457 protein-coding genes, 1 tRNA gene, 1 other RNA gene, 2 pseudogenes, 4 riboswitches and 3 other annotated features (1 of these 468 only partly in view) are annotated in these 461,373 nt (G+C 52.8%); of the genes and pseudogenes, 124 read left to right on the top strand and 337 right to left on the bottom strand.

Features of this window, described 5'->3' with window-relative positions:
• Together EVJ29_RS02265 and tpx are read right to left on the bottom strand one after the other, a co-directional pair.
• A protein-coding gene (locus EVJ29_RS02265; protein WP_071397832.1) for a class I SAM-dependent methyltransferase crosses the window boundary here: on the bottom strand, nt 1–473 show its 5' portion. The gene continues 415 nt to the left of window position 1, outside the view; the window shows 473 of its 888 coding nt (coding positions 1–473); it begins with the start codon at nt 471–473; the stop codon falls past the left edge of the window.
• A gap of 100 nt (nt 474–573) precedes the next feature.
• Complete coding sequence (gene tpx, locus EVJ29_RS02260) at nt 574–1,062, bottom strand: thiol peroxidase (protein WP_071397833.1); 489 nt, start codon at nt 1,060–1,062, stop codon at nt 574–576.
• A gap of 163 nt (nt 1,063–1,225) precedes the next feature.
• Here tpx and EVJ29_RS02255 point away from each other — a divergent pair, with 163 nt between their 5' ends.
• Nucleotides 1,226–2,035: an NAD kinase gene (locus tag EVJ29_RS02255; protein WP_071397834.1), complete on the top strand. Its 810-nt coding sequence runs from the start codon at nt 1,226–1,228 to the stop codon at nt 2,033–2,035.
• A 43-nt stretch (nt 2,036–2,078) separates the two neighbouring features.
• Here the strand turns inward: EVJ29_RS02255 and EVJ29_RS02250 are convergent, their stop codons facing one another.
• Both EVJ29_RS02250 and ezrA read right to left on the bottom strand, forming a co-directional pair.
• On the bottom strand, nt 2,079–3,650 hold the full coding sequence (locus tag EVJ29_RS02250; RefSeq protein ID WP_131490407.1) for an amidohydrolase: 1,572 nt from the start codon (nt 3,648–3,650) through the stop codon (nt 2,079–2,081).
• A 75-nt stretch (nt 3,651–3,725) separates the two neighbouring features.
• The gene (ezrA, locus tag EVJ29_RS02245) at nt 3,726–5,456 is read right to left on the bottom strand and encodes a septation ring formation regulator EzrA (RefSeq protein WP_131443037.1); all 1,731 of its coding nucleotides are present in this window, start codon (nt 5,454–5,456) and stop codon (nt 3,726–3,728) included.
• Between the two features lie 237 nt (nt 5,457–5,693).
• Here ezrA and EVJ29_RS02240 point away from each other — a divergent pair, with 237 nt between their 5' ends.
• Entirely contained in the window at nt 5,694–6,176 is a 483-nt protein-coding gene (locus tag EVJ29_RS02240) for a GAF domain-containing protein (RefSeq protein WP_070329486.1), read from the top strand.
• Between the two features lie 222 nt (nt 6,177–6,398).
• A complete protein-coding gene (rpsD, locus tag EVJ29_RS02235) occupies nt 6,399–6,998 on the top strand; it encodes a 30S ribosomal protein S4 (protein ID WP_016508465.1) in 600 nt (199 codons plus the stop codon).
• 35 nt (nt 6,999–7,033) lie between these two features.
• On the opposite strand, the gene EVJ29_RS02230 is transcribed toward rpsD, so the two are convergent.
• Together EVJ29_RS02230 and tyrS are read right to left on the bottom strand one after the other, a co-directional pair.
• The gene (locus EVJ29_RS02230; protein WP_070329485.1) at nt 7,034–7,657 is read right to left on the bottom strand and encodes a GTP pyrophosphokinase; all 624 of its coding nucleotides are present in this window, start codon (nt 7,655–7,657) and stop codon (nt 7,034–7,036) included.
• A gap of 107 nt (nt 7,658–7,764) precedes the next feature.
• Complete coding sequence (tyrS, locus tag EVJ29_RS02225; RefSeq protein WP_070329484.1) at nt 7,765–9,012, bottom strand: tyrosine--tRNA ligase; 1,248 nt, start codon at nt 9,010–9,012, stop codon at nt 7,765–7,767.
• Between the two features lie 47 nt (nt 9,013–9,059).
• Nucleotides 9,060–9,256, bottom strand: a binding site (T-box leader).
• 167 nt (nt 9,257–9,423) lie between these two features.
• On the opposite strand from tyrS, the gene EVJ29_RS02220 reads away from it, so the two are divergent.
• Nucleotides 9,424–11,910, top strand: a complete 2,487-nt coding sequence (locus EVJ29_RS02220) for a transglycosylase domain-containing protein (protein WP_131490409.1) — start codon at nt 9,424–9,426, stop codon at nt 11,908–11,910.
• A gap of 49 nt (nt 11,911–11,959) precedes the next feature.
• Here EVJ29_RS02220 and acsA read toward each other — a convergent pair whose 3' ends face one another.
• Nucleotides 11,960–13,666, bottom strand: coding sequence for an acetate--CoA ligase (acsA, locus tag EVJ29_RS02215; protein ID WP_131504744.1), 1,707 nt, complete (start codon nt 13,664–13,666; stop codon nt 11,960–11,962).
• A 156-nt stretch (nt 13,667–13,822) separates the two neighbouring features.
• Here acsA and EVJ29_RS02210 point away from each other — a divergent pair, with 156 nt between their 5' ends.
• The 3 genes from EVJ29_RS02210 to EVJ29_RS02200 are packed head-to-tail and all read left to right on the top strand — an operon-like array spanning nt 13,823 to nt 16,262.
• Entirely contained in the window at nt 13,823–14,452 is a 630-nt protein-coding gene (locus EVJ29_RS02210; protein ID WP_070329482.1) for a GNAT family N-acetyltransferase, read from the top strand.
• An 11-nt stretch (nt 14,453–14,463) separates the two neighbouring features.
• Nucleotides 14,464–15,096, top strand: coding sequence for an acetoin utilization AcuB family protein (locus tag EVJ29_RS02205; RefSeq protein ID WP_070329481.1), 633 nt, complete (start codon nt 14,464–14,466; stop codon nt 15,094–15,096).
• Nucleotides 15,093–16,262 (top strand): acetoin utilization protein AcuC, encoded by a 1,170-nt coding sequence (locus EVJ29_RS02200; protein WP_131463848.1) that lies wholly within the window; start codon nt 15,093–15,095, stop codon nt 16,260–16,262. The genes EVJ29_RS02205 and EVJ29_RS02200 overlap by 4 nt, the downstream gene beginning before the upstream one ends.
• Nucleotides 16,263–16,311: 49 nt before the next feature.
• Here the strand turns inward: EVJ29_RS02200 and ccpA are convergent, their stop codons facing one another.
• The 4 genes from ccpA to EVJ29_RS02180 form a co-directional block, all read right to left on the bottom strand.
• Entirely contained in the window at nt 16,312–17,325 is a 1,014-nt protein-coding gene (gene ccpA, locus EVJ29_RS02195; protein ID WP_070329438.1) for a catabolite control protein A, read from the bottom strand.
• 126 nt (nt 17,326–17,451) lie between these two features.
• Entirely contained in the window at nt 17,452–18,543 is a 1,092-nt protein-coding gene (locus EVJ29_RS02190; protein ID WP_070329437.1) for a bifunctional 3-deoxy-7-phosphoheptulonate synthase/chorismate mutase, read from the bottom strand.
• 135 nt (nt 18,544–18,678) lie between these two features.
• A complete protein-coding gene (locus tag EVJ29_RS02185; RefSeq protein ID WP_070329436.1) occupies nt 18,679–19,377 on the bottom strand; it encodes a YtxH domain-containing protein in 699 nt (232 codons plus the stop codon).
• A 21-nt stretch (nt 19,378–19,398) separates the two neighbouring features.
• On the bottom strand, nt 19,399–19,917 hold the full coding sequence (locus tag EVJ29_RS02180; RefSeq protein WP_070329435.1) for a DUF948 domain-containing protein: 519 nt from the start codon (nt 19,915–19,917) through the stop codon (nt 19,399–19,401).
• A 172-nt stretch (nt 19,918–20,089) separates the two neighbouring features.
• Here EVJ29_RS02180 and EVJ29_RS02175 point away from each other — a divergent pair, with 172 nt between their 5' ends.
• On the top strand, nt 20,090–21,202 hold the full coding sequence (locus tag EVJ29_RS02175; protein ID WP_131463850.1) for an aminopeptidase: 1,113 nt from the start codon (nt 20,090–20,092) through the stop codon (nt 21,200–21,202).
• A 40-nt stretch (nt 21,203–21,242) separates the two neighbouring features.
• Here the strand turns inward: EVJ29_RS02175 and EVJ29_RS02170 are convergent, their stop codons facing one another.
• The 6 genes from EVJ29_RS02170 to EVJ29_RS02145 all read right to left on the bottom strand — a co-directional run bounded on the left by EVJ29_RS02170 (nt 21,243) and on the right by EVJ29_RS02145 (nt 25,913).
• Nucleotides 21,243–21,695 (bottom strand): Dps family protein, encoded by a 453-nt coding sequence (locus EVJ29_RS02170; RefSeq protein WP_016508447.1) that lies wholly within the window; start codon nt 21,693–21,695, stop codon nt 21,243–21,245.
• Nucleotides 21,696–21,799: 104 nt separating this feature from the next.
• On the bottom strand, nt 21,800–23,107 hold the full coding sequence (gene murC, locus EVJ29_RS02165; RefSeq protein ID WP_070329432.1) for a UDP-N-acetylmuramate--L-alanine ligase: 1,308 nt from the start codon (nt 23,105–23,107) through the stop codon (nt 21,800–21,802).
• Nucleotides 23,108–23,193: 86 nt separating this feature from the next.
• Nucleotides 23,194–24,078 carry a hypothetical protein gene (locus EVJ29_RS02160; RefSeq protein ID WP_131504690.1) on the bottom strand — a complete coding sequence of 295 codons (885 nt, stop codon included), beginning with the start codon at nt 24,076–24,078 and terminating at the stop codon, nt 23,194–23,196.
• A gap of 54 nt (nt 24,079–24,132) precedes the next feature.
• The gene (ytpR, locus tag EVJ29_RS02155; RefSeq protein ID WP_070329430.1) at nt 24,133–24,753 is read right to left on the bottom strand and encodes a YtpR family tRNA-binding protein; all 621 of its coding nucleotides are present in this window, start codon (nt 24,751–24,753) and stop codon (nt 24,133–24,135) included.
• Nucleotides 24,754–24,801: 48 nt separating this feature from the next.
• Nucleotides 24,802–25,596 carry a DUF1444 family protein gene (locus EVJ29_RS02150; RefSeq protein ID WP_131504689.1) on the bottom strand — a complete coding sequence of 265 codons (795 nt, stop codon included), beginning with the start codon at nt 25,594–25,596 and terminating at the stop codon, nt 24,802–24,804.
• Nucleotides 25,597–25,601: 5 nt separating this feature from the next.
• Nucleotides 25,602–25,913 (bottom strand): thioredoxin family protein, encoded by a 312-nt coding sequence (locus tag EVJ29_RS02145; RefSeq protein ID WP_070329428.1) that lies wholly within the window; start codon nt 25,911–25,913, stop codon nt 25,602–25,604.
• A 114-nt stretch (nt 25,914–26,027) separates the two neighbouring features.
• Between EVJ29_RS02145 and EVJ29_RS02140 the strand changes: the two genes are divergently transcribed.
• The gene (locus EVJ29_RS02140; RefSeq protein WP_016508496.1) at nt 26,028–26,360 is read left to right on the top strand and encodes a hypothetical protein; all 333 of its coding nucleotides are present in this window, start codon (nt 26,028–26,030) and stop codon (nt 26,358–26,360) included.
• Nucleotides 26,361–26,425: 65 nt separating this feature from the next.
• Here EVJ29_RS02140 and EVJ29_RS02135 read toward each other — a convergent pair whose 3' ends face one another.
• Together EVJ29_RS02135 and EVJ29_RS02130 are read right to left on the bottom strand one after the other, a co-directional pair.
• A complete protein-coding gene (locus tag EVJ29_RS02135; protein WP_131463854.1) occupies nt 26,426–27,442 on the bottom strand; it encodes a PTS transporter subunit IIC in 1,017 nt (338 codons plus the stop codon).
• A gap of 128 nt (nt 27,443–27,570) precedes the next feature.
• Entirely contained in the window at nt 27,571–28,644 is a 1,074-nt protein-coding gene (locus tag EVJ29_RS02130) for a M42 family metallopeptidase (protein ID WP_070329426.1), read from the bottom strand.
• 136 nt (nt 28,645–28,780) lie between these two features.
• Here EVJ29_RS02130 and EVJ29_RS02125 point away from each other — a divergent pair, with 136 nt between their 5' ends.
• The 4 genes from EVJ29_RS02125 to dhaM all read left to right on the top strand — a co-directional run bounded on the left by EVJ29_RS02125 (nt 28,781) and on the right by dhaM (nt 31,135).
• Nucleotides 28,781–29,083, top strand: a complete 303-nt coding sequence (locus EVJ29_RS02125; RefSeq protein WP_016508468.1) for a PepSY domain-containing protein — start codon at nt 28,781–28,783, stop codon at nt 29,081–29,083.
• A gap of 103 nt (nt 29,084–29,186) precedes the next feature.
• Complete coding sequence (dhaK, locus tag EVJ29_RS02120; protein WP_131504688.1) at nt 29,187–30,164, top strand: dihydroxyacetone kinase subunit DhaK; 978 nt, start codon at nt 29,187–29,189, stop codon at nt 30,162–30,164.
• Nucleotides 30,165–30,183: 19 nt separating this feature from the next.
• Nucleotides 30,184–30,774 (top strand): dihydroxyacetone kinase subunit DhaL, encoded by a 591-nt coding sequence (dhaL, locus tag EVJ29_RS02115; protein WP_071397851.1) that lies wholly within the window; start codon nt 30,184–30,186, stop codon nt 30,772–30,774.
• A complete protein-coding gene (gene dhaM, locus EVJ29_RS02110) occupies nt 30,770–31,135 on the top strand; it encodes a dihydroxyacetone kinase phosphoryl donor subunit DhaM (protein ID WP_330857356.1) in 366 nt (121 codons plus the stop codon). Before dhaL ends, dhaM begins: the two co-directional genes overlap by 5 nt.
• Nucleotides 31,136–31,275: 140 nt before the next feature.
• On the opposite strand, the gene EVJ29_RS15390 is transcribed toward dhaM, so the two are convergent.
• The 3 genes from EVJ29_RS15390 to trmB form a co-directional block, all read right to left on the bottom strand.
• Nucleotides 31,276–31,503: a hypothetical protein gene (locus EVJ29_RS15390; RefSeq protein ID WP_070329422.1), complete on the bottom strand. Its 228-nt coding sequence runs from the start codon at nt 31,501–31,503 to the stop codon at nt 31,276–31,278.
• Between the two features lie 155 nt (nt 31,504–31,658).
• Nucleotides 31,659–32,168, bottom strand: coding sequence for a hypothetical protein (locus EVJ29_RS02100; RefSeq protein WP_236633357.1), 510 nt, complete (start codon nt 32,166–32,168; stop codon nt 31,659–31,661).
• Between the two features lie 105 nt (nt 32,169–32,273).
• Nucleotides 32,274–32,921 (bottom strand): tRNA (guanosine(46)-N7)-methyltransferase TrmB, encoded by a 648-nt coding sequence (gene trmB / locus EVJ29_RS02095; RefSeq protein ID WP_131463856.1) that lies wholly within the window; start codon nt 32,919–32,921, stop codon nt 32,274–32,276.
• Nucleotides 32,922–33,057: 136 nt separating this feature from the next.
• Here trmB and cydS point away from each other — a divergent pair, with 136 nt between their 5' ends.
• A complete protein-coding gene (gene cydS / locus EVJ29_RS15675) occupies nt 33,058–33,168 on the top strand; it encodes a cytochrome bd oxidase small subunit CydS (protein WP_438802343.1) in 111 nt (36 codons plus the stop codon).
• Nucleotides 33,169–33,213: 45 nt separating this feature from the next.
• On the opposite strand, the gene EVJ29_RS02090 is transcribed toward cydS, so the two are convergent.
• Genes EVJ29_RS02090 through pepV form a run of 6 tightly spaced genes read right to left on the bottom strand, consistent with a single transcriptional unit; the run spans nt 33,214 to nt 40,229 of the window.
• Nucleotides 33,214–34,008: a phosphotransferase family protein gene (locus EVJ29_RS02090; protein ID WP_269089658.1), complete on the bottom strand. Its 795-nt coding sequence runs from the start codon at nt 34,006–34,008 to the stop codon at nt 33,214–33,216.
• Nucleotides 34,009–34,058: 50 nt separating this feature from the next.
• Nucleotides 34,059–36,224, bottom strand: a complete 2,166-nt coding sequence (gene pulA / locus EVJ29_RS02085; RefSeq protein ID WP_070329419.1) for a type I pullulanase — start codon at nt 36,222–36,224, stop codon at nt 34,059–34,061.
• A 17-nt stretch (nt 36,225–36,241) separates the two neighbouring features.
• Nucleotides 36,242–37,081 carry an NERD domain-containing protein gene (locus EVJ29_RS02080; protein WP_071397856.1) on the bottom strand — a complete coding sequence of 280 codons (840 nt, stop codon included), beginning with the start codon at nt 37,079–37,081 and terminating at the stop codon, nt 36,242–36,244.
• On the bottom strand, nt 37,051–37,626 hold the full coding sequence (thpR, locus tag EVJ29_RS02075) for an RNA 2',3'-cyclic phosphodiesterase (protein WP_131490414.1): 576 nt from the start codon (nt 37,624–37,626) through the stop codon (nt 37,051–37,053). Before thpR ends, EVJ29_RS02080 begins: the two co-directional genes overlap by 31 nt.
• A gap of 6 nt (nt 37,627–37,632) precedes the next feature.
• Entirely contained in the window at nt 37,633–38,784 is a 1,152-nt protein-coding gene (locus EVJ29_RS02070) for an MFS transporter (protein ID WP_236633356.1), read from the bottom strand.
• Between the two features lie 59 nt (nt 38,785–38,843).
• Entirely contained in the window at nt 38,844–40,229 is a 1,386-nt protein-coding gene (gene pepV, locus EVJ29_RS02065) for a dipeptidase PepV (RefSeq protein ID WP_131463862.1), read from the bottom strand.
• Between the two features lie 306 nt (nt 40,230–40,535).
• On the opposite strand from pepV, the gene EVJ29_RS02060 reads away from it, so the two are divergent.
• On the top strand, nt 40,536–40,757 hold the full coding sequence (locus EVJ29_RS02060) for a DeoR family transcriptional regulator (RefSeq protein WP_083274163.1): 222 nt from the start codon (nt 40,536–40,538) through the stop codon (nt 40,755–40,757).
• Between the two features lie 99 nt (nt 40,758–40,856).
• On the opposite strand, the gene EVJ29_RS02055 is transcribed toward EVJ29_RS02060, so the two are convergent.
• Both EVJ29_RS02055 and EVJ29_RS02050 read right to left on the bottom strand, forming a co-directional pair.
• Nucleotides 40,857–41,567 carry a pseudouridine synthase gene (locus EVJ29_RS02055; RefSeq protein ID WP_131504685.1) on the bottom strand — a complete coding sequence of 237 codons (711 nt, stop codon included), beginning with the start codon at nt 41,565–41,567 and terminating at the stop codon, nt 40,857–40,859.
• Nucleotides 41,557–43,263: a putative polysaccharide biosynthesis protein gene (locus EVJ29_RS02050; protein ID WP_131504684.1), complete on the bottom strand. Its 1,707-nt coding sequence runs from the start codon at nt 43,261–43,263 to the stop codon at nt 41,557–41,559. Before EVJ29_RS02050 ends, EVJ29_RS02055 begins: the two co-directional genes overlap by 11 nt.
• A gap of 140 nt (nt 43,264–43,403) precedes the next feature.
• Here EVJ29_RS02050 and EVJ29_RS02045 point away from each other — a divergent pair, with 140 nt between their 5' ends.
• Nucleotides 43,404–44,681 (top strand): NAD(P)/FAD-dependent oxidoreductase, encoded by a 1,278-nt coding sequence (locus EVJ29_RS02045; protein WP_131504683.1) that lies wholly within the window; start codon nt 43,404–43,406, stop codon nt 44,679–44,681.
• A 310-nt stretch (nt 44,682–44,991) separates the two neighbouring features.
• On the opposite strand, the gene EVJ29_RS02040 is transcribed toward EVJ29_RS02045, so the two are convergent.
• The 5 genes from EVJ29_RS02040 to EVJ29_RS02020 form a co-directional block, all read right to left on the bottom strand.
• Entirely contained in the window at nt 44,992–45,501 is a 510-nt protein-coding gene (locus tag EVJ29_RS02040; protein WP_131441468.1) for a hypothetical protein, read from the bottom strand.
• A 14-nt stretch (nt 45,502–45,515) separates the two neighbouring features.
• On the bottom strand, nt 45,516–46,598 hold the full coding sequence (locus EVJ29_RS02035; RefSeq protein WP_131504682.1) for a hypothetical protein: 1,083 nt from the start codon (nt 46,596–46,598) through the stop codon (nt 45,516–45,518).
• Nucleotides 46,599–46,715: 117 nt separating this feature from the next.
• The gene (gene leuS, locus EVJ29_RS02030; RefSeq protein ID WP_131504681.1) at nt 46,716–49,118 is read right to left on the bottom strand and encodes a leucine--tRNA ligase; all 2,403 of its coding nucleotides are present in this window, start codon (nt 49,116–49,118) and stop codon (nt 46,716–46,718) included.
• A gap of 42 nt (nt 49,119–49,160) precedes the next feature.
• Nucleotides 49,161–49,378, bottom strand: a binding site (T-box leader).
• A gap of 57 nt (nt 49,379–49,435) precedes the next feature.
• Nucleotides 49,436–50,182, bottom strand: a complete 747-nt coding sequence (locus EVJ29_RS02025) for a bacteriorhodopsin-like (RefSeq protein WP_131490422.1) — start codon at nt 50,180–50,182, stop codon at nt 49,436–49,438.
• A 131-nt stretch (nt 50,183–50,313) separates the two neighbouring features.
• Nucleotides 50,314–51,495 (bottom strand): MDR family MFS transporter, encoded by a 1,182-nt coding sequence (locus EVJ29_RS02020; RefSeq protein WP_131504680.1) that lies wholly within the window; start codon nt 51,493–51,495, stop codon nt 50,314–50,316.
• A gap of 176 nt (nt 51,496–51,671) precedes the next feature.
• Here EVJ29_RS02020 and EVJ29_RS02015 point away from each other — a divergent pair, with 176 nt between their 5' ends.
• Complete coding sequence (locus tag EVJ29_RS02015; protein WP_131504679.1) at nt 51,672–52,649, top strand: TIGR01212 family radical SAM protein; 978 nt, start codon at nt 51,672–51,674, stop codon at nt 52,647–52,649.
• Nucleotides 52,603–53,172 carry a tRNA (mnm(5)s(2)U34)-methyltransferase gene (locus EVJ29_RS02010; protein WP_131504678.1) on the top strand — a complete coding sequence of 190 codons (570 nt, stop codon included), beginning with the start codon at nt 52,603–52,605 and terminating at the stop codon, nt 53,170–53,172. The genes EVJ29_RS02015 and EVJ29_RS02010 overlap by 47 nt, the downstream gene beginning before the upstream one ends.
• Nucleotides 53,173–53,203: 31 nt before the next feature.
• Here EVJ29_RS02010 and EVJ29_RS02005 read toward each other — a convergent pair whose 3' ends face one another.
• Together EVJ29_RS02005 and EVJ29_RS02000 are read right to left on the bottom strand one after the other, a co-directional pair.
• The gene (locus EVJ29_RS02005) at nt 53,204–53,920 is read right to left on the bottom strand and encodes an alpha/beta hydrolase (protein WP_070329405.1); all 717 of its coding nucleotides are present in this window, start codon (nt 53,918–53,920) and stop codon (nt 53,204–53,206) included.
• A gap of 89 nt (nt 53,921–54,009) precedes the next feature.
• Entirely contained in the window at nt 54,010–54,480 is a 471-nt protein-coding gene (locus EVJ29_RS02000) for a GNAT family N-acetyltransferase (RefSeq protein ID WP_071397869.1), read from the bottom strand.
• 164 nt (nt 54,481–54,644) lie between these two features.
• Between EVJ29_RS02000 and EVJ29_RS01995 the strand changes: the two genes are divergently transcribed.
• Entirely contained in the window at nt 54,645–55,142 is a 498-nt protein-coding gene (locus EVJ29_RS01995) for a YtxH domain-containing protein (protein WP_131504677.1), read from the top strand.
• A 40-nt stretch (nt 55,143–55,182) separates the two neighbouring features.
• Here EVJ29_RS01995 and metK read toward each other — a convergent pair whose 3' ends face one another.
• Nucleotides 55,183–56,391 (bottom strand): methionine adenosyltransferase, encoded by a 1,209-nt coding sequence (gene metK, locus EVJ29_RS01990; RefSeq protein WP_070329402.1) that lies wholly within the window; start codon nt 56,389–56,391, stop codon nt 55,183–55,185.
• A gap of 131 nt (nt 56,392–56,522) precedes the next feature.
• Nucleotides 56,523–56,642, bottom strand: a riboswitch (SAM riboswitch).
• Nucleotides 56,643–56,960: 318 nt separating this feature from the next.
• On the opposite strand from metK, the gene pckA reads away from it, so the two are divergent.
• Nucleotides 56,961–58,532, top strand: a complete 1,572-nt coding sequence (gene pckA, locus EVJ29_RS01985; RefSeq protein WP_131504676.1) for a phosphoenolpyruvate carboxykinase (ATP) — start codon at nt 56,961–56,963, stop codon at nt 58,530–58,532.
• Between the two features lie 33 nt (nt 58,533–58,565).
• On the opposite strand, the gene EVJ29_RS01980 is transcribed toward pckA, so the two are convergent.
• The 12 genes from EVJ29_RS01980 to EVJ29_RS01930 form a co-directional block, all read right to left on the bottom strand.
• Nucleotides 58,566–59,324 carry an alpha/beta hydrolase family protein gene (locus EVJ29_RS01980; RefSeq protein WP_131504675.1) on the bottom strand — a complete coding sequence of 253 codons (759 nt, stop codon included), beginning with the start codon at nt 59,322–59,324 and terminating at the stop codon, nt 58,566–58,568.
• On the bottom strand, nt 59,305–59,778 hold the full coding sequence (gene ytkD, locus EVJ29_RS01975; protein ID WP_070328784.1) for an RNA deprotection pyrophosphohydrolase: 474 nt from the start codon (nt 59,776–59,778) through the stop codon (nt 59,305–59,307). The genes EVJ29_RS01980 and ytkD overlap by 20 nt, the downstream gene beginning before the upstream one ends.
• A 98-nt stretch (nt 59,779–59,876) precedes the next feature.
• Nucleotides 59,877–61,229 carry a glucose-6-phosphate isomerase gene (locus EVJ29_RS01970; protein WP_131463882.1) on the bottom strand — a complete coding sequence of 451 codons (1,353 nt, stop codon included), beginning with the start codon at nt 61,227–61,229 and terminating at the stop codon, nt 59,877–59,879.
• A gap of 106 nt (nt 61,230–61,335) precedes the next feature.
• Nucleotides 61,336–62,499 carry an iron-containing alcohol dehydrogenase gene (locus EVJ29_RS01965; RefSeq protein WP_131504674.1) on the bottom strand — a complete coding sequence of 388 codons (1,164 nt, stop codon included), beginning with the start codon at nt 62,497–62,499 and terminating at the stop codon, nt 61,336–61,338.
• Nucleotides 62,500–62,567: 68 nt separating this feature from the next.
• Nucleotides 62,568–63,566, bottom strand: coding sequence for a Gfo/Idh/MocA family protein (locus EVJ29_RS01960; protein WP_131504673.1), 999 nt, complete (start codon nt 63,564–63,566; stop codon nt 62,568–62,570).
• 97 nt (nt 63,567–63,663) lie between these two features.
• Nucleotides 63,664–64,056, bottom strand: a complete 393-nt coding sequence (gene yugI, locus EVJ29_RS01955; RefSeq protein WP_016509788.1) for a S1 domain-containing post-transcriptional regulator GSP13 — start codon at nt 64,054–64,056, stop codon at nt 63,664–63,666.
• Between the two features lie 219 nt (nt 64,057–64,275).
• Nucleotides 64,276–64,398, bottom strand: coding sequence for a hypothetical protein (locus tag EVJ29_RS15600; protein WP_255569834.1), 123 nt, complete (start codon nt 64,396–64,398; stop codon nt 64,276–64,278).
• Nucleotides 64,399–64,577: 179 nt separating this feature from the next.
• Complete coding sequence (locus EVJ29_RS01950) at nt 64,578–65,765, bottom strand: aminotransferase (RefSeq protein ID WP_070328780.1); 1,188 nt, start codon at nt 65,763–65,765, stop codon at nt 64,578–64,580.
• Entirely contained in the window at nt 65,762–66,256 is a 495-nt protein-coding gene (locus EVJ29_RS01945) for an Lrp/AsnC family transcriptional regulator (RefSeq protein WP_070328779.1), read from the bottom strand. The genes EVJ29_RS01950 and EVJ29_RS01945 overlap by 4 nt, the downstream gene beginning before the upstream one ends.
• 1 nt (nt 66,257) lies before the next feature.
• Nucleotides 66,258–67,061, bottom strand: coding sequence for a glycosyltransferase family 2 protein (locus EVJ29_RS01940; protein ID WP_131463887.1), 804 nt, complete (start codon nt 67,059–67,061; stop codon nt 66,258–66,260).
• Complete coding sequence (locus EVJ29_RS01935; protein WP_070328777.1) at nt 67,058–67,306, bottom strand: NifU N-terminal domain-containing protein; 249 nt, start codon at nt 67,304–67,306, stop codon at nt 67,058–67,060. The genes EVJ29_RS01940 and EVJ29_RS01935 overlap by 4 nt, the downstream gene beginning before the upstream one ends.
• Nucleotides 67,307–67,318: 12 nt before the next feature.
• Nucleotides 67,319–67,552, bottom strand: coding sequence for a DUF1871 family protein (locus EVJ29_RS01930; protein WP_131504672.1), 234 nt, complete (start codon nt 67,550–67,552; stop codon nt 67,319–67,321).
• A gap of 509 nt (nt 67,553–68,061) precedes the next feature.
• Here EVJ29_RS01930 and EVJ29_RS01925 point away from each other — a divergent pair.
• From EVJ29_RS01925 to EVJ29_RS01915, 3 genes are read left to right on the top strand one after another with little or no spacing between them, the layout of a single operon-like run.
• Nucleotides 68,062–70,329 (top strand): ribonucleoside-diphosphate reductase subunit alpha, encoded by a 2,268-nt coding sequence (locus tag EVJ29_RS01925; RefSeq protein WP_255569835.1) that lies wholly within the window; start codon nt 68,062–68,064, stop codon nt 70,327–70,329.
• Between the two features lie 30 nt (nt 70,330–70,359).
• Entirely contained in the window at nt 70,360–70,866 is a 507-nt protein-coding gene (locus EVJ29_RS01920) for a flavodoxin domain-containing protein (RefSeq protein ID WP_131490429.1), read from the top strand.
• Nucleotides 70,823–71,863, top strand: a complete 1,041-nt coding sequence (locus tag EVJ29_RS01915; RefSeq protein WP_070328775.1) for a ribonucleotide-diphosphate reductase subunit beta — start codon at nt 70,823–70,825, stop codon at nt 71,861–71,863. The genes EVJ29_RS01920 and EVJ29_RS01915 overlap by 44 nt, the downstream gene beginning before the upstream one ends.
• A 108-nt stretch (nt 71,864–71,971) precedes the next feature.
• Here the strand turns inward: EVJ29_RS01915 and EVJ29_RS01910 are convergent, their stop codons facing one another.
• Together EVJ29_RS01910 and EVJ29_RS01905 are read right to left on the bottom strand one after the other, a co-directional pair.
• Nucleotides 71,972–73,885, bottom strand: coding sequence for an N-acetylmuramoyl-L-alanine amidase (locus EVJ29_RS01910; RefSeq protein WP_131463893.1), 1,914 nt, complete (start codon nt 73,883–73,885; stop codon nt 71,972–71,974).
• Between the two features lie 128 nt (nt 73,886–74,013).
• Nucleotides 74,014–74,802 carry a MazG nucleotide pyrophosphohydrolase domain-containing protein gene (locus tag EVJ29_RS01905; protein WP_131463896.1) on the bottom strand — a complete coding sequence of 263 codons (789 nt, stop codon included), beginning with the start codon at nt 74,800–74,802 and terminating at the stop codon, nt 74,014–74,016.
• Nucleotides 74,803–74,887: 85 nt separating this feature from the next.
• Here EVJ29_RS01905 and ytvI point away from each other — a divergent pair, with 85 nt between their 5' ends.
• Nucleotides 74,888–76,018, top strand: a complete 1,131-nt coding sequence (gene ytvI, locus EVJ29_RS01900) for a sporulation integral membrane protein YtvI (protein WP_131463898.1) — start codon at nt 74,888–74,890, stop codon at nt 76,016–76,018.
• 5 nt (nt 76,019–76,023) lie between these two features.
• On the opposite strand, the gene EVJ29_RS01895 is transcribed toward ytvI, so the two are convergent.
• From EVJ29_RS01895 to EVJ29_RS01890, 3 genes are read right to left on the bottom strand one after another with little or no spacing between them, the layout of a single operon-like run.
• Nucleotides 76,024–76,683 carry a DUF429 domain-containing protein gene (locus EVJ29_RS01895; RefSeq protein ID WP_131441446.1) on the bottom strand — a complete coding sequence of 220 codons (660 nt, stop codon included), beginning with the start codon at nt 76,681–76,683 and terminating at the stop codon, nt 76,024–76,026.
• Entirely contained in the window at nt 76,664–76,807 is a 144-nt protein-coding gene (locus tag EVJ29_RS15385) for a hypothetical protein (RefSeq protein WP_161567324.1), read from the bottom strand. Before EVJ29_RS15385 ends, EVJ29_RS01895 begins: the two co-directional genes overlap by 20 nt.
• 11 nt (nt 76,808–76,818) lie before the next feature.
• Entirely contained in the window at nt 76,819–78,261 is a 1,443-nt protein-coding gene (locus EVJ29_RS01890) for a leucyl aminopeptidase (protein ID WP_131463900.1), read from the bottom strand.
• Nucleotides 78,262–78,592: 331 nt separating this feature from the next.
• Here EVJ29_RS01890 and ptsP point away from each other — a divergent pair, with 331 nt between their 5' ends.
• Nucleotides 78,593–80,311: a phosphoenolpyruvate--protein phosphotransferase gene (ptsP, locus tag EVJ29_RS01885; protein WP_070328769.1), complete on the top strand. Its 1,719-nt coding sequence runs from the start codon at nt 78,593–78,595 to the stop codon at nt 80,309–80,311.
• 138 nt (nt 80,312–80,449) lie between these two features.
• Here ptsP and ptsG (EVJ29_RS01880) read toward each other — a convergent pair.
• From ptsG (EVJ29_RS01880) to EVJ29_RS01860, 5 genes and pseudogenes are all read right to left on the bottom strand, one after another.
• Nucleotides 80,450–82,387: pseudogene (ptsG, locus tag EVJ29_RS01880) on the bottom strand (glucose-specific PTS transporter subunit IIBC); the annotation flags it as partial.
• Between the two features lie 133 nt (nt 82,388–82,520).
• A pseudogene (gene ptsG, locus EVJ29_RS01875) lies at nt 82,521–84,020 on the bottom strand (glucose-specific PTS transporter subunit IIBC); the annotation flags it as partial.
• Between the two features lie 216 nt (nt 84,021–84,236).
• On the bottom strand, nt 84,237–85,085 hold the full coding sequence (gene glcT, locus EVJ29_RS01870; protein WP_131441442.1) for a glucose PTS transporter transcription antiterminator GlcT: 849 nt from the start codon (nt 85,083–85,085) through the stop codon (nt 84,237–84,239).
• Nucleotides 85,086–85,191: 106 nt separating this feature from the next.
• The gene (locus EVJ29_RS01865; RefSeq protein WP_070328765.1) at nt 85,192–85,509 is read right to left on the bottom strand and encodes a YuiB family protein; all 318 of its coding nucleotides are present in this window, start codon (nt 85,507–85,509) and stop codon (nt 85,192–85,194) included.
• Nucleotides 85,510–85,638: 129 nt separating this feature from the next.
• The gene (locus EVJ29_RS01860) at nt 85,639–86,850 is read right to left on the bottom strand and encodes an NAD(P)/FAD-dependent oxidoreductase (RefSeq protein ID WP_071397893.1); all 1,212 of its coding nucleotides are present in this window, start codon (nt 86,848–86,850) and stop codon (nt 85,639–85,641) included.
• A gap of 268 nt (nt 86,851–87,118) precedes the next feature.
• Here EVJ29_RS01860 and EVJ29_RS01855 point away from each other — a divergent pair, with 268 nt between their 5' ends.
• Nucleotides 87,119–88,096, top strand: a complete 978-nt coding sequence (locus EVJ29_RS01855; protein ID WP_131463906.1) for an NAD(P)/FAD-dependent oxidoreductase — start codon at nt 87,119–87,121, stop codon at nt 88,094–88,096.
• Between the two features lie 40 nt (nt 88,097–88,136).
• Here EVJ29_RS01855 and EVJ29_RS01850 read toward each other — a convergent pair whose 3' ends face one another.
• Together EVJ29_RS01850 and EVJ29_RS01845 are read right to left on the bottom strand one after the other, a co-directional pair.
• Entirely contained in the window at nt 88,137–88,991 is an 855-nt protein-coding gene (locus EVJ29_RS01850; protein ID WP_070328762.1) for an epimerase, read from the bottom strand.
• Between the two features lie 109 nt (nt 88,992–89,100).
• Entirely contained in the window at nt 89,101–89,457 is a 357-nt protein-coding gene (locus tag EVJ29_RS01845) for a HesB/IscA family protein (RefSeq protein ID WP_131441440.1), read from the bottom strand.
• Nucleotides 89,458–89,554: 97 nt separating this feature from the next.
• Nucleotides 89,555–89,696: riboswitch (FMN riboswitch) on the top strand.
• A gap of 158 nt (nt 89,697–89,854) precedes the next feature.
• On the opposite strand from EVJ29_RS01845, the gene EVJ29_RS01840 reads away from it, so the two are divergent.
• Nucleotides 89,855–90,442 (top strand): ECF transporter S component, encoded by a 588-nt coding sequence (locus tag EVJ29_RS01840; protein WP_131463908.1) that lies wholly within the window; start codon nt 89,855–89,857, stop codon nt 90,440–90,442.
• A 111-nt stretch (nt 90,443–90,553) separates the two neighbouring features.
• Here EVJ29_RS01840 and EVJ29_RS01835 read toward each other — a convergent pair whose 3' ends face one another.
• Nucleotides 90,554–91,765 carry a NupC/NupG family nucleoside CNT transporter gene (locus EVJ29_RS01835; protein WP_131504671.1) on the bottom strand — a complete coding sequence of 404 codons (1,212 nt, stop codon included), beginning with the start codon at nt 91,763–91,765 and terminating at the stop codon, nt 90,554–90,556.
• Nucleotides 91,766–91,964: 199 nt separating this feature from the next.
• Nucleotides 91,965–92,201: a YuzB family protein gene (locus EVJ29_RS01830; RefSeq protein WP_035386187.1), complete on the bottom strand. Its 237-nt coding sequence runs from the start codon at nt 92,199–92,201 to the stop codon at nt 91,965–91,967.
• A gap of 96 nt (nt 92,202–92,297) precedes the next feature.
• On the opposite strand from EVJ29_RS01830, the gene EVJ29_RS01825 reads away from it, so the two are divergent.
• Complete coding sequence (locus EVJ29_RS01825) at nt 92,298–93,353, top strand: NAD(P)/FAD-dependent oxidoreductase (RefSeq protein WP_131455937.1); 1,056 nt, start codon at nt 92,298–92,300, stop codon at nt 93,351–93,353.
• A 249-nt stretch (nt 93,354–93,602) separates the two neighbouring features.
• Nucleotides 93,603–95,033 (top strand): S8 family peptidase, encoded by a 1,431-nt coding sequence (locus tag EVJ29_RS01820; RefSeq protein ID WP_131504670.1) that lies wholly within the window; start codon nt 93,603–93,605, stop codon nt 95,031–95,033.
• 56 nt (nt 95,034–95,089) lie between these two features.
• Here EVJ29_RS01820 and EVJ29_RS01815 read toward each other — a convergent pair whose 3' ends face one another.
• The gene (locus EVJ29_RS01815; protein ID WP_071397900.1) at nt 95,090–95,377 is read right to left on the bottom strand and encodes a DUF1462 family protein; all 288 of its coding nucleotides are present in this window, start codon (nt 95,375–95,377) and stop codon (nt 95,090–95,092) included.
• 126 nt (nt 95,378–95,503) lie between these two features.
• Between EVJ29_RS01815 and EVJ29_RS01810 the strand changes: the two genes are divergently transcribed.
• Nucleotides 95,504–95,731, top strand: coding sequence for a NifU family protein (locus tag EVJ29_RS01810; RefSeq protein ID WP_016509169.1), 228 nt, complete (start codon nt 95,504–95,506; stop codon nt 95,729–95,731).
• Between the two features lie 32 nt (nt 95,732–95,763).
• Here the strand turns inward: EVJ29_RS01810 and EVJ29_RS01805 are convergent, their stop codons facing one another.
• Nucleotides 95,764–96,534: a TIGR01457 family HAD-type hydrolase gene (locus tag EVJ29_RS01805; RefSeq protein WP_070328756.1), complete on the bottom strand. Its 771-nt coding sequence runs from the start codon at nt 96,532–96,534 to the stop codon at nt 95,764–95,766.
• 4 nt (nt 96,535–96,538) lie between these two features.
• The gene (locus EVJ29_RS01800) at nt 96,539–96,982 is read right to left on the bottom strand and encodes a DUF86 domain-containing protein (RefSeq protein ID WP_201738971.1); all 444 of its coding nucleotides are present in this window, start codon (nt 96,980–96,982) and stop codon (nt 96,539–96,541) included.
• A 158-nt stretch (nt 96,983–97,140) separates the two neighbouring features.
• On the opposite strand from EVJ29_RS01800, the gene glpX reads away from it, so the two are divergent.
• Nucleotides 97,141–98,121, top strand: a complete 981-nt coding sequence (glpX, locus tag EVJ29_RS01795) for a class II fructose-bisphosphatase (protein ID WP_070328755.1) — start codon at nt 97,141–97,143, stop codon at nt 98,119–98,121.
• Nucleotides 98,122–98,158: 37 nt separating this feature from the next.
• On the opposite strand, the gene EVJ29_RS01790 is transcribed toward glpX, so the two are convergent.
• The 8 genes from EVJ29_RS01790 to EVJ29_RS01755 all read right to left on the bottom strand — a co-directional run bounded on the left by EVJ29_RS01790 (nt 98,159) and on the right by EVJ29_RS01755 (nt 105,178).
• Complete coding sequence (locus EVJ29_RS01790; protein ID WP_131490436.1) at nt 98,159–98,836, bottom strand: DUF975 family protein; 678 nt, start codon at nt 98,834–98,836, stop codon at nt 98,159–98,161.
• 102 nt (nt 98,837–98,938) lie between these two features.
• A complete protein-coding gene (locus EVJ29_RS01785) occupies nt 98,939–99,244 on the bottom strand; it encodes a hypothetical protein (RefSeq protein ID WP_131463916.1) in 306 nt (101 codons plus the stop codon).
• 156 nt (nt 99,245–99,400) lie between these two features.
• Nucleotides 99,401–99,781: a YutD family protein gene (locus EVJ29_RS01780; RefSeq protein WP_131463918.1), complete on the bottom strand. Its 381-nt coding sequence runs from the start codon at nt 99,779–99,781 to the stop codon at nt 99,401–99,403.
• A gap of 47 nt (nt 99,782–99,828) precedes the next feature.
• Nucleotides 99,829–101,175 (bottom strand): bifunctional metallophosphatase/5'-nucleotidase, encoded by a 1,347-nt coding sequence (locus EVJ29_RS01775; RefSeq protein WP_131504668.1) that lies wholly within the window; start codon nt 101,173–101,175, stop codon nt 99,829–99,831.
• A gap of 9 nt (nt 101,176–101,184) precedes the next feature.
• Nucleotides 101,185–102,030 carry a DUF72 domain-containing protein gene (locus EVJ29_RS01770; protein WP_131455923.1) on the bottom strand — a complete coding sequence of 282 codons (846 nt, stop codon included), beginning with the start codon at nt 102,028–102,030 and terminating at the stop codon, nt 101,185–101,187.
• Nucleotides 102,031–102,047: 17 nt separating this feature from the next.
• Complete coding sequence (locus tag EVJ29_RS01765) at nt 102,048–103,229, bottom strand: MFS transporter (RefSeq protein WP_070328751.1); 1,182 nt, start codon at nt 103,227–103,229, stop codon at nt 102,048–102,050.
• 110 nt (nt 103,230–103,339) lie between these two features.
• Nucleotides 103,340–104,659: a branched-chain amino acid transport system II carrier protein gene (gene brnQ / locus EVJ29_RS01760; RefSeq protein ID WP_131463922.1), complete on the bottom strand. Its 1,320-nt coding sequence runs from the start codon at nt 104,657–104,659 to the stop codon at nt 103,340–103,342.
• Between the two features lie 246 nt (nt 104,660–104,905).
• On the bottom strand, nt 104,906–105,178 hold the full coding sequence (locus tag EVJ29_RS01755) for an acylphosphatase (protein ID WP_131490438.1): 273 nt from the start codon (nt 105,176–105,178) through the stop codon (nt 104,906–104,908).
• 92 nt (nt 105,179–105,270) lie between these two features.
• Here EVJ29_RS01755 and EVJ29_RS01750 point away from each other — a divergent pair, with 92 nt between their 5' ends.
• Nucleotides 105,271–106,653 (top strand): alanine/glycine:cation symporter family protein, encoded by a 1,383-nt coding sequence (locus EVJ29_RS01750; protein WP_131504667.1) that lies wholly within the window; start codon nt 105,271–105,273, stop codon nt 106,651–106,653.
• Nucleotides 106,654–106,688: 35 nt separating this feature from the next.
• Here the strand turns inward: EVJ29_RS01750 and EVJ29_RS01745 are convergent, their stop codons facing one another.
• From EVJ29_RS01745 to EVJ29_RS01685, 14 genes are all read right to left on the bottom strand, one after another.
• Entirely contained in the window at nt 106,689–107,654 is a 966-nt protein-coding gene (locus EVJ29_RS01745; protein WP_131504666.1) for an L-lactate dehydrogenase, read from the bottom strand.
• Between the two features lie 108 nt (nt 107,655–107,762).
• The gene (locus tag EVJ29_RS01740; RefSeq protein ID WP_131504665.1) at nt 107,763–108,188 is read right to left on the bottom strand and encodes a DUF6678 family protein; all 426 of its coding nucleotides are present in this window, start codon (nt 108,186–108,188) and stop codon (nt 107,763–107,765) included.
• Nucleotides 108,189–108,194: 6 nt separating this feature from the next.
• Nucleotides 108,195–108,347 carry a hypothetical protein gene (locus EVJ29_RS15380; protein ID WP_016510087.1) on the bottom strand — a complete coding sequence of 51 codons (153 nt, stop codon included), beginning with the start codon at nt 108,345–108,347 and terminating at the stop codon, nt 108,195–108,197.
• 384 nt (nt 108,348–108,731) lie between these two features.
• A complete protein-coding gene (locus tag EVJ29_RS01735) occupies nt 108,732–109,106 on the bottom strand; it encodes a YciI family protein (protein ID WP_131504664.1) in 375 nt (124 codons plus the stop codon).
• Between the two features lie 172 nt (nt 109,107–109,278).
• The gene (gene sufB, locus EVJ29_RS01730; protein WP_070328746.1) at nt 109,279–110,676 is read right to left on the bottom strand and encodes a Fe-S cluster assembly protein SufB; all 1,398 of its coding nucleotides are present in this window, start codon (nt 110,674–110,676) and stop codon (nt 109,279–109,281) included.
• Between the two features lie 19 nt (nt 110,677–110,695).
• Complete coding sequence (gene sufU / locus EVJ29_RS01725; RefSeq protein WP_070328745.1) at nt 110,696–111,130, bottom strand: Fe-S cluster assembly sulfur transfer protein SufU; 435 nt, start codon at nt 111,128–111,130, stop codon at nt 110,696–110,698.
• Complete coding sequence (locus EVJ29_RS01720; RefSeq protein WP_071397918.1) at nt 111,120–112,340, bottom strand: cysteine desulfurase; 1,221 nt, start codon at nt 112,338–112,340, stop codon at nt 111,120–111,122. The genes sufU and EVJ29_RS01720 overlap by 11 nt, the downstream gene beginning before the upstream one ends.
• Before the next feature lies 1 nt (nt 112,341).
• The gene (gene sufD / locus EVJ29_RS01715) at nt 112,342–113,610 is read right to left on the bottom strand and encodes a Fe-S cluster assembly protein SufD (RefSeq protein WP_131463934.1); all 1,269 of its coding nucleotides are present in this window, start codon (nt 113,608–113,610) and stop codon (nt 112,342–112,344) included.
• A gap of 12 nt (nt 113,611–113,622) precedes the next feature.
• Complete coding sequence (gene sufC, locus EVJ29_RS01710) at nt 113,623–114,384, bottom strand: Fe-S cluster assembly ATPase SufC (RefSeq protein ID WP_131443294.1); 762 nt, start codon at nt 114,382–114,384, stop codon at nt 113,623–113,625.
• 172 nt (nt 114,385–114,556) lie between these two features.
• Nucleotides 114,557–115,771, bottom strand: a complete 1,215-nt coding sequence (locus EVJ29_RS01705) for an MDR family MFS transporter (RefSeq protein ID WP_131463936.1) — start codon at nt 115,769–115,771, stop codon at nt 114,557–114,559.
• Between the two features lie 103 nt (nt 115,772–115,874).
• Nucleotides 115,875–116,705: a MetQ/NlpA family ABC transporter substrate-binding protein gene (locus EVJ29_RS01700; protein WP_070328740.1), complete on the bottom strand. Its 831-nt coding sequence runs from the start codon at nt 116,703–116,705 to the stop codon at nt 115,875–115,877.
• A gap of 29 nt (nt 116,706–116,734) precedes the next feature.
• Nucleotides 116,735–117,397: a methionine ABC transporter permease gene (locus tag EVJ29_RS01695; RefSeq protein WP_071397922.1), complete on the bottom strand. Its 663-nt coding sequence runs from the start codon at nt 117,395–117,397 to the stop codon at nt 116,735–116,737.
• Nucleotides 117,387–118,415: a methionine ABC transporter ATP-binding protein gene (locus EVJ29_RS01690; RefSeq protein WP_071397923.1), complete on the bottom strand. Its 1,029-nt coding sequence runs from the start codon at nt 118,413–118,415 to the stop codon at nt 117,387–117,389. The genes EVJ29_RS01695 and EVJ29_RS01690 overlap by 11 nt, the downstream gene beginning before the upstream one ends.
• A gap of 78 nt (nt 118,416–118,493) precedes the next feature.
• Nucleotides 118,494–118,599: riboswitch (SAM riboswitch) on the bottom strand.
• Between the two features lie 452 nt (nt 118,600–119,051).
• Entirely contained in the window at nt 119,052–119,309 is a 258-nt protein-coding gene (locus EVJ29_RS01685; RefSeq protein ID WP_131441425.1) for a thioredoxin family protein, read from the bottom strand.
• A 190-nt stretch (nt 119,310–119,499) separates the two neighbouring features.
• Here EVJ29_RS01685 and EVJ29_RS01680 point away from each other — a divergent pair, with 190 nt between their 5' ends.
• Nucleotides 119,500–120,555: a PTS transporter subunit IIC gene (locus EVJ29_RS01680; protein WP_131504663.1), complete on the top strand. Its 1,056-nt coding sequence runs from the start codon at nt 119,500–119,502 to the stop codon at nt 120,553–120,555.
• Between the two features lie 44 nt (nt 120,556–120,599).
• On the opposite strand, the gene gcvH is transcribed toward EVJ29_RS01680, so the two are convergent.
• From gcvH to EVJ29_RS01665, 3 genes are read right to left on the bottom strand one after another with little or no spacing between them, the layout of a single operon-like run.
• Nucleotides 120,600–120,983 carry a glycine cleavage system protein GcvH gene (gcvH, locus tag EVJ29_RS01675; RefSeq protein WP_070328736.1) on the bottom strand — a complete coding sequence of 128 codons (384 nt, stop codon included), beginning with the start codon at nt 120,981–120,983 and terminating at the stop codon, nt 120,600–120,602.
• Between the two features lie 48 nt (nt 120,984–121,031).
• Nucleotides 121,032–121,385 carry an arsenate reductase family protein gene (locus EVJ29_RS01670; RefSeq protein ID WP_131443112.1) on the bottom strand — a complete coding sequence of 118 codons (354 nt, stop codon included), beginning with the start codon at nt 121,383–121,385 and terminating at the stop codon, nt 121,032–121,034.
• A 45-nt stretch (nt 121,386–121,430) separates the two neighbouring features.
• The gene (locus tag EVJ29_RS01665; RefSeq protein WP_236633354.1) at nt 121,431–122,159 is read right to left on the bottom strand and encodes a hypothetical protein; all 729 of its coding nucleotides are present in this window, start codon (nt 122,157–122,159) and stop codon (nt 121,431–121,433) included.
• Between the two features lie 253 nt (nt 122,160–122,412).
• Here EVJ29_RS01665 and tnpA point away from each other — a divergent pair, with 253 nt between their 5' ends.
• Both tnpA and EVJ29_RS01655 read left to right on the top strand, forming a co-directional pair.
• Entirely contained in the window at nt 122,413–122,811 is a 399-nt protein-coding gene (tnpA, locus tag EVJ29_RS01660; protein WP_083274102.1) for an IS200/IS605 family transposase, read from the top strand.
• A 4-nt stretch (nt 122,812–122,815) separates the two neighbouring features.
• Nucleotides 122,816–123,892 (top strand): RNA-guided endonuclease InsQ/TnpB family protein, encoded by a 1,077-nt coding sequence (locus EVJ29_RS01655; RefSeq protein ID WP_070328733.1) that lies wholly within the window; start codon nt 122,816–122,818, stop codon nt 123,890–123,892.
• Between the two features lie 146 nt (nt 123,893–124,038).
• Here the strand turns inward: EVJ29_RS01655 and EVJ29_RS01650 are convergent, their stop codons facing one another.
• The 3 genes from EVJ29_RS01650 to EVJ29_RS01640 are packed head-to-tail and all read right to left on the bottom strand — an operon-like array spanning nt 124,039 to nt 129,440.
• The gene (locus EVJ29_RS01650) at nt 124,039–125,823 is read right to left on the bottom strand and encodes an acyl-CoA dehydrogenase family protein (RefSeq protein ID WP_071397928.1); all 1,785 of its coding nucleotides are present in this window, start codon (nt 125,821–125,823) and stop codon (nt 124,039–124,041) included.
• A gap of 13 nt (nt 125,824–125,836) precedes the next feature.
• Nucleotides 125,837–127,009: an acetyl-CoA C-acetyltransferase gene (locus EVJ29_RS01645; protein WP_016510281.1), complete on the bottom strand. Its 1,173-nt coding sequence runs from the start codon at nt 127,007–127,009 to the stop codon at nt 125,837–125,839.
• 19 nt (nt 127,010–127,028) lie between these two features.
• Nucleotides 127,029–129,440, bottom strand: coding sequence for a 3-hydroxyacyl-CoA dehydrogenase/enoyl-CoA hydratase family protein (locus EVJ29_RS01640; RefSeq protein ID WP_131504661.1), 2,412 nt, complete (start codon nt 129,438–129,440; stop codon nt 127,029–127,031).
• 214 nt (nt 129,441–129,654) lie between these two features.
• Here EVJ29_RS01640 and EVJ29_RS01635 point away from each other — a divergent pair, with 214 nt between their 5' ends.
• The 4 genes from EVJ29_RS01635 to EVJ29_RS01620 all read left to right on the top strand — a co-directional run bounded on the left by EVJ29_RS01635 (nt 129,655) and on the right by EVJ29_RS01620 (nt 132,196).
• Nucleotides 129,655–130,557 carry an SDR family oxidoreductase gene (locus EVJ29_RS01635; RefSeq protein ID WP_131504660.1) on the top strand — a complete coding sequence of 301 codons (903 nt, stop codon included), beginning with the start codon at nt 129,655–129,657 and terminating at the stop codon, nt 130,555–130,557.
• 239 nt (nt 130,558–130,796) lie between these two features.
• The gene (locus EVJ29_RS01630; protein ID WP_131504659.1) at nt 130,797–131,243 is read left to right on the top strand and encodes a hypothetical protein; all 447 of its coding nucleotides are present in this window, start codon (nt 130,797–130,799) and stop codon (nt 131,241–131,243) included.
• Nucleotides 131,244–131,344: 101 nt separating this feature from the next.
• Nucleotides 131,345–131,887, top strand: coding sequence for a YcxB family protein (locus EVJ29_RS01625; protein ID WP_161567323.1), 543 nt, complete (start codon nt 131,345–131,347; stop codon nt 131,885–131,887).
• A 33-nt stretch (nt 131,888–131,920) separates the two neighbouring features.
• Nucleotides 131,921–132,196: a hypothetical protein gene (locus tag EVJ29_RS01620; protein WP_131504657.1), complete on the top strand. Its 276-nt coding sequence runs from the start codon at nt 131,921–131,923 to the stop codon at nt 132,194–132,196.
• A gap of 44 nt (nt 132,197–132,240) precedes the next feature.
• On the opposite strand, the gene EVJ29_RS01615 is transcribed toward EVJ29_RS01620, so the two are convergent.
• From EVJ29_RS01615 to secA2, 6 genes are all read right to left on the bottom strand, one after another.
• Nucleotides 132,241–133,158: a proline dehydrogenase family protein gene (locus EVJ29_RS01615; RefSeq protein WP_131463959.1), complete on the bottom strand. Its 918-nt coding sequence runs from the start codon at nt 133,156–133,158 to the stop codon at nt 132,241–132,243.
• 157 nt (nt 133,159–133,315) lie between these two features.
• Entirely contained in the window at nt 133,316–133,987 is a 672-nt protein-coding gene (gene trhA / locus EVJ29_RS01610; protein ID WP_070328723.1) for a PAQR family membrane homeostasis protein TrhA, read from the bottom strand.
• Between the two features lie 93 nt (nt 133,988–134,080).
• Nucleotides 134,081–135,523, bottom strand: a complete 1,443-nt coding sequence (locus EVJ29_RS01605) for a carbon starvation CstA family protein (protein WP_131504656.1) — start codon at nt 135,521–135,523, stop codon at nt 134,081–134,083.
• Between the two features lie 200 nt (nt 135,524–135,723).
• Nucleotides 135,724–138,474, bottom strand: a complete 2,751-nt coding sequence (locus tag EVJ29_RS01600) for a bifunctional 2',3'-cyclic-nucleotide 2'-phosphodiesterase/3'-nucleotidase (protein WP_131504655.1) — start codon at nt 138,472–138,474, stop codon at nt 135,724–135,726.
• Nucleotides 138,475–138,865: 391 nt separating this feature from the next.
• On the bottom strand, nt 138,866–139,675 hold the full coding sequence (locus tag EVJ29_RS01595; RefSeq protein WP_070328720.1) for an SLAP domain-containing protein: 810 nt from the start codon (nt 139,673–139,675) through the stop codon (nt 138,866–138,868).
• 1 nt (nt 139,676) lies between these two features.
• A complete protein-coding gene (gene secA2, locus EVJ29_RS01590; RefSeq protein ID WP_131504654.1) occupies nt 139,677–142,040 on the bottom strand; it encodes an accessory Sec system translocase SecA2 in 2,364 nt (787 codons plus the stop codon).
• 254 nt (nt 142,041–142,294) lie between these two features.
• On the opposite strand from secA2, the gene EVJ29_RS01585 reads away from it, so the two are divergent.
• Nucleotides 142,295–143,590, top strand: coding sequence for a Y-family DNA polymerase (locus EVJ29_RS01585; protein WP_131504653.1), 1,296 nt, complete (start codon nt 142,295–142,297; stop codon nt 143,588–143,590).
• On the top strand, nt 143,587–143,916 hold the full coding sequence (locus EVJ29_RS01580) for a YolD-like family protein (RefSeq protein ID WP_131469801.1): 330 nt from the start codon (nt 143,587–143,589) through the stop codon (nt 143,914–143,916). Before EVJ29_RS01585 ends, EVJ29_RS01580 begins: the two co-directional genes overlap by 4 nt.
• Here the strand turns inward: EVJ29_RS01580 and EVJ29_RS01575 are convergent.
• Together EVJ29_RS01575 and EVJ29_RS01570 are read right to left on the bottom strand one after the other, a co-directional pair.
• Nucleotides 143,913–145,457: a SulP family inorganic anion transporter gene (locus EVJ29_RS01575; protein ID WP_236633353.1), complete on the bottom strand. Its 1,545-nt coding sequence runs from the start codon at nt 145,455–145,457 to the stop codon at nt 143,913–143,915. The genes EVJ29_RS01580 and EVJ29_RS01575 overlap by 4 nt on opposite strands.
• A 152-nt stretch (nt 145,458–145,609) precedes the next feature.
• The gene (locus tag EVJ29_RS01570) at nt 145,610–147,022 is read right to left on the bottom strand and encodes an NAD-dependent epimerase/dehydratase family protein (RefSeq protein WP_131504651.1); all 1,413 of its coding nucleotides are present in this window, start codon (nt 147,020–147,022) and stop codon (nt 145,610–145,612) included.
• A gap of 140 nt (nt 147,023–147,162) precedes the next feature.
• Here EVJ29_RS01570 and EVJ29_RS01565 point away from each other — a divergent pair, with 140 nt between their 5' ends.
• Nucleotides 147,163–147,354 (top strand): hypothetical protein, encoded by a 192-nt coding sequence (locus tag EVJ29_RS01565; protein ID WP_131443139.1) that lies wholly within the window; start codon nt 147,163–147,165, stop codon nt 147,352–147,354.
• Between the two features lie 209 nt (nt 147,355–147,563).
• Here EVJ29_RS01565 and EVJ29_RS01560 read toward each other — a convergent pair whose 3' ends face one another.
• Together EVJ29_RS01560 and EVJ29_RS01555 are read right to left on the bottom strand one after the other, a co-directional pair.
• Nucleotides 147,564–148,427 (bottom strand): HNH endonuclease, encoded by an 864-nt coding sequence (locus EVJ29_RS01560; RefSeq protein ID WP_131504650.1) that lies wholly within the window; start codon nt 148,425–148,427, stop codon nt 147,564–147,566.
• Nucleotides 148,428–148,433: 6 nt separating this feature from the next.
• A complete protein-coding gene (locus EVJ29_RS01555; RefSeq protein ID WP_131504649.1) occupies nt 148,434–149,888 on the bottom strand; it encodes an AAA family ATPase in 1,455 nt (484 codons plus the stop codon).
• A 776-nt stretch (nt 149,889–150,664) separates the two neighbouring features.
• On the opposite strand from EVJ29_RS01555, the gene EVJ29_RS01550 reads away from it, so the two are divergent.
• The gene (locus EVJ29_RS01550; RefSeq protein WP_131504648.1) at nt 150,665–150,871 is read left to right on the top strand and encodes a hypothetical protein; all 207 of its coding nucleotides are present in this window, start codon (nt 150,665–150,667) and stop codon (nt 150,869–150,871) included.
• A 158-nt stretch (nt 150,872–151,029) separates the two neighbouring features.
• Here the strand turns inward: EVJ29_RS01550 and EVJ29_RS01545 are convergent, their stop codons facing one another.
• Both EVJ29_RS01545 and EVJ29_RS15670 read right to left on the bottom strand, forming a co-directional pair.
• A complete protein-coding gene (locus EVJ29_RS01545) occupies nt 151,030–151,566 on the bottom strand; it encodes a hypothetical protein (RefSeq protein ID WP_131504647.1) in 537 nt (178 codons plus the stop codon).
• Nucleotides 151,567–151,882: 316 nt separating this feature from the next.
• Nucleotides 151,883–152,125 (bottom strand): HNH endonuclease, encoded by a 243-nt coding sequence (locus EVJ29_RS15670; protein WP_131504646.1) that lies wholly within the window; start codon nt 152,123–152,125, stop codon nt 151,883–151,885.
• Between the two features lie 243 nt (nt 152,126–152,368).
• Between EVJ29_RS15670 and EVJ29_RS01535 the strand changes: the two genes are divergently transcribed.
• Nucleotides 152,369–153,172 (top strand): DUF4393 domain-containing protein, encoded by an 804-nt coding sequence (locus EVJ29_RS01535; RefSeq protein WP_131504645.1) that lies wholly within the window; start codon nt 152,369–152,371, stop codon nt 153,170–153,172.
• 112 nt (nt 153,173–153,284) lie between these two features.
• On the opposite strand, the gene EVJ29_RS01530 is transcribed toward EVJ29_RS01535, so the two are convergent.
• The 20 genes from EVJ29_RS01530 to EVJ29_RS01435 all read right to left on the bottom strand — a co-directional run bounded on the left by EVJ29_RS01530 (nt 153,285) and on the right by EVJ29_RS01435 (nt 173,967).
• Entirely contained in the window at nt 153,285–154,430 is a 1,146-nt protein-coding gene (locus tag EVJ29_RS01530) for a hypothetical protein (protein WP_131504644.1), read from the bottom strand.
• Between the two features lie 552 nt (nt 154,431–154,982).
• Entirely contained in the window at nt 154,983–155,138 is a 156-nt protein-coding gene (locus EVJ29_RS01525) for an alcohol dehydrogenase (RefSeq protein ID WP_131504643.1), read from the bottom strand.
• 127 nt (nt 155,139–155,265) lie between these two features.
• Nucleotides 155,266–155,621: a transfer-messenger RNA gene (ssrA, locus tag EVJ29_RS01520) on the bottom strand.
• 49 nt (nt 155,622–155,670) lie between these two features.
• A complete protein-coding gene (smpB, locus tag EVJ29_RS01515; protein WP_070328710.1) occupies nt 155,671–156,141 on the bottom strand; it encodes an SsrA-binding protein SmpB in 471 nt (156 codons plus the stop codon).
• A 48-nt stretch (nt 156,142–156,189) separates the two neighbouring features.
• Nucleotides 156,190–158,604: a ribonuclease R gene (gene rnr, locus EVJ29_RS01510; RefSeq protein WP_131504642.1), complete on the bottom strand. Its 2,415-nt coding sequence runs from the start codon at nt 158,602–158,604 to the stop codon at nt 156,190–156,192.
• 16 nt (nt 158,605–158,620) lie between these two features.
• The gene (locus EVJ29_RS01505; RefSeq protein ID WP_070328793.1) at nt 158,621–159,361 is read right to left on the bottom strand and encodes an alpha/beta hydrolase; all 741 of its coding nucleotides are present in this window, start codon (nt 159,359–159,361) and stop codon (nt 158,621–158,623) included.
• Nucleotides 159,362–159,463: 102 nt separating this feature from the next.
• Nucleotides 159,464–159,688: a preprotein translocase subunit SecG gene (gene secG, locus EVJ29_RS01500; RefSeq protein ID WP_012726902.1), complete on the bottom strand. Its 225-nt coding sequence runs from the start codon at nt 159,686–159,688 to the stop codon at nt 159,464–159,466.
• 73 nt (nt 159,689–159,761) lie between these two features.
• Nucleotides 159,762–160,649, bottom strand: coding sequence for a YitT family protein (locus EVJ29_RS01495; protein ID WP_167615727.1), 888 nt, complete (start codon nt 160,647–160,649; stop codon nt 159,762–159,764).
• Nucleotides 160,650–160,704: 55 nt separating this feature from the next.
• Entirely contained in the window at nt 160,705–162,042 is a 1,338-nt protein-coding gene (locus EVJ29_RS01490) for a glycosyltransferase (protein WP_070328708.1), read from the bottom strand.
• Nucleotides 162,039–163,247, bottom strand: coding sequence for a glycosyltransferase family 4 protein (locus EVJ29_RS01485; RefSeq protein WP_236633381.1), 1,209 nt, complete (start codon nt 163,245–163,247; stop codon nt 162,039–162,041). Before EVJ29_RS01485 ends, EVJ29_RS01490 begins: the two co-directional genes overlap by 4 nt.
• Before the next feature lie 21 nt (nt 163,248–163,268).
• A complete protein-coding gene (gene galU, locus EVJ29_RS01480) occupies nt 163,269–164,150 on the bottom strand; it encodes a UTP--glucose-1-phosphate uridylyltransferase GalU (RefSeq protein WP_070328706.1) in 882 nt (293 codons plus the stop codon).
• A gap of 188 nt (nt 164,151–164,338) precedes the next feature.
• Nucleotides 164,339–165,133 (bottom strand): phosphotransferase, encoded by a 795-nt coding sequence (locus EVJ29_RS01475; RefSeq protein ID WP_131504640.1) that lies wholly within the window; start codon nt 165,131–165,133, stop codon nt 164,339–164,341.
• Nucleotides 165,134–165,434: 301 nt separating this feature from the next.
• Nucleotides 165,435–166,736, bottom strand: coding sequence for a phosphopyruvate hydratase (gene eno / locus EVJ29_RS01470; RefSeq protein WP_070328705.1), 1,302 nt, complete (start codon nt 166,734–166,736; stop codon nt 165,435–165,437).
• Between the two features lie 33 nt (nt 166,737–166,769).
• On the bottom strand, nt 166,770–168,308 hold the full coding sequence (gene gpmI / locus EVJ29_RS01465; protein WP_071397952.1) for a 2,3-bisphosphoglycerate-independent phosphoglycerate mutase: 1,539 nt from the start codon (nt 168,306–168,308) through the stop codon (nt 166,770–166,772).
• The gene (gene tpiA / locus EVJ29_RS01460) at nt 168,309–169,061 is read right to left on the bottom strand and encodes a triose-phosphate isomerase (protein ID WP_070328703.1); all 753 of its coding nucleotides are present in this window, start codon (nt 169,059–169,061) and stop codon (nt 168,309–168,311) included.
• Between the two features lie 18 nt (nt 169,062–169,079).
• The gene (locus EVJ29_RS01455; RefSeq protein WP_070328702.1) at nt 169,080–170,264 is read right to left on the bottom strand and encodes a phosphoglycerate kinase; all 1,185 of its coding nucleotides are present in this window, start codon (nt 170,262–170,264) and stop codon (nt 169,080–169,082) included.
• 98 nt (nt 170,265–170,362) lie between these two features.
• The gene (gene gap / locus EVJ29_RS01450) at nt 170,363–171,370 is read right to left on the bottom strand and encodes a type I glyceraldehyde-3-phosphate dehydrogenase (protein ID WP_131504639.1); all 1,008 of its coding nucleotides are present in this window, start codon (nt 171,368–171,370) and stop codon (nt 170,363–170,365) included.
• Between the two features lie 60 nt (nt 171,371–171,430).
• Nucleotides 171,431–172,456 (bottom strand): sugar-binding transcriptional regulator, encoded by a 1,026-nt coding sequence (locus EVJ29_RS01445; RefSeq protein WP_201738329.1) that lies wholly within the window; start codon nt 172,454–172,456, stop codon nt 171,431–171,433.
• Between the two features lie 112 nt (nt 172,457–172,568).
• On the bottom strand, nt 172,569–172,826 hold the full coding sequence (locus EVJ29_RS01440) for a glutaredoxin family protein (RefSeq protein ID WP_070328700.1): 258 nt from the start codon (nt 172,824–172,826) through the stop codon (nt 172,569–172,571).
• Nucleotide 172,827: 1 nt separating this feature from the next.
• Nucleotides 172,828–173,967, bottom strand: a complete 1,140-nt coding sequence (locus EVJ29_RS01435; RefSeq protein ID WP_131504638.1) for an RNA polymerase factor sigma-54 — start codon at nt 173,965–173,967, stop codon at nt 172,828–172,830.
• 124 nt (nt 173,968–174,091) lie between these two features.
• Between EVJ29_RS01435 and EVJ29_RS01430 the strand changes: the two genes are divergently transcribed.
• Together EVJ29_RS01430 and clpP are read left to right on the top strand one after the other, a co-directional pair.
• Nucleotides 174,092–174,164 (top strand) — tRNA-Arg (locus EVJ29_RS01430).
• Nucleotides 174,165–174,278: 114 nt separating this feature from the next.
• Nucleotides 174,279–174,893: an ATP-dependent Clp endopeptidase proteolytic subunit ClpP gene (clpP, locus tag EVJ29_RS01425; protein WP_255417547.1), complete on the top strand. Its 615-nt coding sequence runs from the start codon at nt 174,279–174,281 to the stop codon at nt 174,891–174,893.
• Between the two features lie 40 nt (nt 174,894–174,933).
• Here clpP and EVJ29_RS01420 read toward each other — a convergent pair whose 3' ends face one another.
• The 13 genes from EVJ29_RS01420 to hprK form a co-directional block, all read right to left on the bottom strand.
• Nucleotides 174,934–175,629, bottom strand: a complete 696-nt coding sequence (locus tag EVJ29_RS01420) for a MerR family transcriptional regulator (protein ID WP_131490022.1) — start codon at nt 175,627–175,629, stop codon at nt 174,934–174,936.
• Between the two features lie 57 nt (nt 175,630–175,686).
• Nucleotides 175,687–176,127, bottom strand: coding sequence for a hypothetical protein (locus EVJ29_RS01415; RefSeq protein ID WP_131463995.1), 441 nt, complete (start codon nt 176,125–176,127; stop codon nt 175,687–175,689).
• 60 nt (nt 176,128–176,187) lie between these two features.
• A complete protein-coding gene (locus EVJ29_RS01410) occupies nt 176,188–176,712 on the bottom strand; it encodes a DUF2179 domain-containing protein (protein ID WP_236633352.1) in 525 nt (174 codons plus the stop codon).
• 93 nt (nt 176,713–176,805) lie between these two features.
• Entirely contained in the window at nt 176,806–177,042 is a 237-nt protein-coding gene (locus tag EVJ29_RS01405) for a hypothetical protein (protein ID WP_016508644.1), read from the bottom strand.
• A gap of 86 nt (nt 177,043–177,128) precedes the next feature.
• Nucleotides 177,129–178,082, bottom strand: a complete 954-nt coding sequence (whiA, locus tag EVJ29_RS01400) for a DNA-binding protein WhiA (RefSeq protein WP_131455835.1) — start codon at nt 178,080–178,082, stop codon at nt 177,129–177,131.
• A gap of 25 nt (nt 178,083–178,107) precedes the next feature.
• On the bottom strand, nt 178,108–179,103 hold the full coding sequence (locus tag EVJ29_RS01395) for a gluconeogenesis factor YvcK family protein (protein ID WP_071397965.1): 996 nt from the start codon (nt 179,101–179,103) through the stop codon (nt 178,108–178,110).
• 1 nt (nt 179,104) lies between these two features.
• Nucleotides 179,105–179,977 carry an RNase adapter RapZ gene (gene rapZ, locus EVJ29_RS01390; protein WP_131463997.1) on the bottom strand — a complete coding sequence of 291 codons (873 nt, stop codon included), beginning with the start codon at nt 179,975–179,977 and terminating at the stop codon, nt 179,105–179,107.
• A gap of 124 nt (nt 179,978–180,101) precedes the next feature.
• Entirely contained in the window at nt 180,102–181,055 is a 954-nt protein-coding gene (gene trxB / locus EVJ29_RS01385) for a thioredoxin-disulfide reductase (RefSeq protein ID WP_070328693.1), read from the bottom strand.
• 68 nt (nt 181,056–181,123) lie between these two features.
• Nucleotides 181,124–182,596, bottom strand: coding sequence for a tetratricopeptide repeat protein (locus tag EVJ29_RS01380; protein WP_236633351.1), 1,473 nt, complete (start codon nt 182,594–182,596; stop codon nt 181,124–181,126).
• A 296-nt stretch (nt 182,597–182,892) separates the two neighbouring features.
• Nucleotides 182,893–183,375 (bottom strand): acyltransferase, encoded by a 483-nt coding sequence (locus tag EVJ29_RS01375; protein ID WP_131504637.1) that lies wholly within the window; start codon nt 183,373–183,375, stop codon nt 182,893–182,895.
• Complete coding sequence (ppaX, locus tag EVJ29_RS01370) at nt 183,368–184,018, bottom strand: pyrophosphatase PpaX (protein WP_131463999.1); 651 nt, start codon at nt 184,016–184,018, stop codon at nt 183,368–183,370. The genes EVJ29_RS01375 and ppaX overlap by 8 nt, the downstream gene beginning before the upstream one ends.
• Complete coding sequence (gene lgt, locus EVJ29_RS01365; protein ID WP_131504636.1) at nt 184,018–184,839, bottom strand: prolipoprotein diacylglyceryl transferase; 822 nt, start codon at nt 184,837–184,839, stop codon at nt 184,018–184,020. Before lgt ends, ppaX begins: the two co-directional genes overlap by 1 nt.
• Nucleotides 184,836–185,774, bottom strand: coding sequence for an HPr(Ser) kinase/phosphatase (gene hprK, locus EVJ29_RS01360; protein WP_131504635.1), 939 nt, complete (start codon nt 185,772–185,774; stop codon nt 184,836–184,838). The genes lgt and hprK overlap by 4 nt, the downstream gene beginning before the upstream one ends.
• 156 nt (nt 185,775–185,930) lie before the next feature.
• Between hprK and EVJ29_RS01355 the strand changes: the two genes are divergently transcribed.
• Nucleotides 185,931–186,287, top strand: a complete 357-nt coding sequence (locus EVJ29_RS01355) for a hypothetical protein (protein ID WP_070328686.1) — start codon at nt 185,931–185,933, stop codon at nt 186,285–186,287.
• Nucleotides 186,288–186,380: 93 nt separating this feature from the next.
• On the opposite strand, the gene EVJ29_RS01350 is transcribed toward EVJ29_RS01355, so the two are convergent.
• The 3 genes from EVJ29_RS01350 to uvrB form a co-directional block, all read right to left on the bottom strand.
• Nucleotides 186,381–187,559 carry a DUF4097 family beta strand repeat-containing protein gene (locus EVJ29_RS01350; protein ID WP_131504634.1) on the bottom strand — a complete coding sequence of 393 codons (1,179 nt, stop codon included), beginning with the start codon at nt 187,557–187,559 and terminating at the stop codon, nt 186,381–186,383.
• Nucleotides 187,560–187,623: 64 nt separating this feature from the next.
• The gene (gene uvrA, locus EVJ29_RS01345) at nt 187,624–190,497 is read right to left on the bottom strand and encodes an excinuclease ABC subunit UvrA (RefSeq protein WP_070328684.1); all 2,874 of its coding nucleotides are present in this window, start codon (nt 190,495–190,497) and stop codon (nt 187,624–187,626) included.
• Nucleotides 190,498–192,474, bottom strand: a complete 1,977-nt coding sequence (gene uvrB / locus EVJ29_RS01340) for an excinuclease ABC subunit UvrB (protein WP_442899271.1) — start codon at nt 192,472–192,474, stop codon at nt 190,498–190,500.
• Between the two features lie 143 nt (nt 192,475–192,617).
• On the opposite strand from uvrB, the gene EVJ29_RS01335 reads away from it, so the two are divergent.
• The 3 genes from EVJ29_RS01335 (at nt 192,618) to glpK (ending at nt 195,830) form a co-directional block, all read left to right on the top strand.
• Nucleotides 192,618–193,475: a sulfite exporter TauE/SafE family protein gene (locus EVJ29_RS01335; protein WP_131504633.1), complete on the top strand. Its 858-nt coding sequence runs from the start codon at nt 192,618–192,620 to the stop codon at nt 193,473–193,475.
• Nucleotides 193,476–193,574: 99 nt separating this feature from the next.
• Nucleotides 193,575–194,282: an MIP/aquaporin family protein gene (locus tag EVJ29_RS01330; protein WP_131504632.1), complete on the top strand. Its 708-nt coding sequence runs from the start codon at nt 193,575–193,577 to the stop codon at nt 194,280–194,282.
• A gap of 30 nt (nt 194,283–194,312) precedes the next feature.
• Nucleotides 194,313–195,830: a glycerol kinase GlpK gene (glpK, locus tag EVJ29_RS01325; RefSeq protein WP_131441385.1), complete on the top strand. Its 1,518-nt coding sequence runs from the start codon at nt 194,313–194,315 to the stop codon at nt 195,828–195,830.
• Between the two features lie 37 nt (nt 195,831–195,867).
• Here the strand turns inward: glpK and EVJ29_RS01320 are convergent, their stop codons facing one another.
• The 12 genes from EVJ29_RS01320 to cspD all read right to left on the bottom strand — a co-directional run bounded on the left by EVJ29_RS01320 (nt 195,868) and on the right by cspD (nt 209,811).
• Nucleotides 195,868–197,004, bottom strand: coding sequence for a PDZ domain-containing protein (locus EVJ29_RS01320; RefSeq protein WP_131441384.1), 1,137 nt, complete (start codon nt 197,002–197,004; stop codon nt 195,868–195,870).
• A 40-nt stretch (nt 197,005–197,044) separates the two neighbouring features.
• The gene (locus EVJ29_RS01315) at nt 197,045–198,448 is read right to left on the bottom strand and encodes a S41 family peptidase (protein ID WP_070328679.1); all 1,404 of its coding nucleotides are present in this window, start codon (nt 198,446–198,448) and stop codon (nt 197,045–197,047) included.
• 98 nt (nt 198,449–198,546) lie between these two features.
• The gene (locus EVJ29_RS01310; RefSeq protein WP_131504631.1) at nt 198,547–199,881 is read right to left on the bottom strand and encodes a murein hydrolase activator EnvC family protein; all 1,335 of its coding nucleotides are present in this window, start codon (nt 199,879–199,881) and stop codon (nt 198,547–198,549) included.
• A 25-nt stretch (nt 199,882–199,906) separates the two neighbouring features.
• Nucleotides 199,907–200,809 (bottom strand): permease-like cell division protein FtsX, encoded by a 903-nt coding sequence (gene ftsX / locus EVJ29_RS01305; RefSeq protein WP_131504630.1) that lies wholly within the window; start codon nt 200,807–200,809, stop codon nt 199,907–199,909.
• The gene (gene ftsE / locus EVJ29_RS01300; RefSeq protein WP_071397982.1) at nt 200,799–201,485 is read right to left on the bottom strand and encodes a cell division ATP-binding protein FtsE; all 687 of its coding nucleotides are present in this window, start codon (nt 201,483–201,485) and stop codon (nt 200,799–200,801) included. Before ftsE ends, ftsX begins: the two co-directional genes overlap by 11 nt.
• 337 nt (nt 201,486–201,822) lie before the next feature.
• Complete coding sequence (locus EVJ29_RS01295) at nt 201,823–203,442, bottom strand: BCCT family transporter (RefSeq protein ID WP_070328675.1); 1,620 nt, start codon at nt 203,440–203,442, stop codon at nt 201,823–201,825.
• A gap of 104 nt (nt 203,443–203,546) precedes the next feature.
• Nucleotides 203,547–203,882 carry a cytochrome c551 gene (gene cccB / locus EVJ29_RS01290; protein WP_131464017.1) on the bottom strand — a complete coding sequence of 112 codons (336 nt, stop codon included), beginning with the start codon at nt 203,880–203,882 and terminating at the stop codon, nt 203,547–203,549.
• Nucleotides 203,883–203,989: 107 nt separating this feature from the next.
• Complete coding sequence (locus tag EVJ29_RS01285) at nt 203,990–204,847, bottom strand: YitT family protein (protein ID WP_070328673.1); 858 nt, start codon at nt 204,845–204,847, stop codon at nt 203,990–203,992.
• 61 nt (nt 204,848–204,908) lie between these two features.
• Nucleotides 204,909–206,009, bottom strand: a complete 1,101-nt coding sequence (gene prfB / locus EVJ29_RS01280) for a peptide chain release factor 2 (protein ID WP_016508664.1) — start codon at nt 206,007–206,009, stop codon at nt 204,909–204,911.
• 54 nt (nt 206,010–206,063) lie between these two features.
• Nucleotides 206,064–208,586, bottom strand: a complete 2,523-nt coding sequence (gene secA / locus EVJ29_RS01275) for a preprotein translocase subunit SecA (RefSeq protein ID WP_131464019.1) — start codon at nt 208,584–208,586, stop codon at nt 206,064–206,066.
• 141 nt (nt 208,587–208,727) lie between these two features.
• Complete coding sequence (gene hpf / locus EVJ29_RS01270; protein ID WP_016508657.1) at nt 208,728–209,288, bottom strand: ribosome hibernation-promoting factor, HPF/YfiA family; 561 nt, start codon at nt 209,286–209,288, stop codon at nt 208,728–208,730.
• A gap of 325 nt (nt 209,289–209,613) precedes the next feature.
• Nucleotides 209,614–209,811 carry a cold-shock protein CspD gene (gene cspD / locus EVJ29_RS01265; protein WP_035386012.1) on the bottom strand — a complete coding sequence of 66 codons (198 nt, stop codon included), beginning with the start codon at nt 209,809–209,811 and terminating at the stop codon, nt 209,614–209,616.
• A 260-nt stretch (nt 209,812–210,071) separates the two neighbouring features.
• Between cspD and EVJ29_RS01260 the strand changes: the two genes are divergently transcribed.
• From EVJ29_RS01260 to EVJ29_RS01225, 8 genes are all read left to right on the top strand, one after another.
• Nucleotides 210,072–210,578, top strand: coding sequence for a competence protein ComK (locus EVJ29_RS01260; RefSeq protein WP_236633350.1), 507 nt, complete (start codon nt 210,072–210,074; stop codon nt 210,576–210,578).
• Between the two features lie 92 nt (nt 210,579–210,670).
• Entirely contained in the window at nt 210,671–212,386 is a 1,716-nt protein-coding gene (locus EVJ29_RS01255) for a hypothetical protein (RefSeq protein ID WP_236633349.1), read from the top strand.
• A 9-nt stretch (nt 212,387–212,395) separates the two neighbouring features.
• Nucleotides 212,396–212,686, top strand: coding sequence for an EscU/YscU/HrcU family type III secretion system export apparatus switch protein (locus EVJ29_RS01250; RefSeq protein WP_071397988.1), 291 nt, complete (start codon nt 212,396–212,398; stop codon nt 212,684–212,686).
• Nucleotides 212,683–213,063 carry a flagellar export chaperone FliS gene (locus tag EVJ29_RS01245; RefSeq protein WP_131504628.1) on the top strand — a complete coding sequence of 127 codons (381 nt, stop codon included), beginning with the start codon at nt 212,683–212,685 and terminating at the stop codon, nt 213,061–213,063. The genes EVJ29_RS01250 and EVJ29_RS01245 overlap by 4 nt, the downstream gene beginning before the upstream one ends.
• Nucleotides 213,047–213,871, top strand: a complete 825-nt coding sequence (locus EVJ29_RS01240) for a flagellin N-terminal helical domain-containing protein (protein WP_131504627.1) — start codon at nt 213,047–213,049, stop codon at nt 213,869–213,871. The genes EVJ29_RS01245 and EVJ29_RS01240 overlap by 17 nt, the downstream gene beginning before the upstream one ends.
• A 22-nt stretch (nt 213,872–213,893) precedes the next feature.
• The gene (locus EVJ29_RS01235; RefSeq protein ID WP_131504626.1) at nt 213,894–214,337 is read left to right on the top strand and encodes a YaaR family protein; all 444 of its coding nucleotides are present in this window, start codon (nt 213,894–213,896) and stop codon (nt 214,335–214,337) included.
• An 8-nt stretch (nt 214,338–214,345) separates the two neighbouring features.
• Complete coding sequence (locus tag EVJ29_RS01230; protein WP_131504625.1) at nt 214,346–215,011, top strand: DUF2225 domain-containing protein; 666 nt, start codon at nt 214,346–214,348, stop codon at nt 215,009–215,011.
• A gap of 281 nt (nt 215,012–215,292) precedes the next feature.
• Nucleotides 215,293–215,793 (top strand): DUF1572 family protein, encoded by a 501-nt coding sequence (locus tag EVJ29_RS01225; protein ID WP_131504624.1) that lies wholly within the window; start codon nt 215,293–215,295, stop codon nt 215,791–215,793.
• A gap of 33 nt (nt 215,794–215,826) precedes the next feature.
• Here EVJ29_RS01225 and EVJ29_RS15525 read toward each other — a convergent pair whose 3' ends face one another.
• From EVJ29_RS15525 to EVJ29_RS01215, 4 genes are read right to left on the bottom strand one after another with little or no spacing between them, the layout of a single operon-like run.
• Entirely contained in the window at nt 215,827–215,976 is a 150-nt protein-coding gene (locus EVJ29_RS15525) for a hypothetical protein (RefSeq protein WP_236633348.1), read from the bottom strand.
• On the bottom strand, nt 215,973–216,323 hold the full coding sequence (locus EVJ29_RS01220; RefSeq protein ID WP_236633347.1) for a hypothetical protein: 351 nt from the start codon (nt 216,321–216,323) through the stop codon (nt 215,973–215,975). Before EVJ29_RS01220 ends, EVJ29_RS15525 begins: the two co-directional genes overlap by 4 nt.
• On the bottom strand, nt 216,320–216,475 hold the full coding sequence (locus EVJ29_RS15375) for a hypothetical protein (protein WP_161567322.1): 156 nt from the start codon (nt 216,473–216,475) through the stop codon (nt 216,320–216,322). Before EVJ29_RS15375 ends, EVJ29_RS01220 begins: the two co-directional genes overlap by 4 nt.
• Complete coding sequence (locus EVJ29_RS01215) at nt 216,476–216,661, bottom strand: hypothetical protein (protein WP_131504623.1); 186 nt, start codon at nt 216,659–216,661, stop codon at nt 216,476–216,478.
• A gap of 158 nt (nt 216,662–216,819) precedes the next feature.
• On the opposite strand from EVJ29_RS01215, the gene EVJ29_RS01210 reads away from it, so the two are divergent.
• Nucleotides 216,820–217,203, top strand: coding sequence for a DUF3021 family protein (locus EVJ29_RS01210; RefSeq protein ID WP_131504622.1), 384 nt, complete (start codon nt 216,820–216,822; stop codon nt 217,201–217,203).
• Between the two features lie 34 nt (nt 217,204–217,237).
• On the opposite strand, the gene EVJ29_RS01205 is transcribed toward EVJ29_RS01210, so the two are convergent.
• From EVJ29_RS01205 to EVJ29_RS01190, 4 genes are read right to left on the bottom strand one after another with little or no spacing between them, the layout of a single operon-like run.
• Nucleotides 217,238–217,591, bottom strand: coding sequence for a flagellar protein FliT (locus EVJ29_RS01205; RefSeq protein WP_131504621.1), 354 nt, complete (start codon nt 217,589–217,591; stop codon nt 217,238–217,240).
• Nucleotides 217,588–217,962, bottom strand: a complete 375-nt coding sequence (gene fliS / locus EVJ29_RS01200; protein WP_070328659.1) for a flagellar export chaperone FliS — start codon at nt 217,960–217,962, stop codon at nt 217,588–217,590. The genes EVJ29_RS01205 and fliS overlap by 4 nt, the downstream gene beginning before the upstream one ends.
• A gap of 14 nt (nt 217,963–217,976) precedes the next feature.
• Nucleotides 217,977–219,455, bottom strand: coding sequence for a flagellar filament capping protein FliD (gene fliD / locus EVJ29_RS01195; protein WP_131504620.1), 1,479 nt, complete (start codon nt 219,453–219,455; stop codon nt 217,977–217,979).
• Between the two features lie 12 nt (nt 219,456–219,467).
• Nucleotides 219,468–219,824 (bottom strand): flagellar protein FlaG, encoded by a 357-nt coding sequence (locus tag EVJ29_RS01190; RefSeq protein ID WP_131504619.1) that lies wholly within the window; start codon nt 219,822–219,824, stop codon nt 219,468–219,470.
• Nucleotides 219,825–220,083: 259 nt separating this feature from the next.
• Here EVJ29_RS01190 and EVJ29_RS01185 point away from each other — a divergent pair, with 259 nt between their 5' ends.
• Nucleotides 220,084–220,920 carry an endonuclease gene (locus EVJ29_RS01185; protein ID WP_131504618.1) on the top strand — a complete coding sequence of 279 codons (837 nt, stop codon included), beginning with the start codon at nt 220,084–220,086 and terminating at the stop codon, nt 220,918–220,920.
• A 440-nt stretch (nt 220,921–221,360) separates the two neighbouring features.
• Here the strand turns inward: EVJ29_RS01185 and EVJ29_RS01180 are convergent, their stop codons facing one another.
• The 10 genes from EVJ29_RS01180 to EVJ29_RS01135 all read right to left on the bottom strand — a co-directional run bounded on the left by EVJ29_RS01180 (nt 221,361) and on the right by EVJ29_RS01135 (nt 229,610).
• Nucleotides 221,361–222,176, bottom strand: coding sequence for a flagellin N-terminal helical domain-containing protein (locus EVJ29_RS01180; protein ID WP_131504741.1), 816 nt, complete (start codon nt 222,174–222,176; stop codon nt 221,361–221,363).
• 166 nt (nt 222,177–222,342) lie between these two features.
• Entirely contained in the window at nt 222,343–223,671 is a 1,329-nt protein-coding gene (locus EVJ29_RS01175) for a hypothetical protein (protein WP_131504617.1), read from the bottom strand.
• Between the two features lie 128 nt (nt 223,672–223,799).
• Complete coding sequence (locus tag EVJ29_RS01170) at nt 223,800–224,438, bottom strand: EcsC family protein (RefSeq protein WP_131504616.1); 639 nt, start codon at nt 224,436–224,438, stop codon at nt 223,800–223,802.
• A 115-nt stretch (nt 224,439–224,553) separates the two neighbouring features.
• Entirely contained in the window at nt 224,554–225,843 is a 1,290-nt protein-coding gene (locus EVJ29_RS01165) for a methyl-accepting chemotaxis protein (RefSeq protein ID WP_131504615.1), read from the bottom strand.
• A gap of 188 nt (nt 225,844–226,031) precedes the next feature.
• Complete coding sequence (locus EVJ29_RS01160) at nt 226,032–226,280, bottom strand: hypothetical protein (RefSeq protein WP_131504614.1); 249 nt, start codon at nt 226,278–226,280, stop codon at nt 226,032–226,034.
• A gap of 421 nt (nt 226,281–226,701) precedes the next feature.
• Nucleotides 226,702–227,013: a hypothetical protein gene (locus tag EVJ29_RS01155; RefSeq protein WP_330857351.1), complete on the bottom strand. Its 312-nt coding sequence runs from the start codon at nt 227,011–227,013 to the stop codon at nt 226,702–226,704.
• A gap of 22 nt (nt 227,014–227,035) precedes the next feature.
• Nucleotides 227,036–227,863 (bottom strand): GNAT family N-acetyltransferase, encoded by an 828-nt coding sequence (locus EVJ29_RS01150; RefSeq protein WP_131504612.1) that lies wholly within the window; start codon nt 227,861–227,863, stop codon nt 227,036–227,038.
• Nucleotides 227,864–227,898: 35 nt separating this feature from the next.
• On the bottom strand, nt 227,899–228,609 hold the full coding sequence (locus EVJ29_RS01145) for a GAP family protein (protein ID WP_131464073.1): 711 nt from the start codon (nt 228,607–228,609) through the stop codon (nt 227,899–227,901).
• Complete coding sequence (locus EVJ29_RS01140; protein WP_131464075.1) at nt 228,599–229,024, bottom strand: MarR family winged helix-turn-helix transcriptional regulator; 426 nt, start codon at nt 229,022–229,024, stop codon at nt 228,599–228,601. The genes EVJ29_RS01145 and EVJ29_RS01140 overlap by 11 nt, the downstream gene beginning before the upstream one ends.
• Before the next feature lie 97 nt (nt 229,025–229,121).
• Nucleotides 229,122–229,610 carry a hypothetical protein gene (locus EVJ29_RS01135; protein WP_236633346.1) on the bottom strand — a complete coding sequence of 163 codons (489 nt, stop codon included), beginning with the start codon at nt 229,608–229,610 and terminating at the stop codon, nt 229,122–229,124.
• Between the two features lie 158 nt (nt 229,611–229,768).
• Between EVJ29_RS01135 and EVJ29_RS01130 the strand changes: the two genes are divergently transcribed.
• Entirely contained in the window at nt 229,769–230,263 is a 495-nt protein-coding gene (locus EVJ29_RS01130) for a hypothetical protein (RefSeq protein WP_016509305.1), read from the top strand.
• A 33-nt stretch (nt 230,264–230,296) separates the two neighbouring features.
• Here EVJ29_RS01130 and EVJ29_RS01125 read toward each other — a convergent pair whose 3' ends face one another.
• Nucleotides 230,297–230,593, bottom strand: a complete 297-nt coding sequence (locus EVJ29_RS01125; RefSeq protein ID WP_131490052.1) for a putative quinol monooxygenase — start codon at nt 230,591–230,593, stop codon at nt 230,297–230,299.
• A gap of 120 nt (nt 230,594–230,713) precedes the next feature.
• On the opposite strand from EVJ29_RS01125, the gene EVJ29_RS01120 reads away from it, so the two are divergent.
• Entirely contained in the window at nt 230,714–231,628 is a 915-nt protein-coding gene (locus tag EVJ29_RS01120) for a YitT family protein (protein WP_236633345.1), read from the top strand.
• Nucleotides 231,629–231,658: 30 nt separating this feature from the next.
• Here EVJ29_RS01120 and EVJ29_RS01115 read toward each other — a convergent pair whose 3' ends face one another.
• From EVJ29_RS01115 to EVJ29_RS01065, 11 genes are all read right to left on the bottom strand, one after another.
• Nucleotides 231,659–232,717: a GGDEF domain-containing protein gene (locus EVJ29_RS01115; protein ID WP_236633344.1), complete on the bottom strand. Its 1,059-nt coding sequence runs from the start codon at nt 232,715–232,717 to the stop codon at nt 231,659–231,661.
• 99 nt (nt 232,718–232,816) lie between these two features.
• Nucleotides 232,817–233,044, bottom strand: a complete 228-nt coding sequence (gene csrA / locus EVJ29_RS01110) for a carbon storage regulator CsrA (RefSeq protein ID WP_016509303.1) — start codon at nt 233,042–233,044, stop codon at nt 232,817–232,819.
• Entirely contained in the window at nt 233,044–233,481 is a 438-nt protein-coding gene (gene fliW, locus EVJ29_RS01105) for a flagellar assembly protein FliW (RefSeq protein ID WP_131438743.1), read from the bottom strand. The genes csrA and fliW overlap by 1 nt, the downstream gene beginning before the upstream one ends.
• Nucleotides 233,482–233,496: 15 nt before the next feature.
• Nucleotides 233,497–234,072 (bottom strand): DUF6470 family protein, encoded by a 576-nt coding sequence (locus tag EVJ29_RS01100; protein ID WP_070328646.1) that lies wholly within the window; start codon nt 234,070–234,072, stop codon nt 233,497–233,499.
• Nucleotides 234,073–234,078: 6 nt separating this feature from the next.
• Nucleotides 234,079–235,029 (bottom strand): flagellar hook-associated protein FlgL, encoded by a 951-nt coding sequence (gene flgL, locus EVJ29_RS01095; protein WP_131456630.1) that lies wholly within the window; start codon nt 235,027–235,029, stop codon nt 234,079–234,081.
• Nucleotides 235,030–235,035: 6 nt separating this feature from the next.
• Nucleotides 235,036–236,538: a flagellar hook-associated protein FlgK gene (gene flgK, locus EVJ29_RS01090; protein WP_201738969.1), complete on the bottom strand. Its 1,503-nt coding sequence runs from the start codon at nt 236,536–236,538 to the stop codon at nt 235,036–235,038.
• A gap of 12 nt (nt 236,539–236,550) precedes the next feature.
• Entirely contained in the window at nt 236,551–236,907 is a 357-nt protein-coding gene (flgN, locus tag EVJ29_RS01085; protein WP_070328643.1) for a flagellar export chaperone FlgN, read from the bottom strand.
• Nucleotides 236,908–237,017: 110 nt separating this feature from the next.
• Nucleotides 237,018–237,269 (bottom strand): flagellar biosynthesis anti-sigma factor FlgM, encoded by a 252-nt coding sequence (locus tag EVJ29_RS01080; protein ID WP_016509310.1) that lies wholly within the window; start codon nt 237,267–237,269, stop codon nt 237,018–237,020.
• Between the two features lie 24 nt (nt 237,270–237,293).
• Nucleotides 237,294–237,638, bottom strand: a complete 345-nt coding sequence (locus EVJ29_RS01075) for a flagellar protein (RefSeq protein ID WP_131504611.1) — start codon at nt 237,636–237,638, stop codon at nt 237,294–237,296.
• A 58-nt stretch (nt 237,639–237,696) separates the two neighbouring features.
• Complete coding sequence (locus EVJ29_RS01070; RefSeq protein ID WP_131464086.1) at nt 237,697–238,365, bottom strand: ComF family protein; 669 nt, start codon at nt 238,363–238,365, stop codon at nt 237,697–237,699.
• On the bottom strand, nt 238,362–239,516 hold the full coding sequence (locus EVJ29_RS01065; RefSeq protein WP_131490055.1) for a DEAD/DEAH box helicase family protein: 1,155 nt from the start codon (nt 239,514–239,516) through the stop codon (nt 238,362–238,364). The genes EVJ29_RS01070 and EVJ29_RS01065 overlap by 4 nt, the downstream gene beginning before the upstream one ends.
• A 183-nt stretch (nt 239,517–239,699) precedes the next feature.
• Between EVJ29_RS01065 and EVJ29_RS01060 the strand changes: the two genes are divergently transcribed.
• On the top strand, nt 239,700–240,137 hold the full coding sequence (locus tag EVJ29_RS01060) for a hypothetical protein (RefSeq protein WP_131490056.1): 438 nt from the start codon (nt 239,700–239,702) through the stop codon (nt 240,135–240,137).
• Here the strand turns inward: EVJ29_RS01060 and treC are convergent.
• From treC to EVJ29_RS01030, 6 genes are all read right to left on the bottom strand, one after another.
• Complete coding sequence (treC, locus tag EVJ29_RS01055) at nt 240,119–241,756, bottom strand: alpha,alpha-phosphotrehalase (RefSeq protein ID WP_131504610.1); 1,638 nt, start codon at nt 241,754–241,756, stop codon at nt 240,119–240,121. The two genes, EVJ29_RS01060 and treC, sit on opposite strands and share 19 nt — an antisense overlap.
• An 84-nt stretch (nt 241,757–241,840) precedes the next feature.
• A complete protein-coding gene (gene treP, locus EVJ29_RS01050; protein ID WP_131504609.1) occupies nt 241,841–243,289 on the bottom strand; it encodes a PTS system trehalose-specific EIIBC component in 1,449 nt (482 codons plus the stop codon).
• 204 nt (nt 243,290–243,493) lie between these two features.
• Nucleotides 243,494–244,237: a trehalose operon repressor gene (gene treR, locus EVJ29_RS01045; RefSeq protein WP_131464096.1), complete on the bottom strand. Its 744-nt coding sequence runs from the start codon at nt 244,235–244,237 to the stop codon at nt 243,494–243,496.
• 15 nt (nt 244,238–244,252) lie between these two features.
• A complete protein-coding gene (locus tag EVJ29_RS01040; RefSeq protein ID WP_131464098.1) occupies nt 244,253–245,101 on the bottom strand; it encodes a DegV family protein in 849 nt (282 codons plus the stop codon).
• Between the two features lie 95 nt (nt 245,102–245,196).
• A complete protein-coding gene (locus EVJ29_RS01035) occupies nt 245,197–245,892 on the bottom strand; it encodes a response regulator transcription factor (RefSeq protein ID WP_131438756.1) in 696 nt (231 codons plus the stop codon).
• Nucleotides 245,893–245,914: 22 nt separating this feature from the next.
• Complete coding sequence (locus EVJ29_RS01030) at nt 245,915–247,039, bottom strand: sensor histidine kinase (RefSeq protein WP_174545515.1); 1,125 nt, start codon at nt 247,037–247,039, stop codon at nt 245,915–245,917.
• A gap of 174 nt (nt 247,040–247,213) precedes the next feature.
• Between EVJ29_RS01030 and EVJ29_RS01025 the strand changes: the two genes are divergently transcribed.
• Nucleotides 247,214–247,855: a YigZ family protein gene (locus tag EVJ29_RS01025; protein WP_131464100.1), complete on the top strand. Its 642-nt coding sequence runs from the start codon at nt 247,214–247,216 to the stop codon at nt 247,853–247,855.
• A gap of 41 nt (nt 247,856–247,896) precedes the next feature.
• A complete protein-coding gene (locus tag EVJ29_RS01020; RefSeq protein WP_131504608.1) occupies nt 247,897–248,898 on the top strand; it encodes an LCP family protein in 1,002 nt (333 codons plus the stop codon).
• A gap of 57 nt (nt 248,899–248,955) precedes the next feature.
• Here the strand turns inward: EVJ29_RS01020 and EVJ29_RS01015 are convergent, their stop codons facing one another.
• The 6 genes from EVJ29_RS01015 to EVJ29_RS00990 all read right to left on the bottom strand — a co-directional run bounded on the left by EVJ29_RS01015 (nt 248,956) and on the right by EVJ29_RS00990 (nt 253,343).
• Nucleotides 248,956–250,008: a glycosyltransferase family 4 protein gene (locus EVJ29_RS01015; protein WP_070328629.1), complete on the bottom strand. Its 1,053-nt coding sequence runs from the start codon at nt 250,006–250,008 to the stop codon at nt 248,956–248,958.
• A 112-nt stretch (nt 250,009–250,120) separates the two neighbouring features.
• On the bottom strand, nt 250,121–250,534 hold the full coding sequence (locus tag EVJ29_RS01010) for a Rok-like winged helix domain-containing protein (RefSeq protein WP_016509287.1): 414 nt from the start codon (nt 250,532–250,534) through the stop codon (nt 250,121–250,123).
• 217 nt (nt 250,535–250,751) lie between these two features.
• Nucleotides 250,752–251,417, bottom strand: a complete 666-nt coding sequence (pgmB, locus tag EVJ29_RS01005; RefSeq protein WP_016509311.1) for a beta-phosphoglucomutase — start codon at nt 251,415–251,417, stop codon at nt 250,752–250,754.
• Between the two features lie 202 nt (nt 251,418–251,619).
• Entirely contained in the window at nt 251,620–251,937 is a 318-nt protein-coding gene (locus EVJ29_RS01000) for an Asp23/Gls24 family envelope stress response protein (RefSeq protein WP_236633343.1), read from the bottom strand.
• Between the two features lie 90 nt (nt 251,938–252,027).
• Nucleotides 252,028–253,083 carry an acyltransferase family protein gene (locus tag EVJ29_RS00995; protein ID WP_070328627.1) on the bottom strand — a complete coding sequence of 352 codons (1,056 nt, stop codon included), beginning with the start codon at nt 253,081–253,083 and terminating at the stop codon, nt 252,028–252,030.
• Between the two features lie 74 nt (nt 253,084–253,157).
• Nucleotides 253,158–253,343: a hypothetical protein gene (locus tag EVJ29_RS00990; protein WP_070328626.1), complete on the bottom strand. Its 186-nt coding sequence runs from the start codon at nt 253,341–253,343 to the stop codon at nt 253,158–253,160.
• A gap of 250 nt (nt 253,344–253,593) precedes the next feature.
• Between EVJ29_RS00990 and EVJ29_RS00985 the strand changes: the two genes are divergently transcribed.
• Nucleotides 253,594–254,082 (top strand): hypothetical protein, encoded by a 489-nt coding sequence (locus EVJ29_RS00985; RefSeq protein ID WP_131464104.1) that lies wholly within the window; start codon nt 253,594–253,596, stop codon nt 254,080–254,082.
• Between the two features lie 5 nt (nt 254,083–254,087).
• Here the strand turns inward: EVJ29_RS00985 and EVJ29_RS00980 are convergent, their stop codons facing one another.
• Nucleotides 254,088–254,687: an alpha/beta hydrolase gene (locus EVJ29_RS00980; RefSeq protein ID WP_070328624.1), complete on the bottom strand. Its 600-nt coding sequence runs from the start codon at nt 254,685–254,687 to the stop codon at nt 254,088–254,090.
• Nucleotides 254,684–255,628 carry a VOC family protein gene (locus EVJ29_RS00975; RefSeq protein WP_070328623.1) on the bottom strand — a complete coding sequence of 315 codons (945 nt, stop codon included), beginning with the start codon at nt 255,626–255,628 and terminating at the stop codon, nt 254,684–254,686. The genes EVJ29_RS00980 and EVJ29_RS00975 overlap by 4 nt, the downstream gene beginning before the upstream one ends.
• Nucleotides 255,629–255,747: 119 nt before the next feature.
• On the opposite strand from EVJ29_RS00975, the gene EVJ29_RS00970 reads away from it, so the two are divergent.
• The 3 genes from EVJ29_RS00970 (at nt 255,748) to EVJ29_RS00960 (ending at nt 258,310) form a co-directional block, all read left to right on the top strand.
• Entirely contained in the window at nt 255,748–256,638 is an 891-nt protein-coding gene (locus EVJ29_RS00970) for an ABC transporter ATP-binding protein (RefSeq protein ID WP_071398033.1), read from the top strand.
• Complete coding sequence (locus EVJ29_RS00965; RefSeq protein ID WP_070328621.1) at nt 256,628–257,821, top strand: ABC transporter permease; 1,194 nt, start codon at nt 256,628–256,630, stop codon at nt 257,819–257,821. The genes EVJ29_RS00970 and EVJ29_RS00965 overlap by 11 nt, the downstream gene beginning before the upstream one ends.
• Nucleotides 257,822–257,884: 63 nt before the next feature.
• The gene (locus EVJ29_RS00960) at nt 257,885–258,310 is read left to right on the top strand and encodes a hypothetical protein (protein WP_070328620.1); all 426 of its coding nucleotides are present in this window, start codon (nt 257,885–257,887) and stop codon (nt 258,308–258,310) included.
• A gap of 43 nt (nt 258,311–258,353) precedes the next feature.
• Here EVJ29_RS00960 and EVJ29_RS00955 read toward each other — a convergent pair whose 3' ends face one another.
• Together EVJ29_RS00955 and EVJ29_RS00950 are read right to left on the bottom strand one after the other, a co-directional pair.
• On the bottom strand, nt 258,354–258,953 hold the full coding sequence (locus tag EVJ29_RS00955; RefSeq protein ID WP_016509316.1) for a helix-turn-helix domain-containing protein: 600 nt from the start codon (nt 258,951–258,953) through the stop codon (nt 258,354–258,356).
• A gap of 89 nt (nt 258,954–259,042) precedes the next feature.
• Nucleotides 259,043–259,543 (bottom strand): PTS sugar transporter subunit IIA, encoded by a 501-nt coding sequence (locus EVJ29_RS00950; RefSeq protein ID WP_070328619.1) that lies wholly within the window; start codon nt 259,541–259,543, stop codon nt 259,043–259,045.
• 206 nt (nt 259,544–259,749) lie between these two features.
• Here EVJ29_RS00950 and EVJ29_RS00945 point away from each other — a divergent pair, with 206 nt between their 5' ends.
• Nucleotides 259,750–261,444, top strand: coding sequence for a M3 family oligoendopeptidase (locus EVJ29_RS00945; protein ID WP_131504606.1), 1,695 nt, complete (start codon nt 259,750–259,752; stop codon nt 261,442–261,444).
• A 44-nt stretch (nt 261,445–261,488) separates the two neighbouring features.
• Here EVJ29_RS00945 and EVJ29_RS00940 read toward each other — a convergent pair whose 3' ends face one another.
• The 18 genes from EVJ29_RS00940 to EVJ29_RS00860 form a co-directional block, all read right to left on the bottom strand.
• Nucleotides 261,489–262,379, bottom strand: coding sequence for an aldo/keto reductase (locus tag EVJ29_RS00940; protein ID WP_131464108.1), 891 nt, complete (start codon nt 262,377–262,379; stop codon nt 261,489–261,491).
• Nucleotides 262,376–262,879 (bottom strand): cupin domain-containing protein, encoded by a 504-nt coding sequence (locus EVJ29_RS00935; RefSeq protein WP_070328616.1) that lies wholly within the window; start codon nt 262,877–262,879, stop codon nt 262,376–262,378. Before EVJ29_RS00935 ends, EVJ29_RS00940 begins: the two co-directional genes overlap by 4 nt.
• A 98-nt stretch (nt 262,880–262,977) precedes the next feature.
• Nucleotides 262,978–263,406 (bottom strand): CBS domain-containing protein, encoded by a 429-nt coding sequence (locus tag EVJ29_RS00930; protein WP_016510664.1) that lies wholly within the window; start codon nt 263,404–263,406, stop codon nt 262,978–262,980.
• Nucleotides 263,407–263,678: 272 nt separating this feature from the next.
• A complete protein-coding gene (locus EVJ29_RS00925) occupies nt 263,679–264,479 on the bottom strand; it encodes an alpha/beta fold hydrolase (RefSeq protein WP_070328615.1) in 801 nt (266 codons plus the stop codon).
• A 91-nt stretch (nt 264,480–264,570) separates the two neighbouring features.
• The gene (locus EVJ29_RS00920) at nt 264,571–265,683 is read right to left on the bottom strand and encodes a M14 family metallopeptidase (RefSeq protein WP_131464112.1); all 1,113 of its coding nucleotides are present in this window, start codon (nt 265,681–265,683) and stop codon (nt 264,571–264,573) included.
• Nucleotides 265,684–265,765: 82 nt separating this feature from the next.
• A complete protein-coding gene (locus EVJ29_RS00915; protein WP_070328613.1) occupies nt 265,766–266,167 on the bottom strand; it encodes a hypothetical protein in 402 nt (133 codons plus the stop codon).
• 112 nt (nt 266,168–266,279) lie between these two features.
• Entirely contained in the window at nt 266,280–266,750 is a 471-nt protein-coding gene (locus tag EVJ29_RS00910; RefSeq protein ID WP_070328611.1) for a flavodoxin family protein, read from the bottom strand.
• Nucleotides 266,751–266,884: 134 nt separating this feature from the next.
• Nucleotides 266,885–267,307, bottom strand: coding sequence for a hypothetical protein (locus EVJ29_RS00905; protein ID WP_131504605.1), 423 nt, complete (start codon nt 267,305–267,307; stop codon nt 266,885–266,887).
• Nucleotides 267,304–267,954, bottom strand: coding sequence for an SIMPL domain-containing protein (locus EVJ29_RS00900; protein ID WP_131504604.1), 651 nt, complete (start codon nt 267,952–267,954; stop codon nt 267,304–267,306). Before EVJ29_RS00900 ends, EVJ29_RS00905 begins: the two co-directional genes overlap by 4 nt.
• A gap of 35 nt (nt 267,955–267,989) precedes the next feature.
• On the bottom strand, nt 267,990–268,880 hold the full coding sequence (locus tag EVJ29_RS00895; protein WP_161567321.1) for a GNAT family N-acetyltransferase: 891 nt from the start codon (nt 268,878–268,880) through the stop codon (nt 267,990–267,992).
• A gap of 293 nt (nt 268,881–269,173) precedes the next feature.
• Nucleotides 269,174–269,665 carry a hypothetical protein gene (locus tag EVJ29_RS00890; RefSeq protein ID WP_131490061.1) on the bottom strand — a complete coding sequence of 164 codons (492 nt, stop codon included), beginning with the start codon at nt 269,663–269,665 and terminating at the stop codon, nt 269,174–269,176.
• Nucleotides 269,666–269,697: 32 nt separating this feature from the next.
• Complete coding sequence (locus EVJ29_RS15370) at nt 269,698–269,868, bottom strand: hypothetical protein (RefSeq protein ID WP_161567002.1); 171 nt, start codon at nt 269,866–269,868, stop codon at nt 269,698–269,700.
• Between the two features lie 62 nt (nt 269,869–269,930).
• A complete protein-coding gene (locus EVJ29_RS00885) occupies nt 269,931–270,443 on the bottom strand; it encodes a hypothetical protein (protein ID WP_131438785.1) in 513 nt (170 codons plus the stop codon).
• A 14-nt stretch (nt 270,444–270,457) separates the two neighbouring features.
• The gene (locus EVJ29_RS00880) at nt 270,458–270,988 is read right to left on the bottom strand and encodes a DUF2812 domain-containing protein (protein WP_131438786.1); all 531 of its coding nucleotides are present in this window, start codon (nt 270,986–270,988) and stop codon (nt 270,458–270,460) included.
• Nucleotides 270,985–271,311: a PadR family transcriptional regulator gene (locus tag EVJ29_RS00875; RefSeq protein WP_071398061.1), complete on the bottom strand. Its 327-nt coding sequence runs from the start codon at nt 271,309–271,311 to the stop codon at nt 270,985–270,987. Before EVJ29_RS00875 ends, EVJ29_RS00880 begins: the two co-directional genes overlap by 4 nt.
• A gap of 108 nt (nt 271,312–271,419) precedes the next feature.
• Nucleotides 271,420–271,926, bottom strand: coding sequence for a GNAT family N-acetyltransferase (locus EVJ29_RS00870; protein WP_131504603.1), 507 nt, complete (start codon nt 271,924–271,926; stop codon nt 271,420–271,422).
• Nucleotides 271,927–271,980: 54 nt separating this feature from the next.
• Entirely contained in the window at nt 271,981–272,967 is a 987-nt protein-coding gene (locus EVJ29_RS00865; protein ID WP_131438788.1) for a tRNA dihydrouridine synthase, read from the bottom strand.
• Between the two features lie 97 nt (nt 272,968–273,064).
• A complete protein-coding gene (locus EVJ29_RS00860) occupies nt 273,065–273,667 on the bottom strand; it encodes a TetR/AcrR family transcriptional regulator (protein WP_131464124.1) in 603 nt (200 codons plus the stop codon).
• Nucleotides 273,668–273,886: 219 nt separating this feature from the next.
• Here EVJ29_RS00860 and EVJ29_RS00855 point away from each other — a divergent pair, with 219 nt between their 5' ends.
• From EVJ29_RS00855 to EVJ29_RS00845, 3 genes are all read left to right on the top strand, one after another.
• Nucleotides 273,887–274,846, top strand: a complete 960-nt coding sequence (locus EVJ29_RS00855; RefSeq protein WP_131464126.1) for a DUF5692 family protein — start codon at nt 273,887–273,889, stop codon at nt 274,844–274,846.
• A 96-nt stretch (nt 274,847–274,942) separates the two neighbouring features.
• On the top strand, nt 274,943–275,182 hold the full coding sequence (locus EVJ29_RS00850) for an antitoxin VbhA family protein (RefSeq protein ID WP_016509872.1): 240 nt from the start codon (nt 274,943–274,945) through the stop codon (nt 275,180–275,182).
• Nucleotides 275,182–275,901: a Fic/DOC family protein gene (locus EVJ29_RS00845; RefSeq protein ID WP_070328602.1), complete on the top strand. Its 720-nt coding sequence runs from the start codon at nt 275,182–275,184 to the stop codon at nt 275,899–275,901. The genes EVJ29_RS00850 and EVJ29_RS00845 overlap by 1 nt, the downstream gene beginning before the upstream one ends.
• Before the next feature lie 103 nt (nt 275,902–276,004).
• Here EVJ29_RS00845 and EVJ29_RS00840 read toward each other — a convergent pair whose 3' ends face one another.
• The 7 genes from EVJ29_RS00840 to gatC all read right to left on the bottom strand — a co-directional run bounded on the left by EVJ29_RS00840 (nt 276,005) and on the right by gatC (nt 282,912).
• Nucleotides 276,005–276,532 (bottom strand): DM13 domain-containing protein, encoded by a 528-nt coding sequence (locus tag EVJ29_RS00840; protein WP_236633342.1) that lies wholly within the window; start codon nt 276,530–276,532, stop codon nt 276,005–276,007.
• A 64-nt stretch (nt 276,533–276,596) separates the two neighbouring features.
• Complete coding sequence (locus tag EVJ29_RS00835; RefSeq protein ID WP_035386431.1) at nt 276,597–277,133, bottom strand: GNAT family N-acetyltransferase; 537 nt, start codon at nt 277,131–277,133, stop codon at nt 276,597–276,599.
• A gap of 71 nt (nt 277,134–277,204) precedes the next feature.
• Complete coding sequence (gene rlmD / locus EVJ29_RS00830; RefSeq protein WP_131464128.1) at nt 277,205–278,566, bottom strand: 23S rRNA (uracil(1939)-C(5))-methyltransferase RlmD; 1,362 nt, start codon at nt 278,564–278,566, stop codon at nt 277,205–277,207.
• Between the two features lie 95 nt (nt 278,567–278,661).
• On the bottom strand, nt 278,662–279,663 hold the full coding sequence (locus EVJ29_RS00825; RefSeq protein WP_131464130.1) for a diacylglycerol kinase: 1,002 nt from the start codon (nt 279,661–279,663) through the stop codon (nt 278,662–278,664).
• Between the two features lie 62 nt (nt 279,664–279,725).
• Nucleotides 279,726–281,156 carry an Asp-tRNA(Asn)/Glu-tRNA(Gln) amidotransferase subunit GatB gene (gene gatB, locus EVJ29_RS00820; protein ID WP_070328598.1) on the bottom strand — a complete coding sequence of 477 codons (1,431 nt, stop codon included), beginning with the start codon at nt 281,154–281,156 and terminating at the stop codon, nt 279,726–279,728.
• 11 nt (nt 281,157–281,167) lie between these two features.
• Nucleotides 281,168–282,610 carry an Asp-tRNA(Asn)/Glu-tRNA(Gln) amidotransferase subunit GatA gene (gatA, locus tag EVJ29_RS00815; protein WP_131438799.1) on the bottom strand — a complete coding sequence of 481 codons (1,443 nt, stop codon included), beginning with the start codon at nt 282,608–282,610 and terminating at the stop codon, nt 281,168–281,170.
• Nucleotides 282,611–282,621: 11 nt separating this feature from the next.
• Nucleotides 282,622–282,912, bottom strand: coding sequence for an Asp-tRNA(Asn)/Glu-tRNA(Gln) amidotransferase subunit GatC (gene gatC / locus EVJ29_RS00810; RefSeq protein WP_016509877.1), 291 nt, complete (start codon nt 282,910–282,912; stop codon nt 282,622–282,624).
• Nucleotides 282,913–283,127: 215 nt separating this feature from the next.
• Between gatC and EVJ29_RS00805 the strand changes: the two genes are divergently transcribed.
• On the top strand, nt 283,128–284,834 hold the full coding sequence (locus EVJ29_RS00805; protein WP_131504601.1) for a methyl-accepting chemotaxis protein: 1,707 nt from the start codon (nt 283,128–283,130) through the stop codon (nt 284,832–284,834).
• Nucleotides 284,835–284,870: 36 nt separating this feature from the next.
• Here EVJ29_RS00805 and EVJ29_RS00800 read toward each other — a convergent pair whose 3' ends face one another.
• From EVJ29_RS00800 to EVJ29_RS00790, 3 genes are all read right to left on the bottom strand, one after another.
• Nucleotides 284,871–286,247, bottom strand: coding sequence for an alanine/glycine:cation symporter family protein (locus tag EVJ29_RS00800; RefSeq protein WP_131490067.1), 1,377 nt, complete (start codon nt 286,245–286,247; stop codon nt 284,871–284,873).
• Nucleotides 286,248–286,487: 240 nt separating this feature from the next.
• Complete coding sequence (bcp, locus tag EVJ29_RS00795; protein ID WP_070328593.1) at nt 286,488–286,925, bottom strand: thioredoxin-dependent thiol peroxidase; 438 nt, start codon at nt 286,923–286,925, stop codon at nt 286,488–286,490.
• Nucleotides 286,926–286,937: 12 nt separating this feature from the next.
• Complete coding sequence (locus EVJ29_RS00790; RefSeq protein WP_131504600.1) at nt 286,938–287,741, bottom strand: hypothetical protein; 804 nt, start codon at nt 287,739–287,741, stop codon at nt 286,938–286,940.
• Between the two features lie 170 nt (nt 287,742–287,911).
• On the opposite strand from EVJ29_RS00790, the gene pruA reads away from it, so the two are divergent.
• Nucleotides 287,912–289,456: an L-glutamate gamma-semialdehyde dehydrogenase gene (gene pruA, locus EVJ29_RS00785; RefSeq protein ID WP_131504599.1), complete on the top strand. Its 1,545-nt coding sequence runs from the start codon at nt 287,912–287,914 to the stop codon at nt 289,454–289,456.
• 41 nt (nt 289,457–289,497) lie between these two features.
• On the opposite strand, the gene EVJ29_RS00780 is transcribed toward pruA, so the two are convergent.
• The 7 genes from EVJ29_RS00780 to EVJ29_RS00750 form a co-directional block, all read right to left on the bottom strand.
• Complete coding sequence (locus EVJ29_RS00780) at nt 289,498–290,577, bottom strand: HD-GYP domain-containing protein (RefSeq protein WP_131504598.1); 1,080 nt, start codon at nt 290,575–290,577, stop codon at nt 289,498–289,500.
• A complete protein-coding gene (locus EVJ29_RS00775; protein ID WP_131504597.1) occupies nt 290,570–292,477 on the bottom strand; it encodes a GAF domain-containing hybrid sensor histidine kinase/response regulator in 1,908 nt (635 codons plus the stop codon). The genes EVJ29_RS00780 and EVJ29_RS00775 overlap by 8 nt, the downstream gene beginning before the upstream one ends.
• Before the next feature lie 134 nt (nt 292,478–292,611).
• Complete coding sequence (gene ribH / locus EVJ29_RS00770) at nt 292,612–293,076, bottom strand: 6,7-dimethyl-8-ribityllumazine synthase (RefSeq protein WP_131504596.1); 465 nt, start codon at nt 293,074–293,076, stop codon at nt 292,612–292,614.
• Nucleotides 293,076–294,257, bottom strand: a complete 1,182-nt coding sequence (locus EVJ29_RS00765; protein ID WP_131504595.1) for a bifunctional 3,4-dihydroxy-2-butanone-4-phosphate synthase/GTP cyclohydrolase II — start codon at nt 294,255–294,257, stop codon at nt 293,076–293,078. Before EVJ29_RS00765 ends, ribH begins: the two co-directional genes overlap by 1 nt.
• Nucleotides 294,257–294,898, bottom strand: a complete 642-nt coding sequence (gene ribE / locus EVJ29_RS00760; RefSeq protein WP_070328588.1) for a riboflavin synthase — start codon at nt 294,896–294,898, stop codon at nt 294,257–294,259. Before ribE ends, EVJ29_RS00765 begins: the two co-directional genes overlap by 1 nt.
• Nucleotides 294,879–295,961, bottom strand: coding sequence for a bifunctional diaminohydroxyphosphoribosylaminopyrimidine deaminase/5-amino-6-(5-phosphoribosylamino)uracil reductase RibD (gene ribD / locus EVJ29_RS00755; RefSeq protein ID WP_131504594.1), 1,083 nt, complete (start codon nt 295,959–295,961; stop codon nt 294,879–294,881). Before ribD ends, ribE begins: the two co-directional genes overlap by 20 nt.
• Before the next feature lie 150 nt (nt 295,962–296,111).
• A riboswitch (FMN riboswitch) is annotated at nt 296,112–296,254 on the bottom strand.
• A gap of 91 nt (nt 296,255–296,345) precedes the next feature.
• Nucleotides 296,346–297,158 (bottom strand): undecaprenyl-diphosphate phosphatase, encoded by an 813-nt coding sequence (locus EVJ29_RS00750; RefSeq protein WP_071398079.1) that lies wholly within the window; start codon nt 297,156–297,158, stop codon nt 296,346–296,348.
• Nucleotides 297,159–297,609: 451 nt separating this feature from the next.
• Between EVJ29_RS00750 and EVJ29_RS00745 the strand changes: the two genes are divergently transcribed.
• Nucleotides 297,610–298,251, top strand: a complete 642-nt coding sequence (locus EVJ29_RS00745; protein WP_070328585.1) for a homing endonuclease associated repeat-containing protein — start codon at nt 297,610–297,612, stop codon at nt 298,249–298,251.
• 44 nt (nt 298,252–298,295) lie between these two features.
• On the opposite strand, the gene EVJ29_RS00740 is transcribed toward EVJ29_RS00745, so the two are convergent.
• Nucleotides 298,296–299,978, bottom strand: coding sequence for a GGDEF domain-containing protein (locus tag EVJ29_RS00740; RefSeq protein WP_131490070.1), 1,683 nt, complete (start codon nt 299,976–299,978; stop codon nt 298,296–298,298).
• A gap of 120 nt (nt 299,979–300,098) precedes the next feature.
• Entirely contained in the window at nt 300,099–300,929 is an 831-nt protein-coding gene (locus tag EVJ29_RS00735; protein ID WP_070328583.1) for a DegV family protein, read from the bottom strand.
• A gap of 177 nt (nt 300,930–301,106) precedes the next feature.
• Between EVJ29_RS00735 and EVJ29_RS00730 the strand changes: the two genes are divergently transcribed.
• The 3 genes from EVJ29_RS00730 (at nt 301,107) to EVJ29_RS00720 (ending at nt 304,953) form a co-directional block, all read left to right on the top strand.
• On the top strand, nt 301,107–301,805 hold the full coding sequence (locus EVJ29_RS00730; protein WP_070328582.1) for an ABC transporter ATP-binding protein: 699 nt from the start codon (nt 301,107–301,109) through the stop codon (nt 301,803–301,805).
• Between the two features lie 12 nt (nt 301,806–301,817).
• Nucleotides 301,818–304,142, top strand: a complete 2,325-nt coding sequence (locus tag EVJ29_RS00725; RefSeq protein WP_131490071.1) for an ABC transporter permease — start codon at nt 301,818–301,820, stop codon at nt 304,140–304,142.
• An 85-nt stretch (nt 304,143–304,227) separates the two neighbouring features.
• The gene (locus tag EVJ29_RS00720; protein WP_236633341.1) at nt 304,228–304,953 is read left to right on the top strand and encodes a DUF4261 domain-containing protein; all 726 of its coding nucleotides are present in this window, start codon (nt 304,228–304,230) and stop codon (nt 304,951–304,953) included.
• A gap of 294 nt (nt 304,954–305,247) precedes the next feature.
• Here the strand turns inward: EVJ29_RS00720 and EVJ29_RS00715 are convergent, their stop codons facing one another.
• The 7 genes from EVJ29_RS00715 to pulA (EVJ29_RS00685) all read right to left on the bottom strand — a co-directional run bounded on the left by EVJ29_RS00715 (nt 305,248) and on the right by pulA (EVJ29_RS00685) (nt 315,186).
• The gene (locus EVJ29_RS00715; RefSeq protein WP_131490072.1) at nt 305,248–306,153 is read right to left on the bottom strand and encodes a DUF5996 family protein; all 906 of its coding nucleotides are present in this window, start codon (nt 306,151–306,153) and stop codon (nt 305,248–305,250) included.
• 106 nt (nt 306,154–306,259) lie between these two features.
• On the bottom strand, nt 306,260–306,583 hold the full coding sequence (locus EVJ29_RS00710; RefSeq protein WP_131438813.1) for a thioredoxin family protein: 324 nt from the start codon (nt 306,581–306,583) through the stop codon (nt 306,260–306,262).
• Nucleotides 306,584–306,602: 19 nt separating this feature from the next.
• Nucleotides 306,603–307,454, bottom strand: a complete 852-nt coding sequence (locus tag EVJ29_RS00705; protein WP_131490073.1) for a DegV family protein — start codon at nt 307,452–307,454, stop codon at nt 306,603–306,605.
• A 114-nt stretch (nt 307,455–307,568) separates the two neighbouring features.
• The gene (locus EVJ29_RS00700; RefSeq protein WP_236633340.1) at nt 307,569–307,985 is read right to left on the bottom strand and encodes an RDD family protein; all 417 of its coding nucleotides are present in this window, start codon (nt 307,983–307,985) and stop codon (nt 307,569–307,571) included.
• Between the two features lie 19 nt (nt 307,986–308,004).
• Nucleotides 308,005–309,081 (bottom strand): nitric oxide synthase oxygenase, encoded by a 1,077-nt coding sequence (locus tag EVJ29_RS00695; protein ID WP_131490074.1) that lies wholly within the window; start codon nt 309,079–309,081, stop codon nt 308,005–308,007.
• Between the two features lie 110 nt (nt 309,082–309,191).
• Nucleotides 309,192–312,038 (bottom strand): sensor domain-containing protein, encoded by a 2,847-nt coding sequence (locus EVJ29_RS00690; RefSeq protein WP_131490075.1) that lies wholly within the window; start codon nt 312,036–312,038, stop codon nt 309,192–309,194.
• Nucleotides 312,039–312,264: 226 nt separating this feature from the next.
• Nucleotides 312,265–315,186, bottom strand: coding sequence for a type I pullulanase (pulA, locus tag EVJ29_RS00685; RefSeq protein WP_236633339.1), 2,922 nt, complete (start codon nt 315,184–315,186; stop codon nt 312,265–312,267).
• A 209-nt stretch (nt 315,187–315,395) separates the two neighbouring features.
• Between pulA (EVJ29_RS00685) and EVJ29_RS00680 the strand changes: the two genes are divergently transcribed.
• Entirely contained in the window at nt 315,396–316,526 is a 1,131-nt protein-coding gene (locus tag EVJ29_RS00680) for a GGDEF domain-containing protein (protein ID WP_131464164.1), read from the top strand.
• Between the two features lie 29 nt (nt 316,527–316,555).
• Here the strand turns inward: EVJ29_RS00680 and EVJ29_RS00675 are convergent, their stop codons facing one another.
• The 7 genes from EVJ29_RS00675 to EVJ29_RS00645 form a co-directional block, all read right to left on the bottom strand.
• Nucleotides 316,556–317,125, bottom strand: a complete 570-nt coding sequence (locus tag EVJ29_RS00675; RefSeq protein WP_131490076.1) for a hypothetical protein — start codon at nt 317,123–317,125, stop codon at nt 316,556–316,558.
• 68 nt (nt 317,126–317,193) lie between these two features.
• Nucleotides 317,194–318,852, bottom strand: coding sequence for an FAD-dependent oxidoreductase (locus tag EVJ29_RS00670; protein ID WP_131504593.1), 1,659 nt, complete (start codon nt 318,850–318,852; stop codon nt 317,194–317,196).
• A gap of 14 nt (nt 318,853–318,866) precedes the next feature.
• On the bottom strand, nt 318,867–320,153 hold the full coding sequence (locus EVJ29_RS00665; RefSeq protein WP_131464170.1) for an arsenic transporter: 1,287 nt from the start codon (nt 320,151–320,153) through the stop codon (nt 318,867–318,869).
• 30 nt (nt 320,154–320,183) lie between these two features.
• Nucleotides 320,184–320,462 (bottom strand): Fe-S cluster assembly protein HesB, encoded by a 279-nt coding sequence (locus EVJ29_RS00660; RefSeq protein ID WP_131504592.1) that lies wholly within the window; start codon nt 320,460–320,462, stop codon nt 320,184–320,186.
• Nucleotides 320,459–322,216 (bottom strand): arsenical pump-driving ATPase, encoded by a 1,758-nt coding sequence (arsA, locus tag EVJ29_RS00655; RefSeq protein WP_236633338.1) that lies wholly within the window; start codon nt 322,214–322,216, stop codon nt 320,459–320,461. Before arsA ends, EVJ29_RS00660 begins: the two co-directional genes overlap by 4 nt.
• Before the next feature lie 14 nt (nt 322,217–322,230).
• Entirely contained in the window at nt 322,231–322,590 is a 360-nt protein-coding gene (gene arsD, locus EVJ29_RS00650; protein ID WP_131456514.1) for an arsenite efflux transporter metallochaperone ArsD, read from the bottom strand.
• 13 nt (nt 322,591–322,603) lie between these two features.
• On the bottom strand, nt 322,604–322,921 hold the full coding sequence (locus EVJ29_RS00645; RefSeq protein ID WP_131504590.1) for an ArsR/SmtB family transcription factor: 318 nt from the start codon (nt 322,919–322,921) through the stop codon (nt 322,604–322,606).
• A 229-nt stretch (nt 322,922–323,150) separates the two neighbouring features.
• Between EVJ29_RS00645 and EVJ29_RS00640 the strand changes: the two genes are divergently transcribed.
• The 9 genes from EVJ29_RS00640 (at nt 323,151) to EVJ29_RS00600 (ending at nt 331,709) form a co-directional block, all read left to right on the top strand.
• A complete protein-coding gene (locus tag EVJ29_RS00640; protein ID WP_131464176.1) occupies nt 323,151–324,632 on the top strand; it encodes a SulP family inorganic anion transporter in 1,482 nt (493 codons plus the stop codon).
• A 16-nt stretch (nt 324,633–324,648) separates the two neighbouring features.
• Nucleotides 324,649–325,062, top strand: coding sequence for a universal stress protein (locus EVJ29_RS00635; RefSeq protein ID WP_131464178.1), 414 nt, complete (start codon nt 324,649–324,651; stop codon nt 325,060–325,062).
• Nucleotides 325,063–325,192: 130 nt separating this feature from the next.
• Complete coding sequence (locus EVJ29_RS00630; protein ID WP_131438831.1) at nt 325,193–325,606, top strand: universal stress protein; 414 nt, start codon at nt 325,193–325,195, stop codon at nt 325,604–325,606.
• Between the two features lie 112 nt (nt 325,607–325,718).
• The gene (locus EVJ29_RS00625; RefSeq protein ID WP_131438833.1) at nt 325,719–325,925 is read left to right on the top strand and encodes a PLD nuclease N-terminal domain-containing protein; all 207 of its coding nucleotides are present in this window, start codon (nt 325,719–325,721) and stop codon (nt 325,923–325,925) included.
• Nucleotides 325,922–326,770, top strand: a complete 849-nt coding sequence (locus tag EVJ29_RS00620) for an ABC transporter ATP-binding protein (RefSeq protein ID WP_131490081.1) — start codon at nt 325,922–325,924, stop codon at nt 326,768–326,770. The genes EVJ29_RS00625 and EVJ29_RS00620 overlap by 4 nt, the downstream gene beginning before the upstream one ends.
• Complete coding sequence (locus tag EVJ29_RS00615; RefSeq protein WP_131504589.1) at nt 326,770–327,528, top strand: ABC transporter permease; 759 nt, start codon at nt 326,770–326,772, stop codon at nt 327,526–327,528. Before EVJ29_RS00620 ends, EVJ29_RS00615 begins: the two co-directional genes overlap by 1 nt.
• 112 nt (nt 327,529–327,640) lie before the next feature.
• Nucleotides 327,641–329,275 (top strand): C39 family peptidase, encoded by a 1,635-nt coding sequence (locus tag EVJ29_RS00610; protein WP_131504588.1) that lies wholly within the window; start codon nt 327,641–327,643, stop codon nt 329,273–329,275.
• Between the two features lie 161 nt (nt 329,276–329,436).
• Nucleotides 329,437–330,672, top strand: coding sequence for an exo-beta-N-acetylmuramidase NamZ family protein (locus tag EVJ29_RS00605; RefSeq protein WP_131504587.1), 1,236 nt, complete (start codon nt 329,437–329,439; stop codon nt 330,670–330,672).
• A 113-nt stretch (nt 330,673–330,785) separates the two neighbouring features.
• Nucleotides 330,786–331,709: a CAP domain-containing protein gene (locus EVJ29_RS00600; protein ID WP_131490085.1), complete on the top strand. Its 924-nt coding sequence runs from the start codon at nt 330,786–330,788 to the stop codon at nt 331,707–331,709.
• Nucleotides 331,710–331,747: 38 nt separating this feature from the next.
• Here the strand turns inward: EVJ29_RS00600 and EVJ29_RS00595 are convergent, their stop codons facing one another.
• Nucleotides 331,748–331,945, bottom strand: coding sequence for a CsbD family protein (locus EVJ29_RS00595; RefSeq protein WP_071398105.1), 198 nt, complete (start codon nt 331,943–331,945; stop codon nt 331,748–331,750).
• 55 nt (nt 331,946–332,000) lie between these two features.
• Nucleotides 332,001–332,399, bottom strand: coding sequence for a hypothetical protein (locus EVJ29_RS00590; protein WP_070328546.1), 399 nt, complete (start codon nt 332,397–332,399; stop codon nt 332,001–332,003).
• Nucleotides 332,400–332,548: 149 nt separating this feature from the next.
• On the opposite strand from EVJ29_RS00590, the gene EVJ29_RS00585 reads away from it, so the two are divergent.
• Genes EVJ29_RS00585 through EVJ29_RS00575 form a run of 3 tightly spaced genes read left to right on the top strand, consistent with a single transcriptional unit; the run spans nt 332,549 to nt 335,713 of the window.
• Nucleotides 332,549–333,481: an ABC transporter ATP-binding protein gene (locus tag EVJ29_RS00585; protein ID WP_070328545.1), complete on the top strand. Its 933-nt coding sequence runs from the start codon at nt 332,549–332,551 to the stop codon at nt 333,479–333,481.
• 5 nt (nt 333,482–333,486) lie between these two features.
• Nucleotides 333,487–334,626: an ABC transporter permease gene (locus EVJ29_RS00580; RefSeq protein WP_236633337.1), complete on the top strand. Its 1,140-nt coding sequence runs from the start codon at nt 333,487–333,489 to the stop codon at nt 334,624–334,626.
• Nucleotides 334,613–335,713, top strand: coding sequence for an ABC transporter permease (locus EVJ29_RS00575; RefSeq protein ID WP_131504586.1), 1,101 nt, complete (start codon nt 334,613–334,615; stop codon nt 335,711–335,713). Before EVJ29_RS00580 ends, EVJ29_RS00575 begins: the two co-directional genes overlap by 14 nt.
• Before the next feature lie 39 nt (nt 335,714–335,752).
• Here the strand turns inward: EVJ29_RS00575 and EVJ29_RS00570 are convergent, their stop codons facing one another.
• On the bottom strand, nt 335,753–338,437 hold the full coding sequence (locus tag EVJ29_RS00570) for an HD domain-containing phosphohydrolase (RefSeq protein WP_236633336.1): 2,685 nt from the start codon (nt 338,435–338,437) through the stop codon (nt 335,753–335,755).
• 202 nt (nt 338,438–338,639) lie between these two features.
• On the opposite strand from EVJ29_RS00570, the gene EVJ29_RS00565 reads away from it, so the two are divergent.
• The 3 genes from EVJ29_RS00565 to EVJ29_RS00555 all read left to right on the top strand — a co-directional run bounded on the left by EVJ29_RS00565 (nt 338,640) and on the right by EVJ29_RS00555 (nt 342,086).
• Nucleotides 338,640–338,948, top strand: a complete 309-nt coding sequence (locus tag EVJ29_RS00565; protein WP_131490335.1) for a PadR family transcriptional regulator — start codon at nt 338,640–338,642, stop codon at nt 338,946–338,948.
• 5 nt (nt 338,949–338,953) lie between these two features.
• A complete protein-coding gene (gene chrA, locus EVJ29_RS00560) occupies nt 338,954–340,138 on the top strand; it encodes a chromate efflux transporter (protein ID WP_131504585.1) in 1,185 nt (394 codons plus the stop codon).
• A 172-nt stretch (nt 340,139–340,310) separates the two neighbouring features.
• A complete protein-coding gene (locus EVJ29_RS00555; RefSeq protein WP_131504584.1) occupies nt 340,311–342,086 on the top strand; it encodes an acyltransferase family protein in 1,776 nt (591 codons plus the stop codon).
• Nucleotides 342,087–342,096: 10 nt separating this feature from the next.
• On the opposite strand, the gene EVJ29_RS00550 is transcribed toward EVJ29_RS00555, so the two are convergent.
• On the bottom strand, nt 342,097–342,600 hold the full coding sequence (locus tag EVJ29_RS00550; protein WP_131464196.1) for a YdcF family protein: 504 nt from the start codon (nt 342,598–342,600) through the stop codon (nt 342,097–342,099).
• Between the two features lie 301 nt (nt 342,601–342,901).
• Here EVJ29_RS00550 and EVJ29_RS00545 point away from each other — a divergent pair, with 301 nt between their 5' ends.
• Nucleotides 342,902–343,993 carry a DHHW family protein gene (locus EVJ29_RS00545; protein WP_161567320.1) on the top strand — a complete coding sequence of 364 codons (1,092 nt, stop codon included), beginning with the start codon at nt 342,902–342,904 and terminating at the stop codon, nt 343,991–343,993.
• A gap of 88 nt (nt 343,994–344,081) precedes the next feature.
• Here EVJ29_RS00545 and EVJ29_RS00540 read toward each other — a convergent pair whose 3' ends face one another.
• The 12 genes from EVJ29_RS00540 to EVJ29_RS00485 form a co-directional block, all read right to left on the bottom strand.
• Nucleotides 344,082–345,512: an MBOAT family O-acyltransferase gene (locus tag EVJ29_RS00540; RefSeq protein ID WP_131504582.1), complete on the bottom strand. Its 1,431-nt coding sequence runs from the start codon at nt 345,510–345,512 to the stop codon at nt 344,082–344,084.
• A gap of 58 nt (nt 345,513–345,570) precedes the next feature.
• Nucleotides 345,571–346,680 (bottom strand): non-hydrolyzing UDP-N-acetylglucosamine 2-epimerase, encoded by a 1,110-nt coding sequence (gene wecB / locus EVJ29_RS00535; protein ID WP_131504581.1) that lies wholly within the window; start codon nt 346,678–346,680, stop codon nt 345,571–345,573.
• Nucleotides 346,677–347,534 carry a teichoic acids export ABC transporter ATP-binding subunit TagH gene (gene tagH / locus EVJ29_RS00530; RefSeq protein WP_131438859.1) on the bottom strand — a complete coding sequence of 286 codons (858 nt, stop codon included), beginning with the start codon at nt 347,532–347,534 and terminating at the stop codon, nt 346,677–346,679. Before tagH ends, wecB (EVJ29_RS00535) begins: the two co-directional genes overlap by 4 nt.
• A 13-nt stretch (nt 347,535–347,547) precedes the next feature.
• Complete coding sequence (locus EVJ29_RS00525; protein WP_070328534.1) at nt 347,548–348,345, bottom strand: ABC transporter permease; 798 nt, start codon at nt 348,343–348,345, stop codon at nt 347,548–347,550.
• Nucleotides 348,346–348,359: 14 nt separating this feature from the next.
• On the bottom strand, nt 348,360–349,649 hold the full coding sequence (locus tag EVJ29_RS00520) for a nucleotide sugar dehydrogenase (protein ID WP_131438861.1): 1,290 nt from the start codon (nt 349,647–349,649) through the stop codon (nt 348,360–348,362).
• Between the two features lie 147 nt (nt 349,650–349,796).
• Entirely contained in the window at nt 349,797–351,098 is a 1,302-nt protein-coding gene (locus EVJ29_RS00515) for a glycosyltransferase (protein WP_131504580.1), read from the bottom strand.
• Nucleotides 351,095–351,448, bottom strand: a complete 354-nt coding sequence (locus tag EVJ29_RS00510; RefSeq protein ID WP_131490091.1) for a hypothetical protein — start codon at nt 351,446–351,448, stop codon at nt 351,095–351,097. Before EVJ29_RS00510 ends, EVJ29_RS00515 begins: the two co-directional genes overlap by 4 nt.
• Before the next feature lie 10 nt (nt 351,449–351,458).
• Nucleotides 351,459–353,423 carry a hypothetical protein gene (locus EVJ29_RS00505; RefSeq protein WP_131504579.1) on the bottom strand — a complete coding sequence of 655 codons (1,965 nt, stop codon included), beginning with the start codon at nt 353,421–353,423 and terminating at the stop codon, nt 351,459–351,461.
• A gap of 58 nt (nt 353,424–353,481) precedes the next feature.
• A complete protein-coding gene (locus tag EVJ29_RS00500) occupies nt 353,482–355,644 on the bottom strand; it encodes a glycosyltransferase (RefSeq protein WP_070328529.1) in 2,163 nt (720 codons plus the stop codon).
• The gene (locus EVJ29_RS00495; protein ID WP_131490093.1) at nt 355,641–358,724 is read right to left on the bottom strand and encodes a CgeB family protein; all 3,084 of its coding nucleotides are present in this window, start codon (nt 358,722–358,724) and stop codon (nt 355,641–355,643) included. The genes EVJ29_RS00500 and EVJ29_RS00495 overlap by 4 nt, the downstream gene beginning before the upstream one ends.
• 180 nt (nt 358,725–358,904) lie before the next feature.
• Entirely contained in the window at nt 358,905–360,965 is a 2,061-nt protein-coding gene (locus EVJ29_RS00490; RefSeq protein ID WP_236633334.1) for a bifunctional metallophosphatase/5'-nucleotidase, read from the bottom strand.
• Between the two features lie 231 nt (nt 360,966–361,196).
• On the bottom strand, nt 361,197–363,323 hold the full coding sequence (locus EVJ29_RS00485) for a heparinase II/III family protein (protein WP_161567319.1): 2,127 nt from the start codon (nt 363,321–363,323) through the stop codon (nt 361,197–361,199).
• Between the two features lie 183 nt (nt 363,324–363,506).
• Here EVJ29_RS00485 and EVJ29_RS00480 point away from each other — a divergent pair, with 183 nt between their 5' ends.
• The gene (locus tag EVJ29_RS00480; RefSeq protein ID WP_131490095.1) at nt 363,507–365,363 is read left to right on the top strand and encodes an SH3 domain-containing protein; all 1,857 of its coding nucleotides are present in this window, start codon (nt 363,507–363,509) and stop codon (nt 365,361–365,363) included.
• A gap of 179 nt (nt 365,364–365,542) precedes the next feature.
• On the top strand, nt 365,543–365,818 hold the full coding sequence (locus EVJ29_RS00475; RefSeq protein WP_131464210.1) for a hypothetical protein: 276 nt from the start codon (nt 365,543–365,545) through the stop codon (nt 365,816–365,818).
• Between the two features lie 86 nt (nt 365,819–365,904).
• On the opposite strand, the gene EVJ29_RS00470 is transcribed toward EVJ29_RS00475, so the two are convergent.
• The 5 genes from EVJ29_RS00470 to EVJ29_RS00450 form a co-directional block, all read right to left on the bottom strand.
• Nucleotides 365,905–368,493: a hypothetical protein gene (locus EVJ29_RS00470; RefSeq protein ID WP_131490096.1), complete on the bottom strand. Its 2,589-nt coding sequence runs from the start codon at nt 368,491–368,493 to the stop codon at nt 365,905–365,907.
• 197 nt (nt 368,494–368,690) lie between these two features.
• On the bottom strand, nt 368,691–371,447 hold the full coding sequence (locus tag EVJ29_RS00465) for a hypothetical protein (protein ID WP_131490097.1): 2,757 nt from the start codon (nt 371,445–371,447) through the stop codon (nt 368,691–368,693).
• Between the two features lie 642 nt (nt 371,448–372,089).
• Complete coding sequence (locus EVJ29_RS00460) at nt 372,090–373,412, bottom strand: Ig-like domain-containing protein (protein WP_131490098.1); 1,323 nt, start codon at nt 373,410–373,412, stop codon at nt 372,090–372,092.
• 147 nt (nt 373,413–373,559) lie between these two features.
• The gene (locus EVJ29_RS00455) at nt 373,560–373,934 is read right to left on the bottom strand and encodes a nuclear transport factor 2 family protein (RefSeq protein ID WP_070328521.1); all 375 of its coding nucleotides are present in this window, start codon (nt 373,932–373,934) and stop codon (nt 373,560–373,562) included.
• 72 nt (nt 373,935–374,006) lie between these two features.
• Nucleotides 374,007–376,307 (bottom strand): CotH kinase family protein, encoded by a 2,301-nt coding sequence (locus EVJ29_RS00450; protein WP_131504577.1) that lies wholly within the window; start codon nt 376,305–376,307, stop codon nt 374,007–374,009.
• 117 nt (nt 376,308–376,424) lie between these two features.
• Here EVJ29_RS00450 and EVJ29_RS00445 point away from each other — a divergent pair, with 117 nt between their 5' ends.
• Both EVJ29_RS00445 and EVJ29_RS00440 read left to right on the top strand, forming a co-directional pair.
• Nucleotides 376,425–377,165: a polyphosphate polymerase domain-containing protein gene (locus EVJ29_RS00445; RefSeq protein ID WP_131504576.1), complete on the top strand. Its 741-nt coding sequence runs from the start codon at nt 376,425–376,427 to the stop codon at nt 377,163–377,165.
• Nucleotides 377,162–377,854 carry a DUF4956 domain-containing protein gene (locus EVJ29_RS00440; protein ID WP_070328518.1) on the top strand — a complete coding sequence of 231 codons (693 nt, stop codon included), beginning with the start codon at nt 377,162–377,164 and terminating at the stop codon, nt 377,852–377,854. Before EVJ29_RS00445 ends, EVJ29_RS00440 begins: the two co-directional genes overlap by 4 nt.
• A 45-nt stretch (nt 377,855–377,899) precedes the next feature.
• Here EVJ29_RS00440 and EVJ29_RS00435 read toward each other — a convergent pair whose 3' ends face one another.
• Complete coding sequence (locus EVJ29_RS00435) at nt 377,900–380,641, bottom strand: S8 family peptidase (RefSeq protein ID WP_131504575.1); 2,742 nt, start codon at nt 380,639–380,641, stop codon at nt 377,900–377,902.
• A 161-nt stretch (nt 380,642–380,802) separates the two neighbouring features.
• Nucleotides 380,803–381,025, top strand: a binding site (T-box leader).
• Nucleotides 381,026–381,078: 53 nt separating this feature from the next.
• Between EVJ29_RS00435 and trpE the strand changes: the two genes are divergently transcribed.
• A complete protein-coding gene (gene trpE, locus EVJ29_RS00430; RefSeq protein ID WP_131504574.1) occupies nt 381,079–382,410 on the top strand; it encodes an anthranilate synthase component I in 1,332 nt (443 codons plus the stop codon).
• The gene (locus EVJ29_RS00425) at nt 382,407–382,985 is read left to right on the top strand and encodes an anthranilate synthase component II (RefSeq protein ID WP_131504573.1); all 579 of its coding nucleotides are present in this window, start codon (nt 382,407–382,409) and stop codon (nt 382,983–382,985) included. The genes trpE and EVJ29_RS00425 overlap by 4 nt, the downstream gene beginning before the upstream one ends.
• A 9-nt stretch (nt 382,986–382,994) precedes the next feature.
• Here the strand turns inward: EVJ29_RS00425 and EVJ29_RS00420 are convergent, their stop codons facing one another.
• The 8 genes from EVJ29_RS00420 to EVJ29_RS15520 form a co-directional block, all read right to left on the bottom strand.
• On the bottom strand, nt 382,995–384,212 hold the full coding sequence (locus tag EVJ29_RS00420; RefSeq protein ID WP_131504572.1) for a hypothetical protein: 1,218 nt from the start codon (nt 384,210–384,212) through the stop codon (nt 382,995–382,997).
• A 111-nt stretch (nt 384,213–384,323) separates the two neighbouring features.
• Complete coding sequence (locus EVJ29_RS00415) at nt 384,324–385,019, bottom strand: dihydropteridine reductase (RefSeq protein WP_131504571.1); 696 nt, start codon at nt 385,017–385,019, stop codon at nt 384,324–384,326.
• A 21-nt stretch (nt 385,020–385,040) separates the two neighbouring features.
• Nucleotides 385,041–385,793: an iron ABC transporter ATP-binding protein gene (locus EVJ29_RS00410; protein WP_070328510.1), complete on the bottom strand. Its 753-nt coding sequence runs from the start codon at nt 385,791–385,793 to the stop codon at nt 385,041–385,043.
• Nucleotides 385,790–386,866, bottom strand: a complete 1,077-nt coding sequence (locus EVJ29_RS00405) for an iron chelate uptake ABC transporter family permease subunit (RefSeq protein ID WP_131464230.1) — start codon at nt 386,864–386,866, stop codon at nt 385,790–385,792. The genes EVJ29_RS00410 and EVJ29_RS00405 overlap by 4 nt, the downstream gene beginning before the upstream one ends.
• Nucleotides 386,863–387,855, bottom strand: coding sequence for an ABC transporter permease (locus EVJ29_RS00400; protein ID WP_370259176.1), 993 nt, complete (start codon nt 387,853–387,855; stop codon nt 386,863–386,865). The genes EVJ29_RS00405 and EVJ29_RS00400 overlap by 4 nt, the downstream gene beginning before the upstream one ends.
• Before the next feature lie 24 nt (nt 387,856–387,879).
• Nucleotides 387,880–388,881 carry a siderophore ABC transporter substrate-binding protein gene (locus EVJ29_RS00395; protein ID WP_442899280.1) on the bottom strand — a complete coding sequence of 334 codons (1,002 nt, stop codon included), beginning with the start codon at nt 388,879–388,881 and terminating at the stop codon, nt 387,880–387,882.
• Nucleotides 388,882–389,144: 263 nt separating this feature from the next.
• The gene (locus EVJ29_RS00390) at nt 389,145–389,435 is read right to left on the bottom strand and encodes a hypothetical protein (RefSeq protein ID WP_131504569.1); all 291 of its coding nucleotides are present in this window, start codon (nt 389,433–389,435) and stop codon (nt 389,145–389,147) included.
• Nucleotides 389,432–389,617: a hypothetical protein gene (locus EVJ29_RS15520; protein ID WP_236633333.1), complete on the bottom strand. Its 186-nt coding sequence runs from the start codon at nt 389,615–389,617 to the stop codon at nt 389,432–389,434. The genes EVJ29_RS00390 and EVJ29_RS15520 overlap by 4 nt, the downstream gene beginning before the upstream one ends.
• 242 nt (nt 389,618–389,859) lie before the next feature.
• Between EVJ29_RS15520 and EVJ29_RS00380 the strand changes: the two genes are divergently transcribed.
• The 4 genes from EVJ29_RS00380 (at nt 389,860) to EVJ29_RS00365 (ending at nt 391,531) form a co-directional block, all read left to right on the top strand.
• Nucleotides 389,860–390,168 carry a DMT family transporter gene (locus tag EVJ29_RS00380; protein WP_070328504.1) on the top strand — a complete coding sequence of 103 codons (309 nt, stop codon included), beginning with the start codon at nt 389,860–389,862 and terminating at the stop codon, nt 390,166–390,168.
• A gap of 13 nt (nt 390,169–390,181) precedes the next feature.
• Complete coding sequence (locus EVJ29_RS00375) at nt 390,182–390,517, top strand: DMT family transporter (protein ID WP_131490109.1); 336 nt, start codon at nt 390,182–390,184, stop codon at nt 390,515–390,517.
• Nucleotides 390,518–390,541: 24 nt separating this feature from the next.
• Nucleotides 390,542–390,883, top strand: a complete 342-nt coding sequence (locus tag EVJ29_RS00370; RefSeq protein ID WP_131504568.1) for a nuclear transport factor 2 family protein — start codon at nt 390,542–390,544, stop codon at nt 390,881–390,883.
• Between the two features lie 171 nt (nt 390,884–391,054).
• Nucleotides 391,055–391,531: a hypothetical protein gene (locus EVJ29_RS00365; RefSeq protein WP_131464242.1), complete on the top strand. Its 477-nt coding sequence runs from the start codon at nt 391,055–391,057 to the stop codon at nt 391,529–391,531.
• Between the two features lie 38 nt (nt 391,532–391,569).
• Here the strand turns inward: EVJ29_RS00365 and EVJ29_RS00360 are convergent, their stop codons facing one another.
• From EVJ29_RS00360 to EVJ29_RS00340, 5 genes are all read right to left on the bottom strand, one after another.
• On the bottom strand, nt 391,570–391,932 hold the full coding sequence (locus tag EVJ29_RS00360) for a VOC family protein (protein ID WP_131504567.1): 363 nt from the start codon (nt 391,930–391,932) through the stop codon (nt 391,570–391,572).
• Complete coding sequence (locus EVJ29_RS00355) at nt 391,929–392,702, bottom strand: ABC transporter permease (RefSeq protein ID WP_131504566.1); 774 nt, start codon at nt 392,700–392,702, stop codon at nt 391,929–391,931. Before EVJ29_RS00355 ends, EVJ29_RS00360 begins: the two co-directional genes overlap by 4 nt.
• A complete protein-coding gene (locus tag EVJ29_RS00350) occupies nt 392,699–393,403 on the bottom strand; it encodes an ABC transporter ATP-binding protein (RefSeq protein WP_070328498.1) in 705 nt (234 codons plus the stop codon). The genes EVJ29_RS00355 and EVJ29_RS00350 overlap by 4 nt, the downstream gene beginning before the upstream one ends.
• Before the next feature lie 33 nt (nt 393,404–393,436).
• Complete coding sequence (locus EVJ29_RS00345; RefSeq protein ID WP_131464248.1) at nt 393,437–393,658, bottom strand: DUF6440 family protein; 222 nt, start codon at nt 393,656–393,658, stop codon at nt 393,437–393,439.
• A 144-nt stretch (nt 393,659–393,802) separates the two neighbouring features.
• Nucleotides 393,803–394,519, bottom strand: a complete 717-nt coding sequence (locus tag EVJ29_RS00340; RefSeq protein WP_131456437.1) for a GntR family transcriptional regulator — start codon at nt 394,517–394,519, stop codon at nt 393,803–393,805.
• 174 nt (nt 394,520–394,693) lie between these two features.
• Here EVJ29_RS00340 and EVJ29_RS00335 point away from each other — a divergent pair, with 174 nt between their 5' ends.
• Genes EVJ29_RS00335 through EVJ29_RS00315 form a run of 5 tightly spaced genes read left to right on the top strand, consistent with a single transcriptional unit; the run spans nt 394,694 to nt 398,639 of the window.
• Nucleotides 394,694–396,013, top strand: a complete 1,320-nt coding sequence (locus EVJ29_RS00335) for a 6-phospho-beta-glucosidase (protein ID WP_131504565.1) — start codon at nt 394,694–394,696, stop codon at nt 396,011–396,013.
• The gene (celB, locus tag EVJ29_RS00330) at nt 396,010–397,329 is read left to right on the top strand and encodes a PTS cellobiose transporter subunit IIC (protein ID WP_071398176.1); all 1,320 of its coding nucleotides are present in this window, start codon (nt 396,010–396,012) and stop codon (nt 397,327–397,329) included. Before EVJ29_RS00335 ends, celB begins: the two co-directional genes overlap by 4 nt.
• 29 nt (nt 397,330–397,358) lie before the next feature.
• A complete protein-coding gene (locus EVJ29_RS00325; protein WP_035386318.1) occupies nt 397,359–397,658 on the top strand; it encodes a PTS lactose/cellobiose transporter subunit IIA in 300 nt (99 codons plus the stop codon).
• On the top strand, nt 397,655–397,951 hold the full coding sequence (locus EVJ29_RS00320) for a PTS sugar transporter subunit IIB (protein ID WP_071398177.1): 297 nt from the start codon (nt 397,655–397,657) through the stop codon (nt 397,949–397,951). The genes EVJ29_RS00325 and EVJ29_RS00320 overlap by 4 nt, the downstream gene beginning before the upstream one ends.
• Nucleotides 397,944–398,639, top strand: a complete 696-nt coding sequence (locus EVJ29_RS00315; protein WP_131504564.1) for a carbohydrate deacetylase — start codon at nt 397,944–397,946, stop codon at nt 398,637–398,639. The genes EVJ29_RS00320 and EVJ29_RS00315 overlap by 8 nt, the downstream gene beginning before the upstream one ends.
• 55 nt (nt 398,640–398,694) lie before the next feature.
• Here the strand turns inward: EVJ29_RS00315 and EVJ29_RS15665 are convergent, their stop codons facing one another.
• Both EVJ29_RS15665 and EVJ29_RS00305 read right to left on the bottom strand, forming a co-directional pair.
• The gene (locus tag EVJ29_RS15665; protein WP_035386313.1) at nt 398,695–398,946 is read right to left on the bottom strand and encodes a dihydroxyacetone kinase; all 252 of its coding nucleotides are present in this window, start codon (nt 398,944–398,946) and stop codon (nt 398,695–398,697) included.
• Nucleotides 398,947–399,060: 114 nt separating this feature from the next.
• Entirely contained in the window at nt 399,061–399,621 is a 561-nt protein-coding gene (locus EVJ29_RS00305) for an AAA family ATPase (RefSeq protein ID WP_131504563.1), read from the bottom strand.
• Nucleotides 399,622–399,744: 123 nt separating this feature from the next.
• Between EVJ29_RS00305 and EVJ29_RS00300 the strand changes: the two genes are divergently transcribed.
• The gene (locus EVJ29_RS00300; protein ID WP_131504562.1) at nt 399,745–400,656 is read left to right on the top strand and encodes a cation diffusion facilitator family transporter; all 912 of its coding nucleotides are present in this window, start codon (nt 399,745–399,747) and stop codon (nt 400,654–400,656) included.
• Nucleotides 400,657–400,687: 31 nt separating this feature from the next.
• Here EVJ29_RS00300 and EVJ29_RS00295 read toward each other — a convergent pair whose 3' ends face one another.
• The 5 genes from EVJ29_RS00295 to EVJ29_RS00275 are packed head-to-tail and all read right to left on the bottom strand — an operon-like array spanning nt 400,688 to nt 405,774.
• Nucleotides 400,688–401,464, bottom strand: a complete 777-nt coding sequence (locus tag EVJ29_RS00295; protein WP_131504561.1) for a VLRF1 family aeRF1-type release factor — start codon at nt 401,462–401,464, stop codon at nt 400,688–400,690.
• A gap of 12 nt (nt 401,465–401,476) precedes the next feature.
• On the bottom strand, nt 401,477–402,646 hold the full coding sequence (locus EVJ29_RS00290) for a hypothetical protein (protein ID WP_071398181.1): 1,170 nt from the start codon (nt 402,644–402,646) through the stop codon (nt 401,477–401,479).
• Nucleotides 402,647–402,667: 21 nt separating this feature from the next.
• Nucleotides 402,668–403,507 (bottom strand): YitT family protein, encoded by an 840-nt coding sequence (locus EVJ29_RS00285; RefSeq protein WP_131504560.1) that lies wholly within the window; start codon nt 403,505–403,507, stop codon nt 402,668–402,670.
• A gap of 19 nt (nt 403,508–403,526) precedes the next feature.
• Nucleotides 403,527–404,645, bottom strand: coding sequence for a M20/M25/M40 family metallo-hydrolase (locus EVJ29_RS00280; protein ID WP_131504559.1), 1,119 nt, complete (start codon nt 404,643–404,645; stop codon nt 403,527–403,529).
• A gap of 1 nt (nt 404,646) precedes the next feature.
• Nucleotides 404,647–405,774 carry an AI-2E family transporter gene (locus EVJ29_RS00275; RefSeq protein WP_131438926.1) on the bottom strand — a complete coding sequence of 376 codons (1,128 nt, stop codon included), beginning with the start codon at nt 405,772–405,774 and terminating at the stop codon, nt 404,647–404,649.
• 128 nt (nt 405,775–405,902) lie between these two features.
• Here EVJ29_RS00275 and EVJ29_RS00270 point away from each other — a divergent pair, with 128 nt between their 5' ends.
• Nucleotides 405,903–407,300, top strand: a complete 1,398-nt coding sequence (locus EVJ29_RS00270; RefSeq protein WP_131504558.1) for a trypsin-like peptidase domain-containing protein — start codon at nt 405,903–405,905, stop codon at nt 407,298–407,300.
• Between the two features lie 17 nt (nt 407,301–407,317).
• Here EVJ29_RS00270 and EVJ29_RS15440 read toward each other — a convergent pair whose 3' ends face one another.
• Together EVJ29_RS15440 and EVJ29_RS00265 are read right to left on the bottom strand one after the other, a co-directional pair.
• The gene (locus EVJ29_RS15440) at nt 407,318–407,482 is read right to left on the bottom strand and encodes a hypothetical protein (protein WP_167615699.1); all 165 of its coding nucleotides are present in this window, start codon (nt 407,480–407,482) and stop codon (nt 407,318–407,320) included.
• Nucleotides 407,483–407,501: 19 nt separating this feature from the next.
• A complete protein-coding gene (locus EVJ29_RS00265) occupies nt 407,502–407,726 on the bottom strand; it encodes a DUF3221 domain-containing protein (protein WP_131468883.1) in 225 nt (74 codons plus the stop codon).
• A 128-nt stretch (nt 407,727–407,854) separates the two neighbouring features.
• Between EVJ29_RS00265 and EVJ29_RS00260 the strand changes: the two genes are divergently transcribed.
• A complete protein-coding gene (locus EVJ29_RS00260) occupies nt 407,855–408,736 on the top strand; it encodes a tetratricopeptide repeat protein (RefSeq protein ID WP_236633332.1) in 882 nt (293 codons plus the stop codon).
• Nucleotides 408,737–408,801: 65 nt separating this feature from the next.
• Here the strand turns inward: EVJ29_RS00260 and EVJ29_RS00255 are convergent, their stop codons facing one another.
• The 7 genes from EVJ29_RS00255 to EVJ29_RS00225 form a co-directional block, all read right to left on the bottom strand.
• Nucleotides 408,802–409,551 (bottom strand): SDR family NAD(P)-dependent oxidoreductase, encoded by a 750-nt coding sequence (locus EVJ29_RS00255; protein WP_131504557.1) that lies wholly within the window; start codon nt 409,549–409,551, stop codon nt 408,802–408,804.
• Nucleotides 409,552–409,655: 104 nt separating this feature from the next.
• On the bottom strand, nt 409,656–411,359 hold the full coding sequence (locus EVJ29_RS00250) for a methyl-accepting chemotaxis protein (RefSeq protein WP_131490119.1): 1,704 nt from the start codon (nt 411,357–411,359) through the stop codon (nt 409,656–409,658).
• Nucleotides 411,360–411,550: 191 nt separating this feature from the next.
• On the bottom strand, nt 411,551–413,389 hold the full coding sequence (locus EVJ29_RS00245) for a methyl-accepting chemotaxis protein (protein ID WP_070328481.1): 1,839 nt from the start codon (nt 413,387–413,389) through the stop codon (nt 411,551–411,553).
• 121 nt (nt 413,390–413,510) lie between these two features.
• Nucleotides 413,511–413,723 (bottom strand): DUF2922 domain-containing protein, encoded by a 213-nt coding sequence (locus tag EVJ29_RS00240; RefSeq protein ID WP_070328480.1) that lies wholly within the window; start codon nt 413,721–413,723, stop codon nt 413,511–413,513.
• 30 nt (nt 413,724–413,753) lie between these two features.
• Nucleotides 413,754–413,966, bottom strand: a complete 213-nt coding sequence (locus tag EVJ29_RS00235; protein ID WP_070328479.1) for a hypothetical protein — start codon at nt 413,964–413,966, stop codon at nt 413,754–413,756.
• Between the two features lie 26 nt (nt 413,967–413,992).
• On the bottom strand, nt 413,993–414,133 hold the full coding sequence (locus EVJ29_RS00230) for a YvrJ family protein (RefSeq protein ID WP_021066374.1): 141 nt from the start codon (nt 414,131–414,133) through the stop codon (nt 413,993–413,995).
• Between the two features lie 73 nt (nt 414,134–414,206).
• Nucleotides 414,207–414,419 (bottom strand): hypothetical protein, encoded by a 213-nt coding sequence (locus EVJ29_RS00225; RefSeq protein WP_131504556.1) that lies wholly within the window; start codon nt 414,417–414,419, stop codon nt 414,207–414,209.
• 314 nt (nt 414,420–414,733) lie between these two features.
• Between EVJ29_RS00225 and EVJ29_RS00220 the strand changes: the two genes are divergently transcribed.
• On the top strand, nt 414,734–415,177 hold the full coding sequence (locus EVJ29_RS00220) for a MerR family transcriptional regulator (RefSeq protein ID WP_071398191.1): 444 nt from the start codon (nt 414,734–414,736) through the stop codon (nt 415,175–415,177).
• Nucleotides 415,178–415,255: 78 nt separating this feature from the next.
• Here the strand turns inward: EVJ29_RS00220 and EVJ29_RS00215 are convergent, their stop codons facing one another.
• Genes EVJ29_RS00215 through EVJ29_RS00205 form a run of 3 tightly spaced genes read right to left on the bottom strand, consistent with a single transcriptional unit; the run spans nt 415,256 to nt 418,191 of the window.
• Nucleotides 415,256–415,600: a YxeA family protein gene (locus EVJ29_RS00215; protein ID WP_070328476.1), complete on the bottom strand. Its 345-nt coding sequence runs from the start codon at nt 415,598–415,600 to the stop codon at nt 415,256–415,258.
• Nucleotides 415,601–415,613: 13 nt separating this feature from the next.
• Nucleotides 415,614–417,443 (bottom strand): FtsX-like permease family protein, encoded by a 1,830-nt coding sequence (locus EVJ29_RS00210; protein ID WP_131504555.1) that lies wholly within the window; start codon nt 417,441–417,443, stop codon nt 415,614–415,616.
• Complete coding sequence (locus EVJ29_RS00205; protein WP_131490120.1) at nt 417,430–418,191, bottom strand: ABC transporter ATP-binding protein; 762 nt, start codon at nt 418,189–418,191, stop codon at nt 417,430–417,432. Before EVJ29_RS00205 ends, EVJ29_RS00210 begins: the two co-directional genes overlap by 14 nt.
• Before the next feature lie 107 nt (nt 418,192–418,298).
• Here EVJ29_RS00205 and EVJ29_RS00200 point away from each other — a divergent pair, with 107 nt between their 5' ends.
• Together EVJ29_RS00200 and EVJ29_RS00195 are read left to right on the top strand one after the other, a co-directional pair.
• Complete coding sequence (locus tag EVJ29_RS00200) at nt 418,299–418,988, top strand: response regulator transcription factor (protein ID WP_083274082.1); 690 nt, start codon at nt 418,299–418,301, stop codon at nt 418,986–418,988.
• 12 nt (nt 418,989–419,000) lie between these two features.
• A complete protein-coding gene (locus tag EVJ29_RS00195) occupies nt 419,001–420,371 on the top strand; it encodes a sensor histidine kinase (protein WP_131464277.1) in 1,371 nt (456 codons plus the stop codon).
• 17 nt (nt 420,372–420,388) lie between these two features.
• Here EVJ29_RS00195 and EVJ29_RS00190 read toward each other — a convergent pair whose 3' ends face one another.
• Complete coding sequence (locus tag EVJ29_RS00190; RefSeq protein WP_131464279.1) at nt 420,389–422,242, bottom strand: sensor domain-containing phosphodiesterase; 1,854 nt, start codon at nt 422,240–422,242, stop codon at nt 420,389–420,391.
• Between the two features lie 275 nt (nt 422,243–422,517).
• Between EVJ29_RS00190 and EVJ29_RS00185 the strand changes: the two genes are divergently transcribed.
• Both EVJ29_RS00185 and EVJ29_RS00180 read left to right on the top strand, forming a co-directional pair.
• Nucleotides 422,518–424,347 carry a C40 family peptidase gene (locus tag EVJ29_RS00185; RefSeq protein WP_236633331.1) on the top strand — a complete coding sequence of 610 codons (1,830 nt, stop codon included), beginning with the start codon at nt 422,518–422,520 and terminating at the stop codon, nt 424,345–424,347.
• A gap of 114 nt (nt 424,348–424,461) precedes the next feature.
• Nucleotides 424,462–427,167 (top strand): EAL domain-containing protein, encoded by a 2,706-nt coding sequence (locus EVJ29_RS00180; protein ID WP_131504554.1) that lies wholly within the window; start codon nt 424,462–424,464, stop codon nt 427,165–427,167.
• Between the two features lie 28 nt (nt 427,168–427,195).
• Here the strand turns inward: EVJ29_RS00180 and EVJ29_RS00175 are convergent, their stop codons facing one another.
• Nucleotides 427,196–427,456, bottom strand: a complete 261-nt coding sequence (locus tag EVJ29_RS00175) for a hypothetical protein (protein ID WP_070328468.1) — start codon at nt 427,454–427,456, stop codon at nt 427,196–427,198.
• The gene (locus tag EVJ29_RS00170) at nt 427,453–428,181 is read right to left on the bottom strand and encodes a DUF3784 domain-containing protein (RefSeq protein WP_131490124.1); all 729 of its coding nucleotides are present in this window, start codon (nt 428,179–428,181) and stop codon (nt 427,453–427,455) included. Before EVJ29_RS00170 ends, EVJ29_RS00175 begins: the two co-directional genes overlap by 4 nt.
• 130 nt (nt 428,182–428,311) lie before the next feature.
• Here EVJ29_RS00170 and EVJ29_RS00165 point away from each other — a divergent pair, with 130 nt between their 5' ends.
• Nucleotides 428,312–428,785: a DinB family protein gene (locus EVJ29_RS00165; RefSeq protein WP_131464283.1), complete on the top strand. Its 474-nt coding sequence runs from the start codon at nt 428,312–428,314 to the stop codon at nt 428,783–428,785.
• Nucleotides 428,786–428,860: 75 nt separating this feature from the next.
• On the opposite strand, the gene EVJ29_RS00160 is transcribed toward EVJ29_RS00165, so the two are convergent.
• Entirely contained in the window at nt 428,861–430,102 is a 1,242-nt protein-coding gene (locus EVJ29_RS00160) for a UDP-glucose dehydrogenase family protein (RefSeq protein ID WP_070328463.1), read from the bottom strand.
• Nucleotides 430,103–430,207: 105 nt separating this feature from the next.
• Between EVJ29_RS00160 and EVJ29_RS00155 the strand changes: the two genes are divergently transcribed.
• Both EVJ29_RS00155 and EVJ29_RS00150 read left to right on the top strand, forming a co-directional pair.
• Nucleotides 430,208–430,468: a hypothetical protein gene (locus EVJ29_RS00155; RefSeq protein ID WP_131464287.1), complete on the top strand. Its 261-nt coding sequence runs from the start codon at nt 430,208–430,210 to the stop codon at nt 430,466–430,468.
• A 214-nt stretch (nt 430,469–430,682) separates the two neighbouring features.
• A complete protein-coding gene (locus EVJ29_RS00150; RefSeq protein ID WP_131490125.1) occupies nt 430,683–431,336 on the top strand; it encodes an excalibur calcium-binding domain-containing protein in 654 nt (217 codons plus the stop codon).
• 19 nt (nt 431,337–431,355) lie between these two features.
• On the opposite strand, the gene EVJ29_RS00145 is transcribed toward EVJ29_RS00150, so the two are convergent.
• The 27 genes from EVJ29_RS00145 to EVJ29_RS00015 form a co-directional block, all read right to left on the bottom strand.
• Nucleotides 431,356–432,000, bottom strand: coding sequence for a thioredoxin domain-containing protein (locus tag EVJ29_RS00145; protein ID WP_161567318.1), 645 nt, complete (start codon nt 431,998–432,000; stop codon nt 431,356–431,358).
• 130 nt (nt 432,001–432,130) lie between these two features.
• Nucleotides 432,131–432,550, bottom strand: coding sequence for a GNAT family N-acetyltransferase (locus EVJ29_RS00140; protein WP_071398211.1), 420 nt, complete (start codon nt 432,548–432,550; stop codon nt 432,131–432,133).
• The gene (locus tag EVJ29_RS00135) at nt 432,547–433,488 is read right to left on the bottom strand and encodes a hypothetical protein (protein WP_131504552.1); all 942 of its coding nucleotides are present in this window, start codon (nt 433,486–433,488) and stop codon (nt 432,547–432,549) included. The genes EVJ29_RS00140 and EVJ29_RS00135 overlap by 4 nt, the downstream gene beginning before the upstream one ends.
• Complete coding sequence (locus tag EVJ29_RS00130; RefSeq protein WP_131504551.1) at nt 433,485–434,462, bottom strand: glycosylase; 978 nt, start codon at nt 434,460–434,462, stop codon at nt 433,485–433,487. The genes EVJ29_RS00135 and EVJ29_RS00130 overlap by 4 nt, the downstream gene beginning before the upstream one ends.
• Before the next feature lie 6 nt (nt 434,463–434,468).
• The gene (rfbB, locus tag EVJ29_RS00125) at nt 434,469–435,518 is read right to left on the bottom strand and encodes a dTDP-glucose 4,6-dehydratase (protein ID WP_131504550.1); all 1,050 of its coding nucleotides are present in this window, start codon (nt 435,516–435,518) and stop codon (nt 434,469–434,471) included.
• Nucleotides 435,421–436,395, bottom strand: a complete 975-nt coding sequence (gene rfbA / locus EVJ29_RS00120; protein ID WP_131464301.1) for a glucose-1-phosphate thymidylyltransferase RfbA — start codon at nt 436,393–436,395, stop codon at nt 435,421–435,423. The genes rfbB and rfbA overlap by 98 nt, the downstream gene beginning before the upstream one ends.
• Nucleotides 436,392–437,513, bottom strand: a complete 1,122-nt coding sequence (locus tag EVJ29_RS00115) for a DegT/DnrJ/EryC1/StrS family aminotransferase (protein WP_131504549.1) — start codon at nt 437,511–437,513, stop codon at nt 436,392–436,394. The genes rfbA and EVJ29_RS00115 overlap by 4 nt, the downstream gene beginning before the upstream one ends.
• Before the next feature lie 23 nt (nt 437,514–437,536).
• On the bottom strand, nt 437,537–438,235 hold the full coding sequence (locus EVJ29_RS00110; RefSeq protein WP_236633330.1) for a WbqC family protein: 699 nt from the start codon (nt 438,233–438,235) through the stop codon (nt 437,537–437,539).
• 13 nt (nt 438,236–438,248) lie between these two features.
• Nucleotides 438,249–439,229, bottom strand: coding sequence for a glycosyltransferase (locus EVJ29_RS00105; RefSeq protein ID WP_131504548.1), 981 nt, complete (start codon nt 439,227–439,229; stop codon nt 438,249–438,251).
• Between the two features lie 12 nt (nt 439,230–439,241).
• Complete coding sequence (locus tag EVJ29_RS00100) at nt 439,242–440,357, bottom strand: polysaccharide biosynthesis C-terminal domain-containing protein (RefSeq protein ID WP_131490131.1); 1,116 nt, start codon at nt 440,355–440,357, stop codon at nt 439,242–439,244.
• The gene (locus tag EVJ29_RS00095; protein ID WP_131504547.1) at nt 440,321–441,580 is read right to left on the bottom strand and encodes an ATP-grasp domain-containing protein; all 1,260 of its coding nucleotides are present in this window, start codon (nt 441,578–441,580) and stop codon (nt 440,321–440,323) included. Before EVJ29_RS00095 ends, EVJ29_RS00100 begins: the two co-directional genes overlap by 37 nt.
• A 20-nt stretch (nt 441,581–441,600) precedes the next feature.
• Nucleotides 441,601–442,731: a glycosyltransferase family 4 protein gene (locus tag EVJ29_RS00090; RefSeq protein ID WP_131464310.1), complete on the bottom strand. Its 1,131-nt coding sequence runs from the start codon at nt 442,729–442,731 to the stop codon at nt 441,601–441,603.
• A 10-nt stretch (nt 442,732–442,741) separates the two neighbouring features.
• Nucleotides 442,742–443,785, bottom strand: coding sequence for a polysaccharide biosynthesis protein (locus EVJ29_RS00085; RefSeq protein WP_131504546.1), 1,044 nt, complete (start codon nt 443,783–443,785; stop codon nt 442,742–442,744).
• A gap of 108 nt (nt 443,786–443,893) precedes the next feature.
• A complete protein-coding gene (locus EVJ29_RS00080; RefSeq protein WP_131464312.1) occupies nt 443,894–444,535 on the bottom strand; it encodes a sugar transferase in 642 nt (213 codons plus the stop codon).
• A 3-nt stretch (nt 444,536–444,538) separates the two neighbouring features.
• Nucleotides 444,539–445,690 carry a non-hydrolyzing UDP-N-acetylglucosamine 2-epimerase gene (gene wecB, locus EVJ29_RS00075; RefSeq protein ID WP_131464314.1) on the bottom strand — a complete coding sequence of 384 codons (1,152 nt, stop codon included), beginning with the start codon at nt 445,688–445,690 and terminating at the stop codon, nt 444,539–444,541.
• An 11-nt stretch (nt 445,691–445,701) separates the two neighbouring features.
• Entirely contained in the window at nt 445,702–447,264 is a 1,563-nt protein-coding gene (locus tag EVJ29_RS00070) for an oligosaccharide flippase family protein (protein WP_131504545.1), read from the bottom strand.
• 19 nt (nt 447,265–447,283) lie between these two features.
• Nucleotides 447,284–448,333, bottom strand: coding sequence for an EpsG family protein (locus EVJ29_RS00065; RefSeq protein ID WP_131504544.1), 1,050 nt, complete (start codon nt 448,331–448,333; stop codon nt 447,284–447,286).
• A 15-nt stretch (nt 448,334–448,348) separates the two neighbouring features.
• Entirely contained in the window at nt 448,349–449,275 is a 927-nt protein-coding gene (locus EVJ29_RS00060; RefSeq protein ID WP_131504543.1) for a glycosyltransferase family 2 protein, read from the bottom strand.
• The gene (locus EVJ29_RS00055) at nt 449,272–450,489 is read right to left on the bottom strand and encodes a glycosyltransferase (protein WP_201738968.1); all 1,218 of its coding nucleotides are present in this window, start codon (nt 450,487–450,489) and stop codon (nt 449,272–449,274) included. The genes EVJ29_RS00060 and EVJ29_RS00055 overlap by 4 nt, the downstream gene beginning before the upstream one ends.
• Nucleotides 450,490–450,499: 10 nt before the next feature.
• Nucleotides 450,500–451,195 carry a CpsD/CapB family tyrosine-protein kinase gene (locus tag EVJ29_RS00050; RefSeq protein ID WP_131504541.1) on the bottom strand — a complete coding sequence of 232 codons (696 nt, stop codon included), beginning with the start codon at nt 451,193–451,195 and terminating at the stop codon, nt 450,500–450,502.
• Nucleotides 451,161–451,919, bottom strand: a complete 759-nt coding sequence (locus EVJ29_RS00045) for a YveK family protein (protein ID WP_131470129.1) — start codon at nt 451,917–451,919, stop codon at nt 451,161–451,163. The genes EVJ29_RS00050 and EVJ29_RS00045 overlap by 35 nt, the downstream gene beginning before the upstream one ends.
• A gap of 207 nt (nt 451,920–452,126) precedes the next feature.
• Nucleotides 452,127–452,582 carry a hypothetical protein gene (locus EVJ29_RS00040; RefSeq protein ID WP_131504540.1) on the bottom strand — a complete coding sequence of 152 codons (456 nt, stop codon included), beginning with the start codon at nt 452,580–452,582 and terminating at the stop codon, nt 452,127–452,129.
• Nucleotides 452,583–452,666: 84 nt separating this feature from the next.
• Nucleotides 452,667–452,870 carry a hypothetical protein gene (locus tag EVJ29_RS00035; protein ID WP_131504539.1) on the bottom strand — a complete coding sequence of 68 codons (204 nt, stop codon included), beginning with the start codon at nt 452,868–452,870 and terminating at the stop codon, nt 452,667–452,669.
• A gap of 330 nt (nt 452,871–453,200) precedes the next feature.
• On the bottom strand, nt 453,201–453,677 hold the full coding sequence (locus EVJ29_RS00030; protein ID WP_131464334.1) for an Ig-like domain-containing protein: 477 nt from the start codon (nt 453,675–453,677) through the stop codon (nt 453,201–453,203).
• A 135-nt stretch (nt 453,678–453,812) separates the two neighbouring features.
• A complete protein-coding gene (locus EVJ29_RS00025; protein WP_131464337.1) occupies nt 453,813–455,405 on the bottom strand; it encodes a hypothetical protein in 1,593 nt (530 codons plus the stop codon).
• The gene (locus tag EVJ29_RS00020) at nt 455,402–456,232 is read right to left on the bottom strand and encodes a hypothetical protein (protein ID WP_131464340.1); all 831 of its coding nucleotides are present in this window, start codon (nt 456,230–456,232) and stop codon (nt 455,402–455,404) included. The genes EVJ29_RS00025 and EVJ29_RS00020 overlap by 4 nt, the downstream gene beginning before the upstream one ends.
• A gap of 311 nt (nt 456,233–456,543) precedes the next feature.
• Nucleotides 456,544–457,725, bottom strand: coding sequence for a transglutaminase domain-containing protein (locus EVJ29_RS00015; protein ID WP_131464344.1), 1,182 nt, complete (start codon nt 457,723–457,725; stop codon nt 456,544–456,546).
• A 114-nt stretch (nt 457,726–457,839) separates the two neighbouring features.
• Between EVJ29_RS00015 and EVJ29_RS00010 the strand changes: the two genes are divergently transcribed.
• Nucleotides 457,840–459,528, top strand: a complete 1,689-nt coding sequence (locus EVJ29_RS00010; protein ID WP_131504538.1) for a hypothetical protein — start codon at nt 457,840–457,842, stop codon at nt 459,526–459,528.
• Complete coding sequence (locus EVJ29_RS00005; protein ID WP_131464350.1) at nt 459,525–461,030, top strand: hypothetical protein; 1,506 nt, start codon at nt 459,525–459,527, stop codon at nt 461,028–461,030. Before EVJ29_RS00010 ends, EVJ29_RS00005 begins: the two co-directional genes overlap by 4 nt.
• The last annotated feature ends 343 nt before the right edge of the window (nt 461,031–461,373 follow it).

Below are 461,373 nucleotides of genomic sequence, written 5' to 3'. Positions count from 1 at the left end.
AGTGTGAGGTCACTCGGCTCGACGAACAGCGGTGCAAGTGCGTCTTGATGGAAGTAAGAAACCGGCTTTTTGAGCAAATTGCTGATCGCATATGACAAACGAAGCATCAGTTCATCGACTTCGACGGCTTGTGCGGTCGCGTCTTTCACTTGCGATAAAATGGCGTGGACGAGAGTCCCGGTGCCGCTTCCGAGTTCAAGCACGTTCGCTCCGTCTTTGACGAGCTTCGTCGCCAAATATCCGATGAATAAGCTGACTGCGTCCGGTGTCGGTTGATGGTTCGGCGGAAGCGTTGTCGTCTCTTCAAGCACAAGCAGACTCACTGCCTTGCGCACGTCATCCGGTTTCTCCGATTCAACGTCGACTCGTTCAAACACTTCGATCAAAGCTTCGAGCGGCAATAAATCGAGGTCGGCCACCAATTTTTTCGTTTCTTTCTTCCAATCTCGGTACAACTGTTCAAATCGTTCCATAGTCGTTCATCTCCTCCATACAAAACCGGCTCTCGTTTCGAGAGCCGGTTGGTTAACTACAATATAGTGTAAGCTATTCGTCCACGTTTCGCCAAGTGAATCAGTTTGCCGCGTCGAACGCTTCAAGCGCCGCGTCAAAATCGACTTCGTCTGTCATCTCATCCATATACTGAACGTATTGGATAGTTCCTTCCGAGTCGATCACGAAGACTGACCGGGCTAGCAAACGAAGCTCTTCCATGAGCACGCCGTACGAATGCGCGAACGACTGGTCGCGGTGATCTGACAACATGATGACGTTATCGAGACCTGACGCCGCACACCAGCGTCGCTGGGCGAACGGTAAATCGTTCGAGACGGTCAATACCGTTCCACCGAGCGATGCCGCGTTTTCATTGAACGCACGAGTTTGCGTGTCGCATAGTCCTGTATCGATCGATGGGACGACACTAATCAATTTCTTCCCTGGGTAAGACGCGAGCGACACTTCTTCGAGTGCAGTCGTGAGGGCGGTGAAATCGGGTGCAGCATCTCCCACTTTCACTGGATTCCCTTGCAATGTGACTGTATTCCCTTTAAATGTTGGCATCAAATCATCCCCTTGTTCTGAATTTTACTTCTTCATCATATCGATGGTGCCGTCACGAAGACAAGCATCCTGCTTCAGACGGCCTGATTGTCATTTTCCCTATATCGGACGCCTAAAACAAGTTATAATGAGAAGGACACAATTGACAAAGGGGATGATTTAGATGAGAAACAACGTGTATCTGCACCATCGTAACGTCAACGAGTTCACGAAAGAGGTAAAAAAATTAAGAGAGATCGGGGAGAAACATGGTTTCAACATCATGGACCGCCCGGAAGATGCCAACATCATCGTCGCCATCGGGGGAGATGGCGCGTTTTTACAGGCCGTCCGTTACACCGGGTTCCGTCAAGACGCCATCTATGTCGGTTTCGGCCGCGGCCTCAACGAATTTTACTGCGACTTCGATATACATAAACTCGACGAAGTCGACCGTTTATTCTCGGATAACTCTGCCCGGATCGAAGCCGGTCTCGAAGTACGGAAATATCCGCTCTTATCCGCTTCAATCAATGAATCGTCGCCACTCCTCTGTTTGAACGAGGCATCGATCAAATCGAGTATCATCAAATCGCTCGCGATCGAAGTCTACATCGACGACCTCCACTTCGAGACGTTCCGCGGGGATGGAATGGTCGTGTCGACACCGACCGGATCGACCGCCTACAATAAATCGTTGAATGGCGCGGTCGTCGACCCGCTCATCCCGTGCATGCAAGTGAGTGAAATCGCTTCGGTGAACAACAACCGTTACCGCACGCTCGGCTCAGCGTTCATCGTCCACGATTCACGTAAGCTGTCGCTCCGCATCGTTGAAGACGGAAACGATTATCCGATTATCGGTATGGATAACGAAGCGCTTAGTTTGAAGTATACAGACCGGATCGACATCGAATTGTCGGACAAGGTCGTCAAAACGGTCAAGTTGAAAACCAACTCGTTCTGGCACAAAGTGCAACGCTCTTTCTTCTGAACTGACAAAGGCTAGTCGTCCATTGCGGACGACTAGCCTTTTCTCATGCTTTGATGACGTCCGCCTCGTAGACGGGCGAACCTTCGACGACGGTCATGACAAGTCGGTTGTTCAAAATATCTTGTCCGTTCAAGTCAAAGAAATCCTCTTCCCAAACGGTGAACGTCGCATTATAGCTTTGAATCAACAGGCCGTCACGGCCATGTGTCCCAGTCGCGACACGCGGTGAGTAGGTGAAACTCCGTAGCGCTTCGTACATCGACAGACGTTCCGTTGGATTCAGTGCACCCGACGCTTCAAACGATTGTCGTGTCACAGCGGCATAGAGCCCCTTTCTGACGTCGACAGAAGAGATCGGGGCATCACTACCCCCGAGTACGAGCGCACCCGTATCGAGCATCGATTTGAACCGATACGCGTCGTCGACCCGCTCGTTGCCTAGGCGGTCGAACAACAAATCCATATCATCCGACAAAAAGACCGGTTGTGCGTCGATGAGGACCGGCAACGCACTGATCCGCTTCAACAGCGAATCGTTCAATAGCGAAGCGTGGATGATGCGGTCGCGCGTCCCTCGTTTCGCCGGATACTTCTCGAGCAGCGTGATGAACTGCTCAGCCGCCGCATCTCCGATGACATGAGCCGCAACGTTCATCCCGTATGAGCGCGCTTTTTTGACGAGCGCCTCGAGGTGGTCCGGGCGGTGGACTTCGATCCCGCGCTGCCCGACTTCATCAGCATACGGCTCGGACAAGAGCGCCGTCCGACCGCCGAACGAACCGTCGACGAAAATCTTCATCGCCCCGAAGTCGAAGCGTAGGCGCTTCGCGAGCGCATCTTTTTGCAGCAATTGATCAACGACTTGTTCATGGACGAGCAGATGGGCATGGAACGGAAGTTCTTGAAGCACATCTTCATATGCTTGAATCGTCTCGAGCGGGTCTCCGTGGTAGAACAAGTCTTCCGTGTGGGCTCCGACGATCCCATGGGCGAACAACGAGTCGACGGCCCGACGGATCGAGGCGACGTTCTTCTCACGATTTCCGCCGAGCTCTTTATGGAGCAGATCGAGCGCCGCATCGTACAACACGCCGTTCAATTTCCCGTCGTCATCACGTCCGAGCTTCCCGCCTTCGATGACGGTGTGATGAATGAGGCCTAAGCGCTCGAGGCCTTTCGAGTTGACGACGGCGACGTGGCGACAGACGCGCTTCAAGACGACCGGGCGATCCGGAATGACGGCATCGATCATCTCACGTGTCGGCATCTGTCCGAGCAGACGATCGTTAAAGCCTTCAGCGACGATCCAGTCGTCCCCTCCCGACTTCGCTTTCATCGCTTCGAGCAAGGCGTTTAAATCCGTCGTCTCGGTCGCGTCGATGCGGTCGAGCGCCTCGCCATATCCGATCAAGTGAATGTGCGAGTCCGTAAACGCCGGATACACGCTCTTCCCTTCGAGGTTCACAATCTGTTTGATCCGGCCCGCGTATGTACGGCGAAGATGACCTTCCTCCCCGAGTTTCAACACGCGTCCGTGCTCGACATACATCGCCCGTGCCATTTCATGTTCTTTGTTCAGCGTATAGATCTTTCCGTTTACCCAAAGCGTTCCCATCACAAAATTCCTCCTCGATTCAAAAAAGATTGACGTCTACGTTAATTCCCGTTTACGTCAATCTTCATGCATAGATTATTTTCGAAGCATATCTTGTTGTTCCAAACCTTTTTCAACACGTTGACGGATCTCGCGAGCCGCTCCTTCGTCGAAGCGCCCGAGCACACGTTCACCGATTTCGACGGCCGTACCGTACTCGCCGTGTAAAAACTTGTTCTCAGCGAGCGTCAAGGCGACATGCACCTCGTTATCACGACGACGGTACCGATTCGCATACTGGAGCAACTGTTCCGCATACGTCACTTGCCGGAGCAGTGCTTTGACGCGGTCACGGAAGTTATCCATCGTTTCCTCGACATCGTGACTGAGGCCGACGATATACGTCATGTTGAACGGTGCCTTCTCGAACTGTTCATCTAGCGACTGCACCCCTTTTTGAAGTTGTCGCATGTCACTCGTCAAATCAGTCGGAACGACCGGCATCGCGCTCTTCGCCAAGAGGCGACGGTGAGCGGACAATTCCTTCTTCCATGACTCGAGTTTATTCCGAACTTCGAGCTCTTCTTTACGAAGCGAGTTCGTATTTTCGATAAACCGTTCATGCATCGCACCGAACTGGTCGAGTGACCGTTTCGCATCTTGCACTTTTGATTTGATCAGACTGAACGGAATCACCTGAGCGACGAGTGCTTGTTCGATATCGAGGACGTTCGCAGCGAGCACCGCACGTTCCCGGTCCAATTGTTCGAACTCCTCACCGACCCGGGCATTGATCTCATAGTTGCTGACAAGCCGCGACATCTCTTGGTGAAGGCGCGTCATCAATTCGTTCGTCTGCCGTTCGCGTTCTTTGACCCCAGCAAACTCTTTTTTTACGTACTGCCTTGCATCGACCTCGGAGCTGAACGCCTCGAACAATTGATCGATATCCGAACTGAGTTGCTGCATGTCCGTTTCAAAGTGTTCAAAATCAAGCTGTTCGATCCGAGTCATGAGCGCAAGACGGCGGTCTTCTGCCTGCTCGATCTCTTCGACTAACCCGAGCGTCTCGAGGGCGTAGCCATCCATCTGCATTTCTTTATGACCTGCACGCAGTTGATTCAGTTGATGCTTTAAGTCAAATTGAACCGTCCGGACAAACTGGGGAATCACTTGAACGAGTTCACGGATCTTCGTCACCTTTTCAGACAGGACTTGGCCGGCCATGAACGCCTCTGAGACTTGCCCTTCTTGCTTGAGGGTCATCATCTCGGTCCGTTTCGCTTCCGCAACAGCGATTTCGGTTTCGACGAGATCGTATGTCGGGCCAAAAGCGCTATTTTGAGAAATGAGCGTCTTGCGGAACTGATACAGTTCTTTCTCGTCTTTTTTGACGATATCTAGCAGGGAGGCATGATAGTCGTTAAACTCTGCCATCTCATCGAGCATCGCGTGAACCATCGATTCGAGTTCTTCGATCAACTGTTCGGTCGCAGCCAAGTCTGATTTGACTTTAAGGAAACGATATTTGTCGAGGTCTTCCTCTGAACGATATAGCGCCTCATCGATTTGACCCGTGTGGACGCTGACGAGTTCATCCCACGACTGGTGCCAGCGTTCGAATTTTTCTTTCGTTTCGCCTTCCATCGGCCACTGTTTGAACTTTTGAAGCTCGGCCGGGACACTCGCACTCAGGATGCCTTGTTTTCGCATATCCAAATCATCAATTTTCTGGTAAAAACTTCGTCTAGCTAGCATACTACCTAACATTGCTCCTAGAGCGATGACAATAATTCCAATTAAAATTCCGTATATTCCGTAATCCATCTCTGTAACAACCTCCAAGCCGCTTTCGTGGACTTATGTATCTTTAAGAAGAAAATGAAGTATTTTATAAGTATAGATATTAATAATCATATTATAGAAACAATGTTTTGCATAGGTTTTCCAACGGTTTAGGGAGAGAATGTTATTTTCCGCGAAAATCTTTTTGGGAGACAAAATAAAAAAATGCGTGTACCATGATGCTAATCTGAAATACATCTTGATATAGGAGGGAAACAAATGTTCCAAACTACTACTTACTCTGGCGACCTGGCCGCCGGCTATGACTTACTTAACAAACAACTCGCTGCCCTGCTCGAAGGAGAGACGAACCAAGTCGCTAACCTTTCGAACGCGAGCGCTCTGCTCAACCAGTTTCTTGACCGCATCAACTGGGTCGGCTTCTATTTGACTGACGGTGACGACAGCCTCATCCTCGGACCGTTCCAAGGTCTTCCTGCTTGCGTCCATATCGCCTTCGGCAAAGGCGTCTGCGGCACGGCCGCATCGACACAAGAGACACAGTTGATCGCCGACGTCCACCAATTCCCAGGCCATATCGCCTGCGATGCGGCCTCGAACTCTGAAATCGTCGTCCCGCTCATCCGTGACGGCAAAACGATCGGCGTCCTCGATATCGACAGTCCCGAGTTCGATCGCTTCTCAGAAGTCGATCGCCAAGGCTTAGAGCAATTTTGCCAGACATTACTTCGCTTCATCTGATTGACAAGCTGCCCGATCCATCGTATACTGATTTTTGTGCATGAAATGACGATAGCAGTCCTAGACAGACGTATCCACCTTTCGGGCCTCGACTGAGTCGGAGGAGCATCTTGTAGCTTCGCTATCAAGTGAAGGTGCTTGAACCTAGAAAGGGGCGTCACCCGTCTTTGACACCGTTGTTCTTTTGTGCAAAATACATGAACAACAAGGAGGAGTCCAATCATGGCTCGTTACACAGGTCCAGCTTGGAAACTCTCGCGTCGCTTAGGCATCTCGCTTAGCGAAACGGGTAAAGAATTAGCAAAACGTCCTTACGCACCAGGCCAACACGGCAATGGTCGTCGTAAAATCTCTGAATACGGTCTTCAGCTTCAAGCGAAGCAAGCACTCCGTCACATGTACGGAATCAACGAGAAGCAATTCCGTCGCATCTTCAACGATGCTGGGAAAATGCAAGGTATCCACGGTGAGAACTTCATGTTCTTGCTCGAGTCACGCCTTGACAACCTCGTTTACCGTATGGGCCTCGCTCGCACACGTCGTGGAGCACGCCAACTCGTCAACCACGGTCACATCCAAGTTGACGGTTCACGCGTAGACATCGCGTCTTACCGTGTAAAACCAGGTCAAGTCATCTCGGTTCGCGAAAAATCGAAAACTTTCAAAGCGATTGCTGAAGCTCTTGAAGTAGCACCAGCTACAAAAGAATTCATCACGTTCGACGCTGAGAAACTCGAAGGTACGTACGTACGTATTCCTGAGCGCGCTGAATTGAACGACCAAATCAAAGAGCAACTCATCGTTGAGTACTACTCACGTTAATGCTTTTATCCCCTTCTCTCGAGAAGGGGATTTTTTTATATCAAGATCTGTTCGCGAATCCGGCCCATCTGCGTATCGAGCGCGTCCGCCATTCGGGCCGCCTCGATGAGCTCTTGCCGTGACGTCTCGGGGATTTGATGCTGATACTTGTATTGAAGCTTATGTTCGGTCGCCGCCCAAAAGTCCATCGCGAGCGTCCGAATTTGAATCTCGGCCGGCACCCAGATGACACGTTCCGCCAAGTACACTTTCGTCCGCACAATCAGATGGAGACTGCGGTAACCGCTCGGCTTTGGATGTTCGATATAGTCTTTGATGACGTCGATCTGTAAGTCGTCCCGCTTTTTCAAGTGATCGAGAATCGCGTAGATGTCATCGCGGAAACTCGTGACGATCCGTACGCCGGCGACGTCATAAATATTGTCCCATAACGCTTCCACTTCGAGTGGGAGCTGTTTTTGATTCATCTTCCGAATGATCGACGGCAACGTCTTCATCCGCGTCTTCACGTGTTCGATCGGCGAATAGCCAAGTCGGGTCTGCCAATCGAGGTCGATGATGCCAAGGTCGCTCTCAAGCTCCGTGATCGCCATCTCGTAATAGCGGAACCGTTCCCGCCACTGATGAAACTGTTCGCCAAAAAACTCTTCGATATCCATTAGACGTCCTCCTCGTTCTCTATATTTGAAATGGTATCAGACCACACCTGATTTGACACAACAAAAAAAGTCCATGTCCGCAAACTTTGCGGACATGGATGGATCGGTTAGACGTGACGGATCACGAAGTATTTCTTTTTGCCTCGGCGGATGATTGTGAAGTCCCCGAGCGTGTCTTCACGCGTGACGAGCTTGTCGAGCGCTTGCTCGCGTTCGCCGTTCAAGTAGATCGCCCCGTTTTGGACATCTTCGCGCGCTTGGCGTTTTGATGGAGCGATTTTTGCCTCGACGAGAAGATCGACGAGATTGCGTTCGCCGTCGAGTTCGAACTGCGGCATCCCTTTGAACGCGGCATCCATATCCTCGGGCTTGAGTGTCTTCAAATCGCCGCTGAAGAACGCTGTCGTGATGCGTTCCGCTTGGTCAAGACCCGCCTCACCGTGGACGAGCTTCGTCATTTCCTCGGCAAGACGGCGCTGTGCCGCACGTTTTTCAGGTGCTGCCGTCATTTCCGCTTCGAGCGCGTCGATCTCTTCATGTGTCATGAACGTGAAGTACTTGATGAACTTGATGACGTCGGCATCGTCGACGTTGATCCAAAACTGGTAAAACTCGTACGGTGTCGTCTTGTCCGCGTCGAGCCATACCGCACCACCGGCCGTCTTCCCAAACTTCTGTCCGTCCGACTTCGTGACGAGCGGCACAGTCAGACCGAACGCCTTCTCCGAATGGCCGAAGCGACGGATCAATTCAAGCCCGGCCGTGATGTTGCCCCACTGATCGCTACCGCCGACTTGGAGACGGCAATTCTCTGTCTCGTACAACTTCAAGAAATCAAACGATTGGAGCAACATGTATGAGAACTCCGTGTATGAAATCCCGTTTTCCATGCGCGAATCGACCGAGTCTTTCGCGAGCATGTAGCTGATCGGAAAATGCTTGCCGATGTCACGTAAGAAATCGATGATCGACAGCTCTTCTGTCCATTCATAGTTGTTGCGGATCGTGATCGGGTTCTCCCCTTCGAGCGGGAGGAAGCGGCTCAACTGATCTTTGATCCGGTCCGAAAACTCTTTGACCGTATCGAGCGTGTTGAGCGAGCGTTCGTCCGACCGTCCTGACGGGTCGCCAATCATCCCGGTCGCGCCACCGACGAGCGCGATGACGTGGTGTCCCGCCTCTTGGAAACGCTTCAACGTCAAGATCGGTAGCAAGTGTCCGATATGGAGCGAGTCCGCCGTCGGGTCGAACCCTGTGTATAGTGTCGTCGGTTTGCTCAGTTGCTCTTTCAATCCTGCCTCATCCGTCATTTGGTTGACGAGCCCTCGAAATTCTAAATCTTTTAATAGTTCCATGTTTTCCACTCCTTCAATTGACATAAAAAAACGCCCCTTCTCAAATGAGAAGGGACGGAGATTCCGCGGTACCACCCTAATTGCCACAGCTGTGGCCACTTAAAACGAGAGATAACGGTCCCAACCCGGCCGAATGGCACGCTCCAAAAGTGTAATTCATCGTTGACATTGGCTAGTTCACAGCACCCACTAGCTTTCTGGACAAGCGGTCAACCGACTACTTCGTTTTTTTCATCGCGTCTACTATTATTGACTATGCTATTCATTTTATAAGTTACGTTTCCTCGTTGTCAACTGCAAGATTGAAACTTGCATTAGTCTGCTCATTCACGATAAGGTGGGCAAGGACTTGTGCTATAATCGTATATAATACTGTCTAAAATAGTTTTACACCATATTAAGGAGGCTGTCATGCTGCAGAAGATTCGAGACATATGGAACACACCAAAGTCGTTGAAAGCCCGCCGTTATGCCAATGTATTTTATGATGTGTCGTGGAACGTTTTGCTCCTCACCATCATCTCTGTCGTCCTCATCGGTTTCTTAGGTGCCGGGATCGGGGCCGGATATTTCGCATCACTCGTTAAAGATATGCCGACTCCAGCCTATAAAACGATGACGTCACAAATCAATACGTACTCATCGACGTCCGAGATTTACTTCGGAAGCGGTGAACGGATTGGGAACTATACGACCGATGAAGTTCGGGTACCGATCACGGTCGATAAAGTTTCACCTTTCGTCGTCGATGCCTTACTCGCCACCGAAGACGTCGAGTTTTATGAACACGACGGCGTCGTCCCGAAAGCGACGCTTCGGGCCATCCTGCAAGAAGCGACCGGTTCGGAAGAGCGGACAGGTGGTTCAACACTAACCCAACAGCTCATTAAAAACCAAATGCTGACGAACGAGGTCTCATTCGAACGGAAAGCAAAAGAAATCCTGCTTGCCCTCCGTTTAGAGAAAGCGATGGACAAAGATGAGATTTTAAACGCCTACTTGAACGTCGTCTCGTTCGGACGTAACTCGATGGGACGCAACATCTCAGGCATCGAGGCCGCCTCTCGTGGCGTCTTCAACACGTCGGCCGAGAAGCTGACGTTGCCGCAAGCCGCTTTCCTCGCCGGGATTCCGAAAAACCCGTTCCTGTATACACCGTATTATCAAGGCGGTGTCATCAAAGAGGACGTGTCACCGGCCATCAATCGGATGAAGACGGTACTCAACCGGATGTACGTCGCCGGCAAAATCACAAAAGAAGACTATGACGCCGCGTACAACTACGACATCACGCAAGACTTCATGAAGACACAATCGAAGCCGCGCGATCGTTATCCGTATGTTGTGCAAGAAGCAGAGCTTCAAGCTAGACAGATCGTCACAAATTACTTGCTCGAACAAGACGGCATCGTCTTAGCAGATTTAAAAACGAAAGAACAAAATGAAATTAGAACGACTTACGCCAAACGAGCTCACAATATGTTGCGCCAGGGCGGATTCAAAATTCATATGACGCTTGATAAAGAAGTTCACGAGGCGATGCAACAACCGGCTAAAAATGCCAATAACTTTGATAAAAATCAATACATCAAAGAAGAAGACCGCACGTTACCTGAACAGACAGCGTCTATCATGATTGAAAATAAGACAGGACGCATCCTAGGTTTCGTCGGCGGCCGCTATATTAACGGAAAAACCGACGAAGTGAACCGAGCTATGCGCATGGAGCGACAAATCGGATCGACAGCAAAACCAATCTTGGTTTACGCGAATGCGATTGAAGCTGGGATGATCACACCTGAAACCGTCATTTTAGATGAAAAATATTTCTATAAATTCACCGGTCCAGGACAACCGAAAAAAGAAGTATTGAACGAGAGTAGAACACACAACGGTCCAGTCACTGCCCGTGAAGCGCTGAAACGTTCCCTCAACGTTCCGGCTGTTAAGATTTACGAAGAACGGAACCAAAAGACTGCCGATACGCAAAAACTCATCGATATGGGCATTGAAGTATCGGAAGCGAACCGAAACGCTTCATCGATGGCATTAGGTGTCGGAGAAGTCAGTCCGGTCAACCTAGCAGCGTCGTACGCGATGCTCGCGAACTATGGGGAACATGTCGAACCATACTTTATCGAGCGCATCGAGTATAACGGTGAAACCATTTTTGAGAAACAACCGAAAAAGACGCGCATCTATACCGATCGTACGTCTTACCTTGTCATCGACATGCTCCGTGATGTCTATACGTCAGGAACAGCGACGTACGCTCGATCACTCTTGAACGTCCCTGGCGATTGGATGGGTAAATCTGGTACGACGAACGATCGCCGCGACTCGTATTTGGTTGGCTCGAATCCGAACGTCACGCTCGCCGTGTGGTCTGGTTTTGACTCACAATTCGGTGAAATGCAAAACAGTTATGAAGTAGGTCAGTATTATCAACGGACGCAACGTATCTGGTCACAGACGGCCAACCGCGTGTACGCCGACAATCCTGAAATCTTCAACACTGGGGCACGCTTCTCTCAACCGTCTAGCGTAAAACCAGACGACTTCAAAGACTCTGGAACGTTCTCTGAGAAGAAGAAACTCGAAGAGAAGAAGAAAGAAGAGGAAGCGAAGAAGAAAGCTGAAGAAGCAAAACAAAAAGCCGAAGAAGCCAAAGAAGAGGCTGAACAGGCAGAACAAGATGCCGATGCAAAGCGTGATGCTGATGCAAAAGCAAACGCTGAAGCTGAAGCAAAACAAAAAGCTGAGGCCGCAAAGAAAGCCGAAGAAGAAGCAAAGAAAAAAGCTGATGCTGCTAAAAAAGCCGAAGCTGAAGCCAAGAAGAAAGCTGAAGATGAAGCGAAAGCAAAAGAAGAAGCCGAGAAAGAGGCGGATGCTTCATAACGCAAGCCAAACGAAAGGTCGACACATCGCGTGTCGACCTTTTTTATGCTCAATCTTCCATCGTCGATAAGTCTCCGGCCTCAAGGTTCAACTCCCACGCTTTGAGGACGCGACGCATAATTTTCCCGCTCCGCGTTTTCGGCAATTTGTCTTTGAACTCGATCTCACGCGGTGCCGCATGGGCTGCCAAACCTTCTTTGACGAATTTTTGGATTTCTGCTTTCAATTCGTCCGATGGCTCATAGCCTTTGCGAAGCGCGATGAACGCTTTGATGATCTCACCGCGGATCGGATCCGGTTTCCCGATGACTCCGGCTTCGGCGACAGCCGGATGCTCGACAAGGCGGCTCTCGACTTCGAACGGTCCGACCCGCTCTCCTGCCGTCATGATGACGTCATCCACTCGGCCTTGGAACCAGAAATAACCGTCCTCGTCCATATAGGCCGAATCACCAGATACGTACCAGTCACCCCAGAAGTAGCTCTCGTACTTCGCATCATTTTTCCAAATTTTACGCATCATCGACGGCCAAGGCGTCTTCAATGCCAAGTTGCCCATCCGATGCGGTGGTAGCGGTTGGCCACGGTCGTCTAAGATCGCCGCCTCACAGCCAGGAATCGCTTTCCCCATCGACCCCGGTTTAATGTCCATCGTCGGATAGTTACAGATCATCATCGCTCCTGTCTCCGTCATCCACCACGTGTCATGAATGCGTAGCCCGAACGATTCGTTGCCCCAGCGAATGACTTCCGGGTTGAGCGGTTCGCCGACCGATAGAATGTGGCGCAGTGATGACAAGTCGTACTTCTCGAACGCTTCCTCCCCCGCGCCCATCAACATCCGGAACGCTGTCGGCGCGCTGTACCAGACGGTGACGCCGAACCTCTCGATGACCGAGTACCAAAACTCAGGGTTGAACCGTCCGCCGACAATCACGTTCGTCGCCCCGTTCAAGAACGGCGCAAAAATCCCATAACTCGTACCCGTCACCCAGCCCGGATCGGCGGTGCACCAGTAAATATCGTCCGGTTGCAAATCGAGCACCCATTTCCCGGTCATCAAGTGCTGGACCATGGCGTTATGGACGTGCAAGACGCCTTTCGGTTTCCCGGTCGAGCCCGACGTATAATGCAAGATCATGCCGTCTTCCCGGTCGACCCACGTAATATCAAGATCGGTCGATGCGTCATGCGCCAGTTTCCGGTAATCGATGATTTTCCCTGACTCGTCGACGTCGTCGCCAACAAGCAAAATCGTCTCAAGATGTGGCAATTGATCAACGGGTACACGCGGCAACAGCGCCTCTGTCGTCACGATGACTTTCGCTTCCGCGTCGAGCAACCGGTCGTGTACCGCCTGTTCCATGAACGCCTCAAATAGCGGTCCGACAATCGCACCGAGCTTTAACGCACCGAGTAAAATAAAATAAAGTTCTGGACTCCGCGGCATGAAGACAAAGACACGATCGCCTTTCTCCACCCCAACCGATTTCAGAACATTTCCAGCGCGATTGCTTTCCTGTTTCATCTGCGCGTAAGTATACCGCTCTTCCCGATCCCCATCGAAATAGAGCAGTGCCAGTTTGTCCGCCAGCTCCCCTTCAGCGTGACGATCAATCGCCTCGTACGCCATGTTGACATTTCCAGTCAAGTTCCAAGACAACAGTGCTTCTGCTTGTGTCCACTCGAACGACTGACAAGCCTCTTCATACGACGCTAATTGATGTTCCCCTGATAACGCTTTCAATTTTTCCATCGTCAAAGATTCGCCTCCCCCTATAGTGAATGGTGTATCCACTTTCAGTATAGTGTTAATATTATGACAAATCAATGAATTTCCAAAAACTCCAAAACAGTGTGAACGTTGTGCAATGAAAGCGCTATAATAGAACGTGAAGAAGGTGGTGACTCCATGGAAAAACAATATCATTCAAAAGTGTGGGAAACCTCACTCGGAGCCGTAATCATCGATGGACCAATCGGGAGCGACGTGCTCGCAACGTATCGGCTTGATGAAGGCTTGACCGCGTTTCGAGAGCCAGAAGACCAACATAAGGCGCTCGTTGAAATTGCCGGGTTGAAAGAAGGACGGATCATCGTCGCGCGCGTTGACGACCTCGTCATCGGTTACGTCACGTATTTATATCCGGACCCGTATGAACGTTGGAGCGAGGGCAATGATCCGTATATTCTCGAGCTCGGCGCCATCGAGGTGAGCCCGCGCTTCCGGGGACAACGGATCGGTAAACAGCTACTCGAAGTGTCGATGCTGGATCCACATATGGATGATTTTTTAATCTTGACGACGGAATACTATTGGCACTGGGATTTAAAAGGAAGCGGTCTGTCGATTTGGGACTACCGAAAAGTGATGGAGAAAATGATGAACCACGGCGGTCTTGTCTTCTATCCGACGGACGACCCGGAAATAGCGTCCCACCCGGCCAACTGTCTGATGGCTCGCATCGGAAAAAACGTGCGGCAAGAATCGATCGATCACTTCGATTCACTCCGGCTTCGCCGCCGGTTCATGTATGACTGAGGAGGGTTACGATGCTGATTGAGCAAATGATGAATCGCCACGTCGTGACGATTCAACCGACCAATACGATTGCGCACGCGGCAAAACTCATGCGCGACCATAAAGTACGCCACTTGATCGTCACCAATCCGGCCCGGCAAGTCGTCGGGATTGTCGGTCAGTTCGAGATGAGCGGCGCCACAAGTGTATTTCATCCAGAGAGTGAGCGTGCCGACTTTAAAAACCCCGTCTCGAGCATTATGCGTCAGGACGTGACGACAGCCCACCCGTACGATTTTTTTGAAGACGCGGCCGCCCTGTTCTATGAATATCGTTTGACGTGCCTGCCGATCGTCGAACAAGGAAAACTTGTCGGTGTGTTGACCGAAACCGATTTACTTCGTTATTTCGTCCAATTGACGGGCGCACTCGAACCGAGCTCACAAATCGAGATCCTTGTCGAGAATACGACCGGGGCACTTGAAAAAGTGACGCGGCTCTTGGCAAAAACGAACGTGAATATTATCAACGTCTTCGTCCATCCGACACCCGATCCATATAAGCGAATCATCTCATTCCGTGTTCAAACGATGAACCCGCTGCGCATCATCGATCGATTAAAACGAGAAGGTTTTGACGTACTGGGTCCGGAGATGTTCCAATGAGACCCGCCTACATATTCGGGGAGAATGAGAACTCGTACCGCTTCCACGCGGATCATCCGTTCAATCCGATCCGTTTGGAGCTGACGACATCTCTCCTGGTCGATTCCGGAAAACTGTCAGCCTCTGAGTGGATCGCCTCACCGATCGCTTCAGTCGAGTCGCTCGCGCTTGTCCATGACGTCGACTACATCGAGGCCGTCCAAGCAGCTGCCGCAGGTAAACTGTCAGGGCTGAAAGCAAATAAATTCGGACTCGGGACGGAAGATACGCCCATCTTCCCAGCTATTCACGAAGGAGCTGCCCGGCTCGTCGGCGGAACGATGCATGCGCTTGAACTCGTCGCGAGCGGACAAGTCGAACGCGCTTTTCACGTCGGTGGCGGGCTCCATCACGGGATGAGACGAAAAGCGTCCGGCTTTTGCGTCTATAACGACGCGGCCGTCGCCATCGCTCACGTCCGCAAGCAATACGGGACGCGGGTCCTCTACGTCGATACAGACGCTCACCACGGAGACGGTGTCCAATGGCTGTTCTATGATGACGCTGATGTGATGACGCTATCGATCCACGAGACCGGCCGCTACCTCTTCCCAGGCACAGGCGCGGTCACAGAGCGCGGCAACGGGAACGGCTACGGCTATAGTTGGAACGTCCCGATTGATGCTTTCACCCAAGACGAATCGTTCCTGCGCTGTTACGAGACCGTGCTCCGGGAAGCGTGTGAGTGGTTCAAACCAGATATCATCTTGACGCAGAACGGGGCTGATGCGCACGCGTTCGACCCGTTGACGCATCTCGCCTCGACGATTCATACGTTCGAACAAATCCCTCAAATCGCCTCTCGCCTCGCCGACGAGTACACAGAAGGACGACTCGTCGCCCTAGGCGGCGGCGGGTACGACTGGTTCCGAGCTGTCCCGCGCGCCTGGTCGCAAGTATGGGCCGGATTGACACGCGAAGCTCCGTACGCAGGCGACATCCCCTCCGCTTGGATTGAACGGTGGCAAAAAGAGTCAGACCAGCCGTTGCCGACGACATGGGATGACCATTCGTACACTTTCGACCATATTCCGCGACGGCAACAAATCGAAGAGAAGAACTGGGAAGTGACGAAACGCGCATTTTGGCCGTTCATCTCAAACGACCGCAAGTCACTTTACTTATGAAAAACCCGATGTGAGTTGGCAATTGCCAACTCACATCGGGTTTTTTGATTCAGTCTTTTCGTAACGAGTCACGACGTTCGATCCGGTGCGGCAAGACGACGTTCTTCTCTTCGATTTCTTCAGCATTCAAGATTTTCGTCAATAATCGCATAGCGACAGCTCCGATGTCATACATCGGTTGAACGACCGTCGTCAACTTCGGACGAATCATCGTGGCGAGACGCGTGTTATCGTGACCGACGACTTCAAAATCGTTCGGCACAGAATACCCAGCGTCTTGGATCGCATGGATGACGCCGAGTGCCATCTCGTCCGTACCGGCGAAGATTGCTTTCGGGCAGTCATCGCGTCCGAGCATCTTTTGCATCGCTTCGAGGCCAGACGCATACGTATAGTTCCCAAGGATGACATCGTTCTCACGGAACGGAAGTCCCGCATCCTCAAGGGCACGGCGGTAGCCAGAGAACTTCTTCTCGCCATTGATTTGTTGCTCGAGCGGCCCCGTGATGAAGCCGACTTGTTTATGGCCGTGGCCGATCAACATTTTTGTTGCGTCATAAGCAGCCTGCTCATAGTCGATATTGACCGCTGGGAGGTCATACCCTTGGTTCAACGTCGCTGCAAGAACGATCGGGACCGGTGATTTTTTGAACTCATCGACGAGGTCTTCGTGAAGACGGCCGCCCATGAAGATGATCCCATCGACTTGTTTACCGAGTAACGTGTTCAACAAATGAATTTCCTTGTCGCGGTTCGAGTCCGAGTTGCCGAGGATGATGTTGTATTTATACATCGTCGCCACGTCCTCGATTCCGCGTGCTAAATCAGCAAAGAAGATGTTTGAGATGTCTGGCACGATGACGCCGACGGTCGTCGTCTTTTTACTCGCGAGACCACGTGCGACGGCGTTCGGACGATAGCCGAGTCGATCGATTGCTTCCTGTACTTTTTTACGGGTTGTCGGCTTCACGTTCGGGTTTCCGTTGACGACACGTGAGACGGTCGCCATCGACACCCCTGCTTCGCGTGCGACGTCATAGATTGTGATATTGTTACTATTCATTAAAACTCCTCCTACAAGCAATGATTTTCAAACGATTTTCAAAAAACGTATCAAAAAAGGAAGACAGGTATCTGTCATCATTTTACCCTGTCTTCACGCTATATAAAACGTTTCCAATTGGAAAGCTTATTTTTTAACCAAATCAAGTTGAGGGAACTGAGCTGTGAGCCCATCGATGAACTGATCAAATTGATCGAAATCAAGCTGCTGCTGGGCATCAGACAAGGCGATTGCCGGATTCGGGTGCACTTCGACCATGACGCCGTCGGCCCCGACCGCGAGCGCCGCTTTCGCTGCAGGAAGCAACAAATCGCGTCGTCCCGTTGAGTGGGTGACATCGACCATGACCGGTAAATGTGTCTCTTGTTTTAAAATCGGCACGGCCGTGATGTCGAGCGTGTTACGTGTCGCCCGCTCATACGTCCGGATACCGCGTTCGCACAAAATGACTTGGCTATTGCCGCTCGCCATGATGTATTCCGCCGCATAGATGAATTCTTCGATCGTCGCCGCAAGACCCCGCTTCAGTAGAACCGGTTTTGACGTCTTTCCGACTTCTTTCAACAAATCGAAGTTTTGCATGTTGCGCGCCCCGACTTGAATGATATCGACGTAAGGCAGCGCTGACTCGACCGCACCCGGTGTCATAATCTCTGAGATGACACGCAAGTCGTGGCGATCGGCCGCTTGTTTCAACAGTTTGAGCCCTTCAAATCCGAGACCTTGGAAGTCGTACGGTGAAGTCCGCGGCTTATAGGCGCCGCCGCGCATGATTTTCACGCCGGACAACGCTAATTTCTCAGCAACTGCATTCACTTGCTCGAACGATTCGACCGCACATGGACCGGCAATCAATTGCGGCCGACCGTTACCGATGACTACATCTTTCAATGTGACGATCGTATCTTCGGCTTGACGCTTGCGCGACACGAGCAACGTTTTATCTCGGTCTTCTCCTTGCAACTCGGCAGACGCTTTAAACATTTCTTTGAACAAATGCTGAAGGCGTGACGTCTCGAAAGGACCGGGATTCGAGGCGGCGATGAAATCTAACATTTCTCGTTCTCGAACCGGGTCATACCGCTCCACACCTTGAAGACGTTTCACTTTTCCAATTTCGACCGCGAGCGTTCCACGACGACTAATCAAGTCGAGCATCTCACGGTTCAACTCATCCATTTCACGACGTAATCGATTCAATTGATCTTGTGGACTCATAATTTCCCTCTCATTCCTAATCCGTTCTTTCCAGAATCTTAATTATAGCGAACTTTATTCGCTTTGTCATAGACAAATGGGCTGTGACACAAAATCCACAAAAAAAGTGTCCGGATTGTCCGGACACTTGACGCATTATTTATTGCCGTTCTTCAAGTCGTTCTTCAATTCTTTCAGCTCTTGTTTTGATTCATCGTCGAGCAAGTCTTTGACAGGTGCCTCGAAATCCGACTCATAGTTCGTCGACTCGTCGCGACTATTCTTCGGCTCTTGCTTGCTCGCATTCGACTTATTCGTGTTCGATTTGTTCGCATTCGAATTGTTCGCTTTCGAGTTTGACTCGCCTTTTGATTGGGCCGATTCTGGTTTAGCGTCCGTGTCAGCTTGTTTTGTTGCTTCGCTTGACGTCTCTTCTGCTGCTTGATCGAGCTGTTCTTTCACTTCGGCTTCCGCTTCCGCGACGAGCTGATCCGCTTTTTCCATCGCTTCTTCGATTGAGAGTTCATCTTCGTCGACTTGCTGTTTCAGTTCAGCAGCCTCGCGTGCCTTATCTTTGACGAGATTGAGGACCGGAGCAGCCTTGTCGCTCGCTACTTTGATCCATTCCCCGACGACCGGCTCAGCTTTTTCACGTACTTCTTTTGATTTGACGGTCAAGCGTTCACGTGAAGTCGATGTTTTCTCATCGAGATAAGTACGTACTTCGCGTCCACTTTTTGGCGAGGTGAGCAAGGCAACGGCTGCACCGATGATACCGCCGAGGACGACGCCGGCTAGGAATCCGCCGCTTGATTGCTGATCTTGATTTGTTTGGTCTTTTTTAACGTATGTCATAATATATCCTCCTTGGGCTTGTTATGATTTGATTGTATCGTCTGTCGCGATTAATCCTGGTGAGACCGACGGCGTGTCTTGCTTACGCTCCCGGCGGCCACGACGGCGTGACGGGCGCTCTTCTGAAGAAGTTTCTGTTTTGTTTTTCTTGAATAATTCTACTGCGACCGAGCCCCAACGTACAGCTTGGGCAATCTGGTCTTTATTTTCGTCTGCTGCCACGTGAACCGATGAAGAAACTGTTCGTACCGACTCAGTCACTTCATTTAGCGAAGTACCAAGTTCGTCGAGGGCATGTGCCACCGGTGCGAGCAACTCTGTCTTCTCTTCCACGTTATCTACGAGACGGTTCGTCTTATGTAAGAGCGCCGTCACTTCCATTGTGATGCCATCTAATTGACGTTCTAAATTTTCTGTCGTATTCGCGACGCTGCCGAGTGTGCGATTGACGTTCGACAAGACGCGAGCCAAGAAAAATACGAGTACGACAAATGCAAGTGCTGCGATGAGCCCTGCAATGCCTCCTAAGGTGATTTCCATTCGTCCATTCCTCCTGTTCGATTATGTGGTGGTTTCATTATAGCACCATTATGACTGAAAAGATTTGTCACTACCGTTTTCGCCATCCGGTCTGATTATTCCTTTACCCGTTTTTATGTTTTCGATTACACTAAAATAGAAATAAATTAAAAAAAGTTTAAGGGGTGTTTGTATGAGAGATCCAAGAATCACGCAATTGGCAGACGGATTGATCAATTATTCAACCGAATTAAAGCCAGGCGAACGCGTTCTCATCGAGAATTTCGGCGTCGAGGAGTCGCTCGTCGAGGCACTTGTCGAAAAAGCGTACGAAGCCGGGGGGCAGCCGTTCGTCTTGTTGAAAGAAAGCCGTATCTTGCGGAAGTTATACACGCAAGCAAGCAAGGAACAACTCGAGTTGATGGCCGACATCGAACGCAAGCAAATGCAAGCGATGGACGCCTATATCGGTCTCCGTGCGGGTGATAACATTAACGAGCTGTCGGACGTTCCCGCCGAGCAACAAAAGCTTGTCGGCGCCACAATCGGTAAAATGCATACGGAAGATCGCGTCAAAGGGACGAAATGGGTCGTCTTACGTTACCCATCACCGTCAATGGCCCAACTCGCCGGAAAATCGACGGAGGCGTTCGAAGACTTCTATTTCAACGTCTGCACACTCGATTACGGCAAGATGGACCGGGCTATGGACGCACTCGTCACGCTCATGGACCAGACCGACCGTGTCACGATTAAAGGACCAGGCACGGAGCTCACGTTCTCAATCAAAGACATCCCAGCCATCAAGTGCTCAGGTCAAATGAACATCCCGGACGGAGAAGTGTTCACCGCACCGGTCAAAGATTCAATCAACGGCGTCATCACGTACAACACGCCATCGCCGTACCACGGTTTTACGTTCGAGAACGTGACGCTGACATTTAAAGACGGAAAAATCGTCGAAGCGACGGCGAACGATACCGAGCGCATCAATGAAGTGTTCGATACGGACGAAGGAGCTCGTTACGTCGGCGAATTTGCGATCGGCGTGAACCCTTACATCCAACACCCGATGAAAGATATTTTATTCGATGAGAAAATCGATGGCAGTTTCCATTTCACCCCGGGACAAGCGTATGACGATGCCTATAACGGCAACAACTCTTCCATCCATTGGGACCTCGTCAATATCCAACGTCCTGACTATGGCGGCGGTGAGATTTGGTTTGACGACGTCTTGATCCGGAAAGACGGCCGTTTCGTCGTCGACACGTTACAACCGTTGAATCCAGAAAACTTAAAATGAACAAAAAAAAGGTGCGCCTCCAAATTGGCGCACCTTTTCGTTATAGTTTCGTCTTTCTGCCGAGAGCAGCAGACATCATCCAAATTTCTTTTTCGAGACGCTCGATGTGGGAAACGAACGTATCTTCGATCGCTTCGTCCCCGTCTTCAAAGTTTTCCATCGCATCTTGCATCTCTTGACGAATTTGTTTGAAGTCATTGATCACGTCTTTGATCATTTGTTCTGTATCGGCGTGACGATCACCTTCTTGTAGTGTCGAGTGCTCTAAATACTCTTTCATCGTCGCATACGGTTCCCCGTCATTCATGAGTAAACGCTCGGCGACATCGTCATACAGCTCAGCGACCAAGTTGTAAAGCTCCTCTAATTTTTCATGGTATGTGAAGAAGTGAGGTCCGCTAATATACCAGTGGTAGTTATGAAGTTTGACGAATAATAGGCCGTAGTTGGCCACCTCTTTGTTCAACGTATTCAATGAGCCTTGGCTTGCCATCCTTAACATCTCCTTTTTTGTGTTCAGTCGATAATACTATTTCCTTCTTTATTCGAGTTTAAACACAAAAAAAAAGCGAATGGCCCGGGCCATCCGCTCACAACTTACGCTTCGAGTTTGACGAAGTTCTCATACTCGCGTTGATACGTCTGAATATCTCCTGCTCCCATGAACAACAAGACCGCATCACGATGTTGACGGAGAACGCCGACATCAGGACGTTTCAATACGTTCGCACCGTCGATTCGCGATTGAAGGTCTTCGATCGTGACCGTTCCTTCTTGTTCTCGGGCTGAGCCAAAGATATCGCACAAATAAACGGCGTCCGCTTCGGCGAGTGATGACGCGAAGTCATCCATAAACGACTTGAGACGCGTGTACGTATGCGGTTGGAAAATCGCGACGACTTCCCGTCCGGCGTACTTTTTACGTGCCGCTTCGACGGTGGCACTGATTTCGCGCGGGTGATGCGCGTAATCATCGATCAGGACTTGTCCATCGAGCGTCGATTCACTGAAACGGCGTTTAACGCCGTTGAACGTCTCGAGGCGCTCTTTCACAAGATCTTTCGATAAGTTCTCGTAGTCGCACGTCGCGATGACGGCAAGGGCGTTCAAGACGCTGTGGTTACCATATCCCGGAATGCGGAACGTCCCATAGAAATCGTCACGCAAATAGACGTCAAACGTCGTCCCGTTATCCGTCGAGTTCACGTTTTCGGCACGGAAATCGTTATGGGCACCAAACCCGTAATAGACGATCGGCACGTTCGCTTGAATCTGTTGAAGATTCTCATCGTCACCACAAGCGATAATACCTTTTTCCACTTGTTTCGCCATTTCTTGGAACGCATCAATGACATCGTCTAAGCCAGAGAAATAATCTGAATGATCAAAATCGACATTCGTCATAATCGCATAGTCTGGGCGATAGTAAAGGAAGTGACGCTTATACTCACACGCTTCAAACACGAAGTTTTTCGAGTCTTCCACGCCTTCGCCCGTACCGTCTCCGATCAAGAATGACGTCGGCTCAATCCCACGCATGACATGAGCGAGCAGACCCGTAGTAGACGTCTTTCCATGCGATCCTGTGATGGCGACACTTGTATAATGATCCGCTAGTTCACCAAGGAACTCGTAATATTTATAAATCGTCAAACCGAGCTCACGCGCGCGCAAGATTTCAGGATGATCGTCAGTGAACGCATTTCCTTGAACGACGATTTGACCTTCAGTAATATTTTCAGGATCAAACGGAAGAATTTCGATACCTTTCCGTTTCAATGCTTCTTCTGTAAAAAATGTTTTGTCAACGTCCGAACCTCGGACTTCATTGTTCATATCATTTAAAATTTGAGCTAAAGGACTCATGCCCGTTCCTTTAATTCCGACGAAGTGATAACGGTTCATCTGTAAATAGCCCCCCTAATTCATTGCGGTTTGCAGAAAAAGCGACAAACCTTTGTCATTATAGCAAAACTCATGGAGTCGTGCTATTACAGATTATTGTTTTTTTGAGCAAGGCGTCGGCTGCGGTACATCGCCATCCGGTCTTGCGGAGTCATCATGACGTTCAATGGAGGGCTATCCGCTTTGTAAGACACGTTGACAGCAGGTGTCAACTCGGCTTCGTCAAGAGCGTGAAAGGGCTCGTCGGTATCGGTCTGTAATGTTTTTGCAACATCCTCGACGACAGGAGCTACTTCTTCGACCGATGTCACTCCGATTGAAACGTCCGTTGAAGCTGCCTCTTCTTTTTCTTCACGGACGACGATCTTTGACGTTTTCAAATGGGTCGAACCCATGAACACCGAGGCAAAACCGTCTTCTAAAATAGATACGTCTCCGAGTAACGGTTTCAGATCACTCGACGAGTCGGATGCGTTGTCGGCCTCCGACACAGAAGACTCATCAGCGCTCACGTCAGACGTTTCCTGGGAAATAGTCGCCTCTTCTGGCTCAGAAGGCTCGGCCACAGTCTGATGTTCTGCCGAGACCGTTTCCTCTACCACGAATGGTGACTCCATCGACTCGTTCACTTCCACGACAACCTCGTCTGGAACGAAAGGTTCTGTAACTTGCACAGGTTCGTCGACGACTATTTCCTCGTTAGCAGGCACTACAGTCGATGGTTCTGGATCAATATCAGGCTCGCTTTGATTGATGGACAGATCGTCCCTCGTCTCGGGCGAATGCTCGGTCGGTAAGTTGATCTTTGGTTTCGGTCGCGCATATCCATAAATCGGAGATGGGACGTCAGACGGAATAAACTCGCCCGTTGGTTCAGGTTTTGGTGCAGGCGCACTTTTCTTCCCTTCTTGGGATAGTTCGCGCCGAATTCGCTCTGCTTGCTGTTTTAATGAACGTTCATATGCATCCATACTTGATTCCTCGCTTTTTCGCTCAATCCTAATTTAGCAAAAAATCGGTCGAGTTTAGCGACCGATTTCAAATGCTTTCCCTACTTCATATTCGTCATCTAACACTAAAATCCCTTTTTCTTGCGGCGCATCAGGGAGGTTCAACTCGCGTGCTGAACAAATCATCCCGTGCGAGCTCTCCCCACGGAGTTTAGACGGCCGGATAATGAGACCAGACGGCATGACCGCTCCTGGTTTCGCGACGACGACCTTCTGCCCGGCCGCAACGTTCGGTGCTCCACAAACGATTTGAACCGTACCTTGATCGATCTCGACTTGGCAGATCGATAATTTATCCGCATCGGGATGTTTCTCAGCCGATTCGACATAACCGACAACGAACGTCGGTGTGAAGTCGACGCCCGATAAATCCGCTTCGATATTTTGCTTACGTAAAATGACACCGAGCGTCTCAATCAATTCTGCCGTCAAGTCGACCGACCCATGCCAGTCACTGACATTGAAATAATTACTCGCATTGAACACGTTGTAGCCGTTCACTGATCCGTCCGCCGCTTTAACGATGGCGACATCGTCTTTTCGTTCGACGACTTGATGATGGCGATCACCTTCTTTTAACAACACCATGAGAACATCGCCAATTCCTTCACGGTTATAAAAAGCATTAATTTGCATACGTAAATACGCCCCTTCTTTCAAACTAGACACAAATAGTTTAGCAGATTATGCGTCCGTTGGTGGGTTCTTTTTTCCAACAATAAAAATTGGTTCGAGAACGCCGTCCTCATAATGAAACGCAAGAGCTGTCACCGGGATGCGTCCGTTCGTAAAAAAGTCGAACATGAGCTGTTGCATCACGTCGTATCCTTGATCGTTCCGGATATCGGCGATGATCATCCCATCTTGATGCGGCACCCCGACTAACATGTCTCCTTCGATTCGTCGATCCATGACCCGTAAAAATTCGTCATTGAGGATACGAGACGCCTCGTAGCCGTCACGGGCAGATAGGAAATAGAATTTGTTGCCGGCGACATCGTCTTCTTTTAAGTCGGTCGGTAACTTTTTCACGTTATCCCGCGCCACTTGATCGACTCGCTCTTTCGTCATCGTCGCATTCAAATGCCGCTCTTCAATCAAACGATACCCGTTGCCAAGGTCGAGGGCATAGTAGATGGCCGTCTCCGCCGTATGCGGTGTCATGACGAGCGCTTCTCCGGTTTTTGTTTCTGTCGAGAACGAACCGGCCCGAATGACCGGGAAAATTTGGGCTTCGTTGCCGACTAATTCAATCTCTTGGTCGGCTGTAAGGGCCGTTTTTATATATTCGACGACTTCTTCAACCGCAACATTGCCGCGAACTTTTGCTTTGGCAACAAGTGGGGCCAGTCGAATGTTGACGCCGAACCGGTCAGCTGCCCGTTCGATTCGCAACACTTCATTTTCTCTGTCATAAGACGTCCGATACCCGTCAGTGAATTGACGTTCGATCGCTCGACGCAGTTCATTCCGTTCCATCTAGATCACCCTAACTCGCTAAGAAATGCTTCGACTTGCTCCGGCGTTTTACGTTCGCGTCCGACATAGCGGTCCACTTCTTGCCCACCGTTAAAAGCGACAAAACTCGGAATTCCGAAAATATCGAGTTCTTGTGCGAGCTCCATCCATTCGTCACGGTCGACGTAGTAGAACGTCCACTCATTGAACTTTGATTCAAGTTCGGGCATGAACGGATCGAGGAAGCGGCAATCGCCACACCATGTCGCCGAGAACATAAACACAGTCTTTCCTTGCTTCGCTTCCGTATATTCAGTCATCGTTGTCAGTCGTTTCATCTTCATCACTCCTGTTCTATTTTCCTCGTTAATGATAGCATAAGTCCGTTCTCACAATCCGCTCTCGTGTTTTGCTATAATCAAGGGCGAAGACTATTTGAAAAAGGTGACGATATGACAAAATGGACGCGTGAACAATTAAATCCGGATATGAAACACCCACTCGAACAGCTCGTCGGCGCCGTCGGAATGCTCTCTATTCTCCGCTACGGGTACTTGTTCATCGATACAGATAAGACACGAAGTCAGATTCTCGTTTGGCTCATCGTTGGATTCGCCATCATTTACATCGTAGAACGTGGATTGAAACGCCTTGTCCGCTACTTGCCGATTGTCAGGAAACGTTTTTTACTTCCCATCTACGCATTGATACTCACGCTGTTCTTCGTCAGCTTTAGAATCCCGCGCGAAACCGTCGAGACCGTCCGTAACTTCTTCGGCTGGTGATCTGCTCGGCGTCAAATGAATAAGCGTCTCGCAACTTGGCGAGACGCTTATTTTTGTGTGTCGGTTCAATATTCGATTTTCATATCATTCGGCTGAATCCGGTTCATCCGGGTCAATACTTGATATACCGCATAGCTGAGTATGGCCGGACCGACGATCAAGAAACCGAAGACGACGATCAACGTATGCCAACTGAAGCCCATCGTTTCGAGCATGACGATCGGACCGACGAGGCCGCTCGTCCCCATCCCGGCTCCGGCCGCGACACTCTCTAATTCAAACAACAAGATGGCGATCGGGGCGAGCACCGCACCGGCAACCGTCGGGGGCAGTAGGATCCATGGATTTTTGACGATATTCCCGACTTGAAGCATCGACGTGCCGATCCCTTGAGCAACCGATCCGCCGATGCCGTTGTCACGGTAACTCGTGATCGCGAACCCGACCATTTGGGCCGCACAACCGACCGTCGCCGCACCGGCGGCGATCCCGCTAAGCCCGAGCATGAGCGCGATGGCCGCGCTTGAAATCGGGGCCGTCAACGCGAGACCCATGAGCGTCGCGACGATGACGCCCATAACGAGCGGTTGTTGTTCAGTCCCCCACTCGATCCACGTGCCAAGTTGGGTCATGAACAGACCGACATATTTCCCGATATACGTCGCACTCAAGTAGCCGATCGCGATCGTCGTGAATGGCGTCACTAAAATATCAAGCTTCGTCGACTTCGAAACGAGTTTGGCCAGTTCGACCGAAAGAAGCGTCGCGACGTAACTACCCGCCGGCCCGAACTCATAGCCGAACGTCCCGACGACGAGCGCTGAAAACAAGATGAGTGGCGGAGCCTGGAGCGCATAGGCAATTGCAATCCCGATGGCTGGTCCCGTCAAACTTATGGCGACGTCTCCGATTTGTTGGAGTGTATCACCGAGACCGCTAACGCTCGTGCCGAGCAATTGTCCGCCAATCGTCTTCATGATCAACCCGATAATGAGTGTACTGAATAATCCGAGTGCCATATAGCTGAGCGCCGTCACAAAGTAGAGTGACGGGCTGAGCGTGATCCCTTTCTTCTTGAGCATGGGATTCACCCCTCTTTCTATTGTCTTGTCAGTCGTAAAGTTTCTGTCTTCACACTTTTATCAGTATAATCTTTTCCCGGTAAATATCAACAGAAAAAAACGCCACTCGGTTAAAGTGGCGTCGTTCATTAACGGGATGCGCGAAGCGTTTCCATCGTCGAGCGGTCTAACCGTTTGACGAGCGCTTTTAGAAGCGCTTTGGCCGCATCGTAGTCATCCGTGTGCAAAATCGAGGCGTGCGTATGAATGTAACGGGCTGCGACGCCGATGACGGCGGTCGGCACACCTTGCCCACTCATATGGATACGACCTGCGTCCGTCCCACCTGGTGACACGAAGTATTGTGTCTTAATGTTTTCATCTGACGCTGTATCTAGCAAGAAGTCACGCATCTCAGGAGACATGACCATGACGCGGTCAAGAATCCGGATGAGCGCGCCTTCGCCGAGCTGACCGAATTCCGTCTTATTGCCGGAAGCATCATTGGCTGGCGACGCATCGAGCACGAGCGCGACGTCCGGCTGAATCATCTCGGCAGCCGTCTGGGCCCCGCGCAGGCCGACTTCTTCTTGGACAGTCGCACCCGAGAACAAAATGTTCGGGTGATCTGCTTTGGTCGTTTCTTCGAGCAACTCGACGGCGAGACCGACGCCGTAGCGGTTGTCCCATGCTTTGGCCATAATTTTTTTCGGATGGTGGAGCGGAGTGAATTCACTCGTCGGCACGGCAGGAACTCCTGGCCGGACGCCCCATGACTCCGCCTCTTCTTTTGAGTCGGCCCCAATATCGATGAACATCTGCTTGATTTCCATCGGTTTGTTCTGTGCCTCAGGCCCGAGTAAATGCGGAGGCGTCGAGGCGACGACACCCGGGATTTTCCCGTTCGATGTTATGATGTCGAACCGTTGTGCCATCAGCACTTGGCTCCACCAGCCGCCGAGCGGTTGTATGTACAACATTCCGTTCTCTGTGATCCGTGTGACCATGAACGCGACTTCATCCATATGACCGGCGACCATGATGCGTGGTCCCGACTCGTCCCCGACTCGTTTCCCGAAGATTGAACCGATTCCGTCCGTCATCACTTCATCGACGTGCGGGGTGATCCGATCGCGGACAAATTGCCGAACTTCTGATTCGAAACCAGGCGCTCCTGGCAATTCTGTCAACGTCTTAAATAATTCTCTCGTTTTTTGTTCCATTTTATTTCATCCTTTCACTCGTTCTGGTCTCATTATATACAGAATATTTCGATGGAAGCGAATGCTTTTCATTCCAATGGGGTACAGGTTTTGGTACGATGTATGTGATAGCCATAGTTCAAGGGGAGGTAGTCATATGAAGAAAAGGTATTGGTTAGTTGGAATCGGGGTTGCCGTCGTTGCCGCACTTATGACGAAAAAAGTGTTAGATGAACGAAGCTTATCGGCTGAAGATGCGCTCGAGTACACGAAACGGGCATTCTCAGCGAAAGGTCACGTCCAAGGCGCATGGATCTCGGCATCACCAGAGATTTATACTTATGACGGTCGTGAGTATGATGTTTACAAAGGCGGGATTTCGGTCCTCGAGAGCGACGAAGAAAAAACGTACCAATTCACGGTCGATTCAGAGACTGGCGCTTTACTTGAATATGCATGAAACAAAGTCGGCGAAACAATTCGCCGACTTTTTTGTTTAGTCCGTTCGAAAGAGTGGAAAATTGAGAATGGTAGTTTTCAAACTTAAAAAGGAGTGATCCCACGTGAAAAAACTGATTGGTGAAGCAAGTGAACTTGTGTCGCAAATGGTCAAAGGGATGGTCCACGCCCATCCTGAACTGTACGGTCGCGTCGAAGGGGTGAACGTCATCTGCAGAGCGGACGGCGCCAAGTCCGGAAAAGTCGGACTCGTCTCAGGTGGCGGAAGCGGGCATGAACCTGCACACGCCGGTTACGTTGGCGATGGGATGCTCGACGCCGCTGTCTGTGGTGAAGTGTTCACGTCCCCGACCCCAGACATGGTACTCGAAGGCATCAAAGCGGCAGACGGCGGCAATGGTGTGTTACTCGTTGTCAAAAACTATGCTGGTGATGTCATGAACTTTGAACTAGCCGGCGAACTCGCCGACGCCGAAGGGATCAAAGTCGATCACGTCGTCGTCGCTGATGACGTCGCGATTGCGAATAAAGAAGACCGCCGTGGCGTAGCGGGCACGGTGTTCGTGCATAAGATTGCCGGAGCCGCAGCAGCGAGCGGGAAGTCATTGGAAGAAGTGAAAGCGCTTGCCGAGAAAGTCGCATCTCACGTCCGCTCGATGGGAATGGCGGTCGAGCCGTGCTACATGCCCGTGAGCGGTAAACCCGGCTTTGACCTGAACGAGGAAGAGATGGAAATCGGAATCGGGATTCACGGCGAGCGCGGTGTCGAACGGAAACCGACGACCGACGTCGATTCGATTGTCGACGACCTACTCGAACATTTGACAAAAGAAGTCGAGCCTGGAGAAGTCGCCGTCATGGTCAACGGTATGGGTGGGACACCGCTGTCTGAGCTTTACGTGACGTACCACTTCGTTGCCAAAAAATTAGAAGCAGCTGGTTACACGTTAAAACGTAAATACGTCGGTAACTATATGACATCTCTCGAGATGCATGGTTTCTCCATCACCCTGTTACCGCTCGACGATGAATTGACAAGTTATCTTGACGCGCCATCAGCGGCGCTCGGTTTCAAAATCTAACAAACGAGGTGTTTAATCGATGTTGACGATTGAAGGGTTCAAACAAGCGCTACGCCATGCCCAATCTGAGATTGAAGCGAATAAAGATACACTGACAGACCTAGACCGGGCGATCGGGGACGGTGACCACGGCATCAATATGTCACGCGGCTTTGATGCGGTCGTTGCGATCCTCGACGATGAGTACGCTTCTCTCGGTGAGTTGAGTAAGAAAGTCGGGATGACGCTCATGTCAAAAGTCGGTGGTGCGGCCGGTCCACTCTACGGTTCGGCATTCGTCAAAGCAGCACCGAAATTTGGTGACGCGACCGAGGCCGACTTCGCGCTCGTGAAAGAAGCGCTAGAGGAAGGGACGGCTGCGATCAAAGCTCGTGGCAAGTCCACCGCCGGGCAAAAGACAATGGTCGACGTCTGGGAGCCATTTTTAGACGGTTTGAGTGAATCAGATGATTTCACCTCAAAGTTGGATCATCTCGTCAATGAGACGGAGGGGATGCTGGCGACGAAAGGCCGCGCCTCATACTTCGGAGAGAACTCTCGCGGTACAATCGACCCTGGCGCGTTGTCCAGTTCAATCGTCTTGAAAGCGATCATGAAGGAGGTCGATTGACATCGTAGAGCTCATCATCGTTTCGCATAGCGCTAAAATTGGTGAAGGGATTCAAGATTTGATGAAAGAGATGGCTCCAGCCGTTCCGATTCATCTTGCGAGCGGACTAGAAGACGGCAGTATCGGAACCGATGTGACCCGTATCCTCGAGGCCATCGAAACCGTCGGCAAAGAGGCACTCATCCTGTCCGATATCGGATCGGCGACGATGAACGCTGAGCTTGCCATCGATATGTATGAAGGCGATAAGAAAATCAAGTTCTATGACGGCCCGATCGTCGAGAGCGCGTTCGTCGCAGCCGTCTCTTCAGGAAACGGCATGGGTCTTGATCAAATTATGGAACAGTTGAAAATGACGTAAAAAAAGATCCAATTCGCGAAAAGCGAATTGGCTCTTTTTTTATGTTCGATGACCTTGAGGCGCTCTGCCCGGCACAAGATTGAAAAAATGGTATGTATACAGTCTCTCCAGGCCAGTGAACTGGCCAACTTCTTCATGTTTTATGCGGTGGCTGCCATAAGGTTGGCGCGATGGACGATGGAGAAGTCGACATGGCGGTCAATCTTACGGACGAGGTGGTTTTTCGGGACCAACTGGTCTAACGAGGCGTCGGTGCGGATCGGTTCATGATGATTCCCTTCCTGTTCGGAGGCGGTGACGGTCCATACATACCGTTTTCCGTTTTCATCGGTTCTAAGAACATATCCAGGGCTTTTCTCGTCGGCCATCGAGGCCTCAGAAAAAGACAAACGGCCGCCAAATGGCGACCGTTTGCGTTGCTCGTCCGACGGCGCCCCGACTCCTGCAGGAAAGCGTGGGCGCCGGAAGGACGAGCGATTCTATTGATGTTAGTCAACAAGCTGAAGGGCCTCTCGGCTCTTTTTTAACGTGGATTATCGTTTTTCTCATAAATCGGATTCATGTAATCTGTTGTCGAGTAGAAGCGTGGTACGACGAAGAAAAGAATGAGCGCCGGAACCGCGATTAAGAGCAACATGATCAAGACCGGCAACCAGTAGATGATCTGTTGACCGAGCATGTCAATGTTCGCGTCCGAAAACTCGGTCGCACCTTCGACTTCGACAAGGTCAGCCGTCGTGAGAATCTTGTTGTCCGTCGCATCGTAATAATGGAACTCCGTCTTACGTGTGATGAAGATGCCGTCACGTACCGTATCGAGTTCGACGACCGCCGCGATGACTTCGTTGCCGTTCGAGTGCGTGAGCGTCTCTTCTTTGACGATCTTAGCCGTTCCTTCTTTATAGTCGTAATGCGTCGCTTTCAAATCCTCTTCGAGTGCGTCTAAGAACGCCTCGTTTGCCGAGGTATTGAGTGGTGCGATTGTTAGAATGAAGATTACTGCAAGCAGGCTTGCCCATGCTTTTTTCAACATCCCCATATTCCCCCTTCTCTAATTCCAATTTAGCGTCATTCCTATTGTACCAAGAAGAAAGAAAAAAGTGTGAAGAAAATGCTATCAAAATAAGAAAAAAGCGTGTCAAATTTTCGGACGGAACGCTGCTTCCATCCGGTAGATTGGCTGACCCATGGCGCTGAAGCGCTCTTCGTACTCGGTACGAACGTTGTCACCCGGTTCGTTTGCGTGCAAATCGAGTGAAATATCCGTGAAGTACATGCCGTATTGGCTCATGCTCTCGAGCGAATATTCGAACAGACTTCGGTTGTCTGTCTTAAAGTGGATTTCGCCCCCGCGAGGCAGAATCGCTTCGTATGTGGCTAAAAACGTCTTATACGTCAAGCGACGCTTCGCATGTCTCGTCTTCGGCCAAGGGTCCGAGAAGTTCAAGTAAACGCGGTCGACTTCCCCTGCTTCGAAGTAATCGACGAGTTGCTTCGCATCGACGGTCAAGACGCGTACGTTTGGCATCGGCGTTTCGACGAGTTTTTGGACGATCGAGACGGCAACGCTCTCGAATAGCTCGATGGCGATAAAGTTGGCGTCCGGGAACTGTTGGGCCATCCCGAGAACGAATTGCCCTTTCCCAGAACCGACCTCGATAAAGAGTGGATTGTCGTTACCGAATTCGGTTTTCCAACTCCCTTTCAACTGTTCGGGATTCGTGATAAATACATGTTCTTGGGCTTGCATATAGTCTTTAGCCCAAGGTTTATGGCGTAAGCGCATTGAAATCCTACCTTTCGTTCATGAAATGTTCAAGTTTCTGCTGACTGAGCCGCTTCACGCGAGCAGTCCCCTTGCGATTATACACGAAATCATTGTTTAATGAACATGAATCATCCCTCACAAGGAGGTTAAATCAATGAGCACGTTAGACCAATTCTTAATCTTTTATGCGGCCCCGCTCACGTTTTTCGGCGCCGTCATCGCTACGTTCGTCTGGGCGTACTTTATGAAACCTGAAGATGTCTGATGTATATCGAAAGGGATGACTCACATTCGTGAGCCATCCCTTTTTTCATTGCGTCCGTTCATCCGCTTCGTCGAGAAGCTCACGAAGCACGGTCAAACCTTCAACTCTTGCCATGACGCTCTGTTCACCATAGATGGTCAACACCGTCTGGGCAATCGCGTACCAGTGCATCCGGTAATGAAGATCGGCGGTCAGCGTGATCCCGTAATGGCTGAACCACTCTTCCCAATCGACTTCATCGACATAGCTATAGACGACCATCGCCAAATCAAACGCGCGATCCGCGATAATGGCGTCGTCCCAATCGGTCAAATAAAGAAGTCCCGACTCATCCTCAATCCAATTATTGTGGTTGAGGTCAGAGTGACAAACGACCAGTTCGCGCTCGTCATCGGGCAGCCGATGGTCTGATAACCAACGGACCGCCTCATCGATCGTCTCATCTGCCTCATCTTGCTCATAGGCGGCACATTGCCGGTACAACAGTTCTGAAGTGACCGGTGTATGGTTTAACTGCTGTAACATGAATAATAGCTCTTTCGAATGATGGATCTTTCCGAGTTGCGCCGCCACTTCGGAACGCTCCATGTCGGCAGGCGATAACTCGCGACCTTCGATGAACTGTTGGGCACTGAGAACGTCTCCGTTGAACATCCGCTTCGTCCACAATAGTTTCGGGACGATGCCTTCGGCGGATAGAATCGCTAAAAATGGAGACGAATTCCGTTTAACAAAGATTTTTTGTTGGTGCGTCGTCGCTACGTACGCTTCACCCGTAATCCCGCCTGCGGAAGCCACTGTCCACTCTTCACCGAGGGCACCGATTATATCTGAATACATGTTCATCACGCTCAAATCTCATTGGAAGTTAAAAAGATACAATCACAATATTAACACGCGATAATCGTCATTGACAACGACTCGACTTGAATCTGACTCGGGTTTCGAACAATCGGCGTCAAACTCGCCTTATCCCCTTGCACGTATACGTTCCAGTCGCCTTCGGCTTGGAACGTCACTTGCTCGAACGTCCCGTTCAAATACACACGCACTCGCTGCCAAGCATCGTAAGAATGGCTTGCTGTCAGTTCGTAAGCGATCACACCAGGTGGCGACGGGAGAAACTTGAACTGCTCGACTACTTTTTGCCGGGTATCATATCGGAAACACGTGTGGCGCCGGCGTAACTTGAGCAGCGTTTTCACATACTCCACTTCTGTCGCCCGACTGTCACGAAGGTCCCAATCAAAATGATTGATCCGATCAGGGGCGTTGTAGCTGTTCTCTACGCCTTGTTTCGTCCGACCGAACTCTTGTCCGGCGTGAAGGAACGGAACGCCTTGTGACGTAATGACGATCGCCGTGGCCAGCCGTTGCATCCGTAACCTCGTCGTCTCATCCGTATCCTCACAAGCGAGCAGCAATTTATCAAACGTCGTATAGTTATCGTGCGCTTCCACATAATTGATCGTATATTGCGGACTCGGGAACCGACCGACGGTGACGTTCGGAATCTGAACGGCACCGGTGATGCATTCACGAAGTTCCCACTCCCGCCATTCGTTCCCGGATACGAAGCCGCGCTCGCGCTCGTTGAACGAGGAACCTTTCAGCGCATCTCGCATCATATCGTTAAAATGACCAATTCGTGGCATATGCGCCGCATTGTGGGAAGACGCCTTCAAGGACGGGCCGAGCGGTGTCGCCAAATCCCAACCTTCTCCATAGATCAAGATAGACCTGTCGACTTTATCAAGCGACGTCCGAACTTGGTTCATCGTTTCCACATCATGGATCCCCATCAAATCGAATCGAAAACCGTCAACTTGATACGTCGTCGCAAAATAAGTGATGCAATCGACAATCATGCGACGCATCATATACCGCTCAGACGCTGTGTCATTCCCGACACCGGTACCGTTTGCGACCGTTCCGTCGTGCTCATACCGGAAATAATAATACGGCACGAGCGCTTCGAGCGACGACTGTTCACGAATGAACACATGGTTCATGACGACATCGACGACGACGCGCATCCCGGTTTTGTGTAACTCATTCACCATTCGGGCATATTCGAGCACTCTTGTTGTCGGGGCGCTTGGGTCTGAGGCGTAGCTCCCTTCTAAAGCGAACCAATGAATCGGGTCGTACCCCCAGTTATAAGGCATGCGTGTCAACTCGTCGACGCTGCCGAAGTCATGCACCGGGAGCAATTGCAAATGTGTGACGCCTAACTCTTTCAAGTAATCGAGACCGGCACTCTTGTCACCGGTCGTCCGAATCCCGGTTTCGACGATGCTGCCGTACAATCCGTTTAAACGGCTCGTCGAAGCGGGGTGGCTCGTGAAGTCGCGGATATGAAGTTCGTAGATGACGGCGTCAGTCGCTTTTCGGAGCGGCGGCCGTAACACCGGTTCAACGTGTTTCGCAATCTCGGCTTCGACATCGACCAATACGCCAAATTCGCCATTCAGGCTGACGGCTTTCGCGTAAGGGTCGACGATATCGTTCGTTTCGACCGGTGTTTTGACGTGAAGACGGTATAGTAAACCTTCGTAACCTTTTGGCACCTCGGCATGCCAGACGCCGCGGCTACCGCGCATCATCCGAAATCGCTCGATTTCCCGATGCGTGTCTTCATCATGCACCGTCACCCAAATCGAGAAAGCGACAGGTGACCAGACGAATACGTCAATCACATTTATGCCAAAGAGGAGTCCGAGCGGTCCATCGTAGGCGTATCTGCGTTCAAATTCATTCGTCTGGACAATTTCTCTCGGGACGACCACGATTGTTTTATGTCCAGGATGAAATACGGTATAAACCGATTCCAGCGTTACCGGGCGCGCGAGACGGATATCCCGTTCAATCGTCCCGGCCTCAGTTGATCGTTCTTCGAGCACCACGTAAGTAACAGGGCGCCCATTTTGCTCGATTTGTACTGGAATGGACTCATATTCGGCGATGACTTCGAGTCGAACCGTCTCAAATGAGAGGAGCGTTGCCCGCTCGATTGTTACATGCGTTGTCGCCTGTTGATCAGGTGTGTGATACATACTCGTTCCATCCTCTCCTACTGATCCAAAAATTGTCGAAACGGCATCTGTGCTGTCGTATCTAGAAGTTTCGCCACATCTCGAATTTGTTGGGCTTTCACGATGGATGCCCTCGCATTGACTTGTTTCATCCATTGGTCGTAATCCGACCGTGAAACAAACTGGGTCGCGCGTGTCTCCGGCACATGATCGAAATAGCCGTTCGGAGCCAACGCCACTTTTTGGATGACCCCATCATAGGACGGAAGAAACTGCCTTACGATTTCTTCGGTGCGTGTCAATGCGATGAGCGGATTGACTACACGTTTATTTTCCCCTTTGAGTGGTTGATGAATCCAAGTCTTCTGTTTCGATACGTGATAGATGCTGCGGTCACCTTCAAGCCATTCAACGAGATAAATATGCGACGGCCCAACGATGATATGGCTTAGTTCAACCATGGCCCCGTTCCACTCGACGACAGGACGATACATGAAAAAGTGATGCTCGTTCCATTCTGTGAGCATATGCCGATAACTATAGTCCCGCAAAAAAGCTAATAGTGGCATGTCCGCTTCTGTTGCCCCTTCGCACGCAAATTGAAGCTTTTGGATGCGGCGCCGGTTTGTGAGCAGCGTTTGAAATTGTTTTTCCGTCAACGGGTTCGCTTCGAGCTCGATGCGCTCCGTACGACGCCAAAATTTCCACCACGGGTTTTCAAACTCCATGATTTCCGGCGGAGTTAGCCGATTTGAGTCGTAGAGTCTGCGCATTCGCGCCGTATCGGATTCGATATACTCTTGAAAACGATTGAATTGATCGAGCATGTTCCGTTCATATTTAGAAATTACGTCAAAAATTTTAATCGGGATCGCCATGTGTCCTCCTCTGAATGCGCTAGCGGAAATACTTCAACTGCTTCATAGGCAGGAGTCTTTGTCGGATTGATTCGATAGAGCACTACTTCTGTGATTGCTTCTTCCACGTCAAACGCAGGTGCGATATAAGGGATCCGCTCGCCGGTATCCCATTTCTTTGCAAGGGTGACGTGTGCTGCGAACGGTTTCCGATCGATTGCTGAAATCTCTTCTGCCAATTTGCGCCGAAGTGTACTGACGAATGTCGAAAGCGCTACAGACGGATTCGGGATGATTGTCAGCACGCGCGGACGATCGGGTCTCCCAAAATGATCAATCTGCTGAAAATATAACGTGAACGGCGCCGTTTCGTGCGCCACGTCTCGAGTGATCTCTTTGACTGCCTCTACTTGGTCATCGTCTAATGCCCCTAAAAATTGAAGCGTCAAATGAAATTCCTCTGGTCGATAAACGCGGCGATAGGAATAGAACGGTAAGATGTCCCGTTGGATTTGTTCAAACTGTCGCGCTTCGATCGGGAGCGCTATAAAATAATGTGTCGACATCGCTCGTCATCCTTTCTCACGGAACCGTCTCAGTCCCAAGAATAAAATCGCGCCGATGACACTGACTGCTGTGTACATCCAAAATACACCGATAATGCTGTCTACTTCAATGATAATCCCGCTCAACTGATTGAATGCGGCTGTCGCCAAGCCCGATGTGACAGCCATATAGACGCCAATCGCTGTCGAGGTGACGTTTAAGCTGACGAGACTTCGGACAAACTGAAGTGCAACCGGAATGAGCAACCCGACGACGAGTCCTTGAACGATGGCGAGCAACCAAACGACCCACAACGACGGTTCGAGTGCGAGCCAACCGTTCCGAAGCGCTGAAATCAAAGCTGCCCCAGCGAGTACGTTGACAGTGCCGAGACGTGCGACAATTTGATGCGCCACTTTCATAAACGGGATCTCACAGAGCACCGCCACTAAAAACAACGTCCCGACGAGCGTCGTCGAGCCGCCGATGCTCGTCACATAAATGCCAAAGTAGTAGTTGTTTGCGTAAATCGGACCAAAGACGAGCATGCCGCCGACTAAAAACGCCACGAACGGTGCATTCCAAATGGCTGACCAAGCGAACGGGGCTGCTGTCGTCGTATGGGTTACACCCGTATCCGTAATTTGCTTCAAGGCGACGGTTCCGACGACGAGCACGATCGCACTAAGCAGAAACGTACTCGATAACCCCCATGACGTATCCGCAATCCGGCCGATCATGAAGACCGCGATAGCAAACCCGGCCGAGCCGAACAAACGGATGGCTCCGTAATCGATTTTAGCGCGGGACGTGTAATCGAGCGTCATCATATCGACGAGCGGAATGTGGGCACATTGAAATATCGACCAGACTATCATCAACAGAATGATCCAGACGTACGATGTCGCAAATAAAAATGTGATTGAGATTGCCGCAGCCGCAATCATTGCTAACATTAACCAGGCGCGGGTTCGGCCCGTGCGGTCGGCCAGCATGCCCCAGAGTGGTTGTACACCAATCGATAAAATGGGCAAGATAGCGACGATCGTCCCGACCTCACTTGGTGACAAATCAAAACGTGCTTGTGAGAAGAACAAGGCCATGTATGGGATGAGGGCGCCTTGTGCGAAAAAGATGGCGACATAAATCGATTGAAACGATTTTTTTTGCTGGTTCACGTTCAACTTCCTTCCTAACAGACAGAGAGCCGACCGATGCAGTCAGCTCTCAAAGGTTATTATTTAGCGAGCTCGTAAATTGCTTCCGCATAGATTGCGGCCGCACGTAATAAATCTTCAACTTCCATATACTCGTCGACCTGATGGGCGACATCTTTCGCTCCCGGGAACAACGCGCCGAACGCGACGCCGGCTTCGAGCGAGCGGGCATACGTACCGCCTCCGATTGCCATCAGGTGCGCTGATTCACCAGTTTGGCGCTCATAGACGCCTGCTAATGTTGTCACGAGCGGATGGTCTTCCGAAACGTGGTGTGGCGGCATATGGTGTTTTGTCGTCAATTCGAAACCGAATGACAACGCGATTTCTTTCAAGTTTTGCAGACGTTCCGTGAACTTTGCCGTATACGGGTAACGGATGTTGACCGTCGCCATTCGCTCCGTGTCGTTGTAGCGGAAGACGCCACCGTTGATCGTCAAATCCCCGGTCTCGTCGCTCGCTTCAATACCGAGCGAGATGCCGCGTGAGTCCGCAAAGACGTGACGGACGAACTCGATGTAGCGCTCACCTTGAATATCGAGCGCGAGCGTGAGCAGGAAGCCTGCGAGCACGTAGGCCGCGTTCACCCCGTTGTCTGGTTCCATCGCGTGGGCCGCGACGCCTTTTATTGTGAACGTGTACATCCCTTCTTCAAAAACACACGTCCCGTCCGCTTCATACTTCTCGAGATACGCCTCGAATTGGTCTTCGAGCACTTCATTCGTTTTCAACACCGCTGTCGCAACGTCTGGCACCATGTTCGGGCGTTCCCCGCTGATGAACGAGACGAGGTGATGTTTCGTTCCCGTGCCGTGCTGGATCGGAAGTTGCTTGAGCACGCCATCGTATAGACCTTTCTCGGCGTTGATGATCGGGAAATCGGCGTCAGGCGCAAACCCATACGTCGGCATCTCTTCTTGTTTGAAGTACTCACGTACGCAACGCCACTCGCTCTCTTCGTCACAGCCCGCAATGAGACGGACCCGTTTCGATAGTGGCAAACCGAGCTCTTTGACGATCCGCAGTCCGTAATAGGCAGCCATCGTCGGTCCTTTATCGTCATTGCTGCCGCGTGCAAAAATTTTGCCGTCGGTGATTGTCGGGTTGAACGCCCCATATGTCCACCCGTCCCCGGCCGGTACGACATCGAGATGGCACAAGATGCCGACGAGTTCTTCACCTTCGCCGTATTCTAAATGTCCCGCATATCCGTCGACATCCTTTGTGATAAAGCCATCACGTTGACCTAGCTCGAGCATATAGTCGAGCGCTTGACGGACTTCTGGGCCGAACGGCTCGTTCGGTCCTGTTTTCGATTCGTTTAACACGCTCGGAATTGTAAGTAATCCTTTAAGATCGTTTAAAAACGCATCTTTTCGTAAGTCGACTTCTTGTCTCCAGTTCATGTCAATCTCCCCTTTGCGAATGTTCTCTCCCTTATTAGTATATCCAAATGTCAGAAAGACGAACATTTATTTCGAAAATAATTTTTCGTTCGTCTTTAAGCTCTATAACCGATGATTTACAGTTCGTTCATTCGATATTTACGTTCATAACATGTTCTTTACATTGAAATCGTTCGTTCTTTTCTCTTGCTTTTCTGTTTAGGAGCGTTATACTTAAGATGTAATTTTAGAAAATAACAATTTCATATTTCATTCGTCGTCCGTCGGTTTCGTCTTTCACCATTCTACGCATTGGGAGGTCATCCAATGAAAGGTTCAACAGATCGTATGCTAACCCGTATTAAGTCGATTTATTTATTTATCAACGAAAGGGATTGCGTTACCACTTCAGAACTAGTAGAAGAGTTCGGCATCACATCACGCACTGTCCAGCGTGATTTGAACGTACTTGAATACAACAATCTTGTAGAAAGTCCGAGTCGCGGCACGTGGACGTCATCGAAACGTTCACTGAAGACGGCAAATTGAATATAATTACAAGGGGTTCCGCGAGCGGGGCCTCTTTTTTTACATAAAAAATGAGACCGGATGCCTTTCCGACATCCGGTCTCACTTTTCACTCCTGATTCATGACAAAAACTGTTCGACTTCTGCTTCAGTCAGTTCACGGTATTCACCAGGCTGTAACGATTCATCGAGTTCGAGCGGTCCAATTTGGACACGTTCGAGCTGTTCGACGTGCTTACCGACCGCAGCGATCATCCGCTTGACCTGATGATACTTCCCTTCCGACAACGTCAGGCGAACGACCGATTTTTGGCCCGTCTGACTGAGCACTTCAAGACGCGCCGGTTTCGTCGTGTATCCGTCCTCGAGAGCGACTCCTTCCGCGAACATGCGGATGTCCTCGACCGCAATCTCACCGTCGACTTCGGCGATATACACCTTGTCGACGTGTTTACGCGGTGACATGAGAGCGTGGTTGAACGCCCCATCGTTCGTGATGAGCAGCAGGCCCGTCGTATCTTTGTCGAGACGACCGACAGGAAACAGCTCGTAATGGGCGTAAGCCGGGTCGATCAATTCGATGACCGTCGACTCAACTTTGTCCTCGGTCGCACTGATGACACCAGCCGGCTTATTCATCATCAAGTAGACGAACGGACGGTACTCGACCGGCTCACCGAGCACGGTGACCGTCTCACTGTCCGTGTCGACGTGACGTTTCGCATCTTTCACAGGTTGGTCGTCGATTCGAACCGCTCCCTGTTTTAATAACAGTTTCACGTCTTTACGTGAACCATAGCCCATATTGGCTAACAACTTATCAATTCGCATTATTTTTCCTCCGATATTGGAATCGTTTTCCTAACAGTTTCCCGGCCAAGTGGCTTCTCCATCCGAGATAGCCATACACGACGAGCCCGATCCCGAAGCCGACGACGGTCGCAACGATGTCATTGCTCCAACTCGGTTGGTCATTCAGCGTGATGAACAACGACCCATACACCGCAACGAACATCGCCGCACCCATCGCAAACATGAGGATCGTGCGACGTAACAGTTGTTTGTATGGGAACTGAAGTGCCCGTTGAATCTTCCACACCATGAGGATGATCGCCACGATGTATCCGGCAATCGTCGCATAACCGGCACCGATGCCGCCGAGCGCGTATACAAACGGGACGTTCAAGACGACTTTCGTCAAGAGCCCCATCGCTGTCGCGAAAATCGTGAAGTATTGTTTATTGATTCCTTGCAAAATTGCCGCAGCGACCGAGTAATAGGCGAGGAAGAATGCACTCGGTGCGTAATGGAGCAAGTAGACCCACCCTTCCCGGTCACCCGGGAAGAGCGTCCCAAACAACGGCTCTGAGAGCGCGACGAGTCCGATGACGGCTGGAATCGTCACGAAGAACGATACTTGGAAAATATGATTGACTTGATTGCGGACTTTATCCATGTCCCCGTGTGTGAACGATCGGGTGACGAGTGGAATCGTCGCCATCGACACACTGGCCGCGATCGATACCGGGATCAAAACGATCTTGTGGGCGTTACCGGTCAAAAAACCGAACGCCGACGTCGCCTCAGCCACCGATTTCCCAGCGTTGAGCAGCGTGTTGACCATCGTCAACTGATCGACGAACTGGTAGAGCGGTGTCGACAAGCCGACCATGACGATCGGAATCGAGTAGCTGAGCAATTCGAGCAAGAGCGATTTCATCGAACGGACCGGCGTTCCTTCAGGGTTGTCGGTCTGTCGATGAATGTCTTTTCGCTTGCGCCAGTACATCGCGAGGACGACGATACTCCCGATCGCACCGATGAACGCGCTGAACGTCGCGATCGTCACGGCGAGCACTTTCAATCCGTTCAGTTCCGTCGTCTCGACCGCCGCCGTCCCGCCGAGCGTGTCAGCGAGCGGACGAACGAACTCCGAGTCTGAGAAGACGAACAAGACGAGCATCGTTCCGCTGAGCAAGAACATGATGCGTACGATCTGTTCGATGACTTGTGAGATGGCCGTCGGGGCCATATCTTGATGTCCCTGGAAATAACCACGGACCATACTCATCGCCGGGATGAGCAAGAGCGCAAAACTGACGCTTCTTGTGACGAGCGTGAGCGAGTCGATATACTGTTGATTATTTTCCGAATTGCGGACCATGAGCTCCGACAACCACGGAGCGGCAAAAAAGAGTAAGAAAAAGGCGACGACACCGGTCGCGAGCATCAGCTTCATCCCTTGCCGGAACAGCCGTTGACTCGTCCCATACTCGCCGAGCGCGTTATACTTGGCGATGAATTTTGAGACGGCAACCGGGATCCCTGCCGTCGAGATGGCGATCATGAGCGCATAATACGTATATGCCGCTTGGTATAACGTAACACCGGCAATCCCGACCATCGCTTGGAACGGGAACGTGTACAGCAGTCCGAGCGCACGGGAAATCAAGTTCCCGGCTGATAAGAGCAGCGTTCCTTTGACGAAGGATTCTCGTCCTGAATCTTGTTTGACGCTTGATGACATGAGATACCTCCATCTATTCATACAACGTTTGAAATGTCCTAGTTTTACAAAACAACCGTTTCTCATTATACTCTTACTGTTGCGGATAATAAAGTTACGATAATTTTACTAGTCGATTTGAAACAGAAACGAGGGATACTATGATGAAAGATGTCATCGTCATCGGAGGAGGCCCAAGCGGCCTGATGGCGACCTATGCCGCCGCAAAAGCCGGAGCGAACACGCTCCTGATTGATAAAGGTTCTAAACTCGGACGCAAACTCGCCATTTCCGGCGGAGGACGTTGCAACGTCACGAACCGTAAACCGGTCGACGAGTTGATTCAGTTCATCCCTGGGAACGGCCGCTTTTTGTACAGCGCCCTTGCCCAGTTCGATAACCAGTCCATCATCGATTTGTTCACGGGCTTCGGCATCCCGTTGAAAGAAGAAGACAACGGCCGGATGTTCCCGGTGACGGACAAGGCCCAGGACGTCGTCAACACGCTCCTCCGGGCGATTGATTCGCTCGGGGTCGAGATTCGGAAGAACGCGAAAGTGAAAACGCTCCATTTTAATGAAGTAAATGAGTTCGAGGCGGTCGAGCTAGAGGACGGGGAACGAATCGAGGCCAAGGCTTGCGTCATCGCCGTCGGCGGTCAATCCGTCCCCCACACCGGCTCGACAGGCGACGGTTACCCGTGGGCCGAGAAAGCGGGTCACACGATCACCGAGCTGTTCCCGACCGAGGTACCCATCCTCTTGAACGATTCGTTCATCGGGACGAAACAGTTGCAAGGGCTATCGCTTCGGGACGTCGCACTCACCGTGCACGGTAAAAAAGGCAAGCCGATCAAAACGCACCGCGGCGACATGATCTTCACCCACTTCGGTATCTCGGGTCCGATCGCACTCAGATGCAGTCAATATACGATCAAAGAACGCAAGCGCAGCAAAGAACGGGTCGTCGCCCTGTCACTCGACTTGTTCCCAGACATGGCGCGCGACGAGCTCGTTCAAGAGTTGTGGAACCAAGTGCAAGCCCAACCGAAACGTGCCGTCAAAAACGTCTGGAAAGGGTTCATTCCGGAACGGATGCTCGACCTTCTCTTGGCTGAACTCGCTTTCGGCGAAGAGGACGCGAGCCAGTTGAAACGACAATCGGTCATCGATTTCGCGACGCGTCTCAAGACGTTCGAACTGCACGCGACAGGTACGCTCGACTTCGACAAGGCGTTCGTCACGGGCGGCGGTGTCTCGGTCAAAGAGATCGCCCCACAGACGATGATGTCAAAGAAGGCAGACGGTTTGTTCTTCGCCGGCGAGGTGCTCGACATTCACGGATACACGGGCGGCTATAACATTACGGCCGCTTTCACGACCGGCCACTGCGCCGGGTCACATGCGGCGGAATTCTCCACACTCGAGCCTGCAACGTAAAGAGAGCGTGGACTAACAGGAGTGATATCGCTCGTCCTATCGGCGCCCACGCTTTCCGCAGGCAATCCCGGAGCCGCATCGCGACAAACGTCGCTGCTGGGTCTCCGGCGGATTGCTTTCCTGCAGGAGTCGGGGCGCCGTCTGACGAGCAACGTAAACGGTCGACATCGGTCTACTGCGGACTCGACTTCAATTTTATGTTAGGCAGAGCGCCTTAAGGCCATCGAACATAAAAAAAGATGAACCAGATCGCTGTTTACGATTTGGTTCATCAACAATCTGAGAGCGTGGTCCTAGTGACCACGCTCTCTTATTTTTCTGCCATTTGGCGACGGACCTCAGCCTCGAGTTCCGGCTCAGGTGGCATCCACCCTTCAGGCTTCATGACTTTATTGTCTGACGCGCGCAGGATCGGCAATCCGTCCGGGCCGAGTTTCGCCATGTTGGCACGCTGGACGATTTCAAACAGCGGCACCGGGTCGAGCCCGAGCTCGACGAAACTCCCCATCACGAAATAGAGTGCGTCCGTGAGCGCGTCCCCTTGACCGACGAGCCGGTCGACGTCGTTCGTCGGCGGCGCTTCTTGGAGCGATTTGTGCACGGCTTTCTCAAACCCTTGTTGGAACGTCGCGACGGCTTGCAAAAACTCGTCTTCCGTCCGGGCTGACTGGTGCAAAAATTCGACGACCGCTTCTTCTGCCGTCCAGACCGACCGTTTCACGGCCCGGTCAAGTTCGAGCGGGCTCGGCACGCTTGCTTCCGGGTGACCGAACGTTTCGTGAAACTGACGTACTTCTTCATAAAAATAACGTTTACTCATTTGATCCGCTCCTATCAGTCGACCGAGACGAACGCGTCAAGATCGAACACGTCTGGTCGTACGATTGCAAAAATTTCATTGTCTTGCAGGAACATGCCGGTCGAACCGTAGACGCGAGGCGTCACCATTTGACCGTTCATCGTCCCTTCGCCTGGGTTGATCGTGTATAACACGAGTTCTTCCGAATCGAGGACGTAAATCCGTCCTTGCCGTTCGACAAGACCGACCCCACGGAACTTCTCAAACTTCTGTTGAATCGAGGCGCTCATCCCTTCCGTCGTGAGTGGCTTGCGTGATTCAATCGTCCACTCCGTCAACGGTTCGACGTCTTCTGTTTCTTCTGTTTGAAGTGCCTCATCTTCCGGAGAGACAGCATCCGTCTCGATCGTTTCTTCAGCCGATTGGGTCGGTTCATCCGTTGCTGGTTCGGCTTCCTCATCCGGTGTCGCTTCGGCTTCCTCCGGCGTTTCCGCCTTCATAATCCGTTCTTGAACGTAGATGAGTTCGATATCCGGCGCCGCTGCCGTGCGGTTCATGATGATGAGCCGTTCCGTCTCTTGGTCGTACCCGAGCCCAAACAGCCGATCGGTCGAAACAAGCCCGCCGATTGCTTTTCGTTCGCGCTCCATCCAACGTCCTTCTTCTCGCTCGATCGTCACGATGACACCGGTCGATGTGACGGCATAAATTTTATCTTCTGCAATCATACGCATCCCGATAAAGTCACCGAGCGGGAACGATTGATTCTTGGTCTCGAGCTTGAGTGAAGCGTTCACTCGATTCGCGTTTCCGCTCACTTCAAAGAAGTCGTTGTCTTTCGTCAAGACCAAATAAGCCCCGATCGTGTCGCTATAGTAAACCTCGTCAATATTCTGTATTTGTTCGAGCGCATCGGTCGTATCGATGTCTTCTTCGTCTGGCGAGGCCTCGACCGGAGGCATCGACGTCGCTTGATGACTCGTTTGAATCTCAATCTTTTCAAATGTCGCAGCGATTTGGCTTTGAATGTCTTCGTCTGAAAAAACGAACACGTAACAAAGAATCACGCCGACCACGACCGCAAACAACGTCGTGTACAGTACGTAAGATCGTTTCATGGACGCTTAGTCCCCTTTATATTCAGTGTCGCCCTTTAGTGTAACAAAACCGCCTCAAAAAGAAAACGGCATCCCCAAAAAGAAAGGAACGTGTGACAATGTCACACATTCCTTAACTTATCCTACGACGATGTTAACGAGTTTACCTGGGACGACGATCACTTTACGGACCGTTTTTCTTTCAGTGAACTCTTGTACACGCTCGTTCGCGAGTGCCTCCGCCTCAAGTGCTTCTTTTGAAGCGTCGCGCGTCACGTGCATCTTCGCCCGAAGCTTACCGTTCACTTGGATGACGACCTCGATCGTATCGCTGACGAGTTTCGACTCGTCGAACGTCGGCCACGCCGCATACGTCAACTCTTCTGCCATCCCGAGACGCTCCCACAACTCTTCAGCCAAGTGTGGTGCGACCGGAGCGAGCATCTTGATGAAGTTGACCATCTCTTGCTTCGGTAACGTGTCTTGCTTGTACGCTTCGTTGATGAAGACCATGAGTTGCGAGATCGCTGTATTGAAGCGAAGTGCCTCATAATCTTCCGTCACTTTTTTCACAGTCTGATGGTACGTGCGCTCAAAGTCGCCCGTCGCAGCGACGTCTTCGAGTTTCGCTTGTTCGAACAAACGCCAGACACGGTCGAGGAAGCGACGTGCCCCGTCAAGGCCGTTTGTCGACCACGCGATGGCCGCATCAAGCGGTCCCATGAACATCTCATAGAGACGAAGCGTGTCGGCACCGTGTGATTTGACGATATCGTCCGGGTTGACGACGTTGCCTTTTGATTTCGACATCTTCTCGTTGTTCTCACCGAGAATCATACCTTGGTTGTAGAGCTTTTGGAAAGGCTCGTTCGTCGGGACGATCCCGATGTCGTAGAGCACTTTGTGCCAGAAACGCGCGTAGAGCAAGTGTAGGACCGCGTGCTCCGTCCCACCGACGTACAAGTCGACCGGGAGCCAGCGCTTCAACTTCTCAGGATCGGCGATCATGTCTTCGTTATGCGGATCGATGTAGCGGATGTAGTACCAGCAACTGCCGGCCCATTGCGGCATCGTGTTAGTCTCACGACGACCCTTCTCACCCGTCACCGGGTCTGTGTACGTCAACCACTCGTCTGCGTTCGCGAGTGGTGACTCGCCTGTGCCTGACGGCTTGATCTCATCGATGATCGGAAGTTCGAGCGGAAGCTCTTCGATCGATACCGTCTTGAGCGTCCCGTCTTCCATATGAACGATCGGGATCGGCTCGCCCCAATAGCGTTGACGGCTGAACAACCAGTCACGGAGACGATACGTCGTCTTCGCCCGGCCCGTGCCGGCAAGTTCGAGTTCTTCGATGATTTTGGCGATGGCATCGACTTTATTGAGACCGTCGAGCGCTCCTGAGTTCACATGTTCACCGTCTTCCGTGTAAGCCGCCTCATCCAAGTTACCGCCTTTGACGACTTCGCGGATTGGGAGGTCAAACGTCTTCGCGAACTCATAGTCTCGCTCATCGTGGCCCGGTACGGCCATGACCGCACCCGTGCCGTACGTCGACAAGACATAGTCAGCGATCCAGATCGGAAGTTTTTCCCCGTTGACCGGGTTGACCGCGTAAGCGCCCGTGAAGACACCCGTCTTCTCTTTGGCGAGATCGGTCCGTTCGAGGTCGGTCTTCTTCGAGACTTCTTCCGCGTACGCTTCGACCGCGACGAGTTGTTCCGGCGTCGCAATCGCTTTGACGAACGGGTGCTCCGGCGCGAGTGTGACGTACGTCGCTCCGTAAAGAGTATCAGGCCGCGTCGTGAACACGGTAACGACTTTATCGTGCCCGTCGACTTTAAAGTCGACTTCGGCGCCGACCGATTTTCCGATCCAGTTGCGTTGCATCTCTTTGACGCTCTCTGGCCAGTCGAGTGTTTCTAAATCATCAAGCAACCGCTCGGCGTAATGTGTAATGCGGAGCACCCACTGTTTCATCGGGACGCGGTAGACCGGGTGGTTCCCACGCTCAGACAATCCGTCGATGACTTCCTCGTTAGCGAGTACCGTACCGAGGGCCGGACACCAGTTGACCGCCACTTCGTCGACGTAGGCGAGGCCACGCTCATAGAGCTGCGTGAAGATCCATTGCGTCCACTTGTAGTATTTCGGGTCGGTCGTGCTGATCTCACGGTCCCAGTCGTACGAGAAGCCGAGGTCTTTCAACTGACGGCGGAACGTCCCGATGTTACGCTCCGTGAACTCCCGCGGGTCGTTCCCTGTGTCGAGGGCGTACTGTTCGGCCGGAAGACCGAACGCGTCCCAACCGATCGGGTGAAGGACGTTATAGCCTTGCATCCGTTTCATACGGGCGATGATATCTGTCGCCGTATAACCTTCCGGGTGACCGACGTGAAGTCCGGCTCCTGACGGGTAAGGGAACATGTCGAGGACGTAGAAACATTCCTTGTCCGGGTCTTCCGTCGTCCGGAATGAATCTTTCTCTTCCCAACGCTTTTGCCATTTCGGCTCGATGTCTTGATGTTTAAAATAGCTCAAATTTCTTCCTCCTCTGCATAATAAAAAGCCCTCCGCCCCGGTAAATGGGACGAAAGGCTTGAAAGCTCTCCGCGGTACCACCCATGTTGCATGTCTGCCACTTGAGACGCCGGTAACGAGGCGTAACTTCGGTTCACCCTACTTTTAGTTCAGGCGAACAGCTCCAAGGCGAGTTCTCGCGGTCCATATACCGGTTTACACCAACCACCGGCTCTCTAAAATATCGACCCTACGATACTATTCCTTATCAACGCAATTTTTATCTCACCTCTTCATTCTAGCGCAAGATAAAAATCTACGTCAATGTGAACTTACAATCACGTTTTAATTTGTTTGAGCGTCGAGATCGTTTTCACTGCGAAGAAAGCGATCAATCCGAATCCGACCTTGTTGACCAAGTCGGCGACGTTGTAGATGAGCTCACGCACTAACTGAACCTCTACCCCAGTCGCGAACAGCGTGACCGCGTAACCGATCGGGTAAATCGCCCAACCGATCAAGATGAACAGGCGCATGTTGAGCAGCGCTTTCCGGATCGGTGCCGGCGACGATTCCGCCGCTTTCGTGACACTCGTGAACAGCAAGTAGATGATATAGATCCATGCTAAACAGCCGACTAGATAGCCCCACAATCCAAGTTGCGTGAAGCCGCCGTTCAAGTTGATCGATGATTCACCAAGATATCCCGAGACGATCATAATAATGTCGGCGACGATCAATTTCGTCAGCAGTCCCGACTTCATCTTCCCCTTTAAATTGAGGAGAAGCGGGAACTTCACGAGCAAGAGCGGTGTCGTCACGAGCCAATCGATATAACGAATCTCGGTTGGAAAACCTGTGATCTCAGACAACAGTCCCGAATCACCAACGGCGTCCTTCATGAAATAGTAATGAATGGCAGCGACAAACGTTACCAAGGCAGCGACCGTGGCGACAGAACGATATTCCGGGTCAAGGCTGTTTCGTTCCACTAAAAAATAGAGCGTCGCGGCGGCCATTCCGACAAATCCGACCCAAAACATGTATTGGGTCGCGAGCACGAGTAAATTGACTTCTTCGTTCATGGTGTACATCCCCTCATCGGCTAGAAACAGGAAACGACGGAACGATTATGTGAAAGGATCCTTTACCTAGATTTTAAATGAGATTGCAACATCGCATGCGAATTGAATACGCGGTCGATGTGCAATTCGAATCAAGTTTGACGATTCAACGAACTGATTTTCATAAAGAAGAACAGCGCTGTGATAATGAGTAGAAGCAGCAATCCAAACACAGCGTTCATCCCGAGTAAATCGAACGTGAGTCCTGAGAGCGTCGGTCCAATCATCCGTCCGACCGACGCGGCGATGTTGACGAGTCCTTGGAACTGTCCGGCTTTACCTGGAGGTGCAAGTTTTGCGGCGATCGTCGGAACGGCCGGCCAGATGAACATCTCACCGATCGTCATGACGATCATCGCGACCATGAACATCGTAAATCCTCCCGCGAACGGGACGATGATGAAAGCAGCGAGGAAGATGATGGCACCGACGACGAGTTGGCGCTTCAAATCGTCTTCAAAGTAGCGCAGCGCCCGGTTGAGGAGCGGTTGGGCGAACACGATCAACGCTCCGTTGACCGTCCACAGCAATGAGTATTGGCTAATCGTCACACCGAGGTCTTTCGAATGGACGGCGATCGTTCCTTGCCACTGGACGTAGACGAACCAGAGTGCGGCATAACCGATGGCGACAAACCACATCGATTTCATCGTCGCGCCAGAGAGCGTCGTCGCCGCGGCCTCGAGCTGAGACTGGACGATTGGACGACCCGGGTTTTTCAAGTAACGCAGGCCGAACAACAGCACAACGACGAAAAGGACCGACAAGAAGAAGTTCGCATAGAAGATCCACTCGATGTTGATACGCGCGATCTGACCGCTCATCGCCGTCCCGAGGGCGACACCGACGTTTTGGGCGACGTAGATCGCGTTGAACGAGCGTCGACCGCCTTCAGGCCAGATCAAACCGGCAAACGCGTACACGGTCGGAAAGACGAGCCCACCCGAGAATCCGATCAAACCGAGCCAAGCCAAATACCCGAAGAACGTGGCATGAAACAATAAGAAGCCGAGCGAGCTCGCGAGCAACAGCCCGACCGAGATGACAAGCGTCCGCTTCCCGCCGATGCGGTCGAATAACGTCCCGCCGATATAGTTACCAGCGATCGCGAGCGCTGAGTTGACGAGCAGCGCAATACCTGCGAGCGTCATCGACTCGCCTAAATATCCATTAATGTAGAGTGTGTTAAATGGCCATAAAAAAGACGCCGCCGTTGTGTTGAGCGCCATCGCAATGACTAGAATCCATACCGAAATCGGCATTTTATTGTTCATACCCGTTACTCCTTTCATTCCTTTAAACGATAAAAAATCCGGCACGACGGCCGAATCTGTGATGAGTCCTTCTCCAAGCTAACGGAACGCTACATAACTGTCAAGAAAATTTACTTATTATGAAGTAAAGCAAGCTCCACCTTGTGATAGCATGAGCAAGGAAGGAGAGGATAGCATTGAATAATCCGTTTGGCCAAGCTAGATTCCACAAATTAAATGAAGCGTATCGTCGCGAATTCGGCGAGAAAGTGTTCAAAGTCCCGCTCGATGGCGGCTTCACGTGTCCGAACCGCGACGGCCTCGTCTCAAAAGGCGGCTGCACGTTCTGTTCGGATGACGGCAGCGGCGATTTTGCCGGCAACGCCTGTGATCCGATCCCGGTCCAGTTCGCCGAGGGCACGGCCCGTCTGCATCGGAAATGGAAGCAGGCGTCGTATATCGCCTACTTCCAAGCGTTCAGCAACACGTACGCACCCGTAGAGCGCTTGCGCGAGCTGTTCGAACCGGCACTCGCAGAAGAAGGCGTCGTCGGACTCGCGATCGCGACACGACCCGACTGTCTGCCAGACGACGTCGTCGACTATCTCGCTGAGTTGAACGAGCGGACGTCGCTCACGGTCGAACTCGGCCTGCAGACGATCCATGATTCAACCGCGAAAAAGATTAACCGGGGCCACGACTATAAGACGTTCCTCGACGGTCTCGCGAAACTGCGGAGCCGGAACATTTCCGTCTGTGTCCATATCATCAACGGGCTTCCCGGTGAAACGCCAGACATGATGCTCGACACGGCCCGAGAAGTTGCTAAAATGGATATACAAGGAATCAAGATCCATTTGCTCCACGTCTTAAAACAGACGCCGCTCGCCAGACAATACGAGTTGGGGCTGCTCGAACTCATGGACGAGACGACATACGTCTCGCTCGTCTGCGATCAGCTCGAGTACTTACCGCCTGAAATCGTGATTCATCGATTAACGGGCGACGGTCCACCCGACTTATTGATCGGACCGACGTGGAGCCGGCACAAAATGGCCGTCTTGAACGCTATCAACGCCGAGTTGGAACGTCGTGATTCCTTCCAAGGAAAAAAGAAGGATGAGATCTATGGGATTAATGAGAGTTTTACCGTTCGCGAAGCATCTGTTAAGTGAACACGTTACAGACGGTGCCGTCGCCATCGATATGACGGCCGGCAACGGACACGATACATTGTTTCTAGCAGAACGAGTCGGCAGCGGCCACGTCTACGCGTTTGACGTCCAAGAGGCGGCAGTCAAGGCGACGACAGACCGCATCACCGCCGCCAATCTGCTTGATCGTGTCTCGGTCGTCCACGACAGCCACGACACGGTCAAGGCGGTCGTCGCGGATGAAACCCGTCCGATTACGGCGGCCGTCTTCAATCTCGGCTACTTGCCTGGGAGCGACAAGTCGATCACAACGACCGGCAACACGACGATCGACGCCCTCGAGCAATTGCTCGACGTGATGGCCGTCGGCGGTGTCATCGTCGTCGTCATCTACCACGGCCATGAGAGCGGGAAAGTCGAGCGGGACGAGGTGCTCACGTACGTCGAGTCACTCGACCAAAAACGAGCCGGCGTTCTCCGTTACGGTTTCGTCAACCAAATCAATCATCCGCCATTCATCGTGGCGATCGAAAAACGGGCATGAAAACAGGCGACTCACGCGAGTCGCCTGTTATTTATTCCCGAATCAATTCATAAAACGTTAACAGCGTCTCCGCGAACTTCGTGTTCAACCGTTCATAGCCAAAGTGCGGGAACCCTTCGAGTCGACGGATGTAGACTTGGTCGCCGCCGATTTTGCGGCAGACGTTCAACGTCAGCTTCACGTCGGCGAAACGATCGTCCGGCGCGTAGAAGCAAGCGAGCGGTAAGCGAGGTAAATGTTTCTTCTCCTCTTGATGCTCGACGATCTCTTCTTCGATTTCGCGGTACTGCGCGTATGTGATCTCGCCGAAACGAGATGACTCTTCCCCACCACCGGTGAACGTCATCATACTGAGCGGCAAATCGGGGCGGAACCGGTCGACCGCACTGGCGACGACTTGTTTGAGCCCGCCGATTTGGCGGGACGAATGCCAATCAAAGAGCGGGGAGATGTATGTCAAACTCCCGAGCGGCACGTCGTACTCTTGCAGGAGGCGGTTCGTCAAGAGCGCCCCGAGACTGAAGGCGATGACGTGAATTGGTAGTTTGGACTGACTCGCTTCCCGTAGCGTGTTCTTGATCAGCTGTTTATGGTCTTCTGCCGTTAGTCCGACCGTCTGTCCGGTCACGACGAGCACCTCATAGTCGACACTGAGTCGCTGCAAAAATGCTTCGCTGAGTCGGGACGTGAACTGCAACGGGTAAACGATCACGATGACCCCTTTTCGTGATTCTTCTTCATATGTCATGCTGTCACCTCATTATTAGTATGTCTCATCAATTCTAACAAAAAACATCAGCCGCTGACTGATGTTTGAAAGAAAATCCGTCTGGAGTCTTAGCGTGGGTCGTAACGCAAATGGATGAGCTCCATCGGTTGATCGTACACTTCTTCTTGAATTCGGTTCAGTTCGGTGAACGCTTGGTGGCTTAAGAACGCGATCGCCTGCTCGTTCGAACTCTCGACGTACAGCTCGATCGGCTGCGCTTTCCGCTCTTGGAGATGCGTCAGCAGTTCTGCCCCAAGTCCTTGGCGATGGTGAGCCGGATGAAGATAGAGACGAAGCACTTCCCACGTATCACCGCGGTCGATCGCATGGTAAAACCCGATAACGTCTCCTTCGGCCTCACCGACGATGAACAACTGTTCTTTCGCTTCTTCACTCGAACCGATGGCCCGGACGATCTCTTCTTGTTGATAGGCGCGCTCCATCACCTTAGACCGAACGTCATCTGTCACACTGATGGTCGCAAGTGCGATATCTCGAATCGTGGCGGCATCTTCTGGTACGGCTTCCCGCATCTTCATAACAGCTTCCCCCTTTTGGCCAATCTAGTACTATCATTCCCCATCACGTAAAAAATATCCTGCCCTTCTATTACTTTTTCGTGTCGAAATCAAGCAGAACGTTATTTTCTATTTTAACTAGGGTATATGAGTACCAATGCCAACTTACAAAGGAGTGTTTAGACATGGAACCAACATTACAAGACGATCCGCACGCAGCTAACGCTAACAACCCGAATCGCCAATTCGACCAAACCAACTCGGGTGGTCCTAGAATCAACGTCGTGACCGGAATGCTTCTCGGTGCGCTCGTCGGCGGTCTGATCGCCCTACTTAGCTCGTCGAACCGTGAGACGACGAAACAGTCACTCACGAATGCGAAGTCGTCTGTCGGCGGTCTCGTCGACACGATCAAAGAAGATCCGGCCGGTAAAGCGTCTCAAGTCATCGAGCAAGTGAAATCGGCTTCAGGTATGATTCAAGAAGTGTCGACCGATGTGCAAAACGTCTATGAAAAAGTTGTCGGTGAAGTCGACACGGTCAAACAAGACGTGAACAAAGTCGTCGAGACGGCCCAGGAAGCAAAATCAGATTTGCAAGATATTGGCGAGAAAGTCGTCGAGGCGAAAGATACGGCACTTGGCAACGAGAACGCAACAAACGAAAATAAACCACAAGCATAATAAAAAACGACCTTTCTCGCGAAAGGTCGTTTTTTATTGCTTATGCGAAACGTTTTGCGCCTTCTTCAAGCACTGCCGCTTTGTCCGTCTGCTCCCATGGGAGTTCAACGTCTGTGCGACCAAAGTGTCCGTAAGCTGCTGTCTGTCTGTAGATCGGGCGACGAAGGTCGAGCATCTTGATGATGCCGGCCGGACGAAGGTCGAAGTTCTCACGAATGAGTTCAACGAGTTCAGTCTCGCTCAATTTACCAGTGCCGAACGTGTCCACCGCGATTGAAACCGGGTGTGCGACACCGATCGCGTATGCAAGTTGAACTTCCGCTTTGTCAGCAAGTCCAGCTGCCACGAGGTTTTTCGCCACGTAGCGGGCCGCGTATGCTGCCGAACGGTCAACTTTGGTAGGATCTTTACCTGAGAACGCACCACCGCCGTGGCGAGCGTATCCACCGTATGTGTCGACGATGATTTTACGTCCTGTGAGACCTGCATCACCTTGTGGTCCACCGATGACGAAACGGCCAGTCGGGTTGATGAAGTATTTTGTCTCGGCGTCGATGAGTTCAGCCGGGATGACTGCTTCGATCACGTGTTCTTTAAGGTCCGCTTGGATCTGCTCGAGCGTGATGTCTTCTGCGTGTTGCGTCGAGATGACGATCGTATCGATACGGACCGGGTTGTTGTCTTGGTCGTATTCGACAGTTACTTGCGTCTTACCGTCTGGACGAAGGTAAGTGAGCGTTCCGTTTTTGCGGACTTCTGCCAAGCGACGTGACAATTTGTGAGCGAGTGAGATCGGGAGCGGCATGAGTTCAGGTGTCTCGTTCGTTGCATAACCGAACATGAGGCCTTGGTCACCGGCACCGATCGCATCGATTTCTTCGTCAGTCATTTGACCTTCACGAGCTTCGAGCGCTTGGTCGACACCGAGTGCGATGTCTGCCGACTGCTCGTCGATTGCTGTGAGTACAGCACAAGTCTCAGCGTCAAAACCATATTTGGCGCGCGTGTAGCCGATCTCACGAACAGTTTCACGTACAACTTTCGGGATATCCACGTAAGTCGATGTCGTGATTTCACCAGCTACGAGCACGAGACCTGTCGTGACAGACGTCTCAGCCGCAACGCGGGCGTTTGGATCTTCAGCCAAAATTGCATCCAAAATCGCATCTGAGATTTGGTCACAAATTTTATCCGGATGTCCTTCAGTGACGGACTCCGAAGTGAAAAGTCGACGGTTCAAGTTTGACATTTCGAAAAACCTCCTATTAATAAGGGTGATGTGTGGACGGTACTCGTTCCCCTTACGCGTTGCTTTGGGACGGTAATGAAAAAAACCTTTCGCCACGTTCAATGGGAAAGGTTGAATCGTTCTTCCTTACCCTCTTATCGTTCGAAGCTGTCGCTTCGCTTCAGGATAGCACCTTTTCCGAAAAAGACTACAGGATCGGACGGTTGCTGGGCTTCGTAGGGCCTTGTTCCCTCCACCGCTCAGAATAAGAGTATCCGTTACGAACACCATCATATAAATGCCATACCGTTCTGTCAAGCGTATCCGCTTAATTTGTAAATTTCTTCGTAATCACGGAAATCATTTATGTTTGTGAAATATCAAACATTTTTTTGACGGTTTCCGTTTTTTCACTCCCCGCTTATACAGAATATGTTAGAATGTCTTTGTAAGAAAGCGCTTACTTTAAAGGGTAAAGAAATGCTTGTTTTTGATTAGTGTGTCACATATAATAAAAAGTGTCATACTAATTAATCGCGGAAGTATGCGGATTTCATCCACATCTATTTAGGGGAAAGGTGGGATTCAGGATGGCGACTACGCTCCTGAAAATCGAAGAATTAATTAAGGGTGCCGATGTATTACGGAACTTAACGGTTCCAGAACTGGTGGAAGAAGCCATTCGTAACGGTGAAGGCGTACTGACGAAAGACGGGGCTTTATCGGTCAGTACAGGGAAATTCACAGGGCGGTCACCGAAAGACAAATTCGTCGTCCAAGATGAAGTCAGCAACTCGTTAGTGGACTGGGGTCCGGTCAATCAGCCGATCGCAGAAGACAAGTTCACCGCTCTTCTCGACAAAGTCCTCACTCATCTCGAGACGAAACAGAAGCTGTATTATCTCGAAGCTTCGGCTGGAGCAGATGAGCACTACACGCTACCGGTACGCGCCATCACCGAGTATGCGTGGCACAGCTTGTTCGCGAAGCAGTTGTTCTTGCGAGAGTGGCCGACGAGAGCTGCGTTTGACCCATTCACGGTCATTTATGCACCGAGCTACAAGGCCGACCCAACAGTTGACGGGACGAACTCAGAAACGTTTATCCTCGTCTCGTTCGCCAAACGTACCATTCTGATCGGGGGAACAGAATACGGCGGCGAAATTAAAAAATCGATTTTCTCGGTCATGAACTTCCTATTACCTGAACAGCACGTCTTGTCGATGCATTGCTCGGCCAACGTCTCGGACGCCGGGGAGACGGCGCTCTTCTTCGGACTATCGGGCACGGGCAAGACGACGCTCTCGGCCGATACGGAACGTCATCTCATCGGTGACGATGAGCACGGTTGGTCGCCAGACGGCATCTTCAATATCGAAGGCGGTTGCTACGCCAAGACGATCAACTTGTCACGTGAGAACGAGCCGCAAATTTATGACGCTATCCGTTTCGGATCGTTGATCGAAAACGTCGTCTTGAACGAAGACCGCTCAGCCGACTACAAAAACATCTCGCTCACCGAGAATACGCGAGCAGCTTATCCGATTCAATACATCGATAACGCGATGCTCCCTTCACGGGCCGGTCACCCGAACACGATCGTCTTCTTGACGGCCGATGCTTACGGGGTGCTCCCGCCGATCAGCAAGTTGACGAAAGAGCAGGCGATGTATCACTTCCTATCCGGCTACACGTCAAAACTAGCCGGCACGGAGCGCGGCGTGACTGAGCCACAAGCAACGTTCTCGACTTGCTTCGGCTCACCGTTCTTGCCGCTCGCCCCGGAACGGTACGCCGACATGCTCGGTAAGTTGATCGAGCAGCATAACGTCGACGTCTACCTCGTCAACACGGGTTGGACCGGCGGGGCTTACGGTGAAGGGTCACGTATGAAGCTCAGCTACACACGGGCCATGGTGAACGCCGCAATCAACGGTCAATTGCGTGACGTCGACACTGTGAAGCACGACATCTTCAACGTCGACATCCCGGTCCATATCGATGGCGTCCCACAAGACGTGCTCAACCCACGTGACACTTGGAAAGATACGGCTCATTACGATGTCGAAGCGCGAGCGCTCGCCTTGAAGTTCCAACAAAACTTTAAACGATTCACGAAAGCGAGTGAGAAAGTCATCGCGGCCGGCCCAATCGTCTTTTAACTCAAAATGACTAGTACCCCGCTCGGGTACTAGTCATTTTTTTCTTGCAATCGCCAACATCCAATCCATCGCTCGGTCCGTCGTCTTCCATTTTTCCCAGAACGGGAGCTGATGGGCGAACGGCAAGATCCAAAGCTCTGCTTGCGAACCAATCTTGTCGGCGAGGGCGGTCGCATGACGAAGCCGGACTTGCTCGTCGTCCGTCCCATGAATGAGTAGCGTCGGCGCCTGCCAGTCTTTGAAGAGCGGAGACCGTTCGACATACGCCTCATGGACCGCCTCCGGGTCTCCCCCGGTCATCCGGCGCAACATCTTCCGCATCGAACGCTGTTCTTCATACGTCCACTCCAAATTCGTCACACCCGCCCACGACGTGACCGACGTGACGGGACGTTTTGATGCGAGCGACAACGCCATCATGCCTCCCCGGGAAAAGCCGAGGGCGTGGATCGTCTGGTGCGTCCGGCTAACGCGGTCATACAGAGACACGACGTCCTCTAAGTCGGCGCCTCCGAAATCCTCTTTCCCGGTCCCCCCGTGGTTTCCGCGATAGACCGGCGCCACGACATGGAACCCTTTCGCCGCGAATTGCATCAGCCGAGGCAACCGGACGTCACCGATCCTTCCGGTGCCGCCTCGTAAATAAAACAGCACCTGGCCGTTCGGGCGTTTTGGCGTGATCGTATAGGCGACGACTTCTTCCCCGTCACTCGTCTCGTACCAACCTCGATGAACGGGGTATCCCGGATAAGGAGGCAGGACGTCGACTCGATCAAACCAACTTTTTGTCATGGAGTACTTTCATCGTCTCGGGCAACACTTTATCTTTCATCATGAAACTGTAGCGGCCGTTACGGAGCAGGTTCGTCGGTAACGTGTCCAACAAGACGGCCCCATCGGTCTCATCGACGGCCGGATGATCCTCGAACCGCTCGATCTCCGCAAAATAAATATTTTTGATGACGGTGTCGCCACGCCCGAGCACCCGGTACTGCCCTAAATAATGGAGCGTCTTGACGACGCCTCCCGTCTCCTCGTACACTTCCCGAATCGCCGCGTCATCCTCGTGTTCTCCGGGTTCGACTTTCCCTCCCGGAAATTCGAGTCCGCGCTGCTTATGCTTCGTGAGCACCCATTTGTCCGCATAGCGGGCGACGACCCAGACGTGAAGCGGCGTATCCGAAAATGGATAGTGCTCGAAGCTCAACTCGACTTTATTGTGATAGTAGTCCGTGAATGTCAACATAGTCCATCCCTTTCTTTCCCGTGTCTACTCTCACTTTACCTTGTCTCACCCTAGTTTCAAACAAAAAAATAGGCCCGCCGAGGCGGACCTACAACAAATCATTGGTTTAAGCGCTTTTCAAGCTCAGCTTTTTGTTCTTCGTAACCTGGTTTTCCAAGCAAAGCGAACATGTTCGCTTTATATGCTTCAACACCTGGCTGGTTGAACGGGTTGACTCCGAGAATGTAGCCGCTCATCGCGCACGCCTTCTCGAAGAAGTAGAACAAGTAGCCGAGATGATATGGCGTCATCTCTGGCAATTCGACGACGAGGTTCGGCACGTTTCCGTCCGTGTGGGCGAGGAGCGTTCCTTCCGTCGCCTTGTCGTTGACGAATTGGATCGTCTCACCGGCAAGGAAGTTCAAGCCGTCGAGGTCTTGTGCGTCTTCAGGGACGTTCAACGCGTGACGGACGTTCGTGACACGGATGACCGTCTCGAACAAGTCGCGGCGACCTTCTTGGATGTATTGTCCCATCGAGTGGAGGTCAGTCGAGAAGTCAACTGCCGCCGGGAAGATCCCTTTGTTGTCTTTGCCTTCCGACTCGCCGTAAAGCTGTTTCCACCACTCTGATACATAGTGAAGTGCCGGCTCGTAGTTGACGAGAAGTTCGATCGATTTACCTTTCGCATACATGGCGTTACGGACGACCGCGTACTGATACGCCTCGTTCTCTGAAAGTTCAGGTGAACTGTAGGCATTTTCCGCGTCACGCGCACCTTCCATGAGGGCATCGATATCGATGCCTGCCGCCGCGATTGGAAGCAAACCGACTGGTGTGAGGACAGAGAACCGTCCACCGACATCGTCCGGAATGACGAACGTCTCGTAACCTTCTGCATCAGCGAGCGTCTTCAAAGCGCCACGGGCACGGTCTGTCGTCGCATAAATGCGCTCGCGTGCGCCGTCTTGGCCGTACTTCTCTTCCATGAACTGCTTGAGGACACGGAAAGCAATTGCCGGCTCTGTCGTCGTTCCCGATTTCGAGATGACGTTGACTGAGACTTCTTTGCCTTCAAGTACTTGAAGCAACTCCGTCATGTACGTTGACGAGATGTTGTGGCCCGCGAAGAAGACTTGCGGGGCGTTACGCTCCTCTTTTGACAACACGTTGAAGAATGAATGTTGCAGCATCTCGATGGCTGCACGAGCGCCGAGATACGACCCACCGATTCCGACGACGACGAGGACGTCCGAGTTGTCACGGATTCGTTCAGCGGCCGCCTTGATGCGTGCGAACTCATCCGTATCAAAATTCGTTGGAAGGTCGACCCAGCCTAGAAAATCGCTGCCGGCACCGCTCCGGTCGTGGATGACCGAATGGAGTGCTTTCACCGTTTCTTGCATTTGATCGACTTCGTGTTCCCCGACGAAAGACAGGGCGTTAGAATAATCGAAACGTACTGTTGACATGGCATTTCCTCCTTTAAATCGCTCATCTAAGAGCCATACATGACCCATCATAAACGGAAACGACGGATTCGTTCAATCATTATTGCAAAATAGGCATCAAATCGCCTTATTTGCTCAATTCAAGAATCGCAGCCACGTCTTCGCGTTCGAGTGTACGGAAACGTCCGAACGCTCCACGCTTCATCGCTGAATCAAGGATCGCCTCAAACGTCGACTCGTCGATCTCATAGTCGCGGAGTGAACTTGGCGCACCAAGTTGGTCGAAGAAAGCACGGACCGCTGTGATCGTGCGTTTCGCTGTCTCGAGGTCAGTCGCACCCGGTTCGACGTTGAACACTTCTGTCCCGAGTCGTGCGAACCGTGCCGCGTTGTCTTCTTCAAGGACGTGCTCCATCCAGCGTGGGAAGAGGATGGCGAGACCGCCGGCGTGCGGGATGTCATGGACAGCCGAAACGGCGTGCTCGATGTTGTGCGACGCCCAGTCACCAGAAGCGCCCATCTGCAAGACCCCGTTCAAGGCGATCGTGCCTGCGAACAAGATGATGGCACGCAAGTCGACGTTCTCTAAGTCGTCGACGAGCTTCGGTGCCGACTCGACGACCGCTTTCAAGACGCCTTCAGTCATCCGCTCTTGGACCGGAGCGTGGTTCGGGTGGAAGTACTGCTCGAAACAATGGCTCATCATGTCGACGATGCCATAGATCGTTTGGTCTTTCGGCACCGACACGGTATAGCGCGGGTCGAGGATCGAGAACGTCGGATAGACGAGCGGGTGGCCCCAACCATATTTCTCTTGCGTCTCCCAGTTCGTGATGACCGAACCGGAGTTCATCTCAGAACCTGTCGCCGCGAGTGTGAGCACCGTCCCGAACGGTACCGCTTCAGTCGGGATATGGTCACGGAGGACGATGTCCCATGCGTCGCCGTCATACGGGATCGCTGCCGAGATCAATTTCGTGCAATCGATGACTGAACCGCCGCCGACCGCGAGCAAGGCGTCGATGCCTTCTTCGCGTGCTTTCGTGACCGCACGTCTCACCGTTTCAATCCGCGGGTTCGGTTCGACACCTGAGAAGTCGACGAACTCGATGTCCGCTTTATTTAATTCAGCAACGACTTCCTCATACGTCCCGTTCTTCTTGATGCTCCCGCCTCCATAGACGAGCATCACTTTCTTCGCGTCAAGCGCTTTGAGCTCGCCTGTGAGCTTCTCGATCTGATGCGTCCCGAAGATCAATTTCGTTGGGTTTTTGTATTCAAAGTTGTGCATAAGTCATCCTCCTTCAAAAATATGTAACACCTACACTATATACCCTGTTTTTCTGGATTGAAAAGTGATTAGCCCTGACTGTATATGCGGTCGATGATTTGATGAAGCAGGACCGCCTGTTCGGCCTGCTCGTATGACGGCTCATGCCGACACGCCTCAAGGAAGGAGCGAATCTGTGTCGCGTACGGGTCTTGTAACGTCAAATGAGCCGGCGTCTTGTCAAACAGAGCGCCATGTTCTTCCGTATGGATCGTGAGCGGGAACAACGACGCCCCGCCGGCTGTCCCTCTCAATTCCACGTTCATCGTATCCTTCGGCCCGATGTTCGCCATGAAGCTCGCGTCTAAAAAGAGTGAGGCCCCGTTCTCGAACGTGACCATCGCCCGGGCCGTGTCTTCAACCGAGAAGTTGTCGGCGTCCCAGTCGCCCATCAGACCGACACCAGGACGCGTCCCAAGATACTGTCCGACGTGACCGACCACGTCGACCGGTTTCGGATAATCCATCAAATAGAGGGCGAGGTCGAGCATATGGACGCCGATATCCAGCAGCGCCCCGCCTCCTTGAAGTTCTTTGTCCGTGAACACGCCCCAACCCGGGATGCCACGGCGCCTTAGGGCGAGCGCGGTCGCCGCATAGATGTGACCGAGTTCATTTGAGTCAATCAAACGTTTCAGCAGTTGCGTGTCCGTCCGATGCCGGAAATGGAAGCCGTAATGGAGCGTCCGGCCGGCCCGCTTGGCCGCTTGTAGCATCTCGTCCGCCTCACGCTCCGAGATGGCCGGCGGTTTCTCGCAAAGGACGTGACAACCGGCATCGAGCGCCTGGATGACATGGTCTTTATGCAGGGCGTTCGGTGTGCAGACGCTGACCGCATCAAGCTGCTCGTTTGCGAGCATGTCCGCTACCGTGTCATAAACCCGTTCGATCCCGAACTGACGGGCAACCGCCTCCCCGCGCTCCCGTGTCCGGTTCATGACCGCGACGACGTCCGCCCCGGCCGCGATGTAATGCGGGATGTGTGCGCTTGTGGCGATACCGCCCGTCCCGATGATTCCAATTTTCATGTAAATCTACTCCTTTCTCTATCTCTTTCGGGAACATCTGTTCAATTTCCTGTACAAAAAAAAGGCGACCTATTTGGAATAGGCCGCCTTTCATCACTTACTTTTTGAAGTTCGTGTTTTTGATCCAGTCTTCGAGCTTGTCCTTAAGGACTGTGAAGCCTGGCGCTTCTTCTTGCTTGAAGTTTGAAGCTTCGTTGCGGCGTGGTGCGCCACGACGAGCTGGCTTAGCCGACTTCTCGCGTTTTGGTGCTTCTTGTGTCGCTTTCATTGAAAGCTTGATTTTCTTAGATGCTTCATCAACATCAAGAATTTTCACTTCAACTTCTTGGCCGACTTGAACGTACTCGTTCACGTCTTTCACGTAGTCATGTGAGATTTCAGAGATGTGGACAAGACCTTGTGTCTCGTCGTCGAGTGCGACGAACGCACCGAAAGGTTGAATTCCTGTTACTTTACCTTTTAAAACTTGATCTTTTTCGTATTTTGCCATTACAAACACTCCTATGCTAAATTCATCAACTTACTATAACATACTTTTTTCGATAAAGTGTAGAAAATAGTAAAAAAGATTATTTAGGATTATTTTGACGTTTCAAAGTCGCACCTCAGGGTAAATACAAATCAAGCAAGACTTCAAGTATTCCCCCCTGATTCCGCTAGGCTAACGCCTAGCCCTTTTTTTGTTTTAAGATGTCGCAAACGTCCGCTGCTAGCTGATTTCATAGACATCCCCACTAGCCATCTCGTCCAAACTCATCGCGAATCGACCGACCGATATCCCCAAGTCCGTCGCGGTCGGTTCGTACGAATGTTCAAGGTTCGGGTGCTTCACTCATTTACCTTCTAATCCGCCCTCAATCTCGACCCCATAATCTATATTCACACGCCACTTTCGTATATCTTCCCATTTTATGTTACATCGTTCAACCCATTTTAGAATAATCGGTCGATATTCGGTCGTGGGCGAGGCGCGATCACCATTCACCTTATCGCTAAAACGTCAACAGACCCTCATCGCTGAGAGTCTGTCGTTGACGTTGCCAGTTCAAACTGTTTCATGAACCGATCGATACGGCGGATCGCTTCTTGAAGCTGCTCGATCGACGTCGCATAACTCGCACGAACAAAGCCTTCCCCGCTCGCTCCGAACGCATTGCCCGGAACGACCGCCACTCGCTCTTCAAGCAGCAACCGTTCGGCGAACTCCTCGCTCGAAAGCCCAGTATGGCGGATGGACGGGAATGCATAGAACGCACCACCCGGGACGTGGGTCGGGAGACCTGCGTCGTTTAACGCCTGGATAAAATAGTTACGACGCTGGCGATAACTCTTCACCATCTTCGGGACGTGTTGGTCGCGGCTGCGCAACGCCTCAAGCCCTCCAAATTGGACGAGCGTCGGCGCACACATCATGCCGTACTGATGCACTTTAAGCATTTCCCGAGTCACGACTTCCGGGGCGCACGTGAAGCCGAGGCGCCATCCGGTCATCGCGAACGCTTTTGAAAAACCGTTGACGACGATCGTCCGCTCGCGCATGTCGTGGAGCGTCGCAAAGCTCGTGAACGGGGCATCGTAAGACAGCTCCGCGTAAATCTCATCGCTCACAACCCACAAATCGTGTTTCGTAGCGAGTTCCGCGATTTCGGCGAGTTCGTCGCCCGTCATCGTCGCGCCGGTCGGGTTCGACGGGAAGCAGAGCAAAATCGCTTTTGTCCGTTCCGTGATCGCTGCTGCGACGTCTTCCCGATTCAAGCGAAACCCGGACTCCGGACGACAAGCGACCGGGACGACGGTCCCACCGGCTAATTCAATGAGCGGCCCGTAGGAGACGAAAGCTGGCTCGACGACGAGAACCTCGTCACCCGGGTTCAATAAAGCACGGAAGGCGATATCGAGCGCCTGAGACGCCCCTGTCGTGACGATCAATTCGGTCGCCGGGTCATACGTGACGTCAAAACGGTCGGTCATGTAACGAGCAATCGCTTCACGCAGCTCGAGCAGACCCGCGTTGGCACTATAAGCCGTATAGCCTTGCTCGAGTGCCGCGTAGCTCGCTTCGCGGACGTTCCATGGCGTGATGAAGTCCGGCTCTCCCACCCCAAGAGAGACGACATTTTCCATCGTCTGTGCCAAATCGAAGAAACGGCGAATGCCAGACGGCTTCATCGAGACGACTTGATTCGATAGCGACTTCATGGCGTGATGTTCAACCGTTTGTCTTCGACTTGTGGGGTGAACAAAATACCGTCATGCTTGTACGTCTTCAACTTGAAGTGAGTCGTCGTCGACACGACCGAGTCAAGCGGTGACAGTTTGTCCGAGACGAACGACGCCACGTCTTGGAGCGAACTCGCCCGGATGACGACTTGCAGGTCGTACGCGCCCGACATCAAATAGAGAGCCGTCACTTCCGGGAAGCGGTAAATCCGCTCCGCGACCTCGTCAAACCCGCGACCTCGCTTCGGTGTGACTTTGACGTCGATGAACGCCGTGACATCGTGACGGTTAATCTTCTGCCAGTTGATCATCGCCCGGAAACCGAGCAAGATGCCGTCCGCTTTGAACTTCTCGAGCATCGCTTCGACGGTCGCCTCATCGGTCGCGAGCAAGTCCGCGAGCAACTTCGTCTCGAGGTATCCTTTTTCTTCAAGCAATTCCAAAAGTTCTAACTCTTTTGTTGTGTACATATTAGTTGTCTCCTTCCGTTCTACCGGGAAACGTCCCTGCGAACGACCTTTCTGTCTGTCTCACGTAGTCCCGCCGTTCAGACTGGACGATATGAAAATTCTTCATCTCCATATTCACCAAGCCGTGTTTTTGACAAAACCGCTCAAAATAGCGTCGACGCGCCTCATCTTGTTTCGCCGATAAGTTGTCGGTTCCGTTAAAAGCGTAGAGCACCGTCGCCCGGGCTGGATGAACGACCGTCCCGTGCTCGATTACACGTAAGATAAAGTCCCAGTCCCAATAGTTATAAACCGTCTCATCGAACATGCCAATGACGTCATGAAGCCGCTTGCGGTAAAGCGTGCCGGACGGGATGAACGTCGAGTCTTGCCGAATCCGGTCCAAGTCGAGCTCGTAGGCGAACGCCTCCCACTCCGTGACGACCCGCCGCCCGTCTTGCCATGTGAACCGAAACAGTTCCGCATCGGTGAAGACGAGGTCTGCCGTCGTCAAATCATCGAGCGCTCGTTCGATATGGGTCGGCATGAGTAAATCATCGTCATCTAATAAGAGAATATACTCGCCTCTTGCCTCCATCACGCCTCGGTTTCGCGCTTTGACGTGATGATTTTCTTCAAGCTCGATCAACCGAACCGACAATCGATTCAAAAAAGGCGCCAAAAGATGTTGCTTTGGCGGCCCATCATTATTTACTACAAGCACTTCGAACTGTTGAAACGTCTGTACCGTCAAACTTTCGAGCAGTTCCGTCAGTTCCGCCTCGCGCGCGTAGGCCGGAATGACGATCGAAACGAGCGGGTTCATCCGCGGTAAGCAGTTTCGACGTGCGGTAAGATTGCTTCCCAGCTGACGCCGTTCTCTTTTGATACTGTGACAAAATCGCCGTAAGCGAAGACGCTCTCGACACCTTCGATCGTGACGAGTTTCGCGAGAAGCGGTTGCTCTGTTGATTCGCCGGCTTTCACGCTTTGGCTCTTAGCTCCGAAGACGTTTTCAGGAAGTGTGATTTTCATTGCATTTGGATTAGGTGTTGGATCGATTCGTAACATGTTGGTTCCCCCTTATAATTGACAAGCTTCTGAAGATGTAAGTAATTGTCTGGCCATGGCGCGCGTATCGTCCTCAGACGGGCACTCTCCAAACGAATCCGTCAGAATAAGACGAATCGTTTCATTCATCTCCGCTTCCGAGTCGATCTGCACGAGCGCCACTGTGATGTCATCGAACTCTGGCCCGTAAGACCCAAGCCCGTAACCGAGCGGGTCCCATGCTAATAATAAATCTTCTGAACGCATTTTTAAAACCCTTCTTTTTAGCCTTGATATTATATCGTACTTCCTCAATCTACCGCACTTTTGACGATGGCGCTAGCCTTACCTCGGATTTCCCGCTTTTTCAAATCGAGCCAACACTATATCTAGTATTGATTCCTGGTCATAACCTTTTTAATAATTTATGGAATCAGTGACATTCTTCTTGATTTCTGTATTGACAAATCGGATTGAACGCTTACAAAAAAAGCGGACAGCTTTGACCTCGGGAATCAGTAAATCTTTTTTTCGTCTCATATCACGTCTCAAAACGGTTGAGAGAGCCGTTTTAGAGTAAAAGTAATTCGCATCGTCACAGTTTTATAAATTTCAATGATTGCAAAACTAAATATGGGTGATTTATGATTAAAAAGAGAATAAAACGTCAATATATAGTTAACGGATATTTATCACGTTCTATCCCCATTGACGTTGAATCGGACAAGTTCCGCTATACCTTTATAATTTCTACACCCGAAGAAGGAGTGATCGTTTTGACATCCCCTATCCACCACGAGACGATGTTGCCGGCAACACCAACCCTTGCCGACGTAGCGACATTGATCCAATCCTTAACACAACGTTACCCGCAGCTCAGCGTCGCACGCTACGAGGAACGTTTGATTCGAGCACTCGATTCAAAATCACTGACACAAGATGTAGTATATGACTTGATGACGATGCACGCCCTCGATATGTTGAAGGCTGAAGAGCCGGACTGGACATTCGTCGCGACCGAGATGTACTTAAACCGTCTCTACCTTGAAGCAGCACGCAACCGCGGGTATGACGCTTCGATGCGTTACGGCTCACTCTATTCGATGATCGAGACGCTGACGAACAAAGGCATCTTCACGTCGGCGTTAATTGACACATACTCTAAAGAAGATATCGCTTATTTAGAGACGTTGATCGACCCGTCACGCGATCGCCTCTTCACTTACATCGGCCTACGGACGTTATCGGACCGTTACCTCGGACGCGATCACGTTAAAAACTTATATGAGCTCCCACAAGAGCGGTTTATGGTCATCGCCATGACGCTCATGCAAAACGAGGCCGCGTCTAAACGGGTCCAACTTGCCGAAGAAGCCTACTGGGCGCTATCGAACTTATACATGACCGTCGCGACGCCGACGCTCTCGAATGCCGGTAAATCGTACGGGCAGCTTAGCTCTTGCTTCATCGATACGGTCGATGATTCACTCCGCGGTATTTACGACTCGAACACGGACGTGGCCACACTTTCAAAAGGCGGCGGCGGCATCGGGGTCTACCTCGGCAAAATCCGTTCACGCGGAAGTGACATTAAAGGATTCAAAGGTGTCTCGAGCGGTGCGTTGCCTTGGATGAAGCAGTTGAACAACACGGCCGTCTCGGTCGATCAACTCGGCATGCGTCAAGGCTCGATCGCCGTCTACTTGGACATCTGGCACAAGGATATCTTTGAATTCCTCGATGCCAAGTTGAACAACGGCGATGAGCGCCTCCGCACTCATGACTTGTTCACCGGCGTCTGTTTACCGGACTTGTTCATGCGTACCGTCGAAGCGCGGGGCGATTGGCATTTGTTCGACCCGCATGAGATCCGCACGGTCATGGGCTTCAGCCTTGAAGACTTCTACGACGAGACGGACAACGGCGGTTCGTTCACCGAGAAATATACGGCTTGTGTCAATAACCCAGAGCTCACACGTGTAACCGTGCCGGCCATCGACCTCGTCAAACGTTACATGCGCTCACAGCTCGAGACGGGCACGCCGTACATGTTCTTCCGGGATGCGGTCAACCGCGCCAACCCGAACAAACATGCGGGTATGATTTACAGCTCGAACCTCTGTTCAGAAATCGCTCAGAACATGTCGGCGACGACAATCGATGAAGAGTACACAGCAGACGGGAAAATCGTTATCACGAAGACGCCAGGCGACTTTGTCGTCTGTAACTTGAGCTCGATCGCGCTCGCACGTGCCGTCAAATCCGACGTACTCGAGCGCCTCATCCCGATTCAAATGCGAATGCTCGATAACGTCATCGACCTCAACACGATCGAAGTGCCGCAAGCGATGATCACGAACCAGAAATATCGTTCTGTCGGTCTCGGCACGTTCGGGTGGCACCATTTGCTCGCCCTCGAAGGCATACGCTGGGAATCGGTCGACGCCGTCCATTACGCTGAGAAACTTTACGAAAAAATCGCCTATCTCACGATTCACGCTTCGATGGAACTTGCGAAAGAAAAAGGCGCGTTCGGCGTGTTCGAAGGTTCGGAATGGCACACGGGCGAATACTTCAGTCGCCGCAACTACCGGTCGCACGACGAGCTCGACTGGGACGGACTCGCGGCTGAGGTTCACCAAAACGGTGTCCGCAACGCCTACATGATGGCCGTCGCACCGAACTCGTCGACAGCGATCATCGCCGGCAGCACCGCTTCGATCGACCCGATTTATAAGAAAGTATATTCGGAAGAAAAGAAAAATTATAAGATCCCAGTGACCGTCCCTGACCTCAACTCGGAGACGAACTGGTTCTACAAATCAGCGTTTGAAGTCGACCAACTTTGGAGCATCCGTCAAAACGCGGCCCGCCAACGCCACATCGACCAAGCGATCAGTTTCAACTTATACGTCAAGAACGACGTGAAGGCGACTGAAATGCTGGGGATGCACCTCGAGGCATGGTCGCTCGGTATGAAATCGATCTATTACACGCGTTCAACGACCGTCGAAGTCGATGAATGCGAATCGTGTTCGTCGTAACATCTGTTTAACGAAAGGTGGGACCTAACCATGAACGTCGCAATCGTCTATAGTTCAATGAGCGGGAATACAGAAGAGGTCGCCGAGTTGATTCAGGCGACCCACGTCAATCGGGGCGACCGTGCCGTCTTGTACGAAGCGGACCGCATCGGCCATCGCGAGGCCCAAGCGCTCGCCACGTACGACCTCGTCTATTTCGGGTCGTACACGTGGGCCGATGGCGTCTTGCCAGACGAGATGAAAGATACGTTCCGGCTTCTCTTGAAAGAGCAGTCGGTACCGATTCGTCAAGCCGCCGTCTTCGGGACGGGTGACAAGATGTTCGTTCATTTCTGCCGCGCTGTCGACGAGATGGCATACCACCTTTCGAAGTTTGGAATCCCCCTTGCCGGTGAACTGTTGAAAATCGAACAGTCGCCGCGCAACCAACCGTACAACGTCCGTGCTTGGACCGAACGGTTGGCACGAAACGCCGAAGAAGGAGTACACGTCTATGACTATTCAAAAGATCAAACTACTGTCGCCCAAACATCCTAATCGGGCGACAGCCATTATCGGTGGCGAGACGAGTTCGATCGTCAACTGGAACGATATCGCCTATCCACAATTTTATACAATTTATAAACAGTTGCTGTCTAACTTTTGGATCCCAGATGAGATCTCGATGTCAAAAGACATGCAACAATGGCCGCAACTGACCGAGCGTGAACAAGACGCGTTCAAGCGCATCATCGGCTTGTTGTCGATTCTCGACTCGGTGCAGACGCGCTACATTCTCGAGTCGGCGATGTTCTCTTCCGACTCGTCGGTCCACTCGGTGCTCGCCATCATCGCCCAGCAAGAAGTCGTCCATAATCAATCGTACAGCTACGTGTTGTCGAGTCTCGTTCCGCTCAGCGAGCAGAACCGCATCTTCGATATCGCCAAAGATGACGAGATGGTCATGAAACGTAATCAGTTCATCTTAGACTTGTATGAAGACTTCCGGGCCGTGCCGAACGCAGAGAACTTCGCGAAGTCTCTCGTCGCCTCGGTCATCCTTGAAGGCATCAACTTCTATTCCGGATTCGCCTACTTCTATAACCTCGCCCGTCATCAGAAGATGGTCGGGACGTCGACGATGATCAGCTACATCCAACGGGACGAGATGCAACATTCGCATTTCGTCAGCCAGCTGCTTCGCGCCGTCTTGACCGAGAACCCGGAAATCGACGCCGACGGAAGCTTCAGCCAGTTCGTCTACGACACGATGGGACAAGCGGTCGACCTCGAGATCGAGTGGTGCGAATACGTACTCCGTGACCTCGATGGCCTCGACGTCAGCGAGATGCGTGATTACATCAAATACCTTGCCAACAAACGCCTGCGCGTCATCGGGTTGAACGATTTGTATGAAGGCTTCAACGAGGACGTCATGCCGTGGATCCGTGCCTATTCGGACGACTCGCTCAACGCGACGAAATCCGATTTCTTCGAACAAAAATCACGCTCATACGCGAAAGTGACTGACGCCAACGGTTTCGACGACTTATAAGCCAAGCCCTCGCCCATTCGGACGAGGGCTTGTTTACTACATAAAAGGAAGGCCCCGGCTCGTGTTGAGCTGGGGCCTTCTGTATACTCCTGCGCGAGCAGGTTGGAATTAATGGTACGCTCTCACGTATTGGGCAATACCTTCAGCAACACCGATTGCCATGCGCTGGCGCGATGCTTCACTGCGAAGGTGGACAATATCTTGCGGAGACGAGATGAACCCGAGTTCGACGAGTGCTGACGGCATCGTGTTATACGTGATGACGTAGTAGTTCGCCGTCTTGACACCGCGGTTTCTCATCCCTGACATTTCACCCATCAAATTCGATTGGATGTTCGTTGCGAGCACCCGACTCTTGGCACTATGGGCCGACGAGGTCGAGTAGAACGTTTCGACTCCGTTCGCCGCGGATGTCGTCGCCGCGTTCGTATGCAGGCTGACGAAGAGATCGCCACGTAAGTTTCTGGCCGCTTGGACACGTTGATTGAGCGTCAAGTAAACGTCTGTCGAACGTGTCAACCGGACTTCGTAACCATACTTCGAACGAAGATACGCTTCCGTACGTTTCGTCACGTCGAGTACGACCGTTTTCTCATAAAGCGAACTTCTCACTGCACCCGGATCGGTTCCACCGTGTCCGGCATCGAGAACGATGACCGCACCACTTGATACGCTAGGCTTTGAAGCCGATGCATACGCCGTTGAGATGTAACCATCACGGTTGTTGTATTTAATCTTGTAGAAGCCGTTCGATGAACCGTAGTGGTCGACTTGCGTGCCGTGTGCAAGTTTCCCGAGTATCGTCGAGCTGGCCGAAGCCGTCGCTCTGACGTTCAAGACATCACCCGGCGTGTTGATATACACTTTCCCTTGTGGCGATGCAGCGGGTGCTGATGGTGCCTTACCAGCAGTCAACCATGAAGTCGGTGTGAAGTAGGTCTTCGTCCCGACGAAAACGTTTGACCAGCTTGAGTTGTATGTGCTGTACGTGACGGCCGTGTACTGCGGCAAGACGAGCAATACCGACGAACTCTGGTGCGTTTTACCGAACAAGTTGATGTTGCGGTTGGCGTATCCTTGAACTTTCGTCTCGACTGGCTTTGTCGTTGTCGGCGGTTGAACCGGGGCAACGCCTGGTGTGATCCATGCCGTCGGTGTATAGTACGTGTCGCTGCCGATATAGACAGTCGACCAGCTCGAGTTGTACTTACTCGATGCGACTACCGTGTTCAACGGGAGTACTTTAACGACTTTCGATGCCTGGTTGCGCGTATCGAACAATTTCAAGTCCCGGTTCGCGTAGCCAGTCTCTGTCGTCGTCGCCGGCTTCAGTGTTCCGGCTGTAATTCCTCGAGTCGGTGTGTAGTAGGTCTTCGTGCCTTCATAAATAACCGACCAGCTCGAGTTGTGGATGCTGAACGTGACAGCGCGCTTGGCCGGGATCGTTTTCGCGACCGGTGATGTTTGTAGCGTGCGATTGAACAGCTGAATGTCGCGATTCGTGTAGCCCGATTGCTTTTTAGGCGCTGAAACGACTAACTTTGGCGCAAGGTAAGCTTTCGCCGCATAGTACGTCTTTCCATTCAAGAACACTTTGGCCCATGATGAGTTATGGACGGCATAGTTCACTTCAGTGCCTTTTTTGAGCGTCGTAACGATTTTCGCATCACGGTGTGACGTCACTCGAATGTTCAAGTTTTCTGTCGTGACGCCTGTCGATGATGCTGCTTGCGTCGTGATCGTCGTCGGTGACGAGGCGATCCGTTTAATGTACGGGGCCGAAGCATAGTAAGTGCGACTATTTAGATACACTTTATGCCATGATTGGTTATAAGTCCCATACTTTACTTTTGTGCCTTTCGGTAACGTCGTGATGACCGCTCCCGTCGTGCTTGGTGTCGATCGAACGTTTAAATTGACAGTCGTTTCGCCATCTAATGTCGATGCCTCAACCGCAGGGATTTGAGCACCGAACAACAACAGCGATAAGATGAGAGCAACTTTCAATAGCTTCATTTTCATCCAAAATATTCCTTTCTTCTCGCGCTAATTTATACTAACAACACCTTCATAGTAGCATAACGCTTTTTAAAAAAAAGTAAGTATTTGAAAAAAAGATGAATATTTTTGATAAAAAGGGGAATACTTTTCTACCAGTTTTTACGAATAATAATAAATTTGTCTATCCCATGCCATTCTTCGTCGATTATGAACGATTCCGGCACCTTCCAGTCTTGCTCGAGAGAGGACGTCATGATGAACGGATCGTCTGGTTGAAGAATGACGAACCCATCCAGCCCTTCGACATGGGCAATCTTAAAGAATCGTTCCATGTTATATTCTCGTTCTCTATATCGGCTCGCTTCCTCCGAAGGTTTAGCCTCAATTCCTCCCCAATATCGACCAGATTTAAAACGCGTGTACAATCGCACCGCCGATTCGGTGATCGGGTCAGGCGTATGGTCGAACCGCCCGAAATCGCGCGCGGATTTCTCATCGATCAGCGAACCGATTTCCGCATACAAATCAAGCTCAATCTCGCGTGCGATATCGAACACCGCTGCTTGGACGCTCTCGATTCGATACTGTAACGAACCCGGCGTCGATGATGCTTTCAATTTTTTATCCCCTTCGTAGGCGTTCAAGGTCCGGGCCACCTCCCCCGCTTCACGAACGAGCGAATAGTAAGCGCGATGAACGAGGCGCTCGCCTCGTCCGTTCGATTGATCGTCAAGTTCGATCGCATACTGATTGGCGAGACAAGTTGAAATGACGAATACATCTAACAGCTCTTCCACGAGCGCTGCCTCGTCCTGGTCATGCAAGGCACCACCCACTTCTCCCACTTCTTCTAATAATCTGGCCAAGCCTGATAGCGGCCGCCAATACCCTCCTAAGTGGATAATCATCCGATCGATTTTCTGTTGAATCTCCTTCATATTTAATCACCTATCCATCCTCTTCATTTACCAGTTGCGTGGTATACTATGCTCAATCCAATTGTTAGGAAAGGGGCAACCCCTCATGTCTCCTGTAAGACTTTGGCAATTACTTCGATTTCTCCTTGTCGGCATCGGACTCGTGCTCGTTATTTGGGGACTGAGCGTCCTCTTTACGTACACGTATCCTTTCGTGTTCGCTTTCTTGTTATCCTTGTTGACAGTCCCCCTCGTCAACTTGTTCGAGCGTCAGACGAAGATGCCGCGTGCCCTTGGCACCCTCGTTTCACTGCTAATCGTTATGAGTCTTGTCAGCGGCGTCATCGCCATCGTCGTCACCCAATTGATTCGTTACTTGACGATTGCGGCCGAAAAACTTCCAGACCAGATCGAGACGTTCACTGCCTACGTGCAGCGTATGTTCAATCAAAAAATCGCCCCGTTCGTCAACGACGCCTACGACAGCATCCAACGGTTAAACCCTGGGCAAACGACATCGCTCGAAGGTGGCATCACTGAAATCGGCGTCCAACTCGGTGCCGCGATCGGCGTCCTGTCTCGAGGTGTCGCCGGGCTCCTGCAAGACATCCTGAGCGCACTCCCGCTCGTCCTGCTCTTGTTCGTCGTCATCGTCCTAGCCTGGTTCTTCATCACGAAAGACTGGCCGTCTTACATGCGTTCGATCGAGCGGTTGAACAAACGAAAAGGCTTTAAAGAGTTCGAACTCGTCATGCTCAATTTACGCTCGGCTTTGTTCGGCTATGTCCGGGCCCAATTGACCCTCATTTCCATCACGTTCGGAATCGTCTTGATCGGGATGTTCATTCTACGTGTCGACAATCCGTTCTCATTCGCCTTGTTAGCCGCGTTCTTTGATCTGTTGCCTTACCTTGGTGTCGGAACACTCTTAGTGCCATGGGCAGCCTACGCGGCCATCTCAGGCGACTGGTTCAGCGCGATCGGGCTTCTCGTGCTCTACATCCTCGTCATCGTCCAACGCAACTTGGCCGAGCCGAAGATCGTCGGCTCTCATATCGGCCTCGATCCACTCGCGGCTTTGATCTCGATCTTTGTCGGTCTGCAACTGTTCGGTGTCCTCGGTTTCATTTTAGGACCAGTCCTCGCGGTATTGCTGAAAGCACTCTACAACGCCCAAGTATTTCATTACATATGGAAGTTCGTCCTCGGACCGATCCAGACACCAAAAGAGCGATGACCGCGTCATCGCTCTTTTGTCTTCGGTACCGCTACGAACGGTAATCCCTCTGTTTGATGCGGATGCGTCTCTAAGCCTGTCGTCCCGGCCTCATAGGCGGCGACGGCAAGGATACATGCGTCGATGATATCGTCGACTTTGACGTTCGACATCTTCCACTTCCACGGCGAACTTTTCGAATAGCGCCGCAACAGCTCGATCCGTTCGGCTTCGCCGGCCTCAGTCTTTTTGCTGAAATCGGCCTCGTGTCCGGTCATGACGGCGAAACAGACCTCCGGATGCGACTCATACACGTCTTCAGCCGTGATCGTTTGAAACTCACGAATACGCGGCACGAGGTTCCATGCTTGCTTGCTGATTCCTTTTCCAATCAGTTCGCGGCTTCTCACATTGGCGGCTTCATACGTCTGTTCCATCACGACGTCTTGAATCGGCGGCGTGAAGATCGACGACTTCCGTTGCTTCAACTGGGCCCGCATCCACGCATCGCACGTCCGGTCCGGGTTTGAGATCGTCCCGAGATCGTTCGGCATATCGACGAAGTGCATTGCCCCGTCAATCAATAAATCTTCCAACTGTTCTGAGATGGTCAAGCACAGCGAGATGCTATCGTACGTGATTCGTACCCAGCCTCCGCGTGCCCCATCAATTCCTACTCCGACCACGGCGTCCCTCCTGAATCAAAAACAAAACTCCGAGCACCGCACTAAAGACGGATACCCCCAACAACAACTGGCTCGGCCAAGCCGCATAGCCGAGGCCTGCGGCGATGGCCAAACCGATTAACATCAATCCGAATTTCAACGCTTCCATCCTTCGAGCATTGACGCGAGCGTCCGTACCATGACACCAGTCGGGCCTTTTGGACCGAGGTCACTCGCCGAAGAGCGCTCGCTCGTTCCCGCGATATCGAGGTGGAGCCACGGCGTGTCACCGACGAACTCGCCGACGAACGCGCCACCGAAAATCATATGACCGTAACGGCCCGGTGAGTTGTTCAAGTCGGCGACTTCAGATTTCCGAACTTGCTTGATGAACACATCAAAGTAAGGCATTTGCCAAACGAGCTCATTCGTTGCTCGGCTCGCCGTCTCTAGTGCCTCATAGAGCGAGTCGTCGTTCGTCAGGCAACCAGTCACCTCAGTACCGAGCGCGACGAGTACACCGCCTGTCAGCGTTGCTACGTCGATGATGGCTTTCGGCTCATACGTCTTCGCGAACGTCACCGCATCGGCAAGAACGAGTCGTCCTTCCGCATCGGTATTGAGCACTTCGATCGTTTTCCCGTTCATCGCCGTAATGACGTCGTCCGGTTTGAACGCGTCTCCTGAAATCATGTTGTCCGTTGAAGGAATGACACCGAGCACGTTGACAGCCGGTTTCGTCGTCGCGAGCGTCTCAAACAGACCGAGCACGGTGGCCGCACCACCCATATCACCTTTCATCCCGACGATCCCGTCTTTCGGCTTGATCGAGTAACCGCCCGTGTCGAACGTGACACCTTTTCCGACGACGGCAATCGGCGCATCGTCCCCGGCACCGTTGTACTCAAGCACGATCAACTTCGGTGGAATTACCGAACCTTGATTGACAGCGAGCAGCGCCCCCATACCGAGCGCCTCCATCTCTTCTTTTTCAATGATTCGATGGCTGAAACCATGACGCTCGGCCAGGTCGACGGCGTAGTCGGCTAGTGCCACTGCGTTCAAAATGTTAGCCGGCATCATCGTCAACGTCCGAGCGACGTTGACCCCACGCCCGTAAGCGGCACCCGCTTCGACGTCCGCTTCGTTCGCGTCTCCTAAAAGGGTGATCGTCACGTCCGGTGTCGCCGATTTTGGCGCCGACTTATATGTAGGATGCTCATACGTCGCCATCTCATACGCTTCTGCGAACAAGCTCGCCACGCCTGGTTCAAACGTGTCGAGCGCGACCGCGACGTCCGTGAAGGCGCGGGCTTTGATTTCTTTCGCGACTTTCCCGAACCAATTCCGCAAGTTTTCGACGGACGAATCGTTGCGTTGTCCTAAACCCACGAACAGCACGCGTTTGATGTTCCCCTCAAACGTCGGCACGATCGAGACTTCCCCTGTCTTCGTCGAGATGTCAGCTGACTGGATGAGCGATTTGACGCGCCCGTTGAACAACGTGTCGAGCCCTGTTTCGACGGCGTCGGCCGCCCCGATTCCGACAACGACCGTGTCGTGTGAACCGGTCCAGTCTAATTCAGCGAATTGATACATATTTGCCACTTCCCTTCTTTATATAAGGTAAGCATAACGAACTTCATCGAAATAATGAAATAGTATGCGCAATCGTCGCTAATTCTTCAAATTCAAAGGCTATCTCCTCGTTGTGACGATGTTTTATTTTATGATAGGATAGGAAAGTACGCAATCAGGCATCCCTCGTGCTCGAGGCGAGGCCATTTTGTTCGGTCGAGGCTTCCCCTAGTAGTAGACCGTTGCTACTTTAATCTTCCGGGTTTTCGTTAGTTCCTTTTTCATTTCGGGTAAGAACTAACGAGGTAACGTTGGAAAAAACACTATTTCTTTGAAGAGAGGGATTACGCTTATGTCACACATTAAAGGTATTGGCGCATCTGCAGGAATCGCAGTTGCGAAAGCATTCGTCATGGAGACACCTTCATTTGACATCCCGACGAACAAAATCGAGGACGTAGCCGCTGAGAAGGCACGCTTCCAAGCAGCCATCGCTCAGTCGAAAACAGAACTCGAAGAAATCCGCCAGATCACACTGCGTGAACTCGGAGAAGACAAGGCTGAGATCTTCTCGGCTCACTTGCTCATCGTGGAAGACCCAGAGATCGTCTCGCAAGTGAACGAAAAAATTGAAAGCGAACACATGAACGCTGCGAAAGCGCTCGATGAAGTCGCTCAAACGATGATCATGATCTTTGAATCGATGGACAACGAGTACATGCGCGAGCGCGCGGCTGATGTCCGCGACGTCACAAAACGCGTCATGGCCCACATCCTCGGCGTCACGTTCATGACACCTGCTTCAATTTCTGAAGAAGTCATCATCATCGCTGAAGATTTGACACCGTCTGACACGGCTCAGCTCAACCGCAAATACGTCAAAGGGTTCGCGACAAACATCGGCGGTCGTACATCACACTCGGCCATCATGTCGCGCTCACTTGAAATCCCGGCAGTCGTCGGAACGAAAGTCGCACTCGAAGAAATCAAGAACGGCGACCTCGTCGTCATCGACGGGACAGAAGGAGACGTTTTCGTCAATCCGTCTGAAGAACTCGTCAATGAATACGTCGCTAAACGTGCGTCATTCGAAGCCTACAAAGAAGAGTTGAAACAACTCGTCAACGAAGAGTCTGTCACGGCAGACGGTCATAAAGTGAAACTCGCGGCGAACATCGGGACACCGAACGACCTTGAAGGCGTTCTTAAAAACGGTTCTGATGCGATCGGTCTTTACCGGACAGAGTTCCTTTACATGGATTCAGAAACATTCCCGACTGAAGAAGAGCAGTACACGGCATACAAAACAGTAATCGAAGGCATGGAAGGCAAACAAGTCGTCATCCGTACGCTCGACATCGGTGGAGATAAAGAATTGTCTTACCTCGACCTCCCGAAAGAGATGAACCCGTTCCTCGGCTATCGCGCCATCCGCCTTTGCCTCGAAGAAACGGACTTGTTCCGCACACAGCTTCGCGCCCTTCTCCGCGCCTCGGCTCACGGTGACCTCGCTATCATGTTCCCAATGATTGCGACACTTGAAGAGTTCCGCGCAGCGAAAGCCCTTCTTCTCGAAGAAGAAGCGAAGTTGAAAGCAGAAGGCGTCGCTGTCGGTAACTACGAGACAGGAATGATGGTCGAAATTCCTTCGACAGCCGTCATGGCGAAACAATTCGCGAAAGAAGTCGACTTCTTCTCTGTCGGCACGAACGACTTGATTCAATACACAATGGCAGCTGACCGCATGAACGAGAAAGTCTCGTACTTGTACCAGCCGTTCAACCCGGCCATCTTGAACCTTCTCCACAACGTCATCACAGAAGCACACAAAGCAGGCAAATGGGTCGGCATGTGTGGCGAGATGGCTGGAGAAGAGCTTGCGATTCCAATCCTGCTAGGACTTGGCCTCGACGAGTTCTCGATGTCGGCTTCAAGCGTCCTTCGCGCACGTAGCCTCGTGAAACGTTTGACGAAAGCTGAAACAGAAGCGATCGTCAACGACGTCCTCAACATGGATACAGCCGAAGAAGTCGTCAACTTCATCAGCCAAAAATTCGATATTAAAGCATAATCAAAAGTGGCTCTCGCAATTTGCGAGAGCCACTTTTTTTTGCGCTTATTCCGCGCCTTTGTCATCCGTTCTAAAATCGAGCGCTTCCCCGGCGACGACCGTCTCTCCGAACGGTACGACGACGACTTTGCCGTCCCCGTTCGTCCAAATGATCGGCGTGATGAGCGACGGGACTTTGTCACGGATCAAGTTGAGGTCGACATCGAGCAGAATATCTCCAGCTTCGACGCGGTCGCCTTCTTTCACTTTGGCGACGAACCCTTCCCCTTTCAGATTGACCGTATCAAGACCGACGTGGATGAGAATCTCGCGTCCGTCGTCCGCGAGCAGCCCGATCGCGTGTTTCGTCGGGAAGAACGTCGTGATCTGACCGGTGACCGGTGCCACGACTTGGCCGGAACTCGGCTCGATCGCGAACCCTTCACCCATCATCCGGCCCGAGAAGACTTGGTCCGGTACATCGTCAAGCGACAAGATGACACCCGACATCGGTGCGAGGAAGCGATGGTCGGCATGCTCGGCCGCTTCCGGCGTGATGACCGCTTTTTCTTTCGGTTTGTACTCGCCACCTTCGATGATGGCGGCGATTTGCGATTTGAGTGTATCGGACTTCGGTCCGAAGATGGCTTGAATGTTATCCCCGACTTCAAGCACACCGGCGGCACCAAGATCTTTCAGCAAGTCTTTATCGACTTGTTTGACATCGTTCACGGTGACACGGAGTCGTGTGATACAAGCATCAAGATGCTTGATATTCTCAGGGCCACCGAGGCCAACGAGCACTTCGTACGGAAGGTCATCGTCGACAACCGTTCGGGCGCCACGCCCTTCGGCGACGACGTCACGACCTGGAACTTTCAAATCGAACTTCGTGATCGCGAAACGGAATCCAAAGTAATAGACGACCGCGAAGACGAGACCGACTGGAACGACGAGCCACCAAGCGGTCCGGTTCGGTAATACCCCGAACAGCAGGTAGTCGATGAGTCCGCCCGAGAACGTCATCCCAATTTTAACGTTGAGCAAATGCATCGTCATAAACGATAGTCCAGCGAACACGGCGTGAATACCGAAGAGAAGTGGTGCGACGAAGACAAACGAGAATTCGACCGGTTCAGTGATACCAGTCAAGAATGAAGTGAGGGCTGCTGAGAAGTAAAGTCCTTCCACGTCTTTACGACGCTCTTTCGGGACCGTGTGGTACATGGCGAGACAGGCGGCCGGTAACCCGAACATCATGAACGGGAACTTCCCAGTCATGTACGTCCCGGCTGTGAATTCGACGCCGTCACGAAGCTGGGCGAAGAAGATCCGTTGGTCCCCCTGAACGAGATCCCCGGCTTGGTTCGTATATTCCCCGAACTGGAACCAAAACGGCGAGTACCAAATGTGGTGAAGACCGAAAGGAATCAATGACCGTTCGACCAAACCGAAGACGAATGCGGAAACCGCGACGTTCGCCTCAATGATCGTGCTCGAGAACGTATTAATGGCAGTACCGATCGGCGGCCAAATGTAGGCGAGCGCGATCCCGATCACTAAACTGAACGCGGCGGTCGCAATCGGAACGAAACGTTTCCCAGCAAAGAATCCTAAGAAGTCCGGCAACTTGATGTTAAAGTACTTGTTATACGCGAACGCGGCAATCAAACCGGCGATGATACCACCGAATACCCCCATTTGGAGCGTCGGGATACCAAGTACCGATGCATAGGCAGGATCCCCCTGGACAATTTCTGCAGTAATCCCGTTCCACGTGCTGATAACTTTGTTCATGATCAAATAACCAACGATAGCTGCTAACCCGGCAACACCGTCTCCGTTGGCCAGCCCAATGGCGACCCCGACGGCGAACAACAGACCTAAATTGGCAAACACGATATCCCCGGCATCGGTCATGACTTGCCAAATGAGGACGAGTGCATCGTTTGCCAAGAAAGGTAACAGCGAAACGAGATCAGGATTTTGGAACGCCGTACCAAATGCAAGTAATAGACCGGCTGCCGGCAAAATCGCAACCGGAAGCATGAGCGCCTTCCCGATCCGCTGCAATACGCCAAACACTTTCTTCCACATCATGGTTCCTCCTTTTGTCAGAATACTTACTTTTCCCCATCTGATACCAGGCTGAAACCGTTTCCCCATACAAAAAAAGCCAACCCTTAATGGATTGGCTTAATACTTAGTTTGCTTTCTTTTCGTTACCTGAAGCGATGACCGCTTGCATCTCTGATTTCAATGCATCCGAACGCGGTCCAAAGATGGCTTGAATGTTGTTACCGACTTCAAGGACACCAGCTGCCCCGAGACGTTTCAACTCTTCTTTGTTCACTTGGCTCTTATCTTTAACTTCGACGCGAAGACGTGTGATACATGCGTCAAGGTGTTTGATGTTTTGTGAACCACCGAAACCAACGAGGATATCTTGTGCAAGTTCCGAACCAGTAGCTGTTGATTGCTCAACGACTTCATCTTCACGGCCCGGTGTTTTAAGGTTGAACTTACGGATAACGAAACGGAATCCGAAGTAGTAAATGACTGCGAACGCGAGTCCGACTGGAATGACGAGCCACCATGCTGTTTGGTTAGGAAGTACACCGAAGAGAAGGTAGTCGATCAAACCGCCCGAGAACGTCATCCCGATTTTGACGTTCAAGATGTGCATGACCATGAATGAAAGACCAGCGAAAACTGCGTGTACTGCGAACAAGAGTGGAGCTACGAACAAGAATGAGAACTCGATCGGCTCTGTGATACCTGTCAAGAACGATGTGAGTGCTGCCGAAGCCAAGAGACCGCCGACGACCGCTTTACGCTCAGGACGTGCTTCATGGTACATCGCAAGTGCTGCTGCAGGAAGACCGAACATCATGAACGGGTATTTACCAGTCATGAACGTACCGGCTGTAAGCTCGGCACCGTCACGGATTTGAGCGAAGAAGATCGCTTGGTCACCGCGGACGATGTTGCCAGCTGCATCCGTGTATGATCCGAATTCGAACCAGAACGGTGAGTAGAAGATATGGTGCAAACCGAACGGGATCAACGAACGTTCAATCAAACCGAAGACGAACGCTGCGAGCGTACGGTTTTCTTCCAACATGAAGTTTGAGAACGTGTTCAAACCGTGCTGAACTGGTGGCCAGATGAGAAGCATGACGAAACCAGCGACGACAGCCAATACAGCTGTGACGATTGGGACGAAACGCTTACCAGCGAAGAAGCCAAGGAATTGTGGCAATTCGATGTTGAAGTACTTATTGTATGCCCAGGCCGCTATCAGACCGACGATGATACCACCGAAGACACCTGTTTGAAGTGTTGGGATACCAAGGACTGACGCGTAAGCCGGGTCACCTTGTGCGATGATCTCAGGTGTGAGTTCGAGCCAAACACCCATGACTTTGTTCATGATGAGGAACCCGACGATGGCTGCGAGTCCGGCAACGCCGTCCCCTGCTAAACCGATCGCGACACCGACTGCGAATAAGAGTGCTAAGTTCGAGAAGATAATTCCGCCTGCTTGCTCCATGAGCTGAGCAAACTTGACAACGCCTGCGTTCGTCAACCAACCAGCGCGTGACGTAAGGGCCGGGTTTTGCATCGCGTTACCGAATGCGAGAAGAAGACCGGCTGCCGGCAAGATCGCAACAGGAAGCATAAGCGCTTTACCGACTTTTTGAAGAACACCAAAAATCTGCTTAAACATGATAAATCCTCCTTTTGTAATTGTTTATTCTGAAACCGAACGCAGATGTCAGACAACCGACGTATCTAAACGTTTTCATAATGAACGTTTATAAAAACAGAAACAGGCATGAATAAGGTATAGAACGTAGACTTCTCCTCAATAGAGAAATCGTAGCCGTTCCACTCCTTACTCATGCCTGATCGAATCAGTAACACGTAAGATACGTGGTATCAGTTATCTACTTGTAGTCAGTCGCTGGAGATGCATCGTCAAATATGTCGCTTCACCTCGTGGCACAGGACGCTTTAATTCGCGTTCCATGATGCCCATCAGCTCCCAAGCAGTACTATAGCATAGCGGATATTCTTCACGCAACACCTTTTCTATTTTTTGTGGGGCCTCGACCGTCTCACCTGTCGCAACCCGCTCAACGGCGTACCTTAAGTGCCGAAGTAAGCGCTTATAATCGAGCGAAGTCCGGTCCATTTTGACGTTCAAACGACTCTCAATCGTCTGAACGATCTGGCCGATGATTTGATTGTGACGATTGACTTCGAGGACGTTTTTAAACGTCGTCGCCGAATGGATATGAAGGGCGATAAATCCGACCTCGGCATCAGGAAGCAACACATCGAGGCGCTCGTGGATCATGTCGACGATCCGTTCAGCGAGCGCGTACTCGTTCGGATAGAGCGATTCAGTCTCGAGTAAGAACGGATTCGTCACTTCCATCCCTTGCTCGATCCGTTTCATCGTAAAGAACAAGTGATCGGTCAGGCCGATATGGATATGTTGGTCGACTTTTTTTCCTGTGTTGCTCTCGATGAAGCCGACGATGTCTTGCATGAAGGCGATGAAGTCTTCATCGACGTGCTTCACGAGCTCACGATATTGAGATTGCTCTTCCTTATCCGTCAATTGATACACTTTCTCCGGGACGCTGGCCGGGTCGACGAGATCGCCCGCTTTCTTGCCGAAGCCAATCCCCTTCCCAAGCAGAATGACTTCCGGATCCGTATCATGTTGACAAATGACAACGCTATTATTCAACACTTTTTTGATCGTATACATCGGTAATGTCATTCGTATCGCATCCCTTACTAATTAAATCGTTATCTTATCTAGTATATCGGTTCAGCTTCTAAAAAAGTAGGCAGAAACCAAAAAAAGACGAACATTTCTGTCGTCTTTAAAACATCGAGTAACCGCTCTTACGCAAGTACCGGATGGTGACCCCTGCCAAGATGGCACCGAGCAATCCGAATCCGAGCATAAAAATGTCGAGAAACTGCAGACCGAGCAGACGCTCATAGACGTTCGCGAGCGCGGTCGATGTTTCCGTGACGTAGCTTGACAGCTTGACGTTGTCGATCATCATGATGACGAAAATCGGATAGATGAACACGAGCGTCCACGTCTTTTTGAGCAGCATATTCAAGATGAACCCGATGCTGAAGAAGATGACTAAATATAAAATCGCGCCAATGACGGCTTGGATGATGTGCATGTGATTGCCCCCTTTTCCCGTTGTCTATTATACCGAAAAGAAATCCGCTTGGTCAAAGAAGTTCACTGAATCGTTGACATGAAAAAGCAGCCCGTTCAAATGAACAGGCTGCTCGTTGGCTCAAACGAATCAGAATTTACCTTTTTTAAGGACGAGACCGTATTTTTTGAGCTCGATAAAGTGTTTGTTGTCGATGACTTTCTTCATGAATGAAGCGTTGCGACCGAAGATTTTTTTGCCCATGACGATTCCGATTCCATCGTTATGACCAAGTGACGCGACCGTCCCTTTGCTCTCATACGTGAACTTCGAAGTCGACTTTCCGTTGATGAGCGCAGCGATGTTTTTCGCCACGTTGTGCGCTTGTTGCGTCGCGATTTGCGCCGTCGGCGGGTACGGACGGTTCGAGACAGGATCCATGACAGCTGAGCAGTCACCGATGATGAAGACGTTATCGTGGCCAGGGGCACGGTTGTCCGCCTCGACCATGACACGGTTACGGACCGCTTCGAAGCCAGACTTCTCAACGATCGGGCTACCGCTGACGCCGCCTGTCCAAAGGATCGTGTTCGCTGCGATCGTCTCTGTCGTCTCACCTTTGAGTGGACCGAACGTGACGACACCTGGCTCTACACCTTTGATGCCGTTGCCGAGTTTCATCTCGACGCCGTTACGCTCGAGCCATTTTTGCGCATACGTCGTGAGTTCCGGGTCGAACCCTGGAAGAACCGTTGGCGCTGCCTCGATGTTAACGATGCGGACCGCTTCACGGGGAACATCGTACTGTTTGCAAAGTTCAGGGACACGGTTGACAAGCTCACCGAGGAACTCGATACCTGTGAATCCGGCACCACCGACGACGATCGTGACGAATGAACGGTCAGATGATCCGTTCGTCTTGTATTGTGCGAACGAGTACTCGATATGTTCTTTAATTTTACGAACGCTGTTGAGCGAGTTGATCGTCATCGCGTTCTCTTTAAGGCCCGGGATACCGAATGTTTCCGGTACGCCACCGAGGGCGAAGACGACGTAATCGTACTCGACAGTCGATCCGTCTTCGAGCATCACTTGTTTAGCTGTAGTATCGACGCGATCGACGATCCCTTTGACAAATTTAACGCGTGACGCATTGACGACGTCGTTAATGTAGACACGAGCCTGCTCAGGCTTCATCGTTCCAGCCGCCGGCTCATGAAGCCAAGTCGTTTGGTAATGGTAATCGTGTTTGTTGATCAACGTGATGTTTGCATCTCCAGCTGCAAGCGTCTTCTGAAGGTTTACTGCCGTGATGAGTCCACCGAAACCTGCGCCGAGGATAACAATGTTAGGTCGTTTCATGTTCATTTCCACCTTATTTTAAAAGTTTTGTTTTCCTGAACAACTATGTTGTGTGTTTTTTCACATAGACGTTCACAATAAAGCCTAATTCTTGTTCAACCAATGTTCACAATTGCTTCCCGTTCATTGTACGACGTTTAATCCGTTTTCTCAATGAAAAAGCTTATCTTCTTGAATTTTTTTCGAAAGTATTGCATCTTTGTACTGAATGGATTTAGTTCACGTTAGACCATATAATAGAAGTACACGCTTCACGAGGAGGAATTCGATGAAATCGACGAAAGATGTAGTCATTATCGGTGGTGGTCCAATCGGACTGTTCACCGCATTTTATGCAGGTATGCGCCAACTCGATGCGACGTTGATCGAAAGCTTGCCGCAACTAGGCGGGCAATTATCGACGCTCTATCCAGAGAAATATATTTATGACATCGCCGGCTTCCCGAAAGTGAAGGCCCAAGATCTAGTCGACCAACTGAAAGCGCAAGCCGATCAGTTCGAACAAGATTATCGCCTTGGCGAGACGGTCGAAACGGTCGAGCGACTCGAAGACGGTACGTTCCACATCTCGACGAACAAGGACGAGTACCATACGAAAGCGATCATCATCACAGCCGGCAACGGCGCGTTCGCCGCACGTCCGCTCGGACTGGACGGTTGTGAAGATTATGCGAACCTTCATTACTTCGTCGACAGCATGGAGAAATTCCGCGACCGTCGCGTCATGATTGCCGGCGGCGGCGACTCGGCCGTTGACTGGGCACTCATGCTCGAAGGCATCGCCAAAGAAGTCCATATCGTCCACCGTCGTGACCGCTTCCGGGCTCACGAGCATACGGTCGAACAAATGAAGGCCTCGACGATCAACGTCTGGACGCCTTATAATATCGAATCGCTCTCAGGTGCGACGCATATCGAGTCGGTCGAACTGACGGACAAAGATGGCGAATCGAAGTTCGTCGACATCGACGACTTGATTTGTAACTATGGGTTCGTCTCATCGCTCGGCCCGATCAAAAACTGGGGCATGGAGTTTGAGAAAAACACGATCCGTGTCGACTCACGAATGGAGACAACAGTCGCAGGCATCTTCGCTTGCGGTGACATCGCCACGTACGAAGGCAAAGTGAAATTGATCGCGACCGGCTTCGGTGAAGCACCGATCGCCGTCAACCAAGTGAAGCAGCTTGTCGACCCGACAGCGCGTCACCCACAACATTCAACCTCGGTATTTGCCGGGAAATAAAGACTGGCCTCTCATCTGCGAACGATGAGAGGCCGTTTTTTCATTTGCGGATCGTTTGAATGATGACACGGTCAATCCAATCATCGAGTTGCGTGAACACGAAGCCAGCTTTTTTCGCCTCGGCGTTCGACATGTAGTAGTCGACGTCCGTATCGTACGGGGACGACTCCCCATCCTTAATGATTTGGACCGGTTTACCGATATGCTGTCCAATTCGTTCCATGAGCGCACCTAGCGAGATGAGGCCGTCGCTCGCGGCGTTGAACGGCCCCCTCACGTCGGCACGGCCGACCCATTCCAAGAAAGCTGCCGCCTCGAAACTCGAGATGAATCCCATCAACGCCTCCGGATGATGTAATACGATCGGTTCTTCGTTCCGAACCGCGTCGACATAAAATTTTAACCGGTCGGTGTAATCATCCGGCCCTAGGACGATCGGCAACCGCACCGTCGTGACCGGGAACGAGGCCCGATGGAAGAAGTACGATTCGGCCTCTCGTTTCCCTTGTCCGTAATCGTGTTCCGCGTCAAGGTGATATTCATGATGGAGCGGATTGAAGTCGCTCTCTTTTAAAGCTGCCTCTGGCGCATAGACGGACATCGTAGACGTGAGCACATATTTCCCGACCCGGTCCATGAAGGCGTCTGTCGCAATCTTCGCCTGATACGGATTGAAACAAATATTGTCGTAGACGAGGTCATACTCGTTACGTGCGAGGTCTTTCATCGTCGCGACCGACTGACGGTCGCCTTTAATGGAGCGGATCCCTTCCGCTTCCGGCACTTGCAGCTGTCCGCGCGTGACAATCGTCACGTCGTCCCCGGCTTCAGCGAGCCGCAGTGCGAGCCGTTTCCCAAAGTAACGTGAGCCACCAAAAATCAACACTTTTCTCATCACTCCTACCCCCTTCTCATCCTTCTTCCACCAATATTCCCGTTCATTTCCTCTCATTAACATACTCACCAAAAAAGGTTGCCGAACATGTCGGCAACCCGTCTATCGTTTAGCAATCCCCGGGCGTGCCGGCGTTCGCCGCCGTCCGGAAACTCGAGCCGCAACCGCACGTCGCGATCGCGTTCGGATTTTTGATCGTGAAGCCACCGCCGAGCATCGACTGCTTATAGTCGATTTCGAGCCCGTCGACGACACCGTGGTCAGCTTCGGCGACGATGACGCGGACGCCATGATGGTCGAACTGGACATCCTTGTCCGTCTTGTCTTCATCGAACCCCATCCCGTAGGATAAGCCGGTACACCCACCGCCTTGGACTTTAATGCGTAAGAATTGGGCTTCAGGGCGTTCGGTCTGTTTCATCATATCGATGACTTGTAGTGCGGCTGGCTCTGTTAAATGAATCATCTGAACTCCTCCTCATTTATCTTCACTTCAAGTCAACTGACTTGTGATTTTGTGAAATATCTTGTATAACTAAACTGTAACAAAAAAAATTAAATCGTTCCATCTTCGGGGCAGGGTGAAATTCCCGACCGGCGGTATTGAAGACAAGTTCTTCTCAGCCCGTGAGCGAGCAAGGCGTTGCTTGCTGATTTCGTGAGATTCGAAAGCCGACAGTAAAGTCTGGATGGGAGAAGATGGCGGCATCCGACCGATATCCGGATGTTTTCTTTGGCGTGGTTTAAACGTTGATGAGAACATCTATTTCGTATGCGCGTAAACTCTCCCGATTGTTCACACAATCGGGTTTTTCTATGCGACGGGTGCCATTCATCAAGGAGCGACAAAAGGAGAGATTTTGATGAAAACAACGCGCAACAAACGATTGACAACACTGGTGACGCTATCGATGCTCGGGGCGATTTCATTCGTCCTCATGCTCTTTAACTTCCCGCTGCCCTTCCTGCCACCCTTCCTGAAAGTGGATTTCAGTGACATCCCAGCGCTCGTCGCCGGTATCGTCTTCTCGCCACTCGCAGGTGTCGTGGTCGTCGCTCTAAAAAACGTCCTCTACTATGTCTTTAACGGTGGCGGCGTCCCGGTCGGTGAAGTCGCGAACTTCTTTGCAGGTGTCGCATTCATGTATCCGGTCGCTTGGTTCTACCATAAACGTAAAACGAATAAAGCGCTCGCTTCAGGCCTCGTGGCAGGTACGATCACGATGGCGATCAGCTTGGCGATTTTGAACTACCTACTCATCTTACCAGCTTACGCGTTCTTCTTCGGAATGGCCGAGATGGCCGATCCAGCAGTCAAGACGAACCTCGTCCTGTACGGTATCTTACCGTTCAACTTGATTAAGGCATTATTGATCACCGCCTTGTTCGTCCCGCTCTTCCTGAAGTTGAAGCCGTGGATCGAACGTCAACAAATGCAACTGCAAGCTTAATACACAAGCACCCAAAGGAACTTCTCCCTTGGGTGCTTTTTTCGATGCGGATAGTTACATGAACGAACAAGAGCGCCCACCGGAGTGAGCGCTCTTGTTCGTGAATAACGATTAGAGAAGAAGACCAGCGAGAGTCGCTGACATCAAGTTCGCAAGCGTACCTGCGAGAATCGCGAGGACACCCATACGTGCGATGTCGTTACGACGGTTCGGAGCCATACCACCAAGACCACCGAGAAGGATGGCGAGTGATGAGATGTTGGCGAATCCACAGAGTGCGAACGCGATCATCGCTTCTGTACGAGCTGACAAATCACCTGAACCGATGATCGGTGCGAACTCAGAGAAGGCAACGAATTCGTTCAAGACGAGTTTTTGTCCAAGGAAGCTACCGAATTGTACGGCATCTGCCCATGGTACACCGATGACGAACGCGAGCGGTGCAAACACGTAACCAAGGATCAACTGAAGTGAGAGACCTTCTAGACCGAACCAGCCACCGATTCCACCGAGAAGCAAGTTGACGAGTGCGATCAATGAAACGAAGGCAAGAAGCATCGCACCGACGTTCAACGCGAGGAACAACCCGTCTGACGCACCGCGAGCGGCCGCATCGACGAAGTTTGCTGCTTTGTTCTCTTCATCTTCTGCAATCTCGATATCATCATCCGGAGTTTCTGTTTCCGGGACGATGATTTTCGCAAACATCAAACCAGCAGGCGCTGCCATGAAGCTCGCTGCGAGCAAGTACTCGAGCGGAACACCGAGCGCGGCGTATCCAGCAAGTACCGAACCGGCAACCGACGCAAGACCACCGACCATGACGGCAAACAATTCAGATTGTGTCATTGATGGGAGGTAAGGCTTGATGACGAGCGGTGCTTCCGTCTGACCGACGAAGATGTTCGCCGTCGCTGAGAGCGATTCTTTACGTGACGTACCGAGTGCTTTTGCAAGTGCCGTACCGAGGATACGGATAACCCATTGCATGACGCCGATGTAGTAAAGAAATGCAATTAACGAAGACATAAAGATGATGATCGGTAATACTTGGAACGCGAAGACGAAGTTGTCTCCCCCGACTGCCGTACCGAAGACGAAGCCGATTCCGGCGTTCGCCGTGTTCAAGACGTTTTGGACGCCTCTTGAGATAAATTCTAACGCCGAACGCCCTACCGATGTGAAGAGGACGAGGAATGCGAACGTAAACTGGATCGCGAAGGCGGCAAGAACTGTACGCCATTTGATGGCTTTACGGTTGGTCGAGAAGATGTAAGCGATTCCAATTAGTGCCAAAATACCAACCACGCTCATGATGTTCATTGGTGTTGTGCTCCTTTCATATTGAAAACCCGATGATTGTGTTATACCCGAATCAAGATGTGCCCTACCGTTTGAAACGCTTTCTTTTTATGTTGTTAAACGTCAGACAACCTACATTCGAACCTCTTAGAATATACCAAACCGTTTTAAAAAAAGCAACGGGTCAAAAAGAAAAAAGTTTGAGAAATCTCAAACTTTTTTACCAGGCCATCTCTTCGATTTTTTCATACACGTTCGTGACGAGTTGTTCCGGCGTCTCCCCGATCACGACTTCTCCGTCGACGAGACAGAACAAGTCGAGCGAGCAGACCCCGCAGTAGCCGGTACAGCCATATTCGACGACGTCTAGGTCAGGATCGGACTCTAGTTTTGCCCGGGCGATCTGTGAACCCATCGCTAAGTTCGAGGCACAAAACTCGATGATCGGATTCATCATTTTTTTCACCGTCTTTCTTCCCCTATTGCGGGAAAATGGTTCTTCTACGAGGTATTATATCATGGTACAGTTAGAGAGTAACAAAGGGGGATTTTTATGCGCAAATTAGTCGTCTTAGGAGGCGGTTACGGGGGTATGCGTGTAATCGAACGCGTCCTCGGCCATCAGCTGAAGGACGTATCGATCACATTAATCGACCGTCTACCTTATCACGGATTAAAAACAGAGTATTATGCACTAGCCGCAGGAACGGTATCCGATCGTGACATCCGTGTCGATTTCCCGGAAGAAGTCGACTACATATACGGGCAAGTCACCGACATCGATACGACCGACAAGATGGTGTTGCTCGCAAGCGGGGAAAAAGTGCCGTACGACGACCTCGTCATCGGCTTAGGCTGCGAGGACAAATACCATAACGTGCCCGGCGCCGCCGAGTTCACGTATAGTATCCAAACGTTAGAAGAGTCACGCAAGACGCAACAAGCGATCAACGGCTTGTCGCCCGGTTCGATCGTCTCGATCGTCGGGGCCGGGCTATCCGGTGTCGAGCTCGCGAGCGAACTTCGCGAGAGCCGTCCCGATCTGACCGTCCGACTGTTCGACCGTGGCCCTTCCGTCCTATCCTTTTTATCGAGCCGTGTCTCGATGTACGTTCAATCATGGTTTGAAGAGCATGGCGTTGAAGTCATCAACAATGCCAACATCGTCCGGGTCGACCCAGACGGTCTATGGAACCACGAACAACACTTTGCCGCTGACTTGACGGTCTGGACGGCCGGGATCCAACCGGTCGCCGTCGTCCGGAACCAAGGCTGGGAGCTCGATGGGGGCGGCCGTGTGAAACTGACACCGCACCACTACGTCCCCGATTTGCCTGACGTCTTCGTTGTCGGTGACAACGCCAGCCTCCCGTACGCACCTTCAGGTCAACTCGCCGAGGCACAAGCGGAACAAATCGTCCAAGTGCTGCTCTGCAAGTGGAAAGGCGTGGCTTATCCTGAGTTGCCGGATATTAAACTCCGAGGCACGCTCGGGTCGCTCGGGAAGAAGGCCGGCTTCGGCGTCTTCATGGGGAAACAGTCGCTGACCGGGAAAGTGGCCCGACTTCTCAAGTCCGGTATCCTGTGGAAACATAAAGTCATCAAATAATACGACCGAATCGCGAAATGGCTGCCTTGCCATCTCGCGATTTTTTTATGTGATGACAGCCGCTTACCCGTTCATCCTTCTTTGCCTTGCGCCAAAAGTCTTGTATCTCTGTCCCTGATATACTTGTCTAAATTTTCAGTTTATTGATTCGATTGACATATTCTATCCGATGGAAAAACTTGTTACTCTATGAGCACGGCAGTTCGACATCATGTCATCTCGCCTACATAATCTAAAGGGGGAAATCCATTGAAGAAGATCTGTAGCACCGTCCTCGCCTCGCTTCTCGTCTTGTCAACCGTCCCACAAGCAGTAGACGCCAGTCCTGACAAGGAAAAAGAACGTGTCATCGTCGTGTTCAAACAGTCGGCGAAGAAAATCCCGCTCTCGATTGAAGGCATGGAAGTCAATCAGCAATACGCCAACATCCCAGCTGCCGCCATCGAAGTGCCGAAAGCAGCGCTGAACGGATTGAAAAACAATCCGAACGTCGCCCACATCGAAGTCGATCAGACGGTACAAATTGAGAATCAAACCCAAGACTGGGGAATTCCAAAACTGAAAGCACCCTCGGCTTGGCAGAACGGCTTCACCGGAAAAGGTATTAAAGTATCCGTCGTCGATACCGGAATCTCAGCGCATCCGGACTTGACGATTGCAGGTGGAGCGTCATTTAGCAGTGTGACGAGTTCATATGCCGACGACAACGGACACGGCACGCACGTCGCCGGGATCATCGCGGCACGTGACAACGGCATCGGAACGGTCGGGATCGCCCACGAGGCAAGTATTTACGCCGTCAAAGCGCTCGAGGCGAACGGCAGCGGTAGCCTGTCGAGCATCATCGCCGGTATCGACTGGTCGATTTCGAATCAAATGGATATCATCAACTTGAGCCTCGGAACGACGAGTCCTTCGACGACGCTCCAACAAGTCGTCGATCGGGCGAACAATTCAGGCATTCTCGTCGTCGCAGCGGCTGGTAACAACGGCCGAGACGACGGCAGCGGCGACCTCGTCAACTACCCGGCGCGCTACAGCTCGGCCATCGCGGTCGCGGCGACGGACATCAACAACAATCGCGCTTCGTTCTCCGCTACTGGCAGTACAGTCGAAGTCGCGGCTCCTGGTGTGAACATCAACTCGACACTCTCAAGCGGCGGCTACGGTCAATTGAGCGGGACGTCGATGGCGACACCATACGTCGCCGGGAACTTGGCGCTCATGAAACAAGCGTACCCGACGCTCTCATCTTCACAGCTCCGGACGCGTCTGTCACAAGATACGATCGACCTCGGCACGGCAGGTCGCGATACACTATTCGGCAACGGACTCGTTCAAGCGCCAACGTCAGGCGGCACGTCACAACCGGTTCAAGCGCTCGCGGCGACTGTATCGACGTCTAAGTCGACATACTACGCTGGTGAAGTTGTATCAATCTCATCGACGGTACGTGATGCGAACGGTCAAGCGGTCGCGAACGCGGACGTTCGTGTGACGGTGACACAACCTTACGGCTCGACGCTCACAGGGACAGGTAAAACGAACTCAAGCGGAGCAATCACGTTCACGCTCTCGACTGGTTCTTCTTCACAACGAGGGACGTACCAAGTGAAAGCGGATGCGACGCTCTCAGGATACACGGCAAGTTCAGCGACGTCGTCGTTCCAACTTCGCTAAATCGAAAACAAGGTTGAACGAATGTGTATTCGCTCAACCTTGTTTTATGATGTCGTTTAATTCTCGTCAATCGCCGTATACACTTTACGCAACTGGACGACTCCTTCGTCGACGACTTCCCCGTTCAAGAGGACGAGCGGGTAAAACCATTCGTCTTGCTTGATCGCCTCGGCGATCTCATCGTCCGCTTGCTCGAAGTCGATGTATTCGAACTCGAACTTGCGCTCCGGATATTTCCGAGCGAGCGCACTTTGTAACCATTCATATGTCTCGACCGAGCTCGGTGCCCCGACACAGCTCGCACACTGTACTTCTGCCCCGTATACCGTGATTTTCATCGTCATTCCCCCTATTTATTTCTATTATACAAAAATCACGCAGCGCCCTTGTCACAAAACGCTCAGCGTTAAAGATTGAGAAACAATCTCAAACTTGCTAGAATGGAATAGAACCAGAAAGGGGTAGATACCATGGAAATGTTTGATCAAGTCCAAGAAGTACTCGATAAATTACGCCCGTTCTTGCTTCGCGACGGCGGTGACGTCGAACTCGTTGATGTAGATGAAGGCATCGTCAAACTTCGTTTGATGGGTGCATGCGGCAGCTGCCCGTCTTCAACAATCACTTTGAAAGCCGGAATTGAGCGCGCGCTCATTGAAGAAGTACCTGGCATCGTCGAAGTCGAACAAGTATTCTAAACAAAAAGGGAGACGTGAGTCATCCCTTTTTTTCATGCATGTGTCCATTCGTCCAAGCTCTCGACCATATAGGTCGGGAGCTTTTCTTGTTCTTGGATGAACGCCGGCCCGTGAACGCCTGAATTGACGTGCAGCGTCCGTAGCCCTCCGTTGATCCCAAACAAGATGTCCGTATGGTAGTTGTCCCCGACCATGACGACCTCGTCTTTCGTCAGACCGATCATCTCGAGGGCGATGTCGATCATGACCGGCTCCGGCTTGCCGATGAAGAACGGGTCTTTCTCCGTTGTCACCGTGAGCACGGACGTCAGCGCCCCGTTGCCCGGTAAAAAGCCGCGCTCGGTCGGGATGGCGATATCTCCGTTCGTCGAGATGAAGCGGGCGCCGGACCGAATCGCGAGCGCACCTTTCGCCAATTTCTCGTACGTGATGTGGCGGTCGAGCCCGATGACGACGTAGTCGGCTTTCGGTTCGTCCGTCACATGGAAGCCACGCTCTTCAAGCGCGATCCGGAGACCGTCTTCCCCGATCATATAAACGGTCGCCCCTGGTGTCATCTTCTCGATATAACGGGCCGTTGCCATCGCACTCGTCAAGACGTGCTCGGGCGTCACATGGACACCCATCGACACGAGCTTATCCGCGACTTGTTTCGGCGTCATCGAGGCGTTGTTCGTGACGAACAAGTACGGGAAGCCCGTCGCCTCGAGCCGGTTCACGAAGTCGACCGCTGCTTTGATCGGCTCGGTGCCCGCATAGATCGTTCCATCTAAATCAAATAAGTATCCTTTAATTAAATTCATCTAATCACTCGCTTTCCGGTAAAAATGCTGATACTGGTCCAAGTTCCACTTCTAAATAGCGGCGGACTTGCTCGGGAAATGCTGCGAACGTCTCTTTTTGACGCTCCGTCCAGGCGTCAAAGCGAGCCGAATCCGACGTGACGAACTCCCGGACGTAATAGGCACGCATCATGACGAGCTCTTTCGCCGCTTGAGCCGTCTGGGTGTCGAGCACGCGCTCGTCCAATAAAATGTCGACGATATCTTCATAACTCCCCGGATCGCGCATAATGAAGCCGTCGATCATCGAGTTGCCGACATCGATGACGCCTTCCATCAAATGCACGGCCAAACGCTCTTTCGCAAGTTCAAGTGTGAACGCGTCCCCTTCGAGCTGATCGATCCGATGCAACATCGTTTCCATATGGGCCAGCGTCTCATTGATTTTTTCTCTATTCACAAAATACATCGTCATCCCCCCTGCCCCTTATCATAATCTTTTTTCCGACTCGAGAAAAGAATCTCCCCTATTTACATCATTTATCCGATTGTGATACACTAATCCACGGATTAACACTTTAATTAGTATGTCACATTAAATAGAAATCACGTGGAGGGTTCAACACTATGGAACGAGAATTAGCGTTAGAGATCGTACGAGCAACCGAGGCAGCGGCACTGGCATCATCAAAATGGATTGGTCGCGGCCAAAAGAACGAGGCCGATGACGCGGCGACGTCAGCGATGCGCGAAGTGCTCGGTACGGTCAATATGGATGCGACTGTCGTGATTGGTGAAGGCGAATTAGATGAGGCGCCGATGCTTTACATCGGCGAACGCCTCGGTACGACGTTCGGGCCGGAAGTCGATATCGCGGTCGATCCGCTCGAAGGGACATCGATCGTCGCCAAAGGACTCGGCGACGCCATGGTCGTCATCGCAGTCGCCGATAAAGGCGCTCTCCTCCACGCACCTGATATGTATATGGATAAACTTGTTGTCGGACCGAACCTGAAAGGGAAAGTCTCGCTCGACGAACCGCTCGAGTCGATCATCGAGAAAGCCGCGCTCTATAACGGCAAACGGATCGAAGAAGTGACCGTCATCATGCAAGACCGCGATCGCCACGAACATCTCCGTCAAGCGGCGATGCGTATGGGCGCACGCGTCAAACTGTTCGATGACGGCGATGTCTCGGCCGGGATCGCCGCAGCCATCAAATCGAACCCGATCGACATCTTCATCTCGACAGGCGGCGCACCAGAAGGCGTCATCACGGCAGCAGCAGTCAAGGCGCTCGGCGGCGATATGCAAGCCCGCCTTCACCCGATGAACGAAGAAGAGACGGCCCGCGTCATCTCGATGGGCATCGAGGACCCGCTCCAACTCCTCACGATCGACGATCTCGTTAAGAGTGACGATTGCATCTTTGCCGCGACCGGTGTCACGACAGGTGAACTGCTCGACGGCGTCAAGTTCTTGACGGACGATATCGTCGAGACGACGTCGCTCGTCATGCGTTCGAAGACGAAGACGATTCGCAAAGTCGTCGCTGAACACACGTTGTCGTTGAAGCCGTACCTGAACAAACAACAAGTCGAAGCATGACAAAACCTCCGCTCAAAATTTGAGCGGAGGTTTTTCTTTAGAACCCTTGTTCCATATCAGGCGTACCGACGTGGTTCGTGCGCGGCTGATCTGCTCCTCGGAGCGAATCATAGAACGCGGCGTACGTCGTCGAGAAGTACGGATATACGTACAAGAACCCGATTCCGAGCGTGAACACGCCGACGAAGAACCAACCGATGAACGAGAGGACGAGTTTGAACGCGTCCATCTTGTGACCGTCCATCATTCGGCGTGACTCCGTGATCGCCTCTAGAGCCGACAGTTCTGGCTGATCACGTAAAATATAGTTCGTGAGCGAGTACGAGAACGCTTTGACGATTCCTGGGATCACGAGTAACAATGCCCATAGGAAGATGAACAACCCTACGAAGAACGGAGCGAGCACGTGCTTCACATAGCCGGTTTGGAACGGTTCAAATAATTTCGAGACGGCCGGCTTGTCGCCGCGTGACACGGAGAGGACGAGCCATGACCATCCGACCGTGAGCGGTGCGATCAACAACGTCAGAAGGAACGATAAGAACGATAACGTCATCTCGATAGACGTCAATGGCTCCATTGACTCTGCGTCAATCGTCGGTGCGAACGATTGGGGAATCCCGTTCAATATAACGAACAAAATCAAAATCCCGGCGAGCAGCCAGCGATTACCTGTCAACATTTTTTGTGCGTGTTGTTTCCATTGTGCTGTCATAGTATCCATCCTTTGTTTGTGTTCTTTCCTTAGTGTACGTCATTGGCCGGCAGAAGGTTTCAAAAAACACGAAAACAGGGGAAAGGTTTCTCCTTTTCCCTGTTAGTATAAGATATTGCCCATAAAAAACTGCGACATCGATAGAATAAATAAGAGCACACCTGTAGCGACAACAGTCAGTGAGATCGCTTTAAACAACCGGCTTTTTAGAAATGCATTCCGATACTCGAACCGGCGAACGAGCAAGACATGGACCAACTCAAACAAAAGGACCGCGGCTGTGAAATAGAATGTCATGATACTACCTAACCCGAAGAACAGCATCGTCAGTAAGCCCAATCCTAAGTTATGGATTCGGTTATGGACGTCATCGCGATCGCCGACGGTCGTCGTTTGTACGTGTTGCATCCTTCCACCTCACTTCCAAAACCCGAACAGAAAAAGTTATCTTATATATAAATTATCACAATTTTCTTATCCCTAAACCTGTCACACCATCTTTTCACCTAAACGAAACATCTAGGAAATATATGTAATAAAAAAAGCGCTGATGTCATCAGCGCGTCATGAACCGGTCGAAGTTTCAGCTTCTTCCGATTTATTGAATTTTCGTTTTAGTTTGAGCGGTTGTTTCGTTCCGCCGAACACAGGACCGTCTTCACTTTCATCAATCTCTGTCTCTTTCTTCAGGACGAAGAACGGACAACCAAAGTTACAATACTCATACACATAGTCCATCACATGATCGATTCGATTATCGTACGTGGCAAACTTCGACTTCACTTCATAAAATCCTTTGAGACGAAGTTGACCATGTCCCCAATCTCCGACGATGTAATCATATTTATCGAGCACATCACTATAACGAGCGATGAATGCCTCTTCGTCAAACCCGTCGCGTTTCTCTTCGATGACGGTATATCCATGGTGATTCACTCTAATCATTTTCACACCTCCACTTTCCTATCATATCACGCCCGTCGACAGTTCCCCTATCGTTTTCGGATCACATCATGACGCGCCATGATCGTTTCACGCAGCACGTCACGCAGAAGTTCCGGCATGTAGTAACGCTTCGGCTGGTCCGCCAAATACGGCAGGAGCGGACCGAACGTGAACATGTCGACCGTGGCGACACGATACGTCTGTTCAAGCCCGATCTCGTTGCCGCGAAGCAAGTAGCGGCCTTGTTTCAATTCAAGACCGTGGACGATCGGTTGTCCGAGCACCGTCCCGCGAAAGCCGAGCCCACGCACGTGCATCGTCGTGAACGGCTCATCATGAACATCGCTCAAGAAACGAAGCAACGTTGCGCCGTCGAGTGTCAACAGACATGGGTTGATCGGGTGCGGACAGATGCGATGGAGCATATTGAGCGTGACTTGTCCGGGTGCCAACCCTTCAAGCAGGATCCCCGATGGAAGGATGCTTACTTCGGCATCACACCAGTCCATTAATCCGTGCGCCAACAACTCCGCAATCGGAGATGGTCCGAACCAATCGCTCCCATAGCCTGGCGTGGCGGCAATCGTCACGTCAAGCAAACTCTCAGCTTGTTCATACTCGAACCGCAACGCCCGTAGCGTGTCGTCGTCCTGAACGTGATCTGTCAAGTCATGGAGACACGCCTTCTTCTCTACGACTTGACCGTCCCGAAGCGTCAACTCGACTTCTCCGACGTATTGCCCGTACTTCCCGGCCTGGGCGATCAATACCCCGTTTTTCATGACACCGTCGTCTAACACGTGATGCGTATGCGCCCCGAGGATGACATCGATGGCCGGGAACGCTTCGGCGAGTCGCTCGTCGGCGTAGAAACCGAGGTGACTGAGCGCGATGATGACGTCACATCCTTTGAGTTCCTCGAGTGCCCGAGCAGTCGCCGTCAGCGGTGACTCAATTTGCCAACCGAGTTCAGGATACAGCTCTTCATACGGTGCGGTCACGCCGAACAGACCGACACGCACACCGGACCGCTCGAGGACGAGCGTCTCCGTCGCCCAGTCCGGTCGCGTCCCGTCCGCTTGATAGACGTTCGCGAGCAAGACGGGGAACGTCGCATCCACATAGAGCGAATCGAGCCAGTCGTGCGGAAACGTGATGCCTTCGTTGTTGCCAATCGTCACGGCCGTCGGATTGAGCCGATTGAGCAAGCGGACGTTCACTTGCCCTTTCGTCACTTCCGTCGCCGGGTGTGTTCGATCGGCATGATCGCCGAGGTCGAAGACGAGCGTGTCCTCATGTCGGTGTTCGTTCAAAAAGGAGACAAGTTGGGGCCAATTATGAAATTTTGAATGCAAGTCATTGTAGTGAAAGATTTTAATCGTACGCACGGCCATCCCCTCTTCCTAAAACAGGCTGATTTGGCTCGGGGCGAGCTCATACTCGGCACCGAGAATCTCAATCAAACGTTTCGCGTTCGGTGCCGCATCCCCGGCCGAGTTGTTGTTGAAATAGACGTAGACCGACTTGGCATCTCGTTCGAGTGCCCGGCACGCCGTCGCAAGTTCTTGCAGTTCATCCTCACTGTATCGATACAAGCAGCGGACGTGACGCCACTCTTGGCTCGTCATCCCGGGTTTGCGGAGCCACCCTGCCGTATTGCGGCCGTGCAGACGGACGACTGCGACTTCCGGGTTCGTGACGACCGGGACGAACGGGATGCTGCTCTCTTTCGTCTGAGGTTCGTCGCACACCGTGTTGATGAAGCGTTGCTCGGTCAAGAACGCGAGCGTCCGGTCGCGAAATGCTTCCGAGAACCACGTCGGGTTCCGAAACTCGACGGCGATGTCATAGTCGATCAGCTCCGCTCGAATCGTCCGCAAATAGTCGAGATGCGGCTTCGAGACGTCGAACCACGGCGGGAGTTGGACGAGGACGGCCCGAAGTTTACCCGCCTGTTTGAGCGGCTCGACCGATGTCCGGTAGCGCTCGAACAGTTCGGCGAGCGGCAGCTTTGGTTCACGGTCGTGACCGCTCATTTCCCTGGAAACTTTGACGACGAACTGAAAGCCGTCCGGCGTCTCACGATTCCATTTCTCATAGTTTTTCACAGGTTGGATCGCATAGAACGACGAGTCGACCTCCACCGTCGGAAAGTGCCCGGCGTATGTCGACAGTTTGTGCTTCCGCTCTTCCGGGGTCGTATAGAGCAGGTCGTGGTCTCCCCAACCGGTCACACCGACATAAATCATCGTGTTTCCTCCTCACATTATTGTTCGAACGATGTCTCCGCGTTTCGCTTTGACCAATTGAGTGTCCCGCTGAACGTCACGAGCAACAAGACAAGTCCCATGATGAACGGATAGCGCATGTCGATATCGAAAGCGATCCCGGCAAGCGTCGGCCCGACGATATTACCGATACTCATATAGGCGTTGTTCATCCCCATCGCGAAGCCTTGTTCTTTATCTGCCATCTTCGACACAAGCGTATTCAACACCGGACGAAGAATCGAGGTCGACAAGAAGATGATGAGCGTGATTGCGAAGAAAATCGCATACGATCCCGCGAACAGCGAGAACAAGAAGCCGAGTGCCGCGAGCATAATGAAGATGAGCACGACTTTGATCTCACCGAAGAGCGAGACGAGTCGGTCGACGGCAAACAGCTGAACGATGACACTGACGATCCCCGTACCTGTGATCATGACGGCAATTTCTTGCGGCGTCGCACTGAACGTCTCACTGACGAACAATCCGAGCACCGACTCGTATGCCATGAGCCCAAACGCCATGACCAAGTTGATGACGAGCACGAAGAAGTACGGCTTTCGAGTCGACGACAAGAGTTGCCGTGGCAGCGATTCGGTCTCGTTCGTCCGGACGTAAGCTTCCCGGTCCGGTTCTTTCAATAGAATGATCGATGAGATGACGGCGACGAATGAGACGATCGCCGACAAAAGTAGCGGTGCCTTCAGCCCGAACTCGGCGACGAAGCCCCCGATCCCTGGTCCGATGACGATCCCGAGCGACATTGCCGCGGAAATATAGCTATTTCCTTTCGCCCGTTGTTTGAGCGTCGTAATGTCGGCCACGTAAGCAAAGATGGCTGGAATGAGCAATGCGGCCCCGACTCCGCCGATGGCGCGCGAGATCAGTAAGACCGTCAAATTGTCCGATAAGTAAAAGACTGCCATCGAGATGGTGAAGCCGATGAGCCCTGAAATGATCATCAGCCGGCGACCGTAGACGTCCGCCCATTTCCCCGCGATCGGTGACATGAGCAACTGCGCCCCGGCAAAGACCGAAATCATCAGTCCGGCGGCGGTACCGCCTTCACCTATCATTTTTAAATAGTCGGGAATGATTGGAATGATAATCCCGAATCCTGCTACAGCGATGAACATGTTCAGCATGAGAATCGCCAATTGTTTCTTTTGTTTTGTCGTCAACGTACGTCACTTCCTTTTCATCTATTCATTTTACTTGTTGATGAATGGAATGAGCAAACGATAAGACAGCAAAACACCCATCCTGGACCAGAGGATGGGTGTCGTTGTGATTATGAGATGCGTGACTCGGCGAGTGATCCGCTCGACCGCTGTTTCGGTAAGAACAGTGTGACGACATAAACGATCAACGTCGGAACTGCCCAGGCGAGCCCGATCTCAGCCATCGGCAAGTTCGTGATCCATGCAGTCACGGCTGTTGGAGCCAAGCCTTGTGCCGTCTCGAACAACGAGAACACGAGCGCCGTGTAAACGGTCGCCTTCATGGCGACTTGCGGGTTACGTTGAATCCGTTCCGTGACCGAAACGAGCACGAGTGCGATCATGACCGGATACAAGAGCGTGAGTAACGGTATCGCGATTTCAATCAACGTACCGAGACCGACGAGTGAAATCAAGTAACCGAATAACGTTGTCCCGATGACGACTTGGTAGTACTTGAGCGACTCGAACGTGTTACTCATGAACCGTGAAAACTCACTGATGAGTCCGACGGCTGTCGTCAAACAAGCAAGGAAGACCGCTGCCCCGAGTGCGAGCATGCCGACTTGACCGAACGATGTACCGGCAAACGTTTGAAGGAGGCTTGCTCCGTCAGTCGTTCCCGTGACACCCGTCATGTTCGCTCCGATCGATGCGAGCGAGATGTAGACGAGCATCAAACACGTGACGGCAAGCAATCCCGATGTCCGGAGAAGCGATGACGCTTCTTTTTGATCCGACATCCCGTTCGCTTTAAGCGTGACGAGAACGATTGCACCAAAGACGAGTGCCCCGAATACGTCCATCGTCAAGTAACCTTGTTTAAAGCCTTCACCGAGTGCCCCGAGCCACGTCTCATACCCTGCTGCCGGCGCGACCGGTGAGCCGAGCGGAGCCACAAGGTTTGTGATCCCGATGCCAGCGAGCAAGACGAGGAGGATCGGCGTAATGATCCGTCCGATGATCTCGATCAATTTTTGAGCGCGGAGCGTCAAAAGGAACGTCAAGCCGAAAAAGACAGTTGAACTGATGGCGAGTGTGAACGTTGACGGCGCACCGAGGAACGGCACGACTCCCATCTCATACGTGACCGCTGCCGTCCGAGGAATCCCGAAGAACGGTCCGATGGCCACGTACATTAATCCCGTCAAAAGGAGTGCAAGACGCTTCGGAATATACTGGGCGATTTGATCAGACCCTCCACCGACCCGCGCGACCGCGAACAAGGCGAGTAAAGGAAGTCCGACGCCGGTAATGACGAATCCGACTAGGGCTGGGAACAGGTTCTCACCTGCCAACGCTCCTAGCATCGGTGGGAACAGCAAGTTCCCGGCTCCGAAGAATAATGCGAAAATCGTAAACGCTAACGGGAATAATGTTGATTTTTTCATACAACTACCTCCACATACATTGTAGTACCTTCCGTGTTGAACAAATTCCGACTAAATGACTAAATTTTCTGACAATAAAGCGCTTGGTCTATTCCATTATACACACTATCCTTTTTTTGACCACCCTATCTTTAAAAAAGATGTTTATTTTTCTGAGAAGTAGATTTCCATATAAAAAAAGCTCCCTCTTTTTACAACAGGAGCCTACTTGTCAACCGAATTCATGTCATCTTTTCAAAAAAATAGTCAATAGCGGATATCGAATTTACGGTACGATGCTTCCGCGATATCCGTTTCTTCGATCTGTTCGACGCCGACGAACCGATTGCCGTCATAGAGCGCTCGTTTGAACGATGCATAGTCGGCCTCGTCCCCTTCGACGTGGATTTCGACCGTACCATCGCTCAAATTCCGGACCCATCCCTTTAGATTCGATTCGATTGCGGTCGCTTGACAAAAATAGCGAAAGCCGACCCCTTGGACGCGTCCTGAGACGATCAATTGTTTAGCCAGTTTCATGCGTATTCTCCTCCTTCATATGAAATAACAGGTTTAGCGAGACGCTGCTTAGGTAACACTATATAAATAAAATACTGATTAGGAGTGGTGATGTGGAACAGATTGTGAATATCGTGACGTCGTTTTCGAATTGGCTATGGGGAGTCCCAATCATCTCCCTGCTCGTGTTATCAGGTGTATACTTGACCATCAAATTAGGATTCTTCCAATTCCGATACCCGCTCTACATAGTTCAACAAACGTTAGGAAGCGTCTTTAAAAAACCGAAAGGCGAAGGCGACATCAGTCCTCGCCAGGCGTTGACGTCGGCGTTATCGTCGACGATTGGTGCCGCCAACATCATCGGTGTCCCGGCCGCGATTATGTTCGGGGGACCGGGCGCCATCTTCTGGATGTGGGTCATCGCCGTCGTCGGGATGGCCATTAAGTTCTCAGAAAGTGTCCTCGCCGTCCGTTACCGCGAGAAAAATGAAGCTGGGGAATTTGTCGGCGGTCCGGTCTACTACATGGCCAAAGGGCTGAAGTGGAAATGGCTCGCCTCATGGTTCGCGTTCGCCCTCATGATCGAGCTCATCCCGAGCATCATGGTCCAAGGCAACGCCGTCAGCTCGGCCGTCCGTGAGACGTTCAACGGCGACACGCTCATTACCGGGATTATCGTCGCCGGACTCGTCGCACTCGTCGTCTTCGGTGGCATGAAACGGATCGCTAAAGTAACAGAAATAATTGTTCCAGCGATGGCACTCGTGTACGTCGGGGCCGGGTTCATCATCGTCTTGATGAACTTCTCGCAAATCCCTGACGTTCTCGGTCTTATCTTCTCGTACGCGTTCCAACCGATGGCCGCGCTCGGCGGATTCGCCGGGGCCGCCATCGCTGAGACAATCCGTTGGGGTTTCGCCCGCGGACTCTATTCGAACGAGGCCGGTCTTGGGACGGCGCCGATTGCGCACGCAGCCGCCCAGACCGATCACCCGGTCCGCCAAGGTTTCTGGGCCGTCATCGGGATCGTCATCGACACGCTCATCATCTGTAGCACGACCGCGTTCGTCGTCTTATCGTCTGGTGTCTGGACGCGTGAAGGCGCGATGAGCGACCCGGCCGCACTCACGACGATCGCTTTCCGTGAATACTTCGGGTATACGGGCAGCCTGCTCGTGACGATCTCACTCATCTTCTTCGTCTTGTCGACGATCATCGTCATCATCTTTTATGGTTCACGCCAAGCCGAGTACTTGTTCGGTTTGACGGCCGGTAAAGTGATGAAAGTCGTCTATATCGCCTCGATCGTCATCGGTTCGATCGGTGGCGCCCAGATGATTTGGAACTTCCTTGACTTCATGCTCGCGATGATCCTCATCCCGAACATGATCGCCGTATTGATGCTAAGCGGTGAAGTGAAGCGACTAACGACTGAATTCTTCTCGTCTGAAAAATATTACAAGAAAGACGTCGCCGAGAAAAAGGCGTCGTAACAACGAACCCGGCTGCAAGGGCAGCCGGGTTTTTGTTATGAACTTGTCTCGATTTTGTCAATCGCCTGGCGAATCCGTCCGACTGAGGCGTCGAACTGTTGTTGCTCCTCAGCCGTCAGGTCGATCTCGATGATTTGACTGATACCGCTCCGGTCGATCAAGGCAGGTACCCCGATATGGAGGTCGGAGGCGCCGTATTCACCGTCGAGATGGGCACCGATCGTCACGACCGTGTTCTCGTTCCGGACGATGGCGCGGACGATGCGCAGCAAGCCGAGACCAATCGCGTAATACGCCGCGCTCTTATATTCGATGATCTGGTTCGCGGCATCGCGTACTTCTTGATAGATCGCGTCTAAATCCTCTTGGCGATACGAATCATTGTCGGCGAGCAATTGCTTCATCGACTTGCCATAAATCCGGGCGTTGTCCCAGGCGACGAAACCACCGGCACCATGTTCGCCCATATAATAGACGTGACAGTTACGCGACGACAAGTCGAAGTATTCGCCGAGCTTATAACGCAGACGTGCCGTATCAAGCACCGTCCCTGAGCCGATGACGCGGTGTTTCGGCAAGCCGGACGCTTTCCAGGCGACGTGGGCCATCACATTGACCGGGTTCGTCGCGACGACGATGATCCCGTCAAAGCCGCTCGCCATGATTTGTTCTGTGACGTCACGGACGACGACCGCATTTTGCCCGGCGAGGTCCATCTGTGTCTGCCCAAGCTTCTGAGCGGCTCCTGCCGTGATGATGACGATATCGGCGTCACGACAATCCGTGTAATCCCCTGCCCAAATCCGAACCGGGCTCGGTGCGAACGAGATGCCGTGGTTCAAGTCCATCGCCTCCCCTTCCGCTTTCGCGTGGTTCGAGTCGATCAAGACGAGCTCTTCACAAAGTGCCGCCATCGATAATTGGTAAGCAAAACTGATGCCGACCCAGCCGGCACCGACGACGGCGATGCGGGTGATGTCTTTTGGATCAATTGTTTCCATTCAATCATTCCTCCCTAAAAACAGTCTCTCTTTTAGCATACCCGACTCTTAGCTGTTTCACGACAATAACTAAACAATCAGTATATACGAAATAAATACAGAATTACGCTATGCATCAAGTTTCGGTTCAAATATTCCCGTATCTCGAACATAGCCAAAAATTTGAATCATTTCATTGTCCTGTATGAACGGGATTCGTTCTTTCGTTAAAATAGATATAAGTTCATCGGTCATATCACATACGTCTGGTTCGACGATAGCTCCCTTATAGACCAACACCTTTGGTCGCAATCGAATCCATTCGATTGAAGAGGTAGGATAAGGAAATCCATCATCCCAATCACCTGATTCATAAGCCGTCTTCGATAAAAACTCAGGATCAGGTGTGTCCTCTAATACATATTTGATTTGATAAGGAGGTTCAAATAGGAATGTATTTGCTACCGCTCGCCTCAGTTCCCCCCACTTTGTCTTGTTCATCACCGATGTCAATTGCCGCTCTTCTATTTCTTGTAACTCTTTTTGTCGGTCCATCGCTGTTCATCCTTTCTCACATGCGAGTTCTAAGCGCTTGATTGCCCGCAACACACCTTCACGGTTGTGCTTTTGCTTCATCCACTTGGGCAAGCGACTCTCAATACTGCGGTTCGCGCCGTCGCTTGTCCGAACACTCGCTTCCACGTACTGTCTCATATACGCGAGGTGCTCCTGATTATAAGCCCATAGGACATGACCACAACAACCAGTTTGCAGATAGAGCGGCAATCTGAAATGTACATCGAAAGCTCCGCCGATGTATTTCGTACCGCTCTGCTTCATTTGTAGATAACCGCACTGAAAACAGCTCAAGCGTACCTCATTAGCCTTCTCCATAACGTCCGCTCGTCCCCCACAACGTGGACAAATCACGACCATCTGACCCATGAATGTCTCAAGTTCTCTGCTCTCTAGTGAAAATCGATTTGTCACGTCATCGCCTCCTCATTTCATTATACAAAAAACCAGCGAAACTAAGCTCGCTGGTCAAGGTAGTGGACTATTAAATCAATTGTTACATCTCAAACTTGACGAGACCGTTCACTCTCTTTCCCAATAATAGTGAACCGGCCGAATTTCAATCCTCCAGCCTAACGATTCCGCTTCGGGCACTTGGGTCGTCGGATGGATGGAAGCAATTCTGACCGCGTCCTCTATGTCCGCCGCTTCAATCAAAAAAGTACTTCCTACTACTTCCTTTGACCCCAAGACTGGTCCATCCGTTATCTTGATCTGATCAGCATGACGCTTGACTTCTTTCACACTCGCTTCAAGCCCAATATCTAATACAACCTGCTCACTTGCATAAAACTGATGTAAGTATGGTTCACAAGTAGCCATGATTCGGTCTATTTCATGGTCCGTCTTTTCATTCATTTTTTCAGCATTGAAATATCCTGTCGCCAAGAACATCATTTGACCTTCTCCTCTCGGATTTATTTACGCTCATTTGCTGTTTGAAGCATATTTCACTACTCTATTCCCTCTTTACCGTTTACATAGATAATATGGAAAATCATCTTAAAACCCCATAAAAAAGACGGTCGACATGATTTCATGTCAACCGTCTTCCTCAATCTATTCAGGATTATCCAATCGAACCTTCCATCTCAAACTTGATGAGACGGTTCATTTCGACCGCATATTCCATTGGCAATTCTTTCGTGAACGGCTCGATGAAGCCCATGACGATCATCTCGGTCGCTTCTTCTTCCGAGATACCACGGCTCATGAGGTAGAAGAGCTGCTCTTCTGACACTTTCGAGACTTTCGCTTCGTGCTCGAGCGAGACTTGGTCGTTCAAGATCTCGTTGTACGGGATCGTGTCCGACGTCGACTCGTTGTCCATGATGAGCGTGTCACATTCGATGTTCGAACGGGCACCTTTCGCCTTACGGCCGAAGTGGACGATTCCGCGATACGAGACTTTTCCGCCTTGTTTCGAGATCGACTTCGAGACGATCGACGACGACGTGTTCGGTGCGAGGTGAATCATCTTCGCCCCAGCGTCTTGGTGCTGCCCTTTACCGCCGAGTGCGATCGAGAGCGTCATCCCACGTGAGCCTTCACCTTTTAAGATGACGGCCGGGTACTTCATCGTGAGTTTCGATCCGATGTTGCCATCGATCCACTCCATCGACGCGCCTGCTTCACAGACGGCACGCTTCGTGACCAAGTTATAGACGTTGTTCGCCCAGTTTTGGATCGTCGTATAGCGGCAGTATGCGTCTTTGTTGACGAAGATCTCGACGACAGCTGAGTGAAGCGAGTTCGTCGTGTAGACCGGTGCCGTACATCCTTCGACGTAATGGACCGAAGCGCCCTCGTCGACGATGATGAGCGTCCGCTCGAATTGACCCATGTTTTCCGAGTTGATCCGGAAGTAGGCTTGGAGCGGTTGCTCGAGTTTCACACCTTTTGGTACATAGATGAACGAGCCACCTGACCAGACGGCCGAGTTGAGTGCCGAGAACTTGTTGTCCGTCGGCGGGATCAATTTCCCGAAATACTCACGGAACAAGTCTTCGTTTTCTTTCAAAGCAGTGTCCGTATCTTTGAAGATGACACCTCTTTCTTCGAAGTCTTCTTGCATGCTATGGTAGACGACCTCTGACTCGTACTGAGCCGAGACACCTGCCAAGTATTTTTGTTCCGCTTCCGGGATTCCGAGCTTATCAAACGTCCGTTTGATTTCTTCAGGAACCTCATCCCACGAGTGTTCCGTCTTCTCAGACGGTTTGACGTAGTACGTGATCTCATCAAAATCAAGTGACGTGAGATCGCCGCCCCATGTCGGCATCGGCATCTTGCGGAACTGTTCGAGTGATTTTAAACGGAACTCGAGCATCCATGCCGGTTCTTCTTTCATGTTCGAGATCGTTTCAACGATTTCTTTCGTCAAGCCGCGGCCTGAACGGAAAATCGAGATGTCTCGATCATGGAAGCCATATTTATAATCGCCAACGTCTGGCATGTTTTTCGCCATATCGGTCTCCTCCTTCTACTTACGCTTCCTCGTCGACTCCCTTTTCAAGCGCTTTCCACGCGAGCGTGGCGCACTTGATGCGAGCCGGAAACTTTGAGACACCAGACAACGCTTCGATGTCGCCTAGGTCGAACGTGTCTGTATCGTAGTCTTTCCCTTGGACCATCTGTGAAAAGATGTTCGCCAATTGGAGCGCTTCGTCTACAGACTTGCCTTTTACGATTTGGGTCATCATCGATGCCGAGGCGAGACTGATCGAACAGCCTTCCCCTTCGAACTTGGCATCTTTCACGATTCCGTCTTCGACTTGAAGTTGGAGTCGGAGTGAATCCCCGCACGTCGGGTTGTTCAAGTCGATCGTCACGCCATCTTCGATGACGCCACGGTTTCTTGGGTTTTTATAATGATCCATGATGACTTGTCGGTACAACATGTCGAGATTGTTAAAACTCATAATTGAAATACTCCTTCGTTTGACGTAACCCTTCGATGAAGCGATCGACTTCATCTCGTGTGTTATACAAGTAGAAGCTCGCTCGGGCAGTCGATGATTGCTTCAGGAGGCGCATGAGCGGTTGGGCACAGTGATGACCGGCCCGTACCGCGACCCCTTGCATATCCAAGACGGTCGCAAGGTCGTGGGCGTGGACGTCGTTCAAGTTGAACGTGACGAGCCCGACGCGCTCCTCAGGACCGAAGATCTCGATCCCTTCGATCGTACGCATCTGTTCGATGGCGTACGTCACGAGCGCCCGTTCGTGCGCCTCGACATTCTCGAGACCAAGGTCTTCTAAAAAGTCGATGGCGGCAGCCAAACCGACCGCACCGGCGATGATCGGCGTTCCCGCTTCAAAGCGGTACGGGATATCTTTCCACGTCGACTCATACAAGTCGACGTAATCGATCATCTCACCGCCGAACTCGACCGGCTCCATGTTTTTAAGCAGCTGTTTCTTCCCGTATAAGACACCGATCCCGGTCGGACCGAGCATCTTATGGCCAGAGAAGGCAAGGAAGTCACAATCGAGCGCTTGGACGTCAAGCTTCCGGTGCGGCGCGCTTTGCGCCGCATCGACGACCATGACCGCGCCTTTTTCGTGGGCGAGTTGCGCCACTTCCGCGATCGGGTTAATCGTGCCGAGCACGTTCGAGACGTGGCTCATGGCGACGATCTTCGTCCGGTCCGACAACACTTCCCGCACCGCGTCGAGCGTGATCCGGCCGTCTGGTGTCATTTCGACGTAACGGAGTTTCGCACCTGTGCGTTTGGCGAGCTGTTGCCATGGAATCAAGTTCGCGTGGTGTTCCATCGGTGTGAGAACGATCTCATCTCCCGCGCTGACGTTGGCGTCCCCGTAACTTGAAGCGACAAGGTTGATCGCCGTCGTCGTCCCACGCGTGAAGATGATCTCTTCCGGTACTGAGGCGTTGATGAATGAACGGACACGCTCCCGCGCCCCTTCATACGCATCCGTCGCGTGCGTGCCGAGCGTATGGACGCCACGGTGCACGTTCGAATGGATGCGGCGATAGTAATCCTCGATCGCCTCGATGACAGCAAGCGGTTTTTGGGAGCTCGCCGCGCTGTCGAGATAGACGAGCGGATGGCCGTTGATTTCCTGATCTAAAATCGGGAACTGTTTACGAATCGAGGCATCAATCATCTTAACGCACTTTCCCTTCGATGACTTCACGGAGACGGTCTTTGACCGACTCGATCGCGAGTTGCTCGACGACCGGGTTCAAGAATCCGTGAATGATTAAACGTTCTGCTTCTTTACGTGACAGACCGCGGCTCATCAAGTAGTACAACTGAATGTCGTCGACGCGTCCGACTGAAGCGGCGTGGCCGGCCATAACGTCATCCTCATCGATGAGGAGGATCGGGTTGGCGTCACCCCGTGCTTTTTCAGATAACATGAGAACGCGTTCCGTTTGGACACCGTTCGACTTCGAGGCACCGTGATGAATCATCGATGTCCCGCTGAAGATCGCTGTTGCCGAGTCTTTTTGAACACCGTGGATCAAGATGAACCCTTCCGAAGACTTCCCGAAGTGGTCGGTCCGGATGTTGAAGTTTTGTTTCTGTGCGCCACGACCGATCGTGACTGCTTTCGTGTTCGAGTACGTGTTGTCTCCGACGAGATGCGTCTTCGTCTCGACGAGCGAGTTGCCGTCGTTCATATGTCCGAGTGCCCAATCAAGATGAGCGTTCTCGTAGACGACACCGCGGCGGTTCATGAACGTGAGTGCTGACTCAGCGAGCTGGTCGACTCCACCGAATACGACTTTCGCGTTCGCTCCGACGAACACTTCCGTCACGGCGTTGACCGTGTGCGGCTCATTTGTGTTCGACAAGAAACTTTCGATATACGTCACTTCACTGCCTTCATCGGCGACAACGATCGTGTGATGGTACAACGACCCGTTCGCTTGTTCCATCGTGAAGATGGCTTGAAGCGGGTCTTTCAATTGCATGTTTTTCGGGACGTACAAGAAAGCCCCACCGTTCGTGAGCGCTGCGTTCAAGGCAGACAAGCGATCTTCGTCAACCCGAACGCCTTCTGTCATGAAGTATTTCTCGACGAGGTCCGGATGTTGTTCCATCGCTTGTTGGATTCCCATGAACAAGACGCCTTCTGGCATCGTAAGTTCGTTATAGACGACATGACCGTTGCGTTCAACGAGCACGTTTGTCCGGTGGTCTCCGAGCAATGCTTCGATTTCAGGCGTCAACCCGTCAAGCTTCGCGAGCTCGACGTCTCCGCTTGTGAAATCCCATTTATCAATCTTGATTTTTTCAACTTTAGGCAAGGCGAGAGTCGGCGCAAGTTCTGCTGCTTCTTTACGTCGGTTGACCATCCATGCTGGTCCACCGAGCGCCTCTGCACGTGCCGCTACTGCTTGTGCATCTAATTCAAATTGTACGGTCATCGTACAGCCCCCTTACGCTTCTGTGTCTACTGTCATCCCAAGATCTTGCTTCACCCAGTCGTAACCTTCTGCTTCGAGTCGTTGTGCGAGCTCTTTGCCGCCCGACATGACGATTTTACCGTCGATCATGATATGGACGAAATCTGGCTCGATGTAGTTGAGGAGACGCTGATAGTGCGTGATGATCAAGCAGCCGAACTCTTCAGTGCGCATTTCGTTGACGCCTTTAGCGACGACTTTGAGCGCATCGATATCAAGACCTGAATCGATCTCATCAAGAATCGCGATGTTCGGTTTGATCATCATCATTTGAAGGATCTCGTTACGTTTTTTCTCTCCGCCCGAGAAGCCTTCGTTCAAATAGCGGTGTGCCATTTCTGAAGGGATTTCAAGAACGCCCATCTTCGAATCAAGTTCGCGGATGAATTTCATAAGTGAGATTTCTTCGCCTTCTTCGCGGCGCGAGTTGATCGCTGAGCGCAAGAAGTCGGCGTTTGTGACTCCGCTGATTTCAGCTGGATACTGCATCGCGAGGAACATGCCTGCTTGCGCACGTTCATTTACTTCCATCTCGAGGACGTCTTCTCCGTTCAAGTCGACGCTCCCTCCTGTCACTTCGTACAATGGATGACCCATGAGGGCAGATGCGAGTGTTGATTTACCAGTCCCGTTAGGACCCATGATGGCGTGAATTTCGCCACCTTTAATTTCAAGATTAAGACCTTTGACGATCTCTTTTCCTTCGATTGAGACGCGGAGGTCATCAATTTTCATGTGTGGTACGTTAGACATTCGGATACCCCTTCCGTTTTCTCGCCATTTTTGGCGTAGATTAGATATATTCTAATCTTAATCTAGGCAATTTTTTATTTCAAGCGACTCACCTTATATTTCATTCTCAATAAAACATAAATGTTGAGAATGAGAATATCGGGAAATCAAGACATTATCCAACATTTTCCTCGACTTGAACCGAATTCGCTTGTTTTTCCCGTAGCGCGCCGGTGAAGAAGAAGGCGCCACACGCGGTCAGAACGGCTAGGCTCCCAAATACAGGGAGCGACGCGTTGTCGAAGCCGTCGAGCAGCAGTCCGCCGATGACCGGCCCGATCGATTGACCGAGTGCCGTCAACCCCATCGCCCCGAAATACGTGCCGCGCAAATGTTCCGGTGCCAAATCGTCTGTCAACACGTCCGTCATCGTGAACATGAGCACTTCCCCGACCGTGAAGATGACCATCGCGACGAATAGTACCCACACCTCGGCAGCGAAGCCGATTAACAACAGCCCAATCGAGAGCGTCGCGATCCCAAAGAACAGCGACTTGATTGGCGAGACGCGAATACCGAACCGCATGATCGGATACTGCACGATGAGCACGGTGATCGCGTTGACCGTCAACAGATAAGCGAATAGGCGCGACCCGTCACTGAATCCGTCGTGAAACGCGATGAACTGCGGCAACGTCGAATTGAATTGACTGTAGCCGATGATGGCGAAGATCATGCCGATGATGACGAAGCGGAACGTCTTGTCTTCTTTTAACACGCGGAACGTCTCCGTCAGGCGCGGCCGCACTTTGACGCCGTCCCCTTCTTCAAACGGATACTTCCGGAACAACGTCGAGATAACGAGGCCGTAAAGGACATAGACGGCGGTCACGACGAAGAATGCGCTCTTCGCTCCCGTAAGTGACAAGACGACCGCAAGCAGCGGTCCGATCGCCGCAGCGATGTTGATCATGAAGTAGCGCACGTTATAGACGATGACACGCTGGTCGGGTTGCGTCGTGTCGCTGATCAAGGCCCGAGACGCTGGTTCAAGGAATGAACGTGAAACGCCCATCAATACCGAAAATATGTAAAACCAAACGAGCTCCGTTGCGAGTGCGAAACCTGTGAACGTCAAGGCGTTCAAACCGATACCTATCAACATCAGCTGTTTGCGCCCGTAGCGGTCAGACAGCGTCCCCCCGAAAAAGCTCATAAATAGACCGGATAATGCCGACGTCGCGAACACCGTCCCGATCACGCTCGCCGAGAAACCGAGCGTCGCGAGATAAATCGCAAAAAACGGCATGACAAAAAACGTCGACAGCCGTGCAAAAAATGTACCGAACAAGACGCCAAGCGTCAGCGGATGAATGTGTCGTATGCTCACCCGAATCCCCCCTTTTCTACATATAAATAGTTTACTTCTATTATTGAAGCAAAACCACTGCAAACAAAAAAGGCCCGGGATGTCCCGAGCCTAAAATCAATCATTATTTAACCGGTACGACCGCACCTTTGTACTCATCCAAGATCCACTGTTGTGTCTCTTCTGATGTCAATACTTCAAGGAGTGCCTTGACGCGCTCATCGTCTTCGTCGCCTTCACGCGTGACGATCAAGTTGACGTACGGTGAGTCTTCGCCTTCAAGAGCGATTGCGTCTTCGAGCGGGTTGAGGCCGGCATCAATCGCGTAGTTCGTGTTGATGAGGACGGCATCGCCTTCACCGTTGTTGAACGCTTGCGGGAGAAGTGCCGCTTCGACGTCCGTCTTGAACTCCAAGTTTTTCGGGTTGTCGACGATGTCAGCGACTGTCGCGTCTGTCGTCTTGCCGTCAGCGAGCGTGAGCAAGCCTTCTGTTTGAAGCATCGTCAAGATTCGTCCGTGGTCAGCGACCGACGAGCTCATGATGATTTCAGCGCCGTCCGGAAGCTCATCGAGTGATTTGTAGTCTTGTGAGTAGACACCGATCGGCTCGATGTGGACGCCGCCGGCTGAAGCGAATTTATAGTCTTTGTTCTCAGCCATTTGTGACTCGAGGTACGGCTCGTGTTGGAAGTAGTTCGCGTCGAGTTCGCCAGCTGCGAGCGTCTTGTTCGGGAGCACGTAGTCTTGGAACTTCTTGATTTCAAGCGTGTAGCCTTTTTCTTCATATTCGTCTTGGACGTGCTCTAAAATCTCGGCGTGTGGTACGTTCGACGCGCCGATGATGAGCGTCTTATCGTCGCCCGAGCCTGATTCCGAGTCCCCGCCGCCACATGCCGCGAGAATTGTGAGTGCTGAAGCTGCTGTCAATCCGAGTACTGTTTTCCATGATTTCATTATAAAACCCTCCATATGATTGTATTTGATTAAGCTGATCGCTTATCGATTTTTGAGACGAGTCGATCGCCGATGAACTGAACGACGAAGACGATGACTAAGATCAATACGGTCGCGACGAACGTGACGTCGCTTTGTGAACGCTGGAACCCTTCGAGGAACGCTAAGTTCCCGAGACCACCACCGCCGACGACTCCGGCCATGGCCGTGTAACCGACGATGGCGACGATCGTCACGGTGATGCCTGACACGATGGCCGGGAGTGCTTCCGGGAACAACACTTTATAGACGATCTGCCATTTCGTCGCGCCCATCGACTCGGCCGCCTCGATGACACCGCGATCGACTTCGCGGAGTGCGAGCTCGACCATCCGTGCATAAAACGGGGCCGCACCGATGATGAGCGCCGGGAGCGCCGCCGTCGAACCGAGCATCGTTCCAACGAGAAGGAGCGTGAACGGAATGAGCAAGATGATCAAAATAATGAACGGGATCGAGCGGAACACGTTGACGACCGCACTGATGATCGTGTAAATCGGACGATTCTTCATCATGAGCGGTTCGTTCGTGACATATAAGAGCATGCCGAGGGCGAGACCGATGACGAATGTCGCGGCTCCTGCGACGAGCGTCATATAGAGCGTCTCCCACGTCTGTTCGAGCATGACTTGCCAATCTACATTAGGAAACATCGCTTTCTACCTCCACTTCCACTGCCTGCGATCGGATTGAGGCGATGGCCCGCTCGACTTCAGCCGGCTCTCCGATCAATTGGATGAATAGCGTCCCGAGCGCGCCGACTTGCGACTGCGTCACGTTACCGCCGATGATGTTGAAGCCGATGTCGTGCTGTTTCAACACTTCCGATAAAATCGGCTGTTCGGCCGTCTCGTTCAAGAACTTGAGTTTGACGATTTGGCCACTCGGATAACGTGCTTTCAAATGCTCGAACGTGAGCGACATGTCGTCGACGGCACCGATCTGTTTGACGAACTCTTTCGTGATCGGCTGTTCCGGATGTTGGAACACGTCCGCGACTTGGCCGGTCTCGACGACTTTCCCTGCCTCCATGACGGCGACGCGATGACAGATTTTTTGGATGACGTGCATCTCATGGGTGATGAGGACGATCGTCAGTCCGAGTTTCTTATTGATGCTGACGAGCAGTTCGAGAATCGAATCGGTCGTCTTCGGGTCGAGTGCGCTCGTCGCTTCATCGCAGAGGAGCACGTCTGGATTTGTAGCGAGCGCGCGGGCAATCCCGACTCGCTGTTTTTGACCGCCCGATAGTTGCGACGGATAGCTGTCTTCACGTCCGGCGAGACCGACGAGATCGACGAGCTCTTGGACGCGGCGTTTACGTTCACTGGCCGGTACCCCGATCAGTTCGAGCGGGAAGCTGATGTTCTCAGCGACCGTGCGCGACCATAATAAGTTGAAGTGTTGGAATACCATCGAGACGTTTTTGCGCACCCCACGCAGTTCTTTCGGAGTGAGCTTCGTCAGCTCGCTCCCTGCGACGACGATTTCACCGCTTGACGGTGACTCGAGTCGGTTGAGCAGACGGATGAGCGTCGACTTCCCCGCCCCTGAATATCCGATTATTCCAAAAATTTCGCCGCTCTCGATTGTGAGCGACACATCATCGACCGCCTGGACTCGACCGTTCTTCGTGTCGAACCATTTGGCCACATTACGTAATTGAATCAATACCTTTCCCTCCTGACAACAAAAAAAGTACACACGTTTGAGCAAACGTGCGTACTTTATCGGTACGGACAACGATTGCTCTCATCTTCCAAGGTTCTCACCTTGCTGGAATTAGCACCATTTCGGATTGCTCCGCGGTTGCTGGGCGTCATAGGGCCAGTCCCTCAGCCTCTCTTGATAAGAGTGTTGTTTATTCGATTAGCTTTATAATAGCGACACATTATTTTCATGTCAAACTATTTTGTGCGAAAAATCAAAAAAAGGTGCCATCCGAGGATGACACAGAACGTAGCACCTTGAGTCACGGAAGGACAACCCATAGATGAAACTCTTTTGCCCGATCAGAGTGTTCATCCTTATATGGGGGATTCAAGCCATCCATCACTCGGCCTTAGAACGTACCATGCGGTTACGCGGTAGGTGTCCCTGCGCTTGATTTTTTTGGGGGACAATCGAAGGGAAGGTCCACCTAAAAGTCGCGTAAAGTGATGCACCGGCTGTTCTAAAACGTCTTGATGGCTGGAGAATCTCGTCCTATATTGTGTTCAAGTAAGATGTTGTAATGAATATACCATTCGTGAACTTTCTGTGTCAACTGATTATTTAAAATTTTCTGATTATTCTAATCATCCTATCTCATTTAACGAAAGATAGGACGTGCTGCACGTTTTGAAACGCATATAATCGGTCTTCGACTTGGCCGTCTTTAAGCTTTAACAGCGCCGGTACGCTCATGACTTGATACGCTTCTAACTCTTGCGGGATAAAGTTGGCGTCCTGCTTGTCAATCGCGAGTGTCGGGTCGACCGCTTCGACGACGGCGAGCATCCGCTCGGCCACAGCGCATGTTCCACACATCGGGGCGTATATATATAACAATCCGTCTGTAATCATTGTTCTCACCTCTTTTATAAGTATATGAATGTGAGCCGATCTGTTCAAAAGTTGTGCTCACCCCACGAATTTTCTGAATCGTTCAACATTTCCTGTTGACGCTTCACGAAAAGAGGCATAGTATGGTCATTAACTTTAACGCTTTCGTACATAACAGCGTATACGTAGAAAAGGACAGGTGAATCGACTCATGACGGAACAAACGAAACTGACAGGCAAACAATTTTTGATGAACGTATTGAACGGACTCAGTCTCGCTATTTTAATCGCCCTCATCCCGAGCGCATTGCTCGGTGAATTAACGAAAGCCATCTTACCGTATTTTCCGTCTTTACAGTTCATCTTAGATGCGACGACGATCGCGATGCGCCTCTTACCCGTCATCATCGGTGTAGCCGTCGCCATGCAGTTCAGACGTTCTGCGCTCGAGGCCGGCACGATCGGCATTGCGACCCAGGTCGGGAGCGGCGCCATCCGCATCGAGGAAGGTGCGTTCCTCATGGCCGGAATCGGTGACGTCATCACGGCCGGCGTGACGGCCGCACTTGCGACATATATGGTCATGCAGCTGTCGCCACGCTTAAAGACGTACACCGTCCTCGTTTTACCGATGACGGTCATCGTCGTCGCCGGAGGGATTGGTACATTCCTCCTCACTTATATCTCACAGATCACGACGTACATCGGCACCATCATCATGACGATGACTGAACTCCAGCCGATTATGATGGGTATGTTGATCGCGATGGCTTTCTCGCTCATCATCGTCTCTCCGATCTCGACGGTCGGGATTGCGACGGCGATCAGCCTGTCCGGTGTTGCCGCCGGGGCCGCCAACCTCGGTGTCGTCGCGGCCGGCTTCGGTCTCGCCATCGCCGGATGGCAGATGAATGCCACCGGGACATCAATCGCTCACTTCCTCGGCTCACCGAAAATTCAAATGGCGAACTTCGTCCGCCGTCCGATCATGATGCTGCCGGTGCTCGCGAACGCGGCCATTCTCGGTGCGCTCGCCGGTATCCTCCGTATCGAGGGGACACCGATCAGCGCCGGCTTCGGCGTCTCCGGGCTCATCGGACCAGTCAACGCCCTGCACTTGATGCCAGGCGGATTCGCGCTCTGGAACGTCATGCTCGTCATCGTCTTGTTCGGCCTCATTCCGGTGACGCTCGGGATTGTCTTCTACCGACTGTTCAACCGGACATCACTCATCCAGCCTGAACATTACCGCCTCGACTTCGACTAAATCAAAAAATCCCGGCTTCTCATAAAGAGAAACCGGGATTTTTGTTAGCCTTGAATCATCGCTTCATATTCTTCGGCTGACATGAGTTTGTCGACGTCCGTTGAATCGTTCAACTCGACTTCGATCATCCATGCGCCTTCGAACGGTGCTTCGTTGACGAGTTCCGGCGAATCCGCGAGTGATTCATTCACCGCCGTGATCTTCCCAGAGATCGGTGCGTACAGTTCAGACACCGTCTTGACCGATTCGACCGAACCGAACGGCTCGTCGAGCAAAATCGTGCCGCCGACTTCAGGAAGTTCCACAAACACGATGTCCCCTAGTTCGCTTTGTGCGAAATCCGTGATCCCGATGCGGGCAACGCTTCCGTTCACTTCAACCCATTCGTGTTCTTTTGAATAACGTAGATTTGCAGGTACTTTGCTCATCATGACTTCCCCCTCAAATAAATTAGACTCACATGTGTATTATAGCACTTAGCCCCAAACGTCTGTAAATGACTTTTCTGAAAAACCGACCGTCGATTTTTGACCGTCCGTGACGATTGGACGCTTTAAAAGCATACCATTGCTGACTAAAAGCTCGATTTGTTCGTCTTCTGACAAATTCGGGAGCTTATCTTTAATGCCTTCGTTGCGGTACACTTGCCCGCTCGTATTGAAAAACTTTTTGAGCGGTAGCCCTGACTGTTGCCAGATCGACGTGAGTTCATCTTTTGACGGTGTCGCCTCGACGATATGAACGTATGTATACGCGACGTCGTTCTCCTTCAACCATTTCTCTGCCTTCTTACACGTACTGCATGGCGGATAGCCATATAGTGTCACCATATTTATCACCTCTTGTTTTACTGTAGCATACTCCATTCCCGCAAATCACGCCTCGAGCAAGCGTTCGATCTCTCGCTTCAACGTCGCGTTGACCGGATGTCTTGTTTCGATATAGCGCAACATCGCCGCGGCCGCTTCGGCCGACTTGCCGTAACCTGGCAGCCACTCGTTGAGCCCGGCGACGAGCTCCGGGTGCCGTGCCTCGACCCGGCGCGTCGGATTGAACGGGTCGCCCGTCTCTCCATGTGCTTTCAATACGTTGTTGACGGCCGCGACTTGGATGAGTTCGAAGCCGGCGAGACGCTCTCCGCGTCGTTCACGGAGCAGACCGACGTACAGGTTCGTCAGCGCCTCTTCGTAGCAATACGCTGCGTCTGGGACGTCCGTGACGAGCTTAGGCGTCGCAAACGATTCGAGCGCTTCATCCCGTTTCCAGACGATCCGTCCCGGGGTATAGGCGATGTGTGGCATCTCGAACAGTTCGAACACGGCGAACTCCCCGTAAATACCGTCCGCGTACATGATCTTGTGGCCGTCTTTCGTGTTTTGGAATTGGTAAGCGATCGGTTCAACCTCGAGCCAGTCCAAGTTGTCGATGAAGCGGGTTTTTCGTCCTTCCTCGACGATCAAAAAGAAATCGAGGTCGGAGTAGTCGTCGAGCCGCTCGGTCTCGAGGCCAATCGAACCGAGGGCGAGCAGCATCAGCGCCCCTTCTTGTTTCGCGACCAAACGCCCGATTCGTTCCATTCGTTCCAACAGTTGATCTCGTCTCATAAACATTCCTCCTTTTCCTCATTGTACGTTCTGATCAAACGAAAAAGAAAGGGCTGACCGCGTCCGGCCACCCCTCCCTGTTCGAGAAATTTTTATTACAGAATTTGCGAACGAGAAAGCCCACTCCTTTAGTGGTGGGATGAACGTGAGCTTGATTTCGGAGTCCCGTTAGTCGGAATTTCAGAAATCAACAAGCAGAATCTTATCCCGATAAAATGTATCACTCTAATAAATCTAATGATACAATGGACGTATGAACAACTACAGAAGAACCAAAACCACCGTATCGATGATCCATTATCATTTCGTGTTCTGCCCGAGGTATCGCCGAAAACTATTTGATGACGATACGTTCGAGCAACGATTCAAAGAGATCGTCCGTGATGTCTGCGAAGAGCTCGACATTCGACTCATCGCCATCGCGTGTGATCGGGACCACACACATCTATTCTTGTCGGCGTTGCCATCCCTCAGTCCGTCTGACATCATGGCGCGCATCAAAGGCGTCTCGTCGAAGCGACTACGAGAGGAATTTCCCCATCTCACACATCTCACAAGCCTTTGGACGAGATCCTTCTTCGTCTCGACGGCCGGAAATGTTTCCAGCGAGACCATCAAGCGTTATGTCGAGGAACAAAAGACAAGGAGGTGACACCGTGTCGCAGACATTGACGGTGAACATCAAACTTCATCCGACAAAAGAGCAACAATCGATCTTAGAGCGGATGATGCGCACCTACATCGGCACGACGAACCAGCTCGTCTCGGACATGGTGCAGGCTCGAGAAAACTTAAAGCTGACGAGCAAAAACGTGAGTTCCGATCTGCCGAGCGCCGTCAAGAATCAGGCCATCCAGGATGCGAAGAGCATGTTCAAAAAGGCGAAGAAGAAGGGCTTCCAGGTCGTCCCTGTCCTCAAGAAGCCGTACTGCACCTGGAACAACCAAAACTACTCGTTCGACTTCGAGTCGATCTCCTTCCCGGTCATGATCGACGGAAAGGTCAAGAAGACGGCGATCCGCGCCGAGATGGTCGACCCGGACAACCGGAACGCCACGCTCCTCGCCAACAAGCTCGGGACGCTCCGCATCATCAAGAAGTCGAACAAGTGGATCGCCCAGATCGCCGTCACGATCCCCACGACGGAGAAGGGGGGCACCAACGTGCTCGGGGTCGACCTCGGCCTGAAAGTCCCCGCCGTCGCATCGACAGATCGTGACAAGGCGCGGTTCTTCGGGAACGGGCGTGAGAACAAGTATATGAAGCGCAAGTTTCGTGCGAAACGGAAAGAGCTCGGTCAACAGAAGAAACTGGATGCGATCAAGAAGCTGAACAACAAAGAACAGCGCTGGATGAAAGACAAAGATCACAAGGTGAGCCGTGAGATCGTCGACTTCGCGAAAGAGAACAAGATTTCTGTCATCCGCCTCGAAAGATTGGCGAACATCCGACAGACGGCAAGAACAAGCCGTAAACACAACAAGAACCTGCACACCTGGTCGTTCTATCGCTTGGCACTATTCATCACGTACAAGGCAAAGCTCGAAGGCATCAAGGTCGAATCTGTCAATCCGGCCTACACCTCCCAGACATGCCCTTCTTGTGGAGCAAAAAATAAAGCGAAAGACCGAACATATTCCTGTCCGTGCGGATTCAAAAAACACAGAGATCTAGTCGGTGCGATGAATATCCGATACGCACCTGTGGTCGATGGTAACAGTCGACCAGCCTGAGAACCTATACGGTCTGTCTCAGGAGGGGTGATGCCACAGCCTCATCTGAAGGCTTGAACAAAACAGAAATGGACTGCGTTCGCACAAGCACTTCAGAATCCCACTCATACCGAAGGGGTGAGCTTGCGGCTTTAGCCGTGGGAGTGTCAAACGATGAACTTGTTCGCTTTGATGAGACTCGCTGCGACTTCGCGCTTCGTACCGATGACGTTGATTGGCTGATAGCGGCTGAACTTCTTCATCGCCGAGAGCAACATCCGTTGCTCGTCGCCTGACGCTGCCGCGTACAACACTTCTTTCGCCATGAGCTCGACTTGCTTGAACACTTGCTCGGCGAAGATTTCCGTGTAACGTACTTTTTGTTGGTTCTTATCGATACCAGTCCGCGCAATCGCTTTATCCGTCCGCGCAATCGCCGCTTCGAGCGCATAGATGGCGCTGATGATGTCGGCGATCTTGGCGAGGATTTCTTGCTCGTTTTGGAGGTTCTGCTGATATTTCTGGACGGCTGTCCCGGCGATCATCAAGTTGATCTTCTTCATGTTCGATAGAAGCATCTTCTCGCGCGCGAGCGGTGAACCGTCGAGCTCTTGCGGCATGTAGCTCATGAGCTCTTTTTGGAGCTTCTGTGCTTCGGCGAGGAGCGGCAAGTCGCCTTTCATCGCTTTCTTGAGGAGCGTGCTCGGGACGATCAAGCGGTTGATCTCGTTCGTTCCTTCGAAGATCCGGTTGATCCGTGAGTCACGGTACAAGTTTTCGACCTCGTACTCGGTCATGAAGCCGTAGCCGCCGTGAATTTGAACGGCTTCGTCGACGACGTAGTCGAACGTCTCAGACGCAAACACTTTGTTGAGCGAGCATTCGATCGCATACTCCGCGATCGATTGGGCGACTTTCGAGCCGTCGCGCATGTTCTCGTCACCAAGCGCATCGAGGCTGTCTTGGAACAAGCCGCCTGTGCGGTAGACCGAGCTCTCCATCGCGTAAATGTTCGCCGCCATCGTCGCTAATTTTTCTTGGATGAGCGGGAACTGGCTGATCGGCGTCTTGAACTGCTTGCGCTCGTTCGCGTATTGGACCGAGAGATCGAATGCACGTTTTGATGAACCGACCGCTCCGACCGCGAGTTTGTAACGACCGACGTTCAAGATGTTGAAGGCGATGACGTGCCCTTTACCGACTTCACCTAACAGGTTATCGACCGGGACTTCGACGTCTTGTAAAATGAGCGTCCGCGTCGACGAGCCCTTAATCCCCATCTTCTGTTCTTCGGCACCTGTCGAGACGCCGTTGTAGTCGCGTTCGACGATGAAGGCGCTGAACTTGTCGCCGTCAATTTTCGCGTAGACGACGAACACGTTAGCGAAGCCTGCGTTCGTGATCCATTGTTTCTCACCGTTCAAGACGTAGTGCGTCCCGGCCTCGTTCAAGACAGCCGTCGACTTCGCGCCGAGCGCGTCCGACCCTGAGCCTGGCTCTGTGAGCGCGTACGCTGCGATCCATTCGCCCGTTGCGAGCTTCGGCAAGTACTTATGCTTTTGCTCTTCTGTCCCAAAGAAGACGATCGGAAGCGTCCCGATCCCGACGTGAGCGCCGTAACTGAGGGCAAACGAACGGGCTTTGGCGAACCGTTCCGTGATGATCGATGACGAGATCTTGTCGAGCTGATAACCGCCGTACTCTTCAGGTACATCGGCACCGAGCAGACCGAGTTCGCCCGCTTCTTTCAACAGTTCGACCGAGAGATCGAACTCATGTTTTTCGATGCGTCCAAGTACCGGCATGACACGGTCGTCGACGAAACTCGACGTCGTGTCCCCGATCATCTTATGCTCGTCTGAAAAGTCTTCCGGTGTGAAGAGACGATCCGCGTCGAGTGCGTCAATGACAAAGCTACCGCCTTTAATCAATTCGTGTTCTGTACGTTCCATAGTCATTTCCCCCTTATAGTAATTCGAAGACGCCAGCAGCGCCCATTCCGCCACCGATGCACATCGTGACAACCCCATATTTTTCATTGCGTCGTTTCATTTCATGCAGAATCGATACCGCTAGTTTCGCGCCCGTACAACCGAGTGGATGGCCGAGGGCGATCGCGCCGCCGTTGACGTTCACTTTGGACGGGTCGATGCCGAGTTCACGGATGACGCCGAGTGATTGGCTCGCGAACGCCTCGTTCAACTCGAACAATCCGACTTCTTCAAGCTTCACGCCAGCCATCTCTAACGCTTTCGGGATGGCGACGACTGGTCCGATCCCCATCACTTCCGGGCGGACCCCGCCGACTGCGAACGAGAGGAACTTCGCCATCGGCTTCAAGCCTTGGCGTTCCGCCTCTTCCCGCTCCATGACAAGTACGGCTGCAGCGCCGTCTGATACTTGTGACGCGTTACCGGCTGTGACCGACCCTTTGATTTTGAAAGCTGGACGCAATTTGCCGAGTGCTTCGACCGTCGAGTTGGCCCGGACGCCTTCGTCGTGCTTGACGACAAATTCACGTTCCGCGACTTTCCCGTCTTCACCGAGGACGTGCTCGATGACCGTCACCGGCACGATCTCTTCTTCGAACTTGCCGCCCGCGATCGCAGCAGCCGCTTTTTGATGGCTGTCGATGGCGAACAGGTCCTGGTCAACTCGTGAGATGTTGTACTCGGCCGCTACGCGCTCAGCCGTGTGTCCCATGCTCATGTAATACTCAGGCGCCGTCTCCATGATCGTCGGGTTCGGACGGATGACGTGTCCACCCATCGGGACGAGACTCATCGATTCCATTCCGCCGGCGATGATTGCCGTCGCTTGACCGATCATGATCTTCGCTGCCGCGTCCGCGATCGCTTGAAGGCCTGACGAGCAGTAACGGTTGATCGTGACGGCGGGCACTTCGTGTGATAGTCCACCGCGTACGGCCGCATAGCGGGCGATGTTCATCCCTTGCTCCGCTTCCGGCATGGCGCATCCCATGATGACGTCGTCAATCGGTCCCGTGTATCCCGACCGCTCGAGCGTCGCTTTGATGGCGTGACCTGCGAGCTCGTCCGAACGAACGTTTCGGAACGACCCGCGTTTTGCTTTTCCGACCGGTGTTCGTGCACCGGCCACGATGACTGCTTCTCTCATCTGTTAAGTCCCCCTTTTGTCAGTTCCGAAGTGGTTTGCCTTTGACGAGCATATGTTGCATCCGTTGCTGCGATTTCGGTTCTCCGATGAGGCTTAGGAACGCCTCACGCTCGATGTCGAGGAAGTATTGCTCGTCGACCATCGTGCCGTATGCCAAATCGCCGCCGCTGATGACATGGGCAAGTTTTTTGGCGATCTTCAAGTCGTGCTCTGAAATATAACCACCGTAGAACATCTCGTACGCTGCGAGTTCGAGCGTCGCTTTCCCGGTTCGACCGACGACCGGCAACTTCTCGCGCATCGGCGCGACGTATCCGTCCGTAAGTCCAAGGACGGTTTGTTTCGCGTCGAACGTCAAGTGGTCACGGTTCATCGAGATGCCGTCGATCGGACGATGATAGCCGAGCGCTTTCGCGTCATACGCCGACTTCGATACTTTCGCCATCGCGATGTTCTCGAACGTCTGCTGTGCCGCCTTCTCGATGTTTTGCATCGATTTCGGCGTCTGTTCAAGTAGACGACGGTACGTGTTGACGTTGCCGCCGCCGCCAGGGATGAGACCGACACCGACTTCGACGAGTCCCATGTATGTCTCGAGCGCCGTTTGCATGCGTGCTGCCGGCAAACTGATCTCCGTGCCGCCTCCGAGTGTCATGCCGTAAGGTGCGACGACGACCGGGCGACCTGCGTAACGGATTTTTTGAACGACTTGTTGGAACTTGTTGATGATCCAGTCGAGCTCATACCAGTTCTCGTCTTCCGCTTCCATGAGCATCATCGCGAGGTTGGCGCCGACGCAGAAGTTTTTACCATCGTTGGCGAGGACGAGTCCTTTGAAGTCTTGCTCGACGAGGTCGATCGATTGCTCGATCATCTGCATGATGTCGACCCCGATCGCGTTGTTCGGTGACGTGAACTCGAGGGCGACGACGTCGTCACCGATGTCGATGAGGCGAGCCCCGCCGTTCTCGAGGATGATCCCGTTCGACTTGGCGAGCGGTGCAAGTTTCAATTCTTTCGGGTTGACGGTCTTCTCGACGTACGTCCCAGACGCTTGATCGTAATACTGGTCCCCTTTATAGAAGGAAGTGTGTCCGGCAGCGAGCATCTCATCGATCCACGCCGGGACGGCATATCCTTCCGCTTTCATGCGTGCGACCGATTTTTCGACACCGAGTGCGTCCCATGTCTCGAACGGTCCGAACTTCCAACCGAAGCCCCACTTCATCGCGTCATCGATGGCGACAATCGAGTCACTGATCTCACCTGTGAGTCGTGCCGAGTAGACGAGCGTCTTCGCGGTCACCGGCCAGAGCAACTGTCCGATGCGTCCCTTGTTCAAGATTGCGCCTTTCAGTTTCGCTTTCGAGCCTGGGAGCGACTTGATTTGGTCGAGCTCAGGTCCTGTAATCGCTTTCAATTGTTCGTACTCAAACGTGCTCAAGTTGAGTTCCTGGATGACTTTCCCGTCTTTCTTATAGAACCCTTGACCAGACTTTTGTCCGATCCAACCTTTTTCGACGAGCGTCTTCATTTCAGCAGGGACATCGAACGTATCTTTCTCCTCGCCCGCTTCGAGCGCCTCATAGACGTTCCCGGCGACGTGGACGAACGTGTCGATACCGACGACGTCGAGCGTACGGAATGTCGCTGATTTCGGACGGCCGATGAGCGGGCCTGTGATCGAGTCCATCTCGCCGATCGTCGCGTTTTGTTTCAACATCTCCTCGAACGTGACGAGCAGGCCGTACGTGCCGATGCGGTTACCGATGAAGTTTGGCGTGTCTTTCGCCTCGACGACGCCTTTACCGAGACGGTCCTCAGCAAAGCGGGCCATGAAATCGATGACCGGGCGCGCCGTTTTCCCCGTCGGGATGAGTTCGAGCAGCTTCAAGTAGCGCGGCGGGTTGAAGAAGTGCGTTCCGAGGAAGCGTGACTTCAATCCTTCCGGCAAGACGCTCGCCATCGCTTCGATCGAGATCCCAGACGTGTTCGAGCTGAGAATCGCGTCTTCACGGATGAACGGTGCGATTTTGTCGAATAGTTGCTGTTTCACGTCGAGCCGTTCGACGATGACTTCGATGACCCAGTCGGCTTCTTTCAATCGCTCGAGGTCATCTTCTAAGTTCCCGACCTCGATGAAGTTCAAGTGTTCCGCCGTCGCGAGTGGCGCCGGATTTTGTTTCAACAACTTGTGACGGTTCTCGGACGCGATGCGATTCCGCACTTCCGGTGACTCGAGCGTGAGCCCTTTCCCTTCTTCTTGCGCCGTCAATTCACGTGGTACGATGTCGAGCATGAGCGAACGAACCCCCGCGTTCGCCAAATGGGCCGCAATCCCCGCCCCCATTACTCCTGAACCGATGACGACCGCAAAACGGATATTGCTCGTCAAACGGAGGTCGGCTGATTGTTCGATGTGACTCGTCATATTGTTCCCCCCTAAATGAGAATGAATAGTGATTCATTTCACGCGTAAAAAAAATCGCAATCACCATCGTGTTTACTCTTCTATCATAAATGAATGACAATTCATTCGCAAGCGTTCATTTTTCAAATTCATTCCATTTTTCTGATTTACGATTATTTTTTGATGTGTGTGGTATAGACACATTGAGTCAATTTTTGAAAGGGGACTAAACAATATGAGTGACAATCGTTTAAATACAGTCGGAAGCCGCAAAGATTTTGAATCGTTCAAGAAGGACGGACAAGCGCAAGCCCATCAACCGGGAATCGATTCAAAGATGGAGCCGTTCCCGATCTATGAGCGTGAAGGATACAAAGGAAGCGACAAATTGAAAGACAAAGTCGCCATCATCACGGGTGGTGACTCGGGGATCGGGAAATCGGTCGCCATCTTCTTCGCCCATGAAGGCGCAAACTCGGTCATCGTCTACAAAGACCAAAACGAGCTCGAGGACGCCGAGGCGACGAAAGAACGGATCGAAGAACTCGGTCAAGCGTGCCTGTTGCTGCAAGGTGACCTCGGTGATTCGGCGTTCTGCCAAGACGTCGTCAAACAGACGCTCGAGACGTTCGGCCACTTGGACGTGCTCGTCAACAACGCCGCCGAGCAACATCCGCAAGAGTCGCTCCTCGACATCTCGGACGACCAGCTCGAGCGGACGTTCCGGACGAACATCTTCAGCATGTTCTATTTGACGAAAGCGGCGCTCCCGTACTTGAACGAAGGCGCGAGCATCATCAACACGACGTCGATCACGGCGTATGAAGGTAACGACCAATTGATCGACTATGCGTCGACGAAAGGTGCGATCACATCGTTCACGCGTTCGCTCGCCAAAAACTTGGCCGAGAAGAAAATCCGCGTCAACGGCGTCGCCCCAGGCCCGATTTGGACACCGCTCATCCCAGCTACGTTCTCGGCTGAGAAAGTCGCTACGTTCGGCGATTCAGCTGAAATGAAACGAGCGGGGCAACCGGCAGAACTTGCCCCAGCGTATGTTTATCTCGCGAGCGACGACTCGACGTACGTCAGCGGACAAGTCATGCACGTCAACGGCGGTACGGTCGTAAACGGATAATGTTGGAACAGGCCCAGTGTTCAGTCACTGGGCTTTTTTTATGGGAAATTAACCCAGCGTATGTTAACGTTATTTGCAGGAATTAGTCCAGTCATTTAGACGATTATACGGAAGAAAGGAGCCAACCCTTGATGATTCATTTTCAATTGACAAAAGATGATTTTTTCGCCTTACAAAAAAACTTCATCGAAAATTCCGATTACCATAAAAGAAGAGCTAGACACGTCACGATTGTATTGATGTTGCTTACAGTATTATGGGGATTCTTGCTCGCAATTTTTTTGTTACCTCAAACGATTTCTGTCCCCCTGTTCCTCGGACTCGCCATCGGTTCAAGTTTGTTCCTAGCGCTTCTATTATTCCCCTTCTTAAAAAAAGCGTATGTAAACATCACACTTTGGCAATTCCGCTATCTACTGAAACAAGAGACGAAATGGCCACGTGACATCACGTTGTACATCAAAGAAAACGGGATTGAGCGCAATTCACTCCACAACAACGTCAATAAACGCCTTCAAGTCGCATGGGACGCGATTGAACGAGTGAGTGGGGACGAGACAAATCATTACCTGTACGTTGAGGCAAGAGAAACGATTGTTGTACCGAAGCAAAACCAAATGCTGAGCGAGACTGAGCAAAATAAAATCAATCACTTATTACAAAAAAACTTAAATATCACACTCTAATTACCTATGTCACCTAAAGACAGACATGGTCCAATGTTTCTGGACGTACACGTATATGACTTAATCAGAAAGGAGTAGCTCAAATGGTCACCACGTATAAAATGACGCTTGAAGATGTTCTATCATTTCAACAGGACATGATTCACCATTCAAATCAACATAAGAAGAGCCGCAAAATATGGTTGATTTTTATGAGTGCCCCCGCATTCCTGCTCGGATATTTAGCTACAACTTTTATTCTACCTCGCCCCGAGTCGATCGCTTTATTTTTACTCACTGTAATCGGTGTAGGGATTTTGTTCGCGCTGTTGCTCAGACCCCTCCTTAAGGATTTATATGCACCATTCGCCCTTCGGCAATTTCGTCTAGTTAATAAAGACAGTGCCTGGCCAACAGACATCACGCTCCAACTTTCTGACAGTCACGTCGAGATGCATGTCGTTCATGGCAAAATCAATCGAACGACTCAAGTCCCTTGGACGTCCATTCTCAAAGTGAACGAGAACGAGACGCATCGTTTTCTATATTTTGAAGACGATGAAGCGTTGATTATTCCGAAATCGAAAGATGGAGTCACTGAAGTCGAGCAAAGCGAAATTGACCGCTTATTAGGAAAACATCTTTTGACTAAAAAATCGATTTAATAGAGTGGTCTATTACTTTAGGAGGTGCTGTACATGCTATCTTGGTTAGGCATAACGAAAGAAAAGGAACAGGAAACGGGACGGCCGTTCTTTGGAAACATACATAAGAAAACAATCACGTTCATCTTGCTTTCGTCCCTTGCGATACTCTTTGGAGTGAAATCATTGTTGACTTATCTACTCCCAAAAGCAGCTCTCGCTGACCCCTTGGTTGCTGTGCTGCCAGGTACAGTAGGCGTTCTTGTTGCTCTAGTGTATGTTCTAGTTATTGAACGACTCTTACAAGACAAGGCCGAACGTGGAACGTAAGCCAATCATACAAAAACACGCGCTCCGCTGAGCGCGTGTTTCGTTTATTTCTTCACCATACCTTTTAACACGAACGCCACGTTCGCCGGACGTTCCGCGAGACGGCGCATGAAGTAACCGTACCAGTCGCGGCCGTACGGCACATAGACACGGACTTTATAGCCTTGGCGGACGAGCTCGAGTTGACGCTCGACCCGGATGCCATACAGCATTTGGAACTCGAACTGGTCGAGTGGGATGTTGTTCAATTTCACATGCTCGATGATGGCATCGATCATGTGGTCGTCATGGGTCGCGATAGAGGCGTAATTCCCGTTCGCAAGATGGAGTTTGACGAGCTTCAGGTAGTTGTGGTCGACGTCTTCTTTCTCCGGGAAAGCGACCGTCGCCGGCTCTTTGTAAGCCCCTTTGACGATACGGAGGTTCGGCTTGATCAGCGCGAGATGATTAATGTCATCTTCCGAACGATACAAGTACGATTGGATGACCGTCCCGAGTCCGTCAAAGTCCGCTTTCAACTTCTTGAACAAGTCGAGTGTCTTCTCGCAGCGCGACTCGTCTTCCATATCGATGGCGACGAACACGCCGACCGACTTAGCCGTCGTCAAGATCTGGCGCATATTGTCCTCGATCAACTTATCCGAAATATCGAATCCGAGTGACGTCAGCTTGAGCGACATATAGGCGTCGAGTTTCTCTTCGGCCATGATTTCGATGGCACGGATGATCTCGTCACGGTTTTGGTTCGCTTCTTCGACCGTGTTAATGAATTCCCCTAGATGGTCGACCGTGACCGATAGCCCTTTCGCGTTCAGTTCGCGAATCGTCGGCACCGACGTCTTGAAATCTTCTCCCGCCACAAATCGTGAAGCCCCGAACCGAAGCCCGTACTTTTTAGCCAAACTGTTGAGTGCTTTGTTTTGAGACATGTAAATAAAGCCATCACGTAACACTTTTTCCATCAGATTTTCCCCCTTGCGTTTACACTCATCTATCTCTATGACGATGTCTGAAATTATTATGACATACAAACGTCAATTCGTCTTTAGTTTTGTAACCGTTTCCAACACTTCATTGGCTAAGTTTATAAAAAAGCAGACGCCCTCACGGACGTCTGGTTCACAGGCCTGTATTCGGTGCGACGTAGAGCAAAATACTGAGGAAGACGAACACGCTCCCGGCGAGCACGAACAAGTGCCAAATCGCATGATTGAACGGCAGTTTCTGCCAGACGTAAAACACGATCCCGACCGAATAAGCGAGCCCACCGGCGAGCAGCAACATGAACCCTTGATGGCCGAGCGACTCGTAGAGCGGACGAATCACGATGATACAAATCCACCCGAGCCCAAGGTACGTCACGTTCGATACCCACATGTACTTCCCGGTCGAATACATTTTCCAGACGATGCCTAAGATGGCGACGCCCCAAACGATGCCGAATAACACCCATCCGAGCGTTCCCTGAAGCGACACGAGTGCGAACGGCGTGTAGCTCCCGGCAATCAATAAGTAAATCCCAGCGTGGTCGAACACTTGGAGCACCCGCTTCGCCCGTGGATGCGGGATCGCATGCATGAGCGTCGAGAACAAGTACAACAAGATCATCGATACCCCGAACACGCTCACCGCGATGACGTTGCCTGTGCTCCCGGTCTCAGTCGCGGTCGTGACGAGCAGGACGAGAGCGACGATGCTGAAGATGACCCCTAGTCCGTGCGTGACGGCGCTCGCGATTTCTTCGCCGAGCGTATCGGCATGGAGCATGTCTTTTAGTTTCTCTTGATCCATTCGGGTCCCACCTTTCTTTCCTTGCCTCTATTATGGATATTCCCCAATTTTGTTGCAAATAAAAACACGGGTCTGTAAAACCCGTGTCCTTGATTATGCGACTTCCTTCACCGGAACGTCACATTCCATATTTTGTGCCCGCATCGCCCGTGCGCGCATGTGGAATAAGACGAGTAGCGTCACTGTACCGATCGTCGCGATGACGTAGGGAATGACCCCATCCATCTTGAAGCCGATCGGCGCTGTGAGGATGTAGAACCACACCGCATACAGCATGAACGTCCCCGGGACGAGTGCGATCCAGTGGTTGCGTCCTTTGATGTACAAGTACATTGCACCGACGAACAACGCGATGACCGCTGTCGTCTGGTTGGCCCAGTTGAAGTACTGCCAAAGCATTTGGAAGTCCATGTTTGTGAGCACGTACGAGATCGCGAACAACGGGAGTGCGATCCAAAGGCGTGACGAGAAGTTCTTCTGCGCGACTTTCAAGTAGTCGGCAATGATCATCCGGGCACTCCGGAACGCCGTATCGCCTGACGTGATCGGCAAGACGATGACGCCGAGGATGGCGAGCGTGCCGCCGATGCTGCCGAGCATGAGCGTCGCCACTTCTTGGACGACGAGCGCCGGTGTCCCCGCTTGAATCATGCCGAGCAACTCACCAGGCTCAAAGATGGCCATGGCCGCTCCGGCCCAAATCATCGCGATGACGGCCTCGACGATCATCATGCCGTAGAAGATGCTGCGGCCATTACTTTCTTTCATCGTCGTCCGCGAGATGATCGGCGACTGCGTCGCGTGGAAGCCTGAGAGTGCGCCGCACGAGATCGTGAAGAACAAGAGCGGCCAGATTGGCAAGCCGTCCGGGTGCATGTTCGTCAATGTCATCTCTGGGATTTGATAGCCTTGGACGAACAAGCTGACCCCGATCCCGATGGCGCTGATCATGAGGAGCGCCCCGAAGAACGGATAGATGCGGCCGATGATCTTGTCGACCGGGAGGAGCGTCGCCAAGATGTAATAAGCGAAAATCGCAAAGACGACGAACACGAGCGTCGACGCGTTGCCGTCGAACAAGTTGTTAATCATGTTACTCGGTGACGTGACGAACACCGTCCCGACAAGGAGCAGCAGTAACAGGGCGAACCCGTTGACGATATGGCGGAGCGAGCGGCCGAGGAACTTCTCGGCGAGCTGCGGCAAGTGTGCACCGTTGTTACGGAGCGAGATCATCCCCGTCAAGTAGTCGTGCACGGCACCTGCGAAAATTGATCCGAAGACGATCCACAGGAAGGCGACCGGACCGTAGAGCGCCCCCATGATCGGCCCGAAGATCGGACCGACGCCGGCGATGTTCAACAGTTGGATCATCGAGTTCCGTTTTTTCCCCATCGGCACGTAGTCGATGCCATCCTGCGACGCATAGGCGGGCGTCGTCCGCTCTTCCTTGATGCCGAACGTCTTCTCGACGTAACGGCCGTAGACGATGTACCCGACAATTAAAATAGCTAAGGCGATAAAGAATGTAATCATGTGTACTGTCCCCTTTTAAACTGTGTAGCCGATCCCCATCGGCCCCGAAAAATGAATCCTGATGTTTTACGCATATAATGTAAACGCTTTCGTGATTGATTATACAGCAATTCCCAACGTTTCGTAAGGGGTTTTGTTCACTTTTTCGACACTTCTTTAACACGAGAAAAGACGGCGCTGTACACGCCGTCTCCGCTCCATTATTTAAGTACGATTTTCGCTTGTTTCGCACCTGATCCATTATAGTCACTCGCGATGACGGTATAGTTCCCTTTCGCCAATCCTTTTTTCGATGTGAACGTATACCAACCGGCCCAGTTCGCTTTCGTTTGGGCGATTTTCTTGCCTTTCGCGTCTTTCAAGACGACCGTCGCGCCACTCGTCGTACGTCCACCAAGCGCTTTCGTGTTCGCTTTCGCCCCACGTAATACATTCGGTGTCTCAACGACTAGTTTTTTGAGGGTGAACGCTGTCTGCTTCATCACTTTCCCAGAGATCTCTTTACTCGTCACTTCATATTTACCGGCTGTGAAACCTGAACGGCTCGTGAACTTGAATGAGCCTGAGTCATCTGCTGTCACGGTCCCGATTGTTTTGCCGTTCTGCTTGAGAGTGACACTCGCCCCCGGTGAAGACTTCCCGTAAAACGTGTTCGTGTTTGTATACGTATACTTCGATGATAGGGCAGGCGTACGGACGAATCCGGCACCGACGACTTTCGTTTCAGTCATCGTTTGTCCGTTCAACTCGCTGACGACCGTCAATGACTGACGAAGTTTGAGCGGTATGACAGCAAGTTTGTACGTTCCGTCTGCCTGGGCTGTCGTCGTCGCCAACACTTTGTTCCCGTCTTTTAATGTCACTTTCGCCCCTGGTGCCGTCACACCTGTGACTTGCTTCGTTCCCGGCTTGATGACATCGATTGTGAGCGTCACATCGACGGCCGCTACTTCAAGTTCGGCCGTATACGTCCGGAAGAGGCGGTTTGCCGCATCGGCACGTGTCGCGTCTGTCGCTTCAATCCCTTCATACAAGTCGACGTACTGCTTGCCGGCGTCTGCCGTCTCAAACTTCACGGTCCGCTTCGCGTCCGCGACGATCTTCCAGTTGTCGTCGGCTTTATAGTCAACGGCACCTTTACTCGCGATAATATAGTCCGAGATGACGTTACGTGTCTCATATGCCGAGCGGTAGACGATATTCTTTCCGCCGCCAAGGCCTGGGAACGAGCTCGACCCGGCCCGGTAGTTGTTCGTCGCGACCAAGAACTCTTGGTCCATCGTAATCGCTTTTCCGTCATACTCGACGTTTTTGACCCGGTTCGCTGACGCGTCGAGCAGTTTCCCGCTGCCGTCATACTTCGCCGGTCCCGTCACGTCGATTTCATACGTCAAGCCGTCCAAAATATCAAAGTTGTAGCTGCGGAATTGAAGGTTCAATAGTTCGTCCCCATCCGCATCGATCTCGTTATACACCCCAGCCGACATCTCGAGCCAGTCCATCACGTCCGCTCCTGTCACTTTGACGACTTCGAGCGTGTTCGGATAAACGTACAAGTCGGCCACGTTCTTCAAGGCGATTTGGCCTTTCGGGATGTTCGTGTAGTATCCGGCATCTGTCAATTCACGGCCACCTGCTTTGAACGGGGCGCCCGCTGACAGGAGTGGCAGCCCTTTGTACGGGGCGAGGTCTGGATTCGTCTCGAGCTCTTTCTCGACGTACCATTGTTGTGCGTTCGTCACGAACTGGACCGAAGCGTCGTCGCGGACGAGCGCGAAGTAGCTTTGAATGTCGTCTTGAACCTCACCGACGGAACGATTGATGTAGTCGATCGTCGCCCGGTGCTCCGTGTCGATCAGTGCGTGTGTTTCGGCATCGACCGGCGTGCTAGCCGTGACCGTGTCGAGTTTTGCCGACGCGTCGAGAATTTGCCACTTGCCGTCGACTTTCTCGAGCTCGAAGTCGATGACGCCGAGGTCTTTCCCTTGGTTGTTCGCCATGACGACCGGTTTGCCGTTGATGAGCCCTTTTTCATTGTCCACGTTCGGGAACGAGGCGAACATGCCTTTCGCATCCGGGAAGCGACCGTGTTGATGCCCCGTCATGACCATGTCGAGCCCGTCGATTTTCGTGAGCGCGTAGCCGACGTTCTCTTCGCTATCGAGTTGGGCGTCGGCGAGCGCCGCACTCTCCCCGATACCTGAGTGCGCGAGCGCGACGACGACGTCCGCCCCTCGGTCTTTCAACTTGCTGACCGCTTCACGCGCCGACGGGATGATATCATCCACCGTCACACGGCCTTGAAGGTTGCCCGAGTCCCACGACATGATCTTCGGTGGGACGACACCGAACACGCCAACTTTGATCGTATGTGTCTCCCCGTCCGTGTCCGTGACCGTCCGCTCGATGATTTGGACCTCTTGTCCGTCAACGTTGAACTTCGATACGATTGGATTCCCCTCTAAATCCTTGACGTTCGAGTTGACGAAATGAAGCTTGCCTTTTGACCCTTCCATCGCGTCATATAAAAATTCAAGCCCGAAGTTGAACTCGTGGTTGCCGAGCGTGACCGCGTCATAGTCGAGCGAAGCCATCGCCTTGTACATCGGGTGCTCGAACGTGCCCGGATTTTGTTGATGCAATTCGCGGATGTAGTCTCCGAACGGTGTCCCTTGAATCGTATCCCCGTTATCGAACAAGAACGTGTTCGCCGCCCCCGCCTGTATCCGGTGCGATTTGATCAGCGTCGCTGTCTTCGTGAGCCCGATCGTCTCATCGACCTTGTCTTGGAAGTAGTCATAGTTGGTAATGTTCGTATGTAAGTCGGTCGTCTCTAAAAATCGAAGTTTGACGAGGTCTTCGTCCGACGCCAAGACGTTCGGTGCTTGGAGCGGTAACGTCGAAGGCAATACGAGTGCGGTCGCGATTGTCCATTTCAGAGCAGTTTTCATGTTTGTTTCCCCTTTTGAATCAAATTGGTATCACCGTTTTCAATATACCACCCGTTTGTAAGCGCTACCATATTTTTTTGTAAGATAACTTATAAAATTAAATACAGCACACGAAAGTGAACATGAAAGCTTGTTTTATCATATCAGAACACCTAAAATCTTGAATTCAGGATGGCCATCCTGTCCATTGCGAGCCGAATCGGGTGAACGCCTTCGACCGTCTCGCAGGAGATTTGGCGCAATTTCGGAAACGAGTCTTTTGCGGAGGAAGTGGTGGGCTGAGATGGATGTTGTAATCTTTTTACTAGTCTATGGTGAATAGGCCGACCGGATCTTGATGTCCATGACAAAAGCCCAGAATCTCCGTGTTTTAGAGAACCTGGGCTTTTCCTTATTGTTTGATGCGGACCGTGAATGGACCGTCCGCGGTGACGTCTTCGAAGACGACCGAGACCGGATAGGCGTGTTTGCCTTGGACCGGCTCGCTCAAGCGAATCGTCGTGTTCGCGATCGCCTCGTCCCCGCTCACGAGTTCGAGCGGTAACTGTTCGACGTTCAGTTCATGCTCGTAGCCGTTACGGAGAAGCAACGTCGCCGTGACGTTCGTCTCACTTGTTTCGACCGAGACGAGCATCAAATTGAACTCATTCTCGCCGACGGGCGGTGTCGACACGTTCGTGCGACGGAGCTGTTGCCACGCCGTGTTCGAAAATTGTTCGACTTCCTCATCTAGAAGCATCTGTAACGGATCGATCGGATTCATTTGGAAGACGAGTCGCATCGACGTCAGTTCTTCCGCTTCAAACTCGCCGAACAGTTCATCTGCAAAAAAGTCCAAATAGACCGGTTTGCTCGTCCACGGCTCGAAGCTCGGAAGGTCGACGCGGCTCAATACTTTCCGCCCGAGCGGAACGTTGTCTTTGTTCAAGAGGAGAACCGGCAATTCATTGACTTCGAACGAGCTCGGGAGCGTGTTCCGGAACAAGGCGACGAGCGACAACCCGCCCATCAAGTTTTCAGCGTGCAATAGCTCGATCGACAGTTGGTTGTCGAGGAGCGCCGGCAGCCGCTTCGCATGATAGCGGAACATGTACTCGTCTTCTTTCGGAATCCCCATGTCGCTGTCGATCACGAGCGTCAGTTGACGCCCTGTCTCGGTCTTCCCTGTATCGATCTGTTTACGTTTACGAAATCCTAACATATTACTCCTCCTCCAATTGCGTGACGAAATAGCGGTCGAGCTGACATACTTCCGTCGTCACTTCACGGGCAATATTGACATACGTCTGTTCGAAGATCTCAAATCCTTCTTTACCGAACTGACGACTCGGGTCTTCCTGCCCATAACTGCGGAGTCCGATGCCTTCTTTTAATCCGCTCATCGTTGTGAGGTGGTCCGTCCATTTTCCGTCCAACGCCCGTAACAGTGATTCTTTGACGAACGTCACGACTTCCTCGGCTTGAAGACGGGCCTCGGCCGTTTTGACGATGTCGTCGATCCACGGCGCAAGCTCTGCCTTCAATTCCAACGAGTCGGCGATCTCATCTGACCAGACCGGCTCGCGTGTCGTCAAGTAGACGAGGTCTGTCTTCAACTCGTCGAGCGGCCACTCTTCTGGGACGAGCTCGTCCGAGACGTGCATGTCGATACTGTTCGCTAAAGCGAGATGCATCATGCCGAGCACGTTGTTCGTGATCGCCGCAGCGTCGGCGTTGACCGCCTGATCGCGGATCGTGTAGATGATTTTCCGTTGTTCGTTCAAGACGTCGTCGAGCTTGAACAAGTAGTCCCGAATCGAGACGCCGAGTCCTTCGATCGTCGTCTGGGCGTACTCGATGACATCAGCCGCGTCTTTTGCGGACACTTCGCCACGTTCGTCCGGCTTCAGTTTCTTCTCGATCCGCTCCAGTTTTTGGATCGCGTAACGTTTGACGATCTCATCTTCGAGCGAGACGAAGAACTGCGTCGCGCCGGGATCGCCTTGACGTCCCGAACGACCGCGGAGCTGGTTGTCGACACGTTGCGACTCATGGCGTTCCGTCCCGATGACGAACAAGCCGCCCACTTCTTTCGATTTCGCGTCAAGCATGATATCGGTCCCGCGACCGGCCATGTTCGTCGCGATCGTCACTTTGCCGAAGCGTCCGGCGTCGGCGATGATGTCCGCTTCTTGCGTGACCGTCTTCGCGTTCAACACCTCATGCTGAATCCGCTGTTTCGACAAGTGCTTACTGATGGCCTCGGACTGGGCGATCGACGTCGTACCGATCAACACCGGGCGTCCCATCTCATGCAGCTCGACAACTTTGTCGGTCACGGCCGCATACTTTTGGTCGACCGTCATGAAGATACGGTCCGGGTTGTCTTCGCGCAAACGCGGCCGGTTCGTCGGCACTTGGACGACGTCCATGTTGTACGTCTTCAAAAACTCTTGGCGAGACGTCTGGGCCGTCCCGGTCATACCGCCGATGAGCGGATACATCCGGAAATAATGCTGAATCGTGATCTCTGCCGTCGTCTTGTTCTCTTCGGTGATCGTGACGCCTTCTTTTGCCTCGAGCGCCTGATGAAGCCCTTCCGACAGACTGCGTCCTTCCATGATCCGTCCCGTGAACAAGTCGATGAGCTCGATCTTGTCTTCTTTGACGATATAGTCGACGTCGAGTTCGAACAAGACGTTCGCCCGGAGCGCTTGGACGAGGTAGTGATAGAGTACTTGATGCTCGGCGCTGAACAAATTATCGACCGCGAACATGTCTTCGATTTTCAAGATTCCGGAGTCAGTGAGCGCCGTCGATTTCGATTCGAGGTCGACTTCGTAGTCCGCCTCGTCGAGCTCGGTGACGACACGTTGCGCCAACTCCTTCAAGCGGATGTGCGAGCGGTCTTTTTGGGCGATGATGAGCGGCGTCTTCGCCTCGTCGATCAAGATGCTGTCGACTTCATCGATGATGGCGAAGTGGAACGGGCGCTGGACGCGCTCTTCCGGTGACCCGACCAAGTGATCGCGCAAGTAGTCGAACCCGAACTCGGTCCCGACGCCGTATGTAATGTCGGCCTGGTAAGCAGCGTGCTTGTCGCTCTGTTCCATCTCAGGAACGTTCAACCCGACCGAGAGACCAAGGAAATCGTGGATCTGCCCGATTTGGTTCGCGTCACGCGTCGCGAGATATTCGTTGACGGTGATGACGTGGACGCCTTTGCCTTCGAGTGCTATGACGTAACTCGGGAGCGCGGCGACGAGCGTTTTCCCTTCCCCGGTCGGCATCTCGGAAATGTTCCCTTCGAGGAGGGCGAACCCGCCGATGAGCTGGACGTCATAGTGACGCATACCTAAGACACGCACCGCCGCCTCACGGACGAGGGCGAACGCTTCTTCGGCGACATCATCGACTTTGGCACCGTCGGCGATTTTTGCTTTCAATGTTTCGGTATATGTGCGCATCTCGTCGTCCGAGAGCGCCTGCATCGTTGTCTCTAATTGGTTGATCCGGTCGACGCGTCGCTGATAGCCTTTCAAGCGCCGGCTCTGGTCATTCGTCAATTGCTTTACAAACTGAATCACGTTATAGCCTCCATTTAGTTCACAGTCATTGTCAAATCCATACCCGTCTATTATAGCGAAATTTTGCTCATTTCGGAGACTTTTTTACGAAAACTTCCTAAAAGATGGTTTTTAAATTGTGAAATTCCTATAAAAATTGGGTAAATTTCAAAATATATTTACAAGTTTATTTTCATTTTTCTATTTGAGACGGTTTGAGACCGTGATACGATAAGAAAAACAGAACATTTGTTCGTAAAAAAGGAGATGGGATCATGCGCCGGCGGATCTTCTGTGTCGACAGCGTCTCATTTTATGCCAGCTGCGAGTGCGCGGCCCGTAACTTGAACCCGTACAAGACGAAGCTCGTCGTCTTATCGAACTTACAGGACAGCGGCGCCCTCGTCCTCACCGCGACCCCGCCGCTGAAACGGCTCGGCATCAAGACCGGCTCCCGGCGCTTTCACATCGACCGCCTGCCTTGGCATGAACGACGGCACGTCCTCTACGCCGAGGCCCGGATGAGCCACTACTTGAACGTATCGGTGCAAATCGTCCACATCCTGCACCAGTTCGCACCGCCTGAGGCGATCCGCGTCTACTCGGTCGATGAGACGCTCGTCGACTTGACGGGGACGGAGCGCTTGTTCGGGAACGATGACCACGTCGCCCGCCTCATCCGCTCGACCGTCTTCCGCTACACCGGCGTCCCGGTCACGATTGGGATCGGACCGAACAACGTCCTCGCCAAACTTGTCCTCGACTTGCATGGCAAAAAGACCGGTGTCGCCAGTTGTGCCCTCCACGACGTCGAACGATTGATCCATCCGGCGCCGATCGAGAAGATGTGGGGCGTCGGGGCGAAGATGGCGGTCCATCTCCATCGGCTCGGCATCGACACAATCGGCGACCTGGCCCGTTATCCGCTCGACGTGTTGCACGATAAGTTCGGTGTCATCGGCGCCGAGCTGTGGCACCACGCCTGGGGCATCGACGAGTCGCCGACGATCCTGCCGGCGAGTTCGCTGTTCGGGGCGAAACGCCAACGGCCCCGGACGATTGGCCACGGCATCACGCTCATGAAAGACTATACGACGGAAAGTTCGATCCGACTCGTCTTGCAGGCGATCGCCGTCGAGGTCGGGATGCGGACGCGGCAATCGGGACTCGTCGGCGGCAGCATCCATCTCGGTGTCCGCTACACTCGGACGAGCGAGCGGCGTGGCTTCAGCAAACAAAAAAAGCTCGCCCGCTTCACGGCGGACGAGCGTGAGTTTTTACCGATTCTGTTCCAACTGTTTCTTGACGCTTGGGACGAGACGGAGGCGGTGCGGTACGTGTCGGTCGCCCTCGGTAAGCTCGAGCCCCGGAGCGAACACGTCCAGCTGTCGTTGTTCGAGGACGAGTGGGCCCGGGCCCGCCGGTTCGATTTCCTCGACCTCGTCGATCAATTGAACGTCCGCTTCGGCCGCGGCACGATCCGTCCGGCGTCGAGTCTACTGAAAGACAGTCCGCTCCGCACGCGGCAACGCCTGATCGGCGGACATAAACAAGGAGGTGAACCGTCATGAGCCAAACCCGCTACAAAGACCGCGGTGAATTGAAGTGGATCCCGTTTCTCATGCCCGAACACGTGGCGCTGCTCAAAAAATATTACGCCCACGTCCAAAAGATCGAGCTGCCCGACATCGACGAGCAACTCCTTTATCTGTGGCAGACCGAACTTGAACGGGCCATCCGGGAAGGCGACCAAGTCGAACTGACGTTGTTCGAGGATGGTCTCGCCCGCTCTATGCGTGGCTACGTTCATGCCATCTATTACGCCGAACGCGAAGTCGAACTGTTCGACACGGACGTGCGCCGCATCCCGTTCGGCCACATCCTGTCAGTCCGTTAAGACGCGTCAATCGCGTCTTGCGTCGTCTCGAACGTCGCAATCCCGTCGAGGACGCCATAGTGATCGAGCGTCTGCCGCACGGGTTCCGATAAGTGGGCGAAAACGACACGACGCTCCGCCGCTTTCAGTTCCCGGACGACCCGGCGGACTTCTTCGACCGCCGTCACATCGATGACCGGACAGCGATGGAAGTTGAAGATGAACACGTCGGGCTCGTTATGGATATGTTGCAGGACGTGCTCGAACATCTCGATCGCCCCGAAGAAGAGCGGCCCTTCGACGCTGAAGACGACTTGGCCGTCGCGCGTCACGTAACGTTCCGTCTGTTCACGGACGTCGATCGTATCAGCCATCCGTTTCGCGAACAAGGCGAGCGCACAGATGACCCCGACCTCGACGGCGACGACAAGGTCGACGAAGACGGTCAGCCCGAGCGTGACAAGTAGCACGAGCGATTCGGCCGACCGATGCTTGAGCATCTCAAAGACGTGGTGTCGCTCCGACATGTTCCAAGCGACGCGCATCAAGATCGGCGCGAGTGCGGCGAGCGGGACGTAGCTCGCGAGTGGCGCCAAGACGAGTACGGCGAGAAGCACCGTCAACCCGTGGATGACACCCGAGCGACGGCTGACGGCTCCGGCTTGGATGTTCGTCGCCGTCCGGGCGATCGCACCTGTCGCCGGGATGCCGCCGAAGAACGGGACGACGACGTTGGCGAGCCCTTGCCCGAACAGTTCCTTGTCCGGGTTCATCTTCGTGCCGGCCATGCCGTCCGCGACCGCACCTGACAACAGCGATTCGAGCGCCCCGAGGAAGGCGATGGCGAACGCCGATGGGAGCAGCGTCGCGATCAAGTCGAGGTCGATCGTGAGCCAGTTGAAGTCAGGCAGTCCGCTCGGGATGCCTCCGTAGGCGCTGCCGATCGTCGCGACCTCCCCTGGGATGACGAGGCTGATAAACGTCGGCACGAGCATCGCCATCAACAGAAGCGGCAATTTTACGGGCAGTTTCGGGACGAGCCAGAGCGTCAAGAAGCCGATAGCCGCGATACCGATCGGCCAGAGACTCGCCTCGGGGAGTGACGTGACGAGTTTTAGGACGTTCTCGTGAAAGTGCGGCGCCTTCTCGAACGTGATGCCGAGCAGTTCATCGAGCTGGTCGACGAAGATGACGACGGCAATCCCCGCTGTAAAGCCGATCGTGACGGCGCGCGGCATGAAGCGGATGAGCCGGCCGACGCGGAGCACGCTCATAAGAAACAGCAAAATCCCGGCGAGAAACGTCGTCACGAGCAGCCCTTCGTAGCCGTGCGCCAGCATGACGCCCGAGACGATCGGGATGAAGGCGCCGGTCGGTCCGGCGATTTGGAACGTCGAGCCCCCGAACAGGCTGACGAGGATGCCGGCGATGATGGCCGTATAAAGGCCGTACACCGGTCCGACGCCCGAGGCGATCGCGAACGCCATCGCGAGCGGGACGGCGACGACCCCGACGGTGATCCCGGCCGAGATGTCTTTTTGCCACGCCTCTCGTGTTGTCATGAAGTTGTCCATTCTTGCATTCCTTCTTTCCATTAGTTCGAAAACAAGTTCAGTGTACGCCTGTCACCGCTTCTTGTAAACGTCACAGAAGAAACGTTTACATAATCGACAAACCAAAAAGACGTATCCATCACGCGATGGACACGTCTTCGTTAATTGGTCGGTGCTTCGACGACTTGGTCACCCTCGTCCGACTCTTCCCCGAGTAAGCGGACGTGGCGGCCGAATAGCCACATGACGACGAGATGGGCTTTCGCCTGCGTCTTCGTATAGAACCACCACGGCATGGCCGGTACGAACTCGTGGATGGCGATAAGCCCCTCGTCCGAGTCAGGGAGTCGCCTGAACTCAAGGCGGCCGGTCTTGTCGTCCTCGGTCAGCTTCGCGAACAGTCCCCCATCGATCTCGAATGAGGCCATGTCGTCCGTCGCCGCATCTTCAAGCGACAAGTGGAGTGCGACGAGTGACGGACGGAGGAGCGCAATCTCCCAATCATCCTGTTCTTTCGTCGTCTGGATGAGCGGATACGCGACCCGCCCGAGCCATTCGAAATATTCGTCGGCCATCCAAGCCGCTGATTTATCGTCCGGCAGACCGAAACGTTGAATCGAACGGACCGTATACTGTTGCGGCGCTTTTTTCTTCTTGCCGCCGCCCGACATCTGTTTCTCTTCTTCCTCGAGCGCGTGCTCGACCGCTTCTTTGAACGGGATCTCGCCTTGTTTGACGCCGTCCGTGTCTTTGGCGACCATGGCGTGATCCATGCTCTCGACGAGCGGATAGACGGTGTCTTTCGGCTCACCGGTGACAGCCATGACCCAAAGCCGTGACAGCTTGATCGTCGGGAACGGGAAGTCGATCATGACGCGACGCTTGCCCATGACGTCAGCCGTATCTTCGATCATCTTCCGATACGTCATCACTTCCGGACCACCGATGTCGATATGATGGTCGTACAACGATTCGGCCCCGACGACCGAGATGAGCGCTTGGACCGCTTCACGCAGGTCGATCGGATGCGTCTCCGTCTTCGTCCAGTTCGGGAGGATCATGACCGGGAGTCGTTTGACGAGTTTCGCGAGAATCGGAAACGACGACCCTTCCGGACCGATGATGAGCCCAGCCCGGATCGTCGTCACCGGGACACCTTGCCCGCCGAGGATGCGTTCGACCTCGAGCCGGCTCTTCAAGTGCCGTGACAACGTCTTCGACTCTTTTGGAATGATGCCGCTCAAATAGACGATCTGCTCGATATCGTTCGCGCTCACTGCCCGGGCGAAGTTGTCGGCGATGAGCGCGTCCATATCCTCAAACGTCGCCTGCGTTAGCCCACCGTCCGGGATCATCGAGTGGACGAGGAACATGGCGTAGTCCGCCCCTTCGCACGCCTCGCGCGTCTGTTCATATGAGAACAAGTCGCACGACCGCCACGTGATATGGGCCTCGTCTTCCTTGTTCTTCGTCGAGCGGGACAAGGCGATAATGTCGTACTCTTCTTTTAAATGTTCCATCACGTTCGAGCCGATATAGCCGCTCGCCCCCGCGATGACGATGGTTTTCCGCATAGTGGTCACTCTCCCCTTCATTTTGCACATAGAGGTTATGTACCCGTCTTGGACTGAGATTAAATCAGTCGCGAGCCCTACAGTGTGCATTGGAAAATTTATGTAAACTAGACTCAATTACAGGAAGAGGAGGAATGGTTATGGGATTTTGGTATTTCTTGATGCTGTTGATCGGTGGCTGGCTCGTAATTCGTGCCGTATTCAAAAAGAACACGAACGGCCTCCTGCGGATTGGCACACTTGTCGTCGGTGGTCTGTTGATCGCACTCGGATTGTTCATGTTTCAAGATGGAAGTGATGCGATTGTTGCGGATTTGTTTAACTTGTGGTGAGAATTACATCACCGAATTAAGTTAATGCCTGGTTACGTTTTGAAATTGAAACGAGTCGAACCCGATTATTAAGGTTCGACTCATTTCAATTTTTCATTAACTAATTGGATTCAAATCAATATTGAAATCATATAATTGTACATAATGTATAATCTACCTCATTATAATATTAATTTTAGCCATGTAATTTCAAAAAAAGTTGAAGTAAACTAACCTTTTAATATACTTGTAATATCTAATTTTAACATTTCATTTAGAAACCATTCATTCGTACTAAGTTCTTCATAAAAAGCAAATTGCCATGTATTTTTGTATATCCCCTTACGTTTTCTTTTACTACGATCCAATTCATCTTTAAGTGCAGTTGAGTTCCCTCCGTTAAATATTTCTTGTAAATCATAAATTATTGCTGAAATCTCAGTCCCAGCATAAATTCTATACATTTTGTTAAGAGCAAATTTATCAAAATGATTGCATATCCTTTTCATGAGTTCTTTATCTTCACTAGCTAATTCATCTACTTCGAAATTTATTTCAAAAGGAACCTCTTCCTCTAACCTTGCTTTTAACCATAAAAAATCCTCTATATCATCATAATAAGGATGTATCGCATTAAAGTCCTTTCCATCTGATTTATCAGAGTTCTTTTTTTTGTTGCAAGCTATGCACATTGGGACTAAATTTAGCGGATTTATCGAGAATGCCGGAAATTTAGTTTGAGCAAGAACATGATCTAAGGTGTCAGCTGGACGATATCCACAGGCCGTACACATTGAATCTAAACTGAGATCCATTAAATGATTATAATATATTCTTGCCGGCTGCCCATCTTTAGACAATTTATCCTTATATAATTTTTTTAGTACATTTTGTTCTATACCTTCAATCGAATGATTTTCAGCAATTAAATGTAAATCATTTGATATAGCGTGAGAATTATATAAATCGTAAGCCTTGTCAAATTCCGAAGATTTCGAAACTAATAACGTTACTAAATTTAAATCAGTCATGTTACTTATACAGGAATCCAGGATTTCTTTTTGAGTGAATGAAGGTTTATCCAATTTTCTCATCAGATATTATTCTCCATTTCTTTCTTTAATTAGTGTTCTTAAAATAGTTCTTGCTTCTAGACCTAAGGAATCCTCAAACTCTTCTAAAATCTCATCGTAATTTTTACCGTTACTAACACACTCCGCTAACACTCTATAGAATCCTGTATTAGTTACCTCTAGTCTAAATACCTCTCTAGTTAGTGTTCCCACATTTTCTCCATATGTATCTATATTAGGTCTCTTTACGCTAATCTTTTCATGTCCCCTTTTTATAACTGAAACACACTCTCTATTTAATTCTTGCATTACAACCGGTGAGTGAGTAGCTAATATACATACACCATTCTGTTGAATTAAAATTTTTGATATTGCATTCATAAACGCCGCTAATAACGGAGGATGCAAATGTGTCTCTGGTTCATCTATAAGTACTAAAGATTTTTCGTTTACTTTTTCGATTAATTTAGTAAGCGTTAACAAAATAATTTTATGACCAGAACTTAAAGAAAGAAAAAGTTCTCTTTTGTCGTGTTCATTTTTCTCGTCGATAGTTTTTAGATTAAACTGTTTTAACGTAGTTTCAGCTTCCAAAATATCAATTATTTCTTTCCATTTTTCAAAGATAAGTTTCTCTTTAATAATATTTTTAATACTACTCAAAAATTCTCCTGAAAGACTATCTATATCTTTTGTAATCACTTTATTTTTTTTCTCTTCTTTTAAACCAATATAAGAATAAAAGTTTTCATTATTTTCATTTTTTAAATCTCTATAGTAACCGCCAGAATCAAATGCGCTAAAAGATATAAATATTAAATTTGCAAAGATAGGACGATTATCATTTAATTCATTAATAAAATTAAAGTTACTATTTTTTTCAATCAATGCCTTGATCATTTGCTTTAAAATCGTAGTTTTCCCTACGCCATTACTTCCAATTAGTGCGTGGATATTTGAAGGAGGCATGGTTAGGGGATTAATTTGAAAATCTAAAATTAAATTGTCATCATTACGGATAAATTTAAATGCATAATCAGTTAACTCTTCACCATTATTAATAATTCTATTAAATTGACCCATGACTGTTACTGCTGATATATCTCTCAATAACGAAGTAGTGGTTATTTCAAGACTTTTCACTTCATTAAACAGTTGTAAATTATTCGCTATATCGTTTAGATAATTTAATATGTATTGTTTTTTAACAGTTTCCAATTTATTTAAATTTAAATAGAAGTCTTTAGATTGCCCTAAACTAAAGTAGTTTGAACTACCCCCTTTAAATAAATCAGTTAGAGAGGTACTCTTAGCCCCACTTCTATTAGCAATTTTCACTCCGCCAATATCATTTTTATTTTTGCCATCGAAGTAGTACAAAAAATAATGAGTTCTATAACCAAAATCATCCCAGTTGTCAGAAATTAGATAAAATCCTTCTTTCAAGGGTTTGCTTCTAAAACTAATTAACTCTATATTCATTTAGTTTTCCTCTTTTCTATGTCCCATAGAGAGATCATTTTGTCTGATACATAGATTTTATATAAAAGTGTATTTTGTAGAAACTGAAAAAATCCATATATAAGTAAATATATTAAAATTAATTCCATAAAGCAAAATTCTTTGTCGCCTTTATAACAATAGTATATTAAAGTTGAATGCCCAAAAGTATATTTTTTTCAGTTCGGATTTAATTCGATAATTGTTAGTTTTTTTATTAATAACTAAATATTTTTATTTTATGTATTTTTTTACATAAACTTAATAGTTAAAATATTTACACTAAATACAAACTCTATTAAATGTGATACTGAAAACTAGCAGCTTAATGGGCGGAACTTCAGGTTGAAAAATTCAAAAATGTACGTAATGGAAAATATTTATTCTGAATGTCTAGGTATATGTAATCTCTTCTGAGTTTTTTACAAGAAAGAGAAGGGCAGGCACGGAATTCGGTGGCTGGACCGTCCCTTTACAATTAAATCTACGTCCTAAAAGATGAATTTTAGAAGGTAAGATTGGATATTTCAGAAAAAATCTCCTATGCCTTTTTGACCTTTTTGATTCTAGTTTGACCCAATAAAATAACGCAAAGCCGATTGATGTTATAAGATACTATTTAAAACAAAAAAACTTCCAAAATCCTTGAAACAACAAGGGTTTTGTCACTAAATAAAATCAATGGATTTCATAATTATATAGACGGCGGTAGTCGAACCCGCATCATAACGCATGGTTCTACGTGTTTAGTTTATGTATTGAATCCTCAATATGACACTGCCGATAAACAGGCGTTGTCGCATCCAGGTGGACGACTCGTGATTCGCGGCCTATTCAAAAAGAACACGAAGGGACTGATGCGGTTTGGCACTCTCATCATCGGAGCTCTGTTAATCGCACTCGGCTTATTCATGTTCCAAGATGGCAGTGATGCAATCGTGGCGGATTTGTTTAACTTGTGGTGACAATGAACCGAACAAAAACACTTCCTGCTTGCAGAAAGTGTTTTTTCATTAAAACGATAGAATTAACAGGGTTCCGTCATTGAGGATCTCTCCGTTTTTAGCAACATAGTCGACATGAACCTCCGCATGTCGTAACATGTCGCTCTCTTTTAGAGCTGTCATCCAGGTGCGGACGAGTGCCTCGTCTCCTGACGCTGGCTTCCGATGATCGTCACCAGGATTGTCGGTACGACGTCGGCCGTTTTATAGGCGAGCGGGTTCGCCGCCGAAGCGTCGAGTTGTCGTACGGCTACTTCATCGTAAAAAACATCGTACGTGACATCACGGCCAAACGCCGACATGACCGAATCCTCGATGACATCCGTCACGTCATTTCCCCATTTCGATGCCAGGAACGTGTCGACGACTTCCCCTGTCGTCTCGTCCGCGTAGACAAAAAACTCGGTCCCTGTCACGGAATCAACTGCAGTCGTCGCATACTCGAACGGGAAATTGCCCATGTTGTCGAACGTAACCTCTGTCGTCAATTCGGCATTGTCGAAACGCTCCGCTACATACGGCTCAGCGAGTTGGATTGCTTTTTCTTCCTCATCCGGGTCGGACTGCATCGACTGATTGAACACAAAAACGAGCACTCCTATCCCGACGACAAGTATTCCAATTCCGGCCAATGCCCATTTCCAAAAGCGCTTCACACCGATACCTCCTCTAAATGTCTATGTACCACCAGAAAAAAGTGTCTCAGCTTCTTTCTATCAGTGTATCAGACAATTTATGGAAGGGTTTATTTTATTTAAAGGTATAGTTTTATGGTTAATGCATTTCTAGTTTTCTGAGGTCCCCATTTTTTGAATATCACCTATCCCACAGACCTTTACCCTCGGTGCCCCATTGGCTTCAAATCCGTTTTGCACCGCATACTCGTACAAGTGAATCAGTTTCGTCTCTTTTGTATGTCTCCATCCGCTCTGCCACTCGCAGGCTTTCATTTCGTTCCACGAACGCATAAAGTTAATCCACCTTCGCCATTCGATTATTCTTGCTCGTATTACACGTCGGACAAGCGAGGACAAAATTCCATAAGACATCATTCTGCATATACGACCACGGAATGAAGTGGTCGATGTGAGTCTGTCTCAACGGTTTCGTGCAATAAAAACAGACGGGATGACCATGACTCAGCAAAATTTGTTTGAACTCGTCGAGCGATTGCCGGGCCGAGACAAACTCGAGTTTGCTCAAAATTTGCTCCATCGCATCACGTTTATTGTATTTTCTAGAAAGACGATATAGCGAAGTACGAATTCAATCCACTCTTCTTTTCGAATAAATAAAGGAATAGACAGTAACCACGAAAGAGGATAAACACCTAACCCAGATATAAATGTATAATAATTATAAGACTTAAACCATTCTGCAAAAACTCTAAGTCTCAAACCTTAATACCAATCAATTTTATATACAACTGTTGAATCTACATTATTTAGGAGGACGACGATGATGGTCAGTCATAACTCGTTAGAAGAAACTAACAATGGGAAATCGATGAATCTTTCTCTTGATGGAATTCCTGAATCAACTAAAGAAGAACTTCTTAATCCACCCGCGAAATTATTAGGACAAGCGATGAGCGGTATAATCCATGCTGTCTTTGATCCTTTAATAAAATTTAATATTGTGCGCGATCAGCAACTAAAAGATTTCGAAAAAAAAGTACAATCAGGTACAAATGAAATTCCTGAAGAGAATCGTGATGACAGTAAAATAGGCTTAGCTTTAAAAGCTCTTGAAGAATCAAAATATCAATTAGACTCGGAAGAATTAAGAGAAATGTTTGCAAATCTTATTTCTTCAACTGTAGACAATCGAAAAAATGATTCGGTTCAACCATCATTCTCCTCCGTATTGAAAGACCTATCTCCTTTAGACGCAAATTTAATAAAGCTTTTTGCTGGAGAAAATCACGTACCTTTAGTTAGTATTAGAATTCAAGATGATAATGGTACAGGCACAGAATTTAATAGTAATACCTTAATTTTTGATGACGATATAATTGAGAATGAACTTTCTTTATTTTCATTAGAGCGTTTGGGGTTAGTTATGCTCAATCCTACAAGCGAATTAAAATCTAAAAATAATCAAGAGAAATATCAAAATTTTGAGAATCATCCTTCCTATTCTTCACTGGAACAAATGCTACCTATAGACTCTGGAGAATTTGTATTTACACAAATCAGTTTAAACAAAGGAACAGCAGGTTTAACGCCATACGGAATAGCCTTCGTATCTTGCATTATCTAATAATTAGGAAAATAGTAAATATAATATTAATGATACTTTGAGAAATTTAAACATTTAAAAATTTATGAAACGGTTTATTTGTTGGCAATGTTACAAATAAATCGTTTCATACCTATTTTAATCTTGCTTGTTTTGCAGCACTTTTCCTTTCTGGTCTATACGCATTACAAACAAAGTGATAGAGTTCAAAAATCTGCTCGCTTTCAGGATGTCTGTGTTTCGTTACTAAAACGTTACTCATTTCATTAAAGTCGAGAATCATCTCCAAAGTTTCAAAGTATCGTACATTTTCATGTTCGATATAAAAATCATTTAAAAATTCTTTTCTACGATTTAAAACTGTTTTGAGTTGTGTTGACTTATTGAATACGATTGTAAAACCAAACTCTATGCGCTCATTCATATATCCTATCAATTGTTTAATTTGCTTTTCAAAGTTCCCCCATTCTTTATTTTCACCGATAGCAATTTCTTCATTCCCCTCAATATTCGAATAAATATAAAAGTCTAACTCCCCAGGACCCTTGAGCGCAAAACCCATAGGCTGTTCCCTAACAACAATTATTTTGTCTTCTCTAAGTGATGATATCAAAAGGTCTGCAATATCATCACTTAACTGCGTTTCACTAGTATTTTTTAGTCTTATAGGATCTTTCTCTTTAGTCACTATAGCCTCATAAATTGTGCGTACTATTTTCTCTTTTCGATTATTTGTGGTCCCTTTATTTTTTTCTAATTCTAAATACTCGCGTGCAATGTCCTTGGGTATTAAATCTAAATACTCACTTAAATCAATGCCATATTGATTAAAATAATTAGGTAATTCAAAATAAATTTTTACATAATCCTCAATATGTAAAAAATCCCAATCGTCAAACATAAATTCTTTATACTCTTCTAAATTGTGAAGATTATCAATAAAATATTTATCGTCTGGGAATTCAGGTATTAAATTTTCTAAAGAAGAAGTATCTACGATTATTTCTTCACTGCTATCACTTAAATCAATATACCAATCAATTAAATGAAATAAGGCATATTGATATAAAGGATTTAAAGAATGCTTGTATTTGTCCTTGGAGTAATCTCTTAAATCATAAATTACATTTTGACAGGAACTAAAATTCTCCCGAACTAAACTTGGAGGAAAAATGCTTGGCATTATAATATCAAATCCATCGTCTTCAAAAAATTCAATGAATGTATTTGCAATCTCGTAAATCACTTCATTAATTTTAACTTTGATTTCATTTGACATTTGAAATTGAATATTTATCATAGTATTCCTTCTTTTCTTCAGATTTCTGTTATTTTAAATCATATCTATAAAATTATATATAAAAAGTGCTATAAGCTCTGTAATTCTGTGTTTATGGCATTTTTACTTTAATAACGGAGACAGCGGGAGTCGAACCCGCGTCCAAAAGCATCGTTAACACATGCTTCTTCGTGTATAGTTTATCGATTAAGTCTAAATATAATGCTGTCGATAACCATGCGTTGTCGCATCCAAGTGGAAGACTCGTGATTCGCCATCCCTTAAAATAAAACTATGTGATGACTCATGCGGTTGAGCACACTCATCATCGGAGATCTTATAACAACCTCACTCAGAATATTCATAATCTAAGACGGCAGTGATACGATTGTTGTGAATTTATTTAACTTATGGTGAGGAAAAAATTGCACTTAATCAGCAAATGAAGAAACAAGAAGAGGGCCACCCATGCATAAACTACGCACGGATGACCCCTCTCCTTTTATCTTAAATTCTTGTAACAGAACACCTGAAGTCAGCTAAACTGTCTAATCATTCACCAGATTGTTGCTTATCTTTTTGCTTCTGCAAATATGCTTCTCGAAGCTGGTTGATCTTATCTTTTTTATTCGACACAGCTGGTTTTTTACCGTCTTGATACTTTGCAGCAGCTACTTTACTTTTATGATCTAATTGATATTTTCCCATTCTATTCACCTGCTTTCATTTCATTGTGATTGACTTGCTCCATTAACATCAAAAGACCTTCTAATCTCAATGAAATTAGAAGGTCTTCATTAAAAATCATTGATTGCAGTCACTGTAGACTGCTTAAAAATGGAGACGGCGGGAGTCGAACCCGCGTCCGAAGGCATCGTAACGCATGCTTCTACGTGTGTAGTTTATCTATTGGATCTCAATGTGACACTGCCGATAAACAGGCGTTGTCGCATCCAGTCTGATTCATCTCTTCTTCGCGCCCTCAGACGGCGAGGTTGAAGCGTAGCTTGCTTAGTTTGAGACCCTGAAAGTCATCCACACAAGCGATGGATGTCAGGATCCGCAGGGCACTTAGGCTGCTGCGAGTTGTGTGTTAGTTTTGCCAGTTATAGGCGTTTGCGTTTTAACGAGGCCGACCCCTCGACACGCCACATACGACCGACCTACCCCCGTCGAATCCATAACGTCCCCGAGGTGGTAATTGGTACTATCACTACTATACCACAATCAGGTCTCGCTGTCAGTATTTTTGCCGGTCCCGGAGTGCCCGGTCGACGTCACGCTTCGCGTCTTTCTTCTTCAAGTCATCGCGCTTGTCATACTTCTTCTTCCCGCGCCCGATGCCGAGGAGACATTTAGCGAAGCCGTTCTTGAGATACACTTTGAGCGGGATGATCGTATACCCGTCCCGGCCTTGTGCGCCGATGAGCTGGTTGATTTGTTTTTTATGCAACAATAGCTTTCGGATACGGAGCGGCTCGTGATTGAAGCGGTTCCCTTGCTCGAACGGGCTGATATGACAGTTGTGAAGCGTTGCCTCGCCACCGTCAAAGCGGACATACGCGTCAGCGATGTTGATCTTCGACTGGCGCACCGATTTAATCTCGGTCCCGGTCAACACCATGCCGGCTTCAATCGTATCTTCGATCGCATAATCGAAGGACGCTTTTCGGTTTTGCGCGAGCGCGTTCGAATCTTTCTTCTTGGCCATATTACTCAGTCCTTTATATCAAATTACGGAAGGGGTCTCCCCCTCCCGTCAACGACGTTTCTTCGCTCCGCGTTTCGCGTCGCCTGTTCGTTTTTGACCGTCTTGTTTCTTCAGATCGAGCGCCGAACGTCCTTGCGACGATTTCGGCTTCTCGCCTGGCTTACTCGGCTTGCTCGCTTGGCCCGGTTTTCCTGGTTGTCCAGGCTTGCCTGGCTTACCGCGTTTCGGACGTTTGTCGTCACGACCACGGCCCCCGCGCTTATCGTCTTTCTTCGGACGACCTTCCGTCGCTTTGATCGTCGTCGGTTGGCGACGACGTGTCTGTTCACGTTTAGGCATGCCGACGACCGTGAAGTCGATCGTGCGCTCGTCTAGGTTGACGGCGTCGACTTTGACTCGGACCGAGTCACCGATCCGGAACTGACGTTTCGTCCGCTCGCCGAGCAACATGAGCTGTGACTCGTCGAAGTGGTAGTAATCATCCATCGTTTGAAGACGGACGAGCCCTTCGATCGTGTTCGGGAGCTCGATGAACATCCCGAAGTTCGTGATGCCGCTGACGACACCGTCGAACTCTTCACCGAGACGTGACTCCATGTACTCGGCTTTCTTGAGCGCTTGCGTCTCCCGTTCAGCGTCGACCGAGCGACGTTCGCGTCTCGACGTCTGTTCGGCGATCGAACTGAGACGTTCCTCGTACTTGGCGATCGTCTTGTCCGACAAGTCCTGGTTGAAGGCGTACGTCCGCATGAGACGGTGGACGATCAAGTCAGGGTAACGACGGATCGGCGACGTGAAGTGCGTATAGAAGTCGGTCGCAAGACCGAAGTGACCGAGCGAGACATCGTCATACTTCGCCTGTTGCATCGAGCGCAACATGATCGTGCTGATGACCGGCTCTTCCGGCTGACCTTCGATCGCTTTCAAGATCTTCTGAAGCGTCTTCGGTTCGACTTTTTGGCCTTTGAAGCGTTCGATATGCACGCCGAAGTTGGCGACGAAGTCGAAGAAGAAATCGAGCTTGTCTGATTTCGGGTTATCGTGCACACGGTAGATGAACGGGACGTCCATCTTGTGGAAGTGTTCGGCGACCGTCTCGTTGGCCGCGAGCATGAACTCCTCGATCAACTTCTCGGCGACCGAGCGTGGGCGCAAGACGATATCGGCTGCTTTCCCTTCCGTATCGACGATGACTTTCGCCTCGGCGAAGTCGAAGTTGATGGCACCGCGCGAGTTACGGCGTGCACGAAGTACTTCCGCAAGTTCGGCCATGAGGTCGAATTCACCGATGTACGGCTCGTAGCGTGCGAGCGTCTCCTCGTCGTCACGTTCGATGATTTCACGGACGTTCGTATACGTCATCCGCTCCGTCGTCTTGATAACACTCGGGAACAGCTCATGGCTGACGACTTTCCCGTTTTGCGGAGAGATCTCCATGACACAGCTGAGCGTCAGGCGGTTGACGTGCGGGTTGAGTGAACAGATCCCGTTCGACAAGCGGTGTGGCAACATCGGGATGACACGGTCGACGAGATACACACTCGTCCCGCGCTCGAACGCCTCGACGTCGAGCGGTGAGCCTTCCTTGACGTAGTGCGACACGTCGGCGATGTGGACACCGAGTTCATAGTTGCCGTTGTTCAGTTTCTTGACGTGGACGGCATCGTCCAAGTCTTTGGCGTCTTCGCCGTCGATCGTGAAAATCGTCTCGTTACGCAGGTCGACACGGCCGATGAAGTCTTTCTCATCCGCCTCGTCAGGAACGGCGTTCGCCTGGTCGATGACGTCTTCTGGGAACTCCGTCGGGATGCCGTGCTTGTAGACGATCGACAAGATGTCGACGCCAGGGTCGTTCTTATGTCCGATGATACGGACGACGTCACACGCTCCGGCGAAACGTCCATCCGGATACTTCGTGATGCGGACGACGACTTTGTGTCCTTCGACGGCACCGAGCGATTTGTCCGTGTTGACGATCGGCCAGAAGTTGATGCGTTTGTCGTCCGGTTCAATGAAGGCGAACTGGTCAAGGCGACCGCTCGGGAGCGTGTACGTCCCGACAAATTCAGATAGGCCGCGCTTCAATACTTTGAGCAACACGCCTTCTGTCTTGCCACGGTTATCCTCGCGTTTTTTGACGAGAATCGTATCGCCGTGATAGACGTCTTTCAATTGGTCCGGTGGCAAGAACACGTCTTCTGTCTCGCCTTCGACCGACAAGAAGCCGAAGCCGCGTTGGTGGATCGAAATGATCCCGGCCGCTTGGCCGAGCACGGCGAGCGTGCCGTAACGGTTCGTCCGCGTCCGGCCGATCAAGCCTTCCGCTTCAAGTTCGTTCAAGGTGCGGATGAGCTCTTTAAAGGCATCCGTCGACTCGAGCGCAAGACGCTCGGTCAATTGGTCTACAGTCAGCGCTTTGTCGCTTGCCTGGATGATTTCTAGTAGTTGGTCACGTAAATTCAACGTGACACCTCCTTTTTCACACTGACCAGTCTAACGTTTCGAGAAAATCGAGCACGTCCTGGTGCAGTTTCTCTTTTTCTTTGTCGAGGGTGATCACGTGTCCCGAATGCTCGTACATGAGCAGTTCTTTTTGGAACGCGTTGATCGCCTCGTAGATCTCGTGTGCAGATTGAGGATCGACCATGCGGTCTTTCGCTCCTTGGATGACGAGCGCCGGTACGAAGATATCTTCGAGCCGAGACGTCGTCTCCTCGACGAACGCACGTAAATCGGTGAGTGTCGGCATCGGTTTGAAGTCCGCCATCTCCCGTTCGATTTGTTCGGTCGATTTGTCTTCCCTTGATTTATATTCTCGGGCGTATGCCTGGACTCCTTTATACAATCGGTCCTCGGCATCGATTTCAGTCGGTGCGCACATCGGCACGACACCTTTGACGCTCGCTTCTGAAGCGAGACGGAGCGACATGACGCCGCCGAGCGATAGGCCACAGACGACGATTTCGTCGTAGCCTTTGTCTTTCAACGCTTGGTAGGCGTCTTGGACGTCCTGCCACCAGTCGTTCGGTCCAAATTCGAGCAACTCTTCTGGTGGGACGCCATGTCCCCGGTACTGGGGTCCCATGCACGTGTAGCCTTCTTTTTGTAGGAAACGACCGAGCATGCGGACGTCCGCGCTCGATCCTGTAAAGCCATGCAACATTAACACGGCACGTGGTCCGCCTTCGAAGAAGAACGGTTTCGGTGCACTCACTTTCATCGTCCAAGTCAACTCCTCATACATTCCATTATTCCCAAAAAATAATGCAAAAAAACAAAAGCTGACCGCCTCACGTAAAAACCGAGAACGATCAGCCTTTCATCATAGTGATGCGACTAGTAATCCTAAAATGAAAAACAATGTGCCTAGTACAGCTGCAGTTCGGTTCAAAACAGCGTCAAAGCCGCGTGCTTTCTGGCGGCCGAACAACTGCTCCGCGCCACCTGCAATCGCCCCAAGACCTTGCGACCGACCTGACATGAGCAGTACGACGACAATCAATAAAACAGCCACGACGAGCAGGCTGATTGTAGCGATCGTTTGCATAATAGTCAGTTCCTCCTTCTTTTTACACGCTTCTTATTATATAGAAGTTGTGATAAAAACGCCAGCTTTCAAATTAACGGGATGGGTAGCTGAACCCTTCCCCGATCACTTCTTTCACTTGGTGGATGACGACGAACGCACGAGGGTCGGTCACTTCGACGATTTTCTTGAGCGGACCGACTTGGCGCTTGTCGACGATCATGTACAACATGTTCTTATCTTGCTTCGAATAATGGCCGTGACCGTGGATGATCGTCGCTGAGCGGCCGAGCGTCTCCGTCAAGACGGCAGCGAGCTCTTCGTGCTTGTCGCTGATGATTGTGACGGCTTTCCGGATGTTCAACCCTTCGGCGACGAGGTCGATGACCCACGAGCCGATGATGATGGCGATGAGCGTATAGAGCACGACTTGTTCCCCGAGGAAGAAGCCCGACGCCCCGACGACGATGACGTCGATGATGAACATCGAGACGGCGACGCTCATGTGGAGATAGCGTTCCATGAGCCGGGCGATGATGACCCCGCCCCCGGTCGTCCCGCCGACGCGGAGCACCATGCCGATGCCGACACCGATCAAGATCCCGGCATAAATCGCCGCGAGCAGTTTATCCTCGGCCGGGCTGCCCCAGTTATGGGTCAAGCTGAGGAAGAACGACGTCGCGACGACGGCGACGACCGAATAGACCATCGTCCGGCGGTCGAGCAACTTATAGCCGACGATGAACAACAGGCCGTTCCCGATGATCGACGTGATGCCGAGGTCCCAACCGAACAAGTAGTACAAGATGATCGTGACCCCGAGCAGGCCGCCTTCCGAGAAGGCGTTCGGGACGGTGAAGTAGTTGACCCCGAAGGCGAGGATGAACGACCCGGCGATGATCCAGGCGATGTCCTTCAATGAGATCGATTGGAGTTTTTGCCAAACTTGTTGACGCAAAAGATGTTGTTGCTGACGTTTCATAAAAAATCCCCTTTCCATTTTGCATATAAAAAAGACCGCGGCAAAAGCCGCAGTCTTAACGTTGTACTGGCTTTGGCGCACCGTCTTTCATAATCGGCAACTTGCGGTCTGCGACGTTTTCGTAGACGTTCAAGAGTGCCTCTTTTTCCAAATCCCAGTTATATTTCTCACGCGCCGTCTTCGTGTTCTCTTTGACACGGGCGTAAAGTTCTTGATCTTCGAGCAGGCGGTTGACGCCTTCCGCGATTGATTGTGGATCGTGTGAGTCGACGACGACACCGACGTCGTTGCCGGCGACGACACGTTCGATCTCAGGGAAGTCACACGACACGACCGGCACTTCGGCCATCAAGTATTCGAACAGCTTGTTCGATGACGCCGAGTAGTGGTTGAAGCAGACGTTGTTCAACACTTGGAAACCGAGATATGCGTTCATCGTGTAGTACGGTAACGCCTCGACCGGTACTTTATCAATCATCTTGACGCGGTCACTGACGCCTTCGTCCTCGATCATCTGTTTGATGACCGGCTTCAGTTTCCCATCGCCGATCATGACGAGCGTGCCTTCTTTAAAGTCTTTCGCTGCCAAGACGAGTTGTTCGAGACCACGTCCCGCTTGGACGCCGCCTTGATAGAGCAAGATCTTCTCATCTTGCGGCAAGTCGAGCAAGGCGTGCAAGTCTTTCCGGAGCGAGAAGTCGAGCGGACGGTAGAACGGATAGTTATGGAGCACGTACGGATAGAAACCGTACAACTCTTCGTTGTGCGCCGCACGCGTATGGTTCTCGACCATCATCGAATCGACGTATGGCAACAACCAGCCCTCAAGGTTACTTTGAATGTAGCCGTAACCGGTCCGGTCGGTCTGGACCTCATGCGAGTCGTAGACGATCTTGCCTTTATTGACGAGTTTGCCGGCGATCAACGCCTGCGGGAGCGTGTTCAAGTCGTTCGCGTGATAGAAGTCGTACGACTTCTTCGTCGAGGCGAACACCATCTCGAGCATTGCGCTCGCGTTGACGATGTTTTTACGGACCGGCGGGAGCAAAATCGCACCCGCTGCCGCGCCGAGACCGAGCATCGTCAGTGGCGCGAGGATGACTAATCCCGCCCCGACGAGTCCAGCCCCGAGTTGGCGCGTCTTCTTCTCCGACACCCACGTCCGGACTGATTTCAACGCCTTCATCCCGTTGACGAGAATCGACGGTTGACGTTTCACGCGGATGACGCGGAAACCTTCTGGGCGCATCTCTTCGGCCGGAAGATCTTTATTTTTAGGGTCTTGCAAGGCAATCAAATCGACCTCGTACCCCGCCTCGGCGAGCGCCGAGCATTCGCGAAGGACACGGGCGTCATTCGTAAAGTGGTTCCAAACAAACATACATACCTTCATCGTTGTTCCTCCATCAATAACTTTTCGATCACGTCGTCGAGGACGTGTATATTATTTTCCCAGCACAGGTTGTCTTTCACGTAACGGATGCCGTTCGCACCGAACTTGTCGCGCAGGTCCGGGCGATCGAGCAATGTCCGAAGTGACTGTTCAATCTCGTCGATGTCACGTTTCCGTGACACATACCCGACTTCCGCCGCTTCGATGACATTCGCCGCATGGCCTGACACCGCAGCGACGATCGGTTTGCCGACCGCCATATAATCAATCAGTTTACCCGGGATGACCGTGTCGAACACGTCTTGGTCGATCAGGCTGACGAACGCGACGTCAGCATTTTTGATCGCTTGGAACGCCTCCGTCCGTGGCATCGCCTCGAGGAAGAGGAAGTTCTTGAACCCGCGGGCTTTAATCGTTGCTTTCAATTCGTTCTTCCGATAACCGTAACCGATCAGCTTGAAGTGGACGCGTGGCTCGTCGCGGAACCGCTCCGCGAGTTCAAGCAACAGCGACACGTCCTGGGCGAGCCCCATGTTGCCGGCGTATAAAATCTCCATCCGGTCGTCTTCGGGAACGGTCCGCTCCAAGTTGCGCTCGCTCACACGGATCGAGTTCGGCATATAGTGGATCATGCCGTTGTCGACGCCGCGTTGGCGCAAATAGCTACGGAAGCCTTCCGAGTTGATGATGATCGCATCGGCCGACTTGTAGAGCCGCTTCTCGAACCAAAACGCGGGCGTGAGCATCCAGTCGTACTTGAACACACCGACACCTTTGACCGACTCCGGCCACAGGTCACGGACGTCGAGTACGAACGGGACGCCATGTTTTCGCTTCGCATACACCCCGACGAACGCCATAAAAAAAGACGGGGTCGTCGCGAAGACGACATCCGGTTTCGTATCGAGTGCTCTGACGGCGGCGACACCTTTGATCATCTGTTCGAGGAACAAGGCGAGCCGGCTCAACATGTTCGACGTATGCTTGCGCTTTTTCGTAATCAACCGCTTGATGAACGGTTGGTTGTTCAGCTCCGTGTCGTTCCAGAACCGGTCGTCTTTATACAAGTTGAAGTTCGGATACGACGGGGCGGCCGTGATGACCTCGACCTCGTAGCCACGTTCTTTCATGAGATGCGTAATATTTTGCATCCGGTTGCCGGCGCTGCCGATCTCCGGATAATAGTTTTGACACACCATTAACATTGTTTTCAAAAATAACACACCTTACTGTTGTTCGAGTTCGTCCACGAACCGTTTCAAGAGCTTATGGACGTTGGTTTTTAAATCTGGGTCGCATAACGCATAGGCAATCGTCGCCTCGATAAAGCCGATCGGTTCCCCGACGTCAAAGCGACGTCCGTCAAATTCGTAGGCGAACACCGTCTGCGCCTCGTTCAAGCGCGCGATGGCGTCCGTCAATTGAATCTCGCCCCCGGTACCGATTTCTTGGGCCGATAACGCCTCAAAGACGTCAGGCGTCAAAATGTAGCGGCCGAGGATGGCGAGGTTCGAGGGCGCTTCCCCGGCGGGCGGTTTCTCAACGAACGTCCGCACCGGGATGAGCTTCCCTTCGACGGCAAGCGGGTCAATTATACCATATCGATTCGTCATTTCATACGGGACACGTTGGACCCCGATGATCGAGCGTTCATGTATCTCGTACTGCTCGATGAGCTGGCGTGTCGCCGGCACTTCCGCCTCGATAATATCATCGCCCAAGAGGACGGCGAACGGTTCGTCGCCGATGAACTTGCGGGCACACCAAATCGCGTGGCCGAGCCCTTTCGGCTCCTGTTGGCGTATGTAGTGGATGTTGGCGAGGTTCGACGAGTGGCGGACCGACTCGAGCAGCTCCGTCTTCCCTTTCGACTCGAGGTTCTGTTCGAGCTCGATGGCGCGGTCAAAATGGTCCTCGATGGCACGTTTGTTCTTCCCGGTCACGATGATGATGTCCTCGATGCCGGAGGCGACCGCCTCCTCGACGATGAACTGGATCGTCGGCTTGTTGACGATCGGGAGCATCTCTTTTGGCATCGCCTTCGTCGCCGGCAAGAAGCGCGTGCCGAGACCAGCGGCTGGGATGATGGCTTTGCGTACACGTTTCATGGACCTATCCCCTTTTATCATTATGTAGATGATTATACCCAAAAATTCGACTTTCACGCACGTTCAAAACGGCCGTGACATGCGTCACGACCATTTCCGATCGTCCATACGTGTGTACAAGCCACCCGGCACCCCCGCTGCTTTCTGCAAGCGAGCCGCCGGACCGGGTACAGACTCTGGCTAATTTCTCAGAACCACTTATCCCCTTTCGATTGGATGAAACGGTACTCTTCTTGATAATGGTCGTAATGCCCTTCCTCTATCATCTTTTTAAACGCAACGTCGCCTTCTGCCGCTTTGCGTTTCATCAAAAGACAAAGCGCCTCCACTCTTAACAACATCATGTCGAGCAAATCCATTTTCGACGCTTCCCAACCATATGCCTCTAAAAACAATGTAACTCGTTTTTTGTAACTTGCATCGTCTCGGTCTGCCTCATAATGAACGACCTCACCCGACTCCGCTTGATGGCGACGGCTCAACGGAATGAACGTATAGAGCGCGTAGACGATGTCCCAAGCGCGAGGCCCTGGCGCCGCCAAGTCAAAGTCAATGATTCCTGCCACTTTCTCTTTATCGAAGATCGTGTTGTAGACAGCGAAGTCATTATGACAAATCACTTCGAGCGGTTTCGGAGTATTGTCGAGCGGTTCCCAAGACGCCCATTCGAAATCCACCGTCGCGTCATGCAACCGGCGCATCAGTCGGGCGGCGTCTTGGAGTGCCTCGTTCGACCACATATATTCCTTCAACGGATAATCTGCCGTCTCTCCTACGAGGTACGTCAAAATTTCTCGGCCTCGTTCGTCAACTCCAACGAAGCGTGGCACTCCTTCTACTCCTTTCACTTCTAAATGTTTCAACAACTGATGGACACGCCCGCTGCCTTCTTTTTGTGTGCGATATACGTGATTCCCTTTTTTATGAACGTTAGAAACGTTACCCCCGCTCAACCTTTCTTCTCGTTCAACCGATTGATCCATATTTATACTCCCCTTCCCCGAACCCCTTGTTGTCTAGACCCTTACAGTATACAAAATAACGGGCTCAGAAAAAGTACGATTCCCTTGTCACGATGTTTATCCCGATGATCGATAGAGCGCCTTCGCTCCCGTCCAAGCGGCACCGTGACTCTTGCAGGAATGCAATCTCGCGGAGACCCCGCAAGCGCGAAGCGCGAGGAGGCTCCGTGGATTGCCTGCAGAAAGCATCGGTGCCGCCAGGACGGGTTAAAAATGCCCACAAAAAAACAGGCCCGCCATAAGGCGGACCTGAAACAATCAATTATTTTTTGAGGTTTTTGAGGTTGTAGAACGACTTGATACCGTCGTATTTCGCTACATCGCCGAGCATGTCTTCGATGCGGAGAAGTTGGTTGTATTTCGCGATACGGTCTGTACGTGAAAGTGAACCTGTTTTGATTTGACCAGCGTTTGTCGCAACTGCGATATCAGCGATTGTCGCATCTTCTGTTTCACCAGAACGGTGCGAGATAACTGCTGTGTAGCCAGCTTTTTTAGCCATTTCGATCGCGTCGAATGTTTCTGTGAGCGTACCGATTTGGTTAACTTTGATGAGGATCGAGTTCGAGATGCCTTTTTCGATACCTTCAGCAAGTTTCTCAGTGTTCGTTACGAAGAGGTCATCCCCAACGAGCTGAACTTTGTGACCGATTTTGTCAGTAAGCAATTTGAAGCCGTCCCAGTCGTTTTCGTCGCAACCGTCTTCGATTGAGATGATTGGGTACTTGTCAACGAGCTCAGCGTAGAAGTCTACGAGCTCAGCAGTTGTCATTGACTTGCCTTCGCCAGCGAGTTCGTACTTGCCAGTTGACTTGTCGTAGAACTCAGACGATGCAACGTCCATTGCGAGGTAGATGTCTTCGCCAGCTTTGTAACCAGCTTTTTCGATCGCTTCAAGGATAACTGTGATCGCTTCTTCGTTCGACTTAAGGTTTGGTGCGAAACCACCTTCGTCACCGACAGCTGTGTTAAGACCCATACCAGAAAGAACTGATTTGAGGGCGTGGAATACTTCTGCACCCATGCGGAGCGCTTCGCGGAACGTTGGCGCGCCTACAGGCATGATCATGAACTCTTGGAAGTCAACGTTGTTGTCAGCGTGCGAACCACCGTTGATGATGTTCATCATTGGAGTTGGAAGCGTCTTCGCGTTGAATCCACCGAGGTACGTGTAAAGTGGAAGGCCGAGCTCGTCTGCTGCTGCGTGTGCTGCTGCCATTGAGACACCGAGGATCGCGTTTGCGCCGAGTTTACCTTTGTTTTTCGTACCGTCGAGCTCGATCATTTTCGCATCGAGTGCGTTTTGGTCGAAGACATCGTAGCCGATGAGTTCAGGTGCGATTGTGTCGTTTACGTTAGCAACGGCTTTGAGTACGCCTTTACCAAGGTAACGTGACTTGTCGCCATCGCGAAGCTCTACTGCTTCGTGCTCACCAGTTGATGCGCCTGATGGGACGAGGGCACGACCGAAGCCGCCGTCTTCTGTGAATACTTCTACTTCGATTGTTGGGTTACCACGTGAATCCAAAATTTCGCGTGCGTAAATTTCTGTGATCATTGACATAAAAATCGCTCCTTTTTGTTTGGAAAATGTAGTTTACTTCTTAACGATTGACGTACCGGTCATTTCAGCCGGTTGCTCTCCTCCGAGGAGGTGTAAGAGCGTCGGCGCGAGGTCGCAAAGCGAACCTTTCATAACTGGTTTCAGTTCAACGCCTGGCTTCGTGACGATACACGGTACAGGTTCTGTCGTATGGGCCGTCATCGGTGAGCCGTCCGGGTTCGTGACAAGGTCAGCGTTCCCGTGGTCCGCCGTGATGATCGCCGCGCCGCCTTTGGCGAGTAGTGCGTCCACTACTTTACCGAGGCATTCGTCGACGACTTCGACCGCTTTTTTCGTTGGTTCGAGCATACCGGAATGGCCGACCATGTCCGGGTTCGCGTAGTTGATGATGTACGCGTCGTACGTGTCTGATTCGATGCGCTCGAGAAGACCTTCTGTGAGCTCGTATGCGCTCATTTCCGGTTTCAAGTCGTACGTCGCTACTTTCGGCGACGGGACGAGGAAGCGATCTTCACCTTCGAACGGTGTTTCTTGTTGTCCGTTCAAGAAGAACGTGACGTGCGGGTATTTCTCAGTTTCCGCTGCGCGGAGCTGTTTGTACCCTTGCGCGGCGAGCGTTTCGCCGAGCGTGTTTTTCAAATCTTCCGGCGGGAAGACGATATCCGTATCGATCTCATCCGAGAATTTCGTCATCGAGACGAGCAAGACGTTCTCCGGATGCGCGCTCGAGAGCTCGAACCCTTTGAAGCCTGTCTTCTCTTTGAACACTTTCGCGAGTTCGATCGCCCGGTCCGGACGGAAGTTGAAGAACATGATCGCGTCGTTGTCTTTGATCGTCGCGACCGGTTGACCGTCTTTCTCGATGACCGTCGGCAAGACGAACTCATCTGTCAAACCGTCTGCGTACGATTGCTTAAGCACGTCGACCGCATTCGTTCCGACTTCGCCTTTCGCGTTGACGAGGACGTCGTAAACTTTTACGACGCGTTCCCAACGGTTGTCGCGGTCCATGGCATAGTAACGTCCAGACACGCTAGCGACTTGACCGACACCGAGTTCAGCGAGCTTCGCTTCCGTCTGTTCGAGGAAGCTTGCACCTGATTTCGGATCACAGTCACGGCCGTCCGTGAAAGCGTGAATGAATACTTTTTCAATGCCGTGGAGTTTCGCGAACTCGACGATGGCGAACATGTGCTGGATGTGGGAATGGATCCCACCGTCTGAGACGAGCCCCATGATGTGGAGGCTTGAATCATACTTCTTCACATGTCCCGCCAAATGGTTCATCGCTTGACGGTCGAAGAGCGACCGGTCTTTGATGGCGTTGTTGACGCGTGAAAGTGACTGATAGACGACCCGGCCGGCACCGATGTTCAAGTGACCGACTTCCGAGTTGCCCATCTGACCTTCCGGGAGACCGACGTACTCACCTTGCGCGTTTAACAGCGTGTGTGGATACGTCTCCCAGTAACGGTCGAAGTTCGGTTTGTTCGCCGCAGCGACCGCATTACCGAACGTTTCGTTCCGCATACCGAAACCATCTAAGATGATAAGGGCGACAGGTCTTGCCATTTAAATCGCCTCCAACAACTTGAGGAACGAAGCAGCTTCGAGTGAAGCACCGCCGACGAGTGCGCCGTCGATGTCTTCTTGAGCCATATACTCCTTGATGTTCTCAGGTTTGACTGAACCGCCGTATTGGATGCGAACCGCAGCCGCTACGTCTTCACCGTAAAGGCCTTTTACAACGTCGCGAACGTATTTGCATGAGCTTTGCGCATCTGCTTCGTCCGCTGATTTGCCAGTACCGATTGCCCAAACTGGCTCGTACGCGATGACGAGTTGTTTGACTTGGTCAGCTGAAAGATCGGCGAGGCCACCTTCGACTTGCGTCTTGATGACTTCTTCGAACTTGCCGCCTTCGCGCTCGTCAAGTGTTTCACCGACACAAACGATTGGCGTAAGACCGTGTTCGAACGCTTTTTTCGTTTTGCTGTTGATGAACGCATCTGACTCGCCGAAGTATTCACGGCGCTCTGAATGTCCAAGGATGACGTAAGTGACGCCGAGGTTGGCGATCATCGCCGGGCTCGTTTCACCTGTGTATGCCCCGCTGTCTTTGTCGTACATGTTTTGCGCACTAAGCTTTAAGTTCGATCCTTTAGCCGCTTCTACCATTGGGGCCAAGAATACTGCTGGTGCACCAATCGCCGCGTCAACTTTGTCCGTTGACGGGATATTGTTTTTAACTTCCTCTACGAAAGCGACCGCTTCCGAGAGTGTTTTATTCATTTTCCAGTTACCTGCAATAATCGGTTTACGCATCGATAATCCTCCTCAGTTTTACTTGTCGTTCAACGCTTCGACGCCTGGAAGTTTCTTGCCTTCCATGAATTCGAGTGAAGCGCCGCCACCAGTTGAGATGTGACTCATCTTGTCAGCAAGGCCGAACTTGGCTGCTGCCGCGGCTGAGTCGCCACCACCGATGATTGAATACGCGTCGCTGTCTGCGAGTGCTTGAGCGACACCTTTCGTTCCGTTAGCGTATTTATCGAGTTCGAATACGCCCATCGGTCCGTTCCAAACGACAAGTTTCGATTCGCGAATCGCTTCCGCGTAAATTTCGACCGTCTTCGGTCCGATGTCGAGACCCATGTGATCCGCAGGGATCGAGTCGATATCGACTGGTCCGACGTATGTTTCTTCGCCGAATTCTTTCGCAATCACAGCGTCGACCGGCAACAAGAACTTCACGCCTTTGTCTTCTGCTTTTTTCATGAACTCACGAGCGAGGTCGAGCTTGTCTTCTTCAAGGAGTGACGTTCCGACTTCGTTCCCGAGTGCTTTCGAGAACGTGTACGAGAGTCCGCCACCGATGATGAGCGTGTCAACGATGTCGAGAAGGTGGTCGATGACCCCGATCTTGTCAGCAACTTTCGAACCGCCGATGATAGCCGTGAACGGGCGATCCGGGTTCGAGAGCGCTTTGCCGAGCACTTCAAGTTCTTTCTCCATCAATAAACCAGCAACCGCCGTGTCGACGTTTTGCGCGATCCCTTCCGTCGAGGCATGGGCACGGTGAGCCGCACCGAACGCGTCGTTGACGAAGACGTCAGCGAGCGCCGCAAAGCCTTTAGCGAGTTCTGGATCATTTTTCGTTTCACCAGGATAGAAACGGACGTTTTCGAGAACGACGACGTCACCTTCACCAAGTTTTGAAACGGCTTCTTCTGCAACTGGACCGTACGCCTCTTCAGCGAGCGGTACGTCTTTGCCGAGAAGCTCACCTAGACGTTTTGCAACCGGTGCGAGCGAGTATTTTTCGTTCTTCTCGCCGCCTGGACGGCCGAGGTGGCTCGCCAAAATGACTTTCGCGCCGCCGTCGATCAAATGCTTGATCGTCGGAATAGCTGCTTGGATCCGCGTCTCGTCTTGAATGACGCCATCTTTAGTTGGAACGTTGAAGTCAACGCGGCAAAAGACGCGCTTCCCTTTTACATCGATGTCACGAATAGACTTTTTGTTCATAAACTTCGCCTCCATATGTCGTGCGTTTAAATTTCATAAATAGAGCGGAGAACAATCTCTTGTTTCCGCTCCTATTTGGTTCTATTTAGTTCACGAACTTACTTCGCGATTTCAGCAAAGTGCTTGAGTGTGCGAACCAATTGTGCAGTGTATGACATTTCGTTGTCGTACCATGCAACTGTTTTAACGAGTTGCTTGTCGCCGACTGTCATGACTTTCGTTTGTGTCGCATCGAAGAGTGAACCGTAAGTGATTCCGACGACGTCAGAAGATACGATTTGGTCTTCAGTGTAACCGAATGACTCGTTCGCTGCTTTTTTCATTGCTGCGTTGATTTCGTCAACAGAAACTGTTTTCTCGAGAACTGTTACGAGCTCAGTCAATGAACCAGTTGCGACTGGTACACGTTGTGCTGCGCCGTCAAGTTTACCTTGAAGTTCTGGGATAACAAGGCCGATCGCTTTAGCCGCACCAGTTGTGTTCGGTACGATGTTCGCTGCTGCCGCACGTGCACGACGGAAGTCACCTTTAGGGTGTGGAGCGTCGAGTGTGTTTTGGTCGCCAGTGTAAGCGTGGATTGTTGTCATGAGACCTTCGATGATTCCGAACTGATCTTGGAGAACTTTCGCCATTGGCGCCAAGCAGTTTGTTGTACAAGAAGCACCAGAGATTACTGTCTCAGAACCGTCAAGGATTTCGTGGTTCGTGTTGTAAACAACTGTCTTCATGTCACCTGTAGCCGGAGCCGAGATCACAACTTTTTTCGCGCCAGCTTTCAAATGAAGCTCCGCTTTTTCTTTGTCTGTGAAGAATCCAGTACATTCGAGAACGATGTCAACACCGAGCTCGCCCCATGGAAGTTCTTCTGGGTTACGGTTAGCAAGTGTAACGATTTTCTCGCCGTTTACGAGGAAGTGACCGTCGTGTACTTCAACTTCTCCGTCGAAACGACCTTGTGTCGTGTCATATTTGAGAAGGTGAGCAAGCATCTTCGTGTCAGTCAAGTCGTTGATTGCAACAACCTCGACGCCTTCACTCTTCAAGATCTCGCGGAATGCCAAGCGACCAATACGTCCAAAACCGTTAATACCAACTTTTACTGTCATAGTTAATTTCCTCCTTAGGGTAGAAGCTATTTATTAGAAGAGCCAACGGGGGTCAACTCTTTAATAACGAGTTAATAATTCTGTGGCCGCACCTTCGTCTGTGACGAGGATGATGTTCGGCCTATGTTTCGCATATGCGGCAATCGCTTGTGCCTTTGACTTTCCTCCGGCGACGGCGATGACGGTGTCCATGTCGTCGAGCTCCTCTAATTGGATGCCGACCGTCTTGACCCGATGAACGATTTCGCCTTCTGCGTTGAAATAATATCCGAACGCTTCGGCGACGGCTTCGTGCCGTTCGATCATCCGCAAATGCTCCGGTGTGGCGTGACGACGTTTTGCCATCGTTTCGGCCTCACCAATTCCATGTACCACTATTCGAGCCGCTCTAATCATTTCCAGCACATTTTTTATGCTTGGTTCCTCCACCATCCGTTCAAACGTCTTTTGTGAAACCTCATCCGGAATGTGGAGTAAATGATAGTCGGCGTGGGCCCGGTCCGCCATCCGAGAACAGACGGTGTTCGCCTGTAACTCGAGCGTTTCGCCGAGTCCGCCGCGTGCCGGCACGAAATGCATCGGTCGTTCTTTTTTATCGGGCGACATCATTGCCGCAACCGATGCCATCGTCGTCCCGCCTGTGACCGCGATGATATTGTCGTCAGGTGCCAGTCGCGCTTTTAGTTGCGTGACGGCGGCCCGACCGATATCTCGCTGGACCCAGAACGTCTCGTCCGAATCTCCCGGTACGATGACGACTTGGCGAACGCCTAGTTTTTGCTCGAGAACTCGTGCGATTTGTGAAATCCCTAGGATTTCTCCCATGACCTCGTGCAAGTCTCTGAGAACGTTTCGGCCCGATTCTGTAAGTGAGATCCCTTGGGTCGCGACTGTGAGAAGACCTTGGTCTTTCAAAAAGTCGACTTCTCGTCTTAAGATTCGTTCCGTCAGCCCGAGGCTTGTGGCCAACGTCCGGCGGCCGATTGGCTGCATGAGCCGGACATAATGTAAGATGTCATAACGATGTCGGAGCGTGTCGAGCAGGTCAGGGACGATTTGCTTCTGAACTTGAATCAGTTGCTGGATCATGCTCATTCCCCCTCGACTTAAAGTGTGGACAAAAATTGTCCCACTTTTATTTTTACGTCCCACCGCTACGAGTTCATCTTACCAATCACCTTACCGTCTGGCAACCCCTTCAAACGTTTTTTTTCGATGTAAGCGTATACTTAACAAATTCTTCAACTTTCTCATCATCGTATCGCCCTTGACTGATAAGGGTTCCTTCATGTACAACGACGGGAATCTCAAATAAATATTTTTCTTCAAGCAACGCGTCGCCCGTGATGTCGATTTGCTCGAGCTCGAACGGATAATCTTCCTGTAGCCATTCGAGCATGACGAGCGCCTCCTCACAAAGCGAGCAGTTCTCCCGGCGATATAACGTCAGTACCATGTCACGTCTCCCCTTTCCATAACTGTCGTTCCCGCTCCCGCGAGTTGCCAAAACCTAGCGCCTCACGATAATTCGCGACCGTTCGCCGCGTCACCGTGTAACCGATCCGGGCCAGCTCCTCGGTGAGCGCCTGGTCGCTCAAAGGCGCCGTCTCTTGTTGGATCAGCTCGGCGAGCGCCCGTTTAATCATGAACGGGGCTTGGCCGTGGTACGTGGCGCGGACGAAGAAGTGACGCCACTCCATCACGCCGCCCGCGGTCTTGGCGTACTTGCCTTGAATCGCGCGGCCGACCGTCGACTCATGCTTGCCGATCTCGGTGGCGACTTCTTTTCGTGTGAGCGGATGCAGGACGAGTTGGCCGCGGAGCCAGTCCGCCTGGCGTCGCTCGATGACGGCCCACACAGAGCGGAGCGTCTCTGCGCGCATCGCGAGCGTCTCTTGCCACCACTTCGCCTCCCGGTCCGAACCGACGTCTAAGGCAATCATCGGGCTGAACCACGTCGTGATGAGTTCCCCGTCTTGAACGACGACCTCGAGTTCGGGCAGAATATGCTCGGTTTCTTCATATAATATCGGTGTCCTCGGGAGCGTGGCGACGATTCGGCTGATTCGCTCGTATTCTTCGGTCGTCATCCCGAGCTTGTCCGCTATATGCTCGACCTTTGCGTCAAACGCCTCGAACACGTCGAGCACGTGTGGATCGTCATGCTCGATCGCGTGACGGTATTGGCAGTCATGTTCTGAAGTCGCACCGATCCCGGTCGGCTCTAAAAATAACAGTGCGCGCCGGGCCAAATCGACGTCCGCCATCTCGACACCGAATCGCTTTGCGAGGACGGCATCGGTCTCCGGCAGTAGCCCGCGATGGTCGAGCGTCATGACGAGTTGCTTTTGAAGCTGCTTTTGGGCCTCGGTCCCGCTTCCTTCGTCAATCTGTTCAAATAGCCGTGCTTCAAAACCGCCCGCCGCGTCCGCAATCCATTCGACCGTACCGCCCGTTGTGACGTGCGTGTTTCGTTTAGCCAACCGGGCGAGCTGCCACTCGAGCGCGACCCGGTCCGCCTCAAGAACCGGCAGACGCCGGACCATGTCTTGTGTCAGCTGAAGCTTCTGAAGTTGACGCTGTTCTTGCCGTTGCATCGGTCACACCCCTCTCACTTCTAATTGTAACGAATGGTCGCCAAACGCGCTCACAAAAAAAGACGTGATAACAGGATTGCTTTTTCAAAAAAACAATTGTATAATAAATCGTGTCAGAGAACATGCACCCGTAGCTCAGGGGATAGAGCACTGGTTTCCGGTGCCAGGTGTCGGGAGTTCAAATCTCTCCGGGTGTATCAAATCAAGAGGTCAGGCAGATGCCTGGCCTCTTTTGTCGTTTATAATTGGCCGAACGGTGGAATATGTGAGAAACAAAGACTATCGTTTGACCAACATTGACTATAGCGGTTATGATAGGTTTACACGATACATACAAGGAGGCAAATTCAATGTTAATTCCAACAGTTATCGAACAAACAGGTCGCGGGGAACGCGCGTACGACATTTACTCACGCTTGCTTAAAGACCGGATCATCCTTCTCGGAAGCGCGATCGACGACAACGTCGCCAACTCGATTGTCGCCCAGCTTCTTTTCCTTGCAGCTGAGGACCCAGATAAGGACATCTCACTCTACATCAACAGCCCGGGTGGCTCGATCACTTCCGGAATGGCGATCTACGACACGATGAACTTCATCAAGCCGAACGTATCGACAATCTGTATCGGAATGGCCGCATCGATGGGTGCCTTCTTGCTCCAAGCCGGTGAAAAAGGTAAACGCTTCGCGCTTCCAAACGCGGAGATCATGATTCACCAACCGCTCGGCGGAACACAAGGTCAAGCGTCGGACATTAAAATCCACGCCGAACGGATCATCAAGATGCGTGAGAAGTTGAACCAAATCATGTCCGACAACACAGGACAGCCGCTTGAAGTCATCGAGCGCGACACAGAGCGCGACTACTTCATGTCAGCTGATGAGGCGAGCAACTACGGTCTCATCGATAAAGTCATGACACGTTAAACCACAGGCGCCTTTCCCAGCTTCGGGAAAGGCGCTTTTTTTATTGGGTCGGTAACCAAATCTCAATCAAATCATCGGCCCCATCTTGCCCATGGATATAGCGCTCAAAATCGACTGCATCACGCAACGTCACATCCGGCAAAGCCAAAAGTTGATCGTACGTCGATGGAATGGCCTGGATCCCCCCTTCGACCGTTGCGACCAGGTAACGTCCTGCCGACAATTCGACTTGTCGGGCACCCTTCCCATGTACGGGTTCGGTCATGCCGGCCAGATAAGCTTCTTCTTTAGGCAAACAGACACCGTACGATTCGTTTGTCGTCAGCTCTGGATTTAGTTTTTCCCATACGACCGAGATTGCTGTGAGTTCGGATACGTACCCGTTCACAACTTTAGGTTGCTCCCACGTCTCATAGCGAACATTCATTTGATTCCCTCCTGTTTGCATCCATTCGATTTGTTGCTCGATTTGTCGCAACGCCTCGATTTCACGTTGGACTTCATCAAGCCTGCCTTCAAGTAACTCGCTCACACTTCCTGCGGTCTGAATCTGTTCGAGCGAAATGCCTATTTGCCGCAATAACTTGATTTCGTTCAAGCGTCTTATTTCTTCTATTCCGTATAACCGATACTGATTGTCTAAACGAGTCGGCTGGACGAGCCCTTTCGCTTCATACCACTTTATCGCTTTAATTGACAACCCCGTTAGATGGACAACTTTTCCGATTTGAATCATTGGCGTTCCCCCTTCTCGTTTATGTTAAAGCCGTCCGTAACGGACAGGTCAACTCTTTTATTCCTCGACCTTGACGCCGAACACGTAACGGCTGTCGCCTTGTGCCCAGTCCCCGCCCGTCTCGAACAAATAGACGCCCGGTTCATCGGGAACGACTTGCTCGGACGGGACGAGTTCCCCGTCGACAATCTGATTGAATGAAAAGTTCGACGGCTCGGCGTGGAACGTCACGTCGATTTCAGCACCTGGTTTGACCGGGACGAGCTGCAGGTCGTCCGCTCCCGGTAACCCGTGGTCTTCACATACCCCTTGTCCCTGATCGGACCAACAAAACGTCGACTGTCTCACTTCGGCGGTCACTGAACCGACCCGGACCGTCGGCAGTGGCGGGCGTAGCGACGATTCTGTTTTCCAAAAGGACATCGCGAGCAATCCTCCCCCGACTACCAGTAACCCGATCACCAACACCCATCGCCCTTTTCGCTTCAACGCACTCATCTCCTTTCCCTGTCTATTCCCCACTCCACAAAAAAGGACCCACTTTCGTGAGTCTTCCGTTCATTTCGGGCGTCGTAGCCCTTTCAACATATATCCACCTTTGAAATCGACCGGGTCGAACGCGACGAGGAACGCCTTCGGTTCATACTCCTCGACCAGTCGGCGCAATTCTTTCATCCGCGTCCGAGCCGCCAAGACATCAAGACGATAACGCGTTCCATCACGGCCTTGGCCTTGATAGTGCGTCACACCGTATCCGCTGTCGCGCATCTTTTGAATGAGCTCAGCCGGAAACTCTTGCGTGTGGACTTGGATCATGTTGTAGCCGATCGCAAGTTTCCGCTCGACGAAACCGCCGAGAAGAATACCGAGCCCGAACCCGACCGCATACACGATCATCCCGAGCGTCGTCAAATCTTGAAAGACGATACCGAGCGCGAAGATATAGATGAGCGTCTCGAGCGTCCCGAACATGGCCGCAATCACCGTTTTCCCTTTGACGAGCATGATCGTCCGAAGCGTGAGCACCGGTACAAATAGTAATTGTAATAATAAAATGAGCAAGAGTTGGCTCGCTTGTCCCATAGGATCGACCTCCATTCCAATTCAGTAACTCCACTATTCCAAATTTCCGTGACGGATGCAACCAAAAAAGGCTGACCGCGGTCAGCCCTTTTCTCATTTGCTTAAATTATCAACGCTCGTGAGCAGTTCATAGTCTTTACGGATAACTTGGTAAATCGCGTTCGTATCGCCCGACAACATCTCTTCAGCACGCAACTGGTTGAGGAAGAGGCTTGTCGCGAATGTCACGAGCGCACTTTTCGGAATCCCGATTTCTTTGGCCCGGTCCGTGATGACCCGGTCTAGCTCAGCGTCAATCGTGAGCGAGAGTCTTTTCTTTGCATTCGACATAATGTTGAAGCTCCTTTAGTTTACATTTCAAATTCCTATACACAATTGCTAATTATATAGGAAGAATGCTTTTGGCGCAACCGGTGTCAGGATGACCCGATTTCTTCGCCGCTGCGAACTTTCTCCGCAATCTGGTCGATTTTGCGAAGCCGGTGGTTGATGCCCGACTTCGAAATCGGTCCCGTCTCGAGCATCTCCCCGAGTTCTTGGAGCGATACGTCTTGATGGGTGACCCGAAGCTCGGCGATCTCACGGAGCTTGACCGGTAAAATTTCAAGCCCGACCGTCCGTTCGAGATACTTGATATTCTCGACTTGCCGGAGCGCCGCCCCGACCGTCTTGTTCAAGTTCGCCGTCTCACAGTTGACGAGCCGGTTGACCGAGTTGCGCATGTCTTTGATGATGCGGGCGTCCTCAAAATCGAGCATACCGCGCGTCGCCCCGATCAGTTTAAGGAAGTCGGAGATTTTCTCGCTCTCTTTGATGTAGAGGATATGCCCTTTTTTCCGTTCGAGCGTCTTTGCGTTCAAGCCGAAGCGGTTGGCGAGGTCACGGAGCGCCTGGTTATGGTTCTCATACAGACTGTACACCTCTAGATGGTACGATGACGTCTTCGGATGGTTGATCGATCCTCCGGCGAGGAACGCACCACGCAAGTAAGCGCGGGCCAGGTTCTGGTTGCGCGTCATATCCGAGTTGAGTGTCCGGATCATCTCATAGTTCTCCCCGAGGATCTCTAGGTCACGGAGCATCGTCTCGGCACGTTGCGAGACACGGACGATGTAGACGTTGTTCTTCTTCAACCGCATTTTCTTCCGGACGAACAGATCCAAGTGATGGTCGTACAGACGTTTCATGAGGGAGTAGATGCGGCGCGCGATCGCGGCGTTCTCGGTCGAGACGTCAAGCGTCATCCCCCGTCCTAAAGCGAGCGAGATGACACCGTTCATGCGGACGAGCGCGGACAATTCCGCTTTCGCCTCGGCATCGGTGACGTCGAGTTGCGTCAGTTCTTTTTTCACTTCTGAGGCAAAGCTCATCTCGGTCCCCTCCTTTCCATTCCTGCTATTTCAGTTCAAGCTCCTGGTACGAGCGTGGTTTCTTGATCCGCAGCACGCGTTGCATGACGAGCCCGGCAATCGCATCCGAATCGTGACGGATATAGTCCCGGTTATAGTCGACGATGTCCCCGGCGAGCACGTTCGTGCCATAGTTGCGGAGCTTCTTCCGATCGAACCGGACTTCTTCCGATCCGTCTTCGAGGTAGCGCTCTAAATAAATATCTTCAATCGGTTCGTTGTTGACGACGATCGTATCGACCGTCGACTTCCCGAGGTACGCCTCGACCGACTTCAAATGCCGCATCGCGTCGTAGCCTTGCGTCTCACCCGGTTGCGTCATGACGTTACAAATATAGACGATCGGGACGCCGGCCCGGACGATGGCGTCGCGCACTTCCGGGATCAACAAGTTCGGAATGATGCTCGTATACAGGCTTCCCGGACCTAGGACGATCACATCCGCCTGTTCAATCGCCTCGACGACACCCGGTGCTGCCTTGATGCCTTCTTCAAGCAAGAACATGCGCTTGATCGCTTTTCCGACGAGCGGGATCTTTGATTCGCCTTTGACGATCGTCCCGTCCTCAAATTCAGCGGCGAGCGTCATGAGCGTCTCCGTGACCGGCAAGACCTTCCCTTGGGCGTTCAACAGTTGCGACAGCACGTCGATCGCCTTGACGAACGATCCTTCACAAATATGTGTCGCCGCCGTCAACATCAAGTTGCCGAGCGAATGCCCCTCGAGCCCGTAACCGCTGTCGAACCGATACTGTAAGATGCGGTCCATGAGCGGCTCGACTTCAGACAACGCCAAGATGACGTTACGGATATCCCCGGGTGGGAGCATGTGGAACTCGTCGCGGAGCCGTCCCGAGCTGCCGCCGTCATCCCCGACCGTGACAATCGCCGTGATCGCGAGCGGATAATGCTTGAGACCACGGACGAGCGTCGATAGCCCTGTCCCGCCACCGATGGCGACAACTTTTCTCTCGCGTCTCATCTTACTTCTCCTTCGTCGCGTGGACGAGGTCGCGATGGACGGTCTTGACGTTGTAGCGCTCGGCGAAATGGGCCGATACTTTTTCAGCGAACGTGATCGAGCGGTGTTTCCCGCCCGTGCAACCGAAAGCGACGACGACTTGCGCTTTCCCTTCCCGCTTATATTGCGGCAACAGGAACTCGAGCATATCGATCACTTTTTTATAGAACGCCCGCGCCTCAGGATGCGACATGACGTAATTTTGAACTTCTTCCGTCTGTCCGGTGAGAGGCCTTAGCTCCGGGATGTAGAACGGGTTCGTGATGAAGCGGACGTCGAACAACAAGTCGATGTCGAGCGGCACGCCGTGCTTAAAGCCGAACGACATGAAGTTGACGGTGAACGGGATCCGTTCCTCGTTGAACTGGAGCAAGATCCGGTCTTTGAGCATTTGTGGCTTCAAGTCGCTCGTATCGTAGAGCGTGTGGGCCCGGTCACGGAACCCTTCGAGCAGCGAGCGCTCCATCTTGATGCCGACGAGTGGTGCGTCTTCCGGGGCGAGCGGATGCGACCGGCGCGTCTCTTTATAACGACGGACGAGCACGTCGTCCCGTGTGTCGAGATAGAGCAGATGCGGGTGCACGTTCTTTTGTTCGAGATCATCGATGACGATGAACAAGCTATCGATGAAGTCCGGCGTGCGCGTGTCGATCGCGACCGCGATCTTCGGACGGACCGAACTGATGACATCGATCAGCTGCGGCAACAGTACTGGCGGCAAGTTATCGACGCAAAAATAGCCGAGGTCCTCAAAGCTATTCATTGCGACCGATTTACCAGCCCCACTCATCCCGCTGATGATGATCAATTCTTCTAATCCTTTAAAGTCTTCCATGTCGCTGACGCCCCCTTAAATTTGACAACCGAGCCGTGTGTTCGGCTCTCTTCTACCCTCAGTATAACGAACGCCCGAAAAAAAGAGAAGGGATTGCGGTTGCCCGCAATCCCTTCTGCCTTGGTCACGCGTTTTGTTCTTGTAATTTCTCGAGGAGACCCTCGATGAAATGTTGCGCGTTTTGAGCGGCGATCGATCCGTCGTTCGTCGCTGTGACGACTTGACGGAGCGTCTTGTCGCGAACGTCTCCGGCGGCGAAGATCCCAGGGATCGTCGTCTCCATCGCTTCGTTCGTGACGATGTAGCCTTGCTCGTTCAAAATGCCGAGGTCTTTGACGAATCCAGTGATCGGGTTCATCCCGATGTAAATGAATACGCCATCGATCTCATGCTCCGACTCCGTGCCGTCGATCGTGCTGACGAGACGGGCCCCGCCGACTTTCCCGTCTGCTTCTACGATCTCTTTCAACGTATGGTTCCAGATGAAGTCGACTTTCGGGTTGTCGAACGCACGTTTTTGCAGGATCTTCTGCGCCCGTAGCTCATCGCGACGGTGGACGATCGTCACTTTGTCCGCGAAGCGCGTCAAGAACACGCCTTCTTCGACAGCAGAGTCGCCGCCGCCGATGACGAACAAGTTTTTCCCTTTGAAGAACGCACCGTCACAGACTGCACAGTAGGATACACCGCGACCGCCGAGCTCTTCTTCGCCCGGTACGCCGATTTTTTTATACTGCGCCCCTGAAGCAAGGATGATGGCGCGTGCCTTGTAGTCACGGTTATGGGCGTGGACGACTTTATATTCGGTTTCGTCCGAGATGCTTTGGACATCGCCATACGCGTATTCCGCACCGAACGCTTTCGAGTGGTCAAACATTTTTTGAGATAGGTCAGGACCGAGAATGCTGTCGTAACCTGGATAGTTTTCGATATCTTCCGTGTTCGCCATCTGTCCACCTGGGATGCCTCGTTCGATCATAAGTGTCGACAAATTGGCACGCGACGCGTAAAGTGCCGCCGTCATTCCGGCTGGGCCGGCCCCGATGATAATGACGTCATAGATTTTTTCTTCTGTCATAGTGATTCCACCTCTGCATGAAATTGATTGACTTCAGTATAAGAAACCTAGGGAGGTATCGTCTATCTTTATGCTTGCTCGAGTGTCCGCTTGAACGTCCGGATCGTCCCGGTGAGCGTGTCGACCGAGACGCCGAACGTATCGGCGCATTCCTCGAGCAGGAGTGATTCGCGTTTCGCGTAAAACATCCAGACGAGCGCCGCGGCCGATGCCGTGACGTCTTCGAACGTTTCTCCCGCTAGCAGCAGTCGCGAGAAGCGCTCATAGAAATCGCCGTCGAGGCTCATCTGTTCTGCTTCCGTCACTTCTGTTTCGGCGAGGACGAGGGCGGCGTATCCTCGTTCGATCCGGGCGTCGCCCGTGAACGGAGAACCACAAATTTCAGCGCGACACTTTTCGGCGAACGAGATCACCGTCTCGTTATCGGTCAATCCGTTCGTCAAGGCGAGCGCCTCGAACGCTTCGTCATCGGCGAGCTTGGAGATGATCCGAATGATCTCGATGCGGGCCGTGTCTTCCTCTTGGCGCAGACCTTGGACGAGCGCCGAGCGGAACTCGAGGTTGTCGCGGATATCGAACGGATTTTTTTCTTCAAACTGTTTCAACTCGTCACTGTTCAAATAGGTAGCCGCTTCTTCAGAACGTCCTGTCTTGTAGGCGGATACGCTGAGCCAATGCCCGAACAGTGAGTCGCCACGGAAGCCGCGTTCTTTCAATAGACGCAGTTCTTCGTAGGCATGGTCGTACTGGCCGACGAGAGCTAGCGTCGTAGCGAGCTTGTAGCGCAATTCAAATTGGATCGGACGGACGCGTGTGAGCGGGACCGACAATTGCAGCGCCGCTTCCGACTGTCCGGCCTCATGTAATAGAAGAATCGTGTTCAAGATCGCATGCAAGTTGCCCGGATTTTGGTCGAGGACGTACTCGAGCGTCTCGAACGCCGATTCGTCGTTGCCGAGGTAAAAGTGGACGATGGCCAAATTGTTGAACGCCGGCCAAAACGTCGGATATTGATCGATCAAGCGCTCGAGCGTCGACTTGGCGGCGAAGAGCCGACCTTTGTCGATGTGTTGCTGCGCCTCGGTGTGCCACGTGATCAACTCGTCCTCTTCTTCGTCTTCGAGCTCTTGTTCAAGCTCGATCAGTTCGAGAAGGGATTGGACCGATTCCGCGTAACGACCGTGCGCTTCCTGTTCAAGATAGCGGCTCGCATACGTGGCCGCTTCTTCGTACTGTGAGATATAGGCGCAGTTGCTCGCGAGGTGATAAAGTGCCTCTGTCGCCGTTTGGTCGAGTTCTAATACCCGTTTCCACACATCGTTGGCGTGGTAGACCTCCCCTACTTCGAATAACAGTTCAGCGTACTGTTTGTGGTAATCGACGCGATGGACTGCCGCAGCAGTTGCTTCAGCCATGAAAAAAGTCGCTTCATCTAGGCGACCTTCTCGTAACGCTCGACGACCTCTATAGTAGTGGAGCTCCGCAGCAAGCGGAGATTCTGGTTCGGGTAGCGTCATTAGTGCTTCATAGTTCGCTTCCATATTCTAAATCCTCCACATCGTCTCTAGTATCTTTTTTTAGTTGCAGGATTAAGAATACCGCACTCAATCCATGAGGGCAACCGAAAAAGTTTAAAAAAATCGGGACTATATTCCTTCTATAATGAATATATTTTACTAGGTCTGACAATTGTTTTTCGACAAAAATATACATGACGGCTCACCTCGCGACACGACACAAAAAAACGGCATCACCTTCAAATAAAGTGATACCGCTCAAGTATTTTTCACACGAAGACCAATCGAACAGCTTGAAATGATTTCGCGCTAAATTGTGTCTATTTCGTGTCTACGGTTTGTAGTTTAGCGCCGACGACGCGTTCGCCGGGCAAGACGTCGCGATGTACGACGGCACCGGCTCCTATGACCGCCTTGTCCCCGATCGTGATGCCCGGCAAGATCGTCACGTTCGCCCCGATCAAGACGTCGTCACCGATCCGGACGTCACCGATCCGATACTCGTCGACGAGGTACTCGTGACAAAGGATCGTCGTGTTGAAGCCGATGACCGTGTTGCGTCCGATCGTGATCCGCTCCGGGAACATGACGTCAGGCGTCACCATGAGGGCGAGGGCGCTATACTCCCCGATCTTCATCCCGAGGAAGTTCCGGTACAGCCAACGCTTCGCCTTGACGGACGGGAAGTAACGACCGACGAGGACGACCGTCGTATTTTTGAAGACGCGCAAGAAGCGGATCGTCCGATACATCTGCCAGAGCGGGTTGGGCCCGTCCAGATGATACCGTTCCGTCTTACGCATTGACCGTGACCTCGTCGAGCCACGTCTCGAAGTGCTCCATCGACTCGATGATGACGTCAGGCTCGAGCGTCTCTAAGAACGCCCGGCCCTTCAAGGCCCAACCGACGGCGACCGTCTTCGTGCCGGCGTTTTTGCCGCTGAAGATGTCCGTATCGTTGTCTCCGACCATGACGGCCCGCTCCGGTGTCGAACCGAGCGCGCGCAGCGCCTGCTCGACCGGCTCGGCGTGCGGTTTCTCGTTTTCGACGTCGTCAGCCGTGACGACGACGCCAAACAAGTGGTCGATGTTGAACAAGCGAAGTCCGTGTTCGACGACCGGCCGGCCTTTCGATGTGACGATACCCATCTTATAGCCTTTGGTGTGCAGACGATGCAGTCCTTCGATCACGCCAGGATATTCGGCGACGAGCGCGTCGTGCATGGCGATGTTGAAGCTGCGATAGAACGCCTGCATCTCTTTCCATTCCGGCTCATTGAGCGCTTTGAACGACTTCTCGAGCGTCGGTCCGATGAACGGGAAGATATCTTCGTCCTGATACGTCTCGTTCGGGAAGTAATACCCGAGCGTATGACGAAAACTCGCAAGGATGAGCGGGTTCGTATCGAGCAACGTACCATCTAAATCAAATAAAATCGTATCCATCAATCAAACAGTCCTTTCTCAGAAGCGTCATCGTACCGCTTCGCTTTCCGGCGCAACACCATCATCACGATCCCGAACACGATCATCGCGATCGAGACGAGCTGTGCCGTCCGCAGATCACCGGCCATGAGGCTGTCCGTACGGAGTCCCTCGATATAGAAGCGACCGATCGAGTACCAGACGAGGTACGACAAGAAGATATAGCCGCGCGGTGGATTGCCGACCATGCGCCAAACGACGAGCAAGATGACGCCGAGGATGTTCCAGACGCTCTCGAACAAGAACGTCGGCAAGTAGTACGCCCCGTCGATATACATCTGGTTGACGATCCAGTCCGGTAACAACAACGTCTCTTTCAAAAACCGGCTCGTCGTCTCAGACCCGTGCGCCTCTTGGTTCATGAAGTTGCCCCAACGGCCGATCGCTTGACCGAGCAAGAGCGATGGCGCGAGGATGTCGGTCACTTTCCAAAACGACATCGATTTACGCATCGAGTAGATGATGACGACGAGCAAGGCGCCGAAGATGGCCCCGTGAATCGCGATCCCGCCTTGACGGATATCGATGATCTGCCCGAGGTTTTGGCTGTAGTAATCCCATTGGAACACGACATAGTAAATCCGGGCGAAGACGATACTGATCGGGATCGCCCAGATGATGACGTCGACGACCCGCTCCGAATCATAATTGAGTCGCTTCGCCTCAAACAAGGCGAGGACGAGACCGAGCATCGCTCCGAAGGCGATGATCATGCCGTACCAATAGATCGGGAGCGACCCGATCTCGAACGCTACGCGGTCAAACGTCGGCTCCACCATCATTCCATGTCCCCTTCGTTATCGTGGATCGCGTTGGCGAGTCGTTCGGCGAACTCTTCCGCCGTGTTGATGCCCATGTTTTGCAGGCGATAGTTCATCGCCGCGACTTCGACGATGACGGCCAAGTTACGTCCCGGACGGACCGGGATCGTGAGTAGCGGCACTTCACTGTCGATGATCTTCATCGTGTTATGGTCGAGCCCGACGCGGTCATACACTTTGCCGGCGTCCCAGTTCTCGAGGTTGATGATCAAGCTGATCTTTTTATGCGAACGGACGGCGCCCGCTCCGAACAGCGTCATCACGTCGATGATGCCGATCCCGCGAATCTCGAGCAAGTGGCGGATCAGTTTTGGTGCCGACCCGACGAGCAGCTGGTCGCCCGTCTGCCGGATCTCAACCGAGTCGTCGGCGACGAGACGGTGGCCCCGCTTGACGAGCTCGAGCGCGGTCTCGGATTTACCGACGCCGCTCTGTCCTTTGATGAGGACGCCGACACCGTAAATGTCGACGAGGACGCCGTGCATCGCCGTCATCGGTGCGAGTTCCATCTCTAGGAAGTTCGTGATCTGTGACTCGATCGACGTCGTCACCGCGTTCGTGCGCATGAGCGGAACGTTCGCTGACTCGGCCTCTTCCTCGATCTCGATCGGGATGTCGAAGCCGCGCGTGATGAGAATGCCCGGTGTCGACTCCGTGCAAAGAATTTTGGCACGCTCGCGGCGGCTTTCTTCAGACAGGCTCGCGTAAAACGTGAGCTCCGTCTTGCCGAGCACTTGGAGACGATTCTTCGCATAGTGCGTATAGTAGCCGGCGAGGACGAGTCCTGGTCGACTGAGGTCCGGTGTGGCGACAGGACGGTGAAGCCCTTCTTCCCCGGAAATGACTTGAAGCTTGAAGCGCTCAACGAGTTGAGCCGTGCGTACGATATTTTGCATAAGTATCTGCCCCTTTCACGCTCATTATTGTATCATAGCTCCTCATGAGAAGCGTTAATGAAAAGTGAGGCAGAACTTGTCAATTCAAAAGGAATGAAACTAATTTGTGGCAATTGCGTAGAACGGGTATAGAAGTTTATAAGGAGGTGAAACAAAATGGACGCACTCTTTTGGATTGCCATCGTCTTTATTTTCATCGTAGGGATCGCGGCGCTCGTCTATCTGATCAAATCGCTCATCGACATGTGGCGCGAATATGCGACGACGAAGAACGAGACGGTGCTCTTGTTGTTCATCCTGAATATCGTCGGTGTCTTCTTGTCCGGCTCGTTACTTTCGATGATCGTCGCCATCATCTTCTACTGGAACCGCTCGAAAAAAATGCGGAACCTCGGGATCTTCCTACTCATCGCTGGACCGATTCTGTTTATCCTCTTTATCATCGGCTCGTTCACGTTGTATGACGCCCCGATGATGGAATGGGAACAGTTCGAGAACGAAATGAATTTATGACGTGACAAAGCCCGGAGGCAATCGCCTTCGGGCTTCTTATGATTCACGCTGTACAAAGAGAACCCCGAAGGCGCTCGCCTTCGGGGTTGATCGTCATTGCTGATGGAACGGGTTGTTCAAGTCGGCCGGATTGACCGGGTCGACCGGATCGATCGGTTCCGTCGGTTCGTGCTTGTCTTCTTCGAGGAACGTCGACGGCGTATGGAGTGAACCGTGCTCAAGGTCGATCGTACCAGTACGCGTACCGGCCTCGACTTCGATGCGCGGCGTCTGACCACGGCCTGATAAGAACTCGAGACGACGCTGGGCGACGTCTTTACGGTCGCGGACGATCTCGAGGTCGTCCAAGTTACAGTGGAGCCCACCGAAGTTCGTCTCGAGCTCACCTTCGATCTCGACGCCGTGCGGCAAGACGAGTCGGATGTTCCCGGCGAGCGAAGCGATTTCGAACTTGGCCGGACGCGCCGTCGCGAGTTCGGCGCGGATGTTGCCGTTGCCGGTCTTGAGCGAGGCCTTGTCATACTTCCCGTTCACGATGACAGAACCGTTACCGGTCCGGACGTGGACGAGCTCAGACTCGGTCGCTTCGACCTCGACCGTACCGTTGCCCGTGTTGACGAGGATCTCTGAAGCGTGCACCTCGTGAAGCACGACGCGGCCGTTCGCCGTCTGGACGCGGAAGCTCTCGACGTCGATTCCGTCGGCACGGACTTCACCGTTCAACGTTTGGACGTTCAAGTGGTCGAAATGATGATGCGGGACGTACAGTTCGACGTGGGCCCGGACGAGCTTGTCACGAAGTGAGATGACGAGACGGTCGCCGATGACCGAATGTTTGACGGCCGACTGGAGCTGTTCGAGCGCTTTGTCCGCGTCTTGCTGTCGGAGCGGACGACCGGTGACGATCAGTTCACACTCGTCATGGTCCGACGAGACGATCGTCGCCGAGGCGTTGAACAAGTCGAGCAGGATGTCTTTCCCGGTGAACGGGAACGATTTCGAGTACGTCACTTCCGGCCCGAAGTTCGAGCTGAACGAGAAGTCGCTGTCGCGAAGTTTCGTCACGAGTCCATCGACCGCTGACGTCAGTTTCGTCGTGAGCGACTCGACCGAGTAGGCATCGACCTTCTCCGTCTCTTGATGTTCTTCAAGCGCTTGGATACGCTCCGGCTCCAACTTCTCGAGCCGCTCGAGTTGGGTCATCCCTTCCTCGATCGTCAGTTTGCCATCTTTCACTTGCTGGAGAATCAGTTCACGCATTTCTTGTTTCACGTTCGTTTCCCCCTTCGATTTGGTTACACGTCAATCATGTTCCCGTTTCTAAACATTTCTATACTTATTTCTTTTTTCCTGCTTTCGGTTTGGCCCGGGCCGCATCGCGTTCGAGTACCGGTTTCAAATATTTGCCGGTGTACGACGCCGTGACTTCGGCGACTTCTTCCGGCGTCCCGGTCGCGACGATCGCGCCGCCGCCGTCCCCGCCTTCCGGTCCGAGGTCGATCAAGTAGTCGGCCGATTTGATGACGTCTAAGTTATGCTCGATGACGAGCACCGTGTCCCCGTTCTCGACGAGGCGCTGCAATACGATTAACAACCGGGCGATATCGTCGACGTGAAGACCGGTCGTCGGCTCGTCCAAGATGTAGATTGTCTTGCCGGTCGAACGTTTGTGCAGCTCAGACGCGAGCTTGACGCGTTGCGCTTCCCCGCCCGACAGTTCGGTCGCCGGTTGTCCGAGCTTCATGTAGCCGAGGCCGACGTCAGAGATCGTCTGGATCTTCCGCTTGATTTTCGGAATCTTGTCAAAGAAGTCGAGTCCTTCCTCGATCGTCATGTCGAGCACGTCGGCGATCGTCTTGCCTTTATACTTCACTTCGAGCGTCTCCCGATTGTAGCGTTTGCCGTGACAGATCTCACACGGGACGTAAACGTCTGGAAGGAAGTGCATCTCGATCTTGATGATCCCGTCCCCGCGGCACGCCTCACAGCGTCCGCCTTTGACGTTGAAACTGAAGCGGCCTTTCTTGTAACCGCGCATCTTCGCCTCGTTCGTCGACGCGAACACGTCACGAATGTCATCGAACACACCCGTATACGTCGCCGGGTTCGACCGTGGCGTCCGTCCGATCGGCGACTGGTCGATATCGATGACTTTATCGATCTGGTCAAGCCCTTCGATCGTCTTATGCTTCCCTGGCTTCGCTTTGGCGCGGTTAATATGGTGCGCGAGCGACTTGTACAGGATCTCGTTGATGAGCGTCGACTTCCCGGAGCCGGAGACACCGGTGACGGCGATGAACATACCGAGCGGGATCGATACGTCGACCTCTTTCAAGTTGTTCTCTGCTGCTTTGACGATCCTGATGAAACGCTCGTCCGGCACTTTGCGCTCGGCCGGCAGCGGGATGAACCGTTTCCCGGACAAGTATTGCCCGGTGAGCGACTTTCGGTTCTTCATAATCTGTTTCGGTGTGCCGGCGGCGATGACTTCTCCGCCGTGCTCTCCGGCGCCAGGTCCGATGTCGATCAAGTAGTCGGCCGCCATCATCGTGTCCTCGTCATGCTCGACGACGATGAGCGTATTGCCGATGTCGCGCATCTGTTTGAGCGTCGCGATCAAGCGGTCGTTGTCACGCTGGTGCAACCCGATCGACGGCTCGTCCAAGACGTACAAGACGCCGGTCAGCCGCGACCCGATCTGCGTGGCAAGACGGATCCGCTGCGCTTCCCCGCCTGATAACGTCCCGGCCGCCCGCGACAACGTCAAGTAGTCGAGACCGACGTTGTTCAGGAAGCTGAGCCGTTCTTTGATTTCTTGCAAGATGAGCCGGGCGATGGCGATATCTTTTTCGCTCAGTTCGTCCATGAGCGACTCGAACAAGGCGAGCGCATGCTCGACCGAAAGTGTCGTCACTTCCCCGATGTGGCGGTCGGTGATCTTGACGGCGAGCGTCTCTTCTTTCAACCGATAGCCGTCACACGTCGGGCAGGCGTGCGTCGCCATATACGTCTCCATCTGTTCCCGGATGTAATCCGACGTCGTCTCTTTATAGCGGCGCTCGATGTTGCGGAGCACCCCTTCAAAAAAGATCGTGTTCGTCCGGACTTGGCCGAAATCGTTCTCGTAGCGGAACAAGAACGATTCTTCTTCCGTCCCGTGCAAGACGAGGTCTTGGTCACGTTTTGACAGCCGTTCGAACGGCACGTCCATGTCGATGTCGAAATGCTGACACATCGAGGCGAGCAGCTGCGGATAATATTGCGAGCTCGTCGGCTGCCATGCGACGACCGCTCCTTCTTTCAGCGTCTTCGACGGGTCTGGGATGACGAGCTCCGGGTCGACGTCGAGTTTCGTACCGAGACCGTCACACGTCGGGCAGGCCCCGAACGGTGAGTTGAACGAGAACATGCGCGGCTCGAGCTCACCGATCGAGAAGCCACAGATCGGGCAAGCATGGTGTTCGCTAAACAACAACTCGGTCCCGTCCATCTTGTCGATGATGGCGCGGCCGTCCGCGAGGCGGAGTGCCGTCTCGAGTGAATCGGCGAGGCGGCCTTCGACGTCAGCGCGGACGACGAGCCGGTCGACGACGACCTCGATCGAATGTTTCTTGTTCTTGTCGAGCTCGATGTCATCGGTCAGTTCGATCGTTTCCCCGTTGACGCGGACACGGACGAACCCTTCTTTTTTGAGCGAGTCGAACACTTTGACGTGCGTGCCTTTCCGTCCCGACACGATCGGCGCCAAGATTTGCAGGCGCGTCTTCTCCGGAAGCTCCATCACTTGGTCGACCATCTGTGAGATCGTCTGGCTTGAGATCTCGATGCCGTGGCGTGGGCAGACGGGTTTCCCGATGCGGGCGAACAAGAGTCGTAAGTAGTCATAGATCTCCGTCACCGTCCCGACGGTCGAGCGCGGGTTCCGGCTCGTCGTCTTCTGGTCGATCGAGATGGCCGGGCTCAACCCTTCGATCGTATCGACGTCCGGCTTGTCCATCTGTCCAAGGAACTGACGGGCGTATGCCGACAGGCTCTCGACGTAACGGCGTTGCCCTTCGGCGTAGATCGTATCGAATGCGAGCGATGACTTCCCTGATCCCGACAGACCCGTCAAGACGACGAGCTGGTCACGGGGGATATCGATATCAATGTTTTTCAAGTTGTTGACGCGCGCCCCTTTGATGACGATCGCATTTTTCTTTTCAGCCATTTAATTCCCTACCTTCAACTCCAAGATTAAGTCACGCAATTCGGCCGCCCGCTCGAACTGAAGATCGCGGGCCGCTTGTTTCATTTCTTCTTCTAGTTTGCCGATTGCCGCCTCGCGCTCGTCTTGATTCATCGAGCTGAGCGACTCGAGCACTTCTTCTTCGGCAGCGACGGTCGCGCGGATGACGCCGCGCACTTCTTTGCGGATCGTCTGCGGCGTGACGCCGTGCTCTTCATTGTATTCTTGTTGGATCGTCCGACGGCGGTCGGTCTCCCCGATCGCCCGCGTCATCGAATCGGTCATCTTGTCCGCGAACAGGATGACGTGGCCGTTCGAGTTACGGGCCGCCCGTCCGATCGTCTGGATAAGTGACCGGTCAGAACGAAGGAACCCTTCCTTGTCGGCGTCGAGGATCGTGACGAGACTCACTTCCGGGATATCGAGCCCTTCCCGCAGCAAGTTGATCCCGACGAGAACGTCGTATTTGCCGAGCCGCAGGTCACGGATGATCTCGATCCGTTCGAGCGTCTTGATCTCGGAGTGCATATAGTTGACCTTGATGCCCGCTTCACGGAGATAGTCCGACAAGTCTTCGGCCATCTTCTTCGTGAGCGTCGTCACGAGGACGCGTTCGTCCTGTTTGATGCGGTCGCGGATCTGGTCCATCAAGTAGTCGATCTGTCCTTTGATCGGGTGGATCTCGATCGTCGGGTCGAGTAGACCCGTCGGCCGGATGATCTGCTCGATCATGTTTGGTGTATGCTCGAGCTCGTACGGGCCCGGTGTCGCCGAGATGAAGATCGCCTGATTCAACTTCTTCTCGAACTCCTCGAACTTGAGTGGACGGTTGTCCTTGGCCGATGGTAGACGGAAACCGTGGTCGACGAGCATTTGTTTGCGCGCCTGGTCGCCGTTGAACATCCCGCGGACTTGCGGTAGCGTCACGTGTGACTCGTCGGCGATGAGCAAGAAGTCTTTCGGGAAGTAGTCGATGAGCGTGTACGGCGTCGCCCCTTCTTCCGTCAAGTTCAAATGACGCGAGTAGTTCTCGATGCCTGAACAGTAGCCCATCTCGCGCATCATCTCGAGGTCGTAGTTCGTCCGCTGCTCGAGACGTTGCGCTTCGAGCAGTTTGCCTTCTTCGCGGAACTTCTCGAGCTGTTGCTCGAGCTCGGCCTCGATGTTGATGATCGCCTTTTGCAGCTTCTCGTCGCGGGTGACGAAGTGGGATGCCGGGAAGATCGAGACGTGTTCACGGTCGGCGATGATCTCGCCGGTGAGCGGGTTCATCTCGCGGATGCGGTCGATCTCGTCACCAAAGAATTCGACGCGCAAGCACTGCTCGTCGCGTGACGCTGGGAAGATCTCGACGACGTCGCCGCGGACACGGAAGCGCCCGCGCTGGAAATCGATGTCGTTTCGTTCATATTGGATGTCGATCAGTTTGCGGAGCATCTGGTCGCGCCCCATCTCTTTCCCGACGCGGAGACTCAAGACGAGACTGTTATATTCTTCCGGGTTACCGAGGCCGTATATACATGACACGGATGCGACGATGATGACGTCGTCCCGCTCGAACAAGGACGACGTCGCCGAGTGACGGAGCTTGTCGATCTCGTCGTTGATCGAGGCGTCTTTCTCGATGAACGTGTCGGTCGACGGCACGTACGCCTCTGGTTGATAGTAGTCATAGTAACTGACGAAATATTCGACGGCGTTGTTCGGGAAAAACTCTTTGAACTCGGAATAGAGCTGGCCGGCGAGCGTCTTGTTGTGGGCTAAGACGAGCGTCGGTTTCTTCACTTCCTGGATGACGTTCGACACGGTGAACGTCTTCCCGGTGCCGGTCGCACCGAGCAGCGTCTGATAACGGTCGCCACGGTTGACGCCTTCGATGAGCTGGCGGATCGCCTCCGGCTGGTCGCCGGCCGGACTATATTCCGAATGTAATTCGAACGGAAGCTTGATCTTGTCCATATATATTCCTCGCTTTCTATCCCTTGCATATTGACTTGATTATAGCACATACACGAACAAATATTCGCTTCTGAGACGCTTCCCAAACCGCTCTCCGATTCGCTATAGTGAGGAGGAATCTAAACAGAAATGGGTGGGTCGTCATGTGGTCACTTCTCTTTATCCCGCTCGGCGCGGTCGTCGGCGCCTTGTCCGGTTTCTTCGGTATCGGGGGCGGTGTCATCATCGTCCCGGTGCTCTTGTTCAACGGATATTCGGCGGCCGAGGCGGTCGCGACGTCACTTTTGTTCGTCGTCGGGACGAGCCTGGCCGGGGCGAAGAAGCACTCGTCGCTCGGCAACGTGGCTTGGTCGACCGGCCTCACGGTCGGTCTGGCCGGCGCCGTCACTGCGCAGCTGTCGAGCCGGCTCGTGCTGTCGATCTCCGGGACGTATGACTGGTTGCTGAATGTTTTCTATTTGCTTATCCTCTCTTATTTTGCCGTTACGCTTCTAAAGAAAACATCGAAGCCGTCGAAACGCAAAAAATCTGGATTCGCCGCAAGTTTCTTCATCGGCGCGATCGCCGGACTCTTGTCGGCACTCCTCGGCATCGGCGGCGGTTTCATCATCGTCCCGTTGCTCGTGAGTTGGCTCGGGTTTTCGACGCACCGCGCCGTCGGGACGAGCCTTGCCGCCGTCCTGTTCATCTCGCTCGGCGGACTAATCGGTTACTTGCCTTCGTTGTCGCTCGATTATGTTGCCCCGCTCGCCTTGGTGACGGGCGCCTTTGTCGGTGCCCCGCTCGGTGCATCGCTCACGAATCGTTATCGGGACCATGAGATTTCAAGACGGCTCGCTTGGCTCTACTTGACTGTCATCGCCTCGATTGTGCTCGACCTCGGGGCGGCATGGTGGACACCATTGTCTTTCGTGAGCTTAGGGGTTCTCTTCATCTTTCTCGTCGGGATCACCCTTGATTTTTCCAAACATTTTACCAGTCCGAACCACTTTCCTCATTAAAAAGTGGTTTTTTTCAATATCTTGGTTTTAAAGCGCTTTCAAACGGGGGATATAGAAAAGTGGTAAGCCAAATCCAATATGGAAGGAAGGGAGTATCACATGTCAGCATTTGTCAGCGAAATTATCGGTACAATGCTACTCATCTTGCTCGGTAACGGTGTCGTCGCCGGCGTCGTCCTCCGCCACTCGAAAGCCGAGAACGGCGGCTGGATCGTCATCACGTTCGGTTGGGGGCTCGCCGTTATGGTCGGGGTATACGCCGCAGGTATTTACGGAGGCGCGCACATCAACCCGGCCGTCACGATCGGACTCGCCACGAGCGGGGCATTCCCATGGGAAGATGTGCCACTGTACATCCTTGCCCAGTTCATCGGGGCGTTCATCGGGGCCGTACTCGTGTACGTACACTACAAACCGCACTATGACGCGACCGACGACCCGGGTGCCAAGCTCGCGACGTTCTCGACCGCTCCTGGTATTCGGAACACTCCGTTCAACTTGATCTCGGAGATCATCGGAACGTTCGTCCTCGTCTTCGCATTACTATCGTTCGGGGCCAACACGTTCGCAGATGGATTAAACCCGCTCATCGTAGGTTTCTTGATCGTCTCGATCGGTCTCTCACTCGGTGGAACGACCGGTTATGCGATCAACCCGGCCCGTGACCTTGGACCGCGGATCGCGCACGCGATACTCCCAATTAAAGGCAAAGGGACGTCAGACTGGGGCTATTCATGGATTCCGGTCGTCGGACCGATCATTGGCGCTGTCATCGCCGCGTTGCTCTATGGTATCCTCGTCCCATAACCACCCTAACTTCTAAGGAGGCACATTCATATGGACAAAGAAAAACGGTATATTTTAGCAATCGACCAAGGTACGACCAGTTCACGGGTCATCATCTTCGACCACGACGGTAAGATCGTCACGACCGCTCAGCGCGAGTTCAAGCAGTACTTCCCGAAACCAGGCTGGGTCGAGCATAACGCCAACGAGATCTGGGGTTCCGTCCTCGCCGTCATGGCCGAGGCGTTCGGTTCGGCCGACATCGACCCGAAAGAGATCGCGGCCATCGGCATCACGAACCAACGGGAGACAGCGGTCGTCTGGGAGAAGTCGACCGGCAGACCTGTCTACAACGCCATCGTCTGGCAATCGCGTCAGACTGCCGGTATTTGTGACGAGTTGAATGCGGCCGGTCACGCTGAAATGTTCCGCGATAAGACCGGATTATTGATCGACGCTTACTTCTCGGGAACGAAAGTGAAATGGATCCTCGACAACGTCGAAGGCGCCCGTGAGAAAGCAGAAGCGGGAGACCTCTTGTTCGGAACAATCGACACGTGGCTCATCTGGAAACTCTCGGGCGGTCACGCACACGTCACCGACTACTCGAACGCGTCCCGGACGCTCATGTACAACATTTATGAGCAGAAGTGGGACGACGAGTTGCTCGACATCCTCACCGTACCGAAGTCGATGTTGCCTGAAGTCAAGGCGTCGAGTGAAGTATACGCCAACACGATTCCTTACCACTTCTTCGGGTTCGAAGTCCCGATCGCCGGCGCGGCAGGTGACCAACAGGCCGCCTTGTTCGGCCAAGCTTGCTTCGAGTCAGGTGAAGGGAAGAACACATACGGAACGGGTTGTTTCATGCTCATGAACACGGGAGAAGAAGCCGTCAAGTCGGACCACGGATTGCTCACGACGATCGCCTGGGGCTACAACGGCAAAGTCGAGTACGCGCTCGAAGGATCGATCTTTGTCGCCGGATCAGCCATCCAGTGGCTCCGTGACGGACTGCGTATGCTCAAGTCGGCGAAAGATACGGAACAGTATGCGAACCGTGTCGACACGACCGACGGGGTCTACGTCGTCCCGGCCTTCGTCGGACTCGGTGCCCCGTATTGGGACTCGGACGTCCGCGGCGCCATCTTCGGGATCACCCGCGGTACGGAAAAAGAACACTTCGTCCGGGCGACGCTCGAGTCACTCGCCTATCAGACACGCGACGTCTTGACGGCAATGGAACAGGATTCCGGCATCGCATTGAAGACACTCCGCGTCGACGGTGGTGCGGTTAACAACGACTTCCTCATGCAGTTCCAAGCGGACATCTTGAACGTACCGGTCGAACGTCCGGAAGTGAGTGAGACGACGGCGCTCGGCGCCGCCTATCTCGCCGGACTCGCCGTCGGTTTCTGGAAAGACCAGAACGAGATCAAGCAGCAATGGAAACTCGACCATCAGTTCGAACCGAACATGGACGAGGAGCACCGTGAAGCGCTCTACAAAGGCTGGCAACACGCCGTTGAAGCGACGATGGGCTTCAAACCATCAAAACTTGAAGTGTAAGCATACGAAAAGGAGCATCCGCGACGGATGCTCCTTTTTATAATTTTCGTAAGCGTAAACGTGGGCTCATCGGTTCCCCGACGAACAAGATCCCGAGCTCGTGCGGGTCGGCCTCATACATCGCCCGTTGCACGAACCGGATATCCCCGTTCAAGTTGAGCACTTCGAGCTTGATGTACGGCTTATGGAGTTGAAGCGCCTCATAAAAGCTGCTCCCTCCGGTGATGACCGTACCGTTCACTTTGTAGATCGACTCACCTGGTATGAGCTGCATCGTCTCCCCCGGCGAATCTGGAAGCGTATCGATGATGACCGCCCCGCGGTTCCCGTTCAAGAAGACCGGTGTTGTGCCGCGGTTCTCCCGTTTGATGAGCTGCAAGGCAAGCTCGTACAAGACGAACAGACCGATCAACACATAAGCGACGTACGGGACGTCTAGGACGTATGACCCGGCGAACAGGCCGAGCGCGACCACCGCGAGCAAACCGCGATACAGGCTCAACCGGCCGAGTAGCGTTCCCGGCAGTGCCCCGGTCGATAGCAGGCTGACCCCGATCGGGATCGGTAAGATGACCGGCACCGAGAAGTCGAGCCCGAACGACGGCGGTAAAAAGACGACGAGCGGAAAGAACCAAATCCGCTTGACGACGTGTCCGCCGATGAACTGGCCGCGCTTCGACAAGATGAGCGTCGGTGACGTCTCTTTGATCCCGTTCCAACGAAGGAGGATCGCTTCGGCGAGCGTGACGATGCCGAACACGAGCGCATACACCGGCCACTCGACGCTGGCGAGCCGGTCGACCCAATTCGTGAGCCCGGCTAACGGGACAACGTCACGCAGACCGATGACCACGAGCATGATCAGGAACGGAAACGCCGGACTCATGAAGCGCGGATGCATCGTCAAGACGATCAGGGCGTAGAGGACGGTGAACGTGACGACCCACTCGAAGTTGACCGTCGTCTCGAGCAAGACGGTCGCGACAGTTCCGAGGACCGCGAGCAACAGACTCGGCCACACAAAGTGGCGCCAATCTGACTTCGGCGAGCGTCGGCGCGACCGGAACATGCTTCGCTCCCGTTTAATGCGCGTCATGGATATGTAAGCGAGGGCGACGAACGTCGCCCAGAGCAGCGGACTACCTAACAAGGTCAACAAAGCGGTAAAACTCATTCGTAGAACGTCCACACTTGTCCAATCCTTTCCCTAATCCTTATTTTGCGGCTTCTTCAAGTGCCCGGTTCAACTGGGCATCGTTCGCCTCGTCTTGGATGACTTCAAGCAACCGTGACTCGAGCGCGGACGCCGTCGCTTCATTGACGACCCCGTCCTCCGTTAAGTTGTTGTCGGCTTGGAAGTCTGAGACCGCCTGTGCCATCGTGTCACCGAAGTAACCCGCCTGACCGCCCGGCTCATAACCGATCCCGGTCAACACCGTATGCAGGTTCGACACCGTCTCGCCGTAGTCCCCGACTTTGAGCGAATCCTCTTCCGCGAGGATGCGGTTGACCCCAAAGTAATCCGGTTGATCGACCTCAACGTCAGGCTCGATACCCGTCTCGTTGATCCAATTGCCGTCCGGTGTGAGCCATTTGCTCGTCGTCAGCTTCAAGTTGCTACCGTCTTCCAAGTCGAACGCCGTCTGGACGACGCCTTTCCCGAACGTAGTGTTGCCGACAACCGTCGCACCGGCGCCTTCCTTGAGCGCACCGGCCAAAATCTCGGACGCCGAGGCCGAACCTTCGTTCGTCAAGACGAACAGCTTGTACGGCTTCGCCTCACGGGCGCGTCCGTTTTGGGCCTCGCGTTCCCCGTCGGCGTTCTCGATTTGAACGACCGGCTTATCCGTCGGGACGAACCCTTCGGTCATCGCGATGACGGCCGGCAAGAGACCACCCGGGTTGCCCCGGACGTCGATGATCAAGCTATCGATATTTTGGCTCTCGAGCGTCTCGAGCTGCTCTAAAAACTCATCGGCCGTCGGCTCTGAGAACTGGGTCACTTCGAGATAGCCGATCTTTTTGCCGTCCTGCTCTTTCACTTCCGAGTAGACCGTCTCGATCGGGATCGTATCCCGCGTGATCTCATAGTCGGCCTCTTGCCCGCCGCGACGGATCGTCAGCGTGACAACAGTTCCTTTTTCACCACGGATGAGCTGGACCGCCTCTTCGACGGCCATCCCTTCGATCGATTCGCCGTCGACCGCGGTGATGATATCCCCTGGACGAAGGCCTGCCGCTTCAGCTGGTGCACCTTTGATCGGAGCGACGATCAAGATGTCTTCTCCTTTCTTCTCCAAAGTCGCGCCGATTCCTTCAAAGCTCGACTCGATCGAGTCGGTGAACTGTGACGTTTCTTCCGCGTCGAGGAAGTCAGAGTACGGGTCATCGAGCGCTGCGGTCATGCCGTCAAGGGCGCCGGTCAACAAGTCTTCTTCCGAGATGTCCTTTAGCGAGTGCGTCTCGATCAAGCTGCGGACTTGTTCGACCTTGTCCCAACCTTCTGCTTTCGGTTGGATCGGTAACCTCGTATCGGTGAACGCCATCGTCGCCAGGCCTGCACCGGCCCCTGCCACGAACGTCGCGCCGGCGAGTAGTCCTGCGGTTGTGTTTTTCACGGGTAAGTCCCTCATTTCTTTTTGTCGGTCTTTCATCCAGTATAGCAAAAACTTCAGAAAAACGGACGCGTTCCACATATTTGGGACGCGTCCGTCTGTCAGTAGCCGATATAAGGACCCGGGTCGACCGCATTTGGTTGCCCGGGTGCCCATTCCCCACGGTGGAGCTCGAAGTGGAGATGCGGTCCCGTCGACCAGCCCGTGTTGCCGAGCGTACCGACCGTCTGGCCCGCCCCGATCGACTGGCCGGCCGCTACCGTGATCGAATCTAAATGACCGTAGACGGTCGTCCAGACTTGCCCGCTCACGACGTGCGAGACGAAGACGACGTTGCCGTAACCGGTCGCTTCAGCCGCCTTGATGACGATACCTGGGGCGGCCGAGACGATCGGTGTGCCGGTCGCGTTGACGATATCGATGCCGCGGTGCGATTCGGGCGCCCCGGTGAGCGGGTTCTCCCGCGGTCCGAACCGGCTCGACACGTAACCCGACACCGGGCGCAAGAACGTACTGACCGGAGCCGTGACGGCTTCCGGTTCCGCTGCTGGCGGTGCCTGTGGTGTCACGGTTTCTTGATTCGCTTCGGCTCGTGCCGCTGCTTCGGCCCGTGCTCGCGCTTCTGCGGCGGCTTTTGCCTCGGCCTCTTGTTTCGCGCGGGCCTCGGCTTCCGCTTGTTCCCGTTCAGCCGTCGCGATCGCGTCGAGCTGACTGGCGATGATGCGGCGCTGTTCGTTCATGAGCGCTTGTTCTTCGTCACGGGTCATCTGTTCGAGCTCGAGCAGTTCGACCTGCTCGTTCAGTTCCGAGAGGAGCGCATGTTTCTCTGTGGCCGCTTGATCGAGCGCTTGTTTCGTGACGACGAGCTCGCGCTCTTTTTGTTTGACGAACGACAGCTGTGTCCGTTGTGTCGTCTCGAGCGTCTCGAGGCGCTCGACTTCATGCATATAGCTATGTATGAGGTCCCGGTCTTGCTCCGCGATCGTCTGTGCGGTCATGAGCCGCGTCACGAAATCCCCGAATGAGCGGGATTCGAATACGACTTGGAGATAAGACCGGTCCTCATGGATTTGAAGCACACGAAGACGCTCACTAAGGAGCGCCTTCTGGCCTTCAAGATACTGCCCTTGGGCAGCGAGTTGTTGGCGGGTCGCCTCGAGCTCGGTGCGTGCCGCGTCCGCTTCGACTTGCTGGACGGCAATCTGTTCACTTAAGCCCTCGAGACGTTCATTGACGGCGCGGATCTCGGTTGAGACCGCGTCGCGCTGTGCCTCGGTGACTTCGAGCTCGGCGTCCGTCTCGACTTGCGCTTTTTTAGACTGCTCCAATTGATTGGATAGACGATCTTGTCGTTCTTTCAACGTCTCTTTCCCCGTCGCCATAACCGGCGCGGCGAGTAGCGTCAAACTTAATCCAAGCGCAAGCGAACGTTTCATCCGCCAATTCCCCCTCATATTTAAATTAAACTTTTAAGAATCGACCGAGCGATGTCGTCGATCCCCAGATCCCGATGAACGCACCGAGCGCAAGCAAGACGAGCGAGACTTGCGTCGTGAGTACCGATGGATCGATCAATTTAAATATATCACTATTCAGTTGATCTAGCGATGGTTGTAAAGCACCATATGCGACGTCATACCCGAAATAAATGACTGCGATCGGGATGAGCGCGCCGAGCACACCGAGCAGAAGCCCCTCGATGAAGAACGGCCAGCGGATAAAGCTGTTTTTCGCTCCGACGAGACGCATGATCTCGATTTCGCGACGGCGTGAGAAGATCGTCATCTTGATTGTGTTCGAGATGAGGAACATCGCCATGAGCGTGAGTCCGACGATCAACACGAGTCCACCGATGCGGATCCCGTTGAAGAAGGCGAACATCTTATCGATATAGTCCTGACCGTACGTGACCTTATCGACGTTTTCAAGTGACTGGACCGCGTCGGCGACCGTCTCCGTGTTGAGCGGGTCTGCCGCTTTGACGATATAGCGGTCATGGAGCGGGTTGTCTTTCTCGACCGTTCCGTACGCGTTGGCGTCTTCCCCAAGCTGATTGCGGAAGCTTTCGAGTTCATCCTCTTTCGAGCTGAACGTCACCGAGGCGACGCCCGGGATCTGTTCTAAGTTCTCGCCTAGCTTCTCGACGTTCGCTTCCTCCGCCGTCCGTGTGACGAACACTTGGATCTCGACGTCGTTCTCGACGTTCTCTGAGATCTCGTTGACGTTGAACATGACGAGGGCGAAGATGCCGACGAGTAACAAGGTGATGGTGACGGCACTGATGGCCGCAAACGACATCCAACCGTTGCGAAGCGTCCCTTTGAACCCTTCGCGTAAATGGCGTAGCCCACTTTTAAATATCATAGCCATATGCTCCTTTCTCTTCATCGCGGACGACTTTGCCGTTTTCGATCGCGATGACGCGATGACGGATCTTATCGACGATGTCACGGTTATGTGTCGCCATGACGATCGTCGCCCCGCGGCGATGGATCTCTTGGAATACTTCCATGATGCCCCATGCCGTATCCGGGTCTAAGTTACCGGTCGGCTCGTCGGCGATGATGAGCTTCGGCTTGTTGACGATGGCGCGGGCGATCGAGACACGTTGCTGTTCGCCACCTGACAGTTCGTCCGGATAGTTACGTGCCTTATGTTTCAATCCGACGAGGTTCAATACGTCCATGACTTGCTTACGCATCGTATTCGTGTCGGCCTGAACGACTTCAAGTGCGAACGCGACGTTCTCATACACTGTTAATGAAGGGAGCAGTTTATAATCTTGGAAGATGACGCCGAGCTGGCGGCGTAGTTTCGGGACGTGGCGGTTTTTTAATTTCCCGACGTCGATCCCGTCGATCAACAGTTGACCGTTCGACGGCTTCTCCTCCCGATAAATCATTTTCATGAACGTCGATTTCCCGGCGCCGGATGGTCCGACGACGTATAAAAATTCGCCGTCTTCGATCTTCAAATCGAGGTCGTCGACTGCGACGACACCGTTTGGATATACTTTACTAACTTTTTGCATCGAGATCATAACGTATTCCCTACCCTTTTTATAAATTTTTCATGCATCTATGACGAGTGTGTGATTGTTTAGTAAGTGAATATTTTCGCCTAGCCTCAGTTCTACACGATAACTAGTGATTCTGTCAAGGCACCGTCCAAGTTTCGGAACGGGCCAAGGTTTATCCGGTTCAGTAGTAGGAGCGCCTACAATTATAACAACCAGAATTTTAAATAACCATTACAGGATTGTTTCAGTTCGATTGAGTTCGGTGTGAAATTGTTGAACTGAACGTCCGTTTCACGTCGCGGTCACATTTGGTGAAACTCACATTCAAATAGGCACTCGCCGGGGCGAGTGCCTATGTTCAATCGTTCCGTTTATCGGTCGGACGTTTTTTCAACGCGTCGAACGGTGAACGTTTCCGTTTCCGGTATTTGATGTGGATCGTCGGTGACTCATACTCTTCCGACGCCCGGATGTCTTTGCTTGAGACGCGCATGAACGACCAGGCGAGGAGCACCATGATGAAGATGAGCGGGAATCCGCCGACGATGCTCGCCGTCTGCAACGTGTCAAGCCCACCGAGGAACATGAGCGTCAGCGGCATGATACAGAGAGCGAACGCCCAGAACAGGCGGTTCCAGACGAGCGGCTCTTCTTCGACATGCTTTTGCGTGACCGATGCCAAGATATAGGAAGACGAGTCGAACGTCGTCGCGAGGAAGATGATCGCGAGGAGCGTGAACACGGCGACGACGACTTTACCGAACGGCAGCTGGCCGATAATGGCGATGATCGTTGCCGGCGGTCCGTACATATCCATATACGAGATGACGTCGAACGCACCGGTCAAGTGGAGGTAGAGCCCGTAATTGCCAAGTATCCCAAAGAACAGGATACAGCCGAACGTCCCGTACACCATCGTCCCGATGACCATCCCGCGGATCGTGCGCCCCCGCGAGATCCGGGCGACGAACAGGCCAACGAACGGTGCGTAAACGAGCCACCACGCCCAGTAGAACACCGTCCACGATTCCGGGAAACCCGTCTCTTCGAAGCCGCCGAGGTTGCCGAACGGCTCCATCCACGTCGCCATCAAGAAGAAGTTGTCGAGCATCGTGCCGACCCCGTTGAACGTCGTCTCTAAGATGAACCGGGTCGGACCGAAGGCGAAGACGAACGTCAGGATAATGATGGCGAGCCAAATGTTCAAGTCACTCAGCACTTTGATGCCCCGCTTCAAGCCGACGTACGAGCTGATGGCGAAGATGACGGTACAGATGAGCATGATGACCGCCTGCATGCCGAGCGTGACCGGGATGCCGGTGATCTCGTTCACCCCTTCAGCGATCATCGGTGTCCCGAGGGCGAGCGTCGTGCCGGCCCCGCCGAGAAGACCGAAGATGAACAAGATGTCGATGACTTTACCGACCGGTCCGTCCGCCCATTTGCCGATGACGGGCCGGACCGCCTCGCTCACTTTCAACACCGATTTGCGGCGCACATAATAGAAGTAAGCGATCGGCAACGCCGGCAGCGTATAGATCGCCCAAGCGATCGGCCCCCAGTGGAACATGCCGTAGGCGGTCGCCCATTGGATCGCCTCGGTCGACTCCGGTGTGACACCGAACGGCGGTCCTTGATAGTAGTACACCCATTCGATGACCGACCAATACAAAATACTCGAGCCGATCCCGGCGGCGAACAACATCGCCGCCCAAGAGAACGTGCTGAACTCGGGTTCCTCATCTTCAGCGCCTAACTTGACGTGCCCATTTTCACTGAAAGCGACGAAGATCAAAAATCCGAACGCGCCGAGCCCCATCGCTAAATACAACATGCCAAAGTTCGTCGTCATGAACGTGTTGGCGGCGCCGACCCATGCCTTCCCCGTCTCCGGGAAAAAGACGAGCGGCAACGTCACCGTCAGCAACAGGACGAACGCACCGATGAACGTCGGCCAATCAATCAGTTTTGTCTTCACATCATATCCACTCCGTTTCACTGTCTTTATCGTTCCTTACCAAAATCCGATCAATCCGAAACAGGAAATGCAAAAAAACCACGGTTATCCCGTGGTCCTGATGATCACTTCTTCTCGGCGAGCCAAGCTGCGACCGCTGTGATTTCTTCGTCCTTCTCGATCACGTTCGCTGGCATCGCGCCTTGTCCGTTTCGAATAATGTTCTCGATGTCTTCAGCCGAGAGGCGTGCACCGACGTCCGTCAATGCCGGACCGCTCATGCCTTCCAAGTTCGCGCCGTGGCAGGCCGCACAGTTCTGTGCGTATACCGCTTCCGCGTCGACCGAAGCGGTCGTCGAGCCCGTATCCCCATCGTTTGTCGTTTCTTCTTCATCGCCGCCGCCGCACGCACCGAGCGTGAGCATGGCGCCGAGGCCGATGGCCATCATCCACTTCTTCATATAGGGTTCCCCTCCTAAGTTGTAGAAATTGCCTACATTATCCATTATAACCGTTTTGACAAGCCCTTTAACCTAATCTCACGAAAAGTACACAAAGATTCCACATGTCACGGGACGTTGCTATACCGTTTATCTGAGGTGAAACCTTGGCCCATCACCTCGTGCGCCTCGCTGAAGATGAGGAACGCATCGGGGTCGATGCGGCGGATCAGGTCTCTCAACCGACTCACCTCGTTCTGACGGACGACGACGAGCAACATCGGGCGGTCGAGACGCGAATAGGCGCCGATCGCCTGGATCTCGGTCGCGCCCCGGTCGAGCTCGTCGAAGACGGCACGCGTGATGACGTCACGCTTGTCCGAGATGACATACGCCATCTTGTCCTGCGTGAAGCCGAGCTGGACGAAGTCGATCATCTTGATCGTGATGTACAAGGCGATCAGCGCGTACAGTCCCGTCGTGAACGAGAACGTGACGGCTGCGACGATCACGACGGTACCGTCGAGGATGGCGATACAGAGATAGAGCGGGATGTGGGTGAACTTATGTAGGATCTGGGCGAGTAAGTCCATCCCGCCGGTCGAGGCCCGGCCGCGGAAGATGAGCCCGAGGCCGATCCCGACACCGACACCGCCGAACACGGCCGCGAGCAGCGTATCATCGACCGCCGCGCCCGCACCGATCGCTTCATAAAACAAGATCACACCTGGTAAGAAGATCGAGCCGACGAGCGATTTGACGCCGAAGCCGAGTCCGAGGATCATCCAGCCGACGAGGAGGAGCAACACGTTCGAGACGAGCTGGAACGCCCCCGGCGAGATGCCGAACAGCTCGTACGTGATGATCGAGATTCCGCTGACGCCGCCCGAGGCGATGTTGTTCGGGAACAGGAACAGACTGAACGCCGAGGCGACGAACACGGAACCGGTCAATAAGTAAATATAGTCTTTGACGATTTGCTTCATTAAAGAAATTCTCCTCTACATACAACGTGGCCCAAAGACGGACGTCTTTGAGCCACATGCATCACATATTTGTCTTACGGAGGTAAGCGTCGATGAAGCCCATAATGTCTCCATCCATGACGCCGCTCGTGTTCCCGACTTCATAACTCGTGCGGTGGTCTTTGACCATCGCATACGGGTGGAAGACGTATGAACGGATCTGACTGCCCCAGCCGATGTCTGTCTTCTCACCGCGGATCTCGTCGAGCTTGCGTTGCTGCTCATCGAGTTCGCGCTGGTACAGTTTCGCCTTGAGCATCTTCATCGCCGCTTCACGGTTCTTGATCTGCGAACGCTCGGCTTGACATGAGACGACGACACCCGTCGGCACGTGCGTGATCCGGACGGCCGAGTCGGTCGTGTTGATGTGCTGACCGCCGGCGCCTGACGCGCGGTACGTGTCGATGCGGAGGTCTTCGGTTCTGACGTCGATCTCGATATCGTCATCGAATTCCGGCATGACGTCGCACGAGACGAACGACGTATGACGGCGGCCTGACGAGTCGAACGGCGAGATCCGGACCAAGCGGTGAATCCCTTTCTCTGCTTTCAAGTAGCCGTAGGCGTTATGCCCGACGATGCGGAGCGTGACCGACTTGACGCCGGCCTCCTCGCCCGCGAGGTAGTCGACCGTCTCGACTTTCCAACCTTGTTTGTCCGCGAAGCGCTGATACATGCGGAGAAGCATCGAGGCCCAGTCTTGCGACTCGGTACCGCCCGCACCCGGGTGCAGCTCGAGGATGGCGTTGTTCGCGTCATACGGTCCGTTCAAGAGGATCTCGAGTTCGAACGCGTCGAAGTCGGCCTTGAGCGCCATGACCATCTCTGAGAGATCACCTTGCATCTCGACGTCCGGTTCTTCCTTGATGAGTTCGAGCGTGACTTCGCCGTCCTCGTGACCATCCGCGAGCTCTTGATACTTGTCGACCATCGCTTTGAGCACGTTCGACTCGTCGATGACTTTTTGTGCCTTCTCTTGGCTGTCCCAGAAGTCTGGGTACGTCATCTCGTTCTCGAGCTCGGCGATGCGGGCCTGTTTCTCCGTTAAGTTGAGCGATTGTCTGTAATTTTCGAGGCGTTTTGCCATGCCCTCGAGTTCGTTCCGAATATCTGAAATTTCCATAGTGAGATTCACCTTTCCGTAGGAAAGAGGCGAGCAGGCTCGCCTCTTCAAAAATTAAGCTTGTTGTTTGCCGTGACAGTTTTTAAACTTCTTGCCTGAACCACACCAGCACGGGTCGTTGCGCCCGAGGCGTTGGTCTTCTGAACGGCGGACCGGTTTTTTCTTCACCGGTGCGTCGTCCTTGCCAGACACCGCCACTTCCTCCTCGACGACTTTCTCGCGTCGGAGGTTGTCGCCGACCTCGGCACGGAGCACGAAGCCGGTCACTTCTTCCGAGATGGCCGCGTTCATCGCGTCGAACATGCTGACGCCTTCCGCCTGATACTCACGGAGCGGGTCGTTCTGTCCGTAAGCACGCAAGTGGATCCCTTGACGAAGCTGGTCCATATGGTCGATGTGCGCCATCCAGTGCGAATCGACGGCACGGAGCACGATGATCTTCTCGAACTCGTTGAACCGTTCCGGCGGTGCGAGTTGACGTTTCGCCTCATATTGGGCGTTTGTCCGCTCAAGCAACAGCTCAGTGATCTCCTCGCGCTCTTTGCCGTAGAAGTCTTTCCCGGCGACCGCATTTTCGAGGGCGAGCGTCTGGTTGGCCCAGTGCGCCAGCTCGTCGATGTTCCATTCTTCCGGCACGAGTTCGAGCGGCGTGTATTGCGCCACGCCCATCTCGACCGTCTCACGGATCATCGAGCGAACGATATCGGTGACCGATTCGTTCTCGAGGATGCTGGCCCGGTCTTTATACATGACTTTCCGTTGGTCGGCCATGACGTTGTCGTAACCGAGCAGCTGTTTACGGGCATCATAGTTATTGCCTTCGACACGTTTTTGAGCCGACTCGACCGCTTTCGAGACCATGCGGCTCTCGATCGGTTGCGTGTCGTCCATGCCGAGGCGCTCCATCATGCTCTGGAGGCTGTCGGTCCCGAAGCGGCGCATGAGCTCATCTTCGAGTGACAAGTAGAACTGCGATTTACCCGGGTCGCCTTGACGACCGGCCCGACCGCGGAGCTGGTTGTCGATCCGGCGCGACTCGTGGCGCTCGGTACCGACGATGTAAAGACCGCCGAGCCCGATGACACCTTCGCCGAGCTTGATGTCGGTTCCGCGTCCAGCCATGTTCGTCGCGATCGTGACCGAACCTTTTTGTCCGGCGTTCTCGACGATTTCGGCTTCACGGGCGTGGTTTTTCGCGTTCAAGACTTCGTGTTTGATCTTCTTCTTCGTGAGTAGCTTGCTCAAATACTCAGACGTCTCAACCGCGACCGTACCGACGAGGACCGGTTGTCCGGTCGCGTGCGCCGAAGCGATCTCTTCGACGACGGCTTTGAACTTGCCTTCCATCGACTTGAAGATGAGGTCAGAACCGTCTTCACGGACGATCGGCTTGTTCGTCGGGATCGTGACGACTTGCATGTTGTAGATGTTACGGAACTCTTCTTCCTCCGTCTTCGCCGTACCGGTCATCCCGGCCAGCTTCTCATACATCCGGAAGTAGTTTTGGTACGTGATCGTCGCGAGCGTCATCGATTCCCGCTGAATCTCGACGCCTTCTTTCGCCTCGATCGCCTGGTGCAAGCCTTCCGAGTAGCGGCGTCCGTCCATGACCCGACCTGTGAACTGGTCGATGATCATGACTTGGCCGTCGCGGATCATATAGTCGACGTCATGATGCATGACGGCGTTCGCACGCAATGCGAGCCCGACGTGGTGGTTGACCGAAACGTGCTCGATTGCGAACAAGTTGTCGATGCCGAAGAACTTCTCGGCGAGGTCGACCCCTTTGTCCGTGAGTAACACTGATTTCGTCTTCACGTCGACCGTGTAGTCGTCTTCGAGCTTGAGCGTCCGGACGAACGCATCGGCACGTGTGTACAACTCGGTCGATTTTTGGGCCGACCCTGAGATGATGAGCGGGGTCCGCGCCTCATCGACGAGGATCGAGTCGACTTCATCGACGATCGTGTAGTAGAGCTCACGCTGAACACGGTCTTCCTTATAAAGGACCATGTTGTCACGCAAATAATCGAACCCGAGTTCATTGTTCGTCGAGTACGTGATGTCACAGTTGTACGCCGCCTGCTTCTCGACGCGGTCCATGTTCGAGACGTTCAGTCCGACCGAGAGGCCGAGCGCGAAGTAGAGCGGTTCCATGAGTTCTTTGTCACGTTTCGCCAAATATTCGTTGACCGTCACGACGTGTACGCCACGGCCAGTCAGGGCGTTCAAGTAAACCGGGAGCGTCGCGACGAGCGTCTTCCCTTCACCGGTCTTCATCTCGGCGATGTCGCCGTTATGGAGCACGTAGCCCCCGATGAGCTGGACGCGGTAGTGACGCATGCCGAGCACGCGTTCTGACGCCTCGCGACAGACCGCGAACGCTTCCGGAAGGATATCGTCAAGCGTTTCCCCTTTATCCAGACGCTCACGGAATTCGACAGACTTCGCCTGAAGTGCTTCGTCAGACAACGCCTTGACCGGCTCAGCGAATGACTCGACTAAGTCGGCCGCTTTTTCTGCTTTTTTCAATACTCGTTTCTGTGGAGCAAATAAATCTTTCAAAAAGTTCGCCATACGTTTTATCTCCTCTGCACTCAGTCAAAAATGCATGTTTTTTCCCTAATGTACAGTTTAACCGAAGTGACCCACGCTTTCAAGGAAAGGCAAAACGAAACGGCCCTCCAAGTCGGAGGGCCGTGTGAATTCAAAGTTAGATTATTCAGGTTCGATCAAGCCGTATTTACCGTCTTTCCGACGATAGACGACGTTCGTGTTCCCGGTCTCCGCGTCTGAGAAGACGAAGAAACTGTGACCGAGCATGTCCATTTGAAGGATCGCTTCTTCCGTGTCCATCGGCTTGAGCGTGAACCGCTTCGTCCGCACGAGTTCGAGTTCTGCCTCGTCCTCGTCGTAAGCAGGAATGTCTTCAGAACCTTCGAGTGATTTGAAATACTCGCCGATCCCGCCTTCTTTGGCGCGTCCTTTACGGTTGAGCTTTGTTTTGTGTTTACGGATTTGACGTTCCAATTTGTCGACGACGAGGTCGATTGCCGCGTACATATCGAGGTTGGTTTCCTCAGCGCGAAGCAATAAGTTCGTCATCGGGATCGTCACTTCTACTTTTTGCTTTTCGTTGTACACTTTCAAGTTGACGTAAGCCGTCTGTGCATCCGTAGGAGTTGTGAAATACCGAGTCAACTTCTCCAGCTTTTTCTCGACATAGTCTTTGATGGCTGGTGTGACTTCAATGTTTTCGCCGCGAATGTTATAAATCATCTTAACTCCTCCTTAAAATAACCGCTTGAACCAATGATTCGTCATTTTGGACCGAATCTCCTGCCTCATCGCTTAAAAAGATCTTAAAAAGAAAGCGGAAGCGGGTGGCTCATATATAGTATACCCCGAATTCAGTTTATTTGAAAACGTTATCATCAGAAAATAATGACAATTTTGTTCCGATGCTCACGCCTGCAATCGAATCGGTTGTATAGAAAGAAGTTACCCGTTATCACCGTTTTTAAACTCGTTTTCTTAAGAGAAAAATACTATGTAGACAAAACAAAAAACCGACTTCACGAGGAAGCCGGTTCACGGTTTGAAATTATAATTTTACAACGTTAGCCGCTTGTGGGCCGCGTTCGCCATCTACGATTTCAAACTCAACTTCTTGACCTTCGTCAAGAGCTTTGTAGCCGTCAGTTTGGATTGCTGAGAAGTGTACGAAAACGTCCTTGCCGCCTTCTACCTCGATGAAACCAAAACCTTTTTCTGAGTTAAACCATTTTACTTTACCTACCATGTGCAAATCCATTCCTTTCACCATTGAAGAATACAGAGGCTTTCCCTCTAATAGCTATATTACCACCTTATCGTCCTCGACACAAACATTTTCTGCTTTTTTGTAAATGAATCGTCTTTTGGCTTACATTGGAATTATATTTCCCTACTTTTCATATTGGCTTATTGAATTTACATTTTTTGTGATATATCATGGAAGGGATGATTTAGGTTTGTGCTTTTTTGAATATCGGCCGATCCTGAAAATCTAATACGAGGAGGATGGTGCAGCGTATGCGCCCCTACTATTCCGAGGAAAAATATCGCATCACGAAGCGAACCGTGGCGATCCTGCCTTGCTTTGACATGATGAAGCAATCGCGAATCATTCTCGAGGACGGCAGCGAAATCTCGACCCCGCTCCGGCCGTACCAGTTGCTGCAGCTCTCTTGCCGCCAGTACAACAGCTCGATCGAGGAACGGATCTTCGTCGCCAAACGCGTCGCCGGGGTCAAAGGCAAAGTGCCGGTCGTCATCGAACCGACGACGGGACTCGTCTTCTTCCCGACGAAATCGCCGAAACGTGAAGATTGCGAATGGTACGCCTGGTCCCACATTCGGGACATCGTGACTGTCGAGGGTGCCCCGAACGGCGTGATCGTCACGAAAGACGGTCACCGCATCCAGACGAACGCGACCGCGTACGTCTTAAAAAACCAGATCAAAGCGACCGGTGAATTGGTCGCCCGGTTCCAACAACTGAACATGAGCCCTGCGCTCGAATCTTGACCTGCCTTCCGTCGTTTGACGGGAGGTTTTTTTATGGTCTTTTTGCTTCACTTTTTGAAAAAGAGGTCGATATATTGGTCGAGGTGACAACAATGCAAATCCAAGCGCAACTCGCTACAACCGTAGCCGCGAACGCGGGTGTCCAGATGAACCGCGTCTATAAAGCTGAAATCGTCAAACAGACCGGTCCTGACACGGCCATCGTCAAGGTCGGCGGCGAACAAGTCGAGGTCACGTTCAAGGACGGGCTACCGAAGACGAACCCGTTCCAACTGACGCTCGTCGAAGAGGACGGGGTGTTGCTCGGGACCGTCGTCGTCAAACCGGAAACGGAGACGGCGGACGCACCTGCGCCAGGGACGAAACCCGAGACGAAAGTCGATACGAAAATCCAAGCGCTGCTCGCATCGCTCCCGCCCGAGGTGCGGAGCGCCGTCAGCCGCTTGATCCAATCGGGACGCCTGCCTATGAACGAGGACACGGTCCGCTTGCTCGAGACCGTCTTCAAAGGCGACATGCGCGACGCCGTCTTGTTCTTGCGCACGATGGACGCACCCGTCGTCAAACCGGACGTGGCCCGTGACATCGCGGTCGCTTCATTAGATGAAGCGAAACGTCAACTTAAGGTGCCGACACCGGACGCGCCGTACCCGCAAAAAGAGCGCTACGTCGAACTCGTCAACTTGTCGCGCCCGGCAACAGAACGCATCACACCGACACCGGAGACGGTCGATCGAATCATCAAAGACATCCCGGCCTCTCCACCCACCCGTCCCGAACCACGGGAAGCCTTGCCGCCCGTAGGCGGACGTCAAGTCGTGGTCAAGGAAGTGACGACGCATCTCGCTACCGTGACGAACACGTTCCGCTCCGAACAAGCGACCGTGACGAAACAGCTCGGACAAGTCGCGGCGCTCGTCGAGACCAAACCGCATTTGGCCCGCCCTGCCCTCGAGACGGTCGGGACGCGTCTGACGCAGCTCATCCAAAAGACGGACGCGCTGTTACATACCGACGCTAGGCAAGAGAAAGCGCTCGTCGCGATGACGGCGAAGCTCGACGTCGCCTTGTCACTGTTGTCGACGAAACCTGCCGAGAGTGCCGCCCTCATCAAAGACGTGCGCACAGCGTTGAACGAGTTCCGCTACGTGCCGAACCAGGTCCGCGTCGAATACATCCCGCATGGCGCCACTCGTGCCGGTGAGGCCCACGTGACACCGCTCCGCCTTGACGCCAACCTGTCAGGCCGCCACGTCCAAGAGACGGCGCAGCGCGTCCAGACCGCGTCGCAACAGGCGCAAGCGCAAACGTCACAAGCCGTTCAGGCGTCGGCCTTGTCGGTTCGATCGGAGGCGGCGTCCCCGGAAGCGGCGCGCCTCGCCTCGTTCTTCCAAGTCCAACAGACGATCAACCGGCTCGACGGCGGGCAGCTCCATCAGCTCCTGCTCGCCCTGCCGGCGAAGGTCCAGGAGATCGACACCGGCATCCACGTCCACATCCAAAACCGGGAAGCCGGCGACGTAGTCGATTGGGAGAACAGTGTCCTCTACATCCGGCTCGAGACACCTCGCTTAGGCGAGATCGGCGTGAAAGTCGAAGCGCTCGACCGCAACCTCCGGCTCACGCTCGAACATGATGACCCGACGGTCGAACGGATCGCGCGACCGCTACTCGGCAAGATCGAGACGACGCTCGAAGCGATCGGCTACCGGAGCGTGACGACCCAGTTCCGCCCGTTGACGAAAGCCGAGAAAGTCGAAGTCGAACCAGAGCGCACACAGACGACCGGCTATGACTTTAGAATCTAGGAGGCCCTTATGTATCAACGCATGGATTTGACGAAACGTAAGACGGCTGCCGTCGTCCGTTATGACGAGACGACCGACCGGGCCCCGATCATCGTTGCCCGCGGCACAGGTGCCGTCGCCGACAAGATTTTGGAAGAGGCACGCTCGCGCGGTGTGGCCATCGAGCACGACCATTCGCTCCTCGGCCACCTGCTCGACCTTGACCTCGGGGATGCCATCCCGCCGGAACTATATGACGTCATGGCCGAAGTGCTGCTTTTAATAGAAGAACTTGACTCGATCAAAGGAGAACAATCATGAATTCGAACCGATTATATGAAATGAGCCCGGAGGAGTTGACGCAAGCGATGCTCCACGCGCTCACCTACCATTACGAGACAGCGCTGACGGCGACGATCGCCGAGCGCAACCGTCATCTGCGCCAAGCGCGCGAACTGCTCGCTAAACTGTACCAAGGACTTCATGACGGCGGCGGCATCATCTCGGCCCAGCTCGAGGAATTGTATTTGTATATGGCGAAAGGCAGCCTCGAGGCGCTGATCGAACAAGACTTAGGTAAAATCCAAGAGCTCCATTCGCTCGCGACCGACTTAGAGATGACGTGGGACCAGGCCATCGCGAAAGCCCGGCTTCAACCCGCACACGTAGGAGGAAACCGTTATGAAAATTACCAATAACATTCAAGCCTTGAAAGCCTATACGTCGCTGTCGCTCAACCAGACGACGATGAAGAAGACGATGGACCGGCTCTCGAGCGGCGTCCGTATCAACAAGGCGTCGGACGACGCGGCCGGCCTCGCCATCTCCGAGAAGATGCGGATGCGCCTCGACTCGTTGTCGATGGCCGAGCGCAACACGCTCGACGGCATCTCGCTCACCCAGACGCTCGAGGGCGGCATGAACGAGACGCACTCGCTCCTGCAACGCATGCGCGAGCTGTCGGTCCAAGCGGCGAACGGGACGCTGAGCCCGGACGATACGAAAGCGGTCCAAGAAGAGATCAACGCACTGACGGAAGAAGTGACGCGTATCGCCGAGACGACCGATTTCAACTCGAAGAAGATTATGAACGGTGAATATACCGCGCTCAAATCGTCAATCTTCTTCCAGCTCGGTGCCAGCAGCGGTGAAGGCGTCGTCTTGAACGTCGCCGACATGCGTGCGACCGCCCTCGGGATCGACGGACTCGACGTCACGACACCAGGCGGCGCAAACGATGCCATCGCCAAGTTCGATAAAGCGATCAACGACGTCTCCCTCGAACGCTCGAAACTCGGGGCCATCCAAAACCGGTTGGAAGCTAACATCGGTGTCGTCACGATTAGTTCAGAGAACTTGACCGCGTCCGAGTCACGCATCCGCGACGCCGACATGGCCCGTGAAATGATGGACTTCGCCCGCCTCAACATCTTGAACCAGTCCGGTATGGCGATGATCGCCCAGTCGAACGCGTTGCCGCAAGGCGTGTTACAATTATTGAATTAACTTACAGAAAGGACGAGGCCTGATGGACATTCGTCGAATTATGGAGACCCAGTCGCTTCACGGCGCGGGCAAAGCCAAGCGGCCTGACGCGGAACCCGGCGTCTCGTTCCAAAACATGATTGGACAAAAACGCGAAGACCGCGAGTACGAGCGCTTCCAGCGCCAAATCGCGGCCATTCACGATCAAGGAGAGCTCCTCGCCGAGAGCCAGACGGTCGAGTCGCTCACCGAATATAAACGATTGATCAAAGACTTTATGAAAGACGCCGTTGACGCGGCGCTCAGCCTCGAAGACAAGCGCGGGTTCAACCGCCGGGGCCGAGCCAAAATCTATAAGATCGTCGAGCAGGTCGACCAGAAACTGCTCGCACTGACGGACCAGGTCATCTCGGGGGAAGCGTCACGCTTGTCGCTCCTCGACCAAGTCGGTGAGATCCGCGGACTGCTCGTCAACGTGTACGTATGAGGTGACTTATGGCTGAACATTTGTTTTCGAAAAAAGTGAAATGTCCGTACTGTTTGAAAGAAAGTGCGACACCGCGTATTTTATCGCGCCACATCCGGCCGCAAGAAGTCGCAAAGGACGGCTACACGACGTACGACGGCGAGAACCCGTACTTGTATGAGCCGGTCGTCTGTATCCACTGCCACCTCGTCTTCCATGACTCATTCGATAAAGTCCGCAAAAACAACCGTGAGGCGCTCGAAACAAACTATTTGTCCCGGGTCAACCCGGAGACGCTTGAAGGCGACCGCACGCCTGAACACGTCATCCAACTGTACAAGTTCGCCGTCATGACAGCACAGCTGAGCGGACAGAAGCCGTCGGTCATTGCCATGCTCGGGATGCGGCTCGTCTGGATGAATCGCTTGATCGGGAACGGGGCGGCCGAGAAGGAATGGATGCAACGGACGCTCGACAAGTATAACGAGGTACAGGAAGTGTATACCGATCAAGTCCGGACCGGCCTGCCGTACGACCAGCTCATGTTGCGGATCGCCGACTTGTCGGCCGCCCTCGGATTGTATGAGGACGCCCGGCGCTGGTACGGGATTTTACTCGGCAGCAAGGAAGTCTCCGAACGGATCCGGACGCAAGCGAAGGATCATTGGGAAGACTTTCGGGCCGAGCACGCCTAAAAGGGAAAGCCGCGGCTTTCCCTTTTAGCATACAAAAAAACCGCGCTCATCCACTCACGGACAAACGCGATCGACCCTCTTAACGGATGAACCCCCAAACCGAAAGGAGATATGCGCGATCTGACTCGCGACAAAACCTAAACAGGGCACCCAAGAACCGATCACGCGGTGGCGTCTTGCACGGTTCTACTCCATTATAAATCGCATTTCGTTATTTTACTATTGTTTTTACCGAAGATTTTTCGGGGTATTGTTTATATGAATGAAAAGGAGGACGTCACATGTTTGAACAACGTTATCTAACCGAAGTACGCAGCATCTTTCAAGAACAGAAACAGCTTGCAGAAAGCGCGCTCAATCAAGTAAGTGATGACGACTTGCATCGCGTGCTCGCACCGGACACGCTCTCGCTCGCCGTCATCGTGCAACACATCTCGAACAACATGTTATCACGTTGGACCGACTTCTTGACGACCGACGGCGAGAAGCCGGACCGGAACCGAGACGCCGAGTTCGAGGACCAACAATTGTCCCGCACCGAGCTGATGGCGACGTGGGACGAGCGTTGGCAACTGCTCGACGACGTCTTGGCGAGTCTGACACCGGAAGACATCGGCAAGACCGTCTTCATCCGTGGTGAAGAGAAGAGCGTCATCTGGGCGATCGAGAAGCAAGTGTCGCACTACAGCTATCACGTCGGCCAGATTGTCTACTTGGCGAAGGTATTCGCCGGAGAGACCTGGAACGTGTTGACGATCCCGCTCCCGCATCAACGTAAATAAAGAGAAGGCGCATCGTCGCGATGCGCCTTCTCTTTATTTGGTGACATCGATCTTGTATTCGTACGACTGCTCGGCGAGATTGTCATAATTCTCATCCGACGGTCCCCCGACAATCAATCTTAGTTCCGCCAACTCTTCCGGCATCGCCTCGGCAAAGAAGAAGACGTTCCCTTCCTTCTTCACTTTCCCAAGAAAATCGCCCCCGACGTCTCTTTTTTCCCATCAAATGCGTCTCGATACTCCTCCGCAACTTTCAGACGAGACGTCTGAACTTTGTCGACTTGGAATTGGACAGAGCCCATCACTTCAGTAATGTCGAGCGCTTTGTTTTTTAAGTGAATTTGATTGGTACCGAGCCCTGTTTCTTGGACCTCTGCCTCTTCTGTTTGTGTTTCCGCTTCTTCAGGTTCTTCCGCTACCACGACTTCTTCTGTCTCGGTTGTGGTCGTTTTCAGTTCGTCCGCCTCCCCGCAGCCGACGAGAAGTGCAAGTGGTAAGGCAAATAAAAATCCGTATCGTTTCATGTTCATTCAAAATCTCTCCTTTTAAGTTGACGAGTGGTGGTTGATACAACGAGCATAACGGATTCATTCGCCTGACCTTGGCAATAAAAAGTAACAGGTCCATACCCCATCACAATAAAAAACAAGGCTCGCAATTGAGCCTTGTTCGGTCTTGACATTTATCCTCGAGCTTTTAAGTCTTCCTCTTCATACGGGTCAGGATTCTCCTCGATCGGCGCATCGTCCTCGACGTACGCCTCGAGTTTCGGGTCCCGTTCCACGTATTCATCGTACGCCCCTTCTGGACCGTAGACGAAGTAACGACGATTTTTCGATGACTTAGGCTTTACCTTTTTCTCACTCATCTCGTTTCCCTCCTCTTTCCAGAACAGAAGCAACGGGTATAGTGGTATTTACCCGATATTACAATAAAACAGACATGAACGCATCCTTGTCATTCGTTGAAACGTTTATGCGACTTTTTCCGTATAAGGAGAAACAATGAAACGAAGGGACTAGACGTATGTTATTCAAAACAGGATTGATTCGAGGAAGTGGACTGCTTGCGGGCTTTCTCACCCTTGCCCTATGGCAGAACTTGAACGGTGACGACAGCGCGGCTCGCAGTTTTCTGTTTTATGGAGTCATCGCCTTTTTCCTCGGACTGACGAGTGTCATTTACCAAATCCACGATTGGAGCTTCTTGAAACAGATTCTTTCCCATTATGGCGCGATGCATGTCACCGTGTTACCGACTGTCTTGTTGAGCGGCTTCTATCCATTGAACTCACTTCAAGATTTACTTCACGTCTACATACAGTTCAATTTGACAGGGCTCCTCTTATTTGCCACGACATTTTTTATCTCAAAATTTTTAAGAAATCGAAAACCTATCAAAACAGACTGAACACAAAACGAGCCTGGGGCATCCCCAAGCTCGTTTATGTCTGTTGGTCAAATAGTCCAGAAAAGTTCGAGTCGACGTCCTCGTACGGGTCGACGTACGACTTGACCGTCTTCCGCTCTTGCCGTGTCGTCCCGAGCGTCATCCCGAGCCGTTGATGCTCGGCCTCGATTAGCCGGGCGATCTTTTGACTGTCGTCGACGAGCTGACGGATGACCGTCTGATCTGAAGCTTCTAAGTCGGGCCCATGCACCGACAGCAGTTGTTCGCGGTCGTCGAGCAGTTCATGGATCTGGTCCATCCACGTGTCGTACGTCGGCTCTTCCGGTACTTGCGCGAGCAGATCTTTCAGCCGTTGCGTTTTGAGAATGATTTCATCGATCGGTCTCATCCTTGTTTCGCGAGTTTCATCGCTTCCTTCCACGTATCGCGGAGTTCGGTCGTGAAGTCGAGCACTTCGTCGAGGATCGTCGTGTCGTTCTTGACGTTCGCGTCGACGAGACGGCGCCACAAGTATTCGTAGAGCGAGTCCAAGTTCGCCGAGATGGCGATGTCTTTATTGAGCGTCAGACGCAACTCTTGGAAGATCGCTTGCGTCTTTTGGATGTTCGTGTTCTTCAAGTCAGGATTGCCTTGCTCGAGCGCGAGTTTAGCGAGACGCGTGAACTTGAGCGCCCCGTCATACAGCATGAGCGTGAGTTCCTGTGAATTTGCGGTCGTGACCGCACTGTTTTGATATGCTGCATATGGATTGGCTACCATTTAAATTCCTCCTCTTACATGCCTCCGCCTAGAAACTGTTGCAAGGATCCGGCTTGTGCGTTCGCTTGGTTCATTGCCGTCTCCATCGCCGTGAAGCGACGATAATAAGAATTTTCTTTATCAATCAACTGTCTGTCCATTCGGGCAATCCGCGAATCGATTGAATTGATTTCTCGACCTAAGCTATACGTATTAGCGGCTCCGCCGTCAGAACCAGCCATCCTGGTGATATTGCTCCGCACATCACGCGTCGCATCTCGAACTTTGCCGAGCAGCCCGCTTGATGTATCTGTAAACAATTTATACACTGCTTCCGGATCTGTATCGATTGCGGCTTTTAATTTCGTTTCGTCGATTTCAATTTTTCCACCCGCACGGAAATCACGACCTGTCGAAAGTCCGATCTGATAAAGCTGGTTCGGACCAGAGGTAGTAACGTCGGTTGAAGACCATGAAGAACGTAAGCGGGTAGTAGCTGTTTGAAGCATCCCATCGCTTCTTAATAAGCCGCTCATCGCTTTCTCTTCCCATTTCTTTATTTCATCTTCGCTTAATTCTTCGCGTTGCGCTTTTGTGAGTGGGGGAAAGTCTCTGTACTGTTGTTCCCCGTATTTTTTATTCATTAATTCCATTGTCTCGTTGTACTTAGTCACGAACGCTTTAATGTTATCAAATACGGCTTGTGTATCAGGTTTCGTACTAAGGGTGACAGGAGAAGATGTCGCATCAAAAGTCTGATTTAATGTAAAAGTCACATTATCGATTGTAACGGTATTGCTCGGTCTCGAGATAGCGAGTCCATTCACCGTCAGTTCAGCATTTGTTCCAGTCACTCCGTTCGTTAAATCGAACGCGTCAACCAGCGCAACATCATTGAACTGAATCGTCGCATCACTTCCCGTTTGTCGTGAAGTGATTGACATTTTTCCTGTTGCATCATCAAAAAAGACCGACGCCCCGCTATCTTTAGCATTTAATTTTGTAAGTAAGTCCTCGACCGTAGCGTCTGCAGATAGCCCAAGTGACACAAAGTCTCCACTGGCACTAGACTTAAACGATAAAGCAGTTGGATCGGTCAGCCCACTTAAATCTGTCAGTTTCGTCGCGCGCGTTACTTTCACATTGTTTTTATCTACAACATCAGTAGCTGTTGAACTAAACGTTGAAGCCGCTTTAGCTAGTGACTGCACTGAATCAACTTGAAGCGAGCTACTTCCACTGGCAGGACTTGCGGTCACATTAATTCGAGTACTATCTGAAGAAGTAGCTGCACGAGCATAGAAATTTTTACTTAACGTTAGGTCAACAGCCGAGTTTCGGAGATTTAATAAAGAGCGGTTCACTTCTCGGTAAGCATCAACTTTCCAAGTCGTCAGCTGTTTTTTCTGGTCTAAACGGTCAACTGGTATCCGCTCTGCCGACATTAATTGCTTGATGATTGAGTCAGTGTCAATACCACTGGCCAACCCACCAAATCGAATAGGTGTTGTCATACGTCTCCTCCTTTATACACGCTCGTCAAATAACTGGTTAAATTCCATGAATGCCGCAAAAAAGTCTAACGATTTTTTACTTGGTATTTCGCGGATCACTTCGTTATTCGTATCTACGATTTGAATATAGAAGTCGTTCAGTTTTTCATGTTTCATAAATTTGAGTCCTGTCCGCTGTTGCTCAAGAACTAAATTCGCTTTCTCTACGGCGACCTCCAACTTGGTTACGTGCTGAGGTGTTGGAAGAATGACGATCCCTTCGTCTTCGAGGCGCTCATGATTCGCTTCAACGAACACGTTTCTCGTTTGTTCATATGGCAAGACAGAAGAAGGTAAGTGAAGCCGGACTTCAGATATGGTCGGATTCATAGTGTTATGCTCCTCATCTACTAATTGTTCTCGTTTACTATATCGACACGTTCTGCACTACTTTGTAGCTATTTATGTAAATCTCGCTTGTTTCTCCTAGTGGAGGTATTAAAATTAACTAGTTCCAGTTTTAATTACAATCGCTAAATAGGTTATATGTGGAATCACAATGTGGGACGCGACAATTTATTGTTTCGGGTCTATACAAATAATCGGGAATATGTTTATTGATGATACTTACAAGGAGGGATGACCCGTCATGGACTGGGAAGGATTAACTGAAGAACAAGTCGCCATTTTACTCGCAAGTATCCTAGGAGATGGAGAAATTACGAAGTGTTACCCTTACGACCGCCGAATCAACAACAGTTACAGAGAACATTTTGGCATGGGACAACTAAGTTATCGGGAATGGAAGCAGCAAAAGTTACCTGACTTACTATATTTACGAGGTAACAACTTAGTGTCCCGTTCGATTCCACTTATGACGAAGTTGTTCCCTCTCTTCTATCCGAACAATAAAAAGCACATACCTTTCGAGTTACTTAACAGTGTCCGTCATCCTTCGTTTCTACTAACTCTTTACCTCGACGATGGTTCACTTCTTCTTAGCAAACGATTTAATCATCGAAAAAAAGAAATTCAATTTACGCCGCATATCGCTTTGTACTTACAGGCGTTCTCCAAAGAACAGTTAGAACAGTTGGCCATATTTTTATTTGAACGCTTCAATGTTAACGTCAGAACATCGGGTACACCGAGTGGGAGGGGCTATTATCTTAAAACGACTAAAGTGACAGATACGTTTCAAATACTCGATCTCTTGCATCCTTATCTTTTTGAATTGCCAGCCTTCGCATATAAGCTAGATTGGAAAACACGTCTAGCCTCCGAAATTGAGCACTACAAATCAACACATCCTGACTACGTTGTGAGAGTCTCTGTTCCCGCCCGCCCCTACTCAGATACTGAAATCACTTCATTGATTGAATGGAAACGCCAAGGATTCACCGACCGAGCGATTGCCTATCGATTAAACAGGACATACTGGTCAGTCGTTTATAAATGGCAAGACGTGAAAAACCGTGAGGCATAAGCCTCACGGTTTTTAGTATAACTTTTAAATAGTCAATTGCTATATTAACGGAGCAATTGAAGCACAGCTTGCGGCTGCTGGTTTGCTTGCGATTCCCCATATTTTTCAATATGGACCAGACTATATCTTCACCCTTTTACAATTTTGATATAAAATCATACATTATTGTAAAATAGGGGCTGGGCACTTCCCTCGCCGTTTACGAGGTACGGATCTCATAACCATAGACATAGAGTCGGTAGGTCGTACATCCTAGTCGTTGAACCTTCATCACAGTTTCCTGACAGATGCTTGGCTGCTGATTGTCCAATCCCTTCCTTTTTTCAAAACGTTCACGCTCACCGTTTCCAGTCACGTTGTCGTAAGGAGGGCTCTAAGGAGTTCCAGCAATTCACCCAGTGGTACTCTTATCCGTTACCAGATAAGACGCCCGTCAATTCTTACCGAAGGAGTTGAAGTACTGCCTGCGGTGCAGAGTTGGCTTGAGCTAACATTGCTTGCGAAGCTTGGTTGAGGATGTTGTTCTTCGTGAAGTTCATCATCTCTTTCGCCATGTCAACGTCACGGATGCGTGATTCGGCAGCTTGCAAGTTTTCAGAACCGTTGTTCAAGTTCTTGATTGTGTGCTCGAGACGGTTTTGAACTGCCCCAAGGTTTGAACGGTTTTCTGAAACTGTGTTGATTGCATCTTGTACGAGGTCAAGGTTACCTTTTGCTACAGTGTTTGTACCATCTAAAGCAGCAAGTCCATCGATTCCAAGACCGACAGCAGTGTTGTCAGTCAAAGTCAATGTGATGGTTTCGTCTGTGTTGGCACCAACTTGAAGTACTACAGCATCAGTGTTGTCTAAGATGCTCTTAGTGTTGAATTTTGTTTGTGTAGCGATGTCGCCGATTTGAGAAACGAGTTCAGTAACTTCAGCTTGGATTTTAGCGTTATCTTCTGTTGTCAACGTTTCGTTCGCCGCTTGAGTGTAGAGTTCGCCCATACGTTGAAGCATTGCATGCGTTTCGTTCAAAGCACCTTCAGCTGTTTGAATCAATGAAATGCCGTCTTGCGCGTTACGTGAAGCTTGATCCATCCCACGGATTTGACCGCGCATTTTTTCAGAAATCGCAAGACCAGCTGCGTCATCTCCAGCACGGTTAATGCGAAGACCTGAAGACAACTTCTCCATTGCTTTCCCAGCGTTTGAAGTGTTTGCTGACATGTTGCGGTGTGCGTTCATAGCGTTAAGGTTGTGGTTAATAATCATTGTAATTTCCCTCCATAGGTTTGAGTTTTTCTGCTCTTCCAAATCCATTTGTCCGAGCATACAAGGTTTAGGCCGGCCCCTCACCTTGTATTAGTTGGTAACGTTTTTGCGTTTCCATACTCTATATCGGAGTGTCGTTTCAATTGTTTAACCTTCTTGGTAATTTTTATTGATTTTTTATCCATTCAATCACCCGCGATTGACTTAATCGATGATTTCCACCTTTTGTACGGCTTATTCGATACACACGATATCCCGTCTGTTCTCTCTTGACATACAAACGTCCCGGTATGCGATGAGAGGACCCCCATCCATATTCCTGATAGGTTGTCGATTTCCCTTTAACGCTATTCGGTCTAAATGTCACATTCCCCGTATGCCATCCAAGCGAAAGTTCGTAGAGGGCAGCATCGACGCCAGTCTGCTCCTGCTCTGACAATTCCAAATAGTCTTTTTCGAATTCCTTTTCTACAAATATGTTCGGGATACTCCCACCGACTCGACGGCCGATTTGCTTCTTAAGGCGCATTTCTTTTTGCAAGTATTTTTTCTTATCCGAACTCCATTGTTCTATTACTTCATCGTATTGACGATTGATTTTCTCTTTTTCACGCTCGACTACTGTTCGCTTTTCTAATTCTTCACTCCATAACGAATATGCCTCTTCTTGCTCTTCTCGACTCGCTTGGAGTTGCTTTTGGAGCCTTTCACTCTCTTGAATGGCAAGTTGAATTTGTTTTTCGTGAGAAGCGACGTTATGAAGTAATTGCTGTTTCTCTGTTAGTAAGGCATCACGGACCACTTCCATTTGAGCAACTTTTTGATCAAGTTCTAATTTTTGGTGTCGTACCTTTTGGAGTTCTTCTTCATATTGTTTATTCTGTTCATAAACCGACCGCTCTCGTGCTTCAATCTCTTCAATTCGCTTCTCCGCTTCTTGAATCTGTGCCTTAAAAAGTACTTTCGCATTAACTTGAAGATTATCGTCTGACAATTTTGACGTCATTTCTTTAATTTGGTCTTCTAGTCGGTGTTTTTCGACATGAAATTGTTGTAATTTTGTTTTTTGTTTTTCCACATCTTCTTGAAGTTTTGCTTCTCTCGATTTTAACTCATCCACTTTGAACAACAATTGTTGAACGGCAAGACGACTTTTCATAACAACTTCTTCTTTCTCTTGAAGTTCGTGATGTAACGCTTCAATCCGATTCACTTTTTCTCGCAATGTCTGTTGAAAACGAGCCTGTTGATCCAGACGCTGAGTATCGTCATGTTGATACAAACGAGTTATAAGTTCTTGAATGACGAGATCATGCTTCCTCAGCTTGTCTTCCACTTCACGGGTTTGTTTTTGAAAAGCAATGACTCGCTTTTCTTGCGCCACCCAGTCTGCAAGTGCCTGACCTAACATGGAGTCCATCCCGCGCATCCATTTCTCTATGTGGTTCGTTGTATTTTCCGTCCATCGTTTTAATTGTTCTCCTAAATCATTCATATTTTTCTGTACTCATCCTTTCTTTAAATACATGCTAGTTTAATTAAACAAAGTAGATTTTGCTCTTTTATAGAACGCGAACTAAAAACCCTCTCAGCTGTTGCCGAGAGGGACATGATAAATACTTTTCACGTGAGTTGGGGCGTCATCTCTACAAAAATGTCTTTGGCCGCGTTGGCAATCACTTTTGTAGTTGTTGCGTCATACGTTCCGCCGATCACCCCTCCTACGAGCGGCACCATTTTCCCCATATTAATGACGCCTTTTTGTCCAAACTTCGTCATCAATCTAAAACCGACAGCTTTATTAATTTTTTTGATCACTTCAAAAGGCAATTTTTTAATCATATTGACTGCTAACTTCTGTCCAACTTGAACACCAGCTTGTTTCAAAATATCACTGGCGGCCTTTCCCGTTAATGAAGCATAAACAAAAGTACGCACTTGATCGTCTTTTACATCGTACCCTCGCATGATTGCAATTGAAGCAATCATCCGCATTTGAATGAACAGCACTGAACTGATATTAGCAGGGACCGCCACTGGCAATGTAATCAGGCCACCTAGCCCTGTAAGAAACCCACTCGTACCACATTTGGCTAGCTGTGTTGTAATTAATTTATCAATCCCTTGGTCCACTCCATACTTGTTAGTGTATTCTTCAGCCAATTCATATGCTGTATCCATACCAGGTAATCCAGTTAGCGCTTTCTCATAACCCCAATCCAATACTTCATTGACTTTACTAACTGTTAGTTGATTCGCCATATAATAATCCTCCTATAATTTCATAACATCATTATAATTCAAAATTGAGTATTAAATTTACTTTTTTTGTTTTTAATGGAAATGAAAAAACGACCCATCACTGGGCCGCTCCTCCTCACGCTTCCACTTTCACTTGTTCCGTCTCATTCTGCAAACTCTCGGCAACACGGACGAGCTCCGTCATCGCACCGTTCACTTCGCCGAGGCTCGCCGCCTGCTGGCTCGCAGCCGACGTGACTTCCGTCGCGTAGCGTGACGCCTCTTCGACCATCCCGACGATACCGGCCGAGTTTGTGACGACCGAATCGATCTGTCCACGTGACTCATCAAGCAACGCATCGACCGAATGGACGTGGCTGTACACTTCGTTCGCCGAACTGTGGATCGTCGCGAACGCGCCGCCCGCCTTCTCGACGAGCCCGACACCCGTCTCAACTTCCGCTTTCACGTTCGCCATCGATGACGACGTGTCGCCAACCAAACGTTTGACGTCGACAATCAAATCTGTGATTTCTTGCGTCGAGTTCGCCGTCTGTTCGGCGAGCTTTTTGACTTCCGCTGCGACGACCGCGAAACCGCGTCCGTGCTCACCGGCACGTGCTGCCTCGATTGACGCGTTAAGTGCGAGCAAGTTCGTCTGCGCCGAGATGTCGCTGATGACGTCTGTGATGCGTGAGATCTCACCTGTCTTCTCCGTCAATTGACTATTGAGTGTTGATGACTGTTCGACTTTCCCAGCGATTGCATGCATCGCGTCGACCGACGACGAGGCCAAACCTTTCCCGCTCTCGGCTTCTTGTTGCATCTCACTCGCCGATTCGAGCGCCGAGCCCATCTCTTTACGGATGTTCTCCATCGTCCGGGCGACGGCACCGAGCAGGTCCATCGAGCTGTATGTCGCGTTGACATTGTCTTCAAGCATCTTGTTCAAGGCGTTCATCGCCGAGCGGATGCTTTCGCCGGCCGTGTTGCCTTCTTGGACCGCTGCCGCGATCTCTTGCGCGGAACCCGTCAATTGGTCCGCCGTATAGCGCATGTTCGTCCCTTGTTCCCGCAAGTGTTCGACCATGTTGTCCATCGACAGAAGCAGACGACCTATCTCTGAGCGGTCCGTCGTTGATTCACTTGCGAACACGACCGTCAAGTCGCCGTTGCCGACCTCGACCGCTTTGTCTGACGCTAACTCGATCGCTTTAAGCGGGCGACGGGCGATCAAGTAAATGACGCCCCCACCTAGTACTGAAATGAGCAGAGCCACGGCCGTCCCGACGAGCATGACCTGACCTTTAGCTAGTTCGAGCTCAGTTAATTGAAGCGTGATGAACCCGACCGCCCCGCCTGTAATGAACGACGTGACCAAGATCCAGGCGAGCAGTTGAGTCGTAAAGTTTTTAAATACTTTCACTATGAGTTCCTCCTCTGTGTAATTCATCACCTACTATATCGTCCACTTGGAAGCTTTTGTATAGCGTTTTCACTTGAAGTTTTGGTCAATGAAAAAACGCCCTCATCGGAGAAGGGCAAGGAAAAAGGATGATCGTTCGGACAGCATCGGGATTTTTCAGTAGCCTTGCTGCTCGCTTGGTCATTTGTTTAGGCGCCGATGATCAGTAAGACACGTCCTTCTTCTAACACGAGTGATTTGATGTTTCCGACTTTCACTTTTTGTAGCAGCCCCATTGTACTCAAATCGAGCGTAAGCGTACGTGCGTCATAGGCGATATAAGGCGGGTGATTCAAAAACTTGTCATTTAATAGCTCGTTATCAGAAGGTTCAACTTTGACGACGTTAAAAACGATTTTTCGTCCATGGATTTCTTTTGGTACAACTGTCAGTTTCACACGCACCTCTTTTGAGAAAAATGCGATTCCCACTTTTTTAGTCCCGCTTAATATCAATTGTCCATTCGTGACTTCAACTGTGACATTCGATAGCTCAGAGATTTTAGGTTGGAGAAATGATTGAAGCATAGACGCCTCGATCGGAATGGTCACCGCTAGATTGTTCATTAAGTTTTTAAACACGTCATCGACCCCTATTTCCATTTATGTACTTGAATAATTTAATTATACCTATATTTTACAAATGCTCCATCTCTATTTCAGATATACGGTCAATAAGAAAAGACCAAGCTGTGAGCAAGGCCACTGAAAACTTCAAGTTCCGATTTCTTAGGGCCGATGCTGTACGCCATCCCTGTCAAGGAAAAAGGGTGATTGTTCCGACTTGTGTCAGAACAATCACCCTTGGAGAGCGTCTTCGTCAAAACGGTTCATTGTCTTTTTTCACACGTGTCCGTTCACGAGTCGTCGTGAGCGCATCGATCGCAAGAGCGATCGCCGCCACCCAGTGCAACATCATACCAACGAACGGGATGAAGCCGAGCACCGACGCCGTGATCCCGACAATCGGGCCGAACGAAAGTTTATTCAGCCGCGATACCGACAGGATCAACACGACGATGTGAAATACGAGCATGAATCCGAGCGGTGAATACCCCATACTGATGATGAACAGCCCACCGAGCACCGGGATGCCGAGCAATGCCTCAAACGCGGCACCTAACCATTTCAAATTGCGAACCATCGTCTCCACCTCACAGTTCTAGTAAGTAAAACTCATAGCCGCCGTTCTCAGCGAATCCGGCCCGCTTGTAGATCTCGAGCGCGGCCTTGTTCTCGGTCTCGACGTCGAGTTCGAGCTTCGTGCGGCCCATACGGAACAGTTGTTGGACCATCTGCTTCAACATCTTCGTGCCGTAGCCCTGACCCTGATCGCTCGCCCGCACACCGAACGCGTGGATGCTCGCGGCATCGTCTCCCGACAATAGCGCGCGGATGACACCGACGGGACGGCCTTCAACTTCACCGATGTACGTCACCCGGTCCGGCGTGTCGATTTGGCTGTAGATGTTCTCCGTCACATCGACCGGGTCACCGAACGCCTCACTAAGCGTCTCGATGATGACGGGACGGTCGGCGTCGGTTGCCTCACGGAGCGACACTTCGTTCGGTTTCAAGAACAGCTCGGCCTTCTTCAACACCAAATTGTACTCCGAGAACTGGTACGCCGCTTGAATGTGGTCGACGACCGCCTTGCCCGACTTCGACTTGCGGTCGATGACGAACGTGAACGCCTCGCAACCGTTCTCTTTGGCGTCGCGTTTCGCTGCCGCGAGGAGCGCCGTGAAGACGCCTTGCTTGCGGTAGTCCGGATGGACGAGCGCGTTGACTTCATACTCGTTCGGGAGATACGGGAACAACATCAAATAACCGATCAACTGTTCACCGTCATAGACGGCGTAGTCGTTCTGTCCGACCGCGACGTGACCGATCTTCACGTCGATCGCGTCATGCGCGTTGACCGCTCCTTCGAGCACTGTTACATGTTCTGCCTGTCTTGCTTCTTCTACTGTCCAATTCATCCAATCACCTCTTTTCCATTTTGCACGGAAGCGATTTACATGTCCACCCCGAGCCGTGCAATCCCATTGAAGACGAGCCAACCGCCTAAAAGAAACAAGAACACCGGAATCAGATAAACGCTTGAAACGTTCAACAAGTGGCGAAACGAACGTTCGAAACGGACGTAGCGCGCATCTCCATGAAAATAGATGTACAGACCATAGACCATGGCCATCGGTGCGATATACACCACCCCATAGCATACGAACGCGATCAGACTGACAATGATTTCAAGCCCTGCCCCAGATAGGATTGCGACGAAGCCGAACAACGGTAAAGCCGTCGGCAAGTCAAGAAACGTTGACGAGACCGAAAGTACGATAATCGAATACGGGTTCACGGTGCGGACAAGCGTCCCCACGACGTCTGGCAACGGCTCGTTTGCTCGGATTCGCCTGAATAAACGCAGCGTCGTGACGGCGCCATACACGAGACAGCCCAGTCCGATGACGAGTAACGATATCCCCACTTGAGTCGTGAATCGCTCGAGCCACGAAGACAAGACATCTCGCAGCAAGCGATCGAGCCCTGTATATATGGCGATTCCCGCAACCGTGTATACGACAAACGTCCCGACAATAAATAGACTCGCATGCCACTTTTTTCGAACAAGCGGCAGCAGCACCATCATCGTGGCAATCGTCGCCGGGTTCAGACTGTCGAGCAAGGCGAGACCTAGCGCGGCGAGAACGAATTCAAGATTCATCGTCTGCCGCCTCGGCTAACTGTCCGAGCAACCGCTCGAACGTTTGCCATTCTTCTGGCGAGAGCGCTTGTGAGATGTGATCGATAAAGCGTATATAGACGCCCGTTTCCGTGTCGACGAACTCACGCCCACGCGGTGTCAGTCTCACTTGAATACTTCGTTTATCTGTCTCCTGACGTACCCGTTCGACATATCCCGTTTTGACGAGGCGGTCGAGCATTTGAGACACGGACGCTTTCTTGACGCCCATCCGTTCGGCAAGCGATGAGACGGTGATTGATGTTTCCTCATAAATCGCCAAGATGTATGGATAATTCGCGACCGTGATGTCGTCATACTCATGGACTTCAATTTCCTTCTGTAAACGTCTTAAGTAGCTGTCATACAGTGTGTTGAAATGTTGAATTACAGACATCTGTTGCGCCCCCTTATATAGTTAGTTAACCTAACTATATAATAGATTATCTTATTCAGCAAACAAAAAAACGCCCGTCTCATGACAGGCGTCCAGATCAATCGATCAATTTAAACTCGAGCTCTGGGAGCGTCTCGAGCAGCTCTGCAATCTCATCCGTATGCGCCTCAGCGCCTGGGACGGCCTCGGTCGGTTCGACCCAGAAGAACGTCTTGTCGCTCGCGCCGAGATAGTTGCCGTAACCGATTTCGGTCGCGAACGCCTCTTCCGAGAGTTCACGGTCGATCAAGTCAAGGTGGAACAACAGTTGGTCGTCCCCCTCCTCGACGTTATAGTAGAGGTCGAACGTGCCGTAGCTATTTTTATCGCCGACATCGACGACGTCTTGTGCTTTCTCGATATAGACGTCACCGCGCTCGATCGCCTCGGCGATCTTCGATGGGAGAATGATCTCGTAGCCGAGGTCGCGGTCACGGATCGTCTGTGACGTATCATCGGTCCGTCCGCGTGACGAGACGACACCGACCGTTGCGACGAGGGCACCGGTCACGCCAAGCGCGACGGCCCATTTTACTGTTTTATTCATGTTGAACTCACTCCTCTTTGATGACTGCCATGAGACGATTATCGCACAAAACATCACCAAATCATTAAATATTCTGAAAAAACTTTTTAGGATGCGTTGACGCCCGTCCGCCAATCCCATACGATAAAGATATCGTATTACAGAAAAGAGGAACTGACATGTCAAACGAATCCCAATTGTCGCGCGCACAGCTCGACGCGCTCTTGAAAAACGTCTTCGCCCTGCAAATCCCGGTCATCGAAAAATTCATGACGGATCTGTTTAAAAAATACGTCTCGACGGCGTCCACGTTCAAGCAAGATATGGACACGATGAAAGCGAGCGAGTGGCACCAACAATTCTTCGGTCAGAAGGCGATGCCGCACTTGTTCATCGAGAACCTTGGCTTCGGCGCTTCGTTCCGTCACCAGGAACAAGAAAAAGTCGTCAAGATCCCGGATAACATGACGGTCGTCAAACCGGACTCGGACAACCAGATCGAGGAGATTCTCCAAAACCTCGACAAGACGCTCGCGTCGATGGAAGTCAAAAACAAAGGACTCGTCAAAAAGTTCTATAAAGAAACGCTCGAACTCATCTGTCAGCTCGGCAGCCGTACCGGCATGATGGACGAGTTTTATGAGCAGGTCAAAGGCAGTTTGACGAAATCTTGATAAAACATCCACGTCCGCGGACGTGGATGTTTTTCAATGCCCGCCTCTAGGCTCGAACACGGCCAAGCGCTCGACTTTGGCCAAGACCGGTCGCGCCCGCTCGATCAGCGTTTTCGTCGTCTCAAGCGAGAGCGACTGTTGATGGGCGTCTACACTTTCCCACACTTCGTAGACGAGAATCGAATCGTCATCGAGTGAGACGTTCACCCGGTACATAGCGCACGTCGACTCCTGTTTCATCGCCTCGGCCGCCTCGAGCAAGATCGCGAGCAACGTGTCGTGCTCACCCGGAATAGCGGTCAACTTGCCGAACAATCCATATGGACGCATGAGATCTCTCCTTCCTGATTCTCGACTTGTTCCATAATTTGTGTCAGATTTCCTGCCTCGACCGTAAAATCCGTTGTGAGGTTTGCTATACTAAAACAAAAAGGAAAGGGGCGATACGCGATGCAGCGTCCACCGATGCCTTCCCCGACCCCGGAGGAAGTGCTCCGCTTAAAGCGGGAACATAATCCAATCAAACCGACCGAGCTCTTCGCGAAAGCGCTGCTCCTCTTGATCGGCGCCTTCATTTTCGCCATCGGACTCGAGGCGTTCCTCGTCCCGAACCAGATCATCGACGGCGGCATCGTCGGCGTCTCGATCATCGTCTCTTATCTGACAGAAACAAAAATCGCCATCTGGCTCGTCCTGTTCAATTTGCCGTTCATTTACTTCGGCTACCGCCAGATCGGGAAGACGTTCGCCGTCGTCACCCTCGTCGCCATCTTACTCATGTCGGGCTTCACAATCCTATTGCACTCGATCGAACCGTTCACGGACGATCTGCTTCTTTCGACCGTGTTCGGCGGCTTCTTGCTCGGCGCCGGAATCGGGCTCGTCATCCGGGCCGGCGGTTCGCTCGACGGGACCGAGATTTTGGCCGTGTCGTTCACGGACCGGCTCCCGTTCTCGGTCGGCGAGATCGTCATGTTCTTCAACATCTTCATCCTCGGCACGGCCGGCTTCGTCTTCAGCTGGGACCGGGCCATGTACTCGCTTATCACCTATTTCGTCGCCTTCAAGACGATCGATATCGTATTAGAAGGGATCGACCAATCGAAAGCGGCGTGGATCATCACGACGTCGCCGGACGACGTCGGTCAAGCCATCATGGACCGACTCGGCCGCGGTGTGACGTACCTTCACGGCGAAGGGGCGTACACGGGTGACGGCAAAAAAGTCGTCTTCACCGTCATCAGCCGTCTAGAGGAGACGAAATTGAAAGACATCCTCGACGACTATGACGAGAAGGCGTTCCTCGCCATCGGTAACATCCACGACGTCCGGGGCGGACAGTTCAAAAAGAAAAATATCCACTAAAAAGGTCGGCCCCAGGGCCGACCTTTTGCGTTATCCTAAACGTGCCTGATCGCGTCCGCTCATCTTCGCCGCATAGAGCGCCGCATCGGCCCGCTCGAACACAAGCATGCTCGGTTCGGCGTCGGCGACCGACGCCCCGATCGAGATCGTCATCGGGATCGTTTCCCCCTCAAACGTGAACGGTGTCTCACGGACGACATCGACGACCGCGTCGGCAAGCGCCACGACGGCCTCCCCTGCACCTTCGACGACCATCAAAAATTCTTCGCCGCCGTACCGACCGACAAATCCCCCGTCCGGGCAGTTCAGGCGTAACGTCTCACCGATTTGACGCAACGCCTCGTCGCCGGCACGATGGCCATATGTATCGTTCAATTGCTTGAAATGGTCGACATCGATGACGAAGAGTGCCCATGGCCGACCAGACAGTTCCACCTCGCTCAACCGTTCGAGCGTCATGTAGCGGTTCGGCAGTCCCGTCAACTCGTCGACCGTCGCCCGATGGGTATGCAGACGGAACATCCAAAGATGGGTCTCCAACTTCTTGGCACCCCAGTAGCACATCCAAGCCCCGAGCGATGTCATCAGGAAATACGGGATGAACACGTCAATAAACGTATCGAGCGAGACGTTGCCGACGACGCGGACGAGGACGAGCGCCATGCCGATCGCGATGTACACCGCGAACGAATGACCTCGGCGCACAGATTGACGACCGAGCCCGACGGCAATCACCCAAAAAATGCCGATCATGACGAAGGCGTTCATGATGACCGCACTGAATCCCTCTGTCATCAACCTGGCCGCGACAGATGTGAGGATGGCGACGGTCACCCCGACCGGACCGGCGAATGCCGCCGCGAGTGCGAACGGGATGATCCGCAGGTCGATTTTGGCCCCGTCGACGACGATTGAGTTGATCGTCAGCAACACAGCGATCAGTCCGTTCGACAGCCCGAACCCGATGCGGATCGAGATGGGTGATGACACTTGAATCGGCAAAACGTCACGCATCACATAAAACGTCAACGAAATGAGCAAATAGATGATGCTGATATTAATGAAAAAAATGTTTACAACCTGACCCAATCGACCCAATCCTTTCCCAATTCTTCCTATCTATCCTATCGTACCCGTGTGACACGTGTCAGCCTATCTAAAAATTCAGCCAGCCAAAAAGTCGAAAGCTCATGCTTCCGACTTGTTTTTAAGCATTTGTTTCATCAAATTGGCACTATCGCGGGCCGATTCATTCTCGGTTTGCATCTGGACATACACCTCGTGGCGATGGATGTCGATGTGACGCGGGGCGTCGATGCCGAGCTTGACTTGGTCGCCTTCGATGGCGAGCACGGTGAGCGTCACATCGTCGCCGATATGGATCGCCTCACCTTGTTTTCGTTTCAATACGAGCATCAGCGCACCTCTGCTTTCTGGCCGCCGAGCGGGTAGCGGGCCGAGTAGGCATCGTCTAAGATGACTTGCTTGCCACGGCGCTCTTTCGTCTCGATGACGATCGGTGCCTTCAAGTTGAGCGTCGAGGCGTCGAACGGTTCGCGAAGCGTGACGATGGCGTATACCGAGACGTGCTCGGCCTCACCGATCGCGAGCTGCTCCTTGGCACCGTCCGTCAGTTCGAACGCATAATCCGCCTTATGCCAAAACGGGTTCGTCACGACGAACGCACAAGCCGAATCTTCGATCGACTGCAACGACCAGAACGGGAGGTCGTCCCCGTACGGGATGAGAACGAACGTCTTCGAGTCCGGAAAACCGGGCACCTCGCTGACGAACGAAATCGTCTCTTCATCATTCACTTCAATCTTGCCAAAATAATCTGTCTCAATGAACATGGTTTGTCCTCACTTTCAACGCGTCTCATCATACATGCCACCGATTGGCCACATCTCGAGCGACGCCTCTTGGCGAAGCGAGATGTCCGTCGTCCATGGTGTGAACGAAATCTCGGCCGGGGTAAGCGATACATCTATTTGTGCCGGCGTCAGGTTCCATTCGATTTTGACATCCGCCGGCGTATACGTCAACTTGACGCGGTCGATCGACTTCGGCATATAGCCCATGTCGACGATTGGGTACGGGTCGTTCACTTTGCTCGCAGCGATGCTCGGGATCGGGTTACCGTTCTCGATCCGCATCAGTTGATCGCCTTCCCGGGCCGTCTGGCTCGTCGCCTCGCGCACACCTTGTTCGCCGAGCTGGCCGAAGTAGCGGCCGAGTTCGAGCGCGCTTTTCAAGTTGCTCTCACTGCGTGCGACCGAAGAGTCGACTTCGAGCGTGCCTTGTCTCGTCTGTTGCGTCATCTCGACCTTGCCTTGCGTCATCGACACATCGGCCCGCCCTTGTCTCATCTCGAGCACGGGGCGGTTCGACGTCATCTGGATCGCGGCCTGCGTCTGCCGCATCTCAAGTCTCGCCAGGTTCATCCGCGCTTACCGGAGGAAGTCGAGGAGCGTCGGCTGGATGATGCGGGCCCCGGCTGAGAGTGCGGCCCGGTGTACCGTCTCATGTGACTTGAGCTCCATGATGACTTTCTCGATATCGATATCTTCATTGTTCGACATGATCGTCTTGGCGATAATCTCGTGGTCTTGCAGACGATTATCGACGAGTTCGAGCCGGTTGGCGCGAGCACCGAGTTCGGCCCGCTCCGTGATCAAGCTTTGACCGAGCGTGTCGAGCGTCGCCAGTTCGGCTGATAGATCGGCCCCGCCTGTCGTCGCTGCCCCAAGCAAGCCACTTAATTTTTGAAGTCCCTCAAACAGCTTTTGTCCAAAGACTGTCTCCGGTTGCATATTCACTTGCATCTTGATCCCTTTCGAGACTTCGAACTCGATTTTGCCGCTCGGGTCAGGATCACCGGGTATTTCGTTTGCTGTATAAATTTCAGCAATCGTGACCGGATTTAAAGGATCGTTCTTTAAATAGCCCTTTAACTTGTCCATATCGATAAGCGGCTGATCCGTCTTTGTCCCGTTATAAATATACTTCTCGCCGGCTTTCGAGTTCGCGAGCGAACCGATATGTTCGACGAGTTGGTCGATCTCACTCTTGATGATCTCGCGTTGTGACGACTCGTACGTGTCGTTCGCCGCTTGCGTCGTCAGTTCACGGATCCGTTTGACGGCTTCCGTCACTTCGTTCAACGTCGAGTCGGTCAAGTCCATCCAGCTCGTCGCTTCGCTGACGTTACGACGGAACTGGTCGACTTCGCGCACTTCGGTCCGGTAACGGATGCCTTGCATCGCGACGACCGGGTCCTCGGACGCTTTTTGGATCCGTTTCCCGCTGATCAGTTGTTCTTGGACGCGGGCGAGCGTGTTATAGCTGCTCGATAAATGTTTCAAGTTCGTCTGTGTGAGCATCGTCTGTGTGACACGCATTACTCATTACCTCCCTACGACACCCATGCCGTTAATGATTTTGTCGAGCATCTCGTCGACCGCCGTGATGTTCCGTGCCGCCGCGTTATAGGCGTGCTGGTACTGGATCATCATCGTCATCTCTTCGTCGAGCGAGACCGCGCTCACCGATTGGCGGCGCTGGTCCGAACTCGCCATGAGCGCGAACGTGCTCTTGGCGAGACTTCCGCTCTGGCTCGCCGAGACGGCCATGTTGCCGATGACGTTTTGATAATACTTCCCGATCGACGAATTGGTCGTGACCGAGCCGCCCGTAAACGCCAACGCTTGGTTTTTCAAGTCGGCAAGCGCCAACGCCCCACTGCCGTCACCGATGTTGCCGTCTTTTGAAGCGGCGATCAAATCGAGGTTCTTCATAATGTCATCGCCGACGGTTATATCCGCCGCACTCGTCACGTTTACGAAAAATTGATCCGTGCCGGCGACGCCTGTTGCATCGATATTGCCACTATGCGCGGTGTTGAAGGCAGTCGCGAATTGATTGGCCATCTCATCCAAATCTTTCAGCATGACGGTGAAGGCCCCGTCAATCCCTTCGTTCGCACCCTCGCCATACATTTCGACGAGTGCTTTCAACTTCCCGTTCGGAATCTCGGCGTGGGTGAGCGGCGTGACTGCGCCTGCCGCATCCGTCAATTCGAGGCCGTCAAATTTCCCGATCCCTCCTCCGATGGCGTCAACGAGTGTCACGTTGTTCGGTGCGGCTTTCGTTCCGAGGTTGACGACAATATCGATCCGCCCCTCGGCCATCCGCTGCGAGTTACCGCGCGTCTCGCCGTTCAAGTAGTCGACCGGTTTGCGCTCGAACTCGACGTATTGCGCGAGCTCGTCCATGTAGCGGTCACGTGCGTCATACAGTTCGTTTGGGAGCGCGCCGAGCGGTTCCGCGTCCCCGATTTGACGGTTGACGTCGCTGATCTTCGTCAACAGGTCGTTCACTTTCTTGATGACGACGTCGGCTTCTGACTTCAAATCGTCTTGGACTTTCGTGAGCGAGGACGACATATAGTTGAACGTCTCGGCGAGCGTCATCGCCCGTTGACGAACGACGCTGCGGGCGCCGGTGTCATCCGGGTTGACCGACAAGTCTTGGAGCGATCCCCAGAACAAGTCGAGCGATTTGGCGAGACCGTTCTCAGAAGGTTCGTTGATGATATCTTCCATCCGGCCGAACGCCGCTTCTTTCGTCGCGTAAAACGAGTTTTTGACCGTCTCGTCACGGTATTGTTGGTCGATCATCAAGTCGCGGATGCGGGCGAGCGTCTCCCCGCGTACGCCCGTCCCGAACTGTCCGGCCTTCGTTCCGCCGAAGTTGACACTCAGCTGTTCGGTCATGCCAATTGACAGTCGTTGACGCGAGTAGCCCGGGTTCGAGGCGTTGGCGACGTTGTTCCCCGTCGCCTGCAGCGCCCACTGGTGCGTCGTCAAACTGCGTCGCGCCGTCTCTAATCCCATAAATGTTGAACCCATAAATGTTCCTCCTTATACGTCACGGCTGAACGAGCGTGTCTCGAACGCCTGTTGCCCGTATGTGAAATCGTCTGCTTCTGGCATGAGCATGTCCAAATGCCAATTGATATACCGGAGCGACTGTTCGAGCAACGTCGCGTTCAGTTCATTCTGTCGCTTCAGTTCGAACAGCACCGGTCGTAGCGCTTCCTTCTCTTCATCGTCCAAAACGAGCAAACCTTGAAGTCGTTCCGTCTCTTTTTGTCCGATTTGTCGGACAATCGTCGCTTCTTCTTTGACGAGCGCGCTGAAAGCGGGCATATCGCCTTTGATGAGCAGTTGTTCTTTTGCGTAAGCGAGTTCGAGTAAACGTGTATGTAATGTGAGCATAATAGTCTCCTTTTTCCAAAAAAAGAGCCGACTAAAAAGGGGTTCCCTTGTCTAGTCAGCTTCCGTGCCGTGTTATAAGTGCGAAGGCCTCAAGCGGACCTCGCTTCCATTCATCCTTGTAGAAAGCGTTTGGCGATGTCGCGCGCGTCCCGTGTATACGTCCCTGCGTTGATCTCCGCCTTCAAGGCGCTGATCTTCTCAAGACGGTCCGGATTTTTCACCGGTTCTTCAAACCGGGCGCGGGCTTCAGCCGATATCGATATTCGGTCCGTTTGGCGTGTTAGCTCGGGCTTCGTCTCGGCTAGCGTTTTCTTCTCGTAAGTGTTCGGTAAATGTACCCACTTTGCAGAATCGATGCGCATGCGTGTCCCCCCTCTTCTAAGTTGTTAGTCCAAACGATAAGCGCGAGCGCTCGTCTTGGTTACACTTGCTTGTAAACCTTGTAGTTCTTGCTGCATCTCTGCCTGACAAGTCGAACAAACTTTTCCTGCGTTCGTCGCCTTGCCGCAGCGCACACAAGCGATGCTCATTGCTGGGTTGTCCTTGATGATCAAGCGTCCTTCATGGATATATCGCGTGATATCAAGTTCGGAGACACCTGTCGCTTCGACTAAGGCCCCGATCGTTGTCTGTTTGTTGGTTGGTTCCCGAATGAAGTCCCGAACTTTCAAGAAGTTTTGGAAATCGACTTCACTACATGACGGACAGTACGGTGAGCGGCTTTGTTTCATAAACAAACGCCCACACATCTGACAAGTTGCTGCTTCCAATGTCATTCACCTCTGCCCTTTATATCGGACGCATTTTTGATTTGTTTAGCGCCCGGAACAGGCAAACCGCAGAAACTTCTGCATAGCCGGCTTTCTTCAGTGTGTACGCTGCTTGGTGGAGCGTCGTACCGGTCGTATAGACGTCGTCGACGAGCACGATTTTCCCATATGTAGTCGCAGCTTGTACAGCAAACGGGTTTGGACGGTGCCGCCTTTCTCCTTTCCCAAATTCACGCTGACTTGAAACCTCTTCTTTTTGAAGGAGTTGCTGCGTCGGTCCGATTGATCGGGCGAGCACGTCCGCCTGGTTGAAGCGACGCGTCAAAAGCCGCTCCTCCCCGAGCGGGATGGGCACGTAAATCACGCCCGGTTCACGCGCGTTTCGTAACGTGTCCCGAACATGATCGACGAGCGCGACATCCCCGCCGAACTTGAAGCGATGGAGCCACGTCGCACCGGCCTCGTCGTAGGCGTAGAGGCAACGGACCGTCAAATCGAGACCGAGCGCGAGCCAGCGGACGCAGTCCGGGCACGTCTTCCCGTCTGGGCTCGGATGACCGCAGCGGGGACAGCCCGGCTCGAGCGGGGTCAACATCGCTTCACAGTCCGGACAGACCCAGTCACGTTTTAAAAGTGTCGACGGACTCCACGGCACCGTCATCGGTTGGCGGCAGACGAGGCAGTTCATCGCCGGTTCGCCTCCTCGATCGCGCGGATGGTCTGGTCTTGCCGGAACGTCCGCTCGGTATAGAACAAGACGACGTCCCCGGTCGGCGCGTCAGGCTTACGTCCGGCCCGGCCCGCCATCTGGATGAGGGCGCGCGTCGAGAACAGACGATGGTCACTATCGAGAATGGCGACCTGGACGCCGCGGACGGTCATGCCGCGCTCCCAAATCGACGTCGCGAGCACGATGCCGTTCGTTTCTTCTAGCCAGACAAGCGTATCCGTCCGCGCATCGGTGTCGGCCGAGACGGCCCGGTAGTCGAGCCCGGCCGCCTCAAGTAGCTTTCCATAACGGACAAGGTCCGGTTTCGTCGGGACGAACAATAGGCGCGGCGCCACATGGCTCCGGCAAAAGTCGAGAATGGCTGACTCGGCCTGTTTGACGAGCCGCGGCATCGGCAAATCGTGGCCGTGGTAGCGGCGCGACAAGTGGGTGGTTGGAAACTGACGTTGCCACAGCGTCGGTGTCGCCGTGACGAACAAGAAGACACCTTTACCGGCACGATAGAGTGTCCACCAGAGCGATAAGTCGAAAGCGAACGGGAACGCGTCTGACTCGTCGACGAGAACATAATCGAACACGTCGCGCAAATTCACAAGAAGCGGGGCCGTCGCGACGGTGATCATCCCAATCGATTCCTTGTCCCCGCCTCCGTAGCGCCTTGTGATTGGGACGGTGAAGCTTGCCTCGAGCCGGTCGGCCCACTCGATGGCGACGTCACGTCGTGGCGAGACGACGAGAACGCGCTTCCCTTCGTTGACGATGCGGGCAATGACCGGGAACGCCATCTCGGTCTTGCCGGCACCGCAGACGGCGTGGACGAGACCGGTCTGTCGTTTCTCCCACCACGTGAGTAATTGCTCGCTGACACGTTGTTGCGCGTCTGCCAGCTCGAACGGCATAACGAGTTCAGTCGGTTCGACCGGCGTCGTGACGTCGATCTCTGCTAAAAAGTCACAGCGGCATACCCGCCCGAGGTGCAAGCAATTGCGGCAATACTGACATGCGCCGTGATGACAGGTGAACGCGCGGATATCGGTGCTCAGACAGCGCTGACAGACGCCGAAGCGGATGGCCGGTTTCCCGTTCGGACTAACGACGAGGTGTCCCAATAAAATCAGTCCTTTTTCACTGACATTAGCATATAACCGTTAAGTCCACATGTCATGCTCGTTGATGGAACAGGAACGGTTAATGCTAATACATCAAGTCATATCATGCGACAGACGGAGGTGAAAAATAAAGTTACCGACTATACTACGAGTAGACCATTAATTGGAAATGAGGAGGATTTCGTGTTTAAACGACCTATCCATAACGTACTAACCGGCTTAGGAATGATTGCTGTGTTTTGCCTCGGTTGGTGGATTTGGTATGTGTTGAACGGTAGCGACGCGGCCGAACAACGAGCCGTCCGAGCAGCCGAAACCTATGTCGATATGACGTATCCCGAGCTGGAACTTAACGTGATTGGTGTGACATACTTATCTCTGTACGATGCGAAATATTACGTGTTGTACGCGTCCCCGTCCCATGTCGACACTGAATTGTGGGTGCGCGTCACTCGAGCGGGGGAAGTCGTGGACGACAATTTCGGAGATGCTGCGAGCGTCTCGTCGGACGTTTCCCTTTCATTGGACCGACGTGATGCCTTACCATGTAATCAGAAAAACTCGCCAGACGAATTCGTCTGGCGAGTTTTTCTGATTACGCTTTATGCGTTACGTTTATAGAACATGATCGCCTCGTACGCCCGGAGCGACAACGTCGTTCCGTCGAGTTGCGGCACGTCATAGTTGTGGCTGACGACGTCGGCGCATGTGAACCGTTCCGGGATCTCATACGTCGTCTCGGGCCCATAGAAGTTGGCGACGACGAGTACTTCTTCGTCGTCCGTCTTCCGTGTGTATGCCCAGACGCCTAAGTCCTGTTTCGTCAACAGCGTATAGTCCCCGTCCGTCAACACGTCGAGCTCTTTGCGGAGCGAGAGCAAGTTCTTGTAGTGGTAGAACACTGAATCCGGGTCGTCGAGCGCCGTCTCGACGTTGACCTCCGTATAGTTCGGCGCCACGTTGATCCACGGTGTGCCGCTCGTGAAGCCGGCGTGCGGCGTCGCGTCCCACTGCATCGGTGTCCGTGAGTTGTCGCGTGACTTCTGTTTGATGGCGGCCATCATGTCCTCGTGCGACACGCCCTCGTCGCGCTTCAGCTTGTAGATGTTGAGCGTCTCGATGTCGCGGTACTCGTCGAGCGAGTCAAACCCTGGGTTCGTCATGCCAATCTCTTCGCCTTGATAGATGTACGGTGTCCCTTGTAGTCCGTGGAGCGCGGTCGCGAGCATCTTGGCGCTCTCGACGCGGTGGTCGGTGTCGTTGCCGAAGCGGCTGACGACGCGCGGCTGGTCATGGTTGCACCAGAAGATGGCGTTCCAGCCCTTGCCGTGCATCCCTTCCTGCCACGTCGACATGATGTCTTTCAGCTGCACGAAATCGAACGGTGCGGCGACGAACTTCTCGCCGTTCGGGTAATCGACTTTCAAGTGGTGGAAACTGAACGTCATGCTGAGTTCACGCTCGTCCGGGCTCGAGTAGCGGACGCAATGGTCGAGCGTCGTCGACGACATTTCGCCGACCGTGATGACGTCATGCCCCTCGAACACTTCGCGGTTCATCTCTTTCAAGAACTCATGGATGCGCGGCCCGTCCGTATAGAACTTGCGGCCGTCCGATTCGTCCTCCGGGAAGTCCTGTTGCTTCGAGATCAAGTTGATGACGTCGAGGCGGAACCCTTTGATGCCTTTCTCGCGCCAGAAACGCATCATCTCGTAGACGTCCTCACGCATCTGTTCGTTCTCCCAGTTCAAGTCGGCTTGCGTCTCGTCGAACAAGTGGAGGAAGTACTGGCCGCTCTTGTCGTCATACTTCCAGGCGTTGCCCCCGAACTTCGACTCCCAGTTCGTCGGTTCGTCGCGCCAAATGTAATAGTCCCGGTACCGTTCGTCACCGGCGAGCGATTTTTGGAACCACTCATGCTCGGTCGACGAGTGGTTGACGACGATATCCATCATCAGTCCGATCCCGCGCGACTCGGCCTCGCGGACGAGCTCGTCAAGGTCTTCCATCGTCCCGTACGATGGGTCGATCGCGTAATAGTCGCTCACGTCGTACCCGTTATCGTTTTGCGGCGACTTGTACACCGGTGTCATCCAAATATATTCGATGCCGAGATCGGCCAGATAATCGAGTTTCGACGTCACTCCTTTAATCGAGCCGGTAGCGTTACCTTCCGGGCTGTAAAAGCTTTTTGGATAGATTTGATAGACGACTGATTTGCGCCAGTTTGTTTGTGTCATGAACGACAGCTCCTTTTGTAAGAGTTTTCATTTTGATAGGAAAAGGGGAAGAACCTCCGTCCCTCCCCTTGATGAATCCCCATATTATGCGACTTTGTCTACTTTCAGCTCGCCTTTTTTCATGTAGCGTTTTGACAAGGCGAACGTGAGCACGAACGGGACGACGATCGCAATGACCATCCCGACCATGAAGAGCAAGATTTTATCTGTGAAGATCGACAGGAAGCCAGGGAGTCCCCCGACGCCGATGCCGATGGCCTGGACGTCGTTCAGCGTGATGAAGACGGCGGCAATCGCCGACCCGATCATCGCTGAGTAGAACGGGAATTTGTTCGGCAAGTTCACCCCGAACATGGCTGGCTCGGTGATCCCAAAGTAAGCCGAGATTGCTGACGTCGACGCCATACTCTTTTGTTTGGCGTTATGCTTGTAGACGAAGAACATAGCGAACGCCGCCGAACCTTGGGCGATGTTCGACAGAGCGAGCATCGGCCAGATGAACGTGCCGCCCGTCTCTGCGATGAGTTGCAGGTCGATCGCGATGAACAAGTGGTGCATCCCCGTGACGACAAGCGGTGCATAGAACAAACCGAACAAGAGCGCACCGACGACCGGTACCGCTTCGAACACGTTGACGAGACTCGTCGCGATGACGTTCCCGATTCCGCGTGTGACCGGTCCGACGATCGCAAGGGCGAGGAAACCTGTGACGACGATTGTCGTGATCGGCACGACGAGCAGTTGGATCGCATTTGGAACATGTTTTTTCAAGAACATTTCAATATGGCTCAAAATGAAGGCCGCGGCCAAAATCGGCAAGATTTGACCTTGATAGCCGACTTTCTCGATTTCGAACAGCCCGAGGATGTCGAACGTCGGGATATCGCCTTCAAGCGCCGCTTGCCCGTAACCCCATGCGTTCAACAAGTCCGGGTGGACGAGCAGTAGACCCATGACGATACCGAGCACTTCGCTGCCACCAAAACGCTTCGTTGCCGACCAACCGACGAGGGCTGGCAGGAAGACGAACGCCGTGTTCGCCATCATGTTGATGAGATCCCATAAGCCTTGCAAGTTCGGATACGCCTCGATGAGCGTCGCGTCGTCGACGAACAGTCCTTCCGACGCGAGCAAGTTGTTAATCCCCATCAAGAGACCGGCGACGATGATGGCCGGGATGATCGGCATGAACACGTCCGAGAACACTTTGACGAGTTTTTGGAGCGGGTTCATCTTCTTGCCGCCTGACGATTTGACTTCAGCGACCGTTGCCGCCTCGAGCCCGGCGAGTTTGATGAACTCGGCGTAGACGCGCTCGACGTCCCCGGCACCGATGACGACTTGGTACACGCCCGAGTTCTCGAACGCCCCTTTGACGAGATCGGCTTCTTTTACTTTTGCCTCATTGACGAGCGACTGGTCTTTCAGTGAGAGACGGAGTCGCGTGACACAGTGCGCCGCTTTATCGACGTTATCCTTGCCCCCGATGGCTTCTAGGATATCCGCGGCGATTTGACGATAATCTGCCTTCATAAGATAGGCCTCCTTTGTGTGAAAGCGTTTTTTGAGAACGGTTACATATGATTACAAACAAAGTTTAACTTATATAGATGAGTTATGTCAACAACTTATCTATATAAGTTTATCGTGACGAATGTGTGACAAGCGTTCACTAATTTTGTTCCCTCTCCTCCCGATTCAAAACGACAAAAAAGACCCCTTCTTAAAGAAGAAGCCTTATCGACGCGCCACATCGCTGAACTGAAACTTGTCGAGCCGGTGACGGGACTCGGTATATTCGAACTGTCTTCCCTCATACAAAAACGTGTCGTTCGTGATGACGATGACGTATTCGTAATCGTGAAGATCGAGGCGTGACCGGTCAAGCTCGGTCACGTCCTCGGCCGCGATTTTCCGCTTCGCGTAGCTGATCTGTTGCCCGAGCTCGCGCTCGACGTATTGATAGATCGAGTGCTCGGCAATCTGTTTCGTCAGACCGGGGACGAGGTCTTTGACGAAATAGTTCACGTCTAAAATGACGTTCTCCCCGTCGAAGTTGCGGACCCGTTCGATCCGGTAGACGAGCGTGGCGGGCTCAAGACCCATCCGCTCGGCGAGCCAACTCGGTGCCTCGATCTCCTCGAACGAGGCGACGCTCGTCTCGATCGAACGGCCGAGCATACTGGCGTATATTTCCGAGAAGCTGACGATGCCGTTGAACTGGAACTCGATCTGGTCGCGGCGCAGCACGAACACGCCTTTGCCATGATGTTTGCGGACATAGCCGTGCTCTTGGAGCAAGTCGAGCGCTTTCCGGACCGTGCCCCGGCTCGCCTCGTATTCATGCATGAGTTCTGTCTCCGACGGCAGTTTCGACTCCGCCTCGTATTCACCCGTTTTCATCCGCTCGGCGAGCCGTTCATAGATTTGACGATACTTGGCCACAAGCCCACTCCTTTCTTCATCGAAAAAGACGACCATGCGGCCGTCTTCTGTTTATCGTTCGCGGTGATACCACGTGATGCCGATCGCGCCAGGTCCAAGGTGTGTCCCGATGACTGGTCCGAAATGACCGCCCGTGACTTGCGCTTGCGGAAACTTCTGTTTCATCGAGGCGATCTCTTCGGCCTGACGTTCCGGGCAGTTGGCGTGGATAATGCCGATGCAATATCCCGCGCCGTCACCGACGATCGATTGGTCCATCATCTCTTCGATGCGACGGACCGCCTTCTTGTACGTCCGGATCTTCTCGAACGGGACGATCTGTCTATCCTGAAAATGAAGGACCGGCTTGATCTGCAGGAACGAGCCGACGAGCGCTTGCGCCGCGCTGAGCCGTCCGCCCCGTTGGAGGTGGTCGAGGTCATCGACGACGAAATAGGCACGGATCCGTTCACGCGTCTTCTCGAGATGCTGCATGATCTCCTCGGCCGAGGCACCATTGTCACGCATATGGACGGCCTCTTCGACGAGAAATGCCTGAGGCATGCACGAGATTTCAGAGTCGAACGCGTGCACGTTGACATCGACCATGTTGTTCAAGGCGATCATCGATTGATACGTCCCGCTGATCCCGCTCGAGAGCGTGATAGCGATGACGTCGGTCACTTCAGCCGGAAGGCTGTCGATCAGTTCGACCGTCTCCCCGATGATCGGTTGCGATGTCGTCGGCAAATTCCCCGCCTCGATCCGTTCATAGAACGCCTCCGTCGTGATATCGACGGCCTCACGGAACGATTCTCTGCCAAAAATCACGCTTAGCGGTGCGACGTGGACGTCGTGTCGCTCACAAAATTCGGCCGGCAAATAGGCGGTACTGTCGGTCAAAATCGCTATGTTTCCCATACTATATCCTCACTTTACATCGTTTCGTTTTTCCAATTGAATTAAGATTCCATTCCATATTGTAGCACAAAAGCGATGTATTGCATCGGTCTAGGTCAAATCTCGACCCACCCGCGGCGGATCGCATCGACGACGGCTTGCGTCCGGTCGTTTACTTCCATTTTGCGCAGAACCGACGAGACGTGGTTCTTGACCGTCTTCTCACTGATGAACAGCATGTCGCTAATATCGCGGTTCGAGCGGCCATCGGCGAGCAAGTGGAGCACCTCGACCTCACGGCGCGACAGCAACCGATAGACGGGATCGTCCGTCCGGTTCACGACGTTCCGTTCGGCTTGTTCTCCTTTGAACTGGAGCAGGCGCCGGTAATCCTTCAACACGTTCGTCGTCACTTTCGGATGCAAGTACGCCCCGTCTTTCGCGACCGAACGAACGGCCGAGATGAGTTCGCTTGAAGCAACTTCTTTCAACAAGAAACCTGATGCTCCCGCTTCAAGCGCATGTGTTATGTAAGATTCGTCATCATGGATCGACAGGATGAGGACGCGCGTGTCCGACGATGCCGCGGTCAACTGTTTCGTCGCCTCGATCCCGTTCAAGTCGGGCATGTTGATGTCGAGGATCATGATCTCCGGTTTCTCCTCTTTGGCGATGCGAATCGCATCAGCACCCGTCCGCCCTTCAGCGATGACGGTGAACTCGTCTTCTAAATCAAAGATCCGCTTCAAGCCCTCTCGAAACAGCTCATGGTCATCGACGATTGCGATGCGGATTGTATTTGTCATTTCCATCGTACACTCCCCTTTATCTGTATTACAAAATCGGGATCGACATGCGGACGACCGTCCCTTTGCCGATTTCCGAATCAATGTTGATACTGCCGTTCACAAGCTCGATCCGTTCGCGCATACCAACGATACCGAACGACTCTTGCCCGATCATACTCGGCACGAAGCCGACCCCGTGATCGCGCACGTGAATGTGAATCACGTCTAGCGCTTGCTCGACGTTGACGATGATTTCCGTCGTCTTCGAATGCTTGATCGCATTTTGGACCGCCTCTTGGACGAGCCGGAAGACGTTGATCTCGAGTTTTTCCGAGAGACGTGTCCGGTTGCCGCGGTAGTTGAGCCGCGTCTTGATCGCCGTGTACTCTTCCGTCTGATGTAAATAACGCTCGAGCGTCGGCAAGAAGCCAAGGTCGTCAAGCGACATCGGCCGCAGGTCGTAAATCAAGCGTCGTACGTCGACGAGCGCCCCGCGAATCAGCCGTTTCAGCTCGTGCAGTTCGGCGAACGCCTCGTCCTTGCCTCTTCGGTCGAACGTCTTCTCGATCAAGTCGGCCCGAATCAAAATATGGGCAAGCGATTGCGCGGGGCCGTCATGCATTTCCCGGGCCAGGTGGCGCCGCTCACGCTCAGCCGCCTCGAAGACGCTGATTGCCATCTCTTGCTTCTTCATCATGTCCGAATACTCTTGCTGCAGGTCGTCGCGTAAAAAGTTGAGGACGACCGAGACGCGGCTGACTAACCGGTCCGCCCGCTCCATCGTATCCTGAAGGACGAGCAACCGCCGCTCGAGGTCGTTTCGGCGCTGCTGGCTCACCATCTCCTCTTTTTGGATGAGGAACCGCTCGAGCTGCATCTGGTTGGCGAGTTCATACGCCTCGCGGATCTCTTGCTCACTATGTATATGGAACTTCTTACTCACTTGAACGAGTTTATTCTTCGCCGCTTTCACTAATAGATCGAGGCGCTCGGACTCTTTAATGTGAAACTCGATCTTTTGCGTCAACTCTTTTAGCTCCGTTTGGATCGACGAATACTCATTAGCTGAATTTTCAGTTATACGGACGATCTCCTCTTTACTCTCCGTCACCGTATCAATCATATTTGTTATGATATGCTCTAATGCTGTACGATCGGTAATATGATTCACGATGCCATCCCCTAATAGTTCGGTAGTAAGTCCTCATTTGTTTCTATTATCGACTGCATAAGCGTTCGTTTCCAGTAAGAATCAGAGGCTATCTTCACAATTCGCCACTTAATCTACAGACGCCTACTCGATTTCAAAAAAAATACATGAAAATAGAAAGGAGAATTTTCAGAAATGTCTACTGAACAAAATTATACTATAAAACAAGACGGAGAATACGAGGTCGTCATACAAAAATCAAAATTTATCGCTCACTTTAAACGCGTCACGACCGAAGCGGAAGCCCAGACGTTCATCCAAACGATCAAAAAAGCGCATTGGAGCGCCAATCATAATTGTTCAGCCTACATCATCGGAGCCCGGAACGAATTCCAAAAAGCGAACGATGACGGCGAGCCGAGCGGGACGGCCGGCCTGCCGATGCTCGAAGTGCTCCGTAAACGCAATTTGAAAGACACGGTCGTCGTCGTCACCCGCTACTTCGGCGGCATCAAGCTCGGCGGCGGCGGACTCATCCGCGCCTACGGCGGGACGGTGAGCGAAGGGCTCGATGCGGTCGGGATCGTCGAACGGTTGCCGATGCAACGTCTCACGCTCACGGTCGACTACGGATGGATCGGGAAAGTCGAGAACGAGCTCCGCCAGTCCGCTTATTTGCTTGACGAGATTGTCTATGCCGACACCGTCACGTTCCACATCTCGGTACCGGTCGAAGCGACCGAGGAAGCGCTCGCCTGGCTCGTCGATTTGACGAACGGTCAAGGCCGACTCGAGACCCAGGACGTCCGTATCATCGAACGTGATTTTGTGCGCTAGGTCCCGTATACTAAAAGAAATGACTGAAATGAGGAGACGACATGGAACAAGACTCCCGCAAGAAACGCTCCGTGTGGAAAATCGGTCTGCTCGTGCTTGGCCTCGTCCTGCTGATCGGCGGTTCGACCTTCGGCTACTTCGTTTTCAAGGCGAACGAGACGGCAGAGACCACGAACAGCGAACTGACGCGTGGCGACAAATCGGAACGTCGCGACGACACGATCGATTTGACGAAAAATCACTTCTCCGTCCTGCTCGCCGGCGTCGATGGCGGCGCCTCGCTCGAAGAGGGACGGACCGACTCACTGATGGTGGCGACGTTCAACAAGGAATCTCGCCAAGTGACGCTCGTCAGTATCCCCCGCGACGCGTACGTCGATATCGTCACGGAGGACGGCGAGTTCAAGGACAAGATCAACCATGCGTATGCGTACGGCGGCATCGACACGACGATCGACACGGTCGAGACGCTGTTTGACATCCCGATCGATTATTACGCGACGATCAACTTTGACGGCATCGAAGACCTCGTCGACGCGGTCGGCGGCGTCGAAGTCGACGTGTTGATCCCGATCTCAGGACGCGCCACCGGCAACGTCGAGCTCGAACCGGGCGTCCAGATGCTAGACGGCAAGGAAGCACTCGCCTATGCCCGCATGCGGAAAGACGACCCTGAAGGCGACATCGGCCGGGCCAAGCGCCAACAACAAGTGCTCGAGGCCATCATCAACGAGGCGACGACGATCAATTCGTTCACGAAGCTCAACCGGATCATGACTGCGGTCGGCAATAATATCCGAACGAACATGTCGCTCTCCGAGGCGTCCCAGCTCCAGCCGTATACGAAATCGCTCCGCTCGTTCAACCAAGAGACGCTAGAAGGCGGCGACTTGACGATCGGCGGCGTCTACTATTATGAGTTGGACCAGGCGGATTTGAACGATAAGCGGGCACTGTTGAAAACAGAGCTCGGTCTTCCGGTCACGGCCGAAGACAGTGAACCTGACCCAGGCGACGGTTTTAGCGAGACGACGACGTACTGACCTAAAAAAACGACCAAGGACATGGCGTCCTTGGTCGTTTCTATGTGTATATCCAAGTCACGTCTTCGCCCGGCCGAGCAGGCGGCGTGACGTCTGGATGATCGGTTTGTAGTTCGGGTGGATCAACTCCGTCGACTCGACGATCAGTTCAATGACGATCAAGACGATGACGAACGTGATGACGGCACCGACCATCGTCGTCTTCGCGAACAGAATCGAGGCGATCCCGAAGAAGAACGTCATCCCGTACATAAGAAGCACCGCTTGGCGCGTCGTGAACCCCATATCGATCAACTGGTGGTGCATGTGTGACTTGTCAGGCGACATCGGCGGGCGCCCTTGGACGAGCCGGCGGACGATCGCAAAGATCGTGTCCGAAATCGGCAGTCCGAGCAAGAGGACCGGCACGACGAGCGAGAACAGTGTCACGTTCTTGAAGCCGATCAGCGAGAAAACGGCGAGCATGTAGCCGAGGAAGAGCGCACCCGTGTCCCCCATGAATATCTTCGCCGGGTAGAAGTTGTGGACGAGGAACCCGAGCGTGCTCGCGAGCAGCAAGAGCGCCATCATCGTCAAATAGACGTTCCCTTGAATGATGGCTAGGAGCGCGATCGTCCCGAGCGCGATGCTCGAGACCCCGGCGGCGAGACCGTCGAGGCCGTCGATCAAGTTGATCGCGTTCGTGATCCCGATCAACCAAAGCACCGTCACCGGGATGCTCCAAGCGCCGAGATAGAGCTGTTGGTCGAACGGCAAGTTGATGAGTTCGATCCGCATCCCGGCGTTCAAGACGACGACCGTCGCGATCATCTGCCCCATCAACTTGATGCGGGCGTTCAACTGGAACCGGTCGTCGATCAGGCCGGTCAAGATGATGATGACCGCTCCGATCAAGATGGCCTCGTTATAACGACTCGTCGGCAACAACAAGGCGTAGCCGATCAGGAAGGCGATGAAGATGGCGAGGCCGCCGATTCGCGGCATCGTCCGTAAATGTACTTTTCGGGCGTTCGGGTGATCGACCGCTCCGATCAGAAAAGCGAACCGGCGAACGAGCGGCGTGATCAAGATGGCCATCACAAAACTGACCAACATGGCAATCCATAACATGGCCAACGTTCCTCTCTCAAAAAAATAGACTCTGGCGAATTATAGCATATTTCCCGTCACCAAAATCGTATCAGAAATGTTACAGCAAAAAACCGACGAACGTTCTCGTCGGTCAAGCGTGTGCTGGTTCAGTCGTGACTTCTTCAGCTGATGCATATGTATATAGTCCGCGCCCGACTTTCTTGATTTCCGGATTGACCGATTCGATCTTGACCATTAATTGGTAGATGTTGCTAATATGGTGACGGTAGCGAAGCTCGAGCTCCATCTGGATGTCACGCACACTCATCGTCTGCCGTTCTTTCAAAAGGTCTGTGACCTGATGGACGTAAACCTCGAGCGGATAACGTTGATTGACGCGACGCGGACGCAACCGCTTTGATGGATCTGTCGACAGCTCTTCTTCCCGTTTGTCCCGGCTCAGTTCAGAAATTAAGTATTCGGCCCGGCGCTGTAATTGACGATACGACTCCTCGATCTCCATCAGTTCGCGATAGATATGTTCGTTGATGTTCGTAGATTCCATACACAATTCCCCTTCTACATCCAATTGAACTTCTCGATTACCTATTTTAAATCAAGATTTTCTAATTATTACTTGTTATCTTCTAAAAGTGTAACGGAGGTGTAATGTGTTTGTCATCTGTTTTTGGGCGTTTTGGACTTTTTAGGACTTTTGGACCAAAAAAAAGATGACGACTGTTCGGGGCAGTCGTCATCTCACGGAAGATGAACGTAGTCTGTTACGCGCCGACGCGTTCGAGGATGCGTCGGAGCGAGAGTTCATCGGTCGAAGCGACGATGAGGTCTGCATGACCAAGCATCGACTCTTCCCCGACGGCGACAGCAAACATGTTTGCCGCTTTGATTGCAGTCACGCCTGCGGCTGCGTCTTCAACGCCGATGGCATGTTCGGGTTTCACGCCAAGGGCAGAGGCAGCCTTCAAAAACACTTCGGGATGTGGTTTTGAGTCGGCGACAGTTGCTGCATCGACAATGTGATCGAAGTAATGGCGGACACCAAGTGCGTCAACGACCGCGAATGCGTTCTTTGAAGCAGATGCCATTCCGATTTTGAGACCGGCCTCTTTAATTTCATCGAGAAATGAAACGATGCCAGGAAGCAAATCGGCCGAAGAGATGTGCTGAATGAGTTCAACGTAGTGCTCGTTCTTCTTCTGGGCGAGTTCCGCCTTTTCATCCGGTGTGAAATCGTCCTGTCTTCCGCCGAGCGCAAGGATGCGTTCGAGCGAGTCAGTCCGGCTCACCCCTTTGAGCGTCTCATTGAACTCGCGGTCAAATGGAATGTCGAGCTCTTCTCCGAGTTGTTTCCAAGCGAGGTAATGGTACTCCGCGGTGTCAGTGATGACACCGTCCAAATCAAAAATGACTGCTTCAATCGTCGACATACATGCTTTCCGCCTTTCCTTCAAATGTTTGTGTCCTCAGACTACATTTAGGGAACTTGACAAGTACCCGTTGCACGATTGGTCAATGATGCAAACGGTTGCACTTGTTCGATTTCTATTATATCGGATAACGCCTCATCTATGCAACCGCTTTCGCAGAAAAAATAAAAAATAGGAAGAGCGCTTCGCTCCTCCTACCATTTTACAATTGAATGCCGACGACTTTCACGTTCACCGCTAGCGGTGTCATCGCGAGCATCGTGTCCATGTCTTGGGTGATGCGCTCTTGGACGGCCGTCACCGTCTTGACGATCGATTGACCGTAAGCGATGTAGAGCGACAAGTTGATGATGACGCCTTCCGACGACTCATCGACTTTGACGTGCTTCATGAGCGCACGCTCTGAGAGTTTCGTGTCTTCTTGTGTGAACGACACGTGTTTCGTTTCTTTGACGACGACCGCGGCGATCATCTCGACGACGTGGCGTGAGACGTTGACGTCTCCTTCTGTACTGTTCATTCCATTTTCATATGGCATGCTGTCACTTCCTTAGCTCTAGTTTCGGTTCCCATCTAAAGTGTAGCGGAAAACCGCCGTTTAGAAAAGGGTTTACGATTTTGGGTCTTTCACGTCCTGCGCGCGGCGGACGTCAATCTCGACGAGCGGCCTCAACATCCGGACGGCCGGCGGGCTGATGATGAGCAGGACGATGAGGCAGGCGACACCGAACAAGACGAGCAACTGTTGCCATGACGTCGGCATGAATCCGACCGGCACGAACGCCTTCCAGGCGACGATTAAAAACACATGGACCAAGTAGACGTATAGACTATACTTCCCTGCCCGCGTGAACACGGGCAACTCACGCCCCGGCACGATGAGCGCGAAGCTGACGGCCATGAGCGTCGACACCGTATAGACGATCAAGAAAGCGAACGGACCGCTCCAAATCGCCTCCGGCACCGCCGTCTCGTAGGCGAACCGGAATTTGAACAAGTTGCCGACGTGATAGAACGTGCCTTCTTTTTGGAAGCTCATCGAGGCGAGCAGTCCGAGCGTGAGTGCGATGAAGACGACCGCCCCACCGACCCGGTAACGGTTCCGTTGCTCGGCCCGCTTCGGCAACTCGAAGAAGTTCATCGTGTTGCGCTCACTCATCCAGTTGCCGATCAAGAAGAACGGATAGAACATGATGACTTTCCGGAGCGCGAAGAATCCGGTCGATTCTTCTTGGAAGCCGAACAACAGGGCGAACAACAGCGCATAGAGCACATACCCTTTCAACTGGGTCACGTACGGCGTGATGACGTACCAGATGACGATGGCCATCAAATACCAGAGCGCCCAGTACGGCTTGAGCACGTTCAGTCCCGGGTTCTCGAGCGACAAGAGCGGGACCCCTTCCGTGAAGGCGAACCATGAGCCGAGAATGACTTGCCAGATCACGTAGACGACGAACAGCTGGATGACACGCAAATAACGGTTCTCCCGAAAGAAGTAACCGCTCAGCATAATGAATAACGGCATATGAAACGTATATAAGAACAAATAAACCCACTTCGGCAGTAAGTCGTCGTAGGCACCGCGCACATCGGTCAGCAAGTGACCGAAGACGACGAGCAAGACGAGCACGCCTTTAATATTGTCGTACCAATGATTTCGCATAGCGTCCCCTCTAGTTCTCCTGTTGCTTTTCCTCTTTGTTGTTGGCGTATCGCTTCTGAGCGACAACCCGGATTTCAGCCGTCCATGGCACCAACGAGTCGATGGACCTCTTCTTGTTCGAACCCTTCGTTGAAGTATCGGTTCAACGTCGTCTTCACATCGTTGTGCTGTTTATACAAGCCGACGACGAGCTCAATCAACTCTTCTTGAGTGAAGCGCTTCAACTCAGCACGCAGTTCACCGACTTTTAACTTCTTCATCTGACCACCCGCTTCATTTTTTTCCTTTCCCATCATAGCCGATTTTTTGACCCGGTGAAATTACGATTCAACAAAAAAATGATGACGTCATTGTCATCATTCCCTGTATCTGCCGCTTGCAAGCCGAATCGTTAACAAATCTTCATGCGCGAGCAGGTTTTGCGCGTATTCAAATGGACGAGAGTGGGTAGAGTATAGTATAGTGGTTTTACTAAATAATCAGAATATTCTAATAAAGGAGGTGTGGAGAATGGCTTCTGTCATCCGTAACCGTCATCACGTGGTCCATGACCCGAAACGTTCGTTCTCTAACTTTGGATTTTGGTGGAGTATCGGCGCGCTCTCGATCGGTTTATTCATCATCGCTTTCGAACCGCTCCGTGAACGGTTCAGCGCCTTACATCCGGTCGCTTCAGTCTTGTTCCTGATTGGCATCTCGTTCGTGGCCGGTGTCGTCATGAAGCTCGCCCGTGACGTCTGGTGGCTCAACTACCTGCTCGAGCGCACGTCGAACCGGTACATGTATGTCGGGGCGGACACACTCCGGAGCTGGCAATACACGCTCGACTCGATCTGGTTGTTGACCCGCACCTCACAAAAAAAGCTCGGCCGATTGTACATCCAAATCGACCGAACCGTTCGTGCTGAAGAAGCGAAACGCATGTTCGCTGCCTATTTGATTGATCGTGGCGTCCTCGTCGTCTACTCGAGATCGTCCAAACCGAAGAAAATGGCCTGACCGTTTCAATCGATTAACGGCACAACCCATGCTCGAGCTGCTTCGACTTCCTCCATTCGCAGCTCGTGCCCGCCTCCGTGATAGAAGAGCTCGACGTCCGCTCCGGCTTCCCGTAGCGTCGACGTCAGCTCTTCTGTTTCTTGTTTCGGACAAATCGGGTCACGCTCGCCCGCCGAGATGAACACGGTCGCACCCGTCAAGTCAGGGAGCGTGAGCGAGCGGTCCGGTACCATCGGATGGAACAAGAGCGACGCCTTGAACGCGTTGTCCCGGTATAAGGCCGATCCGATCAAGTTGGCACCGTTCGAGTAGCCGAGCGGGATCATCTTGTCGCGGGCAACACCGTATTTAGCTGCCGCCTCGTCAAGAAACGTGAGGAAGCGTTCCGTCTGTTTCTTCAAATCTTCAAGGTCTAACACGCCTTCCGCATGACGGCGGAAGAAACGGGACATGCCGTTCTCGAGGACGTCGCCCCGGAGCGTGAGAATGTTCACTTCAGTTGAGAGTTCACGGGCGAGCGGGATCAAGTCCTGCTCCGTCCCGCCTGTACCGTGCAACAAGACGAGCGTCGTCTCGGTCGTGCCTTTAATGAATTGATGAATCATATTCTGTCTCCTCTCGGGATTGTGATGGTTGGTAGCGTTCGTGTGATCTTGTCGCGGTCGACTTCGAGCCAGTCCGGCAGCTTCAGCGCGCTACCGAGTTCGTCGATCGTTTCATCAACGAGGAACCCGGGTGCGTCGGTCGCGAGCTCGTGCAAGATGCGTCCTTCGTCATGGAAGTAGACCGAGCGGAAGTAGTGCCGCTCTCTCACCTCGGTCGGACGGAGGCCGCGGTCAAAGATTGCGTCTTGCCACGTCGTATACTCGTCACCGTCCGCGATACGCCAGGCGATATGGTGGACCGTCCCCGCACCGGGCACGCCGTTCGGGAGGACGGCTTTTTTGACATCGATGACGTTGCCGTAATCGGCCTCGCCCTCAAGTCGGACCCATTCCGAATCTTCCCCCGTCTTCGTGAAGCCAAACAGTTCGGTCAATAGCCGCACCGTCGCCTCCGGGTCTTTCGACAAAAGCGTCGCCCCGGCGAACCCGGTGATCGCTTCTTGTTTCGTGATACCTGGAACGAGCCAGTCCGTCTGTTTCGCGCTCGCCCGCGCGACGAGCTCGACGACGAGTCCGTCCGGGTCTTCGAACAACAACGACGGCTCGCCGAACCGTTCGGTCGCGACCGTCGCGACACCGTGTTCGCGGAGACGCGCTTCCCAAAACAAGAGACTGCCAACTGGTACGAGATACGCGGTGACACCGACCTGCCCGCTGCCGACGCTGCCTTTCCCGATACCCGGGATCGGGAAGAACGTGATGACCGTCCCCGGCGTCCCGGTTTCATCGCCAAAGTATAAATGGTACGTACCCGGGTCATCGAAGTTGACCGTCTGCTTGATGAAGCGGATACCGAGGACGTTGCCGTAAAAATCTAATGTGCGTTGCGGGTCTTTCACCATCGCCGAGATGTGATGGATACCTGCTGAGTGCGTCGTCATGACGTATCCCCCTTTTTTATTATCTTGATTTCAAGATAAATCATTTCTGATGAAAAGTGAAACTTTTTGCTCACAATGCCGTACGCTAAGAGTAGACACCTAATAAGGAGGACTTACATATGACTTTACAAATTGACCGTGTCTCGAAGCAGTTCGGGGAGTTCACGGCCGTCGACGACTTGAGCTTTCACGTCCCCAGTGGCGAGATGTACGGCCTGCTCGGGGCGAACGGTGCCGGCAAGACGACGACGTTCCGGATGATCTTAGACATTTTAAAGCCGACCGACGGCACGATTCTCTGGGACGGACGCAACGTCGACCACCGCATCGTCGGCTATTTGCCGGAAGAGCGCGGCCTGTATCCGAAGTCGCCCGTCCGCGACCAGCTCGTCTTTCTCGCCAGCCTGAAAGGCATGAAGTCGGCTGAGGCGAAACGTGCCGTCAAGTCGTGGCTCGAACGGCTCGAGATCCCGCAGTACGAAACGATGCGTGTTGAACAGCTGTCAAAAGGAAATCAGCAAAAGATTCAGTTGATTGCGGCGCTGCTCCACAACCCGGAACTGCTCATTTTGGATGAGCCGTTCAGCGGTCTCGATCCTGTCAACGTCGAGATTTTGAAGCGTGAAGTGCTCGCCCTGCGCGACGAAGGGACGACGATCGTCTTCTCGAGTCACCGGATGGAGCACGTCGAAGAGCTGTGCCAACATATCGGCATCTTGAAAGGTGGCCGCGCCGTCGTCAGCGGCGACGTCCCGACAATCAAGTCGCGTTACGCCGAGCCGGTGCTCTTCATCGAGACCGATCGCGTCGATGTCCTCACGGCACTCCCGATCGTCAAAGCGGTCGAACCTCATCGCGACGGTCACCTCGTCCGGCTCGACTCGTTCGAAGGCAGCGACGCGGTGCTCGGCGCCCTCGTGCAAGCAGGTGCTTCCGTCAAGACGTTCATGCGCCAACCCGTCTCGCTCAACGACATTTTCATCAAGGAGGTAGGCAGCCATGTTTCATAACTTCAAACCATTGTACGCGTTCACGCTACGCTCGAAACTGCGGTCGAAGGCGTTCCTCATCTCGACGATCTTGACGATCGTGTTCATCCTCGGCTTCACGAACATCGACCGCCTGCTCGCGAACTTCGAGGACACCGATCAAGGCCAGGCGCTCCTCGTCACGCAAAACGCCGAACTGACTGAAATCATGCAGTCGCTCGGTTACGAAGGGGTCGAATCGGCCGACATCACCGAGACCGAGGCGCGCGCGGGACTCGAAAATGGGGATTACGAGATCGTCGCCTTCATCGACGGCGCTTCGGCCCGCGTCTTGTCCGACCGTCCAGAGCCCGATTTCACGACACTCCTGCAGACGGCGCTGCGCGAAGTCCGCAACGCCGAGCTGATCGAGACGTCGAACATCGACCCGACCGTCCTCGCCGCTTTGAACGAGCCGGTCCCGATCGAGGAGTCTTACCTCGGCCGTGGCGGCGAGAACTCAGAGGAGCTGTTCTCATCATTCGCGTTCGTCTACATCATGCTCATGCTGCTTTACGTATCAATCATCACGTACGGTTCGATGATCTCGACCGAAGTGACGACCGAGAAGTCGTCGCGCGTCATGGAACTAATCATCTCGACGACGCATCCGGTGACGCACATGCTCGCCAAGATCTCAGCGATCGGTACGCTCGCCCTGTTACAGATCGGCATCTTCCTCGGGTTCGGTTACTTCAGCGCCCGCAGCAATGAGATGGCCCAATCGGTCATCGACAACGCCGGCAACGCCCGGGCCGTCATCTACTTATTGACGTTCTTCACGCTCGGCTATCTGCTCTATGCGGCCATGTTCGCCGTCCTCGGCTCGCTCGTCAGCCGCGTCGAGGAGTCGCAGCAGATGACGATGCCGGTCATCATGCTCCTCGTCGCCGGTTTCCTCGCCGCGATGTTCGGGTTGAACAATCCGGAAGCGCAGATCGTCACGATTTTGTCGTTCGTTCCGTTCTTCACGCCGATGCTCATGTTCCTCCGCGTCATGCTCGTCGACGTACCGGTCTGGGAAGTCGCCTTGTCGATCGGCATCATGCTCGGCTCGATCGGTGTCATTCTCTGGATCGGTTCGAAGTTCTATCGCGGCGGCGTCCTGTTCTACGGGAACAACGCGATTAAACAATGGCGTCAAATATTACAAAATCGTCAATAACGTTTACAGCATTTTCGTTTTCGTATACTCTAAAGAATGTGCAAAATGAGGAGGAAACGAACTATGCGATCACGATTACTCGCAGCCTTGATCTTTACATTCATGACGACGCTCACGACGTTCATCTGTTATACCGTCTTCTTAGAGGCCGACGCGTTGTGGCAAATCTTGCTCGCATACGCGGGCAGCACGTTCCTCGGAACGCTCGCGTTTTGGTATCCGGTCAGTCGACGTTCTGAGACGTCAAGGTTCGGCGGCGCGTGGATCGGGATTTTGATCACACTGACGACACTCGTCGGATTCACGATCATCCGCTTCACCGTTCGTGGTGATGCCGCATCCTTACTCGACTGGCAGACGATGCTCGCGAGCCTCGCCTATACGTTCGGTTACATCGGCTGGGTGCTCACGATTCTCAACATCGTGCTCGGCTTCCTGCTTGCCGGGACGAAACCGAAAGTGCGTTATGAAGCAAGACCAATGCGTTAAATCAAAAGCAGCCGTTCTGCTCAGAACGGCTGCTTTTTTGTGCTCACTGTAACTTATACGACTTATCGACGATGCCAAACTCCGTATATTGGAACGAGTTATCGACGAACTGCTCCGGGACGAGCTGATCGACGTAGCGGGCGAACGGGACGATGCGATGTGTCGCCTCATGCGTCCGTCCGAGGTCGAGCACGGCATCGACCAACGCTTCTAACGCGTGGTGCGACGTCGGTTCCTCGTCCTCTTCAAAGATGCGGCGCAGTTCCTCTTCGTGCATCAAGTCGAAGATGCGCATGCGCGTCTCGAGCTGATGCTGCATATCTTCCGTCGACTTCCCGTGCATCGCTTCTTCATAGGCGAGCTTCATCTGTTCGAGTTCAGGGGCTTTGCCTTTCATGAGCACCTTCAAGGATTCCCCTGTCCAAATGTGCCGTGCCAAGTAGTTCGCGTCAATCTTCAGCGCCTCGGCGAGCGCCTCTATGTAAGGCATCGTCGGGTACACTTCACTGAGCTCGGTCCGGCGAATAAAGTACGGAGCGACACCGATCTGTTCGGCGAGTGCCTCGATCGAGATACCCGTCCGCTCACGCAAGATTCGGATCCGGTCCCCATAACCCCGGTACGGTGCATTTTTACCATCCATTGAATTCTACCCCCTCTTTTCCATTATAGTTCCCGAATCCACAAAAAAATACTCGGAAGCGCATGCTTCCGAGCAAGTGGTCGAATTAATTATTTTTTCGTCAACTCGACGACTTCAGATGAACCGGCTGTGACGTTGTCGCCTTCAGCAACAAGTTTGTTCACAGCGAAGCTGTCATGGTTCGTGATGATGATCGGTGTGATCGTCGACGGTGCGTTCGCTTTGATGAAGTCAAGGTCGAACGTGACGAGCGGGTCGCCTGCTTTGACGGCTTGGCCTTCAGTGACGTGCGTCTCGAAGCCTTCACCTTTAAGGTTGACCGTGTCGAGACCGATGTGGATCAAGTACTCCGCACCGTTGTCCGCGTTGATGCCGATCGCGTGTTTCGTCGGGAAGACCGTCGCGATTGTCCCGTTGACCGGTGACACGACTTTTCCGTCTGTCGGTTCGATGGCGATGCCATCACCCATCATTTTTTGTGAGAACACTTGGTCAGGCACGTTCGTAATATCGATGACTTTCCCTGTAAGTGGTGACACCGCGTTCAGTTGCTCGTCTTTACCACCAAAAAGTTTTTTAAAGAATCCCATAGCTTAATCCCTCCAACATGTTCTGTTAATCAAAGTCTTAGCTTTTATACCCGAAAAGCTATTACTTCAATCCCTACCCTATTCACGGTATAGTTGTATTAAGGTAGTGCGAATTCGTTTACACATCGTAAGAATACGAGTGTGCAATCGCTTTTGCAAGCCCTTTTTACACTTTATAAAAATTTCACATGATGGAGGCGCTTACAATGACGACTTTCACAAAATTGTCATACGAACGGCCCGACGTGGACGCTTTAAACAGCCGATTGTCGGACTATTCAGTCGAATTGCAGCAAGCGAGCACACTCGAAGAGGCGAACGAATTGATTCGCCAAATCAACCAGGAACGGAACGCGTTCGAGACGCAAAGTCAGCTCGTCGCGATCCGCCACTCGATCGATACGCGCGATGCGTTCTACGAAGCCGAGCAGACGTTCTTTGACGACGCGTTGCCGGTCTACGAGAAAGAAGTCCAGGCGTACTATCGCGTCTTGACGGAGCACGACCTCCGCAGCCAGCTCGAAGCGGAATGGGGCAGCCAATTGTTCGAACTCGCGGAACGGGCACTCAAAACGTTCGACGAATCGCTCATCCCGAAACTGCAAGAAGAGAACCGACTCGCGACGAGCTATCAAAAAGTGATGTCGGCCGCACAGATCGAGTTCGATGGCAAGACGCTCAACTTATCACAGTTCGGCCCATACTTACAGTCACCCGACCGGTCGGTACGAAAAGCGGCGTCCGAGGCGCGTTATACATACCTCGCCGACAACGGTGACGAGCTCGACCGCATCTATGGCGAACTCGTCCGCGTCCGGACCGAGATCGCGCACGCGCTCGACTTCCCGTCGTTCGTCGAACTCGGCTACGCCCGGATGCAACGCGTCGGCTATGATGAGTCGATGGTCGACAACTTCCGTAAACAAGTGCGTGACGTCATCGTCCCGCTCGCGACGACGTTAAAAGACAAGCAGGCGAAACGCATCGCTGTCGATACGCTCCGCTACTATGACGAATCGTTCGTCTTCCCGGACGGCAACGCGACACCGCAAGGCGACGAGTCGTTCATCATCGAGGGCGGCAACAAGATGTACCGTGAGCTCTCGGGCGAGACGGACGAGTTCTTCCAGTACATGCAAGAGCGCGGCGCCCTCGATCTTACGGCGAAGCCCGGCAAAGCCGGCGGCGGTTACTGCACGTACTTACCGTCTGAAGGTCTCCCGTTCATCTTCTCGAACTTCAACGGCACGGCCGGCGACATCGACGTGCTCACGCACGAGGTCGGTCACGCCTTCCAAGTATATGAGAGCCGCCATTTGACGACACCGGAATACGCGTTCCCGACGTACGAGGCGTGTGAGATCCACTCGATGTCGATGGAGTTCTTCTGCTGGCCGTGGATGGAGCTGTTCTTCGGCGACCAGGTCGACAAGTACAAGTTCAACCACTTGGCCGGAAGCGTCACGTTCCTCCCGTACGGCGTCCTCGTCGACGAGTTCCAGCACATCGTCTACCGGAAGCCGGACATGACGGCAGAAGAACGTCGTCAGGCGTGGCGTGACCTTGAGAAGGTATACTTGCCGCACCGCGACTACGAGACGAACGACTACCTCGAGTCGGGGGCATGGTGGCATCAACAAGGCCACATCTTCCAGAGCCCGTTCTATTATATCGACTACACGCTCGCCCAAGTTTGTGCCTTCCAGTTCTGGGTGCGCATGCATGAGGACCGTGAGTCGGCGTGGAGCGATTACCTCACACTCTGTCAGGCCGGCGGCAGCCGCTCGTTCCTCGAGCTCGTTGAACTGGCCGGACTGAAGTCGCCGTTTGAAGACGGTGTGTTAAAAGACACGATCGGACAGATTGAAGACTATCTATTGAAGCACCCGTTAGCGAACTGAAGATAGAAAAAGGGTGAGTCCGCATGGGCTCACCCTTTTTGTCCTCAAATCACATCTAACGGTTCTTTCCCGCTCGGCGGCGGGAACGCCTCGTCGAGCGCTTTGAAATCTTCTTCAGTCAGATTGAGGAGCAGCGCCGCCCCGTTCTCTTCGACGTGCGCTTTCTGCCCTGCTTTCGGGATGGCGATGACGTTGCCGCTCCGGACCGTCCACGCGAGCAGGATTTGGGCCACCGACGCATGATACGCCTCGGCGATTTGTTTCACCGTCTCATCGTTAAAGATCTTCTCTTTCACGTCGCTGCCTTCGGCGAGCGGCGAATAGGCCATCACCGGGATGCGCTGCTCTTCTAGGAACGGCAACAAGTCGTGCTCGATGCCGCGGCTGCCGAGGTGATACAGCACTTGGTTGACCGCGCAATGCTTCCCGTTCGGCAAGGCGAGCAGTTCCTTCATGTCGTCGACGTCAAAGTTTGAGACGCCCCACGCCCGGATCTTCCCGTCTGCTTTCAGCTGTTCGAGCCCGTCGACCGTCTCCTTGAGCGGGATGTTGCCGCGCCAATGCAACAAGTAAAGGTCGAGATAGTCGGTGCCGAGCCGCTCGAGCGTCGCGTCGCACGCCTGCACGAGCTTGTCGCCCCCGGCGTTATGTGGATACACTTTCGAGACGAGAAAGACGTCCTCGCGACGGTCTTGGATCGCTTCCCCGACGAGTGTCTCCGACTTGCCTTCCCCGTACATCTCGGCCGTGTCGATGACGTGTAATCCGCAGTCGAGACCTGTCTGTAACGCCTCGATCTCCGCGTCATGTTTCGATGCGTCATCGCCCATGCGCCACGTGCCTTGACCGAGGGCACGCATCTCGCGCCCGTCCGGCAATTTGACCACGTGTTGTTTCAATGCCGCCAAAATCAGTGTGTGTGGAATTCGGTTCATGTTGTTTCCTCCTTGATCCATTGATCGTGCAACGGCCCTGTCGTCCCGAAGACGGGATCGGTCGCCGGTTTGTCGACGCGTTCGATTCGATGGACGTTGTCCGGGCGTTCTTCCGGCTTACCCGTCAACGTGTCATAGTCGCGTCCTTCCGGATACGCCCCAACGATTTCGAAGTCATCGCTCGCCTCGAGTCGACGGTGTCCCGTCCCTGCTGGCAGGATCAACACGTCACCCGCATTCAACGAGACGAGATCGCCGGTCGCGCCACCGAGTTGAACGGTCGCACGGCCTGACCTCACCCCGAGCACCTCGTGCGTGTTGCTGTGATAGTGGTGATAGTCGAACACGCCGTTCACCCAACTGTTGCCCCAACCGTTATGCTCGAACGTCGCCTGGATGCCGTCCGCCTCATCGAACACGCGTCGGTATAACAGCACCGGGAAATACGGGTTGTTCGGGATCGAGCCGTCATCTTTAAACCGATATGTGGACATGTCCATGTGATCGCCTCCTTGTCTCTGACACTGTACCCGACTTACACGGGATATAATCGACACAAAAAATGACCCGACCCTTTAATAAGGGCCGAGCCACTGAGTTAGCGTACTTCGCTCTCGAGCTGTTTCAACTTCGTCGAGTAGTACTCGATAATGTCACGGCGTCGGATGATGCCGATGAAATACTTGCCGTCATCGACGACCGGCACGAAGTTTTGATCGGTGATCGCATCGACGAGCTCCTCGATTTGCGCCGTGATCGATACCGGTTTATAGCGTATGCGTTGTTTGATGTCTTTCAGGCGAGTCCGGAGCACTTTCTCGTAATCTTCTTCCCCGCGAAGTTGTTCAGCGAGTGCCCACAGTAAGTCTCCTTCCGTCATCGTTCCGGCGTAAAAGCCGTTCTCGGATACGAGCGGCACCGAGGTGAAGCGATGATGCTTCATCTTCTCGAGCGCTTGCCGCACCGTCGACTCCGGGTCTAAATATTTGACGTCTTCTTTCGGATATAAAAAGAAAGCGATGTTCATATATAATCTCTCCTCAATCTGTTAATCCACCACGCTATTGTACCATGAATCGTAGGGTTGACCGCAATAATTGACCGCACCCCACAATTGTTTCACCCTCCCTTCATTAGTTGCTGTCACAGAAAAAAGTCCTTTACAAGAACAGGACCGGCGTGACACGTCATCAACAGAAAACTGGAAAGTAACTCCAATTATTTATACCCTGTACGCATCGATTCTACCCGTCCGAGTCCATAAAAAAAGACGCCTTTCGATCAAGGCGTCTCGTCTAATCAGATAAAATGTAACATCGTTTGATTGAACTTCTCCATCTCGTCGAGCACGGTACCGTGACCGCTCTCCTCGAAACGCTCGATGCGCGCGTTCGGGATGCCTTTTTCCATCTCTAGGGCAAACTCGAACGGACAGACTTTGTCGTGGACGCCATGGATGATCAGCGTCTCGACGCCGACTTTCGGCAAGTCTTCACGAAGGTCCTCGTCGCGGAGCGCTTTCGCCGAGGCGATCGTCCCGTGGCTCGAGGCGATGAGTGACAAGCTGTGGAACCAGTTTTGAAGCGGTTCTGGATGCTTCTTCTCAAAGAAGATCTCGCCGAACCCGGTCAACATCGAGGCACGGTCGCGTTTCGTATCTTCGATCAAGGCGTCGACTTCTTCTTTTGTCATGCCGTACGGATAGTCCGGGCGTTGCGTGAATACCGGTGCCGCCGCGCCGGCGAGGATGAGTTTTTTCAAACCACCGTCCGGATAATCGACCGCATAGCGGATCGCGATCGCCCCACCCATCGAGAAGCCGACGAGTGTGAAGTCTTTGACACCGAGGCCGTTGACGACCATGTTCACGTCAGACGCCATCGTCTCGTAGTCATAGCCCGTAGCCGGTGCGTCCGACTTCCCGTAACCCCGGTAATCGATACCGACGTAGCGGTAGCCCGCATCCAACAGCGCGTTCTTCTGATACTCGAACATGTTGTTGTTCGCCGGCCAGCCGTGCAAGAAGACGACCGCGTCGCCCGTTCCGACGTCCTCGACAAAAATAGACGTCCCGTCATGTGCTGTAATGTAATTCCCCATCATTCAAAACCCCCAATCGTATTGTTGAGCGTTGTGCGCCGTACGTTTGCCCACAACCCATCTGTTCCCGTTTGAACGAACTGAAAACCTGTCAACCGTCGCGCCAGAGCGATTCGGCCTTCAAGATATGCTCGACCGCTTGCGCGCCTTCTCGTAACACGGACGTCTTCCACGTCTCGTCTTCCGGGTAGAACATGGCCATGAATTCTTTTTTGATGCCGTTCCGTGCCTCCGGGTCTTTCGTGCCTTCGAAATAGAGACGATTCTCTAAAATGATCGTCAAAAATTCACGGATCAGCGCTTTCGTCGACGTGCCGAACGTCCCGAATTCGAACAAGGCCGAGACGAGCTGCTTGTCCGGATGCTGCGTGTCGCGGACGTAATAGAAATGGTTCGTCGAGTCGCCGAGCACGTCATCCGGATTGTACGTCTTGATGTTCTTCAACCCGTATGTCTGTTTTAACTGCTCGGCGCTGCGTCCGTCCCGCTCGCTGACGAGCATCGTCACTTCGTTCGTCGGCCCGAGCGCGGTGTGCCAGTCCATATGAACGACCCGGTCGTAACGGTCGAGAAGATCGTGCTGGATCTCTTTCATGAAGACAGCGGACGGTTCGTCGGCGTCTCCGCCATAATAGACGCCTTTCGGGAATTGGTACTGGCCCATCCCTTTCGCCTCGGTCATCGCGTCGAACCCGTCGAGCTTGATGCCAGAGCCGAGGAACGAATAAATGTGTTCGCGCGCCTCGTGATAGTCGTCGATGACACCGTCCGGGACGAACAAGTGGCGCATCACCTCATACTCTTTATTGACGTTTCGCGGCAGCGACTCCCGGTCGACGACGTAGTTTCGGTTCAAATCGACGTTATGTTCGTTGACGCGCCGGAAATGTTTCATCCCCCATGGGTTGACCGCATGGATGAAGCAGACGCCTGTCACGTCATGGCGGACGTTGCCGAGCTGTGTCTCGATGAATTGCTGCGTCACGGCCGCACCGGCGTAGCCTTCGATCCCATGCTCGCCGATCGTCATGAGCAGCATCGCCTCACGTGACCCGGCCGGTTCGCCGATGATCACGTCGATCGTATCTTCCCCGATCGAATGCGACATCGTCCGCGCGCTCGGGTAGTATTGTTTGACGGTGTCGAGCAAATCGAGAAACCTCTCGCGCGACTCGTCGTAAGATGATGAAAAATAAGTACTCATATGATTCCCTCCATTCATGTCTTCTGTACCCCTTTCCCATTTCGAGGCAAGCTAAAAACGCCTCCCGAGGAAGGCGTTTCGATTAATGGGCTCCGGCTTTCGTGCCGCGGTCTTGGCGGCGGAACGCAAACAAGTAGACGAGCGGGGCGAGCAAGACGGCACCGAATAGCCAATACGCACCAGGGCTTGCGAACAACGGTTCGAACGCGCGGAAGAACAAGGCGACAAGTGAAAACCCGACGACGAGCTCGGCTGTCCAAATGACGGCGCGCCGGACGGCAAGGGTGATCGTGTTCGTTTTTTGGAAGAGTGCTGCGATAAACGCGATCAAAAAAGCCGGGAAGCTACTGAACCAGAGCATCCGATTCAACGTCGATTCGGCAAAATAAGTGTTGCCGAGCGACACGGTGATCGCGTAATGGGCGATCAACACAAGCAAGACGACAATCCACCCGACAAGCACATCTCGTTCCCATTTTTTCATCCTTCTCCCTCCATTCTTTAGAAAAAGAGCTACACTTGTATTTACCCGTTTCTCGTACTGTTCGGTCATACGACACAACAAAAAACGCATCCCATCAGGAACGCGTCTTCGTTCACTTATCGAACAGATGGCTCGCCCAGTCACGGGCCCGCTCGAGCTCTCCCTCTTTGAGCGGTCCTTCTTTGTCGAGGACGAGGAATGATTCTTGAAGCACCGGCTCTGCTCCTTTTTCCGTAAGCGCCCGTTCAATCCGGGTCGCGGCGTGGCCGAACCACTTGACGATCTTTCCGACGAAAAAGCCTTGGTCTTCTTCGGCCATGCTCGTATCGAACGCTGCGGCCCGCACTCCGCGGAGCGCATGATCCGACAGTCCGTCGAGAAACGTCTTCACGTCCTCGGTCTCGCGTCCGCCGTGTGTCGGTGATCCGACGACGAGTAAATCGAGGTTGGCGAGATCCCCGTAGCCGATATGACTGATGTGAACCGCCTCGACTTGATGAAGCTCGCCGAATCCGTCTTTGATGGCGTGGGCGACTTTTTCTGTGCATCCGTACATCGAGTCAAAAGTGATGAGGATTTTCATGACGTATCCCTCCATTAAGCGAAAACTTTCTTATGTCTACATGGGACTATTCCCTTAATGATGGACCGCTCATCATGTATCCATTCTTTTCTCTATAATCCGATTCGAAATCTGTTCTTCAAAATTATATAAGTTCATCCCCGTTTCCTCAGCCTAGTGCCCAAAAATACGGCGATTCCCAAGCCGATGGCGGCATAGGCGATTACGTCTAGATGATTTCGGCTGTCAAACGGTGCTTCATGGACGAATTCGGCCCGCTTCCACTCAGTACCGTCCTCGACCGCGAGCACGTCTTCGACCGACTCCCCTTCCACTTGACGATATTCTGTTCCGATCGGATACATGTTCGAGGCGTCCCCATAATAGTCGCCGGTCATATCGTCAGCCAACGTCTCGACCTCACCGACGACGTCACCAAGATCAGCCTCCAAGACCATAATGTCCGTCACTTCATACACCCGTCCGTCCAAGACGACGAACGCGTACGCCCAGGACAAGGCGTGGACCGACAGTGAGACAGAAAGCAGCAACACCAACATCCAAACGACTCGTTTCATTCGATTGCCCAGACGAACGTCGCCGTATCGCTCAAATCGATATCGTCCGGCTGAAGCTCTGGCATCGACGCCTGTGAATGGAACACCTCTTCATGGAATACCAAATTAGTTGGCGAGTAAAGATGGAGCTCGGCCCACGTATAGTCAATCCGTTTCAATTCCCCAAGCTTCGCACCGGCCGCTTTCGTCAACAGTTCAGCCCGATGCAACGCACTCTCCGCCGCGCTGGCGAGGAGTGCATCGCTAACCACATCTGAATCTTTGATCGTGAACTTGATGGACAGTTTTAGATCTGCCATTGAATTCGTGACGCTTTGGATGACGTCAGACAAGCGTTTCGTGTCGAGGTCAAACTCAAGTTTTGTTCGTTGCTCACACACATAGCCACGGAAACGAGATTTATAATTTCCGTCCTCGTCACGGTAACTTTCATAGTCTGTATCGATCGAGAAGTCCGTCGTCTTTAGAGCGGTCTTATCGAAGCCGGCCTGTCCAAGCGCCTTTTGCAGACGCGCCACGGCCGTCGCCGCCTCGTTCATCGTCTCCTCGTAACGCACGGCCTTCGAGGTCAACTCCATTTTCACGACAATCAAGTCTGGCTTGGCCGATACTTTTCCCGTTCCTTTGACTGTGATGGTGCGTTCCATGTTTCATTCTCCCCTTTCTCTCTATCCTAAGTCGCTTAATTGTGCAATTGCCATTGCGTCATCGTCCGAAACGGAACGAAGCCGATGCTGTAATAAAACATCTGGTCTGAAGCGACAATCGCCTGTTCCGCCCCTAGTTTCCCGCTCCGTATGATCGCCTCATAGACGACCGACTTTCCGAAGCCTTTCCCCCGGTACGTCGGGTCCGTCACGACCGGTTCGACGTAACTATAGCGATCACCCGGGCGATACCAGACACCACAATGTGCAACGTACTTCCCCTCAGGTGAGGCAATGGCAACGATCAGTTCAGGGAGAATCACTGGACTCGACAACATTTTTTTCCGTCCGGCGATGGTCGCGGCATCATCCGGCGCATTCCCGTCGTGGTCAAAGCCACGCCACATCACTTGGTTGTATTGTCGCCAATCCCATTCATCCGCGAGAGACACGTAGGAGAACCCGTGCGGCAACGACTCCTGATTTATCCGAGAAACATGGATTTTCGCGAACCGCTCGATTTGTCTCGTCGGTCGAAATCCGGTCTCTAAGGCGGCAAGTTGCAGACACTCATCCTCATCCGGTAACAATAGTCGCAAATCACCATGCCTATGCAACCGCTCGACCGCATAGGCAACGAGTTCAGGCTTCAATGCGTCGTACCCTTCCTCCACGACCAAAATCGCTTCCCCTAAATTGAGCTCATACGTCGCCAGGGCGACAAGGCGCCCCTCATCTTCCCACATGCCAATCCGATGCACATGTTCTTGATCACGAAGCGCATGGTTCACCGCCCAGTCCCACGCCCCCCATAAAAGACGTGGTGCCTGCAGCTCCGTTAAGTTGATTCTGATGAGAAAGTCTCTTACTTTTACAGCATCCTCCGACACATAAGGCTCATGTGAATACGGTCGAAATGAGATCACTGTGCCACCCTCCTCTATAAAGCTTTCACTGAACAGCATCCAGTCCCTTCCAATACGTGATGTTGCTACAATTCGCCAGCGACTTCGAAACCTCCTTCACGATGGCATCACACTAGCCGCCCACTTGACGTCGGTCAGTTCGTACAAGAAATGAAAAGAGTGAGCAACCGAATAATCGTGTCCCCACTCCCGCTTCAACTATTCTCTTGTTATGTAGCAGTTTTTTTCAAGAGGAGACAAAAAACCGAACATGATACCACGTCCGGAAAATCTACAAGCATTTTACGAAAATGTCACGATTTTACGACATGGAGACACTCTGGCCGCTCAAACCCGACATCCCCTAAAAACCGCAACTCATCAATCGTCAACTCGTCGAGCGTGATCGAACGAACGCTCGGTTCGGTCTGTTCATCGACCCACACTTTCCAAATCTCGACTTCATCCGCCGTCTTCAGGTGGTCGGTGATGTAGTCAACGAGTTGCTGGGCTCTCGTTTCGGTGTAGCGCCAACGCAATTCAGCGACGTGCGGTTTTTTCGAGTACGCTTCGACGTTTTCCTCTGCATAATAAAGTTCTCGTTTGACCTCAATCTCGTCGAGTTGCTCTTCTGCCTCGACGTGCATCAAAATCTTTTCGTCGCGATCGAGGTCTTCGTCGTCTGTGAGCATTTCAGGCAACACGACACCTTTTTTGATGGCCTCGTTGATGGATAAGAATTCGATATATGGATTTTCGACTTCTTTTAGCGGTCTATCGCTCGTCATAAATTGAAATTCACTCATGTTATTTGCCTCCCACTCTTATATCATCATAGTCATTGTTTCATCGCGCGAATGGAAATGATGAGTCCAATCAAATAGCCGATTATCGAGCCGATGACAATCCCGTATGCAACCGTAAAATCGAATAGTAGAGAGATGATCATCCCGGCAGCCGTTCCGAAAATAAGACCAAGCCCGACCGCTGATTCGCGCCATTCGTTCATTTCCACCACCACCTTCCTTCCGCTCACTACATACGAATTAACCCAATAAAATGTTTCATTTTTCACTCACTCTCTCGCCATTTAGCCAACAATGTGTTACAACGGCTGCGGACAGCCGGACTTCCTGTCTCGAGTTGTTTATGGAGCAAATCAATCAGTTCATCATGGAAGCGCGAATAGCGGACGCTCAAGTCGAATAGCGCTTGGAGCGAATTGACGATGACGATTTTACTCGTCTCGGAAGCAATCCATGCTTTTAGAACACGGACGACCTGCCCCGCTTCGTCATCGCTGAGCGGCAACCGCGGCATCAGTTGGGCGACGTGCCAACGGACTTCTTGTTGGGTGAACGCTGGCAAAAGTTCGAGGAGCGGCGCCTGATGCGCCTTCAACAGTTCAGGATAGCGTCGCGTGATCTTCTCGACCGCATCCGCGCTTCGCATTCGGACGACAGGACGGTCATCGGTCAACCCGACCATCAGTTCCGCGAATCGTTCTGAATCGTCGCCAACGAATTGGACGACCTCATCGACCCGTCCGATGGAACGCAAGTCCCCGCCTTGAAGACGTTCCAACAGATTCTCCTCCATCACTGATCCCGTTCGACCAGTTGACGCGCCTCCCTCAACTTTGAAAGTTTCCGATATTGTTTCAGCACGAATGTGATAAATAGTATACTGACTAACAAATTAGGAACCCAGAGGAAAGATTCGATACCGTTCGACAGGTTGAGGAATGCTACAAATAAATTGAGATACAACACAAAACTATACAGATGAAAAATCCGTCGTTCATGGCGAATCTTCGAGTCAATGTCTGAGTAGAGTCGAAACGGTCCGTCAGTTGTTAGTTTTCGGAGAAAGACCCAACGAAATGTCGTCGCGACGACCTCAATGCCCATTTCCTCCAAAAATTCAAAGTAAGCGACCGATTTCGGATGACTTGGTGCCTCTTCAATCAATTCGATTCGATAAGTATATTTGTTCGGCTCCCCTTGCACAAACGTGTAACGCCCAAGTCTAAAACGTTCAAGAAACCACCCTGTACCCGCCATATCGTTCAACCAAGCCTCTTCCTTTTCGTAATCCGCGTAAAAGCGATATACCGTTTTGGTTTTCATGATTTGTTTCCCCCAATCCACTGTTTTCCATTCGTGACGAGTTCTTCGAGCCGGACGAGTTCGGCCTCAAGCACTGCTTGTCCTAGAGGTGTGACGACATACTCTTTCTTTCGTCCGCTCGCTTTCTCCACTGCTTCAATCCATCCTTTTTCAACTAAGTTGCTTAACGCGCCGTATAATGTTCCCGCCGCCAACTGGACACGGTCATCGCTCAATTCTTGTACGAATTGCATGATTCCATACCCGTGACGCGGAACTTGTAGCGACAATAAAATGTAATACACCGCTTCCGTCAACGCGACGGTTCCTGCTGATTGTGTCATAGTTTATCTCCTTTACTTCGTCTACCGTTATATCGTCTCCCGATATAATGAGTGTACGCTCATCTTCAATAATTGTCTACAAAAAAAACCTATGTTCCCATAGGTTGCTCATCCTGTCGTGTGGCGCTGATACACCAACAAATTGACGCCTGCATAATCATCTTCTTTCATATACGTAAAACCGAGACGTACCAAGACCCGTTGCGAACGCTCGTTTTCAGGATAGCTGAGCGCGATGATTGGTCCTATTCCCGCCAGCAAATCGAGAAACTCGAGTGCCTCTTGAGCTGACTCGACCGCGTACCCTTTCCCCCATGTGGTCGGATCGAAAGCATACAATAACTCGACATCGCCAGTCGGTAACCGTGAGAAACCGCAATGACCGATCAGTTGGTTCGTCGACCGTTCAACCACACCCCAGACCCCGTAGCCATATTCCATCCACTGCTCCTGGAAACGAGCCAGCAAGTGCGCGGCATCTTCTCGAGTCTTCTGTTTCCCGTCCCCTAAATAACGGCTCACCTCCCGTTGACCGAGTATGGCGGCGTATGTTGTTAAATCCTCTTGAGTGAGTGACCTCAATACCAGCCGCTCAGTCTGTCGAGTTGGAATCATCTGTTCGTCCTCCTGTTAATAAATATAGAAAAGGAGCGACTATGCGCTCCAAAATTAGCTTTCAATCAGCTGTTCTATTCGTTTATTTCCTTCAAATTCGGCGAGCAGGGCCCGCACTTCATCTGTCGATTTCGTATCCATCAGTTTCACACGGAGGTCGCTCGCCCCGGGGAACCCTTTCACGTAAATCTTGAAGAACCGGTGCAAGTTCGAGATCGAACGCGGCACGTCTTCTTGGAATTTGTCTTGCAGGTCGAGCTGGAGACGAAGAAGATCGAGGTGCTCTTCCATCGAGTGCTCACGCGGCTCTTTCTCGAACGCGAACGGGTTCTTGAAAATCCCGCGACCAATCATGACGCCGTCGACGCCGTATTTCTCGACGAGTTCTAATCCCATTTGACGATCGAGAATATCGCCGTTGATTGTGATGAGCGTATCCGGTGCGATCTCATCACGTAGTTTCACGATATCCGGGATCATCTCCCAGTGTGCGTCGACTTTACTCATCTCGTTGCGTGTGCGTAAGTGAATCGACAGATTGGCGATGTCTTGCTTCAAGAGATGCGTCAACCAATCGCGCCACTCGTCGAGTTTTGCGAAGCCGAGTCGTGTCTTGACGCTGACCGGGATGCCGCCAGCTTTCGCCGCTTGAATGAGTTCGGCCGCGACGTCAGGACGGAGGATGAGGCCGCTCCCTTTCCCGCGTTTGGCGACGTTCGGGACCGGGCAACCCATATTGATGTCGATACCTTTGTAACCCATCTCGGCCATGCCGATGCTCATCTCGCGGAAGTAGTCCGGGTTGTCACCCCAAATATGGGCGACCATCGGCTGTTCGTCCTCCGTGAACGTCAAGCGTCCACGCAGGCTGCCTTTCCCTTCCGGATGGCAGTAGCTGTCCGAGTTGGCGAACTCGGTGAAAAACACGTCTGGACGTCCGGCATGGGCGACGACGTGACGGAAGACGACGTCAGTCACGTCTTCCATCGGGGCAAGTACAAAGAATGGACGCGGAAGGTCGCGCCAGAAGTTTTCGTTCATATAAAATCATTCCCTTTCGTAATCAATCCAACAAAATCACTTTATCCATTCTATTATGGATGGGGGAATGTATCAACTGACAATACTTTCGAAATTTTTAACGCTCCTCATTCCCAATAATCTTGAAGAAGTGCGTGAACCCGTCTTGCAACAAGTACTCCAATACACGATTCATATGTTCCGGCTCGACAACATTTGTCTGCAGCAACGTTTGGAGCACCATCCCATCGATCGCTGCCATCGTCCACGCGGCGACCGCTCGTGTCGAAGGACCTCGCTCGACACCGTACGCTCGTACGAAGATGGCTTCCACCCGGTCGATCCACTCCTCATACTTCTCTTTGAACTTTTGTTGCAGTTCCTTGTTCCCGAGCATCGCCTCATGGGCCAAGTAAAACTGTAGTCGACTCTCCGCATCTTTTTTCAAGCGGTCTTGCATCCCGTCGAAAATCTCTTGAATAATGGCATGGGCTTCTTTCTTGTCTTCGATCGATACGGTCGCGATTCGGCGAATCTCGCCCAAGCCCTCGTCCATCACATCATAAAGAATGGCCTCTTTGGAACTGTAATAGTGATAGATGGCGCCCGTGCTAAGCCCCGCCTTCTTCGCGATGCCACGAAGCGTCGTGCCTTGGATCCCGTTCTCGATGATCGTCGCTCGCGCCGCCTCTAATATCTTTTGTTTCCCTTCGTTCATCATGTGCTTCGACGCTCCTCACTTAATAATGGCTAATTATATCATAATGATTTGACGGTTCTATGACATGTCCCTGTGACGTCCCGAACATCATTGACAACGCTTCCAATAGTTTGTTACACTTTTCACATAAACATAACGAACGTTCGGTATGTTTATTGACATCATATTTTTCATTGTTGTTTCGTCACCAATACTTTAGAAATGAAAGGGGCGTTATTTATGTTCTTCTTTGAATCCATTCCTTGGTACAATGTCGCCATGTGGTTCGTCGTATTCGGCTTGTTGATCGGATTAAATGAAATCGTCCGGTCCAGCAAAAAAGCCAGCATTCTCATGTTCATGGCGGTTCCGATCGTGTTGACCCCGATTTGGTTCTTCACCGCCGACCCTGAAATCACATCATGGTTTCACTGGGTGAAAGTGTATTCCGCTCTCGCCGGAAGCTTGATTTACATGGTCATCCGCTTCACCGATTATCACAAAAAACATCCATGGTACTTGATACTCGTGCCGGGTATCTTGGCCCTCAATATCGCCGAGGCCGTCGTTCGAGAATTCCAAGTCGGCATTCTGGGATTTGAAGGCATGGTCGACGGGATGAATTACATCTCGGGTGGTTGGAACTACGTGAACGCCGTTGCCGGGATCCTGAACTTGCTACTCATCTGCGGCTGGGTCGGCATCTTCGCGACATCCGGCAAGAAAAAAGACATGCTCTGGCCAGACCAGACGAAGCTTTGGATTGTTGCTTACGGCATCTGGAATATCGCCTACGTCTATTCATGTGCACCGGGTAACGCGTTCTATTCAGGGTTCGCCTTGAACATCGCCGCGACGGTTCCTGTCCTGCTCTGGGCGAAAGGGACGTGGATGCAAAACCGTGCCCAGACACTCACGTTTTGGATGATGTGGGTCATGACGTTCCCTTACTTCTTCGCCGTCGGCAGCACGTTCAACGTGAGCGTGTCGTATAATCCGGCAGCGAACTGGACGATCGCGCTGTTCAGCCTTGCGCTGAACGTCGTCCTCGCCGTCTGGCAAGTGACGCGCATCGTCAAATACAAACTCAACCCGTTGAAAGACGAGTTGTGGAAAGATACGAACGAATACAAAGAAATCAACGCGTTGCGTGAAGATGCAGTTCCTGAACGGGAAACCGCGATCGGTAAAGCGTTGTAAGCAAAAGACGGGCTACGAGGCCCGTCTTTTGCTACGTAAATTTAGATAGCTCTGAGAGCAGCTCAAAATAAGTTGCTCTTCAAAAAATTTTTTTACGTGTATGATATAATTGTAAATAAGTTGATCAAAGTGAAAAGGGTGATAAAAGTGGATAAGAACTCATATATCGAACGTCAAAGGCAAGTAAAATTTGCAGTTGGTATGGCTGCAATCGACGGGGGAAAACCAAGTCCCTTCACACAGAAATTGCTGAATCGATATGAAAACGGTGAGATCACTTCAGCCCAATTTAAGCAAGCCATTATGGAGCAGTATACGAAAGCACATCAATCCTAATGGATCCTTATGTTTACCCACATACAAATGTACTCATTAATAAACTTGGGATAACTGACGAACAACAACTGATTAATGTTGAAGCACAACTCATCATTGCAAACATATTAGAGATCGAGTCACTCATTTCGGAAGTGGATTTCGATAGTTATCATTCTCTGCAACAAATCCATCGACATCTATTCAACGAACTATATGAATGGGCCGGCGAATTTCGCTCAATCAATATCTATAAAAATGAGCGAATTTTGGGTGGCTTATCTGTGGTTTACAGTGATTCTTTGCAGATTCAAACGAACTTAGCATCTATCTTTGATTGGAAACAAGAAATCACATGGACCCATAAAAATATACGACTGCCCGTCTATTTCGCTAAGCTAATGACAGATTTGTGGCGGGTTCATCCTTTTCGTGAAGGAAATACCCGTACCGTTTCTGTTTTCATGAAACTTTTCGCTCAACATCATAATTTGCCTTTTAATGCAGAACTGCTTTCTAATAACGCCGGTTACCTTAGAAATGCACTCGTCATGGCCGCTATCAATGATGCGCCAGATCCGACCTATTTACACAAAATCATAAATGATGCTTTATCTATCGACGTCTCTACTAGCTTGTCAGATAGTGACGCTTCTTCTGAAAAATATCGCACAATTGGTTCGTATAACGTTTCTAGTTATGAAGAAAAGCCATTCTCTACAGACCATCATGAATCATAATTCAAAAAACAGACAACCTTAGAGAAACCGCTCACCGGCCTCTCTAAGGTTGTTTATTTTCAAATATAATTAAACGACGATCTAAATTTTGAATGCATGATCATTATTGGGGATTCAACTCTCCCGTACCAAAAGTTGCATCGAACGCCCGGCACCAGATCACGACTGTTGAATATTGCGTGAGCTCGACGTCTTCAGGAACCAAATAGTTTTGGTTCCCAGTATTTCCTTTTAACGAACCGAGGCTGATTCCTTCTGTCGTCTCCATCCCCGGCTGAATCAAATAGACGAACAAGTCGGGACCATTTGTCGTTTGGAAATCTTCGAAATGCAGGTACACGCCATCTTCTGCACGAATCGTTTGAATGTTGCCTGACGTCTCATAATTTTTTTCACCATCCATGAACACCCCTGCCAAGTCGGTAAACTCCGTAGCGGCTCCATCATCCTCAGAAGCCGGAGGTTCCGTCGCCTCCTCAGCTTCTCCTTCTTCTACAGTTGTATCAAGTGAAGTCGGTGGAAGTCCTTCATCAACCGTCTCTTCCAAGAACAGCGGAGAAATGAGCCACCAACCAATCAAAAGGACGGCTACTCCTACTATACCTAGGATCACTTTTGTCACGGTTCGCATCATCTTCGCTCCATTTCATGAGAAAATCTCTAACCCTTCACCATCCTATGATGGCTGCGAGCACTCAGTACAAATAACCCAACAGATCCAATCGACCATCCGTCCACGCCTTCGTACCTACGGGGCGAATCATCAATTCATCAAACGATTCTTCCCCAATCCCGCGTATCATCTGCCGCTCATCGTCTATTTGGAGCCACGAACAAGCGTTGTCAACATGGCTGAATCCGGCTCGTAAATAAAGATCGGGTCGATCCGCAAACAATAAGAGAAAATCGACCTGTTTCGTCTCTCCTATACTAATAACCTCGTTCAATAACGCTTCACCAATCCCGTTACCACGCACATCTTCCTGTACACATAAATCAATCACACCAAGAACTTGAATCGGATGCCCGTTCAAATTCATCACCCGATAGTCTAACCCGACATGACCCACAACCTGACCTCGGTCTCCAAAAACAAGGAGACGAAGATGAGGTAATTGCTTGAAATATCGGCGTTTTGGATAGAGGGGTTCAAATGACGCCACTAACAAATCACTTAACTCATTGTTCAATTTCTCGTCAATGTCTAATTCCATATACCGCTGAATTTCCATTCGCACTTTCCTCCCCAACGTGATACTAAAAAACCTCCGATTTTAACAAATCGAAGGTCATTTTTTTCAGTTTATTCTATTTTTTCAAGCCACGCCACCGTCTCGACATGCGCCGTATGCGGGAACATGTCGACTGGTGTCACTTCGACTAATTCGTAGCCGCGGTCGGCGAGATAACGCATATCGCGCGCTTGTGTCGCGACGTTACACGATACGTAGACGATCCGTTTCGGTGCCATCTCGACCATAGTCTCGAGGAACGACTCGGCACAGCCTTTGCGCGGCGGGTCGACGACGATGACGTCCGGATTGATGCCGTCTTGCTTCCACTTCGGAAGGACGTCTTCGGCCGCGCCACAGGCGTACGTCACGTTATCGATCTCGTTGACGAGCGCGTTCTGTTTCGCGTCCTCGATCGCTTCCGGCACGACCTCGACGCCGTACACGTGCGCTGCTTTCCGGGCAAGGAACAGACTGATCGTACCGATGCCGCAGTAGGCGTCGACGACTTGTTCCGTGCCGGTCAACTGCGCATATTCGAGCGCCTTGCCGTACAGCTTCTCCGTCTGGACCGGGTTGACTTGGAAAAACGAGTGCGGCGAGATCGTGAACGTCAGTCCACCGATCTTATCCTCAATCGTCTCGTGGCCATAGAGCAGCTTATTCGTCGCCCCTAAGATGACGTTCGTCTTGTCCGGGTTGACGTTTTGCATGATCGACGTCACGTCCGGAAGACGTTTCAAGATGTCGGCGACGATCTCATTCACGCCTTTGATTTTCGTCGTCTTCGTGATGAGGACGATCATCAATTCACCTGAATGGTACCCGTAACGGGCCATGACGTGGCGGATGACGCCGCGTCCTGTCTTCTCGTCATACGCCGGCACACCGTGCGCCGCGAGCACGTCGCGGACGACTTGGACGGCCTCATCGTTCCGCTCGTCTTGGATGAGACATTCCTTCATCTCGACGATGTCGTGCGAGCGTGGGCGGTAGAACCCGGCGACGAGACGATCTCCTTCTTGCTTGAACGGCACTTGCGCCTTGTTGCGGTAACGCCACGGTTCTAGCATCCCGATCGTCTCGTGGACCGGGACGTCGAACTGGCCGAGCCGCTGGAGCGCCTCGACGACGCGGTCCCGTTTTTGACGGAGCTGGCCGTCATAGCTGAAGTGTTGGAGCTGACAGCCCCCGCACTGATAAAAGATTGGACACGGCGGTTCGACCCGGTCCGTGCTCGCTTGTTTCACTTCGATCAGCCGGGCGAAGCCGTACTGTTTGTTCGTCTTCGTCACGACGATCTCGACCGTCTCACCCGGGAGCGCGTTCGGCACGAACAACGTATAACCGTCGACGCGTGCCACGCCTGCCCCTTCGTGTGTGAGGTCATGGATGTGGACGTCGAGACGGTCGTTTTTAGTTACTGGTAGCATGAGTCTCTCCTTTCCCGATTCGAGAAGTACGTATTGGTTCATTACCCGTTCAGAGGCCAACGAAAAGCTCGGCGTGAGCGCCACGCCGAGCCGACTTATTCTGCTTTCTCATTTGACACGTTGAACAATTGCTTGATCATCTGTTCGCGTTCGTACTGAGCGTTCAACTCTTCCATCTCGCGGATGCGCGCGTTCGGTGCGAGCACCGTCAAATGGCGGAACAAGTTCCGCATCTCACCCGTGCATTCGCCGCCGTACTCGCCGTCGATGTTGAGACTCATCCGCTCCGTCGTCGTCTTCATCTTGACGTGGCCCGTCTTGACGTGCTCGACGAGCGGGCTCGACAAGTGCTCACCGCGTAACAATAAGCGGACGACGTGGATGAACTCGAACAAGTTACATTTCCGTAAGATGAACAAGTCAAACAAGCCGTCATTGAGTGACGCGTGCGGCGAGATCTTCTCGAAGCCGCCAACCGAGTTCGAGTTCGATGTGAGGAAGATCATCACTTCCCCGCTGAACGTCCCTTCGTCATGCTCGAGCTCGATATACGTCGGTTTGATGAGCGGCAGCTTCTCCATCCCTTTGACGTAGTAGGCGAGCTGGCCGAGCGCCGTCTTCAACTTCGACGGCACTTCGTACGACAGCTCGGTCATGATGCCGCCGCCGGCGATATTGATGAAGTAATGGATATCTCCCGCCTCGCCTTCGATCTCCCCGAGGTCGACCGGCATCTCGAAGCCGTCACAGATGACGTCGAGGGCACCGACGACGTTTAAAGGAATCCGCATCGCCCGAGCGAAATCGTTCGTCGTTCCGACCGGAATGAGTCCGATCGTCGGACGTTCATCGAGTGGAGCGAGTCCCGAGATGACCTCGTTCAACGTCCCGTCCCCGCCGGCCGCGACGATCAAGTCGAACTCGGCCGCCGCGGCCCGCTCGGCTTCGAGTGTCGCGTCACCGATCGCTTTCGTCGCGTACGTCGACGTCTCATAACCCGCATCCTCGAGGCGGTTCAAGATATACGGGAGCTCCCGTTTGATCACTTCTTTTCCAGATGTCGGGTTATAGATGACCCGTGCGCGTTTTCGTTGCATATCGTTTCTCTCCCCTATGCTCATTTCGAGCGAAAAGCGAGACACAAGTGCCTCGCTGCTGCTTAACGTTTCGCGATCTCTTCGTGGAACAAGCCATCGAGGAGCGCCGGGTTCGCCATCCCTTTCGTCTGCTTCATGATCTGCCCGATGATGAAGCCTTTGGCACGGTCTTTCCCGTTCTTAAAGTCTTCGATCATCTGCGGATGCGCTTCGAACAAGTCGAGGATGTAGCCGCGCAACAAGTTCTCGTCCGAGATTTGGGCTAGACCGTTCGCTTCGACGTACGCCTTCGGTTCGGCGCCTTCTTCAATCATGGCCGTGAACACGCGTTTCGCGATCTTCGAAGAAATTGTACCTTCTCCGATCAAACGAATCAACTCCGCGAGCGAGCTCGGCGTCAATTTCATCGTCTCGACCGTCTCGTTCGACTTGTTCAAGTGGCCGAGCACTTCGCCCATGAGCCAGTTCGCGGCAGCTTTCGGTTCGGCACCGGCCGCTGTCGTCGCTTCAAAGAAGTCCGAGAACTCGCGCGTCGACGTGAGCGCCTTGGCGTCATAAGCCGACAAGCCATAGTTGTTCATGTAACGCTCGCGGCGTTCGACCGGAAGTTCTGGGAGCGTTTTGCGAATGCGCTCTTTCCACTCTTCGTCGATCTCGAGACGGACGAGGTCCGGCTCTGGGAAGTAGCGGTAATCGGCCGCCCCTTCCTTGACGCGCATGAGGATCGTCTTCTTCGCCGCCTCATCGAAACGGAGCGTCTCTTGACGCATGACGCCGCCCGTGATGAGGAGTTTACGATGACGCTCTTCCTCATAATCGAGTGCCTTCAAGACGTTCGAGAACGAGTTCAAGTTTTTGAGCTCCGTCTTCGTCCCGAACGGCTCTTGACCGAACGGACGGACCGAGATGTTACAGTCGCAACGGAGCGACCCTTCTTCCATCTTGACGTCCGAGACGCCCGCGAACGAGAGCACTTCTTTCAAGCGTTCGAGGTAAGCGACCGCGTCTTTCGGTGACCGCATGTCGGCCTCACTGACGATCTCGATGAGTGGTGAGCCGGTCCGGTTGAAGTCGACGACCGAATGTTTCTCGCCCGTATGGTTCATCTTCCCAGCATCTTCCTCGAGATGGACCCGCTCGATGCGGAACCGTTTCATCTCGCCATCGACTTCGACATCGACGTGGCCGTTAAAGCCGATCGGTTGGTCGAACTGCGAGATCTGGTACGCTTTCGGCGTATCCGGATAGAAATAGTTCTTGCGGTCGAACTTCGTATCGGTCGCGATTTCACAGTTGAGTGCCATCGCGGCCTTGATGGCGAGGTTGACCGCCTCTTCGTTCAATTTAGGCAGAACGCCCGGGTGTCCGAGACAGATCGGACACGTTTGCGTATTCGTTTCGGCACCGTACGTGCGCGAGCAGCCACACCAAATCTTCGACTTCGTGCTCAGCTCGGCGTGCACCTCGATCCCGATGATCGTTTCAAAGTTCATCGTTGTCCTCCTTAAAGCTGTGGCATCTTAAAACCGCCGTTTGCTTGTTCAAAAGCATGGGCCACGCGGTAGAGTGTTGGTTCGCTGAAGTGGTTCCCGATGATCTGTAGACCGACCGGGAGGCCGTCTGAGAGACCGGCCGGCACCGAGATGGCTGGTACACCAGCCAAGTTGACCGGGATTGTCATAATGTCGTTGGCGTACATTGTGAGCGGATCTTCGAGTTGTTCGCCGAGCTTGAACGCCGTCGTCGGCGCAGTCGGCCCGATGATCGCGTCATAGTTCTCGAACACGCGCGCGAAGTCTTGCTTCATAAGTGTGCGCACCTGTTGCGACTTCTTGTAGAACGCATCGTAATAACCTGAGCTTAACGCGTACGTCCCGAGCATGATGCGGCGTTTCACTTCTTCGCCGAACCCTTGCTCGCGTGAATACGTGAACACTTCTTCGAGCGCATCAGCCTCGGCGCGACGTCCGTAACGGATGCCGTCAAAACGAGCGAGGTTCGAAGACGCCTCAGATGAAGCGAGTAAGTAGTACGTTGGGAGCGCGTATTTCACAGTCGGGAGCGATACCGTCTCAACGGTCGCACCGAGCGACTTGAGCGTCTCGACCGCTTGTTCGATTTGTTTGCGGACACCGTCTGATACGCCTTCTGCCATGAACTCTTGCGGCAGGGCGAACTTCATGCCTTTAATGTCGCCATGAAGTGACTTCGTATAGTCCGGAAGGTCGACTGTCGCCGACGTCGAGTCCATGTCGCAATGACCTGAGATAACGTTCAATAAATAGGCGTTGTCTTCGACCGAGCGCGTGAGCGGACCGATCTGGTCGAGTGACGAGGCGAACGCGACGAGACCGTAACGTGACACGAGACCGTACGTCGGTTTCATCCCGACGACGCCACAGTAAGCTGCCGGTTGGCGAATCGAGCCACCCGTATCCGAACCGAGGCTGAACAGTACTTGTCCGGCTGCGACTGTCGCGGCCGAACCGCCTGACGAGCCGCCTGGCACGCGCGTCGTATCCCACGGGTTACGGACGACTTTGAACGCCGAGTTCTCGTTCGATGAACCCATCGCGAACTCGTCCATGTTCAACTTCCCGATCGTGACGGCACCGGCGTCGTGAAGACGCTCGACGACCGTCGCGTCATGGGCCGGGACGAAGTTCTCAAGGAACTTCGAGGCACACGTCGTGCGTGTCCCTTTCGTGACGATGTTGTCTTTGACGCCGATCGGCAATCCGAAGAGCGGGTTCTCCGCTGTCTTGGCGAGATCGTCCATCCGTTTCGCTTGCTCGAACGCGTCCTCGTTCAACGTGAGAAACGCACCGATTTTGTCATCGGTCGCTTCGATGCGGTCAAATGATTCTTTGACGAGGTCCGTTACCGTGACCTCACCTTCTTTTAATAAGGTATGTAGCTTGGCTACACCGTGATCGAATAGTGTCATGAAGGGCCTCCTTACTCAAAGACGGCTGGGACGCGGACTTGGCCGTTCTCCCAATCAGGCGCCATCCGTTCGACTTCCTCGCGAGGAAGTGACGGGCGGACCTCGTCTTTGCGCATTACGTTTTTCAAATCTAGGGCATGGGTCGTCGGGATGACGCCCGTTGTATCGAGTTCATCGAGTTGCTCGGCGAACTCGAGGATTTTTGTCAATTGCTCCGTGAAGTGCGTCACTTCATCTTCCGTGATCGCAAGTCGGGCGAGTCCGGCGACGTGCCGAACTTCAGCTTCAGTGATTCGAGCCAAAGGTTCCACCTCCAACAGTTTTCAATACATCGTTCATTATCATACCACTTTTCCATAAGACAAAAAAGAAAATCCAATTCGGTCAAAGATGATCATTTTTTGAAAGTTAGGGAATCGCGCTAGAATATTGACTCGTTTCAAAAAACGACTATACGGTACACGGACAATTCTCATTATGCTAAGAGAGTAGCAAACATTTCCCGAGGAGGATCATTATGTCAATCCGTAACAAATTGATCGTCGCCTTCACCGTCCTGCTAGTCTTATTACTCGGTGTGAGCGGCTATTCATTCTATGCGTTGAACGCCTCGAAGGCAGCCCAACAAGACATGAACGTCTCTTGGGTGCCCGGCATGGACCAAATTCATCAAATCGACAAGCAGTTGCTCGAGATTCGCCAGCAGATGATGCGCCACGCTCTAGTCGAGGACGAGGTGACAAAGCAAAATGTCGAAATCAGCATTGAGACCGGCATCACGATTTTAAAGCAACAGCTGACCGGCTATGAGTCGACAATCAACAACAACAAGGCCGCCCGTGAACTGTTCGATCAGACGACGACACAATGGACCACATTCCAGACAAACATTGAGGAATTGATTCGCATCTCGAATGAAGAAGGACAAGCCGCGGCCGACGCCTACATCCGGGACACGGCCACCCCGAGCGCAGACGCCCTGTCGAATACGCTCGGTCTCCTCGTCAACTTGAACCGCGATGGGATTCGTTCTGACATCGAGACTGGTGAAGCGTTGTTTGCACAAGTCCAACTCACGCTCATCGTTATCATGATCGCCGCTGTCGTCTTCACCGTACTCATGATGGTGTTCATCTTCCGCTCCATCTTCGAGCCGTTGAACGAGTTCAAAGTGAAAATGCGCGAACTTGCGACGAGCCAAGGCGATTTGACGACGTCGATCCCGGTGAAGCGACGTGATGAGTTCTCTGGGCTCGCGCGCGACTTCAACCAATTCATCGCCAACCTGCGCCAACTTATTTTACAAGTGAACGGCGTCTCACGCGGGGTGACCGAGCAATCCACTCGCATGTACGACGAATTGAAAGCGCTTGATTCGTATATGACGACGACCGCCGCAACGACCGAGGACTTGACGGCCGGCATGCAACAGACCGCGGCGAGTGCCCAGGAAATGAACGCCTCCGCGTCGGATATGGAACGAACGCTTCACAACATCGTGACGATGGCGGCCGAACGAAAAACTGAGGCGGAACAAGTCGATGCCCGGGCCATGGCGCTCCGCAGCCACGCCGTCGAAGCGAAGGCGTCAGCGATCGACGTCTTGTCCTCGACACGGCACAATCTCGAACGGGCCATGCATGACGCCAAGGCCGTCCGCGAGATCGCGACGCTCACGAACGATATTTTAGACATCGCGGCTCAGACGAACCTGTTATCGCTCAACGCCTCGATCGAAGCGGCACGGGCCGGTGAGGCGGGACGCGGGTTCGCCGTCGTCGCCGACGAGATCCGTAAACTGGCCGAGACGAGCCGGACGACCGTCGAACGAATCCAAGCGATCTCGACGACCGTGCTCCATTCGGTCGATCATTTAAATGAGACGTCGAGCGAGATGCTCGGTTTCCTCGATACGAACGTATTGAAAGATTACGACCAGCTCGAAGAAGCGGCCGAACGCTACAGCGAAGACGCCGGGCGCTTTGAGGCGACCGCCTCTGAATTCGCCGAAGCGGCCACCGAACTCGAACAATTGACGGCCGCGATGATCGGCGTCATTCAAGACGTCGCCGTGACGGTCAATAACGGGGCGCTCGGTACGCAAGACATCGCCGAGAAAGTGACGCTGTCGGTCGACCGGTTCAGTGAGTTGAACCGTGTCACCGAAGCGTCGCAACGGAAGATGGACGAGTTGAGCGAGTTGATCGGCCAGTTCAAAGTGTAAACAAAAGGACGCACTCCCTCGGGAATGCGTCCTTTGTCATGCGGCCGACTGTTGCCGCTCTTTCCGTATCTCAAGTTCGAACCGCTTCGTCTCGGCGACGACGACACCTGACAAGAACAAGAGCCCGATCAAGTTCGGAATCGCCATCAGACCGTTGAAGACGTCCGAGACGGCCCAAATCAAGTTCAAGTTCGTCGTCATCGCACCGAGTCCGGCGACGACAATGTACACCATCCGGTACGGGACGATCGCCCGCTCCCCGAGCAGGTAATGGACCGAGCGTTCCCCGTAATAACACCAGCCGATCACGGTTGAGAAGGCGAAGAAGACGAGCGAGATCGTGACGATGAGTTCACCGATCGGGCCGAGGAAGTAAGCGAACGACGCTTGCGTCAGCTCGATGCCTTGCAGCCCTTCCGTATACTGACCACCCATGACGATCGTCAACCCGGTGATCGAACAGACGATGAGCGTGTCGATCAACACTTGTGTCATCGAGACGAGCGCTTGCCGTCCCGGGAAATCCGTCTTCGCGGCCGCGGCCGCGATCGGTGCCGAGCCTAGCCCAGCCTCGTTCGAGAACACGCCGCGCGCGACCCCGTAACGGATCGCGGCACCGAGCGCTCCGCCGCCGATTGCTTCGGCACTGAACGTACTCGAGAAGATCGTCGCGAACGCGGACGGGATCAAGTCGAAGTTCGTGACTAAAATGACGAGCCCGGCCCCGACGTAAGCGAAAATCATGACCGGGACGAAAATCCCGACGACTTTCCCGATCGATTTGACGCCACCGAGGATGACGAACCCCGTCAGGACCATCATGATGATACCGGTCGCAACCATCGGGACACCGAACGACGTGTTCAGCGCTAAACTGATCGAGTTCGTCTGGACGCCATTGCCGATACCGAACGCGGCGATCGAGGCGAACAAGGCGAACGTCATGCCGAGCCAACGTTTTTTAAGCCCGTGTTCTAAATAGTACATCGGGCCGCCGGCAACCTCGCCCCGTTCATCGACGGTACGATACTTGACGGCAAGGATCGCCTCGGCGTATTTTGTCGCCATGCCGATGAAGCCACTCAGCCACATCCAGACGATCGCACCCGGTCCTCCGAGGACGATCGCGGTCGCGACCCCGACCATGTTGCCGGTACCGACCGTCGCCGCGAGCGCCGTCATGAGCGCTTGGAAGTGCGAGATGTCCCCACGTTGCCGTTTTCGTTTTTCGGCTTCCACGCCTGTCTTTTGCTTCGGGATGAACGCTTCTTTCAAGCCGAACCCGAGCCGTGTCACTTGGATGAATCCGAGCCGGAACGTCAAGAAGATGCCCGTCCCGATCAATAATATGAGCAAGTGTGGTCCCCAGACGAAGTTCGATAGACTCGTCACCCAACTTTCAAACTGCTTCACGTGATGTTCCCCCTATGTATGTATTCGCTTGACTGCTGGTTTATATTTTTCAGAACATTCACAACTTCGTCAAGTTGACGCGGGGTGAAATCATACCGATTCCGCGTAATGTTTTTGTAATATATCTGTTCAACGCTCGGTTTTATCCTGTTTCCGACTTTAGTATTTGAAATAAAAATGTAACGATTCACTTCATCAAAAAAACCGACCTCCCCTATTGGGAAATCGGTTGGGTCCAACTTATTTGGCGAGCGCCGCGACGACCTCGTCGACGTGACCGTTCACTTTGACGCCGCGCCACTCCTCTTCGATATAGCCGTCCTCGTTGATGAGGAACGTCGAGCGGACGATGCCGTAATATTCCTTGCCATAATTCTTCTTCAACTGCCAGACGCCGTATAGTTCTGACACTTCATGCGTGTCGTCGACGAGCAAGTCGAACGGCAAATCGTTCTTCTCGATAAAGTTTTGATGCTTCTTCTGGCTGTCGGCCGAGATGCCGATGACGACGGCCCCGCTCATCTTCGGTGCGGCGTCACGGAAATCGCACGCCTCGGTCGTACAGCCCGGCGTCGCGTCTCTCGGGTAGAAATAGAGGACGACTTTCTGGCCACGATAATCTTCGAGTGCGACCATGTCCCCATTTTGGTTCGGTAGTGTAAATGTTGGTGCTAACATCTGATTTCCTCCTTATCCGAACGACGGGTCGACGAGCTGTTCGTCATATCCGTCGATCGCTTGTTCTAGTTTTTGTTTGAGCGGGTCGAGCACTTCGAGATAGTCGACCGGGTCTTCCGTCGCGGCCGCGTCGCGAAGCGCGGCCTCATTGTCGATATACCACGTCTGATACGCTTTAAAATAATCGGTCATGATCGTTTGGTTTTCCGGGACGGTGAGCGTCTCTGACATGAGCAGGAAGACGTTATTGTCCGCCTCGAGCGCGACATAGTCCGTCTGGGCGTTGACCCGGTCGTAAATCGGTCCGGCCTCATCTTCCGGCACGTCGGCGAGACGGGCGTTCGCTTCAGCGTTCACCCCGTACTCGCTCGCTTCGATCCCCGTCAACAACTCCCCGACCTCACCGATCACGTCAGCCGGGACTAAGGCCGGTGTGACGACGAGCGACCAATCGTCGCCTTCCTTGATCGCGACTTTGGCGAGCCGGTTCGGCAGTTCGTTCCCGTCACCATCCTCCATCTCATGGACGATATAGGCGACGTCCTCATCCTCGTTCACCCAACTCTCGACGATGTCACCTGGCGTCAAGTCACGCGTCACGGCACCAGTCGCCGGGATGTCGGTCCGGGCAGCAGCGTAGTCGATGTCCGCGAGCGCATCGGCGTCCCCGTCACGGAGCGCTTGTTGATACGATGCATACACCGTCTCGACCGCGTCCGGGAGCGGTCGTTTCGTCTCTTCGACCGGTGCTGCCTCTTCATTCCCGCAAGCGCCGAGCATGAGTGTGAGCGCCAGCGGCAACATCCATTTTCTCATCCAATCATTCCTTCCTCGATCGATCTCTTTTCACCATCCTACCACGACTGAATTTAGAGCGGAAACGACACGCTTTTCCGGAAAATTGTTTCACTAGGATTTCATGAAGAATTCCGATACAATACAGACGTAAGCGCTTAACTGCATAATCACTTTAAGGGGGAACGAGAATGATTCCATACAAACATGAACCATTCACAGACTTTACAAACAAAGAGAACGCTGCCTTGATTCAAGCGGCGATCGAGAAAGTGAACGGGGAGCTTGGTCAGGACTATCCGCTCGTGATCGGTGGGGAAAAAGTGACGACGGAAGGTAAGATCACGTCTTACAACCCGGCCAATAAAGACGAAGTCATCGGACACGTCTCGAAAGCGAACCAAGAACTCGCGGAACGTGCGATGCAAGAAGCGCTCAAAGCGTTCGACACGTGGCGTCACGTCGACCCGTCAGTCCGTGCCGACGTCTTGTTCAAAGCGGCGAACATCGTCCGTAAACGGAAGCACGAGTTCTCGGCCTACCTCGTCAAAGAAGCGGGCAAGCCTTGGAACGAAGCGGACGCGGACACGGCGGAAGCGATCGACTTCATGGAGTACTATGCGCGTCAAATGCTCGAACTTAAACCGGGTAAGAAAGTCGAGAGCCGTCCGGGCGAGTACAACCGCTATGACTACATCCCACTCGGGGTCGGGATCGTCATCAGCCCATGGAACTTCCCGTTCGCGATCATGGCAGGAACGGCCGTCGCGGCCATCGTCGCCGGTAACACGATCCTCTTGAAGCCAGCTTCGACGACACCGATCGTCGCGGCGAAATTCGTCGAGGTCATGGAAGAAGCGGGTCTCCCGAAAGGCGTCCTCAACTTCATCCCGGGACCGGGCGCTGAAGTCGGCGACTACCTCGTCGACCATCCGAAGACGCGCTTCATCAGCTTCACTGGTTCACGCGACGTGGGTCTGCGCATCAACGAGCGCGCCTCGAAGTTGAACGACGGCCAAATCTGGCTCAAACGTGTCATCGCCGAGATGGGTGGAAAAGACACGATCGTCGTCGACGAATCAGCGGACCTCGAACTCGCGGCCCAGTCGATCGTCAAATCGTCGTTCGGTTTCTCGGGACAAAAATGTTCAGCTTGTTCACGCGCCGTCATCGTCGATAGCGTGTATGACACGGTGCTCGACCGCGTCATCGAATTGACGAACGAACTGTCAGTCGGAAACACCGAGCAGAACGAGCACTTCATGGGACCGGTCATCGATGCGGCCGCGTTCAAGAAGGTCACGTCGTACTTCGACATCGCGAAAGAAGAAGGACGCATCGTCACGGGCGGTAAAGCGGACGACTCGACCGGCTACTTCGTCGAGCCGACGGTCGTCGCCGACGTGGCACCGAAAGCACGTCTCATGCAAGAAGAGATCTTCGGGCCGATCGTCGCCTTCACGAAAGCGAAAGACTTCAAAGAAGCGATCGACATCGCCAACAACACCGAGTACGGCTTGACGGGCGCTGTGCTGACGCGTGACCGCTCGAACCAAGAATACGCACGCCAAAACTTCCACGTTGGCAACTTGTACTTCAACCGTGGTTGCACAGGCGCGATCGTCGGCTATCAGCCGTTCGGCGGCTTCAACATGTCAGGGACCGATTCAAAAGCAGGCGGGCCGGATTACATCCAGCTCCACATGCAAGCGAAAACGACGTCAGAGACGTTCTAAATAGCTTTAAAAATAGACGTGACTCCGAGGAGTCGCGTCTATTATTTTAGTATTAGAACTTGTGTGTCCACTTCAAGAACTGATTCAAACGTATCGGACATAAGGGACTCGTGGGCAGTAAACACCTCGAACAAGTTCGGGTCGAACGCGCCTTCCATTTGCCTCATGATCGTTAGCGCCTGTTCGTGCGAATACGCCACTTTATACGGTCTTGATGTTCGAAGCGCATCATATACATCCACAATCGTCACGATCCGGGCAGCGAGTGGGATCGCCTCACCAACAAGACCGTGTACATACCCTTGGCCATCCCATCTTTCGTGATGATATAGAGCGACGTCCATCGCCATGTAAATAAAATAATTATTCGGGAATTGATGGTGGAGCTCTTGAAGCACTGCTCCGCCTAATCGGACGTGCTCTCTCATGAATTCCCATTCCTGATCCGATAACTTACCTGATTTTAATAAAATCGAGTCCGGGACTGCGATTTTTCCGATGTCGTGCAAAGGAGACGCCAGACGGATCGCTTCTACAAACAAAGGGCTCACTTGAAACCTCGGCTCCTGAATTAGAAGTTCCGCAAAAGTTGTCGCCAACGCTTGGACGCGTTCGATGTGGTTTCCCGTGTCGTTGTCGCGTAATTCCGACAATCGGAGCAACGTTTTCACAAGGCTTTCTTGATACTCTTTCAGTTCTGTCTCTTTCGCCGCCAAGTTAGATGAAAAGCGTTCACGTTCATTCACTTGTTTCAACTGCGCCCCTACACGCAACAACACTTCCTGAGGATGGATCGGCTTCGTGATATAATCCTGACCCCCGACCTCGAAAGCACGGACCTTATCATACGCCTCCGTCAGTGCGCTCAAAAAAATGATAGGGATTTGTTGACCGAAGCGCTCACGGACCGCTTCACATACTGCATAACCGTCCATGTCAGGCATCATGATATCCAACAAGATCACATCGGGCCGGATACGTCCCATCACATGAAGCATGAGCTGTCCGTTCGGGAAAACCCGCACCTTGTACCCTGCTTCGTCTAATATTTCGTAGAGCAGACGTAGGTTGGCAGGCGTGTCATCCACCACAAAAACCGTTCTCGTGTTCAGTTCACTCATCGTCAACACCGGTCAATTCTAAATGTAGCAACCGAATCGCCGTCTCATAATCAAACCGATCCACAGCTTCAAGAATCGTCTTGATGTGAGGCACATCTTGCTTACACTTCGTCGATAAAAAGTCAATCGTGGTCACGTCACCTTCTTGCACCGCCGCCAAAAGTTGAGCGATCACCTGTGGTTCTTTTCTGCGGGACGTTCTCGTATGGCGTCGGATCGCATCAAACAATTGATGTGGATGGTATGGTTTCGGAATGAATTCGTCTGCCCCGGCTTCTAGCGCCATCCGTCGATCATCTTCAAACGCATTGGCCGAAATGATGAGGATCGGTGGACAGTCGACATGTCGTTTGAATTGTTTGAGCACATCAATCCCGCCCATATCCGGCAAGCGTAAATCGAGTAAAATCAAATCGAAATTCTCCGACTGCCAACGTTCGATCGCCTCCGTCCCTGTCGATGCAAGACGGATCGTACAGCCACTCGGAACGAGCAAGTCTGAGAGGATTTCCCGATGTGCCGGCGTGTCATCGACGACTAACGTATGGATATTCGAGAAACTGACCGTTGTCCACTCCGCCGCCTGGGTCTGGAGGTATTCGATGTGTGGTCCGGGTTCTATCGGGAGCGTGAATGTGAAACGACTCCCTCGCTTTATCTCGCTCTCGACATGAATGTCTCCCCCGAGCATGAGAGCATAGTGTTTACTGATCGGGAGACCCAGCCCCGTCCCTTGCGGTTGATCCGTATATTTTTTTTGATAAAACGGCTCAAACAGCATACCGAGCTCTTGCTTACTAATTCCTCGCCCTGTATCTGCGACCGAGAAACGGAGGGCGTGGTCTGACTCATCCAAAGACACCGTGATGCGACCGACATCCGTAAACTTCAAGGCGTTTTGAATCAAATTCATTAAAACTAGTTTTACTTTGGTCTCGTCGCTGACAACGTGGGGCGGTACCCCGTCTTGAATCTCAAATGAAAGATCGATTCCTTTTTGGTGAGCCATCACGCCAAACGTCCGGTGAAGCTCCTCCATCAGATCGTGTAGACGAATGGCACGTTTAACGACTTGCACACTTCCCGATTCGATTTTCGCCATATCGAGAATCTCGTTAATGAGCGTCAACAAGTGTTCTCCGCTCTGTAAAATGTCATCAATTCGACGTTCGATTTTCGAAGTGGTCACTTCGCGCTTGATCAAATGGGCAAATCCAAGGATTGCATTTAACGGCGTCCGGATCTCATGGCTCATGTTCGACAAAAATTCACTCTTCGCAACGTTTGCTTGTTCCGCTAGCTGCTTCGCCTCGATGAGTTCTTGATAGATCACTTCACGTTGCTCTTCAATCCGGTGACGTTCGACCGCACCTAGAAGCGCGTTACTGAAGTCGCCTAGCACTTGTCGTTCATATGAGGAGTACGTCCGTTCTGTCAAGACCGAGTCAAAACCTACGAATCCATGACAGCTGTCGCCTCTCATCATTGGGACGGCCAATAAACTCTGAACTTGCTGCGGTTCAAGGATTTGGCGGATCCCACTGTCGATTGACAAGGCTTGAACGCTCGGGATGTACATTGTCTCGCCTCGGATATGAGTATTCAACCAATCGGGCAACGCGTCAAGAGGTACGTTTTGAAGATGATCAATCTCAGCAGAAATTCCAGCGGCACACCATTCGAACGTGTTGTGACAAACATTTTGTTTAAAATCATAGTCAAACACGTACACACGGTCCGCTTGAAAATAATCGCCTAATTCTGCCAACGACTCGTTGACACGGGAAGCAAAATCCGCTGATGACGTCGTCAAAAATCGATTCAACAATAACGAAACGAGATGTTGGAGTTTTTCTTGTTTATGAAGCTGACTCTCTAGTGCTGCAACGGTTTGACTCATGATTACACCCCTTAACTGATCTTGTGTATATGAGTATCGGCATAATCGGAGTGGTTATTGAGCCTTTATTACTATTCAATATGCGAATGTAGTTACAAATACCTAAAAAAAGGGCGAATCGCTTCGCCCTTTTTTTAAAATTGTTTCATGATGTTCGCCATCTCGATCGCCGCTGTCGCTGCTTCCCAGCCTTTGTTCCCGGCTTTCGTGCCGGCCCGCTCGATCGCTTGTTCGATCGTCTCGGTCGTCAAGACGCCGAAGATGACCGGCACTTCCGACTGATAGCTCGCTTGGGCGACACCTTTTGCCGCTTCGCTGCAGACGTAGTCGAAGTGCGGCGTCGCCCCGCGGATGACCGCTCCGAGCGTGATGACGGCGTCATACTTCTTGCTCATCGCCATCTTTTTGGCGACGAGTGGGAGTTCGAACGCGCCCGGCACGAACGCGATCTCGACGTCGTCTTGCTCGATGCCGTGGCGCTTCAGCGCATCCTTCGCCCCGTCTAGCAAGCGCATCGTGATCAAATCGTTGAACCGTCCGACGACGATCCCGATTTTCAAGCCTTTACCAACCAAGTTACCTTCAAATGTATGCAACATTATTCTTCTCCTCCAAAATGATTCATTTTTTGTTGTTTCGTCAAGCGATAGCGTTCATTCTCGGCGTGCTCCCCGACGATGATCGGGACGCGTTCGACGACGGTGATGCCGCACGCCTCCAAGGCGTCGACTTTCTCTGGGTTGTTCGTCATGAGCCGCACGTTCGTGACGCCGAGGTCACGCAACATGCCCGCGCTCACCCGGTAGTCACGCAAGTCGGTATGCAACCCGAGCGCGACGTTCGCCTCGACCGTGTCGAGCCCTTGCTCCTGCAGTTCATACGCCTTCAATTTATTCAGTAAACCGATGCCGCGCCCTTCTTGACGCATGTAGAGCACGACGCCGCCCTCTTCTTCAATTTTAGCGAGTGACGCATCAAGTTGCGGACCGCAGTCGCAGCGGTAAGAGCCGAACACGTCACCGGTCAGACATTCCGAATGGATGCGGACGAGCGGTGCATGTTCAAGTTCGCCTTTGATGAGCGCGACGTGCTCTTCGCGGTCAAGGACGTTTCGATAACCGATCAGGCGAAACGTCCCTTTTGCCGAGGGGAGATTGACGTCCGCCTCTCGTTCGACGAGGTCCGTCTCCATATAGCGGACGAGCTCCTCGATCGTGATAAATTTCAAATCGTGCCGTTCCGCGACGTGGACCAGGTCCGGTACTCGAGCCATCTCGCCGTCTTGACGGATGATTTCGCAAATGACGGCGACCGGCTCACTCCCTGACAGTCGGGCCAAATCGACCGACGCTTCGGTGTGGCCGCGCCGCACCGAGACGCCACCTTTTTTCGCGATGAGCGGGAAGATGTGTCCCGGCCGCTGAAAATCGGCCGGACGCGCGTTCGCATTGGCCAGCTCGCGGACCGTGTGGGCCCGTTCGCTCGCCGAGATGCCCGTCGTCGAGTCGACATGATCGACACTGACGGTGAACGCCGTCCCGTGCGGATCGGTGCTGTTGTCGACCATCGGCGACAAGTCGAGCCGGACGGCGACTTCTTCCGCCAGGGCGGCACAGACGAGCCCTTTCCCTTCCGTGATGAGGAAGTTCATCGTCTCGGCCGTCATCTTATCGGCGAGGACGACGAAATCACCTTCGTTCTCCCGGTCCTCGTCATCGACGACGATGATCGGACGCCCCATCTTCAAATCTTCGATTGCTTGTTCGATTGTGTGAAACATCACCATCCCGCCTTTCCGTATCCCATCGACGCAAGTGATTCGAGCGTCATGTCCTTTTGATTCACTAGCTTTTCCATATATTTAGCCAACATATCGCATTCCAAATTGACCTTATCCCCTGCCTGCTTCATCCCGAGCACCGTCTCACTGTACGTGTGCGGGATGAGCGACAGCGTGAAGCCGCGTTCAGTGACCTCATACACCGTCAAGCTCGTCCCGTCGACCGAGATCGAACCTTTAGGGACGATGAAACGGAGTAGCGACGGCTCGCAACTAATATCGATGTAGACCGCGTTCGCGAGCGGACGCTTCTTGACGATGCGACCGACCCCGTCGACGTGTCCCGAGACGAAGTGACCGCCAAAGCGACCGTTCGCCGGCATCGCCCGCTCGAGGTTGACGTCCGTTCCAGGGCGGACCCCGTCTAGACTTGACGCTTTGAGCGTCTCCGGCATGACGTCGACGGCAAAACTCGTTTGATCAAACGCCGTCACGGTCAGGCAAATCCCGTTCACCGAGATGCTGTCGCCGAGCTTCACGTCTTCTAACACGATCTTGCCCGCGAGCGTGAGCCGTAGCGACGGCCCGTTCCGCTTCACTGCTTTCACACTGCCGATTTCTTCAACGATTCCCGTGAACATCGGACTCCCCCTTTCTCATGACGAGCTTGATATCGGTACCGACCGTCTCGACCGAGCCGATCGCGAAGCGCTCGATCGCATCTAACGGCCCGGCTTGGCTCGAGCGATAGACGCCTCGGTTCCCACCGAACACGCGCGGTGACTGATACATGACCCATTCGTCGACGTATCGTCCGTCAAAGAGTGACGTCACGAGCGTCGGTCCCGCCTCGATGAGCAAACGGCCGACGCCGCGACCATGCAAGTCACGAAGGACGTTGTCGAGTGTCGAATAGTCGGCAAGCTCGACACCGTTTTGAGCGAGCTCGGTCCGTTTCACTTCATCACCGGACAGCGTATAGACGAGCACCGGCACGTCTTTCGCGCTCCGGACGAGCTGACTCGAGAGCGGTAAGCGGAGCTCGCGGTCGAGGACGACCCGAAGCGGCTGACGTGTCGGCGTGTCGAGCCGGACGGTCAAGGCAGGGTCGTCGGCGAGCACGGTCCCGATTCCAGTCAAGACGGCATCGACCGTCGCCCGTAGTTCGTGGACGTCACGTCTCGCTTCAGTCCCGGTCACCCACTGGCTCTCACCCGTGTCGAGCGCGACTTTCCCGTCTAGGCTCGTCGCCGTCTTCAATACGACGTACGGCCGTTTCGTCTCAAGCGAACGTAGGAACGCCGGATTGAGCGCACGGGCCTCGTCTTCGAGCAGACCGACTTCGACGTCGATCCCCGCCGCCTTCAAACGGGCGACACCTTTCCCTGCGACGAGCGGGTTCGGGTCTTCCATCGCGATGACGGCGCGCTTGATGCCCGACTCGATCAGCAAGTCGGCACATGGCGGCGTTTTCCCGTAGTGCGAGCACGGCTCGAGCGTGACGTAAATCGTCGCACCGTATGCGGACGCACCGGCCATGCGAATGGCGTGTACTTCGGCGTGCGGTTCACCGGCCTTCAAATGGGCACCGAATCCGACGACGCGACCGTCTTTGACGACGACGGCCCCGACGAGCGGATTCACACCGGTCTGTCCGGTAGCGGACTTGGCCAATTGGATTGCTTGTTGCATGTACTGTTGCATCGTTCTCCCTCCTTGTTTCGTACAAACAAAAAGACCCTAAGGATGTCCTTAGGGTCTCGGCGGGAGGTCTCAGTCGTCATTGGGCGAGCCAAATAAACGTTTTCTTTACAGAAAAACGTACGACGAAGCACAGGTCACGAGGACCTGTCTTTTTTCCTTCTCCCATCCAGACTATACTGTCGGCTCTAGAATCGCACTAGATCCACCGTTCGCACACGTGCGCCCGGGTCACGGACTTAAGGCTCGCGCCCATCACCGCCGGTTGGGAATTGCACCCGACCCCGAAGGAATATTTGTTTGTACTCCTTTACTTTAGCGCAAAAAAGAATCGAAGGCAAAATTAAAAGCGCAAAAAAGCGCCACTCCGATGAGCAGCGCTTCCAATCAAGCCAAGAACAAGACGACGAGCAAACCGACAATCCAGCAATAGAACGAGAAGTACTTGAGCTCCCCCTTCGCCATGATGTGCTGGAACCATTTGAGCGAGATGGCCGTCAGCGCGTACGAGGCGATGAACGCCAAGACGAGCGGACCGAACAGATCACGCGTCGCCGGGTCGGTGAAGAGTGCCGGCCCGTCCAAGATCATCGTCCCGAGACTGACCGGGATGAACAAGAAGAACGAGAACCGGAGCGCCGACTCTTGTTTAATGCCGAGCAACATCGCCATGACGATCGTGGCACCCGAGCGGCTGATCCCGGGGATAAGCGCGACCGCTTGGGCGAGACCGATCAAGATGGCGTCACGTAACGTGATACCGCCGTCACCTTTATTCCCGCGCATGTTGCGGATGAACCAAAGTGCGACCCCGGTCAAAATCAATGTGTAGCCGACCGTCGCGACGCCGCTGAGCGTCTCACCGATCCAATCTCCGAATAACACGCCGAGCACGCCGGCCGGTACGGTCGCGACGAGCAAGAGACCGATGAACTTGACGTCGATCATCGTATCCTCGCTGCGGTCTTTCTTAAATAAGAACGTCCACAGACTGACGACGAGGCGGACGACATCTTGGCGATAAATCGTCAAGACGGCGAGGAGCGACGCAAAGTTGACGAAAATCTCGAACGACAGCCCAGGTAATTCGATATTGAATAGCTCTTGGAAGATGACCAAATGACCGCTCGACGAAATCGGGATCGGCTCCGTGAACCCTTGGACGAGACCAAGCAGCAAGTAAAATAACCATATTGTCATATCATAATATCCTCTTTTCTCAAATTCGCTCAATGCGGCTATTTTAGCAGAATCACAGTTTCATTGACCACCCTTAAAAAAAAATTCGTATATTTTGAAAACTTTTATTGATTAGTCTGAAAATTAAATTTATTATAGAGGTGTACTCAACTGGACAACGGTGATGACCCCATTGTCCAGCTGGGTACATTTTTGTATGGAATTCATATAAATTACCAAAAATAAAACTTTTTGTTTACAAATGAACCCATATAATATTAAATTTGTAATATACCTGTTACCTTTTTTTTCAATCTTTCATCCGACTTTAGACCTATCACGTCCCATTTTTAACATAAAAAACTTACAAAAGCGCTTATAAATCGTAAAAACTATCCGATAGTATGATTGTAGAAGCACTTTCGTCATCATTGTCGGTTCAGATATGAGTCCATGGAAGGAGGAACCATCATTGAGTCAAACGCTATCCACTAATACTCATCACTTATCAACCGAACAGCAACGCATGATTCACTGTATTCGTTTGCTCGGGGATTTATTAAAGGAACGTCCTCGTCGCTCTGTCTATCGTCGTTTCGCGATGGAGCAAAACTGGCCGTCTCCCGAATCGATCATTCGACAGTTCGGATCATGGGCCGAGGCACTCGCCATCGCCGGCTATGAATGGCATGGGGAAATCGCCGTTGATTTACCCGATAAAATGCCAAAATATACACGCGATGATATCGTCGAGACGCTTGCCCTCTATTCACGGGACATGGGTTCGATCATCACGCTGAAGAAATATCAAGAATGGCGGAAACTACATCCGAAAGCACCGAGCCATTACCACATCGTCAAGACGTTCGGTTCGTGGCATGACGCCTGCGCCGAAGCCGGGCTTGAGGCGAGCGTGACTTACTCGAAGTCAGAGTTGTCGAACGCTCTTCGAGAAGCGATTCATGAGATGGGCTTCTCTCTTTCATTCGAGGCGTACCGAGAATGGGCGAAACGCAACAACAAGCCATCTACGAAAGCGATCTTGCATCGTTACGGGTCTTGGTCCGCTGCCATCCATGCGGTCGAGTCCGACATGTTCAGCCAGAAATCATAATCATTCATTCAAAAAGGAGAACCGTTTAACGGTCCTCCTTTTTTTCATTGAATTCGTTCGGTCGACGTGTCCCGGTAATGGGCGACACGGTCGCGACCGTTAAACTTCGCCCCGACGTACATCGCCCGGTCGGCATGTCGCAACACCGTATCGAGCTCTTCGTACTCATGAATCGTCTCGATGCCGATGCTCGCCGTCACTTGGACCCGGATCCCTTCTGTCCCGAACGGGTGTGACCGGAGCGCTTGCCGAATCTTCTCACCGGTCACAATCCCCGCCGCCTCGTTCGTCCTCGGGAACACGAAGACGAACTCTTCGCCGCCGTAACGCGTGACGAGGTCACTGCTCCGGACGAGCCGGTTGAACAGGACCCCCGCTTCAATCAACACTTCGTCACCGAACGCATGGCCGTACGTATCGTTAATCGATTTAAAATGGTCGAGGTCGATCAAAAAGACCGACAACGGATACGACGCGACGTCGTTCAATCGCTCTTTCGTCCAACGTTTCAACGCCCGTTGGTTCGGCAACCCGGTCAACGGATCGGTCAGACTCTCGTGCTGGAGCCGATCCCGTTCATCGATCCGCTCGAGTGACCACGACAGGGTCTTGAGCAAGCGGTGAATCTCGACCGCGAGCGCCTCATCATAGGCACCGTTCGCCGTCGTCGAAATCATACAGCTGACCGCGTTCGTCGTGCTCGTCACCGGTTGAATGACGAGCGCGGAATGATGCAGTTCGCTTTGGTTCACCTGAAGCTCCGGGTGCCACTCGTGGAGCGAATCGTACAGAAAGTATGGCTCACTCGCGTCACGGTGCCGTTCGAGCGTATACGCATCAGTGACCGCTTCCGCTTTCCGCCCCCGCACATCATAAAACGTCTGGTCCCCGTCTCGATTGATTTGAAGCCAGCCGCGCTCGACCTCGACGACTTCCCGTAAGCCGTTCCAAAACTTTTCAATTAACAACGCTTCGCTGTCGACGCGATAGAGCTGTTCTTTCAACCGCTCGACTTGGTCGATCTTCGATTGCGTCTCTTCTGTCTGTGTCGCTTTCGACAACCCCATCTTCAAGATCGACAAGAGCAGGAACGTCGCCATCAACCCGACATACCCGAACAGTTGGAACGCCTCGAGCGCGACCATCGTGAACAACAGCTCGAGCGAGATGACGAGCCAATCGAACCGTAACAACCGCCACATGATCGGCAGCGGGATCCGCTCCCCGATCAAGAACCGGGACATGACGAAGCTGAAGCCGAGGACGAGATAAAGCACTCCGAAGAAACCGATCAGTGCCACTCCTTGCTCGAGCAAGTGGACGGTCGACCCGATCTCACCGCCGAGCGAAAAGTAGACGAGACCCGGGATGACGAGAATCATCGCCTCGATCAACGTGTTGAGCGGATAAAAGTGTAAGAAGCGCCGGCGGCCGACTTTCCTGTTGAACGCCCGTGCCTGGAACGTCAACAACAGCAATTGCCCCATTAAAAGTGCCGGGACGAGCCCGTACAAGAAGAACGTCATGAAGACGAACAGCTCGTGGAATGTGAAGTGCAGGTGCCGCCGCTTCAACGGGTTCATGACGAACAAGGCACCGAGCGTGTAGATGAACCAGAAGAACGCCCAATCGAACGTTTCCAGATCGGTCCACGTGTAATAGACGATCCCGATGAAGACGAGCGACCACGAGAGCCAGCTCCTTATGAGATACTTCCGAAACCGCATCGTCTTCCCCCTTTTCTTGTAACATTCTTTAATAGTATGAAGGGTTTTGGAGAAACATTCCAGTCGTTGTTTGAAAGTTGTGACAATGAAAAAACCGTGGCGTGCGCCACGGTCTGTCCGTTATTTCGCTTTCAAATAAGAAATGCCGATCGAGCCGGACCCGGTGTGGGCCCCGAGCAGCGGCGCGAGCGTGTCGACGCGGATCGGCACCTTGTCGCCGAGTTCCCGTTTCCACGACTCCGCAAGCTCTGGCACGTTCCCGTGGAAGATCGAGACGTCCGTGCATTCGCCTGACTCGATCGCCGCCCGGATGACCTCGAACAAGTGGGCTTGCGCCTTTTTATACGTCCGTACGGTCTGATACGGGACGATGAGCCCGTCCTCGAAGCGGAGCACCGGCTTCAGCTGCAGCATGTTGCCGATGAGCGCTTTTGATTTCGAGATGCGTCCACCTTTTTGCATTTGCGTCAAATTTTGAATCGTCAGTTCGATCCGGACGTCCTCGACGCGCTGTTTCATGTACGCCTCGACGTCATCAAGGGCGTCTCCGCGCTCGACGCGCTCGATCAGTTCTTCGAGCAACAGACCCATCGTATAAATACCCGACCGTGAATCGATGGCGAGCAGCTTGAACTCGGCGATCTCGGCCCCTTGGATCGACGCAGAGTACGTGCCGCTCAAGTCAGACGACAGGTGGACGGCGATGCCCATGTCATACTTCGGCTTCAACTCTTCATACAGCGTGGCGAAATCCCCGATTGCCGGTTGGCTCGTCGAGACGCGCTCGCCGGCATCGATCCAGTCGTACACCGTCTCGGCGTCGACTTCGATGCCGTCTTTATAAGGTTGATCGCCCTTGACGACGTAAAGCGGGACGATATGGATGTCTGGGTGGTGTTTGATCGAATCTGGCAAGACGACCGTGCTGTCCGTGATGTAGGCAATTTTCATGTGAGCCTCTCCTTTAAAATCGTGATTAGTACCTGGTAGTATGATTTTATCACAGGTGAAACGGTTTCACTAATTTTTCAAAAAATGTACCCGTCTTCGTCAAACGTTCAAACCTCTAAGGTCCACAACCCGCCCGAAACGGGTAAAAGATAACATGGACAAAGGAGGCGTTTTTTTATGATTCGAATCGAGAACGTCAATAAGATTTACAAGACCGGTGACATCGAGACGGCCGCCTTGAAAGACGTCGACTTGACGATCAACGACGGGGCGTTCGTCGTCATCCTCGGACCGAGCGGCAGCGGCAAGAGTACACTCTTGAACGTCATCAGCGGGCTTGATACGGTCACGTCCGGGAACATCACGTTCGATGACACCGTCTTGACCGACCTGTCCCCGGAACAGATGACGGCGTTTCGGCGCGACCATCTCGGCTTCATCTTCCAACAATACAATTTGCTCCAAAACTTGACCGTCTACGAAAATATCCAGATCGGGGCCGACCTGTCGACGCAACCGCTCGGTATCGACGAGCTGTTAGAGCAGGTCGGGCTGTCGCCTGCGCGCGACAAGTACCCGTACCAACTGTCCGGCGGTGAGCAGCAGCGCGTCTCGGTCGCCCGGAGTCTCGCCAAAAACCCGTCGATCATCTTTTGCGATGAACCGACCGGCTCGCTCGACGAGGACAACTCGAAGAAAGTGCTCGAGCTGCTCGAACGATTGAACACGACGTACGGCAAGACCGTCGTCGTCATCACCCACAACACCGGCATCAGCGCCATGGCCGACGACGTCATCAAGATGAACTCGGGACGCATCGTCGAACTGACGCACAACCCGGTCCGACAAGCCGCGCGCGATATCGCTTGGGGTTAGGAGGTTTCGACCATGCTGTATAAAAACGTTTTGAAGACGCTCGTCGGCAAATGGATGCAGCTCGTCGCCATCGCCGTCATCATCGTCATGAGCTCGCTCACCTATACGATGATGTTCTACGGCATCAGCGGGATCGAGGTCCCGACCGAGGACTACTTGGCGTCGTCGAACCAAGAGGACTTCGCCGTCGAGATGCTCAACCGCGTCACCGCAGACGAAGCGAACGATCCCGAAATCGCCTCCCTCGTCGCCTCGGGCACGTATACGCTCGCCGACTTGAAACAGGTCGACCCGGAACGCTTCGACGACTTGATCGGCGCCCGGATCGACGCGGTCGAGTCCGTCATGCCCGAGGCGACACTCGAACTTCGCGAATCCAAACTGATCACTTATCCATTCGCGGGCAGTGAACATCGGGGGCTCGTCTTAAAAGAAACAATGACGATCAATCAATCTTACCTCGAAGCAGGATCGCGTCCGACGACCGACGACGAGGTCGCGCTCAACGCCAAATACGCCGAGAAGAACGGGATCGAGGTCGGTGACACGATCGACCTCGGCACGCCGTTCACGGTGAGCGGCTTCGTCTTGTTTCCGGATTATACGCTCCCGCTGTTCGATGAGAACTTCTTCAATCTCGACGCCGGGACGCAGACACTCCTGCTCATGACGGACGAGGCGTATGAAGCGATCGTCGGCACGGAGTCGTTCCGGCTCTCAGGCGTCACGGACGGCGCGATCGACACCGTCGAGCTCCCATTCGTCGTCTCGGTCATGGAGACGGAGAATATTATGCGCAGCGGGGCCATCTATAGTGAGATCTCGTCCGGGAAAGCGATGGCGCTCGGACTTAGCCTATTCATCGTCTCGATCGCCGTCATCATCGTCGCCATTCTCATCTCGAACATGCTCGAGGCCGAACGCGGTCAGATCGGGCTGTTGAAAGCGATCGGCTACAACCGGCGCCAGATTTCAATCCCCTACTTGGTGCTGATCTTGGTGTTCGCGACGCTCATGCTCGTCATCGGGTACTTCCTCGGCCTCTACTTCGCCGACCCGCTCAAAAACCTGTATCTCGACTTCTATCTGTTGCCATCGATCACGATCGCTCAAAACCCACTCGTCTTCATGACCGCCGTCTTCGCCCCGCTTGTCTTCTTCGGCATCGTCGCCGGTGCCGTCATCTACAAGCTTATGGGTGAGAGCGCGCTCGCACTGTTATCACCGCGCGACAACATATCGCTCAACCGGCTCAGCCGGCTCGTCAGCCGAATGCTAAGCCGGGCCAGCGGGAAAACGAAGTTCAAATATTTATACGCCGTCAAAAGCACGGGCAGCTTCATCATCTTCTTCCTCGGTATCTTGTTCTCGACATTGTTGATCGTGTTCGCACTCATGATGAACGGGGCCGTCGACCGGATGACGGTCGGCGGATTGAACGACGTCGACTATGCGTATGAGGCGTACGCGAACACGGAATCGCCGCCAATGCTCGCCGACGGTCAGGAACCGTTCCTCGCCTATCCGTTCGCGTTCGTCGAGGATCAACTCGTCACCCTTAAAGGCTTGAGCGACGACAACACGCTCTACCGGTTGCGAGACCGGGACGGGAACGAATTGACCCCTGCAACCGATGGCGTCATCGTCACCGAACCGCTCGCCTTAAAACAGAGCTTTGACGTCGGCGACACGATCGACCTCGAGCTCGACGGGGAGACGTTATCGTACCCGATCCTCGGCATCGCCGATGACTTCACGGGTGACGTCGTCTATTTACCGATTGAAATGCTCAGCAACGAGCTGACAGACGGCGCCTCGAGCGATTTGTTCAACGGCGTCTACGCCAGTGAACGGCCGGACGAGTCGGTGTATCCGACGATTCTGTCGCGCGACGGCTTGATCGAACAGTCCGAGTCGATCAACGAGTATATGAATTTGATGATGAACGTCATGATCGGCGGCTCCGCCTTGATCGCCTTCAGCATCTTGTTCGTCTTGACCGCGCTCACGGTCGAGAAAAACTATTACGTCATCTCGCTCCTCAAAGTGATGGGGTATAATCGACGTGAGGTCCGCTCGATGATCCTCGACAGCTATTTCGTCTACGCGCTCATCTCAGCACTCCTCAGCATCCCGATCGCCCTCGTCGTCCTCCGGATCATCATCGTCGTCTTCGCCGAGGACTACGGGCTCGTCTTGCCGCTCGAGTTTGAATGGATCTACGTGCTCTATACGGTCGGGGCCGTCACGCTCTTGTTCTTCGTCAGCACGTTCGTCAGCCGGCGCAAGATCGATCAAATCCCGCTCCAAGAAGTGTTGAAGACGTATCAAGAATAATTTTGCTCGAAATAGGGCATAATAAGAGAAGAGACTAGGCCTCTCGCTTGAGGGGCCTAACTATTTGCAGAAGAGGATGATTCTAATGAACCGTACACAAGTGTTGCTCGCTATCCCAGGAAACTGGCCATCGGCCGAGGCAGTGAGCGAAAAGATTAGTATACATAGCGAAGGCTACACAATGGCCGGCCTGTTGCTGTTAGAAGACGAGACCGGAAAAGCGTTCACCGTCGAAGTCGTCGAACGCGACCCAGCGCTCGCCGAGGCGATGATTCACGCCAGCACGAGCGGCTTCACACCGAAAATCGCCAAAGGACTTACGCGTCACACACATATCGTCTATTTGATCGGCGACGTCAATGATGTGACAGACATCGCCGCGGCCCGTCGCGGGGCGAACGCCCTGTTGAACGCCGGCGGACTCGGTGTCATGGTCGAGACGGCAGGCGTCGCTTATTCGAAAGACGAATGGCAAGCGTCGAAAGAAGAAGACCTCGCCCTCGACTACTCGCTCCTCACCGCCATCACGGAAGAAGAGACGGCGTACGTGTCGTGGGGCATGAAAGCGTTCGGCCATGCCGACGTCGCCGTACCAGAAACGCTCGAGATCGAAGACGCGATCCACGTCATCCATTCGTTTAACTTCCATTTGATCGCAGGCGGATCAATGTTCGGTGACGGCGACAGCTTCACGTTCGAGGACGGCAAGACGTTCACGGTCGAGATGGGCGAAGACGAGCGCACGTCAATCGACAACTTGCTCCATAACCCGTTCGGCTTGATCTACCTCGTACCACAAATTGCAGAATAACATGTCAATCGATTAATTTGGACCCACATCCAAATTGATCGATTTTTTGATATCGCTCGTCCTTCCGGCGCCCACGCTTTCCGCAGGCAATCCCGGAGCCGCATCGCGACTCGCGTCGCTGCTGGGTCTCCGTCGGATTGCTTTCCTGCAGGAGTCGGGGCGCCATCGGACGAGCAACAAAAAGGTACTGTTCGAAAACTAATCGAACAGCTAATAGCCGAACGGAAAATCATCCGTGTCGGAAATGGGCCATCTACTCGCTACCAGCCCCTAAAGTAAACAAGAGCTCACAGATCATTCGTCTGTGAGCTCTTGTTGTTTCGGCATGTCGAGCGGCATAAAGTAATGGTCGCACCCTTCCCATTCGAGCTGTTCGCTCAAAATATCGAACGACGTCCGGAAGAATGCCTGCACGTCTCTCGTTTCCCCTACGTTCTCAAGAGATAAAAAGAACTCGCTCTTGCCGGCATCATAATAGGCGTCTTGCGGTTTGAGCCGCTCCGTCCCGATCTCCGTGTACTGGAACGGGTAAGGCAAGATGAAGAACGTCGGAATATCGACCGCTTCATCACCGAGCCAAAACCCGAACTCGACCATGTGCTCGTCAAACGCCGCCTTCTCGATGACTTTATCTTGCGGGAACGGCTCAGGCCGTCCATAGACGATGAGCGACGACACGTCAAACGTTCCCCAAAACAGGCCTGGCTTCACTTTCCGACAGCGGAGCGGTGCGAGAAATGCCGTTTGCTCCCGCGCGGCGTATTGAAACAGACGGATGCCTCGTTGCGCCGCCATAGCGTCATAGGCGAGCGGTGTCTCGTCCCGGTCCAGATAACGTAACTCCCGCATCTCTTGCGTTCTCGGATTGAGGGCGACCGAGACGCCGTTTGCGCGCAGGGCACCCATGATTTCTTCATAGTACGTACTGATCGACTTGCCTGCTTCGAGCGGGAATACCGACGTGTCGGCACCGACTTGGACTCTGATATGAGATTGAAAGACATCGACGTCGAGTTGTAGCCACGTCTCCCCTTGCACGAGCGGGCCAGTCGAAAAGCCGCTCAGCGCAACGGGCAACGTGACGTGTGTCCATTGTGGCTCTTGCGGAGCCAAAGCCAACTTGATTTTCCCCAAGATTTGCGACAGCAAATGGAGCGTGAGCTTTGTCTCAGCCCATTCCGAGTGGCGTATCATCTCCATCACAGATTCCTCCGTTCCTTCGTTGCAAAAGTGACAGAACCACTTCATTAATTCCCGTTAAATCATCACGACAATCAAAAAAATCCACAGACACATGTCTGTGGATTTACTTTCTCATCTCTTGGAGCCGTTCGAGCTGGTGGGTCAACTCACCGATCGGCACGAACCGGGCCCGGCGGAGCATCTCTTTGCCGTCGATGAAGAACAAGACGACCGGTACGGTGAAAATCGAATAGGCGCCGGCGATATCCGGCACTTCGTCCGAATCGACCGCGACCGCCTCGATGTCGGGAAAATCAACGAGCATCTCCTCGACTTGCGGCTTGAGCGAGTGACAGACGCTGCATCCCGGGTGCGAGACATAGACGAGCAACTGCTCGGCCTCAGCAACCCGTTCATTCAACATCGAAAGTGTGTTCACAGCCTCCATGCTGTCTCCCCCTTTCAACTTAAGCGTCGAGCCAAAGCACACCGACCGTCTCAAAGCCGGCATGGACCGCAATCGACGGACAGAAACGTGTCTTCACGACGTCAACTTCCGGCAATTTCGCTTGGATGAGGGCGACGAGGTTGTCTTGCATCTCTGGAGCGAGCGCCGTCTGGACGAAGACACGGTTGTTATGGATTCCGTTCGCCGCATGAAGACGTTCGAGTTCTGTGACCATCTCAGCGTACGCTTTTTTGATCGAACGCACTTTCTTGAACGGGATGACTTTCCCAGATTCGTCGAGCGTGATGATCGGTTTGATGTTCAAGATGTTCGCGAGGAACATCTCACCTGATGACACACGTCCGCCCCGGCGCATCGTCTCCATGTTCCCGATGATCATGAAGAAGTTTTTCTTGTCACGCCACGCTTCGAGAAGAGCGACGATTTCCTCGACCGACTTGCCTTCCTTCTCGGCAGCGAGACCGAGACGGACGAGCTCTTGCTGCGCCTCGAGCGCTGCGTGCGAGTCGACCGTGTAAACTTTAAATCCAGCCGCCTCAGCCGCTGCACTCGAGTTTTTGACGGTGCTGCTCAATCCGTTTGAACAGTGGACGGCGATGGCGCAATCGTACCCTTCTTCTTTTAAGCGCTCGTAACGCGAGATGAAGTCACCAAAAATCGGTTGCGACGTCTTCGCTTCTTTCTTTTGGTCGATCATGTAGCGGTGCAATTCCTCAATCGAGAGGTCGACTTCACTGTAGCCGCTCCCGTCGACGATCAATTGGATCGGGACGATCTCGACGCCGAGCTGGGCGGCCTCCTCTTTCGAGAAGTTGGCCATACTATCGGTGATCCATGCAATTTTTGTCATAACAAATAGTCCTCCAGTAGTCGTTCAATTTTTTCCTCTTTCATTATAACCCATTTTCCCCGCCACTTCCCCGAAGAAAAAAGCAGAACGATTGCGGAATCGTCCTGCTCCCGTTCATTTTGTCGAAATCAGTTTCGTGTGGGCGAACTCATCGTGCGGCAGTTCGAGGTCTTTATTCGACTTCATCTGTTGAAGTGCACGAAGAAGTGGTAGACCGAGCGTCGCCGGATAGACGACGTCCTTGTAGAGCGTCCGTTTCATGACTTGTTCGAGCGTTAGCGGCCGGCCGTCTTGGCTCACGACTTTAATCCCGACGATTTTGTCGCCGATCGTCTGCCCGTCCCGGTTGAGCAAGAAATAGGCTTCTCCTGCGATGGAGACGATTGTCGGTAAGTAATAATGCTTCACTTCTTTATCCGGCCAGATTTTTTTACGGATCGTCTTCTCGACGAGTTTCGCGGGTGCTTCTAATAGGATTTTATCGATTCGACTAGCTACAGCGCGTTTCCAGATTGGGACTGCCACGTTCATCATCCTTTCGTTTCGTTTCCTAGCCTTTAGATTCCTCTTTTGGCTTGGCTTGAAACGCTGAAAACGGACAACCTGACCGCGCGAACAAGTTCGGCGTCACAATCTTGTCATCATAGTGCCGATGAAAGACGTGGGTCGAGGCCGGTGACAGCGGCGGGATGAGCCAACTCCACTGTCCGGTCACGTCACGACCGGCGTCCGTCTCATTTTTCTCGAACCGTTTAAATTGTTTCGCCGCTGTATGATGGTCGACAATCGTCACGCCGGCGCGCTCGAACGATTGCAAGACGGCGACGTTCAGCTCGACGAGGGCGCGGTCACGCCAGAGCGTCCGCTCTTTTGTCGTATCGAGACCGAGTGATGCCCCGACAAGCGGGAGCAGGTTGTAGCGCTCGACGTCGGCGAGGTTGCGCGCCCCGATCTCTGTCTCCATGTACCACCCGTTGAACGGGACCGATGTGAAGCGGTGTCCACCGATTTCAAGCTCCATGTCAGCGATGGCCGGGACGGCGTGCCACTTGACGTCACGTCCCCCGAACAAATCGACGTCGTCATGGCGAATATCGACCTCGAGCACGGCATCGGCCGGCAGTTCATACATGCGGATCTCGTTCCCGTCTGTAAGCAAGAGCGGTAACAGATCGAAAGCCGTCCCAGCCCCGACCCACCCGAGACGCATCGCCTGTCTCGTCATCGACAGCGATAGCGGGTCACCGACGATGCCGTCTGTCGTCTCGTACGCCGCGTAACGGATGAGTTGTGTGTTCAAAATCCGAAAATGGTTCGGGAGGACGGTCATCGTCGAGCGAATCTTTCCGCCGTTCGTCGCGTAGCGAAGATGGGCGACGATTGCTTCAAACACATCATCAAACGTTTCCGCGTCACGCGCGTCGTGGACGGTGAGCGTCTGCCAAAACAAGCGGCCGATGCAGCGGTTCGAGTTGCGCCATGCGAGTTTTGCCCCGGACGCCAATTCGTCCGTCGTGAGCGTGTACGTCCCGGTCCGCTCGATTTCGGCTTCGATCTCCCGTAACCGTTCGGTATGCTCCCCTTCAAGTTGTGAGAAAAAGTGGCGGGCTGCCTGTAGTCGATCCATCGTTTCTGTCTCCTCTTCTGATCTGTCCCTTCCATCTTAGAGAAAACTGCGTCCCGTTTCTAGTTTTAGAGCGCACAAAAAGCGAGCCGGCAAATCCGGCTCGCTTTGTCTCATCTTTCGATTAAATCTTTCGCTTGTTGAATCGTGAAGCCGCGCGGTTTGTCACTTTCGAGCGCGGTCAACCGTTTCTCGAGTTCGACGGTCTGTTCGTACGTCGCTTCATATTGATACAATCCGTTCGCAAGCTCGGTCAATCGAGTCACTTGAATCGGCAGCGACGGCTGCCCGTCATCAAGCAAGATGACGAGATTGATGTCACTATCGACCGGTAACCGGATCGAGCCATAGAAGGCGACCGCTTTAAATCCACGCTTCATGATGACGATCGGCGATGTCCCAACCGCGACGGCTTGATTGCGCAGGCGCGTGATCGTGATGCCGGCGTGGATCAACCGGTTCGACGGTTGGATCGTCTCGACGTACTCCTCGATCGGAATGAGCGTTCCCGTCTCGAGCGCTTGTTCAAAATCGGATTCTCGCAACGGTCGGCTGAAAATGAAACCTTGAATGACGTGACAACCGAACTCACGGAGTCGAAGTAAGTCATCCATCATCTCGACACCCTCGACGACGACGTTCATCCCGAACTCTTCGGCGATGAGGAGCAGACTCCGGATGATGCCTTGGGCTTTTCGGCTTTGGTTGACGTTATGGGCGAAGATACGGTCAATCTTGATTGTCTGGGCACTGTACGCCTGTAAGTAAGCAAGCGACGAATACCCTTTACCGAAGTCGTCAAACGCGATCGGGATACCGAGGTTGTTCAACCGTTCGAACGCTTGTGTGATCTGCTGGGCGTCGTCTAACAGTGACGTCTCCGAGATCTCGACTTCGAGATACGACGCCGGGACGTGGAAGCGGTCTAACATATCTTCGAACACGCGTTCAAACCGTTCTTGATACAAGTATTTGGCTGAGACATTGATCGAGATCGGGACTCGATGTTTGAGCGACGTGATATAGCGGCACACCTCTTCGATCAACCAGTTCGTCAAATCGAGATGGAGGCTGCTCTCCTCGGCGAGCGGAATAAATTCGGCTGGCGAGATCGAGCCCCACGTCGGGTGCGTCCAACGCATGAGCGCCTCGGCTCCGACGATTTGACCGGTCCAGGCGTTCACTTTCGGTTGATACATCAAATAGAATTCGTTGTTTTTAAGCGCACCTCGCATATCGCGCAACAGCTCGTAGCGTTTGAGTGACTCGATGTCCATTTGCGACGAATACAGTTCGAGTTGCGTCCCGAACTTTTTATCGGCCCGGTTCATGGCGACGCATGCGTGCTTGATCAATTCGCTCGCCTGTGCCCCGTCTTCAGGATAGCGGCTCACGCCGATCGAGATTCGCGCGAACAAGTCATACGCGTCAATATGGAACCGGTGCTTCGACAGCGTTCCTAACTCTTTCCCGAGCGCAAGCACTTCCGGGTCTTCCATCCGGCGCGGCAACACGATCAAGACGTTATCCGCATCGAGATGACCGAGCAAGGCGTCTTGTGGCAACAGACGAATCAATTGGTTCACCGTCGCGACACGCCACTCGTCACCGAGCTCGTAGCCGAACGTATTGTTGATCTCGGCAATCCGGTTGAACGAAAGCGAGAACAATGTGAACGGGTCGCGTTTGCGCGTGAGTTGATAGACCGATCCTGTGATTGACTCACGGTTTGGCATGTTTGTGATCGGGTCGAGCGAGGCGAGGCGCCAAATCTCTTGTTGCTGTTCTTTCAATTGGGTGATGTCTTTGACGAGCGTCCGAAACCCGATGACGATTCCGTCTTCAGAGAAAATCGGTTCCCGGTTCTCTTCGATCCATTTGACATTGCCTTTCGCATAGATACGATACGAGAACGTTGTCGGTTTACCGCTGAGCGTCACTTCTCGGGCTTGGTTCACTTTCGGCACGTCGTCAGGAACGACGACACGCTGCCAATAGTCAGGGTGTGTGTTGAACTGGTCTTCCGTATAGCCAAAGATGTGCGAGAAGCCCGGCGTCAAAAACTTAAACTGTTTCGTCTCGAAATAACGTTCAAAAATGACCGAGTCGACGATTTCGCACAACTGCTTCACTTTGGACTGCTCCATCGTGAGCGCTTCTTCGACTTTGACCAAATTGGTGACGTCAAACATTGCCCACGTCACCGATTTTCGATCTTTTGACATTCCGACTTTGACGATCAAATCCAAATATTTTTGTTGCTTCGGATTGAACGCCTTGATTTGGGTCTCATACTCTTGCACGTCAGCATCGTGGATGAGCGTCTCGATGGCTGCCGCAAATTCTGGACGGTAATCCTCATGGATCATGTTACGGAAATGTTCGCGTTTCATATCTCCCAGTTGCCGCTTAGATAACCCGAGCAGTTCACCCGTCTGCGGTGAATGGTAAAACTCGCCGGACTCGAGGTCAAGTTCGATCAGGATGAGACCCGGGATGCGCTCGAACAGCGTCCGTCCCACTTTCATCCGATTGTATCGTTCGCGCAGTTCCATCTGGGTCGTCAAGTCTTTGACGACGCCGTACAGACCGGTGATGACCCGGCCGGTATAGAGCGGCGTATTCGTGACCGACAGATGAATGCGTCGCTTGTCCGCATTCAACGCTTTCAGTTCATAATGGACCGTCTCCCCATGGAGCGCCCGCTGATGAAAGGCGTGAACACGTTCGCTTTCTAGTTTTGGAAGCCAGGAGTCAGGATCGACGAAACGCTCCTCTTCCCCGCTAAAGAGAAGCGACAACTTTTCGTTCGAGTCGACGAAGTTCAAATCTCGATCAAGGACGTACACCGCGTCAGGATATTGATCGAGCAATAACGGATCGATATTGATTCTCCCCTCATGCTCGGCCTGCTCAACGTTTGATTCTAATACATGCTTCCAATTACGGAAGAAGCCCATGTGTATCACTCCTTCGTGTGACAAATGTCACGTTTCGATACGTGTTAACTTGATTATACAAGATTGACTAGTTGAAAGAGCTTCTGCATTTTGCAAATAAGGGAAATGAACCGTATTACATACATATATTCAAAAAAATGTCATGTCTTAATGTGCTGTCAACCTACTCCTCCACACGATGATGACGCAAAAAAGACCACGGATATGTGCTCCGTGGTCTCGCGCATTATGGTTGTTTTACGACGACCGTCGCATACGATGGCACGTCGACATAGCCCGAGACGCGTTTGATCGTCTTCGTTCCTGCCTGACTGCCGTCGACAATCACGTTCCACTGTCCTGTCGGAAGTTTCACTTTGACTGTTTCTGCGTTGGCGTTATGTGTGATGAACAAGTCTTTCTTCTGGCCAGGCGCTTTGTCATCGATCAAATACGTGATGACGTTTGGCGCAGAACGATAGAACTTGACGTTCTTCTTGACGTCAGTCGCTTTCGTCATGCGAAGCCCTGGGTTTTGTTTACGCATCTCGATCAAGCCTTTCATGTACTGGACGTCCGCCTTACGTTCAGCGGCGCGTTTCCAATCCATTTGGTTGATGCGGTCCGGTGATTTGTACGAGTTGTGATCGCCTTCTTTCGTCCGCATGAACTCTTGACCGGCGTGGAGGAATGTCGTCCCCTGGCTCGTCAAGAGGATGCTTGACGCGAGACGATGCATCTTCGTCCGGTCAGCTTCCGCCGTCTCTTTATTCGTGAGTTCGAGCTTGTCCCAAAGCGTGTGGTTGTCGTGCGCTTCGACGTACGTGATCGCTTGCGTCGGCTCTTTCGTGAAGCCTTTGATCTCGGCATTGTAGTCGATCTCACCGACGATTCCCGTCTTGATGCGGTTCTCAAGACCGTCTTTGCCGTTGATGAAGCCGTTGTCCGTGTCGATAAAGACGCTGCCTTTCAAGCCGTCACGGATGTTGTCGTTAAAGTGCGCGACGCGGGGCATCTTGTAGGCGTTCTTTTGGTTCGCTTTCAGTGCCGGGTCGAGCGGTGTGCTGAGGTCCCAACCCTCGCCGAAGACGAGGATCGATTTATCGACTTTGTCGAGCGCTTGACGGACTTGGTTCATCGTCTCGACGTCGTGGATGCCCATGAGGTCGAAGCGGAACCCGTCCCAATGATATTCTTGCGCCCAGTAGACGACTGAATCGACGATGAGTTTTTGCATCATCTTACGCTCAGACGCGGTGTCGTTGCCGACGCCCGTCCCGTTCGCGAAGTCGCCGCCTGCCGTGTAACGGTAGTAGTAGCCTGGTACGATCTTATGAAGGTTCGAGGCTTGCGCATCGAACATGTGATTGTAGACGACGTCCATGACAGCACGCAAGTTGTGGTCGTGGAGACCTTGAATCATTTCTTTCATCTGCATGATTCGAACTTTTGCGTCATAAGGGTTCGTCGAGTATGAGCCTTCCGGCGCGTTATAGTTTTTCGGGTCATAGCCCCAGTTATATGTCGCGTTCGGTTTCGTCTCGTCGACCGAGGCCGTGTTGTAGTCATACACCGGGATGAACTGGACGTGCGTCACGCCGAGGTCTTTGACGTGGTCAAGGCCTGTCTTCGTCGCCGTCTTCTTCCCGTTTTCAATCAAGCGAGTACCCGGTTGAACGACACCGAGGTATTTACCTTTATAGCGAATTCCTGAATCGTACGTGTTCGATGTGACGTCAAAGATTGAGAAGTCACGGACGTGTGTCTCGTAGATGATTGCGTCCGTCGCGTTTTGAAGCTTCGGTTTCATCGAGTTCCAACGTTTCGGTTTCGTCTCGTTCAAGTCGACGATGACCCCTTGGTCCCCGTTGACGCCGACCGCCGTCGCATACGGATCGACCGCACGGACGCTGCCTGACGCATGCTTGACGTTGTACGTGTAGCCGATGCCGTCGAGGTCACCGCGGACTTCAGCAGTCCACGTGCCGCGTTCGCCACGCTTCATCGCAATCGTTTTCTTGATATCCTTGTCGTTCGCTGGACGCTCTTTCGGCATGTTCCACAGTTCGAGTGAAACGTCTTGAGCCGTCGGTGCCCAAAGCACGAAGTTCGTCTTCGACTGCTTGTATGTGACGCCGAGCTTGCCGTTATACGCATACTTCGCATCGAATTCCGGTGACCGGAGCACGTCGCCCGCTTGCAGCACTTTGTCACCGAACGTCGGGTGCGACGCCGTGATGACTTGCGCCAAGTCGAGGTCAGCACTGAAGTTTACCGTGACCGATTTGTCGCCAGTCTTCTCGACCGACTCGACTGCCGCGCCATCGACCTTCAATTCACTAAGGAACTGCTCATCGATCGCGCGGTTGAGCGTTAGTTCCGCCTGACGGAACGTGTTTGCCTCGAACGAGACGATTTTTGGTGAGCGGTCGATTTCTGGCTCTGAATAGTAAATCGTCGAATCACCTTCGACGAGCCAAATCTCTTTCGCCGTGCTGAGCGCGAAGCGGTCTTCGCCGTCCTTGTCGGACCATTCGCCTTTTTTCGTGATCAGACCGATGAGTTGTTTCGCATCCGGATTCGCAAACTTCACGTTCGCGACACCGCCGTAGGCGTCCGTCTCATCAAAGTTGATGCTTTGACCGTCGCCACCGTCCGGCCACGTCCAAACACCCCAGTCGGTGTATGTATTGTCATAGCGGAAGTAGTGGACTTTCATGTCGACTTCCGTCTTCGCCGTCTCCCCGTCCGGGTTCGACGTGTAGATTTTCGAGTCGCCCGACTTGATCCACACTTCGGCGACACCGTCCTTGATCATGTCTTTCGTGATCAGGCGGTCGTTTTCCGACCCTTTATCCTTGTCCCAATTGTCCGTTCGGACGATGAGACCGATCTGTTCAGGTGAGTCGACCGGGAATTCGTAGGCCGCCACCTTGCCGTAATCGTCCTCGCCGTTAAAGGCGAAGCCTTTGTTCGGGAAGTAATCTGGGCCATTCGCCCAAAGCCATAAGTTCCAATCCATTTGATTGTCTGGCGCCTCTTGATAGTGGACGACGACTAGTGTCGACTTGCCTTTATCAAGGGCAGACGCTGACATCGGAAACATCGACAGAATCAGTGCAAACGTTAGCACAACTGCCCATACTGGTTTCCATTGTTTGTTGACCATGTGGGTCCCTCCTTGTAGCATGAATTTAGGAAAACGCTTACACAAAAATTGTAAACGTTTGCTTCCTTAATTTCAATTCTTTTCTAAATAAACAACTAACGTTTCCCATATCAAGCCACTTGTTGGTTCGAACTCATTTTCCCATCACAAAATGATTGCTTTTTTATCCTCATCTGTCGAATATAGAAAATAGGGGAGGAATTTTTAAAATGTCGATGACCAATTTAATCAATAACTTGATTGCCAACGCCAGCTTACTGCTGATCGGCCTTTATATGATCTCGCGCCTCACGAAGCTCGGGTTCACGAGCAAGCTCCCGTTAAGACGGCAAATCACGATTTCACTACTCCTCGCCGGCCTGACGATCGTCATTACGTTGCATGGTGTGCTCTGGAACGCCCAAGCCGACTTTCAGTACGGGTTTGTCCCCATCATCATTGCCGGCCTTTACTTTGGCCTCCAAGGCGTCCGGATCACGTACGTCTCGAGCATACTGCTGCTTCCGTTCATCATATCGGATACGTTGCTGTTAATCGTTTTTCTCGACTATACGGTCGCGGCCACAACCGCAGTCGTCTATATGAAACTCCGGGAGCGAATCAAACCGACGCGGGACATCCGCATCGTCAACGCCATCAGCCTCGGATTTATCGCCTTGTTCTCGCTCTTAAACTTTAGTACCTATACCGCTCCAAAAATGTACGTCTATACGTTGATTGCTTTCGTCACGATTGGATATTCAACCGGGTTCGTCCTTCATATCGTCTATGGGGGCATCCGCAAGATGCAGCGCACGGAACGGCAGATCACAAAATATCGAGAAGCAGCCTACACCGACGCCTTGACGGGTCTTGGCAACCGTCGTCGCTTCGAGGAAGAGATGAAGCGCGTCGACGAGGAAGTGTTCTCGAGTCCTTACGACATCACGCTGCTCTTACTCGATATCGATCATTTTAAATCGGTGAACGATACGTATGGCCATGATGCCGGCGATGCCATCTTGATCGAGCTTGGCAAACGGCTCACAGAGACGGCCCGTACCGATGACATGGTGTGTCGCCATGGCGGCGAAGAGTTCTCGGTGCTGTTGTCGGACTGCAACTTGTCGCAAGGGTTCGTCATCGCCAACCGCTACTTGCGTCAAATCGCGGAAAGTCCATTTTTGCTCCCGGACGGCAAACAGCTCGACATCACCGTCTCGATCGGTGTCGCGAGTACGTCCGAACCAAAGATCGTCACGTCCGAACAACTCACCAAAAAATCCGACCTCGGTCTGTATGTCGCCAAACGTAGCGGTCGCAACCGGGTCAGTAAATGGAATCAGCAACAAGCGAACTAACCCCCGATGTCAGCGCATCGGGGGTTAGTTCACAATTTGTTGAATTCGTCTAACGATTCCAAATACCGGCGATAACTCAGTTTAAACTCCTCGTCCGTCACATCTGGCGGCCACATCGCTCTCGGGATGAGTCCTGTGAACTTCGCCCCGCCTGTATGCGCGTAAACATAAGAGACAACCTGTTCACACATATCGCGCGTCAAAAAACCGGTCACAAACTTCCCGTCCTTACTCTCGAGCACGATATCGAGCCGGCGACCTTCCATTTCATCAATGATCAGTTGATTGTAACGACGATGTTCCTCGTCCTTATGTTTGTATACCATCCCACGCCGTGCGTTATCCTCACGTTCCCATTTGTGGTCCTTTTTTTCCTTCGCCGTAAAAATTTTATCGATCATACGCGGGTCATCAATCGTCAAACAGCAGAAGATATGCTCATACGACAGCTGATCATCATTCACGAGGTCCATAATATCCGTTTTCGGAATGATGCGTGCCTTGTAGCGGACCATCACACGCCGGACGACTTCTTCTTTTTCAAAAATGAGCCACTGCTTCCGGCGCTCAAACTTCTCATGCAACATCCGGTAGTTCATGATATTCACCTCACTGATAAGCATATCAAAACAGGGCGTCCGAAAAAATGATTCGGACGCCCTGTTTGTTAATTCCCGTGTTTTTTGAATAGTTGATAGTTCTTGTTGCCGCCCGATAAGTTGTAGACGTCGGTGAAACCGAGGTTACGGAGCACGTTTTGCGCTGCGTTCCCGGTGACGCCGCCGTTGCAGTAGACGACCGTCGGCTTGTCTTTCTCGAGGTCTTTTGACGCCTCGCGAAGCTTGCCGAGCGGGATGTTGACCGCACAGTCGACGCACGCCTTCTCAAACTGCGCCGCTTTCCGTGTATCGATGACCTGGATGTCCTCGTCCGCGTCGATTCGCTGCTGTAGCTCAGCCGGCGTGATGAGACGGGCCGACTTGTTCATGCTGTTCGCCAGTGCCATCCCCGTGTACATGACCGGGTCTTTCGTCGTCGAAAACGGCGGTGCGTACGCGAGGTCGAGATGGAACAAATCGTCGACTTTCGCTTTGAACGTGATCGCCGTGACGAACACGTCGATACGCTTGTCAACGCCTTCGAAGCCGACGATTTGGACGCCGAGCAGTTGACGTGTCGCCCGGTCGCCGATCGCTTTGATCGTCATGTCTTTCCCGCCCATATAGGCCGGCTTGTCCGGTTTCGTGTTGTGGAGCACTTCGACGTCGTAGCCGAGGTCACGCGCTTCACGCTCCGAGAGGCCCGTCTGCGCGACCGCGAGGCCGAACACTTTGAAGATGCCCGTCCCGAGGATGCCGCGGTGTTCGAGTTCCCCGCCCGTGAGCAGATCACCAAGTGAACGTCCCATCTTGTTCGCCGTCGAGCCGAGTGGGCGCCAAATCGGTTTGCCTGTGACGAGCGAGAAGCTTTCCGCGACGTCGCCGGCAGCATAGACGCTGTCCACGTTCGTCTCCATCCGTTCGTTGATGGCGATCGCACCCGTCTCACCGATCGTGACACCGATCGACTTGGCGAGTTCCGTGTTCGGACGGACACCGACCGATAGGATGACGAGGTCGGTCTCGACCGTCTTCCCGCTCGCGGTGACAACGCGTTCGACGTGACCGTCGCCGACGAGCTCTGTCACGGTCTCACCGAGCAACAGCTCGATGCCGTTCTTCTCGAGGTGGTCCTCGACGCGGCACGCCATGTCTTTGTCGAGCGGCGGCATCACTTGCGGGATGCGTTCGATGATCGTGACGTCGATGCCACGAAGTTTGAGCTGCTCGGCCATCTCAAGACCGATGAAGCCGGCCCCGATGACCGTCGCATGTTTCGGGTTCGTCGCGTCGACGAAGTTGCGTGTCGCTTCCGCGTTCTGGATGTTGCGGATCGGGAAGACGTTATCTGACTTCACGCCCGGGATTGGCGGGACGATGCTCGAGGCGCCGGTCGCGAGGACGAGGACGTCATAGCTGTCCGTGAACGTCTCACCCGTCTCCAGGTTTTCGACCGTGACCGTCTTCACGTCTTTGTCGATCGCCGTCACGTTATGACGCGTCATGACATCGATGTTGTAACGCTTTTTGAAGAAAGCGGCGTCGCGTGGCGTCAAGTCATCGCGTGACTCGACTTCGCCTCCGACGTAATATGGGATCCCGCAACCCGAGTAGGAGATATCGTAATCACGGTCGTAAATCGTAATTTGTGCGTCTTCGTTGTTACGACGTGCTTTCGCCGCGACCGATGTACCGGCAGCGACTGAACCGATGATGACTAACTTCATAAAAAATCCACTCCTCAATATAGTAGTAAGCTGATATACAGGCCGAGCAACGTGATGGCAAGCGTTGGGATCGTCAAGATGATTCCAACTTTAAAGTATTGTCCCCAACCGATCTTAAGTCCTTTCGTCCGGAGCACGTGAAGCCACAAGAGCGTCGCGAGCGACCCGATCGGTGTGATCTTCGGTCCCAGGTCGGAACCGATGACGTTCGCATAGATGAGCGCTTCGCGAATCTGACCCGATGTATTCGTCAAATCGATGGCGAGCGCGTCGATCATGACGGTCGGCATGTTGTTCATGACCGACGATAAGATCGCGGCCAAGAAGCCCATCCCGAACGTGGCCGTTAACACGCTACCTGAGAACCAGTCGATAAAGTTGGCGAGCACTTGCGTCAGCCCCGCGTTTTGTAGGCCGTAGACGACGATGTACATCCCGAGCGAGAAGAAGACGATCGCCCACGGCGCTCCTTTGACGACTTGCTCCGTCTTCACAGCAGGCGAACGGTTCGCCATGATCAGGAAGAACAAGGCGATGACACCGGCGACGAGCGAGACCGGGATGCCGATGATGTCGCTCGTGAAGTAGCCGATGACGAGCAGAGCGAGGACGACCCACGACAAGCGGAACATCTTATGGTCTTTAATGACCGTGCTCGGCTCGACGAGTTTTGACAAGTCGTACTGCTTCGGGATGTCTTTTTTAAAGTACAAGTACAAGACGAGCAAACTGCCGGCGACGGCGAACACGTTGACGAACACCATCCGCGCCGCATACTCGGCAAAACCGATACCGAAGAAGTCGGCCGAGACGATGTTGACGAGGTTCGAGACGACGAACGGCAAACTTGCCGTATCGGCGATGAAACCCGAGGCGATGACGTACGCCAAGACGACGGCGTCCGGTAGTTTAAGCGCCCGCACCATCGCGAGCACGATCGGCGTCAAGATGAGCGCCGCCCCGTCGTTCGCGAATAATGCGGCGACGAGCGCACCGAGAAGCGTGATGTAGACGAACAGTTTGACACCGCCGCCCCCGGCGATCCGAGCCATATGTAAAGCGGCCCATTCAAAGAATCCGATCTCGTCCAAAATGAGCGAGATGAGAATGATGGCGATAAACGTAAACGTCGCGTTCCAAATGATGCCCCATACGGTACCGACGTCATCAAAATTGACGACCCCGGTGATGAGGGCAATGGCCGCCATCCCCATCGCCGAGTAACCGATGCCGAGGCCTTTCGGTTGCTTGATGATGAGGAAGAGCGTCACTAAAAAGATGATACTAGCAATCCACTGCACAATGAGTTCCTCCAATAATCTCTATTTTTGTTAGCACGTTTCTTGAAGACCACGGAGCACGAGGCTCGCGCTGTCTTCTGTCATTTCGACGTCGAGCGTGACGTTCTCCGCCATCGCTTCTGCGTCTTTCGAGACAGCGAACGTGAGGCCGTCATAATCTTTCACGTCGTCCGTCGTTTCCGGAGCGGCGATGTGAAGACCGAGCGTCGGGCCGCAGCATCCTGCTTCCGTACAGATCCGGACTGATTTCACTTCTTCATCCTCGAGTGCTGCCTTCATAAAATCGATTGCTTCGTTTGTGATGTTCATTTGATTTCCTCCTTCAATAGTTGTGATAACGCCGGATAGCCGACCGGCAAGTGTTCTTGCCACGAGAGCAGCGTCGGGCGCGGATACGCGTTCACCCGTTCGAGCCAAATCGCCTCACTCGCGACTTTCGCCGTGAGCAGTTTGCTTTCGACGTCGAGCGGTGTGAACGATTGGTTGACGACCCAGGCGAACGGACGGATGCCGGCCCGTTCCAAGTCGGTGACGAGCCGCTCGGCTTCATACACCGGTGTCGCTTCAGGGAGCGTCGTGATGACGACGTGCGTCTGTTTCGGGTCACGAAGCTTCGGCAACAGTTCGCGGACCGCTTCCGGGACGACACCGGTCGAGCGTTCGAGCTCACGGTGATAGCTCTCGGTCGCGTCGAGCAAGAGCAGTGTATGTCCGGTCGGTGCCGTGTCGATGACGACGAACCGATCTTTCGCTTTGGCGACTTGACCGGCGAAAGCACGGAAAACCGCAATTTCTTCCGTACACGGCGAACGCAAGTCTTCTTCAAGCATCGCGCGCTGTTCATCGGTCATGTCCCCCGCTTCATGGAACACGTCGGCCCGATAGTTCTCGATCTCGACTTTCGGGTCGATCGCGTCGACGGTGAACGTGGCGGGCACGTCCTCACCGATTGTGAAAGCGACGTGTGCCGCCGGGTCGGTCGTCGTCAAATGGACGGCGTGGCCGCGTTCGCTCAAAGCGACGGCGAGGAGTGAGGCGAGTGTCGTCTTGCCGACCCCACCTTTGCCCATCGTCATGATGACGCTCGGACCGTCCGCTTCGATTTCATCGACGAGCGTATCGATCGAACCGTAACGGCTCGCATCATATGTCATATCCGGTACGTCGACCGTCTCCCCGTTCACCCAGCGGCGCAGTGCCGGGACGCCGACCAAGTTCTCGTAGGCGTATGGGAGCGTGAACGTCTCGAGCGTGTCGACGCCTTGTGGCAAGTTGTCGAGCGCGTCTTGTTGGCGCTCGATGAACCGTCTCGTATAACGGTCCGTACCTTCCGCCGGGTCGACGACACCGTTGATGACGAGTTGCATCCGCTCGATCCCGATGGCGTGGAGCTCCGTTGCGGCACGACTCGCCTCGACGAGCGTCGACGTCTCAGGACGGGCGACGAGCAACAGTGTCGTCTCGTCCCCGTTCGAGAGTGTCTCGACCGCCAGTTTATATTGGTGTTGCTTGTCTGATAGACCAGCGAGCGGACCGAGGCATGAGACGCCGGTCGTGTTCGTCTCTAAAAATTCGTCCCACGCGCTCGGGAGCGTGAGCAACCGGAGCGTATGCCCGGTCGGTGCCGTGTCGAAGATGACATGGTCGTACGTGTCACGGGCCGTCTCTGACGTCAACAGCTCGGTGAACTGATCGAACGCCGCGATCTCGACCGTACAGGCACCGGACAGTTGCTCTTCCATCGACTGGATGGCGACGTCCGGGAGCACGCCGCGATACGGGCCGACCATGCGTTCCATATACGCTTTTGCCGCTTCTTCCGGGTCGAAGTTCGCAATCAATAGCTCCGTCCCCGGGACTGCTCTCGGTGTCTCGTCAAGTTCCATCTCGAACACGTCCTGCAAATTACTTGCCGGGTCGGTCGAGACGAGCAAGACGCGCTTGCCACGGTCAGCGAGCGTCAAGGCGAGGCTCGAGGCGGTCGACGTCTTCCCGACGCCGCCTTTCCCGGTCAAAAACATGTAACGGGTCGGCTCAATCGTATTAAAATCAAAGCGATTCATCATGACGCGCCTCCTTATTTTTTAAGCGTGATGCGGACTTTCGGTTTCTCGCCGTCTTGTTTCGCGAACGCCGCGACCGGGAGACCGGTCAGTTCAGCGATCTCTTCGTTCGTCATGTAGGCGCCGCGTTTGACGATCTCACCGTCGATGACGGTGAGCGGGAGCGTGTCGAGCCCTTTCGTGATCTCGGCTTGCACGTTTGCGTTTTCAACGAAACGGTTCGGCTCCGAGGCGAGGTTATAACGCTCGACGTCGAAACCGCGTTGTTTCAACACGTAATGGATCGTCGCGATCCGCGTCAGTTCCGGGTCGATCGATGGGCCACATAGTCCGGTCGGACAGCACATGGCCGGTTCGAATACTTCAAGTTTCATCGTTTATTCCTCCTTAAATGGCACACTCGGCGTCACAGTCACAGCTCGCATCGATCATCTCGACTTGTCCGAGCAGATCGACGACGATCGAATAGAACGGGCTCGCCTCGTTCAACCGGTAATGGATCCATTGCTTGTCCCGGCGCTCGAGCAGCAGTCCCACTTGCCGCATCATCTTCAAATGCCGGCTGATCGCCGGCTGCGAGATGTCGAAGCAGTCAACGAAGCTGCAGGCACACTGTTCCCCATCCTGCATCTGCTTTAACATCGTCAACCGCGTCGGGTCAGCGAGCACTTTGAGCACTTTACTCAGTTCTTCTGCGGTATGCATCGTCATTCTCCTTTACTCCATGTATAACAAAACCGTTATATAACCTTTACGTTATGAAATTACCATAGTTTTTAATGATAAGCAATTGTCTTTTCTGAAAAAGTTCGTTATGATAAAACACGTTGTGAAAACATGTGTCGGTTTAACCGCTTCCTTCATATAATGACGCATTTGATCTTCGTGAGACTCGGAGGTCAAAGTCAAAACTATAAAGAGAGGTGTGTTCTTTTTGGAAAAATTGAATACTGTCAAACAAGAATGGCTCGGTAACGTCCGGGCTGACGTCCTTGCGGGGATCGTCGTCGCGCTCGCCCTCATCCCTGAGGCGATCGCATTCTCACTCATCGCTGGACTGAACCCGATGGTCGGTCTATACGCTTCATTCATTATCGCCATGGTCATTTCGATCACGGGCGGTCGACCAGCGATGATTTCAGCTGCAACCGGGGCCATGGTGCTCCTCGTTGTCGATTTAGTTCGAGATTACGGTCTCCAATATTTATTAGCAGCCGGTATTTTAGCCGGTATCATTCAAATCGTGCTCGGGTTCTTTGGTATAGCGCGTCTTATGAAGTTCATCCCGCGTGCGGTCATGGTCGGCTTCGTTAACGCCCTCGCTATTTTGATCTTCCAAGCTCAATTACCAAACTTTGAAGGCGAGAGCTGGATCATGTGGGCGATCGTCGCCGCATCACTCGTCATCATCTTCTTGTTCCCACGTATCACGGGCGCAATCCCGGCACCGCTCGTCGCCATCGTCGCGATGACGCTACTTGCTGTCTTTATGGGGCTCGATACGAAAAACATCGGCGACATGGGGACGATCTCAGCAACGTTGCCGGAATTCTTATTCCCTGACGTTCCGTTCACGCTCGAGACGCTCATGATCATCTTGCCGTATGCCTTCTCACTCGCCTTCGTCGGCTTGATCGAGTCGTTGCTCACAGCTCAAATCGTCGATGACATGACAGGAACGGATTCGAACAAGAATCGTGAGTCAAAAGGTCAAGGGATCGCCAACATCATCGCCGGTTTCTTCGGCGCGATGCCAGGTTGTGCGATGATCGGCCAATCGGTCATCAACGTCTCGTCTGGAGCACGCGGTCGTCTATCGACGTTCGTCGCCGGACTCGCGTTGTTCATCATGATCATGACAATCAGTGACGTTCTTATGTTGATTCCAGTCGGCGCCCTCGTCGGTGTCATGTTCTTCGTGTCATATGCGACGTTTGATTGGGGCTCACTTAAAGCGCTCCGGACGGCACAAAAGTCGGATACGGTCGTCATGCTCGTCACCGTGCTCGTCACTGTGCTCACGCACGACTTGTCAATCGGTGTGTTCGCCGGGATTTTAACAGCTGCGATTTTGTTCGCCGCGAAAATCTCGAAAGTCGAACTCGACCGCAACGTCGAAGCCGACCACGCCCACTACGTCGTGAACGGTCAATTGTTCTTCGCATCAACGTCTGAGTTCGTCAACCAATTCGACGTCGAAGAAGATGTCGAGGCAGGCATCAAACATGTGACAATCAACTTCTCGAACACACACCTTTGGGACGATTCGGCCATCGGCGCCATCGACAAAGTCGTCTTCAAATACCGTGCGAATGGAATCGAGCCAGAACTGTTGAACTTGAACAAAGATTCAGAGAAGCTGCTCAATACGCTCGCGCTTCACTTGAAACAACAAGATGCCGGCATCGGACATTAATTCGGGAGGGATTCACATGACAAAAATCTTCTTAGCCGTTGACGGATCGGACCATTCGATGCGCGCGACCGCGAAAGCGATCGAGCTCGCGAAAGTCTCGAACGCCAAAATCGATGTCGTTCACGTCGTCAGCTCGAAAGAGTCAAAAGAAAGTGCCCTGCAATCAACAGGCAAAATCGACCTGGAGGCGAAACGGATGCAGCGGATGCAACGTTTCTTCTCAGCGATCGAAGCAGCCGGACTCGAGTACGAATATATCGAGCTCCGTGGTGAACCGGACGTCGAGCTCGTCAAGTATGCGAACCATGAACCGTTCGAATACGTCGTCGTCGGCTCGCGCGGCTTGAACACGTTCCAAGAGTTCGTTCTCGGCAGCGTCAGCCATAAGCTCGCCAAACGCGCGCTCGCGCCGGTCGTCATCGTCCGATAATCAGACAGGAAGTGAACCTCAGCGTTCACTTCCTTTTTCTGTATCTCGAATCGACACAATTGCGAATGCGCTTTCATAAAAAATCGCATATACTTGTAGTAGCAAGCGTACAAGAGGAGGCGTTGAAAGAATGGGTAAAATCTTTTTAGCGGCAGATGGCTCGGATCACTCGAGACGAGCTTTAACAAAGGCAATTCAACTCGCCAAAGCATCAGACGCATCGATTGATATCGTTCACGTCGTCAGTGCGAAAGAATCGAAAGAGGCCGCGCTCAACTCGACCGGCAAGATCGATCTCGAGACGAAACGAAAACGCATGATGCAACCGTTGTTCGATACGATCGAAGCGGAAGGCATCGCCTATGAATACGTCGAACTCCGCGGCGAACCGGACGTCGAGCTCGTCAAATACGCCAATCGCGATCCGTTCGAATACGTCGTCGTCGGCTCGCGCGGCCTCAATACGTTCCAAGAGTTCGTCCTCGGCAGCGTCAGCCACAAACTCGCCAAACGGGCGCAAGCACCCGTCATCATCGTCAAATAAGCCATCCCCTTTCTCGACTCGAGAAAGGGATTTTTTGTGTCTTATACAGGAACAACGTCCTATGTGTGGAATCAACTAGTGTATGTACAACTAACTAAGGAGGCAAGCTTTCATGGAGATTGTCAACGACCCGAGCACGTTACTTTTAATTTTACTGCCTTTATTGTTACTGCAACTGATCCTCCTCGTCGTCGCCATGATCGATTTATTCAAGCGGCCTGAAACGAACGGACCGAAATGGGTGTGGCTCCTCGTCATCGTCTTTATCAACATCCTCGGTCCGATCGTCTATTTCCTCTGGGGACGGACAAAACAATGAATGCGAGCCATCTCACCAAACGATTCGGCACGTTCACCGCGCTCGATGACGTCAGCTTCTCGCTGCGCCCGGGCTGCACGTCGCTCCTCGGCGAGAACGGGGCCGGCAAGACGACGCTCCTCAACATGATCGCCCGTGTGACGACGCCGACGTCCGGACAGATCGAGGGTCACGACACGATCCGGGTCGGTTATTTACCGCAACGGCCGGCGCTTTACCCTTCCCTCACACCGGTCGAGACGATTAAATATGCGGCCGACTTGACGGGCACGACCGGCGTCGACGCCTTGAACCTCTTAAAACGCGTCGGCTTAGAACCGGTCGACCGCCCGGCGGCGCACTTGTCAGGCGGGATGCGGCAACGGCTCGGCATCGCCCAAGCGCTCGTCCATGACCCGGAACTATTGTTGCTCGATGAACCGGTGTCGGCGCTCGACCCGCGCGGCCGCCGGGAAGTGCTCGATCTCTTGAGCGACTTGAAGCGCGAGCGGATGATTCTCTATTCGACGCACGTGCTCCCTGACGCCGAGGAGGCGAGCGACTGGGTGCTCCTGCTTCGGCAAGGACGCCTGCTCATGGAAGGCACCGTCACCGATTTGCTCGGGGCCAAATCGTCCATCCAACTTCGCCTGTTCGATGACATGACGACGGAAGGCGATTGGAGCGCGCTTGCGGGTGTCGTCCGTGTCTCGCGGACGGGGACGACATGGACGTTCGAGACGTCCGATAAAACGATGTCCGAGCGGGCGATTCTGCAACGCGTCCTCGCCCAAGGACTGATGATCCAATCGTTCCACGTCGGTCATCCGTCGCTCGAATCACTGTTTTTGGAGGTGAACGCTTAATGAGGACGGCCATTTTTAAACAAGAATGGAAAGAATCGTGGCGCAATAAACGGCTCGTTTGGGTGCCGGTCGCTCTGATGTTGCTCGCGGCGATGCAGCCGCTCACGCTCTACTTCTTACCAGACATTTTAGCGTCAGGCGGTAACTTGCCGGACGGGACCGTCATCGAGATCCCGACGCCGACACCGGCCGAAGTACTCTTATCAGTCAGTGAGCAGCTGCGACAGATCGGCCTGCTCGTCGTCCTGCTGTCGGCGATGCATACGTTCAGCCAAGAACGTACACTCGGTACGCTCGCTTGGCTCAAGTCGCTCAACATTCCAGCTTCTCGCATCGTCATGAGTAAATGGGCACACTACACGTTACTTTCCGCTGTTTCCATCTTGCTCGCCCAAGGCACAGCCGCCTATTATACGGTCATCTTGTTCGACTCGTTCGATGTGACGGACTTTGTCATTTCCACGGGTCTATTGATCGTCCATTTCGTCGTGCAGCTGTCGATCTTCTTCTTATTCGCCGCGCTGCTCGAGAGCGGACTCGTCGCCCTCGTCATCACACTCGGTGTCCACTTCGTCTTATCGCTCCTGCTCAGTTGGATCGATTGGGACTGGATGCCTTGGAACCTTGGCGGATTGTCGGGCGAGGCGCTCATCCAAAGCGTCAATTTCGCTTGGCCGCTCGTCACTAGCATTGTCTTGATCGGACTAGTGTTGTTCGTCGCGTCCAAGCGCTTATTATTTTTGAGTCGAACGTCCTGATTATTCAATTTTGTAAAATAGGTCTTTCGTCGATGCGTGTGTCTTTAATTTTCAACGTATAATAGAGTTACAAATTCAGACAATTTTGTATATTGAATACGGGGGAAATTGAATGAAATCGAGCTATTGGTTTACAGGAACGGTACTTGCCGTCAGTTTGTTTGCCCTACCGAGTATCGGGCACGCCGAAGCCGGGTTTCAGATGACAGCAAACGGAACGGTCTATACGACGGCCGATGGGACGACGTTGACCGGTTGGCAAGAAATCGAAGGCAAGACGTACTACTTTGATGCGTTCGGTGTCATGGTGACGGGCTGGCAGACGATTGACGACTCGATCTATTATTTCGAAGCGAACGGTGTCCGAGTCACAGGACTTTATCCACTTGATGGCGCTACATATTTGTTCGCTGCTGACGGGAAGCGTTTGACCGGCTGGCAACAGCTCGAAAACAACGTTCATTACTTCAAGTCAGATGGGACGATGGCGACCGGTTTCGTGACGATTGACGGGAAACACTATTACTTTTCGCCTAACGGACAGCGTTTGAGCGGTTGGCAAACCATCAATGGTGCCAAGCATTACATCTTCACAGACGGAACAATCCGAACCGGTACATATACGATTTCCGGGAAAAAATATTTATTGCTGAAAGATGGAAAGATGGCGACCGGCTGGCAACAAGTCGGGACACGCCATTACTACTTCGGCTCGGACGGCGCCAGAAGGCATGGCTTGCAGAAAGTCGGCACGACTGTATACGGGTTCCATGAGACATACGGCTACCGGCTTCAAGGCGTGCAAAAAGTCGCCGCCCGCTATTATTACTTCGGTACGGACGGGAAACGCCGCTACGGACTTCAGACGATTCAAGGTAAAGTTTACGGATTCCATCCCGTCTATGGCTATCGTCTCCAAGGCAAGCACAAGATCGGTTCATACTATTACCACTTCCACTCGACCGGTGTCCGCGAGACCGGTTGGAAGTATACGACACAGTACGAGTATTATGCACCGACGTTGACGAAGAAAACCGATTGGCAAGCGATCAGCGGCAAATGGTATTACTTCGATGCATCCGGTGTCATGTACAAAAACAAAAAAGTCGGCAACGCTTCGTTCGACGCGAGAGGCGCCTACAGCAATCCCCTCTCCGTCTACAAGATGAGCGTGCCGCTCTACCGCCAGTTCCCGATGGGGTATCCGTCCGGATGCGAGTTCTTCTCGCTCAAGATGGCGCTCGAGAAGAAGGGCCGCGTCGTCAGCGCCGAGACGCTCTATCGCGAGATGCCGAAAAGCATGTGGAACGCCCGCTACGAGAACCGGCTCTATCGCTGGGTCGACCCGAACGTCATGTTCACCGGTGACCCGAAAGGCACGCTCAGTAAATATCGTAACTATGGCATTTACCCGAAAGGCATGATCAACTTCTCGAGTAAGTACCGTCCGGTCAAGGATCTTTCGGGCCAAGGCCTCGCCTCGATCGAGCGCGAACTGTCGCTCGGCAACCCGGTCATCGTCTGGGCAAGCGTCGACTTTAAACAACCGTACGGCTACTTCAATTGGTATACCGCCTCGAACCAAAAATTCACCGGATTCACCAACTACCACGTCATGCTCGCGACGGGCTATGACAAAAACAACCTGTACATTAACGACCCGTACCGCGGTCGCCTCACTATCCCGAAAACCCAAGTCAGCTCTGTCATGGGTGCGACCGGATGGAAAGCACTCGCTGTCCGTTGATTCATGAGCCACCGAGAAATCGGTGGCTTTTTTTAGGTATAACGAATCAAATTAAGAAATCGAATTTCCTATTTATAACTAATATTATTGAATTAAAAATACAAAGTGCTACACTCTGGATAATAGTTAAAGCGCTTACATTTTCTAAAGGAGGAACTCTTATGAAGAAATGGATTGGTGGCCTCGCTGCCCTGACGCTCGTCACATCGTCTGTCGTCTTGCTCGACGCCGATGCCAAGTCTAAACCGAAGAAACCGAAAGTCGAGCTCGGGGTCGACCGGTTGATGGACGACCCGGAACTGCTCGCCGGTAAACGCGTCGGGCTGATCACGAACCCGACCGGTGTCGATGCCAACATGACGAGCATCGTCGACTTGTTCCACAACTCCGACGACTTTGAACTCACGGCACTGTACGGACCGGAGCACGGTGTCCGTGGTGATGCCCAGGCCGGCTCGACGATCAGCTCGTATATCGACGACGTGACCGGTCTTCCGGTGTATAGCCTGTACGGGGCAACGAAAAAACCGACGCCTGAGATGCTCAAAGACGTCGACGTGCTCGTCTTCGATATTCAAGACGTCGGCACCCGTTACTACACGTACATCTACACGATGGCGTACGCGATGGAAGCTGCGGCCGAGAACGACATCCCGTTCGTCGTCCTCGACCGGCCGAACCCGCAAGGCGGCCTCCGCGTCGAAGGACCGGTGCTCGATCCGGCTTATTCAAGCTTCATCGGTTTGTACCCGATCCCGCTCAAACACGGCATGACCGTCGGCGAACTCGCTCGCCTGTTCAACCGTGAATACCAACTTCAAGCTGACCTCGAAGTCGTCAAGATGAAAGGCTGGAAACGCTCGATGCTGTACGAAGATACAGGCCTCCCGTTCGTCATGCCGTCACCGAACATGCCGACGACCGACACGGTCAACGTCTATCCGGCGACCGGACTGTTCGAAGGAACGAACCTGTCCGAAGGGCGCGGCACGACGAAACCGTTTGAATTGATCGGCGCCCCGTACATCAACGCGCACGAGTACGCCAAGAGGCTGAACGCGCTCGACCTTTCAGGTGTCACGTTCCGCGCCGCCTCGTTCACACCGACGTTCTCGAAGAATGCGGGCAAGCTATCGCATGGCGTCGAAGTGTACGTCACCGAACCGACGAAGTTCGAAGCGGTCAAGACCGGCATCGCCATGTTGAAAGTGGCGCACGACTTGTACCCGGACGACTTCGAGTTCCTCGCGAACGACTTCATTACGAAGCTGACCGGAAACGCCTACTTGAAGGACATGATCCTCGACGGAGAGTCGCTTGAGGCGATCATGGATAAAGTCGACGCCGAGCGCGACGCGTTCTTACCGATTCGTAAAGATTATCTTCTGTATAAATGAAACGAAGGCAGGCTCTTTTGAGTCTGCCCTTATTTGTAATCCAATGGTAATACCCACTATTGCCCTATTCAATATATTATATGGTTATATTATCGGAAAAGGAGACTTCCCTCTTGAAAAAACCAACTACCATCCTCGTATCAAGCGCACTCGCCGCGGCGCTCACGTTCACCCCGTCGACGGCTTCGCTCCCGCTCGAACAGGCCACCGTCCAAGCGGCGTATACAGAAACAGCAATCAACACGAAAGGTTCGGTCACGGGCATCAGCCAGCTCCCGGTCCGCAAAACGCCGTCGCTTTCAGCAGCACGACTCGGCTCAATCAAGCGTTACGGCACGATGACCATCCGGACGTCGTTCACCGTCGGCGGATCAAAGTGGTACAAGATTAAATGGGGGGCTGGCGTCGCCTACGTCCCGGCCGCTTACGTCAAACTATCGACGGCGGAAGTCGCGTTCAAGAAAACGGCTTACGTCGCCCCGTCGAGCGTCTATTTGAAATCACGACCGCTCACGACGTCTTCGAACGTCGCTTTCCTCCGCCAAGGTGTAAAGCTCGAGACGAGCTCGTACCGTTATACCGGCTCGACACGTTGGTATAAGGCGACGAGTGGTACGAAGACCGGTTACATCATGGCGAAACACGTCACGTTCACCGCTCCCGCGAGCGGCGTCTTGAGCGAGACGAACAAAGAGCGCCAAGCGGCTGGCCTGACAACGCTCGCCGCCTCGAGCGAAGCGAACCGCGTCGCCCAAGTCCGGGCCGATGAGATGGCACGGACCGGTCAATTCTCGCACCAACTCCGTGAGAACGGCAGCCCGGGTGACACGCTCGACGCCTACAACGTCAGCTATCGTGGCTGGGGCGAGAATATTTATATGGGGTCGAGTGACCCTGGCCAAGCGGTCGACGCTTGGATGAACTCGAGCGGGCACCGCGCCAACATCTTGAACGGCCGCTTCACGCATCTCGGGGTCGGCACAGCGAAAAACGCACAAGGCTCGACGATTCATGTCCAAGTGTTTTTGACGAAATGAAAAATGGAGGATCGCCCCATGGCGGTCCTCCATTTTGATTAGCGGCGCTCGTCTTTCAAGCTTTCGAGATTTTGTTGGGCTTGGCCCGTCTTCTCTTTTGCCGTACCTTTGACTTGATCCTTTTGACCTTCACGTTTGAGCGACTGGTTGTCCGACGATTTGCCGACTGCTTCTTTCGCTTTTCCGGCCGCTTTATCGATGAATCCGTCGACTTTTTTGTTTAGTCCGTCTTTCATATGAATCTCCTCCTCGTGGTATCGTGTCTAAACAATGTACCACTCTGAAGAAAACTCAAACATAGTGCTCTTTGACGAGCACACGAAACCGCGGCCGGACGGTCAGCTCGATCGTCGTCACGGTCCGAGTCCGGTCCTCGGTCATGACGATTAAAAGCTCCCCATGGTCGCGCCGGTCTTCGAGCACTTCGACTTTGCTGACGGTGCGGAGCAGTTGATAGTAGAGCAGTTCGCCCGTCTCGCCTTTGACGTTCACCTCGAACTCGTGGTAGCTCGGGGAGACTTTAAAATAGAACGACTCTTTCCCGTTCGTGAAGCGGAACACCGACTCGTCATAATAAAACGGGAGCGTCGCATCCATCCGCTTCGGCTCGACCGTGCAAAATAACGCCCACGCCATCTCGTCAGGAAATTTTTCACCCGCTTCTCCTTTGTTGAACTGCCACCCTTTCATACTCAATCCCTACTTCCCTCTTTTTATAATTGTCTGAATAATCGGACTATAACAAATTGATTCGCCAACACGTTCAAAATCCCTGCAAACGGGAACAAATCTCTGTATGCTCTTTTTCTGTCCGTCCATCTGAAAGGGGTTGCGTCCACGTGTCCATCATCGCACTCGACCATGTCACGAAGCGTTTCGGGGAGACGATCGCCTTGAACGACTTCTCGCTCCACGTCGAAGCAGGCGAACTGTTCGGTCTGCTCGGTCCGAACGGGGCCGGCAAGACGACCGCCATCTCCGTCATGCTCAACCTATATCCTGCCGACAGTGGTACGATCCGTATCTTTGACCGCGTCATGCCGAAAGACGAACAGGCGATCAAGCAACGCGTCGGCATCGTCCCGCAGCACGTTTCCGTATATGACCAGCTGACCGTGTTCGAGAACATCCAATTTTTCGCCGAACTTTATGGCTTCAAGCCGGCCGAGGCGAAACAAAAGACCGAGGCCGCCCTCGACTTCGTCGAGCTGACCGCTCACCAAAAGAAACGTCCGCCGGAACTGTCCGGAGGGCTGCTGCGTCGTTTAAATATCGCCTGCGGCATCGTCCATGAACCGGAGCTCATCTTTATGGACGAACCGACCGTCGCCATCGACCCGCAGTCGCGGAACACGATCCTCGAGAACATCCGTGAGTTGAACCGGCGCGGGGCGACGATCATCTATACGTCCCACTACATGGAGGAAGTCGAGATGCTGTGCGACCGCGTCGCCATCGTCGACGAAGGGAAGATCATCGCCGAAGGGACGCAAGACGAGTTGAAAGACCAAGTCATGACGCTCGAGACGGCCCGCATCAAAGTTGATGCCTTGACGCCAGGGCTCATCGAACGGCTCGGCGCACTCAGTCAAGTAAAGAAAGTCGAGTATCATGAGCCGTACATCGAGGTGTCGCTCGAGAAAGACACGCCGCTCGCCCCGCTCCTCGACGTGCTCCACGACGCGAAGGTCCGGTTCACGTCGATCACTGTCGACCGCCCGTCCTTGAATACCGTCTTCCTGGCCTTGACCGGCAAGACGCTAAGGGAGTGACGGTCATGAAGACGTGGACGTTCATCAAATACGATGTCAAACAACAACTGCGCGACCGCTCGACCTTGTTTTGGATGTTGCTGTTCCCGATCATCCTCATCTTCGGGCTCGGCACGATGCTGTCTGCCATTTTCAGTAACGACTTCTCACTCCCGGTCACAGACGTCGCTTATGTCGAGCAGTCGACCGACGACTATCGCGTCCCGCTCGAGACGTTCCTCGCCGACGATGACATCAAGGCGTTCGTCAACCTCGTCCCGTACGACAGCGTCGCCGCTGCCGAACGTGGCGTCAACGACGGCGATGCCGACGTCATCTTGCACCTCGACGGGTCGAACGTGCGTCTCTTGTATGAAGAACCGACGACGATCGAGTTCGATGTGCTCGAGGCGGTCATCCGGCAATATACCGACGTCGCCAATCAACAGATCATGCTCGCCGAGTCAGGCGTCGCCGTCCCGTTCGAGCCGGAGACGTTCATCGACAGCGAGAGCGTCGACTTGTCGGGCCGCACCCCGACCTCGCTCGAATACTTCACGGTCACGATTTCGATCATGACCGCCTTATTCGGCGCCTTCTATATCACGGGCATGCTCAGTGAGGAACAGCCGATGAAAGGCAGCTATCTCCGGATCCAGGCCGCTCCGGTCAAGACAATCGACTACCGGCTCGCTCGCACGTTCAGCCGTTACGTGCTCATCTTCCTGCAGCTCGTGCTCGTCTTTTGGTTCAGCCATTTCGTCTACCGAAGCTTCTCGCTCGACTACGTCCACTTCGGACTGTTGTTTCTCGCCTGGGTCGCACTTGCCCTTTACGGCACCGCGTTCGGATTTATAATCGCCAGTCTGCCTCGCGTCACGCGAAGTACGAAAGACGCGATCGTCAACGGTAGCGTCGCCATCATCATGATCCTCTCCGGGGGCTACGTCCCTGGATTCGACCAAGTGACGCTGAGCGTCGCACCGTGGGCGAAGTACGTGTTCATGCCGATCTTTATGCGCGACGGCATCCTCCAAGTGCTGCTCCGGGGCGGGGACGTCACCTTGTTTTGGCAAGGTCTCGGTTGGCTCGCCCTGCACGTCGCCGTCTTCACCGTGATCAGCCTGCTGTTGTGGAAAGGAGTGAGCCGCCGTGGTCTTGTTTAGGCATGTCGCCAAACGGATGCTCCGAAGAAAAGGGTTATGGGTGTTCACGTTCGTATCCGTGTTCGGATTCGCCCTCGTCCTGTCGTTCCTCAACTCGACGTCTGCTTTGAACGTCTCGATCGGTATTCTCGACCGTGACGGCGGCTCGTTGTCGGGCCGGGTCATCGAAGAGGCGGGCCGGTTCGGTTCGGTGACACCGCTTGAGACGGACGAGGCCGACGAGGCGCTGCTCGAAGGACAAGATATCGTCTTAACGATCCCGGACGGTTTTACGGAAGACTTGTTCGCCGGCGACATTCCGCGGCTCTCGTTCAGCGCGACCGAAGGGAGTGACGCCGCCTTGATCGAACAGGCGCTCAACTCCCACCTTTCCCGCGAGCGGCAACTGCTCGCGGCGAGTGAGTTTGACGAAGGGCGATTCCTCGAGTTGGCGGAAGCGGAGACAATGAACGGTTACACGCTCTCGAGCGAGCCGTTCCAAGAAAGTGTCGGCACGACCGCGCGGACACAGGCGTTCCTCGGGCTGTTGTCGTTCGTCATGATGTCGGCGTTCCTCCAGTTCATTCCGCTTTTTGTCGCCGACGACCGGGATGAATTGATTTACTCGCGCTTGTTCGCGGCACCGGTCACGCCGCGCCGCTACGTCGGGTCGCTGTTTTTATCATTTTGCGCCGTCGGGCTCATCTACGTGCTCATGCTGCTCGTCTTTAGCGCCGTCCTCTATCGGCAAGACATCATCGCTCACCTCCCCGTGCTCACGTTGTTGTTCACCGTCTATTTGTTCGTCTGTCTCGCGATCGGTTCACTCATCGCGGTCCTCGCGACGAATCGGGACAAGGCAAACATTTGGCAGACGTCGGTCACGATGGCCGCCGCCATCACCGGGGGCGCCTTTATCAGCTTGACGTGGCTCCCGGAGTCGCTCCAGCTCGTTGGACGCTTCTTGCCGACCTATTGGTTCAATAGCGGGGTTGCCAACATGTATGACGATCGGTTCCCGACGCTGTCTGTCCTCGTCATGGTCGGTATGGCGCTCATCGTGTTCGCGGCGACCGTCTTCGCGTTGAAAAAACGACCTCTCACATGACACAAAAACGGCGAGACACTCATCAGAGCGTCTCGCCTTTTAGCGTTGTAACGTCGGAACAATCTTTTGGAAGAACACCTCGACGAGCACAGGGTCGAACTGACGACCTGCCTCTTGTTCGATGACGGCGAGCGCCTCGGCGAGCGTCTTCGCTTGGCGGTACGGTCGGCCCGTCATCATGACGTCGAACGTGTCGGCGAGCGCGATGATCCGGGAGGCGAGCGGAATATCAAATCCGCTTATGCCGTTTGGATAACCGTTCCCGTCCCAACGCTCATGGTGCGACAGCACAATCTCTGACAGCGTCCCGTACTCAGGGACAGTGCTCAAAATATTGTAACTCACCTCGGGATGACGTTTGATCTCGCGCCACTCAGCTTCGGTCAAAGCACCCGTTTTGTCGAGAATCTCATTACTGATCGCGACCTTACCGATATCGTGCAAGATGGCGGCCGTCTTCAACTCGTTCACGTCACTGCTCGTCAAGTTCATCGCCTCGCCAAGCTGACCTGATAGCTCGGCGACACGCTGCGAGTGCGCCTCTTCGCGCGGGATTTTCTCATACAGCGTCCGCATGATCAATTGAATCGAAGAATGGCGGCGGCTCTGCTTCTCGGACACTTTATGATGGTACATCTGGTCTTCAGCCAAATTGAACACGTCCATGATCGACAGTGCGCCGTCGGTTTTGACCGCTTCTCCAAACGATGCCGAGATCGGCAACCCTTCAATCGATTTTTCAAGAAATAAACGGCTCAGTCGATTGGACAACTGCTGCGCATCAGATAACGACGTATTCGGCAAGATGATCACGAATTCGTCACCGCCGATCCGGGCGACCGTATCGACACCACTGATTTCACGCTTCAAAATATTCGTCGCTTCAATCAAGAGACGGTCTCCGACCAAGTGGCCGAACGCGTCATTCGTCAGTTTCAGGCCGTTGATGTCGACGACGATGAGGGCGAGCGGGTAATAGCCCGGCTCGTCGAACGTGACGAGCGCCTCGTCGAAGTAGCGGCGGTTTTTCACCCCGGTCAACTGGTCGTGATAACTCAAATACTCGATTTCCATCTCGTACGTCTTCTTCTCGGTCACATCCCCGATGTATCCGTGCCAGAGCACGTGCCCCTCGGCGAGCTTCTCGGGACGGGACGACCCGAGGATCCACTTCGTCCGCCCGTCCGGCGTATACACCCGGAACTCGGCGTCCCAAATCGTCAAGCTACGATATGACTCTTGGATGCTCGCCATCACTTGCGGATAATCGTCCGGATGAATTTTTGAGAAGACGAGATTCGCATCCCGTTTCACCTCGTCCGCCGTGACCCCGGTCAACACTTCAAAGCCACGGCTGAAGAACGGGAAGTAGAACGACCCGTCCGGCCGGAGCTCGAACTGGTAGATGGCGCCAGGGACCTGGTCGGACAACTTTGTCAGCAGACGGTCGCGCTCAGCGAGTTCCTCTTCGAGCTGGACGCGTTCGGTCACGTCCTTGGCAACGGCGTAGATGTAGTTGCCTTGGACTTTGCAATGCCATTCGATCGAGCGGTAATCTCCATCGATCGTCCGGAAGCGGTTGACGAACCGGAACAGTTCACGCGCCGTATCGAGCTCACTAAAGGCCGCTTCGGTCTTCACCTGATCGTCAGGATGGACGAGCCCGATGAAGTCCATGTTCTCGAGTGACTCGATTGGGAAGCCGAGCACACGCTCCCACGCCTTATTCAAATGCAGTACGTCTCGCGTCGTCAATGACATGATGCACTCGAGGTCAACGGTGGCGAACCCTTCAAACATCGATTCTTTCGCCTCACCGACTTGACGGTCGACTTTCGTCATCTGTTCGAGGATATGGACGATGTACAGCTCGACGAGACCGAGACGGTCGGCCCGCTTCTTCCCTTGCATGACAATCGTCAAATCACCGTAAAAGACGCCGTCTTTTTCAATCTTGAACAAGATGACTTGCCCGAGGTCGAAGATGCGTAAAATGTTTTTGACGAGCCGTTTCGGCAACACCCCGTCCATGAGTGGTTCGATCTCGTCCAAGATGATCGGACTAGGCAACTCCAACAGCTCGATGCGTTTCCGGCTCATCGGCCATTTCTTGCCGACCGGGTGGAAGCCGAGGACATCCAAGCTGCGTTCGAGCAGCTCGTCGATTCCAGAGATCGCGACCGTCGAGTACGTTTGTCCATCGTCATTCACCAAGTTGAGCGTCACCGCTTTCGCACCGGTGAAGTCCCGGATCTGGTCAAGGAAATGTTGGTTCATCAACAGTTCCCGGCCCGTGGCGACGAAGCGATGCGACACGTTGACGAGTTGTTTCAAGGCGTTGTTCTCTTGGACGTGCGGGGTGATGTCATGGAACAAGGTCGAGACGTAACCTGGTCGTTCGCTGAAGACGGACAGTTCATACCACGCTTTGTTCCGGCGCGAGAAGTGTTCGAACTTGATCGTCTCGCCGTTGTTCACCGCTCGCGCGACTTGAACGATCCATTCGCGTTCGCTGTATTCAAAGTCTTTCAACTGCTTGGTGATGCGTCCGCCGAGAAACTGCTTGCGCTTCGCCTTCATCATCTTTTCGAACGCTTCGTTCACTTCGACAAACTCATAATCGACCGGCTCCCCGGCACCGTCGAAGATGACTTTGAATTCGACGTAGCCTTGGGGCATATGGCGCAACAAAGATCTATAATGGGTGCTGTCTCGTTCTGTCACGTCATTTCCTCCTACGCTGTTTTTCTACATTTTAGTTTACCTCATTTTCGATGAATTCCCTATATTTTCCGAATCAATTCCTCCCAATGTGCACACATTAAGTTTTTGTAAATCCCACCTCACAGGTTGCACGGTTCGCTCCCCGTTGTTAGTATGATTACGAAACCCGATATCGAAAATCGATTTCAAGGAGATGAAGCAAGTGGAAGACCGCGTCCTTCGTAAGCTGTTTCTTGGTTTTATTCATATCCACATCTTGCACCATGCGTCCGAACACCCGGTTTATGGGGCGTGGATGGTCGAAGAGCTGCGCGAGCACGGTTACGCGATCAGTGCCGGGACGCTCTATCCGATCCTGCACGGCATGGAACAAGACGGCCTGCTCACTCGGACGAACGAGTTGGTCGACGGTCATATCCGCAAGAACTATACGACGACCGAAAAAGGGCTCGTCGTCTTGGCCGAAGCCCGTCAAAAAGCGCACGAACTATTCAAAGAGATCAAGGAGTGAAACCAATGGCCAATCAACGTGTGACGTTCAAGACGTTACTGGAGATTTTATTCGTATCAACCCGGCTCGGCTTGACGTCGTTCGGCGGACCGGTCGCCCACCTCGGCTACTTCCATGAGGAATACGTAAGGCGTCGGAAATGGATGGACGAGCGAACGTATGCCGACCTCGTCGCCCTCTGTCAGTTCTTACCTGGCCCTGCGAGCAGTCAAGTCGGGATCGGCATCGGCATCGTCCGTGGCGGTATCCTCGGCGGTATCACCTCGTTCATCGGCTTCACGGCACCATCCGTCATCGCCCTCATCTTGTTCGCCCTTTTAGTCTCAGGACTCGACGTCTCGGACGCGGGCTGGCTGTATGGCTTGAAAGTCGTCGCCGTCGCCATCGTCGCCCACGCCATTCTCGGTATGGCCGGCAAACTGACACCGGACGCAAAGACGCGGACGATCGCCTTCTTCGCGCTCGCCGGTGTGCTCCTCTGGCAGACGACGTATAGCCAAGTGCTCGTCATCCTCTTCGCCGCGCTCGCCGGATTCTTGCTGTTCAAGCCGCAAAACCTCGACGTCAAGTCGGCCTCGTTCCCGCTCTCGAAACGGCTCGGGGCGACGCTGCTCGGTCTGTTCGGAGCGTTACTCGTCATCTTGCCGCTCTTGCGCGAGACGATAGAAAGCCAGTCGCTCGCCATGTTCGACAGCTTTTACCGGGCCGGTGCCCTCGTCTTCGGTGGTGGTCACGTCGTCTTGCCACTCCTCGAGCGCGAGCTCGTCCCGGCCGGATTCTTGAGCGAAGAGGCGTTCCTCGCCGGCTACGGGGCGGCCCAAGCCGTCCCGGGTCCGCTGTTCACGTTCGCATCGTACCTCGGGACCGTCATCAACGGTGTCCCGGGCGGACTGCTCGCGACGTTCGCCATCTTCTTGCCGGCGTTCCTGCTCATCCTCGGGGCGTTGCCGTTTTGGGACGCACTCCGGCGCAACCCGAAAGTGGCAGGTGCGTTGATCGGTGTCAATGCGGCCGTCGTCGGGATTTTGATCGCCGCGTTCTATCAGCCGATCTTCACGAGCACGGTGAACGGCGCCGTCGACTTCGTCTTCGCCGCCCTCTTGTTCGTCATGATCGCCTACTGGAAACTCCCGCCTTGGGCACTCGTCATCGCTGGCGTCATCGGCGGGACGATTATCGGAATGTTGTAACGTGACTAGGGACTTCGTGTCCCTTTTTTTGTTCCCTGTTATTCTCCACTTCGCAAGCTAAAATGTTAATCATTTGAAACTTTTTCAAGTCTGGCGCTCGCTATACTGGAGTATGGATCCCTTTACAAAAGAGGGAAACGTTCCGCTCGGACTTGAGAAAGGAAGTGGGGTCATGCAGCCCTTACATCATAAAACAACGTATATGCCAGGTCTCGACGGCCTGCGCACGTTCGCCGTTTTCGCAGTCATACTCTTTCATTTGAACGCACCATACATACCCGGCGGCTTCCTTGGCGTCGACTTATTCTTCGTCCTGTCCGGTTATTTAATCACCGGCATCTTACTTCGTGAGCAAGCAATACACGGACGGATCAATTTAAAACGATTCTATGTCGCCCGGTTCCGGCGCCTGTTGCCGGCGCTCGTCTTCATGCTCTCGGTCGTCATGGCGTACGTCACGTTGTTCGAGCGCGGACTGCTCGATACGGTGCGCCAAGATACGCTCGCCGCGCTCGCCTACGTGAACAACTGGTGGTATATCTTCCACGACGTCTCGTACTTCGAGAGTTTCGGCAAGCCGTCACCGCTCCAAAACCTGTGGTCGCTCTCGATCGAGGAGCAGTTCTACTTGGTCTGGCCGCTGCTGTTGATCTTTGGGCTGACCGTGAAGAAACGCTTCCTCCAGCTCACCGGCATCGTCTTACTCGCTTCAACCGTTTGGATGGCAATCAGCTTCACACCCGGGACCGACCCGAGCCGTGTTTATTACGGTACCGACACGCGTCTGTTCGCGCTCCTCATCGGGGCGTTGCTCGCGTTCGGTTGGCGTCCGGATGCGTTCAAGCGCGAGATGCCAGCGCTCGGTCTTCGTATTTTGAACGTCGGTGGCGCCGGAGCGCTCATAACGCTCGTCACGGTCATGATGACAGCGAACGCTTATGATGCGTTCCTCTATTATGGAGGTTTCTTGCTCGTCGCCGTGGCGTCAGGTGTGTTGATTGCCGCGACGGCCCATCCGTCGACGCTCTGGTCCCGTCTGTTTGGAAGCGCTTGGCTTCGGTTGATCGGGACACGGACGTATGGCATCTACTTATGGCACTATCCGGTCATCATCTTGACGACCCCGCTTGAGCGGATCGGTTCGTTCAATCCCCTTCTCGCACTCGGTCAAGCCATGCTCACGCTGCTCATCGCTGAAGCGTCTTACCGCTACGTCGAGACACCGATTCGCCGCGACGGGTTCCGCCATGTCATCCGCAACCTGATCCCGACTCGCAACATCAAACCGGCTCGACTGTTCGCGATCACAACCGCGACGGTCTTGTCATTCGTCCTCGTCGGGAATTTGACGATCCTCGCGTTCACGGATAACTCGGACCGGCAACACGAGCTCCCGGTCGTCAAAGCACCGAAGCCGAAGCCAAAAGAAACGACGACCGAACGGCCGGTCGAGTCGTGTCCGCCCGCCCTTGCCATCGGCGACTCGGTCTTGCTCGGCTTGAACGAGTATCTCGGTACCACGTTCCCGAACATGACGATCGACGCCGAAGTCGGCCGCCAAGTCCGTGACGCGCAAGACGTCGCCGCGGGCTATCGTGAATTTGATGCCCCCGGCCATGTCGTCTTCCTCCATCTCGGGACGAACGGAGCTTTCAAGATGGAACAGCTCGACACGTTGATCGGTATGTTTGAATCAGCCGATCACGTGTACGTCATCAATACGCATGTCCCGCGCCCGTGGGAACGCGAAGTGAACGAGTTGCTCAAGCGCGCGAGCGAGCGGCACGATTTCGTCACGCTCATCGACTGGCATGAAGCGTCCGCCGATAAAGCCGACTACTTTGAGAGTGACGGCGTCCATTTGAACATCGATGGCGCCGAGGCGTTCGGAAAGTTGTTGTCTGAAGAGATTGGCTGTCACGACGAACAAGGACTTAGCAACCGCTAAGTCCTTGTTTTCATGGGCGCCACTTCCAGCGCATATAGTTGATCAACAGCTTGATATAGGCGAGCTGTTCACGGATGACATACTTCGCTTTCGCCGCAGCCGGCGTCGGGGCATAGAGCGCGTCCGTCTTGAGCCCGAAGTAGAGCCTCCCGACGAGCCGGGCCCGGCGCACATGGAAGTCGTTCGTCACGACCGTCAGTCCCGTCTCGCCTGCCCACACGTCGCGGCTGAATAAAAAGTTCTCGTACGTCGACGTCGAGTCAGCTTCGATGTGAATGCGCCCCGGGTCGACGCCACGGTCGATCAATTCCCGGGCAATGACGCGCCCCTCGGCCATCCCTTCGTCCGGACCTTGCCCGCCGGAGGCGATTAGTTTGACGTGCGGATATTGGTGCGCATATGTAGCCGCCACGTCGATTCGGTTTCGGAGCGCCCGTGACGGTGCCGTCCCGTTCACTTTCGCCCCTAAGATGAGGACGTACCGGTACGTACCGTCCGCTTGATGTCGTCGCATAGGGGTCACCTGCCTTGATTTCAAGTATAGCATCAACGGCTTCTTCGATTGACTGATACGTTTTTGTTACAGTAGGTAAAGCAAATATATGGTAGAATGAGTATCGGATTAATTTGAATTTGAAGGAGTCGCAACAATGCAAAACTTGAATCCTACGCCTCGGAGCACACGACAGCGGCACGAGACGCGACATATCGTTACAAAACGAGTATTCCATAGTTTGCTAATCATAGGCTTCTTAGCCTTTCTTATAGGCGGCGCCTATGTGACGCTCTCTTCGGAGAAACGCGAAGTCTCTGCCATGGAGAATCGCCAACTCGCCAAAGCGACCGCCGACCTCACGTTCGAGAACGTCATGTCCGGCGCCTATATGAAGAGCGTCGAGACGTATGTCACCGATCACGTCTTTAATCGTGACAGCTGGATCAGCTTACATGCGTTTTTATCGAAAGACTTGTTCCGGCAGACCGTGAAGAATGGGATTTATGTTTCGGCTGACGGGACGATGGAGTCTCCCATGAAAGAGACGATCGATACGAACATGCTCCTCGATGATCTGTCGGTGTTCACGACGTCGATGCAGTCGTCTGGCGTCGATGTCTACTTCGGGCTTGCCCCGAACAAAGCTTCGATGGTCGAAGTCGAACCGAACATGCCTGACTACATGGGCAACGAGGCACCAACAATCTTTAAAGAAACGCGTGACAGCTTGGCTACGGTCGAGGGAATGACGGTCATGGATTACCGGAAGCCACTGAACACGGCGGACAAATTGAGTGACGTCTTTTATAAGACCGACTACCACTGGAATATAAACGGCGCTTATCTGGCTTACGTCCAAACGGTGAAGCAGATTGCTGCCAAACATCCCGAAGTCAGTGATCCGCTCAAGCCAGGCGAACTCCGGACGAAGGCGCACGACCGCCCATACTACGGCTCTTACGCCCGTAGCACAACGCTCCAATACGTCAAAAACGGTGATACGTTCGAATGGATGGAACCAAAGGCCGGATTCACGCCAAGTTCGATTTGTTACAACCGGGCCGAACCGTGTAACGGTAATTTGATCAACAAAAAACCGCTCAAATCAGAAGAGACGTACACGGAGATGTACTCGCTCTTCTTACACCGTAACTGGCCGATCATCACAATGGACCAAGAGGCACCGAAGAATGATACACGGACACTCATCTTGAAAGATTCGTACGCAAATCCGATGCTAACGCTGTTGCCGGAACATTTTGGTCATCTGTCGGTCATCGATATCCGCCATTTCGATGAGTCATCGATTGAAACGTATGTGAAGGATAACGACATCGACGTCGTCTTGTTCATCCACAACGTCAACCTCGGTGAGTTCATCCCGCTCTATCACGACAAGTTGAATGAGTAAACAAAAGAGAGACGAATCATCCCGAATAGGATGATTCGTCTCTCTTTGTTGTGCGCTCTTCCTAGCCGTTGCTTAGAACAAACAGGAATTAGAACCGGAAATAGATGAACGGGTTGAAACTGCTCGCGATAATATACGACACAGCGAAGATGAAGATCGTCGCCATAAATCCGAGGCGCATGAAACCGGCCATGTAGTTGACCCATAGTTTCTTGCTCTCCTGTTCGAGACGGAGCACTTTTTCCCCAAATACTTTCGGGAGCGGTGTCGCCGCAATTATCGCAATCAGTAAGATGACCCCGTATTGGACGAAGTAGAACATCGCCTCACTATCCCATACCGCCGCTCCATTCAAGTTGAACATGGCCGCCAAGTACGAGATGGCGTACGGGAAGTCATCCGCTCGGAAGAACACCCAACCGATGATGACGACGAACAACGTGAACGCATGGGCGAGCGGTGCCGGGAGTGCTTTGAGCCACGCCCCGAGGAACGCCCGCTCAAGCATGATAAAGATTCCATAGTAGGCACCCCAGGCGATAAATGTCCAACTCGCACCGTGCCAAACCCCGGTCAGAATCCAGACGACGGCGAGGTTACGATAGAGCTTCCACGCACTGCCACGGTTCCCACCAAGCGGGATATAGACATAGTCACGGAACCAACTACCGAGCGAGATGTGCCAGCGGCGCCAAAATTCAGACACCGACTTTGAAATGTACGGATAATTGAAGTTCTCAAGGAAATGGAAACCAAACATCCGTCCTAGCCCGATCGCCATGTCGGAATATCCAGAGAAATCAAAATAAATCTGAAGCGAGTACGCGATAATCCCGATCCAAGCGAGGCCCATCGACATCTCCCCGGCATCTTGCGAGAAAATTTGGTCGGCCACGTAGCCGGCGTTGTTGGCGAGGAGCATTTTCTTAGCGAGACCGATGACAAACCGTTGCACCCCGCTCGCAAAGTCGTCCATCGTCTCACGGCGATCATTGATCTCGTCAGCAACCGTCTGATAGCGAACGATCGGCCCGGCAATCAGTTGTGGGAAGAGCGAGATGTAGAGCGCGAGGTCGAGCGGGTTGCGCTGGACTTTCCCATCTTTTCGATACACATCGATGACGTAACTCATCGCTTGGAACGTAAAGAACGACACCCCGATCGGTAGAGGGATTTTGGGATCGGTCAGCTCGAGACCCGTGATGGCGTTCACGTTCTCGATAATGAAACTCGTATATTTGAAGACGGATAACAGCAACACGTTTCCAGCGACCATCGCCCCGACGAGCCATTTCGCCTTCTTCTTGTCGTCACGGTTGTTGTCGACGAGCAGACCGAACGCATAGTTCATGACGATCGATGCGAGCATGACCGTCGTATAGATCGGTTCTCCCCACGCATAGAACAATAGACTGGCAATCAGGAGCACCGTGTTCTTCAAAAAACGCGGTGCGACATAATAGAGAATAAGAACAATCGGTAAAAACCAGAATAAAAAAATCGTCGAACTGAAGAGCATGAGTTCCCTCCTTTCTCATAAAAAATAAAAGGCTGCCCCGAGGGACAGCCTAAACCCATCAACGCGTGAAGCGTTCGACGATTGCGTCGACGATGCGGCGTGACGCCTCCCCGTCCCCGTATGGGTTAGACGCTTTCGCCATGCTTTGGTGCGCCGCCGCGTCAGACAAGAGCTCGTCAGCGAGGCCGAAGATGACTTCTTCTTCAACGCCTGCGAGTTTGAGCGTTCCGGCTGCGACACCTTCTGGACGTTCCGTCGTGTCACGAAGGACAAGGACCGGTACGCCGAGTGATGGTGCTTCTTCTTGTACGCCACCTGAATCTGTCAAGATCAAGTGTGAGCGTGATGCGAAGTTATGGAAATCGAACACGTCGAGCGGCTCGATCAAATGGACGCGGTCGAGATCGTTTAAAATCTCACCGGCCAGTTCCCGAACGATCGGGTTCATATGGACCGGATAGACGACTTCGATATCGTCATATTTTTCAATCAAGCGACGGACAGCACGGAACATATTGCGCATCGGTTCACCGAGGTTCTCCCGACGATGTGCCGTCAACAAGACGAGGCGCTTGCCTTGTGACGTGATTGAGTTCAACAGTTCATTGTCGTACCCGTCTTGAACGGTCGTCTTCAACGCATCGATTGCCGTGTTGCCTGTGACGAAGATGTCTGCTTCTGTCTTGTTCTCACGAAGCAAGTTCTCAGCTGACGTCTCAGTCGGTGCGAAGTGTAGATCAGCCATGACGCCAGTCAATTGACGGTTCATCTCTTCCGGATATGGCGAGTACTTGTTGTACGTGCGTAGCCCTGCCTCGACATGACCGATGGCAATCTGGTTGTAGAACGCCGCGAGTGACGCCGCGAACGTCGTCGTCGTGTCCCCATGGACGAGGACGATGTCCGGTTTCGCTTCCTTCATGACTTCATCGAGTCCGTGAAGGACGCGTGTCGTCACGTCGAAGAGCGTTTGATTCTTCTTCATGACGTCTAGGTCATAGTCTGGTGTGATTTTGAACAATTGCAAGACTTGGTCGAGCATCTCCCGATGTTGGGCTGTGACGACGACGATCGGTTCGATCCCTTCACGGTTTTTGAGCTCCAAAACGAGTGGAGCCATTTTGATGGCTTCGGGACGCGTGCCGAACACGGTCATAACTTTAGTCATAGTGATTCTCCTTTTCGGGGGTGACGCGGCAAAATGATCGTCTCACCGATATCGTGCTGGTCGACGATCGTTGTGCGTTGCTCCATTTTTTGCTGTTTGAACTCCGATTGACGCTTCGAATCAAGCGTACGGAACCATTTCAAAAACTTCATGTACTCGTCGGCCACATCGTCGACGAGTCCGTACTCACGGATCTCACCGTATTCAAGCCAGATCGCCTGCGTACAAAACTGCCGAACTTGTGACACCGAGTGACTGATGAAGAAGATGGTCTTTCCTTCGTCTTTGAACTCGTTCATCTTGACGAGACAGCGGTCGGTGAACGTTTGGTCTCCGACCGAGAGCGCCTCATCGATGACGAGGATGTCAGGGTTGATATTGATCGAGATGGCGAAGCCGAGTCGTGCCTTCATTCCGCTCGAGTACGTCTTGACCGGTTGATCGATAAAGTCGCCAATATCGGCAAACTCGATAATTTCCGGGGTGATCGCTCTGATTTGATGCTTGTCCATGCCGAGCATGAGGCATTTCAGTTCGATGTTCTCCATCCCGGTCAAGTTTCCGTTCAGCCCAGACGAGATGGCGATGAGCGACGGTTTTCCGCGCAGCTCGATCTTGCCGTGCGTCGGCGGGATGACGTCCGACAGAAGGTTCGACATCGTCGATTTCCCCGAACCGTTAATCCCGAGAATCCCGACGACTTCCCCAGGCGGGACTTCGAACGTGACGTTACGGAGCGCATAAAACTGCTTACCGTTCGCCCGGTTGAACAACACTTCTTTCAGCTTATCACTTTGTTTCCGGTACAACGTGTACCGTTTTGATACGTTTTCAAACTTTACTTGGTAGCTCATACGTCACCGCTCCTTAAATATAGTCAATGAAGTAGCGACGGAAACGAACGTGGATCGCCGAACCGATTAAGAACGTCACGAGCGTGAAGCCCCAGAAGTAGAGGCCGTAGCTAAGATTTTGCATGAGCCAATCCGTTCCGAGGAACATCGATCGGTACCCTTCCACCAAGTAGTAGAGCGGGTTGATCATGAGAATCGTTTCAAGCGTTCCGGTCGGTTGCCAAAAGATAGGTAGTAAATAAAGCATCATCCGAATAATTTGTGACAGCAAATTTTGAAAGTCGCGGATAATCGTGGCCAGTGCCGACGTCAAAAGTGAGAACGCATAAAGGAACGCGAGCGCACTGAGAAGCAGGTACGGCAAGAACAGGATGTTCCAGCCTTCACTGATGCCAAACGCCATCATCAAGATGAACGCGATCACGACCATCGCTACGTGTCGGTATAGTTCCGACAAGATGACGTACGCCGGGATTGTGCTGATCGGGAAGCTCATCTTTGAGACGAGTGCAATCTTCGAAAAAACGGATCGAGAACCACTGACGATGGCCGGTCCAAAGAAGAACCATGGCACAATTCCGGAGACGAGCCATGGAAGGAACGGGACATCACCAACGTCTCGACCCGCACGAAGACCGAACCCGAAGACGAGCCAATAGATGCTGATTTGAATGATTGGCGTCAAGATTTCCCACAAGTATCCGAAGTACTGCATCGAATAGCGACTTTTCGTTTCATATAGAGAGAGTCTCACAATTAAATAGAGACTCTCCCATAGTTCGATGAATACTTGCTTCGAGGCTTTGATCATAGTCGGCACACAGGTTAAGCCAACGTTACTTTTCCGTTGACGTATTCGTACAAGTTTCCGTAGTTTACAACCGCGAGGTCGCTGTCATCAGCCTTCACGATATTACGTGTATCAAAGATCATCGGGCGACGCATCGCTGCGTTCAACTCGTTGAAGTCGAGCGCTTTGAACTCGTTATGGTCAACGAGGACGAGAACGATGTCCGCATCTTTGATCGCTTCTTCTTTCGAGACGAGATCGAAGTGTTTCGACGATGAGACTTCAACGTGTGGATCGTGGACGGCGACGTTCATTCCTTGCTCGAGCATCAATTCGATGATCTCAACAGCTGGGCTTTCACGCATGTCATCAACGTTCCCTTTATACGTTACGCCGAACGCGGCGATTTTTGCGTCTGTTTGACCTGACACAAGTTTTTGAACGTTTTCGACGACGTATGCCGGCATCGAGACGTTCGTGTCACGTGACAACTTGATGATTTTCGCGAGCTCTGGTTGTTTCGCGACGATGAAGTACGGGTCGACCGCGAGACAGTGTCCACCGACACCTGGTCCTGGGCTGTGAAGATTGACACGCGGGTGTTTGTTCGCCATTTCGATCACGTCGAGGACGTTGATGTCGAGGGCGTTACACACTTTCGCAAGTTCGTTCGCGAGTGCGATGTTGACGTCACGGAACGTGTTTTCCATGAGTTTCGACATTTCAGCCGTCTTCGCGTCCGTCTTGATGATTTCACCTTTTACGAACGTACCATATACTTTAGCACCGGCTTCAGCGCATTCTGGCGTGATGCCGCCGACGATACGGTTGTTGTAAACGAGTTCATGCAGAATTTGTCCTGGGAGGACACGTTCTGGGCAGTGCACGAGGAAGATGTCTTCACCTACGATGAAGCCTGCTTCTTCGACAATTGGTTTCACGAAATCATCCATCGTACGCGGCGCGATTGTCGACTCGACGATGATGACGTTGCCTTTTTCAACATATGGCAATACTTTACGTGTTGCATCCAACACGTATGTGAGGTCACAAGACTTATGCTCGTCATCGTTGTTCGGTGTTGGAACGGCGATGATGAATGCATCCGCTTTCTCTGGCTCGAGAGAGGCACGGAACTTGCCTTTGGCGACGACTTCTTTGACGACGTCTCCGAGGCCCGGTTCTTCGATGTGGATTTCACCACGGTTCAATTTATCGACGACTGACTGATGGATGTCTACGCCGAGTACATCGACACCGTATTGTGCGAAGACTGCAGACGTTGGGAGTCCAATATATCCTAATCCGATTGTACATACTTTCATAGTTGAGCTTACCTCCATAGATGTTAGTGACACTGGTCACTGAATATTGCTTAACATTTCACTTTATTTAAGAATTCATCAAAAATCAAACCCATTATACTCCTGATGTGAATTGAGAAGCAATTACATTTTAATGACAAAACGGGATTACGACGACGCAACCGCTCGCACGGTCGTACTAAGCACATATTCTGTGCTCAAGGAAGCCGCCCGCACATCCCCTAAACTATAACAAACTTCAGGCAACAATGACCAATTCGACACCGAAGCCATGTTAGCGAACGTCAGACGACGGAATACTTCCGGACTGACAGCTTCGGCAAGCTTACCTCGAGTGAACGGACTAAGCAAGTAAACACGGAGAATCGTGTCTTTCGGATATTCCGAGACGAGTCGTTCGACGTTCTCGAGCTTTTCCCCGAGAACTAGTCCAACCGTTGCCGCGTGTTGGTTCAAGATGCTGTATGAAAAGTACGGCAGATCGCTCTCGACGACAAGTTGATGAATGGCCCCGCGCTCCTCAGGATGATCTTTGAAGTACAGGCTCATCATCGATGTTTGGGCATCAATCTTGCGCTCGATGAAACGGCGCGATGCGTCGTTCGCGTTCATAAGCAAATCGCTAAGCGACTTGATGACGGCGAGGCGTTGTCGAATCGAGAACTCGCGGCTCACTGCCTGCCGAGATACTGAATTGTCTCTCACTTGGCGGAAATAGACGGCGTCCGTGCCGCTCGGTAGCAGCGTGACGGCCGGTTGATAGGTCGAGAAGAGCGTCGAGAAATACACGACGTCTTCCCCGCTGCGAAGCGACGGCTCGTAACGGACTTGTTTCGCATACACCGCTGGGATGAGCTTGCAGGCGTTCAGCGTCAACAGCTGTGCCATTTGTTCGTACGACCAGTCACCTCCGGCGAGTCGCTCGAACTCACGATGGAGCGGCGAGACGAGTACGTTGCCCTCGGGATCGAAGTCTTGAATATCGGCGATGACGACCCGGTCCGGCAACGCCTCGTTTAATAGTCGTTCCAAGTAGGTCGGGCTGAACGTGTCGTCCTCGTCCAAGAACGTCACGTATTGACGCGTCACCGTCTCGAGTCCTCGATTTCGGGCGATGCTCACGTTCGCTTCGTCTTCAAGCAGACGATGCACGGTCACGTCACGGCCAAACTGCCGACTCGCCTCAAGCAACGTTATGTTCTTGTCTCCATTGAAGACGAGCACCCATTCGATGAGCGAGGCGTCAAGCGTCTGGGCCTCGAGCGAGGCGAGACATGTCGCGAGCAGCTCTTCCGAGTCATGAGAGGCCACGATGACACTGATTCCCCGTTCGACCGGATCGTCAAACCATGGCGGGAGTTTAACCGGTTTGAACGTTTGCTCGACGAATCGGTTCCACGCTTTCTTCTCGGCTACGATTTCAGCTAACAGCTCATCGTAGTGACTCATGATGGCTTACATTCCTGCTCGAGTTTCGTGACGAGTTTACCCGCGAACGGGATTGATTTCGCCCGATTGACCACACCTTGCAAACGCTCCACTTGACTAGTCAACTCTTCGACTCGCTGCTTTTCCTTCATCGCTTCTTGTTTCCACTTGTCCGTATTCGCTTTCGCTTGGCGGATTTCTCGTTCAAGCTCTTTCATTTTTTGGACGGTGTTCTCTTTGCCGCGAATATGCTTCGCGCCTTCTTCAAGCACGTCTTGCTTCACCGTTTCGATTTGGTCTGTCAGTGCATGTAACTGTTCCCGCAAAAATGCGTTCTCACGTTCTACATATTCAACTTGTTGACGGTCCATGACGATTTCCTCAGCTTTCTATGACCCACGACCCCATCCTCACTTGGACGGTGTGTTGATTGTTTTGGAATTTAATCGCTAACTTGACGAACTTGGCCTCGACTTCTTTCGGCAAACGGTGGCGGAGCGTGTTCGCGCCGGGACGGAGTTCATGGCTGAACGCCGTCTTCTTCAAATTCTTTTTCGCATCGTATTGCATGACGTATAGTTCGATCGGTGTCGTCTCGTCAGACACGAGTTCGATCGTTCCTTCGATGTTTATATAAGGGGCGCTACCGAGTGTCGCATCTTTTTGGAACTCTGTCGATGGCGGCGCACTGAAGCTCTGGTTGAACAATTGTACGTAGCCGTTCTCCCCGCCGAGCGGTTTGACTTCGATATGGGTGGCAAATCCTTCTTCACGCATGTTGAACAGTTCGGCGTTGAACGGGATGAAGTAGTGATAGATGAACGGCTTGATCGTGACACTGCGCGGCTTGTGTGCCTCCGGAATCATCAACTCGACCGTCTCCGGTTCGATTTCCGAACCAGACAGGCGGGCCGACCAGTTTTTAGCCGTCCAGTCGTTCCAAAGTGAGACGTAGCCATGGTCTGGCGTCTCGCTCGGTTGGAAAGCCTCAGTCACGCCCGATTCGACACCGAGCAATTCATTCATTCGCTTCACTTGAGTGGATGCGGTCGCCTCAAGCATGAGCCGCCAATTGAGCGGCGTCGGTACGACCGTCGGCAGTAGCGGTGCGTCACTCCAAGCGAACGTCTCCTTGACGAAGTGGAGCGGCTTCGTACCAAATAGCTCCTCGAGCGCAACTTTGACGAGATGACCTTGGCGGCGCAGTTCGTATGGCGCTTCGAGGATGTGACGCAAGACGTCGCGGTCGAAGAGCGGTTGCAACAGCGTCATCTCACCCATGAACCCACGCCGTGCGTAAGCATGGAAATGTTCGATTTTCAAATGGAACCAGACCGCTTCGAGCCGGCCGTTCCAATCGCGTTCCGGTTCTGCGTCGAATAGGCGGTCGAGCATACCTTCAACTTGTTCGCGTTCCGCTTCACCAAATCCTTCGAATGCACGAATCGCTTTACGTGATAATTGTTGCTTCGCTTCGTGCTCATCCATGTTGTCTTTCAAAAACACGTGTTTCCCGTACAACCAATCCGTCCCGTGTTTCCCAACCTCGACATAGTCAAGGTCGACGGCTCTACCGGTCGGGATGCTCTCATAGGCAGTCAAGTTGCCGTCTGTCGCCTCGTAGGAAGCGGCGATCCGTTTAGAGAGCGACAACGCGAGTGTCGCCTCGGGGGCAGCCGTCTCGGCGAGCTCGATGTCGTCGAACAAGTCGCGTGCGACACGCGCCTCGTTCCCTCCCATGTCAGGTACGTGCAGCGTCACGTTTTTTCCGGCTTCGAGATAAAGTTTTGTGAGTAACACGTCGAGCGCTGACCCGGCGAACGGGATATTGACGGCTTGCATCGGTACGTTGACCGCGTTTCGAAGCGCCGTCATCCACGAGTCGACAAAATCGTCGCGGAGTTGTGGCGTACTTTGCGGAAGTTCGTCCCACGTGTCGATCAATATCGCTCCGTCACGCACCGTCAATCGTTCGCCCGCACCGAGACGTTTGACCCCTTCGAAGCGAGTCCCGTCCCCAAACACATGCCCAATGAGGCGCATCTGAGAGACGGCCTCTGCGCGAACGGCCGTTTTCCCGGCTAGCTGTGCCACTTCTTCAAGTGACGTCCCGACGACGACCGGACTTTCTGAATAGTAGACCGGGATCAAGTTATTGAACGGGACGGCGACGCTGAACTGTTCGTCTAACGTGAACGAGATGTTCATCCCGTTCGGTTCGTCTCGTGACTGATCGTACATACCGAGACGAACGTCGAGCGGCGTCTCCGAGACGATGTGTGTCAGACCGTCGCGGCGCTCGAAATCAAGCGTCTGACCAGTCGATTCATATATAAAATGGCTCATAGCGTATCTCCTCAAAATAATTTCAAAACAAGCAAACCCGGAATGACCGGGCTTGCTTTTAGTGTTTCCGATTCAATTCTATCAAAAGGAGCTGTTCAAGCTTCGGTGCGAGCGTCTCGATGGCGAAATGATGATGTGCGTAAGCCATATAGTCTTGTGTCGCTGCGAGTAGCTTGGCTGAATCATCGCGGAACGATCGGATGATGTCGACGCCGTCTAGCACGTTTTCCATCAGCACGTCGTCCGGATAAATCGTTTCACTCCCCGTCCAATGGCGGATGATCGGGAACGTTCCCGACGTCATCGCCTCTGCTGGCGCAAGATGAAAGCTCTCGAGGTCACTCGTCGATAAGATGAAGCCGATTTTCGTCAGCCATTCCGGAACATCATCACCGTGACCGTCGAAGACGACACTGTCCTTGAACGTCGGTTCCTCAAGTCGTTCGAGCAGACGATCGTAATAGGCGCGCTCGTCTTCCCGTTTGTTGATCCAGTAAATCTCGTTCGGATGATGCCCTTTGATGAACAGCTTGTAGCGCGTGTCTTCCTTGCGGAGCGTCTCGAGCATGTCGAGCGCGAGATCAAGTCGTTTCAACTTCGGATTGACCCCGATCATACCGAGGTGGAACGTCAACTCGTCCAGCTGTTTCGGTTGGATGAGACGCGTCCCGTCGACCGCGTTGTAAATCATCGTCATCTTATGACGCGGGATCCGGAACAAGCGGTACATCTCTTCGAGCATATACGGCGACACGAGGATGATCCGGTCGATGTTGTGAAGGTTGTACTCCCGCGGGAACGGTGTCTCTTTCTCTTGACGGTGGATGCGCACGATCATCGTCTGGTGTGGCTTTTTATGGTGCGAATACCAGACGGCGTTACCGAGACCCCACTCACAGAAGATGATATCGGCCTGGTCCAAGCACGCCTTACTGTGATTCACGTCATGGATTTTGTGACCTTCCCACTCGTCAATCAAGACGTTGAAGCGCGGATGGCGCTCGAAGTAGTCCATGAACAGACGCAGGAATTTGAAATCGTGTCCGGCGAAGAGCAAGTTGATCTTCTTCATCCCCCACAGTTCATCGTGGAGACGTTTATACGTGTTCGTGAACGTATAATACTGCGCCATCTCATAGAGGCGACTCGCCGCATCACGATAGACACGTTCATCTGTGAGCGCGAGCTTCGCCTTCTCGATGAACTCGTCTTCCGAATTGACGAATAGCGGATAGTCCGCACCGAGGATGAGTTCGTGCATCGGGTTACGGTTCAACAGCACCGGTTTTCCGAGCGATCCGTACTCGAGCAGTTTCGTCGACAGTTCAAGACTCGCGTCGAGCTCCGGATGACGCCACGACACACCGATCGCACTCGAGTCGATCAACGTCTCGACATCGGCGCGTGGAATCCCTTTCAACCAATGGACGCCGTCATCCGCCTTCAAGCGGGCGAGTACGTCTCGTTTAAAGTTCGGGTTGTTCGGGTCTTGATTGAACTTGTCGCCGGCGACGTGGAGTTCGGCCGGGTAGTCGGCCCGAAGCTTCGCGAACGCGTCGAGAATCTCCGTCGAATACCATAGCGGGGCGAACTTGCCCGTATAGACGAGGCGATCGTTCGGTTTCGTGAACGTCGGCGTCTCGTCTTTCACGTTCGGGATCATCGGGTTCAAGATGAGGAACGGCCGGTCCGTCGGCAGGAACGATTCGAAATACGTCTTCATCGCCTCGGTCTGACAGAGCATGCGCGCCGAACGCGACGCGATCTGCTGCAAGCGGGCGAGTTCTTCTGCCGACGCCTGCGTATGGTCGTGTGTGAAGTCGGTGATATATGTCCACGTCTTCGCCATCGTCCGTTCATACTGTGACAAGTCGTAGGCAAGCTGGAAGCCACGGATGAATGACATGTCGTAGCCGCCTGTCGTCATCAACTCGTCAATCAGCCCGGCCGCTTCGTCGGCTTGGAGTACCCCGCGCTCGTAGTACGGCGCGTCTTGTCTGCCTGAATCTTTGGCGAACACATCGATGAAGCGGACGTTCGGCAACTCACGGATGCCGGCCGTCACTTCCGGTTTTGTGATCGAGCGCTTCAGCAGCACGTCGACTTGAATCGATGGGTCTTGGTTCAACATCGAGACGACGGACGTCAGCCAAATGGCCGACCCGTCGATCAAATTTAAATTGACATCCCCATAGACGAGGACGCGAAGTGGTGTCGTCATAATTGTACCTCCTGAGCGACCGCTTTTGGCATATCGCTCCCTGCTTTCACGTATTGATACGGGTCTGTACTGAAGATCCGTTCTCCGGACTGAGCGAGCTCTTTGAGCGTCTCGTCTTGTTTTAAGACATCGAGCGCTTCAAGGACGCTGTAGAAGCGGAGCACATCCGGCTTCATGATCGAGCGCGACGGGGTCGCGTCGAAGACGTAGCGGTACGTGCCGTCCGAGTCAATTTTTTCGAGTCCGTCTTTCCAGACGAAGTAATCTTCTTTCGTCAAGATGTTCGAGTCCGCGTAACGCGTCGCGAGCATGTAGTCAGACACGTACGCCGGTCCGTAATAGTCACTCGGACGGATGAACGCCATCCAGTCGAAGCCTTCAAGAATCTCAGACAAGGCGTTATATTGCGTCAAGTAACTGAGCATGAACGTCGAGATGTCCTCGGTGTTGTAAGCTTCATACAAGTCAAGATGCCCCTCGAACTTGTCGAGGAAGACGACGAGGTGTTTATGCTCGTAGTCTTGCGCGCGGAACGTCTCGACGGCGCGGTCCATCTCGTCAGCTGAGCGGACGAACGCGACGAGCGCGACTTCCGGGTGATCGACACGATACGGCAGACCGATGTTGCCGACGACTTGGGCGAGACGTTGTGTGTACGTGTGGTACTTGAGCACGTGTCGCATGCCGCCCATGGCGACGTCTTCATAGAAGCTGTCGTCCGTGAGCAGTTTGCGGAACGTCTCTTCGAGCATCTCGTCGCCTTCGTCTAAGAAGACGTAATCCCCGAGCATCTGCTTGACGCCGACAGAGCGCGTACTGACGACCGGCGTCGCACAAGCGAGCCCTTCGAACACGCGGCGTGAGAACATCGTCGGTGAATCGTTCACCGAGTTGACGTTCAGCATGACTTTGAAGCCTTTATACGCTTTAGCGATTTGGTTGTACTTCAAGCTGCCGCGGATGGATTTACGGAACTGCTCCGGGAATTGGAGTTGATCCGTCTCACCGCGTTGGTTCATTTCATAGTTCCGGTCATAGATGACAAGGCCATACTTATCAGCCGCCGCGAACAAGCGATCCATATCGATACGGCGCGATTCGTGACGGTTTGCGTAATACGAACCGGCGAACGAGGCGTACGGTTCACGTGTGCCCGGCAGGCGGATCGGATTATGCTCTTTCGGCTGCGCCGCGAACGGCAAAGCGCCGACCCGGTCATGTCCGCAGTCTTCTTTATAGTTATCGAGAATGTTCGCATCCGTCGTGTAGACAAAGTCGAACCGTTTCGCCGTCTCGATGAAGCGGTCATAGTGAATCGGGTCTTCTTTATTCCAAAACACGGTCGGCACGTTGTTGACGCGGCACCAGTCGAGGAGCGCATCGAGCTCTTCCCACGTGTTCGTGCCATATTTGACGATTTTCTTCTCCCACGTCTTGTCGTTCCCTTTCCAGGCCGATTCGACCATGAGGAAGTCCGGTTGACGGTCGGCGAGAACAGCCGGCCAATCGTCCGGCGAGAATGTGATCAGTTCACATTCAGGGCGATACGAGGCGGTCGTGAACTCATCAAAGATGGCTGCGACTTTCATCTCGTGAAGCTCGCGTGGTTTCGCTTCAAACAGACGGGCCTCGCGTGGGTCGATCCACTCTGGCACTTGCGTCCGGTCCGTGATGATCTCTTCGGTGACGCGGATGTTCGTGACGAGCGTTTCGCCAGTCCCGTCGACGCGGAGTGCGAAGCGCAGGTAGCGCACGTCTTTCCCGAACTCGAAAATCTTCTCGCTGCCGAGTTGTACTTGCTGCATCGACAACCGCTCAGTCAACGAATACGAGATGATGTAGAGGACGACACCGGTGTTCGCATCGAGTTCACCGTCGACCGTCACACGGTAACGATGGTTCGGTCGGACCGTATACGGTTTCTCTTTCGGGAGGACCGTGAAGCGGTTGTTCGTTTCCATATACGACACGTAGCGGCGCACGTCCGGCTCGACATCGAGGACGAGACGGAGACCAGACGGATCTTGTTTTAACTTGATTGATTCCGGTGTCGGGATCGTCCAGAACGTCGGGTCAAGGTCGAACGTCTCGGTACGGCGTACACTGTTCTCACGGATGACGCCGATCTTCAAGTCTGAGAGTGTACCGTTGCCGTGGAAACGGATGAAATAGCGAACCGAATCATGGCTCGGTGTAAGGCTCAAGACGTTACTGAAGCCGAGCGGGACCTCGATGAGCTGGTCGCGCTCACCGTGGGCATACGTCGCGACGAACAACGTCGCTTTCGCCAGCTCTTCGGCTTCTCCTTTTAAATAGAAACGATAGACGTAATCGTCCATATCAGCGAGCGAAAAATCGATACCGCGTTCGGTGTCGACGTGAGGGAGCGCCGTCTCGAGCACACCGTAGTGCTCGTATTGGTTCCCTTGCCCGCTGACACGAATGAGCCCGCCATCGATCTCAACGATTCGGCTAAGCGGCGAGATGAGTTCGAGCGAATCCACATCTAAAGGAATCATCGCGTCAAAGTCGGCGTCTGCCACCGCACTGCTCATTCCTTCGACGTTCCAAAGCGATTGTCCGTCAATCAGGAGCGATTGAATCAAGACCCGACCTTTTCCTTGCGTTTGAATCACAAAGCGTGTCTTCGTCTCACCGTCTACAAGCGAGACCGTCGTACGGACACCGTCTCCGACGCGAACGACACGTTTGCGTTCTTCGTCGCTATAAATCATGACGAGCAACGTGACTTCGATGTCACCGCTCTTCTCAACGTTTAAACTCGCGTCAAACTCGCGGATTGACGGGTTGAGTTGAAATGAGTTCGCACCAGGTACCGTCCGAAACGACGAGGCGCGCTCACCGTATGATAAAAATTGTTTTTCAGCCATCGTAGAAACGAGCGCCGCACCGTCAACTTCATAGTTCGCAGACGTCCGAGCGTGCCAAGACGGGACGACTTCGACGAACTGTCTCGTCTGCACTTGCGTCTTCGTTCCTTTCATCAACCGACGGCCGATTCGTTTGCCGCGTTGCATGCCTAAATAGACACCACGCTTCACTTTTCGTTTCCAACTCATGGGGGGTTCCTCCAAATTCATAATGGCATCGTTTTCTCTTTAACCGATGCCCTGTTATTTGAAACATCTCGTTTCGACACCCATTGATTATAGCAAACGCTCAATTCAAAAGGCAAAATCATCTGTTTGACAAAACGGAGACAAAAAAAGGACACCCAGTGGATGTCCTTTCGAAAATCATTATTTGACGTCTTTGATACGGTCTTCAACAGTTGGTGTGACTTCGCCTTGCTTCACGAGATAGTCACGCATGATCTCCCAGTCGATGAGACCAAGGTCGTTGACGCGTCCTTCTTCATAAGCCTTCTTGAACTCGAGGTAGTTGTCGCCACCCTTCGCTGCGAAGAAGTTTGTGGCAATCTTGTAAGTTGCTGCCGGGTCGATGTCGACATACGTCTCGCCTTGGAGCACTTGCGCCTTGACGACACGGCTGTTCGCCGGTTTCGAGCTATCGAACTCAAGCTTCATGCCAGACATGTGGAGGAAGCCGCCGCTCTCGATCGGATAGACGCTGACACTACGTTCAAGTGCCGCGAGCAACTCACTGCCTTGAAGCGTCATGACCGCGAGTGTGTTTCCGAATGGAAGCGTCGTGAGCACTTCGCCTGTCGTGATTGGGCCTGCATCGATTTTAGCACGAATACCGCCCGCGTTTTGAATCGCCGCGACGACTTGTGGGTCGGCTTGTTTCGCACGTTCGAGCATGCCGTCCGTGATCAAGTTACCAAGAGCCGTCTCATTTTTACGAACGCTCGGCTTCGTCACGTCACCTGCGTCGCGCAAGTTTTCAAACTCGGCAGTCGCTGTCGCGCCGATTTCAGCGTTCTTGATGCCGTCGATTTCAGCCGCGAACGGTGCGAGGAGTCGGGCTGCGCCTGGGTCTGGTGCATACGTCTTCACATCGATGAGCTTACCGGCTTGTGAGACGACTTTTCCGTCTTTATCGAAGACGAGGTCGAGCGTACCGAGGAAGTCACCGTATTGATACGCTTGGACGACGACGGTCGAGTTACCACCTTCTGTGATGACGACTGGTGCGTCAAGACGTGAGTGTGAGTGACCGCCGATGATGACATCGATGCCGTCGACGTTTTTCACGAGTTCGAGGTCGTTGTCGATTGCCGGGTTGTCGTCGTAACCGAGGTGCGAGACAGCGACGATTTGGTCGACGCCCATGTCTTCGAACGCTTTGACGGCTTTTTTCGCTTCGTCGATATAGTTTTGGAATTGAATCGGTCCTGGGCTCGCGATGTTCGCCGTGTCTTCCGTCGTCAAACCGAAGAATCCGACTTTCTTACCGTCGACTTCTTGGATGATCCCTTCATACAAGCGACCGTTGTAAGGCTTCGTCGCGATCTCATCACGGAAGAGCGACTTCACGTATTGATCGTTCGAGTAGTCGACGTTCGAGCTGACGAACGGGAAGTTCGCGTAACGGACGAATTGTGCCAACTCTTTATGGCCTTGCTCTGTGCCGAGGTCGAACTCGTGGTTACCCGGTACCATCATGTCGTACTTCATATAGTTCATGAGCTTAAGATCGACTTGTCCTTTGAATTCGTTGAAGTAGAGCGAGCCTGAGAAGACGTCACCCGCGTCAACTAAGAGGCGGTTCGGGTTAGCGGCACGGAGTTCTTTGACTGCCGAAGCACGGTTCGCCGCAAAGTCGAGCGACGCATGCGTGTCGTTCGTATGCATGAACGAGAGTTCGAAACCTTTTACTTCGTAAGGAACGTCGAGCGTCACCGTGCGGCCTTTGTGCGTGTACGATGCCGTCGCCGTGAACTTCCCGATCTTGTCAGTCGATAAGTTCGTCCACTTCACCGGTTGGCGTAGAACGCGGTCGACGAATTGGATTTGGAGTGTGTTCAATTGCCCAGTCAACTTCTCGCCGTGCTTGAACGTCCACTCACCCTTCGGTGCGATGATCGCTTTCGGATAGTTGATGACGCGCACTTTCTTCTCGAAGTGTTGGTTCTTCCACTTGATGTAGCCTTTTACCGTTTGATATGTACCGAGCTTGTCCATGTTGACTGTCGATTTGTACCAATAGATCTTGTTGCCTTGGTATGTCTTGTCGAGCGCTGCGTCAAGATCCCCGTTTTCAACGAAAGCCGCCTTCAACTTGATTGTTTTTTTGGCCGGGGCTGCCTCTGTCACGACCGCTGGGGCGATCACCGATGCCGTGAGCGTCGCCGCGAGCATCCCTTGATAAAACTTGCGTGTCTTCGAATTCAACATGCACTGTTCCTCCTCTATTATGTATAAGTCGACCGAACCGAAGTCATAACCGCCATTTCGTCGCCACTGCCAGATGTCTGACCTCAAGCCAATGGAAGCGATTACAAAACACGTACAGACTTCACTTTTAAAGATACGCAATCTCATAGAATAACACAATTACTTTTCTGTAAATATTTCGTTATTTCTTTTGAATTTTGAAAAAAAGGACACCTATTGGCATCCTCTCACTCATTCTGATATTTCACCTTCCTCAAGCTCCAACACCGGTCCTTCACCCTTCGGCATCTCAATCGTCCGCGAGCGTCCGTCCGAAAGAGAATACGTGACAACATAACTCGCATCATTCTCAACCACGTTCGAGAACGTAACGTTCGTCCCCGACTTCGACATGTGGAACAACGTGACGAACGATGTCCCTGCACCCGTTTTCGTCGAGACGACTTGGTGACGCGGCACCCACTCGAAGTCACGGTAGGCGATAAAGCTCGACTCTCGTTTCATGGCATCAGACGACGCGACCGGAAGCTGAACGACTTGGAGAGTGCGTCCCTCTTTGTCGCGGAACGTCATCTCACCAGTTTGTTCCGCGACCGGTTCTAACCCGACACCGAGGTGGAAACGTTGGGTGAACGAGGCACGCGAGTCCGACCGAATCGTATCGGCGACAATAACCGTGCCCGCTTGATCATGGGCGATACTGCGCGTATGGTGCATATCCTGCCCAATCAACTCGCTGTACCCAAGTGCTCGTTGTAACCCTTCCGTCTCCTCGACCGAGACGATCCCGCTCTTACCGATCGTACTCGGATGAAGCGTCAATTGCCGGGTGCCAGTGTTCACCGTGTTATGGGCGTTGACGTGCACCGCTGCATTTCTCTGCGGAAGCGTCGTGTACCCGAAGCGTCCCGTCTCGACGATGAAGTCACGGCCGTAGCCGTACAAGTCGATGCTCAAATCGTCTTGATGCTTGTGCGCCGTATTATGGAAGCCGGCCGTCATCATGAGGGAGATGGCATCAGCGAACGGCTCCTTCTCACCCCAATGTTCACGTAGAATCGCGTATTGGGTATGGAGCTGTTTCGTCCGTTCGAGCGGGCGTTCCCCTTCCTTCCCGCCACTGACCGCATACATGAGATGCGGATAATTGCGCAGCGTCGATATCATCGACATCGTCCGCGGCTCGCCTGTCGTGTCCCCAAACAGCGGCAGCGTCCGGTTCGGCTTGACGAGATGAGTCAGCGTCTCCGGCATCTGTCGGACGGCTTCGAGCCGTGGTGACGTCGTGAAGGCGTTCGCCTCGATCCAGCGATTGAAGCGGTACAGCATCTCATACGTGTACACTTGATAGCCCGGCGAATGCTCGAGATGGACGTTGTCCGGACTCAACGAGTGGTCGAGCTGCTCGGTCAGACGCAACGCGGCGAGGTCGCGCCACTCCGATGACCGTTCGAGTTCCGGGAACGTCTCGGCGATATCGGTAAGCGCCATGTCTTGGAAGATGCCGTGATTATGGCGCGGACGATAAAATGACGGCGTCGATAGGATGTCACCGTGACCTTCGACCGTGCGCAACACGAGCGCGCTGAACGCCGGGTCGTTGTTCAGACGCGACTTTTTAAATTGATTCCAAAAGTTGATCAAGTGGAACGTCCGGATGGCCGTCCCTTGCTGATGATAGGCGTTCGGATAACGCTTATACTGCGCTGTCGGATACTGTTTGACCCACCCTTCGACGAGCTGTTTACCGTATGCCAAATACTTGGCATCTTTCGTGTAATGGTACGCCATCGTCACTTGGTTCAAGACCATCCAGTACTGGGCCTGGAACATGAACGACATCGAGTCGCCGACTCGAATGTCCCGCTCCCAATCGAACGTCGCGATGTCCGGGACGGCTTGTCGACCCGGTGCCGCACCGAGACGCCAACTGCCTTTGAGCGCCGAGTCCGCTTGCGATACCGCCTGCGCCTCGGTCAAGAAACCATAATAATATGGCACTTCGCGCTTCACCGAGCGCGCCGTATAGTTGTGGAGCAGACGGTCGTACTGACTGTCAGCGACGACCGCCTGCGTGAGGAGTGCCGTCTTGAGCGGGATGTCCCGTTTCAATCCGTATGTACGGCGTCCATTGACCTCGACTTGATAGTACCCGCCCGAGACGCCAACGACGTCATAGCGCTTGTTCGGCGCGAGCAATGCGATCGGCTTCATCGACTTATCCGGCATGAGCCGATAGACGGTCGTGTCTTTCGCGACTTCTGTGAAGAAGGGACGCGCGCCGGCTTCGGCCCCGACAGACGTCGCCGCCATGACGAGCGCCGTCGTGAGAAGCGTCCCTTTCATTAATGTGTTCATCGAATACCCCATTTATCTTTTTTTACCATCATAACACGTACATAAGGAAACTTTTTCAAAATGAAGGGAACCATTTTTTATTTCCGTTTCCAAATAACTCATTTCCATCTTCTGACAAAAGGGTCTGTTTGCATATCCGGTCGTTGCTATACTGAAAGAAAATGCGTAAAGGAGTCCAGTCCCATGAAACGATTTATCATCTTCACCTTGATCGCCACACTCCTCATCGGCGTATTCCCGCCGGCCGTCTCGGCGAAGGCAACATATGTGACCGTGAAGCAAGTCGCCCTCAAGCAATCGGCGTCGACGAAAGCGAAAACGCTCGTCACCATACCGAAAGGCAAGGTCGTCACCCACTTGTCCGATAAAGGCAGCTGGTCGAACGTCCAATACGGCAAGCAGAAAGGCTACGTCGCCAAGCGCGACATCAAGAAGCAGACCGCCGCGCCGAAACCGGCGGCGGGCACGTTGCCGGCACCAAGTTATGCGTATACACAGTTCGCCTCTTACAAAGGCGGTTCGGTGATCAGCATTTATGGGAAAAGCTATAAAATCGACCCGCCGCTGCTGCCGTTCTTCAAAAAAAACGTGGCCACCCTGCAGACAATCTTCGGACTGCCGATCATATCCGGAAATACCGTGACCGGCTATAAAGAGCTGAAATTTGATTTGCGCGGCCCTAAAGCTGCCCAGATTCAGATCGATGCCACGGCGGCGAGCCGCATCCACACGTTCGTCGTCCCGATTGACGCCTTCCCGAACCTGCCCGTCACGATCACGGCGGCCGCCCCGGTTCGCCAGCTCGCGACGTATGGCGCTAGACCGTATGAAAAAGGGTTTTACGGGGAAAGCGATTTGCGCTTGAACGGAACGTTCCGGCAAGTCGACTTGACAGGTCGCGCCACCCTCACCGGTAAAGCGACGATCGACCGCCTCGTCCTGCGGATGGGCGACCTATATCCGTCCGCCCACAGCTACACGGCCGACGTCCAAATCAATGGGACGATCACGCACCTAGAGAGCCTCTACCGGGACGCCCAAGTCACACTCGGAAAAACGACCGTCGTCCGTAACCTTAAAGGTGTGGACGCCAATCAGCTGCTCGACGGTCAATTCGGCCTCATCCGCGGGACAAGACCGCAAGCGACGCTCGTTCGCGGACGGTGGATGAATGACCCTGAGCGGCGAATCAGTTCTTGGACCGAGATGATGGCGAATCGAACCATCGATGACAAGACGCTACGTCAATGGTTCACGCAGCTCGGTTTAAAACACGTCACGGACGACGCCCTCCCCTCATACCGACTCGCATTCGAGACGAACGCGAAAGCGACCAACACACGCATCGAGATGGGGACGCTTGAGTCTTGGCAGCGGCTCATCCTCGACGTGAACGCCTCACTCGGCACAACGACGTATGATCACCCGTTCGTCTTGGCGAACGACAACGACATCCTCGTCCGTCACGATCGCCCGCTTCGTGATTTGAAGACCGACCGAACGGATCTTTATCAATACGAGTTGATCGGGCTCATCGGTCCAACGGGTCAGTTCGAACAGATTGCCTTCAAGCGGACGCATTCCAATCCGAAATTGCATCAGTTCGGCACCCTTGACAGTCAAATGATTCTTGAACCATACGAGGCACCCGGTCTGTACCGTCACGTGTCCATCCAAAACGGAAAGCGGCACATCGTCTCTGTCGAAGTCGCCGATGTCGACGGACGTCTCGGCATCGTCAAAGTGAACGGACAACCGTTGCATGCTTTTCAAAAGCCCGCACCAAAAGTCGAAGTCAAACTGAGCAGCGGGTACATCTTCATCCGCTCGTCGGACCAGGCATGGCTACAACACGCTCAACAGTTCAAGACAGGCGGGACTTATGATGAACCGACCCAACTCGCGGTGGGCAACGTGTCGGATGCCGGCGATTGGAACAAAGGGACATACCTCGCGGCCGGCAGTTACGGATTGAGCAAAGGAAAATCGATTCGGATTCAAGCGTATGGCTACAAGGATGTACTCGTCAGAATCCCTTAATATCTATGTTTTTGAAACGTAATTTCGTAAAACTATTCAATTCCTTGTATTTGGAATTCATAAAAGAGTAAACGTCAATTAATCCAAAATCACAACCTAAAAAAACAAAAAAAGAAGCGACAAATTATGGATATAAATGTATACTGATGTGGAAGAAACTGATAGAAAGAGGTGCGGTCATGACAACTTTTCTCCCTTGTTCCGAGCGATTCACATATAAACGAAATTTACAACGGCTCGCGGAGATCGATTTGCACCAGTCAGCCACATCCGAATTCTCGTTCACGCTGCGCGTCAGTGAGCAAGCGAAGCTGGCCGAGCCATTCCAACAAATCGATTCACTCGACTCGGCAGCGCTTTGGAAATGGTTCCCGAACGTCAAAGCCAAATACGATACGCAGCGCGACTGCCTCAAAGCCGCGACGTCTTGCCTGTCTGTCATGGTCATCAATTAATTTTTCAAACGAGGTGCTTCACGCGCCTCGTTTTTCTTCACAAGAAAACGCCTGCCCGATTTCAATTCGGACAGGCGTTTTTCGGTTTAGCGGACGGTCACATACACCGTCTGCGTACGCCCTTTCGGCGTCGTGAATTTGATGGTCAGGCGTGTGCCTGACTTTTGTGCCGCAATCGCGACCGGTGTCGATTTCGATGTCACCGTCTTCGTCGCGATCAGCGTCGTTCCGCGACGGACCGTGATCGTGCCGTAGTCGACGTTCGAGTTCACCGTAAGCGTGCGCATCGTACTCGTCGGGGCGGCGACCTTCATGACCGGGGTAAGACCCGCCTTCACGTTCACCGTCTGGACGAAGCGATAGACACCGCGTGTGCTGACGAGCGTGATCTTCGCCTTGAGCGGTTGCGGTGCCAAGCTCATGACGACACGGCCCGTCGATGAGCTCTTGCCGCTCGTGATTTGTTTCGTCCCGTTCTGCAACGTGACGCGACTGTTCGGGAGCACCATGCCGACCCACGTCTTCTGTTCATCGTGGAGACGAATGTTGCTGAACGTCACTTGCGGAAGGGCGAGGCGTGTGTCGAGCTTTTGCCCGCCTCGTGTCAAGCGGACGAGGACGATGTCGCCCGGTTTTGCCGGCACCGTGAAGCGTGTCGATGAGACCGGTGTCGCCGTCGTCAACTTCCCGTTGATGAAGAATTGGAGCACAGCGCGCGTGTCACGGCGAACACTGACGACCGTATGCGTCGCCGTCATCGCGACGTCCGTCACTTGGAGGATGGTCGGACCAACTGCGGCGACACGATGTTCGAGCGTCTTCTCCCGGTCACCGGCTTTGGCGACGACTTTGATGACGTCCCCGTCTTTTAATGGCGTCGTCAACGAGACCGTCTTCCCATTCCCGACGTGTTTTCCGTTGATATAATGTGTGAACGTCGTCAATTTTGCCGTCGAAGATATCGTGAGTGTCGTATCTCCTTCGTTCGGCGTGCCGGCTAGACTGAATACCGGTTCGGCCCGTTCATAGACGACGAGCTTCTTCTCGGCTCCTTCCGTCCCGGCCGGCGCGTACTGGATCTCGACACCCTTGGCGATCGGGTCGACCGTATCGGTCACACGGGCGATACCGTTCGCGTCCGCTTGTATCGTGTCATAGTAGCGGTGCGCATACTCGATGACGTACAAATCGATTTTCCCATTCGGCACCGTCTTGAAGACAACACCTGCCTCCGCTGAATCGCTCACGACCGTGATCGTGTTCGCTTCCGGATTCGGCGTCGGCACGACGAACGGTTTCCGATAAACGTATGTCCCGCTCGAATTCGACGTCACCGTGAGCGGTGTCCCCGGGAGCAGGCGCTCCGTCTGCATACGGAAGACACCCGTCGCGTCAGCACTTGCCGTGTATGTCAACACGTCAGTCTCTGACTTCAACACACGGACGGTGACACTTGCCCGCGGCGACGTCTGTCCGACAATTTCACCAGCAAGACCAAATCGATTTAAACTGACCGTCCCTTCATCTGTCGTATTCAAACTACCGCTAAATACTTTCCCCAGATAAACAAAATCGTAATAGACGGTCGTCGCATAGCTCCGATTGAACGGCGACGTCAACAGCTCATAACGGCCATTTTTCTTCGCTCGTTCAATCGAGATCGACTCGGTCGTCCCGTCCAGGTAAGTCGCGCTCAAATAGACCGGGTAGTCACGCTTCGTATAAATCGTCGTGTCCCCTTCGCGATTTTGGCGCTTGTCGACGACGAGTTCGAGTTTCGTCGGAAGCTTTTTATAATCGGCCATCGGCATCGTCTGATCTGTGAAGCCGAGGACGCCGTTATAGACGCGCGGCACGGTGTCCGTTTGGTACGTCTCGGTTTCGCCGGTCGTCACATCGTGCACCGAGTAAGCTTTTTGTCCGGTCCAGTGCAGCGCCCCGTTCGACATCGCATATTCGGTCCGTGAGTGATTTCGTGTCGTCAAGGTGACCGCACCGGTCGTTTCATTGTAAATGTAGTGGGCCTCGTTCGAATAACCTGTCACATAGACGGTCGTCTTTTCGAACGTGAGCACTTTGTTGATCGGGTTCAGTTGGCGAGGCAACGTCCGAGTAAAGAGCGTCGCGCCCGTCTCGACCGACACGTGGTCGACCGTCTCGAGGTGGCTCGACGCGGCGAGCACCGTTTTTCGATCTGTCGACAACGACACGTAACGTGTACCAAGGTCTTTCTCCCAAATCACGTCTCGGTTGAGTGTTGTCATGACGGTCTTGCCGTCTTTGTACCAGAGCAAACGATCATTTTCAACATCCGCCCCGAGCAATTTGTCGTCTTCATCGAACCAGAAAGCGGTGACGCTGCCATCAAAACCGATGAGGTAACTCGTCGTGGAACAACCCGAGCAACTTCTCAAGATGACGACGTGGTCACCATCAATACTTGCGAAGCTATTGACGTCATGATGACGCATAATGTCTAGCGTCTCCTCGAGCGGAATGCGCTCACCGGTCGCAGGCTCATATAGCGCCGTCCAGTCGTTTAGTAAGACGTAAGGGCTGTTTGAGATCCGGTGGTGCCCTGGGATCGGCTCATTGGTCGTCTCGGCGTTCGCACTTGGCAAAGCGAAGCCGGAGGCAACCAAGAAGAGCGCCAACAAAAAAATAATTCGTTTCACGTATGTTTTCCTCTTTTCTTAAAATTATGGGAAATGATATTTTTTATTACAAAAAAAGTATAATCTCTTTTTTAGAAAAGGGAAATAGTTTTTTGTGTAAGGTATAGAAAAAACCGGCAGTGCCGAGGCACTACCGGTTTACAAGATGGCTCCGTCCGAAGACTTTGCTCTATTTAACCCTAAGGGAGGGTCAACGATTACTGAACGACTTTTACGTCGAACGATACTGGCGAAGAAAGGAGATCTCCGTTTGCAGCAGTTGTGATTTGTGGTACGACGATTGTAGCTGTACCCGAGAGGCGATCTTTTGCAAGTGTAAGTTCGCCAGTTTCTTTGTTGTACTCAAGACCAACCAAGTTTGTGACAACTGGTGAGATGTCAACGAAAACTCCGTTTGAAAGTTGTGTAAATCCTTTGTAATCAATTGTCTTACCGAACTGGTCTACGACCGTTACAGCAGGAGCGAATGTGAACTTGTTGTCTTTGATTTGACCGAAGAGAAGGTTATCGACTGTCAATTTACCAAAGTCAGAAGCGTCGATTGTGCGCATCGCTGTGTTGACTTGTGCTTTCGTCGCTACAGAGTCAGTGTTTGTGTAGTCCACTGAGATCGTGTCAACTTGAACACCATTCACGAGTGCTTTGATCGTTGCTTTACCTGAAGAAGCGAACTTCACAGCAGCGTCGCCTTTGAATTCAAGTACCCCATCAAGTTCATTGAAAGATTTTAAATCTTCAGCTGAAGAGTAAGTTACAACATAGTCAACTTTAGCGTTGTCGACAGTTGTGATGACGTTGCCATACTTGTCAAGTCCACGGACTTCGAATGACACGAAATTATCATTCGCAGCTGGTGCGACATCTACGTCAGCATCAAGTGACGTGTTCGCCGATGTGAGAACGAGGTCGTAAGCAGCGACTGTTGCGTCGAACTCAGATACTTTAACAGCAACCGACTTCGTGAATACAACTTTACCAGCGTTGTCTTTGAACGTGATCGTTACAGTAGCAGTACCGTTACGCTCGCCCTCAGCTACAACAGCACCGTTAGCGTCGAGTGATACTGTCGCTACGTTTGTGTTGCTTGATTTTACTTCAAGTGTACCAACTTTAGAAGTACCAACTTTAACGTCTCCACCAGCTTCGATGACTGCGTCGAATGCTTCTTTGTACTGGTCAATGAAGTCAATTCCAACTGTTTTCGGTGAATCACCAGCTACTACTTTGCCAGAATCAAAGCTGAGTGAAGTAGTAGTAAGTTTAGCGTCAGCAATCTTAGAGTCAGCTACAACTGAGAATTCTACGATACGCTCGAAGTCGCCGCTCACAATTTTAACTTTAGCTGTTCCAGTTGCATAAGCAGTGATGACACCGTCTTTAGATACTGTCGCGATTGCTGGTGTCAAGTTCGTGTACGTTGAGTTAGCTTTCGTGAGGATGTGGATATTTCCAGATACATCTTTCACGAACACATCCAAGAATTGGTCCTTCTCAGAGAGTTTGATTGTCGTGTCAAGTTTGCCTGCTTTCTTGGCTGTCTCGTATGCCGTTACTGCTTGAGCTTCTGTCAGGCTACCAGAATTAGAAATGTGAACGCCATCGAATGCTGCAATTTCTCGAGCACTAGATACAGTTACTTTGACAGCGCCTGTAGTTGCCAAGACTTTCGAACCGTCCATTGCTTTAACTTCAACGAAGAATGTGTTTTGAGCAGCATTGTCAGAGAATGTGAACTTCCCTGTAGTTGTGTTCAACACTGGCGAAGTAGCTGAAAGCGTAAGATCTTTGTTTGACAAGAGAACGCCGTTTTTGTCTTTGACAACGAGAGATTTGAAGATGTCATCGCCATCAAGGAAGTTTGTTTTTGTGAGTGTTACTGAAGCAGCAGCAGCAACTTCAAACTCGAAGTCTTTTTCGATCGCAGTCGTCACTTCACCAGATGGAACTGAGAAGTTGTTAACTGAGAGCGTGTACTCGCCACGGTCAACCAAGTCTGCGTTGAGTGTGAGAAGCAATTTAGTCTTGTCATCAGCGTCAACTTCTACTTTAGTAACGTAACGGCCGTTGTTGAGTTTGAAGTCAGAAGCTTCAACGCCTGAAACTTCTTTGTTGAGTTTCACTTCAAGTTGGTCAACTTTAACTGGCTTCACTGAGAATTCAGTAGCTTCAACTGTGAAAGCAGTTTCTGCAGTCATTACTTCACCAGACTTGATGACGAATGAGTGAGTTCCTGCAGGAAGAGCTGGAGTCTTAGCAGTCAACTTACCATCCTTGATTGTTGCAGCCACTGGGATTGCTTTAGAAGCGTCTTTGAATGGGTAGATGAGAACATCTGCCTTCGTATCTTCTTTAGCGTTTTCAACGTCAGCAGTTACAGAAAGAACTTCTTTCGCTTGATCGACTGAAGAAGCAACGTTTGAGAATGCAACTTCGCTTGCGACAACTGTGTAAGTCAAGAACGAAGTGATGCGGTTCCCGTTGTGGTTGTAAGAGATGAGGACTTTTTGTGCGCCTGCATCTTTCGTGTTGTAAGTTGAGCTCATTGTGAAACGCTCAGGAGCTTGTGTGTAAACTTTACCGTCGCGGTACATGACGCGAATCGATGGTTTCGTAAGTTCAGAACCAGCTTTTACTTCTCCAAGGTCTTGATCGAAGATGTAAAGTGGGTAGTTACGAGCGTAAAGTTTCTTGATGTAAGTCTTGCCATCAGAACCTTGGCCTTTAACTGTTTGCCACTTGTTGATTGCTGTTACGAGGTATTTGCCCCATTTGATTTCTACACCTTTAGGCGTGTTAAGCGCGAGCGCTTCTTTGAACTTGCCACCGAGTACGACCTCTGCTTTAAGTTCTACTGTTGAAGTTGAAGCTTCTGCTGCCATTACCGGAGTAAGAGCTGCTGCCGTCACAGCAAGTGCTGCTGACGCTTTGACTAGCTTGAATGATTTCTTTGCCATCTTGTGTAAATCCTCCCTTTGGTATGTTGCGATTTTGCGCTACCAGCTTGCAAGCTACGCTCCCCCCACTAAACGATTCCATATGTATACGCCATTCGTTCGAACGACTTATGCAACCTGATCCTTTAGGTCTTGAGTTTCACTTAAACTGATAGGTATTTTTCAAGATGTGAATCTTGAACAATTTACCAAGTATGAACTTGGAAAACCTTACATCCATAATATACATAACGCTTCCAATCAGCACAAGCGTTTTTTTTCGCAAAAATGGGAATGATTTTGAATTTTGGAGTTTGTGAGATAATTTAATATCACATTACCCACTTTTCGAAATGTCGAAAACCGTCGAAAAACGCCGATATAACGCCATTTCGACATTTTTCGATATGATTAATCCTTTAAATGTATTTAATTTTACTTTTATTACCTTCTCATATAATTACCATGTCTAATTTTAGATTGTATCAAAATAAGGAATAATTTAACCCTTATTTTTACATTGACCAAACTTTTAAAACTGATTCAATAAGACTAGTTTGAAATTTGGGGAATACATTTTGACTAGTCCGATTGCAAATTATACACAAAAAAAGCTACGAACCGGTTTGGTCCGTAGCTTATGAAAAACGTCTTTCTTCTATATTAGTAACCCGCGTATTGGAGCGATTGAACGAAGGCTCGTTTCTCGCCCCCGAGGAGCGCCCATTCGAATTCATACTCGTAGCCTTCGATGGTGATGACGATCCGGTTCTCTGGACGGACGTGCTGCTTGATGAACGCGATCATCTTCGCATCCGGAATGAACCAATACGTCTCGTCGACCGTTCCATCGTCGTACTCTATATAGTCGACATCGAACGGATCGATCGTATGGACGTACGATGCCGAACCGACACGGATCCGGAGCTTCTCGAATTCGAGCGGCTCACCGTCTTCCGCATAGTATTGCAAGAGGAAGCCCATGCTCGCTTTCGTCGGACGTTCGAAGAAGAACGGTGCGAACGTCTCGTTGTAACGAGTCGACCCATCAGCCGCGAACACTTCCTTATGAACGACGATACGATTTCCCTCTTCGTCACTGACACGGTGGAAGTTGTTGAAGAGCGCGTGTTGGACCGTGAGCGTCTCTGATGCGCTACGGTTGCCGGCACCGTCACGGACGACGAGCGACATCTTCTTGCCGAGCGGTTGTTTCGGGATCGGGAGAACGAACTTCCCTGTCGACATGACCGGGGCCGTGTACGCTTTCCCGTCGATCGTCACGATGACCGTCGCGAGCGGCTCTGCCGTTCCGGCAATCCCGTTCGAAAGCGTCGTGACCGCTTGCGTGAGGCGCGCCTTGCTCGGTGCGACCTTATCCGCTACGACCGTCGACTTGACGAGTTCGCTGATCGCACCGTTCGCCGTCTTCGCCTGCGCCGTCAAGACGGTACCGACTTTTTGAAGCGCGATGACACGGCGGTAGTTCCCGTTCGCGTCGAACGAGCCGTTGAACGTGCTGCCCCCGACCGTCACAGTGACGGCGAGTCCTGGTGTACCTTTCACTTCGATCGCACGAGCCGAGTTATCGACTGGGTTGATGACCGGTGCCGCCGGACGTGCCGCCGGGTCTTCCGCGACGATGACGCGTGTCACAGCGCTTGCGTTCCCGCTCGCATCGACTAAACGGACATCGATGACGCGGCCGACTGGTTGTGGGGACATCGTGAACACGGCTTCACCGTTCGTACGGATGACGCGCTCGTATGTTTTCCCAGCGACAAGGATTTCAGCTTTTGCACCGATCTCCCCTTGAATCGTGAGTGACGTCGACGTATGGAACGGTGCCGCCACGACCGGCGCAGCAGGTGCCGTCACGTCGGCGACAGTCGTCGTGTCTCCTTCAGCCGCGACGAACGTCGGTGTAAAGCCACCGACGACGAGTGTCCCGGCGAGGAAAAGCGCTAAGTATTTCGGTTGTTTCATTTTATGAATTCCTCCTAAATAATGTATCGAATTAGACAACAACTTTATTTTAATGGATTTTTTTAAAAATAGGTACATAATTTTCTATTTTAGGTGCACATTTTTTTCGATGCACAAAAAAACATCTCCATCGCTGGAGATGCCTGATCACGTCTCGTGAATCATCGTCGCTTGTCCGCCTTGCCAGAGCCACGTGTCCTGGTCTTTCACGTACAAGTGCAGTGCCCAGAATCGGCCCTCGTAAGCGTTCGTCCCAAGGATGAACCGCTCCTCGAGCAACAGTTGCACGACAGCGAGCTCACCTTTGATCGTCTCGTCGAACGTCACCGTCTCTTGGGCGATCCATTGGACGGCGGCCGGGTCGACGAACTGGTCTAAAAACGTCTCTTTATCGAACTGACGCCCGCTCGAGTCGACGTAGCGGAATTCATCGTGCATGATGCCCCGCATCGCGTCAAGGTCGCCCGCGGTTTGAAGCGAGGCCCGGTCGTCAGAAAGTTGTTTCATGTTGAGTGTTTCCATAGCTGTACCTTCCTTTCCGCGTCCATCATATCATAGATCAAGCTCAGAACGCCCCGAACGAATACCTCTTCATCATTCCGCTACCCCTTCTCCAAATCTAGCTTGCAGCTGTTGTCGCACGATGTCCGGCCGCATCTCGGCGAACTGACGCATCTCTGCGATTTCGGCTTCCCACGCTGTAACAGATGGGATATTTCCCCATCTCGCGATTTGTCTCGGCATCTCGGGGGCGATTACACCCGACATTTCGTCAAGCTTCACCACCATGTTTTCGGAAGTAAACGGTCCGTTGAGCAATTCCTCGAAGAGCCGGACGAAGCGCTCCTGACCTTCCGTACTCCTCATGAGCGATTGGAACAGTGCATGCTCAGGCTCTGGCCCTGTCAAATACGTGAACATGTCGTAGTTCACGCTCTCGTCGAGCGGAAGTCGCTGTGCGAACCCTTGGTCGAGGTCGAAGACGACCCAGCGCCAGCGCCCATCATGTCCGAGCGGTGTCTCATCCGCGAACTCGGTCGCCTTCCTCCAGACGACGTAGTTGTTGAACATGCTGTCAAGGTTGCCATAAAACGCCTGATAGGCGACGTACTCGAGGAAATTATTAACGTCCATTCGCCGCTCGAGCTCCTCAAATTTCGTGCGATCATTCAAATCGTTCGTCTCGGCGAAGCGGACCATCTCCCGGTAGTGGATGAGGTCGGCGTCTCGTCCCGCTTCGATAACAAAACCTTCTGGCATATCCCGATCGGCCTCGAGAATGACGAGTTCCGTCTCGTCGATATCGTATTTGATTTCAAAGTAGTCTGAGGAATATAGCTCCCGTAAATTGTGCAGTCCCCAATATTCACCGTTCACGAGCACGACAACCGGTTGGTAGTCTTGGAAGTCGAGCGAACGCTCATTGAGCAATTCCTGCATGAAGGCGTCCCTGAGCATCGCCCCTTGCCAGTCATTCCCCCCATTTCGGAGCAGAAGACGATTGAATTCGACCTCGTCGTTACCCGGGAAGAACGAGTGATAGAAGCGGCTCTGTCCGTACTCGCTCCGCGCGTAAAGTCGGAGGCTCTTTTGGGCGAGTCCACGCGAGAAGCCACCGTGAATTCGGATACCGATGTCTTGTCCGAAAACGTGCTCCCCGCCCTCGAAATAGTCGACGTGGGCTGGTCGCTCCCATTCTTGTCCCGTTTCGAAAAAGTTACCGCGACCAAACTCGAGCGGTCCGTCCGGCGCGTCACCTGGCGTATAAATACCGATTGCCGAATCGAACAAATTCGTCGCGTCAGTCGTGAGCGAGACGACAGGCAAGTTCGACGTGAACAAATCAAAGTCGAGTAGATACGTCTTTGTCGCACGTGCACTCTGTGCCCCATCTTTTACGCTGATGGCACGGATGGTGAGCGCTCGCTCGGAAGCCCCGCGCCCAAGTGTCGGCGGCACACGGTTCGTAGCCGTCCGGTTGTTCGACAGCACGGCGACGTCACGCGTCAGCACTTGATCGAGTGTAATTGGTCCGTTGTATCGAATCGACTCCGGTGTCGGGTCGCTTCCGTCGATCGTATAATAGATCGTACTCCCGGGTGTTGCCTCGAGTATGAGCTCGGTGCCAGGAGAAATTACGCCGCTGTCAACAGAGAACACCGGACGATCCGGCAACATCTCGAAGTCACGGTCGACGATTTGTTCCGCAATCGAATCGAGCGCGGCATAGTCATGCGTCGCGTTGCCCGTCACATAAAGCCGTTCCGTGATGGCTAATGCTTCAAGCGGTGACATGTCAGTGATGCGATTGTCGCGTAAGTTGACGTCGATGAGCGCAGCCATGTCGCGGAGTGGCTCGACCGAGGCGACAGCATTCCCGCGGATATTGAGATAAGTCACGTTCGGCGTCCGCTCCGGTAATACGTCGAGCGCATCGATGTCGTTATCCCGTACGTTCAACGTCGTCAGCGTGTCTGACTCCGGCAAGAACGCTAAATCGCTGACGTCGTTCCCTTCGAGGTCGAGTGACTCGAGCGTTTCCGGCAACTCAGGTATTTGTTTGAGCTGGTTAAAACTGAGGTCGAGCGTCTTTAAGTAACGGAGGTTCTCAAGCACTGTGACGTCGGTCAATTGGTTCCCCGACAAGTTGAGCGTCTCGAGCGACTGAAAATGCTCGAGGCCGGTCAAGTCGGTCAGGCCGTATCCTGACAAGTCGAGCTCGGTGACGCCACGCACTTTGTTTTGGTTGAACGAGCCCACCGGGATATTCAATTGTTCGGCGAGCGCTTGCTCGAACGCTGCGCCCGCGGTCGCTTGCTCCTCGGCAAGATAATACATCCCACCCCATGTCCCAGCGAGGAGCACGGCCAAAATCCCAACTTTTAAACCCTTCATATAATACAGGCCTCCTGATCTATAACTTCGTTTGCGTCTCGTGTGTTGTAACAGTATACTTGAATTCTAACACAGACCTTAACAAATAATTAACAATCCCCATAAAGGAGTGACACCGTGGCCCAAGAGATCTTCAAGCGATACGAAATCAAATATTTAATCACTTTCGCCAAATACCTCGAGCTGCGTGAGCTCATCATGCCGTACATGCATTACGACACGTACGGCAACCCGGAAGGTAAATACAATATCGTCAGTCTCTATTTCGACTCAAGCGACAAGGCGATCTATTACGAGACGCGCAACAAGCTCCCGTTCCGCCAAAAGCTACGGCTCCGTGTCTATGATCAGGCCGACCTCGGCAGTATGTCGTTCATCGAGGTAAAACAGAAATTCAAAAACGTCGTCAACAAGCGCCGGACGATTTTGCCGCTCCACGAAGCGTACGATATTTTGCGTGACCCGAACAAACCGATTGAGGCGGTCGCGGCGTCGAACCCGCAAATCTTAAAAGAGGCACTCCATTTTCAGCACTCATATAATTTATTGCCGCACACGGTCGTCAGTTACGACCGCCAAGCGTTCTCGGGCACGTTCGAGCATGACTTGCGTGTCACGTTCGACTATAACCTCATGTGCCGAAACGACGATCTTCGTATTGAGCACGGACCGGAAGGGCACCATTTCATCGACCCCGGTCTCGTCGTCCTCGAAGTGAAAGTGTCCGAGGTCGTGCCGTTCTGGCTCGCACGGCTTCTCTCCGACCTCGAGTGTAACAAGCAAAGCGTCTCGAAGTTCTGTACGAGTGTCGAACTGCTAGACAAAGAAAATTCAAGTGAAGGTAGGATTCTGTCATGACCGATATTTTTAACGAAGTCCGCCAGCTCGCCGACGTTACGTCCCGACTAACCGTGCTCGAGGCGGCGGCCGCCATTTTCCTCAGCTTCATCTTAACGCTCTGTATCGCCTACCTATATAAAAAGACGCATACAGGTGCCCGTTACTCGCAATCGTTCGTCCAGACGATCATCATTATGGGCGTCACCGTGTCGGTCGTCATGATCGTCATCGGCAACAACGTTGCTGTCGCCTTCGGTCTCGTCGGTGCGTTCTCGATTATCCGCTTCCGTAGCGCGATGAGCGACCCGAAAGACATCGCCTTCATCTTTTTCGGTATGGCGGCCGGTATCTCATGCGGGCTCGGCTTCTACATACTCGCAATCCTGTTCACCGTCAGCTTGTCGGTCATCATCATCGTGTTGTACATGTTCGACTTCGGTCGCGGCGGCTCGGACAAGAAGCGACTGTCGATCACGGTGCCTGAAAACTTGCACGACGAGACGGCGTTCGACGGTGTCTTGTCGGCCCACTATAAATACTACGCGCTTCGCTCGGTCGAGACGACGAACCTCGGCACGATGATCCAGCTCGTCTACATCGTCCAAAACAAGGACGGTGTCAAAGACAAGCAAGTGATCGATGAGCTCCGCAAGATGAACGGCAATTTGAAAGTGTCCGTCAATTATTTGAATACCGAAATCTTTTGACGCATACGAAAACCGGCCCTCTATGGAGAGCCGGTTTTCGTTCGTTCATTTGACGGTGACGGTCGTGATTTTACTGACTTTCTTCGTCACGTCTTCAACGTGGACAGACAAGCGCTCACCTTTTTTCAAGGCTCGCGTCTTCGCCACGTATGTGCCGTTCAATGCTATTTTCGACTTGCCGATGACACGTTTGTTCTGATCACGCACGACGACGGTCATCCCGGCTTGCGCTTTCCCGGTCACTTGTTTCGCGTTTGCACGAGGTGCTGTGACGCTCGGGGCACTCGGTCGAAGCCCTTTGGCGACGACGACACGTTCTCCCGTGAAGAGTGGCCCGTTCGTATACGTGACACGAAGTACCGTTCCCGCTTTTTGTGGGGCGAGCGACATCGTCAACTTGCCATTTTTGACCGTTCCCCAGCCGATCCGTTTCGTTTTATTATACACGTTGACGACCGTTCCCGATTTTGCGGAAACGTTGAAGACCGGCGCGTTATCAAATATGCGCTCCGGCTTCGGCGCGAGTTGAAGCATCGACTCGGCCCGGTAGACGTTCACTTTCCCGTAGCCGCTCACGACGTCATAATACGGGAGGAGCGGAGTATTCAAACCATCTAACACGTCTTGCATACCATCATATTCACGCGGGTCTTTCGGTGCGTCTCCACCCGTGAAGGCGAGCGGCTCCGACGAACGGCGTAAGATCGTCCGGACGCCTTCGACTGTCACACGCGGGTGTTGCGAGACGAGAAGTGCCACAGCGGATGCGACGTGTGGCGTCGCCATGCTCGTCCCGTCCATATAGACGACGTTACCGTCCGGAACAAGACTCGCAACTTTTGAACCTGGTGCGACGACATCGACGTTAATTCCGTAGTTCGAATAGTCCGTGACGAGACCGAACGTGTTCGTCGCGCCGACCGAAATCGTGTACTTCGAAGACGCCGGATACGAGACGCGCGACTGGCCGTCGTTCCCCGTTGCTGCAACGATAATGACACCGCGGTCATGCGCATACTTCAACATATAACCGATCGTGCGGCTTTCTGTTCCGCCGAGGCTCATATTGATGACTTTCGCTCCGGCGTCGACGGCATACTTGATACCGAGTGCGATTTGATCCGTCTCCCCATATCCGCCGGCATCAAGTACTTTCACCGGTAAGATGGACACGTTCGGGACAATCCCCCGCATCGACGTGCCGTTGTTTTGAGCGGCCGCGATGACACCGGCGACGTGCGTCCCGTGACCGTGGTCATCGATTGCGTCGCCTTCCCCGTTCGGGTCGACGAAGTTCTTCCCGTTTCGGACATCAACTTTCCCTTTCAAATCGAGAAGGCGGTGGTCGACACCGGTATCGAGAACGGCAACTTTGACGGTACGGGCTTTCAAGTTGAGCGTCTCGTACTTATCAAGGCTGATGCCCGCGTCCCCGAACGGTTTCAACACAGAGCGGCTGTTGACCGACCATTGATAGCTATAGCTCGGGTCCGCCATAAATGCAGAGTACGTCTCGATCGGCTCGATATAGTCGACGTTCGGGTCTGACTCGAGCACCGCTTGTGCCGACGCTTTCGTCTTCGCTGACGCCGTTTCGACATCGACGAGCGCGAAATGGTCACCCGGTGAACCGATGGCGAGACGTTCGGCCGAGACATCACGCATCGCGTTCATCTTGCCAATCGATTGGTTCGGTGACGACTTGTATTTGACGATATAACGCGGGGCGTCCGTCACGTTGACGGTGACGCCGATGCGGTCGAACACGTCCGTGAGCGGTGTTCCCGCAAGTTCATCCATCCCGGCAAGACCTGCGACAGACGCGATGTCCGCCTTCAATCCTTCCGGCACGCTTTGACTGACGAGGGCGTGCATCCGGTTGATGGCCGCTGACTCTTTCGACGACACTGTATGCTGTTTTCGCTCGACGAGAGCTGTCAAAAGCGGTTTGAGTGTCACCAGGTCGTTATACGCCGCCTGACGCTTCGTCTTGTCGAACGTGATCGCCTTGATGATGTAAGGCGAGGCACGGTAGTAGAGTGCCGCGAGTTCCCGCCCTTCTTCTGATTGGTTGAGCACGTCCGTCTGGACACGTCGAATCAGCTCGAGCATCGTCTTTTGATCACTTGCCGGCATTAAAATCGATTCGACGGCACACATATCGCCGCTTGCCTGTTCATATTTCACCGGCAATTTGACCGGGTTGTAGACGAGGTTGATCTCTGAAGCGAACTCCGACGGGTCCGGTTCGCTCGGCGGTTCTGTTCCGTCCTCACTCGGTTCTGTTCCGTCCTCACTCGGTTCTGTTCCGTCCTCACTCGGCTCTTCTCCTTCTTCAAGTGAGAAGATCTCCTCTTCCGGTGGATACATGTCCGGCGTCTCCATCGGCATGTACTCGACTTTGACGTAGTATGGTCCTTCCCATGCATATGGGAGATGGATTGTCGCTTTGCCGTCCTCTTTCGAGGCGCTCGCACGGTAAGGATAGAACGTATCGTCTTTCCCGGCCATATCGGCGCTCGGATAGACCGAGACGTTGGCGAGTTTCGTCGCCTCCATGACGATTTCCATATGGGTCATCTGGCTCGGAGCTCCTCGCTCCATCTTGAACCAGTATGTATTGACCGGGTCGACGCCCGTCGTGAACGTGACAGCCTCCCCGGCTTCCAGTAGTGTCGCTTGCTTCATTCCGGCCCCGGCATCAGCGTGGATGCGCGGCGGGACGAGCGAGACGATAAGTAGGACCGCGAGCAATGTCGCAACAGTCCGTTGCACCAATCGTTTCATTTGTTTTCCTCTTTTCCAAGTATTAGGTGAATCACCTTGGATATAGTATACGAGATCTGTTAGAAAATGTTTCAATCGTGTTACGAAAATATTTCGACAATGAAACACGTCAAAGATTGACATCATCACGTCATCCCGTTAAAGTAACGATAACATCATACGAACTCGCGATGAGAAAGAAGAGTAGCGCGAAGGGACGTCTCCAGAAAGCCGGTGGTCGATGCGAACCGGTGACGTGTCTTGCGTGAATGGGCTTTTGAGCGTTCAGACCGATACGTAGGCTCTGACGGGTCCTCCCGTTACCGAGGACAGCGAATGATCGTTCGCGATGAGTGGGGGGAACTCCCCCAACGAAGGTGGCACCACGGGTCTCCCGTCCTTCATGTCTATTTAGACATGTCGGGCGGGGGACTTTTTTATTTGGAGGAGGAGATTACATGGAACAACTGATCATCAACGGCGACGAACTGACCCCGGTGGCAATCTTCCACCGGTTGCAAGGAGAGCGGAAAGTACTGCTCGAGAGCCGGGCTGAAGGTAAGCACGGACGTTACTCGATCATCGCGGCGAACCCGGTCGAGACGATCCGTGTCGACGGCAACACCGTGACCGATGCAACGGGTACGATCCAAACGGACGACCCGCTCGCCGTCTTATCCACATTGATCGCACGTGACACGGAAGACGCGCCCTACCCGTTCATCGGCGGCGCCGTCGGGTATATCGGCTACGACCTGCTGCGGACGTATGAGCCGATCCCGAACACGCCGACCGAGACGCGCGACTTGCCGGACGCGTTGTTCCAACGCTATGAGACGGTCGTCTTATACGACCATCTCGAGGAGCGCGTCATCTTGATCGACACCGGCGACAGCGACGGAGCGGCCAGGCTCGAACAGTTGAAAGCCGAGCTCGAGACGGCGAAGACGCATGAACTCGCGCCGGTCGTCCGGACGAGCGAACAGATCTTGACCGACAAGGACACATTTATCGAGCGTGTCTTGAAAGCGAAAGAAGCGATCCTTGCCGGAGAGGTGTTCCAGCTCGTGTTGTCGCAACGGATTGACGCGACGTTCACCGGTGACCCGTTCCACTTCTACCGGACGCTGCGAAAACTTAATCCGAGCCCGTACTTATTCTACATCGACCTCGGCGAAGCGATCGTCCTCGGGGCGTCGCCTGAGAGTCTCGTCCGTGTCGAAGGGAACCGCGTCTCGACGAACCCGATCGCCGGTACGCGCCCGCGCGGCAAGACCGTCGAAGAAGACATGCGCCACGCTGCCGACTTGATTGAAGACGAGAAAGAGCTGGCCGAACATCGGATGCTACTTGACCTTGGCCGGAACGACATCGGCCGCGTCGCCAAAGTCGGAACGGTCACGATTCCGAAACAGATGGAAGTCGAGCGTTTCAAAAACGTCATGCATCTCGTCTCCGAAGTCGAAGGCGAACTACGTGACGACTTGAACCCGATCGACGCGCTACGGGCCTGTCTCCCGGCCGGCACCGTCTCCGGGGCACCGAAGATCCGGGCGATGCAGTTGATTGATGAGCTCGAGACGGTGAAACGTGAAGTATACGCCGGGGCCGTCGGCTATCTCGACGTCCGGGGCGGCTTCGACTTCGCCCTCGCCATTCGGACGATGGTCGTCCAAAATGATACGGCGTACGTCCAAGCCGGGGCCGGCATTGTCTTTGACTCGGATCCGGTATCGGAATATGAAGAGACGCTGCATAAAGCCAAATCCCTGTTGGAGGTGTTCGCATGATTTTACTGATCGATAACTACGACTCGTTCACATATAACGTCTATCAAGACGTCGCCCGGTTCAGCGATGTCTTGGTCGTCCGTAACGACGAGCTGACGGTCGATGAAATTCGTGACCTCAATCCGACTGGCATCATCATCTCACCTGGTCCAGGGGGTCCGCACGACGCCGGTGTCTCCCTCGACGTCGTCCGTGAATTGTCTGCCACCGTTCCGATTCTCGGGGTCTGTCTCGGTCATCAAGTCATCGCCGAGGCGTTCGGCGGCACGGTCGGCCGGGCCAAACAGGTCATGCACGGCAAGACGTCTGTGATCGAGACGACGACCGGTGCCTTGTTCGACGGAGAGCCGATGGACGTCATGCGGTACCACTCGCTCGTCGTCCAAGCGACGGAACTCAACGTGACGGCAACGACTGCGGACGGCGTCATCATGGCGCTCGAACATCCGACACATCCGACGTACGGCGTCCAGTTCCACCCCGAGTCGATCGGGACACCGGACGGACGTGACCTGTTCGAACGATTCGTCGCGATTTGTCATACAAAAAGACCGAGGAACGTATCCCCGGTCTAAGTACTGATTTTATCGATTCGCGAACACTTTGACTTCGTCCCCTTCTGACACGATAAACAATTTTCTTGGTTCGACTTCCGCCTTGAAGTCAAGATTGATTGCACGAGCCGCTGATTGATCGATAACCGCCATATGCTCGTTTGCGATCAGCTGGATTTGATTCCGTTCACGGCTCGCCAAGGCGAAGCGAACCTTGAATTCTTTCTCGTAGCTTTCAAGCCCTTGATGGAATGCATGACGCTTCGATTCGAACTCTTGGCTAATTGTGTTCACTTGTTTTGTGGCTTGATCAATCGCTGCTTCAGGATCACCCAACAGGCGCATCGCGTGAATTTCTCCTTGCAAGCTTAATAGGAACATATAGATGAGTTCTTCATACTCTTGGAACTCGCCGATGACTTCCTTCATCGTTTGGATTTTGTCAGCCTCTTTGAAAACAAAAGCACGTTTCTTCAGTTCATTCATTTTCCCGAGTGGGGAATCGATATGTTTGAGCAAGGCATAAATCGTATCGATGTCTGCTTTATAGTTGTTCTCAAGCTGGTGTGTGACCTTGCTGTCTACAGTATCTGTTTTCAAAAATACGTAGACGCGGTCTAAATAATTGAATGAACTCCGGGCTTGTCCGTGATACTCGTTCAATTTCATCGTGACTAACTTGTTTACAATCGTCTCAATCTTGTCGAGCGACTGTTTGATCTCTCTTAAGTGTTCTTGGGCGACAACCGTCGTCGCCAAGTCTAGCGCGATCCTCCGCACTTGAAGTGGATTCACTTTCTTCAAATTCGCTTGGGCTTTAATCGTATTTTTCCCGTCCACCACGATAGCTCGCCAATAACCGTCTTCTTTTGACTTCCTTAAAGAATAGACACCACTTTTCAAGGCGGCCTCTACTTCGGGTGCAAAGACGAGCTCATACGTAGGTTTTTTACCGAGTGATTGAATAGCTGCCGGGATGCCGACAGATTGCACGACATGTTTTAACAGTTGCGCCATATCCGCCCCGACCGTAATCTCTTCTTTATTAGACACGTCCTCTAAAACAACCGGCAAAACGGTTGCCGAGTGCTCTTGTTTGACCAATTCATGCGCTGCGCTAGACTGGATCACTTGATTGTCTTCTGAGTTGAGCGGAATTGATGTTTCAGTCGGTTTCTGACGCTTCTTCCAAATCAGGACAACGATTGCAACGAACAAAACACCAAGGAATATGTACAGGTATTCCATTTGAACTCCCCCCTTTATCGTTGTATCTAGTATAAAGGGAAATCAGTTTTTATGTGCAACACTATTTCGATTCCATAAGAAAGACCGAGGAACGCGTCCCCGGTCTTAGCCTCATCTTAAAAAGTCTTCAAGTTGGAAGTCATGTTTGTCGAGTACGATCTGTTCCGGCATGATGCCGCTTCGGCGCAACACGTCGATCGTCTGATGCAGGAAGTCGTCGCTACCGACGAGATAGAATAAGCCGTCTCGGTCCGTCGCGAGCGTCTCGACCGCTGTATAGTAGTCGACACGATTGGCGACGAACTCGGCCGTGAAACCGTCTCTTGATGCGAACACATCACGGAACAAGTAATCTGTCGACGAGTCGACGTTCAAGGAATGGAGATGTGGGATACCTTCCCCGTTCGCCAAATAGTCAAGTACGATCGGACGGAACGTCGCGAGCCCGACGCCAGCCGACAACAAGTACACATTCTTCCCCTCACGCTTCAATGGGACGTTCGAATGTGTCTTGAAGATGGCGACTTGTTCGCCAATCTCCATATCACGCAAGATCGACTTGAACTCGGAGCACTCTCGCTTGATCCGTGTCGTGATACCGATCGCGCCTTCACGCGGCAGCGTCGAGATCGACATGTGGCGAATCAAGCTCCGGTTCGGTTTGTCTTCTTTGTTGAACCCTTCTAACGCGAAGTGGGTATGCGCCCCCTCGTCCCACGTGAAGCCGTCCGGGAGCTCGAGTTGGAACGTGTATGTATCTGGCGCTTCCTGTACAACTCGTTGAATCGGTGTCCAGTAAATTTGCATCGTCGTAACTCCTTCCTTCTATTAATAGACCGCAATCGGTCCGTATGGTCCTTGAATGATTTCAAGCTTCGTCTCAAAGATGTCGGATAGCGTCTCGGCGACCATGATCTCATCAACCGTACCGAAGGCGGCGATCTTGCCGTCTTTCATCGCACAAATCCGGTCCGAGTACTTGGCCGCGAAGTTGATGTCGTGGAGCACGGTGACGATCGTCCGGCCGAACTCGTCGGCGACGTGGCGCAAGTATTCCATCATCTGGACCGAGCGAGCGATGTCCAAGTTATTGAGCGGCTCATCGAGCAACACGTATTCCGTCTCCTGGCAGAGCACCATCGCGACGTACGCCCGCTGGCGCTGCCCGCCCGACAGTTCATCGAGATAACGATGCTCGAGCTCCGTCAAATCAAGGAAGTCGATATACTTCGAGATGATGCGTTCATCCTCTTGCGTCAACCGTCCTTTCGAATATGGGAAGCGACCGAACCCGGCGAGCTGACGGACGGTGAGACGCGTCACGAAATGGTTCTCTTGCCGTAAAATCGTGATGATTTTCGCCAAGTCTTTCGATTTCGTGCTCGACACGTCCATCCCCGCGACTTGAATTTGACCCGCGTCTAAATCGAGCAGGCGGCCAATCATCATGAGCGTCGTCGACTTGCCGGCCCCGTTCGGCCCAATCAACGACGTGAACCCGGCTTTCGGGATGTCGAGATTGATCGGTCCGATTCGGACGTCATCCGTATACGATTTTTGTACTTGTTCAAGTTGAATCATAGCGATTTTCTCCTTAAGATGATTGCCAAGAAAACGATTCCGCCGAACAATTCGATAATGACGGACACGACACTCGGTGTATTGAGAATGTGATACATAAAGAAATACGCGCTCGTCAACACGAAGAAACCGAGCGCGAACGCCATCGGGAACATATACTTATGGTCATACGTCGAAGCAACCTGATAGCTGAGCGTCGCCACCAAGAATCCAAAGAACGTCAGCGGTCCGATGAGCGCTGTCGATACCGACATCAATAGCGAGATGAGAATGAGCGTAAAGATGACGCTCCCCCGATGGTTCACCCCGAACGATGTCGCTACATCTTTCCCGAGTGCGACGACGTTCAAGCGATTTGAGAAGCTATACAACATGATTCCGACGACAATCACAATCGGAATGACGATTGGGAAGTACGCGGCATCAGCATGCATGACCGATCCGAACAGACGGGCCTGAAGGATATCAAAGTCCGACGGCGCGAGCATACGGCGCATGAACGAGGACACCGAATTCAAACCGGTCCCGATGATGATCCCGACGAGAAGCATGAGTTGCAGATTCCCGTATTTCCCGGACAAGAGCCAGCCATACAAGAGCAGGCTCATGAGCACCATGAGGCCGACCTGGGTCAAAAAGGCACCGGTTCCCGAAAAACCGATTAACGCACCCGCACCGAAGAAGAAGATCATGCTCGTCTGAATCGTCGAATAAAGCGCATCGAACCCGAGCAAGGATGGCGTGATGATGCGGTTGTTCGTCACCGAATGAAACGCGACCGTCGCCAAGCTTTGACAGAGCGCGGCGATCGCCATCGTAACGACGGCGACGACCCGACGCTCGACGACCGGGATGAACGACGGCGAATCGAACGGGACCGGATTGTTGTAGACGAGTAACCCGAACGCACAGAGCAGTCCGCCCACGATGAAGAATGCAAGGAACAGCCAATAACGGCGCTGTTCTCGTTTCGAACGGAACGCCGTCGCACACCGCTCTTCCGTATGCACGGATCGACCATCGACGTCATACGCTTCCCGTTGCTTCGTCTTGTTTTCGATGAGTGTGCTCATCGTACCCCTCCCGTCTTCCGTTGTCTCAAGAGAATCGCGATAAACACGACCGACCCGACCGTCCCGAGAATGAGCGATACCGGTAATTCAAACGGCATGATGATCGTCCGCGAAATCAAGTCGCTGACGAGAACCGTGCCCATACCGATGACGCATACCCACGGCAAGTTGCTGCGGAGATCGTCTCCACGAAACATCGAGACGATGTTCGGGACGATCAGTCCGAGGAACGGCAGATTACCGATGACCGTCGCGACGACACCGACCGCAAGTGCGATCAGCCCCGTCGCAATCAAGATGAGACGGCTATAGTTGACGCCAAGGCTCGTCGCGATATCTTCGCCGAGTCCGGCGAGCGTTAACCGGTTCGCTAGGATGAAGATGAAGAACGTGACGAGAATGATAAGCCACAAGTATTCATAACGTCCGACCTGCACCGATGCGAACGACCCGACGAACCAGCCTTCAATCGTCTGACTCGCTTGGAAGAACAAGCCGAGAAACGTCGACACGGCCGATACGACCGCCCCGAGCATGAGCCCGATAATCGGGACGATCAACGATGAGCGAAGTTTGACCGAGCGCAGGAACCAGAAGAAGACCATCGTTCCGATGAACGAGAAGACGATGGCCCCCGTCATGCGCATCATGAGCGTCGGCGCCGGAACGAGCAGATACACAGTGAGCAGACCGAGCCCCGCCCATTCGAGCGTCCCGGTCGTCGTCGGTTCGACGAGACGGTTTTGCGTAATCAGTTGCATGACGAGCCCCGACATCGCCATGGCGGCACCGGTCAACATGATGGCAATCGTGCGCGGGACGCGGGTAATCCAAAACATATCCGCTCCGCCCTCCTGACGAATGTCATAGACGCCGGTCACGAGCGAGAGGCATGCCAACATGAAGACAACGAGAACTGCTACGACAAAGGATTTTGTCCATATGTTAGAAAAGGAGGGCTGAGACAATGTCTCAACCCTTGCTGTCATTGGTTTTTGCACAACATGACTCCCTTACTTCGAAAGCGCGGCTGCGATATCGTTGAATAGTTCAGAGTATGTTTGAATCGACTCGTTGATGTACGTGTCGTTCGGTGCATAAACGATTTTTGCATCTGTCACGGCTTTTGTTTTTTGAAGTGCCGGTGCGTTATCGATCACGTCTGCTGCAGGTACAGCGTCTTCCATGCTCGAAATCGCCGCGTCACGGTCGAGGACGAACAACCAGTCCGGGTCACTCTCAGCAATCGCTTCAACCGATACCTCATCCCCTTGGTGGTCACCTGTCGTTTTCTCTACCTCGAGGGCAGGTGTCCAGTCAAAGATGTCATACATCGGTCCGAAGACACGACCTGTATTCGGTGCCGAGAATCCGATATCGCCGCCTGAGACGATGACTGACATCACTTTGTCTTCACCGTTGTATGAAGCTTTTACACTGTCGATCGATGCTTCGAAGCTTTTGATGAGTTCATCTGCTTCCGTTTCTTTTTCAAAGATTTGGCCGAGTGAACGCGTCGTCGTCTCAAAGCCTTCTACCAAGATTTCACCTGGCGTGCCCGCATCTTCTGGGAGCTCAATATTCAAATCGATGACGGCTGCTTCCGGAACTAATTTTTTAATGTCGTCGTAGTAGTCGGCGAATCGTTGACCGACGATGACGACATCCGGATCGACACCGGCGATTGCTTCTAAGTTCGGTTCATTGTGCATCCCGACGTCAACGATGTCTTTATCATTTTTATAAGGCAAGTCCGCTGGAATCAATCCGATTGGTGCCGCGACCAAGTCGATGTCCCAATCCGAGAGCGTCTCGAACGTCCGGTTGTCGAGCGCGACGACCTTCTCCGGGTTGAGCGGTACTTCGATCGTGCCATGTGCGTCCGTGATTTCCACCGTCTTCGGTTTCGCTTCCGCTTCCGCGTTACCCGTATCTTTTGCTTCATTCTCGTTCCCGCACGCCGCGAGCAACAAGACGAGCGATGTCGCCATGATTGATGCTTTTAATTTCCCCACTTTTTCCATCTCCCTATATGTATTGATTACGCCGACAACCTTCTCAATCGAACGGCATCCCTGTTGTTGATCTTGTCTATGTAGGCAACAGGAATGCTTTATCGTTGATAATGATTATCATTGTCGTTTTCATTGAGAAGCATAGCAAACAAAAAAAGGATGCGCAATGCCAAAATTTCAAAAAGAGATTGGAAATATTTTTCCTACTATTAATGCAAAATAAAAAGAAAGTGGTACGAGACCACTTTCTGGAGGGTTAGCGTTCAGTTTTTCTTATCCTGCTTTCTCCCGAGAATGCTGTAAGTGAGAAATAACACGAACGTGTATGTGAATGAGAAGAGGATGATTTGCAGGAGGCCGTCCGGAAGCAGTTTCACGATGAAAAACAGCGAAAAGATGATGGCAATGATCAGATGAGGACCCCGGATATCTTCCGGCAGATCGCGCCAGTAGATCACGACGAGTGCCAACGCGAGCGGTCCGCACAATGCGAGCAAGATGAAAAATGGGATCGGTCGCATCAGAAATGGTACGTCTTGTTTCTGATAATTCATGCTTCCGAAATTCCGTTCGCGAGTAACAACAGGAAAATCCAAATCGATAACGGTACAATCAATCCGATGTTCGCGAAGAGGCTGAATAATCTAACCATCTTCTCCTTCGAGAAAAGTCCCCAGATGAGTGTGGCAAGCAACGCGATATCCAAGGCGAGATACACCCAGATGGCTGTCAGCAAGTCTAAATCCGGAAAGACGCGGGCCGTTCAACGTAAACAGTGTTAAGAACGTCAACAAAAAGAGTGCGAGCGTCATATAGAGCGGTGCGTATTGGCGTCGATTCATCCAACCATCTCCTTTTCCTAATTATCCCATTCACTTATTCTATCGACAACCCTTATAGATTTTGCTACATTCACAGCAACGTACATGAAGTGATGACATTGAATACACTACTGATATTGTTGGAGGTCACGGTTATATGGGTTTTGCTTATCTAGTTGCCGCGATTATCGCGGAAGTGTTCGGATCAAGTATGTTAAAACTGAACGCAACATCGACGAACCGACTGCCGATCCTCGGTGTCGCGCTCGGATACGTGACCGCGTTTTATCTGTTGTCGCTCGCGCTCTTGTCCATCCCGCTCAGTTTCGCCTACGCGTTTTGGAGCGGGGTCGGCACGGCCGCGACGGCATTGATTGGCTTTCTCGTGTTCAAGGAACAAGTTCGAAAACAGACCGTCATCGGCATCGGACTCGTCATCGTCGGGCTCGTCTTGATGAAAATATGAAGGAGGGACACGTGTGAAAGGGTATCTATTATTACTGGTTTCGATTTCGTTCGAGGTGCTCGGTACATCGATGCTGAAGCTGTCAGACGGCTTCACAAATTTATTGCCGAGCGTAATCCTGCTTGCGAGTTTCGCCGTCTCGTTCACGCTCATGGGCTTCGTCTTGAAGACGATCCCGCTCAGTATTGCCTATAGCGTCTGGGCAGGTCTTGGCACGGTCGCGACCGGATTGATCGGGGTATTCGCCTACGGTGAAGTGCTCTCGACACTGAATAGCATCGGGCTCATCGTCATCGTGCTCGGTGTCATCGTCATGAATTTCGGGAAAACGAATACGGTACACGGCTAACGTTTTTAGAAAGGAGTGACGCGAATGCTCGCACCATTGATCGAAGAGAAAGAACGCCTTTTATTGACATCGGAAGTTCGGACGTCGCCCGAGCGATTGCGTGAACTGTTGACCGAAGATTTTTTTGAAATCGGGAGCTCAGGTCGCGTCTTATACAAAGAAGACGACACGAATACGATGGACCTTGGAGAGATTGACATCACACTGTCCGACTTCAACCTCGAAGTCATCCGCGACGATGTCGTGCTCGCTACGTATCGAACCGAGAATCACGCGACTGAGAAGACCGCTCTCCGCAGCTCGATTTGGGTCAGGATTGACGGCGTATGGAAAATGCGATTCCATCAAGGGACACCTGCACAATAACGATAGGTAGGGCGCGCCGATTTAAGCGCCCCCTTTTTTTCTATTCACCCTGCCATTTTTTTTGCTCACCCGCCTTGTCCGGATGTCCTATAATTCACGTATGAATGACACCAAAAGAGAGGGTCGACAAAATTGAATACATATAGCACACACAACCACCTTGAACCGGTCATGCGACGACCGAGAGCCACGTTAGAAGAGAAGTTAGCGCTTATGGAGTCACGCCGAAAGAAATTGATGTTCGAGCCGACGATCCCGCTCGATGCCATCCGTAAAAAGAAACCGTCCATCACCGTCACGTTCTCCGTCGGTGGCTTCGGTGTCCACAACGAGTCCACGTTGACGTTCTTTGAAGACGGGTCGGTCAAACGAGAAGTGATTTGGCGCGAAGATTACGACTTGAGCGTAGCAATCCCAAGCTCAGGTTGGTACGAAAAGGAGGATGCGATACGCGTCCACGAACGATTCGTCGCCCTCTCCTCACATCGTTGGCCTGAAGTGTTTGAAGAAAAAGGATATTACACCACCGATGGGACGCAGTGGAGCCTTGTTGTGAAACGTCACGGGAAACTTATCCATCAGCATTCCGGCAGCAACGCCTACCCATCGAGCTGGAAAGCCGTCACGGAACTGTTCGGCATCTCGTGAACCGACAAAGGGAGCACCCACTTGGGCGCTCCCTTTTCTCATATCGCCTGAATCATCTCGACCCGATTGCCGAACGGGTCGCGGAACTCGAACCGGTCAAAGCCAGGGATTGGAATCCCTTCGAGCCGCTCGATTCCTTCTGCTTCGAGTTTCCGTCCCCATTCCGCTAGATCAGTCACCGTATAGGCGACATGTGCTTTCGTCGTCAGCCGATCGACCCCGTCCTCGGTACCGACATGGACGCTTTGGTCGCCGACTTGAAGCCAAAACCCGCCTCGACCTTGAAGCGACTCCGGTTTCTCAATCTCAATCAGACCGAGCACGCCGCAATAAAACGCGCGTGCTGTCGCTTCTTCACCTTTTGGGATCGTGATTTGGACGTGATGGATGCCTGTGATCATGTCGTGTTCTCCTTCTCATACGTCAATCCGATAAACTGCAGCTTTTGGTTGAACAGGCGCGGATACGCCATATAGCCGACCATGACGGCTGAAATCGTCGCCGTCGTCAAAATGAGGAACAAGATGAGCAGTTGATACAACACCGCCTCCATCGGGTCGGCGCCGCCGATGATAAGGCCGCTCATCATGCCGGGAAGCTGGACGAGCCCCATCGTCTTTTGTGCCTCGACGGTCGGGATCATACTCGTCCGGATGGCGTTCTTCAAGCTCCGCTCGATTGCGATTTTCGGTGCCCCGCCCATCGACAGGATGAGCTCGATGACCTCGTCGCTCCGTTCGACCTCGTCTTTGAACTTGTTCAAAAACAGGAGTGACAACACCATACAGTTGCCGATGACCATACCGCTGATCGGAATGACTTTCTCCGGCTCGAACGGGATGATGCCGAGCCCGAGCATGAGCCCCATCGTCAGCGACTCGACCGTGACGAGCGTGAGGACGATCATCCAGGTGATGCCAGGGATGCCGTCCCCTTTTTTGATGATGTTTTGCGTCGCCGCGCCAATCATGAGGAGGATCATGAGCAGCATGAACACCGGGGTATCGCTCTCGAAGACGAACGTCAAAATGTAGCCGATCAACAACAGTTGAATGATCGAGCGTACCGTCGCGATGACGATGTCACGCTCGAGACCGAGCTTCAAAAATAACGCCAACCCGAGCGGAATCGCCACGAAAATCAAGGAAGTCATCAGTTCGATGAAAGTCATAGCTCTTCCCCCCTGACGAAACGTCCGATCATCGGATTGTCCGACTCATCGATGAACGACGCGTCTCCGAACTCAATCAATTCCCCGTTCCGTAAAAACCACATGTCGTCACTGACCCGTCTCGCTTGATCGAGGTCGTGGGTGATCCAAATGACGGTGACCCCGAAATCTTTTTGAAGTCGCACGATCAAATGCTCGATCTCTTTCACCGTCCGGTAGTCGAGGCTCGACGTGATCTCATCTAACAGCAAGACGTCCGGTTTATTGACGAGCGTCCGGGCGATGGCGACCCGGCTCCGCTCCCCGCCTGACAACGTCTTGATCGGTTGGTCGAGCGAGATGCCGTCCAAGTCGACTTTTCCGAGCAGCTCTGTCGCTTTAGCCCGGTCGAGCGTCTCCCCGAAAATCGCTTTCGGTAAATTCAAGTTGTCGTACACCGTCCCGTCGATCATCGGGGCGCTTTGGAACGCCATGCCGATCTGTTTCCGGAGCGCGATGACATCGATATCGCGGATGTTCTCGCCTTTGAAATAAATGTCGCCCGCGTCCGGCGATAGTAGCCCGTTAATATGCTTCAGGCACGTCGTCTTGCCGGCGCCGCTCGGTCCGACGAACGTCGTGATCCGGCCTTCGCGGAAGTAGCCGGTGATGTTATGTAGGATGTCGTTATGACTGACCCCAATGAATTCGATAATGTGCATGTGTCTTCAATCCTTTCTCGATCCGATCCCTATTTACTGAAAGTTAGACACGTCGTCGACCACGACGTCACCGTTTGAATCAAGTAACGGCGTGATGCCGCCACCCGTCCCGACCCATGTCTGGATGTAGTTGACACCGGTCGCTGTGTCGACGAGTATCATAACTTGGCCAAGTTCCGGCAACTGTTCCGTCAATTTGACTTGGAAACGCGTCGCCACTGTCACTTCCTCGTCTGTTTTTTTCTTGAATAACATGACATCCCGCCTTCCTACTGTTAACTGTACGCAACATGACCCTTGGTTTCAATGAATGCGATATCTCCAAGGCTGACAAATCCTTAACCCGTTCATTTTTGTTTAATATGACTACAAAAAAACACGCCAGGTTTCGGCGTGTTTTCAAGCGTAGCTCCGTTCGATGACAAAACTTGTCTTGTCCCCTCGGAAATATGAACGTGAGTACTCGATCGTTTTTCCTGACGCGTCCTCGGTCACCGTCTCGATATAAAAGCACGGCGTCCCGAGCGGACAGTCGAGAAGATCGCTTATCCGTTCGTCGGCGAGCGCGATCTCGAGCGCCTCGGTCGTCTTGGCGACGTGGACGTCGTGGACTTCCGCTAGCGTTTGGAACAGCGAATGCTCGGCCTGGTCTTTCGTGATACCCGGCGCGATCTGCCACGGGATGAACGAGACCTCGTATTGCGTCGGCTCCCCGTCGGCGTGACGGATCCGTTCGATCTTTTGGATCGGTGCTTGTTCGTCGACCGTGAATACGTCGGCGAGCTGGGCGTTCGCCGAGACGACCGACAAGTCGATGAGCGACACTTGGCCGCGCTTGCCTTGAACGGCGAGCTGGGCCGCGTAATTGTTCGGCGTATGCGATAACGTCTGCCGGACTTTCTTCCCGGCGACGAACGTGCCGCGCCCTTGCTGGCGGACGAGATAGCCTTCCGTCGTCAACTGGTTGAGCGCGCCGCGGACCGTCGTCCGGCTGACGTCGAACTCTTCGCATAACGCGTACTCGGTCGGGAATTTCTCGCCTTCTGTATAATGTCCGCTCTTGATACGGGACAATAACTCTTCTTTGATGGCTGTTTGAAGCGTCGACTGCGACATTCTGTCACCCCTTTGTGTCATCCTTCTTTCCTTTATTCTGATACAGCAAACATACAAATGCAAATACAAAAAACAATTTGTATTATTTGTACTTTTTATATTGCGACAAGTTGTACTATTTGTTATATTTGTTACAACAAAAAGAAATCGCTTTCACAAGGAGGAGTTGGCACTATGGCAGTCAAGGTCGTCATCATCGGTGGAGGTTCGAGTTATACCCCCGAAATCATTGAAGGTTTGATCCAGCGACAAGCGACGTTTCCGGTTCGGGAGATCGTTCTTGTCGACATCGAGGAAGGGAGAGACAAATTAGACATCGTCGGCCGTCTCGCCGAACGGATGATTCAAAAGGCAGGCGCTGACATCAGACTCAGTTGGACGCTCGACCGGAAAGCAGCACTTGTTGGCGCCGACTTCGTCTCGACGCAGATCCGCGTCGGTGGCCTGAAAGCCCGCGCCTTGGATGAACGCATCCCGCTCAAGCACGGCTTCATCGGTCAAGAGACGAACGGTGCTGGCGGCTTGTTCAAAGCGTTCCGGACAATCCCGGTTTTGATCGAGCTCGCTAATGAGGTGGCGGAGATTTGCCCGGACGCGTGGCTCGTCAACTTCACGAACCCGGCCGGTATCGTCACCGAGGCCGTCTTGCAACACTCGGCCCACAAAAAAGTCATCGGCGTCTGTAACATCCCGTTCAACATGCGCAACTCGGTCGCTGAGATTTTAGACACCCCGGTCGAACGTGTCGCCATCGAATTCATCGGACTCAACCATTTCGTGTTCGGCCGCCACGTCTGGGTCGACGGCGTCGATCGCACGGACGACGTGCTCGCGTCACTGAACGCCGGCACCGACTACTCGCCGGCGAACATCGTCGGGCTCGGTTGGAGCGAGTCGTTCTTGAGATCGCTCCGCATGTTGCCGAACCCGTACCATCAATACTATTTCCAAACGGCGGACGTACTCGCGAAAGATTTAGCGGCGTATGAACAGAACGGCACGCGCGCCGAGGTCGTCCAGCAAGTCGAGGCGCAACTGTTCGAGAAATACAAAGACGTCGAACTCGACGTGAAGCCTGTTGAGCTCGAACAGCGCGGCGGCGCCTACTATTCCGACGCCGCCTGCAACTTGATGGATTCGATCTACAACGACCGCGGTGATATCCAGACGGTGAACACGTTAAACCGCGGCGCGATTCGTGATTTACCGGACGACGCCGTCATCGAAGTGAACGCCGTCATCACGAAGGCTGGTCCACGTCCGATTTCAATCGGTGCGTTACCGCTCCCGATCAAAGGACTCATCACTAATTTGAAGACGTTTGAACAGCTCGCCATCCGCGCAGCGATGTCCGGCTCATACAACGATGCCTACCTCGCCTGCCTGATGAACCCGCTCATCCAAGATGAGAAGAAAATCGATCCGCTCCTCCGTGAGCTGTTCGACGCGCATGAAGCGTACTTACCCCAATTTAAGAAGGAGGTTTACTCATGAATAAGTTTATCGAAATCGCTGGGCGCATCGGTTCCCAGCGACACTTAGTCGCCATCCGTGATGGATTCGTCTCGGTCATGCCGCTCATCATCGTCGGTTCGCTCGCTGTCCTCATTAACAACTTCCCGGCCATCAATTTAGGTGGCCTCTCGCTCGACTTCGTCGGCATGATGAACAATGCGTTCGGCGAAGGGAACTGGCAAGGACTCGGCGGCAACATTTGGACAGCCTCGTTCGCCATATTAGGCCTTTTGGTCGCTTTCTCGATCGGGTATAACTTGGCCCGGTCATATGGAGTCGATGGGCTCGCCGCCGGTATTTTATCGGTCGCGTCGTACATCATGCTCGTGCCGGTCACAGAAGACTGGGGACTTAACTTCGCTTGGCTCGGTGCCCAAGGATTATTCGTTGCCATCATCGTCTCGATTGCAGTCACCGAACTGTTCCGTTACCTCATTAACACGAAATTGACGATCAAGATGCCGGAAGGCGTACCGGGTGGGGTCACCCGTTCGTTCCAAGCACTCATCCCGTCGATGCTCATCTTGACGCTCGTCGCCGGAGTTCAGCTGTTCATGACACTCCAAGTCGAGCTCAGCATTTTTGAAGTCATCTTTAAAGTCATCCAGCAACCGCTTCAAGGGTTCGGTGACTCGCTCGCGGCCGGTCTCGTCATCGCCTTCTTGAACCATATCCTTTGGTTCTTCGGACTGCACGGCACGAACATCATCGGTTCGGTCATCGAGCCGATCTATCTCCCGCTCATCGAGCAAAACTTGGCCGCGTTCCAAGCAGGCGTCTCGGCGTATGACGTCCCGTACACGGTGACAAAACCGTTCCTCGACTCGTTCGTCTTCATGGGCGGATCAGGTACGACGTTCGCCCTGCTTCTCGCCATCTTCATCGTCGTCCGCAAGCAGCGCAACCACCCGTATCACCAAGTTGCGAAACTGTCGGCGCCGGCTGGACTGTTCAACATTAACGAACCGGTCATCTTCGGTCTCCCGATCGTGTTGAACCCGGTCATGTTGATCCCGTTCATCTTGGTACCGGTCACGCTCACGATCGTGTCATATGTCGCCCTCTCGACGGGCATGGTACCGAAGACGGTCGCCATCGTCCCATGGACGACGCCACCGATCATCAGTGGTTACCTCGTCACCGGCGGTAGCGTCCGCGGCGTCTTGCTCCAAATCGTCAACTTGACGATTGCGACGGCGATGTATATCCCGTTCGTCATGGCAGGAGCGAAAGCGATGACGGCCGAAATCAATAAAAATAAAGCAGAAGTCAACGAAGGAGAGAAAATCAGTTGAAGACAGAAAGCATTCAACAATTATCGTTCATGATCATCTTACACGCCGGAAACGCCCGCTCATCGGCGTTCGAGGCGATTGCCGCCGCCAAACGCGGCGAAGGTGAACTTGCTGAAGCGAAAATGAAAGAAGCGGATGAGGCGTTTTTAGAAGCACACAAGCTTCAAACCGAGCTGTTGCAAGAAGAGGCACGCGGGGCGACGAGCGACATGAGCGTCCTGCTCGTCCACGCCCAAGATCACTTGATGACGGCAATGACCGTCAAAGAACTTGCGATCGAGATGGTCGATATGATCACTCGACTCAACCAATTGGAGGAATTGAAATGAACATCTTACTCGTCTGCTCGGCCGGTATGTCGACATCGATCCTTGTTGAAAAAATGCGCACCGAGGCTGCCTCACGTGGCTTGGACGCGACAATCGAAGCTATCCCGGAATCACGCTTGAAAGAACAAACGAACGTCGACGTCATCTTGATTGGACCACAAGTCCGCTACCTCGAAGGTAAGATCAAAGCATCCGTCACGGTACCGGTCGCTGTCATCGACAATATGGCTTACGGGCTCATGAAAGGCGACCAAGTGCTCGACCAAGCGCTCGGTCTCGTGCAAAATGCATAAAACGCACGTCTTGATCAACGCCGATGACTTTGGACTGACATCTGGTGTGAATACCGGAATCCTCGACAGTCACGTCCACGGTATCGTCAATTCGGCGACGATGATGATGAACGGCTATGCCGTCGAGGAGGCCGTCACGATGGCAAAACTTCATCCCGTCTTACGTGTCGGCGTTCATCTCGCCTTGACGTGGGGACGGCCGCTCGCAAAGACAAGTACACCGCTCACGAAAGCAGACGGGACGTTCCGCTACACGAACCGGTTTCTGACGGAAGCGGCACCGGACCCTGAGCTCGTCTATCTCGAATGGAAAGCGCAAATCGAGGCGTTCCGCGCGACGGGACTGTCGCTCCATCACCTCGACAGCCATCATCACGTCCATGGCTGGCCGGCGATCCAAGACGTCATCGTCCGTCTCGCCGAAGAATATGACACGACGTTTCGGGCCTTAACGACACTCGATGCACGACGGGACTTGTGGGTGACCGAGCGGTTCAGTGACCAGTTCTACGGCGATGGTGTGTCCCGGGCAACGCTCGACGCCATTCAACCAGGCGACTCGATCGAAGTCATGGTCCACCCGGCCGACATCGATGAGATTTTACCAAGCGTCACGTCTTACCTCGTGCAACGCTTACTGGAAAAGCAACTATTGATCAACTATGAGCGCCCTGATTGGTGGGTGTAGAAAAAGAGAGTTGTTCACCGTTTACCGGCGAACAACTCTCTTTTCTGTTCGTAGATTAACCAGGTAGACCTCTTTCTTGTCTACTCATGTCTTCAATCACTATGTCATAGATCTCACCTAACGACGCACAATATTTAACGAGATCCCACGGTTCGTTCGTGTGAAAATGAATCTTGATTAGATTTTCGTCCCCGACTGCCAACAAACAATCTCCCGCGAAGCTTGTGTTGATGTACTCAAATATCGCATCTTCGGACAGTTGCTCCCCTTCGATCAACAGTTGTGTATCATATTTGAATTCTATCATCTTGTTCACCTCCAATTTCAAAGGATAGACTAGACAGAGTGTAATGATTACCATCTAGTGCTAGATTATCTCTTTTAGTACCGATTGGCAAATCAGCCGTCGCTCTTCAAACTTCTAAAGGTTGAACTGGCGTTGGATCTGTCGCGCGACCGTTTCGGCATTAAGGTCCGTATTGTTGATCCGCAAATAGTTGTCGACATCGATCTCCCCATCACGCGAGTTCAAGCGGTACAGCGTCGCCGTCTGCTTCAGCTCGGCCTCGGACCAAGCGATATCCCGTTTCGTCGGCTTGTGTGCAAGCCGGTTCTCGGTCGTGTTCCGGGCGAGCCGCTCCTCGATGTCCGCTTCGAGCTCGACGTAGTAGACGTCCGCCCCGTGCGACTCGAACAGTTCCGCCACTCCTTCGATGTAGGTCCGGTCTTCTTCCATATCAAACGCCCAGACGAACGTGAAGATCAAGCCGGGCTGATCGCTTTTCGCGACCGCTTCGAATAACTCGTGCCGAAACAGTTGGACGAGCCGGCGCCCCTCGTCCGTCCCGTAATCAAAGAACGGGCTGACGAGATCGATCGTCATATGGTTATGCAGTAACTTCAATCCTGTCTGTTTCGCGAGTTCCTGTCCGACCGTCATCTTGCCGACGGCTTGTGGACCGATCAGTATGACAAGCTTCATTCTTCCCCCGTCCTTTATCCATTTTTTTCTAGCATACCATACGGCTCGAGTCCTCGAATAGGAACACTGAAAAGCGGGAAAACACGTACCAACGGCTGCTCAGCTTCTAAGGAGGACATTCCCATGCCAAAAGACCCCAAACTCGAACGCTTCGTCCTACGTGTCTCTGTATTTGGCTCCTTGTTCTTCGCCATCGCCGGCATCATCGTCGGTTATGCGTTATCGTCCGCCTTCATCCTGTTCGATGGAGTTTATTCGTTCTTGAGCGTCATCATGAGCTGGATCTCGCTCCGGGCCGGCGTGTTCATGCTGACGTCGGACAAGCGCTTCCCGTTCGGCAAGAGCACGATCGAGCCGTTCATCATCTTGTTCCAATATGGTGTCCTCTTATTCATCATCGTCAACGCCTTCCTCGGTGCGATCGATGATATCCGCGCCGGCGGCAACGACCTCGTCCTCGGTTGGGCGCTCGTCTATCTTACGATCAGCGGCGCATTGACGTACGGGATCTTCCGCTACTTACGGACGTTCCAGATGAAAGCGAGCTCCGGTCTCGTCAGTGCCGAGATCGTCCAATGGCGACTCAGCTTCATCTTGACCGGTGGTGCCCTCATCGGCTATTTGATCGCCCAAGTGCTCGTCTGGCTATCGTTTGACGCCATCTCCCCGTACGTCGACCCGGTCATGCTCATGCTGATCACCCTTTGGCTCGTCAAGACGCCGCTCATCGAGATGTGGGTCGCCATCAAAGAATTGATCGGGATGAACACCGAGACCCCGTACAGTAAACAGATCACACTCACCATCCTCCAAGTCGCCCATCAATACGAAGTCTCGAAAACATACGTCCGGACGACGAAGTCCGGTAATCTTCTGTTCATCGAGATCGACCTCGTCGTGGCGAAAGACTACCCGTATGACAAAATCGCCGAGCAGGACCGGATCCGTCAAAAGATCGAGGACGCGCTCGCCTTCTTGCCGTATGAGAAATGGCTGACGATCTCGTTCACACAAGACAATCGCTGGGCAGAATAATAGCGAGCGACATAACGTCACTCGCTACTTTTTATTGCTCAAACGCCCGGCGCAGAATCTCTTCTTCCTCGGCGTTTCCTAAGTTCCGGTTCACGACGCGCTCGATGTCGATGTCGAGTTCATCTTTCAATAAGTTCGCACTCCGATCTTGCCCGATGATGACGACCTCGTTCCATTTATGTTTCTTGTGTAAGGAACGAATCTCACCGGCGATATCCCGGTAAAACCGTCGGACTTGTTTTTCTTTCCGGCTGTCGAATTGGTCGATTTGGCTGCTTGACGCTGCCTCGCCACCTTTGCCGCGACCTTGGTACCGTCTCCATTGATCGGTGTCTAAATCAAGATCGAACACGACGACGTCCTCAACTTCACCGAGCCGCGTATCGTAGGCGGTGATGCTGTCGAGCTGGGCGAGCAAGATGCCCGTGTTCGGGAATTCGGCGTCGAGTCTCTCGATTTGGTCCAAGTTAGGTTTGTCACCGTAATGGAAGTCGTTCTCAACGTCAAGCTGCAGGAAGTGGAGCTCGAATAAGCCATCATTTCCTTCCGCAAACAAGACGATGCTGCGCAACAGCTTATGCTCGTTGCCCATAATCTCACGCTCGGCCCGTTCCCAGACGCCTTTGAACGCTTTCAACTTCGCCTCGTCCCCGTTCTTGATTTCTTGCTCGAGTCGGCGCAGCTCGTTCTTCAAATGAATCTCCCATTTGTCGCGCTCGCTCGGCTTCGTACTTAAGTAGAGACTCAGTACGCCCGCCTCCGCGTTATGCAGTTGCTTGATTTTTCCGAGTTCTGTTGATAATGCCATCTTGTTCCCTCCTCAGTAAATGAACGCAGCAAGTATCCCTGTGATGAACACAGATGTGATCGTGACCGTCGAGAACCCGGCGACAATCATTTTCGGTAATATTTCATCCTCGATAATATGCACCTCCTCTTCCGTCTCCCCGATATTCTTCGCCGCCTCTTCGCTCAAGATGAGTGTTCCTGGGAAACCATATAACGACGTCAACCCGATCGCCATCGACATCTCTTTCGAGTAGCCGAGGAAGCGGCCGACGAGGAGCGCAAACAACAAAAGTCCGGACACGCCGAGAACGAATGAAATCGTGATCGGCACGATCAAATCGAACAACGCACTCGGTGACAGCGTCGCGAGTGGTCCGAAGATGATGAGCAGGATGGCGATCATGATGAGACCGTACGCATCGATCCCGTTCAACGCGTTCGCTTTCAAAACCTTGAAGCGGCGCAACACGATACCGAGGATCAAGGCGATGACGAACGTGTTCAGGTAACCGTTCGTCCATCCGCTGATGACGGTCGAAATCAAGACGACGACCCCCATGACGAACAACGTCCCGGCCGTCGTATGGAACGGCGCCGGCAAAATCGAGTCGTCCGTCTCGTCATGGACGACGGCATGTTGTTCAGGCGTGACGAGCGTCCCGTCCCGATGTGCCGTCCGGATGCGGAGCGCCTCTTTCCGTAAGATGATCGACGTGAGCGGAAAACCAATCAGCCCTTGCGTCGCCGCGATCAAGACCGGGAATACAGCGACCGAGACGAGTCCCGCGTTGACGGCGGCGTCTTGGACGAGAATGATCGAGATCGTCCCACCGCTGATAGCTGCGATGGCACTTAAAATATAATTCGTATCGAGGAAAAATTGCCCGATCACGTATAGAAAAATCCCGATGCCGAGCACGGCGGAGACACCGATGACGAACGTCTTCCATTGCCGCTTGAACTCGTCGAGACTGATGAGCGTCCCGAGATGGACGATAACGAGTCCGACGACCGTCTGACCGAGGGCTAGTAAAGATGATGACGGTAACAAATCTTCCGGGAACAATCCGGATTTGAAGCCGACGAGAAAGATGACAGACGCGACAAATAGCGAGGACAGCAACGCTTTCGTTTTCTTGGCGACGAAATCACTGATCGTCCAAATGAGCATGACGATTGTGAAGGCGAGTAAGGAGTTCATGAAGGGCTCCCCTTTCCAAAGTTAGACGCGCGGTTGGTAGCTGAATCCTAATCCATGCACATCGGCGACGTTGTAGACGATCATGAACGAGCGTTTATCGATTGCGTCGATCGTTCTGAGTGCCGTCTGATATTCGCCACGTGTCAACACGATCATCAACATTTCCCGATTTTCTCCTTGAAACCCTCCTCTCACGTCAAAGACCGTGATTCCCCGGTCGACGTCCCGATAGAGCGCCTGCTTGATGTCGTCTAGGTGCGACTCGCTCATGATGAAGATGGCTTTTTTCCGGTCGAGGCCGAGCTCGATATACGCCATGACCGCCGACGTCAAAATGATCGAGGCGATTGCGAACAGAAACGATTCGATCCCGAAGACGAACAAGCTTGAGACGACGATGAGCGCGTCGGTCAAAAAGAAGCCGATCGCCGTGTTCAACCCGGTGTATTTGTTCAAGATGAGCGGCGGGATCGTCGTCCCTCCGCTCGAGGCACCGATTCGATACAGCATGGCGACCGCCGCAGCGAACAAGATACTGCCGAACACGACCGAGAAGAACCGGTCTGTCGTGACCATATATTTCGGGACGACGGCGAGAACGAGCGGCAAGAACAGGCTGCCGAGCAGCGTATTGTAAAACACTTTCTTCCCGAGAAAGACGAACGTCAAGACGAGCATGACCCCGTTCAAGACGAAGACGACGATCGAGCGGTCGATGCCGATCACTTCTTCTAACAAAATCCCGATCCCGGTCACGCCACCGGCCGCAATCTCGTGAGGACCTAAAAACAAGTTGATCGCCAACCCGAGGACGATGATCGAGGCGAGGATGATGCCGACGTCAATGATTCGTTTTCGCACGACAACCCATCCCCTTCCCTCATGCTTGGAACGACTGCATCGTCTCAATCAACCGGAGTACGAACGTCACACTGTCCTCGAGCTCTTTGATCGGGATCGACTCATCGACCGTATGGATCGCGTCGTACCCGATGGAGACGTTGAGTGCGACTTTTCCGAACTCGTTGAACACGTTGGCATCACTCCCACCGCCGCTATGCTCATAACGTACCGGAAACGAAGTATGCGCGAGCGCTGCCGAGACGTGGCGGACGAACGGTTCGTCTTCCTCGAACCGATAGCTCCGGATCATCTGTTGTTGCTTGATGTCGACCGTGCCGCCATGGTTTTGTGCCGCTCGTTCGAACGTCTCGATCATGTGTGCGACTTGTTCGACGCAGGCGTCGTGATCGAGCGACCGGGCCTCCCCGACGAGCGTCGCATGTTCCATGACGACGTTACTGCCGGTCCCTCCCGAGATCTTGCCGATGTTCGCGGTCGTTTGTTCAGTGATGCGTCCGAGTTTCATCTGATGAATCGCCTCGGCCGCGATGACGAGTGCCGAGATACCTTTCTCCGGTTCGAGTCCAGCGTGGGCCGCCTTCCCGTGGATATCGATATTCAGGCTGAACATACTCGGTGAACTTAAGATGATGCCGCCGACCGGTCCGCCGTTGTCGAGGATGAGCCCGTGCTTCGCTTTCAGTGTTGACATATCGAGTGCTTTCGCTCCGAGCAAACCGACTTCTTCTCCTGGTGTGAGTACGAGTTCGATCGGCCCGTGCCGGGTTCGTCCTTCACGCAACCGTTCCACCACTTCAATCATGATGGCGATTCCGGCCTTGTCGTCGGCCGCTAAAATCGTCTCTCCTTCTGAATAGACAACATCATCCCGAATGACCGGAACGATGCCTTTACCAGGTGACACCGTATCGATATGAGCCGACAGGAATAACGGTGCGATCGAGGCGTCGCCGGCTAGACGGGCGATCAAATTGTTCGAACCGAGACCGGTCTCTGCTGTCGAGTCAGCCTCGTCAAGTTCAAGACCAAGTCCATCGAATCGTTCTTTTAAATACTCTAAAAATGGACCTTCGGCATAAGACTCTGAATCAATTTGGACGAGTTCCATGAACGTGTGGGTGATGCGCGAGGACATATTAGTCGCTCCTTTCGATCGGAAGCTTCGACTGTTTGCGTAACGCGTATAGTTTTTGCAAGTTGAGGAACGTGACTTTCAAGACGGCATAGAACGGGACGGCGAGCAGCATGCCGACGATACCGGCGAGGCGTCCCGCGACGAGCAGGACAAGGGTGATGGTGATGGGATGGACACGGAGTGACTTGCCTTGGACGAGCGGTGAGATGACGTTGGCGTCAAGCTGTTGGACGATGGTGATGGCGATGATGACGTAGAGCGCTTTGACCGGTTCGTCGATGAACGCAATCAAAACGGCGGGTGCGGCCCCGAGAAACGGACCGAAGTAAGGGATGATGTTCGTTGCGAAAATGAACAGACCGAGCGGCAGGAAGAACGGGACGTCGAGTAGCCAAAGAGCGATTGTCGCGAAGAAGCCGACGAACGTACAGACGATCAGCTGGGCCCGGACGTAACGTTTGATCGTCTCGTGCATGTCATGCAAGATATGGCGGGCGTTTTGTTCGTACGCCTCAGGGATCCACCGCACAATCGCCGTCGCGAGCTTGCCCCCGTCAATGAGCATGAACACGTACAAAAATAGCGCGATAAACAACGTGAACAGTCCAGACACGATCAGCGCGAGCACGCGTCCGAGCGAACCGGCGACAGTACCGATGAGTGAACCGAGCGCGTCGGTCAACTGACGAATCCACGTCTCAATCGATGCCGCGTTCTGCTCGGCATAGTCCCGAAACCACGCGTATTCCTCGAGCCGTCCGTACAGCAGCAAAAACTGGCGATAGCTCCCTTCGGCAAAACGTGGGAACGCGTCAAGCAGCGCGAGCAGTTGCCTTGTGATGAGCGGTCCGAGCGTGACGACGAACAACACGACGAGGGTGAGGAGCAACAGGAGCACGCTCAAAATCGCAAGTGACCGTCGCTTCCATTTGATCTCAAGGAAATCGACGAGACCGACCGTCAAATAAAACAAGATGCCGGCGAACAAGAACGGTGTCAGTACGGTCGCGAAAAAGATACCGATTGGATAGAACAAAAACTCGACTTGTTTCGCCATGAAGATGATCGTCAAAATGAGCAGTACCCAGATGCCATTACGGAACGCACGCGTTGTCCAAAAGGGCTGCATGGACGTTTCCCCCTTTTTGAAGGATATCTATTTCTTTCCCGATTTTCGGAAGTTCATTCCATCCCTGTCTGCTTACCCCGTCAAAATATTGTTTATCCCCTCTTTATTTAAGGTATAGCTAATCATCTATGTATATGAAAGAAGGTGTCACCCTCGTGACTTGTCCACGCTGCGGAACGAAGACCCGCTCAAAAACAACTGCTTGTCCGACGTGTGGCCATCGCCCCCGTCGCTTGAAATGGATTGCCATTTCGACCGTGATTGCACTTATCGCATTCATCTCTATTTTAACAGTCGCCTATTTGAAAGAAGCTCCTCGTTCGACGGACTCACTCGCTGACAAAGTCAACTTGAATATCGCCGAAGACACCGTCTCAGCCGATAACGCTTCGATGATTGATTTGGCGACGCTCGAGAAAAGTCTGTTTTCTGTCGGTGCCGGGACAGGGTTTTTAATCAGCCCGCAAGATATTTTGACGGCTGCCCATAATGTTGAAGGTTTGACGACGATGACAATCGACCACGATGGGAAGAAAATTAAAGGGACCGTCGTCGGACGTACCGTCGACATCGCCGTCATCCGGATCAATCAAATGAAAGAGACGCCGTTCATGTTCAGTCACGCGATTGCTGCGGCGGACGAAACGCTCATCACGCTCATGCCGTCTAAACGGATCGAAGGCCAGATGACGTTCAATGAAACCGGGTATGAGCGCGAGTTCGATATCCCGAGACGGGCAATCGGCAGTCCGATTGTTGCTTCAGATGGACGGGTACTCGCCATGCACCTCAAGTCAAAAGCACTCCCGGTCGCCCTGTTCGAACAAGACGTGCTCGCGTTTCTTGAATCGGACACACCAGCGCCACCGTTAGCTAAACTAGCACCGGTCGCACCAATCACGCCACCTCGAAATGAGCAACCTGTGACGGAACCAGCGCCAGCGCCGCAACCAGAATCCGAGGCCCCTGCCCCGGAAGCTGCGCCAGAACCGGCCGCGCCTGCCGAAGAGCCGATTGAAGACGCACCGGCAACGCCAGAGGAAACGCCAGAGCCTGAAGTCGTTGAACCGGAAGTACCAGCTGAAGAACCGACGCCGCCTCCCGTCACAGAAGAACCGGTCACGCCGGAACCTCCTGTGACAGAACCGGCAGAACCGGTGGCGCCTGAAAAACCAGCGGCTGAAGCGGAGAAACCAGTCAAAAAGCAAGAAAGCAAACCGAAAGATCAGCCAAAAGAGAAACCAGTCACAGAAGAAAAACCGGTTAAAAAAGACCAACCCGCTAAACAAGAAAAGCATGTTGAAAAAGAACAGCCTACTAAAAAAGAACAGCCCGTTAAACAAGAAAAGCCTGTTAAAAAAGAACAGCCTACTAAACAAGAACAACCTGCTAAACAAGAACAGCCTGTTAAAAAAGAACAGCCTGCCAAACAAGAAAAGCCTGCTAAACAAGAAAAGCCTGCTAAAGAAGAAAAAGCTAAACCGGCTGCCACAGAGCGAGACGAAGAAAGCACGCCTTCCGACTAAATCGGAAGACGTGCTTTTTACTCGCCCTTATTCAATTTGCGTTGCACGTTACCGACCGCGGCCCCGAGTAACAGCAGCAAAATCGATAGCATCCAAAACGGGATCGCGTCTTGCAAGAGCCAGACGAGAAATGCGCTCAGCGCGATGACGCCGCCGAGCCAAAGAAAATTCCACTGTCCCATATGACTCACCTCGCATCCATCATAGCACATCAATCCGGTGCGCCGCCGCCTGGGGCGGCAATGATTTCGTCATCATCTCACTATGCTCGACCCGCACGAATTGGCCGACCGTGAGCGTTGATATGTCCCCGATCTGCTCGTCTAGATGAAACACGATGCCGTCGAACGGTTCAGCCTCCAACTTCGGTGCGACCCGAATTCGCGCTGCCTCGAGTTCGACGATATAGCCCGTGAACGTGACCACGTTGATCCCTCCTTCCCCCAAATGCGCTCCCCCTCTTTTCTTTTCCCATTTTTTCAAATAATGCTACTTCGTGAAGCGATTGACTTGTATAATAAAGCGACAATCACAAAAGCTGGGAGGGACCTCATTTGAAACACACCATCGACTTACACACCCCAGACTTTCAGCGCACCTTCCTTGAGATGATGCTCCTTGAAGAGTTAATCGAAGACTATAACGCCGAGGCCATCGAGACGCTCATCGTCCGCGGCGAGACGGCTTTCCCGAACGACCCGTTCTTCCCGGCGATGCGCGCTTATCCGCTCATTCGCGAAGGCGATTTCAAGACAGCCAGACAAGTGCTCGAAACCGCGAGTACGATGGGTGACCATTACCTCATCCATTGCCTGCACGGCGCCCTCAGCGAAGACGCCGGGTTTACGTTTGAGGCCGAGCAACATTACTGCCGCGCCGTCGAGCGCTATCCGGACGTGCCGATGACACGGCGCGCCCTCGCCGTCCATTACTTCAATCGTAAATTCTACGGCGAAGCGGGCTTACACATCATGCACTACGTCCGTCTCGCCGGTTTCAGCGAAGAGACCGTGCCGATGTTGCTCGAATTCTTCCAAGCGTTCGATGAGATCCCGCTCGAGATGAACGACGAGCTGCTCAAAGCCGCAATCGGCTATTTGAACGCAAATCCGCGAAACCCGCGGGCCCATTCGCTCTATGCCTCGATTTGCAGCCACCGGGTCGAGATGCTCGTCAAACGTTTGCCGGAAGACGGTCAACTCGACGACGAGACGATCGCGACGCTGCTCGAAGTCGAAGAGCACGGCATGTGGAGCGCGACGTACGACGATAGTGAGGACAAAATGTTCCGCGCCATGTTCGCCGACTATATCGATAACGTCGTCTTACCGAACACGTCCCGAACGTATGTATATCGCCTGCGTCTGCGCTACTGGTATCATCGCCTGACCCACCGCCTGACCGGGGGCTATGCGGATACGATGCGACAATCCTAAACGACAGCCCGAACTCAAAAAGAGTTCGGGCTGTCGTCTGCTTATGGTATTGAATGCTGTCTAACTCACCCCATATACGGATGAATCGGTCCGCGCAGTTCAAATGAGTAGTCCTCGTGATTGACGATGCCGACCGTTTCATCGCTCTCAAGCAATTGAACTAAAAACTCGGCCATCTCTTCGGCCGTATGGTACTTCGCGACGTTCTCACTGTAATCGAAGTTCTCTTCCTCGCGGGCCCGGCTCGCGAATCCGGTCTCGGTCGCAGCCGGTGCGAGCACTTTCGCCCGCAACTTGTCGCCGTTTTGGATAAGTTCTTGGGCGAGTCCTTCCGTGTAGGCGCTGACGAAGAACTTCGTCGCGCTGTACGTGACCCCTTTCGCCGCGATGCGGTAGCCGACGACCGAGGCGATGTTTAGGAGTGTCGCCCCTTCGACCTTATGGTAGTCCCGAACGTACAAGTTCGACAAGACGGTCAGCGCCTCGACGTTTAGACGAATCATGTTTTCCATTTTCCCGACTTCGGCGTCTTTCACAAGATTCGAGTCCCCGAACCCAGCGTTATTGATCCACGTCTCGATATCGAGGTTGGCGAGCGACTCATAGAGTGCATAGACGTTTTCACTATATGACAAGTCATTCGTTTTGAGGATGACGTCGCTGTCTGGTGAGATCGACTTGATCTCGTCACGCAATTTTTGAAGCTCGTCCGTACGACGCGCGACGAGCACGAGCGATTTCCCTTGCTTGGCAAGCTGCTTCGCCGCCTCGTAGCCGATGCCTGAACTTGCCCCTGTGATGACCGTATATTTCATTCAAATTCCCCTTTTCCATCTAAAATGCGTTCTATCCCGTCATTCCCGAAACGTAGCATCGTCAATCCTTTGAACGTACAAAAGCCGTCCGAGGACGGCTAAAGTCACGTATTGAATTTTCCGATCAACGTCTGCAGATCGCCCGTCATGTTCCCGAGTGACTCGGCGACGCCGTTCAACTCTTGGATCATCGCGAGCTGTGAATCGGCTGTCTCGCCGACCGAACGCATCGTCTGCGCCATCTGTTCGCTCTCGGTCGCAATCCCGAGGGCGGCCGTGGCGACTTGTTTTGTCGTCAAAGCGATCTCGTTTGAGGCGACACGAATATGTTTCGTGTTCTCAACCGACGTCTCGAGTTGGACGACGATTTGTTGGAACGCGTTTGTCGCTTTCTCCAACAGTTTCGTATTCGCCTCGACCCGCTTCGCACTGAGTTCGTGCCTTGCGAGCACGGCGTTTGATTGGACTTGGATCGATTCGATCAACCCGGCGATCCGTGTCGCCGACTGTTTCGACTGTTCGGCGAGTTTCCGGACTTCTTCGGCGACGACGGCAAACCCTTTGCCTTGTTCACCGGCCCGGGCGGCTTCGATGGCCGCGTTCAAGGCGAGCAAGTTCGTCTGGTCCGTGATTGATTGGATGACTTCCGTGATCAAGGCGATCTCGTCCGACTGATGTTTCAACGCCGCGATCGATTCCCCGGTCATTCGTGTCTCGGTTGCAAGGGCGAGCACTTCTTGTTTCGCTTGTTGAATCGTCTCGTCCCCTTGTTCGGCGAGCTTTAGACTCATCGCGACGTCTTCGCTGATCGTCCCGATTGAACGGGCGATCTGTTCGACGCCTTCATCGGCCGCAGCGACCGCTTTGGCACTGCCCGTCGCTTCTTTCGCTTGTTGAATCGTCTCTTCGACGACCGCCTCGATCATCCGCGTCGTTTCTTCAGTTTGCGACGACATCTCTTCCGTGCTGGCGTAAAGCTCTTCCGATTGCGCCGTGATCTCTTGGGCGTTACGGTTCACTTCATTGATCAACTCACGCAAGTTGCCTTTCATTTGGTTGAAGCCGACCATGAGCTGCCCGATCTCGTCACGCGTCAGCGCGTCCAAGTCGGCGCGTGTCAAATCGCCATTCGCGACGACGGCGACTTCGTCTGACAACATCCGGAGTGGGACGGTCACCATTTGTTTCAAGGCGTAACCGGCACCAATTGTCAGGAGCAAGATGAGAATCGCGATTCCCGCGGAGTACAAGACTGCCTTCTCACCTAACTTTTCAAGTCTTCGTTGCTGCTCAAACATCTCCGCCTCTGACTCGGCTTGTAACCGCTCGCCCGTCTCCGTGATTGAAGCTGTCACATCCGGCATGAGTCGAAGCGCGAGTCGGTCGATCGACTCTTCGTCCCCTTCATCGATTGCTGCAATCAATTGGGCGGCTAACTCATCATAGCCGGTTGCATAGGATAAAAGATTCTCGAGTTCTGTCCGCTCTTCTTCTGTCTCGGCAAGTTCGATGAGTGTCTGAATCGCCTGTTTCTTGTCTTCTGACCCACGTTTCTCTGCGTCGAGACGCGAGTCATCTTGCTCGAGTATGTAACCCCGAAGTCCATATGCCTGACGCGTCATGCCGAGCGACAGGTCGTCGGCCGCCTTCATCTTCATCACATCATGGCTAATCATATCTTCATACTGATTCGTCATATTTTGAAGCGTCCATAAGTTATAGCCCATGCCGAACGCAACGAACAATAAAATAAGTCCGATACCACTAAATAATTTTTGCGTTAATGACAGTGTTTTCAATCGTTTCATCTCTTTTGAGGAACACGTCCTCTCCCACCTCTACTTCTCTCTAATTTTGTATTGCCATTCTTATATCGGATGACGAAACCTAATATGTACCAAATAAAAGAAGTCTGACTTCTTATTGACTACCTTTATCAGTTTTATGTTCCAATTTTTGTCACAATTAAAGACCACAGTCGTTTGACTGTGGTCCGGTTTCATAACTTGAACTGTGACACGCGATTCGATAGTTCGGTCGCCCGCTGTTCCGTCTCGTTCATCCGCTGTTGGACATCGTTGAACCGTTCGACGGACAGTTGGACTTTCTCTGAGATCGACTGCGTCCCGTCCGCTCCTTCCGTCACGGTCGTCGCGACTTCTTGGATGACGTGCAAAATGCTATCGGTCATATGGCGGAGCTGCAGCGCGTTCGTCTCGAACGTGTTCGCCGTCTTGCCGAATACGGTCGCGTCCTCTTCGTACTGCGTTGCCGATTCCTCGAGCCGGTCGTAGTCGGCGAGCACGTTCGTGTTCAAGAACGTGAGCATATCCGCCGAGCTCGTATTGAGCCGTTCGACCGAATCGATGACCGTATTCGATACCGCTTGAATCTCGTTCACGGTTTGACGCGAGTTCTCGGCGAGCTTACGGATTTCTGACGCGACGACGGCAAATCCTCGTCCGGCGTCACCGGCTCGTGCCGCCTCGATCGATGCGTTCAAGGCGAGCAGGTTCGTCTGGTCGGCAATCGTGAGGATCGCACTCGTCAAGACGCGGATCTCTTCGACCGACTTGGCACCTTTGATCGCCTCATCGAGCTCGACGCGTTTTTTCTGGATGATGGCGTTCGCTTCCGTCTTCGAGGCGATGGCTTGCGTACGCATCGCGTGGGCACGCTGTTCGACATGTCCAGCTGTTTGGGCACTATCGTTCGAGAGTTCGACGATCGTATCGATCGAGCTGCCCATCTCGGTCGTCGAGGCACTCATCTCTTGCGACGAAGCAGCCGTCTCTTCCATCCCGGCCGTCAGTTCTTCGACCGTACCTGACGTCTCTTCCATATAACGGCTCAGTTGGGTCACTTCCGCGGCGACTTCTTGCGACGATGTGAGCACGACTTTCGCCGTCTCGTCGACATCAATCATAATCTCACGAAGCGAGGCGAGGAAGGCGTTGAACGAACGGCTCACTTGCGCGATCTCATCGTTCGACGTGACCGGGATCGACATTGTCAAATCCCCGCCTTGTGACGCCAGTTCATCGAATTTCGTCTGGAGCATCCGCATCGGCTTGATGATCGAACGAAGTAGACTCATCCCGAGGAACAAGAGGATCACGATCGCCCCAACCGTCACGGCCAGCAAGGCGATGAGCGCTTGTTGGAACTCACGCTCCATGTCCGCCCCGACTTGCCGCGAGCCTTCTGAGTTGTAATCGACGAGTTCGGTCAGGCGTTGCGTAAAGTTCTCATATGTAGACTGGGACTGGGCATCGTAGTACGAGCGGGCCATGCCGTTGTTGCCCGATGTACTAAAGATGAGCATGTTGTCTGACACGCGTTGATACATCTCCCATTGGCGGGCGAAGTTGGCGAACAGTTCTTTATCGGTTTCGCCTGACGCTGTCGCCTCATATTTCGGCGCGAGTTCATTGATTTGGGTCCGAATCTCTTTCAGTCTCGCCATCAATTCTTCTTTTCCGGCCGCGTCCTCGGTCACGATATGCTCGAGTTCGAGCGCACGATAGTTCGCGGCGAGCGTGTTTAGTTCGTGGGCGTAATCGAGCCCTTTATTCCAGTTGTTGACGATATCGTCGCCTTGACGGTTCGCGTCGGCGAGTGACAATAGCGAGTAGCCGCCGACACCGGCGACCATGACGAGTGCGAGGATGACGAGTCCCCATAACTTTTGACGAATCGTCAGGCCTTTACTTGAAGGCGCGGATGTCTCTACTTTTTGTCGTTTCCGTTGTTTCGGTTTCCATGTGAAGCGGCGGACATCGATGCGACGCAGGTTCAATCGACGTACAGCCGCTGACCATTTTTCTTTCCATGCCATGTATGTATTCCCCTCTCAAGTACAACGTTTCATTCTTTATCGTCTTGAAGTCGAGAAGTTTAAAGTGGATTGACCAAAATAAAAAAAGGTGACTGAAAACTCAGTCACCTTCCGGGTTCGATTATTGGATGTTCAACACCGTCTCGGTGCCTTCGATCATCTTGATCTCGGTCCACTTGACGACGTTTTTGCCGAGTGGGTCGTTCGCGACCATGAAGTCGGCGAGCGCTTGCACTTTCACTGGGTCGACCGGTTGTTTGACGTTGTTCAAACGGAAGCGGGCAACTTTGTTAAACGTGTCCAAAAAGGCGATCTCTAGTTTTGTCTCAGTCATGGTTCATTTCCTCCTTAGAATGTGAGTGGATTAGGCTAAGTCGTATTCGCGGACGACCGACACGGTGAAATCTTCATGTTCGAGAAGATCGAGCATGAGCTGACCGTATGAATCGGCTTGATCTGCCGTGAGCGCAGCGCGAATCGGACCGAACCGTTGCGTCTTCTTCGTCGGTTTCAAACTTTCGAGGTCATGATGCGTCGTCAGGACGAGCGTGGCTTTCTTTTCTGTCAGCTGTGCCATAGGGGATGGCTCCTTTCGGGGAGTGATTACAATTCAGACGGATAGGTGGAGTCCAGACGTTCGAGCAGCTGAATCATCCGCTCAAGACGTGTCTCGATCCGGTGGAGCAGATAGAGCGAGACGACGATCGGGAATCCGAGGTTTGAGATGAGTTCGGGCCAGCTCATGTGACCACCTGCTCATCGTGCCGATTGTGAGCGGCGGGACGAGGGGGTATTAGCATAAGTGGGAGCCTCCAATTTAGACCGTCACGTGGAACTCACGCGACACGACGTACGTAGCGGATTCGACCGCGAGTAACGGGATCAACAAGTCGCCAAACTGTTTGATCTCCTCGGTCTCCATCCGCGCACCGAGCGGACCGAAGCGGACGAGCTGACGTTTTTCCTTGCCGTAAACGAGCCGTTTCGTGTCGAGATAAAAAACGCTTGCGTATTCTCGATACACTGCCATATGTCTCACCTCCTTCGCCCTTATTAACCGACGAGGAAACCGTTTTGCTCAAAAGTCGTAAATGTTCCAACCGTGACTTTTGAACCACATCATCAAGCAGTCGTTACATCTGCCTCAAATCATTCCTATGACTTGCATCGCCATACCATTTAGGGTATTTTTATAGACGTTGTGTAAATTTGACAACCGCATCGAAAGTCCCATAAATTCATTTCCACGCTTTCAAAAAATGAACAGTTAATTTTTTGAAAATAGGGTACTATACGAGGGAGGGTACTACCACCCGGCAGACTTGAAGAAGGAGCTAACACTAGATGAACAACTTAGACATCGCACTCGCCACTCCAATTCCTTCCGCTCAATTTGAAGTTGACACGATCGATTTAACGTTCTTTGCGACCGAATGGGATGCATATCGTCCCGAACTAGGTAAACCATTTCAATATAACGGACGCCATTTAATTGTCTATCCGCTTAAAGAATTGAGTCGCGCCTTCACCGTTGCCGGCATCCCACGCAGCCAGCAACAGTTGATCAAATGGGAGACGGACGGCGTCTTACCGCCGACCCCGTTCACGATGGGACGCAAACGTTTTTATACGGAAAATCAGATTCGGACAATCATCGATATTGCTTTGGAATGTGGATTACGACCACGTACGCACGTCAGAAAGACTAACTTTTCAGATCAAGTACATGTAGAATTGACGTACATACTCCAATACGAATTAGCCGAGCGAGAAAGTTCACTCGCATGAGCACACAAAAAGCCTTTCCCGACGACACGTTGATCGTCGGGAAAGGCTTTTTGGGTTGAGGTTGATTTGAGTCTACCCCTATAGTTGCTCTCGAGCCGCCTTCGGAATATCTGCGACCGTTACTTCATCGTAAGACGTGACGACGTCTTGATCTTTCACATATAGCTTCAAGTATGCCCCGCTTCGAAGCTCCTTCGCCGCCGTGAACGTGACCGGTTGCGAATCCCCGTCTTTCGTCAACGCCGGCATCGTATACTCGTAGCGGCGGACGACGTCACCCGACTCGAGCGTCGTCTCCTCAACGTTTGTCGCTTCCCCGATTTGTACATATAACGCCTCTTTCCCAAGCCGGTTCCAGTCGATGTTGACAAGCCCGAGCGCCACGATGACGAGGGCGAAAGCCGCAATTACTAGTTTCTTCATAATATTCTCTCCTTCAGATAACGTATTTCGTAAACCGTCGAACCGTCAACACGTAATACAGCGTATAAATGGCAGAATAGACCGCCATCCAGACGAGCACCGGTACCGTGAAGTCCATGACGAGCAAGCGCGAGAACGCGAAGAGCGCGACCGAGGCGTGCAAAATCCCTAACGAGAATGGGGCGAGGAACACGACCGCGATTTGTTGACGGATCGTGCGTTTAATATCCCGCTTCGAGATCCCGACTTTTCGTAACACCGCGTACTTCGAGCGGTCTTCCTCGGCCTCGGTCATCGTCTTGAAGTAGATGATGCTGCCCGTTGCGACGAGGAAGACGAGTCCGAGAAAACTACCGACGAACAAGAGTGCTCCGTGCATGGCCATCGTCTCAGCGTATAACGCTGTCGCACTCGAGAAGTTATCTGCTGTCGACAAGCGATCCGACAAGACGGTCTGCTCTTTATAGTCAGCGACGGACACGGCTTGATACATCGTCCCTTCTCCCGGCAATGTCTTGAAGACGTCATCCGGTGTGACTAGGAACAGTCCGCCGAACGTCATGACGTTGAGCGGTGTCTTGTCATAGCGGGACGCGACCGAATACGTCGTCTCGTCTAGCGTCACATCGTTCACGTCTTCCGAGAACCGTTCGTCATAGAACGGATCAATCAAGAAGACGCCTTGCTCTTGCAGCGGTTCCGGTTCACTCCAGCCTAGGTCGGCGGCAAGTTTTCGGAACGTCGTCTCATCGATGACGCCATATTCCCGCTCTCCCGTCTCTAAGGCGACACGAACCGTCTTTTGCATGACGCTCGTCTCAGCCAACACATCGGCGTCGATGTCTTGTTTGTCGCCTTGCCAAGCAAACGTATAGGGAGCGTACGAAGTGACTTGTTGTTCCGCGTAGTAGTAGACGCTAAAGATGGCCCCGCCAGCCGTGATCGCCGTCGCACTGATGATACTGATGAGCGTCAACGTCTTCGCGTTGCCTCGAATCCGGTATAACAACTGTGACGTCGTCAATAAGTTGAGCCGGCGCCACGCCCAACGCTCGTTCGCTTTTAGGCGGCCGAGGATAAAGATGAGGACGCTATGGAACAAGAGACCGGAACCGATGACGGTAAGACCGATGATGAGAAGCGGCATTGCCGCCGCAAGATAACCCCAAAGCGGAGACGTGGCGAGGTCTTGCAGCGCGAGCGTGTAAGCCGTACCGAGGGTGAGGATACCGAGTAGCGCCATGAGCGGGCTCGCTTTCGGCACGTCCTCGCCTTTTTTGTCGGCATGGAACAGTTCGATTAATTTGAAGCGATAGATGACCCGGTAACCTTGGAACGATGTGAATAAAAAGATGGCGAGGAAGACGAGCGTCGTCTCGACGAGCGCCGAGGTCGAGACCGTTAACCCGATCGACAAGTCGCTGTTCATCAAGTTGAGCAGCAGCCGCAACAAAACGTTCGACCCAATCAAACCGAGCCCGATCCCGATCACGAGCGATACCGCACCGATGACGAGGTTCTCAAACAACAGGATGAGACCAATCTGCTTTTTCCGTACCCCGAGAAGAGAATACAGTCCGACTTCCCGTTTACGTCCTTTCAAGAAGAAGGCGTTCGAGTAAGCGATAAACAGCGCGACGAAGATGAGCAGAATGAACGTCGAAGCGTTCATGAGACCGCTGATCTGTCCGGACGTCTCGGCGAGGGCACTAATTTCCCCGCTATGTTTGAGCGTCGCGAACGTCATGTAGATGATGATCGAAAAGATCGTCGTCCCGACGTAGAGCGCGTACCGCGATAGATTGCGAGCGACGTTCTTCTTCGCCAAATCAAATAACGTCATCGGTCGCACCGCCTTTTGCGAGCTCGTCCAAAATCGCTTGATAAAACACGTCGCGCGACTTGCTGCCTCGAATCAACTCGTGCGACAGCTTTCCGTCTTGAATATAGAGGACACGGCGGCAAAAGCTCGCGGCATAGGCATCGTGTGTCACCATCATGATCGTCGTCTCAGCCTCGTTCAGCCCGGCGAGTGTCTGTAACAGGTCGGTCGCCGACTTCGAATCGAGCGCACCGGTCGGCTCATCGGCGAAGATGAGTTTTGGATCGGCAACGAGCGCCCGGCACACAGCCGTCCGTTGTTTTTGCCCGCCTGAGATCTCGTACGGATATTGATCAAGGATCGACGCGATCCCGAACCGCTTGGCGAGCGCATCGACTTTATCCCGCGTCTCGTGGACCGGTGTCTTGGCGACGGCGAGCGGCAACAAGATGTTCTCCCGGACCGTGAGCGAGTCGAGCAAGTTGTAGTCTTGGAAGATGAAACCGAGGTGGTCGCGTCGGAAGTCCGACAGTGATTCCTCGTCGAGCTTGGCGATGTTTTCCCCTTCGATGAGGATATCCCCCGCGGTCGGCGTATCGATCGTCGCGAGCACGTTCAACAGTGTCGATTTCCCGGCGCCAGATGGTCCCATGATGCCGACAAATTCGCCGTGTTCGATCGTGAATGATACATCGTCGAGCGCCTTGAACGTTGTGTCGCCTTTCCCATATGTTTTTTCGATTGCGTTGACTTGTAATAATGATTCCATGAATAGCACCTCTTTCTAAACACTACGATACACGCGCCACCTTAACTGAAAATCACGCGTACCTTACGAAATCCTTAAATGATATGCTACAAGGAGAGGTGATTTCATTGGACCAACCACGTATTTTAATCGTCGACGACGAAAAAGATTTATGTATACTCATTCAAAAAGCGCTTGAACGAGAAGGATTCACACAAATCGCGACCGCCCACACCGTCAAAAGCGGCTTGGAGACGTTCCACACGTTCGCCCCGCACATCGCCATTCTCGACGTCATGTTGCCGGATGGTGAAGGCTATGACCTGTGCCGCCAAATCCGCGACACGTCGAACATTCCAATTTTGTTCTTATCCGCGAAGTCAGACGAAATCGACAAGATCCTCGGCCTCGCCATCGGCGGCGACGATTACATCACGAAGCCGTTCAGTCCGAAAGAAGTCGCCTTCCGCATCAAGGCGCAGCTTCGCCGTGTCTCGATGTACGACGCACCAGCACCCGTCGATACAATCGTCGGGCCGTTCCGGTTGAATGTAGACGAGACAGAAGCGTACAAAGACGGTGTCCGGCTCGAACTGACGGCGAAAGAGGTCGGCCTGCTCGCCTGCTTCATGCGTAATCCGAACCGGATTCTCAGTAAAGAAACGTTGTTCACCCGCGTCTGGGGCGAGGACTTTTACGGCTCTGACAATACGGTCATGGTGCACATGCGCCGACTCCGCGAAAAAATCGAACCGAACCCGTCACAACCGATCTATATTAAGACGGTCAAAGGGCTCGGCTATAAGTTTGAGGCATAGGGGGCGTTTGAATTGAAATGGAAATTGACCGGACGTTACTTGGTGTCGATTCTCGCCATCGTTGCCATCGTCGTCATTTTGAACGTCGTCATTCTCGTCACGTTGCTCGTCAACGACCGGACCGGGATTGATGACGTCGAGAGCAACTCCGGAGAGACGTTCACCCGCACGTTCAACCAATACATGTCACTCGAGGACGGCGCACCGGTCGTCAACGAAGACGGGATAACCGCCCTTGAGGAGTTCGGGGCGTTCATCCAAATCCTCGATGCTTCAGGTGACGTGGTCAGCGACGTCGATGCGCCCGTTGACGCACCCGATTCCTACTCCCCAATCGAACTGATTCAGATTTATAAGTATAAAGACGACGACCTCGTCCTCTACTTCGTCGGTGAATTTGAAACGTATAGCTACTTGATCGGCGTACCAGACGCCAAAGAGGACCGTGCCCTGTTCATGCTTGATCCCGAGGCGATCTTCGCTTACGTGTCGCGAGCGACAGTCATCTTACTCATCGTCGATCTCGCCGTCGCCGCACTGATCGGGCTCGCCTTCAGTTCGATTTTGACACGCCCTGTCTATCGTTTGACCGAGCGAATCGCCCAGCTGAAAGCACGCGACTTCTCGACCGTCGAACCGAAACGGCCCGGCATGTACCGACCCGTGTTCGCAAACTTGAACGATGTGTCACAGACACTGACGACATATGAGTCAGAACGGGAACAACTCGAGCGCCGCCGCAAAGAGTGGATGAGCAACGTCTCCCATGACTTGAAGACACCGCTCGCCTCGATCCAAGGCTACGCCGAACTGCTCGAGGATACAGACGTCGACGAAACGGAACGGCGCCAGTACGCTGAAGTCATCGAACGCCAAGCGCTCTACATGAAAGAACTGCTCGACGACTTCAACTTGACGATGCGGCTGCAGCACGGTGATTTCCCGCTCAACCGCGAGACGACCGGGCTCGAGCCGTTCGTCCGCGAGCTCGTCATCGACGTCTTGAACGACCCGCGGTTTGCGACGCGCAACATCACGTTCTCAAGCACAGACGCGGCGTCACGCGACGTCGACCGTCATTTCATGAAGCGGGCGTTGCTCAACTTCATCTATAACGCCCTCCTCCATAACGACGAGTCAGTGACGGTACATGTCACGGTCCTAGGCGGGACGATTATCGTACAAGACGATGGGAACGGCATTGATGAAGCCGACCTGCCGTATATTTTCGAACGTTATTACCGAGGGACGAATACGACCGACGCGCTCGGCAGTGGGCTCGGGATGGCGATTTCCCGGGACATCGTCAAGGCACACGGGGGCACGGTCACCGTGACGAGTGACCTCGGTGTCGGGACGACGATTCAGATTGACCTGCCGTAATGAAAACAAGGATTCGCTCAACGGAGCGAATCCTTGTTTTCATTGTTATAAGCTTCAATCCATACCTCAAGCTCATCAATCGCGAGCGGACGCGAGAAGTAATACCCTTGCATCTCGTCACAGCCGAGCAAACGGAGTGCGTCGTGCTGCTCGGTCGTCTCGATGCCTTCGCAGACGGTCTTTAAACCGAGGCCGCGGGCGAGCTCGATGATCGATTGGACGATGACGTTTCCGGTCGGGTCGTTCTCCGTCGCTTGGATGAACTGACGGTCGATTTTGATCTCATGGATCGGATAATGCTTTAAATAGACGAACGCCGAGAAACCGGTCCCGAAGTCATCGATCGAGATCGAGAAACCTTGCTTGCGGAAGGCGATGAACCGTTCGATGACGTGCTGCTGATTCTCCATTCCGACGCTCTCCGTGATCTCAAACGTCAAATAGTTCGGGCAGACACCCATTCTTTCGACGACACGGGCGAACTTCTCGACAACGCCTTCTGATAGGAAGTGACGGGCCGACAAATTGAGCGCCAAGTGATATGTCCGACCAGAGGCGTGCCACGCGTTCAATTGGCGGCATGCCTCCTCAAGCGCCCACTCCTCGAGGGCGATGATGACACCGGTCGACTCGGCGAGCGGGATAAAGTCGAGCGGCGGGATCAGCCCCTTTTCCGGATGGATCCAACGCATGAGCCCTTCAAAACCGTTAAGCTGTCCGGTCGACCCGTCAATCTTCGGCTGATAGTAGAGCGCAAACTCGTTCAAGGCGAGCCCTTTGCGCAAATTCATCTCAAGCGTCAATCGGGCCGTCGCCTTCTCACCCATCTTCTCTTCATAGAAGATGATGCCACCGCGTTGGACATGATGATAACTAGCGGCGATTCGTGTCGTGTGAATCATCTCGAGCGTCGAGCGCGTCTTATCCTCAATCGAGATAAAGGCACTCATCGTCAGGACGACATCCAGTTCATCGACGGTAAACGGCTCGCTCATCACCGTCTCGCAAAGCATGTCGGCAATCCCGTACGCTTTGATCCGGTCGCCGTACGGTGTCCATACGACGAAACCGGATTGAGAACTCCGGGCGAGCATCGCCGGATCGACGACGAGTTGGAGCCGATTCGCGATTTCCTGGATTAATTGATTGGCCTTCTCGCTGCCGAGCGCGTCCTCGACAGAGCGGAACTCATCGATTCTCACGTAAATGAGTGACCCGAGGTGATGATCAAGTTCGTCCCGCATCTGGTCGACTCGTTCGATGAACGCGTTCTTATTCATCAGTCCTGTCAATTCATCCGTATAAGCGAGCCGGGCGATGTGTTGTTCGACCGACTGACGTTCGAGCCGGCTATATAAAATAGCGACAAAATCAGCGAGCGTACTCACGATCAGCTCTTCGACATACGTCCACTTCCGAAGCTCGTACGTCTCGCAGCAGATGACACCGCGGGCTTGTCCGTCCGCAAAGATCGGTGCGTCAAGCATCGAGTAAACCCGTTGTCCTTCGACGAAGTATTGTTGATATAAATTTTTCACCCATTCGTGCGTCCGGACATTCTCAAACAGGAGGACACGGTTCGTGCAGAGCGCATCAAAATAGACCGGCGCATCCTGACGATAGACCGTTAATGCCGGCTTGCTGATGCCTTTATCTTTTGAATATGCGACTTGACAACTGATCGAGTGTTGCGTCTCATCGAAGTGCCAGATCGATACGGTGTCGACTTCGAGCATATCCGCGACGACTTCGCACATATAGCTGATCGCCTGCTCGACTGTCGCGTCGGACACGTCCGGCATCCGTACGAGCTCGAACAGTTTCTCTTGATGTTTACGGTATGTTTGTGTTGAAAAGTTCCCCTCGATCATAGTCCCCTACCCTCGTTCAAACAGTTTTGCCTTAATGATAGCATGAAGCACAAATACGAAACCTTCCAAAATTCAACATAAAGTCAATTTCTAATTTCCCTCTTTTTAGGAGACATCTATCTGACAGACCTATCAAAAAATATTGACCTGCTTTTCAAGGAATCTCGCTCGAATGAGTCCTTTCCACCATTGCTTCCCGGTTTCTCGGCACCGTACAATAAATGTGTATCGTTACCCGTCATGAATGACTCTATTATATTAAAGGAAGTGACTCCATGAATCACAAGTCCGGCCTCATGTACTCATTCGCCGCAATCGCCGCCGTAAGCGTCCTCGCCCAGGCCGACGAAGCGTCCGCCGCTAGCACCCATATCGTCCGAGCCGGTGACACGCTTTGGTCGATCAGCCAACAGCATCAAATCCCGCTCGCGACACTCAAGTCGATGAACAACTTGACGACCGACCGAATCGCCATCGGACAAACGCTTAACTTGGCCGGATCACCGACCGTACTCACGACAACGAGTACGGCAGTAAGCAAAAATCGAGTCACGACCGCTGCATTAAACCTTCGCGCCGGTGCCGGTACGAGCCATAATGTCTTGCTCACCATCCCAAAAGGTCAAACGCTCAAACCGCTCAAGACGAGCGGTAAGTGGTCGCAAGTCACCTTTAACGGGAAGACCGGCTGGGTACATAACGACTATCTCGGTACAGCCAAGGCAGCAACGACTAAGCCGACGGCATCAACGAGCACCGTCAGCCCGACCGCCCAATCGACGTCACAGACGACCGTCAACTTGAACCTCCGGGCTTCGAAATCGACAAAGGCGAACGTACTCGTCACGATCCCGAAAGGAAAAACGGTCACGATCCTAAAAGTCGAAGGTTCGTGGTCGCACATCAAGTACGGTTCGACGACAGGCTTCGTCGCCACTACATACTTAAAGAAAGCCGCCGCGACGCCTTCACCAAGTCAACCTGCCACACCTTCACCGAGTCAGCCGGCGACACCGGCAGCGCCGAAAGAAGAGAGCGTCAATCAATCGTTCGTCACGACGGCGAACTTGAACGTGCGAAAAGGAGCAGGCATCGGTTTCGCGCTCGTCACGACAATCCCGAACGGCGCGACCGTGCAAGCAACGAAACAGAGCGGCACTTGGTACTACGTCACGTATAACGGAAAGAGCGGTTACGTCAGTGCCGGCTACTTGAAACAGACGACGACCGCACCGAGTGCACCGGTCGCACCGAACTTAGGTGACGCCGGGGCTGGGAACACTTCGGTCGATTACGTCGTCAACACCCCGTCCTTGAACGTCCGTGCTGCTGCGTCGACGAGTTCCGCCATCGTCGGTAGCGTCAAAGCCGGTCAGACGCTCCGCGTCGTCCAGACGGCAAACGGCTGGCACCAGATTTATATCGGTAACACGACCGGCTTCGTCGCAGCCTCGTTCGTCAAGGAAGTACCGAAAGGCTCAACGACGGCACCGACATGGGTCAGCGGGTCGTTCGACTCACATACGTTCTATACGGCAAGTCCGGCCGCCATCCGCGCCCAAGCGAACGATTCGAGCCAGGTCGTCGGGTCGACGCTCCGCGGCGGACTGTTGAACGTCGTCGGCGAGACGGCGACACACTACCGTGTCAACGAGAACGGGACGCAAGGTTTCGTCGCCAAAGCGTTCGTCACCCAAGTCAACGGACAGACCGCCCAAGCAACCCGGCTCGCGACGATCGCCGTCGCTAAGAAATACGTTGGGACGCCGTACATCTGGGCGTCGTCTAGTCCGGTCAACGGCGGCTTTGACTGCTCAGGCATCATCTATTACGCGTTCAACCAAGCAGGTGTCTCGATCCCGCGGACGAACGTCGCCAACTATTGGGCCGGGTCTTACTTCGGTCCGCAGCTCGACAAATCGTTCGTGCCTCAGGCCGGCGACCTCGTCTTCTTCGAGAACACGTATACGGCCGGTCCGTCCCATATGGGCATCATGATCGACGCCGATACGTTCATCCACGCCGGGACGTTTGGTCTCGGCTACAACCAAATCAGCAAAGAGCCGTATTGGAAATCACGCCTCATCGGCTACAAGCGACCGTGACCTTTGACGCATTTGAAAACCCGACCTTTGTCGGGTTTTTTTTCAGTTAGCAGGATTTCACTTGAAAGACTCGAAATGCGATATAAGATAGGAAAGGTAGAAAGGGAGTGTACGATGGGAAGCAACCGATTCGCCAAAATTCCGTACCGGATCTATACGATGGTACTTGCTGTCGCCTGCCTCGTCGGTGTGTTGTTATTCGGTCTCGGATTAAGCTATTACTGGAAAGAGAAACACGTCAGCGTCGATCAGTCCGTGACGAACTTGAACCATGCATCCGACCTTGCCGGCGTCGAGTCTTACCTTGTCCTCCACCAGGCCGCGAAACTGTACGAACTGAACTCGGGCCAGCCGACGGCGTTGTTGTCCTCGCCTTATCGCGAACGCGCGCTCCAGTATAACACCCAGCTGCTCGATGATTTCGAGACCGGGGTCCACGAACGCGAACGGGATGCCCTCCTCGCTTTTTCTGAACGACTAGAAGAGACGCTCGACGGCGAGTTGAGCGAATTCGACAACGTCCCGTTTGACGTCATCGAATCGATTGATCGGCGTTGGCTCTACCAAGGCTTAGAGCGGACCGCCCAAGCGAACACGGCCTACGAGTTGACCGATGCCGTCATGCGGATGCAGATGACGTTCATCCAAAACGTGACGAACTTGCTGGCGGAGACGCCGGACCGAGAAAAATTAGAAGCCGAACTCGCCTCCATCGCCACTGAAGCGCGTTTACTTGAAGAGATTATCGCGACGAATCCTACTCTCCAAACGAAGTCGACCGCTGATTTAACGGAGAGCGCCCTAGCGTTGGGACGACTGACTTCGACCGGCTCGACGCTCGAGGCGCGTTACGTCAACGGGACCAAGTTTTACGAAGACTCGCATGAAGTTCTCCAGACTATCCGCTCGTCGACCGAGTCATTGCTCCTAGAGGAACGAAACCGATATGGGACGCTCGCCGTCCTCGTCCTGCTCGCGACGCTCGTACTTTCGACCGGACTCTTGGCCGCGCTTTGCTATACACGTAAAATGTATGCCCATGATTTAAGTCATTTGAAAGCCCGTGCACTCGCCATCGACCCAAGCACCGAACCGGTCGAGGCGTCATTCCCGGCCAGTCATGACTTCCGTGGCATCGAGGACGAGCTCCGCGAGATTGCGGTGAGCGTCCATTCGACCGTCAACACGCTCGAGACGCAATCGAACGACCTGCTCCGCTATCACGAGCGTTGGTCGTCCCTGTTCTCAGAGACCGGTCTCGCCATCGCGTTGATCGATGATGCTTATAACTTCATCGAACGGAACGATGTGTTCGATCAGTTCTTCGGCGCCCGGAACTTGTACGAGATCAACCAGCTATTCACTAACACAGGTCGTCGCCTGTTCCAGGAAGCACTTGAAGGTGTGACCGAGCACGGGACGAGCGCACAATTCATTTTGCATTTAAAAGGAGAACATGCCCGTTTCTTGAACGCGAAAATCATCCCGCTCAAGCGCGGGGGAACACTCACGTACTACTTGATCCTCGAAGATGAGACCGAGCGCGTCGAGCGCGAACGGAAAGTCGATCGCCTCGTCCGATTCGACCTCGCGACCGAACTGTATAACGAATACGGTTTTATCCGAGCGTGGGAAAAACAAGACATCGATGGGACGTTCCTCTTGATCAAGTTGAACGATTTCCACCATCTCGTCGATTGGTACGATACGATTTATGCTGACCTGCTCATGACCGAGTTCGCCCGTCACGTCGAGGACCGACTCGAGAAGTATGCGCATCATTTGTTCGGCCGCTATCGTGACGACACGCTCATGTTGTACGTCAAAGGGTTCAGCACGCTCGACGAACATGAACTGATGGAGCTGTTCCCGACCGAACTGTTGATCAATCAAAAACGGCAGACCGTCCACGTTCAAATCGGGGCGGCACACACGACGCCGAACTATACCGATTGTTTGTTCGAGGCGACACGAGCACTCCAGCACGCCAAAGAGACGCGGACGCCGTTCGTCTGGTATGACGCGAGCATCCTCGCCCAGCTGCAGTGGGCCGCCTTGATCGAACAGGCGCTCCCCGAGGCGATCGAGCAAGGACACATCACCGTCGCCTACCAGCCACAAGTCGAGTTGACAACTGGACGCGTCGTCGGGGCCGAGGCGCTCGCCCGTTGGCAGCATCCGGATATCGGTCACGTCCCGCCGAACGAGTTCATCCGGATTGCCGAACGGTCAGACCAGATTTTATGGTTATCTCACTCGATCCTCGACCAAGTCATCAACCAGCTCGTCGCTTGGCGCGATACGTCATTCTCCGGCGTCTCGTTGTCGTACAACTTGTCTGCCCACTCGGTCGACCCGTCGATCGTCACGAAGCTGCGTGATTTGATCGAGACGTATCCGTGGCTGCCGGACCGCTTGAAAATCGAATTGACCGAGTCGGCCGACATCATGTCACACGCGAACGAGCTCGAGCGGCTCGAGGACATCGCCGACCTCGGCTACTGCTTGTCGATCGATGACTTCGGCACCGGCTACGCCTCGTTCGAAGCGATTTGGCACTTACCGATTCAAGAAGTGAAGATTGACCGGATGTACGTCAGCGGAAAAGCGAAAGACAGCACATCCTTCCTCCGTGCCGTCTCACGCTTCGCGAGCGAGCAGGCGCTCACATCACTCGCCGAAGGCATCGAGACGAAGGAAGACCTTGAACGGATGATTGCCGAAGGGGTCGAGCTCGGGCAAGGCTATTACTACGCCCCGGCGCTCAAACCTGACGCGTTCGAGGCTTGGGTGAACGAAAAAAAAGGACGCCCTGACTGAGCGTCCCGATCGGCTGACGTCTAGCGCGTCAGCCTTTTTTTCGTCTGATCACGTTCAGCACGAGCTTTAAGGCGATCAAGCCGAAAATGATCGGCAGAATGACCGGAAGCGTGCCGCGCGGCAATAGACCGAACACGATGAACACCGTCATCCCGACCGCGAAAAACAGTTTGATGCCCCGGTCCGTCGTGAATTTGTCCCACTGCCAGACGAGCAAGAGCAGCGCGAGCGGCGGAAAAAAGAACGTCAGGAAAAAGAACGGCATGTTGCGCGCGTACCATGGACTCATCGAGTGATCACCTCCTCATATAATTGTTCCGTTGCTTCGTTCGTTTCAAGATTTAGATAGATCGGTTTTCCGCTCCAGTCGATGCGGATGGCGGCTGTGGCGTCACGGTTGATGAAGAGAAGCACGTCTTCCTTATAAGTCGTTCGAAAGTGTCCTGTCAGTTGTGAGCTTGTAGCGGCCCCGTTCGTTCGACGCTCGACGTCCGGGACGTTGGTCAATATGACATCAACAATCTCGTCATACGGCACGGTTTGCCCGTAACTGCCTTCGATGACGAGTGCCGTATCGGTGAGTGTCACTTCGGTCGGTTGAGAGAACCAAAGCAGGAGCCCCGGTACGACCGTGAGCAAGAGCACAGAGACGAGGACGATCGGGATGAGTTTCTTCTTCCCGCCCGGACGAAGCCGTCCCGTGTCGTCAAAAATATTCCCGTCATACTTTTGGGCGCGCCAAAGGATGACGACGATGAACAGGATGAGCACGATAAAGAGCGGCTCGATTGGGACGACGAGCCCGAACCAATCAATGAGGCCGACGATGAGAAAGATGAAGCCGATGCCGTAACACATGATACCGATCAACCGTGCGACCGGTTTGATGTCGACGCGTGCCTTGTCTGCTTCGTTCATCGTGTTATAGCCCGAGATGAGAAAATGCCACCCTAACTTGTGGACGGCGAACCCTAGGACAAACATGAGTAGTGCTGCAAATACAAGAATCCACATGGACGAGTCCCTCCTATCTCCTTCATTCTACGGGAAAATCGACCGAAATGTTTCATCGGATCATCAGACGTGCGCGAACGAAAGGCACATGCGTATACTAGCGGTAGAATACGCAAGAGGAGGTAGTCTTATGTATCGTACCGCTAACGACTTCAAACAGGATTGGACAAAATCATCGACCGGCACGCTCGACGTGCTCCGTGCCATGACCGATGACACGCTCGGCCAAAAAATCGTCCCCGACCATAACTCGCTCGGTTGGATCGGTTGGCACGTCACGACCGCGCTCGGCTACTTCACGAACTTGCTCGGTTTCCGTCTCTCAGCTTTGAAGAGCCTGACCCAGCCCGATCAAGCGAGCGTGATCGCCGACCAGTACGAACGATACGCGCAAGAAATCTCAAGCGCCGCTGACGGTTTTACAGATGACTATTTGCTAGAAGAAGTCGACGTCCACGGGAAGATGACGCCGCGCGGTGCCGTCCTCCGCATGATGATCGACCATCAGACGCATCACCGTGGTCAGATGACGGTACTTTTACGCCAGGCCGGACAACACGTTCCCGGTGTCATGGGCCCGACAAAAGAACAGACGAATCGCTAACCGCCGTCGCACTCAGCACTTATGTTATGGACCGCAACCAAAAAGACGAGACCTGTTGAAAGGTCTCGTCTTTGCTCATTTCGATGACGGTGTGTTCGTCTTGCCCTGCATGCGGCCGACGCCTTCGTACTCGACGTCTTCTGGGTCGCGCGCATACTTCCATGCGTTGCGTGCGTCAATCAACCGTTTCGTCCGCATCCCGGCGAACGCTTCCGGCTTCAAGTTGACGAGTTCGTCCCATTCCGTGACAAGAATCGCCACGTCGGCTCCTTTAAGCGCTTCTTCTGGTGTCAACGCTTGACGGTACTCCCACTTCGCGAGCGGATCGTAGCCGACGACTTCGACTTCACGTAACCGTAAGTGATTGGCGAGTGTGATCGACGGTGCGTCACGCATATCGTCCGTCCCTGGTTTAAAGGCGAGACCGAGGAAAGCGACACGCAGGTTCGGACGGTGTTCGATCTTCGATGCGACATAGGCAATCTGTTCATCGTTCGCTTGAATCGCCGCACGGATGACCGGCAAGTCGAGTTCGTTCTCGGCCGCGACGTTCAAGAGCGCGTTCATATCTTTCGGGAAACACGAGCCGCCGTAACCGAGACCAGCGTTTAAGTAAGAACGTCCGATGCGCGGGTCAAGCCCCATCCCGTCGGCAATCGTCGCGATGTCGGCGCCTGCTTTATCCGCGAGGCGTGACAAGTCGTTCATGAAACTGATCTTTGTGGCTAAAAATGCGTTCGAGGCGTATTTGATCAATTCGGCGTTGATCGGTGTCGTGCAAACAATCGGCACACCGAGACGGCCATAAATACCGGCGAGTTCTTCGCTGATTTCAAGATTCCCGCTGCCGATGACGACGCGTTGCGGTTTAAGGACGTCGGCGAGCGCACGCCCTTCTTGTAAGAATTCCGGCACGATTGCGAACGTGTGGGATGGATACATGATGCTGAGTAAGTCGGTCGTCCCCGGTGGCACAGTGCTACGGATGACGATTTTTTGTTTCGTGTTGATCTCAGACAAAGCGGCATCGACGAACGTCATGTCGCAGCTGCCGTCTTCCTTGCTCGGCGTACCGACAGCCAAGAACAAGTAATCGACATCATTTGTGTCGGCGGTGTTATCCGTAAGTGTGATCGAGTCTGCATAGTCTTGGAGCACTTCCGCCATACCCGGCTCGTGAAACGGTGCGTGGCCGCTCATGAGGCGGCGCAGTCTCGGTTGGTCTTTCTCGACACCGATGACTTCATGTCCCGCTTTTGCAAGGCCACACAGGGTGGCTAATCCGACATATCCTAAGCCGATGATTCCAAATTTCACGCTAGTTCCTCCTTAGATAATCTATCTTCAACTGTAGCGAAAAGTCGTCTTAAAGGGAACCCTCTAACACTCTCGCAATGTTGTCTGCTATAATTGGTCAAAATGATGCTAGAAAGGACTAACCGCATGGGCTTGCTCGCTTTCTTTTTGATCACGTTATTCATCTATTACTGGTTTCCGGTCCGGGGGGGACTGCGAACCTTGTTGCTCATCCTCGTCATGATCAGCGGATGGTTGTCCATCTTTGAAATTGTCGCGATTCTCGAAGCCCGTCCTTGGGTGGCCGCTCCGATTTTCCTCGTCCTCGGTCTCGTGATTTGGAAATGGCGTAAAAATCAACAGCTTGAAGACAAGAAGAGCGTTTGACGACAGTCGAACGCTTTTTTCTTTTTGCAGTATTCCACGAATCTGCCGAAACTCCTGCTTTTTCGATATGTATGACACGTGAACATTCGCTGTGATAAATGTTGTTCAACATCTAGCTGTCGATTCGATTTCTTGAAAGTATGCTCGCGTTGTCGCTTCGTTTTCGAGTCGAAACAGGAATAGTCAAAGAGAGTCTAGGAAAAGAGGGGTGTCTATGACGATCATGACGTTCATCACGGCTGCATGCGTGGCGAGCACGCTCAGCCTCGTGTTCATCTGGTTCGCCGAACATCCGGTCGAGCCGATCAAACTACAAGTCTTCGCGACCGTCTTATATTTACTGTTCGTCGGCTCGAGCGTCTACTACTACAACTTGGAACAAGACAAGCTGCACGTCAGCGCCGACTTAGCTGAGGTCGAGGCGAGCTACGACGAATCTCTGCTCGCCCTCGAGGAACAACATGCCGACGCCCTCGCTTGGCAAGCGATTCAAATCGAGCGGGACGTGACCGAGAAACTCGAGGCACGCCTTGCCGTCCGCGAAGACACGATGAAAGACAACTTGTTTCAAAAAGTGTTCGATCTAGAAGAAGTCGTTAAGACGCAACGGACCGAGATGTACGCGCTCGAAGACGAATTGCGGGAAGCGCACGCCTTGAACGAGCAACTCGAAAGTGAACTAGCCGCCCTCCAAGACGACGCAATCGCCGCGGCCGACGAGACGGATGCGTTCTTCGAGGTGTACAGTTCCTGCCTCGATTTGAACGCGGTCTACCCGGACGGTGTCCCACTCGAGCACGACGCCTATTTGCTGTCGTTCGACACCGATCTTGACGGCATCGCCTGCGGACAGAGCGACACCCAGTAGAAATGAGGGTGTCGCTTGTTCATTCTTTCGGCATCTCGACTTGGTCCCCCGCCTCAATCTCGCCAGACATGACCCGCTCCATCTCCTCTAAGCTGAACGCATCGAGCAACTTAATCCCGTTCACGTACACGGTCGGCACGTATTCGACGCCGAGGTCACGCGTATAGAGCCGTGCGTTTTGAATCCCCGCGTCGACTTGCGGCGCGAGCAGAGCTTCCGCGTCCACATCGAACGTTTCCGCGAGCCGTTGGACGTACACCTCCGTGCCGAAGTCCGAGACCGTCTCGGCGTCGAGCCCGATGTGGCGTTGCAACGCATAGTACCGTTCCGGCATCACTCGTTCCGCATTCGCATCGACACTAGCGAGCAGTTGCGACTGCTCATTCAACAAGACGAGCGGCTGTCCTTTGAACGTCGCCTCTCCCGTCTCGATCCACCGCGACTCGATCTCCGGCAAGACGCTCTCCATCCATTTTTTGCACCATGGGCAACTGTAGTCAAAGACGAAGACGATCTCGTGCGAACCATCGCCGAGCGCGACCTTATCTTCGAGCGGGAGCTCATACCTCGTATATGTAAACTGCTCTCCCCGTTCATCCGCCTCGCTTGTCCCGCAAGCCGCCAACATCATCACACCGAGTACAATCAATAGTAAACGTTTCATGCTCATCCTCCATTTGTTCATTTATTCACATAAACCTGTTATACCACGCCTCCTATGAAAATTCGAGTGACGTTCTGTTGACACTCCCCGGGCCAAACAAAAAGAAGCGCTTCGATTCTATTCAGAACCTTCACGCTTCGCGCTCCATAATCACATCGTTCCCCGCTTGTCCCGTCCCGACGAAGCCATGCTTTCTATAAAATGAAATGGCGTGCTCATTCGTCTTCTCGACGTGTAGCCGGATCAACTGCTTATGATGCTGCGCCGCCTCATCGAATAGTCTGACCAACAAGTCATGCCCGCTCCCTTTCGGCGCCTCCGGCAAGACACAGATATGGCTGATAAAGGCGATGTCCGTATCGAAGTAGGCCGCGAGGAGGCCGAGCAACCGGTCATCGTCCCACAGTTCGAACGATGTCGCCCGGTCATGCAGCTTGCGCGCATATTCGTGCAAGTCGATCCGTTCCGACAGTGCCGTCGGGAACAAGGCATCACACGCCTCGAGGTGGGCCTCGTAGTCGGCGACCGACCCGCGGCCGAGCGTGATCATACGTCCTCCAAGACGGCGACACCGAAGCCGTCGCGTCCGAAGGCGTTGCCGTTATACAACAAATACTGCCGCCCGTTCATCTCGAACACGTGCGGGTAACATTCCATTGCTGAATCCCACCCCGAGTCGCTCCGCTCGAAACCGAGCGAGGCGTCGTCGCGCGTCCACTGCATGAGGTCGTCGGAATAAGCGTAACCGAGCCGGTAGCCGCGCGTCGGGTCGTCCCGGAAGCCGAACGTGTCACGGAAACAGAACACCATGTGATAGCGGCCACCCGCCTCGAACACGGTCGGGAGCGCCTGGCTCTCGTCTTGAATCACATCATCGACGATGCGGCCGTGCCGGGTGAACGTGCGCCCGTCCTCGGACGTCGCGAGCGCGATCTTGTACGTCCGTTCGGCGACGCCGTCCGGGCCCGTCTTCCACGTCGTACCGTAAATGTAGTACATATACTGCTTGTCTTTCGTGAAGACGAACGGGTCCCCGACGAGGAACGGCTCGTCAACACTCGCTGATAGCACCGGCCCGTCACCGAGCCGCTCGAACGTATGCCCATCGTCATGACTGACCGACAGGCCGATCCCCGTCTCGACCGACACCGACTCGCGTCGGCTCCAGCCGCTCGTATATCCGTACAGGCCCGCGTCCGTCCGCGTGACGTGGAACGGGAAGATGCCGTGCTCATCGAACGTGCCCAGTTTTCCGAGCGGGATGACCGGGTCGTGCGATACGGCGATCACTTCGAACGACGGTGTCATATCGACGTAACGGATATGGCTCTTGAACGTCCCGTCCGCATCCGGCTCCCGGGTCGAGAAGTAGATGCGGACGAAGTCGTCGAAGACGAGTGCTTGCGGTGATTGAGCGAACGCAGAATAGTCCCCGAAAAAGCCATGCGGCTTGGGATCGAAAATATGCCCGAGTTTCCGCCACTTCATGTCGTTTCCTCCTTCCGCTCGGCGATGCCGAAACCGGCCCGTCCGACCTCGTTGCCGAGATAGAGCAGATAACGCTTTCCGCCGACGACGAACGTGTGTGGATAGGCGACCATCTCGTCGTCAAACCCGACGTCTGAGCGGGTGAAGCGCATGACGTCATCGTCGCGCGTCCAGTTCAACAAGTCCGGCGACGACGCATAGCCGAGCCGATACGTCCGTTCGGGATTCTTCCGGTAATCGGTCGCGTCGCGATAACAGAAGAACATATGGTACGACCCGTTCTCATAAAACACGTCTGGGCTCGCCTGTGCCTCGTCCGGGACGATGCTCTCGATCAAGTCGCGTTCTTGTTTCACCCAGTTCACGCCGTCGGCTGACGTGGCGAGACGGATCTTGTACACCGGTTCCGGTTTACCTTCGTGCATGAGCCACTCCCGGCCCGCGATGTAAAACAAGTACCACATGTCTCCAAAGCGCCGGATTTTCGGCCCGCTCAAGACGAACGGTTCATCGAGCGTATACGACAAAACCGGTCCCGGTCCGATCCGCTCGAACGTCTTGCCACCGTCCTGACTCACTGCTTTGCCGATAGCGACGTTGAACGGGACCGACGTACAACGTGTCCAGCCGCCATAGTAGGCATGTACCTCGTCCCCGGCGTCGATTGCCGAGAACGGATAGATGCCGAACTCGTCGAACGTGCCCCGCTCCCCGAGTGAAAGCACTGGCTCTTCACTCACGCGTAAAATCGAGAAGTCTCGTTTATCGACGTCGACGTAAGCGCTATAGCTGACGTAGCGGCCATCGATTGGTTTCGGCCGGCAACTGAAATAGATGCGCAAATACGTATCGCGCTCGAGTACGGACGGCGCCTGCGCGAATGCATCCATCCAATCGATGTCGGTATCTCGTTCCGGACTGAACAGCAAGCGCCGGTTCGTCCATTCGTACGTCGTCTTCGTCGTCTCAGCCATTCCCCGTCACCCTTTCGCGTACATCTTGTCGTAGTAGTGTGCATAATCCCCGGAAACGATGTGGTCGACCCAGTCAGGATGCGTGACGTACCAGTCGACCGTCTCCCGCAAGCCTTGGTCGAACGTGTAGGCCGGACGCCATCCGAGCTCGGTCGTGATCTTCGTGTTGTCGATCGCGTAGCGGCGGTCGTGCCCGGGACGGTCGGTGACGAATGTGATCTGGGAGTCATCTTTACCGAGCAGTTCTAAAATTAAGCGGACGATCGTCACGTTCGCTTGTTCATTGTTGCCACCGATGTTATACACGTCGCCGTCGCGTCCCCGCTCAGCGACCGTCCAAATCGCCACGCAATGGTCTTTGACGTGGAGCCAGTCACGGATCTGTTGACCGTCACCGTACACCGGGAGCGTCTCCCCGCGCTCGGCGCGTTGGATCATGAGCGGGATCAGCTTCTCGGGGAATTGGTATGGTCCGTAATTGTTGCTGCAACGCGTAATATTGACCGGGAGGCCGTACGTCTCGTGATAGGCTCGGACGATGAGGTCGGAGCTCGCTTTCGAGGCCGAGTACGGACTGTTCGGGGCGAGCGGGGTCGTCTCGGTGAAGAGCCCGTCTGGCCCGAGCGTCCCGTACACCTCGTCGGTCGAGACGTGGACGAATTTGACGCCTTCCGAATAGTCACGTGAGTGTTTATCATCAGGACGTAAATTCCAGTGCCGCTTCGCCGCGTCCAACAGCACTTGTGTCCCGAGCACGTTCGTCGTCAAGAACACGTCCGGTTCGACGATGCTCCGGTCGACGTGCGACTCGGCCGCGAAGTGGATGACGCGCGTCACGTCATACGTCGCAAACACGCGTTCGACCGTCTCGCGGTCCCGGATGTCACCTTTGACGAACACGTAACGCGGGTCGTCGATGTCTTGCAGCGTCTCGATGTTACCGGCGTACGTGAGCGCGTCAAGGTTGACGATACGCCACTGCTCGTTTTCCAGAAGCATCTTTATGAAGTTTGATCCGATGAACCCGGCTCCGCCAGTTACGAGTAAAGTCTTCATCTTCGACACGCTCCTCTTCAAGAAGTGATAGGATATACTGCCCGTAATCCGTCATCTTTAACGTTTGGCCGATATCGCGGAGCTCGGTCGACGTGATGAACCCGCGGCGCCAGGCGATCTCCTCGAGACAGGCGATATAGTAACCTTGTCGTTCCTGCACCGTCTGGACGAACACCGACGCCTTGATCATCCCTTCCGGCGTCCCCGTATCGAGCCACGCCATCCCGCGTCGGAACAAGACGACGTTCAAATCACCGGCCTCGAGGTACATCTGGTTGATCGAGGTGATTTCGAGCTCGCCGCGCGGGGATGGCTGGACTTGTTTGGCGTACTCGACGACACGGTTGTCATAGAAGTAGAGACCGGGCACGGCATAGTTCGACTTCGGCTGCGCCGGTTTCTCTTCGATCGAGATGACGCGGCGATTATCGTCGAACTCGACGACACCGAACGCGCGTGGGTCCTTGACCGGATAACCGAACACGGTAGCCCCCGTCTCGCGTTGTTTCGCGTCACGTAAGAACTGCGTCAAATCCTGTCCATAAAAGACGTTATCGCCGAGGATGAGGCAGACCGAGTCGTCACCGATAAAGTCCGCACCGAGGATGAAGGCGTCGGCGAGACCGACCGGTTTGTCTTGCACTTTATACGTGATCGACAACCCGAGCTGATGTCCATCCCCGAACAACCGCTCATAGCCATTGATGTCTTTCGGTGTCGAGATGAGCAAAATGTCTTGGATCCCAGCGAGCATCAAGACCGACATCGGATAGTAGATGAGCGGCTTGTCGTAAATCGGGAGCAACTGTTTCGAGACTGCTTTCGTCATCGGATAGAGCCGTGTCCCATTACCGCCTGCTAAAATGATTCCTTTCATGTCCGGTTCCCTCCTTCAATAATCAAGTCGCAAATCCGGTCGACCATCTCGAGCGTCATGTCCGGATAGAGCGGCAGCGTCAAGATGCGGTCGGATACATATTTCGCGTTCGGCACGCGGGCGTCGAACGTATAACAACCAAAATCGGTGACGAGCGGATAAAAGTACTTCCGGGCGAAGATGCCGTGCTCGGCGAGCCAAGCCATCATCTCGTCGCGGCGGCGCCGGTCGCCTTTGAACAGCACCGGATAGTAGGCGTAGTTCGAGACGGCGTCGTCGCCTCGGCGGTTCAAGCGAATCGTCGGGATTCCCCTGAGCCGTTCGTCATAGCGTTCGACGATGGCGCGCCGTTTCATGACGTCGTGCTCGAACCGCGGCAAGTTACAGCGCCCCATCGCCGCCTGGAACTCGTTCATCTTGGCGTTGCCCCCGACCGAGTCGACCGCTTCAGGTCCGGTGATGCCGAAGTTGACGGCCTGTTCGATGGCGTCTCGGTAACTCGTCTCATCGTAGGCGAGCGCACCGCCCTCGATCGTATGGAATACTTTCGTCGCATGGAAACTGAACATGCTCATGTCTCCATATGTGGCGATGCTTCGTCCTTGATACGTGACCCCGAACGCATGGGCCGCATCGTACAGTACTTTCAACCCGTGCCGTTTGGCGATGCGATCGATCTCGTCGACGTGGCAGACGTTACCGTACACGTGCACCGGAAGGATGGCCGACGTCTTGTCGGTGATGAGCGACTCGAGCTGCGAGACGTCTAGCGTATAGTCGAGCGGATTGATGTCACAAAAGACCGGTGTCAGTCCTTTTCGGACGAGCGCATGCGTCGTCGAGGCGAACGTGAACGGTGTCGTGATGACCTCGCCCGAAAGGCCGAGGACGTCAATCGCCGTCTCGAGCGCCAAATGTCCGTTCGTCAGGAGCGAGACGTGCTCTGTACCGAGCAATTCCGTCAATTCTTCTTCGAGTGCGCGGACGTGTTCGCCGCGATTGCTGAGCCAGCGGCTGTCCCAGAGTGGCCGGATCATCTCAACGTACGCCTCGAACTCAGGCATCGCCGGACGTGTCACGGCGATCGGCGGCGACAGATCGTGTTTCGGTAAGTTCATCTAGTCCCTCTCCTTCTATTAAGTCAAGTTAGCGTGTAGGCGTTCAACAGCTCGCGGACTTTCGGTTTCGAGTTGAACATGAGCACATCGATGATCGACAAGTTCGGTGTGAACGGTTCATTGAATTGCCGGTATGTGACCGGGTCCATCTTAATGAAGTCGAGCACGACCCCGGCTTCGGCGAACATCGCTTTATCGTATAAGGCCGTGCCCCCGATCGCGTTGATGTAATGGTCCGCATCTAAATGTTCACAGATGGATAAAACGAGATGCTCACACTTCGTATTTTTGTCGTTCGTGAGCTCCGACGAATAGACGATTGATGTGTCGAGTCCGACGTAGTCACGCACCTCACTCAAGAGACTCCCTAAGTAAGCGGCGACGTTCCGCTCCTCGTCTTTCATGATCCGCTCGACCATCGGCATGACGTCGTCAAAGTGAGGCGCACGCTGATAGGCGTGACGGATGAGACGTAACTGGGAGTGCCGCTGCTTCGAATCAAGCACACGGTCATGCTCATTGATCAAACGCAGTTGGGACATGTGCTCGACCGGCATGAGAATCGGTTTCGTTTTACCCTCGAGCAGGATTGTGTTGCGATGGATCCAGCCCCCTTTAATGAACTGGACATCGTCAAGGATGACGAACGTGTCGACCGCGGCCATGAGTTGGAAGTAGCCGAGGTATGGAAAATAGTAAGGTTGCATGATTGCCAGTTTCAAGTTTACGACCCCCTTATATCAGCTGCCGCGACCGAAGCCGAATCAACAGTTCGGTGACGATCGGATGCCGCACCATCAAGTAAGGACGAATCCGCTCTTTCCCGACGAAACGGTCAAGGTAACGGTCGTATCGTGGTGACTTTAAAGCGGCATAGTCTCGTCTCAGCCGGTGCAGCCCGACCTCGAACGAGATGCGGGAAAGTTCCATCTCCTGATGATACTGTCCGTTTGAATACGCATCGAACGTATCGATGAAGCGGATGAACGCCTCGTGACGCGCGATATCCCGCTCGAGGTTCCCTTCGTTCCAGATCGTCGTCGCCGATCCTGCGACGCCATATCGATAGACGCTCATCACCTCGGGCATATAGTAGGCGTAGCCATGACTCGCGACGTACAGTTTCATCGCCCCGTCTTTTGCCGGCGCATCGCTCAACCAGTCCGGCCCGTCCATGATCAGTCCGTTTCGGTACAACATCGACATCGTCGGGATGAACCCGAGCAGTTGCAGCTCACCGGCGTTGTACGTCCGCGCTTCAAACGACGCATACTTCCGGTTCTCAGGCATCCATGGAATGACGCGCCAATCCGTATGCAACGTGTCGTCCGTCTCGACGTAGGCGTCGTGGAAGCAAAGCGTGCAGTCGGGATTTGCTTCCATGTAGTCGACTTGCTTTTGCAGCTTGTGCGGGTCGATCCAGTAGTCGTCACCGTCACAGAGGGCGACGTATTTGCCGCGGGCCCGCTCTTCGTTCAACAAGTTGACGAACACGCCTTTTGAGTACTGGTTCTCCGTCTGATAAATGACCCGGATCTTGTCGGGATGAATGCGTTCGTAACCCCGGACGATCTCGGCTGTCCGGTCCGTCGACGCATCCTCATGGATCAGGATCTCGAAGTCGAAATCCGTCTCCTGCATGAGGAATCCTTCGATCGTCTGACCGATATACGCCTCATGGTTATAAGTGATGCAGTTGATACTGACCATGATCATCGCGTTTCCTCCTCACAGCACTTCGGTTTCAGCTCGGGCGACGGTATCGGCGTACGTGTCGGGCTGGCCCGGGTCGAACGGTTCGTTCACCCACATGATGGTGACGAGGTCGGTCGTGCCGACGTTCTCGATATTGTGGACGTATCCAGGTGGGATCTCGACGACTTCGAGCGTTTCCCCGCTCACATGGAACGTCATGACTTCCGTGTCGTCGACCAATCGGAGCCGGATGACGCCTTCTCCGCTGACGACGAGGAATTGCTCATGCTTCGTGTCGTGCCAATGTTCCCCTTTTTTGATGCCGGGCTTGGCGACGTTGACGGACACTTGCCCCCGGTCCGGCGTCTTCAAGAACTCGGTGAACGAGCCGCGCGCGTCGCGGTGCATCAGGAGCGGAGTCACCATCCGCTCTCTCGGCAAGTAACTCGTGTACGTGCTATACAGCTGTTTCGTGAACGCGTCCGACAAGTCCGGTACGCTGTGCGCCGCCCGCATCGTCTCGAACGCCTCGAGCGTACGGACGACGTCGAGCAGGGAGATCTCATGCGCCGGGACGGTCGGATAGAGCGAGACGTCCGTCGTCAACGTGTCAAGAAACGAGGCGACGACATCATCGACGTGGGCGAGTGTGAGCAATCGGTCCGGGTCGTTCACCGTGACCGTCTCGCCGCGCGCGATCTGATGACAGAACGTCGTGACGGCGCTGTTATAAAACGGGCGCCCCCACTTCCCGAACACGTTCGGCAAGCGGAACAAGTGGACCCGCGTCTCCGAGCGTTCACTGTAGACGACGAGCACGTTTTCCGCGTCACGCTTGCTGCGGCCGTAATCGTTGTCTTGCGTCGCCTGAATCGACGAGGCGAACACGATCGGGACCGGGTTGTATGACAACAGCTCCGTCGCGATGACCTCGGTCAAATCGACATTCCCGGTGATGAATTCGTGCGGGTCTTCCGGCCGGTTGATGCCGGCGAGATGGAAGACGAAGTCGGCCGCTCGGAGCATCCGGCTCCGTTCAGCGAAGTGTGTCTCCCGCGTGACTTTAAGGACGTTGTGCCCATCCTGTTCAAGTGCGTGCGTGAGGTGTTTTCCTAAAAAGCCGTTTGCTCCGGTGACGACGATGTCCATGATGATTCCTCCTTCCGTTGAGTAGCCGGCGTGACGTGAAGCGTCACCCATTTGTCCGGATGATCGAGCAAGCGGAGCATCGTCGGCACGTCTTCAAACCGAAGGATGAGGCTGCCGAGCGATTTGTTCGCCCCTTCGAAGCACGGAATATCCGCACCGATCGCGTAGGCCAAATTCGATTTGACGATCGTGTACCCTTTGGATGCGAACGTGAGTCCGATAAAACGGCCTGGGATCTGGCTGCCGAGAATGAAGTAACTCGACGGCGTCGTGACATGTTTCATTTCCAGTTCGACCGGTCGTCCGAGCGCGAGGTCGATCGTCGCGCTCACCATGTCGACACCGGTCGCCTGTTCGATGATCTGCGGGATATAGTTGCCGCCGTTACGGGGGCCGATGTCCATCAAGTAGACGTCACCTTTACTGACGAAAATGTCGAAGTTGAGCGGACCGTTCTTCAGCCCGACTTTCGTGATCATGCGTTGAAGCGTGACGTGGACTTTCGCTTGGACGCGGTCCGGTTGGACGCTCGGGAAGCTCGCACCGATGGGCGCGAACGGGTTGACGCCTTTCACGTTGAAATGGCTGTTGCCGAAACAGCGAAAGACGAGTTTTCCATCGACGACGAACCCGTCTCCGGCGACTTGATAGCCATCACGTTTGATGAACTGCTCGACGACGATCTCTCCGCCCGGTGACACCTCGAAGGCTGCGGCTAGCTTCTCGCGAATCCTCCTGGGCGTATCCGATGAGGTGATGCGGCTGATCCCTTTGCTGCCCGACGAGTCGGCTGGTTTGACGACGTACGTCCCACGCAGCGTCGACAGTGCCGAAACGGCCGTTTCGAATTCGGTGAAGGCGTACGCTTCAGGTGTCGGGAAGCCGTTCGCTTTCAAGAAGGCGCGGAACTTGACCTTATTCGTCAACGTCTCGACCGTCTGGAACGGGTTCGTGACGAGTCCGAGCGCTTCGCCGACATAAGCCGCAGTGCGAGCGGCCGGGTCTGACGCGTAAGCGATGATCCCGTCAATCTGTTCCTCGCGCGCCACTTCGAGCACGCGTTCGCGGTCGAGCGTACTGACGCAATAATAGCGGTCAGCGACGGTTCGCCCCGGATTGTCCGGCAAGAAATCGCACAGAATCGTGAAGATCCCTTTCTCTTTCGCCTTTAAAATGACGGGCGTTTGATGCATCGCTCCTCCTAACAGCATGAGCTTCACCATGTCGTTGGTCTCCTTTGGCGTCAAATGATGTGTGCTTGCGTGAACAGTTGGCGATACGTCGCAGCGGTCGCACGGTTGCGACGATTCTCGACGCTTTGTTTTGACAGGGCGCCATGCGGCGCGAGCCGTTCCGGTGCTTCCAGGTAGTTCCGGAGCGACGCCTCGAGCGACGCAGCGGTCGGCTCACATTTGAAACAGTTCTCCCCTTCCGTCAAATGCCCCGAGACGTTGTCGACTTGACGGCTGACGACGACGCCCATTCCGGACGCGCACGCCTCGATGATCGTCAAGTTGCCGTTCGAATAGGTCGCCGGCAAGACTAAGATGTCCGAGTCACGATAGACGAGATGCATATTGTCCCAGGCGTCGATTTCATCCAAGAACGTCACACCTTCGAGGTCATGCTCCTTGATGTAGTCACGACACGCCTCGTACAAGTGTCCGTCCCGGTTCAACGCGAGCGACAGGTTCGGATAGTCTCGTTTCAAGGCCCGGTACGCTTCTAGGGCGACGAGCGGTTGGTAGCGGTCGATGAGCCGGTTCGCGAACAAGATCCGGACCGGGTCACCTCGGCGCTTCACGCGGAGCGGATGGTCGAAATAGGCGTCGATATCGATCGGGTACGGGGCGTTGACGACTTGTTCTTCCATGAATCCGAACTCGCGGACGAATTGGTCGCGGGCGACCTGCCCCATTCCGAAGATCAGGTCGGCGTCACGGAACATCGTGTGGATGATCCGCGTCTTCCACTTCGCGTTCGCTTGTTCGAGCAGCTTGTCCGAGGCGTTATCCTCACCCGACACGTCGCGGATCGGCTCGCTCAAGACGACGACTTTGCTGCCTTTCCGTTTCGCGAGCTTCAAGATGAGCGAGTGCAGCGGTGTGAAGCCGGCGACGAGAATGATGTCCGGTTTGAAGCGGGCAAGTTCTTGGAACACTTGGAGTGACACATAGTTCAATGGTCCGGCGAAGTAGTTGCTTTTGAGCACTTTACAGCGGTCGCCGAGCGGGACTTTCCACCAGTCGGGACGTCGGGCGGTCAATTGGTCATAAAACCAAAACTCGGTATCGAAATGTTCTTGGAGCGCGTAGCAGAATTTGACTTGATACGGGGCGGCGATGTTCGTGATGAAGACGAGTCGTTGTTTCATCAGATTCACCTCACCCGATCCGCTTCGTCGAGCTCGGCACGTGCCAAGCTGCGAGTTCTGCTTGAATGTAGGGCAGCGTCAACAGCAGCCGTTTCACGTCTTCGACGCCGAGCTGTTCGGTGTTGTTCGAGTTGTACTCGCCTTGGACCGTCAGCTCCCTGCTGCCTTCACTGAAATATTTGTCGTAGTTGAGGTCACGGTTGTCAGCCGGGACACGGAAGAAACCGCCCATATCTTCGGCGAGGACATGTTCTTCACGTGTCATGAGCGTCTCGAACGTCTTCTCGCCGTGCCGGGTGCCGATGACTTTGACCGGATTGTCGACTTGGAACAATTGTTTGAGCGCCTCGGCGAGGTCACCAATCGTCGAAGCCGGTGACTTTTGGACCATGATGTCGCCCGCGTGCGCATAATTGAAGGCGAAGACGACGAGCTCGACCGCGTCACTGAGACTCATCAAGAACCGGGTCATGAGCGGGTCGGTCACGGTGAGCGGTTCCCCGTTTTTGATCTGTTCGACGAAGAGCGGGATGACCGAGCCGCGGGACGCCATGACGTTACCGTAACGGGTGCCGCAGATGAGCGTCTTGTCCGGACCGACGGCGCGTGCCTTGGCGACGAACACTTTTTCCATCATCGCTTTCGAGATGCCCATCGCGTTGATCGGATAGGCCGCCTTATCGGTCGACAGGCAGATCACTTTCGCGACACCCGCGTCGACGGCAGCGTTCAAGACGTTCTCGGTGCCAAGGATGTTCGTCTTGACGGCTTCGATCGGGAAAAATTCGCACGAGGGGACTTGTTTGAGCGCCGCGGCGTGGAACACGTAATCGACGCCGTACATCGCGTTCTTGACGCTATTCGAATCGCGCACGTCACCGATGTAAAATTTCAGTTTGTCATCGTTGTAGCGCTTGCGGATGTCTTCTTGTTTTTTCTCGTCGCGCGAGAAGATACGGATCTCTTTAATGTCCGTATGGAGGAACCGTTTCATGACGGCGTTGCCGAACGAGCCGGTCCCGCCGGTGATGAGCAAAGTCTTATTCGAAAACATGATCGAGTCTCCTTTCTAATCTGCATTGTCTAAGAGGTCAGGAGGTTGTGTATGAAGTCTTTTACCCGCCAAATTTGAAATGAATTGGTAATAGAAGGGAAACCCTTATCATTTTTTCGCAACATGTGTCATCTCTTTTTCTTTCAACGGGACGGTCGGCGGTTCGACCTGCCCTTCGATGATGCCTTTGCGCAGGAGGACGTTTCGGACCGTCAACAAGATACAGACGAGGTCGAGACGGTGACCCATGTGCCGGACGTAATCCCCGTCAAACTTCGCCTTCACCTCGATCGGGAGCTCATCGCGTCCTTTCACTTGCGCCCACCCGGTCAGGCCTGGTTTGACCGGGGCGACGCCTTCTGCGCGTCTCGCCTCAATCAGATCGGTCTGATTCCACAGCGCCGGTCGCGGACCGACGAGCGCCATGTCGCCTTTTAAAATGTTGACGAGTTGCGGGAGTTCGTCGAGGCTCGTCTTCCTGAGGACGCTACCGATCGGCGTGATGTGTTTCGTCGGGTCGGCGAACAGGTGGGTCGGCACGTCTTTCGGCGTGTCGTCCCGCATCGTCCGGAACTTATAGATCCAAAACAACGTCTCGTCCTGACCGACGCGCTGCTGTTTGAACAGGACCGGTCCTTTCGAGTCGAGTTTGATCAAAATCGCGATCAACACGAGCAACGGTGCGAGCAAAAATAGTGCGAGCGAACTCAAGACGATGTCGAGTTTCCGCTTTTGATTCAAATAGCGCATCCCTCACACCTCCTTCTTGAGCGGACTCCCCGGAGTCTGTTTCCACACTTCGCGCATCACATAATCCGTGTACGACAACAAGATGCGGAGCACTTTATCGGACACGTTCGGCATCGCGTAGTCGGAAACGAGTCGCATCGGCGTATCCGTCTCCTCTAACACGCGGAGCGCCTGGAGGACGCGGTCGCGTTTCAAGCCGACCATCATCGCCGCCCCTTCTTCCATCGCCTCGGGCCGTTCGTGCGCTTGGCGGATGTTTAAGCCCTTCAGCCCGAGGATCGAGCTCTCCTCGCTGATCGTCCCGCTGTCACTGAGTACCGCTTTCGCATGAAGTTGCAAGTGGACGTAATCGCTGAACCCGAGCGGCTTGAGCGTGCGGATATTCGGGTGCAGCGTCACCCCGGTCTCGCGAATCCGGTTGGCGGTGCGCGGGTGCGTGCTGATGATGAGCGGGAGGTCGTACGTCTCGGCGATCGCATTCAACGTGTCGACGAGGTCGAAGAAGTTCTCATCCGCACTAATGTTCTCGTCCCGATGCGCGGAGACGACGAAGTAGCCGCCTGCCGTCAGACCGAGCCGGTCGAGCACGTCCGAGCGGTCGATTTTGTCTCGTTGGCGCGTGAGCACCTCGAACATCGGGCTGCCCGTCTTGATGACGCGGTCGGACGGGAGCCCTTCTTTTAGAAGATACTCGCGGGCGATGTCGCTGTACGTCAAATTGACATCAGCGATATGGTCGACGATGCGGCGGTTCGTCTCTTCCGGCACACGTTCGTCAAAGCAGCGGTTCCCTGCCTCCATGTGGAAGATCGGGATTTTATGGCGTTTGACGGCGATGGCGGCGAGGCAGCTGTTCGTATCGCCGAGAATGAGGACGGCGTCCGGTCGTTCCGCCTTGAGCACCGGATCGACCGCGATCAAGATGTTGCCGATCGTCGCCATCGGCCCGTCCGCGGAGGCGTCGAGGATGTAGTCCGGTGTGCGCAGACCGAAGTCTTCGAAAAAGATCTCATTCAACTCGTAGTCGTAGTTTTGTCCGGTGTGGACGAGGATGTGTTCGATCGCCTCCGACGCCTCGAGCTTGGCGATGACGGCCGAGAGACGGATGATTTCCGGGCGCGTGCCGACGATGGTCATCACTTTGAGTCGATTCATAACGTTCCCTCCTAAGAAGTATGGTGGATGGATAGGATGCGGATCTTCACTTGGGCAAACACTTGATGGACGAGTGCTTTCTCGCTGTCATCAAACGCGAGGAACCACATGATGATGCCATAGAGGACGACGAGCACGCCCCCTTTCAAGGCGAAGGTGAACAGGTTCGACGCCGGGAACAGCTGTTGGATGCCCCAGCCGATGACCGTATAGAGCGCGAGCGCCGGAAGAATCCTCACGTGGCATGACCGGAAAAACAGGACGATGTCGAGTTTGAGGATGCGGCTGTAGACGAAGTTCATGTAGAAGACGAGCCCGACGACATTGCCGATACAGATGGCGACAGCCGCCCCGATCGGCCCGTAAATCGGGATGAGGAGCGGAGATAACGTGATGCTGATACAGGCGACGATGAGTGCGCCATACGCCCGATATTTCACTTTGTTCTCGGCGATGAGCGTTGTGTTGCCGATGTCTTGTGTCAATGTGATGAGGCTCGGGGCGATGAGGAGGAGCGCGACGTAATACGAATCGTGAAACGCCTCGCCGACCCAGAGCCGCATGAACTCTTGTCCGAGGACGAAGAACGACAGGACGATCAATCCGACGATGTAGAGCTGGATGCGACCGATCCGGACGAACAAGACGGCGATTCCTCCCCTGTCGTCACGCGTGAGCATCCGGCTCACTTTCGGCAAGAACAAGAAACCGAGCGCCGACGCGATCGTCCAGACGTACCCTTCGATGACCATCCCGACCGAGAACAAGGCGATCGAGGCACTGCCGGCGAGCATCCCGAGCAGGCTCGGCGTGATGTTGAGGATGAAGCGCTGGGCGACGAGCGTGACCGTGCTCCATGTCATGAAGCCGAAGATGTCTTTATAAATTCCTTTGTCGCGTTCACGGAAGTTCGCGCGGACCGTCGTCTTCCGGTGGATAAAGATGTATTCGATGATGAGCACGAGCGTGCCGACGAACGCGGTGACGAGGACGAGCGCATACAGCCCGTAGCCGAGAAGGAGCGCCGTCACCATGAGGACGACGGTCGCGATCTTTTCTGTTAACTGGAGCGCGCTCGAGAACAAGAAGTACTCATGTGAGAAAAGGATGCCCGTGAACGGTTTCGCCGGGAATGACATGACGATGAACAGACCGGCGACGACGTACAGGACTTTCAACTTGTCGAGCTCGGCCGCGGTCAGCCCCGCGTATACCGAGTCGAGGAAGAAATAGACGACCGCGAGGATGACGAACAAGACGAAGCCGATGACGGTGAACAGTTTATAGGCGACGCCGAGGAAGCGTGCCGCCTTATCCTCGTCCCCTTCGGCCATGTATTTGCTCATGAACCGGGATACGGCCGCGTCGAGCCCGAAGTCCATCGCGAACATGCTGATCAGCGAGATGGTGAGCATGTAGAGCCCGTAGTTCGCCTGACCGATCTCCTGGATCATCCACGGCGTATAGATCAATCCGGACAAGATGCCGAAAAAGATTTGCGTATACGACATCGCTGCCCCGTATTTGATTTTGCGCGTGCTCGCGGCCTCATCGGGCTCGACGCGTGTCGACATGTGTTTCCACCTCTCTTCCTTACTGCCAGAAGAACGTATACACCGGTGCGTCCTGCAGGAACAACAAGACTAAAAGCGTCACCGCCGCGTAATAGACGAGCAATCGTTCGCGCCGCTCGAACGTCTTGAGGATCTCCGGGATCATCAGAATCAAGAACAGCGTGAAGTACTGGACAAGCCGCATCATCGACGGGTTGATGAACGTGAGCGGCAAGAAACATGCCGCGAGGAACAACGCGTTAAAGTAATGCGTCGCCGAAGGGTTGTTCGCCAAAATCTCGTCGCGCCGCCATAAGGCGACGAACAGGACGAACAGGAGCATGACGCTGAAGTTGATCGCACCCGCACCGGCCATGTAATCATACGTGTCGTAGCCAGATAACGTCACCAACATCTCAAAGAACGGGCCCCGAAACACGAACAAGGCGGCGATGAAGCCGAGCATGCCGAGAATGTACGCTTTCGTCAGTTGCCGGTTCGCCAAGAAATAAAACGGCAAGAACACGAGCGCCGACTTATGGATTGTCATGGCGACGAACACGAGGACGAGAAACAGTAGGAGCTTGCGGGCCCTGACGAAGTGATAACCGATGAGGACGACGAGCGCCGTCGCCACCGTCTGGCGTAACCCCGTCACGGCGAAAAATTCATAAAACAGGACCGAGAAGAGTAAAAAGCTGATGAGCGGCTCGCTCGAATATTTATAGATGAAGTAACCGAGCGGCACCATGAAGATGACGGCGATCAAGACGAGATACAGTTGATAGTCCGAGATGACGAACTGGGTGAGCCGTTGGAACAAATAATAGCCCGGGTCCTCGCTCTCTGTGAAGACGATGGTAAAGAAGTCCTGCGTCAGCGCTTCGAGCGGCAACGGTTTCGTCGCAAGGAACAGCGCTCCGTATTGCGCCGTGTCGTCCCCGACCGAGATGTGACGAAATCCCGACAAGACGACCCACTGGACGGTCGCGAACGTCACGAACCAACCGCGCCTGTAAGTCGTGTCAGAACGCATGAGCAGCATCGCCCAGAGGACGAGCAGTGCGATGTTGACGAGATAGATGGTCATGAGGTCGCCTCTTTTCTAACGATAGATGAGGTTCGTGACGCCCCGATAGAGCGACAGCAAGTTCGAGATCAAAAGTCCGTTGAACCGCAGACGCCCATGTTCGAACGGACTGAAATAGTCACGCACGTCCCGGGTCGCGAGATACGCTTCACGCACCGCCGCCGCGTCTTCTTTGAACGTATGGCGCAAGATGATCGGGATGAGCGTACCCGCGTCCGGACGGCGCTCGACGTCAAGGAGTAACTGGCTGAGATAGCGGTCCGACTCGATTTCGGCGCGGTGGGCAATCTTTTTCGTCTGTTGGGCCCCGTGAATCCGGGACAGAACGAGCGGCTCATCCGTCAAATAGTAGTCAAACCCTTCAAGCGCGAGCCCGATCCAACATATCCAATCTTGGATGAACCGGTCATCCTCCGAGAAGCGCCGCGCTGCGAACGCCGCGCGCGGGATGAGGAGCGCACAACCGTTCAGGCTCGACGTCAACATCAAGTGACGGAACATATCACCCGCTTCATACAACCCGGTGAACTTGCGCTGGTAACGTCGGATCGGGGCCCCGTGTTCGTCGATGAAGCGGGTGCCGGTGACGAGGATCGTCCGCGACGGGTCGAGTCTTTCCCGCTCGAGCGTCTCGAGCTGCGCCTCGATTTTCCGCGGGGCGTACAAGTCGTCGTGGCTGAGCCAAGAGAAGAAGTCACCGCGCATCTCGTCGATCCCACGGTTGAGCGCGCTCGAGACGCCGCCGTTCACTTGCTCGATGTAACGGATCCGGTCGCCGTAGGTTTTGGCGACGGCGGCCGTCTTCCCTCCGTCGGTCGAGCCGTCGTTGACGACGATGATTTCGATGTGCGTATACGTCTGGGCCAGGGCGCTGTCGATACATTCGGCCAAATAGTTGCTCCCGTTGTACACCGGGATGATGATCGAGACGAGTGGTTTCATAGAATATTCCTCACTTTCTCGTGTCGGAGCGCCGCATAGACGTCCAAGTAGTCGATGGCGCGGTCACGGAGCGCAAAATTCGTCCGGGCATGGGTGACGCACGCGTCTTTGTACGACCGTTTGCCACGGGCAAAGATGCGCTCGATCCCGTAATTCAAATCAGCGAGTCCCCGTGTCGCGACGACGACACCCGTTTGATCGGTGACGAGTTCCGGGCTCGCGGTTGCGTCCAAGACGAGCACCGGCGTCCCGCACGCCATCGCCTCGACCGTGACATTGCCGAACGACTCCTGTTCGGATAAGTTGAGGAACACGTCGGCGAGCGCGTAGTAGCGGGCGAGCTCACGGGCGTCGTTCGTCTCGTTGACGTGGATGACGTTGTCCGGGAGCTCTGTGTCGTCAAGCCGGCCGATCAAGAGAAATGCGTCGTTCGGACGTGCCGCCGCGAGGTCGAGGAAGGCACCGAGCCCTTTCGCCTCACTCCACGTGCTCGCGACACCGAGCAGCACCATCTTGTCGGCCAACTGAAGCCGTGCCCGGAGCTCGGTCGCGTCGACCGGACGAAACACGTCGAGGTCGACCCAGTTATGAATCCGGCGCAATACGGCAGCGTGTCGGAGGAACGAAAAGCGCGCCTCGGTCGTGATCCAGTCGGAGACCCCGACGACGGCGAGACGCGGAATCGCCGTCAACCAGCGACGCTTGTCGTCGAGCATCTCGCTCGTCCGGTCGAACAGCCAGCTCGGGATATCGTCCCGAAGTTGCGGGCAGTCGCCGCAGCCGTGTTGCCACTTGTTGCACCCGACCGTCGTGTAATGCGTACATTTGCCGGTGAAGAACCAGCAGTCATGGAGCGTCAAAACGGTCGGGATGTCGCGTGTGGCCAAGTATTCGAACAACGTCCTGAGATGAACGTAGTTGGCATGCAAGTTATGGAGATGGACGACGTCCGGGGCGTAGCGCTCGATGTCACGGACCAAATTCTCCGTCGCGAGCTTCGAGCCGTAGCCTTGCCGTCCGGTGAGCCGGGCATGCAGCGCGTGCAACTTCACGTCTACAGGATCGCCGATGACGTAACTCGCCTCGGTGACCAGTCCCGTCGAATGGGCGACACGTGTCTCGTGTCCGCAGTCGTGATGGACAGATGCGAGTTCTTTACAGATTCGTCCAGTGCTCTTCACGTCGTTGATCGCGTTAATATGGAGAATTTTCATCGTCGCCACCTCACTCGTACGCGTAATACTTATGCCGTCCGCTCTTCCGCTTGTTCAAGACGAGGCCGAGCATATGCGTCCCGGTCCGCTCGAGCTGTTCTTTCGCTTTCACGACGAGTTGGCGCTCCGAATTCTCGCAGCTGATGACAAGGATCGTGCCGTCGGCGATTTTTGCGAGCAGACGGGCGTCCGCCACTTGCATCATCGGCGGTGCGTCGAGGATGACGATATCGTATTGCCGGCGCACCTCGTCGAGCAGTTCGACCATCTGGTCAGAAGCGATGAGCTCGGTCGGATTCGGCGGAATCGGTCCGGCGGTGAGGAGCGACAACCGCTCGACGCCCGTCTTTTGAATGGCCCGCTCGAGCAAGATCCGTCCGACGAGAATCGTCGATAGCCCGGCTTGGGACGAGAGGTTGAACGTGAACTGCGCCGTCGGTTTACGAAGGTCACAGTCGATGAGAAGGACGCGCTTTCCGAGCTGCGCGTAGACGACGGCGAGGTTCGCCGCGGTCGTCGACTTCCCTTCCCCGGTCGAGGCCGATGTGACGTTGATCATCTGTAGCTTCTGTCCGATCGACGTGAACTCGAGGTTCGTCCGGATCGTCCGATACTGCTCCGAGATCGGCGACTTCGGATTGGCGAGCGTGATCAAATCACGCTGCCCGTAATCAGGAAGATTGTCGTTCTTTTTTCTCAGAAACATGAGGGACCTCTCCTTTCCCTTTAGGGGTGTTCGTTTTTATTTTTTTCGGTTTCATGTCACGCCGTTCGATGACCGGCACCGACCCGATAACGGGAAGGTCTAACAGCCGTTCCGCCTCTTGTTCGTTTTGAATCCGTTTGTCGAACACGTAACGTAAGAGACCGATCAGCCCGCCGAAGAACAAGCCGACGAACATACCGATTATTGTATTGACGAGGATGTTTGGTGAGATCGGGGTGAGCGGCACTTCAGCCGGCGACAAGATGCGGACGTTGTCGATGTTCATCAAGTCCGGGATCTCGTCCGCGAACACTTCGCTGATGACGTTCGCCGTCTCGGCCGCCACCGCCGCGTCCGTATGGGTGATGACGACGCTGATGACTTGTGACTCTTCCTCACTCTCGACCGTGAGCACGTCACTGATCGGGTCTGGCGCGTTCGGGACGCGCTCTGTCACTTCGTTCAAGATGGCCGGGCTCTTCATGATGACCCGGTACGTATTGACGAGCGAGAGCGACGAGAGCACTTCCGAGCTGTCGACGCGGTCGCCTTCTTGTTCGGTCACTAAGAGCACTTGCGTCGAGGCCTCGTACGTCGGTTGGATGAACGCCGTGCTCACATAATAAGCAGCGAGCCCGCCGAGCAGGATGAACGGTACGAGTAACCACTTGCTTTTCTTAAGTACCTCGACGAGATCACCGACGATCGTCGTTTGCTGATTCATACATGTTTCCCTCCCTACAGACAGAATGGACGACAGAAATAAGGCATGAGCCTACCGTAATACGTTCTTTCCCTGTTCATCTTGACAATCGGAGGGAATCATTTATCATTTTTTCGCAACATCATGTCATGTTGCCGTTCCGTTTCGTTCTTTGTCTTTTTAGGAACTTGGACCTAAAAAAAGACCGCCTCGCGAGGAGACGGTCGGTCAGTTCAGTTCGCGATGCAGTTCGCGGTCGGTGATATAGTCGGGTTCGAGTTTTAAGATGACGCGGTCGAAGGCGCGTTGAAGGCCGAACATGCCAAGCAACAGGACACCGAGCGCTAGAAAGAACGACGTCCCCGGCGAGCCGGTTTCAAACCACCCAAGCAACGCGTACAAGACAAGGAGGCCAAACAGCGTCAGCCAAAACGGGAAGCGGATGAGCCGTTGATACGTCGCGTCATCGTTGAATGTACTCCGGATTGTCCCGAGTTTCCATTCACGCACGAGCAGCGGGGCGACGCCGAGAAACCCGAGTCCGATGAGGAGCGGTTGTGAGAGGTCGACCGTTCGCAGGAGCATGCTCGTCAGGAAGATGGAACCGGCTCCGATCATAATCGCTTTTGCTTTGCCTTGCCGTGCGTAGTCGACGAGGCGACGGATATGTTGTTCGCGTTTCATGGGAGTCCCTCCTTTGGATTACATATCCATGTACGTAAAAAGCTCGGCACAAGTTTCGAAATAAGAAACTCGCCCGATCTTTTCTTAAAATTCTTCCAGTTCAAACAAGTAAGGTTTTTGAACCGAGAATTGATGGGAAGATTTTAAAATCAATGCGTCTTGATTTACATTGAGTTTAATTTGTTTGCCATCCTCCGTTTCGATGACTAATACTCCATCCGCGTAAGACGCATTCTTCACTTCAGAGTTAAGCTGAAACTTAACTACTGACGTCTGTTCCGCATTCACTGAAAAAGAAAGCATGAGCTCATTCACCTCTTTTCTAAGCTTAAAATTGTGTTGTATATCGCAAACTTTAGGTGAGTTCGCATTACACATTTTTAGTCTGTCATAGGGAAAAACCGCTTCGATTCGGCTCCTTTGACGGAGTGTAAATTAGGCTATGTCGATAATGCGTTTTTACTTTAGGAGAAGAGTATACTAAATCACCACATGTTGAAATTAAATAGTGGAGTGGAATTGAGGTGACAAATAAGTTACTATTTCCGTCGATTTTAAGTCTCAAATCTTACTTCATTCAAGTGTAATTCTTCTAATGACCCCATTCTTATGTGCTGACTACTTGATGATGACGGTCTGCGTCTGTTTCACATACCCTGTTTTTTGTTGTGTCACGAGAAGTGATTTCCCTTTCGCTTGTGCTGGGATGGCGACGCGATACGCTCCTTTGGCGTCCACTTTGACGGTCTTCCCAATCATCTTCGTCCCGATGAACACGCGGACGAACGCACCTGGCTCACCTTTACCGCTGACGACACGCGGTGTGGCCGTCGCCGTGAGCTTCGCTTGGACACCGAGCACGGTCCGTTTGATCGAACTTGACGTGTTTCCGGCCGCGTCCATTGCTTGGACTGACACGGTATCACCACGTGTCAGCTGCGACAAGTTAAGTGAGTAGACACCTGCTGACGAAGCGGTCGTAGTCAATTGTTTCTTATTGTGATGAACGACGATTGTCGAGCCGGCTTCCGCACGTCCGAACACACGGGACGAGCGGTTCGTCAACGTCGAGACGGTAGCGAGCGGTGGAGCCATCACGCGTCCACAACAGATCACGGCGCGGTTTAAAGAAGCGATGTCTTCTTCATTGCATACAAAATAAAAAAAGCGTCTCTTGTTTTGAGTTAAAACGAGAGACACCTTTTTTTATTACTACAAATGAATAATAGGTTAGTTTCGTAAGAAGTTTCTTACATCATCCGCGTTGCGCATGACATTATCCGTCGGCACGTCGAGTAAGTCTGCCAACTCGACACTCGCATCGAGACGCACGCTCACTCGCTCGTTTTCATCAAAGGCGATTGCCGAAAGCTGTCGATACTCCTCATATTGTCTGAAGATGGTTTGAAGCACCGCCTGATACTCCACATTCATCATCGCGATGGCAGCCTCGTATGTGGCTTTCACCTGCTCCGTATTCGTATATAAGCTCTCTTTGAACGTATCCATCAATTCGTTCAATTTATAGAGCGAAGCGACCAATTCATCAATCGCATACATCAACGTGGCCACGACGATCCCAGTCAGGATTCCGCCAATCAATCCACCAATCAAGTGAGCAAACATTGCAAACGGCGTCGTTTGTAGATACGTCACGAATGATTCCGTCAATAATACGCCGGCAGTCGTAGCCAAAGCCGCCACTACAAGCTTTGTAGCTTCTTTCATCGCCGTTTTCGAATCCATCCCTTGAGGCGGATTCGTCAACAATTTGAACGCACTCCACAGTCCCGTTACGCCATCATTAATCAAACGAGCCAATTTTTTCGAAGTCGTCATAAATGTATTAATGAAGACGGTCAACAGATTCCCCATAAATCCACCGATGAAGCCATCTTTGAACGTTGTGGCAAACCGTTTCACATTTTGAGTCATATGGACAAACACTCGCTCGAGCATTTGTTTAAATGCCACGGTCCGTGATTCCCAATCTGTATATTGTTTAAAATTTTTATAGAATACTTTTATTTCTTTGAATAGACTATGTTGCAACTCATAAAAAAATAATCCTACCGCCTGTTTAAATCCAACACGTACCCCTTGATCAAGCCCAGTTTTAGCCATTTTTTTCACGTAATATGTGTTTTTTGCTTTAGTAACAGAAGAGTTGACATGCTTTTTCGCTTCAACATATTTTTTCGTCGCGGCTGCTTCGTCTATTTCATAGCGGTCTAGATTTGTCTGGCTCGAATCTTTCGGGTTAGGGGAATCCATCCATACTTTTAAATCCTTATCGCCTTTTGATTTATTGAGACGATCATTCGCCCAAGCCAAATTTTGTTCATCGACCGCCATTTTACCTCGTTCATCATCTGACATATATAGACGGGCTTCATTGTTTTTATGAATCTCTGAGGCCGACACAATATGGTCGCGATGACTGGACCCATCTTTTTGCAATTCTTTTCCCGTGTAGTCATCTACCAGTGTCTGGTTTTGCTTAAATTCATGCTTTCTCATTTTTTTAAAATCTTTTTCGTATATGTCCTGTCGCGTTTTTTTTGAATAGTCTCGAGAATATTGCTCTTTTAAGTCATCATCTAAAAACACACCCGCGTTGGCATTATGCAAGGTGGTCACATTGCCACCTCGTTTGTAGTCGTCTATAAATGGGCTTAACCCAAATTCTTGAATCACTTTTGTAATGGCAATCTCTTTATATTGTTCTAATAAGATTTTGATATGGGATTCTTTTAAGCCGGACGTTTCGTTCAAATCAATTTCAAAGTTGGAGTGTAGGGATTCAGAGAACAATTGGCTCATTTAGATTTACCTACTTTCTTATTCAACAACTCGGTTGCACTTTCTAACGAATTCATCCACACTCCCAGTCGTTTTAACAAATCTTGATCTTGTTGAATCTTTTCCATGTCCCAGCTGTATGTATTTAATTTGGGTTTCACTTCATTCAATAAGCGTTGCAAACCATCATAATAATGATTCGTGAGATCGATTAATTCTTTAATCTCTGCTTCGTTCTGTTTTAGGGCCACACGTTCCTTTTTCAATGCAGTGGCCTTCTCTCGTGCTTCTCGCCCCATCTTTTTATTTTTCCCATTTTGAAGTAAACCAGTTGCGAAAACAATCCCCCATCCAATGGGACCAGTTAAGCCGATAAGGCCACTCCCTATGGCTAAACTTCCACTGCTGAACACACTTCCCCCCAACCAAGCTATAGAGGCACCGGCAGCCACACTCCCACTCATCGTTCCACGAGAGGCAATCCCGAAAGTCGTAGCAATGGCAGCCGCAGTAGTCCTAATGTTTGCATTGTTTAAACCGTTCACCGCGGATTTTAAAGCATCTTGCAATTCTTGATTGGCTGCAATCGCAGTCTCTACTTCCATCAAAAACGTATCGTATGTTTTAAATCCTTGCTCAATTTTTTGTACTTCGAGTTGCATGACCCTCGGTTGATTTTTTAATCTGTGGATTACATTCCAATTTCCTTCAATGATGAGTTTTAAATACTTTCGTTTTCCAAATAATTTTTCTGACTCGTCCATTACACTAATTTTCGCTGTTTCATATTCAATTTCAGATTTTTTATATTCTGCGATTGAATCATCTCGGAACTGTCGATTTAACATTTTTCTACCACCCCATGTTTTAATTAGGAACATAATTACAAAAATTATAGCCTTATCCTATTATAAGGATTTAACATGCTATAGGTTGGTATTTTTATGTTTAAGGTAGATGATTTTAAGAAGTAATGCACCACACGAGTAAAGGGATTACACATTAAGGTTGATTTATCTCACATCATGTCTATTTGAACGGGCACATCAATTCGGATATCCATGGAATCGGCGCGGTTTGAAGAGACGATGTCTTCTTCTGTCACACCTAAATAAGGAAAACGTGCTTCGCTCCGATTAAATGGAGTGAAGCACGTTTTTTATTGGAAGTCGACCCGCCCTGTCGCCGGATAATCCCCCACTTCCCACTTATGGTCTTTCTGAAGCGTCGCATCAGACACTAAGAAGTAATCATACCCGACCTCCCCCGGCCGGTTCGGCACGGGATCATTCCAGGTTGTATCCAAGTGATACCAAGCACCGTCCAACTTCACGAGATTCCAGGCATGCAACTCGGTCCCGGCTTCCCCGGAAATATACTTCGCCTCTACCCCGGCGGCTTCCAATAACAGTAACGTCGTCAAAGCATACCCTTCACACACACCCTCGCCGTTGAACAAAATTGAGTACGGCGTATAAGGACTGGCCGCACTTTTTAAATTGTAGGCTGTATTCAAGACGACAAAGTCATTCACATATTTCACTTTCTCATAATCGTTCAAGCCGCTAGGCATCTCCTCGACGACTTGATCGACTTTTGCTTCGATTTGCTTAGCTTCCTCGATGTTCATATCGTAGGCCAATCGCATATCCAAATCGACATACCCGCCGTGATCCCGATACTCTGTCTCGCCTCCGCGTGACAAGCGGAAGACATAAATATGGTTCGCTTCGAGCCAATCCCACGCTTCATCCATCGTCTGCTCGAAGTCACGACTTTTACCGATATAACGGATGCTGAATGAATCATCGAATTGGCTCATATGGTAGGCGATTGCCCTGCCGAGCTCTTCGGGAGAAGCAATCTGATTCGGTAACTCGAACGTGTCCCCTAAAATCGTAGCGGATTGACTCTCGACCTGTTTCGGGCCGAAAATTTCCGTCATGTTACCTTCCATATACACCATGTATCCGCTCACGAAGCTGACCCCGAGCATTGTCATCGTCAAAACGCCGCGTCCAGTCACGACGATGGACGACCAAAGTGCCGACCGCTTGCTTTTAATCAATCTGTTCAGTTCATTGCTGACCATCTGTTCTAGCTGCGTCCGTTTCATCTTCAATTTAGGATGAACTTGAAACACGACTTTCCGGTACACCGGATCGAGCAGTTCAAACTGTTTAGCGGGGTTATGCTCATACGTTTTCAACTCGATTCGGATGGGACGAAGTTCACGCTTTAATGCTCGATGGACAATCCTCATTTCACGCCCTTGACGAAATAAGAGAATCGTAATACCCCCACTTAATAACACGATCAACGTATATATGATGACATTCACGACGTTCGTTTCTCCTCTCGTTCATGTATGCTACCGAATAGAATATTTTCCCTACTCTTAAACCTCTATAAGTATATAATAACTCTATAAACAATATATGGAAGGTGTTGCCACATGAATATTAATACATATTTGAAAGAGTACGCTCAAACTGTGCTCGGTGACGGAACACATATCGCCCCGAACGTACCCGACAAAAAATTGAACGGTGCCATTAAAACTTATGCGCAAGATGCACTTCCAGAACACGTCGTCGTCTTGTACGATTCGACTCTCTTTAAGAGCGGCAAAGAAGGCATGCTGTTTTTAGGGGACCGCTTCTACTTCAAACCGCTTCTTGAAAAGCCAATCTGTGTGCTCTACAAAGATTTGCAACGTGTCGACTTGGACCGAGAAGTAACATATAAAAACGACAAGCGGAAAGAGAAGCTTCATGTCGTCATGCACACCGAGCAATACGACTATAGTATGACCGACAAGCTCGCGACGTATAACGTCGAAGGCGTCGTCGAGTTATTAAACGGCATCGCAGCGCTCAAAGACAAAGAAGACGAACTCGTCAACGTCTCGCAAGTGACCCCCCTCGCCGACTTGCCGGAAACGTATAAGCTTACATATTTAAAATTTTTGGCGAACTTCACATTTGTCGACGACCAGCAAATCGATGCGAAAGAGTACAGTGAACTCATGTCACTCGTCACTCGGATTCACCTCAGTTCCGAGTATCGATTGCAGCTTCGAAGCTACTTGAGCAACCCGTCGCTTCACACTTCGACGACCGACTTGATTGAAGAATTACGTGCCCTGTCGACGACGATCGATTTCTCCATCGTCGAGAAATCATTGTTCAAAGACTTACTTTATCTGTTCAAATTAAAACGCCCACTCTCAGCATGGTTTGAGAATGCGTTTCTCCAACAACTAAAAGAGGATCTGTCGATTTCAAGAGACGAAATCGAACTTATCTCAAGTGCTATCCAAAGCGATGAGGATATTTTGACGTTCCGGAAAAATGACTCTGAGATTGCCAAGTCGATGAAAGACTTGGCGGCGAAAGCGGCCGCGGTCGGAGTCCCATTGACGGCCATCTATTTATCAGGATCTGTCGTCGGCTTGAGCGCCGCCGGATTGACGTCTGGTTTGGCTTCTCTCGGCATGGGCGGATTGCTTGGATTCTCGAGCATGTTCACCGGAATCGGGGTGTTGGTCGTCATCGGAGTCGGGACATACCAGGGATTGAAGAAAATCACAGGAATTAAAGATATCGAGAATAATAAGCAACGGGAATATATGCTTCAAGCCATCATCCGGAACACTCAGCAGACGCTCAACTATTTGCTCGAAGACATCAATGAGATTTCAAGTCGTCTCGTTGTCGCCATCCAACAGGGGAATGAAAATTCGGAGAAAATCAATCAGTTATCCAATATGCTACAGATGCTCAGCCAAAGTGCTCAATTCAGCGCCGGTAAGCAAACCCATTCGCAGAAAGAACAAATCATGACGCAACTACCGTCAAAACTGAGTACGGTTCGCTTAGATGAGTTGACGTCGAAAGCGACATATCAAAAGATTCGCGATTACATCTATACGTGTTATACGCCTGAACCAATCCAATTGGATGACATGACGTTCAGTAACGAAGAGGAGCTCGTCTTGAAAGAGACGCTCACGCTCGAAGAACTAGAACAATTGCATGAGTCATTCCAAGCGATCGGTTACTTCGAGATGACAGGCGGCGGTCTCGCTGAAGTGACGGGTGGAGCGAAGCGTCTCGTCAAGAACGTCTTCGGTGACAGATGAACCGGTCCGAACAAGACATGGTAGACAAGGCGAAAGCGCTACTCGTCCAACAGCATCAAGCCGCCCAGGCCGAGCAACGCTTAGGTGAAGTAAACAAGCATCTATCACAACTTGAAAATACACAGGATGCGCAGGCTGCTGTCCTCGATGATTTGTTTGAAGATATGATGCGGCTCATGAACGGGCAGTCTCTTTCAGCGGAGGCAACAACGCTTGCACCGCTAGCCGTCCCGATGTTTGACGAACTCGAGCCGATTCAAGTCTCGGGCGTCTCCTGGGACATTTATTTGAACGAGCTCGATTCGTACGCCGCAAGGCATGACGTAACGGGACTTGATGACCCATTCGTCCATTTACTCACAACGCGACAGCGGCACGACTTGGCGATGTCATTTAAAGAAGAGTTCATGCTGAAGGAAGCGGAATGTGACCGCTACGATTATATGATTGCCTCCTTCAGTGGCCTTATCGCCGGTTTGATTGACAGCTTCTTTGTCGGTTCCCCATCCGACAGTAAATTGCGCGCATGGTCGGACGAAAAAGTCGACAACGTCGTCATCAAGTTCGCAAACCTCGTCTGGAAACAAGACAAAAAGAATGGGGCTCGACTCCGGAAACAACCGGACTCGATTGCGAGCGCCATCGGTTTTTTAGAGCGTCGGTTTAAAGTAAACTACGACGCACGCTATGCGAGTGATTTAAAGATGGGCGCAACAACGCTCAACATGCGGCCGTCGGACCACCACTTGAAATCGCTCGCCCACGCGCCGGATATCATCGGTTTGTTCTTCTCGATTTTAGATCAATTTACGGGTAAGGCCAGTTTCATCTCGGACGGCCGACTGCTTCGGCTCGAGCCAAAAGAAGACGGGACCCAAGTGCTTCAAGGTGGGAACGTGTTGGCTAAACTGTTCGCCGGGTTCGCTAACTGGATCGGCCACCTTTTATCAGACGTGTCAGGATCGAGTGGTGTCCGGGGACATGACGATGGTCGTCGTGGCGCCGGTATCCCGCTCCCGTTTTTCGAACTGTTCCAATTCGCCGACTTCGGACAGGTTTCCCATAAAGGCAAGACACTCTCATTTGCCGACTTCTCGACAAAAGTGTTCGAGAGCGGATATGATGCGCGTCATGGTGTCGCGATGGCGGTTCCGGTCGTCTTCAACGAACTCGTCATCCGCCTGCTTTGGGGATTGAAGAGTCTGTTTTATCACAAAAATGGATGGATGGAGTCAATTCCTGTCGGCAACAAACCGACACTTCGAAAAATGCTACTCGTTGGTCACGGGGCCTTGTGCCTGACCGACGGAATGGATGCATATATACGGAGTGGAAATGTCCCAATTCTGTTTGCGACACGGCTAAATTACGTCGCTTGGAGCCGTTTTGCCTTCGCCTCGATGCAAGAGCTCAAGCATGTGCTCGGGAAAGACGTGTACGACTGGAAAGCCGTTGACGCCCATTTGGAGCAGGAATGGAAGAAACTCAGCGGCGAATACTGATCATAAAAGAGCTCTTATTCCCTACTTACTCGTACCACCTTACAACTAGAAAATTCGACCGATGTCTCCGACTGGACGAACGTAATCATTGTGAAAGAAGCCATGACGTCGCTCCTCGATGCTCCTGCGTTTCGTTCATTTAGTGCGACAGTGACCGAAGTGTTGAATGAGCTATATACTGTAAAAGCGCAACGCAAAAGACCATCGAACTTGTCATGATATGCTCCCCAATAGGTAGACAGATGAAATAACAAATCTGTTTATCTATTGGGGAGTGTTTTTTTATGGCGAGAAGTCGGCATTCGATTGAACAAAAACTGAGTGCACTACGTATGCTGGAAGA

Origin of the sequence: Exiguobacterium sp. SH4S7, assembly GCF_004336795.1 — a bacterium.
GTDB lineage: Bacteria > Bacillota > Bacilli > Exiguobacteriales > Exiguobacteriaceae > Exiguobacterium > Exiguobacterium aurantiacum_A.
This window is presented reverse-complemented; position numbering and strand designations above follow the sequence as displayed.

Bases quoted from the DNA above. Each gene is read 5' to 3' on its own strand.
- EVJ29_RS01865 (WP_070328765.1), bottom strand. From the start codon at position 85,509: ATGCACATCATCCAAGCCGTCATTGGCGCGATTTTATATTTAGTCATC.
- arsA (WP_236633338.1), bottom strand. From the start codon at position 322,216: ATGAATCGCTTTGATTTTAATACGATTGAGCCGACCCGTTACATGTTT.
- EVJ29_RS02050 (WP_131504684.1), bottom strand. From the start codon at position 43,263: ATGTCATCAAGCGTCAAACAAGATTCAGGACGAGAATCCTTCGTCAAA.
- EVJ29_RS01970 (WP_131463882.1), bottom strand. From the start codon at position 61,229: ATGTCAACAGTACGTTTCGATTATTCTAACGCCCTGTCTTTCGTCGGG.
- EVJ29_RS00890 (WP_131490061.1), bottom strand. From the start codon at position 269,665: ATGAGTGAATTTCAATTTATGACGAGCGATAGACCGCTAAAAGAAGTC.
- EVJ29_RS00080 (WP_131464312.1), bottom strand. From the start codon at position 444,535: ATGCGCTATTTGAATCAAAAGCGGAAACTCGACATCGTCTTGAGTTCG.
- EVJ29_RS00925 (WP_070328615.1), bottom strand. From the start codon at position 264,479: ATGGGGAATTACATTACAGCACATGACGGGACGTCTATTTTTGTCGAG.
- EVJ29_RS01025 (WP_131464100.1), top strand. From the start codon at position 247,214: ATGTCTACTGAACAAAATTATACTATAAAACAAGACGGAGAATACGAG.
- EVJ29_RS01525 (WP_131504643.1), bottom strand. From the start codon at position 155,138: ATGGGAAAATATCAATTAGATCATAAAAGTAAAGTAGCTGCTGCAAAG.
- EVJ29_RS00190 (WP_131464279.1), bottom strand. From the start codon at position 422,242: ATGATCGAGGGGAACTTTTCAACACAAACATACCGTAAACATCAAGAG.
- pckA (WP_131504676.1), top strand. From the start codon at position 56,961: ATGGCGACTACGCTCCTGAAAATCGAAGAATTAATTAAGGGTGCCGAT.
- EVJ29_RS01440 (WP_070328700.1), bottom strand. From the start codon at position 172,826: ATGGTACTGACGTTATATCGCCGGGAGAACTGCTCGCTTTGTGAGGAG.
- metK (WP_070329402.1), bottom strand. From the start codon at position 56,391: ATGTCAAACTTGAACCGTCGACTTTTCACTTCGGAGTCCGTCACTGAA.
- ftsE (WP_071397982.1), bottom strand. From the start codon at position 201,485: ATGATCTCGATGCAAAAAGTTAGTAAAGTATATCCAAACGGTGTCGTC.
- EVJ29_RS00945 (WP_131504606.1), top strand. From the start codon at position 259,750: ATGACGACTTTCACAAAATTGTCATACGAACGGCCCGACGTGGACGCT.
- EVJ29_RS00360 (WP_131504567.1), bottom strand. From the start codon at position 391,932: ATGATCACAGGCATCCATCACGTCCAAATCACGATCCCAAAAGGTGAA.
- EVJ29_RS01600 (WP_131504655.1), bottom strand. From the start codon at position 138,474: ATGAAAACTGCTCTGAAATGGACAATCGCGACCGCACTCGTATTGCCT.
- EVJ29_RS00985 (WP_131464104.1), top strand. From the start codon at position 253,594: ATGGCTTCTGTCATCCGTAACCGTCATCACGTGGTCCATGACCCGAAA.
- EVJ29_RS00615 (WP_131504589.1), top strand. From the start codon at position 326,770: ATGAGGACGGCCATTTTTAAACAAGAATGGAAAGAATCGTGGCGCAAT.
- EVJ29_RS02140 (WP_016508496.1), top strand. From the start codon at position 26,028: ATGACAAAATGGACGCGTGAACAATTAAATCCGGATATGAAACACCCA.
- celB (WP_071398176.1), top strand. From the start codon at position 396,010: ATGAATAAGTTTATCGAAATCGCTGGGCGCATCGGTTCCCAGCGACAC.
- EVJ29_RS02240 (WP_070329486.1), top strand. From the start codon at position 5,694: ATGTTCCAAACTACTACTTACTCTGGCGACCTGGCCGCCGGCTATGAC.
- EVJ29_RS01585 (WP_131504653.1), top strand. From the start codon at position 142,295: ATGCGCCGGCGGATCTTCTGTGTCGACAGCGTCTCATTTTATGCCAGC.
- EVJ29_RS01170 (WP_131504616.1), bottom strand. From the start codon at position 224,438: ATGGCGAATCAACTAACAGTTAGTAAAGTCAATGAAGTATTGGATTGG.
- treC (WP_131504610.1), bottom strand. From the start codon at position 241,756: ATGACACAAACAAACTGGCGCAAATCAGTCGTCTATCAAATCTATCCA.
- sufB (WP_070328746.1), bottom strand. From the start codon at position 110,676: ATGGCGAAAAACATGCCAGACGTTGGCGATTATAAATATGGCTTCCAT.
- EVJ29_RS00635 (WP_131464178.1), top strand. From the start codon at position 324,649: ATGACAAAAATCTTCTTAGCCGTTGACGGATCGGACCATTCGATGCGC.
- EVJ29_RS15385 (WP_161567324.1), bottom strand. From the start codon at position 76,807: ATGTTAATCGGTTTGGCCATCGCCGCAGGCCTCGGCTATGCGGCTTGG.
- EVJ29_RS00405 (WP_131464230.1), bottom strand. From the start codon at position 386,866: ATGAGCACACTCATCGAAAACAAGACGAAGCAACGGGAAGCGTATGAC.
- EVJ29_RS00215 (WP_070328476.1), bottom strand. From the start codon at position 415,600: ATGAAGAAACTAGTAATTGCGGCTTTCGCCCTCGTCATCGTGGCGCTC.
- EVJ29_RS01415 (WP_131463995.1), bottom strand. From the start codon at position 176,127: ATGAGTGCGTTGAAGCGAAAAGGGCGATGGGTGTTGGTGATCGGGTTA.
- EVJ29_RS00525 (WP_070328534.1), bottom strand. From the start codon at position 348,345: ATGATCAAAGCCTCGAAGCAAGTATTCATCGAACTATGGGAGAGTCTC.
- EVJ29_RS00735 (WP_070328583.1), bottom strand. From the start codon at position 300,929: ATGAAAATTGCCTACATCACGGACAGCACGGTCGTCTTGCCAGATTCG.
- EVJ29_RS01495 (WP_167615727.1), bottom strand. From the start codon at position 160,649: ATGAAACGTCAGCAACAACATCTTTTGCGTCAACAAGTTTGGCAAAAA.
- EVJ29_RS02040 (WP_131441468.1), bottom strand. From the start codon at position 45,501: ATGAGTAAACGTTATTTTTATGAAGAAGTACGTCAGTTTCACGAAACG.
- tyrS (WP_070329484.1), bottom strand. From the start codon at position 9,012: ATGGAACTATTAAAAGATTTAGAATTTCGAGGGCTCGTCAACCAAATG.
- EVJ29_RS00070 (WP_131504545.1), bottom strand. From the start codon at position 447,264: ATGTCGACACGCGTCGAGCCCGATGAGGCCGCGAGCACGCGCAAAATC.
- ytvI (WP_131463898.1), top strand. From the start codon at position 74,888: ATGTCTCCTGTAAGACTTTGGCAATTACTTCGATTTCTCCTTGTCGGC.
- EVJ29_RS00365 (WP_131464242.1), top strand. From the start codon at position 391,055: ATGCGACGACCGAGAGCCACGTTAGAAGAGAAGTTAGCGCTTATGGAG.
- EVJ29_RS01420 (WP_131490022.1), bottom strand. From the start codon at position 175,629: ATGATTCAAATCGGAAAAGTTGTCCATCTAACGGGGTTGTCAATTAAA.
- EVJ29_RS01570 (WP_131504651.1), bottom strand. From the start codon at position 147,022: ATGCGGAAAACCATCGTCATCGCGGGGGCGAGCGGCTATATCGGCTCG.
- secA (WP_131464019.1), bottom strand. From the start codon at position 208,586: ATGGCGAACTTTTTGAAAGATTTATTTGCTCCACAGAAACGAGTATTG.
- EVJ29_RS00055 (WP_201738968.1), bottom strand. From the start codon at position 450,489: ATGAAAATTCTCCATATTAACGCGATCAACGACGTGAAGAGCACTGGA.
- EVJ29_RS00865 (WP_131438788.1), bottom strand. From the start codon at position 272,967: ATGAACGAAAACTTCTGGCGCGACCTTCCGCGTCCATTCTTTGTACTT.
- EVJ29_RS02250 (WP_131490407.1), bottom strand. From the start codon at position 3,650: ATGGGAACGCTTTGGGTAAACGGAAAGATCTATACGCTGAACAAAGAA.
- EVJ29_RS15390 (WP_070329422.1), bottom strand. From the start codon at position 31,503: ATGGCCGACGAGAAAAGCCCTGGATATGTTCTTAGAACCGATGAAAAC.
- EVJ29_RS00275 (WP_131438926.1), bottom strand. From the start codon at position 405,774: ATGCAGCCCTTTTGGACAACGCGTGCGTTCCGTAATGGCATCTGGGTA.
- EVJ29_RS00510 (WP_131490091.1), bottom strand. From the start codon at position 351,448: ATGGACCGTCAACAAGTTGAATATGTAGAACGTGAGAACGCATTTTTG.
- fliD (WP_131504620.1), bottom strand. From the start codon at position 219,455: ATGACAACACCTATTCGATTTGGTGGGTTGGCCAGTGGTATTGACACT.
- EVJ29_RS00020 (WP_131464340.1), bottom strand. From the start codon at position 456,232: ATGTTAAATCGACAGTTCCGAGATGATTCAATCGCAGAATATAAAAAA.
- EVJ29_RS15670 (WP_131504646.1), bottom strand. From the start codon at position 152,125: ATGGAGCAAATTTTGAGCAAACTCGAGTTTGTCTCGGCCCGGCAATCG.
- uvrA (WP_070328684.1), bottom strand. From the start codon at position 190,497: ATGGCTGAAAAGAAAAATGCGATCGTCATCAAAGGGGCGCGCGTCAAC.
- EVJ29_RS01010 (WP_016509287.1), bottom strand. From the start codon at position 250,534: ATGGAATCTACGAACATCAACGAACATATCTATCGCGAACTGATGGAG.
- EVJ29_RS01620 (WP_131504657.1), top strand. From the start codon at position 131,921: ATGCTATCTTGGTTAGGCATAACGAAAGAAAAGGAACAGGAAACGGGA.
- EVJ29_RS00780 (WP_131504598.1), bottom strand. From the start codon at position 290,577: ATGAGTGAACTGAACACGAGAACGGTTTTTGTGGTGGATGACACGCCT.
- EVJ29_RS00480 (WP_131490095.1), top strand. From the start codon at position 363,507: ATGAAACGATTTATCATCTTCACCTTGATCGCCACACTCCTCATCGGC.
- EVJ29_RS02160 (WP_131504690.1), bottom strand. From the start codon at position 24,078: ATGGATGCATATGAACGTTCATTAAAACAGCAAGCAGAGCGAATTCGG.
- EVJ29_RS00475 (WP_131464210.1), top strand. From the start codon at position 365,543: ATGACAACTTTTCTCCCTTGTTCCGAGCGATTCACATATAAACGAAAT.
- treP (WP_131504609.1), bottom strand. From the start codon at position 243,289: ATGAAGGCAGATTATCGTCAAATCGCCGCGGATATCCTAGAAGCCATC.
- EVJ29_RS00140 (WP_071398211.1), bottom strand. From the start codon at position 432,550: ATGATCACGCTCGGCCGCGGGTCGGTCGCCGACTACGAGGCCCACCTC.
- EVJ29_RS00505 (WP_131504579.1), bottom strand. From the start codon at position 353,423: ATGAGCCATTTTATATATGAATCGACTGGTCAGACGCTTGATTTCGAG.
- EVJ29_RS15370 (WP_161567002.1), bottom strand. From the start codon at position 269,868: ATGAACGAATGGCGCGAATCAGCGGTCGGGCTTGGTCTTATTTTCGGA.
- uvrB (WP_442899271.1), bottom strand. From the start codon at position 192,474: ATGGACAAGATCAAGCTTCCGTTCGAATTACATTCGGAATATAGTCCG.
- EVJ29_RS01840 (WP_131463908.1), top strand. From the start codon at position 89,855: ATGAAAACAACGCGCAACAAACGATTGACAACACTGGTGACGCTATCG.
- EVJ29_RS15375 (WP_161567322.1), bottom strand. From the start codon at position 216,475: ATGTCAAGACCGAACAAGGCTCAATTGCGAGCCTTGTTTTTTATTGTG.
- EVJ29_RS00350 (WP_070328498.1), bottom strand. From the start codon at position 393,403: ATGCACATTATCGAATTCATTGGGGTCAGTCATAACGACATCCTACAT.
- EVJ29_RS02180 (WP_070329435.1), bottom strand. From the start codon at position 19,917: ATGGAAATCACCTTAGGAGGCATTGCAGGGCTCATCGCAGCACTTGCA.
- EVJ29_RS00130 (WP_131504551.1), bottom strand. From the start codon at position 434,462: ATGGCTGAGACGACGAAGACGACGTACGAATGGACGAACCGGCGCTTG.
- EVJ29_RS00750 (WP_071398079.1), bottom strand. From the start codon at position 297,158: ATGACAATATGGTTATTTTACTTGCTGCTTGGTCTCGTCCAAGGGTTC.
- EVJ29_RS00825 (WP_131464130.1), bottom strand. From the start codon at position 279,663: ATGCAACGAAAACGCGCACGGGTCATCTATAACCCGACATCTGGAAAA.
- EVJ29_RS00450 (WP_131504577.1), bottom strand. From the start codon at position 376,307: ATGAAGGGTTTAAAAGTTGGGATTTTGGCCGTGCTCCTCGCTGGGACA.
- EVJ29_RS01735 (WP_131504664.1), bottom strand. From the start codon at position 109,106: ATGATGTTCTTGGCGACAGGATATTTCAATGCTGAAAAAATGAATGAA.
- EVJ29_RS00040 (WP_131504540.1), bottom strand. From the start codon at position 452,582: ATGAAACGCGAACAACATATCCGTCGCCTCGTCGACTACGCACGGCAA.
- rpsD (WP_016508465.1), top strand. From the start codon at position 6,399: ATGGCTCGTTACACAGGTCCAGCTTGGAAACTCTCGCGTCGCTTAGGC.
- EVJ29_RS00380 (WP_070328504.1), top strand. From the start codon at position 389,860: ATGGGTTTTGCTTATCTAGTTGCCGCGATTATCGCGGAAGTGTTCGGA.
- EVJ29_RS01670 (WP_131443112.1), bottom strand. From the start codon at position 121,385: ATGGTGACACTATATGGCTATCCGCCATGCAGTACGTGTAAGAAGGCA.
- EVJ29_RS02220 (WP_131490409.1), top strand. From the start codon at position 9,424: ATGCTGCAGAAGATTCGAGACATATGGAACACACCAAAGTCGTTGAAA.
- EVJ29_RS00240 (WP_070328480.1), bottom strand. From the start codon at position 413,723: ATGACTGAGACAAAACTAGAGATCGCCTTTTTGGACACGTTTAACAAA.
- treR (WP_131464096.1), bottom strand. From the start codon at position 244,237: ATGGTCGTCTTTTTCGATGAAGAAAGGAGTGGGCTTGTGGCCAAGTAT.
- EVJ29_RS01245 (WP_131504628.1), top strand. From the start codon at position 212,683: ATGAATTCGAACCGATTATATGAAATGAGCCCGGAGGAGTTGACGCAA.
- EVJ29_RS02055 (WP_131504685.1), bottom strand. From the start codon at position 41,567: ATGCGAATTGATAAGTTGTTAGCCAATATGGGCTATGGTTCACGTAAA.
- EVJ29_RS00990 (WP_070328626.1), bottom strand. From the start codon at position 253,343: ATGAAGAAGTTAAAAGTCGGTGAACTGCGTGCTGAGTTGAAGCGCTTC.
- EVJ29_RS00085 (WP_131504546.1), bottom strand. From the start codon at position 443,785: ATGTTTTCGAATAAGACTTTGCTCATCACCGGCGGGACCGGCTCGTTC.
- EVJ29_RS01410 (WP_236633352.1), bottom strand. From the start codon at position 176,712: ATGGGACAAGCGAGCCAACTCTTGCTCATTTTATTATTACAATTACTA.
- EVJ29_RS02200 (WP_131463848.1), top strand. From the start codon at position 15,093: ATGAGACCCGCCTACATATTCGGGGAGAATGAGAACTCGTACCGCTTC.
- EVJ29_RS01615 (WP_131463959.1), bottom strand. From the start codon at position 133,158: ATGGAAAAAGTGTTACGTGATGGCTTTATTTACATGTCTCAAAACAAA.
- EVJ29_RS00370 (WP_131504568.1), top strand. From the start codon at position 390,542: ATGCTCGCACCATTGATCGAAGAGAAAGAACGCCTTTTATTGACATCG.
- EVJ29_RS01435 (WP_131504638.1), bottom strand. From the start codon at position 173,967: ATGCAACGGCAAGAACAGCGTCAACTTCAGAAGCTTCAGCTGACACAA.
- EVJ29_RS02255 (WP_071397834.1), top strand. From the start codon at position 1,226: ATGAGAAACAACGTGTATCTGCACCATCGTAACGTCAACGAGTTCACG.
- EVJ29_RS00875 (WP_071398061.1), bottom strand. From the start codon at position 271,311: ATGACACAATCAGCAGGAACCGTCGCGTTGACGGAAGCGGTGTATTAC.
- EVJ29_RS01220 (WP_236633347.1), bottom strand. From the start codon at position 216,323: ATGAACATGAAACGATACGGATTTTTATTTGCCTTACCACTTGCACTT.
- EVJ29_RS00740 (WP_131490070.1), bottom strand. From the start codon at position 299,978: ATGCGGTTTCGGAAGTATCTCATAAGGAGCTGGCTCTCGTGGTCGCTC.
- EVJ29_RS00805 (WP_131504601.1), top strand. From the start codon at position 283,128: ATGTCAATCCGTAACAAATTGATCGTCGCCTTCACCGTCCTGCTAGTC.
- EVJ29_RS01645 (WP_016510281.1), bottom strand. From the start codon at position 127,009: ATGAGAGAAGCAGTCATCGTGGCCGGTGCACGAACACCGGTCGGAAAA.
- EVJ29_RS00410 (WP_070328510.1), bottom strand. From the start codon at position 385,793: ATGATTCAACTTGAACAAGTACAAAAATCGTATACGGATGACGTCCGA.
- EVJ29_RS01825 (WP_131455937.1), top strand. From the start codon at position 92,298: ATGCGCAAATTAGTCGTCTTAGGAGGCGGTTACGGGGGTATGCGTGTA.
- glcT (WP_131441442.1), bottom strand. From the start codon at position 85,085: ATGACATTACCGATGTATACGATCAAAAAAGTGTTGAATAATAGCGTT.
- EVJ29_RS00540 (WP_131504582.1), bottom strand. From the start codon at position 345,512: ATGCTCTTCAGTTCGACGATTTTTTTATTCTGGTTTTTACCGATTGTT.
- EVJ29_RS00920 (WP_131464112.1), bottom strand. From the start codon at position 265,683: ATGAGTACTTATTTTTCATCATCTTACGACGAGTCGCGCGAGAGGTTT.
- EVJ29_RS01910 (WP_131463893.1), bottom strand. From the start codon at position 73,885: ATGAAAATGAAGCTATTGAAAGTTGCTCTCATCTTATCGCTGTTGTTG.
- brnQ (WP_131463922.1), bottom strand. From the start codon at position 104,659: ATGAAAAAATCAACATTATTCCCGTTAGCGTTTACGATTTTCGCATTA.
- EVJ29_RS00675 (WP_131490076.1), bottom strand. From the start codon at position 317,125: ATGAACTACCGGATGTTGCATGAGAAGTTTGAGCGCCGGAAGCAGTGG.
- EVJ29_RS01565 (WP_131443139.1), top strand. From the start codon at position 147,163: ATGGGATTTTGGTATTTCTTGATGCTGTTGATCGGTGGCTGGCTCGTA.
- EVJ29_RS01780 (WP_131463918.1), bottom strand. From the start codon at position 99,781: ATGATTAGAGTGAATCACCATGGATATACCGTCATCGAAGAGAAACGC.
- EVJ29_RS02150 (WP_131504689.1), bottom strand. From the start codon at position 25,596: ATGGAACGGAATGAACTGCGTCGAGCGATCGAACGTCAATTCACTGAC.
- pepV (WP_131463862.1), bottom strand. From the start codon at position 40,229: ATGAACTGGAGACAAGAAGTCGACTTACGAAAAGATGCGTTTTTAAAC.
- EVJ29_RS00100 (WP_131490131.1), bottom strand. From the start codon at position 440,357: ATGGACATCGTCGTCACCGGAGCAAACGGCTTTTTAGGAAAACACCTC.
- EVJ29_RS00775 (WP_131504597.1), bottom strand. From the start codon at position 292,477: ATGAGTCAAACCGTTGCAGCACTAGAGAGTCAGCTTCATAAACAAGAA.
- gatB (WP_070328598.1), bottom strand. From the start codon at position 281,156: ATGAACTTTGAAACGATCATCGGGATCGAGGTGCACGCCGAGCTGAGC.
- EVJ29_RS00420 (WP_131504572.1), bottom strand. From the start codon at position 384,212: ATGGAATACCTGTACATATTCCTTGGTGTTTTGTTCGTTGCAATCGTT.
- ytpR (WP_070329430.1), bottom strand. From the start codon at position 24,753: ATGCAAATTAATGCTTTTTATAACCGTGAAGGAATTGGCGATGTTCTC.
- ytkD (WP_070328784.1), bottom strand. From the start codon at position 59,778: ATGTTGACATTCACGGACTACTATCACAATAAAGTCGAGTTGAGCTTC.
- tagH (WP_131438859.1), bottom strand. From the start codon at position 347,534: ATGAGCTACCAAGTAAAGTTTGAAAACGTATCAAAACGGTACACGTTG.
- EVJ29_RS02145 (WP_070329428.1), bottom strand. From the start codon at position 25,913: ATGAAACGACTGACAACGATGACTGAATATACGGAAGCGAAGCAAGGA.
- EVJ29_RS01320 (WP_131441384.1), bottom strand. From the start codon at position 197,004: ATGAGTTTTACCGCTTTGTTGACCTTGTTAGGTAGTCCGCTGCTCTGG.
- secG (WP_012726902.1), bottom strand. From the start codon at position 159,688: ATGCAAACGATCGCTACAATCAGCCTGCTCGTCGTGGCTGTTTTATTG.
- EVJ29_RS01240 (WP_131504627.1), top strand. From the start codon at position 213,047: ATGAAAATTACCAATAACATTCAAGCCTTGAAAGCCTATACGTCGCTG.
- EVJ29_RS01785 (WP_131463916.1), bottom strand. From the start codon at position 99,244: ATGCAACACGTACAAACGACGACCGTCGGCGATCGCGATGACGTCCAT.
- EVJ29_RS00840 (WP_236633342.1), bottom strand. From the start codon at position 276,532: ATGCGAACCGTGACAAAAGTGATCCTAGGTATAGTAGGAGTAGCCGTC.
- EVJ29_RS00870 (WP_131504603.1), bottom strand. From the start codon at position 271,926: ATGATTCCAACTCGACAGACTGAGCGGCTGGTATTGAGGTCACTCACT.
- arsD (WP_131456514.1), bottom strand. From the start codon at position 322,590: ATGAAACTTGAAGTATTCGAACCGGCCATGTGCTGTCCGACCGGACTA.
- EVJ29_RS00975 (WP_070328623.1), bottom strand. From the start codon at position 255,628: ATGACGACGCACTCAGCAGGTATCCATCACATCTCGGCGATGGTGAAA.
- EVJ29_RS01375 (WP_131504637.1), bottom strand. From the start codon at position 183,375: ATGCGTAAGACGGAACGGTATCATCTGGACGGGCCCAACCCGCTCTGG.
- glpK (WP_131441385.1), top strand. From the start codon at position 194,313: ATGGACAAAGAAAAACGGTATATTTTAGCAATCGACCAAGGTACGACC.
- ribD (WP_131504594.1), bottom strand. From the start codon at position 295,961: ATGCAACAGTACATGCAACAAGCAATCCAATTGGCCAAGTCCGCTACC.
- ftsX (WP_131504630.1), bottom strand. From the start codon at position 200,809: ATGATATTTAAAAGTGGGCTACGCCATTTACGCGAAGGGTTCAAAGGG.
- sufD (WP_131463934.1), bottom strand. From the start codon at position 113,610: ATGACCGTACAATTTGAATTAGATGCACAAGCAGTAGCGGCACGTGCA.
- EVJ29_RS00455 (WP_070328521.1), bottom strand. From the start codon at position 373,934: ATGGAAACACTCAACATGAAACAACTTTCTGACGACCGGGCCTCGCTT.
- EVJ29_RS01310 (WP_131504631.1), bottom strand. From the start codon at position 199,881: ATGAAACGTTCGCTTGCGCTTGGATTAAGTTTGACGCTACTCGCCGCG.
- EVJ29_RS01455 (WP_070328702.1), bottom strand. From the start codon at position 170,264: ATGAACAAAAAGTCTATTCGTGACATCGATGTAAAAGGGAAGCGCGTC.
- EVJ29_RS00025 (WP_131464337.1), bottom strand. From the start codon at position 455,405: ATGAGCCAATTGTTCTCTGAATCCCTACACTCCAACTTTGAAATTGAT.
- EVJ29_RS02080 (WP_071397856.1), bottom strand. From the start codon at position 37,081: ATGGCGATCCCGATTAAAATTTTTGACGTAATTTCTAAATATGAACGG.
- EVJ29_RS00860 (WP_131464124.1), bottom strand. From the start codon at position 273,667: ATGATGAACGAAGGGAAACAAAAGATATTAGAGGCGGCGCGAGCGACG.
- EVJ29_RS01915 (WP_070328775.1), top strand. From the start codon at position 70,823: ATGACTATTCAAAAGATCAAACTACTGTCGCCCAAACATCCTAATCGG.
- EVJ29_RS00280 (WP_131504559.1), bottom strand. From the start codon at position 404,645: ATGTCCTCGCGCATCACCCACACGTTCATGGAACTCGTCCAAATTGAT.
- EVJ29_RS00970 (WP_071398033.1), top strand. From the start codon at position 255,748: ATGACTTTACAAATTGACCGTGTCTCGAAGCAGTTCGGGGAGTTCACG.
- EVJ29_RS01255 (WP_236633349.1), top strand. From the start codon at position 210,671: ATGCAAATCCAAGCGCAACTCGCTACAACCGTAGCCGCGAACGCGGGT.
- rlmD (WP_131464128.1), bottom strand. From the start codon at position 278,566: ATGCTACCAGTAACTAAAAACGACCGTCTCGACGTCCACATCCATGAC.
- tpiA (WP_070328703.1), bottom strand. From the start codon at position 169,061: ATGCGTAAACCGATTATTGCAGGTAACTGGAAAATGAATAAAACACTC.
- EVJ29_RS01860 (WP_071397893.1), bottom strand. From the start codon at position 86,850: ATGAAACGACCTAACATTGTTATCCTCGGCGCAGGTTTCGGTGGACTC.
- fliW (WP_131438743.1), bottom strand. From the start codon at position 233,481: ATGTTCATTGAGACAGATTATTTTGGCAAGATTGAAGTGAATGATGAA.
- EVJ29_RS01075 (WP_131504611.1), bottom strand. From the start codon at position 237,638: ATGAAACAAAGCCGCTCACCGTACTGTCCGTCATGTAGTGAAGTCGAT.
- EVJ29_RS00290 (WP_071398181.1), bottom strand. From the start codon at position 402,646: ATGAACTCCTTACTCGCCTTCACAATCGTCATGCTCATTTGGACGATC.
- EVJ29_RS02060 (WP_083274163.1), top strand. From the start codon at position 40,536: ATGAAAGGTTCAACAGATCGTATGCTAACCCGTATTAAGTCGATTTAT.
- EVJ29_RS00320 (WP_071398177.1), top strand. From the start codon at position 397,655: ATGAACATCTTACTCGTCTGCTCGGCCGGTATGTCGACATCGATCCTT.
- EVJ29_RS01000 (WP_236633343.1), bottom strand. From the start codon at position 251,937: ATGAACAGTACAGAAGGAGACGTCAACGTCTCACGCCACGTCGTCGAG.
- EVJ29_RS00940 (WP_131464108.1), bottom strand. From the start codon at position 262,379: ATGAACCGAATTCCACACACACTGATTTTGGCGGCATTGAAACAACAC.
- EVJ29_RS01845 (WP_131441440.1), bottom strand. From the start codon at position 89,457: ATGATTCATTTAACAGAGCCAGCCGCACTACAAGTCATCGATATGATG.
- EVJ29_RS01180 (WP_131504741.1), bottom strand. From the start codon at position 222,176: ATGATTATTAACCACAACCTTAACGCTATGAACGCACACCGCAACATG.
- EVJ29_RS01145 (WP_131464073.1), bottom strand. From the start codon at position 228,609: ATGAATCTTGAATTCGTTCTCGCCGCGCTAGGTCTCGCCTTGCTCGAC.
- EVJ29_RS01650 (WP_071397928.1), bottom strand. From the start codon at position 125,823: ATGGAACGTACAGAACACGAATTGATTAAAGGCGGTAGCTTTGTCATT.
- EVJ29_RS02185 (WP_070329436.1), bottom strand. From the start codon at position 19,377: ATGACATACGTTAAAAAAGACCAAACAAATCAAGATCAGCAATCAAGC.
- tnpA (WP_083274102.1), top strand. From the start codon at position 122,413: ATGAACAACTACAGAAGAACCAAAACCACCGTATCGATGATCCATTAT.
- EVJ29_RS01070 (WP_131464086.1), bottom strand. From the start codon at position 238,365: ATGAACTGCCTCGTCTGCCGCCAACCGATGACGGTGCCGTGGAGTCCG.
- gpmI (WP_071397952.1), bottom strand. From the start codon at position 168,308: ATGGCAAGACCTGTCGCCCTTATCATCTTAGATGGTTTCGGTATGCGG.
- EVJ29_RS01920 (WP_131490429.1), top strand. From the start codon at position 70,360: ATGAACGTCGCAATCGTCTATAGTTCAATGAGCGGGAATACAGAAGAG.
- trxB (WP_070328693.1), bottom strand. From the start codon at position 181,055: ATGACAGAAGAAAAAATCTATGACGTCATTATCATCGGGGCCGGCCCA.
- EVJ29_RS01775 (WP_131504668.1), bottom strand. From the start codon at position 101,175: ATGGCCGTGCGTACGATTAAAATCTTTCACTACAATGACTTGCATTCA.
- EVJ29_RS00230 (WP_021066374.1), bottom strand. From the start codon at position 414,133: ATGAGCTGGCCCGAACTCATCTCAAACCTCGGATTCCCGATCGTCGTC.
- rfbB (WP_131504550.1), bottom strand. From the start codon at position 435,518: ATGAAGACTTTACTCGTAACTGGCGGAGCCGGGTTCATCGGATCAAAC.
- dhaL (WP_071397851.1), top strand. From the start codon at position 30,184: ATGTTGACGATTGAAGGGTTCAAACAAGCGCTACGCCATGCCCAATCT.
- EVJ29_RS00595 (WP_071398105.1), bottom strand. From the start codon at position 331,945: ATGAAAGACGGACTAAACAAAAAAGTCGACGGATTCATCGATAAAGCG.
- EVJ29_RS00515 (WP_131504580.1), bottom strand. From the start codon at position 351,098: ATGAGTCACTACGATGAGCTGTTAGCTGAAATCGTAGCCGAGAAGAAA.
- EVJ29_RS01505 (WP_070328793.1), bottom strand. From the start codon at position 159,361: ATGAAAGTGAGTGCACCGAAACCGTTCTTCTTCGAAGGCGGACCACGT.
- EVJ29_RS01205 (WP_131504621.1), bottom strand. From the start codon at position 217,591: ATGAGACCGATCGATGAAATCATTCTCAAAACGCAACGGCTGAAAGAT.
- EVJ29_RS01855 (WP_131463906.1), top strand. From the start codon at position 87,119: ATGAAATCGACGAAAGATGTAGTCATTATCGGTGGTGGTCCAATCGGA.
- EVJ29_RS01950 (WP_070328780.1), bottom strand. From the start codon at position 65,765: ATGAAGTCGCTATCGAATCAAGTCGTCTCGATGAAGCCGTCTGGCATT.
- galU (WP_070328706.1), bottom strand. From the start codon at position 164,150: ATGAAACGTGTACGCAAAGCCATCATCCCAGCCGCTGGTCTCGGCACG.
- EVJ29_RS01080 (WP_016509310.1), bottom strand. From the start codon at position 237,269: ATGCGCATCGATTCTGCAAAGTGGGTACATTTACCGAACACTTACGAG.
- EVJ29_RS00900 (WP_131504604.1), bottom strand. From the start codon at position 267,954: ATGGAACGCACCATCACAGTCAAAGGAACGGGAAAAGTATCGGCCAAG.
- EVJ29_RS00605 (WP_131504587.1), top strand. From the start codon at position 329,437: ATGAAGAAATGGATTGGTGGCCTCGCTGCCCTGACGCTCGTCACATCG.
- EVJ29_RS02000 (WP_071397869.1), bottom strand. From the start codon at position 54,480: ATGAAGATGCGGGAAGCCGTACCAGAAGATGCCGCCACGATTCGAGAT.
- acsA (WP_131504744.1), bottom strand. From the start codon at position 13,666: ATGGAAAAATTGAAAGCGTTATCAGGGGAACATCAATTAGCGTCGTAT.
- EVJ29_RS00790 (WP_131504600.1), bottom strand. From the start codon at position 287,741: ATGAGAAAATGGATGTTGCCGCTGGCGCTCACACTCATGCTCGGCGCT.
- EVJ29_RS01800 (WP_201738971.1), bottom strand. From the start codon at position 96,982: ATGTATTTTGTGAATAGAGAAAAAATCAATGAGACGCTGGCCCATATG.
- EVJ29_RS00105 (WP_131504548.1), bottom strand. From the start codon at position 439,229: ATGATCATGGTCAGTATCAACTGCATCACTTATAACCATGAGGCGTAT.
- csrA (WP_016509303.1), bottom strand. From the start codon at position 233,044: ATGCTCGTATTGAAACGAAAACAAGGTGAGGCGATCCATATCGGCGAC.
- EVJ29_RS02100 (WP_236633357.1), bottom strand. From the start codon at position 32,168: ATGTTGAAAAAAGCATGGGCAAGCCTGCTTGCAGTAATCTTCATTCTA.
- EVJ29_RS00175 (WP_070328468.1), bottom strand. From the start codon at position 427,456: ATGAGTCCATGGTACGCGCGCAACATGCCGTTCTTTTTCCTGACGTTC.
- tpx (WP_071397833.1), bottom strand. From the start codon at position 1,062: ATGCCAACATTTAAAGGGAATACAGTCACATTGCAAGGGAATCCAGTG.
- EVJ29_RS00580 (WP_236633337.1), top strand. From the start codon at position 333,487: ATGAAGACGTGGACGTTCATCAAATACGATGTCAAACAACAACTGCGC.
- EVJ29_RS01135 (WP_236633346.1), bottom strand. From the start codon at position 229,610: ATGAATAAAACAGTAAAATGGGCCGTCGCGCTTGGCGTGACCGGTGCC.
- EVJ29_RS00145 (WP_161567318.1), bottom strand. From the start codon at position 432,000: ATGAAACGTTTACTATTGATTGTACTCGGTGTGATGATGTTGGCGGCT.
- hpf (WP_016508657.1), bottom strand. From the start codon at position 209,288: ATGATTTATAACATTCGCGGCGAAAACATTGAAGTCACACCAGCCATC.
- EVJ29_RS00185 (WP_236633331.1), top strand. From the start codon at position 422,518: ATGAATCACAAGTCCGGCCTCATGTACTCATTCGCCGCAATCGCCGCC.
- EVJ29_RS00645 (WP_131504590.1), bottom strand. From the start codon at position 322,921: ATGCATACCGCAGAAGAACTGAGTAAAGTGCTCAAAGTGCTCGCTGAC.
- EVJ29_RS00545 (WP_161567320.1), top strand. From the start codon at position 342,902: ATGGAGAATCGCCAACTCGCCAAAGCGACCGCCGACCTCACGTTCGAG.
- EVJ29_RS00715 (WP_131490072.1), bottom strand. From the start codon at position 306,153: ATGGAGATGATACGCCACTCGGAATGGGCTGAGACAAAGCTCACGCTC.
- EVJ29_RS01965 (WP_131504674.1), bottom strand. From the start codon at position 62,499: ATGCACAACTTTGAATACAAAAACCCAACGAAATTGATCTTCGGGACG.
- wecB (WP_131504581.1), bottom strand. From the start codon at position 346,680: ATGACTAAAGTTATGACCGTGTTCGGCACGCGTCCCGAAGCCATCAAA.
- EVJ29_RS00235 (WP_070328479.1), bottom strand. From the start codon at position 413,966: ATGGCACAGCTGACAGAAAAGAAAGCCACGCTCGTCCTGACGACGCAT.
- EVJ29_RS00135 (WP_131504552.1), bottom strand. From the start codon at position 433,488: ATGAAGTGGCGGAAACTCGGGCATATTTTCGATCCCAAGCCGCATGGC.
- EVJ29_RS02135 (WP_131463854.1), bottom strand. From the start codon at position 27,442: ATGCTCAAGAAGAAAGGGATCACGCTCAGCCCGTCACTCTACTTTGTG.
- prfB (WP_016508664.1), bottom strand. From the start codon at position 206,009: ATGGAAATTTCAGATATTCGGAACGAACTCGAGGGCATGGCAAAACGC.
- EVJ29_RS01175 (WP_131504617.1), bottom strand. From the start codon at position 223,671: ATGAATGATTTAGGAGAACAATTAAAACGATGGACGGAAAATACAACG.
- ezrA (WP_131443037.1), bottom strand. From the start codon at position 5,456: ATGGATTACGGAATATACGGAATTTTAATTGGAATTATTGTCATCGCT.
- EVJ29_RS01850 (WP_070328762.1), bottom strand. From the start codon at position 88,991: ATGAGAAAAGTGTTGATTTTTGGTGGCTCACGTTACTTTGGGAAACGG.
- gcvH (WP_070328736.1), bottom strand. From the start codon at position 120,983: ATGAGCAAAGTACCTGCAAATCTACGTTATTCAAAAGAACACGAATGG.
- EVJ29_RS00670 (WP_131504593.1), bottom strand. From the start codon at position 318,852: ATGAAGTTAGTCATCATCGGTTCAGTCGCTGCCGGTACATCGGTCGCG.
- EVJ29_RS00030 (WP_131464334.1), bottom strand. From the start codon at position 453,677: ATGGCTCCACCGCTCGCTACCGTCTCGACGTTGACGAACCGCTCGTCC.
- EVJ29_RS01605 (WP_131504656.1), bottom strand. From the start codon at position 135,523: ATGATTACATTCTTTATCGCCTTAGCTATTTTAATTGTCGGGTACATC.
- EVJ29_RS01490 (WP_070328708.1), bottom strand. From the start codon at position 162,042: ATGAAGGTATGTATGTTTGTTTGGAACCACTTTACGAATGACGCCCGT.
- EVJ29_RS00695 (WP_131490074.1), bottom strand. From the start codon at position 309,081: ATGGATCGACTACAGGCAGCCCGCCACTTTTTCTCACAACTTGAAGGG.
- flgL (WP_131456630.1), bottom strand. From the start codon at position 235,029: ATGCGTGTCACACAGACGATGCTCACACAGACGAACTTGAAACATTTA.
- EVJ29_RS00500 (WP_070328529.1), bottom strand. From the start codon at position 355,644: ATGACGACACCACTTCGCGTCCTCGTCTATGGGGATGTCAATTTAAAT.
- cspD (WP_035386012.1), bottom strand. From the start codon at position 209,811: ATGGTAGGTAAAGTAAAATGGTTTAACTCAGAAAAAGGTTTTGGTTTC.
- EVJ29_RS00005 (WP_131464350.1), top strand. From the start codon at position 459,525: ATGAACCGGTCCGAACAAGACATGGTAGACAAGGCGAAAGCGCTACTC.
- EVJ29_RS01555 (WP_131504649.1), bottom strand. From the start codon at position 149,888: ATGAATATAGAGTTAATTAGTTTTAGAAGCAAACCCTTGAAAGAAGGA.
- EVJ29_RS01335 (WP_131504633.1), top strand. From the start codon at position 192,618: ATGTGGTCACTTCTCTTTATCCCGCTCGGCGCGGTCGTCGGCGCCTTG.
- EVJ29_RS00630 (WP_131438831.1), top strand. From the start codon at position 325,193: ATGGGTAAAATCTTTTTAGCGGCAGATGGCTCGGATCACTCGAGACGA.
- EVJ29_RS00210 (WP_131504555.1), bottom strand. From the start codon at position 417,443: ATGACGTTATTTGATTTGGCGAAGAAGAACGTCGCTCGCAATCTATCG.
- EVJ29_RS02020 (WP_131504680.1), bottom strand. From the start codon at position 51,495: ATGAACAATAAAATGCCGATTTCGGTATGGATTCTAGTCATTGCGATG.
- EVJ29_RS00335 (WP_131504565.1), top strand. From the start codon at position 394,694: ATGGCAGTCAAGGTCGTCATCATCGGTGGAGGTTCGAGTTATACCCCC.
- EVJ29_RS01475 (WP_131504640.1), bottom strand. From the start codon at position 165,133: ATGGATCAATCGGTTGAACGAGAAGAAAGGTTGAGCGGGGGTAACGTT.
- EVJ29_RS00270 (WP_131504558.1), top strand. From the start codon at position 405,903: ATGTATATGAAAGAAGGTGTCACCCTCGTGACTTGTCCACGCTGCGGA.
- EVJ29_RS00700 (WP_236633340.1), bottom strand. From the start codon at position 307,985: ATGAACGTGGCAGTCCCAATCTGGAAACGCGCTGTAGCTAGTCGAATC.
- EVJ29_RS02205 (WP_070329481.1), top strand. From the start codon at position 14,464: ATGCTGATTGAGCAAATGATGAATCGCCACGTCGTGACGATTCAACCG.
- EVJ29_RS00155 (WP_131464287.1), top strand. From the start codon at position 430,208: ATGCTAGAAAGGACTAACCGCATGGGCTTGCTCGCTTTCTTTTTGATC.
- EVJ29_RS00065 (WP_131504544.1), bottom strand. From the start codon at position 448,333: ATGACCATCTATCTCGTCAACATCGCACTGCTCGTCCTCTGGGCGATG.
- EVJ29_RS00705 (WP_131490073.1), bottom strand. From the start codon at position 307,454: ATGACAAAAATTGCATGGATCACCGATAGTATGGCCAACTTCTCGAAA.
- EVJ29_RS00720 (WP_236633341.1), top strand. From the start codon at position 304,228: ATGAACCGTACACAAGTGTTGCTCGCTATCCCAGGAAACTGGCCATCG.
- flgN (WP_070328643.1), bottom strand. From the start codon at position 236,907: ATGCTCACATTACATACACGTTTACTCGAACTCGCTTACGCAAAAGAA.
- EVJ29_RS00345 (WP_131464248.1), bottom strand. From the start codon at position 393,658: ATGTTATTCAAGAAAAAAACAGACGAGGAAGTGACAGTGGCGACGCGT.
- EVJ29_RS01745 (WP_131504666.1), bottom strand. From the start codon at position 107,654: ATGGAAACAATTGATCCAAAAGACATCACCCGCATCGCCGTCGTCGGT.
- lgt (WP_131504636.1), bottom strand. From the start codon at position 184,839: ATGATGGTGGAGCCGACGTTTGACCGCGTAGCGTTCGAGATCGGGTCG.
- EVJ29_RS00220 (WP_071398191.1), top strand. From the start codon at position 414,734: ATGAACAACTTAGACATCGCACTCGCCACTCCAATTCCTTCCGCTCAA.
- EVJ29_RS00340 (WP_131456437.1), bottom strand. From the start codon at position 394,519: ATGTCGCAGTCGACGCTTCAAACAGCCATCAAAGAAGAGTTATTGTCC.
- EVJ29_RS01830 (WP_035386187.1), bottom strand. From the start codon at position 92,201: ATGATGAATCCGATCATCGAGTTTTGTGCCTCGAACTTAGCGATGGGT.
- EVJ29_RS01015 (WP_070328629.1), bottom strand. From the start codon at position 250,008: ATGTTATGGATTGCCATGTTGGTCAGTTTTGTGATGGCCATCTTGATC.
- EVJ29_RS01250 (WP_071397988.1), top strand. From the start codon at position 212,396: ATGTATCAACGCATGGATTTGACGAAACGTAAGACGGCTGCCGTCGTC.
- EVJ29_RS01225 (WP_131504624.1), top strand. From the start codon at position 215,293: ATGTTTGAACAACGTTATCTAACCGAAGTACGCAGCATCTTTCAAGAA.
- EVJ29_RS00245 (WP_070328481.1), bottom strand. From the start codon at position 413,389: ATGGCATGGAAAGAAAAATGGTCAGCGGCTGTACGTCGATTGAACCTG.
- EVJ29_RS01355 (WP_070328686.1), top strand. From the start codon at position 185,931: ATGGACGCACTCTTTTGGATTGCCATCGTCTTTATTTTCATCGTAGGG.
- EVJ29_RS00495 (WP_131490093.1), bottom strand. From the start codon at position 358,724: ATGAGTTGGAAACGAAAAGTGAAGCGTGGTGTCTATTTAGGCATGCAA.
- EVJ29_RS00965 (WP_070328621.1), top strand. From the start codon at position 256,628: ATGTTTCATAACTTCAAACCATTGTACGCGTTCACGCTACGCTCGAAA.
- EVJ29_RS01770 (WP_131455923.1), bottom strand. From the start codon at position 102,030: ATGATTTATGTCGGTGTGACCGGTTGGGGAGACCACGACCTGCTCTAT.
- sufU (WP_070328745.1), bottom strand. From the start codon at position 111,130: ATGAGTTTTAACAATCTCGACATGTTGTACCGACAAGTCATCATGGAT.
- trhA (WP_070328723.1), bottom strand. From the start codon at position 133,987: ATGGATCAAGAGAAACTAAAAGACATGCTCCATGCCGATACGCTCGGC.
- EVJ29_RS01740 (WP_131504665.1), bottom strand. From the start codon at position 108,188: ATGGACCGACAAAAAGAGTTACAAGAAATAGAAGAGCGGCAATTGACA.
- EVJ29_RS01625 (WP_161567323.1), top strand. From the start codon at position 131,345: ATGACGCTTGAAGATGTTCTATCATTTCAACAGGACATGATTCACCAT.
- ccpA (WP_070329438.1), bottom strand. From the start codon at position 17,325: ATGAATAGTAACAATATCACAATCTATGACGTCGCACGCGAAGCAGGG.
- trpE (WP_131504574.1), top strand. From the start codon at position 381,079: ATGGAACAACTGATCATCAACGGCGACGAACTGACCCCGGTGGCAATC.
- trmB (WP_131463856.1), bottom strand. From the start codon at position 32,921: ATGCGCTTACGCCATAAACCTTGGGCTAAAGACTATATGCAAGCCCAA.
- fliS (WP_070328659.1), bottom strand. From the start codon at position 217,962: ATGGTAGCCAATCCATATGCAGCATATCAAAACAGTGCGGTCACGACC.
- gatA (WP_131438799.1), bottom strand. From the start codon at position 282,610: ATGACACTATTCGATCACGGTGTAGCCAAGCTACATACCTTATTAAAA.
- EVJ29_RS02010 (WP_131504678.1), top strand. From the start codon at position 52,603: ATGGGATTAATGAGAGTTTTACCGTTCGCGAAGCATCTGTTAAGTGAA.
- EVJ29_RS00115 (WP_131504549.1), bottom strand. From the start codon at position 437,513: ATGAACTTACCGAAACACGATCTGTCGCCGCCGATCGCCGTGACACGT.
- ppaX (WP_131463999.1), bottom strand. From the start codon at position 184,018: ATGGATACGATTTTATTTGATTTAGATGGTACGTTGCTCGATACGAAC.
- EVJ29_RS00180 (WP_131504554.1), top strand. From the start codon at position 424,462: ATGGGAAGCAACCGATTCGCCAAAATTCCGTACCGGATCTATACGATG.
- EVJ29_RS00610 (WP_131504588.1), top strand. From the start codon at position 327,641: ATGAAATCGAGCTATTGGTTTACAGGAACGGTACTTGCCGTCAGTTTG.
- EVJ29_RS01100 (WP_070328646.1), bottom strand. From the start codon at position 234,072: ATGAACCTGGCGAGACTTGAGATGCGGCAGACGCAGGCCGCGATCCAG.
- EVJ29_RS00960 (WP_070328620.1), top strand. From the start codon at position 257,885: ATGCGATCACGATTACTCGCAGCCTTGATCTTTACATTCATGACGACG.
- EVJ29_RS01835 (WP_131504671.1), bottom strand. From the start codon at position 91,765: ATGAACATCATGAGCGTGGTTGGTATTTTGGCACTAATTGGAATCGCT.
- EVJ29_RS01485 (WP_236633381.1), bottom strand. From the start codon at position 163,247: ATGTTAATGGTGTGTCAAAACTATTATCCGGAGATCGGCAGCGCCGGC.
- EVJ29_RS00170 (WP_131490124.1), bottom strand. From the start codon at position 428,181: ATGTGGATTCTTGTATTTGCAGCACTACTCATGTTTGTCCTAGGGTTC.
- EVJ29_RS02125 (WP_016508468.1), top strand. From the start codon at position 28,781: ATGAAGAAAAGGTATTGGTTAGTTGGAATCGGGGTTGCCGTCGTTGCC.
- EVJ29_RS00250 (WP_131490119.1), bottom strand. From the start codon at position 411,359: ATGAAACGATTGAAAACACTGTCATTAACGCAAAAATTATTTAGTGGT.
- EVJ29_RS00355 (WP_131504566.1), bottom strand. From the start codon at position 392,702: ATGACTTTCATCGAACTGATGACTTCCTTGATTTTCGTGGCGATTCCG.
- EVJ29_RS00045 (WP_131470129.1), bottom strand. From the start codon at position 451,919: ATGAATCAGCAAACGACGATCGTCGGTGATCTCGTCGAGGTACTTAAG.
- EVJ29_RS01815 (WP_071397900.1), bottom strand. From the start codon at position 95,377: ATGACGATGAAAATCACGGTATACGGGGCAGAAGTACAGTGTGCGAGC.
- yugI (WP_016509788.1), bottom strand. From the start codon at position 64,056: ATGGCAAAATACGAAAAAGATCAAGTTTTAAAAGGTAAAGTAACAGGA.
- bcp (WP_070328593.1), bottom strand. From the start codon at position 286,925: ATGTTAGCACCAACATTTACACTACCGAACCAAAATGGGGACATGGTC.
- EVJ29_RS01140 (WP_131464075.1), bottom strand. From the start codon at position 229,024: ATGTCTGTAATTCAACATTTCAACACACTGTATGACAGCTACTTAAGA.
- EVJ29_RS15665 (WP_035386313.1), bottom strand. From the start codon at position 398,946: ATGATAGAATTCAAATATGATACACAACTGTTGATCGAAGGGGAGCAA.
- EVJ29_RS00765 (WP_131504595.1), bottom strand. From the start codon at position 294,257: ATGTTTCACACAATCGAACAAGCAATCGAAGATTTGAAGATGGGGCGT.
- EVJ29_RS00305 (WP_131504563.1), bottom strand. From the start codon at position 399,621: ATGAAGCTTGTCATACTGATCGGTCCACAAGCCGTCGGCAAGATGACG.
- EVJ29_RS02175 (WP_131463850.1), top strand. From the start codon at position 20,090: ATGAGAGATCCAAGAATCACGCAATTGGCAGACGGATTGATCAATTAT.
- EVJ29_RS00415 (WP_131504571.1), bottom strand. From the start codon at position 385,019: ATGCAAATTTACTGGACACCGATTCAACGAGTTGTACAGGAAGCGCCA.
- cydS (WP_438802343.1), top strand. From the start codon at position 33,058: ATGAGCACGTTAGACCAATTCTTAATCTTTTATGCGGCCCCGCTCACG.
- EVJ29_RS01960 (WP_131504673.1), bottom strand. From the start codon at position 63,566: ATGAAAATTGGAATCATCGGGACGGGCGGTATCGCCACAAGCGCACAC.
- rapZ (WP_131463997.1), bottom strand. From the start codon at position 179,977: ATGGAAGACTTTAAAGGATTAGAAGAATTGATCATCATCAGCGGGATG.
- cccB (WP_131464017.1), bottom strand. From the start codon at position 203,882: ATGAAGAAGTGGATGATGGCCATCGGCCTCGGCGCCATGCTCACGCTC.
- EVJ29_RS00950 (WP_070328619.1), bottom strand. From the start codon at position 259,543: ATGGGATTCTTTAAAAAACTTTTTGGTGGTAAAGACGAGCAACTGAAC.
- EVJ29_RS02230 (WP_070329485.1), bottom strand. From the start codon at position 7,657: ATGGATATCGAAGAGTTTTTTGGCGAACAGTTTCATCAGTGGCGGGAA.
- EVJ29_RS01040 (WP_131464098.1), bottom strand. From the start codon at position 245,101: ATGGGAAACATAGCGATTTTGACCGACAGTACCGCCTATTTGCCGGCC.
- EVJ29_RS02005 (WP_070329405.1), bottom strand. From the start codon at position 53,920: ATGACATATGAAGAAGAATCACGAAAAGGGGTCATCGTGATCGTTTAC.
- EVJ29_RS00625 (WP_131438833.1), top strand. From the start codon at position 325,719: ATGGAGATTGTCAACGACCCGAGCACGTTACTTTTAATTTTACTGCCT.
- EVJ29_RS00010 (WP_131504538.1), top strand. From the start codon at position 457,840: ATGAATATTAATACATATTTGAAAGAGTACGCTCAAACTGTGCTCGGT.
- EVJ29_RS01810 (WP_016509169.1), top strand. From the start codon at position 95,504: ATGGAAATGTTTGATCAAGTCCAAGAAGTACTCGATAAATTACGCCCG.
- smpB (WP_070328710.1), bottom strand. From the start codon at position 156,141: ATGGCCAAGAAGAAAGATTCGAACGCGCTCGCGCAAAACCGAAAAGCG.
- EVJ29_RS01695 (WP_071397922.1), bottom strand. From the start codon at position 117,397: ATGTTTCCTAATGTAGATTGGCAAGTCATGCTCGAACAGACGTGGGAG.
- EVJ29_RS00710 (WP_131438813.1), bottom strand. From the start codon at position 306,583: ATGGAGGCTGTGAACACACTTTCGATGTTGAATGAACGGGTTGCTGAG.
- EVJ29_RS01120 (WP_236633345.1), top strand. From the start codon at position 230,714: ATGCAGCGTCCACCGATGCCTTCCCCGACCCCGGAGGAAGTGCTCCGC.
- EVJ29_RS01530 (WP_131504644.1), bottom strand. From the start codon at position 154,430: ATGTCAAATGAAATCAAAGTTAAAATTAATGAAGTGATTTACGAGATT.
- EVJ29_RS01125 (WP_131490052.1), bottom strand. From the start codon at position 230,593: ATGCGTCCATATGGATTGTTCGGCAAGTTGACCGCTATTCCGGGTGAG.
- EVJ29_RS00485 (WP_161567319.1), bottom strand. From the start codon at position 363,323: ATGAACACATTAATGAAAGGGACGCTTCTCACGACGGCGCTCGTCATG.
- EVJ29_RS00300 (WP_131504562.1), top strand. From the start codon at position 399,745: ATGCCAAAAGACCCCAAACTCGAACGCTTCGTCCTACGTGTCTCTGTA.
- hprK (WP_131504635.1), bottom strand. From the start codon at position 185,774: ATGCAAAATATCGTACGCACGGCTCAACTCGTTGAGCGCTTCAAGCTT.
- EVJ29_RS00490 (WP_236633334.1), bottom strand. From the start codon at position 360,965: ATGTTGAATTCGAAGACACGCAAGTTTTATCAAGGGATGCTCGCGGCG.
- EVJ29_RS01285 (WP_070328673.1), bottom strand. From the start codon at position 204,847: ATGAAGCAAATCGTCAAAGACTATATTTACTTATTGACCGGTTCCGTG.
- EVJ29_RS00845 (WP_070328602.1), top strand. From the start codon at position 275,182: ATGGATCCTTATGTTTACCCACATACAAATGTACTCATTAATAAACTT.
- EVJ29_RS00435 (WP_131504575.1), bottom strand. From the start codon at position 380,641: ATGAAACGATTGGTGCAACGGACTGTTGCGACATTGCTCGCGGTCCTA.
- EVJ29_RS15440 (WP_167615699.1), bottom strand. From the start codon at position 407,482: ATGGGACAGTGGAATTTTCTTTGGCTCGGCGGCGTCATCGCGCTGAGC.
- EVJ29_RS01665 (WP_236633354.1), bottom strand. From the start codon at position 122,159: ATGAGACGAGATCAACTGTTGGAACGAATGGAACGAATCGGGCGTTTG.
- EVJ29_RS01980 (WP_131504675.1), bottom strand. From the start codon at position 59,324: ATGACAAAAAGTTGGTTTGATCGAGTCGACGTCCTGCCTCCTTATCCG.
- EVJ29_RS02190 (WP_070329437.1), bottom strand. From the start codon at position 18,543: ATGAGTCCACAAGATCAATTGAATCGATTACGTCGTGAAATGGATGAG.
- EVJ29_RS01405 (WP_016508644.1), bottom strand. From the start codon at position 177,042: ATGTCGAATGCAAAGAAAAGACTCTCGCTCACGATTGACGCTGAGCTA.
- pgmB (WP_016509311.1), bottom strand. From the start codon at position 251,417: ATGTCGACGATTGAAGCAGTCATTTTTGATTTGGACGGTGTCATCACT.
- EVJ29_RS00460 (WP_131490098.1), bottom strand. From the start codon at position 373,412: ATGAAACAACCGAAATACTTAGCGCTTTTCCTCGCCGGGACACTCGTC.
- EVJ29_RS00725 (WP_131490071.1), top strand. From the start codon at position 301,818: ATGCTGTATAAAAACGTTTTGAAGACGCTCGTCGGCAAATGGATGCAG.
- EVJ29_RS00425 (WP_131504573.1), top strand. From the start codon at position 382,407: ATGATTTTACTGATCGATAACTACGACTCGTTCACATATAACGTCTAT.
- clpP (WP_255417547.1), top strand. From the start codon at position 174,279: ATGATAGGTTTACACGATACATACAAGGAGGCAAATTCAATGTTAATT.
- EVJ29_RS02090 (WP_269089658.1), bottom strand. From the start codon at position 34,008: ATGTATTCAGATATAATCGGTGCCCTCGGTGAAGAGTGGACAGTGGCT.
- EVJ29_RS01235 (WP_131504626.1), top strand. From the start codon at position 213,894: ATGGACATTCGTCGAATTATGGAGACCCAGTCGCTTCACGGCGCGGGC.
- pulA (WP_070329419.1), bottom strand. From the start codon at position 36,224: ATGTATCACACACCTGATCAACAGGCGACAACGCATGTAACAATCGAG.
- EVJ29_RS00225 (WP_131504556.1), bottom strand. From the start codon at position 414,419: ATGGCAGTGTATCGAGAATACGCAAGCGTTTTTTATCTCGACACGAAA.
- EVJ29_RS00915 (WP_070328613.1), bottom strand. From the start codon at position 266,167: ATGAAAAAATGGGAACGAGATGTGCTTGTCGGGTGGATTGTCGTCTTG.
- EVJ29_RS00590 (WP_070328546.1), bottom strand. From the start codon at position 332,399: ATGAAAGGGTGGCAGTTCAACAAAGGAGAAGCGGGTGAAAAATTTCCT.
- EVJ29_RS00555 (WP_131504584.1), top strand. From the start codon at position 340,311: ATGCAGCCCTTACATCATAAAACAACGTATATGCCAGGTCTCGACGGC.
- gap (WP_131504639.1), bottom strand. From the start codon at position 171,370: ATGACAGTAAAAGTTGGTATTAACGGTTTTGGACGTATTGGTCGCTTG.
- EVJ29_RS01210 (WP_131504622.1), top strand. From the start codon at position 216,820: ATGTTATTCAAAACAGGATTGATTCGAGGAAGTGGACTGCTTGCGGGC.
- EVJ29_RS02025 (WP_131490422.1), bottom strand. From the start codon at position 50,182: ATGAACGAAGAAGTCAATTTACTCGTGCTCGCGACCCAATACATGTTT.
- EVJ29_RS00205 (WP_131490120.1), bottom strand. From the start codon at position 418,191: ATGGAATCATTATTACAAGTCAACGCAATCGAAAAAACATATGGGAAA.
- EVJ29_RS00935 (WP_070328616.1), bottom strand. From the start codon at position 262,879: ATGGACATGTCCACATATCGGTTTAAAGATGACGGCTCGATCCCGAAC.
- EVJ29_RS01595 (WP_070328720.1), bottom strand. From the start codon at position 139,675: ATGTTAGGATTTCGTAAACGTAAACAGATCGATACAGGGAAGACCGAG.
- EVJ29_RS01580 (WP_131469801.1), top strand. From the start codon at position 143,587: ATGAGCCAAACCCGCTACAAAGACCGCGGTGAATTGAAGTGGATCCCG.
- chrA (WP_131504585.1), top strand. From the start codon at position 338,954: ATGGCCAATCAACGTGTGACGTTCAAGACGTTACTGGAGATTTTATTC.
- EVJ29_RS02170 (WP_016508447.1), bottom strand. From the start codon at position 21,695: ATGGCAAGCCAAGGCTCATTGAATACGTTGAACAAAGAGGTGGCCAAC.
- EVJ29_RS01890 (WP_131463900.1), bottom strand. From the start codon at position 78,261: ATGTATCAATTCGCTGAATTAGACTGGACCGGTTCACACGACACGGTC.
- pulA (WP_236633339.1), bottom strand. From the start codon at position 315,186: ATGGTCAACAAACAATGGAAACCAGTATGGGCAGTTGTGCTAACGTTT.
- EVJ29_RS01790 (WP_131490436.1), bottom strand. From the start codon at position 98,836: ATGACAGCACAATGGAAACAACACGCACAAAAAATGTTGACAGGTAAT.
- EVJ29_RS01020 (WP_131504608.1), top strand. From the start codon at position 247,897: ATGGAACAAGACTCCCGCAAGAAACGCTCCGTGTGGAAAATCGGTCTG.
- EVJ29_RS01945 (WP_070328779.1), bottom strand. From the start codon at position 66,256: ATGTACACAACAAAAGAGTTAGAACTTTTGGAATTGCTTGAAGAAAAA.
- EVJ29_RS01130 (WP_016509305.1), top strand. From the start codon at position 229,769: ATGTCAAACGAATCCCAATTGTCGCGCGCACAGCTCGACGCGCTCTTG.
- ptsP (WP_070328769.1), top strand. From the start codon at position 78,593: ATGTCACACATTAAAGGTATTGGCGCATCTGCAGGAATCGCAGTTGCG.
- EVJ29_RS01535 (WP_131504645.1), top strand. From the start codon at position 152,369: ATGATGGTCAGTCATAACTCGTTAGAAGAAACTAACAATGGGAAATCG.
- EVJ29_RS00090 (WP_131464310.1), bottom strand. From the start codon at position 442,731: ATGAAACAACGACTCGTCTTCATCACGAACATCGCCGCCCCGTATCAA.
- EVJ29_RS01940 (WP_131463887.1), bottom strand. From the start codon at position 67,061: ATGAACCCGCTCGTTTCGATCGTCATTCCGGCCTACGCGCGCGAGGCG.
- EVJ29_RS01260 (WP_236633350.1), top strand. From the start codon at position 210,072: ATGGTGCAGCGTATGCGCCCCTACTATTCCGAGGAAAAATATCGCATC.
- pruA (WP_131504599.1), top strand. From the start codon at position 287,912: ATGATTCCATACAAACATGAACCATTCACAGACTTTACAAACAAAGAG.
- EVJ29_RS00165 (WP_131464283.1), top strand. From the start codon at position 428,312: ATGTATCGTACCGCTAACGACTTCAAACAGGATTGGACAAAATCATCG.
- EVJ29_RS00660 (WP_131504592.1), bottom strand. From the start codon at position 320,462: ATGAACATCACAAACGAAGCAATCGATTTTATGAAGGCAGCACTCGAG.
- EVJ29_RS15380 (WP_016510087.1), bottom strand. From the start codon at position 108,347: ATGAGACAGTACGTGGAAGCGAGTGTTCGGACAAGCGACGGCGCGAAC.
- EVJ29_RS01905 (WP_131463896.1), bottom strand. From the start codon at position 74,802: ATGAAGGAGATTCAACAGAAAATCGATCGGATGATTATCCACTTAGGA.
- EVJ29_RS01805 (WP_070328756.1), bottom strand. From the start codon at position 96,534: ATGAATTTAATTAAAGGATACTTATTTGATTTAGATGGAACGATCTAT.
- EVJ29_RS00690 (WP_131490075.1), bottom strand. From the start codon at position 312,038: ATGGGCTTCTTCCGTAATTGGAAGCATGTATTAGAATCAAACGTTGAG.
- EVJ29_RS01190 (WP_131504619.1), bottom strand. From the start codon at position 219,824: ATGAATCCGACCATATCTGAAGTCCGGCTTCACTTACCTTCTTCTGTC.
- EVJ29_RS01685 (WP_131441425.1), bottom strand. From the start codon at position 119,309: ATGATTACAGACGGATTGTTATATATATACGCCCCGATGTGTGGAACA.
- EVJ29_RS00550 (WP_131464196.1), bottom strand. From the start codon at position 342,600: ATGCGACGACATCAAGCGGACGGTACGTACCGGTACGTCCTCATCTTA.
- whiA (WP_131455835.1), bottom strand. From the start codon at position 178,082: ATGAGCTTTGCCTCAGAAGTGAAAAAAGAACTGACGCAACTCGACGTC.
- EVJ29_RS00880 (WP_131438786.1), bottom strand. From the start codon at position 270,988: ATGAAAACCAAAACGGTATATCGCTTTTACGCGGATTACGAAAAGGAA.
- EVJ29_RS02035 (WP_131504682.1), bottom strand. From the start codon at position 46,598: ATGAAACGATCTTACGTACTGTACACGACGTTGTTTGCGGTCGTGGTC.
- EVJ29_RS02045 (WP_131504683.1), top strand. From the start codon at position 43,404: ATGATGAAAGATGTCATCGTCATCGGAGGAGGCCCAAGCGGCCTGATG.
- EVJ29_RS01380 (WP_236633351.1), bottom strand. From the start codon at position 182,596: ATGGAAGCGAACTATGAAGCACTAATGACGCTACCCGAACCAGAATCT.
- EVJ29_RS01330 (WP_131504632.1), top strand. From the start codon at position 193,575: ATGTCAGCATTTGTCAGCGAAATTATCGGTACAATGCTACTCATCTTG.
- EVJ29_RS00050 (WP_131504541.1), bottom strand. From the start codon at position 451,195: ATGTTTCTGAGAAAAAAGAACGACAATCTTCCTGATTACGGGCAGCGT.
- EVJ29_RS00440 (WP_070328518.1), top strand. From the start codon at position 377,162: ATGACCGATATTTTTAACGAAGTCCGCCAGCTCGCCGACGTTACGTCC.
- EVJ29_RS00315 (WP_131504564.1), top strand. From the start codon at position 397,944: ATGCATAAAACGCACGTCTTGATCAACGCCGATGACTTTGGACTGACA.
- EVJ29_RS01150 (WP_131504612.1), bottom strand. From the start codon at position 227,863: ATGAATTGGACAGTAGAAGAAGCAAGACAGGCAGAACATGTAACAGTG.
- EVJ29_RS00520 (WP_131438861.1), bottom strand. From the start codon at position 349,649: ATGAAAGTATGTACAATCGGATTAGGATATATTGGACTCCCAACGTCT.
- EVJ29_RS01640 (WP_131504661.1), bottom strand. From the start codon at position 129,440: ATGACGAGTCACATCGAACAATCAGCCGACCTCCGTTTGACGAGCAAT.
- EVJ29_RS01035 (WP_131438756.1), bottom strand. From the start codon at position 245,892: ATGGAAATGACAAATACAATCCGCATCGCAATCGTCGATGACCATGAG.
- EVJ29_RS00255 (WP_131504557.1), bottom strand. From the start codon at position 409,551: ATGAAATATACGGTCATCACAGGGGCAAGTTCAGGCATCGGCTACGAG.
- EVJ29_RS01630 (WP_131504659.1), top strand. From the start codon at position 130,797: ATGTTGCTTACAGTATTATGGGGATTCTTGCTCGCAATTTTTTTGTTA.
- EVJ29_RS01635 (WP_131504660.1), top strand. From the start codon at position 129,655: ATGAGTGACAATCGTTTAAATACAGTCGGAAGCCGCAAAGATTTTGAA.
- EVJ29_RS00995 (WP_070328627.1), bottom strand. From the start codon at position 253,083: ATGCGAAATCATTGGTACGACAATATTAAAGGCGTGCTCGTCTTGCTC.
- EVJ29_RS01230 (WP_131504625.1), top strand. From the start codon at position 214,346: ATGGCTGAACATTTGTTTTCGAAAAAAGTGAAATGTCCGTACTGTTTG.
- EVJ29_RS00905 (WP_131504605.1), bottom strand. From the start codon at position 267,307: ATGAAACGAGTCGTTTGGATGTTGGTGTTGCTGCTTTCTGTCTCACTG.
- EVJ29_RS00390 (WP_131504569.1), bottom strand. From the start codon at position 389,435: ATGAATTATCAGAAACAAGACGTACCATTTCTGATGCGACCGATCCCA.
- EVJ29_RS01560 (WP_131504650.1), bottom strand. From the start codon at position 148,427: ATGAGAAAATTGGATAAACCTTCATTCACTCAAAAAGAAATCCTGGAT.
- EVJ29_RS02210 (WP_070329482.1), top strand. From the start codon at position 13,823: ATGGAAAAACAATATCATTCAAAAGTGTGGGAAACCTCACTCGGAGCC.
- EVJ29_RS00400 (WP_370259176.1), bottom strand. From the start codon at position 387,855: ATGACAGCAAGGGTTGAGACATTGTCTCAGCCCTCCTTTTCTAACATA.
- ribE (WP_070328588.1), bottom strand. From the start codon at position 294,898: ATGTTCACGGGAATCGTTGAAGAAATCGGCAGTGTGAAAGCAGTGAAG.
- EVJ29_RS00980 (WP_070328624.1), bottom strand. From the start codon at position 254,687: ATGATTCATCAATTCATTAAAGGCACGACCGAGACGACGCTCGTCTTG.
- EVJ29_RS00855 (WP_131464126.1), top strand. From the start codon at position 273,887: ATGTTCTTCTTTGAATCCATTCCTTGGTACAATGTCGCCATGTGGTTC.
- EVJ29_RS00325 (WP_035386318.1), top strand. From the start codon at position 397,359: ATGATCATCTTACACGCCGGAAACGCCCGCTCATCGGCGTTCGAGGCG.
- EVJ29_RS00955 (WP_016509316.1), bottom strand. From the start codon at position 258,953: ATGGATGGTAAAAATGCACCGTACCGGGGTTATGGGGACCGGATCCGA.
- EVJ29_RS01700 (WP_070328740.1), bottom strand. From the start codon at position 116,705: ATGAAATCATGGAAAACAGTACTCGGATTGACAGCAGCTTCAGCACTC.
- murC (WP_070329432.1), bottom strand. From the start codon at position 23,107: ATGAACCGTTATCACTTCGTCGGAATTAAAGGAACGGGCATGAGTCCT.
- EVJ29_RS00930 (WP_016510664.1), bottom strand. From the start codon at position 263,406: ATGAACATCGCTTTCTTTTTATATCCGAAAGAAGACGTCAAATATTTA.
- EVJ29_RS01720 (WP_071397918.1), bottom strand. From the start codon at position 112,340: ATGATTGATGCCTCGATTCGTAAACAGTTCCCGATTTTAGATCAGGAA.
- EVJ29_RS00620 (WP_131490081.1), top strand. From the start codon at position 325,922: ATGAATGCGAGCCATCTCACCAAACGATTCGGCACGTTCACCGCGCTC.
- sufC (WP_131443294.1), bottom strand. From the start codon at position 114,384: ATGAAAATTGATGACCTCCGCGTCTCAATCGAAGGAAAAGAGATCGTC.
- EVJ29_RS00060 (WP_131504543.1), bottom strand. From the start codon at position 449,275: ATGAAACCACTCGTCTCGATCATCATCCCGGTGTACAACGGGAGCAAC.
- wecB (WP_131464314.1), bottom strand. From the start codon at position 445,690: ATGAATCGACTCAAAGTGATGACCATCGTCGGCACGCGCCCGGAAATC.
- EVJ29_RS00465 (WP_131490097.1), bottom strand. From the start codon at position 371,447: ATGGCAAAGAAATCATTCAAGCTAGTCAAAGCGTCAGCAGCACTTGCT.
- EVJ29_RS01215 (WP_131504623.1), bottom strand. From the start codon at position 216,661: ATGAGTGAGAAAAAGGTAAAGCCTAAGTCATCGAAAAATCGTCGTTAC.
- eno (WP_070328705.1), bottom strand. From the start codon at position 166,736: ATGTCAATGATCACAGAAATTTACGCACGCGAAATTTTGGATTCACGT.
- EVJ29_RS00680 (WP_131464164.1), top strand. From the start codon at position 315,396: ATGTCGATGACCAATTTAATCAATAACTTGATTGCCAACGCCAGCTTA.
- EVJ29_RS01935 (WP_070328777.1), bottom strand. From the start codon at position 67,306: ATGTTACGAATCGATCCAACACCTAATCCAAATGCAATGAAAATCACA.
- flgK (WP_201738969.1), bottom strand. From the start codon at position 236,538: ATGGGTTCAACATTTATGGGATTAGAGACGGCGCGACGCAGTTTGACG.
- EVJ29_RS00730 (WP_070328582.1), top strand. From the start codon at position 301,107: ATGATTCGAATCGAGAACGTCAATAAGATTTACAAGACCGGTGACATC.
- glpX (WP_070328755.1), top strand. From the start codon at position 97,141: ATGGAACGAGAATTAGCGTTAGAGATCGTACGAGCAACCGAGGCAGCG.
- rfbA (WP_131464301.1), bottom strand. From the start codon at position 436,395: ATGAAAGGAATCATTTTAGCAGGCGGTAATGGGACACGGCTCTATCCG.
- thpR (WP_131490414.1), bottom strand. From the start codon at position 37,626: ATGTCGACACATTATTTTATAGCGCTCCCGATCGAAGCGCGACAGTTT.
- ribH (WP_131504596.1), bottom strand. From the start codon at position 293,076: ATGTTGCATACATTTGAAGGTAACTTGGTTGGTAAAGGCTTGAAAATC.
- EVJ29_RS00835 (WP_035386431.1), bottom strand. From the start codon at position 277,133: ATGGAAATTCAGCGGTATATGGAATTAGACATTGACGAGAAATTGAAC.
- EVJ29_RS00150 (WP_131490125.1), top strand. From the start codon at position 430,683: ATGACGATCATGACGTTCATCACGGCTGCATGCGTGGCGAGCACGCTC.
- EVJ29_RS01575 (WP_236633353.1), bottom strand. From the start codon at position 145,457: ATGACAACACGAGAGGCGTGGCAAAAAGACATCTCGGCCGGGATCACC.
- EVJ29_RS01755 (WP_131490438.1), bottom strand. From the start codon at position 105,178: ATGAAACTGGCTAAACAATTGATCGTCTCAGGACGCGTCCAAGGGGTC.
- EVJ29_RS01395 (WP_071397965.1), bottom strand. From the start codon at position 179,103: ATGAGACGCGAGAGAAAAGTTGTCGCCATCGGTGGCGGGACAGGGCTA.
- EVJ29_RS00910 (WP_070328611.1), bottom strand. From the start codon at position 266,750: ATGAAAATCCTCATCACTTTTGACTCGATGTACGGATGCACAGAAAAA.
- EVJ29_RS01995 (WP_131504677.1), top strand. From the start codon at position 54,645: ATGGAACCAACATTACAAGACGATCCGCACGCAGCTAACGCTAACAAC.
- EVJ29_RS00095 (WP_131504547.1), bottom strand. From the start codon at position 441,580: ATGGTGAAGCTCATGCTGTTAGGAGGAGCGATGCATCAAACGCCCGTC.
- EVJ29_RS01185 (WP_131504618.1), top strand. From the start codon at position 220,084: ATGGACTGGGAAGGATTAACTGAAGAACAAGTCGCCATTTTACTCGCA.
- EVJ29_RS01930 (WP_131504672.1), bottom strand. From the start codon at position 67,552: ATGCGTTCAGAAGATTTATTATTAGCATGGGACCCGCTCGGTTACGGG.
- EVJ29_RS00295 (WP_131504561.1), bottom strand. From the start codon at position 401,464: ATGGCATTATCAACAGAACTCGGAAAAATCAAGCAACTGCATAACGCG.
- EVJ29_RS01680 (WP_131504663.1), top strand. From the start codon at position 119,500: ATGACGGAACAAACGAAACTGACAGGCAAACAATTTTTGATGAACGTA.
- EVJ29_RS02130 (WP_070329426.1), bottom strand. From the start codon at position 28,644: ATGGAACAAAAAACGAGAGAATTATTTAAGACGTTGACAGAATTGCCA.